This window comes from Proteus sp. NMG38-2 (assembly GCF_020640995.1).
GTDB lineage: Bacteria > Pseudomonadota > Gammaproteobacteria > Enterobacterales > Enterobacteriaceae > Proteus.
Genome location: NZ_CP085481.1, coordinates 3,340,742 through 3,802,114, shown reverse-complemented (window position 1 = coordinate 3,802,114; position 461,373 = coordinate 3,340,742). Strand labels below are relative to the sequence as shown.

Below are 461,373 nucleotides of genomic sequence, written 5' to 3'. Positions count from 1 at the left end.
ACCACGTGATTTAGTGATATTTGGTGAAGTCGGCCTTGCGGGAGAAATTCGACCTGTACCGAGTGGGCAAGAGCGTATTGCAGAAGCAGCAAAACATGGTTTTAAACGAGCCATTGTACCGAGTGCAAATATGCCAAAGAAAAATCCACCGGATATGAAAGTGTATGGTGTGAAAAAACTGTCAGATGCATTATCTGTTCTTGATGATTTAGAAGACTTCTAAAGGAGCTAATTATGGGACCTTTTGATTATATCAAACAGGCTATCAGAAAAAATGGATACACCTTACAACACGTTGCTGATGAAAGTGATATGACAAAAGGCTATCTTAGCCAATTGATTAATAATAAAATCAAGAGCCCCAGTGCGCAAAAAATGTCGGCATTACACCAATTCTTGGGGTTAGAATATCCAGTCAAAAAGAAAACAATTGGTGTTATTTTTGGTAAATTTTATCCTCTTCACACAGGGCATATCTATTTAATTCAACGTGCTTGTAGCCAAGTTGATGAACTACATGTGATCCTCTGTCATGACGAACCTCGCGATAAGAACCTATTTATCAATAGTGCGATGTCACAGCAACCAACTGTCAGTGATAGATTACGCTGGTTATTGCAAACTTTTAAATATCAAAAAAATATTCGTATTCATGAATTTGATGAGCATGGTATTGAGCCACAACCTCATGGTTGGGAAATGTGGAGTGAAGGGATCAAAACCTTTTTGCGTGAAAAACAAATTTCACCTGATTTTATCTATACCAGTGAACGTGATGATGCGGATCAATATAATGCTTTCTTGGGTATTGAAACGATATTGATTGATCCAGAACGCTCATTTATGAATATCAGTGGTAGTCAAATTCGCCAAGCACCTTTTAAATATTGGGAATATATTCCAACAGAAGTTAAACCCTTCTTTGTGCGCACCGTGGCTATTTTAGGCGGTGAATCTAGCGGTAAATCAACATTGGTCAATAAGCTTGCCAATATCTTCAATACAACCAGTGCATGGGAGTATGGTCGCGATTATGTTTTCTCTCATTTAGGTGGAGACGAGATGGCATTACAATATTCGGACTACGATAAAATTGCATTGGGACATGCTCAATATATTGATTTTGCTGTTAAATATGCCAATAAAGTGGCTTTTATTGATACGGATTTTGTCACTACTCAGGCATTTTGTTTACGTTATGAAGGTAAAGAACACCCTTTCGTACAAGCACTTATTGATGAGTACCGTTTTGATTTAGTGATTGTTTTAGAAAATAACACGCCATGGGTAGCGGATGGTTTACGCAGTTTAGGCAGTGATAAAGATCGTCGACTCTTCCAAACTTTACTGATGGAAATGCTAGATAAAAACAATATTGAGTATATCAAAGTTAACTCACCTGATTATGATGAGCGCTTCTTAAGTTGCGTTGAATTAGTCAGAGAATTATTGATGATGCAATCAAAGCATATTGAGTAAATACATAAATATAATCACAGATCTCAAAACTCAACACTTTCCTCTCAGAGTAATTCCCTTTTATTTATTATTCTTTGCCACTGATGCACTACAGAACAAAATCACTTACCAAAAGATAAAAATATATAAAAAAATCTGTCAAATAAGCTATCTACGTAATAATGCTATTTTTTTCAATAAGGTGAAAAAGGTTACTGAAAATTAATGTAGGGATCTCTATTATAGATAACAGGTATAGATTTATCGGTGTGTATTTCTTTTGCCATTAGGTGTGAGGAGTCACACTCTCTATCTTCATTCGTTCAAGTGAAGAAGCAGACTATTTTTCGTAAAAGGACAAGATAATGGCGCAACCTTCCCGTGTTTCACTTCATATCAAGAAAACAGTCATTTCGTTAGCGATTGCCGCTTTAGGTTTTACCGTCTCATCAACTGCATTGGCTTATCAAAAAGTTCATCAACCAGATAATAGCTATCAGCAGTATGTCTCACAGCGCCAAACGGTTGATAGTTTGATCCAAGATGCGTTAGATGCCTTTAAATCTCCGGCACGAGTGTCAGATGCAGGATTTACGGGAAAATTGCCATCAAATATGGAAATAGTGGCACAAAAACTGCAACAAGCTTATAAATTAGAACCTTACCGTCTCGATTTATTATTTAGCACCGCGAGTGCTTATATCTATAACAATGATGTTCCTCGCGCGATTACTATTTATAAACAGATTTTAGAAGCAGCACCTGATGATATTGACGCGCTAATTTATGTCACTTCATGGACTCGTTTTGAAGGAAAAGATAAAGAGAGCGAAGCATATTTCAATAAATTGAAATCATTAAATCCAGCTAAAGCTGAAGAGATTAGTCGCTTTTTTGCAGAGATTGATCGCGTAAGTAAAATGCCTTTAAGTGATAAATTGACACCGGCAGATTTGGCAAAACTAAATAAAACCAAAGATAACAACGCGATTGTGACATTGGGTTATGCTTTAAATCCCGATGGCACAATGAATAAGATTTTAATTGAACGTTTAAATAAAACTTTAGAAGTGGCTAAACAATTACCTGAAGCTATGATTGTCGTTACGGGAGGCGTGCCAAAAGCACATCAAACGGAAGGTAAATTAATGGCGGATTGGTTGGTGAAAAACGGTATTGCACCAGAGCGTATTTTCCAAGAAAACTATGCCCGTACAACCGTCGAAAATGCATTATTTAGCCGTTATGCTTTAACCAAACATCGTATTAAAACAGCCGTTATTATTAGCTCTGGTAGTCATGTTCGTCGTGCCGATGCGATTTTCACGCTTGCAAGCTGGCAAAGTGGCCCAAGTGACATTACTTATTTAACCGTTGTTGCACCAGATAAGCCATTAGCTGAATTACAAAAGGCAAGTAAATCAGATATACAAGGCATTTATCGTGATGGCTTAAAAGCATTAGGGCTATGGAGTTTCCGTAGCTATCCACTAGAAGAGCGTTAATGGGAGCGTTTTAACGTTAATTAGTTTAGAAAGGAAATCTCCTCAATAACCAAAATGATTGGGGAGGTTTTTATTATTTTTTACTGAGGCACTAAATTTATTATAAATTTGTACACGCTTAATTTTTATTGAATTGATAACAATTATCATTACTATTGTTTCTCACAATAGTTAATAATGAGAAATAAAGTGAGAATTCCTCTGATGATATGCGCATTGATGGCCTCTTTTCCCAGCTTTGCAAGTTGCTTAGCAGTAACTGAAAATAAAGAAATGACAGGTCAGTTTGATAACAACAATACGTTGTGTTTTACCGCTCATTTAGAAAGCCAACGTTATGTTGAATTAAACGTAAAAGGGATACAAAACTTACGGTTAGAGACACAAAACGGCACTCATATTCGTAGTTTGTTAAAGGATATTCCCGCTGATGGACAACAGAAAGTACGCTTTCTATTACCTGAAACGGCAAATTATCAATTAGTTGCACAAGGTGAAGCTAAAAAGCAGTGGCAATTCATGCTAACAACACAACCTTATCAACCGTTAGATAAAAATGCCGATATTGCACCAACTAGCCCTCGTTTACAAACGCTCGCTAAACAACTTGATCAAAAAAATATTCAGGCATTTTGGCAACAAATACGTCGAGAAGGGGCTCCTCTGATTGAGCCTTATGATCATGATAAAAAGCGAGTCACCTTTCTATGGCAAGGTGCCAAAAAGAATGTTTATTTATTGGGATCACCTGATGGCAATCATGATCCATTAACGAATTTAGCGAATAGTGATATTTGGTATCGCAGTTATATCGTGCCTAACGACACATTAATGCAATATAAATTAGCGCCTGATGTACCTGTTATTGAAAATTCAGAGCCTTTTGAACAACGTCGCGCGATTTTAACCACGGCACAAGCCGATCCGTTTAATTCCCAAAATTCACCAAGTCAATCTGAGGATATCTATAATCACTTTTCTTTATTGTCGTTAGACAGTAAGCGTGAATGCCAATTGCCCGATATTCTTGATAGAACAATGAAAGGCAAGACGGAGATTGTTCGTTTTCACAGTGAGATCTTAAATAATGATCGTGAAATCGCACTTTATCAGCCAGCCCAAAAAATGGAAATACCGCGGATCCTCGTATTATTTGATGGTCAAACTTATCGTCGCCAATATGGTATTGATAAGTTTTTTGATAAACAGATCGAGGAAGGAAAATTGGCACCGATGATGATCCTATTTGTTGATAGTATTGATAGTGATCGCCGTAGTGTTGAATTACCACCAAATCCTGATTTTTATCGTTTCTTGGCTGATGAATTATTTGTTTGGCTAGAAAAAGAGAAAGGTATTCACATATCAGGAGAAGAAACGATTGTATCAGGCTCAAGTTATGGTGGATTAGCGTCTTCATGGGTCGCATTTAATCGCCCTGATCGCTTTGGTAAAGTGCTGAGTATGTCTGGCTCTTATTGGTGGGCGCCTGAAAATGAAGAGCCTGAATGGCTTATTCGACAATTTGAGCAAGCAGATAAAAAACCATTACAGTTTTTCTTAGAAGCAGGGCTATTTGAAAGTCGTGGTGATAAAGGAGGAATTTTAAATAATAATCGCCACTTGAAACAGGTTTTAGAACAAAAAGGCTATCCTGTTCAATCACTCGAAATGGCCAGTGGGCATGATTATATTTCTTGGTGTGAAACACTGTATTTGGGTGCAAAAGCATTAACACAAGAAAATTAATATTTTTAAATCCGATCTCAATACAAAAGAAGCTTATACATGAGAATACATTGTATAAGCTTCTTTTTTGTCACCAACTTGTCATAAAGCTGTCATCAAAATCGCTTTTACTCTTCATTTCTTTGTCATTTAACTGCCGTAAGCTTTTTCTGACTTAAAACATTAACCCTGTTTTTTTACTTTAGAGTGCAAGGAAAAAGCTATGTCTCATCGTTACCAACGTTCTATTTTATCCGTTATTGTAACAACGCTATTGGCTGGTGCGAGTTTCTCTTCTTTTGCAGCTCCCGTTGCTGCTGATGCAATTTTGGCTCAAGATCGCGCAGCAAAAGGTAATATCACGGAATTTGGTGGTGCTCGCCGTATGACTCAAGATCAAACTGAGGCATTAAAAGCAGCTTTAAATAATAACCAAGCGAAAAATGTGATCCTCTTTATTGGTGATGGCATGGGGGATTCTGAAATCACTGTTGCACGTAACTACGCTGAAGGTGCGGGCGGGTTTTTTAAAGGCATTGATGCGTTACCGATGACGGGTCAATACACACACTATTCATTAGATAGAAAAACACAAAAACCTAACTATGTAACAGATTCGGCAGCCTCAGCAACAGCATGGGCTTCTGGTGTGAAAACTTATAATGGTGCATTAGGGATTGATGTATTTGGTAAGGATCACCAAACCATTTTGGAATTAGCAAAAGCCAATGGAAAGGCAACAGGGAACGTGACTACATCTGAAATTCAAGATGCGACACCTGCCGCACTATTTTCTCATGTCACTGGACGTAAATGTTATGGTCCCGTTGAAACCTTAGAAAAATGCTCAACTAATGCATTAGAAAATGGCGGCAAAGGTTCTATCTCTGAGCAATTATTAGTGACTCGTGCAGACGTTACATTGGGGGGCGGTGCAAAAAGTTTCGCTCAAACCGCCGCTGTGGGGGAATACAAAGGTAAAACGTTAGAGCAACAAGCTATTGAGCGTGGTTATCAAATCGTCAAAGATGCAAAATCGTTAGACGCAATTACTTTGGCAAATCAGGATAAACCGGTATTAGGTTTATTCCATGAAGGTAATATGGCTGTTGCGTGGGAAGGTCCTAAAGCGGTTTATCATGGCAATATCAATAATCCACCATTAGAGTGCAAACCTAACTCTAAACTCGATCCTAATGCGCCAACATTGGCACAAATGACTAAAAAAGCGATCGATTTACTGAAAACTAATGAAAACGGTTTCTTCTTACAAGTTGAAAGTGCCTCTATTGATAAGCAAGATCATAATGCTAATCCTTGTGGACAAATAGGTGAAACTGTTGCGTTAGATGAAGCTGTACAGATCGGTTTAGATTTTGCTAAACAAAACGGTGATACGTTGATTATTGTCACCGCTGACCATGCGCATTCAAGCCAGATTATTGAAGCGGATGTGAAATCAAGTGGCTTAACACAAGCGCTTATCACTAAAGATGGCGCAGTTATGGTGGTGAATTACGGTAACTCGGAAGAAGAATCTCAAGAGCATACTGGTGCGCAATTGCGTGTGGCTGCTTATGGTCCGCATGCGGCTAATGTGGTTGGATTAACTGACCAAACAGACTTATTCTTCACAATGCGTGATGCAATGGGTCTGAAATAAATTTAAATTAATACTGTAGTCTGTATGAACTTGTAGTCGAATTGCCTTACTAAATTGTTGTATTTTTGCGCGACTCAGAGAGATACCCTCTAGTCGCGTTTTTTTATTAAAAATAAATATAAGAAAATAAAATGATAATAAATCAATAGGTTATTTATAGTCTGATTTTGAAAATTACACATTCTCTGTTATAATCAACAGAATTTACAAATAAATCTATGTAATATTCTCAACTTCTCCATTGATTATTGCACTTAAGTTGCAATATCTTTTTATCTAATAACACTCTACGTTATTTAGGTATTACCAATAAAAATCTTTTCTCAGATGTATTATCTGCTCATGGTCTTTCTCTTTTTATGAGATTGAAGGAGAACAGAGTCAAACAAACAACGATAAAAATAAGGTTATTATTTCTATGCTGACACTGCTTCATTTACTCTCATCAGTCGCGCTTCTTGTCTGGGGAACACATATTGTTCGTACAGGGATCATGCGTGTCTTTGGCTCTGATTTGCGCCGCATTTTAGGTAAAAGTATTAATAAAAAATCCAACGCTTTCCTTGCGGGGGTTGGGGTAACGGCATTAGTCCAGAGCAGTAATGCAACGGCACTTTTGGTTATCTCTTTTGTGACGCAAGGACTTATTTCGATTACACCTGCACTTGTTATTATGTTAGGTGCGGATGTAGGTACGGCACTTATGGCACGAGTGCTGACGTTTGATCTCTCTTGGTTATCTCCACTTCTTATTCTTATTGGGGTCATTACTTTTTTAAGTCGTAAAAAAGAGCGAGTTGGGCAACTTGGGCGTGTAGGGATTGGTCTTGGTTTAATTATTCTCGCTTTGCAACTTATCGTGACATCCGCAGAGCCAATTACTCATGCGAGTGCGGTACAAGCTATCTTTACATCATTAAGTGGGGACACTGTTTTAGCTCTCTTAGTGGGCGCTTTGTTTGCCATGGTGAGTTATTCAAGCCTTGCTGCAGTGTTATTAACTGCGACATTAAGTGCAACAGGGTTAATGCCTTTGTATATCAGCTTATGCATTGTGATTGGTTCTAATATTGGTAGTGGTTTACTGGCATTAATGAGTAGCCGAGGACAAAATGTTGTTTCTCGCCAAGTTGTATTAGGAAGTCTATTTTTTAAATTGATTGGTGCATTTCTGGTTTTACCTTGGATAACCTTAATTGCGAATAAAATTCAGCAATACGGTTTTTCTCCAGCAGAAGTCGTTATCTATTTTCATGTTATCTATAATCTTGCACGCTGTGTATTGATGATCCCTTTTGTCGGCATAATGGCAAAATTATGTCAGAGACTTATTCCGGAATTACCAGTCGCAGGATCTGAAGTTGCGCCTCGTTATTTGGATCAATCTGCTATTGATACACCATCTTTAGCTATCGCTAATGCGGTTAGAGAATCACTACGATTAGGTGATGTTGTAGAACAAATGTTGCAACGTTTTATTGCATTAATGGAAGGTGATCGTCAGCAGAAAAGGGAAATTAGTCAGTTAGAAGAAGAGGTTGAATTGCTTCATAGCAGTATTAAATTGTACATGGCGCAAATTCAACAGCATGATCTGGGCACTGAAGATTCTCGACGTTGGGCCGAAATTATTGATACAGCGATGAATTTACAACAATCATCCGCTATTATTGCGCGCATGTCAGTTGAAGTGGTGAGTAAAGGTTTAAATCATCACTTATTTTTATCGGAGGAAGGGCGTCGTGAATTACAGACACTCCTTGAGCGTCTGCAAAGTAATCTGAATCTGGCGATGTCGGTATTTGTTTCCGGCAACATGGAACATGCTCGTAAGTTACGTCGAGCAAAACATCGTTTCCGTTTACTCAACCAACGTTACTCGTTTGCACATGTAGAACGTCTTCATTTGCATAATATGCAAAGCATTGAAACTAGTTCTCTGCATACCAGTTTGCTTGGTGATATGAAACGGTTGAATTCCTTATTCTGTGCGGTGGCTTACCACGCACTAGAACGAAGTGAATCATCATCAGAACAGGTTAATCTTTAATAATGAAAAATGTTATTCGTCAATTAACACGAAATGAAATTCCACAAGTTTGGGAAATCGATAGAACTGAGCTTATTGAAAAACTATATGTATTAAAAGAAGGAAAGTTGCTTTTATCAGAGCAACGCTTTGATATGAAAGGTTGGCCAGAAGGTGAAACGGAACATTACACCCCTGTTTTACTTGAAAGCTTTGATCGAGGAGCGCCTTTTTGGGGCGTTTTTGAGCGTGATCGATTGGTCGCAGCGGCAAGTGTTGATCCGAAAAAGCGCGGTAAAAATGGTAGTCTACTTCAACTCTCTTTTTTACATGTTAGCCACCAGCAACGTGGGCAAGGTTTAGCACGAATACTCTTTGACTATTGTGTGAAATATGCGAAGGAAAACGGTGCGGATGGATTATATATCTCATCAACACCGTCTGAAAATAGTGTGAATTTTTATCAGCATCTTGGGTGCTGCTTAATTGATATTCCTGATCCTGAACTTTATGAAAGAGAGCCAGAAGATATTCATTTGGCCTTTTATTTTATAAAGTCAAATAACGCATAATTTCGTTTATTAATAACATGATAAAATCAAACGCCTTTTCGTGAGAATGAGAAGGCGTTTTTTATATTGTAGAAAACGATTTAACCCTTTAAAAATTAAGGATATAGAGAGTTTTTTTTCTTTATATAAGTTGATTTAGTACCGGTGTTATATATAATAATGAAAATCATTATCATTAATGGTGAGTTATTATGGCTAAATCAACACGTTTATCTCCAGTCACTTCTTGGACATCTCGTATCAGTTTATGGGAAATGTTAGCTGTTTCTTCTTTACTTACCGTCATTATGCACTCTATTGCTGGAACATCTGCATTTACGTTAGTTTTAGTTGTTTCAATGCTGCTATCAACATTGATGTTATTCCATAAGAAATTGCAGATGTGGGTGATGATCCCTGCTGGAGTTGTGTTGACTTATAGCTTAATGACACTGTTAGCCACATATTATGGATAATGAATAGAAAGCAATAAAGGATTATTAACTGGGGGTTAACAAAGGAAAAGAAAGGTTAATTGAGTGGTGCGAAGAGGGGGACTTGAACCCCCACGTCCGTAAGAACACTAACACCTGAAGCTAGCGCGTCTACCAATTCCGCCATCCTCGCAGTCTTACTCAATTATTTAGCTCTACAAAAAGTGTGTTTGGTGCGAAAAGGGGGACTTGAACCCCCACGTCCGTAAGGACACTAACACCTGAAGCTAGCGCGTCTACCAATTCCGCCACCCTCGCAATCTAAACATTATCTTTGTAGATAGGAGGCGAATTTTAGGCCTTTTATTTTTGGCGTCAATTATTTTTTATCATTAAATTATCTTAGTGATGAAAAATAAAACACCTTGAATTATCACTTAAAATCAGCCCAAAAATAAAGCCCTGTTTTAGATAACAGGGCCTGTGATTAATCTTTCTTGGTGGCTTGGTAAACTTTAAATTTACCTGTTGATGCAAGCACTTCATGAGAGCCAAATACATGATCCAGAATGTCTGGATAAGGGATAAATGAATTCGCTACAATGCGTAATTTCCCCCCTTTTTTTAGGTAATTAGGTGCAAGGCGAATAATATCTTCAGCAGCTGTATAGCTTGTACCTAAACCATCATGGAAAGGCGGATTTGAGATTATCCAATCATAAGTTTCCTCAACGGCAGAATAGACATTACTCGCAATCACTCGGCCTTCTAATTCATTCACATTTAATGTCGCAATACTGGAAGAAATTGCAGCTGCATTTACATCACACAAAGTGAGTTTCAGCATTGGGTTTTTCTTGCCTAATACTGTAGCAAGAACACCACAACCACATGCCATATCTAGTAAATCACCAACCATTGCATCATCAAAAGTTGAAAGTAATAAACGGCTACCTTCATCTAATGCATTTTGGCTAAAGACACCCGGTAATGCCATTACGGTTAAATCGTTATGGCGATAAGTTTGCCACCAGTTATTACGGTCAAACAGTGTTTGATATGTTTGTGTACCAAAAAATAAGCTACAACGGCGTGCTGAATCTATTTTTTTAAGTTTAGCGATACCGTTCATTAATTCGGTTGCACTTTTAACACCGCTACGGTTTTCACCGACGATAAAGATTTCAGTACCCACTTGTAAGTTAGAGCAAAGGCTACGCAGTTGGAAAGTGGCTTCGTTTTTATTTTTAGGCCAAAAATAGATCAAGGTATTGCAATATTTTACAAAGGATTGATCTGCAACTAAACCGAAGAGTGCATTATCACCCATTGATTTTAGTAATGGTAACCATTGGTGATATTGGTTTGTATATGCTCTGACACTTTTCGCCTGGATCTGTGCTGCAAAAGTATCTTGAAGATCACCTGCAATAAGTACATGCCTGTCTGCGAAATGATCTAGGTGACGAAGAATAACTTCGCTAGCAGGGGACAGTGAGGACATTATGATTATTACTCCTTAAAAAACATAAGACGCATGATATCAGATATAAAGAAACCGACGCTATTTATTGGCGTAGTTTATGCCCTCTGATACTATGTACCGTTGTTCTACACTTGATAGGTAAGCATAATGAGCCGTAAAGACAGAATGTTATCCCAACTAGGAATTCGTCAGTGGGTACTTCGTAAGCCCGCAGTGTTAAAAGGCGAGCATTCTGTTCAATTTCCGGATACAACACGTTTACTTATCATTACTGATGATACCGTTGATCTAAATAACGGGCTTTTCTCTGATATTTTTAGCGCCATGGGGATAGATAAAAACGAAATCTATTGTATTACAACAGACGATGTGAGCATGCTCACAGAATCATTTGATCTTCCCTGCTGGTTATTAGGCACTGATCTCATTCTTCCCTCTGAATATACTTCTTTGAGAAGCCCTTCATTGCATCAATTATATTTTGATGCCGATGCAAAACGCGATCTTTGGAAACAAATCTATCAATATGAAGACCATTTCACCCTTAAACCCTGCTGATTTACCTTTAGCATGGCAAATAGAAAAATTAAGTCATTCATTCCCTTGGAGTGAAGAAACATTTTATAGTAACCAAGGAAGTCATTATTTTAATCTGAAAATTTGCATTGATAATATTATTGTAGGTTTTGCAATTACGCAATTAATATTAGATGAGGCAACACTTTTTAATATTGCAATCCATCCTGATTATCAGGGGAAAGGTTACGGTAAGGCACTTTTATTGGAACTGATTGAAACACTTGAGAAAAAAAATATCACTACCTTGTGGTTAGAGGTACGAGAATCTAATGAAAAAGCGTTCAATCTCTATGAATCTATAGGATTTAATTTTGTTTCAAAACGCAAAAACTATTACCCAACAAAAACGGGAAATGAAGATGCGATTATCATGGCTTATCCTATTTCTTTCTAATTAAATCTTTATTTAAGTTAAATTTAAAGCGCCTTTTTTTGGGCGTTTTTTTATTTTATACGGAGTGATTGAATTTTATTTTTTATTGATTTCATTTAAAATTTATCTTTATTTTTACTTAATGGAAATTTATCAAGTTAATTTCACTTTTGTCATGCTTTCATTGTGAGGTTAATGTGATTATAACGGTGTTAAAATAGTGAACGATATATAAAATAAGTAAATCGAGTATTTGGTTTTGTTTTAAATAAAGTGATTAGTCTCTAAATATACAGAATTAAAATTAAAATAAATGTACATTTATTTTAAATATTATATTCAATCCCGCTTTTAACCTAAAATAAATAGGCTAATTCTTGGCTTTATTAGTAGCTCATAAAGCCAGTTTATAGAATTCTTAGTAAAATAGTTGTCTTGGGAGTATCAATGAAACAACGTTGCTCTATAAAGCAATAGATATGATTAATTTTTTCAAACACTAGGCATCACTCCCTCAAGCAGATAAAATAGTAACCATTGATTGTTTATACAGACAAGATAGGCGAAAATAAGCGCCAATTAAGATTAACTTGCGGGTTGAATGTCTTTATAGTCACTTTAATTATTAGTTATATAAATATATCAGTGCCTTACATTCACTCGCCTATCAACCAGAAGATCACCATTGATGTCTAATCCTATTTTTCAGCAAGAAGTTGCTCGTCGTAGAACTTTTGCCATTATTTCCCACCCCGATGCGGGTAAAACAACTATCACTGAAAAAGTGTTGTTATTCGGACAAGCGATTCAACGTGCAGGAACCGTAAAAGGACGTGGTTCAAATCAGCATGCAAAATCTGACTGGATGGAAATGGAAAAACAACGTGGTATTTCTATTACAACCTCAGTTATGCAATTCCCTTATGCTGATTGTCTAGTTAACTTACTCGATACCCCAGGGCATGAAGACTTCTCTGAAGATACCTATCGTACTTTAACGGCTGTTGACTGCTGTTTAATGGTGATTGACTCTTCTAAAGGGGTTGAAGATCGTACACGTAAGTTAATGGAAGTAACACGTTTACGTGACACTCCAATTCTGACTTTTATGAATAAACTCGACCGTGATATTCGTGACCCAATGGAAGTCATGGACGAAGTTGAAACTGAGCTAAAAATTGCTTGCAGTCCTGTTACTTGGCCTATCGGTTGTGGAAAACTTTTTAAAGGGGTTTATCACATTCTGAAAGATGAAACTTATCTTTATCAAACAGGCCAAGGCCACACTATCCAAGATTCTCGTGTCATCAAAGGATTAGATAACCCAGAGCTTGATGAAGCGATAGGTGATGATTTAGCAAGCCAATTACGTGACGAGTTAGAGCTAGTATTAGGCGCATCTCATGAATTTGATCATGAAGCCTTTTTAGCAGGTGAATTAACACCTGTGTTCTTTGGTACAGCATTAGGTAACTTTGGTGTTAACCACATGCTTGATGGCCTTGTAAAATGGGCGCCAGCACCAATGCCTCGCCAAACAGATATGCGCCAAGTTACAGCTAATGAAGAAACGTTCACTGGCTTTGTTTTTAAAATCCAAGCAAATATGGACCCTAAGCACCGCGACCGTGTCGCATTTTTACGTGTTGTATCCGGTATGTATGATAAAGGTATGAAATTACATCAAGTCCGAATCAAAAAAGATGTGGTGATTTCAGATGCATTAACCTTTATGGCAGGCGATCGTTCTCACGTTGAACATGCTTACCCTGGCGATATTATTGGTCTTCATAACCATGGTACCATTCAGATTGGTGATACTTTTACGCAAGGTGAAATTCTGAAATTCACGGGTATTCCTAACTTTGCGCCAGAGTTATTCCGCCGTATTCGTTTACGTGATCCGTTAAAACAGAAACAGTTACTTAAAGGATTGGTACAGTTATCAGAAGAAGGTGCGGTACAAGTCTTTAGACCATTGGCTAATAACGATTTAATCGTTGGTGCGGTCGGTGTACTTCAGTTTGATGTGGTTGTTGCAAGACTTAAGAGTGAATATAACGTTGAAGCGATTTATGAATCTGTTAACGTTTCAACGGCACGCTGGGTTGAGTGTGATAACGAGAAGAAACTCGAAGAATTTAAACGTAAAAATGAACAAAACTTGGCACTAGATGGTGGTGATAACTTAACGTATATCGCACCAACGATGGTGAACTTGAATTTAACGCGTGAACGTTATCCTGATGTTGAGTTTCATCAGACTCGTGAACACTAATACTCGTCTTACTCGTCATACTTCAAGGTGTAGCGTTGTTGACTACGTTCATTCGCATTAGTCACATACTTGTGTATGTTCCTAGCGACTCATTTACTCGTCATACTTCAAGCTGCAACGTTGTTGACTACGTTCATTCGCACTAGTCACATACTTGTGTATGTTCCTAGCGACTCATTTACTTGTCGCCTAGTTGCAACTTGAATTATTTAGAGTAATGGTATTGGCATACTTACAGTTGTAACTTGAATTATTTAGAGTAATGGTATTGGCATACTTACAGTTGTAACTTGAATTATTTAGAGTAATGGTATTGGCATACTTACAGTTGTAACTTGAATTATTTAGAGTAATGGTATTGGCATACTTACAGTTGTAACTCGAATTATTTAGAGTAATGGTATTGGCATACTTACAGTTGTAACTTGAATTATTTAGAGTAATGGTATTGTCATACTTACAGTTGCAACTCGAATTATTTAGAGTATGTAATCTAATGAAAAGGCTATATTTTTTAATATAGCCTTTTTTGTTTCTTCGTTTTTCTTTGTTAAATCTACTCTGCATATCCCTAATATCCTACCAAAAAGCCCTTCTATATTTGGAATTACTCTTTTTTATTTCTGTTAACATGATATCTGTTTTTACACTTATTTATAAATTTATGTAAAATTTTTTATAGTTTTATTGGTTATTATTAGAATAAAATTATTAGGATTAGTCTTTATTTGCTATTTTTTGCTTTATTTAATACTAATAGCTTATTAGTGTAATAACTTAATTTGTTAATTTTTTGTAGTACTTCATAAAAATAAAGATATTAAAACACACACATTTCCTAACTCAGTTATTGTGATTAAGGGGAGAGCAATGAAACAATATAAAACGTTTAAATTAGCATTATTTATGTCCATGGGGCTTGCTTTTGTCAGTATGGGAGCATCAGCTGAAACATCATGGTATAGCGAAATTAATAGTGGAACGAATAACACAGGTTACGCTATCAGCGATACCGCGATTTCTACAAAAATTAAAGACACATTATTGCCGATCGAAAGCATTGATAGTGAATCGCTTTCTATTCGTACAGAATTTGGTCATGTATTTGTGACAGGCTTTGTTAAGAATAAAGAGCAAGAAGCGCAAATTATGCAAATTATTGAAAAAGTAGAAGGTGTAAAAAGTGTTGATTCTTCAGTAAATATTCGATCTTAAATTAAGATACGTTGTTTTTTATTTGTATGAATACGTAAAAATAATGACGCCGAAAAAATGTGCGGGTATCCTTTGTTAAGTTGTATAAAGGAGACATTATGGGGAAGTATATACCTGTCACATTAAATAATATTACAGCACTCGAATTTCAATCATCTCTACCACAAGGTAAAGTCGCTTTAGTCTGTGAAGGTGGAGGTCAACGTGGGATCTTTACCGCCGGTGTTCTTGATGAATTTATGCGTTCACAATTTGATCCCTTCGATATTTTGCTTGGGGTGTCTGCGGGCGCACAAAATTTATCCGCTTTTGCCTGTGGTCAGCGTGGCTATGCGCGTAAAATTATTAATCGTTATACAACTAATAACCAATTTTTTAATCCTATCCGATTTGTCCGTGGCGGTAATTTATTAGATTTAGATTGGTATATAGAAACGACAGCAAAAGAAATGCCTCTTGATATGCCAACAGCATTACGGCGTTTTGATACTGGCCGTGAATTTTATATGGTAGCCAGTCGTTCTGATAATTTCCAAGCAAATTATTTTCAACCAGATGAGCCAACTTGGCTTGATATCATCAAAGCATCTAGTGCAATTCCTGCTTTTTATCGTAATGGTGTTTTATTCCATGATGTTGTCTATCATGATGGCGGAATAAGTGATGCTATTCCTGTCAGGGAAGCTTATCGGCGGGGTTGTCGTACTATTGTTGTTGTGCGTACGGTGCCTTCTGAATATCAATATACCACTGAGTGGGTCGATCGTATGGGTAAATGGTTCGAAAATAGCCGTTTACAACGTTTTATGGCGATGGCTCAAGTTCATATTGAAACCTATACCGAAACACTTAAATTTATTCAATCGCCTCCAGAAGATGTTGTGGTTATCGAAATCTATCCACCAACGACGTTACAATCAAGTGCATTAGGTAGTCGTTTAAATGCATTAAATCATGATTATCATGTAGGTAGGCGTTGTGGACGCTATTTTTTAGCGACAATAGGTCAGCATTTTTCTAAGAAAAAATTCAAACAGCATGATAAAAAAATCTTTAGCCTATTTGAGCAAGAAGCAAAGGCGGATAAAGCGGAGGATGCTTCTATTATTCAACAAGGAACAAGAAGCGTGCATCCTGATGTAAGGCAGGTTTAAGAATGAATAAATTTATTGATACTCACTGTCATTTTGATTTTCCTGTTTTTTATAATGATATTGAGAATAGCTTATCTTTAGCGCATCAAGCGCAAGTTAAAAAAATTATTATTCCTGCAGTTGCTCGTTGGAATTTTGATGTGGTGACTGAGTTATCAAATGAATATCCTCAATTATATAGCGCATTAGGATTACATCCTTTATATATTGAAGAGCATAAAGAGCAGCATCTCATTGAATTAGAACAGAAACTAAAAATAGATCCTCGTTGTGTTGCTATCGGAGAAATAGGGCTTGATGACTATATGGATAACCCGCAACCAGAAAAGCAGGAACGCTTTTTAATTGCACAACTTAAATTAGCAGCTAAGTTTGATTTACCCGTGATTTTACACTCACGTAAAACTCACGATAAGTTAAGTGCGCTGTTACGTCGTTATGATGTTCCGCGTAAAGGGGTTGTACACGGTTTTGCAGGAAGCCAGCAACAAGCTGAAAAATTTATTCAGCAAGGTTATTTTATTGGTGTTGGTGGTACGATTACTTATGAACGAGCACAAAAGACACGCCGAGCAATTGCTTCATTGCCACTCGAATCGCTATTACTAGAAACAGATGCTCCTGATATGCCAGTGAGTGGTTTCCAAGGTGAGCCTAATCGGCCTGAGCGTATTCAATATGTTTTTTCCCAACTCTGTGAGCTACGTCAAGAACCCTCTGAGGTAATTGCACAGCAACTCTATCTTAATAGCCTACAATTATTTCGGTTAACAGATAATGCCTAGTTGTTGAATTGATTCATTCTACGATTAAAAATTCATTTTAATTTAATCTTATTTATATGAATAAGGTGTTTATTTAACTTTATTGTCTAAGATTGAATACAAGGATTGTTAATCATATGATGTTTTCCCTTTATTCAACCTATTCAATAAATGCGTTTCCCTCTCTTTTTATGTGATCTGCTTCTCATTTGTGACCTTTTTGTTACTTTTTTCAGATTCTATTTGTGATGGATGTTGAGGGTTCTTTTCTTAGACTAGGTATAATTATCCGGCAAAAAGAGTCAATAAGCTCTGACTAGAGCGTTATTGATAATCCATTAAATTTTTATATGAACAGGGATCCTTCAATGCAACTCATTATGAGCTTGGTCGGAATGGCAACATTAATTTTGATAGCCATTCTGTTTTCCAGCAATCGACGTGCAATTAGACTACGTACAGTTGGTGGCGCATTCCTTATTCAGATTGGCTTAGGTGCATTTGTTCTTTATTCCGACGGTGGTCGCGAGGTACTTCTTGCGGTTTCTGATGGCGTCAAGAATGTAATTGATTACGGCAATAACGGGATGAGCTTCCTATTTGCAGGCCTAGTATCAGATAAAATGTTCGAGTTGTTTGGTGGTGGCGGTTTCGTATTCGCCCTACGCGTACTGCCTGTTATCGTGTTCTTCTCTTCACTCATTGCAGTGCTGTATTACCTTGGCATTATGCAAATTGTCATTAAAATTCTCGGTGGTGGCTTACAAAAAGTACTTGGCACATCACGAACAGAATCTATGTCTGCCACTGCAAATATTTTCGTTGGACAAACAGAAGCCCCACTTGTTGTTCGCCCTTATATTGCAAGAATGACAACCTCTGAACTCTTTGCTGTTATGTGTGGTGGTTTAGCTTCTGTTGCGGGTTCAGTGCTTGCTGGGTATGCCAGCATGGGTGTGCCATTAGAGTATTTGATCACCGCATCCTTTATGGCGGCGCCAGGTGGTTTACTCTTTGCTAAATTGTTGATCCCTGAAACAGAAACGCCAGACGATCAAAAAGACGCGCTTGATAAAATGGCAGATGACGAAAAACCAGCCAATATTATCGATGCCGCAGCTGCGGGCGCATCTTCTGGTCTACAGCTTGCCCTAAACGTAGGTGCCATGTTGCTTGCTTTCGTCGCCTTGATTGCATTAGTCAATGGTATTCTTGGTGGCATTGGTGGCTGGTTTGGCTATGAGAATTTCTCATTAGAACTGGTGCTAGGTTGGGTATTTGCACCAATTGCCTTCTTGATTGGTGTACCTTGGAGTGAGGCAACCATTGCCGGCTCATTTATTGGACAAAAAATTGTTATCAATGAGTTCTATGCTTACTCTGAATTTAGTAAATACCTAAAAGAGGATGCATTAGTTGCAGGTTCTGGATTAGTAGTATTATCTGCTCAAACGAAGGTTATTATCTCCTTTGCATTATGTGGTTTTGCTAACCTATCTTCTGTTGCTGTACTGCTAGGTGGTTTAGGTGGAATGGCGCCAAACCGTCGTAAAGATGTGGCTCGTTTAGGAATGAAAGCTGTGCTAGCTGGTACACTCTCTAACTTAATGAGTGCAACAATTGCAGGATTCTTCTTTGCATTAACGGCAATGGCAGTTGTTGCCGCTTAATTGATTTAATTGTAAAGAGCAGATGGGTATTTTACCTATCTGCTCTTTTATGTTTGTTTTCTGTTGTAATGTTAACTACTTTTATTGTGTGAGATATTTCGCAGATTGTATTGAATATGGTCACAAAGGTTGTCATTTAATGTGTATTACACTTTTCTTGCGTTATAAAGACGACTTAAAAACGGTATTCAAGTAACATTAAACCAGAAAATGACCTGATTGTGATATCAATCACATTTTTATGTCATTGCTTGCAAGTTACATTTGATTAGTGTGACGTAAAGCACATCTAATTGTTCCTTAGCGTGTTCAAATAAGATGTGCTGAAACTTCATGGAATGGCGAAGGCTCAATGACGGGTCGCCGAAGTGAGCATAGCGCGGTGAGAGGGAGCTCAGCTGTCGTTGTAGCACTAGTTACAACAACATCTTCAAGGAACCAAGTCCGCTCGCCAACAAATTTAATCGCTAACCTTAAGCGTATGCCCAAAAGGGCTTAAGAAACATCGTTGGAGAGTTTTATGACAGATTTAACCGCTGCAGCGCGCCTTGCGCTGTCTTTGATGGATTTAACTACATTAAATGATGATGACACTGATGCAAAAGTGACTGCGTTATGTCATCAGGCTAAAAGCCCAGAAGGCAATACAGCCGCTATTTGTATCTACCCACGCTTTATTCCGTTAGCACGTAAAGTGTTACGCGAACAGGGTACACCAGAAGTCCGTATCGCAACCGTAACTAACTTCCCTCATGGTAATGATGATTTAGATATCGCATTAGCTGAAACCAATGCGGCATTAGCTTATGGCGCAGATGAGGTTGACGTAGTTTTCCCTTACCGTGCATTAATGGCAGGTAACGAGCAAATCGGTTTTGATATCGTTAAAGCATGTAAAGAAGCTTGCGCAGAAGCAGGTTCTTTATTGAAAGTCATCATTGAAACGGGTGAGCTGAAAGATCCTGCTCTTATCCGTAAAGCCTCTGAAATTTCAATCAAAGCGGGTGCTGACTTTATTAAAACTTCCACAGGTAAAGTACCTGTAAATGCAACACTGGAAAGCGCTGAGTTAATGATCCAAGTGATCCACGATATGGGTGTTGGCAAAGAAGTTGGTTTTAAACCTGCAGGTGGTGTTCGTACCGCTGAAGAAGCTGCTCAATATCTAGCATTAGCTAACCGCATTATGGGTGACAACTGGGTTGATGCCCGTCACTTCCGTTTTGGCGCATCAAGCTTGTTAGGTAATTTACTAGCCACTTTAGGTCATGGCGAGCAAAAATCGTCTAGTGGTTACTAATCCATTCGTGTAATACGCCCACGTTTTATTGTGGGCGTTATCAATGCTATAAAGCCAGGAGGTTGCAGTGTTTCTTGCCCAAGAGATTATTCGTAAAAAACGTGATGGTCATCCTTTAACAGAGGAAGAAATTCGTTTTTTCATTAACGGTGTCAGAGATAATACTGTTTCTGAAGGTCAAATTGCTGCATTAGCAATGACTATTTATTTCCACGATATGACGATGCCTGAGCGTGTTGCTCTGACATTAGCTATGCGTGATTCCGGTACAGTACTGAACTGGAAAAGCCTAAATTTAAACGGTCCAATTGTTGATAAACACTCAACAGGTGGTGTGGGTGATGTCACTTCACTGATGTTAGGGCCAATGGTTGCCGCGTGTGGCGGTTATGTTCCTATGATTTCAGGTCGTGGATTAGGTCATACAGGTGGAACATTAGATAAACTCGAAGCTATTCCAGGTTTCGATATCTTCCCTGATGATGAGAAATTCCGCGATATTATTCGTAACGTGGGTGTTGCTATTATCGGACAGACTAATTCATTAGCACCTGCTGATAAACGCTTTTATGCTACCCGTGATATTACTGCTACAGTTGATTCAATCCCTCTTATCACAGCCTCTATTCTAGGTAAAAAATTAGCCGAAGGCTTAGATGCATTAGTGATGGACGTTAAAGTGGGATCGGGTGCCTTTATGCCGACTTATCAGAAATCTGAAGAGCTGGCTGAGTCTATTGTTCAAGTAGCAAATGGCGCAGGCTGTCAAACTACAGCACTGTTAACGGATATGAATGAAGTTCTAGCTTCTAGCGCAGGTAATGCTGTCGAAGTTCGTGAAGCCGTTCAATTCTTAACTGGTGAATACCGTAATCCACGTCTATTTGAAGTTACTATGGCGCTGTGTGTTGAAATGTTAGTATCAGGCCGTTTAGCGGATGATCGTCAACAGGCTCGTCAAAAACTGCAAGATGTGTTGGATAACGGTAAAGCGGCAGAAGTCTTTGGTCGTATGGTTGCAGCACAGAAAGGCCCATCTGATTTTGTTGAAAACTACAATAAATACCTGCCAACTGCGGTATTAAGTAAACCTGTATTTGCTGAGAAAGCTGGGTTTATCACAGAAATGGATACGCGTGCATTAGGTATGTCTGTTGTGACATTAGGTGGTGGTCGTCGTAAAGCCACTGATGCAATTGATTATAGTGTGGGATTAAGCGACATCGTAGCGCTTGGTGCTGAAATCAATACAGACACTCCGTTAGCGATGATCCATGCTAACAGTGAAAAATCATGGCAAGAAGCTGCGGCTGAAGTCCGTAAAGCGATGGTAATTGGTGATAGCAAACGTGAAGCCTCACCAATGGTGTACCGTCAAATCAGCGAATAAGAACTCAATTACGATTTATAAGTGACATATCCGTGGTCTACGGAGAATGACACAGGAGAGAGAATTATGAAACGTGTACATATCATGGTATTAGATTCCTTCGGTATCGGTGCTGCTGGTGATGCAGAGAAATTCGGTGACCAAGGTTCAGATACTTTAGGGCATATCGCACAAGCGTTTGCTGACGGTAAAGCAGATAAAGAAGGTCGTAAAGGCCCACTTCATTTGCCAAATCTTTGCCGTTTAGGTTTAGGTAAAGCCGCTGAAGAATCAACAGGTAAATTCCCTATTGGTTTAGATAAAAACGCAGATATCATCGGTGCTTATGGCTACGCGAGTGAAATCTCTTCTGGCAAAGATACTCCGTCAGGCCACTGGGAAATTGCAGGTGTTCCTGTTCTGTTTGATTGGGGATACTTTAAAGAGTTGAAAAACTCATTCCCACAAGAACTGCTAGAAAATATCGTTAAACGTGCAAAATTACCTGGGTACTTAGGCAACTGTCACGCATCTGGTACAGTTATTTTGGATGAGCTTGGCGAAGAACACATGAAAACCGGCAAACCGATTTTCTATACTTCTGCTGACTCTGTATTCCAAATTGCATGTCATGAAGAAACTTACGGTTTAGACGAATTATATGAGCTGTGTGAAATTGCTCGTGATGAACTAAACAAAGGTGATTACAACATTGGTCGTGTTATTGCGCGTCCATTTATTGGTGATAAACCAGGTAACTTCGCCCGTACAGGTAATCGTCATGATTTAGCCGTAGAGCCACCAGCACCAACTATGTTGAAAAAACTGGTTGATGAAAAACAAGGTCATGTTGTTTCTATCGGTAAAATTGCTGATATCTACGCAAACGTAGGTATCACTAAAAAAGTGAAAGCAACAGGTATTGATGCACTGTTTGATGCAACACTTGAAGAAATGAAACTCGCGGGCGATAACACAATCGTTTTCACCAACTTTGTTGACTTCGACTCCTCTTACGGCCACCGTCGTGATGTTGTCGGTTATGGTGAAGCACTGGAATTATTCGACCGTCGCTTACCAGAACTAATGGAACTGGTAAAAGAAGATGACATTCTTATCTTAACAGCAGACCACGGTTGTGACCCAACTTGGCCAGGTTCTGATCATACTCGTGAGCACATTCCTGTTCTTGTTTATGGTCCAAAAGTTAAACCAGGTTCATTAGGTCATCGTGAAACCTTCGCTGATATCGGCCAAACTGTTGTTAAATACTTCGGTGTGTCTCCAGTCGATTACGGTAAAGCAATGTTTTAATTTAACTTCGGTAGGTATAGCAATATGCCTACTGAATGATATTTGAATAGTAAAAAGATCAATTAAAAGGAAGAATTATGGCTACCCCTCATATTAACGCAGAAATGGGCGATTTTGCTGATGTCGTTTTAATGCCGGGCGACCCGCTTCGCGCTAAATACATCGCTGAAACTTTTTTACAAGATGTCCGTCAAGTAAACAATGTTCGTGGTATGTTAGGTTTTACAGGTACGTATAAAGGCCGTAAAGTTTCTGTAATGGGCCACGGTATGGGTATTCCTTCCTGCTCAATTTACGCAAAAGAATTAATTACTGATTTTGGCGTAAAAGTGATTATCCGTGTGGGTTCATGTGGTGCAGTATTACCAGATGTTGAATTACGTGATGTTGTTATCGGTATGGGTGCATGTACAGACTCTAAAGTTAACCGTCTGCGTTTCAAAGACCAAGATTTTGCAGCTATTGCAGATTACCAATTAGTTCAAAATGCTGTTGATGCAGCAAAAGCGAAAGACATTAAAGTTCGCGTAGGTAATATCTTCTCTGCTGATCTGTTCTATTCTCCAGATCCAGAAATGTTTGATGTGATGGAAAAATACGGCATCCTAGGTGTTGAAATGGAAGCTGCAGGTATCTACGGTGTTGCAGCGGAATACGGCGCAAAAGCACTGACTATCTGTACTGTATCTGACCACATCAAAAAAGGTACACAGACTACAGCAGAAGAGCGTCAAACTACCTTTAATGAAATGATTGAAATTGCATTAGAATCTGTTCTGTTACTAGAAGACTAATCAATACATTTCGTTGCTTAAAAATAATAAAAACCCAATTTTCGAATTGGGTTTTTTTATGTCTATTTACTCAAAAATATAAATAGAAGTTTTAAATAAAATACTTAATATCAATAGGTTAGTTGTTATTTTTTGGGCTTGCCACTATCTATTTTCTTGACTATCAATAGTGTATTTTGTAGCCTATATAACATAGGTAATGAGATTGAAGATCTCTATTCCTACATTTTTATAGCAAAGTAGGAGGGTAATATGAACTTTGATATGTGCATAGCCCAAAATTGTGCATCTTTTTTTAACCCGATAACAAAAGTATTTGTTGTGGTTGATTCATTTAATAATTATGAGTTTGATGTACGTACAGGAACTTTATCTCATACGGAATTTGTAGGTACGATTACCGCAACAAGTGATGAAGAATTGAATAAGAAACTCGCTGAGATCACGGCTGCCTATATATGATAACAGAGCAAGAAATAAATCAGTTAGTTGCAAATATTAATGAAATTCTTCAAGAAGATAGGGCTAAATTAAAAATATCATTCCATTTTGCAGTCGAACGACTTAATGATAATCGTAATAACCCACCAATTACTTTAAATGAACTTAGAACTATATTTATAAAATTTATTAAGCATCATTTACAGAAAATATTAGAAAAAGAAGAAGGTTTTTCTTTTACGATAAAATGTAAAAAATCAGGTATTGCAATACCTTGCGCTATTGAACATGAGTTTGATATTGGTTCAAAATGGGTAATACAGCAAGTCATTACTATTATGCGAAAATGGGATTTTAACGCTTATCACGGCGATGCCCTTTTTGAAATTTAGATAACTCAACGCCTTAAAATCATTATTTAATTTATTCTCTTTAATATAGCTATTAGTTATAGGGGAGCGCTTAATATATTAATTATTAGAGCGTCAATTTAAATAATAAAAACCCAATTTAAAAATTGGGTTTTTTTATGTCTAATTAATAAAGTTAAAAACTATGGAGCATAAATATACGTTTCTAAATAAGGATCCATTTTAATAGCGTAGTTTTTTAGATTATTCAGGCTAGGGGTTAACGGATCTTTGCACTCTTTTTTACTAATAATATTATTGTCTTTATAAACAATCACGCCGTTAAAGTTCCATCCTCTACCTTCACCGTCATAAACAACGTAGCTGTAATTTCCATTCTTAAATCGAATATAAGTCGATGCACCAGCAACAAACATCTGATGTCCATAAAAGACATTATTATTAGGTTGCTGAGGAACTGGTAGTGTGATCTCTGTTTTAGCAAGTGTGCCATAGCGATACACAGGGGGATTCCCATGTTCGGCAAATACACTGACATACTTACCATTTTCAAGTTGGCAGGTAAATTCTTCAGCATAGACACTTGCGGATAATAATACGAATACAGCAGCAACAGTGATATGTGCTTTCATATTGTCTTCTCCGTTAATTACCTACTTTATTACTTTAAGTATCGGCAAAAAAAGCAAAAGATGTAGAGTAAATATTCTGATTATTTAGCAGGGTGACTATCTTTTATTTTTAACCAATATTTTTGTTATTTGCAGGGTTATTATCTGTGATTATTTTCTTTTTTATATTTTCATTAGTGACTACCCTCTATTTTAACCTTAACCCATATTTTGTACCTAATAATAGTTAAAATTAGAATTAATTTGCTAATTGTTGAAAATATAGCAGTGTTTTAGTTTTATTTTATTGGTGGTAACTGAACTTAATGTAATTTTAGCTGTACTAATTGCGGAAATAACAGATTAATACAATTAATTAAATTGAGAGTCTAATGATATCATATGGTTAGCTAGTTATTATTGTATTTTGATTATATTTCAAATAGTTAATAGTATTGTTAGTGATTGTTTCTATTTATAGTCCTATTTTCATTGTGATCTCAGTCACATAAGTATATTAATGAAAAATTTGCGTCTGTAAATTTAACTTTCCGTATCAACTTAATTTGTTGATATTAATAATAAATATTATTAAACCTGTTATGTTCTATGAGATAGATGCTATCGCATAGAACACTAACTAATTTAATTAGAAAATGTATAGTATTGCTATGCAACTAAATTAAATTATTGTCGGTTTCTATTTGGAGAATATAGTGAAAAATCAAGATTTATTAGGTCTATCTTCTGCTAACATTCTAAACGTGGAATTTGAGAAGAAATACCACGACGTTATTGCTCACTTTTTCAGCCGAGATCCGAAGTATTGGCCGATATTTCAGGATAAAACAATCCAATCGATTACACAGTTTAGAAAAACCACAACTAATGATAATGACCAATTACAGCGTTATTCTAATGGGCCACAAATATTTGAACGTTTAATGGCGGATACGCAAATCCAGCAACATATTAATTACCCAGAAAACGATCCTAATGAGCTACTCATGTTAGTTTCAACTCTGTGTAAAAACTGGGAAAATCCATTAGCTGTTGAAAACGTGATTGCAATGCCAAGTGATCCGGGTGTTTATGGTTCAATCTTAGGGTTAATGGGCAACCCTAACATGGTGTATTGCGAATATTCTGGTGTTGCTGATGCATTAGAAAAAGTGACGATAAAAAAAGTCGCTAAATTGGTTGGTTACGATCCTGAAGTTGCCTCAGGTGTGTTCACTCAAGGCGGCACCATGTGTAACTTATATGGTTATCTCTTTGGATTACGCAAATCTATGCCTAATTCTAAACATTTAGGTATGGCAGCAGATCAAGATTATCGCATCATTAACTCCCAAGGTGGTCACTATTCAAACATGACTAACCTTGCACTGTTGGGGGTTGATGTTGATAACAAAACTATCCGTATTAAAGTATCTGAAGATAACACCATTAATTTAGAACACTTAGAGCGTGAGTTAAGAGCGTGCTTTACTGTTAAATGCAAAGTACCCACTATCATGTTAACCACAGGAACAACAGACACCTTTGGTGTGGATGATGTGAAAGGGGTTTGTGAGTTACGTGATCGCTTATGTGAAGAGTTCGAGATCCCTGTTAAGCCTCATGTTCACGTTGATGCCGCTGTGGGCTGGCCTATTATCTTCTTCTTAGAATATGATTTCAGCAGTAATCCACTGGCAATTAATGATGTTACCTTAGAAGGCTTACGTCAGAACGTTGAGAAATTTAAACATCTGAAATATGCCGACTCCATTACTATCGACTTCCATAAATGGGGCTATGTACCTTATACCTCAAGTTTAGTATTGGTGAAAAATGGCAATGACTTCGTGGCACTGGAAAACGATCCAGAAAACTTCACCTATTTTGAGCATGAATTAGAAGGGCAGACTCACTTACAATCTACTATTGAATGTACACGTAGTGGTGTGGGTATCTTTGGTGCTTATTCTGCAATGCACTATATGGGGATTGAAGGTTACCAAACCATTATTGCCCACTGTTTGCAAAACGCGAACTACATGCGCCATCAGTTGTTAGAGATGGGTAATGCGAAAGTGATTGTACCGCAAAACCAAGGCCCAAGTGTTGGTTTTAAACTGTATGATCCAAACCTAGTGAAAGATCCTAATGTTGCTTTTGATTTAGAGTTAACGTGCTCTACAGATAAAGAAGCATATGACTTTATGGTTCATAACACACAGTGGCATAGAAAACTTTTCTTACAACGTGGTAGAGACGGATTATTTACTAACTGGGTAGATTCTATTGCTTGCTCAAAATATGCGAAAAATAACCGTTACGTTTATCTTCCAGGTGAAAAAGCGGTATTTATGAATCCAAATACTGAACGTGCACATATTGACAATTTTATGAAGATTTTAACCGAAATGAGTCAAAATATGAGCTCAAAAAAGGCTGCGAAAATCTAATTAAATCATTGTTTGATTAAATAAAACAAACTGTACTTTAATCGAGAAAACTCGTATTAAGGTACAGTTTTTATTTTATATGATAACAATTGCAGATTATCTGAGTTGGCTATCTTTACTACCACGGCGATTATACCCACTAAAGGCATTATTCTTTTTATCAATAGCGTCTTGGCAGTTTAAACAATAACGTACACCAGGAACGGCTTTTTGCCGAGCTGGGGAGATTGGCTCGCCACATTCATCACAAAACTCTGCACTTTCACCATGTGCCATTTGGTTGCGAGCTCTTGCAATTGCATCATCAATGGTGGCATCTATTTGCTCTTGAACAGCACTATCATTAGCCCATCCACTTGCCATCATATTCTCCTATTTTAACAGTGAATATAAATACTATTATTAGGGCGATGGTGAAAAAATCAACAGAATAAAAGAGAATATAGATTGCGAAGATAGGGTGATAGAAATAAAAACCCCCTCATAGAGAGGGGGAAAATTTCAGAGGCATAATACGTCGTTGTTATTGTTTTTGTTCTCTAATAAACAGAGAAATGATAAAGAAGAGGGCGACGAATACGATAATGAGGTTAAAGCCAACAGAAACATTATAGCTTTCTGATACTTGGCCAATTAATGAACCTGCTAACGCACCACCCAATCCAGAAGCAACATAAATCAATCCCATCACTGAGCCACTTTTGCTGGTTAATTTTGTGGCAACAGCGGCGGCTGTTGGAAACAGCACTGATAATGCAAAACCAAATACCATAAACAGATAAACAATATCTTGCACAAAGATACGGCTAACAATAATGGCAATAAGCGAGAACAGTGAAAATAAAATCAATGTTTTGCGATCACCCAGTGCAAGGTTAATAAAGCCACCAATAAAGCGACCGATAGTAAATAAGAAAGCAAAACTAGAAATCACGTAAGCGGCGGTTTCTGCTTTTTGTGCGCTACTCATATTTCCAATATCCATAGAGGTATAGAAGATAGGGAAGAAGTTTAAGAAAGCGGCTTCAGCAGCAACATACAGCGTAATAAATAAGATAACTAATAATAGCGATTTTTGTGTCAGTAACTCTAAAAAGTCACTGAATTTCATATCAACTTGTGCGCTGTTTTCTATTTTTAATGTACTTAATACGAGAATAATGACCGCAACAATAACGGCAACACCTACATAAAAAGTACGCCATGAAATAGAGTGTGAAAATAGATATTGTAAAATTAGTGGAGTGACAATCATCCCTACGCCAAACATTGCATTGGAGACGTTAAACATCATGCCAGCTTTCTCTTTATAGAAAGTCGGAATAACGGTCACGATAGAGACAAGCATCGAGCCAATACCTAATCCAATAACCAGATAAAAGCCAAAAAATAGCATCACATTAAAAGCAAGGCTGGTTCCTGTTAAGCCAACAGCCATCATCAGTGAGCCAATAAACATCATGACTTTTAACCCTTTCTTATCGGTAAAATAGCCTGTTAATAAACTGGCAATTAAAAAACCGATTTGGAAAAAGGTAATTAATGAGCCAACTTGGCTCATATTTAATGAAATATCATGTTGAACTTGTTCGAGAATAAGCCCTTTTGTATTTTGAATGCCACCGAGTAAAAACATCGTGACAAACAGAAGGAAAAAGACTTTCCATTTTTGTTGTTTAGCCATAATTTTATCCTGATTTTCCGCGGTGTATTATTCTTTAATCGTGTTGTTATAGGCGTTATTGTTAGGTGTATTGTGTTCGCCAATGGCATCAAATAATTCTTGAGTTGCCCATCCATAGCAATAATAAAGTAAGTCATCACAAGCACTTTCTTCTGCTGCAATAACCGCTTCAATTAATTGAGAGGCAGGTAAATTCCACATTTGAATACCACTATAAATAAAGGTATTTGGCTGTGAAAGCTGGCGAACTTTATTATTTTGTTCTGCAACAAAGTGAATAGGAAAACCTTGCTGTTTAAAGGTTTCGTATGAAATATCATAAGGTAATTCAAATAAGCGTTTGAACGCAGTAAATGCACGCTCTTGGCTTTCGTTATCATGGGCAAAATGATTAATTAACCCTTGAACATCTGCACCTCCCCCTAATTTATGATAAGGGAAATGTTTGAGTGTTGAAGAATAACGGGTTAATTCATGATAATTTTGACCTAAGATCCAACTATAAGCTGGTGGCCATAAGTCAAGCCATAACGTAATACCACCCGCAGTTTGTTTGGCATCAGACAGTAATTTTTCAACTAATTGAGTCACACTTTGTTGGCGAAATACTTGCCACGCTTTTAACAAAGGTTCTTCTTTTAATGCACTAACAGGTGTTTCGAAATCCCCTTGTTTCAATGAATCAGCTAAAGCCGCCAGACGCTGTTTGATCTCATTAACAGGTAAACCTTGCTGTACCATTTTTTTTTCACAGTGAGGGCAAAAACAGGTAAATAATCCTGCTGGATTCACTTCTTTACCTGCCCAATCAGGGAAACGAATTCTGTCAATTAAAAAGGTGTCATAACCGTAGTTTTGTTTTAATGCTGTGAATGTCTTTTGCCACAATTGAGCGACATCAGGGGCGTTAGGACAGAGCCAATGTGCTTGCGGGCGACCTTTAAAATCCACAACCTGATTGTTTTCTACATCCCCGGTGAAATCGCCATTAAGAATATTAGCCCATGGAATGACTTTATATTTTCCGCCATCAGTAGCTTTTTTTATCGTCATTAGCGGATCGGCACCCGCTAAAATGGTTGGATCAACACGTTGGCTCAGACGAGGGAAATCAGTATGAGTGTTGATGTGTAGTGTACCTGTTCCCATAACCACATTATGAATAGGGTTATGAGGTAAATCACCAACAGGGTAAGGGTTACGTTCAAAAATGGTATTAATTTCGACAAATAAATGCTCGACATGCTTCATGCCATCAAGGCGTTGAAGTATAGCGGACATACCTTCGTCTAAAATATCATGTGGGTGAAGATGTATTCCTGCCATGAGTTGCTCCCATCTCGTTTAGGTGCTTTTTTATTAGGGTTATCTCAGTTGGATCTCGGGCATAAATTGAATTGATGGATAAACCGTAGCCAAGGCAAGAATGGCAATGCCATAAAGCGGGCCTTTTTCCCATAATTCAGACAGCTCGATATTCACTTTGGTGTTAGCAAATAAATGTCTATCTAGATTTGCCTGAACACGCGGTAAAAAGGTGTCAGCAGAGCGAGTGATCCCGCCTGTTAATACCACTTTTTCCAGATTTGCAATGGCAACTAAGTTCATAATGCCAATAGCAAGATAATCTGCCATTTCCTCAACTAAGGATTGAGCCAGAGGATCGCCTTGTTGTGAGGCTTGAATAATCTCAATTGCACTAAGATTTTCTCCTCGTAAGTTTGCCATGCGCTCACTTAAACCTGAGCCAGAGCAGAAACTTTCAAAGCATCCTTTGTTACGCCAATTGCGAAAGAGATGGTCACGCGCAAACATCATGTAGCCGATTTCACCAGCTGCATTGTTTGCACCGCGGATAACTTTTCCATCCATCAGCAAGGCGGAGCCTAATCCTGTGCCGATACCAATCAGCGCACAACTATGTGTATGACGACAACGGCCTTTCCACATTTCACCCACAAGTGCTGCACGAATATCATTTTCGAGTACAACGGGTACATTGAGTTTTTCTGTAAGCTGTTGTGCTAAAGGCAAATTATCCCATTGAGGTAAATTAGGAGAGCCCTCTAGTACAACACCATTTTTGATATCGATGATCCCTGGTGTGGCGACACCGATAACATTGATCTTTTGACGGTCTACGCCGCTTTTTTCGATCACATTTTCAATACTTTGTGCAAATTGCGTAATAAAGTGCTTACGATCGTCAGTATCAAAGGTAGGCTCTTGATATTCATACAACAATTCGGCATCTAAGTTAAAAACCGCATAGGCGATTTTGGTTCCGCCTAAATCAATGCTGACACCTAAACTGTGTTGAGGATCGAAGTTAACTAAAATACCTTTTCTGCCTTGTCCTGCTGGCGAACTGACACCACTTTCATAAACGATTTTTTCTTCAAGGAGATCGTTAATAATTTCAGACACCGTCGCTTTTGTAATCCCGCTAATTTTGGCTATCTGAGCCCGTGACAAAGGACCTTGATGACGAATGACATTTAATACAAGCGAGGCATTCATTTGCCGTAATGTATTGGGTACGTTCGGTGTCACGTTACTACTCCATTTGTTTAGAAACAAAACTAAAAGATGTTTTTTTTATATAAAATCGTCTGTGTTTGATAGTTATGCACCGTTTTATTTACTTTGTAAAGTATAAAACGACTAATTAGTTTAGAAACCATCCTAAATGAGTTTGCGATCACAAATTGATGAGTCTAATTTGTACAATGAGATCTTCTAAAAGATCTTCAATGTATATATTCGTTGCACATATTCTTAATGCAATAAACCGACTACAATGAAATAAATCTATATTGGCTAAAGAGAAAGTTAGCATGAAAAAAGGAATGTTATTAAAAGGGTTAATAGGAATGTTATTGCTATTCCCTCTGTATTCGCAGGCAGTAACATTAAGCGGTTATCTTGAGGTAAAACGATTATTAGCCTTAGATCATCCTTCTAATAAACAACTAGAATCGGTGACACAAGCGTACCTGAACGGTATTGCGAATGGATTTAATTTTTATGCAGTGTCAGTAAGATTGCATAATGAAGGTAATGATTTTAAGCCACTTTATTGTCCACCCAAAAAAGTCATACAAAATGGCGATTTTATGGTAAAGCATATTGATGCTTATCTTGATAAATATCCTATTGCTAAGCAAAAATATAAAGATACATCAATAGAGCTAGTTTATATTGCCGCATTACAAGATGCCTATCCTTGCGATGAATAAAAAAGAAAAATAGCCACAATCCTTGTGGCTAAAATGATTTTGGTGTGCTCTTTTTCTTGTTATTTACTTCAGGTTGCCTCTCTCATAAGCCCCTTGATGGAAGACACTCAAGCTGTTGCTGCTTCAACTTGTTTTACAGGAACAAGATGACAGCAATCGCTTTCACCGGTTTTTTCAAAGGTTGATAAACGGGTGATTAAGAGTGAATTCATGTCTGTTAATAATCCTTCTGCTTGCAGTTTTTGCATGATGCTTTCATCACAATCACTATTGTTATGACGTTGATAAGCAACTGGTGTTACACCGCGTAATACGGTGAGCTGACCCGCAAGTGCTGGATTATCTGTTAATGCATATACGTTGTTGTTTGGCATAAAGCGTGACAATAAGGTCACTGATTTGCCGTTTTCTGTTAATGCGGCAACGCTTAAATGTTTGTCATCATGGAAGGCGGTTGTCGCAGCAGCCAGAGCAATCCAACGACCAGTTTGTGAATAGTAAGACGGTGATTGCCATGGGTTTTCAGCATTAGCTGCAAAAGAGCGTTCGGCTCCTTCAGCAACACGCGCCATTGCACTAACCGCCTCGACTGGGTATTTTCCTGCCGCAGTTTCAGCGGAAAGCATTACAGCATCAGTGCCATCACCAACAGCATTCGCGATATCCATTACTTCGGCACGGGTTGGCATTGGGCTTTCAATCATCGATTCCATCATTTGAGTTGCAGTAATGACAGGGCAACCTAATGCGCGACAACGTGCAATTAGTTGTTTTTGTGCGCCTGGTAAGCTGGCATCACCGATTTCAACGGCGAGATCACCTCGTGCTACCATAATGACATCGGATGCTTTAATAATGTCATCCATATTTTCTTCACAAGAAACCACTTCTGCGCGCTCAACTTTAGCAACGATTTTGGCGTGACTTCCTGCTGCTATTACTAAATCACGGGCATATTCAATATCCGCACCATTACGAGGGAATGAAACGGCAATGTAATCTGCTTGAATAGCGGCTGCTGTGTGTATGTCTTGTTTGTCTTTCTCTGTTAATGCAGGTGCAGATAAACCACCACCGAGTAAGTTAATTCCTTTACGGTTAGATAATTTTCCACCAACAGTAACGACAGTCTCTATTTTATTATTATTTACGGCACTGACTTGTAATTGAATATTACCATCATCAAGTAACAGAATATTCCCTGGTGTGACTTCCTGAACAAGTTGTGGGTAATCCAATCCAACTTGTTGCTCGTCGCCTAATGTGCTGTCTAAATCAGCATTTAGAATAAAGCTATCACCTTGTTTTAATTGAACTGAATCATGTTTAAAATTGGCAATACGAATTTTTGGGCCTTGCAGGTCAGCTAAGATCCCGATGAATACACGATGTTTTTCTGCGACCTGACGGATAGTTGCGGCTGTTGTTTGATGCTGTTCGCTAGTGCCATGTGAAAAGTTTAAACGAAATACGTTAGCGCCTGCCAAAATCAGCTTTTCAATCATCTGTTCTGAGCAGCTAGCTGGGCCAAGAGTCGCAACAATTTTTGTCTTACGCATAATGACATTCTCTTTTTAAGGAGGGATGCTTTATGGCATCCCTCAGTGACAACTTAATTTATTAATTTAAATAGTAACTTTTTTCGCATTCCAGACTAGCGTTGCTAAAATCATGGAAACGATGGCAGAACCAATCCAGAAATACTGCACTGTGGTAAAGTCGTAGTGAGTGATATCGCCAACTTGAGTCACTTTAATCAGTGATGCTGAAATTAATTCTTGAGCGGATGCTGCAATATAAGCAAACAGTCCGATAAAGCCTTTTACTGCACCTACTGCGTTTTTCGGCATCAGGTCACAAGCGGTTAAACCTGCTAGGAACACAACCAGACCGCCCATTGCAAAACCAACCATACTTAGTGCAACAGCATCCATAACACGGCTTTGTGGACCCCAGAACATCAGCGCAAAACCTGCGATGTTGGCGATACCGTAAATTAGTGTTGGAATATGACGGTTAGCATTAAACAGTTTGTCAGAAGCCATACCCGCTAAGATTGCGCCGAAGAAACCCGCGATTGGGTAAGTAGACATGGCGAAACCTGCATCAATCAGTGAGTAACCTTTTGAACCTTGTAGGTAAAGGACTGCCCATGAACTGATTGCGTAGCGAGAGATATACATAGCCGCACAAGCCGCTGCGATGATCCACACTGTTGGTTGTTTTAATACGAATAACTGAGCGCGACGAGTTTCTTTAGGATCACTTGATTTAATCGCTTCTGATTCTTCGCCATACGCAGTTGCTGGATCAGGTAAGCCATAAGTACGAGGACGGTCTTTTAAAATCATCAGTAAGATGATACCCGCAGCAATACCTGCGATACCTGCACCGATAAAACCTGCACGCCAGCCGAAGAAGCTCACTATGGTTGCAGTCAAGATCCAGGTAATTGCTTCACCAATATTACGCGAGCCACCCCAGATGGAATAAACCGTACCGCGTTGCTTTGGTGAGAACCACTGGAAGATAGAGACACAAGAAGGCGCTGAACCAACAGATTGGAACCAACCGTTAATACCCCATAACAGGATAAAGAACAGGCTCGCGGTTGACATCCCCATAAAAATACAAATGAAGGATGAGGCAATTAACGAGATGGACATAAAGCGTCCAATATTGGCATAATCCGACAAGAAGCCGTTAGAGAACTTACCAAATGCGTAGGTAAAGAAGAACGCAGAACCCATTAAACCGAGTTCAGCGGTGGTTACGATACCTGCATCCAGCATAGGTTTTTTCACCACACTGAGTGCCATACGAACCACATAGAACATGGCATAACCAAGAACAAGACCAAAGAAGACCTGCCATTGGTGCTTTTTATATATTGCGCGGATCTTTTCACTTGACGCTTCTATTAGCGGCAGATCCTTTCTGGTTTTAAAGAAACTTAGCATAGAGATGACTCCGAATATTATTCATGTCTGAAGCTGATTTTGGTTTTCAGAGCTGATGCTATTCATTTAGGTCATCTTGGTGCAAAACACGGAATTTGAGTCATCGATGACACATTCGGCTGAATCGGTGAGTCAAATTTGTAACATCGCTATTAGGCGTTGGTTTAAAAATGAGTGAAGATATCGTCGTATCATTGTTGTAAATGGGTCATTAAGGACTCATTAGCCCAAAATAATAAATATTGCTAAATATCAGAAGTTTGAAGTTCGACACATTTTTATGTTTATTCAAAACAAAACCAGGGGTATGTCATGAGAATAAAAATAACACTAAGCCTCGTCTGTTTATTGTTTAGTTGGCTGTTTATCACACCAGTGCGTAGTGATGAGCAGCCACTTGTTATATTGACGACGCTTTCAGATACACCAATGCGACCACTCACAGAAGCTTTTAGTGCACGTTATCCTGATACCAAAGTGCAAGTGGTTTATCGTCGTGTCGCAATAGCAACACGTATGATGAAACAATATCCCACACAGCCTGTTGATATTGTGATGTCGTCCTCGGCTAACTTTTTTCATCATCTAGATAGAGAAGGGCTACTGGCGCGATTACCTGTTAAGTATGAAACGCCAAAATGGTTGATGCGTCACAGTGATATCTTAAACGATAAAATAACCACAGTTGGTTATTCCGGCATTGGTATTATGAGCAATACACAATACTTGCAAAAGTTGGGACTTCCTGCACCGAAAAGCTGGATTGATTTAAGTGATCCGATTTATCAAGGGCACTTAACCATGACCACACCAGCGAACTCTGGCACGATGCAATTGATGGTGGAAAATGTGCTACAAGAGTATGGCTGGGAGCGAGGATGGCAGATCTTACTAGAAACCAGTGGTAATCTTTCTTCCATTTCCGCACGTAGTTCACGTGTTAGTGATGCTATTGCCAGAGGTATTGTCGGTGCTGGGCCAATTATTGATAACTACGCTTTTAACCATCAAAAACGCTTTGATTTTGTTGAGTTTAGCTATTTTGATAAATCGATTATTTTGCCAGCTTATGTCGCCATTGTGGCGGAAAGCAGTAAAAGAGACACCGCGGCCAAATTTATTGCCTTTCTTTTATCGGATGAAGGACAAGAGATCATCTATAAGAGTGATATGGCAAAGATCCCATTAAGCAAAGAGATCTTAGGTAATAACGATGAACTTGCTAATAACACAGAATTTATTTTAAACAGTAATGAGGCTTATCGTCGTAGTGAAGTGGTGAATGCGTTATTTGATCAAATGATCACGCATAATTTTCCTTTAATGCGCCAAGTTTGGAATGATATCCATGAAGCAGAAAGACAGGAAAATAAAACCCCAGAACGCATTTCTGCGATCAGTAAAGCACGAAAAATAGCAAGTTCAGTGCTTATTAGTGAAAAAGAGGCTAATTCACCGACATTACAAGCGTTATTTATGAAGGAAGCCGATCAGCGTGAATACTCTGATCAAGCGTTAGCTGTGCTATATCAATGGCGTACATTAGAAGCTGAAAGGCTTGAACAAGCACTGGTTTTATTGAAAGAAACAAAATCACCCTAACCGCCTTGTGGTTCAGATATACAGCAGGAAGCGCTGTTTTTATGAAAGGTATTACGGATGAAATTATTAGTGCCTAAACAATTTGGCAAACTAGGTAGACGCCTGTATATGGCGTTTATCTTTAGTTCTTTACTCACCTTATTGATTGGTGTGGTTATCTTTTTTATGTGGGGAAAGCTGGCGACACAAATTAATGCGTCAGTGGGAGAGTCTCTACCGATGTTAACCACCAGCTATAATATGGAGCGTTATAGCACCAATTTACAAATGCTATTAAAAGAGCGAGAGCAGACACAGAGAAAATCAGTTTCAGAGCAACAACAGCAGGAAATTCATCAGTTATTAGATAATTTACGTGAATTCCCTATTGAACAAACACCGCAACGTGATTTTTATACTCAACTTGTCGATGAATTATCAGAGCTCATTTATCAACAAGATGTATTACTCGATAAACGACGTGAATTAGAGAATCGCCTTGCTCAATTATTGGGACAATTGGCTTGGATGCATGATGCTGTTGGTGAAGATATTAAACCGCTACTTAATGAAATTGAGTGGCATGTCAGCCAAATGCTCAATGAAAAAAATGTGCAGGAAAATAGCTTACAACTGTTATTAGAATCAACGTTATTACAAGAATTATTTACCACTGAGAATGAATTAATTGGTTTAGTTGAAGAAATTGCTCATCAACGTTATAGCCGTGATATTGATGTCGCTTTTCACTATATCAGTGTCAAAATTGATGAAATTATTTCGTTAAATCAGAAACTAAAAAGCTATCCGTCAACCATTGCTCACCGACAGGTATTACAAGAGATTATTTCTATCACTCGTTATGATGGTGATATTTATCAAACACTGATTGATGATGTAGAAAACGAAAAAAAGCTTAAAGCATTAACCCCTGAATTAAATGAAAAATTATCTCAGTTTGATAATGCCGTAAGTGGTAATGTGTTGGCGACCAGTGAAGTGTTAAATAAACTCAATGGCAATACCCGTAAACTGATGGCAACAGGGAAAATTGTTATTGTAGCGATCATTGTCGCTTCTTTATTACTCAGTATTATTGTGATGAAAATCTTAATTGATAGAAGACTTATCGCAAGATTGAATAAACTAAGTGATGACTTAGCGCATGTTGCCAAAGGTAATTTAACCGAGCCTGTATTGATTGAAGGACAAGACGAAATTGGTCTATTAAGTCGGCGACTTCGTAGATTTTGGCGTCAAATGAAAGAAGTTGAAGCTAGTAATGCGTTAAATCTTATTAATAACACTGATGCGAGTTTAATTACCTGTCACCACGATGGCAGGATGGAAACAGTTAATCCAAGTGCGGCAACGTTATTAGGAACAGGAAAAGAGCAAAGTAATAAGCCGCTTTGGTTACTATTTAGCGGTGAGGCGAGCACAATGCTTAAAGCGCAATTTAGCTCAACCAGTCAGCTTTACCGTTTAGGGCAGAGTGAATGTACTATTCGCATGGTAAAAGCAGGTGAGCCACATTTTTTACAATTTAATATTCGAGAGTATCCGCATAAAGATGAACATAAATATATTGTTACTATCACGGATATTACGCGCCAAGAGTTAAGTCGATTAGAGCTTCAAAGGCTGGTGGCATTAAAAACTCAAGATCTGCAGGATAAGAATCAGCAATTAAATGAAGAGATTGTGCGTCGTGAACAAGCACAAAAACACTTAATTCAAACGCAAGAAGAGTTGGTGCAAGCCGCTAAAATGGCGGTTGTAGGCCAAGCAATGACAAGTCTTGCGCATGAACTTAATCAGCCTCTTTCTGCAATTAATACCTATTTGTATAGCGCAAAACTGACCATGCAGATGGAAAAATACGATCAATTGCCTGATTCTATAGAGCGTATTGAAAAGCTTTGCGCGCGAATGAATCGAATCATTACAGCATTGCGTAATTTCTCTCGTAAATCATCATCTGAAATTAGTTTTGTATCAGCACCATTAAAAGAGCTGGTGGAAAGTGCGATGGTGCTGGTAGAGTCTCGTTCCAAGCGAGAGCAGTGCATCATTACGAATAATATTCCTGATGAATTAACCATTTGTGCTGACCCGACTCAAATCGAGCAAGTTTTGGTTAATCTATTTGTTAATGCGATGGACGCCATTGCGGGTATTGGTGAAAGTCAGATCACTATCGATCTCTTATCTGCTGATCCTAAAAGGAAATTAGTGGGGATCGCGGATAGTGGAAAAGGGTTCAATTCTGCTGTTTTACCAAAACTATTTACCCCGTTTACCACAACAAAAGATGTGGGGCTTGGGTTAGGGTTATCCATTTGCCGTTCTATTATGCAACGGTTTGGTTATGAAATTTATTTGGCCTCAGCGTTAAACGGTGGCGCTATGGTTGTTTTGGAGTTTACTGATGACACAATCACTCATGCCTGATATTGATGTTCTATTAATTGATGATGATGAAGATATTCTTGAATCTTATCGTCATTTACTTAACCTCGCGGGTATGGTTGCCAGAGTAACTGATTCGCCTGAAAAAGCACTTAGCCTTTTAACACCAGAGTGGCAGGGTGCTGTTGTGCTCGATATCTATATGCCAGCAATGAATGGTATGGAAGTGCTTGAACGTATTAAACACATTGATCCTCGTATCCCAGTTATTATGATCACTGGGCATGGCGATATACCGCTGGCTGTTGAGGCAGTAAAAAAAGGCGCTTATGACTTTATTGAAAAGCCAATTAATCCGCCATTATTCTTAGAGTTGGTGGCAAAAGCACATAAAGAACGACAGTCTATTCTTGCCCTTAGAAATGCGGTAATCAGCACAACTCAAGAGCGATTAGTGGGTGATAGCGCACAAATCACTGCGATTAGAGAGCAAGTACAACAAATTGCCGATATCGATAAAGACTTAATGATAGAAGGCGAGATGGGAACAGGGCGTCACCTTCTTGCTCAACTCTTACATGAGTTAAGCCCGCACAGCGATAAAGCGATCCAAACTGTGGATTGCCAGAATTTATCTGATATTAAACAGGTTATTGCTCAAATTGAAGCGGATGAAGTAGGAACGCTGATTTTGCGTTCTCCTTATGATTTATCCTCAGAAGCACAACGCTGGTTAAGTTCTTATTTGTTAGATATGGAACGCCAAGGAAAGCGCCATTTTAGAACGATTGCAATTTTAGAAAATAATACACAGCAATTGGTAACAGAAGGGCGGTTAATCCCTGAATTTTATTACTATTTTTCACAAATCACTTTTTCATTGCCTCCGCTAAGTGCGAGACGCCCTGATATTATTCCGCTATTTAGAGCGTTTTTGAGACAAAGTGCGCAGCGACTTGGTATTGCGGTACCGAAGATTGATCGTAATTATCTTGATATTTTAAAACGTTATGATTGGCCGGGTAATATTCGAGAGTTACGAAATGTGGCTGAATTGTATGCGGTAGGTATTGTGAAGATGGTGGATAGTGAACAACATAGAGCTATTATTCCACCAGAAGGCCCTTTGGACAACTTAGTTGATGAATATGAGCGCCGATTAATTGAGGATGCATTATATTTATTTGCAGGTCGTGTTAGTGATGTGGCGGATTATTTAGGTATTCCTCGTAAGAAGCTGTATTTACGGATGAAAAAGCACGATCTTGATAAAGATAGCTATAAACCGAAGGTTTGATTTAGATCCTATGGAATAACAAAGAAGCGCCATACCGGCGCTCTTTCGCATTTTTTCTTTTAAGATACATCGATTGAATTATCTTGCAGCGAGAGTTACAAAATCGCCTGACCACTTACTGGTAAATTCAATACGCAAAGCGCCTTCCCATAAACCTTCTGGTAATGATGCAACAGTTTGAGAACCATTGATAACATTAAATAAAAAAGCACTTTGAAGACTTTTTAACTCGCTTTTCTCTGATTCTTTATTCTCAGCCACCAGCCCATGATGAATACCTTTTTGATTATCGAGAATAACGGTTTCTTGATTATTTGATAATGTTTTACCGTTCCAGTCTGCTTTCACTGTTAATACAGAATTATCAGTCGCATTTTTAAGTTCATTACTAATAATTTTCGAAGTTAATTTAAAGTCTGTTGCCCCTTCGGCATCTTTAACAGTGATATCAAAAGTCCCATTTTGTGTATTAAAGCGGTTATTTTCTGTTACTTCAAAATGTAGGGCATTTAAAGGGGTAACACCTAATTCACTTTGTGGTTTTTTTACTGCTGTAGCATGCCAATTTGCAACAGTTTGTATAGAAGCACTGTTGTTTGCGTAAGTTGCAGTTGTGGTAAATGCTGTCAGTAATAGGCTTAGTAAGACGTGGTATTTTTTCATGGTTTATTCCTAAAAAATTATCGACGTTAATAGCAATATCGGCTAAAAAGTTTTTTTCATGAATTTATAAATAAAATTATGAGCATCCAAAAAAGATGAATCATTAGATAAATTATCGAATAAATTTGAAAAATAGTTTATTAAAAACGTCATAAAAAAATAGGAATAAAATGTAATAAAAATAACTTTATCGTTAATAATGTAAAATAATTAATTATCAATAACTTATATTGTTATTGTTATCTTTTTATGATTATTACTCAAAAGTTAAAAATGATAAATATGACAAAATATAAATTAATTTAATTAATTATGTATTTGCAAAAATTATATATTTAACAAAGTTACATTTTCTTTCAAATGAGAGGAAATAACAGGAAAGGTTATGAAATAGGTAGGATCACTTATTTTATAATAAAAAAGGTAGCTTATTAGGCTACCTTTATTTTTTTAATCAGCATTTATGTTAGTTTGTAGTGCAATTATTCTCTAATCCAATATAACGGTCAAAGGCAATAATAAACTGTTTATGCTCTTTCTTTAGCCAAGGATGTTGGTAACTTTCACCGGGTAACAGTTGTAATATTTTGGCATTTTCTTCGTCAGAATCGCATTTGTCATTTAACAGTAAACGGAAATAAGTATTGCCTGTGTTTCTGATGGTGCCAGCAACATTATTATGATCATAAGTGAATTTCATTTCACGAGGACGAATAACCATCACGGTGTTTAATCCAACAGTCGGAACGACTAAAGGCTGTTTACTGTTTTCTTGATAAGGTACTAAGTTAACAGGAGTTTCTTCAATAATAATTCGGTAATAACGCTCTTTATCGTCTTTGGCACCTTTATAAAATAATTTAAAAAACTCATGTTCATTAGGTAATAATACTTTTTGCAACGGTGTGTAAAGTATTTCACCATCATCGATAGGGAGTTGTTTTTCATCTTTTTCTTTGCCTCCCGGTTTTTCGATTTTATAGACATGAATTTTATAAAGATTCGTTCTGTCTGTATTATTAAGATAAGTGCGAGAGAAAAAGGTTTTATCAGATTCAAGAGTAAAAACTTCAGAACCTACATAAAGAGCATGGGTTGAAAATGTTAGTGCTGAGAGCACTAATATACTGATAAATTTTAATATTTTTTTCATTCTATCTCTTTAATTCGCTTTTTAATAATCAGTAATAAACCACACTATAATACTGTTAATCCAGATTACATTATGTAGGTTCAAAAGCAAAACGGGTATAAACACTAAATTTATACCCGTTGATTAGCCAACTTGACTGTTAGTAAATATCTGTGCCAGACCATTCAGCAAATACATTGACATAACCGCTGGCTTCTACCACGCCAATCCAGTCTTCCCCTTCCATTGAGAAAAGAGATGTTCCTTCATTCATCGGAAAGGTTAATTGCAAATCGGTACGATAGAAATAACCCTCTAATTGATAAGGATAAGGCCATGTGGTTTGTGTCCATAAGGCTTCTTTTATGGAGATAGGTACATTATCGCAAGCTGTGCGGGTTTTAACTTTTGAACCACTTTCATCGGTATAAGTCAGATAAGCTGAAAAGGGTACATTAATTTTTTTATCTTTAGAGCTAAATAAGCAGTAAGGCTGACCTTTTAATGTAATTTGAGGGCCTTCAACTGCGGCTGTAATTTTATTTGCTTGGCGAAATGCACTGGTGGTAACGATATAGTCAAAGGTTAGCGGTGGCTCTTTATCGCCCACTTTTCCTTCACGATAAGGATTATTTATCATCTCTTTAGAAACAATGCTAACACCATAATCACGAGGTTTTATAATTAAGGTATTGGAAGGCGTAAATTCATAATAGCCAGATTGAGATAATTTTGTATTATCAACGAAGAAAGTAAATAGCTCTTGGCTTTTTGCTAAATCAATTTTTTTTGTGATAACTTCTTTTAAGAAAGCTTGTCCCATAAAAAGGTAAATATCACCGTCACCATTATAAACAATTTTATCTATATCTATTATTGAAGTTCCACCTGAATTCCATACGTTCTTACCATCACCAATATAGAGTGAACTTTTTGATTTAAGCCCATCTATTAAAGGATTAAGTTTTAGAGCAATATCCATATTATTTCCTGTAAGACTACCTTCGAAATTGTAAGCGACAAGAGCGCACATTATACCTTGCTCTTTTTTAACAACGGCACTCTCACAAAGCTTAGAACCTAATCCTAATACCGCATTACCATTACTATCAACAAAAATCTCTTGTAAAGCATTGGTGGATTTTAAGGTTAAATGACCCGTTTTAGTTAAAGAGATCATGTCATTTTTTATATGATAATTCCCACCAACAGATTCACAACTCTGAGTATTAACGTCATAATCAATTTTAGTTGAACATGCGTTATAATTTAATGTTGTTGTATTTCCAACAGGAAGCTTTCTAAAAAATTGATATGCCGACATAGAAAGTACGCCACGTGCATAAAGTGCCTGTCCATCATTTGTATATAAATAAGATTTATAACTGCCATCACTTTTAATTCGTTCGGCATGAAGAGTAAAGTCATTAGGACAACCACTACTTTGCATACAGCGACTACCAATAAAAGGGGAGTCAATAGGGGAATCTTTTAGCCAAATATCCATATATTCCCCCTTTTTAGCAAATGAACTATCAGATTTTTCTGATGGTCCTAAATAACCTAAACTCTTTTGCCCAACAGGATATTTAGTTAATATATTAGCACCAGAAAAACGAGGCTTAGATCTTGTTGGTGGTGCTATAAAATATTCATTATCGATATTATTTTCGATAAAAATATAATCAGTTTCACCTGCATAACTTGGCATTGAAAATAAATTTATTGCGACTGTAGTTAAAAGGCCAAGTGTTAAAAAAGAAGGCTTTATCATCATTATTATTCCTTTTAATTTCGAATCGCCAATGTAGTCTGCGGATCACAAATCACATCACCTACCCATAACACACCACGTGCAGATGAAAGATCTAATTCAGCTTCACAAATTTGTTTATCATCTTGTTGTAATGAAATGACTGGGTAGCGTTTATCAACATCCATTGCAAATTGGCCTTGGTGGTCGGTTTGAGTGCGACCGATATGGTTACGAACTTGCGCACTGGCTAACAGTGTGCCATCAGGCGATTTCATTCGACCAAATACGGTAACCATTTGTTTTAATTCAGGTTGATGTACTGCAACGTTACCCGGATAAAGCACTACGTTTTTCACTCGACCTGAGGCGATATCAAAGCTATCTTCACTGTTTTTATCATTGAGTAATTCGACCTTATATTCCGCGTAAGGAGAAAGCGGAATAAAGTTATTGCTACCGGATAAAACAAAGCGTTGGCCATTGACGTTGGCGGCAATTTGCCCTTCACCATCAATGCCTGTTTTAACAATTACCCCTGATGTTTCTTGTTTACCACTGGCAGAGAAATTCATATCACTATATGCCAATGAACCTCTAGCGGTTAACGTAGTATTTAAACGATCATTATTAGGGCGACTCATGGTTAGCGTACCAGTACTGTATTTGGTATCAAAAGAGCCGTAACCACTGACAGAGAAATCACTGTCAGTACCGTCTTTATCGTGTAATAAGGTTGATACCGATAAACCTGCGTTACGAATAGCCGAATCTTCAAAGCTTTTCGATGCAGATAACTCGCCACGCACATTACCATTACTAGAAGAAACGCCGGCACTAAGCCATGTTGCGAGTGGTAGTGAGAAATCCAGTGTGATGTATTTTTCGTTAGTGCTACTTTGGTTATCGTAGTGATAACGTTGAACACCGGTACGCAAACTCATGCTACCGTAACGTCCGTTATAGAGTGTGGTGGAATATTCAAAGTTATTCGATTTGTTTTTATCGCGTAAATCTTTGGTATAGGAATAGGTAAATGATCCGGCATATTCCCAAAATTGAGTCAAATTGAGGGTAGTACCAAAAGAGTAATTATCAGAGTCATACATCGGGAAATCATCTTTGATATTCCCTTTCTCTTTATTTACCCAAAGTGAGCCAAAACCCTTGGGCAATGAATAAGATGCGGTAATTATATTGCGATCACTACCATCGTTAGCAAAAAGTGATTGCCAACTAGTTGATATATTTTCACTTAATTGTAAATTAGCATTGGTTTCAAGTACGGTTAAATCATCAAATGCATAGGTTGATGCTTGTAAATTTAACCCTGAAAAAACGCCTAAAGTAACAGTCCCTGCGCCCCCAACAAGCCATGTATTATCTGAGTTCGATGTTCTATATTCATTATCTCTATTTTTAATACGCTTTTTATAATCGACATAGCCTGAGAATATTTCCCAACGAAACTCATTTAATGTTGCGCCTCGCATATTGAAGGTTTTATTCACTGTTTGAGCTTGTTTGGAGTGAACCTTACCGTCAATAACGACTTCGACTTCGACTTGATAAATACCAAAAGGGAGTGGCGCGGTATCAACTTCAAAGCTTCCCATTGGGAAGTTTTGAATACTTAATAATTTACCATCACGATAAACACGCACTTCACCAGCACTGGGTAAAAAGACGGTGATAGGTGTTAAAGAGAGCTGTGAATGATTGACCTTGGATGAGGAATTGTTGCCGTAGGTAATACCGTAAACTTTACTGCTATTGAGCGCCGACATAGAGGCGATAGATTGTAAGTTCCAAGTATTTAATAGACCAAAAGCAAAACGGCGACCATTAAAATCACGCTCAAACATAGCACGATAAAAATCAAAAGATTGCTCTGCGGTGCCTAGGCCATAAGCCGTGGCACTAAGATTCAAATGGTTTTCAGCAAAACTCCAGATACTATCAATTGAAAAATAACTATTGGTGTTATCTTTTTGCTGTTTAATTTGATTGTTATAGACGCCTAAATCATAGGTAGTTACTGCTGATATATTTCTTACTGTTGATTCGCCAAGCATTTCAGTGCGTGCTTTGACTTGTGTTGCAAGACCCGCTTCGCTGACATCCAATGTCATAATGAATGAGTTTAAATCAAACACAAGAGTGGCATCAGGTGAGAGTGTTATTTTCCCTTGTTGTCCAATTTGTGCATCTTTCAGTGATACAAGTGAGCTAATAATTTTTTCATTAATAGAAGCAACTTGAGAATCGTCACTCTCATAAGTTGGTGTGATGGAACTTATGGTAAGCTGATTGTCTTTAAGTACCACAAGTGCATCTGCAATTTTATTACGACTTTGTTCGTTTAATACAGATTGATTAGAACGGTCATAACGTAAATAGACAGGGATCGTCATTCCTTCTTCTAATGCAGTGGCAAAGACGCTAGGAATAATATAATTACCAATCTTTAAACTGGTTGGTTGGCTATATGTATTCTCGGACAATAGGAACATAGCAATGCCTAGTGCCACTACAGATTTACGCACAAGGAGTCCTTATTAAATTAATTTATAATAATAAAATCGTCGTTATGCCAAATACCAACAGTTGATTTTTTACTTTGAACATCCACTTGCTTTAACTTGACACCAAGACCTGGCATGACGTAATAGCGTTCACCACAACGATTATTTTCGTTTTTTGTCACAGCATCTGGCATGCAATCACCTGTAGCGACGGTACGAAACGAGCTATTTCCTGTGTTGTAGACAATGCGAGCATTTTTATCGAAACGGTAATCGAATTTTTCTTGGCGAGGAGCAACCACTAAAATGGTGCTTATCATGGCAGACGTTGTTGCCGTTGCAGCTTTTGCACTTTGCGTTGATCCCGTTTCAGTCACCGGATCGTCACGCCACACTAAGCGATAGTAACGTTCTTGATTATCACTAGGGCCTTTATAGAAAATTTTAAAATTTTCTTTGGTTTTGCCGGGCAAAATTAAGTTTGCTGGTGAGATCAAAATCTCGTTATTGACTAAAGGGAGCACTTTTCCATCTTCTAAAGGTGATGAAATACGCTCAATAGATAATCCGACTAAACGTGCCTGATCGACATTATTTTCAATTTCTTTGGCAAGAATAGTTTGGTCAGATTGCATAGTTTCGGTAATGGCACCGACATGAATGGCTGCTGCAAATTGGCTATAAAAAACCAAAGGACTCAAACAGGCTAATATTATTTTTTTCATAGCGAATCCTTGAGGGAGAGCGAAAATTCGCTCACCCCTTAATTATTAAAAAACTAACTTTATGGCTTATGGAGTTGAAGTGAAGTCGCCTTCCCAAGTTGCAGTAAACTGAACTTTAACGTCACCATCCCAGTAACCATCAGCTAAATCAGAGAATTTAGCATCAGTACCAGCAATTTTTGCGGAAGCGATATTGAAGGTGAATTGGCTTTGGCCACTTACACGATCTTTACCGTTGTAAGCACCCTCTTGTGCTAAGAAATCAAGGCCAGCAGAAGTACCTGCTGCTACGTCAACCATTGTGGTTTCTGTAGAGTTAGTTAATTCAGTGCCATTCCATTTAACACCAACAGTTAATTCACTGTTATCAGATGCACGCGTTAATTTATCGGTGATGATTTTTGATGTCAGTTTGAAGTCAGTTGCTTTTTCTTGACCTTGGATTGTGATATCGAAAGCACCATCTTGAGAGTTAAACGCTTTAATACCTTCTGCATAATAGAAAGTTAAAGATTTTAATGGTGTAACCACTAACATACTTTTAGTATCTTTGTATGCTTTAGCATCCCATGAAGCAACAGCGCTTGCTTTACGAGTATCAGCTTGAGCAAGAGTAGTTGCACCCATAATAGCTACAGCAAGAACAGCCAATGTCAGCTTTTTCATAAAATATCCTTTGATGATTATCTATAATAGATTGCTTTTATCTTTCTATTAATGAAAGAAATTAAATACACTGATACATTCTTAAAATAAAAGAATTTCTCTTTAAATAATTTCAAGAAAATATTTAAAGAATAACTCTTTTATTGATTGGTTTGAGGTGGGTATTATTAATGTCTTTTATTAAGCCTCCATAAATAAAAAGCTTATTCTTTATATTTAAATAAAATCAATCTGATTGTTATTTAATGTGTTTGTTTTTTTAATTTAGATATAAATATAATTAAACATTATTTAATAGAATTAATTTAAACAATATAGGAAAATAAAGTGATAAGAATAATCCTATAAGTATTTTTTCTTAATTTTAATAAGTAATAAAATCTTATCAATTGTATCTATTTTTAACGAAATTTAGTTATTTATATGTTTATTTAATTAATTTATCTTATGCTTTATGGCTTTTTATAATATTTATTATTCAAAATTTTTAGTTTTTTTTGTATAAATACATTCGATAATAGACTATGCGTGTTATTTTATGCTGTTATGTTTTGTTTATTGGGTTATAGCTCTAATTATGACGATAAAATTACATGTTTACTCATTTTTTGAGTTACGTTGTTTTTTATCTATAAAGTTTTTATATTTCCTATAAATTAAAATTAATAAACTATCTAATTACGATTTGTATTTTTCATTCAGAGTGAAAAACAATTGCTTAATGTTTATTATACCGTCAAAAGAATATCATCATTAAAGGATAAGTTATCTTTTTTGGATGATATAAAAAAGATTTAAATTACAAGTTAATTATATATTGGTATTAAAGGAAAATTAGAAAATAGTAAATTTATTTTTATAGAATGGTTTGGATTTCTTATTTTAAAAAGGAAATAAGAAATGATCTTTATCAGGTTGCTAGTTAGTTTTTTACGTTGTATTAAAGGTAATCGTGTTATTTCGAGGGTTTACCCGCACATGATAGTGCGGGTTTTTTATGTAGTTAATTTAAAAAGAGGTTATGGTGCGATCGATTCAATAATCAGTTCACCTTTGTTTATATCTAGTTTTAGTTTCTGGGATTCAGTCACTTTTAATAGTGCAGGCCCTAAATTCACTAACATTGGTAAATGCATTTCAGTGGCTATAATGGCGCTGTGAGAACGACTATCACCTTTGGCTAAAGCAATACCAACTAATGGACTATCAGCTAATTGGATTAAGGTGGAAGGGAAAAGCTCGTTAGCTACCAAAATAGCCGGTTGTGATGGTGTAAATGCAGGGCGTGTTTTATCTTGCAATTGATAGAGGACTTGATTACGCAGATCACGGAGATCAAGTTCACGTGCCCGTAAATAAGGATCAGTAAGTGCACAATAAAGCTGTGTTCTCTCTTGCATTTCATCAGACCAGCTTTGTTGTGCGTTAATCTTTTCTTCTTTAATACGATCAACTACAGATGTGATTAATTCATCATCATCTAACATCATGATATGGCCATTAAAAATAGCCCCAATATGTTCACCTAAGGTTTGATTGGCTTTTTCTGCATACTGTTTTAGAACGTTTAATGTATTTTTGATAGCATGATTAAATTTGATGATTTGAGTGTCAACATCTATTGATTCAGACAAATTTTCTACGGGCGACAATTCAGTTTCGTGCCAAATAAAAGCTGGAGCTTTAATTTGGGCGACAGGGGTTAAAATGCCTTTTAAGGTTGTCGTGTCAGAGTCAGAAGGGAGCTCTTCGCCAAAGCCATTTTGAGCGAGCTCAAGAAAGGCTGCGATTGCTTCATCTTCTTGCTCACCAGAAGCAATTAGTGTTATTTCATCACCTTGGCGAATTTGTATTAATGAGAGTTGATTTAAACTCAGAGGATTAATTCGTCTATCACCTTTAACTAATTGATAATCAGAATGAAAGGTAGAAAGTACCTCTACTAAGGTGGCAGCAGGTCTTACATGTAAACCATGAGGATTACGCACGACCCAGCTTGCCTCTTTACCTTGGATTTTGACGGGAGCATTAATATCATTTTTAGGCTGGACGAAGTTTTCGCCAAGTTGAATTTTTTTGGGGTATAACGAGTTTGAAGCTTCTTCAATAACTTTTTCTAAAGAAGCGCCAGAAGAAGCGGCAACAACTGCTGCAAGTGTACCTTCAACTAATGGTGCAGAGCAGAGTGTCACTTTTTCAGCGAGTTCAGGATCAAGTAATTCAATCGCGGTTTCTGCACTTAATATTGCACTGCCTAAATCCATCATCACAACAATTGATTGTGCTTGAGAAAGCGATTCTATCGCCGTCATAATTTTAACGGCATCAGTACCAATTGCATGTTCTTCATCGTTGATACCTGCGGCAACTGCAAGTTGGCAATGAGCCGGATTAAGCATCTGACTGGCAAGCTCTGCCACACCATCAGCGAGATGTTTACTATGAGAAACAATAACAATATTTATCATGGTAGACCTTTATTGGTTGCTTGTATTGGTTTCTTGGTCAGTTATGCGTTAATGCTATTTGCAAGGGCTTGTATCATTAGCACAACAGATGCACTACCGGGATCTTTATGCCCAATACTGCGTTCACCTAAGTAGCTTGCTCGCCCTTTTCGAGCTTGCATTGGAATGGTATTTTCAGCGGCTTTTTCGGCCACAATGTGTGCTTGATCAAGGGCTTCTTTGATAGAAAGGTTTTGCTCATTAGATTGTTTTAATGACTCAACTACAGGCCACCAAACATCACACATGGTTTTGTCATTGGGCTGTGCTTTTCCTCGGCTCACAATACCTTCTACACCTTCAGTGACCATTTCAACAAGTTGATTGAGTTCTAAATTTTGTAATGAAGCTGTCGGTTTTGCGGCACGAATAAAGAAGGTACCAAAGAGAGGCCCACTTGCTCCGCCAATATTTGAGAGTAACGTCATGCCTGTGGTTTTAAGGATCGTACCAATATCTTGATTTTCAAATTCAGGCAGTTTTTCAAGCACCTTTCTAAAACCACGATTCATATTTAAGCCGTGGTCGGCATCACCTATTTCACGATCTAAGTCTGTCAGATAATCACTATTTTGTTCAAAAAGTGATGCACATTGTTCTAACCAAAGAATGATTTGAGTATGAGTTAAAGCCATTTCGTGTTCCTTTTTTTGTCATTAAAAACTTATTTCACCATCGCCGGTGTATTAACAGGTGCATCCCATAAGGTAAGTAATTCGTTATCCACTTTTAATAACGTAATGGAGATCCCTGACATATCGAGCGAAGTGCAATAAGAACCAATTAAAGAACGTTCGATGGTTAAGCCGAATTTTTCACAGCATTGGGTTAAACGGTTATAAACACCATAAAGTTCAGATTGTGGTGTGGCACCTAGGTTATTAACTAAAACAATGACACGATCGCCAGATTTTAAAGGCTGTTTTTCCTGATTTTCATCGATCCAAGTGCCGTTTTCACGATCCCAATTACGGATCACCCGTTGATAGTGGCCATTTTCAATTAAGGTATTAAACATGGCATCAACGGTATCATTCAGTGAAGTAAATTTACGGCGATCAATACCTGGCTCGCCATGGATCCCAACACCAAATTCCATTTCATTTTCAGGTAAAGTAAAAGAAGGTTTTCCTGCCGCAGGCACTGTACAGGCTTCCAAGGCAACACCGATAGAAAAACCATTGTTATTAATGTGATGGCCTAATTTAACCAGTTTATCAAGAGAGTCGCCTCTTTCAGCTGCCGCACCCAGTAGTTTTTCAATTAATACGGTATTGGCAACACCACGACGTCCTGCGGTATATAAGCTATCTTTTACTGCCACATCATCATCAACTAATATTGTGGCAATTTTTACACCATCGTCATGAAGCAGTTCTGTTGCCGTTTCAAAATTCAGCACGTCACCCGTGTAGTTTTTTACGATCATTAAAACACCTTCACCGCTATCAATCTCTTTGGCGCAGTCATACATTTTATCTGGTGTTGGTGATGTAAATATTTCACCTGGACATGCACCATCGAGCATACCTTTACCTACAAAGCCGGCATGCATGGGTTCATGCCCGCTTCCGCCACCGGATAGCAGCGCAACTTTACCTTTTATCGGAGCATCTTTTCGCGTGACATAAAAAGAAGAAGGATGAAGTTTGATTTCAGGATGGGCCTTTGCAAAGCCTTGTAGTTGTTCAGATAACACGTCATCAACTCGATTAATCAGCTTTTTCATCTTAAATGCTCCATTTGAAATTTGTGTTTAGTCTTTAAACCAGAAATCAATTTTCTGGTCTATGCGGCTGACAAATTATTAAGTAAAGGATAGGCAAACACGTGGTGTTTGTATTATTTAAAACATAAGAATTATTTTCATTTAGTATAAAAATAAATCTACATCATTTATCTTTCTATAAGAATAGGTTAGTCAAATAACCTGCCAGAATGGGAGCAAGATCATAAAAATAAATGAAAAAGAGAGTATCTGATCGTGATGGTTACATGCCTTGCAAAAGAGTGAGTGCTTTCTCTCGCTGCTCTGGAGAAAGGTTTTTAATAACATCTAATAACAATGTATCTTTGTTTTTTGCGCTTGGCATAAGAGTATGGCTAAACGTGAGATTTAACACAAAGGTATGTCCACATTCAGGATCACGACAAGCACAATAGAGATCGGATAACTCTTTGTGTTTACGATTACTTTTCTTTATAAGCGCTTTTTCACCGCATTCAGGACAAAAAATAGTTAACACACGCATCTCATTTTTCTCTTTGTTATGGGTATATTTAATACCTTCTATATTAGCTGAAATTTGTATTATAACCAGCCTATTTATTGTTTTTTTATATAAATACTTGTTTTTATGCCGTTTAAAGAGGCTTAAAACAAGTTTATTTGTTTTTGTTAAGGTGAATAATTCGGTTATTGTCGGTTAAGAGTTGATAGCCGAGGTTAACCGAACAAACTTACTAGCCTGAAATACAAACTTTGTAGATAATAGCTTCACGTTAAATCATACGGAGATGAGCAACATATTGAATTTATTATTTATTTATTTTGTTGGTTTTCAGTGTGAGTGAATAATTAGACAAGGATGTCTATCGTAAATTAACAAGGAAGTTAGCAGTAATATAACTGAATAGCTTGTTGTTTATCGCAAATGGATATTGCGCATAGTTGAAATAAAAGGAACTTATGTTACCTCAATCAGGATTTATTCAGTTACACAGGGTTGTGGTTGCTGCTAATTCTTTACAGATTATCTGATGAATGTTGGGAGGTGAGGGTTCTTTTTACAGTTAAATAAAAAGTGATCAGAGATGAGGTGTATTCATGGATGAATATGACAACACATTAATATCGTTGGTGATCGTAGGCGCATTTATTGCATTAGGGAAGATGCTCGTTGCGAATGAAACAATGACATTAAGATTGTTCATCGGCAAAATTATTTTAGGCTCTGCAGTTTCTGTTGTTGCTGGTGCGCTGCTTATTTTATGGCCTGGAATTAATTCTGTCGCAGTAATGGGAATAGGCTCTGCGCTCGGTATTGTGGGTTATCAATTAGTCGAAATCTGGTTACGTAAGCGAGGTAATCAATTTTTTTCAGGAAAAGAAAAAGATGATACCAAGTAAAAAGTGCAACACATTTTCATCATAATAAAAGTCGGTGAAGTCAATTTTGTCTCGAATGACTAAGGAGTTAGGTCATGTCCAACACACTAGCGGTATATGCATGGATTGCACTAATGGCGTTTAGTTTGGGTTGGATTGCTCAAGGATGGCATCGAGATAATATAACGTTAGAACAGCGGATGTTAATAACGGCAATCGAAGATCAAGCAAGCATGGATGCTTGCTTTGATCTTCAACTTTTTCCTTATGTATTAGAGGAAACTCATCCTTAATAGAAATAAAAAAACGCTTATTTCACTTAGTGAATGTCAGTCCCTGACCATTCTGCAAATACATTGACATAACCACGGGCTTCTACCACGCCAATCCAGTCTTCACCTTCCATTGAGAAAAGTGAGGCGCTTTCATTCATTGGAAAAGTCAGTTGCAAATCAGTACGATAAAAATACCCTTCTAATTGGTAAGGATAAGGCCATGTGGTTTGTGTCCATAGCGCATCTTTAATGGAGATAGGCACATTATCGCAAGCTGCTCGATTTTTGACTTTAGAGCCACTGGCATCGGTATAAGTCAGATAAGCAGAAAAGGGGACATTCATTTTTTTATCTTTGGAGCTAAATAAGCAATAAGATTGACCTCGGATTGTTGTTTTAGGTCCTTCAACCGCCGCAGTAATTTTATTTGCTTGGCGAAATGCACTGGTCGTGACGATATAGTCAAATGTTAATGGTGGTTCTTTATCACCCACTTTTCCTTCTCTATAAGGATTGTTGACTAATTCTTTAGAAACAATACTAATCCCATAATCACGAGGCTTGATAATTATCGTGTTCGAAGGAGTAAATTCATAAAATCCTGATTGAGGCACCGCAGTATTGGTAAAACTAAAGGTAAATAAATCTTGGCTCTTAGAGAGATCAACGTTGTTTTTAATTAATTTTTTGAAAAAGCTTTTTGTAAAATGGACATAAACACCTCCATCGCCAGGAGTGACTAAATAAGAGGCAATGGTTGGTGAAGAGTAATAAAAGGTTCTTGATGTAGGGGTTGCTGAAAGAAGAATATCACTTGCTGCTGGCGTAAATGATAATGTCGTTGTATCTACTTTCATCGCCAGTCTCATAACATTTAAGCTTTCACCGCTTAGCTCATAATCGACCATCTTACAGACAACATTATCGCCAACAATTTCACAAAATTTAGAGCCTAAACCTAATACGGCATTGCCTTCACTATCGACAAAAATCTCTTGTAACGCATTGGTTGATTTTAGTCTTATATGCCCTTTTTTGGTAATTGCAAAACTTTGTTCAGTCACTCTACCGTTTACAGAGCGACATGTTTGACCTAATGCAGGGTTGTAGTCATCCTTGGTATAGCAGAAAAAATAACTAAAGTTTTCTATACTACCAACGGGTAGAGTTTGCATATATTGATAAAATGAATCAGAGAATATCGCCCTAGGAATACCCGCTTCACCACCATGAGTATTCATATAAGCACGATACATTCCATTGCTTAAAACCTGTTCAGGTCTTTGTATACCATCAGAAGGACAATCTCTATATGTTCGCCAGCAGCGGTTGCCAATAAATGGCATTTTAATTGGAGAGTTTTCTAACCAAATATCAAAGTAATTATTGATAGGCACTACGCCCGTATATCCCATGTAACCTAAACTAAGCTGGTCACTACTATATTTGGTAAAAACGTTAGCACCACTAAAACGGGGGTCCGTTTTTTGCGGTGTAATAAAATATTCGTTATCAATATTGTTTTCAATAAAAACAATATCATTGGTGTAGGTTACTGCATTACATGTGAATGTAGTAAAAAGGGCAAGTATTAATAATAGGTAATGTTTGAACATTATATGCTTTCCTTTAATTCCTGTTTACCAACGTAGTTTGCGGATCACAAATTACATCACCCACCCACAGCACACCCCGAGCTGATGACAAATCTAATTCAGCCTCACAAATTTGTTTATCATCTTGTTGTAATGAAATCACTGGGTAGCGTTTATCAACATCCATCGCAAATTGACCTTGGTGGTCAGTTTGAGTGCGACCGATATGGTTACGTACCTGCGCACTGGCTAACAGTGTGCCATCAGGCGATTTCATTCGACCAAATACGGTAACCATTTGTTTTAGTTCAGGTTGATGTACTGCAACGTTACCCGGATAAAGCACTACGTTTTTCACTCGACCTGAGGCGATATCAAAGCTATCTTCACTGTTTTTGTCATTGAGTAATTCGACCTTATATTCTGCGTAAGGAGAAAGCGGAATAAAGTTATTGCTGCCGGATAAAACAAAACGTTGACCATTGACGTTGGCGGCAATTTGCCCTTCACCATCAATGCCTGTTTTCACGATCACCCCAGATGTTTCTTGTTTACCACTGGCAGAGAAGTTCATATCACTATATGCCAATGAACCTCTAGCGGTTAACGTAGTATTTAAACGGTCATTATTAGGGCGACTCATGGTTAACGTACCTGCGCTGTATTTGGTATCGAACGAGCCGTAACCGCTGACAGAGAAATCACTGTCAGTACCATCTTTATCATGTAATAAAGTTGATACTGATAAACCTGCGTTGCGAATAGCGGAATCTTCAAAGCTTTTCGATGCAGATAACTCGCCACGCACATTACCATTACTAGAAGAAACGCCGGCACTAAGCCATGTTGCGAGTGGTAATGAAAAATCCAGTGTGATGTATTTTTCGTTAGTGCTACTCTGGTTATCATAGTGATAACGTTGAACACCGGTACGCAAACTCATGCTGCCATAACGACCTGTATAAAGTGTAGTAGCATATTCAAAGTTGTTCGATTTGTTTTTATCGCGTAAATCTTTGGTATAGGAATAGGTAAATGATCCGGCATATTCCCAAAATTGAGTCAAATTGAGGGTGGTACCAAAAGAGTAATTATCAGAGTCATACATCGGGAAATTATCTTTGATATTCGCTTTTTCGCGATTAACCCATAAAGCACCAATTCCTTTAGGTAAGGAGTAGTTAGCCGTAAAAATATTACGGTTACTACCATCTTTAGCAATTAATGACTGCCAACTAGTTGAGAGTGTATCTGTTAATTGTAAATTACTATTGGTTTCTAATACGGCAGTATTATCAAATGCATATGCCGAACCTTGTAGATTTAGGCCAGAAAAAACGCCTAATGTAATGGCACCTGCGCCCCCAACTAAGACCGTATTATCGCCACTGGTTGTACGATATTCATTATTGTTATTTTTAATCCGTTTTTTGTAATCGACATAGCCTGAGAATATTTCCCAACGAAACTCATTTAATGTTGCGCCTCGCATATTGAAGGTTTTATTCACTGTTTGAGCTTGTTTGGAGTGAACCTTACCGTCAATAACGACTTCGACTTCGACTTGATAAATACCAAAAGGGAGTGGCGCGGTATCAACTTCAAAGCTTCCCATTGGGAAGTTTTGAATACTTAATAATTTACCATCACGATAAACACGCACTTCACCAGCACTGGGTAAAAAGACGGTGATAGGTGTTAAAGAGAGCTGTGAATGATTGACCTTGGATGAGGAATTGTTGCCGTAGGTAATACCGTAAACTTTACTGCTATTGAGCGCCGACATAGAGGCGATAGATTGTAAGTTCCAAGTATTTAATAGACCAAAAGCAAAACGGCGACCATTAAAATCACGCTCAAACATAGCACGATAAAAATCAAAAGATTGCTCTGCGGTGCCTAGGCCATAAGCCGTGGCACTAAGATTCAAATGGTTTTCAGCAAAACTCCAGATACTATCAAGTGAAAAATAATTATTGGTGTTATCTTTTTGCTGTTTCATTTGGTTGTTATAGACACCTAAATTATAGGTGGTGACAGAGGAAATATTATCAACCGTTGATTTTCCTAACATTTCCGAACGTGCTTTGACTTGCGTGGCAAGACCCGCCTCATTAACATCTAACGACATGATAAAGGTACTTAAATCAAAATTAAGTGTCGCATCAGGGGAAAGCGTTATCTTGTTATTTTGATCGAAGGGCTTATCTTTAAGCTCATTTAATGATTGAACAAGCTGTTCATTGATAGAAGCCGTTTGTGTTTCACCTTCATCAAGTGTGGGGGTCACAGAGTTAATGGTGATTTTATTATCTTTAAGCACTACCAACGCATCTGCAATTTTATTACGACTTTGTTCTTCTAAAACGGATTGTTCAGAAAGATCGTAACGCAAATAGACAGGGATCGTCATTCCTTCTTCTAATGCTGTGGCAAAGACACTAGGAATAATATAGTTACCTATCTTTAAATTGGTGGGTTGGCTATATGTATTCTCGGACAATAGGAACATAGCAATACCTAGTGCCACCACAGATTTGCGCACAATAGATCCTTATGAAATTAAAATTTAATTTACAATAATAAAATCGTCGTTATGCCAAATGCCGACAGTTGCTTTTTTACTTTGAACATCGACTTGTTTTAGCTTGACGCCAAGGCCAGGCATAACGTAGTAGCGTTCACTACAGCGGTTATTTTCGTTTTTTGTTACAGCATCTGGCATGCAGTCACCGGTGGCGACAGTGCGAAATGAACTATTCCCCGTGTTAAACACTACACGCGCTTCTTTATCAAATTGGTAATCGAATTTTTCTTGGCGAGGAGCAACCACTAAAATGGTGCTTATCATGGCAGACGTTGTTGCCGTTGCAGCTTTTGCACTTTGCGTTGATCCCGTTTCAGTCACTGGATCGTCACGCCACACTAAGCGATAGTAACGTTCTTGATTATCACTAGGGCCTTTATAGAAAATTTTAAAACTTTCTTTGGTTTTGCCGGGTAAAATTAAGTTTGCTGGTGAGATCAAAATCTCGTTATTGACTAAAGGGAGCACTTTTCCATCTTCTAAAGGTGATGAAATACGCTCAATAGATAATCCGACTAAACGTGCCTGATCGACATTATTTTCAATTTCTTTGGCAAGAATAGTTTGGTCAGATGGCATAGTTTCGGTAATAGCACCGACATGAATGGCTGCTGCAAATTGGCTATAAAAAATCAAAGGGCTTAAACAAGCTAATATTATTTTTTTCATCATGGATCCTAGAAGGAAGAGCGAAAATTCGCTCATCCTTTATTATTAAAAGATAATTTTGTGGATCATAGACTATGGTGTAGTAGTGAAGTCGCCTTCCCAAGTTGCAGTAAACTGAACTTTAACGTCACCATCCCAGTAACCATCAGCTAATTCAGAGAATTTAGCATCGGTACCAGCAATTTTTGCAGATGCGATATCGAAGGCGAATTGGCTTTGGCCACTTACACGATCTTTACCGTTGTAAGCACCCTCTTGTGCTAAGAAATCAAGACCTGCAGTTGTGCCTGCTTTAACATCAACCATTGTGGTTTCTGTTGTGTCATTTAACGCAGTGCCATTCCATTTAACACCAACAGTTAATTCGCTATTGTCAGATGCGCGGCTTAATTTGTCAGAGATGATTTTTGATGTCAGTTTAAAATCAGTTGCACCTTGTTGACCTTGGATAGTGATATCGAAAGCACCGTCTTGAGTATTAAACGCTTTAATACCTTCAGCGTAATTGAATGTTAATGATTTTAATGGTGTAACCACTAACATACTTTTAGTATCTTTGTATGCTTTAGCATCCCATGAAGCAACAGCGCTTGCTTTACGAGTATCAGCTTGAGCAAGAGTAGTTGCACCCATAATAGCAACTGCAAGAACTGCTAAGGTCAGTTTTTTCATATTGAAGTATCCTTTGTTGATTATTTTCACAGCATAGTGTTTTTAAATAACAGAGAGCTTTTCAACTATATTCAGTTATTTAGGTATTTAGTTATTTGATTGTTTATTAGTTAAATGCTTATTTAAAATAAAATTTAAATATACTCATTTTAAATAAAACATATTTATCTAATGGAACGTATTTTGAAGTTTGTGAATATCTATTTTCTTTATTTCTATTAATTAATATGCAAAAGAAGTAATGAATCAAAGCCAGAATATGCATTCTTTTCTTGATTGTTCGTTTATTTACAAACTTGATGTGAGGTCAATTTTACGAATAAAAACATTAATTAGGATAGGATTAATCTCATAGGGTTTTATGCTAAAAAAACAAATCATAAGCATTTTTTAACTAAAATTGCGTATTTTTACTCTAAGCGCGAGTTTTTTTTCGATAATCAAATAAAAAATTTTATATGTTAATAAGTAATTAACGTTATATAAAAAAACATTTTTTTACATTTGTACACTTTTTTACACCATTGAATTCATTTATTAAGAAATAATTAAATGAAACTCGTCTTTTTTGGACTTGTTTTGGTGGTTTGTACGAAAAATTACATAGCAGGAATAAAAAAATTAGAACTATTTTTAGTAATCATCTAAAAAAGACTAACCTATATTGATCTAAAACAATATATAATGGTCTTTGCAAGTAATTCTTATTTGAATAGAACTAAACTTAATAACAACATTATTTTGTTTTTATCAATTTAACGATTAAACAATGTAAATAAAAAGTAAAAAAATAATAAAATATTTGTTTTGTTACTTGAATAAATATAGTTAAAAAATTTATCATAAGATAACTATGTAATCAAAATGCGCTATATACAATCTTATATAAATTATAGTGTTTATAATGAAGATAGATTATTAACTAAAAATAGCATTTTTTAATAAAGCCAATAGCTGAATTGATGATGCTTTTCTTGTTATCGACTTTCTTTATTTTTTATTTAGCCGAAAATAAATAAAAAGGTCTAGTAATCGAATAATGTAGAAATAGCAAATACTGCTTTTGAATGTCAGTGTATTTATATCAATTTTATTTCGTCATTTAATCGTATTTAATAGAGATAAAATTGACCATTTAGGGGAAACTTTTTTCTTTTAATTAATAATAAATTTCATAATAATAAAAATTATTTTCTAATAAATTATTTTTATTGATAAGAATTGTTAATATTTAATTGTTCATTCTTTATTGATATCTTTTGGGATGACTATCATTTCTTTCATTTAAACAGATGTTAAAAATTAATAATGCTATTTTAAAATTACTTTATACTTATTTCATTCTATGATGTTTGTTGTAATTCATTGATTTAAAATGACATAAATAAAATCTAAATAAAGTGGTGTTATTTCTAAACTTCAAAATATAATTTTGATTATAATCACTTTTAAAATATAAATAATTATCTTTGAATGTTATGTAATATAAAAATTTTATTTTTTATTTTTATAAAGAAATTGAATAAATAACGTGTTATATCAATAGTTCGTCAAAGATTAATCACTATACTTTGGTTTTAAGTTATTAAACGCCAACTCTATCATTATAATAAATCATAAAATGAACTTTAAACGCTTTATTTTTAAACGACTTATCCAAGTTGTTCCTATGCTTATTATTGTCAGTATATTGGCATTTATACTAAGTCATATTTCAGCAGGTGATATCGCAGAAATTACCTTACGAAGCAAAGGGATCATTCCAACTCCTGATAGTATTGCAGCGGTGAGAACAGAGCTTGGATTAGATAGACCTTTGTATATTCAATATTTAAGTTGGTTAGCACATACCTTACAAGGTGATTTTGGTACCTCTATTCAATCAGGTTTGCCTGTTAGCCAAGAAATTATGGATAGGTTTCCTGCAACGTTAAAATTAGCATTGGTGTCTACACTCTTTGCTATCATTTTATGTGTTCCTATCGCATTAGTATCGGTCCGTTTTAAAGATACACCGATTGACCATGGTATTCGTTTTTTAACGACAATGGCTGCGACCTTACCTGATTTTTGTCTCGGATTATTATTGCTGTATATCTTTGCTATCCAGCTACATATTGCTCCTGTTATTGCTGGTGACAGTATGCAAAATATTCTCTTACCCGCTTTAACGCTCAGTGCTGGTTATGCTGCTATGTATACCCGTATTTTACGTAATAACTTAATTGAGGTGAGCTATACAGATTATATTCGAGCTGCAAGGGCGAGAGGGCTGGGTAAAACAGCAGCCCTTTTTCGTCATGGCTTAAAAAATGCCGTTTTACCTTGTATTACGTTAATTGGCGTGAACTTTGGTAAGTTGTTAGGTGGGCAATTTGCGTGTGAAACCATTTTTTCATGGAATGGTATTGGTAAATTTGCTGTAGACAGTATTCGCCTTAAAGATTTACCGGTTATTCAAGGTTATATTGTTGTTGTGGCGGTGACCTACATTGTTATTAACTTATTGATCGATGTGTTGTATGTGTTTATCGATCCAAAAATAATGATGGAGTGATCGCGATGCAACTGAATTTCCTACAGCGATTCTTACAACAACGTTTAGCTATGACAGGTGTTGTGATCATTCTATTTTTGGTTATTTTGGGGATCTTTGCGCCTTATTTAGCCCCTCATGATCCTTATCTGACTAATGTTAAATTGAAACTAATGAGTGCCAGTTTTGATTATCCCCTAGGAACCGATCAATTAGGGCGTTGTGTCTTTTCTCGCTTAATTTATGGTATTCGAACCAGCCTTTCTACAGCTGTATTAGCTACGGCATTGATGCTCAGTATTGGTATTCCGTTAGGAATTTTAGCGGGTTATGTGGGAGGTAAAACGGATAACTTGATCATGCGTCTTGTTGATATAGCCTCAACATTTCCATCAAGTTTGTTAGCATTGGCAGCCATTGGGATCACTGGCCCTAGTTTAATGACAATTTTATTGGTCTTTATTGCTCTGTGGTGGGCGCCTTTTGCCCGTATTATTCGAGGCTCTGTTATTGCTTTAAAAGAGAAAGATTTTATTCAAGCCGCCGTGTCTGTCGGTTCGCCTCATCGCCGTATTATCTTTCATCACATTATTCCTAATGCTATGTCATCCATTATTGTTCTTGCCACATTACGTATTGCGGCGGTTATTACCCACGTTGCGGCGTTTTCATTTATCGGTTTAGGCTCACAACCGCCCATTGCGGATTGGGGGGTGATGTTAAGTGATAGCCGACAATATATGACGCAATATCCCATGATGATTATCTATCCCGCACTCGCCATTATGTTGTCAGTTTGGGCATTGAATATGATTGGTGAAGGGTTAAATGATGTCTTACAAAACAATGCCAAAGCCTTAGATTTGAAAAAACAGGAGGAGATTTAATATGTGTATTAAACCTGTTTTATCCGTCAAAGGGCTAACAACTGTTTTTCAGCAACAAAAGAGTGAATTTGTGGCGGTGAACAATATTAATCTTGAGCTCTATGCTGGAAAAATAACAGCACTGATTGGTGGATCAGGAAGTGGGAAATCAGCCACTGCACTCTCTTTAATGAATTTAGTGGATAAACCTGGAAAAGTTGTCTCTGGTGAAATCACCTTATTAGGTGATGTTATTTCGAATAAAAGTGAAAGACAGTGGCGAAATATTCGTGGGCAGAAAATTGCCATGATTTTCCAAGAGCCAAGAAGTGCCTTAAATCCTACCATCAAAATAGAAAAACACTTTGCTGAATCACTATCTCCTTTATGGCGAAAAAAATCGAAAACAGAAAAGCGGCAACGATATAAAGATATTTTATCTCGGCTTGGATTAAGTCATGCAGATGAGTTGTTAAACAAGTATCCATTTGAGTTAAGTGGCGGTATGTGCCAGCGCATTATGGTGGGGATGGGGTTGTTATCGGAGGCGCAAGTGGTTATTGCGGATGAGCCAACGGCTTCTTTAGATCTCACCACGCAAGCCGCTATTTTATATGAAATTGATCGTTTGAAATCATTAGGGATCGCGATTTTGCTGATCACTCATGATCTGGGCATTGTGGCACAAATGGCTGATAACGTTTATGTGATGTATCAAGGTGATATTGTGAGTTCAGGCAGTGTGTCTCAACTTTTTGATGAGCCTCAACATGAATATACCCAGCGTTTATTTTCAACAATAAAGCAGGGGGAATAAGATGCCATTAATCGAAGTAAAAAATCTCGCTAAATATTATCAAAAAAAAGGGATCACGACCTGTGCCGTCGCTAATGCTTCATTTTGTATTTATCGGGGTGAAACGTTGGGTGTTGTGGGAGAGTCTGGATGTGGAAAAACAACGCTTGGTAAATTATTACTGAAATTAGAACAAAGTGATAAAGGGGTTATCACCTTTTCAAAGCAAGAGATCACGCATTTTAGTTTTAAACAAATGCGTCAAATTCGCCAAAATATGCAAATGATCTTTCAAGCCAGTGCAGATGCGTTTAATCCTTATTTTACCGTAGAACAAATTATTGCTGAGCCACTTATTAATTATAAAAATCTGACTCGCCAAGAGCGACAGCAACTTATCGGTAAAACATTAGAATTAGTTGGATTAGACGGCTCTTTTTTATCAAGACATTCTGATGCGCTTTCAGGTGGGCAAAAACAGCGTATTGGTATCGCAAGAGCATTAGTGCTGGAGCCAGAATTTGTGGTGTGTGATGAAATTGTCTCTAGTATTGATTTTGCGTTAAAACAGCAAATACTGACGTTAATTAATACACTTAAAAAGAAATTACAACTCACTTATCTGTTTATTTCTCATGATATTTCTGCAGTTAACTTTGTGAGTGATCGGATTATTGTGATGTATCTTGGTCATATTGTTGAAGTTATTCCTAAAATGGATAACTGTGTTCAACATCCTTATAGCCAGACTTTATTGTCTGCAGTATTGCCAACTCATCCTTCACAACGCACACCTTTTAAGCAACAGATCTACACCGATGCACCCAAAACACAGACAGGTTGCCCTTATTACCATCGTTGTTTAAATCGGCAAGATATCTGTAAGCAACAAAATCCTCCTTTGATAGAAATTGCATCTGACCACTGGGTTGCATGCCATAAAATAACGCATTAATAACAATAAGATGGAAAGAGAAAAGAATATGTTTAAACAATTAATACACCGAACTTTATTGGTTGGTTTTCTTTCAATAACAGCATTAACGGGCTGTAATGATGAAAAACCAACAGAAAACACCACTCAAGTTGAGCAGAAAAAAGAAGTCGTTGTTGCTATTTATCGTGATGGTGCGATGAATATGCTTGATGCTGCCAGTTATAACGGACCTCATTTTGTCTTTAAAATGATTTATGACGGTTTAACAGAAGATGGTGGTGAAGGTCAGATTATTCCAACATTAGCAACTAGTTGGGATATTTCAGAAGACGGCAAAACCTATACTTTTAAACTGCGTGAAAATGTGAAGTTTTCAGATGGTACCCCGTTTGATGCCGATGCAGTTATTTTTAATTTAAAGCGTTGGGTGAATAATCCTCGTTATAGCCAAATTACCGCCACATTAGTGGACTCAATGGAAGCCATTGATAAACATACGGTGCGTATTACTTACAAAAATCCTTCTTATCCTATTTTAATGGAAATGACCTATCCTCGACCTGTACGTTTTTTAAGCCCAGCTTCGTTAGGTGAGGATGGTAAAACCTTTACGAAACCAGTCGGAACAGGCCCTTGGATGCTAGAAAGCTATGAAAAAGATAAAAGCTTTACACTGGTACCAAATCCTTACTATTGGGGCGAAAAACCAACGTTAGATCGCATTATCTTTAAAGTTGTTCCTGACGGTCAGGCACGTGTTTTTGCCTTGCAAAGTGGTGAAGTCGATATTATTGGCGGTGATTTGATTGGAAAAATTCCAATGGGAAATATTCAGGAATTGGAACAAGACAAAAAGTTTGAGACATTTACTGCGGATACGCTAAGTTCTCACTTTATTGCCTTTAATCAACGGACTCCTGAGTTACAAGACAAGCGTATTCGCCAAGCAATTAACTACGCTATTGATAAAAAAAGTATTGCAGAAGATCTCTTTAACCATATTGGTAAAGAGGCGACTGGTATGTATCAATCAGGAGTACCTTATGCTAATGCAAAAAATAACTACACCTTAGCGGGGGATAAAGATAAAGCACAGGCATTATTAATTGAAGCAGGATATAGCAAAAATGCCCAAGGTATTTTTGAAAAAGAGGGTAAGCCTTTATCGTTTTCTTTCTTACTGACAACCGATGAATTCCCTGAATGGAAAACCCTTGCGGAATTTATTCAAGCGGAATTAGCGCAAACGGGTATTCAAGTTAATTTAAAAATACTCGACCGTAATGGTTATACCCAATCTACATTGGAATCGAAAGATTTTGATATGGCTTTAATGCGTACCGCTTCTGACTCATGGATGCCTCATAGCTCTATGCTTGAGATCTACGATATCCAAGCGAATAATCAGCAAGCTAAAGCATGGTATGACGAAAATCTCTCTGCCATGATTTATAAAACCTTAGCGACATTAAATGAAGAAGATCGCCAAAAAGGCTATGACGGCATTATGACTTTTATTAGTGAAGAGGCGATCACTGCACCGGTTTATCACCCCGTCACCAATTTTGCAATTAATCCTAAGAAAGTGGCTAATTTTGAAGTCGGCGTGAACAATTACGCACCTGTTGCGTGGGAAAAACTCACTGTACCTCACACATCTGAAAAATAGTCTCTACGGCGCTCTTAGCTATCTTTATAAGATCTTTGCAGCGCCATGATTTTGTTTATTCATTTTAGTTTACATACTGATAGGTTTGTTATGCAGGACTCAAAAGATAAATTATTAAAAAATTGGACAGAGGGTGCTGAAAATTACAGTAATTTGATCCAACTAGAATTAAACGGTTTTCAGCGAGAAGCGTGGCTGAATATTATTCATGAATATTGCGGTCAACAAGGCAAATTAAAGGTACTAGATGTAGGAACGGGCCCTGGTTTTTTCTCTATTATTATGGCGAAAGCAGGACACAAAGTGACGGCAATAGATTGCACAGATGCGATGGTTGATGCTGCGAAGAAAAACTTTGAAGCCTACCACATTGATGTTGAAGTGATGCAAGGGGATAGCCATTGCCTACCTTTCCCAGATGATCACTTTGATTTGGTGATTAGTCGTAATGTGGCATGGACGTTATTAGATGCAAAACAAGGTTATAAAGAGTGGTTACGTGTCTTAAAACCGGGAGCAAGAACACTGATTTTTGATGCTAACTGGAATCGCTATTTATTTGATGAAGCCTTAAATCAGAAAAACAGTGAAGATATTGAAGCCTATACCGCACTGTTTAATGAAAAGCCTGCAGGTTATAGCGATGCGATGCTCGATTACCGTAAAAGTATGCCAATGTGTCAAAAAATTAGGCCTCAATGGGATCTTGATACATTAGTTACCCTTGGTTATTCAGAACTGACTTGTTTAACCAATATTAATGAGCGAGTGTATGATGAAAAACGTAAAGTCCTTTATCGCTCAACACCGATGTTTATGATCGCAGCCAGTAAGCCTTGGGTGAAAGTGACTTATTAATTGCGATAAAAATAAAGTCCTATCAACGCGATTAATAGTGGATAGGACTTTTATGATTTTTATAATTTTTTAGTACTAAGAGGCTGAAATAACAGTTTTAGGTGTGACTTTTCTTTGGTGATAATAAGCAGTAATCAGCAACATGGCATAAAATATTGCTCCCATCAACCATAGCAAACCATCCCAATAAGCGATGCTATAACTATAAATAAAGGCAAATAAGAGTGGGCCAATAATCCCCGTGATATTGGTTAAACTGACGAGTGTGCCTTGCAGTTTCCCTTGAGCATTATCATCGACAGATTTTGATAAATAGCCTTGTAATGCCGGTTGTCCCATTCCTCCCGCGGCCAAGCAGATCAATGCGGGTAATATCACCCAAACTTGGCTTACCCACGCTAATAATAAACAGCCCATCATATCAATAGACATACTGATCATAATGGTGGTTTTTTCGCCCCATTTCTGCGCTAATTTTCCAGCAACAACGGCCTGAAAGAAAATATGTAAGACACCCAGAGCTGCCAAAGACATACCGACCGATGTCGTATTCCAATCAAAACGGTATTGTGTAAATAACACCCAAATTGTGGCAGGGATTTGACCGATAAGTTGGATGATAAAATAGGCTGCCAGCCAAAAATAAAGGCTTTTCTTAATAAATCCCGTGACTGAATTTGATGTGGTTTGGTTTTCTGGCGTGTTATTTGTAACAAGCGCTTCTCTTTTTTGTGTTTCACGGAAAAAGAGCAAAGAGAGTATTAATAATATTGAGTGTGAAATAGCCGCAAAGATAAATGGCGTATGAGCAGTTATTTCACCTAATAGCCCACCTAACATAGGGCCAATAATCAGGCCAACCCCAAAAGCACCGCCTAAAAAGCCAAAATAACGAGTTCGATTTTTAGCAGGAGTAACATCGCTCATCGCTGATGCACATACAGCACCTGTTGCACCGGTGATGCCCGCAATAATACGCCCAATATAGAGCATCCAAAGCGTCGTTGAGAATGCCATTAAGAGATAATCAAGTGCTGCACCTAAAAGGGAAAATAGCAAGATAGGTTTTCTACCGTATTTATCAGACAGCCGCCCTAAAATAGGTGCAAAAATAACCTGCATGGTAGCATAGAGCGCTAATAGCACACCGTAATGAGTTGCAAGTGAATTTTCACTGACAAATTCATTTAATAGCGTAGGGAGTACTGGCATGATAAGCCCAATACCAATGGCATCTAATACGGTTATCAGCAGTATAATAATAATTGATTTATTCATTGAGATCCTAAAAAATCTATCAGTGATAGAGTGAGTGTAAAATATCTCTATCAGTGATAGATTGTCAAGGCTATTTTATTTTGAGGTAGATATGGCAAAGCTAGATAAAGAACAAGTTATTGATAATGCGTTAATTTTGCTTAATGAGGTGGGGATAGAAGGCCTAACAACGCGCAAATTAGCGCAAAAAATAGGGGTAGAGCAACCTACATTGTATTGGCATGTGAAGAATAAACGTGCGTTGTTAGATGCATTAGCAGAAACTATTTTGCAAAAACATCATCATCATGTTTTGCCATTACCTAATGAAACATGGCAGGATTTTTTGCGAAATAACGCGAAAAGCTTTCGCCAAGCCTTATTAATGTATCGTGATGGTGGCAAAATTCATGCAGGAACTCGCCCATCTGAAAGCCAGTTTGAGACATCAGAACAACAATTACAGTTTTTATGTGATGCTGGATTTAGTTTATCTCAAGCCGTATATGCGTTGAGTTCTATTGCACATTTTACATTAGGTTCAGTTCTTGAAACGCAAGAGCACCAAGAAAGCCAAAAAGAGCGTGAAAAAACAGAGTGTAATACTGTTCACTATCCGCCATTATTAACTCAAGCTGTTGCCATTATGGATAGTGATAATGGTGATGCTGCGTTTTTATTTGTCCTTGATGTGATGATTTCAGGACTTGAAACGGTATTAAAGAGCGCTCATTAAAGTTAAATTCGTTGACGCCCTTTTTGGCTAATTAATTGCCCTTGTATATCTGCGATACCAATATGCGCTATGCAGCCTGCATTAAACTGTAAATAGTCATCTTCGATGCCATCAGAAAAAATAACCCCATTTTCTGGCATCAAAGACTCTAATTGTAGCGGTGAGTCAGGCTCAATAGTGCCAAAAGTCAGTGCAACACCAGTTGTTCTGCTAGGAAACGGCTCTCTGACGCTAAATTGTAGCTTTCGAACACCCCAATCAAAACCTTGTAACAGAGGATGCGAAGCTTCTCCTGTTATTGCCATTGCACCTGCAAGAATGGATTGAAACCACCCCGTTGATCCCAATCCCGTAGACACAATGATACCTGATGAGGATTGGGCTTCTTGAGCACCACTCCATTGTAAAATATACCGTGCGGAGGTGTGACTTTTAGGGCCAATAAATAAATCATTAACGGCTAATAGTGATTGACCATCATTGGTTGTCGCTTGCGCGAAAGTGACCGTTTTAAATGGCATTTTTTGATTAATAGTATTAATGACAGTCTCTTTTAATTGTCCTATTTCAAAGGGTAATAATTTACCATCCCATCTTGATGGATCAGGATTTATTGCAATGATAGGCTGCCCGTTGAGATATTTCAGTGTATTAGCCACAAGCCCGTCTTGACCAATCACCACCACAATATCGTGGGGTGAGAATTGATAGCTAGGTAATAAATTTCGTTCTAATAGCTGAAATCGTCCTAGTGACTTTAAAATCAACTCAGCTTCTGTTAATTGTTTTTGGTATAGATTGTGTTCGTTGAGGTAATCCTTTACCTCAACATTATTGTGTTCTAAATAAAATTTGGCTTGTGACCAAGTATTGAAGCGCTCGATCAATTCCTGTAAACGGCTTTTTCTCATCACTAACACGAAGTGAAAATCGTTGTTACGTTGCATTATTTACCGCCTTTTTTCATAAATTGGCTAAATAAATCAGGAGTAATATTCAATTCGCCGATTTTCCCTGAATTAAGCGCTAAAGTTTCAAATGCCATTGCCATTAACTGTTGTGAGTCCATTTTTGCTAGCGCCATGGCTTTTAAGTTTTCAACTGGCAATTCACGGTAAGCACGCATGGTGGCTTCAATGGCGTAGGCATCAGCTTCTGATTGTGTTCGCTGATTTTCAGCACTTAACGCGACCAGCTCTTTGCGTTTTGCTTCTGCATTAACTTTGGCTTCAAGGCGTTCTTTTTCAATCTCAGCTTGTTCGCGTAATAATGTACGTTCGTTTTCTAAACGTGCTTCTTCAATTTCTTGTCGTTTACGTTGAACCGATAAGTCAGTTTCTAATTCTGCTTCTTTAATGGTGCGCTCTTGTTCAACGGAGAATTTACGACGCGCATAAATTGCATCATCGGCTTCTTTCAGTAAGGATTCTCTCGCTTCAGCTTCTAGTGCTTTTAAGGTTTCTGGTGATGGTGTGATCGCCGCAATGGAGACATCCAAAATCGCAATACCTAATGCTTCTAATGATGGATGTTCAACTAATTGTTCCATCACCAAAGTGACTAATGATTGGCTGAGTAATAACGCTTCTCTAAGTGGGGTACTTTGGATCTTTGCTTGAATTAAGGTTTGTGCAATACGTACGACGCGATCACTGAGTTTGAGTGGATCTTCTGAGGCATAAGATTTGCCGTTTTTGCTCAAGTTAAAGTTGAGTACTTCTGCGGCTTTTTCTGGCGATTTAACCTGAAATGAGATTTGCCCTTGAATGCGTAAACCCTGAAAGTCTGCGGTTTGGAAGTTAAAAATAAATGGTGCTTCTTGTGCATTTAAAGGTAATGCCGCAATGGAGGTTGTAGCTGAATTATACCAAAAACTTAAGCCTTTACCTTGTTGGCGGATTTTGCCATTCACGGATTTAATGATGAATGTTGATGAGTCAGCTTTAAAATAATTTAAGTTAAACATAGTATTTCCTTGTTAAGTGTCTTTATGACAATAATTGCATTGTGTCTTATAGACACTATTGCTGTCAACTGATTTAGTGTCTTTATGACAAAATTTGATTTTTTGCTGTTTAACCTTAAAATAGCTTTATCGTTTTCTAATAAAGCTTTCGCCATGAATGAACAAGATTTTTTAGCCAGTTATAACCGCCGTGATTTCCTATCCCCACTTATCACCGTTGATGCCGTGCTGTTTACTTATCATGAAGAGCAGTTAAAAGTGTTGTTAGTGAAAAGAGGGGAGCATCCTGAAAAAGGAAAATGGGGTTTACCCGGTGGATTTGTCGATGAGGTGCAGGACAAATGTCTTGAAGATACAGTGCTAAGAAAATTAAAAGAGAAAACGGGCGTGATCCCCCCTTATATTGAGCAACTCTGTTCAGTGGGAAATAGCCAGCGTGATGCAAGAGGTTGGTCGGTGACGGTTTGTTATAGCGCGTTGATTGCACATCAAGCCTGTGAAGCGCATATCGATACAGTGGATTCAGTAATGTGGTTGCCGATTGATGAGGTTACACAACAAAGCTTAGCGTTTGATCATCAAGAGTTAATTACACAAGCGAGAGAGCGTTTAAAGCAAAAATCACTCTATTCAATTGTTCCCGGATTTGCATTACCCGAAGTGTTTACCTTGCCTGAGTTACAGCATGTTCATGAAATTCTGATTGGGAAAGAGATCCAGAAAAAATCCTTTAGACGACGCATTGAACAAGCAGATTTATTGATTGATACAGGAGAAAAACGGGCAGAAAGAGGACGCCCTGCAAGTCTGTATCGACTGAAAGAGGCGTCTGCGGATTATCGGTTTATTCGTAATCTTGAGTTTTAAAAAGCTGTTTGTTTATAAGACAACTGTTTTATAAAGCCAGCTGTTTTACAAAATAGTGAGCGCCATCTCGAATGGCGTCATCTGCCACTTTCATCATACGTGAGTAGTGTAAAAAGGCATGTAATGTGCCGGAATACATTTTATATTCACAAGGTAATTGATGCGCTTCCAGGGTTTTAAATAGCGTCAGACTATCATCAATAAGTGGGTCGTATTGTGCGCTGGCGATAAAGCAAGGTGGAATATCTTGCGTTAAATCGTTATTAAATAAGCAATAATAAGGTGCATCACGACTGCCAAGTGCGGTTAGATATGCATTATCATATTCTTCTAGATCTTGCTGGCGCAATCCATCCCATTCCCCCCCATAAAGTCGGCGGCTGGTGGAATCACGTAAGCCATATAATCCATACCAAAGTAAAGCTGCACTCACTTTGCCACAGTGAATGTGTTTGTCACGTAACCATAATACGGTGGCAAGTGATAACATGGCTCCCGCAGAATCACCAGCAAAACCAATATATTGCGTATTAATATCATAGTGTTTTGCATTTTGATGATAATACTGACAAACCTGTGCTGATTCATCAATGGCTTGAGGGTAGCACGCTTCTGGTGATAGTGAATAATCAATACCAATAACAGTACAACCAGTATAGCTGGCAAGCAGCCGCATAATGCGATCGTGAGTATCTAAATTCCCTAAAATAAAACCACCGCCATGCAGATAATAGAGTGTTGCGGATGTTTTTTCTTTGGGTTTATAAAGACGCGTTAATACATTTCCATAAGAAGTACTAACCGAAATATCTTGTATGTTAAACATCTCTGGTGCATCTGCATTCCAATAACGCCTATCTTGATTATAAGCAAGCCGCATCGATGGATAGCCATCATTTCCTGGTGCAGGTTGCGGATTATCTGCATAAAATTGCATAACTTGTTTCATCTCTGGCGAAATAAGCTCTAGCACATTGATTTTATTTTTAGTTTTCATTCATGCCTCCAATTATCACTGTAGGGTATTGTAAATAATGGGGCTTAATAAACTGAGATCTTGATATCCAATATTGAACGTTAGCGTTAAATGGAAAGGGTGAGAGGTAAATATGTGATCTGACTTAGATTTAAATAAAATGGCTAAAATAGGATTAATTGCACAGTTTTTCTTAACTAAATATAGATCTGAGAATAGAAATGATTATGAGATGTGTTATTGTGTTTTTATATTTAATCTTATTTTAGAAACGAAAAATGAAAATAAAATTAGCTATTTTAAGTTTACTTTGCAGCACTATTTTATTAAATGGATGTGCGACTCAACCAATGCAGTCAGATGAACAATCTCATTTGTTACTGAAACCAAAATTAGCTGATGAACCAGAGAAAATGACTCAAAGTGAAATAAAAGAGCCAAATCTTACGGTTAAAAATCACCCTAAGAATTTATCAAGTCCATTACCTAATTATCCTGTAAAAGCTTATTTTCAAGGTATTGAAGGTGAACTAAAGGCGAAATTTGATGTTGATGAAAATGGGCATGTACAAAATATTAGGATGTTAGATTCACCTTTAGTGGATGTTTTTGGTTTGTCACTTATTCACGCTATGGAACAATGGCGCTATGAAACAGGAAAACCAGCAAAAGATTTAAATTTGGTTATGAAATTTAAGCTTTGAGCTCAAGATTAAATTTAATACCATGAAAAAAGAGAATAATCCGCGATAAATTAAACAGATTATTCTCTTACTTTATTAATTTGATACTAATTGCACCACAACAAGTCGCCCGCCTTCTTCTGTCGATAACACAAATTGCAACCCATCTGTTAGTGCAATTTTATCGCCAATCGCTATCTGCTTTTTCTCTGGTAATACCATTAATCCATCAATACGCTCATTAACAAGCCACCATGTTGAGTTGTGATAAACAAAATAGCCTACGCGCTTTTTCTGTTCATCTGTGGTGCGTTCATTAGGCGCAATAAGGCGATTAACATGCCAAGGAAACAGTGATTGATTACTCCAAACCATTAAGCGGTGATCGTCAGGTCTGAAGCTACCCGCTTTACGTGAAGAATAAAGATTTAAAATCGGTAATTGCCCTTTATATGGCGTATGACAATAAGGACAAACGGGCTGTGTTTTTCCTGAAAAAACATACCATTGCTGTTCACAATTTTTATTCTGACAAGGCTGAACTAAATCTACCGTTTTGACTAAAGCGGTTTCCCATTCATCTGCAGTAGGCCGTTGTGAAGGATCGTGTAATCCTGTAATAAAGGCTCTTTCAAAAAGAGGTGTTAGGTAAGGCCCCATAATCGTGTATGGGATTTTTTTAGGATCAGCCCAAGGTAGAGATGACGGTTTTACCTGATTCAATTTTACCGCATTGCTATGATCTGTTGGGTGTTCAATAAACAGCGCTTTTTCACCCATAGAGAGTGTCTCATCTCGCATTTCATCGTCAAGATCGTGAATTTTACCGCCACGTAATGGATGACGATAAAACAGATACATATAGATTAATACTGCAAGTGCGTGCCTATCGGTCGTAATGCTTGGCAAGATACGGTTAGGATCTTCTTTCGGTAAATGGCTGGTTTTTACCACTTCAGGTGCAATAAAATCAGGTGTTCCAACAACATCAGGCGGGTATTTGCCGGGCACCACTAAACCGTCAATATCGATCACACAGGCATGACCTTGTTCAGGATCGATAAGGACGTTTTTATAGCTTAAATCACTATGGCATAAGCCTGCTGCATGCATTCGGCGAACGGCACGAGAGAGCAATAAGCAGACTTTCAGGTAATTTAATAAATTGCCTCTTTCACGAGGATCGAGAAATTTATTTTGGTTGTTGGCACTTGCAAACCATTTACCTTCTTTTTCGCGGCCTTTTATCGCTAGAAAGTCGTTGTTTTTAGAGCCATATTTAAAGAAAAAGTGGGATTGATACGTCGGCACCACAATACCGATTTTACCTTGATGTTCAACAACATCAGTTGGCCAGCAGAAAAGGTTTTTCCAGTATTCACCGCCACTTTGCTCAAAGATATTATGACGATAAGAGCCTGTTATCATATCGATTCTATCTTTGGCTTGTGCGTTTTGTTTTGTCTTATAAAAGGCAACAACATAGGTTCTGTCAGGGGAAAAATAGACATCTTTCATTGAGCCAGAGCCAATAATTTCATTGACGTACTGAACTGTTTTTCCACTTTGCGTTGTACAGGTAATGATATCTGCCATGAAACTCACCTATTTTCTCTTTGATGATCACCACGCCACAACCAGAGTGCGGTCATCGTGATTGCCTGCTGAAAAGAAATTTAGCCATTCGGCCAGTGTTTGATCAGCGGTTTCTGGTGAGGCTAAACAAGGCGATATTTCATCAATAAGCGCTGCCCATTTATTGGGATCTTGTAAGCCGTTATCTGTTTCAAACTTCGGATCAGACACACCATCTGTCATTAATATCAGGTGTGAAATTTCGCTCCATTTACCAATAATAATGCGTCGATTAAATTCGATATCATTAAGCGCATTATCATCAAGAAAACGGGTTTGTCCTGCATATTCACCACTATCAGGAATACCTAAAACGCGGACTTTTCCAGCGGGTCCATAAGCGGCAATTGCACCATCACCCATCCAAAAGGCTGCTGCAAATAGCTCATTATTGATGCGTAAAGTCACTGTTGCCAACAGTGTAGTTGAAAATGATTTTACGGGTTCATTAATGCGAATGGCTTCATTTTTTAGGTGATTAATCGCAAGCTGTGACGCATTGTGAAATAGCTTAGAAAAAAAGTTGCCTACCTGCCTTTTCTCATTCTCATCATCCCATTGGTGAATGGTGTTGAGATAAGGGGCTAATGCTGGATTTTTTTCAATGTTCAATTGTTCTTGAAGGTATTCACTGACCACTTTGGTGACAATGCGTGAACCTTCACGAGAGTAGCGAGCACTACCTGCACCGTCAGCGACAATTAAAATATTCCATTGGCTTTGGCTATCGTGATGAATATAAAAATCGTCATCACGAAATGTACCTGCATGTTCGTGAGAGCGACCACGACGACTTGCTCCTGCAATACGAATACCGTCTTTAAGAATAAGTTTGCTATCAATATGTGCTTTAGGATAAGGGCTATTTGCGGGAGGTTCGTTAATTTGCCATAAGCTACGAGGATCAGGATTAATGATTAATAAGACGTCATTGTGATAGCAAATGGCATTAACAGACCAATGGACAACCAATGTGAAATTGCCACTTTTTGTTGGTGTGCCGACTAAACAACAACTTTCGGTATCAAAGGTTATGCCGAGAGCTTCCGGAAAATTCACAGACTCAATTTGTGCAGTATCAAGCGTATCTAATTCAATATTAATAGAAGAATTAAATTCGCTACCGACTTTGGCATTAGAAAGGGTGATTTTGGCCGTAGGGCGGTGAATAGTCGGTTTCTCTATTGGCATTGGTGATGAGTGTGTAGGAATTTGCCCTGGTTTTAATGGGCTTTCTTTTGGTAATGATGTTTCGTCAGAGGCTAAATTGCGCGCTGGTGGCAATAACAGAAGAATAGGTTGTACGTTGTCTTGTGGTGTTATTTTTTCTGCTGTTTTTGCTTTAATTTTATCAATAATAAAATCAATATGTTGAGCGATTTCTGTATCTTCATATAACGCAATAATCAGCTCTTCATGTACCGCAATGCGTTGCGAAGTTAGCGTATCATCAATAATCAGTTTTGTGAGTAGGGCTTTTTTATCCATTAGCCTTTACCTCGAGTGACATCAAAGTCAGATTGATTGCTGTTATTTCCAAAGGTGATGCTGTTATCACACCATGGGCAAATAACGGTTTCAGGGCCATTTACACAGAGTAATTTACCACATTGGCAAACGGCAAAAGCAGTGGCATTACCACAATAAGGGCAACCAGGAGTGCCATGAAGCTCACTGGTATTTACTTGATATGCCGTAGCGCTGAGATCGCTCCATGCAAAGTAATCTTCATTTAAGGTGTAGCAGCCCGTTAAATTAAATCCATTGAGGTTTAGATTAAAATCAAGTCCAGAGGCTTTCATGGGTGGGCGTTCATATTTCATTAAATAAGGCGATCGAGTGTGGCTACAACGGCCGACAAATGTGACACAAGATTCATCATAGGTACGAGCTACATCATCTTTGGCAAGGCGAACAATTTGCTCGGTTTTGCTTAAAAGTGGAGGTGTTTCCTCGCCAACACTGCGACTATGAGAAACCACAGACATTGTTATCCATTTTATAAAACGGGTGAAATCGCCTTCTTGTGCTTCAGTAAATAACAGCACATTTTCAGTTAATTGTGATAGCGCGTGTAAGTCAGCACTTAAGCCTAATCCAATCGCAATTAAGTTAACTTTGTTGGCGTAGTGGGCTTTCCAGCGTTTTATCTCTTGTGCGTAATCATCAGTTGGTCTACCGTCAGTAAGAAGATAAACAACAGGTTTCCAATCACCTTTTTGCTCAATCGTGGTTTTTTTAACTTGAGTATCGATTTGGTGAGTGAGTTCTCGTAACGCACTGCCTAGTGATGTGCCACCACCAAGAGGAAGCTGAGGGGGATAAAAAGAGACAACTTCAGTGAGTGGAACAATGGTTTTCGCTACGCCAGCAAAGGCAATGACAGAAACCCAAGCAGTTTCAAGAGCGTGAGGATCTCGCCTGAGATCACTAATAATAGTCGTAAGACCGTCATTCATCTTTTTTAGGTTTTCACCTATCATCGATTCTGAGCAATCTAACACAAAGAAAATAGGTAGCCTTCTCATTGTTATACCTTATCACTTTATAGTGGCTGTTATATATTTGTGATGGATAAACCAAAGCCTAAATAAAATAAAAGCAAAGCCTGTTTTAGCGCTTTGCTTTTGTGGATCACAGTACTAACTGAATTTCAGGCGGCGGTGGTGGTAATGTGTCTTTATCGGTGTTAATGCCCGCACTGGAACTGCCAGATGCGACACTAGCAGAAACCCATTTGAAAAAGCCTGAGAAGGCGTTAGAGTCTAATGTTTCTAATGCCACCACTTGAGATGTAAGCTCTTTAAGGTGGTCATGTTTGGCTTTTGGACCAACTGCACAGGCGATGATCGAACCAAATGAGCGTTTTTTCACTTCTTTAATGGCTTCACCATAGGCGTAAGCATCAGAAGGGGTGCCATCTGTCATTAAGAAGACCAGTGGGCGCCAGTCACCTTTTTGATCACCATCAGAGCGTTTAATATCACGATCAACACACTTGATTAAACATTCAAGAGCTGCACCAGTAAATGTGCCACCAGAGCTAGGAACGGTGATATCAGTGAATTGGAAATCTTCTAATGCCGTTAAAGGAATAAATTCACGTGCTTCATTATCATAAGTGATAATTGAGATATGTACGCTTTCTAATGCGTAGGGATCTTGTCTCAATGCATTTAGCATTGTTTGTATTCCTACGTTAACGGCATGAATAGATTCACCTCTCATTGATCCTGATGTGTCAATAAGTAGGTAAACAGGAAGTCTTCTCATTAGGTAAAGTCCTTTAAGTAAGAAACAAAACTATCTGAACTTGAAGGTTCACCAATAGCGTTAAGTTTCCAGCCATTTTCTTCTCTGACTAATTCAGCAAATAACATTGAGCGTTGATTATTGAAGGCTTCGCCTCCTGATAAATCAAAACGAGCCATTTCTACATTTTTAGCATCAACGGCGCGGATAAAGGCATTTTGTACTTTACCAAAGTGTTGTTGTAGCTCACGCCCATTGTAAATCTGAACAATAAAGACGATTTTGGTAAATTTAGGATCTAGGGTATTTAATTTTGCAATGATCTGTTCATCATCCCCATCACCAGCACCTGTACGGTTATCACCTGTTAACCAGATTTGCCCAGATTTATGTTTAAGGCTATTAAAAAAAATAATATCGCCATTAACAAGAGAAGGTTGTCCACCTTCAATTTTACCCAGATCATTGACCTTGCCGTTTTCACTACATAAAAAGGCGATAACGTCTAAATCGTATTCTTCGCTTTTTTTGCCAAAAAGCCCACCAAGGAATCCGCGTTTTTCTTCGTTGATATCCCAACCTAAACCGATAGTGACAGAGGAAAGGTCATATTCATTTTTCTTTAAACTAATACCTTGTCCTTTTTTTAAACTCACTGACATATTCATTCCTTTTTTATTTAAAGTACAACGTTAACCTCAGGAGGAGGTGGTGGTAAGTCATCAAGATCACTAATATCTTTTTTGGTTAAATCGACTTTTTGGCTACCGACAGAAATACTGGCTGAAACCCACTTAAAGAATGATTTTATGGTGTTAGAATCCGCCGTATCTAGCCGTAATACAATCTCAGTAATATTTTTGAGCACATCCGTTTGTGCTGATTGTCCTGCTGCGCAAGCAATCACAACACCAGTACGGGCTGCTTTAAATTTCTCAACGCCTTTTTTCCAATCGTCAGTTGGTGCGCCATCAGTCATTACAAAAACAAGCGGACGCCAATCACCTTTAGTTTCAGCGGTTGTTTTTTGTACTTCGTTTTCAATACGATCAGAAACTAATGTGAGCGCCTCACCTAATGCCGTTGTTCCACTTGCAACTAAGTCAGGTACGTTAAAGTTAATTAAATCAGTGAGTGGAACAATTTGTTGTGCGGTTGAATTAAAGGTGATGATAGAAATATAGGCGGTTTCTAATGCGTAAGGATCTTGGCGTAATGTTGATAAGAGCATTTCAACGCCATTCTTTACTGCTTCAATAGGTTCGCCATACATAGAACCCGATGTATCAAGTAAAAGGTAAACTGGCAATCTTCTCATGCATTTATCCTGTTAGTGAGATAGGAATAAGCGGTTAATATACTAACCGACTGATGAACGTGTTGAATTGAGATTATGCTTAGTTTAATTAAATTAGGCAAAAAACGCAGTGATGATTGTCCGATATTATTAATCTGAAATAAGATCGCATAAAAAGTAAAATAAAAGAGAATTTAATCCACGCTCACTCTTATTTTGTGTAGTTAATGGGCATTTATTATTAAAGATATTTTTTATTGATTAGTCTTAATTGGAGTAATCTAAAAAGAATGGCTAATAAAGATTAGGTATAAATACTTTTCATTTATATAAAATCAAATAATTAAATAAAAAACAAGTGAATTCAATTGATTACGTTTATTTTAATTTTACATTAAAAATAAGTAAAAATAAAACAACAACTCATTAATTATATAAAAAATATTAATTTAATAAGTATTTTATTTAATTTATTATTGATTGTAAAAATAGCTTAATACTAATGTATCAAGCTATTTCTTAATATACATTATTGTTTTTTTAAACCTATTTTTTGTCTTTTTCTTTTTCAGCTAGTTCAGTAAGTGTTGATTGAATTAAATTTTCAATATAATGGTCGACCAATAATTCAACCGCTTCACTGCGTGTGGAATTATTTAAATAAGATAATCTGTCAATTTTGCGTAATGCTGACATTTTTAATGAAAGTGAAACCGATTTCTTCTTATCTTTATCAAGATAAACTCGGCTTGTCATTCCATTATGACGAAGATCTTCACTGGCTGATAATGCCTCACGCATACGACGTAAGGTTTTATTATCAAGTTGACCACGTTCAGTCATTTGATAAGCTCGAGACGCTTTACTGTACTTTATTTCAGCGTCATAAGAATCTCTTATCTCTTTTAAAACGCGAGTTAACGTTGGCTCTGAGCATTCAAGAGCAGAAATAATCTTAATGGTTGGAACCTTTTTTCCCGAGCTTAAAAGGGTTGCCAGTGTAAAGACTCTGACCTGACGAGTGCTTAATTGCATGCTTAGTTACCACTTATTCTGTCATTCGTGTGTTAAAATATTCGGCTGTAATTTTTATTATTCTTGTTCTTACACTTTATTTACAAGTATCAGAAACATTACAAGTATAAATAAAATAAGCGTCCTATTAAATGTAGTATAAAATAATAATTCAAATGAAAAAAATGACTTTTTAAATAAAAAAGTCGGTTTTGTTTTTATAAGTTCTAGTTAAAGATAACATGTTTTGACTAGAAACTTATAAATCAAAATCAAGATAAGATAATTATTTTATCTTATCGAGTTCATCACCTGCTATAGAGTGTTTTATGTTGCATTAAAACGTTGAGCATTATTTTGTTGGTTAGGAATAATGCCATAAATTTTAGCTCTGGTTAAAATACTCAATGCCCAACGACGATGTGTTGCAGGTTCACACATCGCACCTTGTGATTTAAAGACGGCTTGCGTTGAGTTTAAGATACGCAAAGCATCTGAGTGATCGGATTGAGATACCATGAGGGCTTGTTCAATCTTGTGAATTTGCTTTGGATGTATCGCCGTTTTACCAACAAGACCATTAGCAATATCAAGAGCAAGCTCTTTATCCATAATATGGTGATCATCAATATGCTCACAAACTGGCGCGGTGAGAGCAAACTGACGAGCACCAAATACAGCAACTAGCATTTTTATGACATAACCCATTGGGCCATCATAAAGTGTTAACTGGCGATTACGTCTTAGCGAAATCACATTCATTAAGTCATTTCCACCAATACGTAACGCGATAATTCTGTTATGACAAGGGTGAGTCAGTAGGTGGTTTGCAAGCTCTGTCATTTGAATAACATCAAACACCTCTTCGGTTTCAAGAGTTGGCATCATACATAAATGCGTGTTCTCAATGATATTCCACCAAACTGGTAAAGAGGCTTGAGTAAATTTAGGCAATACAAGACCATCAATAGCACTGACATCAAGGTTTTCAGTGATCCATTGGCCCATTTCCGTATGGCGAGGGCGAATAAATAGCAAAGGCCAATGGCTACAATCATGGTTCTTTTTATGCTCTGCCAACTTAGTTAATAACGTAGCCAAATTTTCTAATGCCACCGGAATATCAGCATCGCTAACCGCATCTTCTAAACAGATAATTAAAGAGCGTAACCCTTCAATTTTCTGATCGATAATCGTTGTCACAATATCTGTTCGAGTTGCTGGCATATAAAGCGTTGCCCCTAAATTCCACGGGGATAATCGTTCAATCATTATTTCACCTTTTTAATGATAGTCACTGCACGATATTGACCAAGCGCTTGCCCTGCTTCAATAACAGCAATATTTTTTTCTTGCGCAAGATAAACCAGTAATGCCACATCAGGATCAGTTATCTCTCTCACAAGAACATGGTCAGGTACACGGCGTAAAACAGCGCGTGTGGCTTCAGCAATACCGGGTTTTATACGATTGATATTTGAAATATCATATTTTTTTGCAAGTGAACTAACGACGTTTTCGCTTAGCTTTTTTAAGTCTGATTGTTGTTCTTTAAATGTGGCATGTGGAATATCGTTATCAATCAAGCGATCAACGACTTTTCCTACAATATCAACAAGGTATCGACTGCATTCATATTGTTTTAAATGTTGGCAATCGACAAAACCATGAAAACCTTTTTCTGTCCAAATTGAACGTGAAATTAATCCTGAAACGGGGGCGCCCATGATCCCAAAGGGGATAAGCCAATCTTCATCACTGGCACTTAGCCATGCGCAACCACAAGGATCTGCAAGGACGACAAGACGTGGTTGTGGGGGATAGCCTTCGCGTCCGGTTAATGAGCGAATTAACTCACCTGTAATAGCGCCTTTTCCCGTCCAACCATCAACAAAAACAATTCCTTCTGTACCGTGATGTTGTTCAATCCATGAAAGCGCTTCGCTATCAATGCCTCTATCTCGAATAATGCTTATTCCATAGTGATAAGAGGTTTTTCCCATTTTGCGCAATGTTTGTTGCAACATTACGCCTAAAGGAACACCTGCACGTACAAGGCTTGTTAGAATAATCGGGGTATCACCAAAGCGTTCAATAAGGGATTTTGCCAACATAATCACTTCAGTTGCTAAGCGCGTCGCACCGGTTTCTAGCGCTTTTTCAAAGAGATCAAGATGCCATGTTGTGGGTTCTGGCTCTTGGCTTAGCATGTCAGAATAGTGACGTTTACCCGATTGTATTAGCTCTTCCTTTAACTCAACCGGCGTCATTTCAATATTGACGGGTTGAAGTAGAAAATCGACATCACCTGATACATAAGATCCTGAAAACGGTTTATGATCCATCATGTTTATTCTCCAAAAATTTTTGTGTTGATCGCATCAGCAAATTGGCTTTGGCGAGGAAGCCCATACCAACTGCACAATTTCATAAAGCGATGATCACTCAGACTATCGCCTAAACCAATGACAGGAAAAACGCCACGTTCTGCCTTTAATTTATTAAGCAAATACGTGACGGCTTTACCTTTTTCAATAGGCTCAGGTAACCAAGCAATATTGTTACTGTTGCGATGAATATAAAAACCCTCTGTTGAGAATGTTTTTTCTATCTCATCACCTATGGCGTATAGCTCTTCTAGTCGGGTGCTATCGTTATGCTTCATCACTAAATAAATAGGCAAATCACCATATTCATAGTTAATTCGTGCCCAACCATCAATATGTCGTTCCACCATTAATTGCGTAATGGATTGTTGTAGTGCGAGCAAACGTTGTGTATAGGTCGCTAAGCTTTGAGTGATATGGTTTTGCCATTGCGCATCTGCTGTGCCTTCAGGGGTTAATACCACAGCACCATGTGTGGTAATTACCCATGAATGAAAAGGGATCGTGACTCGGCTTATTTCTTCTGTACCCCGCGCGGTAACAGGAATTAAGTCAGCATGTTCTAGCATCCAATCTACCAGCATGGCTTGTTCTTGCGTCATAAAGCTACGAGGCTCTAAGCTTCTGTCTAATGCCCCTGTTTTATAGGGTTCTAGCGCTAATTCATCTATCATTTTGCGACGTGTTTGAAATAAGGTGTCGTCGAGATCAGTTAAAATAACGGGCTTAGTCATAACTAATTACCTCAACAATTGGTGCAACTTTATTAAGGGCTTCCATCAGTTGGTTATCAATACTGTCAATCGGGGTTTCACAACAAAGTAAAATACGATCAAATTGTTGGTGTGCCACGTTATAGACAAAATTAGGAATGCCTAAACCATAATTATCAGTAAAAGTAATGGCTGACTGAATAGCAAAATTGGTTGAAATCGGTGAACGTGTTGTCGAGCTATATTTTACAATAGCACCTTGTTTTTCAAGACGTTCGGCCAATAAGAATGGTTCCCAGACAAATTCTCCCGACCCTAATACAAGAATTTTTTCATCAACTGATACTTTGATAGTTAAACCAAGATCATTTGCAGGCGTTGTCATCCCTAATCGACCCCAGCTTTGTTTGCCTGTAATCGCAACTTGACCTGATGCCGTAATATTGACATTAGGCATAACAGGTAGGGGAGCATTAGGATCAGCATCCCATTGCCATTCACCTTGAACTAAAGAGAGAGTCTTAATCGGTAATGGGGAACGCTCAGAGATAGAATCACCACTCCAATCAGTTAAGGTTACCGCAATAACCTGCTCAATATGGGTTAATCCACCTTCTTCACGCAGTGCTGAAAGCAGGTTAATAAAGGTATTGCCCGTAGTGGCTTCATCATCAATTAATACAACGGTTTTTGCTTGTTGTACCCACTGACGTTGCTCTGCTGTTTTTGGCAAATAGAGTAAGTGATCGGTCGCGTGGCTGTGATTTTCTTTAAATTCACACAGCAGTTCACCATTATCAACAGGGTGACGTGTTGAGGTTAAATAAATCGCTTGTTGATAGCGACTTCTTACCTCATCAAAAATACCAGCGCCTAAACCTACGGCGGTTTCCGCCATACCAATAAACAAAATAGGGCCTTCAAGTGAAGGAGGAAATTGTTTGGCAAGTCTTTGGTAGGTTTCACGCATTTTTTGGGGTGAAACAGGAATATGACGGCCTAATACCTTACTGACAAATAAAAATGCACGCTTAGGATTGCGTCTTTCTGCAATATCAAATAATTCATCAAGTAACTCAATAGGGCAATTTGGCGTCACGCTCAATGTGCCACAACTAAGCTGGCGACGATAAACTAAAGAGTCACTCATGCTATTTTTCATTATTAATTATTATCCGTACTTATTACGTTTGTTAACGTTGAATTGAAAACAATAGAATCGGTGATTGAGCGTATTTTTGTCGGTGTAAAATAGTTATTTTGAGCTTGAGCCTCTTCAATACTCATCAATCCCAATTGGCGTAAAGCAAAAATACCAGCAAGGTTAATGCCGCAGTGTTGGGTATAACCGATGCCACCGGAAGGGCGCATATTAATTTCAAGTAATAATGGATGGCCTTGATGATTATTTCGGGTTTGAACATTCACAAGACCATCTGCTTTCATCGCAGTGGCACACGCTTTGCCTAATTCATAGGCTTCACCTGAAATTTCTAAATGTTGTATTGCACCTTCTTTGCGTCGAGCAACAGCAGCAATAACATTGCCTTGCTCAACAACCATATCAACAGAGTATTCAGGGCCAGGTAAATAAGGCATGAGCACTAATGGCTCAAAGTGTTCAACCGCTTTTAATGCATCAACATATTGTTGTGGATTAACTTGGCGATTTTCTGGGTGGTTAAACAGCGCCATCGGCGAAACCTGATTATCAAAGCGCCAAAAGCCCATTCCATAAATGCCTTTTACTGGCTTAATGCATAAAGGGATCTCACCAAAAGGTAGATTTTTTATTTGTTTTTCTAATTCATCGATTGAGTCAATATAAATGGAAGGTACAACAGGAAGACCGCATTGTTCCATAGCTTGTGCAAAAGCGACTTTATTATCAGCTAATTGAAGCTGTCCGAGCTCAGTTGCACCTGTGGTTAATTTTACCCCTAATGACTCAATTTCTTTGCGGTGTAATTCAAACCATGCACCATTGCGCCCAGTATGAATGGCTCTCACTTGATGTTGTTTTACAACATCAGCGATAAATTTTAAGCGTAATGCCTCTTCAATAGGTTCATAAAAAGCCCCATCAGCAAGCGATAAAATCTCATTTCGTGTATGGCGATGAGATGCGAGCACAAAAATTTCTTGGTGCTGCTGTTTTGCAAAGTCTTTAACACTTTGAATAATATCGCGTTGTGATGATAAACCTTCCATAAACCAAATCGTATTGTTCATTACGCTGTATACCGTGAAATAAAAGTGTAGGGTTCAAGTCCTATAATCATGAAGTTTTCGAAGAACTGTGTCAATCATAATATGATTTATTTGATTTTAGTTTAAATTAGACTAACCAATAACGTTATTATTATAATTATTTTGTATTTTTATAATTTATTTTTACAAAAATATTAATTATATCAATGGGTTTACAAAACTTCATGTTCGGGTGGTAAAAATAGTCTTGCTCATGTACTTCATCATGATATGATGATTTTCATGATATGGATTTAATCACAAATGGCATTGTTGTTTCACTCTACCTCTGAAGGAATTTAATTATGGTTTCATTAAGCAAGAATCAAACAGTTTCTCTCAGTAAACAAGCACCTACACTGAGCCATTTAATGTTTGGTTTGGGCTGGGATCCGATTAAGAAAAAAGGATTATTAGGCGGTCTTTTTGGTGGTGGTGGTTCTATTGATTTAGATGCAAGTTGCGTTTTACTTGACGCAAATGGCAATCAAATCGATACCATTTGGTTTCGCAAATTAAAATCAAGTTGTCAGTCAGTGGTTCACTCTGGTGATAACTTAACTGGAGACGGTGACGGCGATGATGAAACTATTTTCGTTGATTTAGACCGTTTACCAACAAATGTTGAATACTTGGTCTTCACTGTAAATAGTTTCCGAGGACAAACATTTAATGAAGTTGAAAACGCATTCTGTCGAGTTGTTGATAAAACAACTAATAAAGAGTTAGTGCGTTATACCTTAACAGAGCAAGGCACTCATACTGGTATTGTGATTGCGTCGATGCAACGTAATCATGGTCAATGGGATTTCACCGCGTTTGGTGCACCTTGCAAAGGCCGCGTTATCAACGACATGATGCCTGATATTGTGGCGACGGTGGTGCGATAAATGAATATGACTCCCGGTGGGAATGTACCCGTTCCTAATCAAACATTAATCGTTCGTATTCAATCTGGCGCACCTGTTGATGTTTCCGCTTTTAGACTTTATGCCTCAGGTAAAGTGAATGGCGATGCCGATATGGTGTTTTATGGACAAACAGCGAGTGATGATCGCACTGTTATTTATGCAACAGCAGGAAATAGCACTTCTTTTACCGTAGATTTAACACGTTTACGTCCTGATGTTGAAAAAATTGCGTTTACAGCGACTTGTGAAGGTCAACAAACTATCGCAAATTTACAACGATTATCGATTCAAGTTGAGGCTAATAATGAGGTCGTTGCGAATGGCAATGTTGATATTAACGGTCGTCCTGAAGCAGCACTAATTTTAGGTGAATTGTATCGTCGTAATGGTAGTTGGAAGTTCCGTTTTATCGCTCAAGGATTTAACGGTGGCTTAAAACCATTAGCTGAACATTTTGGTGTTGATATTGCAGACTCTGAACCAGCACCAGCACCAGCACCAGCACCAGCACCGAAACCAGCTCCAGCGCCAAGTTCGGTGAACTTAAGTAAGGTTTCTCTAACCAAAGAGAAACCTGCAATCAGCCTAACGAAGAAAGATGATTTCGGAAAAATTCGTATTAATCTTGATTGGCATCGTGAAAGTAAAAGTGGTGGATCAGGGTTATTGGGTGGATTGTTTGGCGGAAATAAAGGTATCGACTTAGACATTGGTGCTTTTGTTGAACTTCAGCAAGGCCATAAATCGGTTATTCAAGCATTAGGAAACGGATTTGGTGATTTCAATCGTATTCCTTATGTTGAATTACAAGGTGATGATCGTACGGGAGATGTTGCTGGTGGTGAATGGATCTTTGTGAATGGGCGTGAATGGAAAAATATCAAGCAAGTGCTGATTTTCGCGTTTATTTATGAAGGTGTACCGAATTGGAGCAAAACAGATGGCGTGGTTACCATTCATGTACCTGATCAGCCACCTATCGAAACACGCTTAACTGATGGTAATAATGGTCGTGGCATGTGTGCTATAGCACGACTGGTTAATGAGAACGGCTCAATCAGAGTTGAACGTCTCAATGAGTTTTTTAAAGGCCACCGTGATATGGATAATGCCTACGGGTGGGGATTTCGCTGGACAGCGGGTTCTAAGTGATCAAGTTGATATAAGGAAAAGTAACATGAGTTTTTTTAACAAATTAAAAGAAGGTTTTAATACGGGACGTTCTGAGTTAGCAAAGCAAGTTGGCCGCTTTAAAAACAAAAAATTTATGCAAGGAACGGTAGCTGTCTGTGCGCGTATCGCTATCGCCAGCGACGGTGTGAGTTCTGAAGAAAAACAGAAGATGCTGGGTTTTTTAAAAGCATCGGATGAACTTAAAGTCTTTGATACCTCTGAGGTGATTGAATTCTTTAATAAGCTAATTACAAGTTTCGAGTTTGATACTGAAGTCGGTAAAGGCGAAACCATGAAGTATATTCTGGCAATGAAAGATCAGCCAGAAGCTGCGCAATTAGCTATTCGTGTTGGTATCGCTGTTGCGAAAAGTGATGGTGATTTTGACAATGATGAAAAAGAAGCGGTGCGAACTATTGCTGTTGCATTAGGCTTTCAACCCGCAGAATTTGATTTGTAATTAATTTATAGGGAACCGTTCAGGAATTATTATGGTATCCACACATATTGGTTTTCCGACAGAAACTGTCATTGTCTTTGTAGTACTTGCGGTTGGCGCTATTTTTATCGACTTATTCATGCATCGTGCTGATAAGCCGATAACGTTAAAGAATGCCATATTTTGGTCTATATTCTGGGTTGCTATTGCTATGGCATTCGCAGGATTCCTTTATATTCATCATGGTGCAGAAGTTGCGAGTTTATTCGTAACAGGTTATGCATTAGAGAAAGTGCTTTCCATTGATAACTTGTTTGTCATGATGGCGATTTTCTCGTGGTTTGCAGTGCCTGACCGCTTCCGTCACCGCGTTCTTTATTGGGGTATCATTGGTGCTATCGTTTTCCGTGGGATCTTTGTTGCCATCGGTACAGGACTGTTAAGTTTAGGACCATATGTTGAGATAGTATTTGCCTTAATCGTTGCTTGGACGGCAGTTATGATGCTGAAAAGTGGTGGTGATAGTGAAGAGATTGAAGACTATTCACAACATCTTGCTTATCGCTTAGTAAAACGATTTTTCCCTATATGGCCAAAAATTACTGGACACGCTTTTTTGTTAACACAAAAAGAAGTTGATGTTGAATTAGCGAAACCTGAAAACAAAGATGTCACTATCGGTCGTGGTACAAAAGCTGCTCTATATGCAACACCGCTTATGCTGTGTGTGGCAGTCGTTGAGCTTTCTGATGTGATGTTTGCTTTCGACTCGGTTCCCGCTATTATCGCAGTAAGCCGTGAACCCCTAATTGTTTATAGTGCAATGATGTTCGCAATCTTAGGCTTACGTACGCTTTACTTCGTGTTAGAAGCGTTAAAACAGTATCTCGTTTACCTCGAAAAAGCGGTTATTGTGCTGTTGTTCTTTATTGCTGCAAAATTAGGTTTAAATGCAACAGATCATATCTGGCAACATGGATACAGCATTTCCGCGACAACTAGCCTATTTGTAGTGCTTGGTGTTCTTGCTCTGGGGATTATTGCAAGTTTTGTATTCCCAGAAAAAAAAGATGATCAAGGTAAGACAAACTAATACATATTCTTGAAAAATCAGAATATTAAAAACAAAACTAAAGAGGTTGTAAAATGAGCGTTTCTCTTTCTAAAGGTGGTAATGTCTCTCTGAGCAAAGCAGCCCCAACGATGAAAAACGTCCTTGTCGGACTAGGTTGGGATGCCCGTTCTACAGATGGTCAAGATTTTGACTTAGATGCATCTGTATTTCTGTTAGCTGCAAATGGAAAAGTGCGTAGCGATGCCGATTTCATTTTTTATAACAATTTAAGATCTGCTGATGGCTCAGTTGTTCATACCGGCGATAACCGTACGGGTGAAGGCGATGGTGATGATGAAGCACTGAAAATTAAATTAGACATGATCCCGAATGATGTTGATAAGGTTATTTTCGTTGTCACTATCCATGATGCACAAGCACGCCGTCAAAGCTTTGGCCAAGTATCAGGTGCATTTATTCGTTTAGTTAATGATGACAACCAAATTGAAGTTGCTCGTTATGACTTAACTGAAGATGCATCAACTGAAACGGCAATGTTATTTGGCGAGTTATATCGTCATAACGCAGAGTGGAAATTCCGCGCTGTAGGTCAAGGTTATGCGGGGGGTTTAGGATCGGTTTGTGCTCAGTACGGCATTAATGCCTCTTGATAGTCGATTAGTAAGATACTAACCGCTGGCAGTCATAATATGTGATTGCCAGATTATTCAATAAAGTAGGAGCTTTGATATGGCAGTTTCCCTCGTTAAAGGTGGTAATGTTTCTCTGACTAAAGAAGCACCAACAATGTCGGTTGCTATGGTTGGTCTAGGATGGGATGCCCGCGTGACTGATGGCGCAGAGTTCGATTTAGATGCGTCAGTATTCATGGTAGGTGAAGATGGAAAAGTACTTTCAGACGCAAGTTTTATCTTCTTTAATAACAAAGTGAGTCAGTGCGGAAGCGTTGAACACCAAGGAGATAACCGTACTGGGGAAGGCGACGGTGATGATGAGCAAGTCAAAATCACTTTATCAAAAGTCCCTGCTGAAGTGAAAAAACTGGTATTTGCAGTCACTATTTATGATGCTGAAAATCGTAAACAAAACTTTGGTATGGTAAGTAACAGTTTTATGCGCGTTTATAACAACGACAATAATACTGAAATTGCACGTTTTGATCTTTCTGAAGATGCGTCTACAGAAACCGCAATGATCTTTGGTGAGTTATATCGCCATGGCGCAGAGTGGAAATTCAAAGCCGTTGGCCAAGGTTTTGCGGGTGGTTTAGGTGCGTTAGCATCACAACACGGCGTAAATATCTAAGACTTTATTTAGCCCTCGTATTAGCGGGGGCTATTTTTTCTGTGTTGATAGGAAAACAGTTAGCAACTAAGACTCTTTTTTTACGGTCACTTTAATGGGCGAGTTTTTAGCTTTACGGCGACCAGTATGAAAGTGACGCCAATGAGGTGTTTGAGAGGCTAGTAGCAATTCATGATCACCTCGAGAATCTCCCCATGCTTTCATATGATATTGCGTTAGATCTCCGTAGACATCTTCTAAACGTTTAATTTTCTCACCACAGCGACAGTTATTCCCAATAATTTTACCTGTCAATTTTCCATCAACTACTTCAAGTGTCGTGCCTATCAGTTTAATCCCCAACCTATCTGCAAAAGGCTGTAGAACCATTGCTGGTGACGCAGAACAAATAGTAACTTGGGCATTACTTTTCACTTCTTCTGCTACTGCTAATAAGCCAGTAGGGCGCATTAATTTAGCCCAATAAAGCTGACAAAATGCTTCTGCTTTTTCTTTTAACCATTGTTCGTCAATGTTTGTTAAAAAAGTTTTGATAAGCACTTCTTTTAATTCATCACGGGTTAGTTTGCGTCTAAAACAACGTAATGTTGGTAATACCATCTTAATTAAACGGCGTGAAAATTTACGTTTACCGAAAGCAAACTTTAAAAAAGGAATAAAACTATCGTGGTAAGTTAACGTGCCATCAAAATCAAACACTGATAACGTTTTTACGGTGTTTTTTGAGTTTTCAAACTGGGGTTGCATAAAAAAGTAAGCTCCGTAAATCATCAGAGTTTTAAAGTCATTGCACATATTATATCATTGTTCTCAGAATGAGATAGTGTGTCTGTTACTCATTGAAAATAAAGCGATTTTTATACTTTAAATGTAAATGAATAAAGATTATTTATGTGATGAATAAAAAATAATATTTATCATAAAATAGAAATACTTATTTTTTTGATAAAAAATAGATTTTTTATTATTAATAATATTAGTTGAATTATTTTATAAAATAAGAATAAATTGAAAATTATTTAAAATATAGATATTGTTTATTGATAGACTAATATTTTAGAAATAAAAATCATTAACTTATAAATACCTATTGTTTTTAAATAAAAGAACAACTATGTCGATAAGGAAATAAATCTTATCGATATATGTGTATAGGTATTTTTATTATGAGCATTAAACGATCTGCTAAGATAGGTTCGTCTGTATTATTATTGGTTTTTATTTTATCTTCGGCATTATCTTCATTTTTTATTTATAAAATGAAAAATAATTTCACCCAAGTGGAAACGTTGTTAACACGTTACACAGATGTATTAATGGCACGCTATGAATTAGCAACGATGCGTTCTAATGTGAATTTCTTAATGCAGGATACTGCATTAACAAACGCAAAAGATGCTGAGATTATTGAAAAAAACAAAAAATTGGCTGACAGCGCTAAACGTGCCATGGAAATGTGGACAAAAGAGAAAAAAGTAACTGTTGAAGCACAAAAAAGTGCCGATGCCATTGCAAAATTATTTTATAATTTAGTTGATAGATTAATTATCGCATCAAATACTTCAGGTTCAATAAATGTAAATGATGAAGAATTTGCTAATGATTTTGATAGATTAAATATTTTATTTGATAATTACATCACCATAAAAGCGAAGAATAGTGCTTCTCTTATAAATAACCAAGAAACCATGGTTAATTTTTCTATTTATTCAACCATTATTTCATTGTTAATTTTAGTGATTGTTTTATATTTTGTTATTCTTTGGGTAAATAAAACATTTATTTCTAATCTTCATACATTATCTGATATTTTAAATAAAGTTGGTCAAGGTGAGTTAGTTTTCACTTTACCTAAAATGAGAAAAGATGAATTTGGTGAACTATTCTCACATGTTGGCCATATGCAAAAAGCCTTAACTTCTACCATTCTTACTGTAAAGAGAGAGACTTTAGAGATAAAACGAGGTGCTTCTGAAATTGCATCGGGTAATCAGGAGCTTTCTTCTCGTACTGAAGAGCAAGCCAGCGCCTTGCAACAAACAGCGGCTAGCATGGAAGAGATTAAAACGGCTGTCGCCAATAACACCGAAAATACCCAAGAAGCCAATGTTATTATTAATCAATCCAATGATATCGTCATCGATGGCGCTAATGTGATGAAAGATGCGATGTTATCAATGAAGAAAATAGAACAAGGTGCATTAAAGGTTGGTGAAATTAATGAAGTTATTAATAGCCTTGCGAGCCAAACAAATATTTTAGCGTTAAATGCAGCAGTAGAGGCTGCAAGAGCAGGAGAACAAGGACGTGGTTTTACTGTTGTTGCTGCAGAGGTGCGAAATTTAGCCTCTAAAAGTGCAGATGCAGCCAAGGAAATAAGTCAGATATTAAAAGCATCTATAGAAGATGTGGCTGAAGGAACTGCTCTGGTTAATAAAACAGGGGAACATATGCAAGAAATTGTCACTTCAATTGCAAAAGTAAACAATATTATGCAAGGGATAAGTCTTGCTTCAGAAGAGCAACGTGTTGGTATTGAACAAATTGCGGTGGCAATTAATCAGATGGATACTGTTGTACAGCAAAATGCTTCTTTAGTGGATCAAGGCGCATCTTCAACGATGATGTTAGACGAAAAAGCGCAGATGTTGATGGATAATGTGGCCGTTTTTCAAATAGAAGAACAAGCATTATAACGATAAAAAACTCACTCTGAATTAACGTATCAGAGTGAGTTTTTATTTTATTCTGGTAAACAGAATAAGGGGTTAATGATATTCTATTGTAAAGATTGCGGCACCATTTGCTGTACCAGCAGATATTCTGTCATCAGTACGAATATATCGTGCACGTAATGGAATTGTAACATTCCCCGCTCTTTCAGAAGGCGGTTGTGAAAATGTTTTTAGCGTATTAAAGCTAACAAAATCCTCTCCTGTACTACCAAATGAAAGTTGTATTCCGACACCTGTTGCCGCGCCAGGGACATCATTTACTTTAAAAGTACCAGGATATGTGGAAATAGTTGGATTTGCAGGTTTTATTCTTACTTTTATCTCATTAGGGCTTCTATCAGGAAAAGTTTGGTTCTTTTCAGTTGAAAGAATATTCCCTCTATATCCAGAATAATAGCCTCTAAATGCAGGACAGTTGGTTAAGATGATATCTGAATTTATCCAATTCGTTGTACTGCCTTTAGCTGGTAATTCAGATAATTTATGTTTACCTAACTCAACTGTGTAATCACTTGTTTTGCAACTAGATGATGTTACATTGATAGATGCTGTAATATAAGTATCAAAGAACGTATAAGGAAATTGAGGCGCTTTTACGCGGTCAAGTCGTTCATTCGGAAAGCTAATAATTGTTTGGTTTCTCGCCGTAAAATTGACATTTCCTGGTGTTATTGGCCCAATTTTTATTAATGAAAAAGATAAGTAAGGTTTACCCCAGTATTGTACATCTAGGCCGCCATATACATCTTTAGCTAAGTGACGAACTACATCTCCAGATATATCGAGAGTTTGACCTGCAATTATAGGTCTGTTGAAATTTTGTGCGATAAAGAAACGAACACCAATGCCAGGTACATTTGTTTTATAGACAGCGTCAGGAATACCTGCCCCAGTGACAATAGAACCTGAAATAGAGATCATTTTTGATGCTTCTCTCATGACAAAATCATATTCATCGCCCCTAGAATAATCCGCATGACATTGATAGTTATAGTTATATGCTGATGCATCGACATAACTTTGGTATAGAACCTTTCCTATTGGCGCATCAGGTCCTAAAAAAACAGCCCCTCCAACATTAACATGTAGCTGTTTAGTTGGCGCAATTGTTTTACATTCTACATCTTTTTTTGCCATTACTTCAGCCACGGGTAAAAGTAGAAGCATTAAGGCTAATGAATTTTTAATAATCGGCTTCATACTTTATTCTCCACATACACTAGTAAGTTGAACAAAACTACTTTGGTTACTTTTATCTTGTGCTGGTGCACTATAGTTAATCGTACATTGCTGTATTTCACCGGGTCCCCACTTAATCGTTAAACGACCTGATGAATTTTTAACGCGGGCGTAGAGAAGTCCTCCCTGACCAATGCTACCCACTTCACTGTTCTGTTCATTGTAAGCGACACTACCAAATGGAATAGGTCCATTATTTCTTTGGATAGTAATCAACAATGGCATACCCTTATCAGTTTCAAAGACAACTTTGGTAATTGCACCTTCAAACGGAGCGACAAAGGCTTGAGTATTTTGTAATTCAACGCTAGTGGTCATATTTTTAGGGTTAATGGTGATATCGTTTAATTGATACGGAGTTAAGTAAGGCACTAAAGCATAACCAAAGCTGTTAACTTCGATGCCTGGATAGCCACTCACCGCGGCCCCTTCTGCGCCATCAGCATCAACAATAGTGAAGGTGTTACCTTGATAAGGCGATGTAGCTAAACCACCTGACCAACCGACTAACGAACCACTCGCGCCAACTGATGCATTTTGATAGTGCTCACCAATACCGTAGGTTGCACTTAAGCTGCTAAAGTTTGTTCTTGCATTACCACTCATCGTCATACTTGAGCCAACGCCGTGGTTTGTATTCATTGCGGTTACACCATAAGAGTAACGGTTATCCGCACCCGCAGAGCCAGAAATACCGAGTCTTTCACCCACATAACCTCGACCATCACGAGTCACAGCTGCGGTTAAGGTTGGCATATGGTCAATACTGAGATCATACAATGGTAAGGTAAAGTTCATCTCAAAGGTGGTTTCTTTTTTACCTTCGGCATTACGGACTTGGCCTACGTTAAGACCGTAAGACAATCTACGCCAGTTGTTGTTATAACCCAATTGGTACTGTAAGTCGGTGGTATCATTATTCCAGTAGTTTTGGGTATAACCGGTGACATAAAAGTTCCCCCATCCCTCAGCTAACCCCTGATCGATGGTAACGTTAAAACGACTCTTTGGACGCCAGATATTACTAATACTTCTGCCATGTTTTTCTTCATTTATTGCCTGTACTGCAGAGGTATAGTCGTAGAAGTTTTCGGAGTTAAATTTATATGCCGCAATAGTCAAGTTACTGTTGGTATCTTGAATATATTTACTGTAACTCACCTGATAACTCTGTCCGCTATTAACAGCAGAAGCGGTCGTATTTAAATGCACTCGGGCTTGTGTGACGTCGGCAGAAAAGGCACCTAAAGGTGTACTTAATGCCAAACCAACTTGAACAGCGTAGTAATCTGCACCTGTACCCTGAACACCTGCATAGCCTGTAATAATATTGGTTAAACCACGGCGGTAGGTGGCTTGATATAGAGTAGGATCATAATCTACAGATTTGGAATTTAAATGACCTGCTGCAACAGTGTAGTTATGTTGCCCAGGGCGTAATAATTGCACTAGTGAAGCATAATAAACTTTGAAGTTTTGTTGTGAACCATCGGCTTCTTGAATGGTGACATCCAAGTTACCACCATAACCAGAAGGATAGAGGTCATCAATTTCGAATGGGCCTGGTGAAACCACTGTTTCGTGAATAACACGTCCATCTTGGCGAATAATGACTCGCGCATTGGTTTTTGCAATACCACGGATGGTTGGTGCAAACCCACGTTGAGAATCCGGTAACATTTTCTCGTCACTAAAGAGTTGGATACCTCTTAGTGGCTGAGAGTCAAATAGCTGGCCTGTTGTTAGCACATCACCAATTTGTACTACGCCTCTGATTGTGGTGATAATACGCTCTAAATAGTTATAGGTTGATGTGTAATCATGGCCATTGTTTTCGTCCCATGAGTAGTTACCAGTATGATGAAAACTCCATGTGCCCAAATTCACATGGCTATCAATACCTGCAAACGCGGAATCATAATTTTTGCCGTTATTTCTAGATGTAAAATAGTTAGCATTATAATTCACTAATAGGGCATTGATCCCTCTATCCCATAGTGAAGGGCTTACATAACCTCTCGGTTTATAGCCAACAAGTGCTTGCGGCACTTCAACATTAAGGCGTTGTATTGAAGGATCATAGGTAACGGCTGTTGAAGGAACGAGATTGACTAATTCAATACATTCATGAAGCTCCATTGCACTTTTCAGCAATGGAGACTGTTTATCATTTTTGATATTGATAAGGCTCATCGTGTCTTTAGTGAGACAGGGTTCCACTTTTTGGTTAGCCATTTCTCTAAAAGTGATTTTTTGTTTAGCAATAAAATGATTATTAACGTAAACATCAACATCCCACGTACCAGGTAATATTGAGTTTTCCTTGTCAAAACGGCTGATATCAATATCACTTTGTGACGTATTCATAAAAATAGGGTTAAATGTGGTTGCGGTATTATTATTACCATTTGTGGTAGGCAAATTATTGCCATTAGCACTTGCTGGTAAACTTTGTGTCGCAACATGCGCGGGTAATGTATTTACACCCGATAATGCATGATTACCATTCGGCAGCCATTTATTCTTCTCTGTTACTGTTATATTTTCTGCATAGGTATAGGGTGCGATTAGAAAAAAAGTCGCACCAGCAGATATTATAATAGTTTTTAAAATATAACTGCTCATTTAAATATTCCCGTATATTTTATGAAATCACTGGAGAATTAAAGTTTTGATTCAACTATTTTCATTGCGCCCCAATCGTTTACATATCGATAAACGACTTTATTTCCTATATTTGTTGATATGCCATTGGGTATAGCAAAATCATGGCTACCTAATGGTGGAACTAATTCACCATCAATAGGTTGTTTATCATTTCCATTAAGAGAAATAGAAACTAAAGAAACATAATAGGGGGCATTATTGATGACTTTTAACGTGTTACCTGAAACTGAAAACTTTAAGCCTTCAGCTGCTTCAATGGCTCCCATTTTATCTTTTAGTGCTATTGGGCGATAAAATAGTTTTATTCTAGAGCGGTAAGCAATTTGTAATTTATTTTCTTCACCTGTTGCATTAGGTGGTATTTCTAATACGTTTAGCCAATAAATAGTTTCTTTATCTTTTGGTAAAGCAACGCCACCGGTATAACCAATTCTTAATGTCTGGGATTTAGTTGGTTCAATACGAAAAACGGGGGGCGTTAATACAAAAGGAACTTGAATAGTTTCTGGAGCTGCATCGACATCTCCGGTATCAAGCCAATTTTGAATTAATACAGGTACAGTTCCTTCATTAGAAACTTTAAGCGTTACTTCTTTTTCATTTTCATTATAAATAACACGAGTGCCACTAATAACAACGGCAGCATTCACCCATGTTGGAATAATAATTAATAAACTCAAAAAAAAGCTTTTAATTAATTTAGTGGTTTTCATATTTATCTTTATTCCATTAATAAAAAGCAAACAGGAAGGAGAAGCCTCCCCCCTGTTTATTTCGATTATTTATACTGCAGAGTATAAACAACGCTACTTGTTACTTTACCAGCCTCGGTTTTACCGATAGCGTAGTATTCAACAGCGTATGGTAGAGTGGCTTTTTCATCAGTAATTTGAACGTAAGCAGTTGCATTTACTTGAGAAGTATTACCAATTTTGATTGGTGCGAATGCATTGCTACCATCTAACAGTTGTAATTGAACCAGTTTTGCACCAGTTGCAGCGACATCCATATTGTTCAGACGACCAGCGGCTTGGTCAACAGTTGCACCAGTTTCAAAGAATGCAGATACTGTTTTATGGCCAGCGGTACCGACTTTACAATCAGACAGGTTCATATTGAAACCAGTACGACCAGTTACTTGGCCAGCAGCTGTTAAAGTTGCAGTACTGACTGTAGGCAGAGTAATAGTTGCATCTGGGCCTTGGCCTTCGATATCAACTTTACAAGTTGTATCCGTTAATTCACCATTAAAAGTAATCGTACCAGTATTATCAGCAGCAAAAGCATTACCAGCCATTAGACCAAATGCCATTGCTAAAGATGCACCAATGATAGATTTTTTCATTCTAAATTCCTTCGTTTTATATTAGATAACTACGTTTTAATAAATCGCTAAATATAAATGATATTTAGTAATTTATTATTTGACTCGCTATTAGTGTAAAAACAAATAAAAGCTATCCATGGCGAATAAAAACACTTAATAAGCGTTTTCTATTTTCCTAATAATTATCTATTAATACGAAATAATAGTTTCGTCGGTTGTTAACACCCCTAACTTCATAAAGCTAATAGCTCATGAAAATAAAACATAATTAAATATTTTATTTTCATGATTAATTGCTTATAGTGATGCTATAGTGATTTTTTTTAATACTTATTTTTAATTTAGTTGGCTCGCGGTTGTGCCACTAAATTCATAGTCTCTTTTTTTTGATTGTGTATTTGGCACCTTTTCGTTGTAGGTACTTATTACTTCACGATTTAAATCATCCCATGTTTTATCAAAAATAATGAGTAACTTATTTATTAAACTAAGTGACATGCTATTTTTGCCATTTTCATAACGAGATATTTGTTGTTGGCTAACAGAGATTATTTTTGCCAGTTCACGACCTGATAATTTCTTCTCTTTTCTCGCCTTTTTAAAAAAAAAGCCTACTTTAGTGTCTAGATCGTTCATAAATTAATTCCAATAACATGAGGTCTAATATTTAGAAGTTATCACATATTAAAATTAGCCATTTCGGTTTGAGTAACTATATTACACATAAATAAGTGCGTAAAAATGGTTTACCCTATGCGATATCATTATGTAATAGGTAATGCCTATCAAGGGAGTAATTATTGTAAGGTTATACTTAAGTTTTAGTAAGTGATAGGCATATCAATATGTTAAGAAATTTAATGCAAACGCAAACTAATTCTGATACTCGTTTTGTGAGTTTTTATTAGGTGAAAAATCTGGTTTGATAAGTTATATATTAATTTATGTTTCATTTTCAGTCTTTATAGGATGAATTGTATGAAAAGGTTAGGTAATGTAAGGAAGTATATTTTACGCGTAAAGTGAGTATTTGTGAGAAAAGTAGAATGTAAGAATTTTCTGAATAAAATCAAAAATTGGGGTATATGATGAAAATGGATTATGTGTATTTATAAATAATCCATGAAATCCTTCTTTTTGGTGAATAAGACAGAAAATTAAAATTGATCTAACTCAATAATTATTGAGAGGAATATTCATATAAAGAGGAGTTGATTGTTTGATGCTAAGAAAATAACTTTTTGAACGCATTAATTGCAATGATGTTTTAGGCACTTTCTCTAAGGTTCGATTTATTCTTCTATATGAAAGTTAAAATAGCTTGTAGGTTCTATTTCTCCTTTCTTTCTAAAAGAAGCGATAATTTTTCATTAATAATATCCTAAGTGTTTATACCTTATCTGTGATTTTTTTAGAAGCTATTTATCTCTAATTTATGGATTGAGTTGTAAAAATACTTAAGATGTTTTAATCGTTAAATGATATTTGTCATTTATTCGAGTGTGCAAAATGTTTGCTGTGTTTTATTTAAATGAAAAATGCGTTCAAAAAGCGACCAATTAATAACACTGAAATATTATTTCACAACGGTATATGATCAAGATTAACACTTGAATCTAAGAATAAAAAACTAATTGCCATCATTGATTGAGAACTGTATTAATCGTTTGTATCGATAATTCTGATTAATAAGTAAATAAAATCTATTTTGTGCCGATAAATGAATGCATTTGTATCATTTTATTATCGGGGAAGATTATTTCATGAGTATTGAAAGATCAGCAAAAGTAGGTTCCATCATACTGTTAACTATTTTCTTATTATCATCAGTATTGTCGTCATTTTTTATTTATCGCATGCAAGAAAACTTTGCATCATTAGATTCTTTGAATACAAGATTAAATAACGTTCAGGAAGCAAGGTACGAATTAGCCACTATTCGTTCTCATGTTAATTATCTGATGTTGTTAAAAACCATGACAGATGAAAACAAACAAGAAACGATTAAATCCATTGTTGCTGAAGCAAAAGAGTTAGCAACAAAATCAAAAGCGACTATTACACATTGGGTTGAAGTAAAGAAGATCAGTCCTGATGCACAACGCAATTCAGAGCAACTTTCTGTACTATTCTATTATCTTCTCGATGAACTTATTGCGCCTATAGATACACTAGATTATACAGAATCAAACCTTTCCAGTGATTTTAATCGCTTATCAGATCTCTTTGATGAATATCTCATAATAACTAAAGGTGTGAATGACGATATTAAATCGGAACAAGCTTGGATGGTGCAGTTATCAATTTACACAACCCTCATTGCTTTGGGGATCATTCTTGTTCTTCTTTATATTGTTATCCGTTGGGTAAATAAAACGTTTATCTTTAATTTGAATACTCTATCAGACATTTTGCAGAAAGTGGGAGAAGGGGATTTAAGTTTTACTTTACCTAAAAAACGAAATGATGAATTTGGAACTTTGTTTTCTAATGTTGGTGATATGCAAGTTGAGTTAACATCGACTATTCAACTTGTTAAAGAAGAAGCGTTAGAGATCAAAAAGGGCTCGGCAGAGATTGCTTCTGGTAATCAAGATCTTTCTTCTCGTACTGAGGAGCAAGCAAGCGCCCTACAACAAACAGCTGCGAGTATGGAAGAGATAAAAATTGCCGTTGTTAATAATACTGATAATGCGATTTTAGCAAACTCTATTACAGCAGAAACTCGTGATTTAGCAATTGATGGTTCTAATATCATGAATGATGCAATTAGTTCGATGAAAAAGATCGAAGTAGGCACATTAAAAGTTGCTGAAATCAATGATGTAGTTAATAACATTGCAAGCCAAACTAATATTCTAGCATTAAACGCAGCGGTTGAAGCAGCGCGTGCCGGTGAACAAGGCCGTGGATTTACTGTTGTTGCAACTGAAGTGAGAAATTTAGCCGCAAGAAGTGCGGATGCTGCGCGTGAAATTAACCAAATTATCAGAGAGTCCGTTGCCGATGTGGCTCATGGCCGTGAGTTAGTGAATAAAACGGGTGAGCATATGCAGGACATTGTTTCTTCTATTACTAAAGTCAGCGATATCATGCAAGGTATTAGTATCGCATCAGAAGAACAAAAAGTAGGTATTGAACAGATCGCAGTCGCCATTAACCAAATGGATTCTGTTGTTCAGCAAAATGCGGCTTTAGTTGAACAAGGTGCGACTTCTACGATGATTTTAGATGAGAAAGCACAAAATTTAACAGATAAAGTGTCAGTCTTTAAAATTAAAGAACAATATTAATCCGTTAAGTTAGTCAGTTAATATTGTATTTAAAACAAGCTCACTCTGAGAGTAAAATGAGAGTGAGCTTTTTTATTTAGTTAGGATTCCCCATTTTTATCTTCTATCTTTACTTATAGATAAAAAGCTGGAAGGTAAATAAAACTGCGCGTACTGTTTATCTTATAGTATAAGAACGGCTATTTTTTCTATTCACCTGCTTATCATGAGGTCATCGCATATCGACATAAAACAATTATTTTATTTAATCGCATTAGATAAAACTCAACATTTTGGCCAGGCTGCTGAAATGTGCCATGTCACACAACCTACTTTATCCATGCGATTACGTAATTTAGAAAAAGAGCTAGATGTTGTGCTTATTAAGCGGAGTTCTCGTTTTGAAGGATTTACAGAAGAAGGCGAGAAAATCCTAAAGTGGGCGAAAACAATGGAGTCTGCTTATAATGGATTACAGGCAGAAGCGGCTAATTTTCGACAACAGTTATTAGGACAATTGCGTATAGGCATTGTGCCATTAACTAATTTAAACCCAATGAAAATGTTGCAGAAAATCTCATCCGTTTTTCCTGAAATTCGCTTTCAGGTTATGTCGAGTGATAGTGAAAAGATAGTCGATTGTCTTAATAATAATAGCCTTGATATTGGTATTTGCTATTTAGAAAAAGCGAATACTCAGCAACATGAAATTTATGCTTTAAAGCAAACAGAATTGGGGCTTTTATTTCATCGTAATCATTTTATGCCTTCGGCAAAAACGATTTCATGGAATGAAGCAGTTAAATTGCCATTGGCACTGCTTAATAAAGAAAATCATTTTAGACAATCCGTTGATCTGGCATTTCAGCGCTATAATTTGCATCCGAAAGTATTAGTTGAAAGTAGTTCTACACTTCATCTTATGCAATCAGTCGATGCAGGATTTTGTGCCTCAATTGTTCCTCTTTCAAAAGGAATTGAAAAATTGAACCCAAATCTTGATGTTGTTCCTATTGCTGATGCCACAATAAATTCTCCTCTTGGTATTATTATTCGGCGCGAAGAGCCTCGTTCGATACTGATTGAGAAATGCTTTACTGAAATGTGTACATATTTAGTTGATATGAGTTTGTAGATAAAAAGAGAAGCTGAGACTAAATATAGACTCAGCTTTTTATTTTTTAGTTGGATGAAACCTTAGGCAACTTGTGCTTTTTGGGCGTGAATTCTAACAGGTGTCGCTTTATATGAAGGTGTTCCACTTTCTTTATCAACATAGTCCAGTGGAATAAGGACATTAGCTTCTGGGTAATAAGCAGCAACAGTACCCGGTGCAATACTAAATGAAACAACAGTAATATCATTAAGCTGTAGCTTTCTATTTTGACTTACTGTTTCAATAGTCACTTTGTCGCCTTGTTTTAAACCTCTTGCGATTAAATCAACCTCGCTCATAAAGAGCACATCACGCCTACCGAAAATACCACGATAGCGGTCGTCTAATGCATAAATGGTTGTATTGTATTGGTCATGACTACGTATTGTGACGAGACGTAAAATATCATCTCCAGCGACTGGTTCATTTTCGTTAACACCCTCAAAAACAGAAAACATCGCTTTACCCGTTGGTGTATCCCAAATTCTTTCAACCGCAGGCAGTGGCATACGAAATCCACCTGGTACACGAATACGTTGATTATAGTTTTCGAAACCCGGAATGGTTTTTTCAATCATGTCACGAATGAGATCATAACTTTCCGTAAATCTCATCCAAGGTGTTTTGCTTTCAGATAACGTTGTTGCCGCCATTTCGGCAACAATAGATGGCTCTGATTTTAATAATGGAGACGCTGGCGTTAATTTACCTGAAGAGGCATGTACCATCGACATAGAGTCTTCAACGGTGATTGATTGGCGGCCTAATGCTTGTATATCTGATTCAGTACGGCCTAAGCAAGGCAAAATAAACGTATTTTTAGCAGTTAATAAATGAGAGCGATTTAATTTAGTTCCAATATGAACACTGAGGTCCAGTTTTCGCATTGCTGAAAAAGACAGTTCGGGATCAGGCAATGCCACAGCAAAATTACCTCCTAAGCAAATTAATGCTTTTGCTTTACCTTCAACCATAGCTTGCATGGCATTAACAGCATCATGACCATGTTTATAAGGTGGTTTGAAACCGAAGATTTGTTCTATTTTTTGCAGAAATTCTGTAGAGGGTTTTTCAGTAATACCGACGGTTCGATTGCCTTGAACATTAGAATGCCCTCGTAATGGACATATTCCAGCCCCCAGTTTTCCAATATTACCTTTCATTAATAATAAATCGGCAATTAAGCGAACGTTAGCGGTTCCTTTATTATGCTGGGTAATACCCATACCATAAGTAATAATGGTGGCAGGGGAATTCGCGTAAAGTGATGCGATACTTTCAAGAGAATCTTGTGAAAGCCCACTTTCATTTTCAATATCTTGCCAAGTTGTTTGGTTTAAATCGTCAATAACGGCTTCAAATCCTTGAGTATGTTCTGCGATAAAATCATGATCAAGAATATCGCCACGCTCTAAATCCCAAGCTAATAGCGTTTTCATAATGCCTTTTAAAGCCGCAGCATCACCCCCCGCCTTAACCTGATAGTAAGATGATGCAATATTGGTTGAGCTATAAGTTGCCATCTCAATTATGCTTTGAGGATCGGTAAAGCGTTCTAATGCACGTTCTTTTAATGGGTTTAAGACGACAATGGGGACACCTCGACGAGCCACTTCATGTAATGTTCCCATCATTCTAGGGTGATTGGTTCCGGGATTATGACCGATAGCAATAATTAATTGTGTACTATCGAAATCATCTAAAGAAACAGTCCCTTTACCAATACCAATTGATTGTGGTAACCCTACGCTAGTAGGTTCATGGCACATATTTGAACAATCTGGAAAATTATTTGTGCCATATTCTCTAGCAAAAAGCTGGAATAAATAAGCGGCTTCATTTGAAGCTCTTCCCGAAGTGTAAAATTCCACACTATCTGGTGAAGGAATATCTCTTAATAATTGACCTATACGATCAAAAGCCTGTTCCCATGATACAGGAACTAGAGTGTCAGTTATTGGATCATAAGAAAGAGGGTGAGTTAAACGGCCATAACCTTCAAGTTCAAAATCTGATTTTTTTAGTAATTCAGTCACTGTGTTTTGTGCTAAAAATTCTGGTGTGACTCTTTTTTTCGTCGCTTCCCAAGTCACGGCTTTGGCACCATTCTCACAAAATTGAAAAGTAGAGTGATGCTCTTTATCTGGCCATGCACAACCTGGGCAATCAAATCCATCAGGTTGATTGGTATTAAGTAGTGTTTTAGGTGCAATTAAAGCATCCATTTGAGTACGTACTGCAATAGCTGTTGCTTTTAATGCTCCCCATCCTCCGGCTGGGCCGTTATAGGGTTTTACTCCAGGAATAAGCGATTTATTTTTACTCATATAGATATTCCTAAAAAACAAATAATAATATTTATTTATGAAAATAAATGGGCAGGTGAATATAAAAACAATATGCTTATATAATTAAATATATAATGCTATTTGAACGCAATAATATATTTATACTTGTTAAAATTAAAATCTAGTAAATGGAGAATAATAAGATAATATAAACATACAAATTTTTTGTTATTTAAAAAGTTAAAACAATGTGACTTGGTTGTCAACGCCCTAAATACTCTCTATAGCCCTTTATACGGATATATCGAGTGGCGATAGAGCATATCTATCACTCAATAAAATCAATTTATTTGACTAGCTGTTACGTGATGGTTAACAATATTAACACGATAAAGAATGAAAATATTTTACTTCATTTACTTTTATTACTAGTTAAAAAATCAACCTAATAGGTATTTTTATCGATATATATAAAGCTATGTATCGATTTGTCTGTGTTGTTTTTTTATTCACTTACAATAGGGGGAGATAATCTTAATAATAAATTTAAATATGAATTAAATACTTTGTTGTTAATATTAAAGCAATAAAAGTAATGAGATTAATAATAAGAAGATAATAGTGGTTTATTTGAGAAAAACATAAATAGGAAAATAGAAATGAATAAATTTATGATAAATAGATTTATACGAAGAGGGGCATTATGTTTGGGTTAGACGCTTTTCATTTAGCAAGAATACAATTTGCTTTCACGGTCTCTTTTCATATTATTTTTCCTGCTATTACGATAGGACTTGCGAGTTTTTTAGCGCTATTAGAAGGCTTATGGTTAAAAACTAAGGAGCCAAGTTATTTTACGTTATACCAATTTTGGATAAAAATTTTCGCAGTGAATTTCGGAATGGGTGTAGTTTCTGGGTTAGTCATGGCATACCAATTTGGTACAAACTGGAGTGGTTTCTCGCAATTTGCAGGTAGTATTACAGGCCCAATGTTGACTTATGAAGTGCTCACTGCATTTTTTTTAGAAGCTGGGTTTCTTGGTATTATGCTATTCGGATGGAATAAAGTTGGGCGGAAGCTTCATTTTTTTGCTACTTGTATGGTGGCATTAGGAACTCTTATTTCAACGTTTTGGATCTTATCTTCAAACAGCTGGATGCAAACACCACAAGGTTATGAAATAGAAAATGGTATTGTTGTGCCTGTTGATTGGTTACAAATCATTTTTAATCCCTCATTTCCTTATCGCCTATTACATATGTCAATCGGGGCATTTTTAGCCAGTGCTTTATTTATTGCTGCATGTGCGTCATGGCTTTTATTAAAAGGGAAAGATACAGCTGCAGTACGCAAAATGTTATCTATGGCATTATGGTTAGTGTTGATTATTGCACCAATACAGGCTTTTGTAGGTGATGCACATGGTTTAAATACACTAGAACACCAACCCGCAAAAATAGCGGCTATTGAAGGGCATTGGGATAATTCATCACAAGAAGCGACACCACTTATTTTATTTGGTCTTCCAGATATGGATGAAGAAAAAACAAAGTATGCAATAGAGATCCCGTATTTAGGTAGCCTTATTCTTACTCATAGTCTTGAGAAACAAATTCCTGCACTTAATACATTTGCACCAGAAGATAGACCTAATTCCACCATTATATTTTGGTCATTTAGAATAATGGCAGGCCTTGGTATGTTGATGATTTTCCTTGGCCTATTAAGTGTCATTTTACGCAAGCAAAAAAAACTCTATAACTCTCCATTTTTTTTACGATTTACATTATTAATGGGGCCTACGGGATTGATTGCTATCCTTGCCGGTTGGTTTACGACAGAAATTGGTCGCCAGCCTTGGGTGGTTTACGGCGTGCAACGGACTAAAGATGCCGTTTCAGCGCATGGGGATTTGCAAATGAGTTTGAGCTTATTAGCTTTTATTTTGGTTTATTGTTCAGTATTTGGTATCGGTTATTTTTATATGATGCATTTAATGAAAAAGGGCCCTGTTGAATTGCATTCAGTACCATTAATCGAAGGTGAAAAATAATGAATGTTGATTTTTCGATTATTTGGTTCGCCATCATCATATTTTCTACGCTGATGTATATTATCGCGGATGGATTTGATCTGGGTATTGGTATTATTTTGCCGTTTACGAAAGATAAAATACAAAGAGACACGATGATAAATAGTGTGGCACCAGTATGGGATGGCAATGAAACATGGCTTGTTTTAGGTGGTGCTGCGTTATATGGCGCATTTCCTTTGGCTTATGCTGTGATTATTGAGGCACTGACTATTCCATTAACATTAATGTTAATCGGTCTTATATTTCGTGGTGTGGCTTTTGAGTTTCGTGTTAATGCGTTACCTAAACATCGTCTGTTTTGGGATTCAGCTTTTATTGGTGGCTCCTTTTTAGCAACTTTCTGCCAAGGTATTACGGTTGGTGCAGTAATTAACGGTTTTGAAGTAATTGGGCGTAGCTTTAGTGGCTCTGCACTAGATTGGTTAGCGCCATTTCCTCTCTTTTGTGGTTTTGCCTTGCTAATTACTTATGCACTTTTAGGAAGTTCATGGCTAATAATGAAAACAGAGCATCAACTGCATCGTAAAATGTGTTCTATTACTGTTTATTTAGCGATTACATTATTGGTTGCGATTGCAATAGTCAGTCTATGGACACCTCTAGTACATGAAGATATTGCACAGCGCTGGTTTAGCTTACCTAATTTATTCTTTTTATTACCAGCACCTTTATTCGTATTAGCGTGTACATGGGGCATAGTGCGTAGTGCTTATAACTATGGGCATTATTTGCCATTTTTATTATCACTTTTATTGGTCTTTATCGGTTTTGCTGGATTGGGTGTGAGTATTTTCCCTTATATTATTCCACCAACAATTTCTATTTGGGATGCGGCATCACCCGTTTTAAGTCAGAAATTTATGTTGGTTGGTGCTGTGATTATTATTCCTGTTATTCTTATGTATACCAGTTGGAGCTATTATGTTTTTCGTGGAAAGGTAAACCCAAATGAAAGCTATCATTAGTCATTTTTTAACGATAAAACCCGTTCAAAAAAAAACATATTGGTACCAACAAATAGGATGGATGATAATTATTTGGAGTTTAAGTGTATTAAGCTTAGCTATTATCGCTTCTTTATTTAAATTATTAATGTACAGTGCCGGAATGAGAACACATTAGCTTTTAGATGGTCATTAACAATAAAAAACAGTGTAATTTTTTGCACTGTTTTTTATATTTTTATTATTTTCAATTACAATAAATTATAATTTTTATCTGGTCTTACAGTTATCGGTAATGGGCTAATATCTTGCATTTCTAATAAGTTTCTTTCAATCGTATTACAAATAGCATTTAGGGGTAAGTCATTTGCAGATATACCAAAAGGATCTTCTAATTCCTCAGCTAGTGAATCCCAAGACAAAAAGGTATAAGAGATAAACACGGATACAAATGGTGTCATGTAGTGGAGATCGGCTACTAAAGCAAAAGGCAATAATGCACAGAATAGATAAACAGTACGCTGTAATATCAAGGTATAAGCAAAGGGAACCGGGGTATTTGAGATACGCTCACAACCGCCTAAAACGTCAGATAAATTATTAATATCTTTATTAATTGATTGAAAGATAACATCACTTATCATTTTATTATCTCTCAATTCGCCTATTTTTAAACCAATATGTAATAAGATACGATTGGTAGGATAAGGACTATTCATTATTTCATCAAATAAAGGCCGAGGTAATAAACGGTAGAGATCAACTATTGGATTAGTTTTTCTTAACTCGTGTTTTAAACTCCAACTAAAAGCAATTAATAGATTAGAAAAGTCTCGGTTGAATTGTTTATCTTCAGGTAATAAAGCCTTTATGTTTCTTAATATATTACGATGGGTAATTAACATATTACCCCATAAGGTTCTTGCTTCAACCAACCGGCTATAGCTTGCATTGTTTCTGAAACCAAGAAATATCGCAATGGCGATACCCAACAAACTAAAAGGCGCAACAGTTAAGTGTATACCTAATTGTTCATACCATTGATAAATTAAAATAGCGATAATTGACATAATAATATTAAGGCATAAGCGAAGTATTATTTTTGCAAGCACTGAACCATGCCAATCAAATAACCGAAAAAACCAGTGTTGATTAGGACGTATAACCATAATAGTAATAATATAAAACGAGGTTTGAATTTGTTGGAATATTATCTCAATAAAAGAAGTAATAAGCTAATTAATTCTCTTGAAAATAAAGTGGGTAAAAATCTAGTTCATATCTGCATGTATGAACCAGAAAGATAAGTTTATATATATTAAATGCAACTATTGTTAGTATAATAATAGTTGCATAATTGATCTAATATATGCACCAAAGTAATGGAAGCGATTTAAATATACATGGGTAAGTTATTTTTAAAAATTTTTATCATATTGTAATGGTAAGATAATATTTACAATGTGAATGTATTTTTGAAAACTTTATCTGGTGAAAATAAATAGAAATATAATATGTTGTTTTTTCTGAGGAGCAACGAGTTATTAATATTCTATTAATGAAAATGTAAAACTTGAGGTGTAGAAAAAGAGAGCCGATAAAAAATGAACCTAGTTAAAGATATCTGATGGGGAAAAAATAGGGCAACGATTTGTAAAAACAAAAAAGCCACTTGCTAAGAAGTGGCTTAATGCGCTGATTTAACAGCTAAAATTTGGTGGCCCCTACTGGACTTGAACCAGTGACCAAGCGATTATGAGTCGCCTGCTCTAACCAACTGAGCTAAGGGGCCTAATGGAGTGAGATTATACGTGCCATTTGGCACTAGGTCTAGCCTTTGAATGACTGTATGCGCAATTTATGCTCAATATAAACAATAAAAAGATAAAATAGAGAATAACTGTGATATCAATAACCTAGTGTAAGAATTGAGAGATAAGCATAGGCAGATGCGTAATATTATAAATAAAGAGGCTATTTTTTATAAATGTACATTGTAGAGAATGGTTGTTGAGAGGCTCTGAACAATAACCATTAAACGAGAGATAGGATCGTGATTAACCGATAAAAAAACGCCTGTGAATATCACAGGCGTTTGTTATAGCATAAATGAGTGTAAGCTAATTACTCGTCAAGGAAGCTACGTAATACTTCAGAACGGCTTGGGTGGCGTAATTTACGCAGTGCCTTCGCTTCAATCTGACGAATACGTTCACGGGTAACATCAAACTGTTTACCCACTTCTTCTAAGGTATGGTCTGTATTCATATCAATACCAAAACGCATACGCAGGACTTTAGCTTCACGTAATGTTAAACCAGCTAACACTTCGTGAGTTGCTGAACGTAAGCTTTCTGATGTTGCAGAATCCAGTGGTAATTCGAGAGTAGTATCCTCGATAAAATCACCTAAATGTGAATCTTCATCGTCACCGATTGGGGTTTCCATGGAGATTGGTTCTTTAGCGATTTTCAGTACCTTACGGATTTTATCTTCAGGCATCAGCATGCGTTCTGCAAGCTCTTCTGGTGAAGGCTCACGTCCCATCTCTTGCAACATTTGGCGAGAGATACGGTTTAGCTTATTAATCGTTTCAATCATGTGAACAGGGATACGAATTGTACGTGCCTGATCAGCGATTGAACGAGTAATTGCTTGGCGGATCCACCATGTTGCGTAAGTTGAGAATTTATAACCACGACGGTATTCAAATTTATCAACCGCTTTCATCAGACCGATATTCCCTTCTTGGATCAAGTCAAGGAACTGTAAGCCACGGTTGGTATATTTTTTTGCGATAGAGATAACTAAACGTAAGTTCGCTTCAACCATCTCTTTTTTCGCACGACGAGCTTTTGCTTCACCGATAGACATACGACGGTTAATATCTTTAACCTGTTCGATTGTCAGACCAGTTTCAACTTCAATTTGCTGCAGTTTTTGTAAGCTGCGTTGTACTTCTTCTTCAATACCTGCCAGTTTTTCAGACCAAGGTTTATTCATTGCACGAGCAGCAGTGAACCATGTGTCATTGGTTTCGTTACCTGTAAACAGCGTAATGAAGTTTTTCTTAGGCATTTTAACTTGATCAACACAAAGACGCATGATGTGACGTTCTTGAGTACGAACTCTGTCCATCATCTCACGCATGTTGTTAACCAGATAATCAAACTGTTTCGGTACTAAACGGAACTGTTTGAAAATTTCAGATAACAATAAGATCTCAAGTTCTGTATCTTTGTGATTACGACCTTTGGCCTTGATAGTCTGGCGAGTTTTCTCGTATTGTTCACGAAGCTCAGTAAATTTTTGGCGAGCTAATTCAGGATCGATGCTGTTATCATCATCGCTATCGCTGTCATTATCGCCATCTTCATCTTCGTCTTCATCTTCGTCTTCAGCATCGTCAACTTCATCATCACTTTTGCCTAAATTGACCACTTCACTCTCTGCCACTTCTTCGGCATTTGGGTCAATAAACGCAGTAATTAAGTCAGAAAGACGTGCTTCACCAGCTTCAACACGATCGTATTGTTCAAGAAGATAAGTAATTGCTTCTGGATATTCAGCAACAGAGCATTGAACTTGGTTAATACCATCTTCAATACGTTTTGCGATATCAATTTCACCTTCCCGGGTAAGCAATTCAACCGTACCCATTTCGCGCATATACATACGCACAGGATCGGTTGTACGGCCAATCTCAGATTCTACACTAGAAAGTACCTGAGCCGCGGCTTCTGCCGCATCATCATCAGTGTCATTTGAATTTTCTGCCAGCATCAGATCATCGGCGTCAGGTGCTTCTTCCATAACCTGAATGCCCATGTCGTTAATCATCTGGATGATGTCTTCGATTTGATCTGAATCGACGATATCTTCCGGCAGATGGTCATTGACCTCAGCATAGGTCAGGTAGCCTTGCTCCTTACCTTTAGTAACAAGTAGCTTCAGCTGTGACTGCGGGTTTTGCTCCATAAGACGGTATCCACACTTCAAAGTAATTTGGGTTGGTGTCGGTCGGCGATAACTGTTCAGCCAACAATAACTACGGAGGGGCATTTTCATTGTCGATTGCTACGGTCCCCTCAGCGTAGCAAATGTAGGTTTTTAGTACCTACCGATAGCGGCAATTAAGCCGTGTTTTTAATCTTAATTCTGTATTTACTTTTTAACGCGTGCCTGTATTATCAATTGGACTTCTTCGCGTTCATCTTGCGTTAGGCCTTCTGTTCTCTCTTTTGCAATAAGGGCGTTTAAACGTTCGTCCATTGCGGTTAGAAAAAGATGATCTAACGTGTCGGTAAAGGTTTTTTCTGCAATCTCATCTATATCTATATCGTTCCACATTGCCAATTTTTCAAGCTGTTTACCGAATTTATTCTCTCTGTAGAGTTCGATAATCTGTCCTGTATTAAGGCCTGGTTGTGCTTGGCAAACGGAAACAAGTTCACTAAAGAGTGACAAACCTGCAATTTTTTCTGTATTTAACCCCTCAAGAGGGGGTACTAATTTAGAGAATTCTGGGTTTTGTATCAATAAGGCAATTAATATACGCATTGGCGTTGGACGTAATATCGTTGGTTGATACGATAATTCGTGGCTCGCCGCTGTTCTACCAAATAAACGATCCATTTGCTCAATATCGGGATTTCCCGTTAAGCTTCCAAGCTCTCTTAATAAATATAGACGTAAAGTTTCACTTGGGATCTTATCTATTAATGGTCGAGCTAAACTGTATAACTTACCATTGCCTTCTTGAGTACTCAGATCCACCTGAGGAACGAGCGAATCAAATAGAAATTCTGATAATGAATGTGATTGTTCCATACGTTTTTCAAAGGCTTCTTTACCTTCACGACGTACCAATGAATCAGGGTCATCGCCTTCAGGTAAAAACATAAAACGTAAAGAACGGCCATCATTTAAAAAAGGAAGTGCAGTTTCTAGTGCTCGCCAAGCGGCATCTCGTCCTGCTCTATCTCCATCATAGCAGCAAATAATGTTATCCGTTGTTCTAAAGAGCAACTGAATATGTTCTGCTGTCGTGGAGGTTCCTAATGAGGCAACGGCATAATCAATACCAAACTGCGCTAATGCCACAACATCCATATAACCTTCAACAACTAATAGCTTTGTAACGTTATTATTAGATTGTTGTGCTTCATAAAGACCGTAAAGTTGACGTCCTTTATGGAATATCTCTGTTTCTGGTGAGTTCAAATATTTAGGTAAATCATCACCTAAAACACGTCCACCAAAGGCAATAACACGGCCACGTCTATCTCGGATAGGAAACATGACGCGTTGACGAAAACGATCATAAGTACGGCCATTATCGTTTGTTATTACCATGCCTGCTTCAAGAAGTAGGGCTTTATTATCGGCATTTTGACCAAACCGCTTTAGGATATTATCCCAACCAGTAGGAACAAACCCAATAGAAAAACGACTAATAATATCTTCACTAAGACCACGATGCGCAAGGTAATTTCTGGCTTCCTGAGCATCTGACTTATTGAGAGCACTACTATAATATTGGTTCAACTTCTCCATCACTTGATAGAGATTTTGTCTTATATGTCGTTCAATTGGGCTACTGCCAGTTCCTGATTCATAAGGAACTTCTAACCCATGCATTGCTGCTAACTCTTCAATGGTTTCGACAAAATCGAGTCTGTCGTAGTTCATTAAAAAATCAATAGCATTGCCATGCGCGCCGCAACCAAAACAGTGATAAAACTGTTTGTCGCTATTTACTGTGAATGAGGGCGTTTTTTCGTTATGAAACGGACAACACGCTGAATGATTTTTGCCTTGTTTTTTTAACGGCACACGAGCGTCGATAAGATCGATGATATCGGTTCGAGCTAGTAAATCATTAATAAATGAACGTGGAATTCGTCCAGCCATAAGCCCTTTTACGCCTGTTGTTGAACGAGAATAAGCCGCGCTCTCATAAGAAAGCACGGCCTTTAACTGCGACTACAGTGTCTGCATATGTTGCGGTATAAGCCGCAAAATATTAGTACAGACGAGTACGACGTGCGTTTTCGCGAGCTAATTTTTTAGCGTGACGTTTTACTGCTGATGCTTTAGCGCGTTTACGTTCAGTCGTTGGTTTTTCATAAAACTCACGACGACGAACTTCTGCTAATACGCCTGCTTTTTCACAAGAGCGTTTGAAACGACGAAGAGCAACGTCAAATGGCTCGTTTTCACGTACTTTGATTACCGGCATGTGCCTCTCACCTCAATAGAAATCGGTTTGCGCTGGCATTATTTAAGCCAGCCGACATTTAAAATGGTGCGGAATTTTACTTCAAAGCAGGGCACTTTGTAAAGAGATGCACAAAATTGAAACGCAAACTCCCACTTTTGTGTCTTTTTAGTGAGTACACAAAAAGCGAAAGTTGCTAACCACACATTTAAATCACTTAAAATAGGTGAATAATTATAGACCAGAAAAAGGAATTTGTCACATGCTGGTATGTAAAAGATGTTGCGAAGGCGTATAAAATCACCGAAATAATGGTACAATTGATTTATTACGCGAGTCTGCGAAGAAGAATTTGGAAGCGTTATGCGAGTTTTAGGTATTGAAACATCTTGTGATGAAACCGGTATTGCAATTTATGATGATAAAGCCGGTTTATTAGCGAATCAACTTTATAGTCAAATTAAACTGCACGCTGATTATGGTGGTGTGGTGCCTGAGCTTGCTTCACGGGATCATATCCGTAAAACAGTGCCTCTTATCCAAGCCGCACTAAAAGAAGCAAATTTAACGGCAAAAGATATTGATGCTGTTGCTTACACTGCAGGCCCAGGCCTTGTTGGTGCATTATTGGTGGGAGCGACTATCGGACGCTCACTCGCTTTTGCGTGGGATGTTCCTGCTATTCCAGTTCATCATATGGAAGGCCATTTATTAGCACCAATGCTTGAAGAAAAAACGCCTGAATTTCCTTTTGTTGCCCTACTGGTTTCAGGTGGTCATACACAATTAATTAGTGTGACAGGAATTGGTGAATACTCCTTATTAGGTGAATCTATTGATGATGCTGCGGGTGAAGCCTTTGATAAAACGGCTAAGTTACTGGGATTAGATTACCCGGGGGGACCTGTATTATCAAAAATGGCGCAACAAGGTACAGAAGGGCGATTTGTTTTCCCTCGCCCAATGACAGACCGGCCAGGGCTTGATTTTAGTTTTTCAGGCTTGAAAACCTTTGCAGCTAATACTATTCGTCAAAATGATGATTCAGACCAAACTCGCGCAGATATCGCTCGTGCTTTTGAGGATGCTGTTGTTGATACTTTGGCGATAAAATGTCGTAGAGCTTTAGAACAGACGGGCTTTAAACGTTTAGTGATGGCCGGTGGCGTGAGTGCAAATCGTACATTACGGGCCAAAATGGAAGCGGTTATGAAACAATTAGGTGGTGAGGTTTTCTATGCTCGCCCCGAATTATGTACCGATAATGGCGCGATGATCGCATTAGCAGGTATGATCCGTTTTAAAGGTGGTACAGACGGCCCATTAAGTGTAACGGTGAGACCTCGCTGGCCATTGGCAGAATTGCCTGCACTGGAAAATAAATAACGTATCAGTAAAAGAAAAGCCACTGTTGAAGTGGCTTTTTTGTGTCATTATCTTTAAAACTGAGTGAAATTAGTCTTCTTTTTCTTGCTCTTTCGCTTCTTGAATAATTTCTTTTTCTGTTTTTTCAGTTTTCTTCTTTAACTTATGCCAAATCCGACTCTCTTGACCTCGCCATAAACGTTGAATATTGTCGTGATGACGGTAAAGTACCAGACATGATAGTAAAGCAACGGGATAAGTGAATTCTGGCTTAAACCACCATACATAAAAAGGGGCGAGCAATGCGCTGATGATGGCGCCAAGCGATGAATAGCCACTGAGTAATACGGTGAGTAACCAAGTTCCAGCAATAAGACCACTTAAATCCCAACCAATAGCGGCGATAGCACCAAAGGCTGTTGCAACCCCTTTTCCGCCCTTAAAGTGGAAGAAAACCGGGTAGATATGCCCAAGGCAAGCCGCAATGGCAACAATGCCAAGGTAAAAAGGAGGCACATTTAAGTAATAGGCGAGCCAAACAGGGATCATCCCTTTTAGGACGTCACAGATAAGAACTGCCGCAGCGGCCGCTTTTCCACCAATACGTAGGACGTTGGTCGCTCCGGGATTGCCAGAGCCGGATTTTCTTGGATCAGGTAATCTTGCCAATCGGCAAATCAATATCGCGCTGGAGATTGAGCCGCACAAGTAGGCGAAGATGATCATTCCAAGTGCGTTAGCACTCATTTGTATTCTCCAATGTTTATGTAAGTTCGTTAGGCATGTATGGATAATACGCATATTTCATCGGAAGTGGTATCCGATGAGCAGAAAAAATAAGAGATGACGTGATGGATATCGTATTTATTGAGCAATTATCAGTAATAACCACAATCGGTGTTTATGATTGGGAAAAAAACATAAAACAAAAATTAGTGTTCGATATCGAAATGGAATGGGATAACAAACGCGCGTCCCAAACTGATGATGTTGCTGATTGTTTAGACTATGCAAGTGTAAGTAGTGCAATTATTGATTATGTTGAGACGCGACGTTTTGAGCTGGTTGAACGTGTCGCAGAAGAAGTGGCACAGCTTTTGATAACGCAATTTGCTGTACCTAGAGTAAAAATAAAATTAGCTAAACCAGGCGCGGTAGCACAAGCGACGAGTGTGGGTGTGATTATTGAGCGTAAAGCTTAATTATTCGTTATCCTGATTAAGTCGCGATTTCCATTTTATAATCGCGACTTCTCGTTGTTTTGTTAATGCTTCTCGTATTGCGCTGCCCTTTAATCCGCTTTCAATGATTGGCTTTATATCCACATTATTTGCTATAGCAAAAGCTTGGCAAAGAAAAGAACGTTGTGGATAAGCTAGGTTTTCTAACCCTAGACGTCCTCTAGCATCCGCTTCACTGACCATCGCTAATTGTTCAACACGTTCAGGTTTTCGCCATGCATCAATGGCATCAAATAAGCGGATAATTTTAGAAGGGCGCATTCTATCAATACGATGGATATGATCGTGAAATCTTGCCGTTAAGCGAGCTAAATCACGAATGTGATTTGGAATACGATATCGTTGACACAATGCTTCAACTAAAGGTACGCCAGCAGGACCATGCCCATGATGATGAGGCCATTTTTCAGGTGGGGTTGTTCCTTTTCCTAGATCATGACATAAGGCACTAAAACGCACAGCAATATCATCTGTTAATTGACTGGCGATACTAAGCACCATCATGGTGTGAACGCCTGTATCAATTTCAGGATGCCATTTTTCAGGGGCCGGTACGCCAAATAAGGCATCAATTTCGGGAAAAAGAACCTTTAAAGCACCGCACTGGCGTAAAACTTCAAAGTAAACCTGAGGAGCATGGCTCTCAAGGGCTTTTTCAGTCTCTTTCCAAACACGTTCTGCCGTTAGTGCGTTTAGTTCGCCACTTTGCGCCATTACTTTCATTAACTGTAGTGTTTCTGGTGCTACGCTAAAACCTAAAGGCGCAAATCGAGCCGCAAATCGTGCAACACGTAAAACTCTTAAGGGATCTTCTGAAAATGCGTCAGAGACATGGCGAAGTAATCTTGCATTGATGTCATCTATGCCGTGGTAAGGATCGATATATTCGCTATTAGCAGAATAAGCAATAGCGTTTATGGTGAGATCTCGACGGGCTAAATCATCTTCTAAGGTAACATCCGGTGCGGCGTAGCAGGTAAATCCCGTGTAGCCAGAACCCGATTTTCTTTCCGTACGCGCAAGGGCATATTCTTCATGTGTATCAGGATGAAGAAAAACGGGAAAATCTTTGCCAACTTGTTGATAGCCTTGTTGTAACAGTTCATCGGGTGTTGCGCCAACAACAACCCAATCTCTGTCTTTTACAGGTATCTGTAATAATTGGTCACGCACAGCGCCACCAACAAGGTATATTTTCACGGGATCATGATTCCTTTTGGCTGAATATTAGTTCATCCAACGATCGTTGCGTTTACGACGACGAGGAATGATATGCGGAAGGATCAGACCAAAAATAAGACCCGCACCAGCAACACCACCACCATACATAAACCACTGTAAGATGATGTCACGTTGTCGATCATCTAACTGTTGATTAGCAAAATCGAGTTTTTTCTCAGCAACCGCAAGTTTTGTTCTCATCTGCTCATTTTCTTTTTTCAAACCGTTGATTATGTCATCGCTGTTTGAGACTTTATTTTGCATATCTATAGTACGTTGATTCCAGCTTTGGTCGATATTCGCTAGTTTATCGCGTAGTGTTTGGATCTCTTTTTCCATAGCAGGAATACGAGTACGCATACTTGGTTGGGCGCTTAGTTGGTTTTCTGGCAACCAGACAGTACGATCTTTATCATCTTTAATTTGTACATAACCTGTTGCCGCATTGCGAGAAAGTACGGTCACTGTTGAACCTGAATTTAAAGAGCCAACAATTCGGTACTGATTTCCTGGTCCACTATGCACATAAGTGGATAATTCATCGGAAACATAGCGAGTTTCTGCGTGTGAGCTCAGAGAAACACCTAAGCTAAGTAAGGAAATAAAAAGTAAGGGTAATTTTCGCATTATGTTTTCAACTTTTTTATCTATACAAGAGAATATTTTTACTGATACTAAAGAGTAAAGTTTGCGTAAGCAAATAGTAAACCAGAATGAGAACAGTCTTAACTGGTAGAATATAGGGGTAATCTGCCTTTTATTCATTATTGTTATTAGGCTATCACTTGCTAAATGAAAATGCGTCAAATATTTTACTAATCAATTGATTTACTTAAGGGAAATAGAATGAGCCAATTAGAAACCGAACTCAAAATGAGTGCCATACCTGCAGCTATTCCTCATATTATTCAGCGCATTCTGACTCTACCACATCAGCACTCTGCACCCAAAAAGCTGACTAATCTTTACTTTGAGACGACAGATAATCAAATTCGTCGTTGGGATATGGGGCTGCGTATTCGTGGTGTTGATGACAGTTATGAAATGACAATTAAAACAGCCGGCAAAGTTGTTGCAGGTTTGCATCAACGTCCAGAATATAATGTTGAGTTAACACAACCTAAATTAGATTTAGCTCGCTTTCCCGCAGAAATCTGGCCAGAAAAAACGGATCTAGCTTTATTAGAATCCCAGCTTAATGTGTTATTTCATACGGATTTTTATCGTGAAATCTGGCTTGTTGAGTATCAAGATAGTCAAATAGAAGTGGTTTTAGATCAAGGCGCTATTCGTACTGAGCAATATGAATTACCGATTGAAGAGTTTGAGCTAGAACTTAAAAAAGGTAAGGTGTCAGACGTTATTGCATTAGCGACGTATTTAGGTGAAAAAGGTGGATTACGTCTTGCCTCTCGCAGTAAAGCAGCTCGAGGTTATTATCTGGCAAAAGATAAACCTGCGTTATCGTTGAGTGTCGTGAATCTGTCTCCTAGTGATACAACGGCACAACAACTTACAAAATGGTTAAGTGCAATACAGGCATTAGAAGAAGCTATTTTTGCTAATCCAACACCTCCGACAATTACTATGCCAGCAATGTTGGCGTTATTTTCAGATTGGTGCAAAAAACAATCTGATCTGCCTGAATTTATGCAACAGTCACTCAATGCAATTTCACCGTTAACATTTACAACCGCAACCGACTATTATCACGTTTTATGGCTGAACTTTAAGTTATCTTCTACGTCGTGGTTACTGTCTATTGCTTAATTTTCTGACAACGTGAGAGTCTATTTATGTCTGTTATCAGTGTACTTCAATCATTGTGGGATAAAGCACAGTGTGGTTTTTCTTCTCAACTTAATGCGCTGGCACCTTTTAGTGAACAAGAACAACAATTTCTTGCATTTAGTCCCTTTGCCACCGAGCATTTTCGAGTTAATCCTCAATGGTTGACTGATATCAGGCAGAATCCACCCACAGGTATCGAATGGCAGAGTTATGAAACTCAACTAACAGCAATGTTAGCCAATGTTAATAATGAAGATGATGTTATGCGGATCTTACGTCAATTTCGCCATCAACAATTAGTGCGCATTGCATGGTTACAATTTTTCCAATTAGGCGATATCCCTTGTGCGCTAAAACATTTAAGTGTACTGGCTGAAACCCTAATTTGTGTCGCAAGAGACACGCTTTATCAGCAATGTTGCCAACAATGGGGAACACCTTGTGATAGTGAAGGTAAACCTCAACCATTTCTGATCTTAGGTATGGGGAAATTAGGTGGATTTGAACTTAATTTTTCTTCTGATATCGACTTAATTTTTGCTTATCCTGAAAATGGATTTACCCAAGGTGGACGTCGAGAGCTTGATAATGCTCAGTTTTTTACACGATTAGGCCAAAAGCTGATTAAAGTACTGGATCAACACACTATTGATGGCTTCGTCTATCGTGTTGATATGCGATTGCGTCCATTTGGCGAAAGTGGGCCTTTGGTAATGAGTTTTGCAGCGCTTGAAGATTATTACCAAGAGCAAGGGCGAGACTGGGAGCGCTATGCAATGATCAAAGCGCGCGTATTAGGGGCAGAAAAGAAAGCGTATTGCCAAGTTTTACGTCAAATGCTACGTCCTTTTGTTTATCGCCGCTATATTGATTTCAGTGTTATTCAATCGCTACGAAATATGAAATCCATGATAAGTCGTGAAGTACGTCGCCGTGGCATGATTGATAACATAAAACTCGGTGCAGGTGGCATTCGTGAAATTGAATTTATTACACAAGTTTTTCAGTTAATTCGCGGTGGCAGAGAGCCTGATCTACAGAGTAACTCACTATTAACAGTATTAAAGGCGATCACAACGCTTGAATTATTAACAGAAAAAGAAACAGCACAATTAGCTGAAAGCTATCTCTTTCTTCGTCGATTAGAAAACTTATTACAATCCATTGGTGATCAGCAGACGCAAACCTTACCAGATAATGAAGAGGATAAAGCGCGGCTCACTTTTGCAATGGGATATGATAATTGGGAAACGCTTTATCAAGAAATTAGCCACAAAATGCAGGCTGTTTCTGTTATTTTCACGCAATTGATTGGTGAAGAAGATGAAAATGATGAAGAAGAGGATATCTCTGAGTTTAAACGTCTCTGGTTACTTGGGCGTTTGCCTGAAACGTCGTCATTACTTCATCAATCACTTACGGTTGAGTCACTGAATGCGATTAATCAGACGTTACAGATATTTCGCCAAGATATTGGTAAGCGAACGATAGGGCCGAGAGGGCGAGATGTTCTTGATACATTAATGCCAAAATTACTGGCTAAGATTTGCCAACAACCTCAAACGTTAGTTACGTTACAACGAGTTACCCCGTTACTATTAAGTATTGTGAGTCGTACAACCTATTTAGAGTTGATGCAAGAGTCTGATGAAGTTCTCACTCATGTTATACGATTATGTGCAGCATCTCCGATGATAGCAGAACAGTTGGCACTTCATCCTTTACTGTTAGATGAATTACTTGATCCTAATTCACTCTATCAGCCACTACCTTTAGATGCGTATCGTGATGAATTACGTCAATATTTATTACGTGTACCAGAAGAAGATGAAGAACAACGACTAGAAGCACTGCGCCAATTTAAACAAGCTCAACTGTTGCGCATTGCTGCGGAAGACATCACGGGTGTATTACCCGTGATGAAAGTTAGCGATCACTTAACATATCTAGCGGAAGCCATCATTCATGCTGTTGTTCATCAAGCTTGGTCATATATGGTGAAGCGTTATGGTGAGCCTGAACATTTAGCCAATCGTGATGGGCTAGGTTTTTCGGTGATTGGGTACGGCAAATTAGGGGGATGGGAATTAGGCTATAGCTCAGATTTAGACTTGGTATTTTTATTAGACTGTCCAATGAATATCGTGACAACTGGAGCAAAACAGATTGATGCTCGTCAGTTTTATTTGCGCCTAGCTCAACGCATTATCCATTTATTTAGTACACGAACCTCCTCTGGCGTCTTGTATGAAGTTGATGCGCGTTTACGCCCTTCCGGTGAATCAGGAATGTTAGTAAGTACGATCCAAGCTTTCGATGAATATCAGAAAAATGAAGCATGGACATGGGAGCATCAAGCCTTAATTAGAGCCAGAATGATTTATGGTGATGAGCAACTACAACAGATGTTTTCTCGTATTCGCCACGAAACATTATGCCTTTCTCGTGATGCTAATGTATTACAACATGAAGTGCGCGAAATGCGCCAAAAAATGGTGCAACATCTTGCACCAACACAAGCAGACAAGTTTGATTTAAAAACCTCATCAGGCGGTATTACCGATATTGAATTTATCGCTCAATATTTGGTATTGCGTTTTTCTCATCAATATCCTGCATTAACACGTTGGTCTGATAATGTGCGTATTTTTGAGTTAATGGCAAAATATCAAGTGATGGATGAAGAAGAAGCTCAGGCTTTGACACATGCTTATGTCACATTACGTAATGAATTACACCATCTTGCGCTACAAGCGTTACCTGCGATTGTCGATAACAATTGTTTTATTGTAGAGCGAGAACACGTATTAAAAAGCAAGCAAAAGTGGCTTGGTGAGCAAGAATAAGGGTTTGTTAGCGGGAACGCTTATGAGTGTCTCTTTTTGCTTAACAAGTTATGGTATTATTTCGGCTTATTTTGAAAATAAATGTGGAGTATGGGATGAAAGTAACGCTGCCGGATTTTAATAAGGCCAATGTACTGGTTGTCGGTGACGTCATGTTAGACCGCTATTGGTATGGCCCCACAAGCCGTATTTCACCAGAAGCCCCAGTGCCAGTGGTCAAAGTAGATACCACAGAAGAGCGTCCCGGTGGTGCGGCAAACGTGGCAATGAATATTGCTTCACTTGGTGCTAATTCACGTTTAGTGGGTTTAACGGGTATTGATGAAGCCGCCAAAGCATTGAGTAATACATTAAATCAGGTCAATGTACGCTGTGATTTTGTCTCTGTTGCGACACATCCAACCATTACAAAATTACGAGTGCTTTCACGTAATCAACAATTAATCCGTCTTGATTTTGAAGAAGGGTTTAGCAATGTTGACCCTCAACCTATCTATGAACGAATTCAACAAGCCTTGCCTTCTATTGGCGCACTGATTTTATCAGATTACGCGAAAGGCGCACTTTCTCATGTTCAAGAAATGATCCAACTTGCAAAGAAAGCGGGTGTTCCAGTATTAATCGATCCTAAAGGGTGTGATTTTGAGCGTTATCGTGGCGCAACGTTATTAACGCCAAATATGTCAGAATTTGAACAAGTTGTCGGCGTTTGTAAAAACGATGATGAGCTAGTGGAAAAAGGTACTCAATTAGTTCGAGATTTAGAGCTTGATGCTTTACTGATCACACGTTCTGAACGTGGAATGAGCCTTATTCGAGCGAATGAAGCGCCATTACACTTACCAACACAAGCCCAAGAAGTTTATGATGTTACTGGTGCGGGCGACACTGTAATAGGTGTATTAGCAACCTCTTTAGCTGCAGGTAAACCTTTAAGTGAAGCCTGTTTCCTTGCAAATGCTGCTGCGGGTGTTGTGGTGGGTAAATTAGGGACATCGACAGTATCACCTATTGAACTGGAAAATGCCATTCGTGGTCGTGCCGACAACGGTTTTGGTATAATGGAAGAAGAACAATTAAAACAGGCAGTTGAATTAGCACGTCAGCGCGGTGAGCGCATTGTGATGACTAATGGATGTTTTGATATTCTTCACGCAGGCCATGTCAGTTATTTAGCAAATGCACGTAAATTAGGTGACCGCCTTATTGTTGCTGTAAATAGTGATGCATCGACTAAGCGATTAAAAGGTGAAACACGTCCTGTTAACCCATTAGAGCAGCGTATGACAGTGCTTGGAGCCTTAGGTGCAGTAGACTGGGTTGTTGCGTTTGAGGAAGATACACCACAGCGCTTAATTGCCTCTGTCTTACCAGATATTTTAGTCAAAGGTGGGGATTATAAACCTGAAGATATCGCGGGTAGTAAAGAAGTTTGGGCTGCAGGCGGTGAAGTAAAAGTGCTGAATTTTGAAGATGGCATTTCTACAACGAATATTATTAATGCGATTAAAAAGAAATAATGGCATAAATTAACGACGAAAAGCACTCTTTGGAGTGCTTTTTTTATAATAAAGGATCCAACTATTATAAATTTTTAATGATACTTTTATTAATGGTTATTGTTCTCTTTTTAAATGATACTCAACAATATAATCTTGAGTGTTTCTATACATAATTGAATAGTTAATATAATCGCCCTGAGTGCTATATGATAATGTGCTGAGTCTTAATATTGGAATGTTAGTTTCTATTTTTAATAATTGACAAATATTGCTATCAGGCATAATAGGGTGAAAAGTTTCATAACTTCCTGATATTTTTATTTGGCAAATATTTTCAATAAAATCAAATTTAGAACCTTCTAAATGGGTTAAGGTTAAATTATGAAAATATTTAACAGGCATGTAACTGTCTTCAATAATAAGCGGTTTATTATCGACGTAACGTATTCGCCTTGAATAAAAAATACGTTCATTTGAGTTGATACGTAATTTACTGGCGATAGATAAAGGGCAGGGAATAACACAAAACTCTATGACTTCACTTTTTACATTGTGACCAGTATTTGCCATTAGTTCGACAAAACCTTTTAGGCTAGCATTTTCATGATGAACATCTTTTTCTTTAATATAAGTACCAGAACCATGTTTTCGTTCTAATAATCCTGCGTTCACTAATAAATCCACTGCTTTACGTATTGTCATTCTTGATACGTTGTATTGTTGTGCTAATGATTTTTCTGCTGGTAAAGGGTCACCAATTTGGTATCCAGCCGAATTTATTTGAATTCTTAGGCTTTTTGCAATGTCTTTGTAGATCACTTTTATACCTCTTTTTATTCTTAAAATCGGCTCTCTTTATTTAATCTATCTGAATATAATTTTTTGATATATAAGATAATCATTTATACCTCTGAAATGTGAACGTTATCAAAAAATAAAAAGTGATCTGCTTTTTGACTAAAAGTGAGATCACTTTGCCTGAAAGATTAGTATGAATCAGATCACGAATAACTCATTTCAGATGAGAGAATAAAGAGAAAAGAATCTAATCTGAATTTACAGAAAAAGAATGAATTAAATAGCATATCGTTTCAGTAGCAGTAAATAAGAGGATATTTTTATGCTCAGTCAAATACAACGATTTGGTGGAGCCATGTTTACTCCTGTCCTACTATTTCCATTTGCAGGTATTGTTGTAGGCATTGCCATTTTATTACAGAATCCATTATTTATTAGTGAAGATTTATTAAGACCCGATAGTTTATTTGCCCAAATTGTTCATATTATTGAAGAGGGGGGATGGACTGTTTTTCGTAATATGCCTCTTATTTTTGCAATTGGCTTACCAATCGGTTTAGCTAAAACTGCACAAGCAAGAGCTTGCCTTGCTGTAATGGTGAGTTTTCTCACTTGGAATTATTTTATTAATGCAATGGGAATAGTTTGGGGAAGTTATTTCGGCGTAGATTTTACAAATGAAATTGGCGGGAATAGTGGCTTAACAATGATAGCTGGAATTAAAACATTAGATACCAGTATTATTGGGGCGATTATTATTGCGGGTATAGTTACAGGTATTCATAATCGTTATTTTGATAAACAGCTCCCTGTCTTTTTAGGTATATTTCAAGGAACTTCGTATGTTGTATTAATTAGTTTCTTTGTTATGTTACCGTTAGCGTGGATAACATTATTTTTCTGGCCAAAAGTGCAAATTGGTATTCAATCTTTGCAAGTATTTATGGTTGAATCTGGCTCTTTAGGTGTTTGGATATATACCTTTCTTGAACGTATTTTAATTCCTACTGGCTTACATCACTTTATTTATGGCCCATTTATTTTTGGCCCAGCAGTCACTGAACATGGAATTCAAGTTGATTGGGCCCAAAATATGCAATATTTCAGTCAAAGCACTGAATCTTTAAAAACGTTATTTCCAGAAGGTGGCTTTGCACTACATGGTAATAGCAAAGTCTTTGGTTCTATTGGTATAGCACTTGCTCTCTATTTTACTGCTGCACCTAAAAATAGAGCCAAAATTGCAGGTTTACTTATACCCTCTGCATTGACCGCTGTATTTGTGGGAATAACAGAACCTTTAGAGTTCACATTCTTATTTATCTCTCCGCTATTGTTTGCCATTCATGCCGTGTTAGCCGCCACATTAGCGACAACGCTTTATCACTTTGGAGTTGTCGGAAATATGGGCGGAGGGATCATCGATAATTTCCTACCTATGAATTGGATCCCAATGTTTCATAACCATTACGGGATGATTATTACGCAAATAGTTATAGGTCTGATTTTTACAATGATTTGGTTTGTGGTGTTTAGAACATTAATTATCAAACTTAATTTAAAAACACCAGGCCGTGAAGAAGATGATGAAGAGATCAAGCTCTATAGCAAACAAGATTATAAAAATAAAAAATCACAGGTTTCGGATAGTTCAAAAATAGCAAAAGAAGATCGCAAACTCGCACTTCCTAAAGGCATTCTTGAAGGCTTAGGAGGAGGGGCAAATATCAAATCTTTAAATAACTGCGCAACACGTTTACGTATTGAAGTGATTGATAACGAAGTAGTTGAAACAGATGCCTATTTTAAAGAGCTCGGTGTACATGGTGTAGTGCGTAAAGGCCATGCATTGCAAATCATTATCGGGCTACACGTTTCTCAAGTGAGAGACAAAATTGAACAACTTATGAAAGAAGATCCACAAAAAATCACCTTGTCGGAGGCTATATAATGAAGAAGTTCTCAGTCGTAATTGCAGGTGGCGGTAGTACATTTACACCCGGTATTATTTTGATGCTACTGGAAAATTTAAAACGTTTTCCATTAAGAGCCATCAAATTTTATGACAATGATGCCGAGAGGCAAGAAACCATTGCTAAAGCTTGTGAAATAATTCTTACTGAAAAAGCACCTGAAATTGAATTTTGCTATACCACAGATCCTAAAACGGCCTTCACGGATGTTGATTTTGTTATGGCTCATATTCGTGTTGGTAAATATCCAATGCGTGAAAAAGATGAAAAAATTCCTTTACGCCACGGCGTATTAGGGCAAGAAACCTGTGGGCCTGGTGGTATTGCTTATGGTATGCGTTCTATTGGGGGCGTATTAGAATTGGTTGAATATATGGAAAAATATTCACCTAATGCATGGATGTTAAATTATTCTAACCCAGCAGCCATTGTCGCCGAAGCTACTCGCCGCTTAAAGCCGAATGCAAAAATCTTAAATATTTGTGATATGCCAATTGGTATTGAGTCACGTATGGCGCAAATTGCAGGATTAAAATCACGTAAGGAGATGCGTGTCCGCTATTACGGCTTAAATCACTTTGGCTGGTGGACGCAAGTTGAAGATTTACAAGGTAATGATTTACTGCCTATTATTCGTAAACATGTTGCTGAGCATGGGTATATTCCTAAAGTAGCAGGAGAGCCAGTTGAAGCAAGTTGGAACGATACCTTTGGTAAGGCAAAAGATGTTTGGGCGTTAGATCCAGCAACTATGCCAAATACTTATTTGAAGTATTATTTGTTCCCTGATTATGTTGTTGCACATTCTGATCCTCATCATACGCGTGCTAATGAAGTGATGGAGCACAGAGAAAAGAACGTTTTCAGCGCTTGTCGAGCCATTACAGCCGCGGGTAAATCATCAGCAGGTCATCTTGAAATAGATGAACATGCTTCTTACATTGTCGATCTTGCAACGGCTATCGCGTTTAATACCCAAGAAAGAATGTTGCTGATCGTTCCTAACAACGGATCAATTATTAATTTTGATCCTGAAGCAATGGTGGAGATCCCCTGTATTGTCGGAAGTCATGGACCAGAGCCTTTAGTCATGGGCAAAATTCCATTATTTCAAAAAGGGATGATGAGTCAGCAGGTTGCCGTTGAAAAATTAGTGGTAGAAGCCTGGATTGAAAAATCCTATTTGAAACTGTGGCAAGCCATAACGATGTCTAAAACTGTGCCAAGTGCGACCGTCGCAAAAGCAATTTTAGATGATTTAATTGAAGCGAATAAAGACTATTGGCCAGAGCTAAAATAGTGAGTAATTGATTTATAGAGCACATAAAAAATAACCCTGTGTCTGGGTAAGATACAGGGTTTTTGCTTTATTAATAAAGAGAATAACTAATAAAGTAAATAGATTAAGCTTTATTTTCTGCTTGAGTTTCTACTGTAATTTCAACGTCTTCAGCTTGGATAACTTCAGCTTGAGGTTTTGCAATTAGACCAGCTTCTAGCTCATTTAAACGGTGTTCTAAGCGTGTTAGTTTTTCACGAGTGCGTAATAAGACTTGAGTCTGTACATCAAACTCTTCGCGATTAACTAAATCCAACTTGTTTAATTGAGATTGCAGAACAGTGCGGATTTTTTTATCAATATCATCACCAAAATCTTTGATGCCTTGTGGCAGAACGTTTTGGATTTGGCGCGCGACTTGTTCAAGTTTTTTCGGGTCCAACATGGGAAGTCCTCACAAATAAAATAGAAAGCTGAGGCTAAGTGTAATATGAGGGCTGAGGGAATAAAACTAGATATCAGGATTATTGTTACTTTTTTATTATAAATCGTTAAATAACCGTATGTCATAAAGTGATTATGTGATTAAACAAGTATTGTCACGGATTGATGATTGCCTCTTATAATTTTAAAGCGTATAGTTTCTTCGTTAATCTCAGGGCGGGGTGAAAGTCCCCACCGGCGGTAGATACTTGAAGATCCAAGTAAAGCCCGCGAGCGCTTTGTGTTGCCATTGTAATGCAAAGGTCAGCAGATCCAGTGTGATTCTGGAGCCGACAGTTAAAGTCTGGATGGGAGAGAATAAAATAGCATCAGTAGGATCATTGTATCCATTCCTGTTGTTTCTGCTTATGTTTTTTATTAAGCAGAGATCCACTCCTAAGACTGCCCTGGTTCTGGTAACTTTCATTAATTATTGAGGTTTTTTTACCATGAATCAGACGCTACTTTCCGAATTCGGTAATCCATTTGAGCGTGTTGAACTTGCTCTTGAAGCCCTTCGTGCTGGTAAAGGCGTGATGGTGCTCGACGACGAGAACCGCGAAAATGAAGGCGATATGATTTTCGCAGCAGAAACGATGACCACAGAACAAATGGCGATGTCTATTCGTCATGGTAGTGGCATTGTGTGTTTATGCATTACAGAAGAACGCCGCCAGCAACTTGATTTGCCTATGATGGTGGAAAATAACACTAGTCATTTCCATACAGCATTTACAGTAACGATTGAAGCGGCACAAGGTGTAACAACAGGTGTTTCAGCATCTGATCGTTTAACCACAGTACGTGCAGCTGCTGCTGACAATGCAAAACCAAGTGATTTAAATCGTCCAGGCCATGTATTCCCATTACGAGGCCAACCTGGTGGTGTATTGACTCGTGGAGGACACACAGAAGCGTCAATTGATTTAGCAACATTAGCTGGTTTTAAACCAGTTGCAGTGTTATGCGAATTAACCAATGACGATGGCACAATGGCAAGAGCACCTGAAGTGATTACTTTTGCTAAAAAGCATAATATGCCTGTGTTAACTATTGAAGATTTAGTGGCTTATCGTCTTCGTGAGGAGAAAAAAGCTGGCTGAAATTAACATGTTATAACCGACACTGAAAACACACACACTTATTCAAGCCACTTAAGGAAACTTAGGTGGCTTTTTTCATATTTTTTGAATAACTATTTCATACTTCTTTGACTATATTTCAAGTAAGAAGGCGCTATGCTAACGCCATAAGATCACAAGCCATAAGAGGTGATTATGGACACAAAAATGATGCCAGCGCTGTTTATTGGGCATGGTAGCCCAATGAATGTATTAGAAGACAATACATATACTCGCCTCTGGTCAAAATTAGGGGAAACACTTCCTCAACCTAAAGCGATTTTAGTGATTTCTGCCCATTGGTATACCGATGGAACTTATGTAACGGCAATGTCGCAGCCAAAGACAATTCATGATTTTTATGGATTTCCTGCAGAATTATATGCAATAGAATATCCAGCACGAGGTTCGATAGGTTTAGCTGCGCTGATTGAAGATCTTATTGATCCGATTAAATTAAAACTCGATATGGATCAATGGGGATTAGATCATGGAAGTTGGGGGATACTCGAAAAAATGTATCCCAACGCGAATATTCCTGTTGTTCAATTAAGTATTGATGCACACCAATCAGCGCAATGGCATTATGGATTGGGGCAAAAGCTGGTTGAATTACGTAAAGAAGGCGTCTTAATTATTGGTAGCGGTAATATCGTTCATAATTTAAGAATGATGGACTGGCAAAATAGCGATGCGACACCTTATCCTTGGGCATTGGCTTTTAATGAGACAGTCGAAAATAGTTTACAAAGCGATAAGGTACCAGAAGCGTTATTTACGATTTTATCAACAGAAGAAGGGAGATTGTCACATCCCACTCCCGATCATTTTTTGCCTGTTTTGTATCTATTAGGTTTAAAACAAGCGGGTGAAAAGGCAACAGTGCTGAATAATGATATTGTGAATAAATCACTAAGTATGATGACGTTTCAAATTGGATAAAACCATCCAATAAAACCTATTGATATAAATAAAAGGCCAAATTCATTTTATGGAATTTGGCTTTTTTTATATTAAATATAATGTATCGACTCATTATATTTCCCTCGTTATTGACCTTTCTAATTTTCTATATAGATATAATTAATATACTTAACATTTTGTTTATATTGTGTGTGTTAGGCCTGAGATCCATACAGCAATAGTGTCTGCTATGGATATGATCATTTCTGGAATATAGTCTTATATTGAAATCATCAAAATAGAAAGCTATTTTGAATAAAAAAACACCTTACCGCTAACAAGCAATAAGGTGCTCAATATAATTTTAAGATTTCTATCAATCTAAAATAATATGCGGATAGAAGCGTGAGAGATCTTGTGTGATAAGCTCTCTATCTTCTCTGATGCATATACCCGCAGATTGATCATTAACCAGCCAGCTGCCAATTAAGGTATAGCTATCACCAAACTTCGGCAACGGATGAAAATCTTGGACAATAAAACCTTCTTCACCGTAAGGGCCATCTGCGACAGCAATATCCTTGCCGTTTTCAACAATACGAATATTTGCACCTTCGCGTGAAAACAGTGGCTTGATAACATAACGTGATAATGAATCAGGCGCTTTACCATCATAAAAATAAGCTGGTAGCAGATTTGGGTGATTAGGGAACATCTCCCAAAGCATTGGTAATAATGCTTTATTTGAGATAATGCTCTTCCAAGAAGGTTCTAACCAACGAATACCAGCATCAGCCAGTTTAGTTGAGAAGTCTTCACGGAACATAAATTCCCAAGGGTAAAGCTTAAACATATTGCTGATTATCTGATCTTGCAGATCAGTTAACTCACCACGTTCGCCTAGACCCAGATCTTCAATAAAGACAAAATCAGTTGTTACTTGGGCTTCTTCGGCACAATCTTGTAAATATTGAACTGTACCGCGATCTTCTTCAGTGTCTTGGCAGCAAGACATATGCAGATAACGCATTCCGTATTGATCACGAAGCTCAGCAAAGCGATCAATTAACTTTTCTTGAATACTGTTAAATTGATCTGCATTTTGCGGTAAACGGCCAGCCTTAACTTGATCTTCAAGCCAGATCCATTGAAAAAAAGCAGATTCATACAGTGAGGTTGGAGTATCTGCATTATTTTCTAACAGTTTTGCTGGGCTTTTACCGTCATAGGCTAAATCAAGACGTGAATAGAGTGAAGGTTGCGATGATTTCCAAGAGTCACGCACAAAATCCCAGCAGTGACGCGGGATTTGAAAACGAGTTAGCAACTCTTCACTGTTCGCCACTTTATCCGCGACTTGTAAGCACATCTGATGAAGCTCTTCCGTGGTTTCTTCTAGAGTTTCAACTTCATCCATTGAGAATTGATAATAAGCATCTTCAGACCAATAAGGCTCGCCATACATGGTATGAAAGTTAAAGCCAAATTCCGTTGCTTTTTCTCGCCAATCCGGGCGTTCAATAATATTTTCGCGTTTCATGGTGTTAATTAGCCACCTGAACGGTAAGAAGATGAACCGGTTGAGCTACGGTTATTATTCGTTGCACTGGTACGCTGAGCCGCAGCTTGTCTTGATACTGTATTACCGAAGCCACCTCGAGTTACCGTTGAGGTTGTTGATGGTTTTGGCGTCATTGCTGTTTTTGGTACGTTCATTTGACGACCACCAACCGCAGGACCATAGTTACGGCCTGTTGCATCCACAAATTTACCGTTTGCAGGGCTTGTTGGATTACGCGAGCTAAACAGTGGTTGTGCTGGTGCGCCACCACCCATAAGACGACCCATCATATAGCCCGCCATTAATGGCATAAAGAAGCTACCACCTGAGTTAGCTTGTGCCATTTGTGAGCTGTCTGGGTTTAAATTATTGGCATTTTCAGTACTAACAGGCTGTCCATCAATAGACGCAGTTTGAGTACATTGAGCATCACCGAATTCAGCTACGCAGTCTTCTAATGTGGCGTATTTAGGTGCTGTACGCTGCGCTTCTTGCAATGCAGTGCGATAAGAGTCTTCACACTGTGCCGCTTGTGACGGATTCGCTTGAGCACATTCTTGTGCGTTCATATACAGTGAAACTGTCTCGTCGCTCTCTTCACATCCTGAAAGCGCGAATACAGCAGTGATGGCGATTGCAACAGGCGCCAGACGATAAGGACGAAATGCTTTACGGAAAGCATCACGATTAATCGATTTGGTACGTTTCATTGGCATATTGATAAGATCCATAAAAGGTAAAACGTTCAAAATAAAAGCTAGGATAGGTTAAATAGTCTAGAAAATAAATAAGAAACGCCTAATCATCAGGGATAACCAGAAATTTGTGATCTTTATAAGGTTAAGGGTAATGAAATTAGGTAAATCCTCTCTTTTTAACCTAATTGTAATTAAGGTATTTGTTAATACAAGAATATAGATATTGTTGAGATCTTAATTTAATTCATAACACAATATCTTATGTGAAGAGAAAGCATAAAAAAAACCGCTTATCAGTTTATCGCTGAAAGCGGCTTTTTATAAGTGACTAAATTCTTAATTTACGATCAAGGCGCAACGTTAAGAGCAGGGCTTGTTAACGGGCGAATAATGTTATCTGGTGAAGTTGAAACTTCTTCTCCTAGTGCATTATTAAGCTGAATTAAGTCATTCTCGTTTAATGTGCCACGCGCGTATTCAATATTTAATTGGTTAATTAAATAGTCATAACGTGCGTTAGATAATTTCTGTTTTGCATCATAAAGCGTTGTTGTGGCATTCAACACATCAACAATAGTACGAGTACCCACTTGATAACCCGCTTCAGTTGCATCTAATGAACTTTGTGCAGAAACAACAACTTGTTGATACGCTTTGATGCTACTGATTGATGCAGAAATATTGTTATAAGAAGAGCGCGCGATTTGGACAATAGAGCGATAAACCGACTCTAATTGTTCGCTTGCACTTGTAAAGCCATATTGTGCTTGTTCAACTTGTGAGCTTGTTCTGCCACCAGTATACAGAGGGATGCTAACAGACAAACCAATGCTATTTTGACCACTGTAACTATTACGGCTACTAACATCTGCTGGTGGTAATGCACTACCATGATTATGGCTATTTGATACGCCAGTTGATGCATTTAAGTCTACAGTTGGTAAGTGACCTGATTGCGCTAAACGAATATTTTCGCGAGCTAAATCTTGACCTAAACGTGCGCTCAATAAACTTAAGTTACGTTCTTCGGCATCTTTTAACAGTTTCTCAATAGAATCTGGTGAAGTTGTTGAAAAACGGCTGATGTTCAGTGATGCTAGATTAATATAATAGATACCACTAACTTGGCGCAGTTTCTCTAATGCGTTATCTAATTGATTTCGACCCGCCACTTCTTGTGCCAGTACGCTATCATAATTAGCACGCGCATTTTGTACGTCAGTAATTGCGACTAAACCTACGTTAAAACGTTGAGTTGTTTGATCTAACTGGCGGTAAACTTGTTCTTTTTGCGCTTCAATAAATGATAATGAATCAATAGCACGTAAAACATCAAAGTAAGCGGTAGCAGTGTCTAAAATCAGCTTTTGCTGACTTGTTTGGTAAGTGACATCACTCATGCCCGCTGTTTTTTCTTGAATGTTTAATTGGCGCCATAACGCCATGTTAAACACACTTTGAGTTAGCGTTAAACTTGCACCAATAGAATTGGATTCGGTATCTCTTGCGTCACGGTAGCCGCTTTTATAATCTGCGGATGCGCCTAATCCTAATTGTGGTAATAATGATCCACGAGCTTCATTAATTTTTTCAAAAGCTTGATTTCTTTCAGCTAATGACTTGCGTAACTCAGGGTTACTGTCCTTTGCTTTTTGATAAACTTGAAGCAGATCCTCAGCCTGGCTTGCAGTGCTGAATCCTGCCAAACTCATCGTGACCAAAAGAGAGAGCAGTTTTTTCATTTTAATTCCTTGTTGCAACAGTTTCGCTGAGTTGCCTCTGTTAATCTTGATTGGGGATAATTCTAGCAGATTGTTTCCCTAAGTAGGGGTGGCCATTTGTGCCATATCCTTTTATTTTAGATTAACTTTACATGAATTGTTGGCAAATTTCTTTAAATCTGTATTAAACGTAAGCAATAAAAAGACTCTTAAATGTAACTTAAGGAACATTGTATGAAGAAAAGGGAAAATATACCATTTTTATACGGTCGTGAAGACGTGAAATTGCTCTCTCAAAGAGATTTATATAAAGGCTTTTTCCGTATGACTGAGTACCGCTTTAAACATCGCCTTTTTGAAGGTGGATGGAGTGAAGAAGTTAAACGTGAAGTCTTTGAGCGAGGCAATGCGGGGGTTTTGTTAGCTTATGATCCTAAACGTGATGAAGTCGTATTAATTGAGCAAATTCGTATTCCTGCGTATGAAACCAGTGAGACACCTTGGTTGCTAGAAGTGATTGCCGGTATGGTTGAACAAGGGGAAAGCCCAGAAGACGTTGTTAGGCGCGAAGCCCAAGAAGAAGCGGGCGTTATTGTTGGGCGATGTGAGCCAATTATTAGTTATCTTTCTAGTCCTGGTGGCACCAGTGAAAGAATGCATGTCTATGTTGGCGAAGTTGATGCAACAACGGCAAAAGGTATTCATGGGTTAGCGTGTGAGAACGAAGATATTCGTGTTCATGTAGTGAGCCGAGAACAAGCCTATCGTTGGGTTGAAGAAGGCGTTATTGATAATGCAGCATCTGTTATTGCTCTGCAATGGTTACAACTTCATCATATTGCACTAAGAGAGCGTTGGTCAGTAATTTAATGCATTAATAAACGGTTAAAGGGTGTTTTTAACGATATTATCAAGTAGAGTAACTATCTCTAAGTATACGATATCAAATGAATTAAATTGTAAAATGAAGTGAAAAAAACGTGACTGAAAGCGAGAATATTTCTCACTAATCTTTTGAAATGTGTATTGGTTGGCAGATCTTTACTACGAAAATACGTTAACATAACGGCTAATGAGAGTGAAACAAGGAAACCTTTTGGAAAGCCAGCTTGAATTATCGGTGAAACACAAAAACACCGTAAGAATATTACAGATCACAGACACCCACCTCTTCGCTAATGTGGAGGATACTCTACTGGGCATTAATACCTATCGTAGCTACCATGCGGTATTAAATGCAATTAGAGAGCAGGGGCTTGAGGTGGACTTGATTGTTGCGACAGGTGATTTAGTTCAAGATCAAACCTTTGAAGCTTATCAGCATTTCGCTGATGGTATTGCAACACTAACACCACCTTGTGTTTGGTTGCCAGGTAATCATGACTATCAACCTGCCATGATTGATGCTTTAAATCAGGCAGGTATTTTGTCGGCAAAACAAGTGTTGATTGGTGATAGTTGGCAAATGCTGTTATTAGATAGCCAAATTCAAGGCGTTCCTCATGGTGAGTTATCAGATTGTCAGCTAGATTGGCTAACACGTTGCCTTGAAAGCCAAAAACACAGGGATACGATCATTTTGTTACATCATCATCCTATGCCTTCTGGATGTACATGGTTAGATCAACATAGTTTAAGAAACTCTCAAGAATTATCTGAGCGCTTAAAAGGCCATACTCAGGTGAAAATGATGCTTTGTGGTCATATTCATCAAGAAATGGATGAAATGTGGAATGGTATTCGTATGTTGGCAACGCCTTCGACTTGTATTCAATTTCGCCCTCATTGCACAAATTTTACCTTGGATACGGTTTCTCCAGGTTGGCGCTATTTAGAAATGTCTCTTTCATCGGATGAAAAAGGTAAAGTTGAAACACAGGTATATCGTTTATCAGGCACTGAATTCTGTCCTGATCTTGATGCGGATGGCTATTAAGTCATGTCTCGTATTCTTTACTTACATGGCTTTAATAGCTCACCAAAATCCGCTAAAGCCCAAGCTTTTCGGCAATGGTTAGAAGCAACGCATCCTGAAATTGAATTAATAGTGCCTCAATTGCCACCTTATCCTAAAGAAGCGGCTCAATTAATTGAAACAATAGTCAAAGAAAGTGCAAATGATAAGCTTGGATTAATTGGCTCATCATTAGGGGGCTATTTATCGATCTGGTTATCTCAGCGTTTTAATTTACCTGCTGTTGTTGTTAATCCCGCTATTCGTCCTTTTGATCTCTTACAAAATTTCTTGGGTGAAAACGAAAATCCCTATACACATCAAAAGTATAAATTAGAACCTCATCATATGGATGAGTTACTTGCCTTACGTATTCCCGTAATTACATCACCCGAACTTATTTGGTTGCTTCAACAAACCGGAGATGAAATACTTGATTATCGTCAAGCTGTCTCATATCTTGGCGCGTGTAGGCAAACCGTAGAATCGGATGGAAATCACGCATTTGTGGGTTTTGAACGTTTTTTTCCGAAAATTATTCAATTTTTAAAGATAATTTAGCCTTTCGGTTAATTAACCTGTAAAACGTAGGTTGATGTATCTACCCGAAAATTAATATCATATTGCCGCAAACACCTGTTATTATAAACAGTATTTTCTAACAGCGAACCGCAGATTAAAACAATGACTCAATCAAGTTATAACGCAAAGGATATTGAGGTTCTTAATGGTCTAGAACCAGTACGTCGCCGTCCTGGCATGTACACTGATACGACTAGACCGAACCATTTGGCACAGGAAGTGATAGATAATAGCGTGGACGAGGCGCTTGCGGGACACGCATCGAAGGTCGATGTCATTTTATATGAAGACCAATCTATCGAAGTTATCGACAATGGGCGAGGAATGCCTGTCGATATTCATCCTGAACTTAAGGTCTCTGCTATCGAGTTAATTCTTGCTCACCTCCACGCCGGAGGAAAATTCTCTAATAAAAACTATCAATTTTCCGGTGGGCTACATGGTGTAGGGATCTCGGTTGTTAACGCACTTTCTAAGCGTATTGAAGTGACCGTTCGTCGTGATGGTAAGATTTATCAAATTGCTTTTGAAAATGGCGACAAAGTCGAAGAGTTACACGAAATTGGAACTTGTGCAAAGCGAGATACTGGAACAAGTGTGCATTTTTGGCCTGATGGCTCTTATTTTGATGTTCCTCGCTTTTCCGCCAAAAGCTTATCTCACGTATTAAAAGCCAAAGCCGTATTGTGTCCCGGTGTTAATGTCTCTTTTGTTGATAAAGTGAATAACACACAAGAAAACTGGTGCTACGCTGACGGCTTAACCGATTATTTAAGTGAAGCTGTCGCTGAATTTATTCGCCTTCCTGAAGAGCCTTTTACTGGAAAATTTGAAGGGGATAACGAAGCGGTTGAATGGTCTATGTTATGGCTGCCTGAAGGTGGCGATCTACTCACTGAAAGCTATGTTAACTTAATTCCGACAGTTCAAGGTGGTACACACGTAAATGGTTTACGCCAAGGTGTGTTAGATGCAATGCGTGAATTTTGTGAATTCCGTAATTTACTACCAAGAGGTCTTAAACTAACTGCCGATGATACATGGGAGCGTTGTGCTTATGTATTATCAGTGAAAATGCAAGATCCTCAATTTGCAGGGCAAACTAAAGAGCGACTCTCCTCAAGACAAACCAGTGCATTTGTTGCAAATGCTGTAAAAAATGCTTTTAGCTTATGGCTAAATCAGAATGTTCAAGTCGGTGAATTACTTGCTGAAATGGCAATTAGTAGCGCTCAACGTCGTATGCGTGCTGCCAAAAAAGTGGTGAGAAAGAAACTCACTTCAGGGCCAGCATTGCCGGGTAAATTGGCTGATTGTACTTCTCAAGATTTACGGTATACCGAACTGTTTTTAGTTGAAGGAGACTCTGCAGGAGGCTCAGCGAAACAAGCGCGTGATCGTGAGTATCAAGCGATTATGCCACTACGTGGTAAAATTCTAAATACATGGGAAGTCTCTTCAGATGAAGTGTTAGCGTCACAAGAAGTCCATGATATTTCGGTAGCGATTGGTATGGATCCTGATAATGATGATTTAAGCCAATTACGTTACGGTAAAGTTTGTATCCTTGCGGATGCGGACTCAGATGGTTTACATATCGCAACCTTACTGTGTGCTTTATTTGTGCGCCATTTCCCTGCGCTTGTTAAGCAAGGGCACGTTTATATGGCGATGCCACCGCTTTACCGTATCGATTTAGGTAAAGAAGTTCATTATGCCCTTGATGAATCAGAAAAAAATGCCATTTTACAACGTTTAAGCCGTAAAAAAGGAAAGCCCAACGTACAGCGCTTTAAAGGTTTGGGTGAGATGAACCCAATTCAATTACGTGAAACAACGCTTGATCCTAATACGCGCCGTTTAGTGCAATTGGTAATTGATGATGAAAATTATCAAGAAACCCTAGGCATGATGGATATGTTGTTAGCGAAGAAACGCTCTGAAGATCGCCGAAATTGGTTACAAGAGAAAGGCGATGAAGTTGACATCGAAGTGTAATGGATACCACAAGAGTCTGAGGAAAAAATTGAATGAGTGAATTGACTCATGATGGTGTAGAGCGCCAAGCGCTCCACTTATTTACAGAAAATGCCTATCTCAACTACTCCATGTACGTCATTATGGATCGTGCATTGCCTTTTATTGGAGATGGGCTAAAACCTGTGCAACGTCGCATCGTTTATGCGATGTCAGAGCTTGGTTTAAGTAATAACGCTAAATTTAAAAAGTCAGCCCGTACTGTTGGTGACGTGCTAGGTAAATATCATCCACATGGTGATGGTGCATGTTATGAAGCCATGGTACTTATGGCTCAGCCTTTCTCTTATCGTTATCCGTTAATTGACGGACAGGGTAACTGGGGGGCGCCGGATGATCCGAAATCTTTCGCTGCAATGCGTTATACCGAATCCCGCCTTTCAAAATATTCACAAACTCTATTAAGTGAATTAGGACATGGTACGGTAGATTGGATCCCTAACTTTGACGGCACAATGCAAGAGCCGAAAATGTTGCCTGCCCGCTTACCTAATATCGTGCTTAATGGCACAACAGGTATTGCGGTTGGGATGGCAACGGATATTCCACCGCATAATGCACGTGAAATTGGACAAGCCTTAGTGATGCTTTTAGATAATCCTGATGCGGGATTATCTGAGGTGATGCAATATGTTCAAGGCCCTGATTATCCAACTGAAGCTGAAATTATTACGGCTCAAGACGATATTAAAAAAATCTATAAAACGGGTCGCGGTTCGGTCAGAATGCGAGCTGTTTGGCAAAAAGAAGAGGGATGCGCCGTTATCACAGCGTTACCTCATCAAGTTTCTGGCGCCAAGGTACTTGAGCAAATTGCAGCCTTGATGCGAGCAAAAAAACTGCCTTTAGTTGAAGATTTGCGTGATGAATCCGATCACGAGAATCCAACCAGACTTGTGATTGTTCCTCGTAGTAATCGTGTTGATTTAGAGCAAGTGATGTACTACTTGTTCGTAAATACCGATTTAGAGAAAAGTTATCGCGTTAACCTGAATATGATTGGGTTAGATAACCGTCCAGCAGTAAAAGGATTACTGACGATTTTAAATGAATGGCTGGTGTATCGTCGCCAAACAGTCACAAATCGTCTAAATCATCGCTTAGAAAAAGTGTTGCGTCGCTTAGAAATTCTCAAAGGTTTATTAATTGCTTATCTTAATATTGATGAAGTGATTGAGATCATTCGTCATGAAGATGAGCCAAAAGCAGAATTAATGCGCCGCTTTGAGTTATCTGATATTCAAGCTGAAGCTATTTTAGAGTTACGTTTACGTCATTTAGCCAAACTTGAAGAGATGAAACTAAAAGGTGAAAGTGATGAGCTTGAAAAAGAACGTGACAGTATTGAAAAATTATTAAGTTCACCACGCCGTTTAAATACGCTACTGAAAAAAGAGATTGAAGCAGACGCGAAAGAATTTGGTGATGACAGACGTTCCCCTATTCGCCCTCAGGAAGAGGCGAAAGTGGTTAATGAACAAGATATGTTGCCATCAGAGCCTGTGACCATTGTGCTGTCTGAAATGGGTTGGGTACGTAATGCAAAAGGACATGATATTGATCCTAGTGGTATGAGTTACCGTGCCGGGGATAGTTATCACAGTGCAGTCCGAGGCATGAGTAATCAACCTGTTCTGTTCCTTGATTCTACTGGTCGAAGCTATACGTTAAGCCCGAATGATATGCCTTCAGGGAGAAGTCAGGGGGAACCACTAACAGGAAAATTAACTTTCCCACCTGAAGCCAGCGTGAAATACATGTTAGCAGGCAGTGCTGGGCAAGAATATTTACTGGCAACAAAAGAAGGTTATGGTTCTGTTCTCTCTTATGATGAGATGGAAACAAAAAATAAAACGGGTAAAGGGTTACTGACAGTTTCAGAAGAAACAGAGTTACTAGAGCCTTTCTTAGTTGATCCACAGAAAAAGAATGATCAGTATTGGTTTATTATCATCACGGATAAAACACGCATTTTAGCTATTTCAGCAGAACAACTGAATGAAATGAACAAAAAAGGACGTGGAACTCGCTTAGTTGCGTTAGGTAAAGAGCAAGGTGATGTCATTGAACAAATGCTGTTTGCCCCTAAAAATGAGGCATTAATCTTTACTGTAGATGGTCAGCACGAAGTGCTTAAAGCCGAAGAGATTAGCTATTTTAGTGGTAATGCAGGTGATGAACCTATTCCATTAAAACATCTACATCCTGAAGCTGTTACGGTCATTATGTCGGAAAAAGGACTCATTCGTTGCCAGAAAGGCCATAATATTGATGCTCAATCTGTTGGTTTTAAAGCAGGTGATGATTATTTCGCTGCTATTGAAGGAATGAGCAATCAGCCTGTACACTTAATAGATACCACAGGTCAAAGCTATACCGTTGATGTTGATGCCTTGCCTTCTGGTCGTAGCAAAGGCGATGCGCTGACTGAACGATTAAAAATTCAGAAAGGTGCCCAGTTACGCCATGTTGTTATGGGCGAAAGCACCGATAAGATCTTAATGGCATCTGATGCTGGTTATGGTTTCATCTGCGAAGTTGATGATTTAACTTCTAAAAATAAAGCAGGAAAATCATTACTAACATTACCTGAAAATGCATTACCTTTACCGCCACAACGTTTGAATAATGAGTTAACTGATCTCATCATGATCATTACTAAAGGCGGTAGAATGCTGATTTTTGAAGCGGCAGAATTGCCAACGATGGTAAAAGGAAAAGGAAACCAGATGGTTTCTATTCCAGCTTCACAAGCTGCAAGTGGTGAGGATAATGTCGCTTGGTTACGTGTATTACCAGAAAATGCTTCAGTAACACTGCATTTTGGCAAGCGTAAACTGACAATGTCGATGAATGAGCTAGTTAGCTTTAAAGCGAAACGTGGACGCCGAGGAACTTCATTACCTCGTGGTGCTCAAGTTATCGATCATATTGATATTGAAACAAATTAAACTTAATACTTAATTGATATTTAGTGGGTCTATTGACCCACTTCTATTTAGGACGCTAAAACTTATGTTAGCCATTATTCGAGGCATTATTGTCATTCTTTACACCATTATTGTGGTGACGTTTGGAATAATTTATTGCATGTTTTCACCAAGAAATCCAAAACATGTAATGACTTATGGACGAGCATTTGGCAAGTTATCTCGTATTTTTGGGATTAAACTTGTTGAACGTTTTCCAAAAGATGCAAAAAGCTATGGCCCAAGTATTTATATTGGAAACCATCAAAATAATTTTGATATGGTAACAATGTCGAATGCAGTACAACCTAATACAGTGACTGTGGGCAAAAAAAGCTTAATCTTTATTCCTTTTTTTGGTCAATTATATTGGATCACGGGTAATATTTTGATTGATAGAGCAAACCGCTCTAAAGCACATGGCACAATTTCACAAGTTGCCGATCAAATTAAATCGAAGAAAATTTCAGTATGGATGTTCCCTGAAGGAACGCGTAGTCGTGGTCGTGGACTCTTACCGTTTAAGACAGGAGCGTTTCATGCTGCAATTCAAGCTGGTGTACCTATTATTCCGGTTTGCGTGTCGACAACACAAGGTAAAATTAAAATCAATCGCTGGAATAATGGCTACGTGATTGTTGAAATGTTGCCTCCGATTGATGTTTCAAAATACACCAAAGATCAAGTTCGGGAATTAGCCGAAGATTGCCGCCAAATTATGAAAGAGAAAATTGAAGAGCTAGATAAAGAAGTTGAAGAGATGAATAAGCGTGATTTTCCTGGCAAATTAAATTAACGTCTACACATTATCTATATGAGACATAAGCCTGATTTTCAGGCTTATACTCGTCATACTTCAAGTTGTAGCGTTGTCGTCTAGCTGCATCTTGAATAATTTAAAGTATATGTTTGTATGTATCTTACTTATCCCCTAACTACATCTCGAATTATTTAAAGTATAGTTATCAACTATTTTTAGGATTTATGTCACATCCGCGCTATTATGCTCCCGTAATTTCATTTAAGTCCTTTTGTCTTTAAATCACAGCAGCTTTTTTTCCTGTCCAATGTTTTTGATTATGCGGTAGGAATATTTGTATTTTGTTGCGGAGAAAGTATGTCATTTAGTCGTCGCCAGTTTATTCAGGCTTCAGGCTTAGCGGTATGTCTGGGCTCAATATCTTCTTCTGTTCGTGCTGGATCAGTCAATGATAAACAATTACCTATACCGCCATTGTTGGAATCTCGTCGTGGCCAGCCTCTGTTTTTGACTTTGCAAAATGTGCATTGGGCATTTAATGGTACGCAAAAAGTGGAAGTTTGGGGGATCAATGGCTCAACACCGGGACCGACAATCAAAGTTAGAAGTGGCGATGATATAAAACTTATTTATAGTAACCGTCTTAGTGAAGCTGTATCTATGACCGTAAGTGGTTTATTAGTTCCTGGTACACAAGTCGGGGGGGCTGCTAGATTAATGTCACCAGGCGCGTATTGGTCGCCGGTATTACCCATTCGCCAAAAAGCAGCAACGTGTTGGTATCACGCCAATACTCCCTTTAAAATGGCGCCTCATGTTTATAACGGGCTGGTGGGAATGTGGATTGTGGAAGATGAAGAGAGTCGATCCCTACCTTTACCCAAAGAGTATGGTGTAAATGATTTTCCGCTGATAATCCAAGATAAACGAATTGATAATTTTGGCACACCGCAATACGACAAAGAAGCTGCAAGTGACGGTTTTTATGGTGATACGTTGCTCGTGAATGGGCGTGAAGATCCTTATATCGAAGTTTCTAGAGGATGGATCCGCTTACGTTTGGTCAATGCGTCTAATGCTCGTCGTTATGAATTAACCGCAAATGATGGTCGATCGCTTTATCTTATCGCTTCTGATCAAGGTTTATTAACATCCCCCGTAGAGTTGAAATCAATTCCAATGGCTCCGGGTGAACGACGTGAAATACTTGTTGATATGTCTGAAGGTGGTGAAGTCATCATTACAGCAGGGCAAAGTGCCGGATTTATGGACAGACTTCGTGGTATCTTTGAGCCTTCCGACTTATTACGCAATGCCAATATATTGACGATTAGACCGACAGGATTAATGTCATTAGTTACTGATAAAGCACCACAGCAATTAGCGCTGGATGACACTCAAATTACCACCTCGATTCAACCTAGAACCATTCAACTTCATAACAGTCCTCCAGGTATCAATAATGCTCGTTGGGAGCTTTCAAGAATTGATTTGGTGGGTAAACAAAATGGCTGGGAACGTTGGCTTGTCACTGTACCAACGCCTCAATCATTCCATATTGAAGGCGCTCGTTTTAAAGTCATTAATCATAATGGGCAAAAACCTTCACCTGCGGATTTTGGTTGGAAAGATACGGTTTGGATAGAAAGTCAGAGTGAGTTATTAGTGGAGCTAAAACAACCTTCTTATTCCCACTTTCCTTTCTTGTATTACAGCCAGTTACTAGAAAATGCAGATAAAGGAATGGTAGGACAAATGGAAATCACGCCTGTAGAATAATAGCTTAGTCATAGTGCTAAATTAAAATAAAAACAGTATTTTTAAAATAAAAATACTGTTTTTTTTTATATCTAAATAATGCAGATTATATTTTTTCGACTAAAGTTAAATAGAGAATAATATTCTCATTTTTAATTTGTTAATTAATTTAGAGTAATTGTTTTTTTATCTACACTCTCTTTATTAAATTGATTTAAATATTGATATTAATAGAAACAATGTTGATTAAAGTTGGTTTTAACTTTTTGTAATATAATGTATTGCGATCTAAATCTGTTTAATCTATCTGTTAATTTGTGATTACATAGTCAATCTATCTATTTTTCTGGCATGAAATCATATTTTTGAGATGCCCTTCAAGTAATTATTTCTCTAGAAACAAGAGAATCTTTGCGTCTTTTATTTTTGATCCTTAATAAATGTTATTAATTTAAATATAACTGAAGGTACAGAATGAACAAAGAAATAGCTTTAAGTCACCATCACAAAATGAATAAAAATAATAGAATAAATAAAAATATATTCCAACTATCCCTTGTTGCATCCGCGTTATTTTTTTCTGGATATTCCGTTGCATATTCAGAAGCTGGACAATTAGGTGATACAAAAAGTTGGGAAAGCCAAGAATATCAAAAAGACTGGGGCTTGGCGGCTATGAATGCCTCTAGTGCTTATGCACTTGGTTTCCATGGGCAAGGTGCCAAAATCGGTGTAATGGACTCTGGTGCATTATTATCACATCCAGAATTGAATGATGCTCGGTTTCATGCTGTGAAAGCCAAAGGCCAATATGGTTCAACGGGTATGCGTTACCCTCAGGAAATGGGGGGACATTATGAAAAAGGTCAGGCCTTTGATGTTGATGGAGGTTGGATCAAAGGAGTGAATGATACACACGGAACACATGTTACAGGCACCGTAGGCGCAAGCCGTGATGGCAATGGTATGCATGGGGTAGCGTGGAGAGCTGATGTTTATTTAGGAAATACAGGCGCAACAGATAGCAATAACTACGGGCCATATCAAGATTACACCTATTTCTACACTGGCTGGAAAGCCATGGTCGATGCAGGGGCTCAGGTAATTAATAATAGCTGGGGTACAAACCCTCGTATTATTAACGCAGATAAAACGGTAGGCCCTGATGGCGGTAATACAACAGTGCATATGCCAGTAGATACCACTGCACAAACTGAATATGAATATTTCTACTTTAAAAAAGTCTATGGCGATAAACCTTCCTTTGTTGATGCGGCTTATGATGCAGTAAAAGGCACTAACGTTGTACAAGTATTTACAACCGGTAACCGTGACTTTGCTCAGCCTTATTATCGTCCTCTTTATCCTTACTTTAATCCTGAAGCAGAAAAACATTGGATTGCGGTTGCGGGGCTGAAACAGAATGCGGACAAATCAGGTTATGAATTAGAAAAAATCTTTAATGAAGCGGGCAATGCGAAATGGTGGACGGTTGTTGCACCAGGTCGCAACATTTATTCGTCAGTTGTTGATGAAGAGGGAAATGCAGGTTGGAATACCTTTAGTGGTACATCAATGGCTGCTCCTCATGTTACAGGTGCCATGGGCGTATTGATGTCACGCTATCAATCAATGAATGCGATGCAAATACGTGATGTGATGTTTACAACAGCCAATCACCGTAATCCAGATGGCTCTTTATATGATAGCTGGACTGCGGCTGAAGGAACGCCTGATGTGCGTTATGGTTGGGGTACGCCGGATTTAGATAAAGGGATGTATGGTCCGGGTCAGTTCTTAGGTAAATTTGAATATAACTTAAGCATGACTCCACTTGATGTTTGGACAAATGATATTTCACAAACTGCGTTAGATCTACGTGAACAAGAAGATCTCGCATGGTTGAAGGAATATACAGATAAAGGCATTGCAGCTGGTGGTGATTACAATCTAGGTACTGATTTTGTTATCAACGATGGTAACCCTGATCCAACTTCCCATATTGTTAGCAAAGAAGATGCTGAAAAATGGCGTAAAGAGTATTACCAAAAACGAGCTGATGCTATTCAAGCTAAAATTAACGCTGGTTTGTATGATGGGGCTTTAGTTAAGAAAGGCGAAGGTACATTGGTTATGACTGGCGATAATACTTATCGTGGCGGTACAACAGTCGAACAAGGTACTTTATATGGCTTTACCGAATCGTTTGGCACTGAAGCTGTTAACGTTAATGGTGGTAAATTAAGTGTTATTGATCGCTATAACGATACCTTTACACAACAAGGCCAACTAGCATCAAACGAAAGCCACAAAGCTAATATTAATATCAACGATAAAGGCACGTACTTAGTTACCGTTGGGCATGATGTTAATGTCGGAGATATGGCCTTAAATAAAGGGGCAAGTTTAGATATTGGTGCTGATAGTGAAGGTCAATTAAAAGATATTTACCTTAATAATACCGTCACAATAGGTACCGTTAATGCAGACAATTTAGTTGATAATCGTACTAAAACTAAAATGTTAGCGAATAACAATCCAGACAGTGATTATGCATTATTTGATAAAAATGTTTCTGTAAAAGACAACACAATTACAGGTACATTAAGTAAGAAAGAAAATACCTCTTTAGCCACATTTGCGAATAATGAAAATGGCCGTTCTATTGCTAATACTTTAGATAGCACAGGTCGTGGCGATTTATTCAATGCTGTATTACCAATGAATGAAAGAGATCTGAATAAGACTTATGGATCATTGGGCAGTGATATGTACCTTAATGCTAACAGTGCAAGTGTAGTGAATGTGTTAGGTTTAACACGCACAGTGAAAGATCAAGCAATGGGTATTGGACAAGGCCGTTATGCTAAATTGGATAATAGTAATGCACGTATTTGGATGACGGGTATTGGACAATGGGGCAACATCGATTATGGTCATAGTAATATGGATGTTGATTTTTATGTCGGTTTATTAGGCGCAGAAATAGATGTGACCGAAAATACCAAAGCAGGCCTCTTCTTCGGTGCGGGTTCAACCAAATATAAAGGGAATGAACACGGCAAAATAGATAGCAACGATATCCATATTGGTGCTTATGGTGTGTCTAATTTATTTGATGTGGCTTCGTTAAACTATGGTTTTACACATACTAACCAAGATAGAGATGCTAAAAGAACACTCTGGGTAGGACAAAATGCAGGTTATAACTCTACAAGTTATGATGCAAAAATTACTCAAATTTTCTTAGAAGGTGCTTATACTCAATTTAATACGAATCAGTACTCTATTGAGCCATATGCAGGATTCAGTTGGTTACGTGTATCAACTGATGATATCAATGAAAATGTCGGTAATATGAAATTTATCACTAAGACTGATTCACAAGATATTCAAGTAGGTACTATCGGTTTACGTGGTGGATATCCATTTATGGCTGGTAGCGTTAATATGGCATTAAAAGGCGATATTTCTGCAAGTCATTTATTTGGTGATAACCGCCCTGAATCACGTCTTTTCTTATCTAATTCCGGTGATGTAACTTTATGTGGTGGCAAACTGGATAATCTGTTTGGTGTTGGTCTAGGTGTTGATGCACAATTAAGCAAATCAACAACTTTCGGGCTTTCTTACCAAGGTCAATATAATAGTGATGTAAGCTCAAGTGGTATTAATGCAACACTGAAAATTAATTTCTAAAATTTATTTGTTTTTTTATATTTAAAGCCCTTAGTAATAAGGGCTTTTTTTTGTATTAAAATATAGATAAATAAGGGATTGTTTTATTATGAGATAAGGAGTCATCATGAAAGTAAACAACACTCGTTTTCAAACTAATTTAATAAAAGATATCGATATAAATAAAAAAGAAAATCATAAAATAAAAAATGAAATTAATAGTATTTTAAATAACTTCAATAATTTTTATGTGGGAGAGAAGAGTAAAACTTTTTTATCTAAGTTGTCTTTTTTTATAAAGAAAATATTTAATTTAAAGACTGATTTGACTTTTTTGTTAGATAAAGGACAACATGCTAAGATAAATAATTTATCCACTCTTTTTGACAGAGATGGGCAAATAAAAACTAATAAATGTAGACTAATAAAATCTGACTTTGTTAGTTTTAAGAAAGAGACATTAGAATCATTCTTTTTAAGTTTAAATATAGCAGTGAAAAATGATTCTTATGATATAGCTAAAAAAATAATACAAAAATATCTTTATGAAAAATCCAAAACAAAAGAAGACTTCATTACTATAATGAGTATCTCTTTAGATGTGATTAATAATTACGAAAAAGAACAATTTGAACAATTGAATATACATAATCCAGAATGCTCTAGTATGTTAAATTATATTAACTTTAATTATAGACAATGTATTGACACTGCAATAGATTATGTTTGTAAAGAGCTTGATGGAAAAATATCCCATAAAATGAGTAATTCAATAATGTATTTAGTTAATACAATACATGATATTTACTCGATGGAAATGGAGAAAAATCTAATTATAAATATAACTAAAATTTTTATTGATAAAGCAAAAAAGTATAATGTTGGAAATTATAATAATGATGGTTTTATAAAATCAATATTAAATCTCTTGGAAAATAAATTGAAAAATAGTGAGAGCGTAAAAGAATTTGTGGATAGTATGCTTGAGTCAGGATTATTAGAGTCCAATGATATTATTAAATCGGAAGAAAAAACAGCAGGGGATGAATATTTTATATCTGACTTTAATCGAAAAATGAAAAGTTTTTTTAGTAAGAATAACTATGATGATGAAATAAAAAATAATATTGCCAATGTTATTAGAGATAATTATGAAACAATTTTAGATAAAATGAGAAATAAATCTAATCGTCTTGAGAATGAAATGGTTTTGCTGGATATTATTGATTATTTAAAGAGTGATAATGATTTAAGTTTAAATTTACTATAAATAAGTTATTCCTCTTTAATAAATTTTATTAAAGAGGTTTTTTATTTAACTCAATGCGACTTTAATGCCTAAACCAATCAGTACTACACCTAACACTTTATCAATTCCTTTTTGGATTTTATTAAGCACTCTTCTGACAGGTGCGCTTTGGATTAATAAAACCAATAAAGGCCAGTAAACTATGGCTAAGCCCCAAATAATAAAGGCATACCACAGCTTTTCTCCAATGCTTGAATCAACACTTAATACCTGAGTGAAAACGGCAAGAAAAAACAAAGTAGCTTTAGGATTGAGTAAATTACAGAGAAAGCCTTGCATAAAGGCTTTTTTAAAGCTGATCTGCGAATGCTTATCTGAGTTTTCATCAATCGAATGATTAGATTTTGACAGCAAACTCTGAAAACCAATCCATAGCAAATAAGCAGCACCAGCATATTTCAAAATGGAAAAGAGCCAAGGTGTTGTTGTGATAAGAACGGCAATACCTGCAACACAATATGACATATGCACAAGTAATGCTGCCACAATTCCCATTGCAGTCATCATTGCAGCAGATCGTTGATAACGCGCCGCATTTTTTACAACGAGAAAAAAGTCTGGGCCCGGTGAGATCATACCAAGTAAAGCAATTGTAAAAACGACTAAAGAAGTTTCAAGCATAATAGCGCCTTGTATATAACAATATTATAATGATTGAATCTTATATGATTAAGTTAACACTTCGAGTATAAAGCAATTATTTATTATCTAGGAAGCATAATTTGTATCGACTCAGGTTTTAGCTTTACGTATAGTGTGAGCAGTTTTTTTCCCATCTTTACCCGTAGGTGTGTAAATGAATATTAGTTTAATCGCAGCATTAGCGATGGATCGCATTATTGGTATGGAAAAGGCAATGCCTTGGACATTACCAGGTGACCTCGCATGGTTTAAAAAGAATACGCTAAATAAACCCGTTATTATGGGCCGGGTGACTTATGAATCTATTGGGCGTCCTTTACCGAATCGTCTCAATATTGTGTTAAGTAGCCAACCAGGAACAGATAGTGAAGTTGTTTGGGTGAAGTCTGTAGAAGAAGCTTTGCAAGCTGCTGAAAATCATGATGAAATTATGGTTATCGGTGGTGGTAAAGTGTATGAGCAGTTTTTACCTATGGCTAATACACTCTATCTAACACACATCGATGCTGAAGTAATTGGTGATACAACATTCCCTGATTATGAGCCTGATGAATGGAATTCTACCTTTATGGAATATCATGAAGCTGATGAAAACAACTCTCATAACTACTGCTTTGAAATATTAAAAAGAAGAAAATAACAAGAATTAAATAAAAAGGGAGATTAAATATCTCCCTTTTTATTATTCCTATTTTATTAATATAAGAATAATAAAAAATAAGAGTTATTATACTAACTAAGAATTTTATTTATAAAAGTTTATTATTTAAAAGTAATCATTATTTATATTTTAATAAACTCACTTTATAAGAATAATATATGAGACATTAATCAATATATAGATTTTTTATTCTCAATATTGTGGTTTCCCCTGCTTATTTCGCATCGAAAAAAAATAACATATTGATTAATAACGATTAGTTTTTATTATTTTTTATGGTGTTCGTTTTTATACAAGAAATGTTCTTTTTAGTATCAAAAAATAAATTAGGTAAAAATAAGTAGGGTGGAATGAGTAAAGCGCAAAAATTGAGTTTTTACTTTTTGCGCTTGAAATGAAGATAATGAAAAGGGTTACTTAGGTGCAGATAGACTAGCTTGAGTGAAATATTGTTTATCTTCCCAGCGCAAGCAAGTGAGGTTTCCTCCCCAGCAACACCCAGTATCGAGAGCATAAACATTATTAGGGGTGCCTTTTCCTTCAAGAGAGGCCCAATGGCCAAAAATAATGCTATAACCTTCCGGAAGTTGACTCGGTAAATCAAACCAAGGTTTTAATGGTGCAGGGGCTTCTAATGGCTTGTCTTTACAAATCATATCTAATTGACCATTAGGGAAGCAGTAGCGCATTCGAGTAAATGCATTGGTACTAAAGCGTAATCGTGCTAAGCCAGTAAGTTCTGGTGACCAATTATTGGGTAGATCGCCATACATTGAATTAATAAATAAAGGATAGCTATCACTACTTAAAATGGCTTCGACTTCACGAGCACACATTTTTGCAGTTTCTAAATCCCACTGTGGTGTGATCCCTGCATGTGCCATAATAATTTTCTTTTCTTCATCAACTTGAAGCACAGGTTGGCGTCTTAACCAATTAATTAACTCATCGACATCTGGGGCATTGAGTAATTCATTAAGTTTATCTCTTGGTTTATTCCGGCTAATTTTTGCAAATACACCTAAAAGATGAAGGTCATGATTACCCAAAACAAGTTTTAGAGAAGAGCCTAAGCTTTTTACAAAACGTAGCACTTCAAGTGAGTCTGGTCCTCGAGCAACAAGATCACCGGTTAACCATAATGTGTCCTGTGTAGGATCAAAATTCACTTTATCAAGAAGGTGGCGCAGTTCATGGTAACAGCCATGAATATCACCAATTAAATAAGTTGCCATAATTAATTTATCAATGTTGGAAGTGCAAGGCGGAAAACAGGGATCTCTATTTGAAATAATCGACCGTCAGTATCAATCATTTCATAATGGCCTTCCATTGTTCCCATCGGTGTTTCAAGAACGGCACCACTGGTATAGCTGTAATGCGTACCAGGTTCAATCAGTGGTTGCTCACCGACAACACCTTCACCCCGAACTTCTGTCGTATTACCTTGTGCATTGGTAATTAACCAGTAACGGCGCAGGAGGCGAATTGCACATTTATTCAAATTATGAATTGATACCGTATAAGCGAACACATAGCGTTCATCTTCAGGAGATGATTGGCTTTCAATGTAAACACTTTGTACTTGTATCGCCACTTTTGATGAGGTGAACATAATGCCTCCTGTCTCTGGCTTTATCTTATGCCTGTGTATCTTGCTTTTGCGATAACCAGTTTGCCACTTTACAGTATTGCTCAACAGAAATATTTTCTGCGCGAGCAGTCGGATCGATCCCCAGAGCAACCATATCTTCTGCTGTTAGCAATCCACCTAGACTGTTACGCAACGTTTTGCGTCGCTGGTTGAATGCTTGTGAAGTAATACGGCTTAGCATTGCAATATCCGTAACTGGATATGGCTTTTCTTTGTAAGGGATCAAGCGAACAACGGCTGAATCAACTTTGGGTGCGGGTTTAAATGAAGTTGGTGGAACTTCAAGTACAGGAATGATTTGGCAATAATATTGTGCCATCACACTCAAGCGACCGTAAGTTTTGCTGCCATGACCTGCAACAAGGCGGTTAACCACTTCTTTTTGTAACATAAAAGTCATATCAGAAATGGCATCAGCAAAACTGAAAAGATGGAACATAAGTGGTGTGGAAATATTATAAGGCAAGTTACCAAAGACACGCAGAGGCTGCTGACGTTCTTTTGCTAATTGTGCAAAATCAATCGTCATTGCATCTTGCTGAATAATGGTCAGCTTGTCTTTTAATGTAGGATGAACTTCTAAACGAGCAGCTAAATCACGGTCGATTTCAACTACTGTCATTTTATCCATTCTCGCGCCAACTGGTTCTGTGATAGCACCTAAACCGGGGCCAATTTCAACAATGGCTTCACCGGGTTGTGGATAAATAGATTCAACAATACTTTCAATAATATAGCTGTCTGTTAAAAAGTTCTGCCCGAAGCGTTTGCGGGCAAAGTGCCCCTGATGGACTCTATTATTCATTACAATTTTGTATCATATTAATGGCTAAATTTAATGCGGTGCAAAAACTGCCAGCATCTGCGCTTTTTGTACCTGCAAGCTCAAGGGCTGTGCCATGATCAACAGAGGTACGAATAAAGGGAAGACCGAGTGTTATATTCACTGCACGACCGAAACCTTCATATTTTAGCACAGGTAATCCCTGATCGTGATACATCGCAAGTACAGCATCAGCATGTGTTAAATATTTAGGCTGAAAAAGGGTATCAGCAGGATAAGGTCCATGGAGACAAATACCTTGCTGACGTAATTGTGTTAATGCAGGCTCAATAATATCAATTTCTTCACGCCCCATATGACCACTTTCCCCTGCATGAGGATTAAGGCCACAAACGTAAATTTGAGGTTCTGCTATGCCAAATTTAGTTTTTAAATCATGATTTAAAATGGTGATAATTTCATGCAGTAGTTCACCTGTAATTGCATCAGCGACATCTCGTAGAGGCAAATGTGTGGTTGCCAATGCGACTCTTAATGTGTCTGTTGCTAACATCATGACCACTCGTTCACAGTGACTACGATCGGCAAAGAACTCGGTGTGTCCTGTGAAATGCACACCCGCATCATTAATAATTCCTTTATGAACGGGGCCGGTTACTAATGCAGAGAATTCGCCATTAAGACAGCCATCACAAGCATGAGCTAATGTTTCTACAACGTATAATCCATTGCGCGCATCTAATGTACTTGGAATAACATTGGTATGAAGGGCAATAGGGAGTACACAAATTTGGCTTGGTGTGTGTGCTTGAGGAGGTGTTGCCGGATCGTATTCAACTAATGAAAGAGGCAGGTTTAATAATTCTGCTCTTGTTTTAAGTAACTGAGGATCAGCACAAACAACCCAAGGTAAATCCCAACTCATTTGTGCTAATGAGATAATCAGGTCAGGACCAACCCCGGCTGGTTCGCCGGGGGTGATAACAAGTGGTTTTATTTGCTTAGTTTGCATTATTCTCGTTCATTATTTTCACATAAGCCCCTACTCGTAGCTCTTGCATCCAGTTTTGTACTTCTTCATTAAACTTACGATTAAAGAGTAAACGGTATGCTTGTTCTTTATTAGCGGCATCTGTTTTATCAACACTACGTGTGTCTTCTAATTCAATTAAATGCCAGCCAAAATTTGAACGAACAGGTTGGCTTAATTCGTTTTTATTTAAGCGCATTAACGCATCGCGGAATGCTGGATCGTAAACGTCAGGCATTGACCATCCTAACTCACCACCACGTAATGCTGAACCAGGATCTTCAGAGTACTCTTTTGCTGCATCAGCAAAGCTCATTTTGCCACTACGAATATCGGCAGAAATTTGCTGTAATTTGGCATAGGCTTGCTCATCATTCATGATTGGAGAGCTTTTCAGCAGAATATGACGACTTTTAACTTCAGTAACAGAAAGGGTATTAGTTCCACCACGAATATCGTTTATTTTGATAATGTGTAAGCCAACACCTGAGTGAAGAGGCCCTACAATTTGCCCTTTCTGTGCATTAGCTAACTCTTTCGCAAACAGTGTTGGTAATTCATCAATAGATGCCCAACCCATATTACCGCCATTTAAAGCTTGTGGATCAGCCGAATAAGTTGCTGCTAACTTACCAAAATCAGCACCATTTTTAAGTTGATTCATTATGCGAGTAATGACTTGCTTTGCTTTTTCCATTTCTGCTGGAGCTGGGTTTTCTGATAATGGAATTAGGATATGGCTCAGATTAAGATCAATACTTTGACTTGCTTGGCTTTCAATTTGCTTAGCAAGAGAATCAACTTCTTGAGGCAAAATAGTAATACGGCGGCGAACTTCATTGTTACGTACTTCTGCCAGCATCATTTCTTTACGAATATCTTGGCGATATTCGTTGTAAGAAATGCCATCAGCTAAGAGGCGTTTTTTCATTTGATCAAGTGAAATTTTATTTTCAGCAGCAATACCTTGAATGGTAGATTCTACCGCAGCATCAGGAATATCAATTTGCATTTGCTGTGCCATTTGCAAAATGATGTTATCCATCACCAAACGCTCTAGAATTTGTTGGCGAAGAACTTGCTCATCAGGCATTTCCTGGCCCGCACTTTTTGCGTTCATTTTGACAGTCTGTAGCATTCTATTGACGTCACTTTCTAGAACGACACCGTTATTGACGATAGCCGATACACGGTTTAATTCTTGTGCAGCAAATGTTGTTGAGCTGGTAGCTGCACCGACCGTGATCATTAAGCCGATAAACAGCGTTTTCCAATTTTTCATAAGTTTCCCATTATGTGTTTTCCGCATCTTGTTGCGGGATGACATATTTATTCAGCCAATTCCGTAGTCTGATTAAATCAGAATGCTCTTTGATAAGGTAAGATACCGCGTTCAAGCATTTTCTGGCTACCCAAACTATGATTGTTACTTAGGCCTCTGAGTTCCACGTTGATTGACCATTTATTGTCAATATCACTGTGGTCAACTTTCCAGCCAACAATTTTTCGTTCATAACCGACGTTCACAGCCCAGCAACAGGTATTATATTGCACACCAACCATCTGGCTAACAGGTTCGGATTCTTTAGTATCAAAGTAATAAGCACCCACAAGACCCCAGCGTTCTGCTAATGGCCAACTGCCTACAACACCAACTTGCGAAATACCTTTTTGGTATTCAGGAAGTTTATTAATACCACCATCGTAAGGACGAACACGTGTTGCTTGGATATAATCACGATCAACATAACGATAACTCAACTGTAGAAGATGATCGCTATCGGCGCGATATTCCATAATCGCATCACCCATTGATACGCTACCTAAACGACGGTCATATTGTAAACCACCACGCATACCTACGGTATCAGTGATCCGCCAGTAGGCATCACCCGCCCAGACCATTGAACCTGTCTCATCTTTACTATTAATGATTTCATTACCAGTAGAAGAAGGACCTGTTCTCGGGCGCTCAAAGAAGTAGATTTGACCTACAGAAATGTTAAAACGTTCAACCAATTCGCTATCATAAAAACGAGAAGTTACACCGGTTGTTAATTGGTTTGCAGATGCAATGCGGTCTAAACCACCATACATTCTATCGCGGAAAAGTCCGCCATAGTTTGACTGTAATAACGCAGAGTCAAAGTTATTGATATTGGATTGATCTTTATAAGGAACATAAAGGTACTGAACCCGAGGTTCAAGGGTCTGTGTAATATCATTGGTTTGATATTGACGCTCAAAAACCACTTTCATATCAGATTTAAACTGTGGTAATACACGATTAACACTGTCATCTAATTGGTTAGGGTATCTTTTCTTATAAGCATCAGGAATGTCCTGATCGTAATGGGTTGCCATCACTTTCAGTTCATTATTAAAGCTAGCCCAACCTGTAGATGCAGGGAGTGAAATCGTTGGTTCGATATGGAAACGATTTGCTTCAGGTGTATTTTCACCCACGCTGGTAAAACGCACAAACTGAGCATAAGTTCGGAAATCAAATGGCCCGATATCATTCTTATAATAATTCAGATCAAGCTGTGGTTCGGCACGATAAGCTCTTGCATCTTTATTATCAGAGAAAATTTGGAACTGTTTAGTGGTTAATGTGGCATTCCAGTTCTGTTGTGCATAACCCGTACTAAATTTCTGAGTTGCATAACCATCAGTGGTATTACCGTATTGAGAGGTAAAATCAGTGAAGTATTTGTTGTCACTTACTTTCGTGTAATCGATATTAAATCGCCATACATTGTTCATGACACCACTGTGGCCCCAGTAGAATAACCAACGTGTGGCGGTATCACGAGGAAGATAGCCTGCTTTATTTTCTTCTTTGTCTTTATTGTATTGGCTATCGTGATTAATCCAATCTACAGCAATCGTACCGCGTCCTGGTGTTGTTAAATAACGGAATTCGTTATCTAATTTTAAACCACGGCGGCTGATATAGTTAGTTGTAATAGTGGCATCATAATTAGGGGCGATATTCCAATAGTAAGGGAGTTGGAAATCAAATCCTGAACTACGAGAATAGCTTCCGTTTGGAATTAAGAAACCAGAGCGACGTTTATCACCGATAGGTAATTGAAGGTAAGGGCTGTAGAAAATAGGAACATTAGCAACGCGAAAGCGTGCATTCCAAATTTCAGCAACTTGTTCTTCGCGATCTAAAATGACTTCAGAGCCGACAACGCTCCAGCTATCATCGCCAGGTAAACAAGAGGTGAACATCCCTTTATCCATAATGGTATAGCGGTTTTCGCCACGCATTTGCATCTTATCGGCATAACCACGGCCTTGGCGGCCAACCATCTGGTAATCACCTTGTTCAATATCCGTATCTTTATTATTAAGATTAGACCAAGCACGAGGGCCTTTTAAGATGATTTGAGGATCATCATAAGAGACATTTCCTGTCGCGGTCACCATTCTTAATGGCGTTTCTCCCTCAGTTTGTGTCAGTTCAACACTGTCTGCACTTAAGGTTTGGTTTCCCTGTTTAATATCAACATCACCTTTATATTTGATCATGCGAGGATATTCACCTTGCATATCATTTGCAGTGATAGTGACAGGCAAGTCATTAGGATCGCCTTGTACTAATGGTTTGTTATAAACGGGAACTCCCAGTAAACATTGGGAGGCAAGATCAGCATAAGCAGGCTGACCGTATATTGTGGCCCAAACTAAGGTGGCCAGCAGTGTGGGATAACTTTTTTTCATAAGTATTTATGTGCTTCCGTCATCAGTGGCTTCATGCTGATAAACAGCCAGAAACTAACGCAGGGAGTTATGCGACACCAGCCCAACGTTCTGAACATTGTTCTAACGGTAACCGAAAAGTAGGCGTAAACCTCATTTTTTCGATGTTTCTGTGTTGAAATAGGGTTATAGCCTTATTAGAAACAAAAAAACACCGCGCTGATGCGGTATTTCGTGCGGTCTAATAACGCTAAAGTTATTCGTTTGGTCACTCATTTTACTTTAACACAATTTAAACGAAAACAGCATTACCTCTGTCCAAAGAGAAACAGTAAATATCTTCATTTTAAGAAAAAGTCTATTTAGACGTCGCTTGGTGTTAGGTGTGCAAGCAAATGAATAGTATGATAATGCAAAATTGCAGGCAGAGCATTGAAGATTTGAGGAGTCTATGCGCTATTGGGGAAAATTATTAGGCCTTATCATCGGTAGTTTTGCGGGGGTAGGCTTCTGGGGCATTGTTATTGGTGTTTTTCTTGGACACCTCTATGACATGCAACGAGGTAAATTAGGAAGTGGTGGTCGCTATACTCGTGATAGACAAGCTTTTTTCTTTGCTGCAACTTTTCAAGTTTTAGGACACCTAACAAAATCAAAAGGGCGAGTCACTCAAACGGATATCTCACTTGCAAGTGAATTGATGGATAGGATGAATTTGCATGGAGTGGGGCGTCAAGCAGCTCAGCAAGCATTTAGAGAAGGTAAATCACCCGATTTTCCCTTAAGAGCTACCTTGCAACGTGTTCGACAAATTTGTGCTGGTCGTCGTGACTTACTTCAGATGTTTCTGGAAATTCAGTTACAAGCGGCTTTTGCCGATGGCCAATTGCACCCGAATGAAAGAAAAATGTTGTTTATCATTATTGATGAGCTGGGTTTTTCGCGTGCGCATTTTGAACATATATTAGCAATGATGCAGGCTGGTCAAAATTTCCACTATCAAAATAGGCAAGGATATCAGCCTCAACCTCAAGGCCCAACACTCGCTGATGCGTGTAAGGTACTTGGTGTTAATGAGACCGATGATGTTAAAACCATAAAAAGGGCTTATAGAAAATTAATGGGAGAACATCATCCAGATAAACTTGTAGCGAAAGGTTTGCCACCAGAAATGATGGAAATTGCAAAACAAAAAGCACAGTCTATACAAGTTGCTTACGATTTGATTAAAAAAGAAAAAGGATTTCGTTAACATCTTGTAAAAGAAGATGAGAAAAGAGAGAATTATTTCGTGATAGAGATAACTTAGGTTGAGTTGAGTTTATTATTTATCACGGTAAAATATAAGTGAAATTTAATTATTTCATTCTCTCTTCTCTTAAAAAAGGAACTATATCCATGTCAAACGTCCGTGTTCTTGTTGGGGTTATGGGATTAGCGCTTTGCCTGCTCCTTGCTTCATTGAGTTCAGTGACTGTTTTAGTGTCATAAGACATTAAAAATCGGCAAGGCATTCAAAATGTATCGGGGATCGAAAAGCAGGATGCGTAATAAATAATTCCTGAGCATGTAACTGCAGGCGAGGTGCCATCGCTCTTGCCTGCGGATGTGCATAAAAGCGATCCCCTAAAATAGGATGCCCCAACGCTAACATATGTACCCGCAATTGATGTGAACGCCCCGTAATTGGCGAGAGTTTGACTCTTGTCGCATTCTCTTCATACTCCAGCACCTCATAAAAAGTTTGCGCGGCTTTCCCTGTTTCATGACAGACTTTTTGTTTTGGTCGATTTGGCCAATCACAAATTAATGGTAAATCAACCAATCCTTCTTCTTTTTCGACATGGCCCCATACACGAGCAATATAGGTTTTCTTCGGCTCACGCTCACGAAATTGACGTTTTAGCTCACGTTCAGCTTCTTTATTTAGTGCAACAACAATGACGCCACTGGTTGCCATATCTAAACGATGTACACATTCGGCATTAGGAAAATCAGCTTTAATGCGCGACATAATACTGTCGTTATGCTCTGGCGCTTTGCCCGGCACAGACAGTAATCCACTGGGTTTATTGACGGCAATAATATGCTCATCTTGATATAAAATATGTAACCAAGGATCAGTCGGCGGGTTATAAACTTCCATCATGGTGGGTATCTCATCAAAACAACGGGGAGTAAAAGACTCCCCGCTTTAATGGTAATTATTGGTGGGTAACAACAATTAAACGTATTGAATCTAAACGCCAATTTGCTTCATCTAAATGATTAAGAATATGGGTGCGCTCATTTTCAATCGCTTCAACTTCATCATCACGAATATTTGGATTTACAGCGCGTAAAGCCTCTAGGCGTGATAATTCATGTGTTAATACGCGATCAGCTTCTTCTTTTGCTTTTTGAATAAGTCCTTTCGCTTCGACTTCCATTAACGGTTCAGAAGCTTTGAGTACATGGTGTACTTCGCTTTGTACCGCATTGACCAGTTTGCTAGAAGTATGGCGGTTAACCGCATTTAATTGGCGATTAAAACTTTCAAACTCAACTTGAGAGGCTAGGTTATTACCTTTTAGATCAAGTAATAAGCGAACGGGTGTTGCTGGTAAAAAACGACTTAAGTGAAGATGTTTAGGCGCTTGCGCTTCTACGACATAAATTAGTTCAACTAACAATGTTCCCACTGGTAATGCTTTATTTTTTAATAAAGAAACGGCACAACTTCCTGTATCGCCAGACAAAATTAAATCTAAGCCATTACGGATAATGGGGTGTTCCCAACTGATAAATTGGGTATCTTCACGAGATAGTGCTTGCTCTCTATCAAATGTGATAGTGCAACCATCTTGTGGTAAGCCAGGGAAATCAGGCACTAACATATGATCGGATGGCGTTAAAATAATTAAGCTATCACTGCGATCTTCTTGATTAATACCGACGATATCAAACAGGTTCAACGCAAAGTTAACTAATTCAGGATCATTATCTTGAGCTGCAATTTCACCCGCCAATTCAACGCCCACTTCACCACCATTAGAGTGTATTTCTAATAGACGGTCACGGCCTTGCTCAAGTTTAAGTTTCATTTCATCATGCTGTTTACGACAAGCCGCAATAAACTCGTCAAAGTCAGCTAATTCATTGGGTTGAGCAAGATAATTAACTAACGCATCATATTTACTGTCGTAAATAGTACGGCCAGTTGGGCAAGTATGTTCAAATGCATCTAATCCCTCATGGTACCAACGTAACAATACAGATTGTGCTGTACCTTCCAGATAAGGAATGCTGATATCAATGTCACGATTTTGACCAATACGATCAAGACGACCAATACGTTGTTCTAATAAATCAGGGTTAAACGGCAGATCAAACATAACCAGTTGGTTTGCAAACTGGAAGTTACGTCCTTCTGAGCCGATTTCAGAACACAATAAAACTTGCGCGCCTTCTTCTTCGGACGCGAAATAAGCTGCAGCGCGATCGCGTTCAAGTAAAGACATTCCTTCATGGAAGACAGCCGCACGAATAGCTTCACGCTCGCGTAAAACTTGCTCTAATTGCAATGCAGTTGCCGCTTGCGCACAAATAACCAGAACTTTTTCATTGCGATTTGCAATTAAGAAACCGAGCAACCATTCAACACGAGGATCAAAGTTCCACCATGTTGCGTTTTCACCTTCGAATTCTTGGTAAATGCGTTCAGGGTAGAGCATCTCTTTCGCACGAACTTCGAGACTCTTTTTCGCTGCCATAATTTCAGCAACTTTAATCGCTGTTTGATATTGTGTTGGCAGTGGCATTTTAATCGCATGAAGTAAGCGATTAGGGAAACCTTTCACACCAGAGCGTGTATTACGGAATAACAGACGACCCGTTCCGTGTCTGTCCATTAACATATGGATAAGCTCTTGGCGAGATTTAGTGCGTTCTTCGCCTTGGGTATTTGCTGCTTTCAGTAATGGCTCAACATCTTGCTCACTAATCATTTCACTGATGATATTTTGTTGTTCGGTATTTAAATCATCTTCTGATAGCAAAATAGTGACAGCATCGGCAACAGGGCGGTATTTTTGTTGCTCATTGATAAATTCGTTGTAGTCATGGAAACGACTCGGATCAAGCAGACGTAAACGAGCAAAGTGGCTTTCTTGGCCTAACTGCTCAGGCGTTGCGGTTAATAGCAACACTGAAGGAATAGATTCAGCTAATTCTTCAATTACTTGATATTCACGACTTGGTGCGTCTTCACTCCACACAAGGTGATGGGCTTCATCGACAACTAGCATATCCCATGTTGCTTCAACGAGATGTTCAAAACGTTGCTTATTTTTACGCACAAAATCTAAAGAGCAGATGATCATCTGTTCTGTTTCAAATGGGTTATCGCTATCTAACAAGGATTCGCTATAACGGCTATCATCAAACAGTGAAAAACGCAGATTGAAACGACGTAACATTTCAACTAACCACTGATGTTGTAAGCTTTCAGGCACGATAATTAACACACGCTCAGCACGGCCATCCATTAACTGTTGATGGATAATCATACCGGCTTCAATGGTTTTACCCAGACCCACTTCATCAGCTAATAAAACGCGAGGGTTATGACGTTTACCCACTTCATTGGCAATGTAAAGCTGATGAGGAATAAGGCTTGCACGAATACCACGTAAACCGCTTTGTGCTTGTTTAAATTGTTCGCTTAAGAATTTACGTGCACGATAGCGTAAGGCAAAGCGATCCATACGATCAATTTGGCCTGCGAAAAGGCGATCTTGTGGTTTATTAAAAGTGAGTTTGTTATCTAAGAACACTTCACGTAATTGTGCGGGCTCTTCGGTGTCTAAACGTGCACCTTGATAGATAAGAAGGCCATTATCTTCTACAACGTTATCGATGGCGAGTTTCCAGCCTTCGTGACTGGTGACGGTATCCCCCGCATTGAACATCACCCGCGTTATTGGGGCATCATGACGGGAGTAAAGGCGGTTTTCGCCACAGGCAGGGAAAAGTAAGGTCACCATGCGGGCATCAACTGCCACAACAGTACCCAGTCCAAGCTCGCTTTCAGTATCGCTAATCCAACGTTGACCAAGAGTAAAAGGCATATATATAAACTCAGCTCTCAAATATATAATTTAGGAATTATTAATGAATGCAGTATTGCGGTGTTGTCATTAAAATTTGTGGGATAAAAATGCCTATTCTTGAAACAAGAAAAGTTAATTATCACCAAAGGGGCGTTATGTTAATAGATGCAAAGCAAACCGTCACCTGCAAAATGACACATCTTAAAATGTGAGCGTCATTTGTCCATTTAACAAGGTTGAAAAATCATCTTGTATAAAAGGCAGGATAGCATCTGCAATCGGCATTAACTGCTTATTGATATAGTGTTCGTAATCAGGTGCAGCGGTAATGTGCTCTAATGGTTCAGGTCCCAAGAGGGTAATTATATAACTAATCCAACCGCCTTGCTGATATTGTTGAGGTCTATTTTGGGATAAATTATATTCGTCAGCTTTACGTGCAGCTTTAACATGAGGGGGAACGTGGTGCTGATATTCTGATAATTTTCGACGTAACCGTTTACGATACACTAATCTATCATCATGTTTTCCCGCAAGCGTATCCGCGACATAATCACGAATAAACTGCTGGTAAGGTTGTTGATGAAAAATACGAGTATAAAGCTCTTGTTGAAATTTCTGAGCAAGGGGAGTCCAGTCTGTTCTGACGGTTTCTAATCCTTTAAACACCATCTTATCATTGCTTAATCCTGCATAACGCTTTTTACTGCCTGTTTCCATCCCTCGAACCGTTGGCATTAAAAAACGACGATAGTGTGTTTCATACTCCAGCTCTAATTTGCAATCAAGTTGATAGGTTTCAAAAAGGTGTGTTTTCCACCATTGGTTAACCTCTTGTACTAACTGATGCCCAATTTGTTGGGCTTGTTGTTCAGTATGTGGCGATTTAAGCCAAACAAAAGTAGAGTCTGTATCACCATAAATAACTTGATAACCTTTAGCTTCAATTAATGCCCGAGTTCTTTTCATAATCTCATGACCACGTAAGGTAATTGAAGACGCTAGACGAGGATCAAAAAAACGACATCCCACGGAGCCTAAAACACCATAAAAAGCATTCATAATAATTTTGAGTGCTTGAGAAAGTGGGGCATTTTTATGTAATTTTGCGTTATCTCTTTCGTGCCAAATTTGCGACACAATAGTGGGTAAACAGTGCTTCTCTCGCGAAAACCACGCTTGGCGAAAACCTGGAATAGCCAGTTTTTCATCGGGTTGATGTGTTCCTTCAATCATTCCAACAGGATCAATTAAAAAAGTACGAATAATTGAGGGGTAAAGGCTTTTGTAATCAAGCACAATAACCGAATCATATAAGCCGGGAGCTGAATCCATAACAAAACCACCGGGGCTATGTTCTTCGGGTTTTTCTCCTTGGTTAGGCGCAACATATCCAATGCGGTGCATTGAAGGGAGATAAAGGTGTGTAAATGCAGCTACAGAGCCTCCACTTCTATCAACAGAAAGTCCTGTAACACAAGCTCTTTCTAATAAAAACGCCATAAGAGATGTGGCATCAAAAATGCGGTTTACTAAAACACAATCTTGCCAGTTATAGTAGGCTAACGCAGGTTTATCTTCTTTAAAACGTCGATTAATTTCATCCATTCTGGCATAAGGTGTATCAATGGCTTTACCTTCCCCTAACAGGCTTTGCGCGACTGATTCTAGGCTAAATGAGGGAAAATTCCATGTCGCCATTTTCAGTGCTTCAATACCATCAATAATTAAACGGCCTTGTGCAGAGGCAAAAAAATGTCCTTTTTTAAATCCATGCTCGCGCCACTCCAATGGATTGTTTTGTCGGCCTAGTAGCAAATTGACGCCATAACGTTGCGCATGGGTATGTAAAATACGTAAATCGAATTGAATTAAATTCCAGCCAATAATGGCGTCGGGATCGTAATGTTGTATCCACTCATTAAGTTTTTCAATTAAACGCAATCGGCTACTGACATAACATAATCGATAACCTTTGGATTGCTGACTCTCATTCTCTGTAGATAAATTATCTGTCAGCATAAACACAACATTATCGCCACAACCCGCAAGTCCAATAGAGTAAAGTTCACCGAATTCGCTGGTTTCAATATCTAAAGACACTGTTCGCAGTGTAGGGCGATAATCAGGTGCGGGTTTTAGTGTCACGGTATTGTTTTGTTGATAACGAAACCAAATTGGTGCGGTGATAAAACGTTCCATCATATAACGTTCATGAGGACGTATATCGGCTTCATAAAGACGTATGTGATGCTCTTTGAGTTGCTGTTCTAGTTGAGTGAGTTGTCGGTATTGTTTGCAATAGACGCCAAAAACAGGCTGCCTCTCAAAATCTTTTAAATCGAGAGGGCGAATTTCTATATCAGGATTTTTATTCACAAGTGAACGTAAAACGGTTTCATGTTGACGAGCAACAAAGCCAATCGCTTGTTGCAAAGGAACTGTGACTTTACGAGGGCCATTTTCTGTCGCTAACCAATAGGAGACGACGATACCTTTTGGGGTGTCGCTCCAGTGGCGAGTGAGAATAAAGCCTTGTTCAGTATGGTCAACCATGGGCACCTAATACACACAAAAATTCGCTAAAGATGTGTTTATTATAGCCAAAATAGTGGTTATTTATACAGTTAATTTAGGGCATATTTAATTAGAGGGAATACCTAAAATAAGTGATTGATCCACTTCACCATTTATCAACGATTGTGTATTACCATCATACACAATTGTTCCGTTATCAATCACAATTGCTCTTGAGGCAATCTTGATAGCATCTTCTAAGCTATGTGAAACCATCAATAAGGTCAGTTTTTTTTCTTCACAAAGTTGTTCTAGTAAAGCCAACATTTCAATACGCAAAGCGGGATCGAGTGCAGAAAAAGGCTCATCGAGCAATAAGATAGGTTGTTCACGTACGAGGCAACGAGCAATGGCAACACGTTGGCGCTGACCACCTGATAATTGTGAAGGTAAACGGTCAAGATGTTCATTTAAAGAAACTTGTTTGGCTCGGTTTTCTAACAGTATTTTTTGTGTATCTGTGAGTTTTAACCCCGGATCTAATCCCAAGCCAATGTTTTGTCTAACTGTTAAATGAGGAAATAAATTATTATCTTGAAATAACATAGAGATAGGGCGTTTTGCGGGCGCAGTTTTAGTGTGATCACAACCATTAAGAAAAAGGGTTCCTTTTTCAGAAGGTAAAAATCCAGCAATTAAGCTGAGTAAGGTACTTTTCCCCGCGCCACTTGGGCCTAATACGGCGATACGTTCACCGGTGTTTACAGCTAAGTCAAACATAAGGTGTTGGTGTTCATAGGTATAAGCAAGGTGCTCTAATTTAATCATGAGATTTTCCTGCCAATCGTTCTATTAGGCTAAAAAGAGAGAAGCAAAGTAGTAATAAGATCATGGCTGTGACAGCACCATCTTGCGTGTGATAAGCCCCAATTTGCTGATAAAGATAGAAAGGAAGTGTTCTAAATGTTTCATTACCAAATAGAGCAACAATACCAAAGTCACCAATAGAAATAACACAAGCAAAAGCAAGTGCTTGTGAAATCGGTTTTCTTAATGCTCGTAACTCGATCCAACGAAGTCGATTGATACCCTGAATATTAAGCGATTGACATAAAAGTCCATAACGTGAAGCAATATCATTCATTGGATTTTCGAGCACTTTTAAAGCATAAGGAATGGCAATTAATGCGTTGGTTAAAATCACTAATGTATATGGTGATTCAGGGAGTCCGATTGTATTGTTTAATAACAAGAAAAAACCTGTTGCCAATACAATGCCCGGCATTGCCAGAATAATCAACCCACTCATTTCCATAGCTTGCCCCGCTTTTTTAAAGTGACGTAGGCGAAGTTCTCGGCTACTCCATAGCAACATCATTGTTAATACAACACAAACAATACCTGCGCCAATCGCAATAATGAGAGACGTTGTAAAAGCCTGCCAAAGTATGGGTTGTTGTATCACTCGTATTAATTCGCTGTTAAGACCATCTGTTATCACCGCTAAAATAGGGGGGACTAAAAAAAGGATCGCGAGCATAATAATCAGAGTATCGGTTATTTTGCTAAAGAGAGGATCATTGGGATCACGCCAATGCTGTTTTTGGCTATCTCCGACAAAGAGTGTACCTTTGAGTTTTTGGCTGATAAGCACTAAGCCTAAACAGCAAAAGAGCTGGATCAGTGCTAAAAGTGCAGCACGATGTAAATCGTAGTCATAACTTAATGCTTGATAAATTGCTAGCTCAACGGTTGTTGCCGCAGGGCCTCCACCTAACGCCAGTACAGTAGCAAAGCTTGCAAAACAGAGCATAAAAATCAGTGACGCAGTGGGAAGTATTTGTCGCCATAAATAGGGAAATTCCAGAAAGCGAAAACGCTGCCAACCATTCATGCCTAATTGTGAGGCTAACTGGCGTTGTTCTGGCGAGATACTTTCGAGAGCTTGTAACAGCATTCGGGTTGCTAATGGCATATTGAAGAAGACGTGTGCCAATAAAATGCCTTGTAAGCCATAAGGGGTAAATTGGTAATTAATCCCCAGCCATTCACAAATTTGAGCAATCCAACCGACTCTTCCATAAACCGTTAAAATACCAAAAAGTGCCACTAAAACGGGTAGAACAAGGCTCATGGCACATAAACGTAAGAAAAGTGTTCTGCCTTTAAATTGGCGTCGATAAAGTGCTTTAGCGAGCCAAATGGCAGGTAATATTGAAAATAAGGCAGATAAAAAGGCTTGCCAGAAAGTAAAGCGCACGACATGCCATAAATAGTCATCAGCAAAAATAGAGGATAATTCGCCACTTGGCGCATTAAACCATAATGCACCAAATGACAATAAAGCCACAATAAGCAGTAAACCCGAGGCACATAGCCCCGGGATAAGCCATCTTCTCATTAGCGACTAACCGCAGATTGCCAATTACGCGTCCATGTTTGGCGCTCTTTAGCGACAACATCTGCATCAAATTGCAATGATTTTTCTGGTTTAGGCATCACCGAATAGACATCTGGTAATGGCATATCTATTACGGGATACATCCAATTGGTGGTAGGAATTGTTTCTTGGAAAGCCGGAGTGAGCATAAATTGCATAAATTGCTGAGCTAATTCAGGTTGTTTACTCGATTTGAGTTTAGCTGCAACCTCGACTTGTAAATAGTGTCCGTCAGAGAAAATAGCCGCTGCATAGTTATCTTTTTTATCCGCTAAAATATGATAACCCGGAGATGAAGTATAACTTAGCACAAAATCACCTTCACCTTTTAAGAATAAGCCATAAGACTCACTCCAACCTTTTGTAACGGTAAGGGTTTTCTCAGATAATTTCTTCCATTGAGAGGCGGTGTTTTCAGGATAAAGTGATTGCATCCATAGCATTAAGCCTAAGCCTGGTGTACTGGTACGAGGATCTTGATACAGTATTTTCCACTTTTCTTGGCTATTTAGTAACTCATCCATGCTTTTGGGTGGGTTAGCAATACGGTTTTTATCATAAATAAACGCAAAGTAACCGTAGTCATAAGGTACAAAGGTGTCGTCAGTCCATTTTTCAGGTAAGGCGAGTTTTGATGTATCGATATTACTTGGTGCAAAAAGCCCAGTTTCTTTGGCCGCATGTATCAGATTGTTATCCAAACCTAAAATAATGTCAGCTTTACTCTTGCCACCTTCCATACGTAAGCGATTTAGCAAAGAAACACCATCAGAAAGGGCAACAAGCTTTAATTCACAATCACACTGTTGTTCAAATGCTTTTTTAATGGCAGGTCCTGGGCCCCAATCTGCGGTAAAAGAATCATAAGTATATACAGTGAGTGTCGGTTTTTGAGTATTAGCTTGCGCTGAGAACGTGCTTATTACACTCAGTGCACCCAGTAGGAAAGTAAAGCGAAGCGATTTAGTTAACACATTTAGTTCCTCAGTAAAAAGTCAGGAAGGATCTGAGGAGTGAGGACTGCAAATTATAAAATATTGCATCATCCTGACTCAAATCCCTACGCCAGTATTAGCTGGATCAGGTTCCACGGGTTTTTCTCAGCCTAAAAAGGCACCCCGTTGAGACTTTCCCATTGTAGATAAATCCACGCGTTGTGCAAAGTCTGTTGATAGAGGTTTACCGTCTGTGAGTAGTATGAAACAATGAGTTATCTTTCAAATTTGGTTATTGAGGTAGTCTAGTGATCGATGATGATGGCTACCGCCCGAATGTAGGGATTGTAATTTGTAATCGGCAAGGGCAAGTGCTTTGGGCTCGTCGCTATGGGCAACATTCATGGCAGTTTCCTCAAGGAGGAATTAACCCTGGAGAATCGCCAGAGCAGGCAATGTACCGAGAGTTGTTCGAAGAAGTTGGGTTAAGTCGCAAGGATGTTAAAATTCTTGCCTCCACACGTAACTGGTTACGTTACAAGTTGCCTAAGCGTTTGGTGCGTTGGGACACAAAACCTGTTTGTATTGGACAAAAACAGCGTTGGTTCCTTTTGCAGTTAACAAGTAATGATAAGGACATTAACGTTCAACAAAGCAAAACGCCAGAATTTGATGGCTGGCGTTGGGTGAGTTATTGGTATCCCGTTCGACAAGTCGTCTCTTTTAAACGCGATGTTTATCGTCGTGTAATGAAAGAGTTCGCACCAGTAGTCATGCCATTGCAAGAACAAATGTCTTTACCTCGTCCATCGTATGGATATCGGCGTAAAAGGTATTAGATAACACTATGCTGACACGTTTGCGAGAAATTGTAGAAAAAGTGGCTATGGCAGCAGGGCTTCCAGAAGCACTTGAACTCTTAGTCAAGGAAACGTGCCAGGCAATGCACACGGATGTGTGTTCTATTTATCTTGCCGATAAGCAACGTAGTTGTTTTTATCTAATGGCCACAAAAGGGCTTAAAAAACCCAGAGGACGTGCTGTTAGCCTCTCGTTTGATGAAGGCGTTGTTGGTGAAGTTGGACGCCTTTCTGAGCTTATCAATCTCGCGGATATTCGTGAGCATCCTAGTTTTAAATACCTTCCTCAAGTAAAAGAAGACGATCTGCGTGCTTTCCTTGGTGTACCTATTGTTTATCGTCGTCAACTCCTTGGTGTTTTAGTTGTTCAACAAAAAGAGCGTCGCTTATTTAACGAGAGCGAAGAGTCTTTTATGGTGACATTAGCAACACAATTAGGCGCAACATTATCGCAAGTACAAACTAAAGGGCTATTTGGGCAATACCGTCAAAGTCGCATTAAAGCGTTATCGGTTTCGACCGGAGTGGTAATGGCTTATGGTTGGCAAGAAATTTCCCAGCCAGTTCTTGAAAATGTATTTAAAGCTAGCGCGCTTGATATTAAGGCGGAATTAAATCGACTCACTGTGGCTTTAGAAGATGCTACGGCAGAATGTCGCCGTTTTAGTAAACGTTTTATGGCGAATGCACAAAAAGAGAGTGCCGCCATTTTTGATCTCTACTCGCATCTACTTAATGATCCCCAACTTAAACACAAAATGACAGCGATTATTACTCAGGGATATGTCGCAGAATGGGCTGTAAAAGTGGTTGTTGAGAAAGTTTCGTCACAATTTTCTAGCCTGAAAGATGGCTACATGAGAGAAAGAGCCTCTGATCTAAAAGCATTAGGACGGCGTTTATTATTTCATTTAGATGATGAAGTCAGTTCAACCAATATTTGGCCTGAGCGCTTTATTTTGGTGGCAGATGAATTAAGCGCAAGTTTATTGGCAGAATTACCTGAACAACAACTTGCGGGTGTGATTGTGCGAGATGGTGCAACACACTCTCATTCAGCGATCCTTGTTAGAGCAATGGGAATTCCCGCGATTATGGGCGCGGATATTCAACCTGAGCTTTTACATAATCGTATGCTTATTCTTGATGGTTATCGTGGTGAGATTTTTATTGAACCAGAGCCTTTTATTACTCAAGAATATAAACAGATTATTGATGAAGAAAGTGTATTAAGCCAGATTGCAGAAGATCAATTAGAACAGCAAGCTGTTCTCAAAAATGGTGAATCGGTTAGTGTTCAATTGAATGCGGGATTAAATATTAAATACGAGCAACGTATTAGCGTGGGAATAGACGGTGTTGGTTTATATCGGACAGAAATTCCTTTTATGCTACAAAGCGGTTTTCCATCAGAAGATGAACAAAAAAATCGCTATCGTGAAATACTCTCTTTTTTCCCTGATAAACCCGTTGTGTTACGTGCATTAGATGTGGGTGCAGATAAACAACTTCCTTATATGCCCATTAATGAGGAAAATCCTTGCTTGGGTTGGCGAGGAATAAGAATATTACTCGATCAACCTGAAATTTTCCTTATTCAGCTTCGTGCTATGCTAAAAGCAAACCTCGAATTTAAAAATTTGAAAATATTGTTGCCGATGGTGACAAGTATTGATGAAATTGACGAAGCGAGAACATTGCTATTACGTGCATGTGATGAAGTGAGTCGAGAGTTAAAATGTGAATGTGCTCTACCACCGTTAGGTATTATGCTTGAAGTTCCCTCGTTGGTATTTATGTTGTCACAATTAGCTAATCGGGTTGATTTTATCTCTATTGGAACAAACGATTTAACTCAATACTTGCTTGCAGTCGACCGTAATAATACCCATGTTGCATCACTCTATGATAATTTGCATCCTGCATTATTGCGTTCATTGAGTTTGATTGCGACACAATGCCAATATTACCAGTTACCAATCAGTGTTTGTGGCGAAATGGCAGGAACACCTATCGGGGCATTGCTGTTAATAGGGCTTGGTTTTAGGCAGTTAAGCATGAGTGGACGTAGTTTACCTAGGGTAAAATACTTATTACGCCATCTTGATCCTGTGGTGTTACAGCCTTTTATGCAACAAGTGTTGCAAGCTGAAACAGCAACAGAAATCAAAAAATTGTCTTCTGAATTTATGGAAAGGCAGGGATTAGGTGGATTAATTCGCGGAGGTATCTGACATGCCTTTGTATAAGCCTTTTCTGTGTTGGTGATAAAGAGCAAACACAGAAATTATTAATTAAGTGAAGTAGGGAATAATGAGTATAAGCTACCTTAAATTTCCAGAGATTGATCCCGTTATGTTTTCTATCGGGCCTGTGTCATTACACTGGTACGGTATGATGTATTTAGTTGGATTTGTCTTTGCCTTATGGCTTGCAAATCGACGAGCCGCAAAACCGAATAGTGGTTGGAATAAAAATGAAGTTGAAACATTACTTTATGTCGGTTTTGTTGGTGTGTTTATCGGTGGTCGCTTAGGTTATGTTTTATTCTATAATCTGCCAGTATTTTTAAATGATCCTCTTTACCTCTTTAAAGTTTGGGATGGCGGTATGTCGTTCCATGGTGGTTTAATTGGGGTAATTTGTGCCATGATTTGGTTCGCAAAACGTACTAAACGTGGATTTTTTCAAGTGGCTGATTTTGTCGCGCCTTTAATCCCATTTGGTTTAGGATTAGGTCGTATTGGTAACTTTATTAATGGTGAGTTATGGGGTCGCGTCACATTAGATACACCTTGGGCCTTCTTATTTCCAAACTCTCGTTCTGAAGATCTTCAGCTTGTTGCTCAAGATCCATCAACGCTGCTACCTATTATTCAAGAATATGGGGTTTTACCTCGACACCCTTCACAACTTTATGAAATGTTGTTAGAAGGGGTAGTGTTATTTATTATTCTTAATATTTTTGTGCGTAAAAATCGTCCCGTAGGCAGTGTATCAGGTCTATTCCTGATAGGTTATGGTGCATTCCGTATTATTGTTGAATTCTTCCGTCAACCTGATGCGCAATTAGGACTATTTAGTGGTGTGAGTATGGGACAATTACTCTCAATTCCAATGATTTTGTTGGGCATTATTTTTATGGTATGGGCTTATCGCCAAGATAAAAAAACACCAAAAAACCCAACACCAACTCACAAATAGTGTGAGATAAATTTTTATTATTAGCTAATTAACAAGAGAGACAACATGAAGCAGTATCTGGCATTGTGTCAACGCATTATCGATGAAGGACAATGGATTGATAATAAACGGACAGGAACCCGTTGTTTAACGGTGATTAATGCCGATCTGGAATATGATGTTGCGAATAACCAATTTCCGTTAATAACGACACGAAAAAGTTTTTATAAAGCCGCAATAGCAGAACTGTTAGGGTATCTGCGAGGCTATGATAATGCAGCACAATTTCGTGAAATTGGTTGTAATACATGGAATGCCAATGCGAATGAAAATAGTGCATGGTTGAATAACCCTCATCGAAAAGGTGAAGACGATATGGGGCGTGTTTATGGCGTTCAAGGACGCCAATGGCAACGCCCTGATGGTTCTCATTTTGATCAACTGCGTAAAGTAGTAGATAACCTGACTAAAGGTATAGATGATCGTGGTGAAATCATTACATTTTACAATCCAGGTGAAACGGAACTAGGTTGCTTACGCCCTTGTATGCATACGCATACCTTTTCACTTGTTGGTGATACCCTTTATTTAACCTCTTATCAGCGTAGTTGTGATGTGCCATTAGGTTTGAATTTCAACCAAATTCAGTGCTTTGTCTTATTAGCGCTGGTGGCTCAAATTACAGGACATAAACCGGGTAAAGCATTTCATAAGATAATCAATGCACATATCTATGAAAATCAATTACCTCTAATGCGTGATGTGCAGTTAAAAAGAGAGCCTTTACCGTTACCAACGTTGCATATCAACCCAAAAATAAAAACATTGGAAGATATCGAAACATGGGTAACAACGGATGATTTTACTGTTGAAGGCTATCAATGTCATGAAGCAATAAAATATCCATTTACGGTGTAATTTCTCCTTTGCTTTTAAAGCCCCTGTTTAGTGATAAACAGGGGCTTTTTTATTGGTTTTTTATTTAAAATTTAAAGCATTGTCAGTATTTATTAATCATAAATACGTTTTATTTGTATTTGCTCTGAAAGTATTGTTATTGCGTACCTATTCGAGAAAAACGCTTATCTTTGTTTACCTTTAAGGCTGTGGTCTGCATGCTCATTACCGACTAAAAAGGAGAAACAAATGAACAATAATAGGGAATTAAGCCTAAATAAGGAGTTTCAGAAAAAAAGTGAGCAAGGTATCAGTTTACTCGAAATACTTATCGTGATGCTGATAGTCTCTATTTTAAGTTATCTATCAATTTCTTCTTATCAACATTTTATTAAGCAACGCCATTTAATACAGAGTGTGCGAGAAACCATAGTTTTTCTTTCTTACCAGCAACAGCAAGCGTTGCTGTTTAATGTCAAAATTAAAATATCACTTCATTTATCGCCCAGTAACAAAATAGTCGCTATTCCTTTTTCTCTACGATACTTACCTGAAAAACAAACGATTTATCAATTAGCCCTAGGTATTCAACTTAAGCAATCAACAGTCTCAAATTTTACGTTTGGTGGAATTCGCCAAACGTTAAAACCTATGAGTTTTGTGCTTAAAAATGAAGAGGATGAAGTGAAAATTATTATTTCATCTTTAGGCAGAATAAGAGCGTGTAGCCAGAATATAAAGGTGTTTTCATCATGTTAAAACGATCTGTATTTTCTTTTTCATCAGGAATGATATTGATGGAATGTCTCTTTGCTATTGCGATAAGTGGGATTTTATTTCTCTGCATCAGCAGAGCTTACCCCTAGATAATAAATATGCTATTCCATTCTTATCAGCAATATCAATTAGATATTTTTTTAAGAGAACGATTATTGGTACTAGAAACGCAATTAAGGCGTACAGGGTATTGTTATGGTGATTGTGTTAATACGTTGAAGGCAGATGGCCTGCAAATATCGCCTTTAAAAATAGGGCAGTATCCTAATCAAGAAAAAAATTCCTGCGTTATTTTTGCTTACGACATAAATAGCAATGGTCGATGGGAGTCACCTTTGTCAAAAGAGAGTGATTATTTTGGATACCGTCTTAAAAAGGGGCAATTAGAGCAATTAAGAGGAGTAAAAGATTGTGCTTCTTCAGGGTGGCAACAATTTTTCGAAAATAACGAGATTGAGGTAACTGAGTTTATTTTACAGCCTTATGCTAAAACGTATTCTGTGAAAGAAAATCTGTATTTTTATCTTTCTATTTCTTTAAAATTTCATTTAAAACAAAAGCCTGAAATAAAATCACATTATCAAAATATCATCCGTTTAAGGAATGTGACTGCACTATGAATATTTATTTCACTCTCAGGAGCAATGAACAAGGCTTAGCGGGTATATTTGTCGTGATAGGTTTTATTGGCATGAGCTTATCTATGCTTGGAAATTTTTCTTACCATTACAGGCAATCTGAACAAATAGTGATGCAAGAGTTACAAGCAAGACAGGCCTTTTTATTTGCTGAATCTGCACTGCAATGGGGGATAACACAGGATTGGGACCTTTCATCAATACAATTAAACAAATGGCAATGCCGTCCTTTTTATGCTGATCCCAAAATAAAGAGCTGCTTATTTTTAATCTCTGCAGATAAGGCCTTACTTCAAGGTCAAGCAGAAAGCTTACTAGGTTATAAAATATATCATTATCAATGGATTGGTTTTAAAAAAGGAAAAGAGAAAGCTATTGTGTCTGATCCAAATGGATGGCTAGATTATTGCCCATTCGTGCATAAGGAGTGTGTATCATAAAAAAAGGTCAAAATAGATCAGAAAATGGTTCTATCTTACTTAATACAATGTTTGTATTACTATTTTTTAATATTAGTTTTGTCGCTATTATAGGGTATAGTCAATCATTAAAAGCTGATTTTCAGCGGTTAATTCAATTACAGCAAACAGGGCAAGGGATTTTTGTTTTATTTGAAAAATTGCCTGATAAATCACCTTACTATTTTGCTGATAGCCAGAAAATAATGATGCATTCTCTTTCATATTCTGAAGGCTGTCAGCAAATGGAAGGTTATGCTGCTAATAATATTTTACCCACGATAAATTTATACTATTGGTCATGCAATCCATAAGATGAGGATCTGATGTTTCATATATATCACTCAAATCAGTTGTCATTATTAAAGTCACTTATGGTGCACTTTATGCAGACCAGACCACTGTCTTCTCCCTTTGAACAAGAAGTGATCTTAGTACAAAGCCCTGGCATGTCTCAGTGGTTGCAAATTCAGCTTGCTGAAAGTTTAGGAATTGCAGCAAATATTCGCTATCCATTACCTGCAACATTTATTTGGGAAATGTTTACGCGGGTGCTATCAGGTATACCTAAAGAAAGTGCTTTTTCTAAAGATGCCATGACATGGAAATTAATGGGATTATTGCCTGAATATTTATCCCATGAAGAATTTAAACCGCTACTTCATTATCTTGATGATGATGAAGATAAACGTAAATTACACCAATTAGCAGGGCGTGTTGCCGACTTATTTGACCAATATTTGGTATATCGTTCAGATTGGTTAGCCTCGTGGGAAAAAGATGAATTGATAGAAGGGCTGAGTGAAAATCAGCGTTGGCAGAAAATATTGTGGGTAGCATTACAGCAATACACGAAAGATCTCAATCAGCCTCAATGGCATCGTTCTAATCTTTATCAGCAATTTATTTCGACATTAAATGGTGCAAAAGAAGGAGAACTTCAGCACTGTTTTCCGCCCCGTATCTTTATTTGTGGTATTTCGGCATTACCGCAAGTTTATTTGCAGGCTCTGCAAGCTATCGGGCGTCATACAGAGATCTATTTACTCTTTACCAATCCTTGCCGTTACTATTGGGGTGATATTCAAGATCCTAAATTTCTTGCTCGTCTTAATAGTAGAAAACCTCGCCATTATCAGCAATTACATGAATCACCTTGGTTTAAAGATGAAAAAAACGCTTCTTCGTTATTTAATGAAGAGGGAGAGCAAAATATCGGTAATCCTCTATTAGCCTCATGGGGAAAATTGGGTAAAGATAACCTCTATTTTCTTTCTGAACTTGAGTATACCGATGTATTGGATGCTTTTGTTGATATTCCAAGAGATAATTTACTTCATCAATTGCAAGCAGACATTCTTGATTTAGAAGATTTTTCACAACTAGGTACAACACTTAAAACCTATGAATGTAGTGAAAAAAAACGTATTATTTCACTAGATGATCACTCGTTGACCTTTCATGCAAGCCATAGCCCACAACGCGAAGTGGAAGTATTACAAGATCAATTACTGCATTTGCTTGAGCAAGATCCCGAATTACTACCAAGGGATATAATTGTGATGGTTGCGGATATTGATAATTATACGCCCTATATTCAGGCCGTTTTTGGTAATGCACCAGCTGAACGCTATCTCCCTTTTGCTATTTCTGATAGAAAAGCACGTCAAGCACACCCAGTATTACAAGCCTTTATTACGTTATTAGAACTTCCTCAAAGTCGTTTTACAGCAGAACAAGTATTAGCTTTACTTGAAGTGCCTGCGTTAGCTGGGCATTTTTCTATTTTTGAAAGTGAATTAAAACTGCTACGCCGATGGGTGGATGAATCAGGCATACGTTGGGGATTGGATGATGAAAATGTAGCTTCATTTTTACTTCCTATCACTGGTAAAAATACCTGGGAGTTTGGTTTACTGCGTATGCTGCTTGGTTATGCGATGGAAAGCGACAATGGTCCTTGGAAAGGAGTGCTTCCTTATGATGAATCTAGTGGGTTAGTCGCAGAACTTGCAGGGCATCTTGCTGATTTTCTTTACACATTAAGTGAATGGCGTACACGTTTAAGTGAAACTCGTTCCTTAGAAGCATGGTTAGAGATTGGACAGCAATTAGTTGATGCCTTTTTTGAAGCTGATGAAGAGACTGAGTTAGTTTTAGCGTTGATCACACAACAGTGGCAAAAAGTGATTGAAAATGGATTGAAAGCGCAATATCAAAATGAAATTCCATTAGTGCTTATTCGAGATGAATTAACGGTACGATTTGATGATGAAAAAATCAGTCAGCGCTTTTTGGCGGGAAGCCTAAACTTTTGTACGCTAATGCCTATGCGCTCAATTCCTTTTAAAGCAGTGTGTTTGTTGGGAATGAATGATGGCATTTATCCTCGTAATATTCAGCCATTAGGCTTTGATTTAATGGCAGAAAAACGACGTCGTGGTGACAGGAAACGTCGAGATGATGACCGTTATTTATTCCTTGAGGCACTTAGTTCGGCCGAAAAATATCTTTATATCAGTTATATCGGCAAATCGATACGTGATGATAGAGAATGTAATCCATCAGTCTTAATTAAAGAGTTACAAGACTATATCGGTCAAAATTTCCGTTTACCTGATGATGGAAAACTTAATGTTGATGATAGTGCAACTCGCATTAATCAGCATTTATTAACACAGCATAGTCGTGTTCCTTTTGCTCAAGAAAACTTCCACATTGAGGCTTCCTCTCGTTCTTATGCCTCAGAATGGTTACCAGCTGCCAGTGGGCAAGGGGAGGCTCATCAAGGTTTTACTGAGTCATTAGATGATGATATATCAATAGATAAAGTCTCCGTTGATGCACTTTCTCGTTTTTATCGTCATCCGATCCGTGCATTCTTCCAACAAAGATTAAAAACAAACTTTGTTATCGAAGAGACAGAATTACCCGAAGAAGAGCCTTTTGTGATAAACGCACTTCAACGCTATCTATTAAATCAATGGCTATTGAAAGCATTGATTGATGAAACGTCAACAGGAGCACTCTTTGAACGTATTAAAGCAGCAGGGCAACTTCCAGCAAGTGCATTTGGTCAAATTTATTGGGAACAACAAATAGAAGAGCTACTCCCTTTAGCTGAAAAAGTGAGAAGTGAACGATTAGCGTCGTATTCTGTCACATTAGAGCAAAGTTTTAGTGCGATGCCATTGATTGGACGTTTAAATGAAGTGCAAGCAGATGGCTTATTACGTTGGCGACCTGCGAGTTTAACGGCTAATGATTTATTGCAACTATGGATTGAACATCTGGTTTATTGTTTAAAAGAGGGAACTGGCGAAAGCCGGTTTTATGGCAGAAAAGAGACGCAATGGTGTTTATTGCCAGTTGATCCTGAATTTGCTTATTCGACTTTAGATAATTTAATTCACGATTATAAACAAGGGCTAAATAGCCCATTAGCGTTATTTGCGAAGAGTGGCTGGGCTTGGTTACAAGCTTGCTATGATAAAAAAACACAAGAATTTTTACTTGATGATGAAGAGACACTCGCAAAAGCGGAGTTAGTGCTGCTACAACATTTAACGGATAGCTATAATCGAGATGGCGAAATGAGTGATATGTATGTTCAGCGTGCATTCTCTCAATTAGACGAGCATTTTTTACAAACAGTAAAACAGACGACATTAACGATATTTAAACCAATAATTCCATTTTTAAAAAAATAAGGGAGCTCATATCAGATGAGAAAATACTTATCGCAACTATGGATCATGTTGCTATTGATGCTAGTGAGTATCAACAGTTTTGCTGCTGATCCACTTTGGCAAGTATTGCCAGATAGCATTGAAAAAAGTGAAAGCGATCCTCGACAATATCAAGCGATTAAATTGCCTAATGATATGACTGTATTACTGGTTTCTGACGAAAAAGCCGTTAAATCATTAACGGCAGTTGCGTTACCTGTTGGCGCATTAGAAGATCCAGATAGTCAGCAAGGACTTGCGCACTATTTAGAACATATGGTGTTAATGGGATCGGCTAAATATCCTCAATCTGGCAGTATGTCAGAGTTCTTACAAAAGAACGGGGGATCTCATAATGCGAGTACCACTACATATCGTACAGCTTTCTACTTAGAAGTAGAAAATAGCGCCATTAATGAAGCGGTCGATCGTCTTGCAGATGCTTTAGCTGAACCTTTACTTGATCCTAAAAATGCCGATCGTGAACGTAATGCAGTTAATGCCGAGTTAACCATGGCGCGTGCGCGTGACGGTATGCGTTTTTGGCAAGTTAGAGCAGAAACCTTAAACCCAGCACATCCAAGTTCTCGCTTTATGGGCGGAAATTTAGAAACGCTGAGTGACAAGCCAAACAGCAAACTTCAAGATGAACTCATCAAGTTCTATCAAACACACTATTCTGGCAACTTAATGAATGGAGTGATTTATAGTAATAAATCACTTGATGAATTATCTAAATTAGCCGCAGAAACCTTTGCTCGTATTCCAAATAAAAAAGCAGATATCCCTGTAACCACAGTGCCTGCGATGACGGATAAAGAAAAAGGGTTAATGATCCATCTAGTACCTGCTTTACCGCAAAAAACCTTACAAATTGAATTCGGTATTGATAATAACGTTGCCGATTTTCGTAGTAAATCTGATGCATATATCGGTTATTTAATCGGTAATCGTAGTTCTGGAACACTTGCAACATGGTTACAAGATCAAGGTTTAGCTGAAAGTATTAGCGCATTTTCAGAGCCGTATATCGATCGTAACCAAGGCTCCTTTACGATTTATGTTGCACTAACAGATAAAGGTTTAGCGCAAAAAGATAAAGTTATCTCAGCCATCTTTTCATATCTTCGTTTAATTGAGTCACAAGGCATTAGTCAGCGCTATTTTGATGAAATTGCGAATGTTTTAGATCTCTCATTTCGTTATGGTTCTATTGTAAGAGATATGAATTACATAGAAGGCATTTCAGATATGATGTTGCGTTATCCAATCAAAAATATCCTGAATGCTGATTATATTGCCGATAATTATGAACCTTCAGCAATTCTTTCTCGCCTAGGATCACTGACGCCAGAAAAAGCACGTATTTGGGTGATAAGTCCTAATGAACCGTCTAATAAACAAGCTTATTTTGTTAATGCACCTTATCAAGTTGATAAAATTACAGCTAAACAATTAGAAACATGGCAGAAGTTGTCGGATGATATTTCATTATCCTTACCGACACTTAACCCATATATTCCTAATAATCTGTCGTTGATTGACGCTGATAGTAAAATCACTAAACCACAATTATTGTGGCAAGATAAAAGTGCTCGCTTGTTCTATATGCCATCACACTATTTTTCTGATGAGCCAAAAGCCAGCGTGACATTAAGTTTAGTAAATAAGAAATCAGACATTACGGTTAAACAGCAAGTTACACAAACCTTAACTGATTATCTTGCTGGTTTAGCACTCAGTGAATTATCTTACCAAGCTTCTGTTGCAGGTATGAATATCTCATCCTCATCAGGACAAGGTATTGATTTTTCAATGAATGGTTATACACAACATTTACCAGAATTAGTTAATGCAACATTAAAAAGCTATATGAGCTTTGAATCAACGCAAGAAGAGCTTGAACAGGCTAAATCTTGGTATCGTGAACAACTTGAAGTAACTCATAACCTAAAAGCGTTTGAAGCAGCTATGCTGCCAGCTCGCCGATTAAATACTATTCCGTATTATGAAGAAGCTGACAAACTCAAAGCATTAGAGTCAATTACACTGCAAGATATTATTGATAACCGCCGTGAAGTGATTAAAAACGCAGCACTTCAAGCACTGATTGTTGGTAATTTAACGCCAGAGCAAAGCCGTGATATAGCGAAATCTGCACATGAGTTATTAGGTAATCAAGGAACAGAATACTGGATTGGTGAAACACTAGTATTCAATAAATTAGATGCCGTTGAATTTCAAAATAAATCAAACAGTACAGATAATGCTTTAGGCGAACTTTATATCCCTACTGGGTATAGCCGCCTTGAAGGTCAGGCTATTTCTTCTGTGTTAGCTTCAGTTATTAAACCTTGGTTTTATGATCAATTAAGAACAGAAGAGCAACTTGGTTATGCTGTATTTGCTTATCAAGGCACTATGGGTGAACAGTCTGGCCTAGGTTTCTTATTACAAAGTAATGCTAAACCTCCGGTTTACTTAAATGAACGTTATAATGCATTTTATCAGCAAGCCTACGAACGTTTGAAAAAAATGAGTGAGGCTGATTTTAATCAGTATAAGCAAGCAATTATTACTGAAGTTAAACAACCACCTCAAACTTTCTATGAAGAAGTCTCTCTTTATCGAAATGATTTCCATCGTAATAATTTAAAATATGATGGACGAGAGAAATTCTTAGCTGAGCTTAATAAAGTGACGTTAAAACAAGCTATTGAGTTTTATGAAAAAGCAGTAATAAAACCAAATGGTTTTGTGTTTGTTTCTCAAATAATTGGCAAAGATGGTAAAGATGCTGATTACGCGCAAAATAAAAAATGGAAACGTTATACGACAGTCAGTGAATTACAAAAAACGTTACCAGTTGAGGAAATTAAAGAGTGAGTGAAGCGATACAGGCACAGCCATTAAATCCTTATACACTTCCTTTGTACCAAAGACGCCTTATTGAGGCGTCTGCGGGTACAGGTAAAACCTATACCATTGGATTACTGTATTTGCGATTACTTCTTGGTTTAGGGGGAGATTCTGCGTTTTATCGACCTCTAAGCGTTGAAGAGATCTTGGTTGTGACATTTACAGATGCGGCAACCGATGAATTACGTGCACGTATTCGTAAAAATATCCATGAGCTAAGGCTTGCCTGTATCCGTCATGATGTTGATAGTGGTGACAAAACATACCAAGAATTACTCAAACAAATTCCTAATAAAGAGTTAGCCGCGCAGTGGTTATTAGAAGCTGAGCGTCAAATGGATGAAGCTGCTATTTACACTATTCATGGATTTTGCCAGCGTATGCTGGCAAACAATGCATTTGAGTCAGGTGTATTGTTTGAACAAGTCTTGATCCAAGATGAATATGAGCTGAAAAAACGTGTTTGTGCTGATTTTTGGCGTCGCCACTGTTATCCCCTTTCTTATGATGTTGCTAATGCGGTTAGCCAGATTTGGTCTGGTCCAGAGCAGCTACTTTATGAAATACAGCCTTATTTACAAGGTGAAATGCCAGAAATAGAAGGTGTGGCATTAGACAGCGAAAATGAGTCGGTAAAAGAGCGACATCAAGCTGTTATTGAAGCCATTAATAAGGTGAAAGCGCGTTGGAATGAACATCATCATGAAGTTGAAGCGTGGATAACGGCCTCAGGAGTGGATAAACGAAGTTATAGTAGCCGTTTTTTACCTAAATGGATTGAAGAAATCACGTTATGGGCCGCAACGCTTGAAACAAAAAGCTATCAGTTACCTGATTGCTTGGTTCGTTTTTCTCAAGAAATTTTAAATGAAAAAGCGACCAAAGGCCCTGCTCCTGAGCATATTCTTTTTGTTGAAATTGAGAGTCTAACAAAACAAAGCTTAACACTGCGTGATGTTATTTTAGTGAATGCTATTCCCGAAATACGCCAAGGTATTGAAAATGAAAAAATGCGTCGGGGTGAAATGGGATTTGATGATCTCTTAACACGCTTAGATAGAGCATTAAAACGTGAAGGGGGAGAAGCATTAGCACAGGCTATTCGTGAGCGTTATCCCGTTGCAATGATTGATGAATTTCAAGATACCGATCCTCAACAATACCGTATTTTTGATGCTATTTATGGTGAGCATCAAAACAGTGGGTTACTTTTTATCGGTGATCCTAAACAGGCAATTTATGCTTTCCGTGGTGCTGATATTTTTACTTATATTCAAGCGCGAAAACAAACAACACACCATTACACTTTAAATACTAACTGGCGTTCTGCTCCGGGAATGGTGAATGCGGTTAATAAACTTTTTATGCGTTCTAGTGCTCCGTTTTTATTTGAGCATATCCCTTTTATTGAGGTGAGTTCTGCTGAAAAAAACCAAGATATGGCTTTTATTTACCATGGTAAATCGATCTCACCTTTTAACTTTTGGCTTGCTGAAGGTGAAAGCCTATCAACGGGAAATTATGAGCAAATTATGGCAACGCAATGTGCAGCTCAAATTCGTGATTGGTTATCAGCAGGCGATCAACAGCAAGCATGGCTCTTAGAGCAAGGTGAAAAAAAATCACTGACATCGGCTGATATTATGGTGCTGGTTCGTAGTCGTAGAGAAGCATTACTTATTCGTGATGCACTAAACTTACTCTCTATACAATCTGTATTCTTATCAAACCGTGAAAGTGTATTTGAAACGAATGAAGCTAAAGATTTGCTTTGGTTACTGCAAGCAGTTGTAACGCCAGAGAAAGAGCGTGTTTTAAGAGCCTCTTTAGCTAGTCGGTTATTTGGTTTTAGTGCAAGAGAAATTGATAGCCTAAATCGTGATGAACAACGCTGGAATAGTTATGTAGAGAAATTTGCTGACTACTATGTATTATGGCAAAAACGTGGCGTTTTACCGATGTTGCGTAAGATTATGATGGATAATCAGATTGCCGAGGATCTACTTGCCAGTATTGATGGTGAAAGGAGACTCACTGATATCATGCATATTGGCGAATTATTGCAGGAAACCTCGTTACAGCTTGATAGTGAACATGCGCTTATTCGTTGGTTAGCACAACAAATTTCTCATCCTGATGCGCAATCAGAAAGCCAACAAATGCGTTTGGAAAGTGACCGAAATCTTGTGCGAATTTGTACTATTCATAAATCCAAAGGCCTTGAATATCCTATTGTCTGCTTACCTTTTGCTTGTAACTATCAAGAGCAAAAAGGGGCGCTTTATCATGACAGAGAAAAATTTTACGCTAAGTTAGATATTTTTAGCAGGCCTGAAAGCTTGCGTTTAGCGGATGAAGAACGTTTAGCAGAAGATTTACGCCTACTTTATGTAGCATTAACTCGTTCTAAATTTTGTTGTTATGTGGGCGCTGCGCCATTGGTGAAAGGGAATAAACGTAAATCGGGACTGACTGATCTTCATAAAAATGCTTTAGGGTATTTATTACAGCAAGGTGAAGAAGGGAATAGCGAATTATTACATCAATCAATCCATGCATTACTCGATGAAAATATTAGTGTGATCACGCTCGATGAAGTTTCAGCACAACGTTACCAACCTCAGTTAGTCAATGAGGCAAAATTAGAGGCTGCAGTATTTAAACGTAAAATCCATGATAATTGGCGTATAACCAGTTATTCAGGACTAACTTATCAACATTCAAATCGCGGATACCATTTCGATTTGGGCGATATTGAGGCTTTAGTGCAATCTATTGCTCCTGGATTGGATACTGATGCCAAAGGTGAGAAACAACGAGAAGAAACCGATGAAAATTCGATTCATCATTTTCCTCGTGGTGCGGTTGCGGGAACATTCTTACATGGCTTGCTTGAAGTCTTAGATTTTTCTCAACCCATTGATGAACAATGGATGCAAGAGCAATTAACGGCTCAAGGATTTGATGAAAAGTGGGCGCCATTATTAGTAACATGGATGGAAACACTGTTTTATACCCCTCTTAATGATGATGGATTATGCCTTGCTGATATCCCTAAAACACAACAACTTGATGAGTTACAATTTTATTTGCCAATTGAACAAGAAATAACATCATCTCAGTTGACTCAATTAATAAGTCAGTTTGATCCCTTATCAAAACGTTGTGCTGCTTTACAATTCCAGCAAGTAGAAGGCATGTTAAAAGGTTTTATTGACTTAGTGTTTTGCTGGGAAGGGAAATACTATGTGGTGGATTACAAATCAAATTGGTTAGGTGAATCGAGTGAAGATTACACTCAAGAAGCGATGGTCAATGCAATGATAGATCACCGTTACGATTTGCAGTACCAACTCTATACATTAGCATTACATCGTTTTTTACAGCAACGCATTCCAGATTATGATTACAAAAGCCATTTTGGGGGAATTTATTATCTTTTCTTACGTGGTATAGATAAAGCACACCCTGGAAATGGAGTTTATGCTTATTTACCTGATGAGGCGTTTGTTTTGGCGCTAGATGCGTTATTTACAGGCAAAAGTATGAAAAGTAGCACTCCTGATGTAGTCGATGAGAAATAAAAATGATCAAACTATTAGAACAAGCGATTACACAAAATGTATTACGACCGTTAGATCTTCGATTTGCACAAATGCTGGTGGAAGATGAAAATCCGATTTTACTGTTTATCTTTGCTTATTTAAGCACTCAAACAGGAGCTGGACATGTTTGTTTGCCATTAAATATTATCAAAGAAAATCAATTGTTTGATGGTAGGCAAGACGAACTTGCTCGCGCTATTTGGCAAAGAATGGGAGAGCCTTCTACTGATCAAATAATTGAAGCGTTAATACATAGTCATTGTGTTAATCAAGGTGGTGATAATTCTCCATCACCTATCATTTTAGATAATGGACTTCTTTATCTGCAAAGAATGTGGAGCTATGAAGAAAAAGTGGCTCAATTTTTTAGGCAAGAACATCCGGTGGTTGATATTGATGAAAATGCATTAATTAAAGCACTCAATCAGCTTTTTCCAACAGCAAAAGAAAATAAAGAAACTAATTGGCAGAAAGTAGCTGCCAGTGTTGCTATCACTAGCCCTATCTCTATTATCTCTGGCGGCCCAGGAACAGGAAAAACCACAACGGTGGCAAAAATCTTGGCTGCTTTTGTGATGCTTACTTCGAATGAGAAACCCATTATTCAATTAGCAGCACCAACTGGAAAAGCTGCTGCCCGATTAACAGAATCCCTAGGTAAAGCACTTGCTCAACTTGCTTTAAGTGAAGAAGAAAATAAGTGGATGCCAAAGCAAGCACAAACTATTCATCGTTTGTTAGGGGCTCAGCCGGAAAGCCAGCAAGTGCGTTACCATAAAGATAATCCATTACAACTTGATATTTTAGTGGTTGATGAAGCGTCAATGGTTGATTTACCTATGATGGCTCGCTTAATTGATGCACTCCCACAGCAATGCCACGTTATTTTCTTGGGAGATAAAGACCAACTCGCTTCTGTTGAGGCTGGAGCTGTATTAGGGGATATTTGCCGTTTTGCGGATGATGGTTTGAGCCAAAAGCGATTTGATAAAATTGATTATTTAACACAAGGTGAGTTATCAAAATCTGCAGATATTATCTCTGTTTCTAACACACCCGTTTCAGTTGTTAGTGATTCACTTTGCCTATTACGAAAAAGCTATCGATTTGGCTCGAATTCAGGAATTGGTCAACTTGCTTTTGCTGTAAACCAAGGACAGACCAAAACAGCACTGACATTGCTGAAGAAGGCAGTAATTACGCCTCAACAAATTGAAATGGCACTAGATACTCAAGATGTGAATTTTATCCCATTAGAGAGTGATGAAAACTACTTACTGATGATACAAGATGCAGCACAAGCCTATCGCCAGTATCTCTCATTGATAGCAGAAAAAGCCACTCCTGATGCGATCCTTAACGCATTTAACCAGTATCGTTTATTGTGTGCATTAAGAGAAGGGCCATTTGGTGTAAGTGGGTTAAATGATCGAATTGAAATGCTATTGCACCGTCAACGATTAATTCGTCGCCCTACAAATAGCTATCAGAGTGACTACATTGGACGTCCGATTATGATCCAGAGAAATGATAGTACACTTGGGCTGTTTAATGGTGATATTGGTATTATGCTCAATAATGATGAAGGCGAAATGAAAGCCTTTTTCCAATTGCCAGATGGTACCTTAAAAGCCATTCAACCTAGCCGGTTACCTCAACACGAAACGGCGTATGTTATGACAGTGCATAAATCACAGGGATCTGAATTTACACATACAGCATTAGTATTACCTGAAAAATTTTCGCCAGTGGTCAGCCGTGAATTACTGTACACCGCCTTAACTCGCGCTAAACAAAAACTTTCTCTTTATGCCTGCGAATATATGGTGAAAATGGCTATTCAAACACGTATTCAGCGTCGAAGTGGTTTAGTCGATAAGTTACGTTACTAATCTCTATCAGATAAGACAAAAACAATAAAAGACAGATATTGAGAGGGATACCTGTCTTTTTGTTTATATTTGATAGTTACTCTTTATGTAAATCTAAAATCAAAATTTTGGAGCGACGCTGATAATTGTAGAGCGCCTGCTTTTCAATGGGTAATTTATCAATTTCAGCAGGTTCAAATCCTTTTTCTTGAAACCAGTGAATACTGCGCGTTGTTAAAACAAATAGTTTTTCTAATCCTAATTGCTTAGCATGGGCAGAAATTCGTTGTAGTAATACCTCACCACGACAAGAGCTACGATAATCAGGATGAACAGCAACACAAGCCATTTCACCAATTTTTTCTGATTGATAAGGGTAAAGAGCAGCACAGGCTATAGTCATATTATCGCGTTCAATAATGGTGAATTGATCTATCTCCATTTCTAATTGTTCTCTTGAACGTCTGACTAAAATACCTTGCTGCTCTAATGGGCGAATAAGTTCGAGTATGCCACCAATATCATTGATATTGGCTCTACGAACTTTTTCTGCACTTTCCATCACGATTTGAGTTCCTATACCATCGCGAGAGAATAGCTCTTGAATAAGCGCACCATCAGATTGATAACTTAATAGGTGACTGCGCTCTACGCCTCGGCGACAGGCTTTAACGGCACCTCGCAAAAATCTGACTGTACCTGAGTGGTAATCGCCTTCGGTTTGTAGCTCTTGGATTTTATCTTCGGCTTGATTAGGTAGTAATTCAGAGACAATGTGTCCATCTTCATCGACAACACCCTGGAAAGAGCAAAAACCAATAATTTTTTGCGCTTTAAGTTTTATAGCAAGTTGTGTCGCTACTTCTTCAGATGTGAGATTAAAGCTTTCACCAGTAACAGACACTGCAACAGGGCCAATTAATACGATGGCGTTACTGTCTAATTGACGGTGAATAGCTTCTTCATCAATACGACGAATTTTTCCGCTATGACAATAATCCACGCCATCATCAACTCCCAAGGGTTGTGCAATGACAAAGTTGCCACTAACGACATTAATATGCGCACCTTGTAATGGTGTATTACTTAAACTCATTGATAAACGTGCAGTGATGTCGAGCTGTAATGTACCCGCTGCTTGTTTAACAATTTCTAAGGTTTTACTATCAGTAATACGAGTATATTTATGATAAATTGGTGAAACTTTTTGTACTTCAAGTGCCATATCAATTTGTGGTCTTGCGCCATAAACAACCACTAAACGGATACCTAAACTGTGTAGTAATCCAATATCGTTAATGATAGATGGAAAATTTTCATGTGCGATAGCTTCGCCACCCAACATAATGACAAATGTTTTGCCTCTATGTGCATTAATATACGGAACCGAGTGGCGGAATCCATCGACCAATTCGGTGCTACGCTCTTTCATAAAACCCTCTCAAGTGAATTTTTATTCGCATTTAATGTATTTTTATTCTTTTTGATGAGGAATGGCAAGTAAAATCCTATCTTATTGTTTTGCATGAGGGCAGAATATTCGTGTAAATGTGAGTAATTGTGCTGTTTTTAAGTGACAGTAGAGTGTGGATTGGGTAAAGTTTTTCGTTCTTAACTTTTTTTATCTCTTTTTAGAGTTTATTGACGTTAATCGTTTTTTTGGAATATTTTCATGAGTCATTCTGAGCACAATCAAACTCGTCGTCGTCTTATTAAAGGAATTGGCGCGTTATTATTGTTAAGTGTTAGTCCTGTTGGCTTTGCTGCGACAGCATCTATTGTTGCTGTCAGGGTTTGGCCAGCCTCGACTTATACTCGCGTGACTATAGAATCAAAAACACCACTGAAATATCGTCAGTTTGCATTATCAAACCCAGAACGTATTGTGGTGGATTTAGAAGGTATTCAGCTTAATAGCGTATTAAAGGGTATGGCTAATCAAGTTCAGACTAGCGATCCTTATTTAAAGTTGATCCGTGTTGGTCAAAATACGCCTAAAACAGTGCGATTAGTTTTTGAAGTAAAAACACCAGTACAACCACAAATGTTTACTCTAAAACCTGTTGCAGAATTTAAAAACCGTTTGGTGTTAGATTTCTACCCAAGCCATGGTGCAAATGCTGAAGATGATCCACTCTTAGCACTGTTACGTGAATATAATGATGGTGATTTACAACAAGCGGTACCAGCCCAAACAGACACCCGAAAACCGGGTAGGGCAGGGAGAGACAGACCTATCATTATCATGATCGATCCTGGGCATGGTGGGGAGGATCCTGGTGCCATTGGAAAATACAAAACACGTGAAAAAGATGTGGTATTACAAATTGCACGTCGCTTAAGAACATTAATTGATAAAGACGCCAAAATGAAGGCGTATATGACACGTAATGAAGATGTGTTTATTCCATTAACGGTGCGTGTTGCTAAAGCACGAAAAATGCAAGCTGACTTGTTTGTCTCTATTCATGCTGATGCATTTACGAATCGTTCTGCCAGAGGTTCATCTGTTTTTGCGTTATCAAAAACAGGGGCGACCAGTAATACTGCACGCTATCTTGCACAAACACAAAATGAGTCTGATTTAATCGGTGGTGTGAGCAAAAGTGGTGACCGTTATGTTGATCATGCGATGCTTGATCTTGTACAAACGGCAACTATCAATGACAGTTTAAAATTTGGTAGTGAAGTGCTTAAGTTGTTGGGAGGGATTAATAAACTACATAAGAATAAAGTTGATCAGGCAGGGTTTGCGGTATTAAAAGCCCCTGAGATCCCCTCTATTTTAGTAGAGACTGCCTTTATCAGTAATATCGAAGAAGAGAAGAAACTGAAAACGGCTAAATTCCAGCAACAAATTGCAGAATCTATTTTTAAAGGGATCAAAGCTTATTTCGCTAATGGCGGTGAATTAACCTTAGCTGACCGTAGCTAATCTCTTCCTATACCCTTTTTTATATTCCAGTAGAAAGCTAAGATCATGTGTTTTCTATTGGAATTTCTATTGTATTTTCAGCACAATAAATTTATCCAATACGTTATTGAAATAAAAGAAAATTGATGTAGTAAATCTATGATTGATAAGATCAGCTTTTTGAATTAAAAGAGAAAGTAAAAATGAGAGGAAATCTTGAAGAAAAATTGGTTGCGGGAGCTGGATTTGAACCAACGACCTTCGGGTTATGAGCCCGACGAGCTACCATGCTGCTCCATCCCGCGACTGAATTGTTATTTATAGAATTGGTTGCGGGAGCTGGATTTGAACCAACGACCTTCGGGTTATGAGCCCGACGAGCTACCATGCTGCTCCATCCCGCGACTGATACTATAAACTTACTGCTTTGTGAATTGGTTGCGGGGGCCAGATTTGAACTGACGACCTTCGGGTTATGAGCCCGACGAGCTACCAAGCTGCTCCACCCCGCGTCTCCACAGAGGGGCACTATACTCAGGATCTGCTGAGTTGCAAGTTTTTTATGAAATTTTTATCGTTTTCTTTTAAAAACGGTCAGAAATAATACATGAGGATGCAATTTTAGGCAGTTATACTCGTGGTGCTTAAAGTTGTAGGAGCTGACTATACTCATTGGAGTCACATCGTTTATCTATGTTTCTCTCTCTATTTCCACTTGTTGTGACTTAATGTTTAAAAGTCATATTGATTAGGGGATAATAGAAAACCTTAACTATCAGTATATCCATATTCATATCTTTATTGATTTGGCTTTGGTATCTTTTTAATTCAAAATCAACACTCAAATTTAGTCATTAAGCGGGCAAAAAATGATTACTTGGCGAAAATCGTTAATTTTAGGTATGTTAGCGCTTGCCTTGACAGGATGTCATCGTCCTACAGAGCAAGGTCAGCAATATAAAGATGGGAAACTTAAACAAGACTTGATCGAAGTCAGCTCGCCAAATACACAAGGTACACCGATTAATGGCCCAGATTATCTGCAACAAGTTAATCAGATAAATCAAACATCATCTCGTTTGTATAATAGTAACAAAGAGACTTATCAAGCAGTTGAAAACTGGCTACGTTCAGGGGCTGATACTCGCCAATTACGTCAATTTAATCTTTCCGCCTTTCAAATGGAAGGTGTTGATAACTATGGTAATGTTCAGTTTACAGGTTATTATACGCCAGTCCTTGAAGCTCGTTTAACACGACAAGGTGAATTCCAATATCCTCTTTATAAAATGCCCGCCAATAGTCGCTCGAAACTTCCTTCACGTGCAGCTATCTATAATGGTGCATTAAGCCAATCTTTAATTGCGGCTTACAGTAATTCCATTATGGATAATTTTATGATGGAAGTTCAGGGAAGTGGTTACGTTGATTTTGGTGATGGAAAACCACTTACCTTTTTCGGTTATGCAGGGAAAAATGGGCATGCTTATCGAAGCATAGGTAAAGTGCTAATCGACAATGGTGAAGTAGAAAGAAAAGATATGTCGATGCTTGCTATCAGAGAATGGGCTGATAAACATAGCGACACTGAAGTGAGAAAATTATTAGAAGAAAATCCTTCATTTGTTTTTTTTAAACCTGAGCCTTTTACACCAGTAAGAGGAGCAAGTGCTATTCCATTAATTGCACTTGCATCAGTGGCTTCTGATAGAAGTATTATTCCTGCGGGAACTGTATTACTGGCTGAAATTCCTGTGCTTGATAATTCAGGTAAGTTTACAGGCGAATATCAAATGCGTTTGATGGTGGCATTAGATGTAGGTGGCGCAATTAAAGGGCATCATTTCGATATTTATCATGGGATTGGTAAAGATGCAGGTCATATGGCAGGTTTTTATAATCATTATGGACGTGTTTGGGTATTAAAAAAATCACAACTTAACTTGCTAAATCCTTCGTCATAAAACGATTTACTATTTATCAGGTTATTATTAACGATAAAATCAGGCAAACGACATGGCTATTGATATTAATAGCCATGATTATTTCTGTTATTTAGGTTGTTATCGCATTATGCAAAATTCATTATCAGATTCATATTTACAACGCTTTTCTGGAATAGGACGACTTTATGGGCAAAAAGCGTTGTCTTATTTTGCTCAGGCTCATATTTGTGTCGTGGGTATAGGTGGAGTAGGTAGTTGGGCTGCGGAAGCGCTGGCACGCAGTGGTATTGGTTCTATCACCTTAATTGATATGGATGATGTTTGTGTAACTAATACAAATAGGCAAATACATGCATTAAAAGAAAATGTGGGTCAGCCTAAATGTGACGTTATGAAACAGCGTATTTTAGAAATCAACCCAGAATGTAATGTCACTAGTATTGATGATTTTGTCACGGTTGATAATGTCGCTGAGATGATGAATAACGATTTTGATTATGTGATTGATGCGATTGATAGTGTTAGACCAAAAGCTGCGTTATTAGCCTATTGTCGCCGTTATAAAATTCCTGTGATCACAACGGGAGGGGCTGGTGGGCAAATTGATCCAACCCAAATCCAAGTGGTCGATTTAGCAAAAACAATTCAAGATCCTTTAGCTGCTAAATTAAGAGAACGTTTAAAATCTGATTTTAATGTTGTAAAAAATAGCAAAGGTAAGTTAGGTATAGACTGTGTTTTTTCTACTGAACAACTGGTTTATCCACAAGGTGATGGTACAGTTTGCGCAGCGAAAAGTACTGCTGACGGTGTAAAGCGAATGGATTGTTCTGCAGGATTTGGCGCAGTAACGATGGTAACCGCTTCTTTTGGTTTTATTGCGGTGTCTCATGCGTTGAAGAAGATGTTAGCGAAGGCTCAACGTACTTGTCATATTTCAAGTTGAAGCGTTGTTGACGGCGTTCATTCGCACTAGTCACATACTTATGTATGTGACTAGCGACTCATTCCTTTGTCGCCTAGCTGTGACTTGAATTATTTAAAGTATCAAACTTAATACTGGGATGTGAGTGATTTTAGCCGTGCGATAATCGCATTAACTCCGTCTGTACGAGATTGGCTAATCTGATTAGCCAATCCTAATTGATCGAAAATCGCTAATATATCGATATCAGCTATTTCTTGTGCCGTTTTATTTTCAACTATCGTTAAGATAATCGTCAGTAAGCCTTTTACAATACGACCATCACTATCGCCATAAACATGGTATTTGCCGTTATTATTTAACTCGACACCAAGCCACACTCTATTTTCACAACCCTTGATCTCTTTTTCTGTAGTTTTTAATGCATCAGGTAATGTGGGCAATTTTCGTGAGAGCTGAATTAATTGACGATATTTATCTTCCCATGCTTTTGATTTTTGAAAATCATTAAGCAATACCTCTAAGGTAATTTCATGACCAAAAGGGTGTTGCGTGGTGAGATGATGTGTGTTGTTCATTATGATTATTCGTCTTTTAAGAGTGTTAAAGCAAAATTAATGGCATTAATAAAAGCATCAATATCAGCACGTTGATTATAAGGCATAAAAGAAATACGTAAACAGCCTGAAATATTTAATGAATCAATAAGAGGCTGTGCACAATGTTGTCCTGTACGTAATGCTATGCCTTTCTCTGTGATTAATGTTGCTAAATCACTATGGTGGATACCTGCAAAATTAAAAGAGATGACGGATGAGTTTGGTGCGCGATAGCTGATAAATCCATCTAACTCACGTAGGCGCCTTTCAGCTTCATCAGCAAGCTCCAATGTATATTGGTTAGCCTGATACATATCTTGTGTTTCTAGCCATGCTAATGTTGCTGAGAAAGCGATAACACCCGCAACATTAGGTGTTCCGGCTTCAAAACAATGAGGAATAGCGGCAGGTGTAAAACTATTAAAGGTTGCATTTGTTAGCATTTTCCCCCCACCATGCCAAGGTGCCATCTGGTATAAAAGCTCACGTTTACCATAACAAATACCTAATCCATTAGGGCCATAAAGCTTGTGTGCGGAGAAAACATAAAAATCAATATCAAGTGCGATCACATCCGTTGAGTGGTGTGCGATACCTTGTGCGCCATCAACAACCAATAAGCAATTATGATATTGGTGAACACATTGAGACACTTTATCTAATGCGATTTGAGCACCTGTTACATTCGACATTTGGCTAATTGCCACAATACGAGTTCGCTCACTGATCAAGCGATTTAGATCCTCAATTGAAGGCAAAAAATCATCTTCAATAGCCCAAGGGATCACCTGTGCACCTGTTTGTTCTGCTAGGATCAACCAAGGTATAAGGTTGGCATGATGTTCTTGCTCACTCACTATTATTTCATCACCTGCCTGTAACCGTGGACGAAAATAGCCTTGAGCAATCAAGTTGAGTGATTCTGTGGTGCCTTTTGTCCAAATAATAGTATCACTATCAGCACTATTAATTAATTTGGCAACTTGTTGACGAGTCGCTTCAAACTGTTGTGTAGTTTCTTTAGCGTGTTGATATTGGCTACGATGAACCGTCGCAAAATTGTGGCGATAAAAATTATCTGAGGCTTCTATCATTGCAAGAGGCTTTAATGCCGTAGCTGCGCTATCAAGATAAACTGTGTTTGCTTCAAGAGCAGGAAATTGTTGTCGAAATAATTCAGGGGAAAATACGTTCATAATTATGCTGTGTTAGTAGATGAATAATGTTTCGTAATTTGTAGTAAAAATAGGGCGTATAGATTATACGGTTAATTATATTTATTTATAATAAAAAACTAAGAACATCCGTTTATAGCATGATAGTGCGCCCATAATAACACGACAAAGATGGCGAAAGTTCACTCAATAAAAAATCACAGATAGCAGATTTATCATGTATTTTTTCTTTAATTTAATCATTTTAAAGAGAATATGATGCATTTTTCAGAACATTGACAATAAATTTATTGTAAAGAAAAGATGAAAACATCAAAAGTGAGTGTATAGAAGATGAAAAGTTAGATAAAAATAGGGAATAAAAAAAGCACCGCCTTGGCGGTGCACTATAAAATCACTATGGACAGACAGGGTAAATGTACAGGAAGTGAAAAAAAACAGTAGCATCAGCTACTAAGTCTGGAATTTCCAGACAACTTGCAAACACAACATCACAACCACAAAGCCAAAAGTTTTGCAGTATTACTACTACACAACTTTTCGTTCCGGCTTAGGAAGTGCGCTTACTATAGGTATTTACTGGCTAATCATCAAGGGACAAATTATAATGCTTCGCATAAAAAAAACTAATGATGAGAGTTAGGGTCTACTAATAGCCAAAATAGGGGTTTAAGAGCCGAATATGTCTAAACGTTTACCACCATTAAATGCGCTTAGGGTTTTTGATTCAGCTGCACGTCATTTAAGTTTTACTAAAGCTGCTGAAGAATTATTTGTGACACAAGCAGCAGTGAGCCATCAAATTAAAACACTAGAAGAATTCCTTGGGCTAAAATTATTTAGAAGACGTAATCGCTCGCTTTTATTGACTGAAGAAGGGCAAAGTTATTATCTCGATATCAAGGAAATTTTTTCATCAATTAACGAGGCAACTCGCAAATTATTAGCGAGAAGCGCGAAAGGTGCACTGACTGTTAGCCTGTCTCCAAGTTTTGCGATTCAATGGCTAGTACCTAGGTTATCTGGATTTAATCAAGCTTATCCGGGGATTGATGTACGAATTCAGGCTGTTGATAGAGAAGAGGATAAGCTTGCTGATGACGTTGATGTGGCAATTTTTTATGGTCGAGGAAACTGGACAGGGCTACGAACAGACCGTCTTTATGCTGAATATTTAATTCCTGTTTGTGCGCCATCTTTACTTACAGGTGAAAAACCACTAAAAACCCCATCAGATCTGATTTATCATACGCTACTACATGATACATCTCGTCGAGACTGGCAAGCTTATGTTCGCCAATTAGAGATACAAAATCAGATCAATGTGCAGCAAGGCCCCATTTTTAGTCATAGTTCAATGGTGATCCAGGCCGCTGTACATGGGCAAGGTGTTGCATTAGTTAATAATGTCATGGCACGTAGTGAAATAGAATCAGGTCGGCTAGTTAGACCTTTTCCAGATGTCCTTGTCAGTAAAAATGCATTTTATTTAGTTTGCCAAGATAGTCAGGCTGAATTGGGTAAAATTGCGGCTTTTCGCCAATGGATTTTATCACAAGCAGCGAATGAACAAGAAAAGCTGGGTTTACTGACATCATCTTAATATTATGATTGGCAAAATATCTTCTAAATTAGGAAGGAATAAACAGTGAATAGTCGTACATTGCTTATGTTTTCCGCGATTAGTGGCTTTTTTTATGTCGCTTTTGGTGCATTTGCAACACATAAGCTAGCACCTCATTTATCGCCACAACATTGGGAATACATCCAGTTAGCGATGCGTTACCAGATTGTACATACCTTGATACTTGTCGGGATCGCAGCAATATTAATGCGAAAAACCATCTTATGGTTTTATTGGGCAGGTATTTTCTTTAGTGTTGGTATTCTACTTTTCAGTGGTAGCCTTTATTGTATGGCGCTAACACAAGTTAGATTGTTATCTTATTTTACGCCAATTGGTGGGTTTAGTTTTCTTATTGGTTGGACTTTAATTTTTATTGGCGCTTTGCGTCTAAGGGCACCGGCGTCTCGCCATGAATAAAGTTGCATTATATTGTCGCCAAGGTTTTGAAAAAGAGTGCGCGGCTGAGATTACGGATAAAGCAGGTCAAATCGGCGTTTATGGCTTTCCTCGTGTTAAAGAGGGAAGTGGCTATGTGATTTTTGAATGCTACCAAGAAGGTGAAGCAGACAAAATTGCACGTGAAGTAAATTTCCGTGAATTAATTTTTGCTCGTCAGATGTTTGTGACAGGTGAATTACTTAAAGATTTACCGCCAGAAGATAGAATTACACCAATTGTTGGAATGCTAAAAGGTGCTGTTGAAAAAGCGGGTGAACTTCGAGTTGAAGTTGCTGATACTAACGAAAGTAAAGAGCTATTAAAATTTTGCCGTAAATTTACGGTGCCATTACGTAATCATTTACGTAATGAAAAAATTTTGCTGAAAGTAGAGAATTTTAGCCGTCCTATTATCCATGTGTTTTTCATTGCACCGGGATGTTGTTATGTTGGTTATTCTTATAGCTTTAATAATTCCGCATTCTATATGGGTATTCCTCGATTAAAATTCCCATCAGATGCACCAAGTCGTTCGACACTGAAACTTGAAGAAGCATTTCATATCTTCATTCCTTATGACGAGTGGGAAGAGCGCTTAGCTAGTGGAATGAAAGCGGTAGATTTAGGAGCATGCCCCGGTGGTTGGACATATCAATTAGTGAAACGCAGTATGATGGTACATGCTGTTGATAATGGTCCAATGGCACAATCTTTGATGGATACAGGGCAAGTTCGTCATCACCAAGTTGATGGTTTTAAATTTGAACCTACATCTAAAAATATCACATGGCTTGTCTGTGATATGGTTGAAAAGCCAGCTAAAGTTGCTGCGTTAATGACAACTTGGGTTGCCAATGAATGGTGTCGTGAAGCTATCTTTAACCTAAAATTGCCAATGAAAAAGCGTTATGAGGAAGTCTCTCATATCCTTGAAAAAATAAAGTCAGAGTTAGCTGAAAAAGGGGTTAACGTTAAGATCCAAGCTAAGCAACTTTATCATGATAGAGAAGAAATAACTGTTCATATTCAAAATATTTGGGCTGCTTATCGACCCGATCGTGAATTCTAAAAACGTTCAAAGCACATCGATTTATTGATGACAATAAAAAGCTAAGCTTATAAATTGAAGCTTAGCTTTTTTAATGGGATCTCGTTATTTAAGGATATCTGCTCGTTGAATTTTAATAATAGAGAGCTTAGCTATTTTAAACGTAACTGTTGTAGATTACCGTTTAATTGAATATCAGTGCGTAATGTTGTGATTTTCCGACTGATAAATGCAGACTCTTTATGGGTAATAAGTTTGTTTTGCCATTTAGTAGGAACATCATCAATATGCTGATAGAGCGATTCTAGATCTGGGTGAATTTGTAAAAGCTCGGTGGCACTTTTAGGTCCAATACCAGGAACGCCTGCAACCTTACTGCTGCTTACGCCTGTTAATCCCCAATAATCAGTAAGCTGAGATGGCTCGACACCAAATTCTGCTCTGATAAATTCTAAATCTAACCAACGTCGTTGAAAATAATCGCGTATACGAATAGAGGGTGAAAGTAATTGGCAATAACCTTTATCCGTTGAAATAATCGTGACTCGAAAACCCGCACTCGCCACTTTTGTTGCCAATGTTGCAGCAACATCATCCGCTTCATCACCGCCAGAGTGCCAGCTTTGTATTCCTAAATTGAGTAACATTGCTTTAATTTCTGGCAATTGTTGACGCAGGTCATCAGGCATTGGTGTGCGACCTGCTTTATAATCAGGTAAGAGTTGATGTCGCCAACTACCGTCTCTGTCATCTTCATCAAAGACCGCTACGGCATGAGTAGGTTGGGTGTGACCAAGCAGTTGGTTGACGCTCTGTTCACACACAGTCTGGCAGGAAGAACCTGATGCCGCATGAATGCGGCGGATCAGGTTTAAAGCATCAATAATCAGCAAATGTATCATAATAAATTAGCTGATAATCTCATAACATGGTTGGTAAGCTGTACCGCCTGGAAGTTTCATACGATGTTGCTCAACAAAGCCCGCTAATAAAATATCCATGCGCCGCATAATTTCACGGTCACCATGAATTTTATAAGGGCCGTAAGCTTCAATCGCCTTCATACCTACTTCTTTTACGTTACCTGCAACAATACCAGAGAATGCACGACGTAAGTCAGCGGCTAATTTTTCAGGTGATTGATCGGTGCTTAAGTTAAGTGATGCCATATTTTCATGTGTTGGTTCAAAAGGATGCTGTAAGTCAGCATTGATTTTCATTGACCAGTTAAAGCTATAAGCATCACCAGTACTACGACGATTATCTTTTACCAATGGCATATATTTTTTCATAATGCGAGCCACTTCAGGCGCATCATCAATAATAATTTGGTAATGGCGTCGAGCCTCATCACCTAATGTATTTGCGATAAAATCGTCGAGTACATTAAAGTAATCAGCACTCTCTTTCGGGCCAGTTAAAATCAGTGGTAATACTTGATCTTGGTTTTCTGGAGACATAAGAATACCAAGTAGATACAGTAATTCTTCGGCAGTTCCCACACCACCAGGAAAAATAATAATACCATGTCCAATACGAACAAAGGATTCCAGACGTTTTTCAATATCTGGCATGATAATCAGTTCGTTAACCAATGGATTTGGTGGCTCAGCCGCAATGATTGAAGGCTCTGTCATACCAATAAAACGGCTATTTTTATATCGTTGTTGAGCATGGCCGACCGCAGCACCTTTCATTGGTGCTTCCATCGCTCCTGGACCACAACCTGTACAAATATTAAGTTCTCGTAGCCCTAATTCGTTACCCACTTTTCGGCCATAAAGATACTCAGTTTCATTGATAGAGTGGCCACCCCAGCACACAATCATATTAGGATCTTCATCGATATGAAGGGCCCTAGCATTACGCAAAATAGAGAAAATAGTGTTAGTGATATGAGTGCTATTTTCTAAATTAAGGTGCAGGTCACGTTTGGCTGTTGTGATTTGTCCATGAACAAACAAAATGTCACGAAGTACAGCAAATAAGTTAGCTTGCAGTGAACGAATAATTTTTCCATCAACAAAGGCGTCTTCAGGAGGATTGACTAACTCTAATTTAACGCCACGTTCACGGCGCAGTACGTTAATATCAAAATCTTGGTATTTAGATAACAGTTCTTTACTACTATCAGTAAGGCTACCAGAGTTGAGGACAGCAAGAGAACAATTACGAAACAGTTGGTAAAGATCACTGCTTGCGGTTCTCTTTAGCATATCAACTTCTAGCTGTGAAAGCAGATCCATGGAACCTAATGGGCTGACATGAGTTATCACGTAGGACTCCTTTTTCTCCTGAAATAACAAACTGAAGTGCAACTGATCTTGGTATAACACAGATCATATTAACATACAGGCATTATTCCTATTATTGTCTGGCTAATCGACTGACTTTTGGAACAAACTCACAATTACTACGCCAAGGATTGATATCTAATCCACCACGTCGCGTATATCTTGCATAAACAGTTAATGTTTCTGGCGCACAAAATTGCATGATGTCGTGAAAAATTCGCTCAACACATTGTTCATGAAATTCATTATGTTGCCTAAATGAGACTAAATAACGTAGCAATTTTTCACGATCAATTTTTTTGCCTTTATATTGGATAGCGACAGATCCCCAATCTGGTTGATTGGTAATAAGGCAGTTTGATTTTAACAGATGACTGACTAGAGTTTCTTCAACCAGTGTATCGGTTGTCGATCCGTTTAACCATTGTGCATCAAACTGATAATTATCGATTTCAATGTCTTGTTCATCAATACACTCTCCAGCAAAATCAACAATAGATTGTGATGTAAAATGTGAAAGTGGGTAAATAGTCAGATTCACTTTACCTTTAGCACAAGAGGTTAAATCTTTAAGTAAGGTTTTTTCAACGATATCCCAGCTTTCAAAGCGAGTTTGGTTAAAACTGTTGAGATATAGTTTAAAGCTTTTAGATTCAATGAGGTTTTCCGTCTTTGCATCTAATTCAACATGACCAATTGCAACTTGTGGTAACCCTTTGCTATTAAGCCAAGAGAGTTCATACATAGTCCAAATATCACCACCATGAAATGGCAAATTTTCAGCAGTTAAAGAAAGTGAGTCTCGGTTTAGGCTACGAGGAACGCCTTGTAATAATTCGGCATCATAGTGATCATGATATTGAGTCTTTTTGCCTAAAGATAATGTTTCAAGAGATTTATCACCTTGATATAAAGACATAATTTACATCCTAACTTTAACTGAAAATAAAAGAAGGTTAATTATACTATTGAAACATCAATAGTATACGAATGCTTTATTTTTGATGCTCTGAATTAATAACATAATCAGGTAACATAAAGGCTAATTTTTATTTAATAGATAAAGCTGATAACCGTGATTGAAAATATTTCCTCTGAATTAAAAGCCTTCACCCAAAAATATGTTGAGTTATGGCAAGAAAAATCAGGTTTACCTCCTGCGAGTGAAGATCTCTATGGTGTTCCTTCCGTTTGTATTTCAAGAACAGGTGATGAAGTCGTTTATTGGCTACCTCAACCTTTTGTGGGAACGGATAAACTAGAAAAAGTTGAAAAAGCGATGGGGATTATTATTCGCCCTGAATTACATAATTACTTTACCACTCAGTATGCGGGAGATATGCAAGTTCGCTTTAGAGATACACACTTGAGCTTAATCCAAGTTTGGAGCGAAGAAGATTTTATCCGCCTACAAGAAAATATTATTGGGCATTTGGTGACACAAAAGCGGCTGAAATTAACGCCAACTTTATTTATTGGCACAACAGATTCAGAAAACGACATAATTTCTGTATGTAATGTTTCTGGCGAAGTTATTCTTGAAACTTTTGGTCAAAAGAAAAGAAAAGTTTTAGCGGAAAATTTATTTGTTTTTCTATCAGAATTAGTCGTGGTGTATAGTGAATGATGTAGTCTTAAAACTATTCTTTGTGTGAGACATATCTTACAAAAAAGAGTCTGTTTTTTTAGATAATGGGTCCTTGTATAAGAGTAAATTTGATTTATTTAAGTAGAGCAATAACTTAATAACCTATTGTTTTTATTTATGGTTATTTCTATTTGATTGCTTTTATTTTGTGGGTTGTTTAACTAATCAATTATTGGCATTCTACGTTCACCAACTAAAGGACTGCTTGGTGGCCGATATAATGTAAAGTAATCAAGGGCACAGGAAATAGGATATTTCCATTAATGTGGATACAGACTTAATCACAGGGATAGATAAAACGGTCTTGCTTGGATGCATGTGTTGTACAGACAGCTATTTTTCTTGTCTAAAAGGAGTTTCGGCTCCTTTTATTTTTTTATTTGTTTTCTGCTATTCCATCCCAATGTTATCCTTATTCGTAAGTTTTATATAAGGAACACATGATGACAGCAGAACAACGTATTTTAGCGAAATTGCTCTTAATCGAAAAAGAGATGAAGAACATTGAGCTATGGCAATTAGGATCACCGACTGAGCAAGCATTTGAAAGTATTGAACCTTTTTGTATTGATACAATGAGTGCTCATGAATGGTTACAGTGGGTATTGATTCCACGATTGTCATCAATGATTGAAAATGAGATGCCATTACCTAATTCATTTGCAATCGCGCCTTATTACGAAGAAGCATTCAAAGATGATGAAAGTCGCGACTTTACTGATTTACTTAATCATCTGCGTGAACTTGACGCAATGTTTAAATCATAAGGCTGACAATGCTAGATATTATTTATCAAGATGAATATCTTGTTGCGGTGAATAAACCTGCGGGCTGGCTTGTTCACCGTAGTTGGCTCGATAGACATGAAACGGTGTTTGTGATGCAAACACTGAGAGATCAAATAGGGCAACATGTTTTTCCTGTACACCGTTTAGATAGACCTACGTCTGGTGTTCTATTAATGGCACTCTCTTCAGATGTTGCTAGGGCTCTTTCTCAATCTTTTGAACAACATAAGACAGAAAAAATTTACCATGCCGTTGTCAGAGGGTATGTTGAAGAAGCGTTAGTGATTGATAGTCCTTTAGTGGAAGAGTTAGATAAAATTGCAGACAAATTTGCAACTCAACCACCACAAATTCAAGAATGTGTAACACATTGCCAGCCATTAGCAACCGTTGAAAAAGAGGTTGCGATTGGGCGCTATCCTACATCTCGATTTAGTTTATTAGAATTGCGTCCTGAAACAGGTCGTAAGCATCAATTACGTCGCCATATGTCTCACATTCGCCACCCAATTATCGGCGATACTGCTCATGGTGATCTACGTCAAAACCGTGGTGTTGTAAATCATTTTCAATCTCATCGCTTGATGTTACATGCAAGCCATCTAAACTTAATTCATCCAATCACATTGCAACCGCTTAATTTAACGGCGAAATGGGATCTCCCTTGGCAACACCTTATTAATCAATTTGGTTGGCGTGGATTAAGATCTGAATTAGAGCAGTATGGCGAAGATTTATCTCATCACTTTTAATTCCTTTCTTATTCAAAATATTGATTTCTATATGTGACTATCAAGGCTTTTTTACTTAAGTCTTGATGGTTTGCGCAAATTTATAATCTCTATTAACTATTTGTAAAATATATAATTCTATAAATTGATCTGATCACATGCATTGAAACGTGACAGCTATCATGTATTCATTAAGCGATTTATTTTATGATGTGAAATAAATAAGGCTTATCATTAGATAAGTTTATGAAATAAAACCCACACTACTTTAAACAAATAAAAAACTTACAACATATAAAACCCACACTCCGGGAGTCTGCTTGATGTTTAAAAACCTATTTGTTGTTTTACAAAAAATCGGAAAGTCCTTGATGTTACCGGTATCTGTATTGCCTATTGCCGGTATTTTATTAGGGGTTGGTTCCGCAGATCTATCATGGATCCCCTCTTCTGTTTCTCAAGTTATGGCAGAAGCTGGTGGTTCAGTTTTCTCTAATATGCCACTTATTTTTGCCATTGGTGTTGCATTAGGCTTTACCAATAATGACGGGGTATCAGCGCTAGCTTCCGTAGTGGCTTACGGCATTATGTCTAAAACCATGATAGTGGTTGCTCCTTGGGTTTTAGGGCTTTCACCAGCTGAAATTGAGGCTCAACATCTTACTGATACTGGTGTGTTAGGGGGGATTATTGCAGGTATTATTGCGGCCTCCATGTTTAACCGCTTTTATCGCATCAAATTACCTGAGTATTTAGGATTCTTTGCTGGTAAGCGTTTTGTTCCTATTATTTCGGGATTAATTGCTATTTTTGTTGGGATTATCTTAGCTTTTATTTGGCCTCCTATCGGTACCGCTATCCAACGTTTCTCTGAATGGGCAGCCTATCAAAACCCAGCTGTTGCTTTTGGTATTTACGGTGTTGTAGAGCGTGGATTAGTACCATTTGGTTTGCACCACATCTGGAATGTACCGTTCCAAATGCAAGTGGGTGAATATGTAAATAGTGCAGGACAAGTATTCCACGGTGATATTCCTCGTTATATGGCAGGTGACCCAACCGCTGGTATGTTGTCTGGTGGCTTCTTATTTAAGATGTTTGGTTTACCTGCTGCCGCTATTGCGATTTGGCATTCAGCACGCCCTGAGAATCGTGTAAAAGTGGGAGGGATCATGATTTCTGCGGCATTAACTGCCTTCTTAACAGGGATCACTGAGCCTATTGAGTTCTCATTTATGTTCGTCGCTCCAATCCTTTATGTTATTCATGTTATTTTGGCTGGTTTAGCGTTTGTTATTTGTATCTTGTTAGGTATGCGTGATGGTACAAGTTTCTCTCATGGCTTGATCGACTTTATCGTATTAAGTGGTAATAGCAGTAAGCTGTATTTATTCCCAATTATTGGCATACTTTATGCCATAACTTATTACTCAATTTTCCGTTTTTTAATCGTGAAACTAAACCTGAAAACACCAGGTCGAGAAGTTGAAGATAAAAACGCCAAACAAGCGGATAAAAGCGCGATGGGGCAATCTTTAGTTGCTGCTTTTGGTGGTAAAGACAATATCAGTAGTTTAGATGCATGTATCACACGCTTACGCATTGGTGTAAAAGAGATCGATAAGGTTGATCGTGATGAATTGAAAAGATTGGGCGCTGCTGGTGTAGTTGTAGTCGGCTCTGGTATTCAAGCAATTTTTGGTCCTAAGTCAGATAATCTAAAAACTGAAATGGATGAATATATCCGGTCTTTGGACACGACTGAACAAGAATAAATTATTTTTGATTGAATTATAAAAACACTCTTATGTGTAAACAAAGAGTGTTTTTTTATTGAAATAATATAGATGATAATTATGTAATTCTCTTAGGTATTAATCTGAATCTAGGAGGAAGTATGAATTCAACATTATCAATAGCAAATAATAAAAATTTTGTACTCTTACTAGAAGATAGTAAAGGGGCCTATTTTGAAGAAAAAGATTTATTTTCTTTTATAAAATATAGAGATGAAGAACTAAAGATCTTCAATAAAGATAAGAGGTTTATATTTTCAAAATTTAGTTGTGAATTAAAAAGTACATTTGAAAAGTATATTTTAAATAATAAAAATAGATTGGAAAAATTAAATAAAATTATTATTAAAGAGGGGTTGGTTGATAAAATAAAGATCTTTGATGGAAAAGTAGATGTGTTAAACTTAAATAGTGGTGATGATCTTAATCGTTTATTTTCCTCATTGTTGAGGAATAAAAGTAAACATAGTACACTCTTTAAAATGTTATTTAGTGATAATAATATATTAATTAATAACTTCATCTCCAAAGATAAAAAAGAAATTTTTCATAATATTGAAAAAATTGCAAATAATATAAATAGCAATGGGATTTTATCATTATTTAAAAGTAGAAAAAAAACAGAAATATATGATAAAAAGATGTCAGTAATGTTGGAGGTTCAATCAATAAAGCCTGAAATTATGCGAACCGAAAATGATTACACTAGTAAACCAATAGATACTGGGGGTTGTAACAAAATAAGGCATAATAAAAAAGAAGAATGTAGTGATGACTTAAGGGAGATAAGAAAAGTAGATAATGAAAAATCAAAGATAATAAAAGAAGTTAATGAAGGAAAAGAAAGGTTAAATAAATTTTTAGACATCTTAAATGAAGGGGCACTTAATGTTATTAGATCTATAATTCATATATCTCATTTTATTAATTGTAATGATAAAAATATTGACGAGAAATTTATTAATGAACTTGATATTGATGTCGATAAATTAAGAGATAGAAGTGATAATGTTAATTTAAATGGTGATTTCTTTAAATTAAGCATTGAAGATTTGAAAGTGAAATTAAATGAATTAAATTTAATTGTTAGTGAGCTTGATAAAAATAAAAAAAGAATAGCTATGTTTAAAGAACATAAATTAAACATTATTTATGAAGGGATTAGTTCATATAAACTCTTTACAATTAATCAGAATGACGTTGATTTTAAAAAATATTTTTTTGATAAAATAAGAGACGTTTCTTCTCAATTGTACCTTTATCATGGTTCATTAGAAAACCCTAAGGGACTCTTCTTTAGAATATATAAATATTTTTTTCCTAATAAGTATCTAGAAAAACAAAAGAAAAGTCATAATGCTTTTAATAAATTAAATATGTTATATAAAAATTTGTTCTGTTTGCTGCAATCTAAAGATTTTAAAAATAATTCAGTACCTAAATGGGCATGTAAATTAGTGGCTAAAACAATAAATGAATCTATACCTATGAATGATATTTTTTGGCAATTATCTAAAGAGCGAACAGAATGGAATAAAATTTATAAAGAATTTATTCTTGAGAAAGAAGGTGCATAATTTGTATATTGATAACGGTAGTATGTGACTTTCTATGTTTGTTGATAGATGGAATAGAGGATATTATGGCTAAAATCGGTATTTTTGTAGGTACAGTTTACGGAAATGCATTAGCGGTTGCTGAAGAGGCTCAACGTATTTTACTTGAGCATAAACACCAAGCTAATGTTTATGAAGAAGGAACTCTTGCGGATTGGAAAAAATATTCGACCGTATTAGTAATAACGTCGAGTACAGGGCAAGGGGATTTACCTGATACTATCGCACCTTTATTTCATGAACTGCGTGATAATTTGGGGTATCAGCCACACTTAAGTTACGGCTTAATTGCTTTAGGTGACAGTAGTTATGACCATTTTTGTGGTGCAGGTATGCAATTTGAAGCGCTATTACAAGAACATCAAGCCAAGCGTATTGGAGAAATATTAAAAATAGACGGTATGGATGTCGCAGAGCCAGAAGTATTTGCAATAGATTGGATAGAGAATTGGGTTAGTCAATTAGGTTAATTGAGAAAACAATTTAGTAAATCTAATTGGTCAATATGAAAATGAGTAAAGTGTCATATTTTAAATACCGCTTATTTCTATTTTATCAGAAAATAAGCGGTATTTTATGTAAAACTAACGTCTTAAATCGACTAAAATTAATTAGCCTTTGTGTCATATTATCAACGACGGGTTAGTTTTTCTAAATCAGCTTCAATTTCAGCAATCTTATTTGCAACAACATGTTCAAGATGGCGTAAATCGTCCAGAATTTTATGTTTTAAATCGACTTCTACTTGGTCTTGTTGGCAAATTTGATCTAATTCTTCAATAACATAACGTAAGTTAGTATTGATTTCATTTACTTCTTTAAAACCTTGCCCTGATTGACCATCAGAAATCGTTTTACGTTGACGCGGATATTTAAATTTTACGCTTTTTGCAAAAAATTCACCTTTATCTTTGCGAAAATAGATTTTTAAAATATCGTTGTTAGCTTCTTGGCGTAGGGTATAGCGGTCAATATCTTCAGGATGCGGGATCCCTAAATTTTTTAAATTATCGTACATATATTGGCACCTGATAGAAAAATGGGTGAAAGAATAGCGAACAGAATTAATTCTATCCGCTGTTCTTATATTAGTCGATAGTTCTTAACAATTCATTAATACCAACTTTTCCGCGTGTTTTAGCATCCACTTTTTTTACGATCACTGCACAGTACAGACTATAACTCCCATCTTTAGACGGTAAATTACCTGACACAACGACAGAGCCGGCGGGTACTCGGCCATAATGTACTTCGCCCGTTTCTCTGTCATAAATTTTGGTACTTTGGCCAATATAAACGCCCATTGAAATAACTGCACCTTCTTCGACAATTACGCCTTCAACAATTTCAGAGCGTGCGCCAATAAAACAATTATCTTCAATAATGGTTGGGTTTGCTTGTAGTGGTTCTAAAACACCGCCAATTCCTACACCGCCAGAGAGGTGAACATTTTTACCGATTTGAGCACATGAACCTACTGTTGCCCATGTATCGACCATGCTACCTTCATCGACGTAAGCACCAATGTTGACATAAGATGGCATTAAAACAGTGTTGCGGGCGATATAAGCACCTTGTCTAACGGCTGCTGGAGGGACAACACGAAAACCTTCTTTTTCAAAACGATCTTGGTCATAGTCAGCGAATTTCATAGGTACTTTGTCAAAATAGCGACTTTCACTGCCATCTATCACTTGATTGTGATTAATACGAAAAGAGAGTAGAACCGCTTTTTTCAACCATTGATGAGTCACCCACTGACCGTCAATTTTTTCCGCCACTCGCAGTTTCCCGCTGTCTAACTGTGCAATAACGTTATTAATTGCGTCACGAATATGAGGCTCAACGTTGTTTGGAGTGATATCGGCACGTTGTTCAAAGGCGTTATCAATAATAGATTGTAATGCTTGCATCAATAGTATTTCCTATATGTATTGTCGTGGGTTCCTATATTTTATCCTTTGAAACTAGGGCTTTTGTCAACCTTTCTACGACTTCATCCTTCATTTTTTGGTTTAATGCCTTATTTTCGCTATCGGTTAATACGAAGAAATCCTCAACACGTTCACCTATTGTGGTGATCCTTGCGCCATGTAGTGACAATGAAAGATCAGCAAAAACTTTACCAATAATTGCTAATAATCCTGGGCGATCTCGTGCAAATAATTCCATATAAGTGCGTTTATTATGATTAGACGCAACAAAGTTAATTTTTGTTGGAACATCAAAGTGGCGTAATTTTGCAGGCAGAGAACGTGTTTTCGCGTTGTTGTTATAAGGAGCTGATACAACTTGGATCAAAGCGTTGCGGATAGCATTATATCTATCAGTAGCTAGAGGCTTACCATTAGGCTCTAACACAATAAAGGTATCCATAGCCATATTATCGCGGTTAGTAAATATTTGTGCGTTATGGATGCTTAAATTACGTCTATCAAGTTCACCTGCAACGGAGGCAAAAAGAGAGGGTCTATCTGCGCACCAAATAAATATTTCTGTGCCACCATGTTCTGTTTGTTGGCTGATTAATACCATGGGATCAGCACTATTATGTTTAATTAAAGCAAGGGCATGCCATGCAATCTGTTCTGGTGTGTGCCGCAAAAAGTAATCGGCGTGACAACGCCCCCAAATTGCTTGCAATTTTTCTTCATCAACATGCTCTGTACGTAAAATAGTTAGTGCTTGCAAACGATGATGACGGATGCGTTCACGTAAATCAGGAATAGAATGCATACCTTGGCGTAATTGGGCTTCTGTAGATAGAAAAAGCTCACGTAATAAGCTCTGTTTCCAACTATTCCATAGACTACTGTTGGTTGCGCAGATATCAGCAACAGTCAAACATAAAAGGTAACGTAATCGACTTTCATTTTTTACTTCTGATGCAAATTGAAAAATGATGTCGGGATCTTGAATATCACGTCTTTGTGCTGTGACAGACATAAGTAAGTGATGACTAACTAACCATTCAACTAATGCTGATTCCCTTTGATTTAAACCATGTTGTTGGGCAAAGTGGGCAACATCTTGAGCACCTAGCACAGAGTGATCACCATGCTGACCTTTAGCTATATCATGAAAGAGTGCAGCTAAACGGAGCAATTCAAGCTGTGGCAGTTGTGGGTAAATATCAACACAGAGTGGGTGTTTTTCATGATTTTCTGGGGAACCAAAGCTTTCGAGCTTTTGTAAAACACGGATAGTGTGTTCATCAACAGTATAGGCATGGAATAAATCAAACTGCATTTGCCCTACAATGTTATTCCATTGTGGAAAATAAGCTGCGAGTACACTGTGTTTGTGCATAGGAATAAATGCACCAGAAACAGCATGAGGATGACGCAAAATCTGCATAAAAACTTGGCGTGCTAGTGGGTACTCACACAAAGGCTGAACTAAATGACGGCGCGCATAACGTAAATGGCGTAATGTTGTAGAATAAATTCCAGTGATCTCTTTATGCTCTGCCATACGCAAAAATAGGCGCATAATGGCGATAGGATCATCAAGAAAACAGCTATCATCGATAACATCAATCAAAGAGCCTCTTAGCTGGAATTCATTATCTAATGGTCGAGGTTTTACATTGGGTTGTAAAGCAAGGATGGCTTCATCAAATAACTGAAGCAGCATATCGTTTAACTCACTAACACGGCGAGTAACGCGATAATAATCCTTCATCATTTTTTCAACCGGCTGATTGCCTTCTCCTTGATAATTTAAGCATTGAGCAACGTTAAGTTGTCTATCAAATAGTAGGCGATTATCGTAGCGAGAAAGCACTAGGTGTAATGCAAAACGAATTTTCCACAGAGTGTATTGGCACTCTAGTAATTCTTGTCCTTCTGCGGGAGTTAAAAAGCCAAAGTTCACCATTTCTGAGATGGAGGTTGCACCAAAATGTCGATGAGCGACCCAAATTAAAGTATGAATATCGCGAAGACCGCCAGGGCTACTTTTAATATCTGGTTCTAGGTTATAGCTGGTACTATGAAATCGTTGATGTCTTTGTTTTTGTTCTTCTATTTTGGCTGCGAAAAAATCAGGTGATGGCCAAAATCCTTGGCTGAAAATATGATTAATTAACTGTTGATAAAGTGATTGATTACCACAAACCAAGCGAGCTTCTAGCAAATTTGTCGCTACCGTTAAGTCAGAGAGACCTTCTAAAAGACACTCTTCCATTGTTCTAACACTGACACCGATCTCAAGACGTACATCCCAAAGTAAGGTAATTAATTTACTGATTTTTTCGGCTATTTCTGGTGATAAAGCTGAATCACTTAAAAATAGAAGGTCAATATCAGAAAGGGGGTGTAGCTCTTCTCTACCATAACCACCAACAGCAATAATACTAAGGTCAGGATAATCAGATAATTGAGTATAACGCCATAATTGAGTTAAGAGTTGGTCAATGAAATGGCTACGGGCTTGAAGCAATAAAGTTACATCGACATTGTGGTGAAAAGCATCAGCTAACCAAGACTGAAATTGTTCTATAGATTGTTTTAGTTCAGTGTGATTTTGTGTGTTTTTCGTCAGCAAAAAAGGGGAAGGGGGCTGTGTTTGAAATACGTTATTAGTGGTCATCATTCGTCTTCTTACTCAATGTTTGCTTATAGCATTAAGACTAATGTTAAAACGATAACCTGACTAGCAATTCTGTTATTCCATTATAAATAAAATAAAAAAAGCGACACATCTCGAAAGAATATGTCGCCTTTACACTGTAAACTGAAGAGTATTATTCGTTAATTAAAACCGCAGAAATAAATGGTTCTTCTTCTTTGCGTAATGTCATGATTTCACAGCCGTTATCAGTAACGACTAAGGTGTGTTCATACTGTGCAGACCAGCCTCTGTCTTTGGTTTTAACAGTCCAGCCATCTTTCATTGTACGAATACGGTAATCACCAGTATTAACCATAGGTTCAATGGTGAATGCCATCCCTTTTTGTAACACCACACCACTATCATCTGCATCATAGTGGAGGACTTGTGGTTCCTCATGGAATCCTTCGCCAATACCATGGCCGCAGTATTCACGAACAACAGAAAAATCATGCCCTTCAACAAATTTTTGAATAGCTTTACCCAGTTCACGTAAGCGAATACCTGGTTTTACCATTTTAATTGCTAAATATAGGCTTTCTTGGGTGATGCGACATAAACGCTCACCTTGAATGGTCGGTTTTCCTACGATAAACATTTTTGAGGTATCGCCATGAAAACCGTCTTTAATAACAGTGACATCAATATTAACAATATCACCATCTTTAAGGATTTTTTCTTCGCTAGGAATTCCGTGGCAAATAACATCGTTAACAGAAATACAAACTGATTTAGGGAAACCATGGTAGTTCAGACAAGCAGGGATTGCTTGTTGTACATTAACAATATGTTCATGACAAATACGGTCTAATTCAGCGGTATTTACGCCAGGTTTTACGAAAGGTGCGATAATTTCAAGAACTTCTGCCGCAAGACGACCTGCGACGCGCATTTTTTGAATATCTTCTTCTGTCTTGATTACAATAGCCATTTGAGTTCTTCGTCTAGATTAAGGCCACAATACGCATGACATAACACAAGTTGGTTGTTTCATATTTTGTATTGCAGGTTAAATGAATGATGATGAGAAATAATTCTGATTACCATTTATGATATCAGCAGAAAGTAGGCATGCCAATAAAGAGGATGTGTGTAATCTGTCTAATATCGAGAATAATTACGAACATTACGCCTTCTGAATCTGATTGTCTTTACATATTGCGCTTTTCTCTTTGGCATTTTTTATAGAGATTTGATATTAGAGCAATATTCATAGTAATCACTTTAATAATCTCTTTTTTTCTCTATTTAATATCGCCAGTTTTATGTCAAATTCGCCATTATCAAACACAAGTAATAGTGGTTTCTTAAGGTTATTTATGGTATAAAGCGCGCCGGAGTTCTGTTATTGCATCACATCTAGAGCAGTAACAGTAAATCTGAACATTCAATTGTGTTAATTACACACACAAATCGGCACATAACGCCGGGGTGCTCTTATGTAAAGGTTAAACCTTTACAGCTGATGAGTCGGTCGTATGGGATTTGTGGACGAAATAACCCCAAATTTAAATTTATAGAGGTCTAAAATGGCAACTGTTTCAATGCGCGATATGCTGCAAGCCGGTGTTCACTTCGGTCACCAAACTCGTTACTGGAATCCAAAAATGAAACCATTCATCTTTGGTGCGCGTAACAAAGTTCATATCATTAACTTGGAAAAAACTGTTCCAATGTTCAATGAAGCTCTGGTTGAACTGAACAAAATTGCTTCTCGTAAAGGCAAAATCCTGTTTGTTGGTACTAAGCGCTCTGCCGTTGAAGCTGTTAAAGAAGCAGCAGAAAGCTGTGACCAGTTTTTTGTAAACCACCGCTGGTTAGGCGGTATGCTGACTAACTGGAAAACTGTTCGTCAGTCAATCAAACGCCTGAAAGATTTAGAATCTCAGTCTCAGGACGGTACTTTTGACAAACTGACCAAGAAAGAAGCGTTAATGCGTTCTCGTGAACTTGGTAAGTTAGAAAACAGCCTGGGTGGTATCAAAGACATGGGCGGTTTACCTGACGCTCTGTTTGTTATCGATGCTGAACACGAACACATTGCTATCAAAGAAGCAAACAACCTGGGTATCCCAGTATTTGCTATCGTTGATACTAACTCTGATCCAGATGGTATCGACTTCATTATCCCTGGTAATGACGATGCAATCCGTGCGGTTAAATTATATCTGACCGCTGCAGCTACAGCTGTTCGTGAAGGTCGTTCTCAAGATCTGGCTGTTCAGGCTGAAGAAGGCTTAGTCGAAGCTGAATAATAAGGCATGCTCGTAAGAGCCCTTATTTAACCAGGTATTGCTATATATTGGTTAGGGGGCCTCAATAGGCCCCCTTTACACATCTGCTATGAGAACATCTATGGCTAGTCCATAGAAAAGTCGAGGAAGAAACAAATGTCTGGAATTACCGCTGCATTGGTAAAAGAACTGCGTGAACGTACTGGCGCAGGCATGATGGAATGTAAAAAAGCGCTGGTTGAAGCTAATGGTGATATCGAATTAGCAATCGACAATATGCGTAAATCAGGTCAAGCAAAAGCGGCTAAAAAAGCAGGCCGTGTTGCTGCTGAAGGTATCATCCTTGCAGAAGTTGCTGCTGATGGTAAATTCGGTGCGCTGGTTGAACTGAACTGTGAAACAGACTTCGTTGCTAAAGATGCTGGTTTCATCGCTTTCGGTAAAGAAGTTATGGCTACTGTATTAGCAGACAAAACTGATGATATCGAAGCTCTGAAAGCTAAATTTGAAGAAGCTCGTACTGCATTAGTTGCTAAAATCGGTGAAAACATCAACATTCGTCGCGTTGCTGTATTAGAAGCTGAAGAATTAGGTACTTACCTGCACGGTGCTCGTATCGGTGTTTTAGTTTCAGCTAAAGGCGCTAACGAAGAACTGATCAAACACATTGCTATGCACGTTGCTGCAAGCAAACCAGAATATGTTCGTCCTGAAGATGTTCCTGCTGACGTTGTTGAGCATGAGCACCAAATTCAGATGGATATCGCAATGCAATCAGGTAAACCACGCGAAATCGCAGAAAAAATGGTTATCGGTCGCATGAACAAATTCACCGGTGAGATTTCTCTGACTGGTCAGCACTTCGTAATGGAACCAAGCAAAACTGTTGGTGAACTGCTGAAAGAAAACAATGCTGATGTTATCAACTTCGTTCGTTTCGAAGTAGGTGAAGGTATTGAGAAAGTTGAAGCTGATTTCGCAGCAGAAGTTGCTGCAATGAGCAAATAATAACGCTTAGCGTTAATAGAGCCGCCTAATGGCGGTTCTGTTTTGTTTTAATCTCCACTGACCGTTTGCTTTTTTTTGTTAAAAAGAGAAGCTATCTAAAACCTCCAATTAACTAATCTGCTTAGGACAGAACACCATGGCAACCAATGCAAAACCCGTATATCAGCGAATTTTACTAAAGCTGAGTGGCGAAGCTCTACAAGGCGCAGAAGGTTTCGGTATCGATGCGAGCGTACTTGATCGCATGGCTCAAGAAATCAAAGAACTCGTTGAATTGGGTATACAAGTCGGTGTCGTAATTGGCGGTGGTAACTTGTTCCGTGGCGCAGGTCTTGCGGCGGCAGGTATGAACCGTGTTGTGGGCGACCACATGGGAATGCTCGCGACAGTAATGAATGGCTTAGCAATGCGTGATGCATTGCATCGTGCTTATGTTAACGCACGGCTTATGTCAGCATTTCCACTAAATGGTGTCTGTGATAACTACAGTTGGGCGGAAGCAATTAGCTTATTACGCCATGGTCGAGTCGTTATTTTCTCGGCTGGTACAGGCAATCCATTCTTTACTACCGATTCAGCTGCGTGTTTACGCGGTATTGAAATTGAAGCTGACGTTGTATTAAAAGCAACGAAAGTGGACGGCGTTTATTCAGCCGATCCAACCAAAGATCCTGATGCAGTACTTTATGAACAACTAACTTATCAGGATGTATTAGAACGTGAATTGAAAGTCATGGATCTTGCTGCATTCACATTAGCCCGAGATCATAATTTACCTATCCGCGTATTCAATATGAATAAACCGGGTGCATTACGTCGGGTTGTAATGGGTGAAAGTGAAGGAACTTTGATTTCTCACGCTTAATACACAGAGACAACGGTATAATTTGGCGTTAACATCAAGAGTACGCCAATTCATTTATGTCGATATAGTTTGATATCGACTGGAAGATAACCAGTTCCCAAGGGTTTATAACGTGATTAATGAAATCAAAAAAGATGCTCAAGAACGCATGGATAAAAGCGTTGAAGCACTAAAAAGCCAGATTAATAAAGTTCGTACTGGTCGTGCGTCTCCAAGCCTTTTAGACGGTATTGTAGTGGAATACTACGGAGCGCCAACCCCATTAAACCAAGTTGCTAACGTTGTTGCAGAAGATGGCCGTACACTGGCAATTACGGTTTTCGACCGTACTTTAGCTCCAGCTGTCGAAAAAGCGATTATGGCATCAGATTTAGGTTTAAACCCTTCATCTGCTGGTACGATTATTCGCGTTCCACTGCCACCATTAACAGAAGAACGTCGTAAAGACCTAATCAAAGTTGTTCGTGGTGATGCAGAACAAGGCCGTGTTTCTGTTCGTAATATCCGTCGTGATGCTAACGATAAAATAAAAGCATTACTGAAAGATAAAGAAATCAGCGAAGATGATGAACGCCGTTCTCAAGATGACATTCAGAAATTAACTGACATGTTCATTAAAAAAATTGATGAAGCATTAGCACTGAAAGAAACAGAGTTAATGGAATTCTAATTTTATATCTTTTTTTGATAATGCCGCTTTTAGCGGCATTATTTTTGGTTATTTATTTGAAATTTCGTGCTTAATATCTTCTTTTTGTCACATTATTTATTAAAGTTTTCATCTTTCTCCCTCATTTACCTTGTCATACTGATATAATTCTCTTTAATTAAAACGTTGTAGACATACTGATTGATTAATAAATGAAACAAATAACTATATTAGGCTCAACAGGGTCTATCGGAACGAGCACACTTTCCGTTATTGAAAATAATCCTGGTGAATATCAGGTTCTTGCCCTAGCAGCAGGAAAAAATGCAAATAAAATGGCGCAACAATGTGTCACTTTTCAACCTAAATATGCTGTGATGTCTGATGAACAAAGCGCAAATCAGCTTAGACAGTTACTCGCCAATACATCCTGTAAAACAGAAATCTTATCCGGCTCCCATGCAATTAATGAGATAGCAGCACTCGATGAAGCTGATCAAGTCATGTCTGCGATAACCGGTGTTGCTGGACTAAAACCAACACTTGCAGCTATAGAGAAAGGTAAAAGAATTTTATTAGCCAATAAAGAATCACTGATAACCAGTGGGCGTCTTTTTTTTGATGCGGTGGCTAAATATGGTGCAACTGTATTGCCGATTGATAGTGAACATAACGCGATTTATCAAAGTTTACCTAAAGCTATCCAAGAAAATTTAGGCCATGCATCTTTAGCTGATGAAGGCGTGACCAGTATATTACTAACGGGTTCAGGTGGGCCTTTTCGTTATACCCCGTTAGAAGAACTAGAGGCAATGACGCCAGACCAAGCTTGTGCACATCCAAATTGGTCGATGGGGCGAAAAATCTCAGTTGATTCAGCAACAATGATGAATAAAGGGTTGGAATATATTGAAGCTCGCTATTTTTTTAATGCTTCAGAAGAAGAAATGGAAGTAATTATTCACCCTCAATCCGTTATTCATTCAATGGTTCGCTACCGTGATGGCAGTATTATTGCTCAAATTGGTGAACCTGATATGAGAACTCCGATTGCGTACTCAATGGCTTATCCTCATCGTACTCAATCAGGTGCAAAAGCATTAGATTTTTTTGAGATTCAATCGCTAGAGTTTATTCGTCCAGATTATCAACGTTACCCTTGTTTAGCACTTGCCATTGAAGCATCTAAGCGTGGGCAAGCGGCAACAACAGTGTTAAATGCGGCTAATGAAGTCGTTGTTGATGCTTTTTTACACGAAAAAGTGAAGTTTACTGATATTGCTAAAATTAATCGCAAAGTTGTTGAACATTTTGACCTATCAGAGCCTCAAAGTATTAATGATGTTCTAGAAATTGATAAATTAGCCAGATTAGAAACTCATCAGATAATCACTCAATTTGTATAATGGTGATTATATTTAATATAGGGTGTTTGTTCGTCTTTCTGGCTAATGGTATAGTTGCCGAATCACTAAAGACAATAATGAAAATTAACAGTTCATTACTAAAGCTACTGCTTTAGCAACTTTGAGGCTTTGCCAAAGGCCGTGGGTGACACGGTTTTTTTTTGTGCATGGGTTATCCGAAGAGGACTGTCTGTATCAGTATCAGATTAGCAAAGGGTTAAATTGAGTGAACTTATCCAGTGACGATTCATCCGCATCAAAACCAAAGCATGTTGCTATCATTATGGATGGCAATGGACGCTGGGCTAAAAAGCAAGGGAAACTCCGAGTAACGGGGCATCGCGCGGGAATTAAAGCAGTTCGGGATGCGGTTAGCTTTTCCGTAAAACACAAAATTGAATCACTGACGTTATACGCATTTAGTAGCGAAAACTGGAATAGGCCTGAGCAAGAAGTCAGTTCTCTCATGGAATTATTTGTCTTCGCCTTAGACAACGAAGTGAAAAGCCTACATAAACACAATGTTAAACTTACGGTTATCGGCGATATCAGTCGTTTTAGCCGTCGTCTACAAGACAGAATTAAAAATTCTGTTGCACTAACTGCGAATAATACAGGACTTAATTTAAATATTGCCGCTAATTACGGTGGACGATGGGATATTACTCAAAGCGTAAAACAATTAGCGACCTCTCTCTCAAAAGGAGAAATTAATCTCGAAGATATTAATGAAAATGCCATATCTTCACATCTTTGCTTGCATAATCAACCTTGTGTCGATCTTGTGATCCGTACAGGTGGTGAGCATCGCATAAGTAATTTTCTTATTTGGCAGATAGCTTATGCTGAGCTTTATTTTACACAGGTTTTATGGCCTGATTTTGATGAACAAGTTTTTCAGAATGCACTAGATGCTTTTGCTAAACGGGAAAGACGTTTCGGTGGTACTACATCAGAAACAGATACTATAAATCTGGGAGGATAACTTGCTTAAGTATCGTGTCATCACCGCATTAATTTTAATCCCTATTGTTATTGCAGCACTATTTCTACTGCCTCCGGCAGGTTTTGGGTTAGTGATTATTGCAATATCAGGCTTAGCAGGTTGGGAGTGGGCGCAATTTATTGGCTGGCATTCTCAAGGTAAACGTATTGCAACAGGGATGGGTTTTGCTGCATTGTTGTTAATTATGCAGTTATCTTTACCCAATTATGACCACCTACTCGACACTCCAATGATAAAAAATGGTTTGTGGGCTGGTTTAATTTGGTGGGTAGCCGCAATTTTATTAGTTGTAAGTTATCCTAATTCAGCCAATATGTGGAAAAATTCAGTTTTTATTAAGCTATTGTTCGGTATATTGACGATTGTTCCTTTTTATTGTGGCATGATGGCATTACGCATGTTGGGGTATAGCACTGATACTTACACAGGCGCATGGTGGTTATTGTATGTCATGATATTAGTTTGGGCTGCTGACTCTGGTGCTTATGCATTTGGACGCTTAATGGGGAAACATAAAATGGCCCCTAAAGTGTCGCCAGGTAAAACCCTTGAAGGGTTGGTTGGTGGATTGATTACTGCTGGTGTGGCTTCGTGGTTATTTACCCATTTTGCACCCGTAATTGAAGTTCCCAATAATTTATTATTAATATCAGGTGTTGTTGTCATTGTATCGGTATTTGGTGATCTGGCTGAAAGCATGTTTAAACGTGTTTCAGGCATAAAAGATAGTAGCCAATTAATACCTGGGCATGGTGGTGTGCTTGATAGAATTGATAGTTTGACTGCAGCTATCCCAGTTTTTGCAGGATTGGTCTTCCTGATTTCTTCTGGCTTTAAACTATAAAGGTAAGTAATGGGTATCCTGTGGAATCTTGCCGCATTTATTATCGTTTTAGGTATTTTGATTACGGTACATGAGTTTGGGCATTTTTGGGTAGCTAGGCGTTGTGGGATCTATGTTGAGCGTTTTTCTATAGGTTTCGGAAAAGCTATTTGGCGAAAGGTAGATAAACACGGCACTGAATTTGTTATCGCATGGATACCTTTGGGTGGCTATGTAAAAATGTTAGATGAACGTGTTGGTGAGGTTCCTCCTGAGCGACGTCATCTAGCTTTTAATAATAAAACGGTAGGGCAGCGAGCTGCCGTTGTTGCTGCAGGACCTATTGCTAACTTTTTGTTAGCAATCGTCGCCTATTGGATTGTTTTTATGATAGGTGTTCCTGCATTAAAACCTGTAATTGCAGACATTCGTCCGAATTCTATCGCAGAACAAGCAAAATTAACGCCTGGAATGGAACTAAAATCCGTTGCAGGTATCGAAACGCCTGATCAGAACTCAGTTCGTTTAGCATTAGTCAGTAAAATTGGTGCCAAAGAGGTTTCATTCGTTGTATCAGATCCAAATTCTCTCTCAGAGAGTGAGAATATACTGAATTTACAGCAATGGAATTTTGATCCTGAGAAACAAGATCCCATCTTATCTTTAGGGATTATGCCTGTTGGCGCGAGATTGGACTCGAAAATTGTTGAAGTAACGGTGGGTTCTGCTGCTGAAAAAGCAGGTTTACAGGCAGGGGATCGTATCGTTACAGTTGATGGTCAGCCAATTGATACATGGCATCCATTTACTTATTTTGTTCGACAAAGCCCAAATAAAACATTGGCGCTTCTTGTTGAACGCAATGGCTCGTCATTGGAATTAATGATTACACCGACAGCTATTGCACTGAAAGACGGCACTGAAGTAGGGCAAGTTGGTGCGCAATTACAAGTATTACCTCCTGATGAGCAATACTTGATAATGCAACAATACAACCCATTTTCAGCACTGTATGAAGCTTCTGATAAAACATGGCAGTTGATGGGTTTAACTGTCAAAATGATTGGCAAGTTAGTGGTTGGTGACGTCAAACTAACTAACCTTAGTGGACCTGTTTCTATCGCGAAAGGCGCAGGAATGTCTGCTGATTCTGGGTTTGTTTATTATTTGATGTTTATGGCGCTTATTAGTGTCAATTTGGGGATCATTAACTTGTTTCCCCTGCCTGTCTTAGATGGCGGGCACCTGCTTTTCCTGGTTATCGAAAAGATAAAGGGAGGGCCGGTATCTGAGCGTGTACAAGATTTCTGTTATCGTATTGGTATTATGGCACTGATGCTTTTAATGGGACTTGCACTTTTCAATGATTTCTCTCGCTTATAATTGGTAAGCAGGGACCGGTTAGGAAAACACAAAACAACGATGGCGATGAAAAAGTTGCTTATAGCGTCGCTGCTGCTGGGCAGCGCCACTGCATACGGTTCAGACGGATTCGTAGTTCAGGACATTCAATTTGAAGGTCTTCAACGCGTCGCCGTTGGTGCAGCATTACTGAACATGCCTGTCCGGGTTGGAGACTCGGTTAGCAATGATGATATCAGTCGAACAATCCGTTCGTTATTTGCGACAGGAAACTTTGATGATGTCCGTGTTCTACGTGACGGAAGTACATTAATTGTTCAAGTAAAAGAGCGTCCAACAATTGCCAGCATTACTTTCTCTGGTAACAAAGCAATCAAAGAAGATATGCTAAAACAGAATCTTGAGGCTTCTAATATTCGTATCGGCGAAACGCTCGACCGTACAATGTTAGCGAACATCGAAAAAGGGCTTGAAGATTTCTATTATAGTGTTGGTAAATATAATGCAACTGTAAAAGTGGTTGTTACACCTCTTCCTCGTAACCGTGTTGATTTAAAACTCGTGTTTGCAGAAGGTGTATCAGCAACAATTCAGCAAATCAACATTGTTGGTAATAAAGCGTTTTCTACCGCTGAGCTCGTTAACCGCTTCCAATTACGTGACGATGTGCCTTGGTGGAACTTAGCTGCGGATGAAAAATATCAGAAACAAAAACTAGCTGGTGACTTAGAAACATTAAGAAGTTTCTATCTCGATCGTGGTTACGCTCGTTTTGATATTGAATCAACTAATGTCAGCTTAACGCCAGACAAAAAAGGAATTTACATTACCATTAACCTGAAAGAAGGTGATAAATACACGGTAGAAAATACCGAAATCAATGGTAATACGGCAGGCTATACCAAAGATATTGAAGAGCTTATCCAAATTGCTCCAGGCTCTCTTTATAATGGCGCACAAGTGACTAAAACAGAAAATGATATTAAAAATCTGTTAGGTCGTTATGGATATGCCTATCCTCGTGTTATGACTAACCCTGAAATTAATGATGAAAATAAAACGGTTAAACTGCATGTAAACGTAGATGCAGGAAACCGTTTCTATGTTCGCCAAGTACGTTTCGCAGGTAATGACATCACGAAAGACTCTGTTTTACGCCGTGAAATGCGTCAAATGGAAGGTGCATGGTTAGGTAGCGATTTAGTTGAACAAGGTAAAGAGCGTTTAAATCGTTTGGGGTATTTCGAAACGGTTGAAACAGAAACGCAACGTATTCCGGGTTCACCTGATCAGGTTGATATTGTTTATCGTGTAAAAGAGCGTAACACAGGTTCTCTTAACTTTGGTGTCGGTTTCGGTACTGAAAGTGGTGTGAGCTTCCAAGTGGGGGTTACTCAAGATAACTGGTTAGGTACAGGTAACGCAGTCGCGATTAATGCGAGTAAAAATGATTACTCAACTTACGCAGAATTGTCTGTTACTGACCCATACTTTACCGTTAATGGTGTGAGTTTAGGTGGTCGAGTTTTCTATAATGACTTCCGTGCAAATGATGCTGATTTATCAGGTTATACCAATAAATCTTATGGTGTAGATGGTACGTTAGGCTTCCCAATTAATGAATATAACTCAGCCCGTCTTGGCTTAGGCTATACTCATAATGGTCTGTCACGTATGGAACCTCAGGTTGCTATGTGGCGTTATCTTGAAAGTATGGGTGAAAACCCAGGCTTTGATAAGCGTGAATCCTTTAATGCTGACGACTATACTGTCAGCCTGGGTTGGACCTTTAATAACTTAAACCGTGGTTTCTTCCCAACTTCGGGTGTGAGAAGTAACTTAAGTGGGCGTGTGACTGTACCTGGCTCTGACAACAAGTACTATAAAGTGACTTGGGACGGTATGGCGTATTATCCAATTGATGAAAAAGAATCTTGGGTAACGCTATTTAAAGGTCGTTTAGGCTACGGTGATGGTTTAGGTGGTAAAGAATTACCATTCTATGAAAACTTCTATGCGGGTGGTTCTGGTACAGTTCGTGGTTTCCGTTCAAATAATATCGGTCCTAAAGCGATTTATTTGAAAAAAGTTACAGACTCAAAAGGAAATACGACAATTGATCCTTCTTTATCTAGCGATGCAATCGGTGGTAATGCTATGGCCGTGGCAAGCTTTGAGCTGATCACACCAACGCCATTCGTAGATGATAAATATTCATCTTCAGTTAGAACGTCGGTGTTTGTTGATGCGGGTACAGTGTGGGATACCAATTGGAGTAGTACAAACTCTGCTTGGACTGCAGGTATGCCTGATTATAGCCGTGCAAGTGATATACGTGTTTCAACGGGTGTTGCGTTACAATGGTTATCACCGTTAGGTCCGTTAGTATTCTCTTATGCTAAACCAATAAAAGATTACGAAGGCGATAAATCAGAGCAATTCCAGTTTAATATTGGTAGAACGTGGTAGCGATGTAAGTAAGGTTGATGCCTGATTCACTTTGTTGAAAAAGGCATCCGATTTCTGACAAAAAATTATTTTTGGTTTTAAGGAGTTTAATCGTGAAAAAATTGTTATGTGCCGCTGCCCTAGGAATGGCATTGACCATGTCAGCAGGTGTTCAAGCCGCAGATAAAGTAGGTGTTGTGAACATCGGTCAAGTTCTCCAACAAATTCCTAACCGTGATGCGGTAGAGAAACAATTGGAAAATGAATTCAAATCACGTGATACTGAATTGCAAAACTTAGGTAAAGCATTACAGACTGCTGTTGAAAAATATCAAAAAGATGCACCAACCATGAATGCAACACAACGTGCAAATACAGAGAAAGATCTGGTTGCTAAACGTGAAGCATATGCACAAAAAGCACAAGCTTTTGAGCAAGACTTTAGCCGTCGTCAAGCTGAAGAACGTAATAAAATCATGAAACGTGTATTAGATGCAGTTGACGCAGTAGCGAAGAAAGAAGGTTATGATGTGATTTTAGATGCTAACACTGTACCTTATTTCGCAGACGGTAAAGATATTACTGCTCAGGTTCAAAAACAGGTTAAATAATAGATGTTTTCAATTCGATTAGCTGATCTTGCTCAGCAATTGAATGCACAGTTACACGGCGATGGTGATATCACTATCGCCGGTCTTGCTTCAATGAGCCTAGCAAATAGCGAACAAATTACATTTCTTTCTGATAGTCGTTATCGTGAGAAATTGACTGAATGCAAAGCAGCTGCCGTTGTATTAACAGAAGCTGATCTTCCATTCTGCCCAGTTGCCGCACTTGTGGTAAAAAATCCGTATCTTGCCTATGCTCAAATGGCGCAGATTATGGATACAACCCCACAACCAGCACAAAATATTCACCCAAGCGCTGTGATTTCTCCTGATGCTAAATTAGGAAAGAATGTGTCAGTGGGTGCAAATGCCGTTATCGAGTCAGACGTTATCCTTGGTGATAATGTTGTGATCGGTGCAGGTTGTTTTGTTGGTAAAAAAGCGCATATCGGCGATAATAGCCGTTTATGGGCAAATGTATCTATTTATCATGAAGTTATTATTGGTAAAGATTGCTTAGTTCAATCAGGAACAGTTATTGGCTCTGATGGTTTTGGTTATGCCAATGAACGTGGTAATTGGATCAAAATTCCACAATTAGGTTCTGTTGTTATTGGCGATCGTGTAGAAATCGGTGCATGTACAACAATTGACCGAGGCGCATTAGATAACACAGTTATCGGTAATGGTGTTATCATTGATAACCAGTGCCAAATCGCACATAACGTCATTATTGGTGACAACACCGCTGTTGCGGGAGGCGTCATCATGGCGGGCAGCCTAAAAATAGGCCGTTACTGTATGATTGGTGGAGCAAGTGTTATCAATGGTCACATGGAAATCTGTGATAAAGTAACGGTAACAGGAATGGGTATGGTAATGCGTCCTATCACTGAACCGGGAGTTTATTCTTCAGGTATCCCGCTACAACCGAACAAAGCATGGCGTAAAACCGCAGCACTTGTGTTGCGAATTGACGAAATGCAAAAAAGACTTAAGTCGCTTGAACGTCAAGTAGAAAGTAGCGACAAGTAACAAAGTACGTCATCGACGGTTGTTACCTATTTTGCGACCTGCGGGTTAACTCACTTTTTTGAGTCACAGCAGGTCGTGTTATTATTAATTAGACGCAGTTTTATTAGACAGGAAGAGTATTGCAATGAGTGAGAATCATACTCTGCAAATCGAAGAAATTTTAGATTTACTTCCACACCGTTACCCATTCTTATTGGTTGATCGTGTCCTTGATTTTGAAGAAAAGAAATTTCTAAGAGCAGTAAAAAATGTATCTTTTAATGAGCCTTTCTTTCAAGGTCACTTCCCAGGAAAACCTATTTTCCCAGGTGTATTGATCCTAGAAGCCATGGCACAAGCAACGGGTATTTTAGCATTCAAAAGTGTAGGAAAGCTGGAACCTGGTGAGCTCTACTATTTTGCTGCTATTGATGGTGCTCGCTTTAAACGTCCTGTCTTACCAGGGGATCAAATGATCCTAGAGGTAGAATTCATTAAAGAACGCCGTGGTGTTGCTCGCTTTAAAGGCGTCGCTAAAGTTGATGGGGAAATTGCCTGCGAAGCTGAAATGATGTGTGCTCGCCGCCGTGAGGTCTAGCCTATGATAGATAAATCCGCAGTCATTCACCCTTCCTCAATTATTGAAGAGGGTGCGGTAATTGGTGCTAATGTTCGCATTGGCCCTTTTTGCGTTATTGGTGCAAACGTTGAAATTGGTGAAGGTACTGATATCAAATCTCACGTTGTTATCAATGGGCATACGCGTATTGGTCGAGAAAATCAGATTTATCAATTTGCTTCTATTGGTGAAGCTAATCAGGATCTGAAATATCGTGGTGAACCAACACAAGTTATTATTGGTGATCGTAACCTTATTCGTGAAAGTGTGACTATTCATCGTGGAACAACCCAAGGTGGCAATATCACAAAAATTGGCAATGACAACTTACTGATGATTAATACGCATGTTGCACATGATTGTATTATTGGTGACCGCTGTATTATTGCTAATAACGGAACACTTGGTGGTCACGTCACTTTAGGTGATTTTGTGATTATCGGTGGTATGAGTGCGGTTCATCAGTTTTGTCAAATTGGCTCTCACGTTATGGTGGGCGGATGTTCAGGTGTGGCACAAGATGTTCCTCCTTTTGTTATTGCACAAGGAAACCACGCAACCCCTTATGGGCTGAATATTGAAGGATTAAAACGCCGAGGTTTTGCTAAAGAAGATCTTCATGCAATTCGCAATGCTTATAAGGTTCTTTACCGTAATGGTAAAACTCTGGAAGAAGCACGTGAAGAGATTGGGCAACTGGTTACTGATAATAATAATCCGTATGTTAAGTTGTTCAGTGATTTTCTGGAAAACTCAGCAAAATCTAACCGTGGCATCATTCGCTAATTAGGATATGACCTTGTCAGGCCAATTATCTACTGTTCAGCGTCCGTTAGTTATCGGCTTAGTCGCTGGTGAAACGTCCGGTGATATCTTGGGCGCGGGATTAATCCGCGCTCTAAAACAAATGCATCCCAATGTCCGTTTTGTCGGTGTTGCAGGGCCTCTTATGCAAGCTGAAGGCTGTGAAGCTTGGTATGAGATGGAAGAGCTTGCCGTCATGGGGATCGTTGAAGTTCTTGAACGCTTGCCTAGATTATTAAAGATCAGAAAAGATCTCACTCAACGATTTTCAGCATTAAAGCCGGATGTCTTTGTGGGAATTGACGCGCCTGATTTTAATATCACACTTGAAGGTCGTTTAAAGCAAAAAGGGATCAAAACTATTCACTATGTCAGTCCATCTGTGTGGGCTTGGCGTCAAAAACGTGTTTTCAAAATTGGTAAAGCGACAGATCTCGTCTTAGCTTTTCTGCCTTTTGAAAAAGCGTTTTATGATAAATATCAGGTTCCTTGCCGTTTTATTGGCCATACAATGGCGGATGCAATCGCTTTAAATCCAGATAAAAAAGCAGCTCGTAAACATCTTGGTATACCTGAAAATGTCTCTTGTTTAGCTCTCCTTCCTGGTAGTCGTCATGCAGAAGTTGAGATGTTGAGCGCTGATTTTATAAAAACAGCACAGTTACTAAAACAACAAATACCAACACTTCATATTGTTGTGCCTCTGGTGAATACTAAACGACGTATTCAATTTGAGCAGATCCACCAAGATATCGCTCCTGAACTCGACATTCAGTTACTTGATGGGCAAGCAAGAGAAGCAATGACAGCCAGTGATGCGACGTTGTTAGCGTCAGGTACAGCAGCATTAGAATGTATGCTGACAAAATGCCCGATGGTTGTTGGCTATCGCATGAAACCATTTACTTTTTGGTTAGCAAAAAAGTTAGTGAAAACACCTTATGTTTCATTACCCAATTTATTAGCTGGTCGAGAAATAATTAAAGAGTTATTACAAGAAGAGTGTGAGCCAAGAGCGTTGGCAGAACAACTTTTACCTCTTTTAACGGATGAAGAAAAAGTACATCAATTAAAAGAAGTATTTTCACAACTTCATAGTGCTATTCGTTGTAATGCGGATGAGCAAGCAGCAAATGCAGTATTAGAATTGGCAGAGAAATAATGGAATTTGTATATCCAAAAGCAAATCTTATTGCTGGAGTTGATGAAGTCGGCCGGGGACCTCTGGTTGGTGCTGTAGTGACGGCCGCTGTTATTCTTGATCCGGCAAACCCGATTGAAGGATTAACAGACTCTAAAAAACTAACAGAAAAAAAACGTAATGCCTTGTATGACGAAATAAAAGAAAAAGCATTATGTTGGGCAATTGGTCGTGCAGAGCCTGAGGAAATAGATGAGTTAAATATTCTTTGGGCAACGATGAAAGCAATGGAACGTGCGGTTGCAGGATTATCTATTACACCTGATATGGTTTTGATTGACGGTAATCGCTGCCCTAAATTACCTATGGCTTCTCAAGCTGTTATAAAAGGTGATAGCTTAGTTCAAGAAATTAGCGCAGCGTCTATTCTTGCTAAAGTCACTCGTGATAGAGAAATGGAAGAGTTAGATAAGCTTTACCCTGATTATGGTTTTGCTAAACATAAAGGGTATCCAACAGTTTTCCATATGGAAAAACTGGCCTTATTAGGGGCAACCCCTTATCATCGAAAAAGTTTTGCGCCTGTAAAACGAGCATTAAATTTAAAGTAATCCACAGAGTAATTAAATATTATGGCAGATCCTCGTTTTATCCATCTTAGGGTACACAGCGATTATTCAATGATCGATGGATTGGCAAAAACAGGGCCTCTTGTGAAGAAAGTGGCTTCGCTGGGAATGCCTGCTTTTGCGATTACTGATTTCACTAACTTATGTGGGTTAGTGAAGTTTTATGGTGCCGCACATAGTGCAGGCATTAAACCTATCATTGGTGCCGATGTTTACCTCGAAACAGAATTATTAGGTGATGAATATGCACACCTCACTATTCTTGCCCGTAATAATGTAGGTTATCAAAATCTTACCTTACTGATTTCAGAAGCTTACAAACATGGGTATGGTGCTGCTGGGCCGATTATTAAACAAGAGTGGCTAACAACCTATAAAGAAGGGCTCTTGTTGCTTTCGGGTGGAAGAATGGGCGATGTAGGCAAGTTCTTGCTTCGTGGAAATCGTGCCTTAGTTGATCAATGTCTTGAGTATTATCAAACTCACTTTCCTGATAGTTATTATTTAGAACTTATCCGAACTGGTCGCCCTGACGAAGAAAGCTATTTGCATGAAGCTGTAGCTCTCGCTTCTGAAAAAGGTTTACCCGTTATTGCAACGAATGACGTCTGTTTTCTTGATAGTGATGATTTTGACGCACATGAAATTCGCGTTGCAATCCATGATGGGTTTACACTCTCAGATCCCAAGCGTCCAAAAAATTATAGCCCTCAGCAATATATGCGCACAGAAGAAGAGATGTGTGAATTATTTGCTGATATACCTGAAGCATTAGAAAACAGCGTTGAAATCGCCAAACGTTGTAATGTTACCATTCGTTTAGGGGAATACTTTCTTCCTCAATTCCCAACAGGGGATATGAGTACTGAAGATTTTCTCGTTAAAAAATCTCAAGAAGGTTTGGAAGAGCGTTTGGCTTTTCTGTTTCCAGATCCCGAAGAACGAAAAAAAAGACGTCCTGAATACGATGAACGTCTTGATATAGAGCTAAAAGTAATCAACCAGATGGGATTCCCTGGTTACTTCCTTATCGTGATGGAGTTCATTCAGTGGTCTAAAGATAACGGTGTTCCTGTAGGGCCGGGACGAGGTTCGGGGGCTGGATCATTAGTTGCTTACTCACTCAAAATTACTGACCTTGATCCTCTGGAATTTGATTTACTTTTCGAACGTTTTCTTAACCCTGAACGTGTTTCAATGCCTGACTTTGACGTCGATTTCTGTATGGAAAAACGCGATAGGGTAATTGATCACGTTGCAGATATGTATGGTCGTGATGCGGTATCTCAGATCATTACATTTGGTACGATGGCGGCAAAAGCGGTTATCCGAGATGTTGGACGTGTTTTAGGACATCCTTACGGTTTTGTCGATAGAATTTCGAAGCTTGTACCGCCTGATCCTGGAATGACGCTAGAAAAAGCATTTGCAGCAGAACCTCAGTTACCTGAAATTTATGAAGCTGATGAAGAGGTTAAATCTCTTATTGATATGGCTCGTAAATTAGAAGGGGTGACACGTAATGCCGGAAAACATGCGGGTGGTGTAGTTATATCACCAACAAAAATTACCGATTTTGCGCCGCTTTATTGTGACGCAGAAGGAAATAACCCAGTTACACAATTTGATAAGAATGACGTTGAATATGCAGGTCTTGTCAAATTCGACTTCTTGGGATTAAGAACACTCACTATCATTAACTGGGCATTAGAAATGATTAATGCCCGCCGTGAAAAAAAATCACTGGAACCTATTGATATCTCTGCGATCCCATTAACAGATCAGCGTAGTTTCGATATGCTGCAACGTTCTGAAACGACCGCGGTATTCCAGTTAGAATCACGTGGTATGAAAGATCTTATCAAGCGTCTACGTCCTGACTGCTTTGAGGATATGATTGCGTTAGTGGCCTTATTTCGCCCAGGTCCATTGCAATCAGGTATGGTGGATAACTTTATTGACCGTAAACACGGCGTTGAAGAGATCTCTTATCCAGATGTTAAATGGCAACACGAGAGCTTGCAGCCTGTTTTAGAACCTACCTATGGCGTTATCTTATATCAAGAACAGGTTATGCAAATTGCGCAGGTTCTTGCTGGATATACGCTGGGTGGCGCGGATATGTTACGACGCGCAATGGGTAAGAAAAAACCTGAAGAGATGGCAAAGCAGCGCTCTGTATTTGAAGAAGGGGCTATCAAAAACGGTGTAGATGGCGAACTTGCCATGCGGATCTTTGACTTGGTGGAGAAATTTGCCGGTTATGGATTTAATAAATCGCACTCAGCTGCTTATGCTTTAGTTTCTTATCAAACGTTATGGCTAAAAGCCCACTATCCTGCTGAATTTATGGCTGCTGTAATGACGGCTGATATGGATAACACAGAAAAAGTGGTGGGATTAGTTGATGAATGTTGGAGAATGGGATTAAAAGTTCTTCCTCCTGATATTAATAGTGGTTTATATCATTTTCACGTAAATGATGAAGGTGAAATCGTTTACGGTATTGGTGCGATTAAAGGAGTGGGTGAAGGTCCAATTGAGGCAATCGTAGAAGCGCGTCAGCAAGGCGGCCACTTTAAAGATATTTTTGATCTCTGTGCTAGAACAGAAACGAAAAAATTGAATCGCCGAGTGATGGAAAAACTGATAATGTCAGGCGCATTCGATAAGCTAGGGCCTCATCGTGCCGCATTGATGTCTTCATTAGAAGATGCATTAAAAGCTGCTGATCAACATGCCAAAGCTGAAGCAATAGGGCAATCAGATATGTTTGGCGTGTTAGCAGAAGCTCCTGAACAAGTTGAGCGTTCTTATGCCAATATACCTAAATGGCCAGAACAAGTTGTTTTAGAAGGTGAGCGAGAGACATTAGGTTTATATTTAACAGGTCATCCGATCACACGTTATTTAAAAGAAATTGAACGATATGCAGCAGGAACGCGTCTAAAAGATTTAGTACCAACGCCACGCGGTCAAATGGTGAAAGTCGCGGGCTTAGTGCTCGCTTCTAAAGTATTTACGACAAAACGAGGAAATCGAATTGGCATATGTACCTTAGATGATCGTTCAGGTCGCTTAGAAATTATGTTATTTTCTGATGCATTGGACAAATACCAACATTTATTAGAACAAGACAAGATTTTAATTGCTACTGGGCAGGTCAGCTTTGATGATTTCAATGGTGGGCTTAAAATGACAGTCCGCGAACTTATGGATATCAACGAAGCCCGTGAAAAATATGCACGAGGACTTGCTATCTCATTATCAGACAGGCAAATTAATGAGCAATTATTAAATCGTCTTCGCGGCGTTTTAGAACCTCATCGTTCAGGCACGATACCGGTTCATCTTTATTTTGAAAAGCATGATGCCTGCGCACGTTTACGATTTGGTGCGTCTTGGCGTGTAACGCCAACTGATATGCTTTTAACAGATCTGCGAACTCTGCTGGGTAATGAGCAGGTAGAATTAGAATTTGACTAAAATAGGAATGTTATGAGTCTTAATTTTCTGGATTTTGAACAGCCAATTGCCGAGTTAGAAGCGAAAATTGATTCGCTAACCGCAGTTAGCCAACATGATGAAAAAATTGATATTAATATCGATGAAGAAGTTTCACGCTTAAGAGAAAAAAGCCTAGAGCTAACGCGTAAGATTTTTTCTGATCTTGGTGCATGGCAAGTTGCACAACTTGCACGTCATCCATTAAGACCCTACACACTGGATTATATTCATCGTATCTTTACTGATTTCCAAGAATTAGCAGGCGATCGTGCTTATGCTGATGATAAAGCGATTGTGGGTGGTATTGCACGTTTAGATGGCCGTCCTGTTATGGTTATTGGTCATCAAAAAGGGCGTGAAACAAAAGAGAAAATCCGCCGTAACTTCGGTATGCCAGCACCGGAAGGTTATCGCAAAGCGCTTCGTTTAATGGAAATGGCACAACGTTTTAATCTTCCTATTATCACCTTTATCGATACTCCAGGTGCTTATCCAGGCGTTGGTGCAGAAGAACGTGGTCAATCAGAAGCGATCGCACGTAACCTACGTGAAATGTCACGTTTTAGCGTGCCAATCATCAGCACTGTCATTGGTGAAGGTGGTTCTGGTGGTGCATTAGCTATTGGTGTGGGTGACAAAGTGAATATGTTGCAATACAGCACCTATTCTGTTATTTCACCAGAAGGTTGTGCTTCTATCCTTTGGAAAAGTGCAGACAAAGCACCATTAGCGGCAGAGGCAATGGGAATTACTGCAAACCGCTTAAAAGAGCTTAAGCTGATCGATAACGTTATTTCTGAGCCTTTAGGTGGCGCTCATCGTCACTATGACGAAATTGCAGCTTCATTAAAAGCACAAATCCAATCTGATTTAAAAGAATTAGATGCATTTGATTCAGAAGAGCTGACTAATCGCCGTTACCAACGTTTAATGGAATACGGTTATTGCTGATCTCGTGATATTTGAATATGACTAGTCCTGATATAGGTTGACAACTTTTCAGGCATAAGACGCTCGATGTACTTCATCGGGCGTTTTATAGTTTAACGATAAGTGTGGCCGTTTTTCATTATAGAGTTGAATTGATTCTTCTACTAATTTTCTTGCTTGTTCTAGATTACTCGGTTTTATCAGTAGATACTCCATTTTTAATATTCCATTAATTCGTTCTGCTAAGGCATTTTGATAACAATCATACCCATCAGTCATAGAACATTGAATATTATGCTCTTTATGTATCTCCTGATATTCCGAAGAACAATACTGTATCCCTCGATCTGAATGATGGATTAACGAAGTTGTCGAAGTCCGTTTTTTTAACGCCTGAACCAACGATTTCTTCACTGAACTTGTTTTCATATTGTTATCTAAATGATATCCCACGATTTTTCGTGAATACGCATCCGTAATTAAACTTAAATAAGTATCACCTTCATGCGTCGATAAATAGGTAATATCTGCCACCCAAAGCTGTTCTGGTTGTGTGGGGATAAACCCTGACTTAATTAAATTAGGATGCCGATGAAAACGATGATGGCTTAAGGTTGTTCGATGATAAGCCCGTTTATTAGGCACCAGTAACTGATGTTCTTTCAATAAAGAAAATAGCCGATCACGACCAATAACCATCTGTTTTTGCTTTAAAATAAAATGTAATTTACGCCCACCCAGTCGAGGTTGTAAGACTCGTTCAGATTTAACAACATCAATAATGGCCGAATCTGCTTTCTTTCGTTCCTCAGTTCTATCCAGCCTCTTGTAATAAGCCTGTCGGCTGATCTGCATAAAACGGCAAGCAATTGTTACGGTGAGGTTTTTAACCGTTTTTTCTTTAATAACTCGGCTTTGCGCTTTTTTGACAAACGAACTCCAAAGTCTCTATCCATGACTTTAACCACAGCTTCGAAAAAATCGGATTTAAGCCGAGCTTCTTCAAGTTCCTTTTCAAGGATCTTAATGCGTTGTTCCGGCGTTTGTTGTTCAGAAGATTGGGTCATAGCTGAACCTCTATAAAAAGTATCAGGGGTACCGTTTGACCAATCTAACCTACCATGCTTACGAAGCCAAACTAAAACAGTAGAGCATCCTTGTATACCATAGTGATCTTGGGCTTGTTTATAGGTTATTTCGCCTTTTTCAACTTGGTCAACAAGCTGTAATTTAAAAGCGAGAGAATAATCGCGTTGAGTTCGTTTAGTGATTGGTTTCATTACATTCTCCAATTTCAGATTGGAAAAGTGTCAACCTTATTTAGGACGGGTCAATAAATTCTAATAAGCCTCATGTTGATTACATGGGGCTTTTTTATTGGTCCATTTTAAACTATCTCTATCGAAACAATTAGAATTTGTGATATTAACTATAATATATTATATATCAATGTGTTAACTCGATCTCAAAACTAATATTAATTCACTTTTTTACTAAAAGAATAATAAGTCATATCTATCATTTTATAGGGCATTAAATCTTTAATGAGGATAAAGTGATGATATCGTTTAGTGGCAAAGTGGGAATTATTACAGGTGGTAATAGCGGTATTGGTTTAGCCTCTGCGGAAAAATTTTTATCCTTGGGTGCATCTGTGGTTATTACAGGTAGTAATTTAGCACGAGGACAAAAAGCAGAAAAATATCTAAAAGAGAAAGGATTTGTCGGTGAATTCGTGCAAATGGATGTGACGAGCGAGAAAGAAAATGAACAACTTGTTGATTATGTTGTAAATAAGTATGGGCGAATAGATTTTGTGTTTGCTAATGCGGGGGTTTTAACAGATAACATTGCTGATAAATTAGAGTATGAAAAGTGGAAGGGTGTTTTAGATGTTAATCTAAATGGACTCTTTTTGATTAATCGAGCAGCAATTCAATATTGGTTAAAAAACAAAATATCAGGTGCAATTGTTAATTGTAGTTCAATTTGTTCTTTTGTTGGGCAACATGAATTTCCTGCCTATTGTGCATCAAAAGGTGGGGTTAAATTACTGACACAAACACTTGCTATTGATTACGCAAACAAAGGTATTCGTATTAATGCGGTTTGCCCAGGTTATATTGATACACCTTTGCTGGATGGTCGCGAATTAGATAAACAAAAGTTAGCGGCATTACATCCTATTGGACGTCTCGGTACACCAGAGGAAGTGGCTAATGTTGTCGCATTTTTGGCCAGCGATGCGGCTTCATTTGTGACTGGGGCTTCTTATTTGGTTGATGGCGGTTTTACTGCTTAATGGTGTTTTTAATAAAAAGCAGAATAACGATTATTCTGCTTTTTACTTCTTTAATTTCTTTATAACCTCGTATTTATCTTATTTCTAATTTTTCTTGTTGTTTGTGTAATAGAGCTACACCTTGTTTTATTTATAGGATTACTTTGTATTCGTGCAAAACCAGCGAGAAAAGCTTAACATAATCACCTGAATTCACTGATAAATGATAAAGCGATGAAACAGGAATATGACTCACTTCTTAAAGAAATCAAACTGCGCATTGATCCTCACATTAAAATTTTGGTGGGCTTTAGTGGCGGAGTAGATTCCACCGTTTTATTGCAAGGGCTTGTACGTTTACGTGATGAATTCCAATTACCTTTAGAATTAACCGCTATCTATATTCATCATGGATTAAACATCAAAGCAGATGACTGGCTTGCTCATTGTGAACAATGTTGTCAGCAATGGAGTGTCGATTTTATCAGTGAAAAAGTAAATGTAGATCCTAAAGAAGGCGGTCTTGAAAATGGTGCAAGAGAGGCGCGTTACCAAGCCTTTCGTCGATATTTACAGCCACAACAAGTGTTAGTGACTGCTCAACATCAAGATGATCAAGCCGAAACTTTTTTACTGGCTTTAAAGCGAGGTAGTGGCCCATCAGGGCTTTCTTCAATGCCAGCAAAAATGGTATTTGAAAATAGCTATTTACTTCGACCATTACTCAATATTACGCGTGAGCAAATCGAATCTTATGCTACTGAACAAGGACTAGATTGGATAGAAGACGATAGTAATCAAGATGACCGTTATGATCGTAATTTTTTACGTTTACGAGTTATGCCATTATTAACGCAGCGATGGCCCCATTTTTCGCAATCGGTGACTCGCAGTGCGGCACTGTGTGGTGAGCAAGAAGCCCTATTGGATGAGCTTTTGGAGCCAGAACTTAATGCTTTAATGGATAGCGAGTACAGTTTAGACATCAAGCAACTTGCTCTTTGTAGTGTGATAAAGCGTAATGCGTTATTAAGACGTTGGTTTGCTCAACATAATAAAACTATGCCTTCTAGACAACAAATTTTACGATTATGGCAGGAAGTTGCTTTAGCCAAAGCCGATGCAGAGCCTAAGTTACAATTTTATCAAGATGAAGTGAGACGTTATAAACAACGCCTTTATCTTGTACCAATAATTGATGATCCTGTTAATAAAATTATTGAATGGTCACTTACTCAATCACTGTCTTTACCTAGTGGATTAGGGGTTTTATCACTAACAACTGCAACAGGCAAAAATACTGTTAGAGCGCCTTCAAAGGATGAAAAAGTTACCGTTCGTTTTGGTTTGACACAAACATCTTTGCGTATTGTTGGACGAGAACATGCTCGGCATAGTAAAAAGATTTGGCAAGAGCTTGACGTTGCACCTTGGCGTAGGACACGAATTCCTTTGATTTATTATAATGACACGTTAATTGCTGCTCTTAATACATTTGTGACTTTTGAGGGAAAAGCAACATCAGAATATGCGATTACTATTGAGTGGCGAGAGGCTCATTAACGAACAACCGCCGGTTGGCGGCTGTTCCTTATTCGGTTATTCCGATTTTATAACAATAGTCCCAAGTTCGGGATTAGAAAAACTGGCAATGATATCCAGTCGTAAATCTTTAGAGCCTTCAGACGTCTTAATTTTTAGGTATTCAACCTTTTTGCTTAAGAAAAGATCATCAGCAATGCCTTCAATAAGCTTACCATCATGTAATTCAATATGGAGTGCTAAACCACGTTGGCATGCTAACTCCAGATACTCGTAATCATCACAGTTAATTGGTTGATATTCTGTATTTGTTGACATATTCCCTCACCACTCTTTCGTGGCGGTGTAGCCGCCAGTGAATAATTCAGAATAAAATCATTATGCTGTTATTCGATGTGAGCACAATAGTTATTATAATAATTTTCTGAAATAGTTCTTTATTCGAAGTGATTTGAGAAATAACTGACAATTATAGGTGCATTTATCTTAAAGCGTATTTTATTACCCCCTTTTATTTTAAAAAATGTTAGAATCATATTGAGAATGATTTATTAAAAAGTACCCAGAATGTAGGGAGTCGATGATGGGGAAAAAATTTTTATTTGCAGCCGTTGCTGCTGGGTTATTTGTACTATCAGGTTGCCAAAATAATATTGGCTTATCACTTGATGGAAAAATTGTAGACCAAACTTACAACAGTATTCTGCCGTGTGCCGATTGTTCTGGTATCGACACCACAATTCTTGTTAATCAAGATGGCTCTTATGTCATGGAGCAAAGCTACCAAGGTTCACCTGATGATAAACGTAGTTTCTTTGAATCAGGAACATGGGTATTAGGTAAAGATAAGCTGACGTTGACTAATAGTTACGGTGAAAAGAGCTATTATTTACCTCGTGAAGATAAATTAGTCATGCTTGATATTGATGGCAACGTCATTAATTCAGAACTAAATTATACTTTAGCTAAGGTTCAGCCTAAACAGCTTGCTGGCGAGTTTACCTATTTTGCTGATGCTGGAACATTTAAAGATTGCCAATCAGGACGTGTTTACGCAGCAAATGGTATTGAATTAGAAAAAGGCTATTTCTCAACCGGTGTTGATGGTGGAACACCTGTTTACCTCGAAGTTAATGGTTATTACAGCATTCGTCCTTCAATGGAAGATGGTAAATATGATCGAGCTTTAGTGGTTACTGATGAAAAACCTCGTTTTAATCGCCATGGCTCTTGCGGAAACCATCGTGGTGGCAGAAGTTAAGTTTTAGCGGTTTTGTTTTAATAAAAAAATCGCTTATTGAATAGCCTTGCGTTTATTAGACAGTTAAAATGAGTTGAGTAAAGACAGAGTTCGGTATTGAGCTGAACTCAGTCTTTTCATTTTAAGTTTATCTGTACAGTATTATTGTGCTTGATATATTCATAAAGTATTTTTCTAACTCATCTATCTCTTTAAATTACTTTGTATAAAAAATTTTATTTTTAATATATCAAAGAAATTTCCTATTACTGCATTATCTAAATAATTTCCTTTTCGTAATGTATTTTAAATAACCTATTATTTTTAAAGATATTACAATAATAACTTATTTTGTATTGTTCTCTAGCCAGCGCTCATGAGTAGGAGAAACTGGAGAGGGGGGAGTGGAAGGCGTTAACGTTAAATGTTGCTGATCATCTGAGATACTTTCAGTTTCTTGTTTATGTCTATTGCGCTCTTCGGTGTGTGCCTTTTCTTTCTGGGTTTTTATCACATGATCAACGGGAAGAAGGGCGGTATCAAGGACAACATCAATAGGTAAACTGATAATTGAGAATATAGGGTACATTCCCAGAGTAACTAACCAAATATAAGGTTCATTAATAACTTCGACATCAGTATTAGTACCTCGGTAATAATCATTACTACTCCTTGCTCTATTTATTGTTCCACATCCAGATAATATAAAAATAATACCAACTATTGCTCCAAGTCTTTTCATAATATTTCCTATGTAAATTTAAAATAATAGAAAAATAGTGAGTTAAAATCGCCATTTATATAACGAAATAATAAATAACATACTCGTTTTAATTTCTATTTATTACTAGATCATTCTGATAAAAACAGCTAACTACGCTATTATAATGATTTGGGTCAAAGAACCTCAATATGTTGAAATGAGTGATTATCAGCGGTATATGACTTTGTTCGGGAAGTTAGGGCTGGAAGGAAACGTATAAAAAAGATGTAATCGGCGATTGATATATTATTCTGATTATAGTTACAAGCGTGTCTGAGAGGACACGCTTGTTATTTATCAATCAAGCCCCTTAAAGATAAGGAGCCTAATAATTAAGCGAGTTGCTCTTTAATAAAGGCAACAACATCGTCAACATTGACTAGTGATTTATCATCACTACGACGCGCTTTATATTCGATTTGATTGTTGTCTAGATTACGATCACCAATCACGATAGTGTGTGGAATACCAATAAGTTCCATATCAGCAAACATCACACCCGGACGCTCTTTACGGTCATCAAACAGAACATCAACACCTTGAGCACGTAATTCGTCATAAAGTCTGTCAGCAACTTCTTTAACGCGATAAGAACGATGCATATTCATTGGTAAAATAGCGACTTGGAATGGTGCAATCGCATCAGGCCAAATAATACCGCGAGCATCATGGTTTTGTTCAATAGCGGCAGCAACAATACGAGTTACACCGATACCATAACAACCCATAGTCACGATTTGGTTATGACCTTCTTCGTTTTGTACCGTTGCTTTTAATGCTTCTGAGTATTTTGTGCCAAGTTGGAAAATATGACCAACTTCAATACCACGTTTGATCAGTAATGTTCCTTTACCGTCTGGGCTTGGATCACCTTCAACAACATTACGGATATCAGCAATTTCAGCAACAGGCAGGTCACGCTCCCAGTTGATACCAAAATAGTGTTTACCATCAACGTTTGCACCAGCACCAAAATCACTCATTACAGAGACAGAACGATCCATAATAACTGGTAGTGGCAGATTAACTGGGCCTAATGAACCTGGACCTGCATTTACAGCTTGGCGAATTTCAGCTTCAGTCGCGAAAGTTAAAGGTGCCGCAACGATAGCGCATTTTTCTGCTTTAACTTCATTAAGCTCGTGGTCGCCACGAACTAATAATGCAACTAATGGGTGACCACTTTCTTTCGTACCATGAACAATCAGTGTTTTAACTGTTTTTTCAATTGGTAAATTGAATTGTTCAACTAATTCAGCAATTGTTTTAGCGTTTGGTGTATCTACTAAACGTAATTCTTCAGTCGCGGTAGCTCTTGGAGTTGCAGGCATTACTGCTTCTGCTAATTCGATATTAGCTGCATAGTCAGAGCCAGTAGAGAAGACGATATCATCTTCACCGCTGTCCGCTAAAACTTGGAACTCATGAGAGGCATTACCACCAATAGAGCCTGTATCTGCAAGCACTGGACGAAAATCTAAACCAATACGAGAGAAAATTTTGCTGTAAGCTTCGTACATTCTGTCGTAAGTCTCTTGTAAAGACTCTTGAGAGATATGGAAAGAGTAAGCATCTTTCATGATAAATTCACGAGAGCGCATAACACCAAAACGAGGGCGTACTTCGTCGCGGAATTTAGTTTGAATTTGATATAAGTTCAGTGGAAGTTGTTTATAAGAGGTAATTTCATTACGAACAATATCAGTAACAACTTCTTCGTGGGTTGGGCCTAAAACAAATGGGCGCTCGCCTCTGTCTGCAAAACGCAGTAATTCAGGGCCATATTGCTCCCAGCGACCACTTTCTAACCATAAATCAGCGGGTTGAACAACGGGCATTGAAATTTCAAGTGATCCTGCATTGTCCATCTCTTCACGAACAATTTTTTCAATTTTTCTCAGAACACGAACCCCTGTCGGCATCCAATCATAAAGACCAGAAGCGAGTTTACGGATCATGCCTGCGCGAAGCATAAGTTGATGGCTGACAATTTCTGCATCAGCAGGTGTCTCTTTTAAAGTAGAGAGCAAATAGTGGCTAGTACGCATTATTAGGTTCCATTAGAACAAAAATACTTAGGCTGACTGTCACGCCAGTCTACATCAATATAATTAGAGAAAGACTTTAGTCTACCAGTGACTTAGGTCTGCCAAAAGGGGCAAAGCATTTTTTTCAATCTGATTTGTTTAAAGACAACGAGAATGACGTTCAGATTGGATAATTCATGATAGCAATATCAATGAAGATAGTAGCAAGTTACCGCGGTTCAATATCAAGAACAAGTGTCTGTTGCCCATTCACTTGCCAGCGAACATTAAATTCAAGCAAATGCACCGCATAGATCCTATCACTTTGCTCATTTTTTTTATAAGCAGGGCGAGGATCTTGTTGTAATACTTGAGTAATAAAACGCGAAAGATGAGGATATTCGTTCGCATAATGTTGCAGTTGTTCTAAAGCGAGTTGTGAAAAGAAGACCGGCATTTCATTAGCTGGTGCTTCTTGTGCAAAACCAGCAATCGCATTTGGTCGAGACTCTGCAAAGGGTAAATAAGGCTTAATATCAAGAACAGGAGTTCCATCAACTAAATCAAGGCTGCCTAAGTCTAAAATAACAGACTGGTTCTGTGTGTTTACTTTTTTTAATTCGACTAAAGACATGCCGATGGGATTGGGACGAAAAGTTGAGCGGGTTGCAAAAATACCCATTTTGGCATTCCCACCAAGCCTTGGGGGGCGAACTAAAGGGTGCCAACCCTGTTGTGCTGTTTGATGAAAAACAAAAATCAGCCAAAGATGACTAAATTGTTCTAAGCCTCGAACTGCATCTGGGTGATTATAAGGTGCATGTAGAATAAGTTGGCCGCCGCCATCCTGGATTAACCCAGGTTGGCGTGGAACGGCAAATTTTTCTTTATAAGGACTTGATATATGCCCTATAGGATTCATTTGGTAGGTATTCATTTTGTAATGAGTAATGCGGTGCCTTCACAAATGGCAGATTGGTAGCAACCTAAACCAGTGACAATTTGGCATTCATGCAATAAAACAGCATTGGCATTTTTGTAAGCTGCTTTGGTCGCCATTCTTTTTTTAGCAATAGGTAAACTTGCTGGTGGATCTTGTAATGTTTGACGGCAAGATTCACCGGCAACAATACCGAGATCTTTAAACGGAGCACCTAAAAGGTCTTCTGTTTTTTCAACAATACGCACTGAAGGTAATGTTTGTGATCTTGGTTTTTGGGGTTGTCCTGGTTTATTTAAACGCATATCCGTAAATTTAGACTGATCAACATCAGATGAATTCTGCATTGAACAACCTGTCATAAACAGCGCCATGATGCCAATAAGTAGCAAGCGCATGTGCATGGGTTATATCCTCTTTATTATTGTCTATACAAAAATTAAACGGCTATAATTTAATGCAAATTAGCCAAGTAAAAAAGAGAAAGGCGAACAAATGTCCGCCTTTTTTATAATTAAGTTAAATATTGACGTATTACCAGCCTTTTACTGCACCACCGTTAAAAATTTTATTGGCAGCACTATCCACTTCATCAGTTTGATAGGCTTGAATAAATTTCTTCACATTCTCGCTGTCTTTATTGTCTTCACGAGCAACAATGATATTTACGTATGGTGAGTCTTTATCTTCAACAAAAATACCGTCTTTTGCTGGTGTTAAATTGACTTGGCTTGCATAAGTAGTGTTAATTACCGCTAAGTAGATTTTTTGATCATCTAATGAGCGAGGTAATTGTGGTGCTTCTAATTCAACTAATTGTAATTTTTTAGGGTTTTCAATAATATCAAGCTTGGTAGGTAACAGACCTACACCATCTTTTAATTTAATTAACCCAACTTTTTCTAATAACAGCAGTGAGCGACCTAAGTTTGTTGGATCATTAGGAATAGCCACTTGTGCTTCATCAGGTAAATCGGCTAAATCAGTGATCTTTTTAGAATAACCCGCGATAGGGTAAATAAATGTATTTCCTACAGCTGTTATTTTGTAATTACGATCTTTAATTTGTTGGTCTAAATAAGGTTTATGTTGGAATGCATTAATGTCGATATCACCGCGACTTAATGATTCATTAGGCATGACGAAGTCATTGAAAGTAACGAGTTCTACATCAAGACCATATTTATCTTTAGCAACTTGTTTCGCTACTTCAGCGACTTGTTGTTCTGAGCCTGAAATAACGCCGACACGAATATGGTTTGGATCTTTTTCTTTTTCACCACAACCAGCTAATGCCAATGCACCAACTAAAGCACTTACAACTGCGAGCGATTTAAATTTCAATGACATACATTTACCCTTATTGATCTGTTAATTAAAAGGTTTCGTTATTAATAATAGAAACCTTCAATCTATTTATTTATGTGTTGTCAGCTTCACTAAGCGATCGCCGAAAAACTGAATGATAAAAACAAGAATAACGAGTAGAACAATGACTGTATTCATTACTGTAGCGTTATAGCCAACGTAACCATATTGGTAGCCAATTTGACCTAAACCACCGGCACCAACAGCACCTCCCATTGCGGAGTAACCCACTAATGTAATTAAAGTAATGGTTGCTGCATTAATCAAGCCAGGTAAAGATTCGGGTAATAAAATCTTCTTAATAATTTGCATTGGCGTTGCACCCATAGATCGGGATGCTTCAATTAATCCTTGAGGGATTTCTAATAGTGTATTTTCTACCATACGTGCAATAAATGGTGCTGCGCCAACAGTTAATGGCACTATGGCTGCTTGCAAGCCAATTGACGTCCCCACGACCATACGTGTAAAAGGGATCATCCATACTAATAAGATAATAAAAGGGATTGCCCTAAAAATATTGACGAGTGCTGAAATAATCCGGTAGGCAGGTGGGTTTGCCATGATTTGTTCAGGACGCGTAACATAGAGTAAAACCCCCAAAGGTAATCCGATAACAAAACCAAAGAAGCCTGAAACAAAGGTCATGACTAAGGTTTCCCAGATCCCACTAATTAATAAATAAATCATTCCTTCAGACATAACCGAGAACCTCTACTTTCACATGATGCTCTTCTAAAAACGCAATCGACTTTTCCGTGTTACCATTCTTACCGTGTAGTTCTGCTAACATCACACCAAATTTCACACCACCGGCATAGTCCATTTGAGAACTTAAAATATTAATATCAGCGTCAAAACGACGTGCAACGATAGACATCAATGGTGCATCTACAGATTGACCGTTAAATTCAAGTTTCAATAATGGGAATAAACCTTCCTCCCACTCTGGCTTCAAGCGTTCTTTATAGTCTTCAGGAATATCTAATTGTAGTGTTGATTGAATAAAAGCTTGTGAAACAGGCGTTTTAGGGTGTGAGAAAACCTCACTGACGGCATCACTTTCAACTAATTCGCCACCACTAATAACCGCAACTTGGTCACAAATACGTTTTACAACGTCCATTTCATGAGTAATTAATAAAATAGTGAGGCCTAAGCGACGATTAATATCTTTCAATAATTCTAAAATAGAACGTGTTGTTGCCGGATCTAGTGCGCTAGTGGCTTCATCACACAATAAAACATTAGGTGAGTTTGCCAATGCGCGTGCTATTGCAACACGTTGTTTTTGTCCACCAGATAAGTTAGCTGGGTAATACTCTTTCTTATCAGATAAACCAACTAATTCTAGTAATTCATTAACACGCTTATTGATTTCAGCTCGTGGCGTATTATCAAGTTCTAATGGCAATGCGACATTATCAAATACGGTACGAGAGGACAGTAAGTTGAAATGCTGGAAAATCATGCCAATACCGCGGCGTGCTTTTGTTAATTCTTTATTTGATAATTTTGTGAGATCTCGTCCATCAACCAATACTTCACCTGAAGTTGGTTTCTCTAACATATTTACGCAACGTATAAGTGTACTTTTACCCGCTCCTGACGATCCGATAACACCAAAAATCTGCCCTTGTGGCACATGCAGGTTTATATTTGATAGCGCCTGTATAGAACGCTCTCCCTGCTTAAATACTTTGTTTATATTCGTCAGTTTAATCATGTTTTTCTTTATATAAGTAGATATGGGACATAAAGACTATTCTGCCCGAGTTAAAATAGATGTTAAGGCGTCTAGACGGCCAAGTCAATAAAAAAGAGTAGAAGACTAATAAAGAAAGAAAGCCATGGATATCATTCTCTATATAAGAAAAAACATGCGATACTAATAAAAATATCTAAATGGAGTAATGTGCTGTGAGTAAGGGGATTTCAGCGATTTTCTTAGATCGCGATGGAACTATTAATATAGACCATGGTTATGTATCTGAAATTGATAACTTTGAATTTATCGATGGTGTTATTGAGGCAATGGCTGAATTAAAAGCTATGGGTTATGCCTTAGTATTAGTCACCAATCAATCAGGTATTGGTCGAGGCTATTATAGTGAAGATCAATTTTTACACTTAACAGAGTGGATGGATTGGTCTTTAGCGGATAGAGGCGTTGATTTAGACGGTATCTATTATTGCCCTCATCATCCTGATGCAAGTGTAGAAGAATATAAGAAAGCATGTGATTGCCGTAAACCTGCATCTGGTATGTTTATGGATGCTAAAGCGCAATTAAATATCGATATGGCTTCTTCTTATATGGTCGGTGATAAAAAAGAAGATATGTTGGCAGCAAAAAATGCAGGTGTTGGTCATAAAATTCTAGTTCGTACAGGAAAAGAGATAACAGAAGAAGCACAAGAGTGTGCAGATTTTGTTCTTGATAGCCTTGCAGACTTGCCAAAATGGCTAAAAAGCCACAAAAAATAAGCACTTCGTTTAATTTACCAACAAACGATCATTTTTTTAAAAAAAACTATTGCCAGCCTCAGAAAACTCCCTATAATGCGTCCTCGTTGTCACGGAACAGGGCGCTAAGCGAACTGACTGAGAGAACAAAGAAAAAAAGTGAAAAGCCTTGAAAATAAACGCTTGACACTGAATGAGGAAGATGTAGAATGCACCTCCTCGCAACAACGCAGAAGACCGGAAACGGCAGCGAATGTTGCACTGCTCTTTAACAAATTATCAGACAATCTGTGTGGGCACTCGCAGAGACGATATCTTCTAAAATATTAGATGTATCAAGTCTTGAAGAGTGAACAACAAAAGTAAATTCATTTATGAATAGCTAAGTTTTCGATTTCTTTGAGCATCAAACGCTTTTAATTGAAGAGTTTGATCATGGCTCAGATTGAACGCTGGCGGCAGGCCTAACACATGCAAGTCGAGCGGTAACAGGAGAAAGCTTGCTTTCTTGCTGACGAGCGGCGGACGGGTGAGTAATGTATGGGGATCTGCCCGATAGAGGGGGATAACTACTGGAAACGGTGGCTAATACCGCATGACGTCTACGGACCAAAGCAGGGGCTCTTCGGACCTTGCGCTATCGGATGAACCCATATGGGATTAGCTAGTAGGTGAGGTAATGGCTCACCTAGGCGACGATCTCTAGCTGGTCTGAGAGGATGATCAGCCACACTGGGACTGAGACACGGCCCAGACTCCTACGGGAGGCAGCAGTGGGGAATATTGCACAATGGGCGCAAGCCTGATGCAGCCATGCCGCGTGTATGAAGAAGGCCTTAGGGTTGTAAAGTACTTTCAGCGGGGAGGAAGGTGATAAAGTTAATACCTTTGTCAATTGACGTTACCCGCAGAAGAAGCACCGGCTAACTCCGTGCCAGCAGCCGCGGTAATACGGAGGGTGCAAGCGTTAATCGGAATTACTGGGCGTAAAGCGCACGCAGGCGGTCAATTAAGTCAGATGTGAAAGCCCCGAGCTTAACTTGGGAATTGCATCTGAAACTGGTTGGCTAGAGTCTTGTAGAGGGGGGTAGAATTCCATGTGTAGCGGTGAAATGCGTAGAGATGTGGAGGAATACCGGTGGCGAAGGCGGCCCCCTGGACAAAGACTGACGCTCAGGTGCGAAAGCGTGGGGAGCAAACAGGATTAGATACCCTGGTAGTCCACGCTGTAAACGATGTCGATTTAGAGGTTGTGGTCTTGAACCGTGGCTTCTGGAGCTAACGCGTTAAATCGACCGCCTGGGGAGTACGGCCGCAAGGTTAAAACTCAAATGAATTGACGGGGGCCCGCACAAGCGGTGGAGCATGTGGTTTAATTCGATGCAACGCGAAGAACCTTACCTACTCTTGACATCCAGAGAATCCTTTAGAGATAGAGGAGTGCCTTCGGGAACTCTGAGACAGGTGCTGCATGGCTGTCGTCAGCTCGTGTTGTGAAATGTTGGGTTAAGTCCCGCAACGAGCGCAACCCTTATCCTTTGTTGCCAGCGCGTGATGGCGGGAACTCAAAGGAGACTGCCGGTGATAAACCGGAGGAAGGTGGGGATGACGTCAAGTCATCATGGCCCTTACGAGTAGGGCTACACACGTGCTACAATGGCAGATACAAAGAGAAGCGACCTCGCGAGAGCAAGCGGAACTCATAAAGTCTGTCGTAGTCCGGATTGGAGTCTGCAACTCGACTCCATGAAGTCGGAATCGCTAGTAATCGTAGATCAGAATGCTACGGTGAATACGTTCCCGGGCCTTGTACACACCGCCCGTCACACCATGGGAGTGGGTTGCAAAAGAAGTAGGTAGCTTAACCTTCGGGAGGGCGCTTACCACTTTGTGATTCATGACTGGGGTGAAGTCGTAACAAGGTAACCGTAGGGGAACCTGCGGTTGGATCACCTCCTTACCTAAGAGATACGTGTTATGTGTAGTGCTCACACAGATTGTCTGATGAAGAACGAGCAAAAGCGCGTCTGCGAAGCTGACTGAAGTCCCCTTCGTCTAGAGGCCTAGGACACCGCCCTTTCACGGCGGTAACAGGGGTTCGAATCCCCTAGGGGACGCCAATTGCGCGGTATGAGTGAAAGGCGTACCACACTATGTCTGATGAAAGTCAGAGAATAGTTAAGATAATTTTAGTAAGTTATTTTAACTATTATGCTCTTTAACAATCTGGAACAAGCTGAAAAATTGAAAACAAATCAATATATCACCGAGGTATATTGATGAGTCTCTCAAAATCTCAAACTTTGAATGTGTTTTTCGACATCGAAGTGGGATGAGCGAGCAATTTACAGTTCGAGGCGGCCAGCGCACAGCCAGCGCAACATACATGAGTATGTGAGCATGGCGAGCACTGCCCAACGACGAAATGTAATCTGCATAGCCATCACCACCCAGACGTCTTCAAGAAGAGACACCTTCGGGTTGTGAGGTTAAGCGAATAAGCGTACACGGTGGATGCCTAGGCAATCAGAGGCGATGAAGGACGTGCTAATCTGCGATAAGCGTCGGTAAGGTGATATGAACCGTTATAACCGACGATTTCCGAATGGGGAAACCCAATATCCAATGGATATTATCATGACGTGAATACATAGCGTCATGAAGCGAACCGGGAGAACTGAAACATCTCAGTACCCCGAGGAAAAGAAATCAACCGAGATTCCCCTAGTAGCGGCGAGCGAACGGGGAACAGCCCAGAGTCTTAATCAATAGCAGCATCAGGAGAACGGTCTGGAAAGTCCGGCAGTAAAGGGTGATAGCCCCGTATCTGAAGATGCTGTTATTGTGAACTCGACGAGTAGGGCGGGACACGTGTTATCCTGTCTGAATATGGGGGGACCATCCTCCAAGGCTAAATACTCCTGATTGACCGATAGTGAACCAGTACCGTGAGGGAAAGGCGAAAAGAACCCCGGCGAGGGGAGTGAAAAAGAACCTGAAACCGTGTACGTACAAGCAGTAGGAGCCCCATCACTCAAGTGCCTTGCACTGAGTGATTGGACAAACCACTCGAAAACAGCGAAGCGTTTACCTACAAAATGGATTGATTATTTCAAGCCGTCGCGCAGTGTACATAGAAGTACACGAGCAACGGAAGTTAAAAAATCGAGCCAGTTTGACAGTAAAAGCAAGCGGGACATTTGAGGATGGGGTGACTGCGTACCTTTTGTATAATGGGTCAGCGACTTATATTCTGTAGCAAGGTTAACCGTATAGGGGAGCCGTAGGGAAACCGAGTCTTAACTGGGCGAATGAGTTGCAGGGTATAGACCCGAAACCCGGTGATCTATCCATGGGCAGGTTGAAGGTTGGGTAACACTAACTGGAGGACCGAACCGACTAATGTTGAAAAATTAGCGGATGACTTGTGGATGGGGGTGAAAGGCCAATCAAACCGGGAGATAGCTGGTTCTCCCCGAAAGCTATTTAGGTAGCGCCTCGTGAACTCATCTTCGGGGGTAGAGCACTGTTTCGACTAGGGGGTCATCCCGACTTACCAACTCGATGCAAACTGCGAATACCGAAGAATGTTATCACGGGAGACACACGGCGGGTGCTAACGTCCGTCGTGAAGAGGGAAACAACCCAGACCGCCAGCTAAGGTCCCAAAGTCATGGTTAAGTGGGAAACGAAGTGGGAAGGCTCAGACAGCCAGGATGTTGGCTTAGAAGCAGCCATCATTTAAAGAAAGCGTAATAGCTCACTGGTCGAGTCGGCCCGCGCGGAAGATGTAACGGGGCTAAACCATGCACCGAAGCTGCGGCAGCAATACTATGTATTGTTGGGTAGGGGAGCGTTCTGTAAGCCTGCGAAGGTGTACTGTGAGGTATGCTGGAGGTATCAGAAGTGCGAATGCTGACATAAGTAACGATAATGCGGGTGAAAAACCCGCACGCCGGAAGACCAAGGGTTCCTGTCCAACGTTAATCGGGGCAGGGTGAGTCGACCCCTAAGGCGAGGCTGAAAAGCGTAGTCGATGGGAAACGGGTTAATATTCCCGTACTGGTGGTAACTGCGATGGGGGAACGGAGAAGGCTAGGTTGTCCGGGCGACGGTCGTCCCGGTTCAAGCATGTAGGCAGAGTGATTAGGCAAATCCGGTCACTTAATGCTGAGGTGTGATGACGAGCCACTAAGGTGGTGAAGCAATTGATGCCCTGCTTCCAGGAAAAGCCTCTAAGCTTCAGGTTACCAACAATCGTACCCCAAACCGACACAGGTGGTCAGGTAGAGAATACTCAGGCGCTTGAGAGAACTCGGGTGAAGGAACTAGGCAAAATGGTGCCGTAACTTCGGGAGAAGGCACGCTGGCGGTAAGTGAAGTCCCTTGCGGACGGAGCCGAAGCCAGTCGAAGATACCAGCTGGCTGCAACTGTTTATTAAAAACACAGCACTGTGCAAACACGAAAGTGGACGTATACGGTGTGACGCCTGCCCGGTGCTGGAAGGTTAATTGATGGGGTTATCCTTAGGGAGAAGCTCTTGATCGAAGCCCCAGTAAACGGCGGCCGTAACTATAACGGTCCTAAGGTAGCGAAATTCCTTGTCGGGTAAGTTCCGACCTGCACGAATGGCGTAATGATGGCCAGGCTGTCTCCACCCGAGACTCAGTGAAATTGAACTCGCTGTGAAGATGCAGTGTACCCGCGGCAAGACGGAAAGACCCCGTGAACCTTTACTATAGCTTGACACTGAACATTGAGCCTTGATGTGTAGGATAGGTGGGAGACTATGAAATGTGGACGCCAGTCTGCATGGAGTCAACCTTGAAATACCACCCTTTAACGTTTGATGTTCTAACCTAGGTCCATAATCTGGATCGGGGACCGTGTCTGGTGGGTAGTTTGACTGGGGCGGTCTCCTCCTAAAGAGTAACGGAGGAGCACGAAGGTTGGCTAAGCATGGTCGGACATCATGCGGTTAGTGCAAAGGCATAAGCCAGCTTGACTGTGAGAGTGACGGCTCGAGCAGGTACGAAAGTAGGTCTTAGTGATCCGGTGGTTCTGAATGGAAGGGCCATCGCTCAACGGATAAAAGGTACTCCGGGGATAACAGGCTGATACCGCCCAAGAGTTCATATCGACGGCGGTGTTTGGCACCTCGATGTCGGCTCATCACATCCTGGGGCTGAAGTAGGTCCCAAGGGTATGGCTGTTCGCCATTTAAAGTGGTACGCGAGCTGGGTTTAGAACGTCGTGAGACAGTTCGGTCCCTATCTGCCGTGGGCGTTGGAAGATTGAGAGGGGTTGCTCCTAGTACGAGAGGACCGGAGTGAACGCACCACTGGTGTTCGGGTTGTCATGCCAATGGCATTGCCCGGTAGCTAAGTGCGGAAGAGATAACCGCTGAAAGCATCTAAGCGGGAAACTTGCCTCGAGATGAGTCTTCCCTGTCACCTTGAGTGACCTAAAGGAACGTTTAAGACTAAGACGTTGATAGGCTGGGTGTGTAAGCGTAGCGATACGTTGAGCTAACCAGTACTAATGAACCGTGAGGCTTAACCTGACAACACCGAAGGTGTTTTGTCTGAGAGACGAAAAGTAGATGAAGTAAGCTTGTTTAAGATTGAATATTGCTGGTTATTGCGTAGAGATACAAAATAACGGGTGATTAAACAGAATTTGCTTGGCGGCCATAGCGCAGCGGTCCCACCTGATCCCATGCCGAACTCAGAAGTGAAACGTTGTAGCGCCGATGGTAGTGTGGGGTCTCCCCATGTGAGAGTAGGGAACTGCCAGGCATTAAATTAAAGCATTAGTGTTGGAAAACATTAATCGCGAAAAGAATACGCGGAGCGGTAGTTCAGTTGGTTAGAATACCTGCCTGTCACGCAGGGGGTCGCGGGTTCGAGTCCCGTCCGTTCCGCCAACATTAAGAAACCTAAGTCTAATGACTTAGGTTTTTTTTTGCTTAAAATTTAAGAATAAACAGACATTAAATCTCTAAAATTAAGTAAAAATAACTAATTTATATAAAAATAATTACTTTTGTTGATTATGGTGTCCTTTTAAAAGATGAGGGTAGCGCTAGGCTTTGGTATACTTAAGTTATAGCAAGAAATCTTGCTGCTTATCTGAGGTTGTTAATGGCGAAGAAACCGACTTATTCAGTACGTTTTGTGGCAGGTCAACCTGTAGAAAGGATTGAACCAAGCCCGCCTTTAAGTGAAAGAAAGGATACGTTACCTATTGGAATGCCTCTTTATACAGAAGGCACGCTAAAAATTGCAGTTTGGAATATCTATAAACAGCAACGACCCAATTGGCGCAATATGTTAGAGATCTTATCAACCGATACGCATTTACTTTTATTGCAAGAGGCTCAAACTACGCCTGAACTTGTTCGTTTTGCAGGAACCCATCATTTAATCGCAGATCAAGTACCTGCCTTAGCTTTTCAGCAACATCCAGCGGGGGTAATGACTTTATCAAGTTCTCATCCTATCTATTGTTGTCCTTTAAGAGAAAAAGAACCTTTTCTACGTTTATCAAAATCAGCATTAATTACGGTATATCCGCTGATCACGGGTGATCATCTAATGGTGATTAATGTGCATGCGATTAATTTTAGTTTTGGTGTTGATGTGTATCAGCGTCAATTAAGTAATTTATCTGTTCATATCATGCATCATAAAGGCCCTATTATTCTTGCAGGTGATTTTAATGCATGGAGTCGTCCTAGAGTGAATGTATTAAAGCGTTTTGCGAGAAGGTTAAGACTTAAAGAGGTTATTTTTGATAATGATTGGCGTACTAAAGCATTTGGTAAACCGTTAGATTATATTTTCTATCGCGGATTATCGCTAAATAATGCAGAAGTGCTGATCACTGATGCTTCAGATCATCATCCTTTAATTGCAACATTTTATTAGTGAGTGATGATAACGATAGTTAATATTAAATTTAAATATTTAAATTCGATATGATTATAACGATTATCAATTAGAATAATTATTTTAAAGATAGTTTATTTATCTATTTAATCTATTTGTTATATTAATGCCTTTTACTATACTTTTTTTGTCTATCTAATATCACTAGATATAGGAAATAAAATGCCAACAAAAAATATAGTTATTATTGGCGGTGGTACCGGCGGAACTATTCTTGCTAATATCCTGGCTAAAAAATTAAATGAAGAAATATTTTCAAATAAAATTAAAATAACACTTATTTCAGATAACCCTCATCATTATTACAAGCCTGCATTTATGTATATTGCATTTAATCTCTTTTTAAAAGAAGAGTTAATGCGATCAGAAAGAAGTTTATTAAGACCTGAAATTGAATTTGTTATAGATAAAGCTGAGCGTTTTGACTTTAACAATAAAGTTATCTATTGCGAGTCCAAGAAAAAATATAATTATGATTTCTTAGTTTTTGCAACTGGCTGTGTTCCTAGCCCTCATAGAATTGAAGGTTTAAAAGAAGCAGGTAGTCATTTTTATCAATATGAAGCAGCAAGAGCGCTCGCTGATAAACTTGCGACAATTGAAAAAGGGCGTGTATTTATTACAGTGAGTTTTCCTGAAACGCCGAATGTGCCCCATCAATGTGGTATTGCTCCAATGGAAACAACCTTGATGCTTGATGAACTATTACGTCAACGTCGAGTAAGAAGCAATATTGAAATTGTTTATACCTATCCTACAGTTGCTCAACTTTTAAGAAACTGTTTGTTTATGCAACAAGAGGTTTGCGAAGTCCTTCCTGCGGTATTTTCAGAGCGCGATATTAAAGCTAAACGTGGATTTACATTAAGCCATGTTGATCCAGATAAAAAGATAGCTTACTCAAAAGAGGGTGAAGCAGAGCCGTTTGATATTCTGATGAGTACTCCGCCAATTACTGCGGTTGAAGCTATTCGTAACACGGGTTTAAGTGAACATAATAACGGTGAGGGGTGGTTACCTACAGATCCTGAAACATTACAAGTTTATGGATTAAACCAAGTTTATGTTATTGGTGATACCGTTGATTTACCGATCAGTAAAGCCGGTGGTAGCTGTCATAACCAAGCCGGTGTAATTGCTAATAATATCTGTGGTGAACTGCGCTATGGTTATCCTGCCACTATTTATGATGGTCGAGTACAAGCCGTTGCACAAATGGGGCTATCAGCAGGAATGCCATTACAATATGATTATAAGCACGACGTAATACCTACACCGCCAACAAAGTTAGGGGGATTATTACGTAATAGTTATAACAGAGGTTTATATTGGGCAACAGTTAGAGGATTATTATAGGGGATACAATAATGAGTGAAAATAATTTAAGCCCAGCAGATATTCAACTGTTAACGGATGAAGATAAATTACATCTTCAACATTTATTAGAAAAAGCAAGACCATTATTAGCATTAAAGCGGTTTGATAATATTGTCGATTTATTATCTTTAATATCAGATTCAATAGATATTATGGATAACGCAACGGTTGAAAAACTGTCGGTCGCATTTGAAGAAACATTAATTCCAGTATGGGAATTAAGTGCCGCTTATAATATGGCAAAGAAAGAATCTATTTATCAAGATAAAAAATATACTTTAGGATCAACTTTTGCGTTATTAAGAAATCCTGATACGCTTAAAGGAATTTCTATTATTCTAAGAACAGTTCAAATTATCGGGGAAAATAACCAACGAATAGAAAACTAATTAATAATTAGGAGATGTAATGACGCAAGGTAATAAACATTTTAATACTCAAGCAATACATTATGGTTATTCTCCGTTAGACTCTCAGGGGGCGTTAGTGCCTCCTGTTTTTCAAACGTCTACTTTTGTTTTTCCGACGGCTCAATATGGAGCTGATTGTTTTGCAGGGCGGCAAAAAGGACATTTTTATTCACGGATTTCTAATCCTACATTAGATTTATTAGAAAAACGTTTAGCACAATTAGAAGATGGTGAAGGTGCAGTTGTTTTTTCTTCAGGAATGGGCGCGATTACATCAACCTGTTGGTCGTTACTTCAGCCTGGTGATGAATTGATTGCAGATATGACACTTTATGGATGTACTTTTACTTTTTTTAATCATGGGCTTGCCAAGTTTGGCATTAAAATAAAACACGTTGATTTAACTAATCTAAAAAAACTGAAAGAAGCGATTACTGAGAAAACAAAAATAATTTTTTTTGAAACTCCTGCTAATCCTAATATGCGTGTCAGTGATATAGCAAACATATCAGAAATAGCTCATCAGCATAATATTTTAGTGATAGTGGATAGCACTTACTGTTCACCTTATTTACAACAACCCTTAAAACTTGGTGCAGATATTGTTGTGCATTCTATGACCAAATACTTATCAGGCCATGGCGATGTGACTGCGGGTGCAATTATTACTACACATGAATTAACCAATAAAATACGTGTTGAGGGTTTAAAGGATATGACAGGGGCTTGTTTGTCTCCTCACGATGCCTCGTTAATATTACGAGGTATAAAAACGTTAGGCATAAGAATGGAGCAGATCTGCGAAAATGCACAACGTATAGCACAATACCTTGAAGATAATCCTAAAGTCGAAACTATTTATTATCCTGGGCTGACTTCTTTTCCTCAATATGAACTAGCCAAACGTCAAATGCGGTTAGCTGGAGGTATGATAGCTATTGAGTTAAAAGGAGGCATTAAAGCAGGTAGAGAGTTTCTCAATCGCTTAAATCTTTTTAGTCGAGCTGTGAGCTTAGGAGACTGCGAATCTTTAGCTCAACATCCAGCGACAATGACTCATGCTACTTATAGTGTAGAAGAACGGCAAAGACATGGCATTAGTGACGGTTTGGTTCGTTTATCAATTGGCCTAGAAGATGTGGATGATTTAATTGCAGATCTAGAACAAGCACTGGCTTAGTAACAATCGCTATTATCTAATAAAGAAAAAGGCTGTGAAATTATCCACAGCCTTTATTGCCCAACTTAAATATTGGTTAACTCAGAAATATGATTTATTTCTGGTTCATTCTTGGTTTGATACCCACATAGTAGCCGATAGTTAAAATCGCTACCCATACCATACCCACAATCAATGCCATTCTAGTTGATTCAAAATACCCTAAGATTGCGATAACAAACGCCATAAAGACGATAGTTAGTGCTGGTGCAACAGGCCATAGTGGTACTGGGAATTTAAGTGTTTTTACTTCTTCATCGCTCATCTTACGACGCATAGCGACTTGTGAAAGTAAAATCATTAACCAAACCCAAACTGTTGCAAATGTCGCAATAGAGGCAATTAAAACAAAGATTTGCTCTGGAATAAGATAATTAAGCACTACGCCAAGTAACAGTACCACTGACATTACTAGTACTGTCATCCAAGGCACGCCATTACGGGTAAGCTTCATAAAGGATTTAGGTGCTTGCCCTTCTTGAGCCATACCGTACATCATACGACCTGCCCCAAAGATATCACTATTAATTGCAGAAATTGCGGCTGTAATAACCACAAGGTTTAAGATATTTGCAGCTGAATTGATCCCTAGATTTGAGAAAATCTGTACAAATGGACTACCGTTATGGCCGATTTGTTGCCAAGGGAAAATACACATTAGAATAAATATTGTTAGAACATAGAATAATAAGATACGAAACGGTACAGCATTGATAGCTTTAGGAATGGTTTTCTCAGGATCTTTAGCTTCACTGGCAGTAATACCAATGACTTCAATCCCACCAAATGCAAACATCACAATGGCAAGCGAGGCGATAACCCCTTCAATACCATTTGGCATAAAACCACCAAACTCCCATAAGTTAGAGATACCAATAGGATGCTCAGTTTGTTGGCCAAAGCCATACATCATAATAACAACACCACCAATGATCATTGCGATAATAGCGGTGACTTTAATAATAGAAAGCCAAAACTCCATTTCCCCAAATATCTTCACATGGCAAAGGTTTAAGGCACCAATAAAGCAAACTATGCCTAATACCCATATCCATTGATCGACATCAGGGAACCAAAGTTTCATATAAAAACCAAATGCTGTGACGTCAGCTAGACAAACAATCAGCATTTCAAAAACGTAGTTCCAACCGGTTAAGAAGCCTGCTAAAGGTCCCATATAATGGCTAGCATATTGTGAGAAAGAGCCCGCAACAGGATGATGAACGGCCATTTCCCCTAATGCACGCATAACCATAAATACCGCAGCACCACCGATAAGGTAAGCCAATAATACTGCGGGACCTGCTTTTTCAATGGCTGCAGCTGAGCCATAAAATAGACCTGTCCCGATCGCAGAGCCTAGCGCCATGAAACGAATGTGCCGCCCTGATAATCCTCGTGAAAGTTGATTCTCTTTTTGCATCTAAAGTATTCCCATCTCTGTCCAACGGAGGAACTCTATCCTCTTTTTCAGTGTCTTCTCGCACGTTAGCTATTCAAAACAAACCATGTACCTTATCATAAAGCCTCTTACGGTGAGATAGTTATCTGTAATAATCATCAGCATTCATTGGATATCAGAGTTTCTTATGCAATACCCCATTAATGAAGTGTTTCAAACCTTACAGGGTGAAGGTGTTTTTACTGGCGTTCCTGCGCTTTTCGTTCGATTACAAGGTTGCCCAGTCGGCTGTAGTTGGTGTGATACAAAGCATACTTGGGAAAAAGAGGGCGAAAAAAAAGTTCCTCTTGGTGATATCCCGATTAAAACGCAAGAAAGCGATACTTGGGGCGAAGCCAGTGTTGCTGAAATTTTATCACTTTTTCAGCAACAAGGTTATAGTGCAAAACACGTTGTTATCACGGGAGGGGAACCTTGTTTATATGATTTGCGTCCTTTAACGCAAGGATTAGAGCAAGCGGGTTTTGCCTGCCAGATAGAAACCAGCGGTACTCATGACATTCTATGTAGTGAAAAAACATGGGTCACACTCTCACCTAAAGTGGGAATGCGAGGCGGTTTTAGTGTTTTATCAAACGCTATCAATCGTGCTAATGAAATAAAACACCCTGTTGGACGTGAAAAAGATATTGAAGCGTTGGATACATTATTGGCATTACGCACAGAACAACCTGCACCTGTTGTTGCTTTACAGCCCATTAGTTGTAAAGAGAGTGCAACGGCATTGTGTATTAAAACTTGTATTGAACGTAATTGGCGTTTCTCAATGCAAACGCATAAGTATTTAAATATTGCGTGATCAGATTTTTAATATGAAAAAAATCAGCCAATAAAAGGCTGATTTTCTTTTAGGTGATAACGGTTTAATCTTAATACAGAGCTATTCACCGCGATAAATACATCCTGCTGTACACGTCTCTTTCACCATTACCGCAGATAATAATGGTAATACCGGTTTTACTTGCTGCCAAATCCATTTTGCGAGCACTTCGCTGGTCGGATTTTCAAGGCCTTCAATTTCGTTAAGATAGTAGTGATCAAGACGCTCAAGAGTGGGTTTAAATGCGGCTTTAACATCAGCAAAATCAATAAGCCAACCTGACTGTGTATCAACTTCACCTGTTAGCTCTAATCGAACCAAAAAGGAGTGTCCGTGCAGGCGTCCGCATTTGTGGCCTTCAGGAACATGCGGTAAATGGTGGGCGGCTTCAAACTGAAAATCTTTAAAGATGGTGGTTGTCATCAAAACTCTCTTGACTTAATTAGTAAAAAAAAGACACAAATAGAACGAAGTCTACCAGTGTAGCCGATTTAGCGTATCACGCCTAATCTCCCTTAATCTTAATGACTTGTTATGTTCCTTTTTGCTTATTAATTTTATTGGTAAAGGAAACCGATAAATAAATTTAGCATTTAAGGTTATTAGATAGAGCCAACAGGTCTTTAATTCACCTTCTAGTCGTGAGATACCCTCTCAATATTAGAAATATTATCAAAGAACAATAAAGCACAGATAAGTGCATCGCTTTTTTAAGGCAGGATAAATGAGCAATCAACCCCCATTATTATCAATGCTTCCATTAACACCAGAGCAATTGAATAAATTACAAGATGCAACAAAAGATCTCTCAACAGCGCAAATTGCGTGGTTATCTGGGTATTTATGGGGGCAGTTGGATCATGCTGCTGTACCCGTGTCAACAGCGGTTGTTTCACCACAAGTTCCTGAACAAGAGACTATTACATTAATCTCTGCTTCTCAGACTGGTAATGCCCGCCATCTGACAGAACAATTACGAGATAATCTAGTTGCTCATAAATTGAATGTTGAGTTGTACTCTGCTAGTGAATATAAATTTAAGCAGATCCATAAAGCGACAACTTTAATTATTATTGCATCTACACAAGGAGAGGGTGAGCCTCCAGAAGAAGCGATTGCTTTCTATAAATATCTGCACTCTAAAAAAGCAGCTGAAATGAAGGAAACGTCTTATGCGGTATTCAGTTTAGGCGATACTTCTTACGAACATTTCTGCAAGGCAGGCAAAGACTTTGATGAAAGAATTGCCCAACTTGGTGCAATGCGCTTATTACCTAGAGTTGATGCTGATGTTGAATATCAGGCCATTGCGGATGAATGGATAAAACAGCTTACAGAAATCTTAAAAGTAAAAGTACCTGCACAGAGTACGCAAGTATTACAGCAAACGCAGTCAGGTACGACAGATACGATAGAAACTTCTATTTATCATCGTGATGCGCCTTTTACTGCCACATTACTGACTAATCAAAAAATCACAGGTCGAAATTCAGATAGAGATATTCGCCATATTGAAATCAGTCTTGAAGGTTCTGATTTGCAATATCAACCCGGTGATGCACTGGGTGTTTGGTTTAATAACTCGCCTGAAAAAGTCGATGAACTTATCACGTTATTGTGGCTAAAAGGTGATGAACCTGTCACGTTAAAATCTCAAACATTCACCTTAAAAGAAGCCTTATTACATCATTGTGAATTGACTCAAAATAGCGCGCCTATCGTCAAGGCCTATGCGCAACTTACACGCCATGAAGATTTATTGTCACTTATTGCTGATAAAACAAAGCTTCAGCAATATGCACAAAAACACCCTATTAATGAGATGGTGCGCCAATATTGTGCTCAGCCAACGGCACAAGATTTTGTGGATATTTTACGTCCTCTTACTCCTCGCCTTTACTCTATTGCATCATCACAACAAGAAGTGGAAGACGAAGTACACCTTACATTAGGCGTTGTGCGTTATGACGTAAACTCGCGTGCGTATACTGGTGGAGCTTCTGGCTTTTTAGCGGATAACTTGAAAGAAGGCGATACCGTCAATGTTTTTATTGAAAAGAATGAACATTTTCGCTTACCAAACAATAACGATGCACCCGTGATTATGATTGGGCCAGGTACAGGTATTGCACCTTTTAGAGCCTTTATGCAACAGCGTGAAAATGACGGTGCAACAGGTAAAAACTGGTTATTTTTCGGTAACCCTCATTTTGTTGAAGATTTTCTCTATCAAGTGGAATGGCAACGTTATGTCAAAAGCGGCCTGTTAACCCATATTGATTTAGCATGGTCACGAGATCAAGCACATAAAATTTATGTACAAGATAAATTACGTGAATGTGGTAGTGATATTTGGCAATGGTTACAACAAGGCGCTTATCTTTATGTCTGTGGTGATGCATCACATATGGCAAAAGATGTTGAACAAGCGTTGTTAGATATTGTGATGGAGTATGGCAATAAAAATAGTGAAGCAGCAGATGAATATTTAAGTGAGCTACGTCTAGAACGGCGTTATCAGAGGGATGTCTATTAAATGAAATCACATACTCAAGCGCCCTTAGTGGTTGAAGGGAAACTGGCTGATAGTGAACGCATGAAAAAAGAGAGTCATTTTTTACGCGGTACTATTACAGAAGACTTACAAAATGGTTTAACGGGTGGGTTTGAAGGCGATAACTTTCTATTGATCCGCTTTCATGGCATGTATCAACAAGATGACAGAGATATTCGTGCAGAACGTGCGGAGCAAATGTTAGAGCCTCGCCATGCGATGATGTTACGTTGTCGTTTACCTGGTGGTATTATCTCACCTAAACAGTGGCTTAGCATTGATCAGTTTGCGACAGAAAATACACTTTACGGCAGTATTCGAATTACTAACCGCCAAACTTTTCAATTTCATGGCATTTTAAAGGGTAATGTAAAACCTGCCCATCAAATGTTAGCCGCCACAGGACTTGATTCTCTAGCAACAGCGAATGATGTTAACCGTAATGTCTTATGTACTTCAAATCCAGTGCAATCTTCATTACATCAAGAAGCGTATGAGTGGGCAAAAAAAATATCAGAGCATTTATTACCACGCACTCATGCATATGCTGAAATTTGGTTAGACAAAGAAAAAGTTGCAACAACAGATGAAGAGCCTATTTTAGGAGAAACCTATTTACCGCGGAAATTTAAAACCTCGGTGGTGATCCCGCCTCATAATGATGTCGATCTTCATGCTAATGATATGAATTTTATTGCAATTGCTGAAAATGGGCGTCTTGTCGGGTTTAATGTACTGGTGGGGGGCGGTCTTGCGATGACTCATGGTGATAAGAATACCTTTCCTCGCTTAGCCAGTGAATTTGGCTATATCCCTATTGAAAAAACCTTAGCAATTGCTGAGGCGATTGTGACGACCCAGCGTGATTGGGGAAATCGTACTGAACGTAAAAATGCAAAAACAAAATACACATTAGAACGTGTTGGAATAGAAACATTTAAGCAGGAAGTTGAACGTCGCTCAGGTGTTATTTTTGATGCTATTCGACCTTATGAATTTACACATAGAGGCGATCAAATTGGTTGGTTAAAAGGTGTTGATGATAAATGGCATCTTACTTTATTTATTGAAAGTGGTCGATTGATTGATAAGCCTGATGCTCCATTGAAAACGGGTGTGGCTGAAATTGCTAAAATTCATCAAGGTGATTTTCGTCTTACTGCCAATCAAAATTTGATTGTGGCGGGTGTACCTGAAAATGAAAAAGCAAATGTTGAAGCTATTGCTCGTCGATATGGATTAATTGATGACAAGGTGACCCCACTGCGTGAACATGCAATGGCCTGTGTCTCTTTTCCAACTTGCCCATTGGCAATGGCTGAAGCAGAGCGTTTTTTACCCTCATTCACCGACACACTTGATAGCTTAATGACAAAACATGGCGTCAGTGATGAGCACATTGTTGTGCGCGTAACTGGATGCCCGAACGGTTGTGGTCGCGCTATGTTGGCAGAAGTGGGACTGGTGGGGAAAGCCCCCGATCGTTATAACCTACATTTAGGCGGTAATCGTATTGGTACACGCATACCTAGAATGTATCGTGAAAATATTACCTCGCAAGAAATTATAGCAATACTTGATTCATTGATTGGTGATTGGGCCATTTCTCGCCATAACAATGAAGGGTTTGGTGATTTCCTTATTCGTACCGATGTTGTTAAACCTGTACTCAATTCTGCCGTGGATTTTTATGAAGTGCAGGAGGCGGTATGAATATATTTCAGCTTGAACAACTAAGGTTATTATCGATAGAAGAACAACAAAAAACGTTAGCTGAAATTAATCAAAAACTTGAGCAACTTACCGCTATTGAACGTATTACTTGGGCTTTAACACATTTGCCTAAAGCTTATGTATTAAGCTCTAGTTTTGGTATTCAGTCTGCAGTCTGTTTGCATTTAATTACAAGGCAATATCCTGATATTCCTGTGATTTTGACAGATACGGGTTATTTGTTTCCTGAGACTTATCAGTTTATTGATACATTGACTCAACAGTTACAACTTAATTTAAAGGTGTATCGAGCTGAAATATCTTCATCTTGGCAAGAAGCCCGTTACGGCAAACTTTGGTTAGAAGGCATTGAGGGGATTGAACGTTATAACCAAATAAACAAAGTTGAGCCGATGGAGAGAGCATTAAAAACGTTACAGGCTCAAACATGGTTTGCAGGTCTTCGCCGACAACAATCTAAAAGCCGTGAGCATTTACCAGTGCTTTCAATCTCAAAAGGGATCTTTAAGTTTTTACCGATAGTAGATTGGGATAATAAGCAAATTCATCAGTATCTTAAAGAAAATGATTTACCTTATCACCCCTTATGGGAGCAAGGTTATCTCTCTGTGGGTGATACTCATACAACCCGAAAATGGGAAGAAGGTATGAGTGAAGAAGAAACTCGTTTTTTTGGCTTAAAACGTGAGTGTGGGTTACACGAATAACGCCATTATTTATCAATAAAATAATTAGGGTAATAGTTCAATCTATTGCCCTATTTGTCGTTTTGAAAAAAAATAACTCATTGAAATTATTTTATTTTTCCTTATTCCTTTCTGTTCCATCACATAGCTTTTTGTCATTTCATAAGCCCTAAAGCACCTTTTATAGTCGTTACTCATAAAGTGAACAATGAAGGTGAGATACGCGTATGGATTACCTACCCTTATTTGTGGAATTAAAAGAACGCCCGGTGTTATTGGTGGGTGGTGGTCATGTTGCCGCGCGTAAAGCTTTGCTGTTATTAAGAGCAGGTGCTCAATTAAAAGTGATAGCTCCTCAATTATGTGACGAATTACATCTTGCTTATCAGCAAGATAAAATTGAATGGGTGTCAGCAAAATATCAACCTGAACATCTATTAGGAATGATGCTGGTTATTGTAGCTACAGATGACAGTGTACTTAATCAACAAGTTTATCTTGATGCACAAGCACGACATATTTTTGTCAATGTTGTGGATTCACAGCCTCAATGCTCATTTATCTTTCCTGCCATTATTGACAGAAACCCTATTTTGATTGCGATTTCCTCGGCGGGAAAAGCGCCTGTTTTAGTTCGTATGATACGTGAGAAGTTAGAAGCTTTATTGCCAAGTTCATTAGGCACAATGGCGACAATTGCAGGAAAATGGCGCCATAAAGTGAAACAACACTTAAATACTTTTCAAGCGCGTTGTCGTTTTTGGGAGCAAGCCTTCGGTGGTAAATTTGCCACTCTAGTGGCGAGTGATCAATTGGTTCAAGCCGAGGCCCAACTTGAACAACAGCTAAAACAAAAAGAGAGCCAACAAGGTGAACTCGCATTAGTTGGGGCAGGCCCTGGTGATGCAGGTTTATTAACATTGCGTGGTTTACAGGTTATTCAACAAGCTGAAGTCGTCCTTTATGACAGTTTAGTAAGCCCAGAAGTTTTAGAACTGGTACGACGCGATGCTGACACTATTTGTGTGGGCAAAAGAGCTGGACATCACAGTGTTTCTCAAGAGGAAACAAATGCACTGATTGTGAAATATGCGCAATTAGGTAAACGAGTTGTTCGGTTAAAAGGGGGAGATCCCTTTATTTTTGGACGTGGTGGCGAAGAAATCGAAATTGCTATCGCGCATGGTATTGCGTTTCAGGTTGTACCAGGAGTCACCGCTGCCAGCGGAGCAAGTGCTTATGCTGGGATACCGTTAACTCACCGACAATATGCTCAAAGTGTCACTTTTATGACAGGACATTGTAAAGCTGATGGAATAGAACCAGATTGGGCATCGTTAGCGCAAGCTAATCACACACTCGCTATTTATATGGGAACGACAAAAGCAGAACTGATTAGTCAGCGTTTAATCAAACTCGGACGTTCTCCATTAACACCTATCGCTGTTATTAGTTGTGGCACACGCCGTGATCAGCAAGTTTTCACGGGTGATTTAACGCAATTAGCGCAATTGGCAGAAAAAGCGCCCACTCCGGCTCTATTAATTGTAGGAGAGGTGGCTGCATTGCACCATCAACTTGCGTGGTTTGGCGATAGACACGCTTATCCGTCTTTACCTTCGCACCATTCATCTTTGGTTCATTTTGCCTAAACGAGGTTGTTATGAATGAAACACAGTTAACGCATCTCCAGCAATTAGAAGCAGAAAGTATTTATATTCTGCGTGAAGTTGTCGCTGAATTTGCAAATCCCGTCATGCTTTATTCAATAGGCAAAGATTCCTCGGTGATGTTGCATTTAGCACGCAAGGCATTTTATCCCGCTAAATTACCTTTTCCTTTGCTACATGTTGATACTGGCTGGAAATTTCGAGAAATGTATGATTTTCGAGATAAAACAGCTAAAGAGTATGGTTTTGATCTTAAGGTTTATCGCAATCCACAAGGTGAAGAGCTTGGAATTAATCCGTTTATTCATGGTAGTGCAAAACATACGGATATCATGAAAACAGAAGGGTTAAAACAAGCTTTAGACAAATATGGTTTTGATGCGGCATTTGGTGGCGCTCGTCGTGATGAAGAAAAATCACGAGCCAAAGAACGTATTTATTCATTTAGAGATAGATCTCATCGTTGGGATCCAAAAAATCAACGACCTGAATTATGGAAAAACTATAACGGCCAAATTAATAAAGGTGAAAGTATTCGAGTATTTCCATTATCTAACTGGACTGAACTCGATATTTGGCAATATATCTATTTAGAAAATATCGATATTGTTCCTCTTTATTTTGCAAAAAATAGACCTGTTATTGAGCGTGATGGCACATTAATTATGGTTGATGACGACAGAATTGATCTTAAGCCGGGTGAAGTTATCACTCAGCAACAAGTGAGATTTAGAACTTTAGGATGCTGGCCATTAACAGGAGCCATTCCTTCACAAGCCGAAACGCTACCTGCCATTATTGAGGAAATGCTGATTTCCACCAGCAGTGAACGACAAGGGCGTTTAATTGATAGTGATCAGTCCGCTTCAATGGAGCTGAAAAAACGTCAAGGTTACTTTTAATTGGAGGATATATGGGACTTGCAGTCGTGAAAACAAATCAACTTATTGCTGGTGAGATTGCACATTTTGGTGGCGTGGAAAGCTATCTTAAAATGCAACAAAACAAAGGATTATTACGATTTTTAACCTGTGGTGATGTTGATGATGGCAAAAGCACATTAATAGGGCGTTTGCTTCATGATACAAGGCAGATCTACGAAGATCAGCTTTCTACATTACAAACGGAAAGTAAAAAAATAGGTACTCAAGGTGAAAAGCTCGATCTGGCTTTGCTGGTGGATGGATTAGCAGCGGAAAGGGAGCAAGGGATCACGATTGATGTTGCTTATCGTTATTTTTCAACGGCAAAACGCAAATTTATTATTGCTGATACACCTGGACATGCGCAATATACCCGTAATATGGCGACAGGTGCATCAACCAGTACACTTTCTATTCTGCTGATCGACTCTCGTAAAGGCGTACAAGAGCAAACGCGACGTCACAGTTTTATCAGCACACTTTTGGGGATACGCCATCTGATTGTGGCGATTAACAAAATGGATCTAGTGGATCACCAACAAGCTATTTTTGACTCGATCAAACAAGATTATCTTAAATTTGCCGATCAACTTCCTACAGATCTAACCATTGAATTTGTACCTATCTCTGCGCTTGATGGTGATAATGTCGTTTTACCTTCCTTGAATATGCCTTGGTATCAAGGGAAAACTTTGATTTCACTATTAGAAGACGCACCAGTTAAATTGGGATCATCTACACAATCGCTACGTTTCCCAGTGCAATATGTAAATCGCCCTGATCTAGATTTTAGAGGATACAGTGGCACGATTTCTTCTGGTGTTATTTACCAAGGACAACAAATCAAAGTATTACCTTCGGGGCAACGTTCTACTATCAAACGTATTGTTACTTTTGATGGTGATTTAACCCAAGCGAGTGCGGGACAAGCTATTACACTTGTTTTAACTGATGAAATTGATATTAGTCGTGGAGATATTATTGTTGATAGTAGTGATACAACTGCCAATATTAGCACTCATGCATTGATAGATGTGGTATGGATGTCAGAGCAACCCTTAGTTCAAGGGCATATACTTGATATCAAGATTGCAGGCAAAAAGAGTCGAGCAAATATAGAGAATATTCATTATCAAGTAGATGTGAATAAGCTTACTCAACAAGTTACAGATAATTTAAGTTTAAATGCAATAGGTAGTGTTGAAGTCTCATTCGAAGAGCCTTTGGTGCTTGATAACTATCAAGCCAATGCCGATATGGGAGGGCTTATTTTTATTGATAGGTTAAGCAATGTCACGGTAGGAGCGGGGCTTATTCGAGAAACTCGCAATACGCTTATACAAGCTACGACACAATACGATGCTTTTGAGGTTGAGCTTAATCAGCTTATCCGTCGTCATTTTCCTCATTGGGGAGCAAGAGATCTTCTTGGAGGAAAATAAAGATGATAAGTGAAGATATTGTCTGGCATTCGCATAAAATTGGATTAAACGATCGTGAATCACAGCAAGCACACAAAGGATGTGTGCTTTGGTTTACTGGATTATCAGGATCGGGTAAATCCACGCTTGCTGATGCATTAGAGCAAGCACTTTATCAACACTCCGATTCGCCAATTCACACCTATTTATTAGATGGCGATAATTTACGTCATGGATTATGCCGTGATCTTGGGTTTAGCGAAGAAGATCGACATGAAAACATCCGCCGTGTGGGTGAAGTCGCTAAATTGATGGTAGATGCGGGGCTTATTGTCTTAACTGCTTTTATTTCACCTTATCGAGAAGATAGGCAACAAGTTAGACGTCATTTTGAGCAAGGTCGATTTATTGAGATCTTTGTCGATACTCCCCTTCATATTTGTGAGGATCGTGATCCGAAAGGGCTTTATCAAAAGGCAAGACGCGGTGAAATAAAACAATTTTCAGGTATTGATTCACCTTATGAACGCCCTGTTGATCCTGAATTACATTTAGATGGTACACTCTCTATTAATAAACTTACTCAGCAAATTCTCACTTACCTACAGCAACATCAAATCTACCGTGAGTTTTGAAGTAAAATTCAATTATCTCTACACAAATACCCTATGAAAGTAGGGATGTGTAGAGTTATCAATGTGTTATATGTATAAAACACATTTATCATCTCATCTGCTTAAATATCATTAAGTCTTTTCATCTGAAATGGATTTATTTATCAATTAAGCCCTAATCTGAATATTATAAAAGTGCCCCACGTTTATAGTGAGCTGAATACAAATAATAATGTAATATATTCCAGCGCTTTTGTGGCGTCTGTGGTTGAGTTGTGGGATGATTAGCCCATTAATCTTGGGGGTGGTAATGGGGAAATTAACAGTCTTACTTCTGATTTTACTTGGTTGGCTACAATATTCATTGTGGTTAGGTAAAAATGGTATCCATGATTACAACAAAGTAAGTCAAGAAGTTGAATCTGCATTGGCGCAAAATACGCAGTTAAAAGAGCGTAATGATCGTCTATTTGCAGAGATTGATGACCTCAATGGCGGGCAAGAAGCGTTAGAAGAGCGCGCTCGTAGTGAATTAGGGATGATTAAGCCTAATGAGACCTTCTTCCGTATTGTGAATGATAAGTCTCAACCACGTCGTTAATTTATTGAATTAATAGTGTGTCCTGATACAAATACCATAATGAATATAACAAACTCTACTCTTCCTATTGTTGCCGTTATTCCGGCTGCTGGTATCGGAAGTCGAATGCAATCAATCTGCCCAAAACAATATTTGAAGATTGGTGGATTGACTATTCTTGAATATACCATTAATGCTTTATTAAAACACCCACGCATAATGAAAATTATTGTGGCAATTAGCCCGGATGATCATTATTTTCAAGCTTTGCCTTTAGCTCAAGATGAAAGGATCATTACAGTTAATGGCGGAGGGGAGCGTGCGGACTCCGTATTATCGGGTTTAGAGTACGTCACTCAGCATTTTTCTGATAAGACTTGGGCTCTTGTCCACGATGCAGCTAGGCCTTGCTTGCATTTTGGCGACCTTGATCATCTTATTAAATTAATTGATGAAAACTTTTCAGATCCACAGTTTTGCGGTGGTATTCTTGCAACTCCTGTACGTGATACGATGAAACGTAGCCATCAACAAGATAATCATATTGAACAAACAGTAGAGAGAACAACACTATGGCATGCTTTAACGCCACAGTTCTTTCCAGCCTTGTTATTAAAACAAAATATAGAAAATGCACTCTCAGAAAAAGCAACTATTACTGATGAAGCATCAGCAATGGAATATGCTGGATATGAACCTCTATTAGTGAAAGGGCGTGCAGACAATATCAAAGTAACTCAGCCAGAAGATTTGGCGCTTGCAGAGTTTTTTCTTTCACGCCAAATCACCAATATAAGGAACACACAATAAAATGAGAATTGGACACGGTTACGACGTACATAAATTTGGTGGTGAAGGTCCTATTATTATTGGCGGAGTCAGAGTTCCTTATGAACAAGGCTTATTAGCTCACTCTGATGGTGATGTTGTATTACATGCGGTAACTGACGCTATTTTAGGCGCAGTGGCAATGGGTGATATTGGTACATTGTTCCCTGATACTGATCCGGCATATAAAGGTGCTGATAGTCGAGTATTACTTCGTGAAGCATTTTCACGCGTAAGAGCCAAAGGTTACCGAATTGGTAACTTGGATGTCACTATTATTGCTCAAGCTCCTAAAATGTTACCTCATACACCACAAATGCGTGTCAATATTGCAGAAGATCTTCATTGTCATATTGATGATATTAATGTGAAAGCAACAACAACTGAAAAACTTGGATTTGTGGGTAGAAAAGAAGGTATTGCCTGTGAAGCGGTTGTTTTATTAATAAAAGAGTTATTACCTGAATGAGTGAATTACCAGAACTCCATTGGTTACATGGAAAACCACAAGCAACAGGTTTATTGAAGTCAATTCCTGAAGATTTTATTGTCTGTGAAGATCTTGGTTTCACCCTTGATGGTGAAGGTGAGCATGTCATGGTGAAAGTCAGGAAAACAGGATGTAACACCGCTTTTGTTGCTGAAAAACTGGCAAAATTTGTGGGGATTCACCCTAAAGATGCAAGCTATGCTGGACTAAAAGACAGAAATGCGGTCACTGAACAATGGTTTTGCCTGCGTATGCCGGGTAAAGAGATGCCCGACTTCAGCCAGTTTATTTTAGAAGGTTGTGAAATTTTAGAAACAACTCGCCAACAACGTAAATTACGTATAGGAACACTAAAAGGTAATCACTTTACATTGGTGTTGAGAGAAATTTCAGACCGTACCTTTGTTGATGCACGATTAGCTCAAATTAAAGCTAAAGGTATTCCCAACTATTTTGGTATTCAACGATTTGGGCGTAATGGTGAAAACTTACGTCAAGCAATGCGTTGGGCAACCGATGAAATTCGTGTTAAAGAGCGTGGTAAACGCAGTTTTTATCTTTCAGCAGCACGCAGTGCCATGTTCAATCATCTTGTCAGTAAAAGATTAGAGTGTGATTTATATTCAAAAGTAATACTCGGTGATGCAATGCAACTTCATGGACGAGGCAGTTGGTTTGTTGTCGATGAAGCTGAACTCACTTCAACACAAACTCGCTATGAAGAACATGATGTTCATATTACCGCACCTTTACCGGGCAAGGGTGACTTAGGTACACAAGCACAAGCATTGGATTTTGAAACTGAAAATCTGGCAGAATATGAAACATTATGGTCATTGGCCCGACAAGAGCGTGTTGATAATACAAGGCGTGCTATCAATGTGTTACCAGAAAATATGTCATGGAATTGGGTAGACGACACCACTGTTTCTCTGTCATTCTTTTTACCCGCAGGAAGCTTTGCAACTAGCGTTGTACGCGAATTAATTTTATTAGGGAATGATGATGCTGAAAATATTGGTGAGTAATGACGATGGTGTGATGGCGAAAGGGATACAGACCCTCGCTAAAGCATTACGCCAGCGCTATGATGTACAAATTGTTGCACCTGATCGTAATCGTAGTGCTGCCTCTAACTCTTTAACTATTGATCGGCCATTACGCAAGCAAGAGCTGGAAAATGGCGATATCGCTATTGTTGAAGGAACACCAACAGATTGTGTTTATCTTGGTGTAAATCTGCGTCCTCGTCCTGATATTGTGGTTTCTGGTATTAATCATGGCCCTAATTTAGGTGATGATGTTATTTATTCAGGTACTGTGGCTGCAGCAACGGAAGGGCGTTTTTTAGGTTTACCTGCGATTGCTGTCTCATTAGACGGTGAAACGCACTTTGAGACAGCGGCTCAAGTAACTTGTGACGTGCTGGCAATGTTACAACAAGTACCTTTAAGAGCCGGGAATATTCTCAATATTAATGTGCCAGATATTCCACTAAATGAAGTAAAAGGGTTTCGTATCACACGTTGTGGGAGTCGTCATGCTTCACAGCACGTTTATACTCACACTGATCCTAGAGGGAATAGCCTTTATTGGATTGGGCCTCCAGGCGAAAAAAACGATGTAGGCCCTGATACAGATTTTGCTGCTGTTGACGAAGGTTATGTGTCGATTACACCTTTACATGTCGATTTAACAGCATACAAGGCACTAGATTTACTACAAAATTGGTTAAATAAAGCAGAGGTCAAAAAAACATGTTAAGTCGGTCAATGAAAGACTTACTGACAATGTTAAAGCAGCATGGTATCAAGGATGAAAGCCTGCTGGAAGCAATGAGTAAAGTACCCAGAGAGCTCTTTATTGACGAAGCGCTCTCTCATAAGGCTTATGAAAATACGGCTTTACCTATTGGTAATGGCCAAACTATTTCACAACCTTATATTGTTGCTAAAATGACAACGCTACTAGAATTACAAAGTACAGATTCTGTTTTAGAAATTGGAACAGGATCAGGGTATCAAACGGCCGTTTTAGCAAATTTAGTCCATCATGTCAGCTCTGTTGAGCGTATAAAGATATTGCAATGGCAAGCTAAACGACGTTTTAAGCATCTTGATTTACATAATATTTCTACACGTCATGGTGATGGATGGGAAGGGTGGTCATCAAAAGCGCCTTTTAATGCCATAATAGTGACAGCATGTGCAACAGAAGTACCACAACAGTTATTGATGCAATTAGCTGATGGTGGCAGGATGATAATACCTGTAGGCGAACAGCAACAAATACTGAAGTTTATCCGACGTTTAGGTAATGATTTTCACTATCAATCTATAGAAGCAGTTAGGTTTGTTCCTTTAATTTCAGGTGAGTTAGCATAACTTCCAGATAAATCTGACCGCTTTTTATTACTGCTTTTTAATAGCTTGTCGTAATCTGCACTAATAAATGAAACATTTTCAAAAAATTGCAGTCTTTTTGTTTAACTCGACAAATTGCTAGACGCTAATGCCTTTTTAAAGGGAGAAGGAAGTATGAATTCAGAAAGCCCAATTAAGCATGTCCGCTGGGCAATCATGTGTTCGGTAATTGGATTTGCATTAACAGGCTGTGCAGACACACCTTATCGTCCTGCACCCATTACCTCTGTAAATGATAGCTCTTCAAATAACACGGTTTCAACTGCGCCTGTGATGACTAACAGTAATGCGACACCGGTTGAAAGAACGACCCCTTTACAATCGTCACCTCCTCCTTCAATTAAGGTGAATAGTGCTTCATCTAATGGAGGCACACATCAGCCCCAAAATCAGCCTCGTCCACAAACATCAGTAGCGACTCAAAATGTGAGTACAGATGGTACTGGTCGCATTGTGTATAACCGTAATTATGACAGTATTCCTAAAGGGAATTACAGCGGTAATACCTATACAGTAAAACGTGGAGATACCATGTTCTATATCGCGTGGATAACAGATAGCGATGTAAAAGAGCTGGCATCAATGAATAATATTCCAGAGCCTTACAGTTTAAATGTGGGGCAGGTGCTGAATATTGGTAACCGTCAAGTCAATACGGGAACCAATACAAATGTGAACACATCCGTTATCAATCAACCAAGTAGTGCTGGTGTTCAAACAGCTCAAACGAAACCGACAAATAACACATCAATGGGGCCATTGATCACTAAACCGGCAACAACACCACCGAAAACAACAACTCCGCCACCGAAAACAACAACTCCGCCACCAACAACCAACACGAATACCACAACGGCAGCAACACCGGCACCAACAACGGTTTCTGGTAAATGGATTTGGCCAGCACAAGGTAAGATAATCGAAAGTTATTCAAGTGCACCAGGAGGCAATAAAGGTATCGATATTGGTGGTACTAAAGGCTCTCCAATAGTTGCAACGGCGGCTGGTAAAGTAGTTTATGCCGGTAGCGCATTACGTGGTTATGGTAACCTTGTTATCATTAAGCATAATGATGAATATCTCAGTGCATATGCGCATAACGATACCATTTTGGTGCGTGAGCAACAAAATGTAAATGCAGGTCAGCAAATTGCGACGATGGGTAGCTCAGGAACAAGCTCTGTCCGACTTCACTTTGAGATCCGTTATAAAGAAAAATCACTTAACCCAATGAGCTATTTACCTAAAAAATAAATAAGTGATTTTTAACTCGTATTGTGAATAATCCTAAAGTTAAGCCCTCTCTTTTATAACAAAGAGAGGGCTTTTTGTTATCTGTAATTAATTAAAATATTGAAAAAAAATACATTTTAACTAAGTAAAACTGCTTAATTAAAGATAAGTAAAAATGAGAGGTCGATATAAAATTATAGATAACGTTAAATTAGACGGTTGATTCTCAACCAATGAATGCGTATGCTAAAAAATGTTATATAAAAAATGAATAAAGATTCGTCATTGCTAAAGGATGAACTATAAAATAACCCCTTGTTTGAAAGGGTGTTTTCTTTATTAGATTATCTTTTTAATAATAGTAAATAATAAAAATTATTTGGTATTACTTTATTATTCTGGATTTTTATTTATTTTTTTAGATACAAATAGTTACAGCTAGCGCATTAAATGAAGTAATTTTACGTATAGATAAATATACGTAAATATAATAAAAAAACTGTTAATAACCTGCACTCAATAGCTAAGTTATATATTGAATAAAGAAAGATAAAATTAACAGTAAAATAGATTATGTTATCTTTTATTTTGTAATTCGTTACAAGGGAAAATCAGTAAACCCGTTGTGTCGTGACACAGCGATAAACTGGTAAATAGACTTTAATATCAAACGTCGTTTACCTAAATTATCAAGGGTAGGAGCAGCTGATGAGCCAAAGTACGCTAAGAGTAGACGAGTTATATACAGATGAAATTGAAGAGAACATGGAAGAGTTCGATGAAGTTGCTGCAAAAGAAGCAGAAAATGAGTCTGATGCTCAAGACGAAATTGAACTTATTGAAGGAGTCAATCAGCGTGCGCTCGATGCAACTCAGCTTTATTTAGGAGAAATTGGTTATTCTCCGTTGCTGACCGCTGAGGAAGAAGTTTTTTTTGCCCGTAGAGCGTTACGTGGCGACATTCCTTCAAGACAACGAATGATAGAAAGTAATCTTCGTTTAGTTGTTAAGATATCTCGTCGTTATACAAACAGAGGTCTTGCCCTGCTTGATTTGATTGAAGAAGGGAATTTGGGACTGATCCGTGCAGTTGAAAAATTCGATCCTGAAAAAGGTTTTCGTTTTTCAACTTATGCGACATGGTGGATACGTCAAACCATAGAACGTGCCATTATGAATCAAACTCGTACCATTCGTCTGCCTATTCATATCGTTAAAGAGCTGAATGTTTATTTAAGAACTGCGAGAGAACTAGCACACAAGCTTGATCATGAGCCTAGTGTTGAAGAAATTGCGCAAACACTTGATAAACCAGTTGAAGATGTGAGTAAGATGTTGCGTTTAAATGAACGTATTACTTCTGTTGATACCCCAATTGGGGGCGATTCAGATAAAGCCTTACTCGATATTATCTCTGACGAAAATGAAGAAGGGCCTGAGGCGACAATTCAAAATAATAACCTCAAGGAAAATATCATAAAGTGGTTATTTGAATTAAATCCTAAGCAACGTGAAGTACTAGCACGCCGTTTTGGATTATTAGGCTACGAGGCTGAAACTTTAGAAGATGTTGGTAGAGAAATTGGTCTGACAAGAGAAAGAGTTCGTCAAATCCAAGTTGAAGGATTACGCCGACTAAAAGACATTCTGCAAAGTCAGGGGTTATGTATTGAAGCTCTTTTCAAAGCATAACTAGCCTTTATTTCTGTCTACCGCGTTATTACCAAAGCCGATTAGTGAGTTGCTAGTCGGCTTTTCTTTATCTTGTATTATGTGATTTAACAAGATAAAACAAGCGTGTGATGTTGCATCTCGTAAATCGGGTAAAAGAGATAAAGGAAGATATGAAAGATTATTTTTTAAACGTCAAATTAGAGAGTTGCCATTTTGACCAAAATAAAACCTCACCGAAAGGAATGGTGAGATTAATAGCATCAGGCAAAGTATTTTATCTCAATGAAGATGATTTCACTCACTCTCAAGATTTTCTGAAACGTTTAAAACAAGGTGATGAACTTAAAATTTGTGCCGAATTGCTTAATGACGGCAGTTTATGGGTACAATGGATTTATCATGATTGCAAAGGAAGGCTTGAGCCAGAAAGAACCTTTACACTTACCACTAAACAGAAAAAATGGTTATTGCTTGCTTTTGTTCTTACTGTAATTGGGAGTGGGTGGAACTATTATTCTCTGCTTTATCTAGAGGCTAATTTCTTTATCATCATTTCCATGGTTATTTCATTTGGTGCTGTAATGGCTGGAGTGAGTTATCTAGGAGAAAAAGCCTATCGTTTTTTTCAGCGTATTAGACCTAAGCATAAAAAAAGAATCAAAGCGCTGGATAAAGTAATGGCTAAACAAGATATTATTGCTCCAGATGGTGAACAACTGATTATTCCCGAAATAAAAACAATACCACTGTTAAAGCATATAACACGTAAAAACCCAACCTTTCATATCAAACAAAGTAAAGTGCAACGAGTACGAGGGAAAATAAAACTCCATCATGTTGATAAAATTAAAATACACTCCCGCAATGCAGAGAATGTGGTGATGCAAATATCTTGTCAGATTGATAAACATCCTTTTATATTTAGTTATAAAGAACGTTTATTTTATTCTGATCATAATTTATTTTTGACTGATGGTGATGATGTTGAATTGTTCTTTTGGCAAGCAGAAGATAACAACTCTGGGCCTGTTGTCTTAGGTGTTTATAATCATACTGATAATGGTGCTTATTCAATTTCAGGACAGCTGTACCTTGGACACCAGCGAACTAAACGATTATCGTTGTTAATTACAGGACTAATCAGCACCTTTATTTTCTCGTTGTTCGCCATTTTTTCTATTTCAGATGTTTACGATAATGGCAATTATTGGGATAAATGGGACTGGTTTTTTGTTGGTGATACTTTTTTAGGTCTGGGGATCATCTACGGTTCAATAATGACAGGATTTGCTTTTTTAATTGCCTTATTTTCGAATCTTTATATTTTACTATCACAAAAGGGAAATTGTAGCTTTCAAACCTATTTTTTGCTTCAACAGCAATGTGTTGAAAATAAAAAGCCGCTTTATGTTACGGAGTTAAGCCAATGAATCCTTTTTTCCGTAAACCCTTCATTATCATCACTGGTTTATTTATTTTAAGCCTATTCCTTTTTTATGGCGTACTTTTTCACGGTTTTGCTTCTAAGTGGCAATGGAAAAATGAAAAAGACGCGGATTTATCTTCCTATCCTTATTCTCGTTATGATTGGCGTAATACGTTTAATGCGCCAAGTGGTATCTTAATTAAAACAGAATCGGATCAAGGGTGATATGATGTTGATCTTTATGGCCGACTCTATAGGCAAGATAACCAGAGAAAATATACACTCTATTTTTCTGACAAAGAAGGCACTCGTTTTATGTCTCAGGGGCAAGGGAGTTTTTATAACGCCTATTGTATTTCTGAAAAGTGTGTTTTATTTACAGAGCAAGGACGGCAAGTGGTGAACTTAGCTAAGTTTATGCTTGATGATTTAATTCCTTGGCAAGAGAGTAATAATGGCTATTACCGTTTTCCTTTAGCACTTATTGGAGGCAAATTATTATATTCAGAGGCGACATCGCAATTAGTATTAGTTGACAATAAAACGATAATGACAAGTTTAGATGAGGGAGAGAGTTGGGAATATTCCATTAATACAGAAGAATTCGTTAAGCAGTATTATGCAGAGGATTTTGGTGAGTTTACACAATTCCATTATGCTTTATCGGGTGATTCTCTCGTTATTTTTTATAATCATCATTACACAACAAATACATTAGAAATTACATTAAATTTAGTTAATAAAGAAGTGACAAAAACACGTTGGCTTCCTGTGCGCGTAAAAGAAGTTGCTCAAAATGACAAAGGTGATATCTATTTTATTGCTCAACATGCTTCTCGTGATCTCTATTCTGTTGTTCAGCGCCAAGTTGATGGAAATATAGAAACTTTCTATGAAAGTGGTTATAAATATCTAAATGATTTGATGATAAGTAATAATGACTTGATTTTAACTAAAGGTCGTAATGATGATAGAGTTACATTGGTTTTTTCATTAAAAACAAAAAATTATACTTCTTATGATAAAATTACTGACGATATGATGTTTAATCCTGCGTTATCTTCATTTATTCGTTTATTTGACAACTATAGTGATGATGACACTTTATTGTTATTGGGTGAGCGACTGAAATATAGTCATGCTTCAATCAATTGAAGTGGTCTTTATCTCTGATTATTCTAGCTTAAAAATGCAGTCTCAAAAGACAATGACACAAATAAAAAACGATATAACAGCGAATCACATAAGTGAAATAGTGTAATTAACTGTGATAGAAATAGAAAAACTGTTATAAAAATGGCGCAGTGAAGATAAACACCACGCCATTTTTGATCATTCATTTGATTTTTATGTCCTATTTGGACATCTCTTTTAATCGATAAAGTTGTTCTAAAGCTTGTCGTGGCGTTAGAGCATCCGGATCGATTTTATCTAAAGCTAATTCAATCGCAGAAGGTTCAGCCTCTGTTAATAACATCAATTGTGACGTTTCAACATGACCAGAGCCAGAGTGACCAGATAACATTTCGAGCTCTTTTAACTTCTGTTTGGCTCGACGAATAACCTCTTTAGGAACACCCGCTAGTGCGGCTACAGCCAAACCATAACTTTTACTTGCAGCACCTTCTTGAACGCTATGCATAAAGGCAATGGTGTCACCATGTTCGACAGCATCTAAGTGAATGTTTGCAGTACCCTCAAGTTTTTCAGGTAATGTGGTTAATTCAAAATAGTGGGTCGCAAAGAGTGTCATTGCTTTAATGCGATTAGCTAAGTTTTCAGCACAAGCCCAAGCTAAAGATAACCCGTCATAAGTTGATGTACCTCGACCAATTTCATCCATTAGAACCAAGCTGTTTTCAGTCGCATTGTGCAAAATATTGGCTGTTTCGGTCATTTCCACCATAAAGGTAGAGCGACCAGAAGCAAGATCATCAGAAGCCCCCACGCGGGTAAAGATACGGTCAACAGGGCCAATTAATGCCTTTTCTGCGGGAACAAAGCTACCTATATAGGCAAGTAAAGTAATTAATGCAGCTTGTCGCATGTAAGTGCTTTTACCACCCATATTCGGGCCAGTAATAATTAATAAGCGACGTTGAGGTGCCAATTGTAATGGGTTAGAAATAAAAGGTTCACTAAGAACTTGTTCAACAACAGGGTGACGTCCCCCTGAGATTTGAATACCTGTTTTCTCACTTAATTCTGGGCGAGTATAATTTAATGATTCAGCGCGCTCTGCAAGGTTAGAGAGAACGTCTGTTTCAGCTAAAGCTTCTGCACTGATTTGTAATGCAGTAAGGTGTGGCAATAATTTTTCAAAAATTTCTTCATAGAGCATTTTTTCAATTGCCAGCGCCTTACCTTTCGAAGTCAGGACTTTATCTTCATACTCTTTTAGCTCAGGAATGATATAACGTTCTGCATTTTTCAATGTTTGACGGCGAACATAATGCATAGGCACTAAATTGCTTTGTCCGCGACTGACTTGAATGTAATAACCATGTACACCATTAAAGCCAACTTTAAGTGTATCAATACCCCATTTTTCACGTTCACGAATTTCAAGTTTATCAAGGTAATCACTTGCGCCATCGGCTAATGCTCGCCATTCATCTAATTCAGTATTATAACCAGAGGCAATAACACCACCGTCACGTACTAATACTGGCGGTGTTTCAACAATGGCTTGTTCAAGTAGTTCACATAATTCATCGAACTGGCTAATACGCTTTTGTAATTCTTTAATGTAAGGCATATCAGCTTGTTCAAGCACTTGATGAATATCATGATATTGCTGAAAAGCATGACGCATACGAGATAGATCACGAGGGCGTGCTGAACGTAGCGCTAAACGTGCTAATACACGTTCTAAATCGCCGATTTGACGTAAAAAAGGTTGTAACTCAAAATAGAGAGGCTGCAATGCGCTAATTGCGTCTTGACGTTTAATAAGTTGTTCACGTTGGCGTAATGGTGTGTGTATCCAACGTTTTAGCATACGGCTTCCCATAGGGGTAACACAAAGGTCAAGTACAGATGCCAGTGTGTTATCAGTACCACCTGCAAGATTTTGTGTTAATTCAAGATTGCGACGAGTTGCCGCATCTAAAATAATCGAATCTTGAGGACGTTCCATGGTAATGCTACGGATATGAGGTAGAGAGGTACGTTGTGTATCTTTCACATATTGCAATAAACACCCAGCAGCGCAGAGCGCGAGATGTGCATTCTCAACACCAAAACCTGTTAAATCGCGAGTACCAAATTGTAGATTGAGCTGTTGTTTTGCTGTTTCAGGTTCAAATTCCCAAATTGGGCGACGACGCAAGCCTTGCTGGCGCTCAATCAATGCCATTGATTCAAAGGTTTCTGGATAAAGTAATTCAGCTGGATGGGTACGTTGTAATTCAGCTATCATGCTTTCACTATCAGGCATTTCAGTAACTCGAAAACGTCCTGATGTGATATCTAATGTAGCATAACCAAATGCGCCATTTTTATCTTGCCAAATAGCGGCTAAAAGGTTGTCTTGGCGTTCTTCAAGTAAGGCTTCATCAGTGACAGTACCTGGTGTCACAATACGAATAACTTTGCGTTCAACGGGACCTTTGCTTGTTGCAGGATCACCAATTTGCTCACAAATAGCGACAGACTCACCTAATTGCACTAATTTAGCGAGATAATTTTCAACGGCATGATGGGGAACTCCTGCCATAGGAATAGGTTGTCCCGCAGACTGACCTCGTTTTGTTAATGAAATATCTAATAAGCGAGAGGCTTTTTTAGCATCGTCAAAAAACAGTTCATAAAAGTCACCCATACGATAGAACAGTAAGATTTCAGGATGCTCTGATTTAATTTTCAGATACTGCTGCATCATCGGTGTGTGGGAGTCTAAATGTTGAATGTCAGTCATGTTGTTGTCTGTCTTAACGTATTGAAATTTGGTTTATTTGTGAAAATCAATTGTTACACTGAATGTCGTTTTATTTCACAAGCATTGTGTGATCATATCACAAGGTTTCAGTCTGTTGTTTTAATTATCTTATAGTCAGCACTAAACAAGGTAGCACTTATGAGCCAAAAGTAGCCAGCAAAATGAGGCCATGAAACCGAATAGTAAAGTTAGGGCTGATACGAGTGAGAATACAGGTTACGTGTATTTTATGGTGCAACAGGCATTAAAACTATAGTAGCCCAGTTACGCCCAATTTGGCTGATGCCCTGTCACTGAGATAAAAGAAGAAAAGCAATATAAAAAACAGGAACAATGATCTGCTTTAATCAAACAGGACAATTTAATAATGGAATATAATCCAATTATGTGCAGATATTATTAGTTGGACGATTTACATTTTGTGTTAGTTGTTCCATGTTTGGCGTTAATGTATTCAATTTGGTCAAATCAGCTTATTAAATCTTACATTTAGGTAGTTTATTGCTTAAAACGGATGGTATATATCCTTATTCATTCAAACTGCAGGTTCGTTGGCCGTACCTAATCAGCTGGGTCACATACTGATGTATGTTCCCTGTCTATCTTCCCTTGCCGCCTTCCTGCATCTTGAATGACGTTGGGTATAAAGAGCAGGGCATTCCGGCATAAACTCTGAATGCAGGCTTAATACGGTTTCATCCTGAGCTGTTAGCTGCAATTTGAAAGCTATAGGGTATATGGTATCGTACGCGTCAGAAATACCTTTAAGAGAGCCCTTCACGGTGGAAAAAAAGAAAACCTTCCTACAGCAGAAAAGCGGCTTGCACCCGCGTAACCGTCATCGCTCACGCTATGATTTTCCGGCGCTGATCGCCAGTTGCCCTGCACTGGAGCCGTTCGTCAAGCCGAATGCCTGGGGCGATATCTCGGTAGATTTTGCCGATCCTGCGGCGGTTAAAATGCTCAACCGTGCGTTGCTGCAACATTTTTATGGCATCGAACACTGGGACATTCCCGCCGATTATCTGTGCCCGCCGATCCCTGGGCGTGCCGACTATTTACACCATCTGGCCGACCTGCTGGCGACCAGCAACGGCGGTGAGTTCCCTCGCGGTAAAGGCGTGGCGATCCTTGATGTGGGTGTTGGTGCCAACTGTATTTATCCGATTATTGGCCTGTGTGAATACGGCTGGCGTTTTACCGGTTCGGAGATTGATCCGGTATCGCTCAATACGGCCAAAATGATCGTGGAGATGAATCCGACACTGAGAAACGGCGTGCGCCTACGTTTACAAAAACAACCCGAATTTATTTTGAACGGCATCATCGGCGTGGCGGAGAAATTTGATGCTACACTGTGTAATCCACCGTTTCACAGCTCAGAACAGGAAGCGCAAGCCAGCACCCGCCGCAAACTGCACAAGCTGGGTAAAGGCGAGGTAGCCGACAAGCCGGTACAGAACTTTGGCGGTAAAAATAAAGAGCTATGGTGTGAAGGCGGTGAAGAAGCCTTTGTGCGTAAAATGGTAGAGGAGAGCGTTAGCTTGGCGCAAAACTGCCTGTGGTTCACCTCGTTGATTTCTAAAAACACTACCTTGCCTTCGATTTATCACGCGTTGAAGCTGGTGGGTGCGGCCGAAGTCCGTACCATTGAAATGGCGCAGGGGCAAAAAATCAGTCGCTTCGTGGCCTGGACTTTCCACGACGCACAACAGCAGGTCGCTTGGGCGACAGAACGCTGGCGTTAATTTCCCTGGTGCCGGTTATTTAACCGGCACCGATAAACCTTCGCATTTCCCTTTAAATTTCTGCATGTTGCGTTATTCTCAATATGTCTTCCAATACTAAAAATCTTAAAAAGTTATTTATTCAAAATACAATACTTACCTTACTTAATTGATATTTTAATCCGGTATATATACCCAATGTAATTCAAGCTGCAGGCTGAGCGCAGCCAACGAACCTGCGGTTTGAATGAATAAGGGTATATGATCACATCATAAACACATTAAGGAAGATGCATTGTTCGGAGGAAATCATTCAGGCTTGAAATGACGCAAGGAGCAGCTTGTTTGAGTATACATCCCATGAGTCTCCTTTCCTCCCTCCTGTTTTAAATGACTGGCAGAACTAGCAGCCTCATAATGTCGCAGTACTCACAGCAGCATTATTCATCGAATCCGTTTCTGCTAATAAAATCTATTGTACTTGAAGAGGATCGGAAGTAATTCACGGTCAAGCAGCTTAGCCAGCCCCCATTTATTGGTGCTTAGAATTGTTCGTAATCCTTTATCAGCAGCGTGAACATCAGGTGGGGGCTGGGCAATACAAGCGGTAGCGACAGTGTATTGATAACTTATTTTTTGGTCAACTTCATCATTTATGCTTATGTTGGGTTAATCAGATTAACCTTCCCGATAAACAAGGTCTTCATTCACCGACCGAACTCACACCTAGCGACTCATTTACTAGTCGCCTAGCTACACTTTGAATTGGCCGAATGGGACGATTATGGCAATCTGTTATTTTAAGTAAATCGCGTACAGGGTTAGTTTGGTTGCCAGTTGAAACACTTATCCAGCAACATCAAGATGATTATTATCGAGTATTAGGTGAGGTTGATAAACAGAGTGATAGTACCTGCTTTATGGATTTTATATTAAAGCTTATTGCTCAGGCGTTAAAAGAAGGAATTGAAAATAGTTAATATAGATATCTATAAAATCTTTAAAAAATACTTATAAATATATAATATTATGTTTAAGTAAATGTACGTCGTTAATCAAATGTTAATACTCTTATTAAGAGTGTTATTATGTTTCTTAAAATTAATTTAATAAATAATAGTCATTAATTATTAAACTCATTATAGTCTATAGCGAGTTAATTACTTAATAATATAATGAGGGATTATGAGAAAGAGCATATTAGCATCGATAATAAGTCTTTTATTAATATCAGTAGTAGGTTGTGATAATTCAAATGAAAATTCGAATACAGGAACACCCTCGCAAGATAAAAATAAAACAGAGCAAACAACACAATCTCAACCTGATTCAAAAAATATCCAATCAGATGAAGTTCAGTTTAGTCAAAAAATTGAAAAAGGTAATTTGTGGTTAGCAACGTTTAACGAAGATTTTGGCACCATTATACAGAAAAAAACGGGCAGAATTTCAGGCACAATTAACGTTAATCTTTTAGATAATACGAAAACAGTTTTAACAAGTTTAAGTTCTGATAATGGTGAAAGCATTGATTTAACACCTTTCAAAATATTCGAAACTGAAACAGACCAAATAAAAAAAATGAAAGCGAGTAGTGCGATAATGCCTGTTAGAAGCGCTTTCTCTATGCATTTGAGTGCTTCAGGAGCAGAGCGTGCTAAAGAATCTTTTGAATTTATGAAAACTCTTCCTCCCACACTTCCAGAATTAGATGCTGTAGGTAATGCTTATGGTGAAAGTTATGTTGATTTATATGAAAAACTGCTAAAGCTGGGTGATTATCTGGTTGTAAAAGAGACTTATCGTTTAGATGATTTTGCTCAAGCCAGTAATTTGTATGAAGAAGTGAAAAATGCTTATGCCAAACTAATCGATGAGAAAGAAAAAGCTGCTGATGCATATGAAAACTATTATCAAGCAATGCATATTGAAGAGCTTGAATTAGTGAAAAAAGAAGGTCTGGTTGTTCGCTATCAAATTATGCAATCACTGGATACAGTAACCAACACACTTGATTCAATGAACCCAGATAAAATAGATGTGGCTATACTCTCTGCTGCAATTACCAAAATTGAAGCTCAATCAATTGAATTAGAAAAAATATTTGGTGACGAAACATTGCTGAATAAAGAAAATATGAAAGGCTCTGATTATTCAGTTAAAAAATATTTAGAATTATACCAACAACTTGTTATTGAGTTAAAAGTGTTAGAGAAAAAACTCAATGAGAATAAAGATATATCGAGTAGCATAAATACGATTTCAAATGAATATAAATATTTGATAGAGAATTATAACTCTTTAATAGCGAAGTAATATTTGCGCCGAGAAAATGTAAATCGCACTTTAATAGTGCGATTCTTCTCGCAAAAATTGCCTTTTATTCTGTATTTTATTAAACATAAAATGATTATTAGAAAAAGATGACTCAAACTAAAGTTCAGAAGAGTCTTGAAATAGAGTTGAATGCTAGGAAAAAAATATTAAGAATGTAATCTGTCTTTATATACTTATTTATTAATAAGTACTAATGCTTATTTACTTACAGAAACCCTAATTATTTCAATTTTTGACTTAATTTTACTGATAAAAAAATGTATTTTTATCAGAGCAATCTAGGACTATCTATATGGATGTATTGCGCTTTTTACTTAGCCTTCCGTTTAAACTGATCCGTTTATTGGGTTGGGCTATTGTTTTTTGTATTCGTCTTCTTGAAAAAATACTTAGCCCGTTTATAGGACAAATACAATGGAGTACACCTATATGGATTAGTTTTGTTGCTCGGCATTTGAGAAATATTGAAAAGGGTATAGTGGACCACCCGAAAACGGTATTAGGTTCTATTATTTTTCTTCTAGTCGCATCATTCGGTAGTTACTACGGTTATCACAGTTATCTTAATCGCCCTGTTCCTATTGATGTTGCTCCCATTGTTGTGCAAAAAGTTGATATAAAACTGACTGCCCCTACGCCAATCAATTATGCCAGTGACAATCCTCAGTCACAGAAAATAACGTTATCTTTTTCACGTTCTGCCGCACCGATTACACTTATTGATAAAGAAGTCACTGAAGGTGTGACATTAACACCTGCGATTGAGGGTAATTGGCATTGGCAAAATGGTTCAACCCTTGTTTTTACAGCGAAAAAACCATTTGCAATGGGAAGCGAATATCAAATAGAACTCGATGAATCTCTGTTGTTAGCACCTCAGTTTTCACTTAAATTAAAAAAATATGAATTTAAAACGTCCATTTTTGATTATCGCTTAGGGAGTGGTGAGTTTTATCAAGATCCTCAGAATCCTGCTCAAAAGCACGCCATTATTAAAATTGCATTTAATGCCCCTGTCGATATTCAGAGCTTTGAAAAACGGCTTTCAATGAAATATGGCGATAATGAGAAACTAAAATATGTTATTAATTATGATAATAAGAAATTAACGGCATGGGTTCATTCTGAACAGTTAGCACTAAAAGATATTAGTAGCAAAGTGTTCCTTAAAATTGCACCTGGTGTTGTGAGTGCAGTGACAGCAAATTCAACATCAAAAGAAAAAACCTATAACGTGGATGTTCCAAGCTTATATAGCCTTAGTGTTTCCAATATAGAAAGTGAGCTTGTTGAGTCTGAAAATGGTAAAGATGCGCGTGTGCTTATTGTTTCTTTAAATGATGCGTTGAATGAGAAAGAGATAAAAAATGAAGTTAGTGCATGGCTACTACCTCAACATAATTTAGAAATACAAAATGCTGACCTTAACCAAGGTGAAGATGATTATTACGATTGGAATTTGAATGATGTTAGTAACACTATTCTTGAACAGTCAGAAAAATTAACACTTGAGATAAGTGATAATGAGCAAGAAAATCAGGCTACCTTTGCTTTTAAATATAATGCACCTGCTTATCGCTCCTTATTGGTTAAAATTTCAAGTGGAATAACATCTGTTGGAGGATACCAATTAAAAGAAGATCGTTATCAAATCGTCCGTGTCCCTGATTACCCACAAATGCTGAGTTTTGTATCTGAAGGCGCTTTACTTTCTATGACAGGAGATAAACGGATCACCGTTTCTGCTCGTAATCTTCCGGGGTTACAATTAGATATTAAGCGAGTTATTCCAAATCAGTTACAACATATCGTTTCTTTTAAAGATAAATATTTTACTTCAACAAATTTTAACCGTCTGAATGATGAATATTTTACAGAGCATTTTACTTATCAAACAGCGCTTAACAATGAAAATAAAGGTGAAACCCAATATAAGGGTATCGATTTAAGTCGCTATTTATCTGCTGATCCTAATGCTAAACGTGGCATATTTTTATTAAAACTGACTTCTTGGGATCCGAACAAAGCATCAAGAACAGATGATGAAGACGAAGAATATTATGAAGATGATGATGACGATGATGAAGAGGTTTCTGATGCTCGCTTTGTTGTTGTCACTGATTTAGGCATTATCGCGAAATCCTCGATTAATGGTTCAAGAGATGTTTTTGTACAATCTATTTATAGTGGTGAACCGGTTAGTAACGCGAAAGTCTCTGTCATTGCTAAAAATGGAACAACGTTACTTAGCAAAATAACTAATGCTGATGGGCATGTTGCTTTTCCAACGCTTAAAGACTTTAGAAATGAACAAACTGCGGTTCTTTTTTTAGTGGAAAAAGAAGGGGATATTTCATTTTTACCGACAAATGCTTATTACGATAGACAACTAAATCTTTCTCGCTTTGATGTTTATGGTGATGAAACGCCCAATGATCCTCGGACTCTTGATAGTTTTCTCTTTTCTGATAGAGGTGTTTATAGACCTGGTGAAACTTTCAATATTGGGCTAATTACACGGACATTTGACTGGAAAACGGCTATTGAAGGTGTACCTCTACGTGTTGAAATTCGTGATCCTCGTAATACATTAATGTTAAATAATTCCATGACATTAAACGAGTTTGGTTTTAATGAATTGAATTATACTACTTCAGAAAATTCGCCTACTGGAGATTGGAATATTTATCTTTACTTGGTGGGTAAGAATAATGAAGATGCCAGTTTATTAGGCAGTACGAGCATTGTCGTTAAAGAATTTGAACCTGATTTACTTAAAGTTGCACTTAATCTGAAACCTAATAGGCAACAAGGGTGGGTTAAACCTTCTGAATTAAAAGCATCAATTGACGTACAAAATTTATTTGGTACACCAGCACAAGATAGACGTGTTGTATCTAAATTAACGTTACGACCAATTTATCCTAATTTCTCACGTTATTCTGATTATCGTTTTTATGAAAACCGCCGTAATCATGATAGCTTTGAAACAGAGTTAGAAGAGACGACAACAAATGATGAAGGGATAGCTGATATTGATTTAGGGCTAGAGTCCTATGATGATGCAACTTATCAATTACAACTTATCTCTGAGGCTTTTGATGCAGGAAGTGGTCGCTCAGTCACTGCAGCGGCCCGTGTAATGGTATCTCCTCACGATTATCTCGTTGGTGTAAAAGCAGACGGAACACTTGACTATATCAATCAAAATGCACAACGTAATCTCAATTTCATCGCCATTGATCCAACATTAAAACAAGTCACCCAAGAGGCGCTCACACTAGAACGTTATGAGCAAAAATACCTTTCTGTTTTAACTCGCCAAAATTCGGGTGTTTATAAATATCAATCTAAATTAAAAGAAGTTTTTATTAATGAAGTACCATTTTCTATTGATGAAAATGGTAGCCACTTTTTATTAGAGACGCAAACACCGGGTAATTTTGTATTATTAGTCAAAAATAAAGCAGGTAATGTGCTCAACCGTATCAATTATACGGTCGCAGGAAACGCGAATGTTACGCGATCTCTTGATCGGGAAGCAGAGCTACAACTCACTTTAAACAAAGACACATACAAAGCTGGTGAAGAGATAGAAATTGCCATTAATGCGCCTTATATCGGCAGTGGCATTATCACTATAGAAAAAGATAAGGTTTATCATTGGCAGTGGTTTACATCATCAACAACAAGTTCAGTACAAAAGATCCGTGTTCCTGATGAGTTACAAGGTAATGGTTATATCAATGTCCAATTTGTTCGAGATATTAACTCTGATGAAATATTTATGAGTCCACTTAGCTATGGTGTTATACCGTTTAAAGTGAGTCGTGAAAATTTCCAAGCTAATATTGAATTGCAATCACCAGAGGTTATTAAGCCAGGCGAGACTTTGCCGATCACCGTAAAAACAGAAACTCCACAACAAGTTGTTGTATTTGCTGTTGATGAAGGCATTTTACAAGTTGCACGATATAAATTAAAAGATCCGTTGGATTACTTCTTCCGTAAACGATCATTAGAAGTTGAAAGTACACAAATACTCGATCTTATCTTGCCTGAGTTTAGCAAAATGATGTCACTGACATCGGCACCGGGTGGAGATGCGGGAGAAGGAGTTGATCTCTATTTAAACCCATTCAAACGTAAAAAAGAAGAACCGGTGGCCTATTGGTCTGGTATTACGGAAGTAGAGGGTGGATCTGTCTTTAATTATAAAGTGCCTGAATATTTTAATGGCAAGATCCGCATAATGGCGATATCTGTTACTCAAAATCGTATAGGGAATGCACAACGTTATACTACAGTGCGTGATGATTTTGTATTAAGCCCACATATACCGACGACTGTCGCACCAAATGATGAATTTGATGTGACTTTAGGTATTGCAAATAATCTCACTGATCTTAATGGTGTTAAAACAAAACTGGATGTCACGATAACACCAGAAGCTCAATTAGAGGTAATAGGACAAAAGAGTTATCAACTAGAATTAGGTGAGAAAAAAGAAACGGTAGTTTCCTTTAGAGTAAAAGCGAAATCGCAATTGGGTAATGGCGCTATCACGTTCTCAGTGAATAATGAAGGCAAAGTGACTCAAAGAACGATGAATCTTTCTATTCGCCCTGCTTCAGCTTATCGAACTCAATCAAGCTTAGGTCGTATGGATGGAAAAGAGCAGAGTGTCACGTATATTCGTCAAATGTATGATGAGTATGCGCAAAGAGATGCGCGTGTATCTTACTCTCCTTTGGTGCTCAGTAGTGCATTAGCTCAATATCTAGCTAATTATCCTTATAATTGTTCAGAGCAAATAACCAGTCAGGCAATACCGTTGTTATTCCATCAACGTAACCCTGAAATGAAGGCGATCTATTCACAAGATAAAATTCGTTCTCAGCTTGAACAAACAATGGCGACATTACTCACTCGTCAAAATGGGCAAGGGGCGATAGGAACATGGCGCTCTACACCATCGACAGACCCTTTTGTCACCTTATATGTGGTTCAATTTTTACTAGAGGCACAAGAAGCAAATTACCCTGTATCTGATACATTATTACGATCATCTAATGAATATTTAACTAAGCTTGCCGTCAATGTAGGGTTAAATAATCAAGATGAACTTAGAATGCGTGCTTTTGCAGTCTATTTGCTAACGCGTCAAGGCAAAGTTACTACCAGTGAAATAGCTGCTATTCAAACGCGTATGCAAAAGAACTATCCAAAAACATGGCAGAGTGATTTAGGTGCTTTATATTTAGCTGCTTCTTACAAAATGCTGAAAATGGATAAGCAAGCTGACGAGTTGTTAAAGCCCACATGGCAAGAGCTAAGCAAGGCTTATAGTAAAGCATGGTGGTCGCAAAACTATTTAGATCCGCTGGTTCTAGACAGTACAAGATTGTATTTGATTGTGAAACATTTTCCTGAAAAAGCGGCTGATATTCCACCGCAGCTCTTAGAGAATATGGTATTGCGCTTTAAAGAGGAGCGCTATACCACACAATCATCAGCGATGAGTATTTTGGCATTAGAGCATTACACTAAACAGATCCAAAGCACCACAGCGTCAGCACAACCATTAACAGTGAGCGTTAAAAAAGGTGAAAATCCGCCAATAGTGATCTCATCAATGACAAATGCAACTGCGATTGGCCAGTTTGGTGCAGGTATTAACGAAGTTTTATTTAATAACTCAACAAATAATCCTGCTTGGTATGTTGTTACACAGTCTGGTTTTGATAGTGAGCAACCTAAAGAAGCGCTTTCACGAGGATTAGAAATTTCTCGTGATTACGTGAATGAAAAAGGTGAGTCTGTAAATAGTGCAACGTTAGGTGAAAAGCTTTATGTACATATAAAAGTCAGAGCCAATGCAAAGCAGGGTGTTGATAATGTTGTGCTGGTGGACTTACTTCCGGGAGGATTTGAGGTTGTACAGCAATCAATGGATGATGTTGATAACCCTGAAGTGGAATGGTTGTCACCAACGGGATCAAAAGGAACACGCTGGTCACCAGAATACAGTGATATTCGAGAAGACAGAGTCATTATTTATGGTAGGGCTAACCAACAGGTACAAGAATTTGTTTATCAAATTAAAGCGACTAATTCTGGGGTATTTACAATACCGCCAGCATTTGCAGAAGCGATGTATGATAGAGAAATACAAGCATTAGCTGTTGGTAAAGGAGTTATGACTGTTAATAAACCGACGTTAAATAATGGCAGTGTAAAATGAAATTAAGTTGGGTTTCTAACGCTGATTTGTGGTTATTCTAAGATGGTCAGAAGTCAGCGTGTTTTACAAAATATTTTGATGGGTGGCTTTTTAGTTGCCCTTTTTTGTGTAGGATTTCGATTATTTCCTCATCCAGCACTTTCAGAGGGTTTCTTATCTTCAACAGCTTATTATGATAGCAATGGCAACCTACTTCGCTTAACACTTGCTAATGATGAGCGTTATCGATTATGGACAGATTTAGACGACATTTCGCCTTTAATGGTTGAGAGCGCCATGCGATATGAAGATCGCTGGTTTTATTATCATATAGGTTTTAACCCTTACAGTTTAATTCGTGGTTTTTTCGTCAGTTATATTTATGGTGAACGATTACAAGGTGGCTCTACAATTACAATGCAATTAGCGCGTATGCATTGGCAATTAAATACGCGAAATGTAGGGGGAAAACTTGTTCAAGTATTACGCGCTATTCAATTAGAACTTAGTTATTCAAAACATGATATTTTAGAAGCGTATTTTAACTATGCACCTTATGGGCGAAATATAGAGAGTGTTGGGGCAGCAAGCCTGATTTACTTTAATAAAAATCCTAAAGAATTAACGTTACCTGAGGCGTTAACACTTGCCGTATTACCTCAATCACCGAGTTACCGAATCGAGCCAAATAGTGATGGCATTAGCCTTTCTTTAATGAAAACGCGAAACCAGCTTTATGATTATTGGTTAAAAGAGCATCCTAAAGATGCCAATTTATCAGCACTCTTTCAATTACCGCTTCGGCTACGCCAGCCTGAGAAGATGCCTTATATAGCGCCTCATTTAGTTGAACAAATTGAAAAGCAGGAAAGGTTTAATCCAAGAAAGCCTACAACCATAGTGACAACAATTGATCTCCCATTACAAAAATTAGTTGAGAAACAAGTTGATGCATTTATTGAACGAAATAAACACCTTGGTGTTAAAAATGCCTCAGTGATCCTTGTTGATACACGAGATATGGGCGTTAAAGCGCTAGTTGGTTCGGCTGATTATTATAATGTTGATATTCATGGGCAAGTTAATGGCACCAATGCAAAGCGTTCACCGGGTTCAACATTAAAGCCTTTTATCTATGCATTAGGATTAGAGCAAGGCATTTTACATCCTCGAACAATTTTAAAAGATGTGCCTTCAACCTTTGGCAGTTATGCGCCAGAGAACTTTGACTTACGCTTTTTAGGGCCTATTTCTGCTACTCAAGCTCTCAATTACAGCCGAAATATCCCAGCAGTAGCCATAGCTTCGCAATTGAAACAGCCTACGCTCTATCAGTTTTTACAAATGTCAGGTGTTAGTAATATGGCCAGTGAAAAACATTATGGTTTATCGCTGGTGCTTGGAGGCGGTGAAATTACGGTACAAGAGTTAGCAAAGCTTTATGGAATATTAGCTAATCAAGGAGAGCTTAAACCATTAAGAATGCAAAGTACGGATACTATTGCCAAACCTATTCGATTGCTAAGTGAAGAAGCAAGTTTTATCACGCTAGATATGTTAGGGCAACATCGAAGACCTGATGATACTTTGGCGCAAAAATCTATGGCTTTACCCATTTATTGGAAAACAGGCACCTCTTGGGGATTTCGTGATGCATGGAGTAGTGGGATCTTTGGCCCCTATGTTTTAGTGGTTTGGATAGGTAACTTTGATGGTAAAGGAAACAGCGCATTAATTGGTGCCGAAGCTGCTGCACCTCTATTTTTTAATATTATAGATAATATAGTTGCAGACTATCCGAAGTTAAAAGAGCCTCGATTTAAACTGCCTGAAAATATTAAACAAGTCGATATTTGTCTGGCGAGTGGTAATTTACCTACACCATGGTGTCAACGTAAGGGTAAAACATGGTTTATTCCAGGAAAATCACCGATTAAAGTGGATGCTATTTATCGGCCTCTAGCAATTGATAAAACGACGGGAGAGGTTGTCTGTCCCCCGTATAATGAAGATCAGGTAAATATCGAAATTTTTGAATATTGGCCTTCTGATTTAGCTAAAGTATTTGCTCAAGCAGGGCTACCGAAGCGAACCCCTCCTTCTACTGCTCATTGTAAAAATGGGGATATGGCAGTGACAGGAACACCTCCTCGTATATTATCGCCATTACGAAATACAACTTACACCTTTAGACGAACATCAACGCCGAATACATCCATTGTATTTAATGCAACAGCAGATAATGACAGTAATATAATTTACTGGTTTGTTGACGATGCTTATTTGGGTAACAGTACCAATCAGCGTTCAATAGAGTGGCAGCCAAAAGAAAGTGGCCGTTACCGCATTCGTGCGGTGGATGATAAAGGACGGGCAGACACTCGTAATATTCGAGTTGATATTATTGGTGTAATGAAAACACAAGTGGCAGAAGTAGATTAATATTAGTGTTAAAAACCACTGGTTTTACTTAATGATTGTCTTAAAATTTTAATATTAATTTCTATCGTGATCTTATTCTAACTATTATAACTCGATATTGTTGCAAGATAATTATTAGGTAAAATATTGAAAAATATTTTATCTTGTCAGCAAGGAAGAAATAATCAGCATGAAAACTCGAATTCTAAAATTAGCATTATTAGGCGCATTAACATTACCTTTGGTTGGGTGTGGTGATGGAACACCTAATTGTGATAGTACTGAAGCAAAGAACTTAGTGGTCGATATTACAAAAGACGAATTACGTGACCAAAAAATGGCAGCAGTGATCGATCAAATTAAGATCAAAGTGGAAAGTGTGCGTACACGTGAACATGACGAAAAAAGAGATACTTATTCGTGTGCTGCTGAACTTTCTTTTGAAGGTAAAGGCGGTAAGAACTCTATTCCAATTACTTATACCATCGAAAGCACGGATGATGGCAAAGAATTTTATGTCAATGTATTTGGTTTATAATTGATTCAGATAAAAAACCATCGTTATGATGGTTTTTTTCTTAAGAGGGTATATGACTGTTTTTGATAAACAGGGAGATTTTTGTGATGGATCAGTAAAAAACAAATACTTAGCCATCATAAATTTAGCAAGAAATATGGTTTTAAAATATGATGAATTAGAAGATAATCTTTTATGCTCTACTAATTTAGTCGATGTTCTTAATATTAATGAAAATAAGCATAGTATTATTTTAAAGAAAATATTAAATAATAAAAAAGGTAATGAGTATAAATTTATCCCTTCTTTTTTAAAACGGGTTTTAAAGAAAGAAATTATCTTTAATTATAAAGAACTAAAAATCAAAACAGAAAAGAATCGAGTTGATATTAGTATTGAAGATGGATTTTATGCAATCATAATAGAAAGTAAAGTTTGTAATGCGCCAGATCAAGAACGACAATTAGAAAGATATATTGAAAAATTTATCTCTGATGGGTATCAAGAAGAGAATATTTTTGTTTTGTATTTAACGGGATATAAGAAAGAAGATTACCTGCCTGAGAGTCTTGGTAAGTATAAAGAGAGTAATAAGGTTTATTTTAAACTTTCTTCATTTGAATGTGAAATATTAATGTGGTTAGAAAAAGATGTTTACCCTCAGATAAATAAAACTGATAAAAATAATAAAGTTTTTGATTCTTTTGTGTATCAATATAAAGATAGCTTAGAAATTAAATTTCTAAATAAATATGAAAAAGAAAAAAACAAAATGAATGATGAAATAAATGACTATATTCTTAATGCAATAAATGTATCTGATAATTACATTGATGACGGAATTGATGAAATAAAAAAGATCATTAATGATACAGAATCATTAAGAAAAAACTTAAATACTCTCTTAATTAGAGAAATAGAAAGAGTTTTTACTTTATGGGGAAATAAAATAAAAAATGATTATCCTCAGTTAGAATTTTCAGATGACAACTGTGAGATAAATGAAAAGTATGTTGGTGTTTTAATCGATTATAATAAAAATAAATTTTCTGTTGCTATCGAAAAAGATAGTTCGAATATTTATATTGGTGTGAAAGTTCATTCTTATAAAGAACCAGGACTTAATGAAGAAATTGCTAAACTATTAAATAACGTATTTGATACCTCTTATAAAATAGGAGTAAATTATTGGTATGGATGGAAATATATCGATGATTATGGGCAGGTTTACTCTAATTTTGAATTGTTATTGAACAAGATAAACCAAGAAATAGAACTGCTATCTGAGAATAAAAAGTAGATATATAAATACCGCCCTATATATCTACTTGCAATGAAAATTACGCTAGATCATCCATAAACTCGGGTGATGGAACAAAGAATAATGTGCCTGTTACAGGGGTACTGAATTTAAGTAATTTATCAGTATGACCTTCAGGTGTGCCTGCAAACATATTTTCTAACATACGATGGGTTGTTGAAAAATAACGTGCATAACCAATAAAATAAGTACCATATTCATTCTTTGATGGATTGGAAAAAGGCATATTGGCTCTGACAATTTTCAAATCATCACCGTTTTCATCTTGAATATTAGTGACAACATTATGAGAACCGGGCTCTTTCTCTTCATCGGTTAATTCAACATCGTTGAACTTATGTCTACCAATGACTTTTTCTTGTTCGATAAGAGGCTGTTTTTCCCATGCTTCCATATCATGAATATATTTTTGTACAAAGGCGTAACTACCTCCTGTAAATTCAGGATCTTCATCACCAATAACGGCATAAGAAGCACGCTCATCTTCATATTCAGGATTTTCAGTTCCATCGACAAAACCAATAATAGAACGCCCATCAAAATATCTAAATCCATGTACTTCATCGACAGGTGTAACAATATTCTTTAGCTTTTGGCTGATGATAGAGGCTAATTCGTAACAAGCAGAAACTTTGAGAGCACGAATATGGAAAAAGAGATCGCCAGAAGTAGAAACCGCAGTATAAGTATCACCTTTGATTTCTTTAAAGGTATTTAGTTCTTTGGGTTTTGCTTGATTGGGGAATAATGTTGTCCATGCATTTGCACCGAATCCCATTACACAGCTTGTTTCCAATTCAGGAAAACGTGTCCTCATACTACGTATTAGGCCAGAAAAATTATTACAAAAATCGATCAGAATTTCGCGATTTTCAGGTGAGTGGGTGAGGTTAAAAACTAAAAAATAAGCATTCTCACAGGGTGATTTCGTAACATCTTGGTATTTCATGGTGATCCCTAAATGACGAATAATAGATAAATAATAATTAAGTCATATTTACAAAATATTGTTTTTTAGTTTTACACCAAAACTCTCCCTATTACAAAGAAAGGGAGAGTTTTTTGTCCTGATTTTTATAAAAAAAGAATGGAAGGCTATGTTATTCTTTTTATTTCGTAGCATATTAATGTGATGTGTTAATTAATACTTTCATGGCTACGATAAATTAAAGATAAATGAGGATGTTGCCATAAACTCGCTGGAGTGACGGTCGTTCTTTCCCAAGGAATTTGCCCAATAAACCATAATTTCCAGAATTGTAATTTAGCATTGGGATTTTTACTTAATAACTCTTGGAAGGTTTCGATTTCACCTACACGAATAGAAAGTGCTGATTTATAAATATCGAAAACAAATTTAGAGCAAAATTGCCGGGAAGAATCGTATTTAAATCCTGTGTGGTAAAGCTTATTTAATCTTTCAGGGACTTGTGCGATAAGTGCGTTTTTTTGTTCATCTGATAATTGTGTTGATAAACGGCGTATTGCATAGCGTTTACCTGATGAACGATTAATAAAGCGAGTTAATGTCGTTGTTGTTGATAGTGGAACACGGCTTTCTGCCACTAAATAATCTTCACCATTATGGCCAACAATAATGCCAACATGATTACTCCAGCATAAAGAAGCGGAGGAAATTTGACGAAATAAAGAGGTACCAATACATGTAAATACAATATCACCAACTTCTAATTCTTGTGGATAATCAAGTTTTATCATCATTATATTACCTATTAAATAGAAGCATAATTACCATTCTTTGACTCTAATAAATAGATATAGTTTCTATTTGATAATTCAATGACTTCCAAATAAAAAGTAGGCTATATTTTAATAAAGTCTTAATTTTAAGAATAATGTAATCTTTTATTGATAATAGGAAGTTTAATTTAGAATATTAAAAATAATTACTGTGATTAATCCAATTGTTCATCTGAAATATCATATTTTACGACAACACTATTTTTATAAAGTAATTCAGATTTCAGTAATTTAGGGAAAGCACCTACATTATTTTTAGTATAAATATCTCGCCAAATTTCATTGCAGCGATACACATGCTCTCCTTTTTTGATAAACGCAGAGGATTTTTCGTAGATATGATAGCGATACTCCCTCGCTTCGCTACAGAGCAATTCTCCTTCTAATTGATGCTCTGCTACATGTAATTTAATTTGATAATCATAAGGTGTTGGATTATATAAAACTAAATCCACATAATTATAGAAAATAGCAGCGCCAGATCCAAAAGGAAGAACTCTTCCCTCATCAGGAAAAGGATCAAAACTATGATTAGCTTTTTCAATCACCTTTAATTCAGAATGTAGTGCTAGCCAATGAATTAAATTACTTGCCTGACAAATTCCGCCGCCGACACCTTTTCTAGCTTCACCGTAAGAAAGTTGCATGCCGTCAATAAAACCTCGTTTATAACTAGGTTTTCCAACTAGATAGCAAAAAGAGAAATACTCACCAGGATGGATAATGACGCCATCAAGTGCTGTTTCAACTAATTTAAGATTTGTTATTTTATTGTATTGTAATTGAATATCACTTTCGCCACGGCGACTAATTAATTTAGATGTATGTTTCAGATAACGGTATAAAAGTCGTTGTTTTGGTTGAATGTCTCTACTGTATTTCCGGCCTGAAAATCGCCAGCTTAGCGAACGAAATAAACGACGTTGTGCCACTCTCAAAGTATAAAGAATAGGGTGATAGGATGAGAGTGTTTTACGCATAAAATCCTTTTAAACGGTATTAGAGAAAAGGTAGAAAATTGAGGATGTATCATAACGATTTAACAGAGATATTGATACGCGAATATCCCTAAAACAAGGTAAATAAGAGATTGGATAATCAATTTACTTATTGATATCTTTAGTTAAAATCTGAGCTTGAGATTGTAAAACGGATAAAAAATTCTTAGTAGCAGGAGAGATATACTTTTCTTTATGATGAAAGTAACGAATGCCTCGGCTAAATTGAATATCATCAAAAGAAATCTCACATAAAAGGCCTGATTTTAATTCTTGTAAAATAGATAAGCGAGATAAAACAGAAATTCCTAATCCATGAATAACACCTTGCTTGATCCCCTCTAAGCTATTTATTTCCATTATATTTTTGATCTCTGTATTATTTTCTTTGATCCTGTCTAATAAAAAATCACGAGTGGCAGAGTGCTCTGGCTTGATCAGAAAAACTTCAGATTCAATATCAGAAAATCTGCAACGTTTCTTTTTGGCTAACCAATGTGTTGGAGAACAGATAAGCACGAGGGGATCGATAAGGAAAGTATCAAGATGATATTCAGTCGGATCTAAATAGATATGATCTGACATGATTAAAAACTCTAATTCTTGGGTATCAAGCTTATGGATAAGTTGTGTCGAACTGGAAATATCCATGCTGAGTTTTACGTCAGGATACTGTTCTCTAAATTGCGCCATAATTTGTGGTAATAGGTAAACACCAACAAAATGGCTAGCGCCAAACTTAATTTCACCTTTAGAGGGATCATCAAATTGTCGCATATGCTCAGAAGAGGATTTTACTAAATTAATAATCTGGGTTGCGTATTGTTGATATACCTTACCTTGAGGCGTTAAATAAAGCCGATTGTTGATCCTTTCGAACAATGTTGTTTGTAACTCCTCTTCCAATTTTCGAATTTTTATACTGACACTAGGCTGAGTGCAAAATAGGCGCTCTGCGGTTTCTGTCACATTAAAACCGTTAGCAAGTAATAGAAAGGCATCTAATTGGCTTAAATTCATATCAAAACCATAAATTATTTTTATATTAATAATATATTAATACAATTATCTTTATACCTCAATATTTCTATACTGAATTTTCCTACCCTACATATTAAGAGGAATCGGTTATGGAAAAGACTGCGAAGCGAGATGATATCGCTAAACCAGCGCCATCATCACCAAAACAAAACGGTAATAAAATAACGTTAAAAACAATAGGAATACCTTTAGCTCTATTAGTATTGCTAGTTCTATTTTTTATGCCAACGCCAGATGGATTAAGTATTGAAGGGCAAAAAGCGATTGCTATTTTTTGCGCAGCGTTAATTTTATGGGTTTGTGGTTCTTTGCCTATTTATTTAACCTCGATGCTAGTCATTGTGTTATTACCAATAACAGGCACTGTAGCAAAAGAGAAAGTTGTTTTTGGGACGTTAGGTTATGACGTTATATGGTTGATGGTTTCAGCTTTTGTTTTAACTTCAGCGATGATCAAATCGAATATCGCCAGACGCTTTGCTTTATGGATGATCACAAACTTTGGTCAGACACCCAAAAAAGCATTATTTGTCCTGATATTAATTAACTTCTGTTTAGTTTTCTTTGTACCTTCAACAACAGCACGTGCGACATTAATGGTGCCGATTTGTATGATCTTATTAGAGATACATAAGGCGATCCCTGGAAAAAGCAATTACGGGAAATTAATGATGTTGCAAGGGGTACAGGCTGACGCTTTAGCAACATCCGGTGTTATGACAGGAACTGCTGCCAATATTATTGCGGTTGGATTTATTAATTCACAAGCAGGTGGTTCTATTGGTTATATGGATTGGCTAATTGCCTCTTTCCCATTGGCAATTGTTGGTATGACTATCTCCTTTTTTATTGGATTAAAATTATTTTCCTTCAAAGGAGAGGTGGATTTCGAAGGTTCACTGGGAAAATTAAAACAAGAACGCTCTCAGCTTGGTGCGCTTACTAAGAATGAGAAAAAAGCCATGTATATCTTTTTAATGGCAGTGTTCTTATGGGCAACCGAAAGCTATCACCAAGATATGTTTGGCTTCAAGATTAGCGTTTATATGACCGCTGTTATTGCTGCCATTCTTTGCCTGATGCCTCGTATTGGCTTATTAACGTGGAATGAAGCCAATATCAAATGGGATCTAATGATATTTGCAGCAGGTGCTTATGCGGCTGGTAACACCTTAGAATCTACAGAAGGCGCACAATGGCTAATTGGTAAAATGGTTTATGGGCTTGGGCTAGAAAATATGAGCACTACAATGGTTTATATTGTGGTTGTCTTTATCTGCATGTATAGCCATTTAATTTTTACCAGTAAAACAGTAAAAACAACCATCTTAATTCCAGCCATTATTGCACTTGCTAAAACATTGGGCATGGATCCGGTTACATTGGCATTAGCTGCGTCATTTACACTGACTTATACCATTACCTTACCACCACATTCGAAAGTAAATACTATCTATTTCTCAAGCGGCTACTTTAGTGTGTTAGAGCAAATGAAATATGGATTAATTACTTGTTTTGTTGGGGCATCGGTAATTTCTATTGCGATATTTACTTGGTTCCAAATTCTTGGATATGGTCTTTAAACCATTAAATTAAGGAATAATAATGAGACTAATTTTATTAAGACACGGTGAAACCTTATGGAATATGGAATCGCGCTTACAAGGACATGCTAATTCATGTTTATCACCAAAAGGTATTAATCAAGCAATGGCGATAAAAGAGAGCATTAAATTGTTATCGCCAACTCGGATTATTACGTCAGATTTAGGCAGAACAGTACAAACCGCAGAGATTGTCGGTCATCCAGAAGCAGTTAAAGAACCGTTATTGCGTGAGCTAAATATGGGGGAATGGACAGGACAAAGAAAACCAGAACTTATAAGACACCATGCAGACAAATATAAAAATTGGCGAGCAGGTACATATACGCCACCTAAAGGCGAAAATTGGTTTGATTTTTGCGATCGTATTGGTGCGGCATTACAAGGATGGGTACGTAAAGAAGATAGTGATTTATTAGCTGTTGTGCATAGTGGTGTGATCCGCGCAGCTTGCAAAGTCTTTTTAAATCTATCTCCAGAGTTTTTATTACCTGCAACACCAGGAACAATAACAATATTAAATTTTGACTTAAATTCTGATAAAGCACCAAAATTAGAAGCTTATAATATTGGTTCCTATATGCCAGATAAGAATGTCGCTGATTAAGATTAATAAGAAGTGGTTTTCAAATTAATCGTTGTAATTGAGATTATGTAACTATCTAAAAAGCACTCCGATATTAAATCAGAGCAAGGGAAACCTTGCTCTTTTTTTGTCTATGACAATAAAGCCATACATTTTATAAATAATATTTTTTATTCTTTTTTCATTCAATTTGTAACTGATAGGTTAAGTCGGAATTTGTTCAAAAATAACACATTAAAGAGTTATTTTAATCAAATAGAATAAAAAGTAGCTTTTATTATTAAGAGGAAATAATACTTTTTTTTATTCACACCATATGCGTTATAAAATGAAATAAAAGATGTGTTTATTAATAAAAAATAGTATTTAACTTTTATTTTGATTTAACAATGTTGTATCAATATATGAAAATTTAAAATAATCAAAAATAAACTTCATTGATTAACTAATAAAGGGTTTGCTTGGTTTTAAATCCTGATTTAAATCAAAAAAATGAATATTATACCGCTATAACCAAAACTTGTTTATTATAAAAAACAATTAGATAATACTCACATACTGAGTTAATTAAGTGTTTTTTAATTAATTTGGTTTTATTAATAAAAATTAATCGGAGAAAAAAATGAGAAAAAGCTTACTTGCAACATTAATTGCTGCAGCGACTATCTTTGTCACTAATAATGCATTAGCAGCGGATGGTACTATTGATTTTACAGGGGAAATTATAGATAACGCATGTGAATTAGCTGCGGGTTCTGATGCTTTAAAAGTTAATTTAGGTACCGTCTCTAAAAAAGCATTACCAAGTACCGGAAGTACTGCCGCAGCGACAAAATTCACAATTAAATTAATTAATTGCCCTAAAACCGTGACCACTGCATCTGTTAAATTTGACGCAGATTCATATGTAGGTGATGACAGTGTTATTGCCCTGAAAAAAGAGTCGGGTGTAGCAACTGGAGTGGGTATTCAAATTACGGATGATGCGAATGTTGTAGTACCTTTATTTACAGCATCTAAAGCCTATCCATTAAAAGAAAATATTGAAAATAATTTAGATTTTAGAGCTCGTTATATTGCTAAAACAGATTCTGTTACTGCGGGTTTAGCAAATGGTAATGCAACATTTACTATTAACTATAACTAAATAAGATTAAATATAAATTAAGGTTTAAAAGGACTTGAACCTTATTATAAAAATACAGTGGTGATAATATGAAGTCTATTATTGTCTTTTTAATTTCTATTCTTTTTTTTATTAATCAATCTTCTGCTGGCGTTATTATTGGTGGAACTAGAGTTATTTATACAGAAGGGAATAAAAACGTTAGTATTAATGTTGAAAATCCAGATAAAATTCCCTATTTAATCCAGTCTTGGATAGATGATGTTAATGAAAATAAACAGTCAAAATTTACCATTACTCCACCTTTATTTAGATTAAATCCAGATAAGGCGAATACGCTGAGGATTTTTTTAACTGAAGGAAATTTGCCTAGTGATAAAGAGTCTCTATTTTGGCTAAATATAAAAACAATACCTGCTACAGAAAAAACAGAAAATTCATTGCAGATTGCTTTTAAGACTCAAATGAAATTAATTTACCGACCTGAAAATTTAAAAAAGGTGAATTTTGAGGAAGAGCAGAAAAAATTAATATGGTCAAAAGTTGGAAATAAAATCAGTGTGAATAATCCAACACCTTATTATTTTAATTTTCAGATAATTAATTTTAATGGGAAATCAGTAAATGATGTCTCTTATGTTGAACCTTTTTCAACAAAATCATTTGATATAAATGATGGTAATGAACATGGCACGATAAACTGGGAAGTTATTAATGATTATGGTGCTAGCGTTAACTTATCAGAAGTTAAAATATAATAAATTATAAATTTAGGTTTTAATATGAAAATTAGCAAAATATGTATTAGCCTAATTTTATATTTGGGCTATACGGCTTTATCATATGCGGAAAACGACAAGTCAGATAATATTTATTTTGATCCTGATTTCCTTGAATCGTCGGATAAAGAAAGTATCGATTTATCTCCTTTCGAAAATAACCAACAATTAGCGGGGAATTATTACGTTGATATTTATGTAAATACTAACTTGATTTTAACTAAAAATATTAGATTTGAAAAAAATAAAAACAACCAACTTATTCCCTGTTTATCAATGCAAGATCTTAATGATTTTGGTGTTAAAACAACGGATTATCCAAAACTGTATACAATGACTGATAGCTGTGTGAATTTATCTGCGATACCTGATGCTAAAAGTGAATTAGAATTTGATTCTCAAAGATTATATTTGAGTATTCCTCAAATTGCTTTATCTAAGGATCCTCGAGGGTATATAGATTTAAATAAGATAGATAATGGTATCACTGCACTTTTGCTTAATTATAGCTACAGTGGGTCGAGAAATTACGATCGCAAAGATAATAATTCAAGTGAAACGTCTCATTATATAAATTTAAGACCTGGATTGAACTTTGGACCGTGGCGATTGCGCAATTATACCACATGGTCAAATTCAGATAATCAATCAGGAAAGTGGAATACTGTTTACACTTATTTATCGCGTAATATAAATAAGATAAAAAGCCAATTAATGTTAGGTGATGGTGTTTCTCCATCTGCTATTTTTGATAGTGTGCCATTTAGAGGTGTTCAATTATCAACAGATGATGATATGTATCCTGAAAGTTTAAGAGGTTATGCTCCCGTTATTAGAGGTATTGCGCGCAGTAATGCCCAAATTACTATTAAGCAAAATGGATATATTATTTATCAGACAGAAGTCGCCGCAGGGCCTTTTGAGATTAATGATTTATATCCCACAGGGAGTAGTGGGGATTTATACGTCACGATAAAAGAATCTAATGGGAGTGAACAGCATCAAATCGTGCCATTTGCTTCTTTACCTGTTTTACAACGTGAAGGCTATTTATCTTATAGTGTGACGGGAGGTGAATATCGCTCTTATGATAAGAATGTGGATAAAACTAAGTTTGGGCAATTTACATTAATTTATGGCCTACCTTATGGAGTGACAACTTATGGTGGTAGTCAATTAAGCCAAGACTATCAATCTTATTCTTTGGGTGCAGGAAAAAACTTAGGTGTTTTTGGTGCAATATCTGTCGATATTACACATGCAAGTTCAGCTTTTGATAATGGTATTAAGCAGCAAGGGCAATCTTACCGTTTTAGATACAATAAAAATCTGAACGATGTGGGCACAAATATAGCGTTAGCGGGTTATCGTTATTCTACAAACGGTTTTTATAGCTTATCTGAAGTATTCGATAGTTTTCGACGTACAAATTATAGTCCAGAAGTTGAACGTCGCCGTAATCGTGCTGAAATTACGATTAATCAAAATTTAGGTGAAGGAAATGGTTCTTTAGCCATAGGCTATATAAAAGAAGATTACTGGAATAGTGATAAAAAAACGCAATCAGCAACGTTAGGCTATAACAATAGCTGGCAAGGTATCAGTTATGGGATGAACTATACCTATAATAAAAATACTAATCGTTACTCTTATGTGACGGGAGACAAAACACAAAGTGATGATGAACATCAATTCGCCTTTTCAGTAAGTGTACCTTTTAGTGTATTTGACGATACTTTCTATTATAACTTTAATACAAATAGTAGTAGTAACAATGCAAGTACAGGAAGTGTCGGAATTTCTGCGTCTCAGCTCAATAATCAATTAAATTGGAGCGCACAGCAAGGATTTACCAACCAAGATCAAGGATCTTCTGGAAATATCAATGCATCCTATAAAGGTCAACTAGGTGATATTACGGGGGGGTATAGTTATAGCAAAGATAACCATAATCTTTATTATGGGGTCAATGGTAGCGTAGTTGCTCACTCTGGAGGAATAGTCCTTGGACAACAACTGGGTGAAACGTCTGCAATTGTTGATATTCCCAATGCAGGTGATGTTGCGATACTAAACCAAGCGGGTGTCAAAACTAATAGCATGGGTTATGCATTAGTGCCTTATGTTACACCATATCGCAAGAATACCTTAGAAATTGATACATTAATGCTGCCTGAAAATACAGAAATGGAATTGACTAGCCAAACGATTTCACCTAGTCGAGGTGCTTTAGTCAAAGCTGATTTTTCTGCTAACGTGGGTTATCGCGTATTGATGACGGTTAATCTTGCAAATAAAAAACCAGTTCCATTTGGTGCTCAAGTTATTTTTAAAGATAACAGCCAATTGAATAGTATTGTTGGTAATGATGGAGAGGTTTATTTATCTGGGTTAGAACAACGCGGAAACTTAACTATTAAATACAACAATGAAACATGTCATGTAAATTATGATTTATCAAGTGTTCTTGATTATTTAGGACTCTATAAAATCACTGTGACTTGTCAGTAGTAAATTTAAATAGCATTAAAGTTAATATATTAAACCCAGTTATTTCTTTTATAGCTGTCGATATTTGCTACGCGTAGGAAAGTGAAATGACTATATTAATAAGATTTTTTGTTTTAATAACCAGTGTAATAATAAGTTTTCCTTTACTCGCTGGGAATACGGTTACGGTTAATTTTTCTGGAAATATTAAAGCAGCAACTTGTAATATTTCTGGAGGAAGTAATATTAATATTGATTTAAAAGAGATGCCTGCAAATTTATTTAAGACAACAAATTCGAGTTCGGTGTGGAATAATTTCACGATTAAATTAATTGATTGTTCACCCACAATAAATCAAGTAAAGCTAACATTTACCGGTACACCAGATCATGCTGATGTCGATAATTTATATAAAAATGAAGGAACTGCAAAGAATATTGCTGTGCAATTGCAGAATGAAAATAGTAATGGATTAATACCATTAGGCAATCAAAAATCACTGTATATCGCGGTTAATGGTCAGTCATCAGTGAATATTCCTTTAAGAACACGGGCATTTAGTAAGCTTGGAAATGCCACACCAGGTACGGTATCTGCAAAGATCACAGCAACCATAGTCTATAGGTAGAGGCAGAATATTATGTATAAAATCATACTCTTATCCTTATTTTTTTATTTTCTCCTTTTGCAGTAGGAAGTGTTGTTAATATTAATGTTTATGGATCTGTGATTGCATCACCTTGTGAATTAGAAACAAAAAATTATTTGATTGATCTTAACAAAATAAATATTAGAAATATTAAAAACAATCAAAAATCAGATTGGGTTAATTTCTCTATAAAGTTTAAAAATTGCCCAATAACAACGAATAAAATCACAATGACCTTAAAAGGGATTGTTGATCCTAATTATCCAGAATATTTTATTAATAGTGGCACAGCAAAAAGTACGGCATTAAATATCGCGACACAATTAAATAAAAGTATTATAAAAAATAATGAAAAATTAATAGTGAACGTTAATCAGCAGACACACAATGCTGAATTTCCTTTATCGGCAAGAATTATAGGTTATGGAAGTAATATCACTGTGGGTTCATTTAAAAGTCATCTTGAATTTACGCTTCTTTATAATTAACGAATAATGAAGGAAATAAAAATGAGTCATATTTATCCTGCCTCAAAAATGATTGGAAAAAAAATAGCTTATTATAGAGTTATGAATGGGTACACTTTAAGTGAGCTGGCAGAAATAATTGGTATCAGTCAACAACAGCAATCAAGATATGAACGAGGTATTAATAGAGTTAGTTTGGATAGACTTTATCAATATGCTCGTGCTTTTGATATTTGTTTAAGTCAATTTTTTATTTTAGATGAAGAAGAACAAAAAGAGATGAAAACTAAAATAATAGATAAGTTAGGAGATAAAAATGCGCCATGTAAACACTAAAACTATTCTTTTATTAAGTGGAGTCTTATTTTATTCAACATACACTTTTTCCGCTTGTATTCAAAATCCAAATCTAAGAAATATTAGAGTGGATATACCGAATAAAGTTTATTCAATTCAATATGATGATATGGGGACACGTGTATTAGAAGAAATAAAGATCAATTATAAAAATGGACCCATAAATACATATTCTGGTAACGATGGACAATGTGGTAATGCATCAATTTTTGCAAGCTATACCAATGGATGGGTACCTAATGTAAATAAAATTGTACAGACAAATATTCCTGGAATTGGAATGAAAGTTTATTTTAATAATATAGGTGCTATTAATTTTAACTGGGTTAGTAATTCTAATGAAGTTGGTAAAACATTTCATATGCCCAATCCTTATTGGAGAGTGCAAATAATAAAAACAGGCCAAGTAACACAGTCAGGAAGCTTAAAATTAGGAGAGGTTGCTAAAGCTGTGCAGAATAATACTGCACCTCGAAATACTACTTGGAATTTAACATCGTTATTTCTACCGTTAAATTCAATAAGAATAAACTCTTTAAAATGTACAACTAAATCATCGAGTTATAATGTTAATATGGGCACTTGGTATGATACGCAATTTAAAAATATTGGTGATGTAAGTAAAGACATAAGTATTCCTATTACGTTAAGTTGTGCTGCCGGAACCAATATTAAAGCTACTGTAACGAGTAGTGCTGGATATATTGATGTAAATACAGGTAAATTAAAATTATCGGGTACAAATCCAGCAACAGGAATTGGAATTCAGTTATTAGATAAAAATAATAATCCTATTAAATTAAATACTAAAAATAGTTTACAAAATCAGGTTGCATCTGGCGATTATATTTTTGGTTGGAAAGCGCGCTATATAAAAACAGGAAGCACTATAACACCAGGAAGTGCAAACTCAATTGCTACAGTAAATATTTTGTATGAATAATTAATGAGTGTATTTTTGATATTATCAATTTTATTTTTGGAGATGTTATGAATAAAGAAATATCAAGATTAGTTGGCGCTAAAATTAGAGAGTTAAGAATAACACACAGTATGAGTGGCAGTGAGTTTGGTGCTTTATTGGGAATAAGCCAGCAACATCAATCTCGTTTTGAAAATGGTGAGTCAAACATCCATGCAGAAAGTATTTATATTTTATCCTATCTTTTTGATGTTGATTTAAATTATTTTTTTGATGGCGTTCAACATACCGTTGAGAAAGATAAAATAGAGAATAAAAAAAGTCATTATCAATCAGAGTCAATTATCGCAAGTAACGATATCTGGCGTTAACTTTATAAGATGCCTAACAATAAACTAGGCATCTTATATTTGTTTTATTTAAGGCTATTTTTTTTAAATCTTACCAATATCCTAATACTTTCCACCATACACTACCCAACGTTATCCAAACAATAAGGTTAACTACACTCATCACAAAGCCAGCTTTCCACCATTCGCCCAATGTGGCGTAACCTGAACCAAAAATAATTGGCGCAGTACCAGTGCCGTAATGTGTTAATGACATCATTAATGAAGATGAGAACGCCAAAATAAGCCCTAATAACATTGGTGGTGCGCCAAGGGCTAAGCCTGCGGCATAGAAAGCGGCAAACATTGCGGTAATATGCGCGGTGGTACTGGCAAAAAAGTAGTGAGAATAAACATAAATTAGTACCAGTAATATCATGCCACTGACCCAACTTATTCCCATACTATCAATACTTGCCCCTACGCTGAGTGACAACCATTTAATCAATCCTAATTTTCCTAAGAAGGATGCCATCATTACTAAGGCAGAGAACCAAACAACGGTATCCCATGCACCTTTGTTTTTTAAAATATCATCCCAATTTAAAACACCTGTACATAATAAAATCGATAAGCCAATAAATGCGGCTGTTGTGGCATTAACACTAAATCCATCACCAAATAACAATGCAGGTACACCCGCCCACATAATTAATAATAAGGCGAAGACTGCAAGGGTTATTTTTTCAGGTAACGAAATAGGGCCTAATTGTGCTAAACGCTCTTTAGCAAAATGTGGAGCATTCGGGGTGCTGGTTATTTCAGGTTTATAAAGAAGGTAGATAACAATTGGCATTAATATTAATGAAACGATAGCGGGCACAAACGCAGCAATTGCCCACATAGACCAACTAAGTTCATGTGTAGGGTCAGTTTCACTGATAATTAAACTCACAATAAGTGGGTTAGGAGCTGTTGCCGTAATAAACATGGCAGAAGTAATTGGATTTATATTGTAGTTCACTAAAGAGAGGTAACGACCTATTTTTCCACTTGTGCCATCTTCTGCTTTAGAGTTAAAACTGTCTGAAATTGAACGCATAATTGGGTGAATAATACCGCCACCCCGTGCGGTATTACTGGGCGTTACTGGCGCTAATATTGTTTCGGCAATGGCTAATGAATAGGCTATTCCAATCGTTTTTTTACCAAATAACGAAATAAAATAATAACCAATTCTGGCACCAAGCCCAGTTTTATTTAGGCTCATAGAGACCATAATGGAAATACCAATTAACCAGATAAGATCATTGGAAAAACCACTTAATGCATCACCGATAGCAGCTTTAGTTGAATTAGGGTTAGTGACACCTGTAACAGCCACTAATGCGATAGCAATAATAGAAACAGCACCGATAGGAAGTGCTTTACCAATAATAGCAGCGATAGTACCAACAAAAAGGGCTAATAAATGCCAAGCATTGGGATCAACGCCTTCTGGAACGGGAATAAAAAACCAGATAATAAGGGTAATAGAAATAGCGATTAAGGTAGGTATGGGTCGTAATGGAGTTAATTTGTTCATCAGGTTATTCCATTAGGTTGCAGGTTAAATAAATAATCGGAAGTAAAATAAAGCTAATAAGTATTTTTATTAAGGATGATCTTATTAACATATTATTAAATATTCATTGATTAATGTCATAAAAATAAAATTATTTATTAACTTGTTTTTAAAATAAGTTTTTTTATGTAACTTGATGTTATTAATATGCAAAGTAATTATCTATCTTTATGTTTTATAATAAATTTTACTAAATCAATCAAAATTTAATAATAAAAACAAATTTCAGTGATAGGTGGTAATAAAATTCAATTATGGTAAGTGAATTAATTCAATGTCACATTTGTAATATTAATTTAATTGGTTTTTTTTGAATTATGATATTATTTTAGGTCGTCTTTATTTTATTACCCCATGTGATTATAATGTTATTAACAAAAGTTGAATAATGGAAAATAGTAATTACAATTATTTTCTCCATAACATCAATAACTGAAACAATTCAGCTTAATATGTTAAATAACCTAATGGGTGATACACAATGAAGTATGATTTAAATGACCTCTACTATTTTGTGAAAGTCGTTGAGTTTGGTGGTTTCTCTCAAGCGGCTGAAACATTAGGAATACCTAAATCTAAGCTGAGTCGCCGTATTGCTGATTTAGAACAAAAGCTCAATGTTTCTTTAATTTATCGTTCTACGCGACAATTTCATGTCACCAAAATTGGGCAAACTTTTTATCAACAATGTAAAAATGTGGTTGCTGAAGCTGAGATTGCGGAAGAGGTTATTTGTTCAGCACAAGGGCATCCTCATGGCACAATTAAACTCTCTTGTCCTGTCGCATTATTACAAATATATATTCAAGATATTTTGGTCGATTTTATGGAAAAATATCCGGATATTAATATTCAGATATTAGCCATTAATCGCCCAGTTGATGTGATTAGTGAAGGCCTTGATCTTGCATTACGAGTCAGAGCATTGCCACTAGATGATTCAGGTTTAACAATGAAAATTCTAGGTTATTCTCGGCGAGTGTTAGTTGCTAGCCCATTGTTATTTCAAGGGAGAGAGATCCCCAATTCCCCCGAACAACTTACAGATTATCCCATTTTGGCAAATAGCGAACATTCCCAGCATTATACACTCACACTCACTCATGAAGATGGTGCGGTTTCTACACAACATGTTATGCCTAAATTAGCCACAACCGATGTTTTGACTCTTTATAAAGCAACATTAAAGGGATTGGGAATAACAAGATTACCCTTAAGTGTGGTTGAAAAAGAGTTACAGGATGGCAAGTTAATTGAGGTATTGCCATCTTGGCGTTTTCCTAAAGATGTGGTTCATGCTGTTTATCCATCAAGAAAAGGGCTATTACCTGCAATCCAAGTCTTGTTGGAATACCTTGCTGATAATATGTCACCAATGAAAGAGTAAGATTGATATAAAAACGGCTCCGAATAGAATAGGGAGCCGTTTGATTTCATTGTTTTTGTATAAAATAAAAACGTTATTCGTTAGATATACGACCAAATTTACCTTGGTTAAAATCATCAATGGCTTGTCTGATTTGAGCTTCGCTATTCATTACAAAAGGGCCATAACCTACAATAGGTTCATTAATAGGCTCACCACTGAGATATAAGATAACGGCATCTTCAATGGCTTCAAGATTAACAGAGCCTCCTTCATTATCTAAAATAACCAAATCTCCAGTTTGTAATTGGGTTTGATTATCAAGATAAACACTGCCATGTAAAACCACTAAACCAACATAACGATCTTTTTTCGTTAGTAATGTGGTCGATTTTGCACTCTTTAATTGAATATCCCATACATCAACAGGCGAAAAGGTTTTTGCTGCGCCTTTCGTATCGTGATAATCCCCTGCAATAACGCGAAGCAGCCCTGCATTATCAGATAAAGGCAATACAGGGATCGCACTTTCTTTCAGTAATTGATAAGCAGCAGGTGCTGATTTGGCATCTGATGGGAGATTAACCCATAATTGCACCATATCTAATACACCACCTTCTTTGGTAAAAGCATCAGAATGGTATTCTTGATGCAAAATACCCGATGCCGCAGTCATCCATTGGACATCTCCGGGACCAATAACACCGCCTTCACCCGTTGAATCATGATGTGCAACCTCACCTTTGTAAACGATGGTCACTGTTTCAAATCCACGGTGAGGATGTTCACCTACCCCTCGGTTATGGCCTTGAGATGCAGGAAAATCAGTAGGCCCAGCTCGGTCTAATAGTAAAAATGGATTTAAATATTTACCATGGTTGCTATAACTAAAGAGTGAACGAACATGAAAGCCATCACCAACCCAATGTTGACGAGGTGCTTTATAAATACCAATAATCTTTTTCATCATAATGTTCCTATAAAATTTCTATAGGTGTATTTTAAAGTGATTAATATATTTAAGTAGTATTAAAAATAGATTTCATTATTCTGAATATAGAACAATAATAATATGTTTCAGTGTTCTATTTTTGGAATAGTGTTTATCATAATTGACTCTACCGATATTTTAATTAATTGACTATTGTTTATTACAACGAGGGGAAACGATATAAAGATATCATTTTTTAATATTTCTCCTTAACTTAGTTAATAATCAATATTTATTAATTAAAAGGAATAAATAAATGAGCACTCCCGCAAATTTTAATGGTCAGCGCCCTGTAATTAATCCAGAAGATGCTGTTATGTTATTAATTGATCACCAAAGTGGTTTATTCCAAACTGTTGGTGATATGCCAATGACTGAATTACGAGCGCGTGCTTCAGTATTAGCAAAAATAGCAACATTAGCTAACATACCTGTTATTACAACAGCTTCTGTACCACAAGGCCCTAATGGCCCATTAATTCCTGAAATTCACCAAAATGCACCGCATGCAAAATATATTGCACGTAAAGGTGAAATTAATGCTTGGGATAATCCAGAGTTTGTTGAAGCCGTTAAAGCAACAGGCAAAAAGCAATTAATTATTGCTGGTACTATTACGAGTGTTTGTATGGCATTCTCTGCAATTAGTGCCGTTGCTGAAGGTTATCAAGTCTTTGCAGTGATTGATGCATCAGGTACTTACAGTAAAATGGCTGAAGAAATTACCTTAGCTCGTATCGTTCAAGCAGGGGTTGTACCAATGGATACCGCGGCAGTTGCTTCTGAAATTCAGAAGACATGGAATCGTGATGATGCAGCACAATGGGCGCAAGCATACACCCAAATTTTCCCAGCTTATCAATTATTAATTGAAAGCTATAGCAAAGCTCAAGATGTATTAAAAAATAACGAGATATTAGATTCTCAGCGTTAATTAATTCTCAACTCTCTTTGTACTTTATATTATCTGTGTTTAAAAATGCCTATAAAGTATTTTCTTTATGGGCATTATTTTATAAAAAATAGATTAGGAAATTATAATGAAATTTATTTTATCTACCGTATTATCTTCATTATTACTTGTGCCAGCAGTACAAGCTAATGAATATAAGCTTGAACCAACGCATACTAAGGCAATGTTTTATATTGATCATTTTGGGACTTCAACTAACAGTGGTGGTTTCTATGAAATTGAAGGTGATTTAACATACTCACCAGAAAAGAATATAGGAAAAATAAACGTTTCTATTCCAGTTAAAACACTAAATACGGGATTAACGGCATTTGATAATCATGTGAAAAGTGCAGATATCTTAGATGCAGATAAATACCCAACAATTCAGTTTTCTTCAACAAAATGGTATTTCTCTGATAATAAACCCACATCCATTGAAGGGCTATTAACGATGAAAGGAAAAACATTGCCAGTTAAATTAACAACAACCAAGTTTAATTGTTATGAAAGCCCTGTGTTTAATGCGCCAGTCTGTGGTGGTGATTTTAAAACAACCATTAAACGTTCAGATTGGGGGGTGGATTTTTTGGTCAAAGAAGGGATGGCGGATAATATGACATTAAAAATTCAAGTTGAAGCTATTAAGCAATAAATTAAGTCATATTTTATTTTTATTTTATAGAAAAGGCCTTATTAAATATGAGGCCTTTCCTGTTTTTATATAATAATAAATATAATTTAAGTTAGGCGTTAAATTCTAAAAATAGAGTTAAAAGAGAGTTTATTTTTAATCGTTGATAATAATGATTTAATGTTGTATGTTATCGAAATGTTGCTTTACTTTTATTTCCTATTGTTTTATATGATTTTTATCACTATTGTTTTGTTTATTATCCGTTAAATTTTACCTTTCTATTTTTGGTTTTATCTCTGAATTAATAAACTTTCCTCATCATAATTTATTTAATAAATATCATCCGATTAAATAAAAATTTTTTACAATAAATAAGTGTGACTTCAATCACTCTACATTTCGATATTTCTTCAGTATGTTTATACGCAGAGATTCAAAATTAATAAATCAGACATTTATTTATATTGCTTAACAGTTTAAGCAAATAGGCTTCTTATTATCAAAAAAACGAAATGCAAATAGATATGTGCTGTTACATATATTAAATGCGTTAAGGATATCATAATGATCCATGCTTTTATTAAAAAAGGGAGCTTTCAGGATTCAGTTAGCCTGATGATTATTTCCCGAAAATTAAGTGAAGCCCCAGAGGTGGAAGAAATTTCCGTCATGATGGGAACACCAGCGAATAAATCTCTTCTTGATGTCACCGGCTTTTGGCATGACATGTTTAACGAAGCAACGCCGAATGACATTTGTGTTTCGATTAAAGCAGAATCAGACGATCCTGCCATTATCGATATGATTTCTACTGCTTTAGAAGAAGCATTAGCTGAAATTGCAAGTGGCCAGAAAGGCGGTAACAAATTAACGACAGTACGTAGCTGGCGTACCGCTAAACAAAAAAGCACTAATGCCAATATGTTACTTATCTCTATTGCTGGTGAATATGCCGCGGAATTGGCTGACACGGGCTTAGAAGATGGTTGTAACGTCATGCTGTTCTCTGACAACGTCTCTATTGCAGATGAAAAAGCACTAAAAGAAAAAGCAGCAGCAAAAGGTCTGATTGTGATGGGGCCTGACTGTGGTACTGCAAATATTGCAGGTGCACCTCTTGCTTTCGCTAACATTGCACCTAAAGGCTCTATTGGTATTGTTGGCGCATCAGGTACGGGTATTCAAGAAATTACCTCTCAAATCGTTTTACAACGCCAAGGTATTTCTCATTCAATTGGCCTAGGTGGTCGTGATTTAACAGAGCAAATTGGTGGTATCAGTGCAATCACTGCTATCAATATGCTAGCGGCAGATCCTAATACGCGTGTTATTGCTTTTGTTTCTAAGCCACCAGCGCCAGCGGTTCGCCAAAAAATTATTGCCGAAATGAAACGCCATAATAAACCGATTGTGGCGCAATTCTTAGGAACAACACCTGAGAAATTCCAAGACGACAATATCTATTTTACTCGCACGTTAGATGAAACGGCGCGCATTGCGGCTGAACTAGCGCGTGTTGAAGATATCGCAGCGGAATTACCAAAAGTTACAGGTAAGAAAATCATTGGTCTTTATGCCGGTGGTACGCTAGCGGCTGAATGCGCCATGTTGTTATCTGAAAAACTTAATGTTGAAGTCGATAACGAGCATAAACAAGGCACAATGCTAGATGCTGATGGTCACAAAATCATCGATATGGGTGATGATTTTTATACACAGGGTAAACCACACCCAATGATTGACCCATCTACACGTAACAAATTTATCAGTGAGCTAAGCAATAAAACAGAAGCTGGCGTGTTACTGGTTGATTTTGTTATTGGTTATGGTGCAACTCAAGATCCTGCCGGTGCGTTAATTCAAGAAATCAAAAAACTGAATGAAAAACGTGGCGAAGCCAATCCATTAATTACCATCGCAACCATTACTGGTACTGAAGACGATCCGCAAAACCGTAGCGAACAGCAAAAACAGCTAAAAGAAGCGGGCATTATTGTCATGGATACGTTGCCAGAAGCGGTTTTATTAGCAAAAGAATTAATCCAGCCACATCCAGCAGAAGCACATGCTGAAGTGTCACCACTGCTTAACGGGATCTCCGTGATCAACGCTGGTCTACGTAGTTTTGCAGATGATCTGCAATCAAGTGGGACTCCTGTTGTGCATTATCAGTGGGCACCTGTCGCAGGTGGTAATAAAAAACTGGCTGAAATATTAAAGAAATTGAAATAAGGAATTGCAGATATGTATTCAACTATCGAACAAGCGAATGAAGCAGTTATCGAACGTATCCGTGAAGCCCGTCCTCACTGGTGTGATGTTAACTTAGCAAAAGAAGTTGTACCGGCTTTAGAAACAGGCAAAAAATTACTTCATGCAGGCCCTCCTGTAACTTGGGGTGAAATGAGTGGTCCTGTTCGCGGTGCATGTATCGGTGCTTCTTTATTTGAAGGCTGGGCAGAAACTGAAGAACAAGCATTAGCGATGTTAGAAGCGGGTGAAATTGAGTTTATTCCTTGCCACAACGTAAATGCAGTAGGCCCAATGGGCGGTATTACTTCTGCTCATATGCCAATGCTAGTTATCAAAAACCACATTCATGGTAACTACGCTTACTGCAACATGAACGAAGGCATCGGCAAAGTGATGCGTTTTGGTGCTTACGGCCCAGATGTGCAAGAGCGTCTACATTGGATGCAAAATAGCTTAGCGCCAGTATTAAAAGCCGCAATAGCAACGTTTGAAGATGGTATCGATCTGACTGCAATTATGGGGCAGGCAATTACTATGGGTGATGAATTCCACCAACGTAATATCGCAGCTTCAGCCCTGTTACTGCGTCAATTAGCTCCAGTATTAAGTACATTAGATTTTGAAGATGCTGAAATCACAAAAGTGACTAAATTCCTGAGCATTACAGATCAGTTCTTCCTGAACTTAGCAATGGCTTACTGTAAAGCTGCGATGGATGCAGGTGCTCAAATCAAACAAGGCACTATCGTTACCGTTATGACCCGTAATGGTAGCAATTTTGGTATCAAAATCAGTGGAATGGGCGACCAATGGTTTACTGCCCCAGTAAATACACCACAAGGTCTGTTCTTCTCTGGTTTTAGTCAAGCAGATGCAAATCCAGATATCGGTGACAGTGCGATTACTGAAACTTTCGGTATTGGTGGCGCAGCAATGGTTGCAGCTCCGGGTGTAACACGCTTTGTTGGTGCATCAGGTGGTATGGATGCAGCACGTGAAGTGACTGAAGAAATGGCTGAGATCTACCTTGCTCGTAACATGATGTTGCAAATTCCAACTTGGGATTTCCAAGGTGCATGTTTAGGATTAGATGCTCGTCGCGTTGTTGAAACGGGCATTACCCCGCTGATTAACACGGGTATTGCACATAAAGAGCCGGGTGTTGGCCAGATTGGTGCAGGTACTGTACGCGCACCTTTAGGTTGCTTTGAAAAAGCGATTGTTGCATTGGCAGAAGAATTAGGCATCGACGCTTAATCGTGCTTTGTAACGATTAATCACAGCAATAAAGGGGGCATTATGCAAATTCAAGCACTTCAAACCAGCCAGCATATCACTGATTTTGAAGGTGAGATTAAATGTGTGGGCATTTATGACCATGCTTTGAATTTCATTTGCCCTCAACAACGCTTAATCACTTTTCATCGCGAAGGGAGAGGATTAAGCCCGATGGGATGGTTATTGAAACAAGATGATTTCGATTATTTTGCTAAACAGTGCCATCCCTCGGTCATGATGAGTCTAAAAGATCATCAAGCAATACTTGCAAATAAACTCACTCTACTCGCAGGTCAGAGTGAAAATTTACGTTTACAAGATAAAGCGGAATTAGATTTGCGTTGGTTAGAAAGTTTTTTTTCTCTACTCTCACCCTCAATTGCAACAGGGTTATATGGACCATTAAAAAATTATCGCCAAATCGCGCAACTCAGTGAAATTAAGTTATTAATTAAGCTATTTCATAATCAGTTAGTGGGCAATGCTGTTAACTGGGCCATTTTTACAGGGAAAGGCCCAGGATTAACGCCAAGTTCAGATGATATGCTAGTGGGAATGTTATTTGCACATTATTTAGCAGAGCCAGAAAAAAAACTTAATTATTTTTTTAATAACACACCTCCTTTATCTGAATTGACCACCGTCGTCAGTAAGCATTATTTGGAATATGCCACCCAGGGAATATTTTCTACCTATCTCATTCAACTAGGTAAAAAAATAAAGAATAAAGAGATTATTTTTAAGGATATGTTGGAAATACTCTCTATTGGTCATCATTCCGGTGCAGATACATTACTGGGATTATGGATTGGTTACCAAACTAAAAAACAACAACAGCATATTGATTAAATTTCTTTAATAAAAGAATTTATATAAACATTCGGATACGGATAATTATGAAAACAATTGTTATTGCTTTAGGCGGAAATGCATTATTGCAACGCGGAGAAGTTTTGTCTGCTGAGAATCAATATAAAAATATTGAATTAATGTCAGAGACAATTAATAAGTTAGCAAAAGAGTACCGTGTTGTATTAGTACACGGCAATGGGCCTCAAGTTGGATTGCTTGCACTACAAAACCTGGCATATCAAGATGTTCCTGCATATCCGTTGGATATTCTAGTGGCTGAAAGCCAAGGTATGATTGGTTATATGATGATGCAAAAAATTAATCAAAATAACCCAGATCAAGCTATTACAACGGTAATGACGCGAGTTTCTGTTGATATTAATGATGAAGCATTTAACGATCCAAGTAAATTTATTGGCCCTATTTATGATGAAGCTGATAAAGAAGAATTAATTGCGAAGTATCAATGGACATTTAAGCAAGATGGTAAACATTACCGCCGTGTTGTGCCATCACCAACACCGAAAAAGATTATTGATATCGAAGCGGTAAGACTTTTATTAGATAAAGGCCATGTTGTTATTTGTGGTGGCGGTGGCGGTATTCCAGTTAACAACACAAATAATGAATTTATTGGTAGTGAAGCGGTTATTGATAAAGATTTAACAGCGGCTTTAATTTCTCGTGAATTAAATGCAGAACACTTTGTTATTTTAACAGAGGCTGATGCTATTTATAAAAATTGGGGTACACCAGAACAAGCCGCAATTCGTGAAGCAACACCAGAAGAACTTGCACCAATGGCTGTCGCTGATGGCGCAATGGGACCAAAAATTATGGCGGTGAGTGATTTTGTTAATGCAACTGGGCAACAAGCACATATTGGTGCATTACAAAATATTCAACAAGTTATTGAAGGTCAGTCTGGCACTTTAATTTATAAGTCTTAATAAAAATTCTTTCAGGAGCGTCATTATGAACGATGCACAAGTGAATGAGAAAGGCAAAGTCCCTTATTGGGTCAAACTGACCATTATCTTCTTCTTTGGTTGGATTGCACTTTATGGTAGCCGCGCCATTGTCGGCCCATTAATGGTAAATATTGGTGCTGAGTTTGATCTTACTAAAGCTCAACTTGGTTCTATCATGAGTATTTTCTTTATCGGATATACTGCACTCAATATTCCATCAGGCATGATTGGTGACTATTTAGGTAAGAAAAAAGTATTAGTAACTGGGGTTGTGCTCTTTGGTGGATTCACCATTATTGCGGGGATGATGCCAACTTACGTGACCTTTATGTTTGCATGGGTCATGGTGGGGATCTTCCAAGGCTTCTATTATGGCCCTCAGTATGGCTTATCTTCAGAAGCGATACCGAAACATCGTATTACGCTAGGTAGTGCGATTATCAATAGTGGTATGGCATTTGGTCTGTCTATTGGTTATTACATCTCAAGTATTTCTGTTGGTGAGATGGGAATGAGCTGGCGTGCGCCGTTCTATATTATTGGTGTCCCTATTATCATCATTGGTTTGGTGATGTTATGGATCATTAAAGATAAACCAAAAGCACAACCTGCGACAGAAGCTGGAGCACCAAAACAGAAAGTTAAACTGACATTTAAAGATTTATTTGGTAATCGCAATATCAACCTTGCGTATGTCACTATCTTCTGTTCAATCTATGGCTTCTTTGTACTAGTTACTTGGTTACCGTACTATTTAGAAACTGAACGTGGAATTACAGGGACACAAATTTCAACTATTGCATCATTAATGCCATGGTTTGCTATTCCTGGTTCACTTATTTTTAGCTGGGTTTCAGATAAAATTGGTCGTCGTAAACCTGTATTACTGATCATGTTACCGTTGTCATTAGTCGCTATTTTGGCTGTACCAATGTCAGAATCAATGCCTGTGTTAATTGGTGCACTGATCCTTTACGGTATTGTAGGTAAAATCAGTACAAACCCAGTATTAGTTGCTGTAGTTGCTGATAACTCACCGCGTCATGCGTTAGGTACATCGTTTGGTGTTTATAACTGTATTGGTATGTTAGGTTCTGTTTTTGCGCCAACACTAACGGGTTTCTTATCAGATAAAACAGGAAGTATGGACTCAGGTTTCTACTTTGCCGCTATTCTGATTTGTATTGGTATTGTGGCAAGCCTCTTTATTAAAGAAAGCAACAATAATAATGAAGAAGCAAAAGCATAATTATTTATTCAGATAGTTACTGAATTAGCAGCAAAAGGGCAAACTTCGGTTTGCCCTTTTAATTTAAAGGATCATAAAACGATTGCACGCTGGGATGATTTTGCTTAAATAATTCCACTAAATAACTGACTACCGCACCTTTTTTATCTTCACACCACGCTAAAGAAAGTGGTGAATTATGACGACGATTCCTTACTTCCTTGGCAATTAGTTGCCCACTATCAATAAGAGGTTTGCATAAACTTAATGGTAAAAATCCGATACCGACGCCTTTTAAATGACAGGCTAATTTGGTGTGTAAATCAGGTACGCGAATTTCGTGCTGACCCGATAAGCGCCATGCAGTGCGTTTAGAAAGATGGCGAGACGTATCTTCGACGTTAACCGCAGAATACATGCGCATTTGGTCATCACTTAATACCCCACTGATATTGGCTAAAGGATGATTAGGTGCGACAACAAATTGCCATTGAATTTCACCCATCGCACAAATGTTAATATTATTCTTAAGGGATTCATTCCCCGTAACGCCAATAGCAAAATGATAATCTTCGTTAATAAGTGCATCCCAAACACCCATATAAACTTGGCGAGTAATATGAAATTGTGTTGAAGGAAAACGTTGATGAAGGCAAGCCAGCATACTGGCAACCGCAGTGCGATCATAAAGAAGATTATTTATGACAATATTCACTTGATGTTCGACACCTGCATTCATTTGCTGAAGTTCCACCGGCATTGATTCTAACCATACAATCCATTGACGGCATTTTTCTAATAAATATTCACCAGCAGGGGTTAACGTTACGGTTCTGGTTGTACGATTAAAAAGTTGAGTGCCGATATTTTCTTCTAATGTTTTAATTCGATAACTAATGGCTGCGGATGTTTTATGAAGCATATCAGCTGCTTTGGTAAAACTTTGGCAATCGGCGACCTGTATAAAAGTACGGATCATTTCTTGGTCTAACATATCTTTTGTCCTGGTAATAAGAGAGGCAAAATTTCAGCAGATAATGCTGAACTAAAAAAAGCAAACAAAGCAAAGCTTACCTATTTTTTCTAAGGTCTATACTGCAAAGTAAGACAACTTCTTATCGTGTTAATGGATGTTATTATTATTGGCTTGATACTGTGTACCGTATGAAGTTTTGATTATTTATAGATAAGCGATAAAGCATACTAACAAAAATTTCATCGGATGATGGGCGCAAATAAGAATATCTATATTCCATTTGTGTGATTGCTTTCACGTTTCACTCATCCTTTTACCGATGAAGTTAAGATATCAGTAAAAGGTGGTGAAAGTCAGGATAAAAAATCTTCAATAAGATGTAAAAAAGAGATCAGGCTATTTTAAATGGGTAAGTAAAAAAGAGTAGATGAGTTAAATTAAGTGCAAAATGAAACGCGGTTGAAACCCAAAGCCGACCACTCCACATCCAAGCCAAACCATAAATAATCCCTGCCAACGAAGCGAAAACAACTAACAATATTCCTCCTGCAATATGCGCAAGGCCAAAAATTATGGCCGCAATTAATAGTGCAACATAAGGAGGAAGATAACGTGATAAGGTTTGTTGAATAACACCTCTAAATAAAACTTCTTCAGCAAGAGAGACAAAAAAGATATTTGCCAAAATAAATGCAGGTAACCAGTGTGGTAAATGAAGCTCAATGGCTAATCCCCCTAATTTTACGGCAATAAGTAACAATGCAGGAATAGCGATAATCAACATTATCCATTGTAATTTATTCGCTTTTTTTAATGGAGGACAGACAAAAAGGGTGGGAATGAAAATGAGAAAAATAAAGGGTATCAATGCTTTATCCGCATTGAAATAAAACGTAAAAGGGACGCTTTTTACTCCTATAGAGGTGTGTGAAAGGTAACGTAAATTGTTAAAGCCAGGAATAAGATGAAAGGCTAAGCCACTAGCAATGATAATAAGAGCAAGAATGATAATTGCCCGGAGCAGTGGTTGTGTTTTATAACGGGAATAAGCAAACGTTAATAACAGAATACTAAAGATAATCGGCAAAGCTTGCCATGTAATAATGCCTGTTATAAATGCGCTAAGTGCGGTGACTGCAAGTGTAATAAGTGCAAGTATGCGATTAAAACCTAAAAATAATAAAGAAGCAGCGAGAAGTAGCCAAGTGATCATAATTATAGATATTCAGAATGAAAAGGGGCGTTAGGGTAAAAGATAGCTACCATTTAGGCTATCATAATGAATAAAAAATACAGAAATCAGACCTCTTGATTAAGAATGTTATTAATTAATAATTTGATTTTATTATAAAAATAATGAAATTTACTTTTAGTCTAAAATCAAAACAATTGTTTAATTATTATGTTGATAATCAATATCTGATATTAAATTAGTATGAGTAATCGGATAAAAGTGAATATATAAAAATGCCGATAATGTGGATATCGGCATGTTTGTTTGTCTTGAATTCGCTTATTTTTGACTAAATAGTGTAAAAATTAAACGTAAAAATAGCGAATAACATGAAAGAAAATAGGGGCCGCAAAACAGAGTGAATCCATTCTATCCATCATGCCACCATGGCCTTCTATCATTGTGCCAAAGTCTTTTACACCACTGTCTCTTTTTATCGCTGACATACATAGACCACCGGCAAACCCCGCCAATGTAATGACTAAAGAGAGTAAAAAGGCTGCCCACCATGAGAAGGGCGTTGCCCACCACAACATCATACCAATCAGGCTGGCAGAAATAATGCCACCAAAAAATCCTTCGACTGTTTTATTTGGGCTTAATTTAGGCACGATAGGATGTTTGCCAAATAATTTACCAAAGACATATTGGAGTACGTCAGAAACTTGTACCACAATCATTAAAAAGAGCAGTAAGTTGATATTACGGCCTTCAAAACCTTCAATAGGTAACATTAATAGTGCAGGCGCATAACTTAGACAATAAATGGCTATCATCACACTCCATTGCACTTTTGCCATACGCTCTAAGAAATGACGGGTATCACCTGAAAGTGCCATGCGTGTTGGGATTAATAAAAAGGCGTAAACAGGAATGAATACTGCCATTAAATTATACCACTGCACACCAACGAGAATGTATTGGATAGGCAAGATCACGAAGAAACACCAAAACAAGGCTTCATGATCGCCTCGATGTGTTGGGGTTAATGTAATGAGTTCACGAAGAGCAAGCCATGAAATAATAGTAAACAGTACCACTGAGCCAATTGCACCAATACCGATTGCAACACCCGCAATAATGCACATTACCCACCAAGCATTGATCCTTGAGTTAAGGTTAGTAATTGTTGATGTAGGGCCTTTAATTGCTGCAAGAATAGCGCCAATAATGCTGGCAACAATTAAGAAAGAGAAGAGTCCGATAAATATCCAGAGGACTTCATTATTAATACGTTCCATTGTGTAACTCCTCTAACGCGCTTTTGGCTCTTATCAGAAACTCTTGTTTACTTTCATTTTCGTGAGTAGGCACTATGGGAGCGCCAAAAATTGCACTACAAATAACGGGAACAACTAAGCGAGAGCCTTTAGGGAGTACTCGATTTAAGTTTTCAAGATAAATAGGGACTAATTGAACATTCGGATTTTTACGAGAAAGGTGCCAAAGCCCCGCTTTAAAATCTTGAATAGATTCGCCATTGCCTCTAGTGCCCTCTGGGAAAATAATTAGAGATTCACCTTGGTCTAAAATATCTTGCATGATAGCTAGTGCATTTACTTTATTCGATGTTGATGATGCAGTTTCGTCCGTTGATTGTTCAAGTATTTTTTCGCATAGGTGACTTTCTTCAGCAATATTCATTTTAGCAGCATGGCGAGGGATAAGGATTGCCCTAAAAATACGGCGAGATAAATAACGACGTAGGCGATTTTTATTCCAGTAATCCTCAGCGGCAACGGGATGTACATAAGGACGAATATCAGGCGCAAGGCAAGACCAAATTACCAAACCATCTAAATGACTAGAGTGGTTAGCGTAATAAATACAAGGTGTATCTTTCGCTATCGGAGACGTTTGTTTGGCCCGAATTCCCGTTAGAAAACGACAGATAGAGACTAATACGGATGACACCACTTTTGCGTCTAAAGCAAGTTTTCCATTTTTCATTAATCAGACACCTTGTGCTAAATCCCGTAAAATTCGACGGGTTCTGAAAATTGTGGTTAGCGTTGAACCTAAAATAATAATCCATAATGCGATAAAAAAGAGCCACACTCCCCAAAGGTTAGGAATAAAAGCAGCAATTACAGCAATTGAAGTGAGTAAAGCCATTCGATGTTGTTTAGCCATAGGGCCTGTAAAGTGTTGTTCTAATCCACAACTCCCACCTAACACACGAACATAAGCAGTCATTACTGCAAAAAAAGCACCTACCCAACCTAAAGTAATAGCCATTGAAAAGTCGTTGGATAAACCATAACCGATACCTAAAATGATCAGTGTATCTGCAATTCTGTCTGGTAATTCATTATAAACCGCTCCAACAGGGCTTTTCATTCCGCCTTCAACCGCAACCATGCCATCTAATAAGTTACAAATAAGGCGACCTTGGATCATTAAAGCACCAAGGATCAATAAGAACGAGCGTAATAAGCCATGAGAATAAGAAAGGGCAAAAAAGAGTGATAGGGCAGCAAGCAATGCAAATACAATGCTAAACACCGAAATACCGTTGGGCGTAGCCCCTTTTTGCTGTAAATAGCGACTTGACTTTGTTGCCCAGTTTGTTTGTCTTGCTTTTATAGGACGGCGATTTTTATCTTGATTATTCATTTTTCTTTGTAAAAAAGCGAGTTAGGAGGGGATAGCATAAGGCTATTTGGTCAAGGTGAGAATAAGAATAAACGTATAAGTTTATCTTATATTTCAAAAGTGAATATTTATCCCATCTTATGATGCTCAAATCAAGACTATAAATAAGTATCAATAAATATTTACTTTTCTAGGGGTTAATACTTATTTGATGGTAGTACATTATACTTACTTGCTATATTCATTTAATGATTATCTTTATTGGAGTGTTATTGAGTAGAAATGATAAATAATGTATTACATTAATTAAACTATAAAAAGAATAAATTTCTTAAGTAAAAGGGAGTATAAAGGATAATACTTATTATTCTTTCTTATTTTACGACTAAATTTACGACAATTTAAATACGTTAATTAGAATATTCTTATTAATAAAATTTCGTTTAAATCGAAAGTTAAATCGCAAAAACAATCTCTAAATGAACATAAGAAAAAGAGACCAGGATCCATTTTGTATTATTTTTTAATCATTAATAATTTCTATCGTAAAATAAGAATAAAAGAAAATGGAAATTTAAAATGAGAATGTTCATATTTATAAAAAGTAAAAAATGATTTATATCAAATGAAATGCTTCATGTATTCTTATATTGCATGGTTAATAAAAAATAGTCATTATAGTGATTAATAATAGCGATTATGAAAATAAAATATACGAATGTTTTAAATCGAAATTAAACGAACCATAATGAAAGGGTGGCATCAAAATAAGTTGCCGCCCCTTCTATCGTAGAATGGAGTCTAACGTATTAATTATTCCCATATTAGGTGCAAATCATCCCAAATAGAATATTTTAGAAGTATAGGTTTCTCTCATTAATAAAAGATAATGAAAATTAAACAGGTCATATCGTTATATCTTTAGATAATACAACCTATTGATAAATAAAAATCACTTGAGGAAATTAGTTTATTCTTAAGTCATATTTCTTAAAGAAATCATACTCTTGTACTAATTGTGGTAGTGATCTTATTTTCAATTTTGTATACATATTTGAGCGATGTACTTCAACTGTACGAGGTGATAGCGAAAGTTTTTCTGCCGCTTCTTTGCTCGTATTTCCCTCAAGGATCATTTCCATAACTTCTTTTTCTCTATTTGATAACTTACCAAACTTATCTTTTAAAGATATATATGTTCGGAATTGCTCAACTTCACTTTCATAATGAAGGAATGATTCTGAGACAATATTAAGAAGTTCATTTACATTTAAAGGGCGAGTTAAATATTCAAAAGCACCTGATTTAAATGCACTACGACAACTCTCAATAGAACTATCCCCAGAAATAATAATAACCGGGATGATGTTTTTCAATTTGTTGAGTTCTTTAATCAGTGCAATTGATGGTGCTGCACTGCTTTTTGTATTAATGATGATGCACTCTTTATGTGCTCCTTTTGTTGAAGAAAAATAGTATTTCAAGAAAGCCTGTTCATTTGAATAGGTTTTCACATTAGCAGCTAAAGAAGAAAGAACAGCTTTAAGTTGAACTTTTGTACTGTCATCTTCAAATGTGATTAAGTGGATTATTGATTCCATATGTTGCTCCTGGTTTTACTCAGCTCGTTCACTAAAAGTGAATGAGTAACGAAATTTGACTAATTTATAAGTTTTTTATGTAGGGTAACATTCACGTAACGGAGCCATATTCAGAATATATCAAATTAAAAATGATTAATACTTCTGTATTATATTATAGATAAAATATCAGAACTTTGTTTTGTTTCAATATTTGTATTTTAAAGATAAGAATAATTTATTTCTATAATGGATGTTCGAATAACTATTATTAATTGTAACTAAGTTTTTTACCGTAAGTGATTTTAACTATATTAAACACACTCAATAAGTAAAAAAAATAATATATCTAGGTGTCTATTAGCGAGGAAATTAATAGTTATATTTAGTTACAATAAAATTCCCTTTGTGGCTTTTTGACTTTACTTCTTGTAAAATAGCACTTTATTTATACCTATTCCTTTTAATAAACCAATCGAGCCAATACTATGGCGTCACTGAAAGATGTAGCTCGACTTGCATCCGTTTCTTTGATGACAGTCTCAAGAGCGATTAATAACCCTGAGTTATTAAAACCAGAAACACTGAAACAAGTCCAAAGTGCTATTGATCAACTTAACTATGTTCCAGATTATTCTGCACGAAAAATCCGTGGACAAGGAACAAAAGTTTCCTCAATTGGCGTTTTAGCAATTGATACCGCAACGACACCATTTTCTGTTGAAATGATTTTATCTATTGAACAAACAGCAAGAGAATTTGGATGGAGTTCATTTGTGGTCAATTTGACTGCACAAGATTGTTATGAAAATGCTATTTGGCAGCTTTTAGCCCAGCGCCCAGATGGGATCATCTACACGACAATGGGATTACGTGAAATTTCTGTGCATGAAAAATTGCATGATAAGAATCTAGTGTTAGCGAACTGTTTGGATAAGGCACGCTCTTTTCCAACTTATATTCCAGATGATTATCATGGGCAATATTATGCAATGAAAAAAGTCATTGAAAAGGGATATCGTCATCCTTTGTGCTTCTATATACCTGAAGAATCGGTTGCGGGGCCTATTCGCCGTAAAGCGGTTGAAGATGCTTGGCAAGAAGCTGGACTACCATTAGCGCATTTACGCCAATATACGATGATGTTTGGTGATGAGCATTATCGTGATGTGATTGAAATATTGAAAAAGCATTGCACTCATCAAAAAGCAGATTTTGATATTCTGATTTGTGGTAATGACCGTATTGCTTTTTTGGCTTATCAAGTCTTGTTGTCTATGGGATTGCGTATTCCAGATCAGGTTGCTGTTTTAGGATATGACAATATGATTGGTACAGGAGATCTGTTTTATCCTCCATTAACAACGGTTCAACTACCTCATTATGAATTAGGTAAAGAAGCAACATTACATATTATTCAAGAACGAAATCATCAAAATACAGTACACGTACCTTGCCAATTAGTTGAACGTGAGTCGTTATAAGGACTCACGTTTTATCATCATTCAAATAGAATGAATGTTTTTAAAATTAGCCGATATGATTTAATCGCCAATATTCACCTGATAACAATATTGCTTCACCACTCATTGCAAAAAGGCGTAAAGAGCGTGCGTCTTGTGGCGCATAATATCGACTACTTAATGTATATTCACCTTGATTAACAAAGACTTCTATTGATGAACGATCAATGAATATGCGCAAGTTTAATTGACAGCCTTCAGGTAATGGAATACTGCGAGCACCACTGATCTTGTATTGAGGGTAATGACGATTAAGCACTAAACGATTTGATTGATTATCTACAAAAAGCTCAAGCCCTTCGCCTAGCCATAAGCCAAATTTTTCGGCTTGGCTGTCTAAAGACCATGTTAAATCGAGTTCGATAGCTGATGTGTTATCAATTAACTCTATAGATTGATGGCTTAATGTAAGAGGTTTAATGGTGTTTTTTTCTTGGCGTAATGATTCAACTTCTTTGGCTGGCACCATACGTAAACGATTTTTGCTCTTATCAAAGGTAATTTCGCGAGGTAATGTGAAGCAACCAGACCAAAACTCCGCTTTTGATGGCATGGGTGAATTCCACATATCCATCCAGCCCATAGAAACACGACGACCATCAGGAGTCATAAATGATTGGGGGGCATAATAATCATGGCCATTATCTAACTCAACAAAGTGACCTTGTGGTTTAAAAGGTTGGCTTGGTGACCATTGACCGATTAATGCGCCAGCTTGAAAGAGGTTCCGGTATTGATAACCTTCTGCGCGTTTTCCTTGGGGCGAAAAGACAATCGCGAATTGATTGTCTTGGCTGATCGGGAAGAAGTCAGGGCACTCCCACATATAGACGTTTTTATCGTCAGTTTTTCCCAAAATAGTGTAATCGTTGCTCCACTTTTTTCCTTCTTCAAATAAGGTTTCACTAGAAAAAAGTAAAACTTGCCCTTGATCTTTTTCATCTCTGGCACCGACAACCATCCACCATTTCCCGTCTTGATACCACACTTTAGGATCACGAAAATGCATATAACCTTTAGGGGGTTCTAAAACGATCCCTTTTTTCTCAAAATGAATACCGTCTTCACTGATAGCCACACATTGTGCTTCATAAATTTGGCTATCATCACCTTCTTCGCCTAACCAATTATGACCAGTATAAAAAAGGTAGAGTTTACCGTCATGACTAATAGCTGAACCTGAAAAACAACCACTTTTATCGTAATCATCACCAGGAGCTAACGCAATCGGCTGATGTTGCCAGTGGATCATATCGGTGCTTGTGGCATGTCCCCAATGCATTGGACCCCAATCTTGAGAATAAGGATGGTGCTGATAAAAAGCATGATATAAACCATCATGATAAATAAGACCATTAGGATCATTTAACCACCCCGCAGGTGCAGCTAAATGAAATTGGGGATAAAAAGTATTACCTCGCTTTTCAATCAAGGTATTTAAGGCATTTGTTGATTGTTCTAAACGGTGTTTCATATCATTATCCTTATTATATTTTCAGTGTCGTTAGCCCACGTTTTTAGGTTATAAAAGAATAAAAAAACAGATTAAACTATACGTTTCCCTTCTTTGTTAACGATAACATTAGAGGGCAAAAAAACACTTTTCATAAGATTGACTTTATCATAATATCTCATTATGTTAACGTTATCAGAGTGGATTTACGAGCAATATCTTCCTTTAATCGTTATGAATAGTTATAAAAACAGAATATAGTGAAGAAAAATAATTGCTTATCTTCAGGAGAGATTATGAAAGTCTGGTCTTTAGGTGATGCTGTTGTTGACCTGATCCCATTGCAAAATATGCAATATGAAGCATGTGCTGGTGGCGCGCCTGTCAATGTTGCTGCGGGTGTGGCTAAGCTTGGTCAACAAAGTGGTTTTATTGGGCGTGTAGGTGAAGATGCGTTCGGCCATTTTATGCAAAAAACATTGTTTGATCTGGGGGTTGATACTCGAGCAATGGAATTTGATGAGTTTCACCGTACCAGTACAGTTCTTGTCTCTTTACAAGAAAATGGTGAACGTGATTTTACTTTCTTAGTCGCTGAATCTGCAGATCAATTTTTAACAGAAAAATCTTTACCAGCGTTCGAAAAAGATATTTTGCATTTTTGCTCTTTAGCATTAGTGAATCCCATTTGTCGCTCAACTTTGGATACAGCGATTAAGAGTATTAAAGAGACGGATTCATTGCTGAGTTTTGATATTAACTTACGCCCTCAAATGTGGCGTGATCACGAAGAAATGCGCGAAGTTATCGATAATTATGCGCATAAGGCCGACATATTAAAATTATCAGAAGATGAACTTACGTGGATGACACAAGAAGTGACATTGAATAATGCCCTTAAAAAATTAGAAGGTTATCCCGCGCGTTTAAAAGTGATCACTCAAGGCTCTAAAGGATGTTTAGTGTTAACACCAAATACTCAAGTTGCATTTAGTGCTTTTACCGTTGAGTGTATTGATACTACGGGAGCAGGGGATGCCTTTATGTCTGGTTTGTTGGCGGCACTTGCAGAATATGGTTTTGCTGAAGATGAACAATACTTATCAAGAATAGTGACGCAAGCGGCTGCTTGTGGTGCTTTGGCCACAACTCAAAAAGGGGCGATAGCAGCGGCACCAAGTCGTAAAAAATTACATGATTTTGTTCAACAACAACCTCCTTTGCATGTTCGGGAGATTTTCTGATAGCTCACTGATTTTTTCTGGTTGTGGTTTTTACCACGCTTTTCTCTTAATGGTATTTCCTTACCCTCCATTAATACTGGTTTTTCTCGAAGCCATTATTAGTGGAGATTTTTTTATCTTTTTGATTAGACGCTTCTATTTTTTATCAATCAATCAGCGATGTTGATCATATTGTTCTGTCTGTTTTAAGCGTATGATATTAAAACATATCAACTTTTATTGATGGAACATTAAATGTGGGCTCAATCGGGCGCAGTATTAGCCATTTTTTCTTATATTCTTTGGGGGATCACTCCTCTGTTTTATCGGCTTTTACCGGGTGCCCAACCATTAGAAATGTTAGCCCAGCGTCTAATTTGGTCTATTCCTTTATTATTGCTAGTGCGGCTTTTTATCAAGAATAGAACTCAATGGTGTGCGGTTTTCCAAGATAAACGTTCTGTTTTTATGTGTTTATTTAGCTCAATGGCAATGGCGGTTTCTTGGTGTACCTTTACCTATGCATTAACGCATCAACAAGTATTAGAAGCGAGCTTAGGGTATTTTATTAATCCACTTTTCTCGATTTTATTAGGTGTCATTTTTCTGAAAGAAAAGCTTAATCCTGCAGAAAAGTGGGCGGTTACTTTAATTTGTGCGGGGGTGGGATACCAGCTGTGGATGTACGGGGAATTACCAGTGCTGGCTATTATGATGGGAGGCGCATTTGCTGTATATGGATTAATTCGTAAATTTATTCGTTTTGATGTCATAACCTCTTTATTTATGGAAACTCTTTGGCTAATGCCATTAGCAATAGGCGCGACCATTTGGTTGTTTATGACAGATAAAAGCGCGTTACCTTCTGCAGATAATCTGACTCGTTTTTATTATGTTTTAACTGCACCTGTTACCATCTTGCCATTATTGTTTTTTACGGCAGCCGTGAAACGAACTACGCTAACAGTTATTGGGCTAGCGCAATATATAGAACCTACTATTCAATTTTTACTGGCTGTTTTCTTATTCCATGAAGCTTTTGATGAAGTTAAAGGTGTCAGTTTTTCTCTAATTTGGCTGGGGCTTTTATGCTGTATCTTGGCACTTATTCGAAAACGTCTTAATTATCTAAAAATCCAAAAAGGAAAACGCAGCCAAATTTTGTAATGGTTTTCTTTCTTTGAGTGATTATTTTTGCCTGCCTATTTTTCTATCAAGTAAAATCCGTTATGCTACTCAAAAGCAATCGTTTGCGTCATTGTGTTTTTTATAAATAGTGAGGATGAAGAATGACTGTGTTGGGTACGGCTCTTACAGCTAATGCAACAAAGGTAATGCTATTAGGTGCAGGTGAACTGGGTAAAGAAGTGGCTATTGAATGCCAGCGCCTAGGTATTGAAGTGATTGCAGTTGATCGCTATCCCAATGCACCCGCGATGCATATTGCACATCGCCATCATGTGGTGAATATGCTTGATAGCAATGCATTAAAGCTCATTATTGAACAAGAGCGACCTGATTTTATCGTTCCTGAAATTGAGGCGATAGCAACCTCGTTATTGGTTGAATTAGAACAAAAAGGGCAAAAAGTTGTTCCATGTGCCCGTGCTGTAAAGCTCACAATGGATAGAGAGGGGATCCGTCGTTTAGCTTCAGAGACATTACTTTTACCAACATCAAATTATCAATTTGTTGATGATGAAGTGAATTTTAAAAAAGCCGCTTTAGATATCGGTTTCCCTTGTATTGTAAAACCTGTCATGAGTTCATCGGGGAAAGGGCAAAGTGTTATTCGTAATGAAAACGATTTAGCTCAAGCTTGGATTTACTCACAAGAGGGCGGGAGAGCAGGAAAAGGACGCGTTATCGTTGAAAAAATGATCCCGTTTGATTTTGAAATTACTTTACTGACTATTCACGCTGTTGATGGTATCCATTTTTGTGCTCCCATTGGTCATCGGCAAGAAAAAGGGGATTATCGTGAATCATGGCAACCTCAAAAGATGAGTGACATCGCACTTGCTAAAGCACACCATATTGCGAGTAAAGTGGTTGAGAACTTAGGGGGTTATGGTTTATTTGGTGTTGAGTTGTTTGTTCAAGGTGATGAGGTATTCTTTAATGAAGTCTCACCTCGCCCTCATGATACGGGATTGGTGACACTAATTTCTCAAGACTTATCAGAGTTTGCGCTTCATGTTCGTGCTTTTTTAGGCTATCCCATTGGTGGAATTCGCCAATTAGGCCCTTGTGCATCAGCGGTTATTTTACCAGAGCTTTATAGTACGAATATTGTGTATTCTGGTATTGAAAAAGCGTTGAAGGCGAACCGTCAAATTCGCCTTTTCGCCAAGCCTGAAATCGCAGGCTCTCGCCGTTTAGGTGTTGTACTTGCCCATGCTGATACAATAAAACACGCGCTTGATGAAGCCAAAGAAGGCGCTCAAGCCATTGTTGTGGGTGATGCTAAATAATTTTATATCATTAGTTATCCATTTTACTGCTAAGTGAACACTATCAGCTTAGCGGTAAAAATCCGGCTTTAATAAAATAGTCTTTTGCATAAGGGGATAAAATTTCCTGATATAAACTATAAGCTTGTGAATGGATGAGTGTTGCACAATAGTGTGCTGTGACATTAAAAGGTTTTGGAATAGTGAATGTTTTTAGTTCAGGAAATTCACTTAATTGTGTTTGATAGTGCTGGTAACCAATAAAGGCATCGGCTTGATGAGTTGTAATTAAGTAATGGGCTGCCATTCTACCTTTAGGAATAGTAAGTGAATGTTCACCGCCAACTAAAGAGAGCGCTCTTATTTTTAATGTCTGGCTTAAATCAGGATCAATTTGTGCAATATTATCAAAAAGCTGCCAACTATAATCACCTGATGGATCAGATTTTGGTGTGGATATCGCTAATTTTAATGCGGTATTTGATAATACAGTAAGCCAAGTATCCAGCTCATTAATATCATTACGACGAGTTGTAATGCAAAGTTGATTTGCAATAAAAGGGGCATATTGTAGTGCTAAACCTTTATCGATTAATTGCTGTGGATTATTTTTATCAGCAGAAAGAAATAAATGACAAACTTCTCCTTGTTCAATACGTTGGCGTAATAATCCTGCAGGCCCAAATGTAAGTGCCCACTTTTCACCAGTTTTTTGCTGATAATGCTCAATAAAAGCAGGTAGCGTTGCTTTTAAGCTACCTGCTGCAAAAAGGGAAAATGTCATTGTGTTATATCCTACTCTTTCCCTTGATATTGAGTACGATAGAATTTTTGATACCAATCATTAGCCGCTTTTTGCATATCAATATCGCTAAATTTTTCAGGATATAGTTTTTTTGCCATCCACAACTCACCAATTGCCATGGCTTCTGGCATTGGGTATCCCCATGCTTTTGCATATTCAGGCATTAAATAAATGCGATTATTTTTAACAGCATTAATGACTTGCCAACGTGTATCTTGTTTTATTTCATCCACAACTTGTGGGTATCTGTCTTGAACAAAGATAACTTCAGGATCCCATGCAATAACTTGTTCAAGAGAAACTTGTTTATATCCTTTGACGGTTGATGCCGCAACATTGAATGCGCCAGCGTGCTCCATCATCAAGCCTGTATACTTACCTGAACCATAAGTAGTTAAGTCTGGGTTTGCCATGTAAGCCCGCACTCGTTGCTCTTTAGGAATATCTTGTAAGCGCTGACTTACTTGCTCACGTTGTTTAAAAGTATCATTTACTAAGGTTTTTGCATTTTCTGATTTATTGACGATATCCCCAATCAACAAAATGCCTTCTTTTAGCCCTTCGTTATAGGCTTGTTCTTCGTTTTGTAATGTTGGATTGAGTGTTGATTTATCTTCATTAGCTTCTTTGCGTAATGAAATCGCCACAACAGGAATACCAAGAGCAGAGATCTTATCGATCATCTCTTTTGGGGCGTAATTGGTTACAAAAACAACTTGAGGTTGTAGCTTTACTAAGCTTTCAGCATCAAAACTGGTGAGATCGCCCACTTTTGGGGTATTTTCCAGTGAGGGCGCTAATTGTGCATAGCCATCACCTAATTGTTGTTTCCAGTTAGACATTACACCAACAACTTTATCTGTAGCATCAAGTTGAACTAGTAAATTCAGTGTTTGATGTTGTAAAACCACCGTTCTTTCTATTTTATCTGGAATGGTCACGGTGCGACCAATTTGGTCTACGATTTGTCTGTCTGCGTAAGAGAAGGAAGAAAGGGAGAGTATGCCAATACCTAATAAACAGTGCTGTAATAAAGCTTTCATAGTCATAAACCTAAGTTAATATCGCTATATAATAAAATATACAGCTAAAAATATACAGCAAGTATTATTTTTGCTCAAACTTTAATCATATAAGGTAGTTAATTAATTTTATAAGCTTAATTTTTTACTCAACCCTTGAAACTTGCTTATCTATCCCCACTTTTTACTCATATTGATTTTTTTCGCCAAATTAGGATTAATTGAGGTAAAAATGAGTATGAAAGGTCAGGAAACAAGAGGATTTCAGTCAGAAGTTAAACAACTTCTTCAATTAATGATCCATTCTCTTTACTCCAATAAAGAAATTTTCCTTCGCGAATTGATTTCGAACGCATCAGATGCGGCTGATAAATTGCGTTTCCGTGCATTATCAGATGCAGCACTTTATGAAAATAACGGTGAATTGCATGTGCGCATTTCCACTGATAAAGAGAACCGAACTCTGACTATCAGTGATAATGGTATTGGTATGACTCGTGATGAAGTCATTGATAATCTAGGTACTATTGCAAAATCAGGTACCAAATCATTCTTAGAATCTATCGGACAAGATCAAGCTAAAGATAGCCAGTTAATTGGTCAGTTTGGTGTGGGATTCTATTCAGCTTTTATCGTTGCAGATAAAGTGACTGTGCGCACTCGTGCTGCGGGTGAAACAGCCGATAAAGGCGTTTTCTGGGAGTCTGAAGGTGAAGGTGATTACACCGTTGCTGATATTGAAAAAGCGGATCGCGGTACTGAAATAACGCTTCATTTGCGTGAAGGCGAAGATGAGTATTTAGATGATTGGCGTCTACGTAGCATTATTAGTAAATATTCTGACCATATTTCTTTGCCTGTTGAAATTGAAACGAAAAATGAAGAAGACGGCACAGTAACGTGGGAAAAAATTAATAAGGCGCAAGCGCTGTGGACTCGTAATAAAGCTGAAGTAAGTGATGATGAGTATAAAGAGTTTTATAAGCATATCTCTCATGACTTTGCTGATCCATTAAGCTGGGTACACAACCGCGTTGAAGGTAAACAAGAATACACAAGTTTATTATATGTGCCTTCAAAAGCGCCTTGGGATTTATGGAATCGTGAACAGCGCCATGGTTTAAAACTGTATGTACAGCGTGTTTTTATTATGGATGAAGCTGAGCAGTTTATGCCTAATTACCTACGTTTTATTCGTGGGTTAGTTGATTCTAATGATTTACCACTAAACGTTTCGCGTGAAATTCTACAAGACAGCTCTGTTACACGTAACTTACGTAGTGCATTAACTAAACGTGCATTACAAATGTTACAAAAACTGGCTGAGAATAAGCCTGAAGAGTATCAAGCATTCTGGAAAGAGTTTGGTTTAGTCTTAAAAGAAGGTCCAGCAGAAGACTCATCTAACATTGAAACTATTGCTAAGTTACTGCGTTTTGCATCAACACATAACGACAGTGATGCTCAAACGGTTTCATTGGAAGATTATGTTAGCCGCATGGTGGAAGGTCAGGAAAAAATCTATTACATCACCGCTGATAGCTACGCTGCTGCGAAAAATAGCCCTCATTTAGAGCTGTTCCGCAAAAAAGGTATCGAAGTATTACTGTTATCAGATCGTATTGATGAATGGATGATGAATTATCTGACAGAGTTTGATGGCAAGTCATTCCAATCTGTCAGTAAAGCAGATGAATCTCTTGATAAACTGGCTGATGAAGAAAAACAAGCTGAACAAGAAGAAACAGATAAACAATTAGCACCTTTCGTTGAGCGCATTAAAACTTTGTTGGGCGACAGAGTTAAAGAGGTGAAATTAACACATCGCTTGGCAGATACCCCTGCGATTGTGACAACCAGTGCGGATGAAATGACCACACAAATGGCGAAATTGTTTGCAGCAGCAGGACAAGAAGTGCCAGAAGTAAAATATAACTTTGAGCTAAATCCAAATCATCCATTAGTGAAACAAACAGCCGAGTTAACGGATGACGCTTTATTTGCTGATTGGGTTAATTTATTACTCGATCAGGCATTATTTGCTGAAAGAGGCTCTTTGGAAGATCCAAACCAGTTTATTCGCTTAGTGAATCAACTTTTAGTTCAAAAAGCGTAACTGTTTTCGTTTTCAAACATTTAAACCACGTTTCTCTGAAAAGAGAGCGTGGTTTTTTCTTTTTCGACAAAAATAAAATGCAATCGCTACCGTGATTTCTTGAGCGATGACCTCACAAAATGGTATGGTAATGCGTTTTCGAGTTTAAATATAAAAAATTAAATGCAAGGGGATTTACGCGATGCGTATCATTCTGCTAGGCGCTCCAGGCGCTGGTAAAGGCACTCAGGCTCAATTCATTAAAGAAAACTATGGTATCCCACAGATTTCAACTGGTGATATGTTACGTGCGGCAGTAAGTGCAGGTACAGAACTAGGACTGAAAGCAAAAGCACTGATGGACAATGGTCAGTTAGTTACTGATGAATTAGTTATTGCGTTAGTTAAAGAGCGCATCAAACAAGACGATTGCCGTAATGGTTTCTTGTTGGATGGGTTCCCAAGAACAATTCCGCAAGCTGATGCAATGAAAGAAGCAGGGATCAATGTGGATTTCGTACTGGAATTCGCAGTACCAGATGACATCATTGTAGAACGTATTATTGGCCGTCGTGTTCACGCACCATCAGGTCGTGTTTATCATGTGAAATTTAATCCACCTAAAGTGGAAAATCGTGATGACGTGACAGGTGAAGAGTTAACAACACGTAAAGATGACCAAGAAGAAACCGTTCGTAAACGTTTAGTTGAGTATCATACTCAAACGGCACCGTTAGTTTCTTATTATCAGAATGAAGCTAAAGCAAGCAATGCAAAATACTTCAAAGTTGATGGTACACAAAAAGTTAGCGAAATTAATGCTGAACTGAAAAGTATCCTTGGCTAATTTGTCATCGCTATGATTAATCCCGGTTGAGCCGGGATTTTTTTTACCTTATTTAACCGGTATAAAATAAGTTAAAAAATTCGATCCAATAAATTGACAAGCACAATTCATTATTTTCCTTTATTCTTCTACCCTTTGGTTATCCTAATAAAAATAACTCTAAGGAGTCATGGTATGAATCATGCTAAGTATGGCGTTCTTCTCGTTAATCTTGGTACACCTGATGCGCCGACAACGGGTGCTGTCCGACGTTATTTAGCACAATTTCTTAGCGATCCTCGTGTTGTTGATGTTTCTCCTTTAATTTGGAAACCAATATTACAGGGCGCGATATTGCCGTTTCGTTCTCCTAAAGTAGCAAAACTTTATCAACAAATATGGATGAAAGAAGGTTCCCCTCTGTTAGTTTATAGTCGCGCCCAACAACGCGCGCTTGCTCAGCGATTACCTAATATACCTGTGGAATTAGGGATGTGTTATGGCAATCCATCGCTAAATGAAGGGATTGAAAAACTGTTACAACAAGGTGTTGAGAACCTTATTTTGTTACCACTTTATCCTCAATACTCTTGTTCTACCTCTGCCGCGGTATTTGATGGTGTAAGCAAAATATTGAAAGGGATGCGCACTATTCCATCCTTAAATTTTATTCGTAGCTACCCTGAACATCCGCTTTATATCAAAGCACTTGTTACCTCTATTGAGAAGAGCTTTCAGCAATATGGAAAACCTGATCGTTTAATTCTCTCTTTCCATGGTATTCCAGAGCGATTTATTAAAACAGGGGATATTTATTATGATGAATGTTGCCTTACAACTGAAAAGCTTAAAGAACAATTAGAAATACAATTAGGCTACCCTAAAGAGCAGGTCATGTTGACATTCCAATCACGTTTCGGACGTGAGCCTTGGTTATCACCTTATACTGATAAAACAATGGAAAAGTTGGGAAGTGAAGGTGTTAAACACGTTCAAGTTGTATGCCCAGGCTTTTCATCTGATTGTTTGGAAACATTAGAAGAAATTAACGAACAGAACCGTGAATTCTTTATTCATGGAGGGGGAAAACAGTATGAATATATCCCTGCATTAAATGATGAACCTGGGCATATTGACTTGCTAGAGGTGATGATCCGTGAGATATGCAAAAAATAATTACTGAATTCTATAAATAAAATTATCGGATTTGATGATATATTAATTTGATCATATTTCAGTTATATATAAACTTATCTTTTCTCATTTTTTAAGTGTTTTAGTGTTAATCACTAAAATGCTGATAAACGGACACTGCATTACATAAATTTAGGCAGGAAAATGAATAGTAAGCTTTCAAAACCACAATCTTCAGAAATTGATAAAGGGAATTTTGATGACTTTTATCTAAAACAGAACGATGAAATCGATCTTTTTGAATTATTTTCTGTTATTTATAAATCAAAATTTGTCATTATTGGTATCACGTTATTATTTGCTATCGTTGGCTTTACTGTTGCAAGTTTTTTACCCCAAAAATGGACAAGCCAAGCTGCAATTACCAAGCCAATGCTCGATGAAATGAAGCAATTAAGAGCGACATTGACTGAACTAAGCCTAGTGGATGTTGATACGGGTGTTAATGGTTCTTCTGTTTATCAAAAATTTATCAATAACTATAACTCTCGTGTTTTGCGTGAAGAGTATTTGATAAGCACAGATTATTACAAAAGCTTGTTGGCTAAAATGGAAGAGCCAACGCCACTCGATAAACGTCGACTAATTGAATCTATTGTAACGAAAGATATTAATTTAAAAGCTTCAGATGATAAAAAAAGTGAAGAAGAGTTTAGTGGCGAAATTAATCTAAGCTTTACGGCACCAACCTCAGAAGAGGCTTACGATTTACTTTCAGGCTATATTCGTTTTATTTCCACCAAAGTACGTATGGAAGTGAAAGACGAGATTGATGATCAAATTGAACGTAAATTAAGCTTTGCTCAAAAAGCGTATGAAATGGATTTAGAACGTATTGCTAATGCACGTAATGTAAATGTTCAACGCTTAAAATATGCGTTAGAGATTGCTAATGCGGCAGGAGTAAAAAAACCAATTTCAAGTGAAGGCGCACAAATTAAAGATGACCCTGATTACTCTATTGCCATGGGTTCTGATGCGTTAAGTAGTAAATTGGCTATCACAGAAGCTATCACTGATCCAACAACAGTGAGTGCTGATCTGAAAAACCGTTTATATAACATGAAGCAGTTAGAAAAAGTGAAATTAGATGAGCTTCAATTTGTACCATTCAAATATATGTTGAAGCCTTATGAACCCACTAAAAAAGATGCGCCTAAACGTGCTCTGATTTTAGTCGGTGCTGCTTTTGTTGGTTTTATCCTTTCTGTAATGGGTGTTTTACTGAGCTATATGGCAAGAAGCCGTCGTAAAGCCGCATAAAAATATCGCCAAATAAGTAGGTGTACAGACGTACACCTACTGTCTCTCCCATAATATTGTGTTAACATTGCGCATCTTTTTTAGCTGTGTAGCATCGTTCACAATGAAATTCCCTGGCAAACGAAAATCCAAACACTATTTTCCCGTTAGTTTACGAGATCCTTTACTACAACCCATCATCAATATGACGGAGAGCGAATCTTCGCGCGCCTATATTGTCGGCATTGACCAAACATTGGTGGATATCGAAGCGAAAGTTGATGAGGCATTTATTACCCGTTATAACTTGAGTCAGGGACACTCTCTAGTTATTGAAGATGATGTCGCAGAAGCGCTTTATCGTGAATTAACAGATAATAACTTAATCACTCACGAATTTGCGGGTGGCACTATTGGTAATACACTGCATAATTACTCTGTATTGGCTGATGACCGTTCTGTGTTATTAGGTACTATGTGTAATAACATTCAGATTGGTAGCTATGCTTATCGCTATTTATGTAACACGTCTAGCCGCACTGATTTGAATTATCTTCAAGGTGTTGATGGTGCTATTGGGCGCTGTTTTACGCTGATCACAGAAAATGGTGAACGTACTTTTGCAATTAGCCCAGGCCAAATGAACCAACTTCAGCCTGAGAGTATTCCAGAAGAGGTGATTGCAGAAGCTTCTGCATTGGTTTTAACCGCTTATTTAGTGCGTTGTAAACCTGGTGAGCCAATGCCTTTGGCTACCATGAAAGCGATTGAATATGCGAAAAAGTATGACGTACCCGTAGTGCTTACATTAGGTACTAAATATGTTATTGCAGATGATCCACAATGGTGGCGTGATTTCCTAAAAGAGCATGTATCTGTTGTGGCAATGAATGAAGATGAAGCATTTGAGTTAACAGGGCATTCTGATCCTCTCCTTGCCTCTGATGTCGCATTAGAATGGGTTGACTTAGTTCTTTGTACCGCAGGCCCCGCAGGGCTTTATATGGGGGGGTATACGGAACAAAGCTTTAAACGTCAAACAACGCATCCTTTATTACCTGGTGCAATTGCTGAATTTAACCGTTATGAATTTAGCCGTGCAATGCGCTACAAAGATTGTGAAGAGCCAGAAAAAGTTTATTCCCATATTGAGCCTTATATGGGTGGCCCTGAGAAAATCATGAATACAAATGGTGCGGGTGATGCAGCATTATCGGCATTACTGCATGATATTACAGCAAATAGTTATCATCGAATTAATGTGCCGAATTCGAGTAAGCATCCTCGAACTTATTTAACCTACTCATCATTAGCACAAGTGTGTAAATATGCTAATCGAGTGAGTTATCAAGTGTTAAGTCAGCATTCACCTCGTTTAACGCGTGGTTTACCTGAAAAAGAAGACAGCTTAGAAGAAGCCTATTGGGAACGTTAAGTTTATATTGTTTCTCAGTTTTGTTTTATCAGAGTGAAATAAAAAACCTATCAATTTTGATAGGTTTTTTATTGACTTAAATTTGTAGCGTTAACAGGTTATCTATATTTGGTTATTGTGCTGCACTTGGAGCAATAATTTGCTGACCATTTTCAGGAGTATCATCAATAGCACAACCAAACTCTACTTCCTTCACTAACATATCAGCCATTGCAGATGCAGTTTGATCTTCATCGATAATGACGTGATTTGCACCTTTTTCAAGGATAAAAGATGCTTCTTCATCGTAGTTAGCCCGAACAATAATATCGTCGAAATGAGCACGAACAATGATATTTAAATCAGGGTTCATACTTCTTGCTGTTTCGGCAATATCAGCGGCTTCATAACCATTAGGGATAGTCAGTAGTAAAGATTTAGCACAATCAATACGGGCTAAAGCAAGTGATTCTTTTGTTGAAGCATTACCCAGTACCGTATTTAAGCTTTTCTCTTTTAATTCCGTGAATTTATTACGGCTATTTTCGATAATAACCAATGGAATAGATTTAGCTAATAATTTTTCAGAAAGCATACTTCCCGCGCGTCCATAGCCAACGATAATAGCGTGGCCACAGATATCAACAGGAACTGGCATCTCTTCTTCCAGCTCTTCTTGTTGTAGTTGTTCCACTTCTTCTTTTGTCTCTGTTTTTGCCAGATAACGGTCTAATAAAGAGAACAATACTGGGTTTAGCATAATAGAAACTAAAGCGCCGGCTAAAACAAGATTACGTGCATCTGGCTCTAAAACGTTTAGAGCAACACCAAGACCAGCAAGAATAAAGGCAAATTCACCAATTTGAGCAAGACTAGCAGAAATAGTTAGGGCTGTTCGTCTAGAATGCCCAAACATTCGTACAAGTACCAGCGCTGCTGCTGATTTACCAATAATAATGATAGCCAACGTTGCTAAGATGCCGAGTGGGTGTTCAATTAAGACCATAGGATCAAACAGCATACCTACAGACACAAAGAACAGTACAGCAAAGGCATCACGCAGTGGCAAAGTATCTTGAGCAGCTCTGTGGCTTAAATCAGACTCATTGAGTACCATACCGGCAAAGAATGCGCCTAATGCGAAAGAAGCATCAAATAAGGTTACAGCGGCATAAGCGATACCTAAGGCTAGAGCTAACACACATAACGTAAAGAGTTCACGAGAGCCCGTTGCTGCGGTTTTGGCTAAAATCCAAGGAATAAGCTTACGGCCGACAACCATCATGATTAAGATAAAGGCAACGACTTTACCGATAGTGATCCCTAAATTAATCATCAGTTGAGAAACACTGGTTTGGTCGCTACTTTCCAGCATATTGGCGGCAGCGGGTAGTAGCACAAGGGCTAATACCATTGCTAGGTCTTCAACTATCAGCCAACCAATAGCAATTTGGCCTCGTTGGCTATCAATCAGGCCTCTTTCTTCAAGTGCTCGTAAAAGAACAACGGTACTTGCTGTTGATAGACATAAACCGAATACAATGCCACTAAATAAACCCCAGCCAAAAAATGCCGATAATCCCAATCCTAATAGTGTTGCGACTGCAATTTGCGCAATAGCACCCGGAATAGCGATAGCTTTTACAGCCATAAGATCTTTTAAAGAAAAATGTAAACCCACGCCAAACATTAGCAGAATGACGCCGATTTCAGCGAGTTCAGGGGCGAGAGAGGTATCAGCGACAAAGCCTGGGGTAAATGGGCCAGCGAGTACACCCGCAGCAAGATATCCTACTAAAGGTGAGATTTTTAGCCGTTGAGCGATCATGCCTAAAATGTAAGCAAGTGCTAACCCACCAACAATGGTGGTAATGAGGGGTGTTGAATGCGGCATCAATTCTCCTTCTTTTTATAAAACTACATGTATCGGGGGGCGAGTATATAGCAGGCGGATAGTTTAACGTATTTATGCAATAAATTCGCTAAAAATTATCGATTATTTATAAAAATAGCAAGTTGATTGAGTTTTATGACGCAAATGCGTTTTTTTATGTTATTTTAATAAGTCTTGTCTTTTAAGGTAAGAGTTACCCTGTTATTGGTTCATTTAAATAACAGGGTTAATTACAGCTTATTCAGTTTTATCTACCCCAATATTAGGAAGAAAAATGGTGAAAATACCTAACAGTGGGAGATAAGCACAAATATGATAGACATATTCAATACTCTTCTGATCTGCAATATACCCTAAGACTGCAGCACCAATCCCTCCCATTCCAAAAGCAAGTCCAAAGAAAAGCCCTGAAACCATACCTGTTTTACCCGGAATTAACTCTTGAGCATAAACCAAGATAGCAGAAAATGCTGAAGCTAAAATTACACCAATGAATACAGTAAGTACGCCAGTCCAGTACAAGCTGGCATAAGGGAGTATCAGTGTAAAAGGTGCAACACCTAGAATAGATCCCCAAATAACGTATTTTCTACCAATTTTATCGCCTACAGGGCCACCAATCATGGTGCCAGCAGCAACAGCAAAGAGAAAAACAAATAGGTGAATTTGTGCATTTTGTACTGAAACGCCAAATTTATGTATTAAATAGAAAGTATAGTAGCTACTGATGCTTGCAAGATAAAAATACTTAGAAAAAATCAGAATAAGTAAAATGGCTAAAGATCCCAAAAGGGCTTTGCGTGGCAATATTACTTTATTGCTGAGTCTTTTAGGTTGTTTTTTCTGAGCTTCTTGTTGAATTTTATACCAACGGCTAACTTGTAATAACACGACAATAGCCAGCAATGCAGCAAGGGAGAACCAACCGACATTTCCTTTGCCATAAGGTGCTATCAGTAATGCAGCCAAAAGAGGGCCTAATGAGCTACCGAGATTCCCGCCTACTTGGAAGAGCGATTGTGCAAGTCCGTGCCTTCCACCTGATGCCATTCTAGCAACACGGGATGATTCAGGATGGAAAACAGACGAGCCAGTACCCACTAACCCAGCAGCAAATAATAACATTGGGAATGTATCAGCAAAGGCAAGGAGAATAAGCCCTGTTAGAGTAAAACCCATACCAATAGGTAATGAGTAAGGCTTAGGATATTTATCAGTATAGAGGCCAATAAATGGCTGTAATAAGGATGCTGTAATTTGATAAGTCAACGTTATCATCCCTATTTGCACAAAACTGAGAGAAAATTCAGATTGCAACATAGGGTAAATAGCTAATATCAATGATTGGATCATATCATTGAGAAGATGTGAAAAACTGATGGCAGTTAAAATACTAAAAACCGTATTACGCTTGTTGGCTTTTCGTTGTAAAACATCAGTTTCTTCTATGGGAAGCGTTGGGTCAGCATTACTCATTTTAATTCCCTGTCATATTATTTTGTTAATGAATTGTTTCTATTTTTATTAGTCTAGTTTACATCTATTTGGAGTTGAGTGCTTTTGTGAGAAATAGAGTTTGATTCATGTCTCAAAAAAACTATTGGATCAATGAAATAATTAAAAAATTATATAACCTACGTCATAAAATACAGCAAAAGTATTTAACTTCTGTCTTTTTTTTCTACAGTAGATGCATGGCAGAACCTTCTCAATAAATAATATACATGGGGATATACCATGAGCTTATCTTTTAAATTATCGGCATGCGCTTTGACCGTTTCTTTAGCTATGGCGCCGGCGTTGTCTCAGGCATGGGAAAAGGATAAAACGTACGAAATTACTATTTTGCACACCAATGATCATCATGGCCATTTCTGGCATAACGATCGTGGTGAGTACGGCTTAGCAGCTCAAAAAACCGTTGTTGATAATATCCGTGATGAAGTGGCTAAAAAAGGTGGTAGCGTACTGCTGTTATCAGGTGGCGATATCAATACAGGTGTTCCAGAATCTGACTTACAAGATGCAGAGCCTGATTTTAAAGGTATGAATCTTGTGGGTTACGATGCAATGGCACTGGGTAACCATGAATTCGACAATCCGTTAGATGTTTTACGTCAACAAGAGAAATGGGCAACATTCCCGTTCTTGTCTGCAAATATTTATCAGAAAAGTACAGGTGAGCGTTTATTTAAGCCTTACACCATTTTTGATAAGCAAGGCGTGAAAATTGCAGTGTTGGGCTTAACGACTGATGATACTGTGCGTATCGGTAACCCAGCAAACTTCCCTGATACTGAATTCCGTAAGCCTTCTGATGAGGCTAAAAAAGTTGTAGAAGAACTGCGTACAACAGAAAAGCCAGACATTATTATCGCTGCAACCCATATGGGTCACTATGATGATGGTAATCACGGTTCTAACGCACCAGGTGATGTGGAAATGGCGCGTGCCTTACCAAAAGGCTACCTTGATATGATTGTGGGTGGTCACTCACAAGATCCTGTTTGTATGTCTCAAGAGAACAAAAACTACAAACAAGCTGATTATGTACCAGGAACGCCTTGTGCGCCTGATAATCAAAATGGTACATGGATTGTTCAGGCTCATGAATGGGGCAAATATGTTGGTCGTGCAGATTTCGAATTCCGTAATGGTGAATTCACGTTAAAGCATTATCAACTCATCCCAATCAACTTAAATCAAAAAGTGAAGAAAGACGACGGTACTACTGAACTTGTCTACTACACAGAAGAAATTCCTCATAACCCAGATATGATGAAATTGCTAACCCCTTACCAAGAAAAAGGTGGCGAGCAACTGAATGTTAAAGTTGGTGAGGTTGTTGGTAAATTAGAAGGTGATCGTAGTAAAGTTCGCTTTGTTCAAACCAATATGGCGCGTTTATTACTATCAGCTCAAGCTGAACGTGCTAATGCAGACTTTGCCATTATGAGTGGTGGTGGTGTGCGTGATTCAATTGAATCTGGTGATATCACTTACAAAGATGTATTGAAAGTTCAACCATTTGCAAATGAACTGGTTTATGTTGATTTTAAAGGTGAAGAGGTAGAGCCTTATTTGTCAGCCGTTGCTTGCATGAAAGTAGACTCCGGTGCTTACGCACAATTCTACAATGTTAGCTTAACAGTTGATGCCGATTGTAAAGTCAGCGATGTTAAAATTGCAGGTAAACCATTAGATAAAACCAAATCTTATCGTATGGCGACATTAAACTTTAACGGTATTGGTGGTGATGGATATCCTAAGATTGATTCACACCCTGGTTATGTGAATACCGGTTTTGTTGATGCTGAAGTATTAAAAGGCTATATCGAATCACACTCTCCATTGAAAGCTGCTGATTTCGAACCTAAAGGCGAAATTGTTTACAAAAAATAAGTCTTATCAATAACGCTTATATAGACAAAAGGCGACATTAATGTCGCCTTTTATTTTTGATTTAAGTCACGTTAATTTTTTATTTTGAGGATGTGCCTTAAAATAAAAAATCATTAATGATTATGATTCTTTACGGATTAGTGCAAACTGAGCACCTAATACAGAACCTAAATCTTTTGCTGATAATTCAATATCTAAGCCGCGTTTACCGCCAGAAACAAAAATGGTGTTAAATTCAAGGGCTTGTTCATCAATTACAGTGGGTAACCGTTTTTTCTGACCTAATGGACTTATTCCACCCACTAAATAACCAGTCACTTTTTGTGCAATTTGTGGATCTGCCATATCTGCTTTTTTCGCTTTAAAGCACTTAGCGACAAGTTTTAAATCTAACTGACCAGAAACAGGAGTGACTGCAACAGCAAGATTTTTAGCATCACCATTTAAAGAAACTAACAATGTTTTAAAGACTTGACGATTATTCAAACCCAGTTTTTCAACGGCTTCATCACCAAAATTATGAACATTAGCATCATGCTCATAAGGATGGAGGATAAATTTAATTTTCTGTTTTTCTAATAAGTTTACAGCGGGAGTCATAGTTATTCCTACTTACAAGGTTAGAACAATATGTTTATGCTTGGTGCGTTAATAAATCGATCAAATTCTCTTCACCAAATAAATGAAGGGCACCTACAGTCACTACGTAGCGGCCTGCCGGTAATTTAGATAATATACCTACCCATTTTTGGTTACGGCTTTGCATTAAAATATCAAATACAGCTTTACTAAAAGTATTTGGTAACGGTGGCTGCTTCTCTCTACTATTATAATTTAACCACCAATTGATCATGATTTGCAATGTACGTGCGTTCTCGTGCCAATTTTTTAGTGTATCTTCGAGTAATTGCTGGCCATCTTCAGGGAAATCTAATAACAATGCGACCTGACTCTCAATACCTTCGAGTTCAATAATACTTCTTTCATATTCATTAGCATGTTGGATAACTTGATAATCAATACCATATTGAGGTTGTAATCCAAGTTGCATCGCTTGTGTAGATTGTAAAATTAAGGCGATTTGCCAAAGTGGCTTATTGTCGAGCTGATAAAGAGAAAGGGAAAGATCTTCACAATGCTGTGTTATTTGAGAAAAAAGAGAGCTATTTAAGCGCGTCTCTAATGAGCCTCTAAAAAGAGACGATTGATCAAAAGGTTGTACATCAGTTGAAATGTCGGCTTCAACAATAACAGCATCTGCTTTTTTTATTTCGCTTGTAAGTACATTAGATAGCGGTGTCATTGTTGGAACACCCATATGGATACTACCCACAAGGTGCAAAGAGACATTATTAGGTAGCATAATATCGACAGCGGGATAAGGGTAATGGGTAGTATTTTTTATCCCAACCCAGTGTTTGATTTTCTGAAAAATACCCGTCATTGATATGCTCCTTTGAATATAAAATCACAAGGTTTTAGCATAACGGATTTGTAATGGAATGAAACAACGAAAGCCAAGCTTTACTTAGCTTTCGTTGTTTTTATGTTATTTTACCAGCTTACCCCAACACCGCCAGCAGAGACCCAGCTTGATTCATTCCATGCAGTAGAGGCTCTTATTTTAATATTTTCATTAATACGATATTGCATACCCCAAGCAAGAGCAGTGGCATTACGATAATTACCTATGCCGATAGCGGTACTAAATGTAGCAGAATCGGTAAAAGGTAAATTACTCATTGCTGCCACAGAAGCAATACCTTGGTTGGCGCGTTTTTCAACTTTATAAAAGCGATTTTGAGTATCAGATTTAAAATGTTCAAAATCATTTTTTAATGTTTTAACTTCGCTTCTTGAGATTGATTGTTCCATATAAAGAGTAGCAAAATGGTTTTTTAATGAAATATTGTTTCCATTAATATTTAGATTATCGATATAGTTATCTTTAATATTATCTATGTCTTCTTTATTTATATCAATATCTTTTCTATTGGTATCAATGCCTATTCTATTGGTATCAATATCTTTTTTATTGGCATCAATGCCTTTTTTATTGTTATCAATATCTTTTTTATTGGCATCAATGCCTTTTTTATTGGTATCAATGTCTTTTTTATTGGCAGCAATACTTTCTTTATTGTTATCAATATCTTTTTTATTGGCATCAATGCCTTTTTTATTGGTATCAATGTCTTTTTTATTGGTATCAATGTCTTTTTTATTAGCACCAAAATTGTCTTCATTTGCTAATATTCTTTCTAAATTCATTGCGTGACCAGATTGATTAACTTTGCTCATCATTTTATTAAGCTTAATTTGATTATCAAACTTACTCAGTTCAATATTGTTCTTTTTGATTAACGTAATGATCTTTTTATTGAATTCATTTTCAATTGAAAATAAATCTCCTTGGTTTATTTCATTGTTATTTTCTCCATGAACAATATCATCATATTGTTTAATGGTGAGGTTAGGTAATGTCGTTTGTGCAATCTGTATATCATCATTTGTATGTTCGGCTAGAAAGTGAAGAACGGCTTTTTTATTAAATGAAATATGTGGGGCATCGTTTGATTCTAGTAGATTATCTTTTATTTTATTATAAAAAAAAGAAGCAATTTTTGATCTTATCTCTATATCTTTCGGTGAAATAATTAAACTATTTTTTATTTTAATATTTTCCTTTGTAATACTTTCTCCGAATGTTGTTTTTATATTCCCAATGTGTTTGTTGAGCTTTTCTATTATCTCATCAGTTAATGATATTTTATTTTTTTCTAACTTAACATAATGGTTACTTATTTTTTGATCAAAAGATGAGGGGGATGTGATTATCGTATCTGGCTCAATAGCGATAAATGGAGTTTTATCTGGTGTTATATAATATGTTTCATCTGAAAATACATGAGATGAATAAATTAAAGGTAAGATTATAATAATAGTCTTATTTAAATTCATTTTTAAATCCTTTTAAAAACATCATTTTTGTGTGAGATTCTTTATTTTATTTAAATAATGGTTTTCTACAATAATAAATAGAAATTAAATGAAAATTTGTTCTTTTTTTAAAACTATAATTTAAGTTTATTGTGCCACTAAATTTTAATGAAAAACTTATAATATATTGCTATCCTAGCGTTAAGAGGGCGGAGTAATGACTCTCTTGTATAATGAGAAATTCCTCTTTGACTGGCCGATAGAAATATCGGCTTTTTTTTAACCTTTTGAAAATGCTAATAATGATTAATAGAAAACAAAAAATAAGATAATAAAAAACCCCTTTTACAGATAAGTAAAAGAGGTTTTAGGAAAATACTTTATTAAGTATTATTGTTTGGGTTTAAAACGCAATAGACGGTTTGCGTTACTTACTACAGTGATTGAAGACAATGCCATTGCTGCACCAGCAACAACAGGGTTTAATAACGTGCCTGTAAATGGGTATAAAATACCGGCTGCGATAGGAATACCTAAGCTGTTATAGATAAAGGCACCGAATAAATTCTGCTTCATATTACGTAGCGTACCCTTTGAGATCTCAACGGCATCAGCAACACCATGCAAACTATGACGCATTAACGTGATAGCGGCTGTTTCAATAGCGATATCACTACCACCCCCCATTGCAATACCGACATCAGCTTTGGCTAATGCAGGGGCATCGTTAATACCATCTCCGATCATTGCAACACGACGTCCTTCAGCTTGAAGCTCAGTAATAGCTTGTGCTTTACCTTCTGGCATCACACCCGCAATAACCTGATCAATGCCTGCTTCTTTTGCAATTGCATTCGCTGTAATTGGGTTATCTCCCGTTAACATCACGAGTCGATAACCTTGATTATGTAAACGTTGTAACGCACTTACAGTATCTTCTCTAAGAGGATCGCGAATAGAAAGTAGTGCCGCAATTTTGCCGTCTTGTGCTAATAAAACCGGAGTAACCCCTTTGGCTGCCTGAGAGTCAATTAGCGAATTAACTTCACTAATATCAACACCAGAGTCAACCATCAATTTGGGGTTACCTAAAAGCACTATTTTACCCTTAATTTCACCACTTAATCCCATACCTGCTAATGTACGAAACTTATTTACTTCGGGTAAATCAATGCCTTCAGCGCGTGTTAAAATTGCCTTAGCCAATGGATGATTAGAGCCATTTTCCAGTGATGCTGCCAATGCAAGTGCTTGAATTTCATCTACTTGATTGAAAGTATGAATTTCAGTGACTTGAGGCATACCTTCTGTCAATGTTCCTGTTTTATCAAAGACTAAAGTATCTAGCTTACTGGCTTGTTGTAGCGCATCCGCATCACGGACTAACACACCATATTCAGCCGCACGGCCTACACCTGAAATAATGGACATTGGTGTCGCTAAGCCTAAGGCACAAGGGCAAGCGATGATAAGAACCGTTGTGATAATTACGAGTGCATAGGTAATTTGTGGCGAAGGGCCAAAGAAATACCAAATAGCACCTGCAATTAAGGCAATAATGACAACAATAGGCACAAAAACACTTGAAATTTTATCCGCTAGCTGACCAATTTCAGGTTTACTACTTTGTGCTTGGCGAACTAATTTAATGATACGTGCCAGTGTTGTTTTGCTTCCCACAGCCGCCGCTTTAAATAAAACTGAACCATCTTGAACTGTGGTTCCGGCATGAATAGTATCGCCCACTGTTTTTTGCTGTGGGATGGGCTCACCAGTCAACATGGCTTCATCCATCCACACTTCACCTTGGATAATTTCACCATCAACCGGTACTTTATCACCTGTTGCTAAACGTAATGTCATTCCTTGTTTAACATCAGCTAATGGCATTTCAACTTCACCGTTTTCAGTGATGACCCTTGCTGTAGGTGGCGTTAAATCTAATAGGCGCTCTAGTGCTTTAGATGAACGCTGACGCGCTCTTTGCTCAAGCATATGACCTAGATTGATTAAACCAATAATCATCGCACTGGCTTCATAATAGAGATGTCGAGCTTGAGCAGGGAACACTTCTGGCCATAAATTCACGGTAATGGAATAGAGCCATGCTGTTCCTGTTCCTAACGCAACGAGGGTATCCATTGTCGCACTGCGGTTTTTTAAACTTTGCCATGCACTACGATAGAAATGACCACCAGCAATAACCATAACAAACAATGTTGCAATACCAATACCTAACCAAATACTGTGGTTAGCTTCGGTTAACATCATATTGTCGCCAATCATTCCCCAAATCATGACAGGGATACCAACAACTAAGGCCAATGCAGCTTGCCAGCGAAAACGCTTCATATTAGCAACAGCGACTTCTTGCTGGCGCTCTCTACGTTTTACATCATCTTGAATAATTTCAGCGCCATAACCTGCTTTTTCAATGGCAGTCACTAGTGCATCATGATCAATTTCACCTGTCACTAATGCGCTACGTTCAGCAAGGTTTACACGTACATTCTCAACGCCATCAACGGATTGTAATGCTTTGTGAACCTTGTTTACGCAACTTGCACAGGTCATGCCATCAATTAAAAGCTGAACACTGCTGTCATCATCAATGTCTATTTCTGAGCTATTTTCAATGTCTGCATTTTCAACTGGAATGTCACAAACAGCCGCTGACGATGCTTCCAGTTGTTCATGCATTTGCGTCAGCGGCTCAGTTTTTGGGAAATCAGTACCTGCTAGTTGTGCTTCAAAACCAGCATCTTTAATAGCTGTTATTAATGTCTCTGTGGTAGCAGATCCGATTACTTTTGCATGAGTTAATTCAACTTCAGCACTATCAACGCCTGTTGTCGCTTCAAGTGCTTTTTTGACTGAGCCGACACAATGGCCACAATTTAAGCCTGAAAGGGTTAAATAAATTGTGTTATCTGTGGGGGCTAAACTGGCTTGAAAACCTTCAGCCGTAATTGCTGCAATTAAGGTATCTGCAGTAGCATCGCCAAAAACTTCAGCAGACTCCTTTGTCACATTAACCGCAGCCACACCTTCAACGGCTAATAATGCTTTTTCGGTTTTACCTACACACTTCATGCAGTTAAGGCCACTTAGGCTTAATTTTACATCAGGCTGAGTTGCAATTTTAGCTTCATAACCCGCGTCTTCAATCGTTTTGATTAAACTTTCAGCAGTTGCATCACTGTCAATTTTAGCGTATTGAATAGTCACATTTGACTGTTCTATATCATTGCGAGCATCAAGTGCTTTTTTTACACTGTTAACACAGTGGGAGCATGAAAGTCCTTGTAATGCGAGTAGCGTAGTTTTTGCCATGTTAGTTTATCTCCGAAATAAAAAGCGTTACCTCTATTATTGCGCAATATCCGGTAACTTGCTTTCTTTAAAGGTTTTTTCTTATCAGAGATAAAGGCTAAACCTTTCCGCAAGGGGAAGGTCAAGGGGGAATTTTGAATATTAGTGAAATCGCAAACAAAACAGGATTAACAGCTAAAGCCATTCGGTTTTATGAAGAAAAAGACTTGATCACACCCCCAGGAAGAGGTGAAAACGGCTATCGCTATTATCAGGCACAACATATTGAAGAGTTAACATTATTGCGACAAGCTAGAGAGGTTGGTTTTAACCTAGAAGAGTGTCGTGCATTGTTAATGCTATTAAGAAATCCATCACGACATAGCGCTGATGTGAAAGAAGCGACGTTAAAAAAGGTGGCTGAAATTGAGAAGACTATTAACGAACTTAATGCAATTCGTCAACGTCTTCTCTTGTTAGCCAGTGAATGTCCTGGCGATGATGGTGCTGATTGCCCCATTATCAATCATTTGTCAGGGTGTTGCCACCATCAGAAGCAGTCGGTTTAAGTGGAATAACGTGTAAAGTAATGCCATCAATAGCAATGACTTCGACTTTATCACCCGCTTGTAATGGCGTGTCTGAGTAAACACGCCAACTACCATCGGCTAGTTTTATGCGGCTAAACCCATTTTCTGTATCTGATGACAGAACAGCGTGAACACCAATCAGTTGATGACTTTTCTGATTTAAGTTCTCAGCTTCTTTTGATTGTTTTCTGCGTTTAAGCCAAAGGTGCCAAAGAACAGCACTAATAACCGTTAATATCGCAAATAACACACCTTGAATAGGCCAGTTAATAGGCAGTATCCATGTGATCAACGATACACACAGCGCCGCCATTCCTGACCATAAAAGATATCCTGCTGTTCCTAACATTTCTGTAATTAACAGCAAGCCACCAAGACAAAGCCAGAAAAGTGCGGGGTGAGCACTAATCCATTCAATCATCATTAATTACTCTTGTTACCAGAGTCATTTTTTTTGGTATTAAGGAGCTCTGAAATACCACCGATTGCGCCCATTAAATTACTGGCTTCTAGTGGCATCATGACAACTTTACTGTTGTTGGCTGAGCCAATTTGTGCGAGTGCATCAGTATATTTTTGAGCAATAAAGTAATTAACAGCCTGCATATCCCCTTTAGCAATAGCTTCAGAGACCATTTGTGTTGCTTTAGCTTCAGCTTCTGCGGCACGTTCACGGGCTTCTGCTTGTAAGAATGCTGATTGACGCTCACCTTCAGCCTTCAGAATTTGTCCTTGTTTCTCACCTTCGGCTTTTAAGATAGCGGCTTGACGAATACCTTCAGCTTCAAGGATATCTGCACGTTTAGTACGTTCAGCTTTCATCTGAGCGTTCATTGCAGAAATCAATTCTTTTGGTGGGCGAACATCACGAATTTCAATACGGGTAATTTTGATACCCCAAGGGTTTGTTGCATCATCTACAATCAGTAAAAGACGACTATTGATTTGGTCACGTTGAGAAAGAATTTCATCAAGTTCCATTGAGCCTAATACTGTACGGATATTCGTTAGTGTTAAGTTGATAATCGCAAGTTCAAGATTATTAACTTCATACGCAGCTTTTACTGGGTCAATTACTTGAATAAAGCAGACTGCATCGATGCTGACGTTGGCGTTATCACGAGAAATGACTTCCTGAGAAGGAATATCAAGTACTTGTTCCATCATATTAATACGGCGACCAACACGATCGATGAAAGGAATAAGAATTTGAAGTCCTGGAGTGAGTGTTCGTGTGTAACGACCAAAACGTTCGACAGTCCACTGATAACCCTGTGGAACGGTTTTAACACCGCTTAAAACTAAAATAATAGCGAATAAGATGATAATACCAATGACTATTTCCATATATCTGTCCTAAGTCTGCTTTTATAAGAAAATAAAACTAATAAAGTAAAGAATACACCATACGGCGATATTTAGACGCTAAATTATCATTAGTGCCTAAGGCAGATAAAATATCCATCAGTGTTTTCTTAACTTGGCCATCACCTGCATTTAAGTCTTTTTTGATAAAGCTAAATAGCAATTCTAATGCTTCTTCATTACGGGCGACTTCATGTAATTTTAGTGCAAGTTGAATGGCAATATCAGTATTTGCAGGTTGTTGACTAAAATCATTTTGTAATTGCTGAATTTCTGGGGTATCAGCCGCTTGTTTTTGTAATTCAATTTGTGACAGTAAGCTATGATAATAACTATCTTGATCTTGTAATGGGATAGTGATTAACAGTGTTTGTGCTTCTTCATTTTTATTTAAAGAAACAAGAGCACCAGCTAAAGCTAGTGTAATTTCACTATTTTTAGGCGCGAGTTGATGTGCTTCTTTTAATAGAGGTAAAGCTTCATCCGCTTTTCCTTCTGAAAGAAGTTGCGCTGCTTGTGCTGCTTTTAGCTCTTCAGGTTTTGGCAATACATTGGCTAAAACTTGGCGGACTGCTTCTTCAGGTTGAGGACCTTGGAAACCATCGACAGGGCGACCTTCTTGTAAAATATAAACAGTTGGGATCGCACGTAGACCAAATTGTGAGGCGATCATTTGTTCTGCATCGCAATCCAATTTTGCCAAAATAAATTGATCGGCAAATTCGGCTGCCAGTTTATTCAATGTTGCACCAAGCTCTGCACAATGAGGGCTATGTTCTGAATAGAAATACATCATGACGGGTTTGGTCATGGATTGTTCTATAACTTGTTGAATATTTGATTCATTTACATCAACAATATGTGCAGTTGCTAACATTAACTTGTCCCTTTTTGAGAGTTTTAAATATAGATGCGATTTATAACGCTATTTCATTAATAAGTAAGGGTGAAACCAAAAAAATCAAGCCTTGCCACTTTGGCGACTTAAAATTGCATCCATCAAGGTATCAGGTAGAAAACGCTTTAATATTCTGACAGCATAAGTTAATAGCGTTACGGGATAACGTATCTTAGGTTTTGGACTTTCTAAAGCGTGTACAAGCTTTTTCACGACATCTTCAGGTGTTAATGTGAAACGACTCGCAATCCCCGGATTTTTTACGGGTTTATCTTTCTCAGCTTGAGCAACATTTTCAGTGAAACAAGTTCGTATTGGACCTGGCTCTATTAAACTCACTTTAACACCGGTATGTATTAATTCCATTCTTAAGGCATCAGACCATGCTTCTACGGCATATTTACTAGCTGCGTAAGCGCCTCTGCCAGGTGTTGAGATAACGCCCATCACTGAACTGGTTTGAATAATTCGTCCTTCACCATGGGGCAACATAGCTGGTAATAGTAAGGTAGTTAATTGATGCAAACCAAAAAAATTTGTGGAAAATTGCTTTTCCATTTGTTGGCGACTAATCGCATCTAGTGGGCCGTATACACCAAACCCACCATTATTAAATAATCCATATAAACGACCATTTGTTAGATGAATAACCTCTAATGCCGCTTTTTCAACACTTTGCGCATCATCGAGATCAAGATAAATAGGCTCTAATCCTAGTGTTTCCATGCGTTTAAGATCTTCATCTTTACGGCAAGCGGCAAGGACTCGATAACCTCTTTTCTTAAGCGCTTTAGCTGCACAAAGCCCTATTCCACTAGAACTTCCTGTAATCAATACCGTTTTTTGCATAATTTTACAATTAATCTCGTTTAATCTACGTTAACTACTGTCAGAATAGTCTAACGTGTTAAGTAAGGGGATAATGTTTTATCCATCCATTGCGCAATAAAAGGCTGAGCATCTTCATTGGGATGTATACTGTCGTTTTGCATCCACTCAGGCTTATCTGCGATTTGCTCCATATAAAAAGGAAGCAGAGGGATCGCATTATCTTCTGCAAGTTTAGGATAAATCGCTGAAAATGATTGTGTATAGCGTTTCCCGTAATTAGGTGAAATCATAATTTGCATAAAAAGTGGAGTTGCGCCCGACGCTTTAACTTGTGCAATGATGTTTTGTAGCGCGTCTTTTGTTTGTGCAACAGGGTATCCCTGTAAGCCATCATTTGCACCTAATTCAATTAAAACCCAGCGTGGTTGATGCTGTTTTAATAAATCAGGAAGTCGATTTTGCCCCTGAAATGCAGTTTCACCACTAATACTTGCATTAACCACGTTAATTTCAGGGTGGGTCGTTTTCCAATTATCGGCAAGGCGCTGTGGCCATGCACTCTCAAGAGGAAGACGATAGCCTGCACTCAAGCTGTCACCAAAGATTAAAAAGGTATCAGCAGCAATCGCCTTAAAGCTAAACATCATCATAACGATAAGGAAAAATGTATGTCGACGGAAAAGGTTCTTGAAGTTCATCAGTTAACCAAACAAGTAGGACAAGGTGATAGTCAGATCTCTATATTGCAGGGTGTTGAGTTAGTTGTCGAGCCTGCACAAACAATTGCGTTAATTGGTGAATCAGGATCGGGTAAATCGACGTTGTTAGGAATTATTGCCGGACTTGATGATGGAAGCGCTGGCAGTGTGAAATTAATGGGACAAGATCTCACAAAAATGAATGAAGAAGAGCGTGCTAAATTACGTGCTCAACATGTTGGCTTTGTTTTTCAATCATTTATGTTAATTCCGACATTGAATGCACTCGAAAATGTGCAGTTGCCCGCATTATTAAAAGGTGAGTCCGAAAAACACAGTTATGCTCGTGCGGTAGATTTACTTAAGCTGTTAGGATTAGGGGAACGCTTGCACCATATGCCAGCACAGCTTTCGGGTGGTGAACAACAACGTGTGGCATTGGCTAGAGCGTTTTGTACTCAGCCTGCTATTCTTTTTGCTGATGAACCAACAGGAAATTTGGATCGTAAAACTGGAGATAAAATTGCTGATTTGCTGTTTTCTCTCAATCGAGATTATGCAACAACATTGATTTTAGTTACTCATGACAATGAGCTTGCTGCTCGTTGTCAGCGGCGTTTACGATTAGTTGATGGACAACTTAAGGAGGAGTCATGATTTGGCGTTGGTTCTGGCGTGAATGGCGCTCTCCTGCATTATTAATTGTTTGGCTTTCTTTAGCACTTGCGGTCGCCTGTGTGCTTGCTTTAGGGCGTATAGGTGATCGTATTGATAAAAGTATTTATGCCCAAAGTCGAGATTTAATTGCGGGCGATTTAGTGCTACGAGCATCTTATCCCGTTGATGAAAACTGGCTTACTGAGGCGAAAAAAATGGGGTTAACCCTCAGTCGCCAAATGCAATTTACTACAATGTCTTATGCGCCAGAAGGAGATACACCACAGCTTGCATTAGTTAAAGCAGCTGATAATTTGTATCCACTTTATGGTGAATTAGAAACAGAGCCAGCGGGTTTGAAACCAGAAAAAGGAACTGCGCTTGTTGACGCCAGATTACTGGAACTATTGGATATAAAAGCCGGTGATAAAATTGATGTCGGTGACGCTACATTTACAATCAGTGGCGTATTAATTCAAGAGCCTGATAGCGGATTCAACCCTTTCCAAATAGCGCCACGTATTTTAATTAATCTTGATGATGTCGAATCAACAGGTGCAGTACAACCCGGTAGTCGCCTAACTTATCGCTATATGTTAGCGGGTAATGAGTCCGTAATTGATAGTTATCAACAACGCTTTGATCCTTTATTAAAGCCCGATCAACGTTGGAATAGTTTAAAACAAGACAGTGGTGCGCTTTCACAATCTATGGAAAGAGCAAAAAACTTTCTTTTACTCTCAGCTCTATTAACGTTACTACTCGCAATATCGGCAGTAGCGGTTTCAATGGCACACTATTGCCGCAGTCGTCATACCTTAATTGCGGTACTAAAAACTTTAGGTGCAGATAAACGCGCATTGCGAAAATGGATAGTAGGGCAATGGGGCGTTATTCTTATCGGAGCCGTCATTGTTGGCTCATTGACGGGGCTTCTCTTTGAAAGCATTCTGTTACAAATTTTAGCCCCTGTTTTACCTAAAAGTTTGCCTGAAGCGAGTTTTTTACCGTGGTTTTGGTCAGTAGGCTCTTTATTGTTAATCGCCTTATTAACAGGGTTAAGGCCTTACTATCAGTTAATGGCAACCCAACCTTCTCGTGTATTAAGAAGTGATACCACAGCACCTATCTGGCCTCTGCGTTACTATTTACCACTCGTAGCGTTAATTGTCATTGGTGCTTTAACGCTTTTTGCTGGAACAGGGGTTTTATTGTGGTCAATTCTATTTGGTATCGTTGTTATCGCCTTTTTACTGGGGATTATTGGTTGGCTTGGGTTGTGGGTATTAAAGCAGTTTAAATTTCGCCAACTCAGTGCTCGGTTGGCAGTAACTCGCTTGTTGCGACAGCCTTTTCAGACCATGACTCAACTGGCTGCTTTTGCACTTTCATTTATGCTGTTAACGCTATTGGTGCTGATCCAAGGTGATTTATTAGATAAATGGCAAAAACAGTTGCCAGAAGATAGCCCTAATTATTTTCTGATTAATATGTCCGCACCTCAAGTTCAAGAAATTAACACCTTATTGGCACAATATAACGTCGAACCTACAGACGCCTATCCTGTAGTATTAGCGCGCTTAACGCAGATTAATGAGAATAATGCCAAAGAGTGGGCTGATAAACATGATGCGGGTAATAACACCGTTCGCCGAGAACTTAATCTAACGTGGCATAGCGAATTGCCAAAAGATAACGTGATTGTAGAAGGAACATGGCCACCAGTGGGTAATGGTGTTTCTCTTGATCAAGGTGTTGCCAAACAACTTGAGATTAAACTGGGCGATGAATTAACTTTTGTGGGAGATACTCGAGAGTTTAAGTCAGTTGTGACGAGTATTCGCCATGTCGATTGGGAAAATATGCGCCCTAACTTCTTCTTTATTTTTTCTGAAGAAGGATTAAATAATCAACCAGAAAAATGGATGAGTAGTTTTTATTATAATGGAGATGGTGCGTTAATTACGGCGCTTAATCGGCAATTCCCAACCGTAAGCGTGTTAGATACAGGCGCATTAATTCAGCAAGTGCAACAAATCTTACAGCAAGTCAGTCGCGCATTAGAGATTATGGTTGGGTTGGTGATGATTTGTGGTGCATTATTATTAATTGCTCAAATTCAGGTAGGAATGACACAACGACGCATTGAGCTGGTGGTTTATCGCACACTGGGTGCGGGTAAATTATTATTACGACGCACTCTTTGGGCGGAGTTTGCTTTATTAGGCTTAATGGCTGGTTTAGCCGCAGCCATTGGCGCTGAGATGGCATTAGGTCTATTGCAGAAATTTGTATTTAATTTTTCTTGGCAGCCTCAATGGGGAATGTGGCTTACTGTACCTATTATCGCGGCACTTCTATTGTCGCTGTGCGGTAGTATTTTAGGTGTAAGGCTGTTGCAAGATAAAGGGCAATACCGCCGGATCCAAGGTGAGTAGTGAAAAGAAACAAGAGCTATAAATAAAGTTAAATAAAAATGCTGATGCCATCAAACATCAGCATTTTTTTATGGGGAAAATAAAGCATTATTCTTTTATAACATAAGCATAAATACGCTTACTACCATCATCTTCATTATAAATATAAACACCCTGAAGTTCCGTTGAAAAACCCGGAAGCTGGTTAATGGTTACTTCAAGGGCTTGGAAATAACGCAACACAGCACCTCCCCAAACTTCACCAGGAACTGTACATAAAACACCCGGTGGATAAGGTAAAGCACCTTCTGCAGCAATTCTGCCGTCTAATTGACTTAAAGGTAAAAACTCTACATTGCCACGTACAAATTCAATATTAGCTTGTTGAGGGGTTAGCGCTCGCTTAGGAAAATGATTTTTTCTAAACATCTGTTTTTGCAGTAATTTGATATTGTATTTGATACAAATATCATGCATTTCCTGACAGAGTTGACGCAAGGTATAACCTTGATAACGAGATTGATAACGACGACAAACAGAAGGTAATACCTGTTCTAATGGGGAGTCATCAATTAGCCGTTTTTCAAATCCCATAATTAATGAAATTAAGCGCTCAAATTTATCATTATGCTCTGCGGGGGTGAGTAAAAATAAAATAGAATTTAAATCACTTTTTTCAGGAATAACGCCATGTTCCCGCAAATAGTTTGCCAAAATAGATGCTGGCACACCAAAGGATTCATATTCTCCAGTATGAGGATCGATCCCCGGCGTTGTAAGCATTAATTTGCAAGGATCAACAAAGTATTGATTGGTGGCATAACCTTCAAATGAGTGCCAATTATCATTAGGAACAAAGTTGAAAAAGCGTTGATCGTGAGCGATTTCATCTGTGTCGTGATCTTGCCAAGCAATACCATCAATAACTTCAGGAATAAATGGCTTAATAAACTGGCACTGTCTAAGTAAGGATTTACGGGCCTCAACGCCTTGCTTAACACAATTCATCCACATAGCTTCACCGCTTTTGCCCGAATGCATCTTTGCATTGACATCTAGAGCTGCAAAAAGAGGGTAAAAAGGGCTGGTGGATGCATGCATCATAAAGGCATTATTCATACGCTTATGATTAACATATCGAGATTGTCCTTTGATATGCGCATCTTTTTTATGGATCTGCGAGGTTTGTGAGAAGCCAGCTAGTTGCTTATGGACAGATTGAGTGACGAGAATACCAGGATCGTTTTCATTGAGCGTCAGTAACAAAGGCGAACACTGTTTCATCATTGGGATAAATTGTTCATAACCGACCCAAGCAGAATCAAATAAAATGTAATCACAAAGATGACCAATTTTATCAACAACTTGTCTGGCATTGTAAATAGTACCGTCATAAGTGCCTAGTTGAATAACGGCCAAACGAAAAGGACGCTTATCGAATTGGCGTTCAGGCGTAATCTCTGCAATTTGTTGGCGTAAATAGCTTTCTTCAAAGCAATGTGCATCAATACCACCGATAAAACCAAAAGGATTGCGAGCTGTTTCTAAATAAATAGGGGTTGCACCCGCTTGAATAAGTGCGCCATGGTGATTAGATTTATGATTATTTCTATCAAATAACACTAAATCATTTGGTGCCAATAATGCATTTAAGGCAACTTTATTGGAAGAGGAAGTTCCATTTAAGACAAAATAGGTTTTATCTGCATTAAATACTTGTGCTGCATAGGCTTGTGCATCGTAAGGTGCACCTTCATGAATAAGTAAATCTCCCATTTCCACATCAGCATTACAAAGATCAGAGCGAAATAGATTTTCACCAAAATATTGATAAAATTGCTCACCGGCAGGATGGCGTCGGAAAAACTCACCACCTTGATGCCCAGGGCAATCAAAAGCAACATTTTTTTCAGCAACATAATTAACTAAGCGTGAGAAAAACGGTGTAGTTAGATTTTCTTCATATTGATGAGCTGCTTTATTGATCAAAATACTATTCTTTTGATGTGCGCTTTCATCTGTAATGACAACACCCGAAACTTGATTAAGTAAGTCAGCACCAATGCTATCGTTAAGATCAACAGCAATAAAGATAGGTAATTCAAAGCCTGTTTGTTGAATACGTGCTAATTCACCTAACTCAATATCTGGCAATGACAATATCACCGCTGATACTTGCGTTAAATTTGCATCAACAATATCAATAATAGGGCGTTCACACGAAAAATAGTGTGAAAGCGAGGGGCGACACGCCAACTTCATTTTTTTCATTACACTCGTGTTTAATCAATCGGAGAATTGGCGAACAATATACTTGGTTGTGAATATGATTGAAATAAATTAAAGCAATAAGATTGATAATTTTATGCATAATAAATGCATAACTTACCGTTATTGGTGATTGGCAAATGGATAAGTTTATAAGAGGCTAAACTTATCCATTTCTATTATTGTGGGATAGAAGACGATTTTTCGATATAAATTGTTTGAGATGGAAATGCAAAATCAGCGCCATGTTTATGCACAATCTCAATCATCTTCAAATAAACTTCCTGCTGAGCTTCAAGCCACTGCGCCCAGACAGTTGTTTTGGTAAAACAATACACCATGATATTGAGTGAAGAGTCTGCAAATTGATTAAAATAGACTAACAAGGTTTGTTGCGTATCAATTTTGTCATTTTGCATTAGCATGGTGCGGATATCTTCAACAATCACACCAATTTTATCTGAATCTTCGTAACGTAAACCGAGTTCAGTTTCAATACGTCGATTAGTCATTCGGCCCGGATTTTCTACACTAATAGAGGAAAAAATTGAGTTAGGGATATAAAGTGGTCGATGATCGAAAGTAATAATTTTAGTAATACGCCAACCAATTTCTACTACCGTACCTTCAATATTACGATCAGGTGAGCGCACCCAGTCACCAATATTAAAAGGGCGATCGAAATAGAGCATAACACCAGAAAAAAGGTTACTGAGTACATCTTTACTTGCCATACCAATGGCAATACCACCTAATCCGCCAAAAGTCATTAAGCCAGATAAGCTCATACCAAAATGCTCACCAAACAATAAGATGATGATGACAAAAAGGGTAATTTTAAATATCCGAGAAATAATACGGGCAGAAGTGGGATCACTACCTTTTCTAATCTGTGATTGCTCTAATCTATTAATAAGTAAGAAAAACTTACGCATTAAAACTAAGGCTATGCCAACGTAAGTAAAGAAATTAATCATCCTAAAAGAGATAAAATGGAGATTAAAATCAACAACAGCCATTTCACAGTATTGGCTTAAGATAATTACTAAACTACAAAGGAAGATGGCTTGGCTAATATGAATAATAATATTTCTACGACGTTTTTTCTTTTTGTCATGAAAAAGAGAGACGGCGACAAAACCAATAAAACAGGCTAAAGCAATGCCTACACCTATTGAGTATTTTATTATTAATGCATCATTCATCAGCTTAACATCTCCTTAGAAAATGCGTTTGTATAATACGTGATCTATTACCATGTTTATTTAATCGTTATTTTTTCTGTTCACTAGCATGCTGAAATTTAGGGTAAGCCGGTGGTTTCATAAAGAGTGTTACCGCAAGGATCAATAGCACAGGTATAGTTAAAATTAAGAATGCAGGCGTGAAACTCCCTGAGATGTCTTTTATTGCACCCGCAAAGAACGGCGCTAAACAAGCAAGCGTCGAAATTAAATTCATGACTGAAAAGAGTTCGAGATAAGGAGAGCGACCAAAGTAGTTAGCCAGTAATATACTTGATGCTAAAAAGGTCATTCCATAACCGATACCGACACAAACTGTAAACAGGATCAGATAAACCCAAGAGTTTGCCATGCTGAGTGCTAACAGCCCAATAATGATAATACTTAAACTAGCAATAAGTAATTTTTTAGGCTCTAGCCATTCACCAATCGCGCCACCGGCTAAGCGTGAGAAAGCGTTGATAAATGCCATGCTACTTAATAAGGTCGCGGCAATGGTTTCGCCAAAGCCATTTTCAATAATATGAGCAACTGCAAAGCTATTAACGGTAATACCGCACCATAAAAAAGCAGTATAAGTGGCAGCGATTACATAAAATTGCCATGTTCTCAAAGCATGGCGTGCCGTCCAAATTTCTTTAGTTTGATAGATACGTTTTGTGCTTTGGAGTTGGCTAATTCTTTTGGCATGCTCTTGCTCTTTACTTCCTTCACGTAAAAAGAGAATAGTGAAAAGAGTAACAACGGTAAGAGTGATCGCTGAAATAAGCCAATGCATACGCCATGTATGCCATAAATGCGTGGCTAAAAAGTAGATCCAAGGCCCCGCCACACCACCTAATCCGCCAATAGTGAAATAAACACCGAAGGCAAAAGATTGTTTTTCAAATAAACGAGAAATTACGTAAGTTCCGGGTACTGTTGCAAGTAAGGTAAAACCAATACCTAATAGTGCAGTACCAAGGAAATATCGAGCAATGGTGTAGGTTTCATAAAGAAAATAAAAACCGCTGACGAAAATCATCAGTCCAATAAGAAGGGTAAAGCGAACACTTAATTTACGAATAAGTAAGGTGGGTAAAAAGCTAGCAAGACCACAGGTTAATCCTAATAACGTAAAACCAAGGCCCGCTTGAGTCCAATTCCACTCTAGCTCATTTATCATGCTAGGAAGAACAACACCCAAAGATGTAAATGTGGTAGCGGTAGCTAAAAAATAGACCAAACCCAGTAATATCAGCATACTCCACTGATAAATGGGCCCAAAACTCTGTTGTGTGGCTTGCATCCTGACTCCATTAAACGGGTGCAGTAACCTGAATAATCAGGAGAAAATAGCGAATAACAGACCTCTTTAATCAAGGTCTGTTCGTTTAAAGGCTATTATTCTCTAACTTTATGAGTCGGACTGCTAGCTTAATTTTTCTAAAGCCCATTGGATGGGTTTTTGATAGTCATCATCAAGCATAAGACTCAATGATTTAAGTGTCTCTTTCAGCGGTTGGTTATCACGATGAACAAGATTGAGATGACCCACTTTACGCACGGGGCGAACTTCTTTTTCATACCAATGTAAATGCACTAAAGGTAATGAAAGCCATTGAGGATTTATATCAGTACCAATCAAATTAACCATCACCGCAGGTTGGCAAACTTCAGGTTTTGGCATTGGTAAATCTAAGATTGCACGTAAATGTAACTCAAATTGGCTAATTGAGGCACCATTTTGTGTCCAGTGCCCACTGTTATGAACTCGGGGTGCTAATTCGTTGATAAGTAATTTATCACCGACAATAAAACACTCCATCGCCATTACACCGATATAATTGAGTTTATCAAGGATAGATGTCAGCATTTTTTCTGCTGATTGTTGTAATTCTGGGGTTGGTGTTGGTAATGCAACACTCATACGCAAAATGCCATCTTGATGAAGGTTATGTGTTAAAGGATAAAATACACAATGACCGTTTTTATCTCTGGCTCCAACTAAGGACACTTCACCAGAAAACGGAATACCTTGCTCTACAATGCATTCACCATAAATTTCAGTGGGTAATTGCTGCTCTTCACCAGGGTGAATTCGCCATTGTCCGCGACCGTCATAACCACCAACACGACGTTTCACGATAATAAAATTACCTAACTGAGCAAAAATATCAGGCCATTGTGCTGGAGATGTTAAGGCTTGCCAAGGTGCGGTTGCTAGGCTTAGTTCATCAAGAAGTTGTTTTTGAGGCAATCTATCTGCAAGTAAAGGGAAAATATCACGGTTAACAAAGTTAGTATGACGTTCTAACTCTTTTGTTAAAGCTGTTTCTGGCCAACGTTCAATTTCTGCAGTAATAATGCTCTTTTGATAGGGAACTGCTTCAGGTTCTGCATCTAATCCTACAGGGTAAACAGCAATGCCTAAAGGTTCACCCGCTTGTCTTAGCATTCTACCTAATTGGCCATTTCCAAGGACACAAACCGGTTTCATAGTGCCTCTCTTGGATCTGGGTTATTTAATACATCGTCGGTTTGTGCTGTGCGCCATGTAGTCAGTGCATCTAAAATAGCAGGAGAATGTAACGCCAAAACTTGAGCTGCTAATAAAGCCGCATTGGCAGCACCTGCTTTACCAATTGCTAAGGTTCCTACTGGAATACCTTTTGGCATTTGTACGATTGAATAGAGGCTATCAACACCGCTTAATGCTGCACTTTGAACAGGAACACCGAATACAGGTACTAATGTTTTAGCTGCAAGCATTCCTGGTAAATGAGCTGCTCCTCCAGCACCAGCAATAATGACATCAAAGCCATTACTTTTTGCTTTTTCAGCAAAACTAAATAACTTATCAGGGGTACGGTGCGCAGAGACAATCTCAACATGGTAAGGAATGTGTAGTGTATCTAATACATCAGCGGCATGAGACATGGTTGCCCAGTCACTTTTAGATCCCATTACAATGGCGATACGAGGAATAGCGGTATTTAGACCAACGTGAGAAGACATTACTTAACTGCTCCTGTAAGTATAAACGGATATAGCCTAATAAATTGAGAATGATAGTATCACGCTAACACGCCAAGGAAAACGTTTGCGTAAAGAAAAAAAAGGCTTTTTATAGAGAAAATAAGTGAAGCAACTTAAAAGGGAAAATGGATCAGTTCTATTTTTTCAGCGGTGACTTTAAACATAGAACCTTCGGTATGCCAAGCGCCTAATACACCACGGTAATGTGTTTTATCATCAATGTTGACGGTATGAATTGCCGGACGATGCGTATGGCCGTGGATCATCCATTCTGTATTGAAGTGTTTAAAAGTATCAATCACAGCCTGAGGGTTAACATCCATAATGGCATCTGATTTGTACTGATTTTCGTGCTGGCTACGTGATCGCATTTTGTCAGCGATACGCAGTCTAATAAATAGAGGCAGTAATAAGAATAGGCGCTGGATAAATTTATTATGCACTTTTTTACGGTAACGTTGATACGATTCATCATCCGTACAAAGTGTATCACCATGCAAAACTAGGATGCGATGTTTCTCTATTTCGAGCACTTTTTCTTGAGGAAGTAGAGTGATACCACTCTCTTTTGCAAAACGAGAGCCAATTAAAAAATCACGATTTCCATGAATAAAATAACAGGGAATACCCGCATTTTTTAGTGTCATTAGTGCTTGAGCAATTTGTTGATGTAATGGATTAGGATCATCGTCACCTATCCAAAAATCAAAAAAATCGCCTAAGATATAGAGCGCTTTAGCATGAATGGCTTGCTCTTTTAGAAAGCGAAGAAAACCGGCAGTGATTGCCGGTTCATGTTCACTTAAATGCAGGTCTGCAATAAAAAGCGTACACATAAAGAGTAATGCTTATTCGCTAACCGTTACACTTTTAATGATGATATCTTCACGAGGAACATCTTGGTGGAAACCGCTACGACCTGTGGAAACAGCTTTAATTTTATCAACAACATCCATGCCTTCAACAACTTCAGCGAAGACACAATATCCCCAACCATTTGCGTTTTCAGCACGGAAGTTTAAGAAATCGTTATCTGCAACGTTGATAAAAAATTGTGCAGTCGCGGAATGTGGATCGTTAGTACGAGCCATTGCTAATGTACCACGATTATTTGCAAGTCCATTGTTTGCTTCGTTTCTAACAGGTGCTTTGGTTGCTTTTTGGTTCATACCAGGTTCAAAACCACCACCTTGGATCATAAAGCCATTGATGACACGGTGGAAGATAGTGTTATCGTAGAATCCTTCTTTACAGTAGTCTAAAAAATTTTCTACGGTTGCAGGCGCTTTGTCTGCAAATGTATTAATCACGATATCGCCGTAATTGGTATGAAAAGTAACCATATTCAGATCCTAATATAATTTTAGCTTTACCCAGATTTGGGCATAAACAATAGTCCCGTTTTTTATATCACAGTTGCCTTATTTAGTCAGTATTCATCTTTTTTTTGCACGGTTTTTCTAATTAAACGGGCATATAAAATAGGGAAAAAACACTTTTCGCCAAAATTTAGCTTAATAACATAAGTTTGATTGTTCACTATCAACGATTGAACAGTGAAAATAAGGGCTAAGCAGAGTAATATAATAGCGTAGATCTTGAGTTTGCTTTGTTTCCAAGATCCAATATCCTAATTAATATCGTGCTATAGTAGTCGTTATTTTCTTTTATATAAAAACGTAATAAACACGTACAGTTGAAAACGGGAACGTCCACCGATGCTAAAGATTTTTAATACTCTCACTCGCCAAAAAGAAGAATTTAAACCTATCCATGCAGGGAAAATAGGTATGTACGTGTGTGGCATCACTATTTATGACCTGTGCCATATTGGTCATGGACGTACATTTGTGGCTTTTGATGCCATAACCCGTTATCTGCGTTATTTAGGCTATGACGTTAATTATGTGCGTAACGTAACGGATGTGGATGATAAAATCATCAAACGTGCGATCGAGAACAATGAAACGTGTGAGCAATTAACAACTCGCATGTTAGCTGAAATGCATAAAGATTTTGATGCATTAAATATTGCTCGCCCTGATTCAGAGCCTCGTGCGACACATCATATTGCTGAAATCATTGAATTAACGGAAGCGTTAATCAAACGTGACCATGCTTATGTTGCTGAAAACGGTGACGTTATGTTTGCGATTGATACCGATCCTGATTATGGGTTGCTTTCTCGTCAAGATTTAGAACAACTGCAAGCAGGTGCTCGTGTTGAAGTGGCTAATGTGAAACGTAATCCTATGGACTTCGTTTTATGGAAAATGTCTAAGCCGGGTGAGCCAAGCTGGGAGTCTCCATGGGGAGCCGGTCGTCCTGGTTGGCATATTGAATGTTCTGCAATGAACGGTAAAGAGTTAGGACACCATTTTGATATTCATGGTGGTGGTTCAGATTTAATGTTCCCACACCATGAAAATGAAATTGCTCAATCAACCTGTGCTCATGATGGCCCGTATGTAAATTACTGGATGCATTCAGGTATGGTGATGGTAGACAAAGAAAAAATGTCTAAGTCACTTAATAACTTTTTCACCATTCGTGATGTATTAGCTTATTACGATGCTGAAACGGTACGTTATTTCTTATTATCCGGTCATTATCGTAGCCAGCTTAACTACACAGAAGAAAATCTAAAACAAGCACGTACCGCTTTAGAGCGTCTCTATACGTCATTACGTGGTACTGATGCTAATGCACAACCTATTGGCGGCGAAGCGTTTGAAGCACTGTTTATAGAAGCAATGAATGATGACTTCAATACACCAGAAGCGTATTCAGTATTATTTGATTTAGCGCGGGAAGTAAATCGCTTAAAAAGCGTGGATATGAATAAAGCTAATGGTTTAGCTGCGGTGTTACGCAAATTAGCTAAAGTATTAGGTCTGTTAGAGCAAGATCCGGAAGCCTTTTTACAAAGTAGTGCTAAAGCAGACGATGCTGGTGAAGTTGAAAAAATTGAAACTTTAATTCAACAACGTAACGATGCACGTAAAAATAAAGATTGGGCTGCAGCCGATGTCGCGCGTGATGCATTAACTGCGATGGGAATTGTGTTAGAAGATGGCCCTCAAGGTACAACTTGGCGCCGTAATAATTAATATAATTAACGTACCATTACACTTAATACGTGTTTCTAAAAAATATCGGATATTTATTATCCGATATTTTTTTTGCTATTTATTATTTAGTATTTTATTTATTGACTAATAATACTGGTTTCTCTTTCATTATCTTTTTGTTTGTCTTTAAAATAATTTATGACATTCTCAGAAAAAAAGAGTCTATGAGTTAAGATAACTATAATAGAAAAAGCAACAAAACCAAATTCAGACATATTGGTTAATGACATCGAAACACTTAGTATAAAAAATAGCGAAATAGATAAGCATACCCATGATATTTTTAGAAAAGAGTAAGCATTTTTACTGTTTCTTGCGAGTTTTATCCATGCAATAACTTGTATTATCATTGTAATAATCAGGCACAGCATAATAAATAGGCCTAGAAGCATCGTTTGACCACCGCCCATCGCCATTGCTAATAAATAAATCGGTGCTCCAGCAACCAATATAAACAAACTTATACCTAAAAATAGTACTGAAATAACTTGGATCCATAAAAGTACTATGGGCCTTTCCATAATTTCTCCTAAAAACAAAATAAGTTTTTATTAGCTTTAGAATATCTTTATTAACTTTTATTAAAGTGAAGTTTATCGAATAAATAGAAAAAATAAAGTTTGATTTAATAATAAATAAATATTAATCAATTTAAGAGATTCTATTTTAGAGTTTCTATAAATATGATATTAATATATTTAATTGGAACAGTGGTAACTCTATTTAATATCATTCGATATACCACTGGTATTATTACTTATAATTTTAGAGGAGTTAATTCTACTTCTGCCATCATTTTTGCCAATTGTTCACGGTCACGAATACCAACATTGGTCTGACTTACTGCAAGAGCAGAAACGGCAGTTGCAAGACGTAATGTATGCTCACTAGTTTGTCTCATCATCAGTCCATAAATTAGGCCGCCAACCATAGAATCACCGGCACCTACAGTGCTGACAACATTACATTTAGGAGGCGTTGCCATCCATGCGCCAGATGCATTTACCCACATTGCACCTTGTTCACCTAATGAAATAACAACGTGAGCAATACCTTGTTGGCGTAATGCTTGGGCTGCTTGTACAACATCAGAAAGTTCAGGTAAAGGCCGGCCAGCCCAAATTTCTAATTCATGATGATTAGGTTTAACAAGCCAAGGAGAGGCTTTTAATCCTGCGACAAAAGCATCTCGACTACTGTCAAAGATCAAACACATGCATTCACTGCGTAAACGAGTCATCCATGCAGTGAAATCATTAAGATCAACACTTGAAGGTACACTACCACTGACACAGATCATATCAAACTGACCAGCCCAGCTTAGTGTGTCATTCACGAAACGAGTCCAATCTTGTTTTGTAATTTCAAAACCAGAAAAATTAAAATCAGTGACTTTGCCATTAGGCTCAGTAAGTTTCACATTTATGCGAGTACGGCCTTCAACCATTTGAAAACGGTTTGCAATACCCGAATCACTAAACTCTTTTTGAAACCCATCTTGATTTTCTTTACCTAAAAATCCACCAACAGTGACATCAACGCCGAGACTTTTTAAGACTTTAGCAACGTTAATACCTTTACCAGCAGCATGAAAGCCTGCTGTTTTAACACGATTAACTTCACCAAGTTCAATAGGATTACTTAAACCAACAAGATCATAAGCAGGGTTAAGTGTGATGGTCGCAACTCTGCGTTTCATGCTAGTTCCTTACCTTAAATAAAAGAATAGGCATCATTTTTTGCTGTTGTTTAGCAATGATAGAGATACCTTGAGTGGGTAGGCCGAGCATAAAATCTCCTGTTAGATGAAGGGCAAAAAAGATCTAAATATCACAAAATAACAACTAAGATTGTATCATTGGGCTGAATCGTTTCAAGTTATAGCGTGTAATTTAGTACAAACAATGTTCTTTTGCCTAATAAAAGTAGAAATAAATTAGATCTAAATCACATTTTAGTGCATTTAAACATGAACAAATGAGTAAAAAGTGTCAGCAAAAAGGTTTGTTGCTGAAGTTTTACAGTAATGGTTAAAAAGTGTTATTTATATATAAAATAATAACTTACATAGTTTTTTTTATCTATTTCTTGATGAAATGTATAATGTGCTGAACATCTAGGAGAGATTATACCAAGAGATATACCTAAAAATAATGATTTGAATTTAATTAAATTAAACTAAATTTGTTATTTTGATTTTAATTCAATTAGTTATGATTATCTCTTTTTTTTAAAGATGATTAAATAAGGAAAAACAGAGGAAAAAAGAAGAAAAGTGTTCAAAAGAAAAAAAGTGCCACTTAGGGTAGCAGCACTTTTTAATTTTAACTGACTTGCTGATTATTTGCTGACACTGACCGAGAACTCACCAAAGGTGACAATTTTTCCATCAACGATTTTACAACGCTTACGGGTTTCAACTATGCCATCAACGCTAACTAAGCCTTCAGCAATGACACTTTTAGCAGCAGCACCGCTTTCTGTCCAACCTTGAAGTTTTAATAAATCACAAAGCTCGACATAGTCGTGCCCATCTAATTGAAATGTTTCCATTGATTAATTATTTCCTGTTTCAGGGTCGTGATACTCTTCACATGCTTGTAAAGTGTTTTGAATAAGTGTGGCAACAGTCATTGGACCGACACCACCAGGGACTGGCGAAATCCAACCTGCGCGTTGTGAAGCGACTTCAAATTCAACATCGCCCACCACTTTACCACTTTCAAGGCGGTTAATACCGACATCAATGACAATAGCACCAGGTTTAATCCATTCACCGGGGATAAAGTTAGGTTTACCTACCGCGACAACCACAAGATCAGCGTGTTCAACATGAAAACGTAAATCTTTAGTGAAACGATGAGTAACCGTTGTTGTACAGCCTGCAAGTAAGAGCTCTAGGCTCATTGGACGACCCACAATATTTGACGCACCAATAATAACCGCGTTTAAACCATTCATAGGGATATCACAACGTTCTAGCAGTGTGACAATACCGCGAGGCGTACAAGGGCGTAATTTTGGTGCACGTTGACATAGGCGACCAACATTGTAAGGATGAAAACCATCCACGTCTTTATCTGGGCGAATACGTTCTAGTACTTTAACGTTATCAATTCCGGCAGGTAAGGGGAGTTGAACGAGAATACCATCAATCGTGTTATCTTCATTAAGCTGGTCGATCAGGTTTAATAAATCAGCTTCACTGGTAGTATCAGGTAAGTCATAAGAGCGAGAAATAAAACCAACTTCATCACAAGCACGGCGTTTACTTCCGACATAAATCTGTGATGCTGGGTTATCACCCACTAAAATAACAGCTAAACCAGGCGCTCGTTTTCCTGTATTAATACGTTGTTTTACTTTTTCGGCAACTTCGCTTCTGATGGTCTGCGCAATCGATTTCCCATCTATAATTCTTGCTGACATCTATACATCCAAATTATTCAATTACGGTATTGCTCTATTTTGTCAGATCAAGAGCAATCTGTCAGTCGAATACTTGCCATATTTTGACCATATAGTTTGATATCGTTGAAAAATCGTTGACTCTCAGAATGTTGAACGTATAATTCACACCCGTTATCAGCAGTGATTGCTGACGTCTAATTTCTTCTAGGCGCCCTTAGCTCAGTTGGATAGAGCAACGGCCTTCTAAGCCGTAGGTCACAGGTTCGAATCCTGTAGGGCGTACCATTTAAAATCAATGAGTTACAAGATTTTAAAAAGAAACCCGCAAGAGATGCGGGTCAAGTAACGGGTCAAGTTAGCATTACAGTTTTTCACTTCTAACCCACTCTTCATAGACATGTTCTGGCCAGCCTAAAAACGTACCACCTTTTGTTCTTTCTGGTCTGGGAAACTCATTTCGTTTTGCGTACATTCTCCAAATTGTAGGTTTGCTTTTGCCAGTTAACTGGATCATTTCCTTCCACTTAATGTATCGAGTCACAGTTGTCATTTTTTATTTCCTTCCCTATACCCGTTCTCCATAATGCACTGTGCGATAGTCGCTGGTGGGTTATCCCAATGGGCATCAAAAATGATATCGTTTAAATGATATTTACTGATGTCATCTAAAGTCTTAGGTAAGGTGTCATGGGGTAATTTTAAACAAATAGAATCACCCGTCATGCTTACTGCAATATCAATGATCTGCTCAGTGGTAAAATCTGTTTTACGATAACCGGCTTTCCAGACTGCATCAGTTATATCACCGGGATCACTACCTGCATTTTTGATGACACTAACGAGATTGAAATCTAAAGTTGTCATTAATCATCATCCTTAATTAAGCTGTAAACTTTATCAGCAATATCAAAAGCATTATCAGCCACTGCTAATACAAGTAATTTAGGATCACCAAATGATTTTTTTGTCAGAAGTGAAAAATCGAAAAGCACACTTTTGCTATCTTTTGTTTTCAGCATTCCCGTAATAACACGGCCAAATAGTAGATAAGGCAAGGCTAAATACATGGACTGCAATAAAGGTGCTTCACCTTTAATAAATTCCTGCTCAAAAAGACGATTAAATGACGGGTACTTATCTTTGATTAAAGTGAGTTTTGTTTTATAGTAGGGATAGAAATTTTCATCCTTCTCTTGCTTATAATGAATAGCGACATAAGAACCATCGTCATATGATTTAATATGTGTATATTCAGCATCGCTAGGAATTGCTTCATCAAATTGAATAACAATATCATCACTGAATTCAGAGTTGTGTTTCATGCGTAATACTACATGCCCATTAGACACTTCGATATGTTCAGCGTTGATATGTACACAGTTAGTAACAAGACGAACATCATCACTCATTTTTAATAATGTAAGTGCAGCTCTTAATTGGCTTGTCTCGATGTAAGGTAATTTAGTTGTCATTTTTTACCGTCCTTAGTGCATAGTTGGCATAGCTAGAAATCCGTTATTAGCTTCTAACTCGCGAATATAATCATCATGAAGAATACAGAGCCCTTCACGTCCTTTTTCTGATAGGCGAGGACCATGTTCAAGGGAGATGTCCAGAAAGCCGATATAGGCTTTTATGATGAAGTCAGGACAATAATCTTTATAGATACCCCCTAACTCTTCGATAAGAATGCTTTCAAAATGGCTTGCAAGACAAAGGCGCAAAGAAGTTGGGTAAATGGTTAAAGCGTTTTCTCCGTTACTGTAAATAGTGGCAAGATCAACACCGCCTTCTTCATTACGAATTTCAGTGGTGCCATTCTTTTCTTGTAGTTCACGAATAAAGCAAGTTGCTACCACCCAGCGCCAGACAGAAATTCTCTGTTCAGGTGTTAATGTTTCAGGTTCATCAGCTAACTTACCCATGACTGCAGCGGCTAAATATAAACCTTTCAATAACTCTTTATCGTATTGACCTGATTCAAGGGCTGTTACAGCTTCAGAGTAAGATATTAAAGCACCATCATCAGAAATAACGCCATTACTAGTATCAGTAAAATAAGCCATTATTTACCCTCCCAGCCAATTGCCTGAAACAATCCCATTTTAGGATGATGCCAGCGAGTGCCACGTTTTTCGGCTTCACTCATCATTGCCTTGAATGCAGATATAAAATCAGCTTCATGAATAATGGCCATAGGCCTAGGCATACCTTCGGGCGTAAGAATAGTTATTTTATTTTTGCGAACATTGAACTGTTTGGTGAGTGTTTTGCATTTATCCACCGTCATACCTGATTTAGTTCTCGCCAGAGAGTACCCAATCCAACCTACAGGGATCGTTCCTTGTTTTATTTGCTCAACGACTTCATTCACTTGTTCAACTTTTTGCTCTACATGAGATATACGGCGTTCGCTTTCTAAGTTAGCCAGCGCCATAGCAGCAATAATTTCTGCTTGTGATTTTGGTTTGACTCGTTCATCTTCAAGTTCTTTCCAGCGATCAACTAACCGAGCTGTAAACTCTGGGGACAGTTGCGCAACGACAATGATACTGTCTCGTTTACCTTTTTCACCTGTGAAAACATAATGTAGTGGAGTGGTTCCGTTTGCTGCTTTAATCCCATCCACCGTTGGTGGTTCGGATATAACATTTTTCTCTGCCAACCGTTCGATAGTTCTTTTAACACTATCTTCACGGCTACCAACTAATTCGGCGATCTCTTTAGAGGTCATTGACGCATTGGTGCTAATTAAATTATTCATATTGACTATCCTTAGTGTATTAATTGACTTTTACCTTGTGAGATAAGCAAAGTGGCGCTATTGATGAGTAGTTGATCAAGCATGTCTTGCATCCATTTATCACCTTCTTCGCCTTTTGCTTTGTTACCTTCGTAAAAACGGAACAGGGCGAATACGCCATCGCCTGACTGATCGAGAATGACTGACTCAACTTTTACAATGAGTAGCTTCTCGATAATTTTTAAATCCAAATCGACAACAATATTTTTGTGTCTAAATGAAAACTGCTCATTAAGACCAGGACCGAATCGCGTTACACAGGAGATTAAATATTTATTTGCTACAATCGTTCTTAAATTATCAACAATGTGCTTAACAAATATCTCTTGTTCTTCTGGTGTTAATTTACGATTTGACTTAATAGCTTCTTTATCTAATAAGGAAGCAGGGAAACCTTTTTCTTTTAAATATTCGATGATTTCATTTGTTGTCATTTTTTTACTATTCATAACATGCCACCCGGTATTTTAATTTTGGCTTTATCTAAACAACGCTTAGATGATTGATTACTTATTTTTTGTTGATAACTCATTGCGCCTTTAGCTGGTGGATCTGCGATAATAAAAGCTTGGTTATATTGCTCTAGTGCGCGTCTATAAAATCCTTTCCCCTCTAATTGCTTACCTTTTTTCATGAATTCAGAATACGTCATGATATTTATATTCCTCTCCATTTAAGTAAGGAGGTAAATACTCAACAATATAATCAATCATGAATTTACCCATATCAGAAATCGAGCCATTTAAGTTATATAACCATTCATAAGTATTGTAGATATCTTTATCACTCCACTTACAACGTTGACGGCAATCTTTTTCTTCATAGACATCACGGAAGAAATTATTTAAATTTTCAAAGCTAATTTCTGTAATAACAGTTTTATTATTTAACTTTGATTTAAACTCAGCTTTCTTTCCATTTTGTTTAATATAAATAAGCACTGAGTTGATAAAACGCTTTCTTCTTACTTCAAGTAAATTAACTTTATCCATGTTGCTTACTCCTGATTTAGAGCGCAGCAATCCCTAGCATGAACGCTATAATTAATTTTTATTTAGTGGATAATTTATTTATTGGTTAAAGCATTATTTAATTCGTAATATAGTCTATCAGCTTCTTTTTCTGCATCATCATATTTAGCGACAGCTTTAGCATATTCTTTTTGTAATCGTTCAATATTACGCTCTTGCTTTAATCGCTCTTGGAGTTCGGTTAGTTTAGCTTCCTTGCGATCCATAAAGTGTTCGGTAGGTTCGCCACGCTTAAAAGCGATTGTGCCATTTTCAAGTTCGCATTGTTCACCTTCATAGTTAGTCTCAATGCCTGCCTTATGAAGTTCACGCTCGGTGAGGATATTTGCTAGCTTATTTAATGCTGAACGCTCACTTAAGTAAGCACGATTAGCACCTGAAATAATATAAACAGGGCGCATAGCAATAGTAATTTGATTGTCAGTTGCTTTCTCAATAGCTTCGTGTTGTCTGCTCATTTTCTTGTTCCTTTTATTTTTCGATTTGATATTTCGTATTCAATTCCACCAAGTCTGTCATTTAATATTGATATAAATGACGATAGCTGACTTACAAATAATCCCACATCCCCAAGATGATCTTTACCATCGGGATAATTTTCATTAGCATCAGCCCAAAACATAAACTCACCGAATATATTCATTCCTGTAACAAGTGAATCGATAGCTAAATCTAAATTACCTCTTAAGTTACCCAGTTCACCTTCTGTTAATTTACTTAAATCAGGAAGAGTAACTAAGTCATCAATATTCATTAAGCCTCCGTGAAACTTACTTTTTCATAAATGGTTTCTAAATTTAATTTGGCTGACTGGATTAAATTTGTAATTTGAATATCGTAATTTTTAATGTGACCGCTTTCTTCAGAGACTTTTAAATTAATTGCAGTTTCTAATGTATTTAAAATGCACCCGACAGCCGTTTCAATTGTATCGTTATCACTGATTTTAATTTCACCGATAGGCTTTGGTGATTTATCAGTATTAATATTCGATACACTTTCTTTAGCTCTTTCTATATTGGCTACTGCTGATTCAATCGCATTAAACATATTATCGCTAGGTGTTACGTTATCATTGATAATGAGATTTAAAATAGAAGTTGCATAAAGTAATTCATCACAAGCGGATTGCTTTAGTTCAGTGTTATTCATAACCTAGGGCCTCTCTAATTTCATCTTCTGCTTGAGATAATAAGCTAAGTTGAATTGCTCGTTCTTCCTCATTACGAGAGAGAAATTGCGCCGTTTCTAGAAATGATTTGACTCTGTATAATGTATCTTCGTACTTACCTAAATCAGACTTAATTTCTTTTGCCATGATTGCTATCTCTCTGTGCATTTTCTTCAAGAATCCAGTTAACAACATCACCAGATAATTCATGCGCTAGTTCTATTAAAGTTTCAACATCAGGGCTTTCAGGAATTCGAAGATTATTTAGTTGAAATAACAGTGCATTTAATTGAGAGCTTTTTTTTGCAACAGATTCTAAGTTGAGTTCGTGAGCCATAATTAAGCCTCGCAAGGAAATTGTGCAGAGAAAACAACGTTACCACCGAGTAATTCTTTAGCTTGTTCTGCGCTGGTGGCCATAACTTCCTTTTTCTCTGGATGCTCTGTTTTAGTCCAAAAACGAAACAAGAACATAGGTAACATTACGCCTGTATGCATGTCAGGTTTCGGTAAATTAGGGATTGCAGTAGAATGTAAAATGGACATATTTAAATCCTTTAATCACGTTTTGTGTTTTTATTAACACATATTTGTGTTTTTATTGCAATCACATTTTGTGTTTTTATTGCGGTTTTTAATTTAATTTATTGTATTTTCAGATAATTTATTTTCAAATAAATCTCAGATTGGAATGCAGATCACTTCTTTGGAGGGGAGAGTACAAAAAAGCCCCGTTAGGGGCTATAGGGTATTACTTATGATCTCTTCGATACAAAGTCCACTCTTCAATTCTTTCACCAGAAGGTAATGTACAGTATCCTACTTGACCTTTATCTGTGTTAACTATTTCCAGCTTTCCGCTTATTTCACCGCAGTACACAGAGGCAGGGTTTGCCATTCCTACCTGTTTATTTCCCGTAGTAGAGCACCCAGCGAGTATAATGGTAGCTGCCAAAACTGTTAATTTTTTCATTATTCTGTCCTTACAGATGCGAATGGCTATTGTGAATAATATATTTTTAGCATAAAAAAGCCCTCGCGAGGAGGGCTGGGAGGTTAGTGTTTGTTTGGCAGCTCTGGTTTTTTTACTTGCGTCAGTAAATTTCCTGCATTCACCTTCGGTATTGCTCCATCTTTTATTTTGCTTTCTATGTATGCAGGGAATTTTTGTGGTAAATATATTTTCTGTAACCAGCGCCTAAACTCACCTAATGCGTCATCTGGATATATCCACGCTTCTATAGCTCCTGCTTTGTGTTGAGGGAACCAATCAGGATAATGGTGCGGGTGCTTTGTCCTTTCTCCGTATTTACTGCATAAGTCATTTTTTACCCAGTGTTTTCCCCAGGTTATTCCAATGCTTATATCAGGTATTGAGGCTGGCCCAAGGTTGAACCCTGTATTGATCATCCGCAGTGTTAGATCTGCCATTTCGCTAAAAATAGAAAAATACCCGAATGGTATATTTGCATTTAGCTGCAATCTCTCTTGAAAGCACTTCCATGCACTACGTAATGGGTTTTCTGGGTCAATACCAAGATTGAGGAAAATAAAGCGTCTTAAGCTATATTCGGCTAAGTCTCTATATCTTTTCTTAGCTACAGAATTATCAAATGCAGATGAATCTGCATCAAGGGCGTAATACTCCAATATGGCCATGCATACGCGATCGGAGTATGCATATACTTCACCGGTATTATTATTAAGAACAGTATATAGGCTGGAGAGCGTTAACCCTTTTCCTCTAAGGATTGAGTCAATTTTCTTTCCTCTCGGTTTCGTTCTTTCTTCAAGCCAGTTGGTTGTTAACCTACCAAGAGCTCTATGATCTACTCCACATAATCTAGAAAGCCCTCTCAATGTTAAATACGGAGTGCCATCATTCATTATTCCCATCTGGATACCATCGAACTCAACTTCTTTCACTGGAAATAATTCTAATTCCCCTTGGGGATTGATTACTGCTAGTTTATTGTTATCCAATTGATATCCTTATTTATTTTAATGGGGCTCACCCTAAAACGTGTCGTCACCCAAAGAAGCAGCCTTGTACATCATCTTCGACGAGCTTAATAGCGTCAGAGAAACTACCTAACATTTTTTCATCGCAGTTGTGCCAGTTACTATTTTTATCCATCCAAAGCAGAGACCATGAATTCGAATATTTATTATGTGTGATTTTTGCTATAGGTTCTTCTACTTTGCCATCACTCCATATTAGTTGCCTAATTTCAAAGATAATTACTGAGTCGTCCTCGATACGATACTGTAAATCTAATTCATCCCTTAGGTGCTCTGCTGGGCGGCGTTTTTCCATGAAAAATTCCATACACCGTCTAATATTTGCTATCTCAATATTGTTAAACGCCATATTTCCTCCTAAAACGTGTCGTCAGGCCATTGTGACTTGATTACCTTACCTATGATTGTGCAGTTCCCGTTAATAGGGATCAGGTCAAAACGAGGGTTTAATGGCTCTAGGTACTCAACTCCACCATCTCTAATCAGTCGTTTGAATGTGAACTCATCATTTAGTAAACGAGCAACGCAGAAGTCACCGAACTCTACTTCTTCCTCAGGATCAACCAGAATTAGCATTCCTTCAGGAAAACTTGGCTTACCTCCTGGTGGTGCTGTCATTGATTGACCTTCAACTTCTAACCAGAAAGAACGCTCACTGGCCTTCTTAGCTGTCGGTATCCACGACACAGCATCTTTCTGAGTGTATGAGTTAAATTCTGTTGAGAAAGCTCCAGCCTGTACCTTAGTGAAGAGAGGGTATTGATAATTACTTATAACTTGTTCGCTTTGTGAGCCAAACATCAACTCTGCAGGGGATACTTCTAGGATCTCACTAATTCTTAATGCATCGTCAGCACTAATTTTTCTCTCACCAAGCTCATAATTTCCTATTCGTGACGCAGACGAATATCCACACAGTTTTGCCAACTGAGCCTGACTAAAACCTTTAGATTCGCGGATAGATTTCAATCTCTCCCCGATAATTTCATTAATCTTTTTCATAGCCATTATTTAACACAAAACGTGAATAAAGTAATCAAACAAAATGTGATTGCATAATAAACACATTTTGTGTTTAATGTATATAAAAATAATGGATGGAAAATATGAATAAAATTTCAACGCAACGTAAAAAGCTTGGAATATCACAAGCAAAACTTGCCTCACATTTAGGCTGGGGACAGTCAAGAATATCCAATTATGAACTAGGTATCAGGACTCCAAGCCTTTGTGACTGTCGTTCAATCGTAGCTGCTTTTAATGAGTTAGGTAGTAATTGCTCCCTGGATGATTTGTTCCCCTCTAAATATGGTTATGAGTCTAATGCCATGAAGAATCAAGGAAACTCTCATGCACCAAATCAACATGCCGATGCCTGATCACTACTTCCCTGATGATGCCAAATGGATTCAGGAACAACTGATGAAGTTAAAAGCAACTAATCGGCAGAAGGCATTAATTAAATATTCGGAAGTATATCAAGCGGAATGGGAACGTGAACAAGTTCCCTACCGTAAGGCTAACAAAGCTCGTCATGAAGCCAATGTGAGACTGAGAAAGTTTGTCGAGCATTATCAGAGACCAATGCAAGGGTATACAGCAAAGCCGTTATCGATTTAGTAAGCAATGCCAAGGGAGAGGCTTAAATTTAACCAATGTTTTTATGGCTCTGTCCATTGGCTGTGGAAAAATCTCAATGTTTGCAATGAGTTAAACAACAAAAACAAAGGTCAAGGTCAACACAAGATCGAGTCTACGAGTACATAGACATATAGATAATAAAAGGGAGACTTTAAAAAATGAATAAAATCAATAACTTAAGTACCCCAAAAATCCCACCACACGGGACGTTTAGTGTCATAGCTGGGAATGTTATTAAAAACAAGAAGTTACAAGGAGTTTTAAGAATGGGTAAATCTGAGGTTGGTAAACGTATTGAATCATTAAAGCTTCCTAAAGGCAAGGGATTGAGCTTCATTCAGGCATACGATTCAGGCTTAGATTTAATCTCAAAACTTGCTGAAGAAGGAAATGTTAGCGCGATACGACTCTATATCCATTTAATCAAAATTATGGATCGCAGTTCAGGCGCAGCAATGACAGATATTAAATCAATCATTGCTGATACAGGGCTTTCTCGTAGTGCTGTGTATCGTTCAATCACTGCGCTAAAAGAGGCGGGGCATTTGCGTTGCCGAGTTAAGCAAGTTTATGAAATTAATCCAGAAGGCTTTTGGGGTGGTTATGCTGATGGGAAAAAGAATGCCTTGTTTATGGCTGAGAATAGCACTGTAACTAAAGGTGTTCGCTTTAGATTGAATGCAGGGGCTTCACACAAGAAAGGATCTTTTACCTTACCCGCAACATTTGAGCCAGTTGGGGACAGCAAAAAGCCGAGTAGCACAACTTTCGACGGGAATGCAGACTCGGCTTCTTTGGAGGGAAATGATGAATAATCAAATCACCGGAAAGCATTATGACATGAATTTATCATTGGAGAAATGGTTACCTGTCGCTATTCCTGATTTTAGTCAGAGTTATGAAGTAAGTAATTTCGGGCGGGTTCGTAGTGTAGATCGCTGTACATCAGGCGTTATTAAGGTAAGAAAAATAAAAGGTAAGCTGTTAAAAACTAGAATGCGAAAGGATGGGTATTTAACTGTAAATTTCCATTTTAAAGGGATTGCAAAGCAATTTGCTGTACATCGTCTAATAGCGCTTACATTCATTAAAAATCCAAATGAAGCACCTTATGTGAATCATAAAAATGGAGTGAAAACAGATAACAACGCTAATAATTTAGAGTGGGTTACTCCCTTAGAAAATATTCAACACGCGATAAAAACTGGTCTGATGAAGGTAGTTAGAGGTGCTGATAATGAGCAATTCAAAGGCACCATAATCGCTACAAATAAAAAAACACTTAAAACATTAAGCTTTAAAGGCAAAAAATCACTGATTGAATTTGGTTTTGATCATTCGGCAGTTTACGGATGTGTAACTGGACGAATGAAAAGTCATCGAGGTTATACCTTTCGCAGAGTAAAAAGCAAAGCAGAGGTGATGCCATGTTAACAATCACACCAAATTTTGCACAGGAACGCGGATTGACGATGTTACGTCAGGCATGGAAGCAAAATAGAACATTCATGATTTATAGCCCAACAGGAAGCGGAAAAACGGCATTAGCTGCGTTTATTACTGATGGACATATTCAGCGTGGAATGAGAGTGATGTTTCTTGTTCCTTACACAATTTTGATTGATCAAACAGCCAGTCGTTTTATTGAGTATGGCTTGCCAGCCGAAGAGATTAGCTATGTATGGCGCGATCATCCTAATTACGATCCGACCCGTTTAATTCAGATAGCGTCAGCAGATACTATTATTCGTAGAGATTTTCCAGACAACATTGATTTACTCATAATCGATGAGGCGCATTTGCGTCGTAAGAAAATATTAGAAGTGATCAGTGAAAGTGAATTCAAGGTAATTGGTTTGTCCGGTACGCCTTTTGCGCCATTTCTTGGTCATTACTACGAAACACTAATCAAACCCACCACCATGAAAGAGTTAATCAAACGTGGTGATTTAAGCTCATACGAGTTCTATGCACCAACTAAACCCGATTTATCAAAAGTGAAATCGTCCAGCAACGCAGAGTTTGGTAGTGATTACAAAGAAGCTGAGATTGCTGAAATTATGAGTGGTGCTGATTTGGTGGGGGATATTGTTGATAACTGGTTGGTGAATGGTCGAAACCTACCTACGATTTGCTTTTGCGTCACAGTCAGTCATGCCAATTTTGCCACCGTCGAATTTAATCGTGCAGGTGTGAATGCTGAGGTGATCACTGCAGATACGCCACATGATGAGCGTCAGATCATTATTCATCGGTTTGAGCAAGGCGCGACCAAGGTGCTTGTGAGCGTGGGAACATTGATTGCCGGCTTTGATAGTGATGTCCGTTGCATTATTTACGCCCGTCCAACTAAATCAGAGATTCGTTGGTGTCAGGCTATTGGAAGGGGATTACGTACCGCACCAGGAAAAGAGACTTGCCTTATTTTTGATCACTCCGGCTCAGTTCACCGCTTAGGTTATCCCGATGATATTGAATATGACGAACTGCCTACCAAAAACGACGGTATGAGTGAATCTTCGTCTAGCAGAGAGCAAGAAAAACGAGAGAAGAAACCGAAAGAATGTTCCTCTTGCCATTACATGAAACCTGCAGGTGTTTATGTTTGCCCTAAATGTGGGTTTAAACCTTTAGTGGGTGAAGATATCGATGTTGATACTAGCCGAAACATTAAAAAACTGAATAAAAAAGAGCGCACTTACACTCGAGAAGATAAGCAAAGCTGGTGGTCTCAATTGAAATACTACCAGAATCAGCGTGCGACACAGGGCAAGCCCATCAGTGATGGCTGGGTTGCTAATACCTTCAAGGATAAATTTGGTGTATGGCCACAAGGTTTTCACAATACGCCACAAGAAATCACACCTGAAGTGAGTAATTTCATTAAATACAAACAAATCGCCTTTGCTAAGTCTCGCAAGAAGGCGCAAGTCAATATTCAAAATTTACGCACTCAAATTAGCCACCAGCCACAGCAAGGAGGTTTACTGTGAATACAATTGATGCCGTAAAAGGGCAATGGGCAAAAATATTTGCACATTATGGGTTACCTCCTATAACAGGGCGTAAGCACTTTAAAGGGAAATGCCCTATCTGCGGACAAAAAGGAAAGTTTCGTATTGATGATAAAGACGGGCGAGGAACCTACATCTGTACGTGTGGTTCGGGTAACGGTTTTCAATTGTTAGAAAGAACACAAGGCAAAGACTTTAAAACATTAGCAGATGAAATTGATGTGTTGATTGGTAATCAGCGAGAAAAAGAAGCTATTTTGCCAACTAAAATAAATAAGAATAATTTATTCCAACGTATTACGGGCTGTTATTCCAAACTACCCATACTTAAAAATACACCAGCCATGCAGTATTTGCAGAATCGAGGTGTTTTTGAGTTACCACTTGATAACGTCCGTTATTGTGATCATCAACCTGTTCGTAATAGTTCTGACAAATTTCAAGCTATCTGGTCACTAGCTACTGATGCTAAAGGGCAACTCTGTTATTTACATAGAACGTATTTACAAGGGGATAAAAAAGCACCTCTTGATATTGTGAAGAAAATGACTGCTGTGCAGGATGACAATTATTTAGAGTATGCAGAATCTGTCGCGATAAGAATGTTTCCTGTCGATACTACACTTGGCATTGCTGAAGGTATAGAGACCGCACTTTCTTGTAAGCAACTCTATGGTGTAAATACTTGGTCGGTCATCAATACTAACTTCATGAAAAAGTTCAAAGCACCAAAAGGTGTTATCCACCTTGTTATCTTTACAGATATGGATTGGAATGCGGCAGGTCATGCAGCTGCTATGGAGTGCGCACATAAAAACCTACTTTCTAATAATGATGTAGAAACGGTCAGTGTGAGATGGCCTGATAATGGTGATTTTAATGACATGCTAACAGAAGCTTGTGAGGTAAGAGAGTTAGTATTTTCAAGACAACATAAGGAAGTGGCGTAATGCGTGATATACAACAGGTATTAGAAAGATGGGGTGCATGGTCGGCAGATAATACAGAGTCGGTTCAATGGTATTCGATTGCTGCGGGATTTAGTGGATTAATACCAAGCAAGGTTAAAGCTCGTCCTCAATGCTGTGAAGACGATGCAATAATTATTTCTAGTTGTATGGCGCAATTGAATAAAAAGAATAGTGATATGCATGATCTATTGCTTGATTATTACTTATTCGGAATGACATTTATGCAACTTGCTAACAAGCACAATTGTTCTGATGGGCATATAGGTAAAAAATTACAAAAGGCAGAAGGAATAATAGAAGGTATGTTAATGATGCTAGATGTTTCCTTAGAAATGGATCGATATGTAGAAAAAATCATATAAAAACTTTACGTACGTAAAAATGATGATATTGTGATAAGACTGACGTCAAGGTCAACTAGCTTATGAACCTCATTTAAAGTGAGGTTTTGTGTTTTTATTGGTTATTCTCTTTGTCTGCGCTTTTAATTTTTAAAATGAAATAGCTTCATATTAAATATGAAATAGTTTCAATATCCATTTTTTTTATTAATGCTATGTTTGGTAGCAAAATTCTTAATAAGAAAATATAGGATATATTGAATGAGCACTAACATCCCTCCATTTAAAGCTGATGTCGTTGGTAGTTACCTTCGACCTGAATATCTACATAAAGCGCGTAGCGATTATGCTAATGGCACTATTTCTAGCCATGAATTAAAAAAAATAGAAGATAAAGCGATCATTGAGTTAGTAGAAAAGCAGAAAAAAGCCGGATTACATGTTATTACCGATGGTGAGTTTCGTCGTAGCTGGTGGCATTTAGACTTTATGTGGGGATTAAACGGCGTTGAAAAAGCCTTTTTATCTAAAGGATATTCATTCGATGGTATTGAAACTCGTCCAGAGACGGCTCGATTAACAGGAAAAATATCTGGAAATAACCACCCTTTTATTGAACATTTTTCATTTTTGTTGAAATTTGCTGAGGATAATATTGTTCCTCGTTTAACGATCCCTGCACCAGCTCAATTTTTCAAAGAGCTTTATCGACCAGAGAATTTAGATAGCACTAATGCAATTTATCCTTCAAAAGATGAGTTAATTAACGATATTATTGGTGCTTATCAAGAATTCATAAAAGAGTTATATCTTGTAGGGTGTCGCAATTTGCAATTAGATGATTGTACTTGGGGTATGATGGTTGATTCTCGATATCACAACTCAGGTATTGCTGAGAGCGAAAGTGTAAATAGTTGCTCATGCCATTCAGATCATACTGTAATAAGCAATGATATAAACTCATTAGCGGAAACGCTTGTTTATTTGAATAATGAAGCGATTAAAAACGCACCATCAGATTTAGTGTTAACAACACATGTTTGCCGAGGTAATTATCGTTCTACATGGGCCGCTAGTGGTGGCTATGGACCGATTGCTGAGATCCTTTTTGGAAGAGAAAATGTATCAGCATATTATTTAGAGTTTGATACAGATAGAGCTGGTGATTTCTCCCCGTTATCTTATGTTTCAGGCAATAAAAAAGTTGTTCTGGGATTAATTTCTTCAAAAACTGGAGAGTTAGAGAGTAAACAAAAAGTAATAGAGCGAATCTATGAAGCTAGTAAGTTCGTACCATTAGATCGACTATGTTTAAGTACTCAATGTGGATTTGCATCAACTGAAGAAGGGAATGCATTAACTGAAGAGCAACAATGGGATAAAATTGCATTAGTAAAAGAGATTGCTCAAGAAGTCTGGAAATATTAATCCCACAGACTGAAAACGTTATTACTCATAAAACTCCATATATCGTGAGATTATTGATAGTTTTTTTTAAAACCTCGCTTCGGCGGGGTTTTTTGTTATCTGCAATGGTAAGGTGTCTTTTGGTGAGTAAAATCACCCTTGCACTGCATGGAGAAGGCGCCTTAACCATTGTGGAGAACGCCGAGACTGATCGGCAGTGTATGGACTGTCGGATGTACCGCACACCATCCAGAGGCGGCCTTTGCGGATTAGGCTAAGCCCCTGAGAGTATCTGGAAACCGACGAAGGATTAAATAGCCTTCCTCCACAATCTCATAATAGTGCCCTCATAGTCACTACGCAGAACGGAGAAATCTGGCTTGCGATACACTTGGGGCTTTCTATTTTAATTCCCCCGAATTCGAGGGTGTTACCTTCATTGATGAGGGTAACATAGTTTAAGTTATTGATATTGTTCCGATGTCGGAATTCCGATAACGCTATTTCACATGTTCGGTTATTCCGAGCAACTCATTTTGAAGATCGCTTAGGCGGTCTTTTTTCGTATATGCCGACCACAGAACAATTACCCTCGTTATCACATTCACACAAGAGCTGTGAGTCGGCGTTCTATTAACTAATTCCTCCAAATAGGGGGTGAGTATGAATCATATGAAAGAAACCCCTGAGTTTTGGGATCAAGTATTCCAAGTTATCGCCGCTCATAAGGAGCAAGGAATTAGCGCGTCACTAGCAACTGGCATGGCAATTCTGCGTGGTAAGTACAACGGCGGTGGCTGGAAGAAAACGTTATTTGATGGTGCTATGTGTGCGTTGTTTGCATGGTTTGTAAAAGACCTCTTGACGCTACTTGGCCTTAATCATGAATTGGCATATCTGGCTAGTGTATTCATTGGGTATGTCGGTGTGGATGGATTAAGTAAACTCATTAAGGGTAAGGCAGGACTGAAAAATGACTAAACCAGCACGCGGTGAACGCAATAACAACCCAGGCAACATTGACTATAACCCACGTAATAAATGGAAAGGTTTAGTCGGAATTGAAACGGGAGTTCCTAACCCTCGATTCTGTGTCTTTGAGTCGCCTGAGTATGGCATCAGAGCAATTTATAAACTAACTCAAACATATCAACGTAAATATGGTTTGAACTCAGTATCAGCAATTATTAATAAGTATGCACCGCCAGTTGAGAACAACACGAATGGTTATGTTAGCCGTGCATCAAAAGAGATTGGTGTTGGTATTAATGACAAGATAGATACTCAATCAAAGTCAGTTGCTATCTCTTTAGCAAAAGCAATCGTGGGCGTTGAGTTGGGCTATCAACCTTACACAGATAAAGTCTTTGAAGATGCTTGGTTGTTACTTTAACTCAATAATTAATCCTATCTCCTAGCCTCGCATTTGCGGGGCTTTTTTGTATTTACGTTTACGTTCTGTGCATAGCACGCACATTTAAATAACCAAGAGCCTACAGAAAGTGAGCCTGAGAACTGCCGTTATAGCTGGCAAGCTCTCTTGGGGCGGCTTTTCTGTGCTAACAGGCTCCCTTTCTATAGGAAATATGCAATGAAACACCCAAAAGTCATAATTAATGGTGTGTCAGTACGAGTTGATAACGTAGGTCGATATAACCTAAATGATCTGCATGCAGCTGCTGTGCTAAAAGGAGAGGCAGATGAATCTCAACGACCGAATAAATTTGTTAGAAGTGCATCAGTTAAGCGCTTTATTTTGGCTCTTGATGCCAGACGACAAAAAAGTCGTCTGAAAGAAAATCAGTCACTTAAGGTTGTTAATGGTGGTAATGAACAAGGTGTCTGGGCTGTTGAACTTCTTGCCATCCGTTATGCCGCATGGATTAAGCCCGAATTTGAAATCAGTGTGTATGAAACATTCCGTGAGGCAACGCTTAATGGAATTTCAAATATGACTAAGCTAAATCGTCTTGATTTACAAATTAGTAATGAAAAGGGGGAGCTTAGTTACTGCGGTAAACGAATGAATAATTGGGGGGTCGGTGGACGCAAGAAAATGCTTGAAACGGCAAGGCTGAATATTATTGCTCAAATGGATCCTGATTTGGTGTCATTAATGGAAAGGGAAGAGTAATGAGCGATATGTGGGGAAATGATCTAGATAAGAAAATTAAAACGGTTTCTTACATCGTCTGTGAATTGTTCTTAATCAGGCAGGTAGCTATGCACTGCCGCCCTATTTTTAGAACCTCATTAGGAGACATTAGGTTTGGCGTAGAATCATTACAGAGCTTCCTTCTTTCTTACTATAGCGCAGGAATGTTATCTGATTTTGATATCGCAATGCATTTCATATCCATGTTGAAAAATAACACAGAGGCAGAACCTAGTGTCATTATTTCTCTATTCCCTAACCATAACTTAACGGATGAAGCTGTAGAAGAAATATCAGGACTCCTAGAAGATTTAGCTCAAATGGAAACAGATACAAAAAAGGGAAGATTAAAAGCATTCAGCCTGCAAGGTTGCATGCACTGATATGAGGAGCCTCCGGTTTTAGAGTCTCCTTTTTCTTTTTTTTGAAAAGAGGTGTCCTTGATTTCAAGGAGATGAAATAACCATGAATATGTTAACTAAACTTTTAGCTGGTGGCTTTCTCATTCTTATATTCTGGCTTTGGTGGGTAATGGATGACTACGACAAATTAAGTAAAGATTACAGCACAGCAACCAATCAGTTATCTCAACAAGTCGAAATCAACAAAGACTATCAGGCACGTATCACCCGATTAAATCAACTCGATATTCGTCACTCACAGGAGTTAGCCAGTGCAAAGAATGAAATTGATAGTCTGCGTGATGCTGTTCGCTCTGGTTCTAAGCGGGTGTATGTCAAAGCCGAGTGTCCAGCAGTCACCAAGAATTCCACCGAAAGCGGAAGCGATGAAGCCACCGCACGACTTAGCAAAGCAGTTGAACAAGATTATCTACGTCTCAGAGAAATGATAGTCGAGAACGAGCAGCAAACTTTGTATTTACAGGATTACATTAAAACGGAGTGTTTACGATGAGCGAGCAAGCATCAAAGGTGCTGATTGATTTACTGGAAAAGGCATCTAGTGGTATCGATTCTGCGGTGGCATTTAGTCAGGCGCAAATTCCTGAAGTTATTAGTCAGTTATTAGCATGGAAGATGGCGATGGGTATCATTTGGTTTGCTTTTGGCTTGGCGACTATTGCATTCGCTATATTTATTCCCGTATGGGCTGGTCGCCAGCGTCGAAAAGGTGCTTTATGGACTTATTATGATGGAGATGCTCGATTTAATCTGAGTTCAATTTCGTATGATTTCATTAGAACACCATTTCCACTTGGCTTGCTTTTTATTGGTGTGCTCATTTCAGTTGTGAGCTTAAATTTTTGGCTGAAAATACTAATAGCTCCGAAGTTATATCTAATCGAATACGCAGCTTCACTAATTAAGTGACAAACAATAAGGCAGAACAAAACAAACCTCGCAATAGCGGGGCTTTTTAATGGAGAAATATCATGGCAGTAGAAGGTTCAGATAATCCAGTTAAATTCCGTGAAGAACTGGATAAAAGCATTCCAAAAGAATAAAAAAGCCCAGCACGGGAGGCTGGGCAATACTAACAAGATATCAATTAAAGTGTAGCGATAGCTACTTAGTATAGCTTAGGTAAATATATATACCAGATTGATTATTCTTATCTATCTCCTACCTAAATAAACAGCGCAATATAAAAATAACCCTGTGAGTTTGGGCGCCCACAGGGCTTTCACTAGTATGTGAGAAAACAATAGATTACCAATATTTAGTAAGCCAATCTGTTAATAATCAACGTAAGTTTTTAAAAAACAATCTTTCTTTGCCTGTTTGTCGTAGAGCAAGTTACATGGCGGTAGATCATTATCGTCGAAGTTCTCAAGCAAGTAGAAAAGGGCGAATGTTTGACGACTGCTTACATATTGCCAAAGTATGGGCGAATAAATTTGCTAAGGATATGATAAAAATATTTATATCTAGCGCGTTGTTATTTAGACATATTCTGTAAAAATAATAAGTTAACACAGGTTATTCAGCTATATTGGGTATGATTATTTTTTTAATTAATTATTTTAATGGATTTTATTTTCGTTTGTTCTTTGAGTCAGATTTTGTAGTGGCGAGGGAAATCAAGAATACAATAGCGATAATTGTGTATAAAAAATACATAATACCTCCTCGTTTGAATGTGTGTCAGAGAGGCTTTATTATTGATGTAAGGTCATTCGGGAAATAAACATCTATAACAAAAAACTAGCATTCTCACATAAGAATATAAGCCTATATATTAACATTAAAAGTAATTATCGAGAGTGATGTGAGTCTAATTTATATCATGAGTGTAAATTATTTATTTATTAATCATTTGGTTACAATGAAATAACATGCTGTAATTATCCATTACAAAGAATTGATTTTTTATTAAATTAATAGATGTAATTATAGTAATTAAATTCAATAAATATCATGTATTGAGAGGCGTTGATAGAGTTTATAGAGATAGCCATCAGTTAATAGCTGGTGGCTTTTTTATTGGAGAAGATTATGTCAGATAAAAAAGAGATAGATGAGCTGATTTACAAAGTCTCAGTAGATACAACTGAGTTAGATAAGTTAGAAGAACAACTCACTCGCATTAAACAACTGATGCAAGATGTAGGTATGAAACCTAAATCAATTCCACCTTTCTTCATTCAATCCTCAGGTGAGTTTTTTATTAAAGATGCCCTTATTAATTCGGCTGTGTTCAATGGTGTGCTTGTCAGTAATAAGCTAGAGCAGGACGCTAAGGCTGAGTTGGCAGATTTACGCATGCGAGCCAATAGTCAAGATATTGCTATCACTGAGTTAAAAAGAGTAATGGAAACTCAGCATCAAGCGTGGGCACAAGCTGTGAGTGAGTTAAATAACAAAACGTGGTGCAGTCAGAAGTAAAGGTGAGAAATCCCACCTTTAAAATCAAAGAGGAGAATAATCCTCTTTAGGTTATAGGAGATCATATGCCACCCCGCATACCTCGCGCATGTCGTAAACAGGGATGCGCCAAAACAACAACAGAACGTAACGGTTACTGTGAAGACCATCAGAACTTAGGATGGGAAACCCACCAGCGTGGTAAGTCTCGTCATCAACGTGGTTATGGTACCCAATGGGATAAGTTACGAGCACGCATACTCAAACGTGATAAGTATCTGTGTCAAGAATGCTTAAGGTCAGGACGAGCCACCGAAGCGAAAACAGTTGACCACATCATTGCTAAAGCACATGGGGGTACCGATGCGGAAGATAACCTACAAAGCCTGTGCTGGCCCTGTCATAGAACTAAGACCGCAAAGGAAGGGAAATAATTCCGTAGCTTAAAGCAACCCTATTATTCATAGGGGAGGGGCGGGTAAAATCCCTACCACTCTCGCCACCTAGGACCGCCCCCTTACCTCTTTTCACATCACCGCAGGTTAGAAAACTTTTTTTGGGGAACCCCAAGCGATTATTGATAGGAGATTTCTATTATGGCTGGACCGCCTAAAACCCCGTCACATCTGCAATTGGTGAGGGGGAACCCATCAAAACGACCGATTAATAAAAAAGAGCCAAAACCGCCAAAAGGGGTACCCCCAACTCCGAAGCATTTCACTAAGCAAGGTAAGTATTGGTTTAAGCGTATTGCTGAAGAACTTGATGCAATGGGTGTCATGAGTCAGATGGATGCCAAGGCATTGGAGTTACTCGTCGAAGCTTACACTGAATATCGACATCATTGTGATGTTCTCGATGAAGAAGGCTATACCTACAAAAACAATACAGAAAGTGGATTGATGATAAAGGCGCATCCATCTGCTGCAATGAAGGCAGACGCATGGAAACGTATTCGTGCCATGTTAAGTGAATTTGGTATGACTCCCGCCTCTCGAGCAAAAGTCACTATGAACACTCCTGCCGAAGAAGATCCTTTTGAGGCATTTTTGAAAAAGCGCAAATGATGAATGGCAATCGTAGCAGATGGAATTCAGTACGCCGAACAGGTGGTTGCTGGAGAAATTGTTGCGTGCGAACTGGTACGTTTAGCGTGCCAACGGTTTTTGAATGATTTAGAGCATGGGCCTGAACGTGGCATCTATTTCATTGAAGGTCGCGCACAGCACATACTTGATTTTTATAGTTTTATTCCTCATGTCAAAGGAGCATTAGCTGGTAAACCCATTGATTTAATGCCTTGGCATGTATTTATCTTAATTAATATTTTTGGTTTTGTTATTCCGTTAATTGATGAACAAACGGGTAAAGAAGTTGTAGATGAAGACGGTGATGTTGTCTTTGTCCGTCGTTTTCGCACAGCTTACAACGAAGTTGCACGTAAAAACGCAAAATCCACATTGTCATCAGGGATTGGGCTTTATATGACTGGTGCTGATGGTGAGGGCGGTGCCGAAGTTTACTCAGCAGCTACGACGCGTGATCAGGCTCGTATCGTATTTGAAGATGCGAAGAACATGTTGAAGAAGTCCAAAGCGACATTGGGTCGTTTATTTGAGTTTAATAAACTCGCTATCTATCAAGAAAGAACCGCCTCTAAGTTTGAACCGCTTTCCAGTGATGCCAACAACCTTGATGGTTTAAATATTCATTGTGGCATTGTTGATGAATTACATGCACACAAAACTCGTGATGTGTGGGACGTATTAGAAACCGCCACTGGTGCGCGTCTGCAGTCTCTTCTTTTTGGGATCACCACTGCGGGTTTTAATAAGGAGGGGATTTGTTACGAACTACGGGATTACGGTATTAAAGTGCTTCGTGGCCAAGTGGATGATGACTCGTTTTTCGCGATTATTTACACCTTAGATAAAGACGATGATCCCTTTAATGAAACCGTATGGCAGAAAGCGAATCCGGGTCTCGGTGTTTGTAAGCGCTGGGATGATTTACGCCGTCTAGCCAAGAAAGCCAAAGAGCAGGTTTCTGCACGGATTAACTTCTTCACTAAACACATGAATATTTGGGTCACGGCTGAATCTTCATGGATGGATATGATGAAGTGGGATAGTGCGCCTGAACTCGCATCACAACAGGAATTACAAACTTATCCGTTATGGGTCGGTGTTGACCTTGCTAATAAAATTGATATTTGTGCGGCAGCTAAAGTATGGAAACAGCCCGATAACGGTCATGTTCATGCTGATTTTAAGTTTTGGTTACCCGAAGACCGGCTTGAGCGTTGTTCTAAACAAATGGCAGAACTCTATCGCAAATGGGCTGATATGGGGCATCTCACATTAACCGATGGTGAAGTTGTCGATCATGCTCAAATTAAAGAAGAAATTATTGAATGGGTGACTGGCGAGAACTTAAACGAACTGGGTTTTGACCCGTGGAGTGCGACACAATTTAGTTTATCACTGGCTGAAGAAGGGCTTCCACTTGTAGAAGTCGCACAAACGGTGCGTAACTTTTCTGAATCCATGAAAGAGATTGAAGCACTGGTTTATGCGGGTAAGTTTCATCATGGTCAACACCCGGTTATGAACTGGATGATGTCGAACGTCACGGTTAAACCAGATAAAAACGACAATATTTTCCCTAATAAATCAACCCCTGAAGCCAAAATAGACGGTCCTGTTGCACTATTTACAGGCATGAGTCGATTATTGGTGAATGGTGGAGATCAGGAACAAAACCTCTCTGATGTCCTCGCTTCTCGAGGCTTACGCTCTCTCTAAGGAAATTTAATGAAATTTTTAACAATAACAGCCTTATTGGTTGGGATTGCGGGTGCCTTTTTGTTGTCATGGGGCGCTTGGTTAATCTACCCACCGATGGGCTATATTTGCGCGGGTTTATTGTGCCTTTTATGGTCATACCTTGTTTCAAGAGCGCTTGGACAACCTAGAAATAACAAGGAGGAATAATGTTTTTTCCTGGGTTATTTCAGAAATCTCAGAAAGAGATGACCTCATCAGAACTGAGTGAGTTAATTGGATTGTCTTATGACACTTATTCTGGTCGAAGAGTGAGTACACAACTCGCTATGCAACTGACTTCTGTATTTAGTTGTATTCGTGTTCTTGCAGAATCGGTAGGGATGTTGCCATGCTCTTTATATGAACAATTAGAAAGAGGAAATAAACGCGCCACCAAAGAACGGTTACACAAATTACTGGCGGTTAAGCCCAATAATTACATGACACCTCAAGAGCTTTGGGAGCTATTAATTGCCTGTTTGTGTTTAAGGGGGAATTTTTATGCTTATAAGGTGTACGCCCTAGGCGAAGTGGTTGAATTACTACCTCTCGATCCTAGTTGTGTCACGCCAAAATTAAATAGCCAATGGGAGCCTGAGTATCAGGTGACATTTCCAAATGGTAAAAGTGAAACACTGACACAGCAAGAAATCTGGCATGTGCGGATTTTTACTCTTGATGGTTTAGTGGGATTAAGTCCGATCGCCTATGCACGTCAGGCTATTGGTTTGGGATTAGCCACCGAAGAGCATGGTTCGCGTTTATTTGGAAACGGTGCGGTGACAAGTGGTGTATTGCAAACGGATCAATATCTAAAAGATGATGCTTATGAAAGACTAAAATCTGACTTCGGTGAACGGCACCAAGGGTTAGCCAATGCACACAAGCCTATGATTTTAGAAATGGGGTTGAAGTGGCAACAAATTAGTTTATCGGCTGAAGATGCGCAATTTCTTGAAACACGAAAGTTTCAGTTAGAGGAAATTTGCCGTATTTTTCGCGTTCCTCTTCATATGGTGCAAAACACCGATCGCGCCACATTCAATAACATTGAAAACTTGGGTATTGGTTTTATTAACTACTCACTTGTTCCCTACCTTATTCGTATAGAGCAACGTATTAATGCAGGGCTAGTAAAAGCCAGTAAGCAAGGGACTTTTTATGCCAAATTTAATACTGGCGCTTTATTACGTGGTGATATGAAATCGCGATTTGAAGCCTACTCAACAGGCATTAACTGGGGGATTTATTCGCCTAATGAATGTCGTGAACTCGAAGAGTTAAATCCTCGTGAGGGTGGTGATATTTATCTCACACCGATGAACATGACCACTAAACCAGAAACCCAAAAACAAGAGGAGAAAGCGCATGCCGATGACGACCAAACAACGGCTTGATGTGCCATTGAAAATTAAGTCTGTTAGTGACTCTGGCGAGTTTGAAGGCTACGGCTCCGTTTTCGGGGTAAAAGACAGTTATGCCGATATTGTGATGCCGGGGGCTTTTCTTAATTCCCTGAGTCAGTGGAAAGAAAAAGGTTCATTACCCGCCTTACTTTGGCAACACCAAATGGCTGAGCCTATTGGTATTTATACCGAGATGCGAGAAGACAGCACCGGACTCTATGTAAAAGGTCGTCTGTTAATTGATGACGACCCGTTATCTAAACGTGCACATGCTCATATGAAGGCCGGATCACTCTCCGGCCTTTCTATTGGTTACATTCTTAAAGATTATGAATATGACCGCAGTAAAGATGCCTTTCTACTGAAAGAAATCGACCTATGGGAAGTCAGCTTAGTGACATTTCCTTCCAATGATGAAGCGCGAGTCAGTGATGTGAAGTCAGCATTTGCTCGTGGTGAATTACCCACACAAAAAAGTATTGAGCGAGTCCTGCGCGATGTTGGGCTTTCGCGAACACAAGCCAAGGCTTTTATGGCCAAAGGCTACGATGCACTTTCTCTGCGTGATGTTGAGCAAGAAGCATTAGAAACATTGAAATCTATTTTTAAATAATAAAGGAAAAATTATGGCTATTGATCATAAAGACGTCAGTGAAGTTGCGCAGGAATTAAAAGGTCAGTTTGACGAATTTAAAAAGTCGAATGATAAACGCATCAATGCGATTGAAGCTGAAAAAAGTAAGTTATCAGAAACGGTTGATACCTTAAATAGCAAATTATCAGAGCTGGATGAATTAAAAAGCAATTTAGAAGCGGAACTTGCTTCGGTAAAACGTCCAGATGGCAACGTGACGAATAAAGATGTCTCTGAGCATAAAACTGCGTTTGAATTATTTGTGCGTAAAGGTACCGATGATGGGCTTGCGGAATTAGAACGTAAAGCAATGCAGGTCGGTTCAGATCCTGACGGCGGTTATGCTGTACCCGAAGAATTGGATCGTAATATCATTACGGCATTGCGTGATGAAGTGGTTATGCGCCAAGAGTGTAATGTGATTACGGTTGGCACAGAAAAGTTTAAACGCCTTATTAATCAAGGTGGCACAAATAGTGGTTGGGTTGGGGAAGTGGACAAACGCCCTGAAACCAACACATCAAAACTCGCCTCTATTGAGCCTGTATGGGGAGAAATTTACGGCAACCCTGCTGCTACTCAAACTATGCTTGATGATGCCTTTTTTAATGTTGAGCAATTCATCACCAGTGAGTTAGCCACAGAATTTGCGGAGCAGGAAGAAGCGGTATTTACCCACGGTGACGGTATTAAAAAGCCTAAAGGTCTGTTGGCATACGGCAGTGACGATAAAGGCGATAAAGAGCGTGAGTGGGGTAAGTTACAGCATTTGTTATTGAAAAAACCGACAGAAATCACTGCGGATGAAGTCATGAAATTGATTTACACCATGCGAAAGGTTTATCGTACAGGTGCTAAATTTATGATGAATAACAATACATTATTTCAAGTTCGCACACTGAAAGATGCTCAAGGTAATTATTTGTGGCAACCCGGTCTGCAATTAGGGCAACCTTCTGCATTATTAGGGTATGGCATTGCAGAAAATGAGCAATTTGCTGATGTCTCTGCTGACGCTGTGCCGATTGCTTTTGGTAATTTTAACCGCTGTTACATGATTCTTGATCGTATTGGTGTTCGTATGTTACGTGACCCATACACCAACAAACCGTTTGTCCATTTCTATACGACGAAACGTGTTGGCTCTATGTTGGTTGACAGTAATGCTGTGAAGTTACTGAAAGCTGGAGCCACTAAATAATCTGAGTTTATGTATCTCAGTTTCATAGATACCGCTTAATTGCGGTTTTTTTGTGCCTGCGATCGGGATAGGTCGCAGGATTTATTGGAGGTTTCATGGCATTTCCAACAATCGATGAATTGAAACGCCAATGTTATATCGATGGTGATCAGGATGATGATTTACTTCAACAAAATCTATCATCAGCGATAGCCGAAGTGGAAAGATTAACAAACCGAAAATTGTATGATGATGAAATACCTGAAAATGATCATTATGGCTTACTTCTTTCCGAAGATATAAAAATAAGGCTCATGCAAATGGTTGGTTTTTGGTATGAGAATCGTGAAGGTCAATCACTCCCCGAGTCACTATGTAATGCATTGCGTGAATATCGTATTAGACCTATGCGAGGGCAATCATGAAAGCAGGAAGATTGCGCCAAACTGTCATATTTCAACAGAACGTACCCATTAAATTACCTTCAGGGCAATTTAAAAAAGAGTGGATTGATATCGCTTCAGTGCGATGCGAAGTAAAACATCTTTCTGGTCGTGAACTGATATCCGCTAATGCTGAAATGTCAGAGGTTACTGTTAGAGTGTGGATGCGTTATCGACCCGACATTAACAGTACCTGTAGAATGGTTTGGCGTGAGCAAATTTATGATATTCAGTCAGTCATCCCTGATGAGAAATTGACTCGATTAGAATTGCTATGCAAACAAGGAGTTAAACAATCATGAATTTGGATTTCTCCGAGCTACTCGACTTATCAAGAGAGTTAGATGTTTTAAGCCGAGCTGAAAGTCATCAAGCGATGCGAAAAGCAACCAATGCGGCCGCAACGTTATTACGTGATGAAATCAGAACGTCCGCACCACGAAAGACGGGAAAATTAGCACGAAATATAGTGACCCGTAATCACAGAATGCGCAATAAAGGTGAGGTTTCTTCTGGCGTTTATATTCGAGGAAGTAACGCATCAGGCACAAACAGTGATACCTCTATGAAAAGTGATCATCCTAATAATGCCTTTTATTGGCGCTTTCTTGAAGAGGGTACTTCTAAAATGGCACCAAGACCTTTTATACGTACCACTTTTGATCGTGAATCGGATAAGGCAGCCAATTTAGCCATTAGCGAATTAAATAGAGCGATTGATGAGGCGCTAGGAAAATGACAGAGGCGGATATCTACGCAATTTTATCACCCGTATTACCTGATAAAGTTTTTCCGTATGTTGCTCCACAATCAAGCCCTGCAATAACAGCGCCTTGGTGTGTATTCTCTTTGTACGATGTCAAAGGCGATGTACTGAAGGGGCAAGCCGAAACGATGACAAATATTCAGGTTGATGTTTATGCCGATACGATTGATGAGGCGAGAACGCTTCGCTTGTTATTTGCTAATGCATTAACAAAATTAAGCCCTGTTGAAATTTCAGAGAAACAAGGCTACGAGCCTGATACAGGATTGTTTAGAGCAACATTTGAGTGCCAAGTTTGGCAATAGCATCGCCTTATTATTCACACTAAAGCCACCTTCGGGTGGTTTTTTTATGCCAATAGGAAATGATCATGTCTAGTAAATATGAAAAAACACAAGGCACTAAAATCAGTGTCTCGAAATTACCCGCAACAGAAGTTAACCCAGCTGATGCGGTATTTTTAGGGATTTCTTGTTCAACAAAAGAGATCAGTTATACCGGTGGGCAGAAATCAGATATTGATGTCACCACGCTCTGTTCTGAGGAGCAAGAAGTTACCAATGGATTATCCGCACCTGCAGAGCTCACTATTAATGGCAATTTCACTGATGATGAAGGCCAAGAAACATTACGTACCGCGTATGAAAATGATGAAGTTCATGCCTTTAAAGTGGAGTTCCCTTCGGGTATTGGCTATGCCTTTTTAGCCGAAGTGCGTCAAAACAGTTGGAGTGTTTCTACTTCGGGTGTGGTTTCTGCTTCATTTACCCTACGTTTAAAAGGTAAATCTAAGCCGATTAAAAACGGGACTGTTAAGTTAAATAAAGGTAGCGAATAACCATGAAAAAACCGTCATTAAAATCACTGGCTTTAAGTGAAAAGAATGCCTTTCGCACAAAGAAAGTGAATGTTGCTGAATGGGAAAATGCGGTCGTCATGCTTCGTGAGCCGTCATCACCTGCATGGATGAAATGGCGTGAAATTATTCATCATGATAATGCTGAAGATGAACATTCGTTATCTGACATTGAAATTGCACAACGTAATTTACGTGCCGATGTTGTGATGTTTATTGATGTGTTGCGTGATGAAAACGGGGATGTCGTTTTTGATGAATCAGACATCAACGATGTAATGGCCATTTATGGTCCAGTGCATTCTCGTTTATTAAAACAAGCGCTCGATTTAACTATTTCGGTTGATGATGCAGAAAAAAAGTAGCCCAGCCTGATACTTTCTTTTTAATGACATTGGCGCTCCGCATGGGGCGCACTCTTGATGAACTCACTCGCCAAATGAGTTTGAGTGAGCTTCGGATGTGGATGGCTTTTGATCGCATTAATCCCATTGGTGATATTCGTAGTGATATTCAAACAGCGCATATCGTTTCTTCTATTTATCACTCTCAAGGCGGTAAATGCACGCTTTCTGATGTGCTTTTACGGTGGGATCCCAAAGCAACCCAAGAAAGTGATGATAGTTCTAATGGGTTAGAGAATTTCTTTCAGTCTATTTCAGAAAATTAATTATTTTTGCGAGGATAAAATGGCAAAACTGCGTGAACTGATTATTAAAATTTCTGCTAATTCTTCCTCGTTTCAATCTGAAATAGCGCGGGCTTCGCGTATGGGAGAAAACTATTATCGGATCATTGAGCAAGGCGGGCGACGCGCCAGTGGTGCGTCTCGTGAAATGCAACGCGCTATCCATGATCTAAATGGTGAGTTATCCTCCATTAAAAATACCGTATCAGGCGTTGCGGGTGCATTTGCAGGGGCTTTTGCAACACAGCAACTTATCAATTATGCAGACATATGGAGTCAACTCAGCGGTCGATTAAAATTAGCGTCTACGTCGATGGAAGATTTTAAGCAAGCACAGCAAGAGTTAATGACGCTGAGCCAAAGAACGGGCACATCGATTGCAGCGAATACGAATCTATACAGCCGTGTTGCACAATCCATGCGTGATGCGGGTTATGCTTCAAGCGATGTTGCGAAAGTCACCGAAACCATTGCAACTTCATTAAAGCTCTCTGGCGCCAGTGCTGAAGAAACCAGCTCTGTTATTACACAGCTAAGCCAAGCATTAGGTTCGGGTGTTCTTCGTGGTGAAGAGTTTAATGCTGTCATGGAGAATGGTGGTCGATTAGCAAAAATGCTGGCTGATGGTATGGGAACGACGATTGGTGGTCTGCGTGAAATGTCGCAAAGCGGACTACTCACGATGGATAAAATTGTTCCTATCCTGACAAATACGCAACAGTTACGAGCCGAATTTGAGCAATTACCAGCTACGGTAAGTGGGTCTGCGCAGAAGATTGAAAATGCGTTCATGGCATGGATCGGCAATGTTAATGAAACATCAGGTGCTACTCGCACACTATCAACCGCAATGGAGGGGATCGCTAACAATATTGATGGTATAGCCTATGTTTCTGGTGTGTTAATTGGTTTGGGGTTGGCGCGTTATTTTGGTGGGTTAACAACAAGTGTGGCGAATGCAACCATTGGGGTTGCGCGTGCAACAAAAAGTGAAATAGCACATGCTCAAGCTCAATTGCAAGGTATCAAAATATCAACGGCTAGAGCAAGGGCGGCAGTCTATCGTGCTCAACAGGCAAGGTTAGCGGCACAAAGTGCCGAGCAACAAGCATTAGCTGAACGTCGATTAGCTTCCGCGCAGGCAACATTAAATCGAAATATATCAGCAAGGCGCACTGCTCAAGAGAATCTTAATCGAATCACATCGACAGGATCTCGATTAATGAGTGGTGCCATGGGGCTAATAGGTGGGATACCCGGACTCGTTATGGCAGGTGCTTCTGCTTGGTACATTATGTATCAGAATCAAGAGGAAGCGAGGCGTTCTGCTCGTGAATATGCCGAAACTATTAATCAGGTACAAGAGAATTTAAGAAAGATGTCTCTTCCTGATGTATCTGACAATTACGATAAAACGAACGATTCACTCACTGAACAAAATAGGCTGGTTACAGAGCAAAAAGGTAAAGTTGATGATCTAGAGAAACAAATTAGAGGTTACCAGCAGATGCTTGCATCACCTGGGCCTAAGATGGGTGATTTCATGATAAATCATCTAACTAGTGAAGCTGATGTTGTTAATCAATTAGCTGAAGCTGAAAAAGATCTTGCAGCAGAAAAAGAACGCCTCATTCAAATGCAAGAGAAATCGACGGGAATTCAGTCTGCATTAAAAAACATTGAAGAACAACGAGTATTCTTAATTCGACAACAGGCTTCAGAGCAAAACAAAGCTCATCAAGCCTTGTTGTTTATGAATGCTGAGCAAACGAAGTTCAATCAGATCATGAATATTGGTAACAACATGCTCGCTACTCGGCAGGCATTAGTCAATATTCCTATGCGTATTCCTAATGCACCACTAGATGATAAACAGCAGACGCTAATAAATAACTCTGAGCGAGATAAAATTCTCTCTTCATTAACGGGTGAAGCTAGAGTTATTAAACAGGCCGAATTTTCTGCCGATGATGTGGGGTTAACCAACACGCCAGAGCATGCCGAAAATCGCCAGAAATATATTAATAACCTAGTGACAGCTTTTCAAAATAGAGAAAAGCTAAATGAATCTCTTAAAACAGGAAAGGCAACACAAAGCGCCTATGAAAAAGCGCAAAAAGAAGCTGAAAGAACCGCAGAACAATATGAGCGGAAGATAGCTGATTTAAGTGTGGCAACAGAGGTTCAGAAGGTTAGGGCTTCACAAGGCGAAAAAGCCGCCTCTCTTTATGCGGCATCACATGAAAATGGGGCTAAATGGACTGATAAGCAAAGAGAAGCGATTGAACGCTCATCTGTCGCTCTCGCAGAATGGACACAAAAAGCAGATGATGCCGTGAAAAAGCATCGTGATATGGAAGATGCTCGCAAAAAACTGCAAGAAGCCACAGTCAAATTTAACGATGAAGCTACGTTAGCGGCTCAAACCAATAACATGAGTTCGCGAGAAAAAAGCTACTTTGAAGAAAGCCAGCAAATAGACCGTATCTACAATGAATCTGCAAAGAAAACAGAAGATATTGAAGCCAGATCTAAAGCATTAGATGCATTAGATCTTAAGTATCGAAATATAGCGCTCGCTGAATCTGACTGGACTGCAGGTATAACACGTGGAATGAAAGATTGGGTTCAAGAAAGCGGTAACTACGCTACTCAAACAGCTTCTGTTGTTCAAAATGCAATGGGAGGAATGGTTGATACTATTAGCGATAAATTAAATGGTAATAAAGCCAGCTGGAAAGATTGGTCTGTTAGCGTGTTGAAATCTATTCAGAATGTACTCATTAATGCGGCAATAGTGAATAGCCTGAATACAATGGCAGGTGCTGGTGGTTGGATGGGCGCTGTTGGTGGATTTTTAGGTGGTGTTGCCCACGCTAAAGGTGGGGTACATAGTTCAGAAAGCCTTGGTTCTTATAGTAATCAAATCGTTAGCTCACCTACTTATTTTGCCTTCGCTAAGGGGGGCGCGCCTAATCTCGGACTCATGGGCGAAGCAGGGAGTGAGGCTATAATGCCATTAACTCGAACTGCAGATGGCAACTTAGGGGTTAGAGTTGTTGGTGGTAATAATCAGGGCACTACTTCAGCACCACAGGTTTACATTACCATTGACGGTAATGGTAATTCAGAAACTCAATCGACGAATGGGTTCGAGCAGTTTGGTGCGGAGATTGGCCGATTTGTTGATAGCCGTTACCGAGAGTTAATGTCCAAAGATATTAGGCCGGGTGGTTTAATTTGGAATGCAACTCGAGGAGGCCGTTAAAAATGGAAACATTCACTTGGTGTCCGCGTGTAAATCCGACTGAAGATGTCTCTTACAACATAAGGAAAGTCAAGTTTGGGGATGGTTATGAACAAGTTTCTGGTAATGGTTTAAATTCACGCAGTCAGAAATGGTCAATGGAGTTTGTGGGTGATGAAGATTACATTTCAGCTATTCGTCACTTTATTGATAAACACGCAGGAATAAAGTCATTTTTCTGGAAACCGCCTCTTGAGCCACTTGGATTGTATCGTTGTGATGAACACAAACTCATTCCGAACGGTGCAGGAAATTACACCCTTTCTTTGGTTTTTATTCAGGCATTTAAATCATGATCACAGCCGATTATCAAAAATTAGAGCCGGGCAATACTGTCCGGCTTTTTGAAGTTGATGGTACAGAATTTGGTGTTCCTAATATTCTGAGATTCCATGCATACAATATTCCCATCACGGAAGAGGAGATGCAAAAGGCTAAAGGAGAAATAGAGGCTAAGTCCATTTGGTGGCAAGGGAATGAATATGGGGCATGGCCAGTTCAAATAGAAGGGTTAGAGTCCTCTACAACGGGATCTAGTGCTAATCCTAAATTATCAGTGGCTAATTTAGATAGCTCAATAACCGCATTATGTCTGCATTATGATGATATGTTGAAAGCGAAAGTGATTATTCACGATACACTTTCTCATTATCTCGATGCGGAAAATTTTAGTGATGGGAATGCTTCTGCAGATCCCACCCAAGAGCGAGTATCTGTCTTTTATATTGATAGTAAAAGCGCAGAAACAAATGAATTTGTTGAATTTACACTGGCAAGCCCAATGGATTTACAAGGTGTGATGATACCCACTCGGCAACTACATTCAATGTGTACGTGGTGTTTACGAGGGCAATATAAATCGGGAGATGGGTGTGATTATGCAGGGCAAAATGGTTATTTTGATAAACAAGGTAATCCTGTTGATGATCCATCACTAGATAAGTGCAGTGGTTTATTGAAAACGGGGTGTGTACCACGATTTGGTAAAAATAATCCTCTTCCTTTTGGTGGTTTTGTCGGAACTTCATTGTTACGGAAATAATAATGATGCAAAAGAAAATACGAGAGGCGATATTTTCTCATGCAAAAAAGGAATATCCCAAAGAAGCATGTGGCGTTATCGTACAAAAATCCAGAGTAAAGACGTATTTACCTTGCGTAAATGTAGCTAAAACACCTCAAGAGCACTTCGTTATTTCTCCTCAAGAATATGCATTATGTGAAGACCAAGGTGTCGTTATTGGTATTGTTCATAGTCATCCAGATGCCACGACTCAACCTTCTGAGTTAGATCAGGCTCAATGTGATGCACTGGGTATCCCTTGGTATATTGTCAGTTACCCCGAGGGGGATTTTCGTGAAATACTTCCTCGAAGCGAACTTCCTCTTATTGGTCGCCCATTTGTACTTGGTTTTACGGATTGCTGGGGCCTAATCATGAGTTATTTTAAGCAGACACATAATATTGCATTACCTGATTATCGTGTTGATTATCCGTGGTGGGAGCAAGGTGAGGATCTCTATATGGATAATTGGCAAGAAGCGGGCTTTGTAAAAGTAGAAGGTGAACCACAAACAGGTGATATGGTAGTTATGCAGGTTCAATCCAATGTTGCAAATCATGCCGGTATTATTCTGGATGATGGTATGTTATTGCATCACCTTTATGGGAGACTAAGCCAACGAGTTCCTTATGGTGGTTATTGGCGAGATAGAACAATTATTATATTGCGTCATTTATCATTAATTAAATAAAAAGTATTTATTTCTATATTTGCCTTTCATTCTTATTATCAAATTATTAACATGATCACGTTTAATTATAAAAACTGATATGGAGTGATAATGAAAAAATTTGGTTTTTTTACATTTGCTATTGGTGTTATCAGTATAATTATCGGATTGATAATATTAATGAATATTAAAACGGAATATGATTCTGTTAGATTATTTCCTAATGCAGTAGTTTCTATGTCAATCGGTTGTTTTTTAACTTTAATAGGCTCTATTTTTGCAGGCTGTGGCGCTATTGTTGAAGAAATTAGAGGAGGTAAATCATCTCTTACTAATAATCAACAAATAAATAATCAATCAATTGAAAGTGAATTTTTTGATATAGGTAAATGGTCTGCTTCTAATTTTGTCATTAGAGGAAGTGATGGACTGAAATTTGATGAAGAAGCAGTAACTAAGTTTGTCGAAGAAATGAAAAAATCAAAACCTACATATAACGGAGCACAGTTAATAGCATTTTATAAGATGGATATAAACGCTATAACAAACGGTTTTCCAGAATCATTAAGATCAAAATTTACTGAAGATTTTGAAAATAAAGTAAATCATTAATCATTCAAACATCTTAAATATAACCCGCCAAGTGCGGGTTTTTTTATGGAGTTTTTATGCAAGAAGAAAAGATGGTAACAATAGAGTTAAGCGGAATATTAGGAAAAACATTTGGTAAAACTCATCAGCGCATAATTACGACAACATCAGAAGCAATCAGAGCACTTTGTTGTACCTTAAATGGATTTGAACAGTATTTAAATACCAGTAAATCACGAGGATTAACATACGCCGTATTTAAAGGGAAAAAGAATATTGGTGTTGATGATCTTAATTTCCCAATATCAGAAGAAATTATTCGTATCGTTCCCATTGTGATGGGGAGCAAAAAAGGTGGTGTTTTTCAGACTATTTTTGGTGCCGTCCTTGTTGCTGCCGCTATATGGCTACCTTGGGGTTCCGCATTATGGGCCAGTAACCTTTTATTTGCTGTTGGCGCATCAGTAGCTATCGGCGGTGTTATCCAAATGCTTTCACCTCAACCGAAAGGTCTTGCAATGCAAGATCAGGGTGAAAACAAACCTTCGTATGCGTTTGGCTCTCCTACTAATACTGTTTCTCAAGGTTACCCTGTGCCAGTGCTTTATGGCGAAAGAACTATTGGTGGTGCCATCATTTCTGCCGGTATTTATGTAGAAGATCAGCAATAAATCTATTTGGAATAATCTAATGAGAAAAACAATTCACGGCCAAAAAGGGGGCGGTGGTAATCCTCGTGTGCCTGTTGAGCAACCCGATGATTTACAATCTATTGCTAAAGCAAAGTTACTCATTGCCTTGGGTGAGGGAGAATTTGCTGGAGAGTTAACAGCGCAAAATATCTTTCTTGATGGTACGCCGTTAGAAGACACTGAAGGAAATGCAAATTTTAGTGGTGTAACGTGGGATTTTAGATCAGGCACACAAGCACAGACTTACATTCAAGGATTGCCTAGCGCTGAAAATGAAATCAATGTTGGCTCAACGATTTCGAGTAAAACACCGTGGGTTCATACATTTACTAATTCACAATTATCGGCTATTCGGATTCGTCTAAAGTGGCCCTCATTATTCAAGCAAGAAGATAATGGGGATCTGGTGGGTAATGAGGTTAAATACGCCATTGATTTACAAACCGACGGTGGTAGCTGGAAAACTATTATTGACAGTGCCGTGAAAGGAAAAACGACTTCGGGTTATGAGCGCGCGCATCGAATTGATTTACCTGAGTCGAAAACATCATGGTCACTACGTGTTAGAAAGGTATCTAATGATGCTAATAGCAGTAAAATCGGTGATACGGTTGTTTTGCAAAGTTACACTGAAGTCATTGATGCTAAATTCACCTATCCTCATACAGCGTTACTTTATATTGAATTCGACTCTAAACAATTCAACGGTTCTATTCCGCAAATAACGTGCAAACCGAAAGGGCGCATAATCAGAATACCCTCAAATTACAATCCTATTGATCGTACCTATACGGGCGTGTGGGATGGTTCCTTTAAATGGGCATGGACCAATAATCCTGCATGGGTTTTTTACGACATTGTTATCTCCGATAGATTTGGTCTTGGACAACGAATAAATCAACAACAGATTGATAAATGGGAGTTATACCGTATAGCGCAGTATTGCGATCAATTGGTACCCGATGGAAAAGGTGGTGACGGCACAGAACCTCGTTATGTCTGTGATGTTTATGTGCAAGATAGAAATGAAGCGTATAACGTGCTACGTGACTTTGCAGCCATCTTTCGAGGAATGACCTATTGGGGTGGCGGTCAGATTGTGATATTAGCGGATATGCCTCGTGATATTGATTATAGCTATACCCGAGCTAATGTGATTGATGGCAAATTTATTTATTCAAGCAGTAGCAGTAAAGAAAAGTATTCCACGGCATTGGTTTCGTATTCAGATCCGCAAAATGGATATGCTGATGCAATGGAGCCGGTGTTTGAACCTGATTTAGTTTCTCGGTTTGGGTTTAATCAATTGGAAGTTACTGCGATTGGCTGTACTCGACAAAGTGAAGCCAACAGAAAGGGGCGCTGGGGAATACTGACAAACAATAAAGATAGAATGGTGACATTTTCTGTCGGGTTAGATGGGAACATTCCGCAACCTGGTTACATTATCGCTGTTGCTGATGAACTGTTGTCAGGTAAAGTCACTGGCGGTCGAGTAAGTGCCATCGATGGCAGAAATATCACGTTAGATCGTGTTGCAAGCGCTGTAAGTGGTGATCGCTTAATTCTCAATCTTCCTTCAGGGCAATCGCAAGCAAGAACGATACAAACAGTATCAGGGAAAGTGATCACGGTTACAACGGAATACAGTGAGACACCAGAGACAGAATGTGTTTGGGTTGTCGAATCAGAAGAGCTGTATGCGCAACAATATCGCGTTGTCAGTGTTACAGAAAATGAGTCTAATCAATTTACTATTACCGCCATTCAGCATGATCCCAGTAAATATGAACACGTTGATTCTGGTGCATTGATTGATGAAAGGCCCATTAGTGTTATTCCTCCTAATAACCAGCAAGCCCCGAAAAATATTGTCATCGACTCTTACTCAATTGTAAGCCAAGGCGTTAGCATTGAAACGATGCGAGCACAGTGGCCACAAGTTGAAAATGCAATCTCTTATGAAGCGCAATGGCGTAGAAACGAAGGTAACTGGGTCAATATGCCTCGTAGCTCCATTAATTCTATTGAGGTTCCTAATGTTTATTCTGGTCGATATTTAGTCCGTGTCCGAGCCATTAATGCTTCTGAGATCTCAAGCGGTTGGGGGTATTCTGACGAAAAAACGTTAACAGGCAAAATGGGTAATCCACCTAAACCAGTTAACTTTAGAGCGTCACCATTAGTCTTTGGCATTAAGTTAGACTGGGGATTTGGTGAAAACACCAGTGATACGTTAAAAACTGAAATCCAGTACAGCAAAACGAATGACGGTGAAGGACTGATGCTGTTATCTGATGTTCCTTATCCATCTAAAACGTATGAAATGGCGGGTTTATCAGCTGGTGTAGCGTTTTATTTTAGAGCAAGGCTGGTGGATAAAACTGGCAATCAATCTGAGTGGACTGAGTTTATACGAGGGGAATCGGAGTTTGATGTAGGTACAATATTGCCAGAGCTTGATGGACACTTCATGTCATCAGAAGCTGGCCAGCAACTTAGTGAACGCTTGGATTGGAATGCTGAGACAGCAATTATTCTTAGTAATGCTGACTCTCAACTATCACGCAGTTTGTTAGTGAAACACGGTCAATCACAAGCGGGTATTCGCGAGCTATGGCAAGTCCGCGCCACGGATAACGAAGCATGGGCACAGGAAGTTAAAGAAATTTACTCCGCTGTTGGTGACAACAAATCTGCAATTAAAGAGACTCAAACTTCAATTACCAAACTAGATGAGGCTTTTGGTCAGCGATTTACTGAAATTCGCACGGAAATGGATAAAGCTCAGGCCGATATCATCTCAAACTCAACGGCTATCTCTAACACAGATAAGGCTTTTGCTGAAAACAAAACGCAAGTTCAAGCTAAGTTTGATGAGCAGGAGGGAATGATACAGGAGAAAATGCAGGCTACGTTTGAGCAGACTGGTGATGGTGTTGTCACGCATTCAATTAATATCACGATTGTTCATGACAAAGTTAAATATAACGCAGCAGGGCAAGTGATTAGTGCTCAAGTTAAGAATGGCAAGCTTGAATCATTCTTTGGTTATAACGCGAATAATTTCGCTTGGTATAATCCTGCAAATGGCAAGATGGAATTATTCATGTATGCCAAGAACGGGCAGTTCTTTGTTCGAGATTTATTTATCGAAGATGGCTCTATTACAAATGCAAAAATAGGGAATATTATTCAATCAAATAATTATGTGGCTGGAAAATCAGGCTGGATAATTAATAAAAACGGATACGCTGAATTTGATGATGCAAAATTTAGAGGAGAAATTAAAGCTACTCACGGCACAATGAATAATGTGACCATTGAAAAGGATTGTGAAATTAAGGGCACTTTAAAAGTAGAGAATATCGAAGGTGACATAGTTAAGTTTTATTCTCTTGGTAATGGAGAAACAATTACAATACCAGCACAATCCTTTGACCGTGTTATTCAAGTAGTCACCATAGCGACGACTCATAATAGTAAGTGGTGCCGATTGTGGTTAAACGATAATAAGTTCTTTGAAATTAAAAATGGTGGGAACTATGAAGAATTTACTTATTGGAATTCTCCATCAACAACGTTAAAAGCGAATACGCCGGGCGTATTTAGGTATGACAGCGAAGATAGATATTTCAAAATAACACTATTAGCCTGCAAGCAATAAGGAAATAAATCATGATATACACAACAGGCACTGTTAACACAGTGTCAGGGTCTGCTATTGTCCGCGGAACTGGCACTAAATTTAAAAATAATAATCCAGCCATTAATATCGGAATGACTATTTTAATTAAATCGGGAACAACAAATATTCCGTATATGATTAAATCCGTTAATTCCGACACTGAATTGGTATTAGCACAACCGGCATTAGCCACAGCAACTAACACCACATTCTCAATTCATGTTACTGAGCCAGATAATAATAGTGATGCAGCAAGAACAATGGTCGCTATTAATAGTTATGTTGAGTATTTCCTCAATGCAATGAATACATGGATGACTCAAACGGGCCAGACAAAAATTGAGATGCCAAACGGCGAGGTTGTCACGCTTGATAGCATTAAAAAGATGCAGGGGGATATTAGTAATAAAGCTGATTTATCTAGCGCTAACTCTCAACGATTTAATGGGCAGATAATTTCTTATAAAGGAATTTATGTTTCTAATTATAATAATGTTAAAACCTATTTTGGCATGCTGAGCCCAACAGATGTAGATCCATTTAGTTTTTATTGTAGCTACAATGATATCGGATATGTCATTCAATTACCAAAAAAACGAAATGGCACAATAATGTTAACGGGTGATCATGGCGTTGGTAGTTACGTTTCATTTACTGAATCAACTGCAAACAATACAGATTGGCCGTTCAATGAGGTGGGTGGATTTAAACTCAATAGCCCAGCGACTAGTAATGTGTACCAGGGGGTTTTGTGTTGGTCAAGAGGTGGTCGATTCAGATTAGCGGGAAGAACATCGGACTCAAGCGGAACCCCGTCAGGATTCAGTGAATTTTATTCTAACTCTAATACAATAACAGACCCCCAAGGCTTCATCAAAAAAGCCTCTCCAATTATCGACATCAATCCCGATGGCACATTCACAACTAACGACGAATCCGAAGGCGCTACGGTTACTCGAGTAGCTCAGGGTGAATATCTCATTGAAGGCGTTTTAGGCTTTAACTCAGATGCGGGTTGGGGCGGTGTCGATGGTGGTATTGAAATTCCACTCGATGTTAATAAACAGCCTCTTGTTTGGGTTAATTCTAAAGTTAACAAGGATGGTTCTATTCTCGTTAAAACGTATCACCGCACTCACCCTAATGCACCTAAATTTGCACGTAATGATATTGACGGCTTCAATGACGGTGATCCGATAGATATCCCTGATGGTCGTTTTATTTCCGTTCGTGTACAGATGCCAGAGCAATCAATCTATAACGTGAGAATGCGTGAGATGGAAGAAGCTCAGAAAGCGGAAGAGGAACGCAGACAAAAAGAAGAGGAAGAAAATCAGGACACCAATAGCGCACCAGAAATAGTGTTTTCCAAAAGTTTATAGTTGTATTTTGTATGTAGAGCAACGAATTCCTTTTTATGTACTCAATTGCTCACATTGTTTTTAATCAAAATAAAAAAACAATATTTTCCTGTAATTATGGGATTCATATTTTATTTTTCCTTATTGGCAGAATGGTTTCTGCTGATAAGGCTTGTTGGCTTTGTTATTGTTTGTTCATCGGAAATATAATAATCAGGTAGTAAGTTTTGAGGTTTAACCCCTAAAACAAACGCGATAGAGAATAAATGTTCAACGGTAATTTTCACGCCTCCATTTTCTACCCGAGAGTAATGTTGTTGGCTTATTCCGAGCTTGTTGCTCATTTGTTTACCTGTTAATTTTAGCTCCATCCTTTTTTGTTTTATTTTATGCCCGATGATGAAATCTAGCGTATCCATGATTTTTTATTTCCGTTATAGATAATTTGTAATTAGCTTTTATAAAGCAAAGAGTTACAAGGCTATTCTATTATAGATAAAAATATTTTTTTATCTATTAAAATAAAACTTTTTATATGGTAGGCATACAGTACATCTGTATGTGCTAGAAGAATATAAAGAGGAACGAAGGTTAGAGGAAAATGACATGGTATTGTATTTTAAAATTCAAATAGCTACTAGTTAATATTAGTATTGATTTGACATCTTCCCCGCTCTGAAGGATGGGTTTTTACGGCGCACCTGATAAGATTTTTTATTATTACAAACTTATCATTTGAGAAAAGAGCTTTGTATATAGTGGCCGTAATATTATAAGTTCTTTGTGTTTTTTGTAATGGGCTGTTTGGATTAATCAATTCTGATGTACTTACCTTCAATAAAGTCCTCTCCGTCATTTTCGCATTTCACAAGACGACACTTTCCACATAAGCCATACCGACTAACGACACAGCGAACACCAGGAGAACTGCTTGAGCCTTGGTGTTTATTTTGCCGTCTCTCATAACTGAATACCTTTTCTAACAAGCCATCTTTAACCATACTATCTAATGTTCTGTGAGTAGATTCGAGAATACTTTTCTTATCAAAAGAATCCATTCCTTTAAGCATATAAGCTACACCTGAAACGTCGAAAGGTGGTGCGCCAATTTCACCCGTTACCCATTCAAGATTGTCAGGTTTAAATAATTCCATTATCTCTTTTTTGCGTGAGGTCATTCTCATTTTTAATATTCCTTATTGTGGGTTACATCTATCCTACAATAAGGAATTTAAATGATATATAAATACTATGCTTCTTTTAGAGACGATAGTTTTTCACACCATGTATCAAGCGTTTCTCGTTTTTCTCTTAAATAATCATATCTATCATAATGCTTTTGAGAAACTCCTGGTCTTTTGTGGTTTTGTACCATATCCCTTAACTCAGAACTTATTCCCATTTCTCCAGCCAATGTTTTGAATGTTCTTCTCACATCTCTAGGTGTAAATTTCTCAAACTCATTTTTCTTACAAAATTTATTTAATTGTTTAGCGTATTCAGACGTTAGCAAGTGTCCTTCTTTAGTATCAGCAGGGAAAAGATAATTTGATGTTGGATACAATAGTTCTTGGATATTAAGAATATCAATAGCAGGCTGTACCAGTGGAATGACATGATAATCGCCTGTTTTTGAAATATGAGGTGGAACCGTTAATGTATTGTTCTTTTTATCCCAATTGTCGCGAGTATTGGCCAGAATTTCCCATGGCCTTTGTCCTGCGGAATAAACGCAAAATAGAAATAGACGCGCATAATCTGAGTTAATAGGGCATTCGATGGTGGGCTTATTGAATAGCTCTAATAATAGCTTCAACTCATCCCATGATAAAAATCTATCTAACGCTTTATCTGCACCTTTTTGTCTAGGAACCACAGTGACAGGATTTCGTTCCAATCCATAAATAACGCGCTCGTTTATTTTTGCTGGATCATTATCGGCAAACAAACCGAAGTTGAATACCGCATGTAGATTTGCTCTTACTTTGTTTGAACCTGCCAAAGCACCTCGGGAGATAAACTCAGAAAGTATTCTTTTTATATGATCTGGAGTCACATCTTTTGCAGGCATAGAGGCATCAATATGCTTACTATCTAGAACCTGATTTAGTCTGTTTTGAGTTTTATCATATGAACGCTTGCCTTGTCGTTTTTGATCTTCAATGTAATCATCAAAAAGCTGTTTTACTGTGGCGTGTTCATATTTTATTCTCTCTGGGGATGATGATTCGGTAGCAGCTGCTACGGATTTTACTGCAGCATCAGCTAGTGATAAATTAGGGTAATCACCAAGCGATATAAATTTCTCTTTTCCATCTTTGAAGTAGCGGTAGACGAAAACTTTTCTTCCAGATGGATATGTTTTTACACCAAGGCGTCCGGTTCCTCTAGTCGCTGATGCTTGCCAAGTATAATACGCAGATTTCTTTGGTTTCAGTCCTCGTATTTTACTATCAGTCAGTAATACGCTAGCCATAACTAATTTCCATTTACGGGTTGTTTGCGGGTCAAGTAACGGGTCAAGTAACGAAGAAATGATATGAAACTAGCTGAAATCATGCAAGATATATAAATCCTTATAAATCAAAAAGATGAAATCTCATGAAATTATATAAAACTCAATGAAATCAGTATGTAACGCCCTTCTAAGCCGTAGGTCACAGGTTCGAATCCTGTAGGGCGTACCATTTCGAAGTCAATGGACATCAACCGATGTCTTTTTTTATGCCTAAAATTCAGTGGATTAGCTGATTTTAACCTTTCTTCGTTCAACTGACGTCTACCTATATCAACCTACATCAAGTAATATTTGTTGGTATATGCGTTGGTACATACAGGTTCAATGAATTTTTATACCAACACAAACTCATGGGAGTTCCTATATGGCACTAACAGATGTGAAGGTAAGAACGGCAAAGCCTGCCGATAAAGGATACAAACTCACTGACGGTGAAGGAATGCACCTTTACGTGCATGCTAATGGCTCTAAATACTGGCGGCTACAATATCGATTCGACGGAAAACAAAAAACATTAGCGCTTGGTGTTTACCCTGAAATTTCTTTAGCTGATGCAAGGCAGCGTAGAGATGAAGCAAAACGTCAAATAGCTAACAACATTGATCCTTCAGAACAGAAAAAGCTTGAAAAGATAGAACGCAAATCGGCGGTTAATAATACATTTCAAGCAGTAACCCTTGAGTGGCACGAATATAAAAAGCCAAACTGGTCTAAAGGTTATGCAGAAGATCTGATGGAGTCATTTGAAAATGACATTTTTCCTGATCTAGGTAAAAGGCCAATTGCTGAAATTAAGCCACTAGAAGTACTCAGTACGTTGCGTAAACTAGAAAAAAGGGGAGTGCTAGACAAGTTACGTAAGATCCGTCAAGCATGCAACCAAGTCTTCAGATATGCGATTGTAACGGGCAAAGCGGAATACAACCCTGCCTCTGAACTTGCTAGCGCATTAACACCTCCTAAAGCACAACACTATCCACATTTGCTTGCTAACGAATTACCTGAATTTCTTAATGCATTAAATCATTATTCAGGTAGCCCAATTACTCGGCTAGCAACTAAAATCCTGATGTTAACAGGTGTGAGAACTATTGAGCTACGTTTAGCAGAATGGGGTGAGTTTGATTTCGAACGCTGTATTTGGGAGATCCCCAAAGAAAGAATGAAAATGCGCCGCCCACATCTAGTTCCATTATCGACTCAAGTCATCACGGCATTACGTGAAGTTCAAGCTATTACAGGACGCTATAAGTTGGTATTCCCCGGTAGAAATGACATTACCAAGCCAATGAGCGAAGCGAGTGTTAATCAGGTCCTTAAACGTATTGGTTATCATGGAAAAGCGACTGGACATGGTTTTAGGCACACAATGAGTACTATCTTGCATGAGAAGGGATTCAATACTGCATGGATTGAGCTTCAACTCGCTCATGTTGATAAGAATACCATCCGTGGTACGTATAACCATGCTCAGTACCTTGAAAACAGAAGAGAGATGATCCAGTGGTATGCGGACTATATTGATGAGTTGGAGTGTGGGGTAGGGAATGTGGTGAGTGTGAATTTTAAGTGATAAATAGCCATCTTTATGTTTAGATGTAAAGATGTCTATTAATGTGTTAAATTTAAATGACTGTTCTTTTCCATATATTACCATATCCGGGAGAGTCAGATATTGGAGGGTAGATCGGTTTTCCTATTTGAATAGTCATCGGAATAGGGAAATCAACACCAACTAATGCGATCTCACCTTGTTTTAGACTTGGTAAGAATGAAGCAGCTGATTTATCAATTTCTCCACATGCCCGTTCAACAACTTCACGGTCTCTATCATTTGTGAGTCTATGTACTAACAGTGTACCAATTTGACTAAGAACTCCTTCTGTAATATCTCTCGGGCGTTGGGTTGTTAAACAAATATTTAACCCATATTTACGTCCTTCTTTAGCGATCATTTCAAAAGCATCAAGTTTTATAGAATGATCCTCTGAGCCAACTCTTTTTCCTAGAAAATTATGAGCTTCGTCAACTATTACTAATAATGGTTGTGTTCTAAATGTTTCACATCTTGCTAAAGTTAATAACTTTCTTCCAATAACGTTGGCTAAAATTTCTCTAGCAAAAAATTCATAGCTGATATCACTTAGACATAAGCGCAGAACACGTTTATTGGAAATTAGGAAATCATTTAATATATCACCAAGTTTTAATACTTTTTCATCTCCATGAAATACTGATTTTAGAGAACTTGAATATGTTACTGCTTGAATTCTTGTTAATAATGAGGAACAGTAACTAAGATCTTGGGTTGCAGCATTACCCCACGAGTCATCTCCATTATCATAATTACACTCCTGTACTATTTGCTGTATGAGTTTTGTTACATCAAATGGTTGGCTTGGGTCATCAACAAGTTTAGAGTTATCTCCGGTATTCATAGCTCTCCGATAATCAGCCTTCGGTTGTTTTATTTTGCGTAAAATACCATTGGTTGCAATTGTAGGGTCTATAGATACTAACCTAAGACTTTTAATTGCTTCTTTTAGTTTTGGACCTTGGACTTTTCCTGATGGGTCAAACATAGCAATAAAATCTGATTCAATGAAATCAGTTGGGGGTATGCGAAACTCAAGAGATGATTCATATTTATTAATAGGATCACCTAAGTGAAAGTGTGAGCAATATTCAGAAGCGAATGATCTATATTCGCTAGTTGCATCGATAATTATTGTTTTTGAATTCTCATAATTAGAGCATTCTTCTATTAATTTTGCAGTGGTCCAACTTTTGCCTCCGCCAGTCGCACCTAAAATAGCACAGTGCCTACCAAATAATTTATCTGGTTCAACTGTAACAATGCTTGATTCTCCACCAGCAATATGACCTAGAACGATTCCAATTTTTTCATCATTATTATCCTTAATACCTTTATTAATGAGTTCTGGTATTAAAGATATAAATTCTAATGGAGCAGAATAGATGATGTCACCTAATCTAGGGTATGCTTTAATTCCTGAATCAATACGTAAGTTAGATGGATCAATAGTACCAAGAAGCTGTATAATACCAATAGCATCAATTTTTTTATTATGTATTGATTCATTAGATATATCCCCACGCTCATATTCGGGTACTTTAACTTCAATTAATCGTCCCAAAACAATTGATTGTTGTCCTTCAATTAATAGAATTTCACCAACTTCTCCTATACCGTATCGATCTCCATTCATGTACGTACCACTAATTTCTCCTACATAAATTAAATTGGCTCTAACGGCTTGTGAATAAATGGAGGAGACGACTCCAACTTTTAAATAACTATTTAATATTCCACCTTTGAGAGCTTGGTTAATCATATTCAATCATTTACTCCAATTTTTTTTATTACATTGGCTAATTGTTCCGCTGGGGTTAATGCTTTAAGGTTAGGCACTAAATTAACGAAATCTTTAAAAGATGCATTTAAAAAATGAATGTCATGACCAGATAAAGATAGTTCTTTAAATAGCGTCCAGTATTTACTAGAACCATTTTTGCCATTATTCAAAATATGTGATGTGCATTTGAAATCTACTATAATTAATCTCATGCTAGGATTTGATTTTATTGCAGAATAAATAGGTTCTGAAATATGGTCATCATTAAAACCAAAGCCAGAAATAACTAGACAGCTATTTTTTTTACGTAAAAAATCTAGAAATCGAGAGAGCAATTCTAGATGCGGCTGGATGAATGCTTGTTGGTATTTACCTTTAGCAGGGTAAATAAGGCATGCATTTGTTGCTATTGGATTTTGGTCTTCATATATTTGTCCATTTTTTCTTAGCCAACTAACTGAACCATGAAGTTTAAATAATTGGAATACACCTTCAACAAAGTCATGATCATTTTCATCTCTTTTTATCACATCATAATTAAAATATTTACCATCAAACCGTCTAATGCCTGTGTATGAAAATCCATCTACAACCATCATTCCTAATTCAGAAGCCGCGGTTTCAAATGTGAGATCGTAATTTGTGGTAAATATTTTAAGCCTTGGGTCTCTAACTCTTCTCCTCCCCATTTTTTGTAATAAATTAATATATGAGGAAAGGTCACTACTATCCTTCTCTAAAAAAGAACGACACTTATCTAAAATAATCGTTTTAACGTTATTTAGAAACTGTAATACTTCTTCATCATCTTGGAATGCTAATAAAGCTTCACAGTTTGAAAGAAAATGTTCAATATTAGGGTAGTTTCGTTCAGAATATTTAACTTTTTGACATACTGAAAGCGCCTCAGGTTTTAGCTCACCATTACTAGTTGCTGTTGGGTCACTCCACATAGCATTTTTCCATAATTCCCACATGCTTGGTCCACCAACATCACCAAGTGAAGTACCACTGCCAGCAAAAAAAGAAAGGTTGGGAAATTGCAGCGATTTTAATAATAGATCGTTAATGTAATGTTGGTTATCTTGCAATTCTTTTTTTTGAGCTTCATTAAGAGGCTGTGGTGTCAATGGAGGGGAACCTGCATTTTTTAATGCTTCATTTTCAATAAAGTCGCGATTCCAAATATAAGATTGAAAATCTAATGCTTTCCATTCATTACTGCCGGGGGGTAAAAACGATATATGACCTTCAGGGATATTGACCATTTCCTATCCTTAACATTGTGCACATGAGGTACATTTTTCTCACTATCATAGCTTATGTCGTTTCATTAGGCACTAATGCCATTTAACTTATGAATTGCAATATAATTTTCATTTCAAAGCTACGGCTGATAAGACGTTAAGTAGGTTAAAATAGTATAATGAAGCGTAAAACTTGTTTTTCCCACAGTTTATAAGTGATTATTGAATAGTTTTATAGAACAATACATATATGCTTTGACGTATGTAGTTTTTGGGGGTAATTTGAGGTCATAGATAGCTAAAGAGGTACACATGGAACCATTACAACTGTTTAAAATTTTAGGTGATCAAACAAGGCTCGATATCGTGTTGCTTTTGAAAGCATCTGGTGAGCTATGTGTCTGTGATATCTATACGGCCTTGAATTTATCGCAACCAAAGACTTCTCGACACCTAGCAATGCTAAGAGAATCAGGTCTTTTGCTCGATTCAAAACATGGTAAATGGGTTCATTATCGTTTATCTCCGGCATTACTAGCTTGGGTGAAAAGTATCATTGATGTCACCTATGCCACAGAGAAAAATAGAGTTGCAGGTTTGCTTAAGAGTCTAGAGACAAAAGAGTCTGCGAGTAGCTGTTCTATATAAAAATAAAAATTTTTAAGTTAACATATTCGAAAAATCATATATAAGGTTAAGGTATGAAAAAACTAGAAGTATTTGATCCCGCATTATGTTGTAGCACTGGTGTTTGCGGAACCGAAGTCGATCAAGCATTGGTAGACTTCGCAACAGATGTGGATTGGTTAAAAAAACAAGGGGCAAGTATAAGGCGTTTTAATTTAGCGCAAGAGCCTATGGAGTTCGTTAACAACACAAAAGCAAAAATATTTTTGGAAACCGCAGGTGCCGAGTCACTTCCACTATTGATTCTGGATGGTGAGATTGTGTTGACTGGTCGATACCCAAAACGACATGAGCTAGCCAGATGGTTTGGTATTCGCCTGAATATTGAAAAAGCCGAAATTGTTAAATCGTGTTGTGGTAATGGTAAAACGTGTTGTTAACAGGAGCAATAAAATGAAATTTTTAGATAACACACCTAATTATTTATTTTTTACTGGAAAAGGTGGTGTGGGTAAAACCTCAATTTCCTGTGCGACAGCAATCAAGCTGGCAGAGGATGGAAAAAAAGTCCTGCTAGTGAGTACAGATCCTGCATCTAACGTCGGACAGGTATTTTCTCAATCAATAGGAAATCAGATTAAGCCAATAACATTGGTTCCAAATCTATTTGCTATTGAAATAGACCCTCAAGCCGCAGCCGAAGAATATCGAAACAAAATTATTAATCCAATCAAAGAAAGTTTACCTGAAGCGGTAATTCAAAGTATTACGGAACAACTATCAGGTGCCTGTACAACAGAGATTGCAGCTTTCGATGAATTTACTGGATTGTTAACTAATACCGAAATTACAGAGCAATTTGACCATATCATTTTTGATACCGCACCAACGGGGCATACCATCCGTTTATTACAACTCCCGAGTGCGTGGAGTGATTTTATTAGTGACAATCCTGATGGTGCGTCATGTCTAGGGCCAATGTCTGGCCTTGATAAACAACGTGAGCAGTACAGCATGGCGGTGAAAGCGTTGAGTGATAAATCACTAACAAGGCTAGTCTTGGTTGCACGACCTCAGTTTGCCGCATTGAGGGAAGTCGCAAGAACCTATAGCGAGTTGTCATCTCTGGGTATCAAAAATCAGCAATTGATTGTCAATGGTGTTTTCCCTGAAACTGCGGTGACTGAAAATGATAAGTTATCCCATGCGCTCTACTCTCGTGAACAAGCGGCATTAGAGTCTATGCCTGAAGCACTACGCTCGTTACCTGTCGATATTCTTTATTTACAAAAGATCAATATGGTGGGTGTCGATGCACTGAAGCAGTTGTTATCTAATGACATGCCACAAATTCCAACTATTACCCCGACAAAACAACCTATTTCTTTACCTACCTTGTCAGAACTGGTTGGCGAAATATCTCAGCAACAGCATGGGCTGATTATGTTAATGGGCAAAGGTGGTGTAGGGAAAACAACGATTGCGGCATCAATCGCAGTTAAATTGGCAGAAAAAGGGCTTGATGTACATCTGACCACATCTGATCCAGCCGCGCATATTGAATCAACCCTCGATGGTGTTTTACCCAACCTTCAAGTTAGCCGAATTGACCCTATCGCTGAAACTGAGCGTTATCGTAATTATGTCTTAGAAACAAAAGGGAAAGGTTTAGATGAAGAGGGGCGTGCATTACTTGAGGAAGATTTACGCTCTCCATGCACAGAAGAAATTGCGGTATTTCAGGCTTTTTCTCGCATCATTAGAGATGCGGGTAAACGTTTTGTCGTCATGGATACTGCGCCGACTGGGCATACATTATTACTTCTGGATGCAACAGGGGCATACCATAAAGAAATTGCTAAAAAAATGGGCGAGAAAGGTCATTATTTAACGCCGATGATGCAATTACAAGATCCTGAACGCACCAAAGTTATTATTACGACACTCGCTGAAACTACGCCTGTGCTTGAGGCGGAGAACTTACAAAATGATTTAATACGGGCAGATATACATCCGTGGGCGTGGGTAATCAATAACAGTCTATCTATCACAGAAACAACATCACCATTGTTACTTTCAAGAGCTGAACAGGAAGTCGCTCAGATTAAAAAAGTGACATCAACATTGGCAAAACGTGTTGCTATTGTTCCTTTGCTTGAAACAGAGCCTGTGGGGATATCTGCATTAAGTCAGCTTGCAGAGTAAGTTTTATTTTCTAAAAATAAAAGGTGCGGAAAAGCACTTTTTAAATGAGGTTGTTATGTTTATTGCCGCTTTAATTTTTATTTTAACGATCACCTTTGTTATTTGGCAGCCTAAAGGACTGGGTATTGGCTGGAGTGCAACGGCAGGGGCAGTTTTAGCACTTATTTTTGGTGTCATTAGCTTTCAAGATATTCCGATAGTTTGGAATATTGTGTGGAATGCCACGGCGACATTTGTTGCTGTCATTATCATTAGCCTACTTTTAGATGAAAGTGGTTTCTTTGAATGGGCTGCATTACATGTTGCCAAGTGGGGCGGGGGTAAAGGAAAACTGTTATTCAGTTATATCGTGTTACTTGGCGCAACGGTTGCGGCCTTATTTGCCAATGATGGCGCAGCATTGATCTTAACGCCCATTGTGATTGCGATGTTATTGGCACTTGGTTTCAACAAAGGCACGACATTAGCATTTGTCATGGCTGCTGGGTTCATTGCAGATACGGCAAGTTTGCCGCTGATCGTTTCGAACCTCGTGAATATCGTTTCTGCGGACTTCTTTAATATTGGATTTACTGAATATGCCTCGATTATGGTGCCTGTGGATATTGCAGCAATTGTTGCAACGCTCGTGATGTTGCATTGGTTTTTCCGTAAAGATATTCCTAAGCAGTATGATATCACTAAATTGAGTGAGCCCGCCTTAGCCATTAAGGACATGACAACCTTTAAAGCCGGTTGGCTTGTATTAGTATTGTTGCTCATCGGATTCTTTGTCTTAGAACCATTAGGTATTCCAGTGAGTGCAATTGCGGCTATTGGCGCCTTAATTCTTTGGGTGATTGCAGCCAGAGGCCATACGATTAATACCAAAAAAGTGTTACGTGGTGCACCGTGGCAAATCGTCATTTTTTCTTTAGGTATGTACTTGGTTGTTTATGGTTTAAGAAATGCTGGGCTGACTGACTATTTGTCTGAAACGCTCAATTACCTTGCGGATAAAGGGTTATGGGTTGCAACAATTGGTACGGGATTTATAACTGCATTTTTATCCTCAATAATGAATAACATGCCAACGGTATTGATTGGTGCCCTGTCCATTGAAGGAAGTGAAGCATCAGGGTTAATTCAGCAAGCAATGGTTTATGCGAATGTGATTGGCGCCGATTTAGGTCCAAAAATCACACCAATAGGTAGCTTGGCGACATTGTTGTGGCTGCATGTTTTATCGCAAAAAAACATGACCATTACATGGGGATATTATTTCAAAACCGGGATTATCATGACTATCCCAGTGCTCATTGTCACACTCGTTGCTTTAGTACTTCGACTTTCACTGTTAAATTAAAGGTAACCCCATGAATGAGATCACTATCTACCATAACCCCAATTGTGGCACTTCGCGTAATACCCTTGCCATGATCCGCAATAGTGGTGTTGAGCCAACGATTATTTATTACCTAGAAACACCTCCGACTAAGGATGTGCTAGTGCAACTTATCGCCGATATGAAAATCACAGTCAGCGAATTACTCCGCAAAAATGTTGAGCCCTATGAGCAATTAAATTTAGAAAATAACCTTTATTCCGATGAGCAATTGATCGATTTTATGTTGCAGTACCCAATACTGATCAATAGGCCGATTGTTGTCACGCCGCTAGGCGTAAAGTTGTGTCGGCCATCAGAGGTCGTATTAGATATATTGCCTAATCAGCAACAAAGTGAATTTATCAAGGAAGATGGTCAAATAGTGATTGGTAGTACACGATGTAAAAATGCAAATGAAGAGGCCAGTTAAGTACAAACCCTAAGAAAGTGAATGGGATTGAGTGTTGCTGGCAACTTCAACACTCTGTATGTGTTTATGCTGTTAACTAAATAAAATATGTTGTTGTGAATAATACATAATCATTCATTATTATCTCCAGCCCCTGGTTCTCCATCTGCTTGCCAATGATCCTCTCCACCAGCTGGTAACTATTCTTGATATAGGGATGAAGCATTCCGTGAGCGACAGTAAGTTTGGTAAGTCCCTTCAGTCAGAGTTGGTAAAGGCGTAGCAATGTCTCATAAAGAGCATGATACTTTCTCATTGTTGAGTTTTCAGTGTGACTTAAATGTTGGTGTTACTAACGCAGAATAGGGGAGTGATGTGATGGTTAGACTCTGGATTCGGCAATACGTGCTTGTAACCAATTTTCAACTTCGCTCTTTAACCAACGAGAACTACGCCCCAGTTTTATCGGCTTTGGAAACTCCCCATCTTGGATCAATTTATAAAACCATTTATCTGTTAGTCCGGTTAAGCGGGTTATAAATTTCATATCAACGAATTGGTCATCTAGTAAGGGAATCGCTTGAGTGCTCATTATTGAACTCCTGTCTTTAAAGTTAAAAGGCAGAAGGGATATCGATGAATATTTAGGGATATCTCTCTTCCAAAAGATATCCCCCTCATGTTTTTTATTGGTAGATTAACGGCTGCACCCAAAAGAACGCTCGCCATCACCATAATATTTTGTATGCTCTTTGGCTAAGTAACGACAACGCTGGTTTAATTTGAATATCGCACTTTCATTGTGGGTTTCATTATTATCTAGCCAAGTAACGGCGTTGTCCGGGATATGAACTAAATAACGCTCATCAGGATGGTTTACACCAATAGCACTACACCATGCTTGTTGTACTAATGCATAGAGCGTCCCTTTGGTTTTAATAAAATCACCTAGGTTCCAATAAGCATCTTTATTTAATAGCAAAAGTACATGGTAGTGTTTTTTGTTTTTTATCTCACCAAACTCTCTGACCCATACATAAAACAAAGGGCATGAATGGTTGCGCTTCCATATTTTATTTTTACGTTTTAGGTCAGCATTTATTTTTGCTTTTAACGATTCAAAAAATCGGGTGATGGCATTGGAGTCACTTAAGTGAATTATATCCGATGAAGGAAATCGCAAGTCCACTCGAATAGCAGTAACTCGATTATAGGTTAAGAGTGATTTACGGATGGTGTGGTTTATCTTTTGAATGTAATGCTCGTTGTAGGTGTTTCTAGACATGATTGATACCTTTGGTTGGTTTTATTTTCATATCTAGAATGGATGTTGTTAAAAATAAGAATTCATCACTTTAGAAAAATGATGAGCATATGAATTAGTGAGTCAGTGACAGGGTAATGATTAATGTTCTAGGTGTAGTTATGGGATAGGTTTTCTTTATTAAGATAATACTATACCAACACGGCAAGGCTCTTCTCTATCTCATCACCGATGACCGTGACAGAGCGCTTTTGAACAAAGGTGAACTGATACTTTTTCAAGTAGTTCAACTCTGATATTAGCTTATCTAAAGATTAGTCTTCATTCTAATAATAATTTGTGTGGTTATAGTGATTTTCAACACATAAATACTGATTGTTATGTAGCATAATAACATCTTAAATACTACGTAAAATACAGCGTAAAGGTCTGCAAAAAATACTAGGTGGAGAGAGTGTATGATAAGTGTAGATGTAAATGATAATTATTTGGAGTGTAGACAATATTATGCTGTCCTATTCTGTATGCTTTCAGAAAAAACACTATTACCTGAAGATTTTTATAAAATGATTATCGAGGCAAGAGGTAAGAATGTTAATACGTTAATTCGTGAGTTGAATCAGCATGTCGGGAATGTCTTAAATAATGTTGATCATTATTTAAGAAAGGTGGAGAGAAAAACTATTCCAATAGAACAACTATCTTTTTTAAGGGATGAAAGAATATCATTTGTTATCTTAAACTTTCTCATGAAGTCGTATAATAAATACCTTATAGAAATGGGTCATAAATCAATTATGGCTGGAGTGTATAATTATTCACCTTTAAATTTGATGCCAATGATGGGTAAAAATATACCTTTTCATTATATTGTTTGTTTTTTGGATTTTGTAGTTTTATTTATGACCCCTAAAGATTTTAATGCGATAGTTTTTCAAATGAGAGATAAAGCTTCATCTATTACCAAAGAATATCCAGATCCTTTTTCATTTTTGTCAAAAAAAACTGAAGCGTTAAAATGGATAGGAGAGAGGATGATGCGCGAAAATATTGCTGCTGATGATGATGTTAATGTTCTTATTAAAAATCAGAAATGGAAAATAATTGTTTCCTGTTTTGATTATTGGGCTGTTATTTCAACCGTAGAACGTGTAAAGCTTTTTTTATTTCAAACAAGGAAGGCATGGAGCCAAAAAAAGTATCGTGATGGAGTTAAAGATAAGGCTGTACTCAATACGTATATTTCAAAACCATCTATGTTGAAATTAAAAGAAATAGCTAAAAATCATAATAAAAATATTAACGAAATTATCGAGGCGATGATTGAAGAAATTGTTTTGCCACGAGATCCACTTAAAGAACTCATATCGTTAGTTGAAAAGAAAAATTAAAACAATTTCAAATATATATTATTACCTTGAATGATGATGAATTTATTTTCAAGGAAGCAATATGAACGAATATCCTGAATTAGGAAGGGTTATTTCTGCCTTTCCTGCTTCATTTAAAAATCTGTTTTTCAACCAACTCAACTACCTAATCAACTACTCCCCCACCATTGGTCTAATGGGCAAGACGGGAGCTGGAAAATCTAGCCTTATCAACGCACTATTCCAATCAACCCTGTCGCCTGTGAATGATGTTTCAGGCTGCACACGGCAAGCCCAACGATTCAGTATGACGATGAACAACCACACTCTCACCTTTATTGATTTACCCGGCGTAGGGGAAAGCATCGAACGAGATAAAGAGTACCACCAGCTATATCGTAACTTACTGCCGGAACTGGATTTAATCATTTGGGTACTCAAGGCAGATGATCGTGCATGGTCTTCTGATGAACAGTGTTATCGCTTTCTTACTGAGCAATGTGGCTACCAATCTGAACGATTTCTGTTTGTATTGAATCAGGCCGACAAAATAGAGCCCTGTCGCCAGTGGGATGAACACAACCACCAGCCATCCCTTGAACAGGTGGCTAACTTAGAATTGAAGCAACAAGCCGTGATAACCGCATTTAAGCCGCATCATCCGGTGATGACGGTTTCTGTTGTCGAAAATTATCAACTCACTGAATTAGCAGAGCAATTAATACAGGCGTTACCGGCGCAAGCCAGTAGCGGTGTCGCTAGACAACTGAACAACACTTACCGGACTCAATCTGTGGAAAATTCAGCACGTAACGATTTTGGGCAATGTGTCAGTGATATTGTTGATACTTTAATCGACATCATTCCGTTGCCACCACTGATAAAAAGTACGATTTGTACGGTCAAAAATAGCATCGTCTCCGTCGCTAAATCCCTGTGGAGTTTTTTCTTTTAACTTCTTAAATTAACACAACATTGATGACATCAAGCGCCACTCCTTAACGGGGTTGGCGCTTTTTTATTTCTTTTTATTGGAGTATCAACTTATGAGTAACACAACTGAATCTGCTATCACAATGACACTCGTTCCCGATGAACAACGCCTTGATTTTTGGTTCAACCATTTTGGTGCAGAGAAAGGCTGGGCTACCTTTGAAGTGGTGATCTTCACCACGATGGGCCAATTCTGCGATGAGTATCATGGCGGTTACTGGGAGTACGGCTCGCTCAATAATGGCGGTGCCTTTATCTATCCCGATATCAACGCAGACACCTTAACCTTATTCAACATGCACAACGGCAATGAAGCCACCGTGAGCCAAGAGGCGGCAGGCATTGCCGTATGTCTTATCCTATACAGCATCTGGTCATTCCAAACGGAAAGCGAAGTGATGTGCGACCGCTTTTATCAGCTGCGTGACTACGCTTCACAACATCCCGAATCCTCTGCCATTTTCCACTTAATTGATTAATCCGGAGTTTTATCATGAGTTTATTAGCTTCGCGTTTTGGCTCTGCCAACAGTATTCGCCGTGAGCGTCCACTCACTATCGAAGAGTTATTCCGTACTGTACCGAGTGTGTTTTCTGAAGAAAAACACGATTCTCGCAGTGAGCGTTATACCTACATTCCCACCATTACCTTGTTAGACAGTCTACAAAAAGAAGGCTTTTATCCGTTCTTTGCCTGCCAAACTCGGGTACGCGATGTTAGCCGTCGAGAGCACACAAAACATATGTTACGCCTGCGTCGTCATGACCAAATCACGGGCGTACAAGTCCCTGAAATTATTTTGTTGAATAGCCATGATGGCTCAAGCAGCTATCAGATGTTGCCGGGGCTCTTTAGAGCCGTGTGCTCTAACGGTTTGGTGTGTGGTGATGTATTGGGTGAAGTGCGTGTACCCCATAAAGGGGATGTGGTGGGTAAAGTGATTGAAGGGGCGTATGAGGTACTCGATACGTTTGAGCAAGTGGCTGAAAAACGCGAAAGTATGCAGTCGTTATTGTTACCTCCACCCGCCCAGCAAGCCTTTGCTGAAGCGGCTTTGACCTACCGCTTTGGTGAAGAGTTCCAGCCCGTCACGCGAGAGCAAATTCTACAGCCTCGACGCGTTGAAGATAAAAAAGAAGACCTTTGGACGGTGTACCAACGTTTACAAGAAAACCTGATTAAAGGGGGATTATCAGGCAGAACCGCAAAAGGCAAACGCGCTCGTACTCGTTCGGTGAATGGGATTGATGGCGATATCAAACTTAATAAAGCTCTGTGGGTGATGGCGGATACCTTATTTAACCAACTTGCTCCTCGCCAGCCCAACTAATTTTCCCGCCCTGACAGGTTATGTCTTTACGCCTTGCTTTCGTATTGTTTAAATAAACCGCATGACGTTATTTATCAATAAATTACTTATAGTGATTTTTCACTAAAAAGCCTAATGAGAATTTTTCCCAACAGACATAACCTGTCAATCCCCTAAGTTAAACTCCCTTATCCCTATCATTTCTAACTGTCTGTTATTGAGAGCAATACGTTATGTTTCAGACCAACCGAAAATATGACCGCATGGCTGTGCGACTCTCTGCACTGATTGCCCGCTTAATGGCAGGGGAAAGCCTTGTGCTCTCATGTTTAGCCCAAGAGTTCAATGTTTCTGAACGCACGTTACAACGGGATTTACGTGAACGCTTGGCTTATCTGGGTGTAGAAGGTCGGCAAGGTTGTTATCGCTTGCCCATCAATACGCTAAAAGCTTATCGAGACAAAGATGTTCTTACCTTTGTGAAACAGATTGGAATGACTCGGTTGTTTCCGGGGCTAGACAGTCGCTTACTCGGATTACTGTTAACCCAACAACCCCATGCACCTTGTTTGATTTGGCATCACGCCCATAAGATTTCGGCTTTGCATGCCGACCATTTCTATCAATTGGTGTATGCCATTACCAGTAAGCAATCTATTAGCCTACTTACGCCTGAACGTCGTTTTAATCCGCTACAACCCTATCAACTGATTTACCGTGAAGGCCAGTGGTATTTATTGGCGGAATACCACCAGCAAGTACATGTCCTGTTGTTAGATGATATCCAGCAAGTTCAACCACTCAATACCCTCTTCACACCGAAACACGCAGTGATGCAACTGTCACAACAAAACAGTTTTATCGCGGCCTTACCGCATTTTAGATTGATATCACAATTACTTACCTCTCTTCCATCACACAAAGAAAGGAGCCGACCATGACGTTATTAACCCCACCAGCATCGCATCCCACACATTGCCCGCACTGTTCTTCTGAGCAAGACATCATTGCATGGGGTACGGGCTGGATGTGCCGCGATTGCGGTCACGAATGGATCATGCCTATTCAAAATTCCCCTTACACCGTGAATTCATTATCACATAAGGAAGCTTAAAAATATGAACACTGTTTCACACTTACAACTGGGTTTAGAACGCATCGCTATCGTTATCAGTATTTTGTTATGCCTTTGGATCACTGGCGTATTGTTAACACATTTCCAGCTTATCGCTCTCATCATGAACCCGTATGGGATCACATTGATGTACTTCGTTTTATATCTCTCGGCTTTGCTTATCCCACAACTCTTGGCGCAATTAGGCTTGTGGGTTTTGAGTGCTTTTAAGGGGGTTGATTATAAAATTCATTTCAACCCCAAATTAATTGCCATTATATCTACCATCATTATCGGATTAGCCCTCTCTAGCCTACTGATTATCATGTCATCCGGTTGGCTATACGGTTTTACTGAAGGTATCGCCACCACGATATTGCTGGTTGATTTGCTTATCGCCACTGGTATTGCCTTTTATCTTTATCGTCGAATTCATCACTGGGTTTCAGTGCAACTAAACCGTCAGTCATCACATTAACCATGATCAGCAATTTTTGTTGTGAATGCCTTATTCACCATTCACCCGATAACCATCGAATACGCCATATCAGGGAAAACCAAGCACCCATTAGACGGTGTTCATCAAGCGTCAATCTGACGTTTCTATTTATGTTGATAGGAATTTATAATGAAAAAATATGTATTTGTGGCTGCATTAGCCTCACTGTGGTTGATGACATCACCAGCCTCTGCCACCAGCCAGCCCCCTAAAAATACCATTTGGGAATATAAAGGCGATGGCGGTAAAACCTTATGGCAAGTGTGTGGAAGCCAGAATAGTACTTGTAGGATTGTGGGCTCAACCAAGCATTATGTTGCAGTACTGAATCATAAATCTGCGTCAGGTTGCGCATTTGGTGATTTTTATATCGTGGCAAGAACTGATGGAAACTGGCAACAACGCGATACAGGCACTTGTAGCCCTAATGCCTACGTTCAAAAAGGGACGATTAATAATGGTCAGTACTCTTCGGTCGATATTGGTGTTGGCGGGACGATTGTAGCTCGTTACCCCATTGGGTATTGGAGTATGCAAAAAGAGTTCTCAGGCAAGAATCGACCACGCTGGAAAGAAAAAGACCGTACTAAAGGTGGATTGCAAACCAACCAATAATAAATAACATTCTCGCTACCGTTACTTGCGGTAGCGAGGACGATACAAGATAACTAAAGGTAACGTAATGAATAAGATAAAGAGCATTTTTGCGATGAGTTTATTGGCAGTCAGTACATTTAGCTTGGCTGAAGAACAACAGCGTTATGCGAGCATCACACATACCAGCTCAAATTTTATTAACCAAGGTTACTGTGGTTATTCATTTACCCTCGATAATGGCGGTAACCATATGGTTCTAGACCATGCGGAGTTTGGTGCGCTTGAACTCACGCTGCGAATGAAAGATGGGCAAGGAAAAGTATTAGGGGATACGATACTGGAAGTGGAACCTTTTGGCGATTCTAGCGCAACGCGTGCCACGTTTGCAGGATTGGAAATTCCGTGTGAAGATGTTGCTGAGTTTGAAGTGGTTAAAGCGGTGGAAGATCAAAATGGTCGTAAGGTTGAATTACCGCTATCGATCTTTGAGGCGAATAATCCTGAGTTGGCGAAGATGTCGATTTCAGGGAAGTAGAAAAGCTTAGGCATTATGATAGAAAAATAATTGTTGGTATATTTGTTGGTATAAAATTTATCGAACACGATATTTTCATTATAAAACAATGTTAATTGACTCGTGTTCGAATCCTGTAGGGCGCTAATTTTAATCCAACTTGTTTTTTGTTTTGTGTCGTATTTATGTCGTTCTCATTAAAAACGTCATCAATTTGTCGTGCATGTTCTGTCAAATGGTGGTGCTAAGTGAGCATACCTTCTAACCATTTCGATACTTTCCCAGTCTCTGATCTCTTGTAATACGGTTAATGAAATACTAGAGTAGATTAACATCTATTTAAGCAGTAAATATAACCATTCACTAAAAGTGTGGTGTCAACGGGATCGCCCAGAAAACACACACTTTCCTCTTATTAATACAATAAAATCAATAAAATAGATTGTAATAATTAAATTAGCGCTATAATGAGAAAAAATTTAAATCCTGAAGATGATGCTAAGTTACAAAAAAATACGAGCTAAAATTTAAATGCCAGTGACTTTTGTTGTAGATAATAATAAGGATAAGTTGAAAAAACTACTTATAGAAAAATAAATGGTAAAACAGCTCAAGAAATAATTGAGGTGGGTGAGAAGAAATAACAAATCTCGCGAAAGGGAGCTTTACTCTAATATCAAGTCATCCGATTTATGGTGGCAAGATAAAATTAAAAATTTTTCCTTCAGAGCTTATTTATTGGCTAGGTGAGTATTTTAATATTGAGAAGTCGATGAGTTATCATCAGAAGAAATAGTAGCTTATTTGATAGAAGGCTCTAATAGAAAATTATCTCATGTGCTAGAAATTCCATTAAAACATTCAATTTCTAAAAATATTAACAATTGATTCTTTGTTTTAACAAAAAAATCAATCGATTGATTGTGTAAGTGGATAATATTTTATCTAATTGAAAGAAAGCAAAAAGTCGCGACGTTTTTTTTCGTTAAAATAGCTTAGATGTTAAATCAGCTAACGCTAGAAAATTTTCTTTATTTTTTATTTAAGACTGCGACGTTTTCTATTTCTTGAGACAACAATATCACTTGATGATAAGGCTGTTTTAGCCCATGTATTTATCATGGGGGACATTACTTCAGAATGGATCAATAAACTTTGTGGAGAAACTCCTAATATTAGGGCTATGGTAATTAATTGATCTACCGTTATTTTTATATGGCCATTTTCTAAACGTGAATAGTGTTGCTGGCTTATTCCGAGCTTCCGTCCCATTTCAACACCGCTTATTTTTAATTGTTTTCTTTTCTGCTTAATTCGTTGACCTACCACAATACTAATTGCGTTCATATTTACTTCTCCTTTTTAAAAGATAGTAGCGTAAAAACACTTAAAGATCGATATTAGCGATCAAAAATCAATTATTGATAGCTGTTGTCTATTGATATTTGCTTATTAAAAGATTTAAACCGTTTTACCTAAAACAACTATTTAGATAAATTATGTCAGCATTTAATGGTTTTTTCGTTTGTTAATGACGAAATAAGAGTATTAAATAAGAATAATATTATTTAAGTGGATTTGATATGAGAAGTGAAACTACTCTTTTATAGAGTTGTGGTGATGAGATGGAGAAAAAAATACACTTATTTTGTGTTTATGCCTAATAAGCTAGATTTCAATGATTCAGGTTTTTTATTATCAATTTATATTTTTGATATCTTATATTTCTATCCAGTAATTAATTATGTCAATTATTTTTTAAAATCATCTTTATATTCATGTTAACGCAATAAAGTTGTTGTAATATCTTAATTGAAATAAATGAACATATTTAAATAAAAAAGATAATATAACTCATTATATTGCTTTGATTGATTTAAAAAATAAAATCAAAAAGAGCCCTATTAAAGGCTCCTTATGATCACAATAATGATTTGTAACCATTTAATGGGGATGGTGATAAAAACCATTTTAAATTATCATCAGTATTAAATTTAATTTTCATTTCCAATAACATATTCTCTGACAAACAAAATGGGAAAAAATGATAAAGATGTGAAACGAAAACAAATGCATCTCCTTCATTGTCAAAATAGTTAATATCAATGGTTAAGGTTAAAGATAAGCAACGGTGTGGCTTGCCTTTTAAAATATAATCATAAGTATAACTATTTAAATCAATACATCCGTCTAATGAACTTTTTATTTTTCTTGTGATCTGTTTATCTAGTTCCGTATAAATTAAATAATCACTCAGCATATTTTTTATTGTTGAGATAGACATTAGCATAAAGGCATTAGCACTATAATGTGATAATAAATGCCAATAACATTTATCATCAACAATAGGAGGGAAACATTCTGATAATGGTGTGATATTTGTGAGTAATAAATTATCAGGCATATTTTCACTATGTGCATTTAATACACCAATACTGTTATCTTTATATTTTTCAAAGCCAATATAGGTACAAGAAAAATGTAAACTAGGTGGCGAGATAAGTGCTTCACCTTTGTTATCATAAAAATGAATAATGTAAAATGTGCGTCCAGTAATATCTTTATCTATAGTTAATGAATAAAAAAGAGAATTTTGATATTGAGGTAGTAGACGAGATGCTGAAGTTAACTCTGTTATTGAATAAAAATGACAATAAAGACCTCGTTCTTTTTCATGAGGTTCAAGTGATAGCATGATTTCAGATAAACTTGAAAGATAGTGGTTATCAGGGATCGGTAATAAATAAGACGACTTATTCTCTTGAAAATCAATAATAACAGTATGTTCTTTCTCTTTATCAACGGAAGGAACACAATTAAGTAAGAAGCAGTTTTTACACTGCTCTTCTGTTAGTGAAATTTGCTTATTTAAATAGATATTAATCGTAAATTTAGTGCTTTTTTGCCAATCTAAGTTCTTTATAATAGTTGGAATATCTAAACTAATAAAGTGATGAACATGAGGAAGATACAATCCTTCAAGTAATTGTTGTGGTGCTTTTGGGGTTTTTTCTGATTGTGAAAAAATAGGATATTTTTCACCTATTTGAGTATTAAAACAAAATATTGCGTTATCACCATGATAATTTTGACCTGCGTGTTTTAATTCAATATAGTCAAAATATTGAGTTAATCCAAGCAACAAAGTGTCTGCAATATTTTTTATTGGACTGAGAAATAAATTAAGAGAACAAGATTGTGTATGTTCGATATTACCAAGATATTTAAAGGTTAAAGAGATACAGCTTTTATTGGGTTGATGTGTCACTTTTTTCTCCGTAAGAGAATAAGGCTCAATATATAAATCACGACAACTTGAAAAGCATGTATTATTATCACCTAATGCACTGCTATTTTTAGGAATAAAATAACTGTAATTAATTTCTTTTTCACAGCTAATTTGAATAATTGATGTTGATGGCACACCTTTAATTGCCTGAGAGCCTAATCGTTGTAATAAAGGAAGTGTAATTTCAGGGAATGCATCATCAATTTTTTCTTGCAAATGAGCAGAAAGAAAAGCAAATCCTTCCATTAAATAACCTGTTTGTGGATCGTCTGGTTCTAAGACTTCTGCTAAGTATGGTTTTTTTTGTGCGTAGGCTTTTGCCAGTTTTTGTAGGTATTGTCTTTCTTTTAAGTATTTAATTTCACTCATGTTAATCTAATATCTACCTTATTAATAATAAATAATATCTGCCATGATTTTTTGTTGTTTTTAATAAGAGTAAGGCTTTAATCCTAATTCTTCTGCTTCTTTTTGAAGAAAATAATATCGTGCTAATAATCCATTAACGTCTGCATCAAGGTTATTAATTAATGCGGGTGAAATACTCTGCTCTTTATTTATTGTCTGTGAAAATTCATACAGTTTGTTTTCAATTGGAATAGCTTTATTATGACTTTTTTGTATTTCGTAAACAGCAGTTTTTAAATAAGAAAGAGTGAAACTGCCTCGATTACGCTCTTGTTGAACAATTCTGTCAGAAAGTTGTTGAATTAATTTATTGGTATCAGACCAACTGCTGTCAATAGGCGCATTTTCTAATCGTGTAGTGAGGATATTTTGCCATTGTCGTGTTGCGTAAGATTGATCAGCATTATTAGGCCAAAGCTTTTTAGCTACCTCCAGCATATGATCTGATTTTCTTAAAGCAAATAGAGGAGACTGTTTTTCCATTAAAATAAGGTTATTTGCGTATGAACTAATATTCGGTTGATATAACCACTGTGTAATGGCACCTTCAGGTTGAGATGTAATGGCAGATAACTCTTTTTGCATCGGCAAATACAGCGATACACCAATAACAAAAAAAATAGCGCTACTAGTGAATAATCCAATAAAAAAACCTTTTTTTGCACTCATTGATTTTTTCTCAATAGGAGGATCGTCATATAAAACGACTTCGGTGATGGGATTAGGTTTAGACGTATTATTTTCTTTTATCTCATCAGATGGACTGATATAGACAATAGGGGGGATCTTAACCGTAGCATTATTACTTTTTTGTGTTGTATTTTTTGTTGTTTGCTCTAAGGTTTTTGCTGCATTTTGGAAAAACCAGAGTAAATTTTCTAGCTTTGGTAATTTCGGCCAATCTGTATGAGCAATTTGATCAATAATTAATTGTAGAGCTCTTTCTGAACGATAAATTAAACGTAAATCAGAAGGAGAAAAGGTTAATTGACGTAATAAAGCCCCTGCTTTGGTATTAAACCAATTCAATACATCACATCGATGGTTTGATTGGAAAGGCCAAAGGTTATCCCATTGACTCACCACAATATTGGCAAGTAATTCACATCCTTCAGTAAAACCATTTAGCCCATTAAGATGAAGGCGAGCAAGCGTGTAATAAACGCCACTTTGCAAGTCGATACCGTGAGTTTTAAATAACGTTAATGAAAGAGACTCAATAAGTGTCCAACTGATCTCAGGCTGAGAAGGATGATTGAGTTTATTAAATTCCGCTTTTAATGCAATAAATTCAGGGATATCTAAAGGAGAGCCTGCAATTTTTATCACAAATTTTTCTTTTGGCGTATTCATGAAAGATCCTATCCCCTCATAAATATGAGGGGAAATCAGTTAATAAAGAGTTTCTGGTAATTTGAAACGCGTAAATAATCCACCAAAGAAAGGATTATTAGATTCATCGATTGTGATCCGATATGTCATATCACCACCATCAAGAGTGAATTTCACATCGAAAGAATGCGGTTTTATGTTGGTAAGTCTGCCGCCATTAATCAGTCGCATTTGTGCCCAAGGACCACTAAATAAAATAGCTCGCGGTGATTTATCGCCAGAAATGGGTACTAAGGTGAGTTTGCTTTCAACATTTGAACGCATTGAGTTGGGCCAAACCATATGCACGGTATGACTTCTGCCGTGTGAATAATCAAGCAATTGACCATCAAGATTTAAAACACTACGACGCTTATTACCTGTTAGTGATAGCGCTTCAATAGCAAATTGCGCTTCTAAATTGCCTTGTGCATTAAAGAATGTATTTCTAATTCGATTTGCTATTTCAAGTTGTTCTAATACATCTGGACGAATAAGTGATTGACCATCGCTGTTTTCAATTAAGTTATTTTCAACAAAAAGGCGTAGATTTTGCTGGTAGAAGCTATCTAATGTACCGTTAGGCTTAAAAAAACGTTCAAACTCACTTAAAGGTACATCTTGTGTAGTCGCTGCGTTAAACGGATAACGACCTATAATGTAGGTATGATATTGCTTAACAACGGTTTCATTCCACTCAACTTCCATATAGCGAATTGCTTCTTTTTTTACAACATTCCAAGCTTGATCTGCTAATTGACCTACCCAACGATTCATTGGTTCAGGTAATGTTTTAGCTGATTGAGATAATTCAAAGATAATGTCACGATTATTATCGTCAAGACGGGATGTCACCGCTTTTAATGCGGCTTTACCTGGGACGGGTGAATTATAAATGCCTAATAAATAACGATGTAATTCATTTAATTTTTGATTAAGATTTTGCAGGTTTTCACCATTATTACTGACTAAAATTTCAGTTTGAGGAGCAAATTCTTTATCTAGCCGTATGAGTAATTTATATTTTAATTCATCCATTAATGCTTTTTGGTCAGCAACAGGTAGTGAACTATCTATTTTTGGTAATGTTGTATTATCTCTTAATACTTGTAATGCTCGTCGTATTGGTTGTTCACCACTAATAATTTGTTCTAATGCATTAATTTCATCTTGTAGTGATTCAAACTCCCTTATTTCAAGGTTACTGATGGCAGCACGCCATTGAGCTGTATAATCATTAAGATATTGTTCAGTGATTTGGCGTTGGATCTCTTTTCGATCATTTTCACTATATTGAGTGTTTGTACTTAAATTTAAGACCCATGCATCTAAAAAGGTCAGATCCACCAATTCATCATTATGTTGAGTAAAGTAGTTTGTTAACCCATACAGTGTAAGAAGCTGAGGCATTTGAAGTTTATCTTCATTTATAGCAGCAAAAATACTGTCAAAACTAGGGCCAACTTGATGACGTATATTTAATGGTGATGAAAGCACTTGGTTTGCTTTAAGGCGTAATGTTTGGTAAACACGTTGATAAAGAGGTAAACGGCTCAACTCTTTTTGTGCTGTATTAATGGGTTGAGTAAAAGGCGCAAAAGCATTAATTGCCGTTGTTTCTCCAGCTTTACGTTGAGCTTGCCAATCGGTATGTTTTAATGCGTATTGTAAATGTGACATTAATTGAGATTGGATATCACGCTGGCCTGTAAATAAGTGACTCCAATAATTAGCCATAAAGTTTTCAACAATCTCATTATTGCGTCCACTTTTGTCTTCAAGCATGCGCATAATGCGTAATATCTCTAATTTTTCCTCACTCCCTGCTTTGGCTTTATTTAACTCAACAAGTAAAGAATTCATTATTGAAGGCAAATAATGTTCTGTTATTAATTGAAGGTAAACATTTTCGACATAAGGGCCGACATTCTTTCCTTGATATAACCCAAGATCAGAAAATAGGTCACTTTTCTCACGATAATTACCGTAAGCTAATGTGGCATCTAATAACGGATTTAATACAGCAAGTTGCTCTTTTCCCGCCGTATTTGTCGTTATTGTGGTATCAGAAGCGCGAAAGGCTTTTACTTCATTAAGTACATTTTCACCAGACTGATAGTTCTTGCTGTAATAGTGGCTCCAGCCATTCCACAAAGCGATAATACCAACAAAACTGATAACAGAAGCTAATAGGACTCTTCTACGATGCTTTTTAAGCCAGAATTGACTTTCAGCAGCCAAGTTGGGCTCTGATAGTAAAACATCTTGAAAAAGCGATTGTGTAAAATAGCTGTGAGTTTCAGCAATTGGCCAAGTGGCTAAAGGTGCTGTTGGTAAATGATATTGCACAGATGCTGTTTGGCTAAAGATATTATCAACTTGCCCGACTTGTGTTGCTGATGTGAGATATACACCACGTAATTGAATATCTTGTTGTTTATCACTAGATGTTAAAGCATCAATTAGATTGATTACATTGATTTTCAACCCTTGAATTTGTCTGATAAAGCTAAATAACTTAGTGCGCTGGCTTTCATCTACACGATTAATCATCATCTCAGGAAGGGCGCTATTCATTTGGCTTACCCATTGTTCCCAAAATGTGTTCAGCTCTTTTTCCCAGCTATTTTTGTTATTTAATTGAAATGTCACACCCAAAATTTCATCACGTTGTTTCGTTTCTAATGATTGAAACATCGCATCAAATCCCTGTAATAAATCGAGTTTTGTAAATACGATATAAATAGGTAATTGACTATTAAATGCGATGCGAATTTCTTGTAACCGCATATGTAATGAGGCAATAAATTGGCTATTTTTTTCTTTGTTGTTTGTCAGTAGTTGTAATATATCGATAGTAAGAATAATGCCATTCATTGGTTGGCGAGCACGATGTTCATTCAACCAACCTAGTAATTCATTCCATAGTCGGTGATAAAGTTTTGGTTTTTCTAAAATGAGGTTAGGCTGTGTAATTAGCTTCCCTTCAGGTATTAATAATATCGCTTGATCGGCGAGTCGCATTTTTATATGTAAAGGCAGTTTTTGTTCGCTAACAATATTTTCAATAGGCGCAATATCTAAGGTATTTAAGCTATTTTTTAATAAGGTATTTTTGCCACTTTCATCAGTACCTAAAACAAAATACCAAGGTTTTTGATAAAGCGCATTGGTGTGTCCATTTTGATGTTTAATAAACTGCGATTTCCAGTAATTTAAATAACGAGTTTGGTGTTCAATATCATTACGGACAGGGTCAACAATGGCTAATTCTACCTCTAATTTCAGCCCTTCAAGTTTTTTAACTCGAAGCCATGTTGCAATTCCAACCCAACTGACAACCACTAAAATAGTGATAACAGTAGCTAACCAACGTGCGCTAAGTGAGCGTAATGGATAATCACCTTTAAATTCATAGTTTGCTCCCCACCACCAGATCCAAATAACAAACAATGCAGGAATTAAAGCAACTAAAAGTAAAAATAGGGATTTAATTTTTGATTTATCAGAAAAGAAAATTTTTTTTATAAAATCTGCTATTTTTTTTCCAGAAAGAAAAGACCAATTCATTATTATTATTCCCTATGAGAAAACGAGTTCTGTTGATGTTCCATTTTTGATGCTAATTGATTTAATAAATTGGGTTCCCACTCTGATAATGAATATCGAAGTGCATCTTGATAAAGCTGATCAAAATAAACATTTGCGATGGAACTCATTTTTGACGCTTCAAAAAGTTGTGCAGAAAGTAATTGTAGATAAAACCGTTGACGGGGTTCAGTCGCTACTGAAATAGCGTTATCAATCATTAATAATGCGGCATTAAGTCCTTCTTGTTCAAAGCAATCCATAATTTCTTGTTGCTCATTGTGTAGTGATAACGAAGGGCTTACTTTATTATTAGCTTGGTTTTTTAAACTCCCCAGCCATAGATGAGTTTCTTCTGAAATAAAGGGAGTCATATCAGAGAAATAGAGATGATTAAGCTGAGGTAATCTTATTAAAAATAGTGAAAGCTCTTGAGCAATGGCTGATGAAACATCAATTAGCCCTAATAGTTGTGCGGTTTGAGCTGCCATAAAATGCCCATCTAACCAATAAGGTGCTAGCGTTAAGCTTTGCTCAATATCATTGAGTAATGAGATAGACGGCTGTGAGAGTTGTGCTTTGTAATCAGTTACTCTATCAATCGCCACGGCAGCTAAAGGGGTTTTACCTTGTTTATCGCTTATGGGAAGTGTTTGAATATTGTGCCAAATAGCATATCGGCGTAGGCGATAACCGACCGCATCATTAGGCGTTTGTTCACAAAGAATGCCAGCGACTTTTAATAGTGTCTGCTTCCATTGGCGGTCATCACTTTGATTAATTTCAACATAAGGTTGCTCTGCCTGTGAAGTCACGCTTACTGAGGTTTGAGGCGATATTTTTACTTCATTAATGGGTTCTGCTTTTATACTTTTTTCAACTGTAATGGCCGATTTTTGTGTGTTTTCTATATGTTGATACGCTTGGCTTAATTCATCCATTTGCGTGGATAAATTAGGCTGATTGGTGTGCCAAAATTGAGCTAAATAGGCAAATTCACCCAAAATATCATCACGTTGTTCAGATGAGGCTTGCTGGCAAAAACTGTTTTTGACTGACTCAAAACGTTTAATAATTTGCTGTGCTAAGCGTAGTTTTAAACGTGGATTACTGGGAGAACTTGTATCCCAATAATGTTGCATATAGGCGCTGGCAACCGTGGCAGCAATGACTAGCCCTTCAGGAACCGCAGCATGTTGTAGCGTTCTTAGAAAATGTACCAATAGGCGAAAGTCTTTAGTTTGTGTAGCAAAGAGTTGTAATGCTCGACGCTGAATATCATCAATATCTAAAGTGCTGTGGCTTAGTGAACCAAATTTTATCATTTCACTTTCGATATATTCCCAATCGGCGTTATTTTCATCAAGCTGGCTACTTATTTTAGCCTCATCCAAAGGTGCTAAAAGTTGTTCTCGCCATGTACAAAGCGTTTTTGTTGTCATTTTTATCACCAATGACAGGCGGAACGCAGAGGTTTTATCTCTTCGTTAATGCCTGAAATATTAAAGGTTAATTGCTCATCATTCGCTAATTTGATGGTTAGTTTTGTGCTGGAAAGTAGTTGTTTGATTTCATCAATGCCGAGTATGCCGCGACTTGCTTCAAGCAAATAACCGTCTTCTCGTAGAAACCATTCGCTACTTAGTTGTGTTTTGTCCGTGATGAGTTGGATACTTCCTGCGATTTGTTTTTTGGGTAACGCAATTTGCATACGAGTAATGTTGTCGATACAACTGAGCATTAAAATAGGGCGAGGTGGCTGATATCCCATTGCTGGGATGGTCATAATAACGGGATAAGTACCTTTATTATGAGCTGTGACCATAAACCCAGCGGTGTGATTTTCACGTTTCATTTCATGCTCTAGCGCTAAACGCCAAATATCGCCCATCGCACTTACATCAACAGTAGAAATGGGTTTATTTCCAACGTTAATTTGGTCATAGCAAGATAAACGCATAAGTTGAGATGTCTCTTCACGACACTCAAAGAGAGCGTGTTCAGTAAGGTTGGTTTTATTTTCTTGCTCTTGTGCAAAAACGTGACTTATTGAGAAGAGAGCGAGAAAAATGAAATAAACTGGTTGTGAATAAATCATTTAAGACACCCATATTTTTTTAATTTATATAAAAGCGAACGCTTTGAAATATTTAAATTTTCAGCGATTAAATTGAGATCATCATTATTGTTTTCTTGTTGGTAACGCAGAATTGACGCCTCATAACGTTCAGTAGCTAAAGTAAGATCGTTTACCTCAGCAAAAGAATGAATTGGAATCTGTGTTGGAGTTAAATTCGATACAGATAATGAACGTAACGTCTGGTTAATTTTCTCTTCTTTTTCTTGTTGTAATTTCAATAGATATTGCAGATCAGCAATTTTCTGTTGTGATTGAGAAAATGCCAAAATGCTTTTTAATTGATGATGAAATACATTGCAGTAAATAGAAAAAATACCTTGCTCATAAACCATTTCATCGAGATCTTCCCCTAACATAATAATTAGCCCGTAAGGTTTATTATTAAGATCAACAAAGGGAATACTAAATAGCCCACAATGCACGGGTTGTTTGGCGATAAATTGCTGTAAAGCATGATCGCTAATATAACTGCCTTGTTTTAGATCATTCCAGAGAATAGGTTGTGGTTGTGATAGAAGCTGGATCAACGGGTGATCCGCTTCTGTAATATCGACATCCAAATGTTTTTTCTCTACTTTTTCACTAAGATCAATACTCCAGCTCTCTAAGCGATTCTCTGATTTATTAATCATTGAAACAATGAGTGCGCTGAATGGACTACGAGGCATACTCAGCTCAAGAAATTGGCTGGTCAGTGAGTCCACATCTAAACAAGTTAAGAGAGAGAGCGCATTTTTCAGTCTGTGCTTCATAGTTCTACATTTACCTCTGCAATGAATTGGTTATCTTGTGTTGATAACCGTATCGTCCTGATATCTTCATTCTTTGCACTGTGTTGCAACAGAAGAAGTGAAAGAGGGGGTAATAACGCACCATCAATAATGGATTCTAAAATTCTTGCACCGTTTTCTGCTCGTGAAGCGCGTTGTAATATTTCATCGGAAACGGTCTCTTCCAGCTTGATCTCTGCATGAAAACGTTGCGTAAGTAATTGAGTTAAACGTGTTAGTTTGTGATCAATAATTTCTTTGAGAATAATCTGCGTTAGCGGTAAGAATGGGATCACTTCCATACGCGCTAAAAGGGCGGGTTTAAAGAAGGTGGTTAATTCGGGATAGAGCGCATCATGCAATTCATCCGGTTTGTCGGCATTAGCCATAATGACGTGATCACCTAAATTAGACGTTAGGAAAAATGCAACGTTTTTACAGTCAATAACACGACCTTCACCGTCGGCTAATTCTCCTTTATCAAAGGCTTGATAAAACAGATTTAAAACATCGGGGTGTGCTTTTTCTACTTCGTCCAGTAGTACAACGGAATAAGGCTTTTTGCGAATAGCTTCGGTTAATACTCCGCCTTCACCATAACCTACATAACCTGGTGGTGAACCAATTAAGCGAGAAACAGTATGTTTTTCTTGAAACTCTGACATGTTGATCGTGGTGAGATATTGTGTTCCGCCAAACATCAACTGAGCAATTTGAATTACTGTTTCTGTTTTACCAACACCACTTGGCCCGGCTAATAAGAATGCCCCCAATGGACGGCCTGAACGGCGTAAATCGGCACGCGCTGTTAATAAATGCTTATGAAGATGTTTGATTGCAAGTGATTGGCCTTTAATACTTTGTTCAAGGTAGGTTGGTAGCTCTGTCACTACTTGTAATGCATCTTGTGATAAGCGATTAAGAGGTACTCCTGTCCATTCCGCAATCACGGCAGCAATTTGTTTTTTATCGACATGAGGAGAGACCAATAGAGAGTGTTGATGTAATTCATTTAGCTCTTCATTTAGTGCATTTAATCGAGATTTCAGCTCATCATTGTTATTTTCAATACTTTCATTGTTTGTTTCTTCTTCAAGTGATTTAGTTAATATTGATAATAAAGTTGACCGTAATTTGATAATTTCACGAACAATATTTTTCTGTTTTCCCCACGCTTGTTGAAGCATTTCAATTTGTGTTTCAATCTCAATAGACTGATTTTCTAATATCGCCAAACGCTCTGAATGATCTTTTAAACCTACTTGCTGTTCACGGGTTAATACATCACGCTCTATCTTGATCTGATGGCGTTGCGTTTTTAATGCTGATAGCTGTTTAGGCGGAGTTGAAAGGTTGATAGCAGCACGAGCACAAGCGGTATCAAGTACATCAATGGCTTTATCTGGAAGTTGGCGTCCTGAAAGATAGCGTTCACTTAATTGTGCTGATGCACAAAGTGCTTCATCATCAATAAAGACGTGATGTGCTTTTTCATAAATAGAGCGCAATCCACGCATAATAATAATGGCTTCGTCTGCGGTGGGCTCTTTGACTTGAACGAGTTGGAAACGGCGCGCTAACGCTGCATCTTTTTCAAAGTATTTTTTATATTCACTCCATGTGGTTGCGGCAATGGTACTTAATTCACCACGGGCTAATGCAGGTTTTAGCAAATTGGAAATATCTAAGCCACCTTGCTGATTTCCAGCTCCAATCAAAGTATGGGCTTCATCAATAAATAAGATAATAGGAGTCGGTGATTGTGCCACTTCTTGCATAATGCCTTTAAAGCGTTTTTCAAATTCCCCTTTAACAGCCGCGCCTGCTTGTAATGCACCTAAATCTAGTGTTAACAACTCACATTCTTTGAGTTTTTCGGGAATATCACCCGCAACAATACGCAAAGCTAACCCTTCAATTAAGGCACTTTTACCCACACCTGCTTCACCAACTACTACGGGGTTGTTTTTCCGACGACGACAGAGAATATCAATCATTAAATCAATTTCATGGTCGCGACATAAAACAGGATCTAGCTGGTTATCTCTTGCTTGTTGCGTCATGTTTTGTGTAAAACGCGCAAGCATAGAGTCCGATTGAACATGACGATTGGATGATTTATTAGCTTCTGTTATTGGTGCTTCTACTGATGTCAGAGTCCACTCATCAAAGTTGAGCTTGAGTTGCTCTCTATTGATTTGAGAGAGTAATTCAACTGCTGCTTTTGAGAGATAACGATGGGGCATTTGCAATAAAGTGAGTAACAAAGCGCCTGAGCGTAATTCATTATGGCTAAGTTCTGCTGAAGCCAATAGCCAGCTATCTTTTAGCCATTCGACTAATAGAGGTGAAAAATTAGGATAACTTTGTGTCACGCTCTGTTGTTGTACTGTGTGGAGATTTAAAAGCTCAGTTAATTCGGTGGGATTGATATCAACTTTATTAAAGATAGTACGGATATCCGTTAGTGGTGTTTCCAGCAGTTGTTGTAATAATTGGTCTACTGTAATTTCGAGTTGCTGGTGGCTTACACAAAACGTAGCCGCATTTTCTAAAGCATGTTTAGCAATAGGGTGAAGTCTATTAACTAATGTTGAGAGATCAATCTGGATCATAATGGCGTCCTAGCTAAGAAGTGTATTAAGCTGTTCCAAAATATTGAGAGTTTGATGTCTCAATCTAGAAGCATAAATAGTGTAAATAATGGTGGCGAAGATCAGTGAGCCAATGGCGATATAACGAACACCAAAGCGTTGTCCTAAACGATATTGATGTGATTTATTGCCATTTTCTTTATATAAAATAACAGACTGAGGATCGCCTTTAAGTTGTTGGATTTGTTTTTGAAGTTGGCGAAGTAATTTATTAAAGTCATCCCCATAGCCATTGCTGACTTTATAGCGACCGCGATAGCCAAGGCATAAGCAGAGATAAATAAACTCTAATAAATCGAGGTAGCGTTTAGGCTCACCTAATAAGCGTTCTATTAATACGAAAACCTTTTCACCACCCCATGATTCATTATGAAAATGAACTAACAGGGATTGTTTTACCCAATCGTTATCTTGATCCCAGCCTAACTCTAATGCTGCTTCATCAATAAATGTGCATAACACATAGCGGAATGAAACAATGGCGCCAGGCTCATAACCGTGAGTTTGAAGTTGTTGTTCAATGGCTTGAATGTCAGTCACAACTTGCTGAAAAAGTTTGTCTGATAATGGTGTTGCTGACATTGATTTCATTCTGATCACCATACCCAGCAACGGTGTCGCGACATCAATCATTGGATTGATGTTGTTACCGCGTAATGGCAATTGATATGATTTATGGCTCACTTTTTTTTCAGCGATCTCTTGGATTAATGATTGATCACTCATGTTGGGTTCCACTTCTTATTGCCCAAAGTTGAATATCAAGTTCAGGGAATTGTCCTGATACGTGAAATGCAATATTTCCGTGTTTTTGTATATCAGCCCAAGACTCACCTTGTGGATCTAAGCGGAAATAGGTATAGCCTGAATGATAAGGCAACTGGCGAGGTGCTGTTGATAGAGCAATAAAACCAACTCCCGGCATCTGAACACTGACTAAATCACGGATTTGATTCACTGAAGTCACTTTAGCCTGTTGTGCGAATTGTCGGCGCAGTTGCTCTTGAGGTAACTGAGCGCGCACTGCAATAATAAATTCAGCACTTTGCAGAAGTTGTCTATCATGAATTGTCGCAACTCGAATCCCATGTTCTTGTTTTTGTAATGGGATCGGCACGGCTCTTGGTGTTAAAACAACACTTAATGCTTGTCGAATAGATTTAATCAGAGGCAAAAAGCCTGATGCTAAATCATAGTGACGATAAATCGGTAATTTATCAGGCAAACGGGAGCCATTAGTAAATGTTTGAATTTCGCCACTAAATTGCAATAGTTCCCTGAAAAGCTGTTCTGGATGAACCACTGTCTGTTTAGATAAATGTGAAAATTGAGGATAAGCGCGATTAAGTAGCTGTAGCATCATAAATTCAGCCACATCGGCAATTCCTTGCTGACCTGGAGAGCCAATTCTTTCGGCTATTTGGCGACCTCGTTCAAATAATGCGCCTTCAACTTCAGCTAGCAATTCCGATAAAATAGGGCAAATTCTTGAGTTTAAGCAGGTAGGAATAAAGTTTTTATCTAGAACTAAACTCCCATCAGCACTGATTTCTCTTATTTTGCAAATTGGAAGCATTACATAAGCGTCTAACTCTGTTTTCCCTAATTTTAAAATAGGATTGAGCTTCGCAATATTAAGCTGGCTAATATCCCCATTCTCAGTATGCAAATCACGTACTTGTGTTAACACCTCGCTATAACGGGCTAACAAATGATTGCCATTATGGGAATGAGAGATTTCACTGACTGTACTGTTTTGTAATGGCAATGCTAAATAAACAACATTGTCACTGCCTTCATGAATTTGTGAAATATCAATAGGTGAAGGAAGGTTATCTTGTTGTGGAATAGAAAATAGCGTGCCATCAGGCATAATGCCGGCGGCTTCTTTCAGTCCAATACGACCAAGATTTAATAATTCAGTATTTAGCGTTAGTTGGCTCAGGCCATAGTAATGAGCGTGATAGGTTTTTATCAGCGTTTCAATAATATAATCTTGATAACGTTGCTGTTGCTGAAAATGTTGAGGTTTAATAAACAACCCTTCATGCCATATCACTTTATTTTTTGTTGACACTGTTATTGTTCCTCTTCTTTTCTAAATTCAATTTCATTTTCTTTGATATGGACTAGTAGATTGTAATGACGACCAATTCCATTGATTTTCAATACTTTTTTCCATTGAGTAATATTGACATCAGAGTAATAAGCAATGATCCCGATATACTTATTCTTTTTATCCAATTCAATGAGATCGAGAGGCTTATATTGATCAGGCAAAAGAGTGTAATCTTGGTGATCGATATAATTTCTTTTTAATAGCTTTTTCAGATCGCAATTTTCTTCAATAATTTGGTCTTGATCTAAAGAGGCAAAGATCGAATCTTCATTCATATAAACAATTTGTAATTGAACAGGGGTTGCCTCTCCTTGATCGTTAGGATTGATTTCAGGCTCCGCTAATAATGTGAATGCAACGACTGAAGGTTGTTCTTTTTCTGCTCCTACGGGCGTTGAAGGATCCCACATGACTTTGCCTATTTTTGATATTGCTTCAATAGGGCCACTACACCCACTAAGTTGAGTGCTTGCAAAAATAAGAAAGAGATAAGTCGTGAGTGTTTTTATCGACATATCACACCTCATCAAGCCCTTTTCTTAAGGCTCGGTCATAAGCGTGGGTATAAACCTCGTAAAATAGCTTCTCAAAACCTTTTTGGCGAGATGATGCTAACTCATTGTAATAATTGGTATACATATCCCAAGCCCAAGCACTGTCATTCGGATTGTTATCGTAACTACGGCGATAATGAGAAAAGCGTTTTAATAAATGCTCTGGCGAAAATGCATCTAGTAAGGTAGCTAATGCAGCTGAAATAGCCTCTTGATTGGCATGATAATGTAGTTGCACATTATGTAGGCTTTCCGCCACTGCTGAAGGTGCAGATAAATGCACTGGACTACGTTCGTCCGTAAACATTAAGCGCATTACACTGTCATATTGGTTATTTAAACGAAGAGGATTATCTTCGATTGGTCGCAATTGTTTATCTTGTAAATTTTCTTGCTGTTGTAATGCCAATAAACCTTTAATTACTGATTGCGTTGTTTTTCCTAACTCAATGAGAAAATCATTCGCTTGCTGAGAGTTTTGCAAGTTAAGGTGTACACCTAACCCTTTCATTAATGGATTAATTGCAACATAGTCAATATCTGTATTTATCTCATTATCCTGGGATGTCATTTCGGGTAAATCCATAAATTCTTGAACCATAAAAGCTCCCTGATTATCTGAATGAGGCGAAGAAAGCGAGTGGTGGTGTGAGTTAGAAGATGATGACTGAATAAGCTCTAGGCTTTCGCTTTCAAGGGCTTTTAATGGATCATGCGTCATAGCACCTGAAACCGTTGGGGCTAAAGGCATATAATTTTCTGTTTTATAAGCAGGGGGCGTGTTCTTTTGTAGTAAGGGATCTAGCGGATTATCATCAGTCACAATCAAAGATTGTGGTGTCATTGCCATAAGATCCTGTTTGTCGTTTTGCGTTAAATTAATATTAACGGACAAGACTAATTGACCGATCCTGATTTGATCGCTTTGAGATAAACAAACAGCGCCAATATCTATGGGGATCAGGGCATTATTAATATAAATAGGCTCTGAAAGCGTTTTTAAACAAAACTGCTTATCTTGCCAAACAATAGCGCATTGTGTGGCAGCAATAGAAGATTGAGTATCTTGTATTACCCAGTGAGATTGTTTACTACTACCAATTGTGCCACCAAGCTGGGTAAATTGACTATTTGGCACATAGCCACTTTCAAGCAACTCACTATTGATTAAGCGAAAAGAGATTGTGGGTAAATAATTATCCATAAATATTATTCCAAAATAGTCATTGTCACACTGGGATTGGCTTCAGGTTTTCCTAGAAAGCTTTGCCAACCTAATTGATTGTGTTGCGCTCTACCTAGGCAAATACCATTCGTTTGTTTGTCCGCAATACGTAGGCGTAAATCCCACGCAAGTTGCTCGTGCATGATGTAAGAAACAAAAGTAATGAGTGACAAAAAATCTTTGCCATTGGGAAGAAATGACATATAGCGTTCAATAGATAATTCACTGATTTCAATGGTGCATTTTCCATTACAATCATAGATGTGAGAGCCAATATTAAAATTTTCACCTAAAACCATTTTGGGGCGTGATTTCTGCCCTGAATGACGAGCAATAATCCCTAAACGGTTTTGTTGATCTTCTGGGATAGGCACTTTGCGTATTTCCCATCCGATCAATTCAACTTTTTCTAAATCAAAACAGTGAGAAATTAAGCTACAAATAACATCAGGAGAACGACTTGGACTCGCAAGTAATCCGGCATAAGCAAGCATTTTGCTGTGGTTGATATTCATCATGCCACGATTGGTTTCACTTCCTAATCCCACAAGTGAAAACATATAACGAGAAAATGCATCATGGCCACCATCTTCGAAACAGATGTAATAGCGATATTTACGCCATATACGATGAAGTAATGTGACTAAGCGATGATTAAATAAATTAAGATAATCCGTTAATTGATTTGCTTGTTGAGCCTCTTCCCACGCGAAATGATCAAGGTAATAACCGGGTAATGGTGATTGACTACCATGTAATCCTAAAAAAGAGACTTCTAAATCAAACTTACCTTGTTCATCTTGGCGCAAGGAAACAACATCTCGAGTTGGAAATGCCGTATTAGCACTTGATCTAAACTGAATAAAATTTTCATTATTGAATGCTGTTTTTTGAGAATGCAATTTATTAAGCAACTCAACTAATTGATAGAAACTATATTCAGTAACAGATTTGCCCGCTTTTTTATTTAGCCAGCTTTGTATTTTATCAATATCTATTATTTGAGTATTTGCTGGTTTATTTTCGCTGGCCAAAGATAAATTTCCTTATTATCTAAATTAATAACTTCCAATTCGTGAAACATATTAACGCTGGTATAAAGGGTGAAAAATTGTGCTAATACAGAACAAAATAGATACATGGCGCCTTCTGAAATAAAGGCATTTTGATGTATCGATAATGTTGTTTTCACACCTCTTACAGGCAAACTTTTATATAAGTATTCGATAGACTCTGTTTTTAAATCAGTGATTGCATCAAGACACTTTTGAGACTGACGTGCAGATTGTTGAAAAAAACTCGCTTTAAAATCATACAATTGTAAAATTTGTTTAAGTGCCGTCAAACTTAATAAAGATTGATAATTAATGGATAAATTAGTCAACTCAGACCAATACAGCGTATTTCCTAATAAAGGATAAAGCGCTTTTGTTGGCTTAATAATATTACTGGTAGATGAAATGCCAGCAATAGCAGTATATTCATCAAATTTTATTGAATGAGACGACAATGAAGAGGCTAAAGTACGATTAGTACAGTTCATTGAGACTGAAATACTCTCTTCACAGTTGAGTAAATTTTCTTCATTATTTCGTACAAAAGACAAGGTATGTTGATAACCATAATTAGATTTATGGTGTGCGATTTTTAAGCGATAATAGCCTGTTCTTTCTGGGTTTTCGTGATTATTTTGATGATGAAAACTTTCAAAAGCAGTGTAACGAGTAATATAGGACTTCTGATTAGGAATATAACGCCAACCTTGAATGGTATTTATTGAAAAAATATCATAGCAATCTTGTTTTTTATGGCTTTTATTCAGAACATATTCCGTTTCTTTTCCCGTTAAATTAATTGCCTCACTCTCAGATTTAAATAAATTAACTGCAGGTACGCAATTAATCTTGATACTCTCTTCAGTGATAAGCATTGCTTCTGGAATATCACATTCAAATTGAATTGATAATGTAAAAGCATCCGACCTTAAGGCAGGAGGGAGATTGTCTAATCCCTTTATGGCAAGAGACAAAAATGCTTCAGGAAAACAAAAATACTCCTGTAATAAGCGATATCCTTCATAGCTATTTTTAGGATAAGGTAAAAGGGAGTCTTCAGCATGAAAGCCAATAGGCTCAACAGAAAAATGTTCTAATGTAATTTGATGTTTAACTGTAGTTATTTTTGCTTTCTTGATTTTGCTATTTAATAAATAAAATAATTGGGTCGTTGTATAAGAGAGCCCATTAAGGTAAATACACAGTTTCTCTAAGCCAACTGCTACTAGCGACTGTAATTGGTTTAGAGAAAAATGAATATCCAATGTATCTTTATTTTGAGTAATACGTGTTATTTGCATGGGGAGAACCCACAAATCGCGACATTGTGTAAATTGGCATTGATGCCAATTATCATCATCATTTTGAGCCAAGTCATTTTGAACATATAATGGGCGACTAATAAACGCTTGCTCTTTGGCTATTTTAATAGCGTGTTCTTGAGATGGCTCTGTTCGATATTCCATAACTGTCATACTAGGAAATGGACGTGCGTAAGCAGGCCATAGCATATTCACTAAACTGTTTGTTAGTTCAGGAAATTGTCTATCTATCTGTTCTCGTAAATTACCTGATAAATAAGCAATACCATCTAAAAGGCGTGCGGCATCAGGATCACGCACTTTTTCAGATATTTGATTAATAAGTTGCGGTTTTTCAGTTGCAACATACTGCTCAAGCTTATCGAGATAGCTTAATTCATTATCAAAATAGTGATTTGAAGACATATTAAAATTGCGTCAATTGGTATCTACGGTTGCTGTCTAATTGCACGTTAAATTCAATAAATTGCTTTTGATTTTCTAATAAGATAAAAGCAGTAATACTAAATTGCAGTGACAATGGTTCTGCTTCATTTTCTATAAAATGAACTGTGACATTAGTTATTCTTGGTTCATAAGTAGTAATGCAATCCGCAATAATATTGGATAAATGAACCTTGAAATCGACTCCTGTTAATGTCGCATCATTTAAATCAGGAACGCCTAAAGCGGGAGTACTTTGACAACCTAAAGGTCTACTATTTAAAACCTGATTTAAATTTTGCTTAATTGACATGAGCAACGCTTGGATTTTGGCGCGTTGGGAAGAGCCTACGCTCTTCCCTTGTATGCGCTCAAATAAACTGGAAGCGGGGTTATCTTCCAAATTATATAGAGCTGTCATTGCACTTATTCCTTATCTAAGCGACCAACAAGTGATAATTCAAAGTTTGCACCCATATATTTAAAATGAGGGCGAACTTGAATAGCCACTTGATACCAACCTGGATCACCATCAACATCAAGAACTTGGATTTGAGCTGAGCGAAGAGGGCGTCTACTACGAACGTCTGCTGGTGGATTTTCCTGATCTGCAATATATTGTTTTAGCCAGATATTAAGCTCTCGCTCAAGATCTTGACGCTCTTTCCATGAGCCAATTTGTTCACGCTGTAGTACTTTAATATAGTGAGCTAATCGATTGATAATAAACATGTAAGGAAGCTGAGTTCCTAACTTATAGTTAGTTTCTGCTAATTTTCCTTCACGCGTATTAGGGTAGTTTTTCGGTTTTTGTACTGAGTTTGCAGAGAAGAATGCGGCATTATCACTACCTTTACGCATGGTTAAAGTGATAAAACCTTCTTCTGCTAATTCAAATTCGCGTCTATCAGTAATTAAAACTTCTGTTGGAATTTTAGTTTGTAATTCACCCATCGCTTCAAAGTTATGAACAGGTAAATCACCTACGGTTCCGCCACTTTGAGGACCAATAATATTTGGACACCAGCGATATTTTGCAAAGCTATCATTAATACAACTTGCTAATAAGAAAGCAGTATTACCCCATAAGTAATGCTCATGATCTTGCTTCACATCTTCAGAGTAATTAAATAACTTAATTGGATTCTCAGTAGGTGAATAAGGTAAGCGCACTAAGAAACGAGGTGCTGTTAAACCTAAATAACGTGCATCTTCAGATTCGCGCAATGAACGCCATTTTGTGTGAGCAGGACCTTCAAATACTGATTTCAAATCTTTAATAGCTGGTAATTCAGCATAGCTATTAATGCCTAAGAAATTAGGTGAAACAGATGAAATAAATGGCGCATGAGCCATTGCGCCCACAGCACTGACGTACTGCATTAATTTCAGATCAGGCGTGGTGTTATTAAAGGCATAGTTACCAATCACAGTCGCGACAGGTTCACCACCGAATTGACCATAGCCTGAAGAGTAAACGTGCTGATAAAAGCCTGATTGTACAATCTCAGGTGAAAATTCAAAATCTTCTAATAATTCTTCTTTTGTCGCATGTAAGATATTGATTTTAATGTTTTCACGAAAGTCAGTACGATCAACAAGTAATTTTAATGAACGCCATGAAGACTCAATTTCTTGAAATTTTGGCGCATGTAAAATTTGATCGACTTGAGCACTTAGTTGAGTGTCTAGCTCAACAAGCATTTTATCAATTAGCAGTTTATTGATCGGCTCTTCTTCTGATGGGTTAGCAAAAATATTACTAATAAAGGCTGCAACACCTTGTTTGGCAATATCATAAGCTTCGGTTTCTGGCGACATTCTAGATTGCGCCATAATTTCATCAAGTAAAGAGCCACCAGATGTTATTACCTGCTCTTGTTGGGCTTCATTAACTAAAGACATAGAATAATCCTCTGTAAATATTATTTTTGGCTAGCAATATCGAGCTCTTTGAGTAACTGTTCGCGTGTGGCTTCATTTTCCAGAAGCTCTTGCAGACGTTTTCTAAAAGCAGGAATATTGCCAAGAGGACCTTTTAGCGCAACGAGCGCTTCTCTTAGTTCTAATAGTTTTTTTAGCTCAGGAACTTGGCGTGCGATATTATCAGGAGAAAAATCTTGTAGTGATTTAATCTCTAAATTGACGTTAAGATCAGATTCACTTTTTTCATCTAATGCATTTGGAACCGCAATATTTAGATTAATACCGGCGCTTTCCATAACAGAATTAAAGTTGTTCTGGTTAATCGAAATGGTTTTACGATCTTCAATGGGGGTTTCTTCCGTCTTTCCTTTCATATCGCCCACAATAAGCATATTTAAAGGCAATTCGACTTCAGATTGAACACCACCATCATTAGGAATGTATTTAATATTAATACGTTCTTTGGGCGCAACACTACCAAGAGTATTTTTACTCATTTAAACTAAGCTCCTTATTTAGCTTAAGTTCTTAATTAAATACTCAGCGTATTGATGAATAATTTAAATTAAGAAATACCTATCCTAGGCAATAATGTAATTACCTTATATGAGTTTAATTTTCCTGGTAGAAATAAAATAATAACTAAAAATAAAATAATAAGTAATTTTTTCTAATATATGCATTTAGTTTTATATAAAACCGTCCTTGAGTCAATAAGAAATATTTAATGTTTTTTACTTTTCATTACATTTAATTAGTATCGTATTTAATTTAAATATAATGATTTAACTTTATAAGTAAGTTTTTTCATCTATTTTACTCATATTATGCAACTCGATAGGGATAAATTAATTTATATTTAATTTAAATTGCAAATATGGAAAATATAAATTTCACTATGAATTATTTATTCCGAATCTCTATAACCATAAGAAATTTAACGTTAATTTTACTTTAATTTCTGGTTGGTTATTTATTTTATTTTTTTATATTTAATGTTTGTTTTGATGAAAAATAGAACTGTGATATAAGTAAAAATAATGTAACCTAGCGTTATTGTTATGGTTGAAAGTTAAATTTAATATAAGGAAATAATATTAAGTGAAATTGTTTGATAAAAACAAGAAAGAATTCTTAAGTCATTTTGAATATAATTGGTAAGATTTTAAATGATATATTACTTATCTCTGATTTATTGAAAATATGATATTTAACTTAAATAAAGGTAATTTACCCGTTACCATTATCTTTTATTTTGTTTATGGAATGTTTTCCATTCGATATCACTATTGAAGTCTGAACGATAGTGGCAGACGATAGAGCCTGAACAATTCCACGGATCGTAAGATACGCCGATATGCATTTTTTGACTTGCAATCGGGAGCTTCATTCTGGTTTCTTGATGAAACCATTGTTTTAGATTGTGGGTTATTTTTCCTTTAGGGCTATTTTGTATTCCATCCATTAATTTTTCGGGTGCCAAGTACCATGAACTTAGCAAGGCGTTTTCATTTGCGGGTGATGTAAAATGAGTGACTAAAAATAACCGACCATATCGGTTTTTCGCTTTACCTAAAACTAGCCGATAAGCAACAGTTTCGCCTTGGGAGTTGGTTATCCATTTTTCCCAAGAATAAAGGGAAGTGATGATATCTTTCAGGGTACAGATAGGAGTTAAGTAGATATCGTTATTTATGATAATTGTATTATTTTTTTCGTATTTAATCATAGGGATAATAAGGTATTTATTGCTAATAGTCTTAGTATAATTTAATCAACTGAGAATAAAGTTGCTATGAGGATGAGTCTTAAAGAGTAATAATTGTTGAGCCTTTTGTTATTTACTAGTACTAATAATTTGATCAATAGAATAAAAAGTATAGTAATAGCTTTGATTATAATGTTCTACATGATCTGCTAATGTGCGTAGTTGCTTGTTTTGTATTCTTTTTCTAACTAAGCATGAATAATTAGCTAATTCCATTCTCAATCGACTTAATGTATATATTTTGCATGATTTATCATAGATAAGTTCTTTAGTACTCTTTAATAAACAAAGAATATTCAATACTTCTGTATGAGTTAAATATCCTTTTTTAACTGTTTTTATATATAAATAAGAGAAGGTATTATTATGTTTTTTCTTTTCAATTTCTTCTAATTGAAGTATTAATTTATCCGTCAATGATTTTTCTTGTAGAAATATTGTTGCGTTTTCCCATTTATCACATAATCCCCTAGCAATAGATAAATCTGTTTGCCGAAGATAAGCATAGAGTATAATTAATAAATCATCATCATAGCAATATAAAGTATCCAAGTGTTTTATATCCTAAACTATAAAGTTATTTATAACTTATTCATAAATAATAGAAGTATATTCTGGTGCTTCTTTAGATATATTTCGATATGAATTTTTTTCATCATCTTTCCACCAATCAACTTGAAATTTATCCAGAGATTTAAATTCATAAATTGCAACAACTCCCAATAATCCACAAGGAGTATTACTAATAAAATCCCATCCCTCTTTTTCATCATACTAAGCGCGATATCATTTTTTATCTAAAATATTTAAAGCAGTATTATAAACATTAGTATATTCAGACAGTGCTGGCACTTTAAGTTCCACTGGTTTAGTATTTAGTTAATTTTAATTATATTACAATTATTTTTTAGTAAAATCTCTATAAAGACATCATAATAATTATAACTACAAGGGCTTATTCTCTCTAAAAATAATTTTAATTTTTTCTCATCTTTGATATAAATATTCGTCTTAGCATGTAACTCACTTAGTTGATCATCAAATCCGTGAAAATCTCTACCAATATAGCCTTTTCTTCCCCAGAATTCTTCTCCTAGCATACAGAAAAAATCAAGATAATTATTAACGTTATCTAAATTTAAGTTAACATCAATAGATGTTTGCTTGTTCTTAGGAAAAAGCTGTTGCCAATATAGACATGAGGTTAACCATAAGCTTTTAGCCTCTTTACATCTATTATCTTTCCAGTAAAAAATTTCATTTCCATCTGCCCACTCTTTCAAAATGGTAGAAACAGTTAATGGTGGAAAATCTGTTGTTTTCATTAATAATAAAAAAGGATTTTCTTTCTTTAAATTTACTTCATTTTCTAATATATAACCGCTTAACTCATAAATACAGATGTTATTTATATAAAAAGAGATATCAATGATATCTTCTTCTCTTATTATTATATCCCTATTTACTTTTAGGTTTGGTTGTTTAATTAATAAAGTTTGAAATGTTTGGTTATTTTCTTCACTTAAGTTATAAAAATAGAGGTTATCACTAGAGGTTATTCTTATATTATTGATATGTATATAATAGATGCTATTAATTTCTTTCATTGTTTTTTAATTAAAATCCAACTCTAAAGTAATACAAGGTATCATGTAATGAAAACTTTATAAAAGATTATTTTTTAAACAGAGTACACTATCCACTTCTTTTAATTCACTAGTACCCAATTTCATAAATAAAACTTCTAATGATTCCCAAGGATATGGATGCTCATAAATGATAATCTCTATTTCCAAGTTTTCAATATCAATTTCATTTATTCTCCATAAAAACCAAAATCTATTTTCAGGCTCTAACCAATATAACCAATCATCTAGGCTCCAATCATCGGGGGTAGTAGAATTTAAAAAAGAATTAATAAATTCTTTAGGTAGAATAGAATACCATTCATCAATTGTTGGCCATTTTGAAAAACTATATTTTTGTATTAATAATAATATATTTTTTGCTATGTTAGCTATTTGGCTGCTATTTTTTTCATTACAATAAGTTGTGTATCTCATAATGAAGTTATTATTGTCTTTCTCAAAACAGGGAGATAGTATTCTTTTTCTTTCTTCAATTAGGTCTTTTTTTATACTTTCTGATAGCATCATAATGGTACCTTTGATAAATAATTTATATTACTATTAAAACAAAATATTTTATTTTAATTCTCTATAAAAACATTGCTATTAATTAAATTAAATTTAACAAAAAAATTAGAAGTTGATTGAAAATAAACTATATTTTCTTTTCGTTCTATACTTATAAATGGGTTTGAAGTTGTTGAATATAAAAACCATAATATATTATTATTTATATCTGTTTTTACAATAAAACCATCACTACCCATTTCACCTTCACCACATAATAGAATGTATTTATTATCAATCAATATTTTATTATTTATCTGAATTTCAGACCAAAGATCATCATCACTTTGAAGCAAGTTATCGACAGTTGTTTCACCTTTATATGAAAGGAAATATTCCTTTTGATAGGAATGTATTAATTGAGGATTATCAATAAAATCAATGTCGATAAATCTTATCAATCCAGAAGGCTCATAAACAAGATCCAGCCCGATTAGCTGATTATTTATCCATTTTTTTTGGATGGGGTTAGTTGGATTTTTCATAATTTATAGCATATTAAAAATAACCATTTGGAAAAATTTCTGATAAACTTTTTTTATAAAATTCTATTTTTTTAGAATGACTGATGATCCCACATGCTCTATTAAAATATTGGCTTAACCAGTAAGCATGAATGTAATTAAAATACTCATGTGGATTATTTTCTGAAAAATTTATGATAGATTCTAATGTTTCTATAATCTGTTTTTCACTAAAAACCTCATTATAAGATTGTACAATGATA

General features: G+C 37.8%; 405 protein-coding genes, 9 tRNA genes, 3 rRNA genes, 2 pseudogenes and 2 riboswitches (2 of these 421 only partly in view). Of the genes and pseudogenes, 235 read left to right on the top strand and 184 right to left on the bottom strand.

The window, feature by feature from the left end; genetic code table 11:
* From radA to LG402_RS17905, 8 genes are all read left to right on the top strand, one after another.
* Positions 1-223: the 3' portion of a DNA repair protein RadA gene (radA, locus tag LG402_RS17940; protein WP_166540084.1), read on the top strand. It extends 1,169 nt beyond the left edge of the window; 223 of the gene's 1,392 nt are visible here — the last part of the coding sequence; the start codon falls outside the window, past its left edge; it ends in the stop codon at positions 221-223.
* 11 nt (positions 224-234) lie between these two features.
* Positions 235-1,479 (top strand): multifunctional transcriptional regulator/nicotinamide-nucleotide adenylyltransferase/ribosylnicotinamide kinase NadR, encoded by a 1,245-nt coding sequence (gene nadR / locus LG402_RS17935; RefSeq protein WP_227336072.1) that lies wholly within the window; start codon positions 235-237, stop codon positions 1,477-1,479.
* A 344-nt stretch (positions 1,480-1,823) separates the two neighbouring features.
* Positions 1,824-2,963, top strand: coding sequence for an ElyC/SanA/YdcF family protein (locus LG402_RS17930; RefSeq protein ID WP_227336071.1), 1,140 nt, complete (start codon positions 1,824-1,826; stop codon positions 2,961-2,963).
* Between the two features lie 219 nt (positions 2,964-3,182).
* Positions 3,183-4,712, top strand: coding sequence for an alpha/beta hydrolase-fold protein (locus tag LG402_RS17925; protein ID WP_227336070.1), 1,530 nt, complete (start codon positions 3,183-3,185; stop codon positions 4,710-4,712).
* 202 nt (positions 4,713-4,914) lie between these two features.
* Positions 4,915-6,354, top strand: a complete 1,440-nt coding sequence (gene phoA, locus LG402_RS17920) for an alkaline phosphatase (protein ID WP_210813481.1) — start codon at positions 4,915-4,917, stop codon at positions 6,352-6,354.
* A 418-nt stretch (positions 6,355-6,772) separates the two neighbouring features.
* Positions 6,773-8,404, top strand: a complete 1,632-nt coding sequence (locus LG402_RS17915) for a Na/Pi cotransporter family protein (protein WP_166540082.1) — start codon at positions 6,773-6,775, stop codon at positions 8,402-8,404.
* A gap of 2 nt (positions 8,405-8,406) precedes the next feature.
* A complete protein-coding gene (locus tag LG402_RS17910) occupies positions 8,407-8,955 on the top strand; it encodes a GNAT family N-acetyltransferase (protein ID WP_227336069.1) in 549 nt (182 codons plus the stop codon).
* A 191-nt stretch (positions 8,956-9,146) separates the two neighbouring features.
* A complete protein-coding gene (locus LG402_RS17905) occupies positions 9,147-9,410 on the top strand; it encodes a DUF1435 family protein (protein ID WP_109410052.1) in 264 nt (87 codons plus the stop codon).
* 64 nt (positions 9,411-9,474) lie between these two features.
* On the opposite strand, the gene LG402_RS17900 is transcribed toward LG402_RS17905, so the two are convergent.
* The 3 genes from LG402_RS17900 to rsmC all read right to left on the bottom strand — a co-directional run bounded on the left by LG402_RS17900 (position 9,475) and on the right by rsmC (position 10,872).
* Positions 9,475-9,561: transfer RNA gene (locus LG402_RS17900), tRNA-Leu, on the bottom strand.
* Positions 9,562-9,599: 38 nt separating this feature from the next.
* Positions 9,600-9,686: transfer RNA gene (locus LG402_RS17895), tRNA-Leu, on the bottom strand.
* A gap of 169 nt (positions 9,687-9,855) precedes the next feature.
* Positions 9,856-10,872, bottom strand: a complete 1,017-nt coding sequence (rsmC, locus tag LG402_RS17890) for a 16S rRNA (guanine(1207)-N(2))-methyltransferase RsmC (protein WP_072069010.1) — start codon at positions 10,870-10,872, stop codon at positions 9,856-9,858.
* 129 nt (positions 10,873-11,001) lie between these two features.
* Here rsmC and LG402_RS17885 point away from each other — a divergent pair, with 129 nt between their 5' ends.
* The 13 genes from LG402_RS17885 to LG402_RS17825 all read left to right on the top strand — a co-directional run bounded on the left by LG402_RS17885 (position 11,002) and on the right by LG402_RS17825 (position 24,497).
* Entirely contained in the window at positions 11,002-11,412 is a 411-nt protein-coding gene (locus LG402_RS17885; RefSeq protein ID WP_072069009.1) for a DNA polymerase III subunit psi, read from the top strand.
* Positions 11,381-11,827, top strand: a complete 447-nt coding sequence (gene rimI, locus LG402_RS17880; RefSeq protein ID WP_151436106.1) for a ribosomal protein S18-alanine N-acetyltransferase — start codon at positions 11,381-11,383, stop codon at positions 11,825-11,827. Before LG402_RS17885 ends, rimI begins: the two co-directional genes overlap by 32 nt.
* 667 nt (positions 11,828-12,494) lie before the next feature.
* The gene (prfC, locus tag LG402_RS17875) at positions 12,495-14,084 is read left to right on the top strand and encodes a peptide chain release factor 3 (protein ID WP_072069007.1); all 1,590 of its coding nucleotides are present in this window, start codon (positions 12,495-12,497) and stop codon (positions 14,082-14,084) included.
* 870 nt (positions 14,085-14,954) lie between these two features.
* Positions 14,955-15,299 (top strand): BON domain-containing protein, encoded by a 345-nt coding sequence (locus tag LG402_RS17870; RefSeq protein WP_227336068.1) that lies wholly within the window; start codon positions 14,955-14,957, stop codon positions 15,297-15,299.
* A gap of 98 nt (positions 15,300-15,397) precedes the next feature.
* Entirely contained in the window at positions 15,398-16,453 is a 1,056-nt protein-coding gene (locus LG402_RS17865) for a patatin family protein (protein WP_109410048.1), read from the top strand.
* Positions 16,454-16,455: 2 nt separating this feature from the next.
* Positions 16,456-17,238: a TatD family hydrolase gene (locus LG402_RS17860; protein WP_227336067.1), complete on the top strand. Its 783-nt coding sequence runs from the start codon at positions 16,456-16,458 to the stop codon at positions 17,236-17,238.
* A 347-nt stretch (positions 17,239-17,585) separates the two neighbouring features.
* Entirely contained in the window at positions 17,586-18,887 is a 1,302-nt protein-coding gene (locus LG402_RS17855) for a NupC/NupG family nucleoside CNT transporter (RefSeq protein ID WP_109410046.1), read from the top strand.
* A gap of 520 nt (positions 18,888-19,407) precedes the next feature.
* Positions 19,408-20,187: a deoxyribose-phosphate aldolase gene (deoC, locus tag LG402_RS17850; RefSeq protein ID WP_072069002.1), complete on the top strand. Its 780-nt coding sequence runs from the start codon at positions 19,408-19,410 to the stop codon at positions 20,185-20,187.
* A 67-nt stretch (positions 20,188-20,254) separates the two neighbouring features.
* Positions 20,255-21,577 carry a thymidine phosphorylase gene (gene deoA / locus LG402_RS17845; RefSeq protein ID WP_006536108.1) on the top strand — a complete coding sequence of 441 codons (1,323 nt, stop codon included), beginning with the start codon at positions 20,255-20,257 and terminating at the stop codon, positions 21,575-21,577.
* A 66-nt stretch (positions 21,578-21,643) separates the two neighbouring features.
* The gene (gene deoB / locus LG402_RS17840; RefSeq protein WP_166540078.1) at positions 21,644-22,870 is read left to right on the top strand and encodes a phosphopentomutase; all 1,227 of its coding nucleotides are present in this window, start codon (positions 21,644-21,646) and stop codon (positions 22,868-22,870) included.
* Between the two features lie 77 nt (positions 22,871-22,947).
* On the top strand, positions 22,948-23,664 hold the full coding sequence (deoD, locus tag LG402_RS17835; RefSeq protein ID WP_036934279.1) for a purine-nucleoside phosphorylase: 717 nt from the start codon (positions 22,948-22,950) through the stop codon (positions 23,662-23,664).
* Between the two features lie 252 nt (positions 23,665-23,916).
* Positions 23,917-24,126, top strand: coding sequence for a hypothetical protein (locus tag LG402_RS17830; protein ID WP_109410045.1), 210 nt, complete (start codon positions 23,917-23,919; stop codon positions 24,124-24,126).
* Complete coding sequence (locus LG402_RS17825) at positions 24,123-24,497, top strand: hypothetical protein (protein ID WP_166540077.1); 375 nt, start codon at positions 24,123-24,125, stop codon at positions 24,495-24,497. Before LG402_RS17830 ends, LG402_RS17825 begins: the two co-directional genes overlap by 4 nt.
* Before the next feature lie 161 nt (positions 24,498-24,658).
* On the opposite strand, the gene LG402_RS17820 is transcribed toward LG402_RS17825, so the two are convergent.
* Positions 24,659-25,108 (bottom strand): hypothetical protein, encoded by a 450-nt coding sequence (locus LG402_RS17820; protein WP_109410044.1) that lies wholly within the window; start codon positions 25,106-25,108, stop codon positions 24,659-24,661.
* Between the two features lie 695 nt (positions 25,109-25,803).
* Between LG402_RS17820 and LG402_RS17815 the strand changes: the two genes are divergently transcribed.
* Positions 25,804-27,540 (top strand): pyridoxal phosphate-dependent decarboxylase family protein, encoded by a 1,737-nt coding sequence (locus tag LG402_RS17815; RefSeq protein ID WP_227336066.1) that lies wholly within the window; start codon positions 25,804-25,806, stop codon positions 27,538-27,540.
* Between the two features lie 96 nt (positions 27,541-27,636).
* Here the strand turns inward: LG402_RS17815 and LG402_RS17810 are convergent, their stop codons facing one another.
* The 4 genes from LG402_RS17810 to LG402_RS17795 form a co-directional block, all read right to left on the bottom strand.
* Positions 27,637-27,903: a DksA/TraR family C4-type zinc finger protein gene (locus LG402_RS17810; RefSeq protein ID WP_166540075.1), complete on the bottom strand. Its 267-nt coding sequence runs from the start codon at positions 27,901-27,903 to the stop codon at positions 27,637-27,639.
* Positions 27,904-28,063: 160 nt separating this feature from the next.
* Entirely contained in the window at positions 28,064-29,224 is a 1,161-nt protein-coding gene (locus tag LG402_RS17805) for an MFS transporter (RefSeq protein ID WP_072068996.1), read from the bottom strand.
* A 27-nt stretch (positions 29,225-29,251) separates the two neighbouring features.
* A complete protein-coding gene (locus tag LG402_RS17800; RefSeq protein ID WP_166540074.1) occupies positions 29,252-30,550 on the bottom strand; it encodes a hypothetical protein in 1,299 nt (432 codons plus the stop codon).
* A gap of 39 nt (positions 30,551-30,589) precedes the next feature.
* Positions 30,590-31,777, bottom strand: coding sequence for an ROK family transcriptional regulator (locus LG402_RS17795; protein ID WP_227336065.1), 1,188 nt, complete (start codon positions 31,775-31,777; stop codon positions 30,590-30,592).
* A 284-nt stretch (positions 31,778-32,061) separates the two neighbouring features.
* On the opposite strand from LG402_RS17795, the gene LG402_RS17790 reads away from it, so the two are divergent.
* Positions 32,062-32,463 carry a hypothetical protein gene (locus LG402_RS17790; protein ID WP_166540073.1) on the top strand — a complete coding sequence of 134 codons (402 nt, stop codon included), beginning with the start codon at positions 32,062-32,064 and terminating at the stop codon, positions 32,461-32,463.
* 107 nt (positions 32,464-32,570) lie between these two features.
* Here LG402_RS17790 and pyk read toward each other — a convergent pair whose 3' ends face one another.
* A complete protein-coding gene (gene pyk, locus LG402_RS17785; RefSeq protein WP_166540072.1) occupies positions 32,571-34,022 on the bottom strand; it encodes a pyruvate kinase in 1,452 nt (483 codons plus the stop codon).
* 66 nt (positions 34,023-34,088) lie between these two features.
* A complete protein-coding gene (locus LG402_RS17780; protein ID WP_227336064.1) occupies positions 34,089-35,423 on the bottom strand; it encodes an MFS transporter in 1,335 nt (444 codons plus the stop codon).
* Positions 35,424-35,735: 312 nt separating this feature from the next.
* Between LG402_RS17780 and LG402_RS17775 the strand changes: the two genes are divergently transcribed.
* From LG402_RS17775 to LG402_RS17765, 3 genes are read left to right on the top strand one after another with little or no spacing between them, the layout of a single operon-like run.
* The gene (locus LG402_RS17775; protein ID WP_166540070.1) at positions 35,736-37,025 is read left to right on the top strand and encodes an ABC transporter substrate-binding protein; all 1,290 of its coding nucleotides are present in this window, start codon (positions 35,736-35,738) and stop codon (positions 37,023-37,025) included.
* 57 nt (positions 37,026-37,082) lie between these two features.
* Complete coding sequence (locus LG402_RS17770) at positions 37,083-39,458, top strand: ATP-binding protein (RefSeq protein WP_166540069.1); 2,376 nt, start codon at positions 37,083-37,085, stop codon at positions 39,456-39,458.
* Positions 39,436-40,713: a sigma-54-dependent transcriptional regulator gene (locus LG402_RS17765; RefSeq protein WP_109410035.1), complete on the top strand. Its 1,278-nt coding sequence runs from the start codon at positions 39,436-39,438 to the stop codon at positions 40,711-40,713. Before LG402_RS17770 ends, LG402_RS17765 begins: the two co-directional genes overlap by 23 nt.
* 78 nt (positions 40,714-40,791) lie before the next feature.
* On the opposite strand, the gene LG402_RS17760 is transcribed toward LG402_RS17765, so the two are convergent.
* The 10 genes from LG402_RS17760 to LG402_RS17715 form a co-directional block, all read right to left on the bottom strand.
* The gene (locus LG402_RS17760) at positions 40,792-41,376 is read right to left on the bottom strand and encodes a common pilus major fimbrillin subunit EcpA (protein ID WP_109410034.1); all 585 of its coding nucleotides are present in this window, start codon (positions 41,374-41,376) and stop codon (positions 40,792-40,794) included.
* 466 nt (positions 41,377-41,842) lie between these two features.
* Positions 41,843-42,529: a fimbrial protein gene (locus tag LG402_RS17755; RefSeq protein ID WP_208105149.1), complete on the bottom strand. Its 687-nt coding sequence runs from the start codon at positions 42,527-42,529 to the stop codon at positions 41,843-41,845.
* 139 nt (positions 42,530-42,668) lie between these two features.
* Positions 42,669-44,285, bottom strand: coding sequence for a fimbrial protein (locus LG402_RS17750; protein ID WP_227336063.1), 1,617 nt, complete (start codon positions 44,283-44,285; stop codon positions 42,669-42,671).
* Between the two features lie 11 nt (positions 44,286-44,296).
* Positions 44,297-46,807 carry a CS1-pili formation C-terminal domain-containing protein gene (locus tag LG402_RS17745; RefSeq protein ID WP_227336062.1) on the bottom strand — a complete coding sequence of 837 codons (2,511 nt, stop codon included), beginning with the start codon at positions 46,805-46,807 and terminating at the stop codon, positions 44,297-44,299.
* Between the two features lie 17 nt (positions 46,808-46,824).
* Complete coding sequence (locus LG402_RS17740; protein ID WP_227336061.1) at positions 46,825-47,511, bottom strand: hypothetical protein; 687 nt, start codon at positions 47,509-47,511, stop codon at positions 46,825-46,827.
* Between the two features lie 66 nt (positions 47,512-47,577).
* Positions 47,578-48,177: a common pilus major fimbrillin subunit EcpA gene (gene ecpA / locus LG402_RS17735; RefSeq protein ID WP_227336060.1), complete on the bottom strand. Its 600-nt coding sequence runs from the start codon at positions 48,175-48,177 to the stop codon at positions 47,578-47,580.
* 1,019 nt (positions 48,178-49,196) lie between these two features.
* Positions 49,197-50,645, bottom strand: coding sequence for a dihydroxyacetone kinase phosphoryl donor subunit DhaM (dhaM, locus tag LG402_RS17730; RefSeq protein ID WP_166540066.1), 1,449 nt, complete (start codon positions 50,643-50,645; stop codon positions 49,197-49,199).
* 41 nt (positions 50,646-50,686) lie between these two features.
* Positions 50,687-51,319 carry a dihydroxyacetone kinase subunit DhaL gene (gene dhaL, locus LG402_RS17725; protein ID WP_109410221.1) on the bottom strand — a complete coding sequence of 211 codons (633 nt, stop codon included), beginning with the start codon at positions 51,317-51,319 and terminating at the stop codon, positions 50,687-50,689.
* A 29-nt stretch (positions 51,320-51,348) separates the two neighbouring features.
* Positions 51,349-52,413: a dihydroxyacetone kinase subunit DhaK gene (dhaK, locus tag LG402_RS17720; RefSeq protein WP_227336059.1), complete on the bottom strand. Its 1,065-nt coding sequence runs from the start codon at positions 52,411-52,413 to the stop codon at positions 51,349-51,351.
* Between the two features lie 262 nt (positions 52,414-52,675).
* Entirely contained in the window at positions 52,676-52,936 is a 261-nt protein-coding gene (locus LG402_RS17715; RefSeq protein WP_023582814.1) for an ogr/Delta-like zinc finger family protein, read from the bottom strand.
* A 575-nt stretch (positions 52,937-53,511) separates the two neighbouring features.
* On the opposite strand from LG402_RS17715, the gene LG402_RS17710 reads away from it, so the two are divergent.
* Together LG402_RS17710 and LG402_RS17705 are read left to right on the top strand one after the other, a co-directional pair.
* Positions 53,512-53,814, top strand: coding sequence for a phage holin family protein (locus LG402_RS17710; RefSeq protein WP_109410219.1), 303 nt, complete (start codon positions 53,512-53,514; stop codon positions 53,812-53,814).
* 74 nt (positions 53,815-53,888) lie between these two features.
* Positions 53,889-54,086 carry a hypothetical protein gene (locus LG402_RS17705; RefSeq protein WP_166540064.1) on the top strand — a complete coding sequence of 66 codons (198 nt, stop codon included), beginning with the start codon at positions 53,889-53,891 and terminating at the stop codon, positions 54,084-54,086.
* Positions 54,087-54,112: 26 nt separating this feature from the next.
* Here the strand turns inward: LG402_RS17705 and LG402_RS17700 are convergent, their stop codons facing one another.
* The 4 genes from LG402_RS17700 to ecpA (LG402_RS17685) form a co-directional block, all read right to left on the bottom strand.
* On the bottom strand, positions 54,113-55,684 hold the full coding sequence (locus LG402_RS17700) for a fimbrial protein (RefSeq protein WP_227336058.1): 1,572 nt from the start codon (positions 55,682-55,684) through the stop codon (positions 54,113-54,115).
* Between the two features lie 13 nt (positions 55,685-55,697).
* Positions 55,698-58,208 carry a CS1-pili formation C-terminal domain-containing protein gene (locus LG402_RS17695; protein ID WP_227336057.1) on the bottom strand — a complete coding sequence of 837 codons (2,511 nt, stop codon included), beginning with the start codon at positions 58,206-58,208 and terminating at the stop codon, positions 55,698-55,700.
* A gap of 24 nt (positions 58,209-58,232) precedes the next feature.
* A complete protein-coding gene (locus LG402_RS17690; RefSeq protein WP_109409172.1) occupies positions 58,233-58,919 on the bottom strand; it encodes a hypothetical protein in 687 nt (228 codons plus the stop codon).
* 72 nt (positions 58,920-58,991) lie between these two features.
* The gene (gene ecpA / locus LG402_RS17685; protein WP_227336056.1) at positions 58,992-59,591 is read right to left on the bottom strand and encodes a common pilus major fimbrillin subunit EcpA; all 600 of its coding nucleotides are present in this window, start codon (positions 59,589-59,591) and stop codon (positions 58,992-58,994) included.
* A gap of 1,621 nt (positions 59,592-61,212) precedes the next feature.
* Here ecpA (LG402_RS17685) and LG402_RS17680 point away from each other — a divergent pair.
* From LG402_RS17680 to LG402_RS17655, 6 genes are all read left to right on the top strand, one after another.
* Complete coding sequence (locus LG402_RS17680) at positions 61,213-62,148, top strand: ABC transporter permease (protein ID WP_166539622.1); 936 nt, start codon at positions 61,213-61,215, stop codon at positions 62,146-62,148.
* A 5-nt stretch (positions 62,149-62,153) separates the two neighbouring features.
* A complete protein-coding gene (locus LG402_RS17675) occupies positions 62,154-63,014 on the top strand; it encodes an ABC transporter permease (protein ID WP_109409169.1) in 861 nt (286 codons plus the stop codon).
* 1 nt (position 63,015) lies between these two features.
* Positions 63,016-63,810, top strand: a complete 795-nt coding sequence (locus LG402_RS17670) for an ABC transporter ATP-binding protein (protein WP_166539621.1) — start codon at positions 63,016-63,018, stop codon at positions 63,808-63,810.
* A 1-nt stretch (position 63,811) separates the two neighbouring features.
* Entirely contained in the window at positions 63,812-64,744 is a 933-nt protein-coding gene (locus LG402_RS17665; RefSeq protein ID WP_166539620.1) for an ABC transporter ATP-binding protein, read from the top strand.
* Positions 64,745-64,772: 28 nt separating this feature from the next.
* On the top strand, positions 64,773-66,395 hold the full coding sequence (locus tag LG402_RS17660; protein WP_227336055.1) for an ABC transporter substrate-binding protein: 1,623 nt from the start codon (positions 64,773-64,775) through the stop codon (positions 66,393-66,395).
* Positions 66,396-66,485: 90 nt separating this feature from the next.
* Entirely contained in the window at positions 66,486-67,253 is a 768-nt protein-coding gene (locus LG402_RS17655; protein ID WP_227336054.1) for a class I SAM-dependent methyltransferase, read from the top strand.
* 75 nt (positions 67,254-67,328) lie between these two features.
* Here LG402_RS17655 and tet(H) read toward each other — a convergent pair whose 3' ends face one another.
* A complete protein-coding gene (gene tet(H), locus LG402_RS17650) occupies positions 67,329-68,531 on the bottom strand; it encodes a tetracycline efflux MFS transporter Tet(H) (RefSeq protein WP_264484594.1) in 1,203 nt (400 codons plus the stop codon).
* Between the two features lie 91 nt (positions 68,532-68,622).
* On the opposite strand from tet(H), the gene tetR(H) reads away from it, so the two are divergent.
* Positions 68,623-69,246: a tetracycline resistance transcriptional repressor TetR(H) gene (tetR(H), locus tag LG402_RS17645; protein WP_166539616.1), complete on the top strand. Its 624-nt coding sequence runs from the start codon at positions 68,623-68,625 to the stop codon at positions 69,244-69,246.
* A gap of 2 nt (positions 69,247-69,248) precedes the next feature.
* On the opposite strand, the gene LG402_RS17640 is transcribed toward tetR(H), so the two are convergent.
* Together LG402_RS17640 and LG402_RS17635 are read right to left on the bottom strand one after the other, a co-directional pair.
* A complete protein-coding gene (locus LG402_RS17640) occupies positions 69,249-70,193 on the bottom strand; it encodes a sugar kinase (protein ID WP_227336053.1) in 945 nt (314 codons plus the stop codon).
* Positions 70,193-71,212 carry an SPFH domain-containing protein gene (locus LG402_RS17635; RefSeq protein WP_166539615.1) on the bottom strand — a complete coding sequence of 340 codons (1,020 nt, stop codon included), beginning with the start codon at positions 71,210-71,212 and terminating at the stop codon, positions 70,193-70,195. The genes LG402_RS17640 and LG402_RS17635 overlap by 1 nt, the downstream gene beginning before the upstream one ends.
* Positions 71,213-71,365: 153 nt before the next feature.
* Here LG402_RS17635 and LG402_RS17630 point away from each other — a divergent pair, with 153 nt between their 5' ends.
* Positions 71,366-72,079 carry an NUDIX hydrolase gene (locus tag LG402_RS17630; protein WP_227336052.1) on the top strand — a complete coding sequence of 238 codons (714 nt, stop codon included), beginning with the start codon at positions 71,366-71,368 and terminating at the stop codon, positions 72,077-72,079.
* Between the two features lie 28 nt (positions 72,080-72,107).
* Here LG402_RS17630 and aes read toward each other — a convergent pair whose 3' ends face one another.
* The gene (gene aes, locus LG402_RS17625; protein ID WP_227336051.1) at positions 72,108-73,076 is read right to left on the bottom strand and encodes an acetyl esterase; all 969 of its coding nucleotides are present in this window, start codon (positions 73,074-73,076) and stop codon (positions 72,108-72,110) included.
* 257 nt (positions 73,077-73,333) lie between these two features.
* Between aes and LG402_RS17620 the strand changes: the two genes are divergently transcribed.
* Positions 73,334-73,759, top strand: a complete 426-nt coding sequence (locus LG402_RS17620) for a TonB family protein (RefSeq protein WP_227336050.1) — start codon at positions 73,334-73,336, stop codon at positions 73,757-73,759.
* A 75-nt stretch (positions 73,760-73,834) separates the two neighbouring features.
* Here the strand turns inward: LG402_RS17620 and LG402_RS17615 are convergent, their stop codons facing one another.
* From LG402_RS17615 to LG402_RS17560, 12 genes are all read right to left on the bottom strand, one after another.
* Positions 73,835-75,334 carry a helix-hairpin-helix domain-containing protein gene (locus LG402_RS17615; protein ID WP_109409158.1) on the bottom strand — a complete coding sequence of 500 codons (1,500 nt, stop codon included), beginning with the start codon at positions 75,332-75,334 and terminating at the stop codon, positions 73,835-73,837.
* 27 nt (positions 75,335-75,361) lie between these two features.
* Entirely contained in the window at positions 75,362-76,861 is a 1,500-nt protein-coding gene (locus LG402_RS17610) for a PP2C family serine/threonine-protein phosphatase (protein WP_227336049.1), read from the bottom strand.
* Entirely contained in the window at positions 76,861-77,901 is a 1,041-nt protein-coding gene (locus LG402_RS17605) for a TerY-C metal binding domain-containing protein (protein WP_166539611.1), read from the bottom strand. The genes LG402_RS17610 and LG402_RS17605 overlap by 1 nt, the downstream gene beginning before the upstream one ends.
* Positions 77,902-78,007: 106 nt before the next feature.
* Positions 78,008-78,646: a vWA domain-containing protein gene (locus LG402_RS17600; protein ID WP_072068977.1), complete on the bottom strand. Its 639-nt coding sequence runs from the start codon at positions 78,644-78,646 to the stop codon at positions 78,008-78,010.
* Positions 78,646-79,287: a TerD family protein gene (locus tag LG402_RS17595; RefSeq protein WP_227336048.1), complete on the bottom strand. Its 642-nt coding sequence runs from the start codon at positions 79,285-79,287 to the stop codon at positions 78,646-78,648. The genes LG402_RS17600 and LG402_RS17595 overlap by 1 nt, the downstream gene beginning before the upstream one ends.
* A gap of 17 nt (positions 79,288-79,304) precedes the next feature.
* On the bottom strand, positions 79,305-79,943 hold the full coding sequence (locus tag LG402_RS17590; RefSeq protein ID WP_166539610.1) for a vWA domain-containing protein: 639 nt from the start codon (positions 79,941-79,943) through the stop codon (positions 79,305-79,307).
* Positions 79,944-80,468: 525 nt separating this feature from the next.
* A complete protein-coding gene (locus tag LG402_RS17585; RefSeq protein ID WP_166539609.1) occupies positions 80,469-80,957 on the bottom strand; it encodes a tellurium resistance protein TerW in 489 nt (162 codons plus the stop codon).
* Between the two features lie 306 nt (positions 80,958-81,263).
* Positions 81,264-82,208, bottom strand: coding sequence for an HpcH/HpaI aldolase/citrate lyase family protein (locus LG402_RS17580; RefSeq protein ID WP_227336047.1), 945 nt, complete (start codon positions 82,206-82,208; stop codon positions 81,264-81,266).
* The gene (locus LG402_RS17575; RefSeq protein WP_166539607.1) at positions 82,208-83,284 is read right to left on the bottom strand and encodes a cysteine protease StiP family protein; all 1,077 of its coding nucleotides are present in this window, start codon (positions 83,282-83,284) and stop codon (positions 82,208-82,210) included. The genes LG402_RS17580 and LG402_RS17575 overlap by 1 nt, the downstream gene beginning before the upstream one ends.
* Positions 83,285-83,286: 2 nt before the next feature.
* Positions 83,287-84,057: a hypothetical protein gene (locus LG402_RS17570; RefSeq protein ID WP_227336046.1), complete on the bottom strand. Its 771-nt coding sequence runs from the start codon at positions 84,055-84,057 to the stop codon at positions 83,287-83,289.
* Complete coding sequence (locus LG402_RS17565; protein WP_227336045.1) at positions 84,050-85,186, bottom strand: phosphoribosyltransferase domain-containing protein; 1,137 nt, start codon at positions 85,184-85,186, stop codon at positions 84,050-84,052. Before LG402_RS17565 ends, LG402_RS17570 begins: the two co-directional genes overlap by 8 nt.
* A 14-nt stretch (positions 85,187-85,200) precedes the next feature.
* Complete coding sequence (locus LG402_RS17560; RefSeq protein ID WP_210813761.1) at positions 85,201-86,268, bottom strand: ATP-grasp domain-containing protein; 1,068 nt, start codon at positions 86,266-86,268, stop codon at positions 85,201-85,203.
* A gap of 323 nt (positions 86,269-86,591) precedes the next feature.
* Between LG402_RS17560 and LG402_RS17555 the strand changes: the two genes are divergently transcribed.
* The 6 genes from LG402_RS17555 (at position 86,592) to LG402_RS17530 (ending at position 91,189) form a co-directional block, all read left to right on the top strand.
* Positions 86,592-87,176: a TerD family protein gene (locus LG402_RS17555; protein ID WP_166539603.1), complete on the top strand. Its 585-nt coding sequence runs from the start codon at positions 86,592-86,594 to the stop codon at positions 87,174-87,176.
* Positions 87,177-88,349: a TerD family protein gene (locus LG402_RS17550; RefSeq protein WP_227336044.1), complete on the top strand. Its 1,173-nt coding sequence runs from the start codon at positions 87,177-87,179 to the stop codon at positions 88,347-88,349.
* Positions 88,350-88,374: 25 nt separating this feature from the next.
* A complete protein-coding gene (locus LG402_RS17545) occupies positions 88,375-88,830 on the top strand; it encodes a tellurite resistance TerB family protein (protein WP_109409145.1) in 456 nt (151 codons plus the stop codon).
* A 31-nt stretch (positions 88,831-88,861) separates the two neighbouring features.
* Entirely contained in the window at positions 88,862-89,902 is a 1,041-nt protein-coding gene (locus LG402_RS17540; protein ID WP_166539601.1) for a TerC/Alx family metal homeostasis membrane protein, read from the top strand.
* Between the two features lie 53 nt (positions 89,903-89,955).
* On the top strand, positions 89,956-90,534 hold the full coding sequence (locus LG402_RS17535; RefSeq protein WP_072070083.1) for a TerD family protein: 579 nt from the start codon (positions 89,956-89,958) through the stop codon (positions 90,532-90,534).
* A 79-nt stretch (positions 90,535-90,613) separates the two neighbouring features.
* Positions 90,614-91,189: a TerD family protein gene (locus LG402_RS17530; RefSeq protein WP_109409143.1), complete on the top strand. Its 576-nt coding sequence runs from the start codon at positions 90,614-90,616 to the stop codon at positions 91,187-91,189.
* Between the two features lie 66 nt (positions 91,190-91,255).
* Here LG402_RS17530 and LG402_RS17525 read toward each other — a convergent pair whose 3' ends face one another.
* Positions 91,256-91,936 carry an HAD family hydrolase gene (locus LG402_RS17525; protein ID WP_109409142.1) on the bottom strand — a complete coding sequence of 227 codons (681 nt, stop codon included), beginning with the start codon at positions 91,934-91,936 and terminating at the stop codon, positions 91,256-91,258.
* A gap of 419 nt (positions 91,937-92,355) precedes the next feature.
* On the opposite strand from LG402_RS17525, the gene LG402_RS17520 reads away from it, so the two are divergent.
* A complete protein-coding gene (locus tag LG402_RS17520) occupies positions 92,356-93,885 on the top strand; it encodes a methyl-accepting chemotaxis protein (RefSeq protein WP_109409141.1) in 1,530 nt (509 codons plus the stop codon).
* A gap of 72 nt (positions 93,886-93,957) precedes the next feature.
* Here the strand turns inward: LG402_RS17520 and LG402_RS17515 are convergent, their stop codons facing one another.
* The 5 genes from LG402_RS17515 to LG402_RS17495 form a co-directional block, all read right to left on the bottom strand.
* Positions 93,958-95,124 carry a fimbrial protein gene (locus LG402_RS17515; RefSeq protein ID WP_227336043.1) on the bottom strand — a complete coding sequence of 389 codons (1,167 nt, stop codon included), beginning with the start codon at positions 95,122-95,124 and terminating at the stop codon, positions 93,958-93,960.
* Positions 95,125-95,127: 3 nt separating this feature from the next.
* Positions 95,128-97,788 (bottom strand): fimbria/pilus outer membrane usher protein, encoded by a 2,661-nt coding sequence (locus tag LG402_RS17510; protein ID WP_227336042.1) that lies wholly within the window; start codon positions 97,786-97,788, stop codon positions 95,128-95,130.
* Between the two features lie 38 nt (positions 97,789-97,826).
* Positions 97,827-98,543, bottom strand: a complete 717-nt coding sequence (locus tag LG402_RS17505) for a molecular chaperone (protein WP_109409138.1) — start codon at positions 98,541-98,543, stop codon at positions 97,827-97,829.
* 65 nt (positions 98,544-98,608) lie between these two features.
* Positions 98,609-99,175, bottom strand: a complete 567-nt coding sequence (locus tag LG402_RS17500) for a fimbrial protein (RefSeq protein ID WP_109409137.1) — start codon at positions 99,173-99,175, stop codon at positions 98,609-98,611.
* A 318-nt stretch (positions 99,176-99,493) separates the two neighbouring features.
* Positions 99,494-99,793 carry a helix-turn-helix domain-containing protein gene (locus LG402_RS17495; protein WP_109409136.1) on the bottom strand — a complete coding sequence of 100 codons (300 nt, stop codon included), beginning with the start codon at positions 99,791-99,793 and terminating at the stop codon, positions 99,494-99,496.
* Between the two features lie 1,127 nt (positions 99,794-100,920).
* On the opposite strand from LG402_RS17495, the gene LG402_RS17490 reads away from it, so the two are divergent.
* Together LG402_RS17490 and LG402_RS17485 are read left to right on the top strand one after the other, a co-directional pair.
* Complete coding sequence (locus tag LG402_RS17490; protein ID WP_227336041.1) at positions 100,921-102,450, top strand: methyl-accepting chemotaxis protein; 1,530 nt, start codon at positions 100,921-100,923, stop codon at positions 102,448-102,450.
* Positions 102,451-102,670: 220 nt separating this feature from the next.
* Complete coding sequence (locus LG402_RS17485) at positions 102,671-103,564, top strand: LysR family transcriptional regulator (protein WP_319800760.1); 894 nt, start codon at positions 102,671-102,673, stop codon at positions 103,562-103,564.
* A 62-nt stretch (positions 103,565-103,626) separates the two neighbouring features.
* Here LG402_RS17485 and LG402_RS17480 read toward each other — a convergent pair whose 3' ends face one another.
* Positions 103,627-105,912, bottom strand: a complete 2,286-nt coding sequence (locus tag LG402_RS17480; RefSeq protein ID WP_227336040.1) for an FdhF/YdeP family oxidoreductase — start codon at positions 105,910-105,912, stop codon at positions 103,627-103,629.
* Between the two features lie 664 nt (positions 105,913-106,576).
* Between LG402_RS17480 and LG402_RS17475 the strand changes: the two genes are divergently transcribed.
* From LG402_RS17475 to LG402_RS17465, 3 genes are read left to right on the top strand one after another with little or no spacing between them, the layout of a single operon-like run.
* Positions 106,577-107,929 carry a cytochrome ubiquinol oxidase subunit I gene (locus tag LG402_RS17475; protein ID WP_227336039.1) on the top strand — a complete coding sequence of 451 codons (1,353 nt, stop codon included), beginning with the start codon at positions 106,577-106,579 and terminating at the stop codon, positions 107,927-107,929.
* Positions 107,929-108,936, top strand: a complete 1,008-nt coding sequence (gene cydB, locus LG402_RS17470; RefSeq protein ID WP_227336038.1) for a cytochrome d ubiquinol oxidase subunit II — start codon at positions 107,929-107,931, stop codon at positions 108,934-108,936. The genes LG402_RS17475 and cydB overlap by 1 nt, the downstream gene beginning before the upstream one ends.
* Positions 108,920-109,093 carry a DUF2474 domain-containing protein gene (locus LG402_RS17465; RefSeq protein WP_109409130.1) on the top strand — a complete coding sequence of 58 codons (174 nt, stop codon included), beginning with the start codon at positions 108,920-108,922 and terminating at the stop codon, positions 109,091-109,093. Before cydB ends, LG402_RS17465 begins: the two co-directional genes overlap by 17 nt.
* 73 nt (positions 109,094-109,166) lie before the next feature.
* On the opposite strand, the gene LG402_RS17460 is transcribed toward LG402_RS17465, so the two are convergent.
* The 5 genes from LG402_RS17460 to rpsU all read right to left on the bottom strand — a co-directional run bounded on the left by LG402_RS17460 (position 109,167) and on the right by rpsU (position 115,156).
* Positions 109,167-110,084, bottom strand: coding sequence for a bestrophin family protein (locus LG402_RS17460; RefSeq protein ID WP_227336037.1), 918 nt, complete (start codon positions 110,082-110,084; stop codon positions 109,167-109,169).
* 546 nt (positions 110,085-110,630) lie between these two features.
* Positions 110,631-110,707 (bottom strand) — tRNA-Ile (locus LG402_RS17455).
* A gap of 332 nt (positions 110,708-111,039) precedes the next feature.
* Positions 111,040-112,893, bottom strand: coding sequence for an RNA polymerase sigma factor RpoD (rpoD, locus tag LG402_RS17450; protein WP_166539625.1), 1,854 nt, complete (start codon positions 112,891-112,893; stop codon positions 111,040-111,042).
* Positions 112,894-113,079: 186 nt separating this feature from the next.
* On the bottom strand, positions 113,080-114,828 hold the full coding sequence (dnaG, locus tag LG402_RS17445; protein WP_166539624.1) for a DNA primase: 1,749 nt from the start codon (positions 114,826-114,828) through the stop codon (positions 113,080-113,082).
* Between the two features lie 112 nt (positions 114,829-114,940).
* Entirely contained in the window at positions 114,941-115,156 is a 216-nt protein-coding gene (rpsU, locus tag LG402_RS17440; protein ID WP_001144069.1) for a 30S ribosomal protein S21, read from the bottom strand.
* Positions 115,157-115,498: 342 nt separating this feature from the next.
* Here rpsU and tsaD point away from each other — a divergent pair, with 342 nt between their 5' ends.
* Positions 115,499-116,521, top strand: a complete 1,023-nt coding sequence (tsaD, locus tag LG402_RS17435; RefSeq protein ID WP_227336036.1) for a tRNA (adenosine(37)-N6)-threonylcarbamoyltransferase complex transferase subunit TsaD — start codon at positions 115,499-115,501, stop codon at positions 116,519-116,521.
* Positions 116,522-116,590: 69 nt separating this feature from the next.
* On the opposite strand, the gene plsY is transcribed toward tsaD, so the two are convergent.
* The gene (gene plsY / locus LG402_RS17430; protein WP_072070074.1) at positions 116,591-117,247 is read right to left on the bottom strand and encodes a glycerol-3-phosphate 1-O-acyltransferase PlsY; all 657 of its coding nucleotides are present in this window, start codon (positions 117,245-117,247) and stop codon (positions 116,591-116,593) included.
* Positions 117,248-117,351: 104 nt separating this feature from the next.
* Between plsY and folB the strand changes: the two genes are divergently transcribed.
* A complete protein-coding gene (gene folB / locus LG402_RS17425; protein ID WP_109409125.1) occupies positions 117,352-117,702 on the top strand; it encodes a bifunctional dihydroneopterin aldolase/7,8-dihydroneopterin epimerase in 351 nt (116 codons plus the stop codon).
* On the opposite strand, the gene LG402_RS17420 is transcribed toward folB, so the two are convergent.
* Together LG402_RS17420 and LG402_RS17415 are read right to left on the bottom strand one after the other, a co-directional pair.
* Positions 117,703-118,941, bottom strand: coding sequence for a multifunctional CCA addition/repair protein (locus tag LG402_RS17420; RefSeq protein ID WP_109409124.1), 1,239 nt, complete (start codon positions 118,939-118,941; stop codon positions 117,703-117,705).
* A gap of 27 nt (positions 118,942-118,968) precedes the next feature.
* Positions 118,969-119,589 (bottom strand): TIGR04211 family SH3 domain-containing protein, encoded by a 621-nt coding sequence (locus tag LG402_RS17415; RefSeq protein WP_166539589.1) that lies wholly within the window; start codon positions 119,587-119,589, stop codon positions 118,969-118,971.
* A 219-nt stretch (positions 119,590-119,808) separates the two neighbouring features.
* Here LG402_RS17415 and LG402_RS17410 point away from each other — a divergent pair, with 219 nt between their 5' ends.
* From LG402_RS17410 to hldE, 3 genes are all read left to right on the top strand, one after another.
* Complete coding sequence (locus tag LG402_RS17410) at positions 119,809-120,732, top strand: inorganic triphosphatase (protein WP_227336035.1); 924 nt, start codon at positions 119,809-119,811, stop codon at positions 120,730-120,732.
* A 26-nt stretch (positions 120,733-120,758) separates the two neighbouring features.
* Positions 120,759-123,599 (top strand): bifunctional [glutamate--ammonia ligase]-adenylyl-L-tyrosine phosphorylase/[glutamate--ammonia-ligase] adenylyltransferase, encoded by a 2,841-nt coding sequence (gene glnE, locus LG402_RS17405; RefSeq protein ID WP_227336034.1) that lies wholly within the window; start codon positions 120,759-120,761, stop codon positions 123,597-123,599.
* Positions 123,600-123,694: 95 nt separating this feature from the next.
* Positions 123,695-125,119, top strand: a complete 1,425-nt coding sequence (hldE, locus tag LG402_RS17400) for a bifunctional D-glycero-beta-D-manno-heptose-7-phosphate kinase/D-glycero-beta-D-manno-heptose 1-phosphate adenylyltransferase HldE (protein WP_166539586.1) — start codon at positions 123,695-123,697, stop codon at positions 125,117-125,119.
* A 96-nt stretch (positions 125,120-125,215) separates the two neighbouring features.
* Here hldE and LG402_RS17395 read toward each other — a convergent pair whose 3' ends face one another.
* A complete protein-coding gene (locus LG402_RS17395) occupies positions 125,216-125,920 on the bottom strand; it encodes a GntR family transcriptional regulator (protein ID WP_227336033.1) in 705 nt (234 codons plus the stop codon).
* A gap of 301 nt (positions 125,921-126,221) precedes the next feature.
* Here LG402_RS17395 and LG402_RS17390 point away from each other — a divergent pair, with 301 nt between their 5' ends.
* Together LG402_RS17390 and LG402_RS17385 are read left to right on the top strand one after the other, a co-directional pair.
* The gene (locus LG402_RS17390) at positions 126,222-127,850 is read left to right on the top strand and encodes an alpha-glucoside-specific PTS transporter subunit IIBC (RefSeq protein WP_227336032.1); all 1,629 of its coding nucleotides are present in this window, start codon (positions 126,222-126,224) and stop codon (positions 127,848-127,850) included.
* On the top strand, positions 127,850-129,172 hold the full coding sequence (locus LG402_RS17385; protein WP_109409118.1) for a 6-phospho-alpha-glucosidase: 1,323 nt from the start codon (positions 127,850-127,852) through the stop codon (positions 129,170-129,172). The genes LG402_RS17390 and LG402_RS17385 overlap by 1 nt, the downstream gene beginning before the upstream one ends.
* Positions 129,173-129,275: 103 nt before the next feature.
* Here the strand turns inward: LG402_RS17385 and ubiK are convergent, their stop codons facing one another.
* Complete coding sequence (gene ubiK / locus LG402_RS17380; RefSeq protein WP_227336031.1) at positions 129,276-129,596, bottom strand: ubiquinone biosynthesis accessory factor UbiK; 321 nt, start codon at positions 129,594-129,596, stop codon at positions 129,276-129,278.
* Positions 129,597-129,798: 202 nt separating this feature from the next.
* Positions 129,799-129,958: riboswitch (FMN riboswitch) on the top strand.
* Between the two features lie 125 nt (positions 129,959-130,083).
* Between ubiK and ribB the strand changes: the two genes are divergently transcribed.
* Entirely contained in the window at positions 130,084-130,737 is a 654-nt protein-coding gene (gene ribB, locus LG402_RS17375; protein ID WP_166539582.1) for a 3,4-dihydroxy-2-butanone-4-phosphate synthase, read from the top strand.
* 174 nt (positions 130,738-130,911) lie between these two features.
* Positions 130,912-131,697 carry a 4,5-DOPA dioxygenase extradiol gene (gene ygiD, locus LG402_RS17370; protein ID WP_227336030.1) on the top strand — a complete coding sequence of 262 codons (786 nt, stop codon included), beginning with the start codon at positions 130,912-130,914 and terminating at the stop codon, positions 131,695-131,697.
* A 337-nt stretch (positions 131,698-132,034) separates the two neighbouring features.
* Here the strand turns inward: ygiD and LG402_RS17365 are convergent, their stop codons facing one another.
* From LG402_RS17365 to tolC, 3 genes are all read right to left on the bottom strand, one after another.
* A complete protein-coding gene (locus tag LG402_RS17365; protein WP_227336029.1) occupies positions 132,035-133,198 on the bottom strand; it encodes a glutathionylspermidine synthase family protein in 1,164 nt (387 codons plus the stop codon).
* An 8-nt stretch (positions 133,199-133,206) separates the two neighbouring features.
* On the bottom strand, positions 133,207-133,935 hold the full coding sequence (locus LG402_RS17360) for a DUF1190 family protein (protein ID WP_109409115.1): 729 nt from the start codon (positions 133,933-133,935) through the stop codon (positions 133,207-133,209).
* 329 nt (positions 133,936-134,264) lie between these two features.
* Complete coding sequence (gene tolC, locus LG402_RS17355) at positions 134,265-135,659, bottom strand: outer membrane channel protein TolC (RefSeq protein WP_166539579.1); 1,395 nt, start codon at positions 135,657-135,659, stop codon at positions 134,265-134,267.
* 213 nt (positions 135,660-135,872) lie between these two features.
* Between tolC and nudF the strand changes: the two genes are divergently transcribed.
* The 10 genes and pseudogenes from nudF (at position 135,873) to LG402_RS17305 (ending at position 150,646) form a co-directional block, all read left to right on the top strand.
* A complete protein-coding gene (gene nudF, locus LG402_RS17350) occupies positions 135,873-136,508 on the top strand; it encodes an ADP-ribose diphosphatase (protein WP_166539578.1) in 636 nt (211 codons plus the stop codon).
* Positions 136,509-136,734: 226 nt separating this feature from the next.
* A complete protein-coding gene (gene cpdA, locus LG402_RS17345) occupies positions 136,735-137,574 on the top strand; it encodes a 3',5'-cyclic-AMP phosphodiesterase (RefSeq protein ID WP_166539577.1) in 840 nt (279 codons plus the stop codon).
* A 3-nt stretch (positions 137,575-137,577) separates the two neighbouring features.
* Positions 137,578-138,153: an esterase YqiA gene (gene yqiA / locus LG402_RS17340; RefSeq protein WP_109409112.1), complete on the top strand. Its 576-nt coding sequence runs from the start codon at positions 137,578-137,580 to the stop codon at positions 138,151-138,153.
* 123 nt (positions 138,154-138,276) lie between these two features.
* Positions 138,277-140,172 (top strand): DNA topoisomerase IV subunit B, encoded by a 1,896-nt coding sequence (gene parE, locus LG402_RS17335; RefSeq protein WP_166539576.1) that lies wholly within the window; start codon positions 138,277-138,279, stop codon positions 140,170-140,172.
* 32 nt (positions 140,173-140,204) lie between these two features.
* Positions 140,205-142,385, top strand: a pseudogene (gene parC / locus LG402_RS17330) (DNA topoisomerase IV subunit A); the annotation flags it as partial.
* A 51-nt stretch (positions 142,386-142,436) separates the two neighbouring features.
* Positions 142,437-143,162 carry a DNA gyrase C-terminal beta-propeller domain-containing protein gene (locus tag LG402_RS22410; protein ID WP_413685693.1) on the top strand — a complete coding sequence of 242 codons (726 nt, stop codon included), beginning with the start codon at positions 142,437-142,439 and terminating at the stop codon, positions 143,160-143,162.
* Between the two features lie 64 nt (positions 143,163-143,226).
* Positions 143,227-143,976 (top strand): 1-acylglycerol-3-phosphate O-acyltransferase, encoded by a 750-nt coding sequence (locus LG402_RS17320; protein ID WP_166539574.1) that lies wholly within the window; start codon positions 143,227-143,229, stop codon positions 143,974-143,976.
* Between the two features lie 321 nt (positions 143,977-144,297).
* On the top strand, positions 144,298-145,719 hold the full coding sequence (gene ftsP / locus LG402_RS17315) for a cell division protein FtsP (RefSeq protein WP_227336028.1): 1,422 nt from the start codon (positions 144,298-144,300) through the stop codon (positions 145,717-145,719).
* 453 nt (positions 145,720-146,172) lie between these two features.
* Positions 146,173-149,397, top strand: a complete 3,225-nt coding sequence (pta, locus tag LG402_RS17310; protein ID WP_227336027.1) for an autotransporter Pta — start codon at positions 146,173-146,175, stop codon at positions 149,395-149,397.
* Between the two features lie 106 nt (positions 149,398-149,503).
* Positions 149,504-150,646: a hypothetical protein gene (locus LG402_RS17305; protein WP_227336026.1), complete on the top strand. Its 1,143-nt coding sequence runs from the start codon at positions 149,504-149,506 to the stop codon at positions 150,644-150,646.
* A gap of 45 nt (positions 150,647-150,691) precedes the next feature.
* On the opposite strand, the gene LG402_RS17300 is transcribed toward LG402_RS17305, so the two are convergent.
* Positions 150,692-151,306, bottom strand: coding sequence for a LysE family translocator (locus LG402_RS17300; RefSeq protein WP_227336025.1), 615 nt, complete (start codon positions 151,304-151,306; stop codon positions 150,692-150,694).
* A 175-nt stretch (positions 151,307-151,481) separates the two neighbouring features.
* Between LG402_RS17300 and folA the strand changes: the two genes are divergently transcribed.
* Entirely contained in the window at positions 151,482-151,967 is a 486-nt protein-coding gene (gene folA / locus LG402_RS17295) for a type 3 dihydrofolate reductase (RefSeq protein WP_166539398.1), read from the top strand.
* Between the two features lie 434 nt (positions 151,968-152,401).
* Here folA and apaH read toward each other — a convergent pair whose 3' ends face one another.
* The 6 genes from apaH to lptD form a co-directional block, all read right to left on the bottom strand.
* Positions 152,402-153,223 (bottom strand): bis(5'-nucleosyl)-tetraphosphatase (symmetrical) ApaH, encoded by an 822-nt coding sequence (apaH, locus tag LG402_RS17290; RefSeq protein ID WP_166539397.1) that lies wholly within the window; start codon positions 153,221-153,223, stop codon positions 152,402-152,404.
* 2 nt (positions 153,224-153,225) lie between these two features.
* Positions 153,226-153,603 carry a Co2+/Mg2+ efflux protein ApaG gene (gene apaG / locus LG402_RS17285; RefSeq protein WP_109409103.1) on the bottom strand — a complete coding sequence of 126 codons (378 nt, stop codon included), beginning with the start codon at positions 153,601-153,603 and terminating at the stop codon, positions 153,226-153,228.
* A 25-nt stretch (positions 153,604-153,628) separates the two neighbouring features.
* The gene (rsmA, locus tag LG402_RS17280) at positions 153,629-154,447 is read right to left on the bottom strand and encodes a 16S rRNA (adenine(1518)-N(6)/adenine(1519)-N(6))-dimethyltransferase RsmA (protein ID WP_210813080.1); all 819 of its coding nucleotides are present in this window, start codon (positions 154,445-154,447) and stop codon (positions 153,629-153,631) included.
* The gene (pdxA, locus tag LG402_RS17275; protein ID WP_227336024.1) at positions 154,440-155,438 is read right to left on the bottom strand and encodes a 4-hydroxythreonine-4-phosphate dehydrogenase PdxA; all 999 of its coding nucleotides are present in this window, start codon (positions 155,436-155,438) and stop codon (positions 154,440-154,442) included. The genes rsmA and pdxA overlap by 8 nt, the downstream gene beginning before the upstream one ends.
* Positions 155,428-156,738, bottom strand: a complete 1,311-nt coding sequence (gene surA, locus LG402_RS17270) for a peptidylprolyl isomerase SurA (RefSeq protein WP_243733288.1) — start codon at positions 156,736-156,738, stop codon at positions 155,428-155,430. The genes pdxA and surA overlap by 11 nt, the downstream gene beginning before the upstream one ends.
* A 77-nt stretch (positions 156,739-156,815) precedes the next feature.
* A complete protein-coding gene (gene lptD, locus LG402_RS17265) occupies positions 156,816-159,188 on the bottom strand; it encodes an LPS assembly protein LptD (protein ID WP_109409099.1) in 2,373 nt (790 codons plus the stop codon).
* Positions 159,189-159,618: 430 nt separating this feature from the next.
* On the opposite strand from lptD, the gene djlA reads away from it, so the two are divergent.
* A complete protein-coding gene (gene djlA, locus LG402_RS17260) occupies positions 159,619-160,419 on the top strand; it encodes a co-chaperone DjlA (protein WP_166539393.1) in 801 nt (266 codons plus the stop codon).
* Between the two features lie 243 nt (positions 160,420-160,662).
* Here the strand turns inward: djlA and rluA are convergent, their stop codons facing one another.
* From rluA to thiB, 6 genes are all read right to left on the bottom strand, one after another.
* Positions 160,663-161,316, bottom strand: a complete 654-nt coding sequence (rluA, locus tag LG402_RS17255; RefSeq protein ID WP_109409097.1) for a bifunctional tRNA pseudouridine(32) synthase/23S rRNA pseudouridine(746) synthase RluA — start codon at positions 161,314-161,316, stop codon at positions 160,663-160,665.
* 55 nt (positions 161,317-161,371) lie between these two features.
* Positions 161,372-164,275 (bottom strand): RNA polymerase-associated protein RapA, encoded by a 2,904-nt coding sequence (rapA, locus tag LG402_RS17250; protein ID WP_227336023.1) that lies wholly within the window; start codon positions 164,273-164,275, stop codon positions 161,372-161,374.
* Positions 164,276-164,458: 183 nt separating this feature from the next.
* Positions 164,459-166,813, bottom strand: coding sequence for a DNA polymerase II (locus tag LG402_RS17245; RefSeq protein WP_227336022.1), 2,355 nt, complete (start codon positions 166,811-166,813; stop codon positions 164,459-164,461).
* A gap of 87 nt (positions 166,814-166,900) precedes the next feature.
* Positions 166,901-167,602: a thiamine ABC transporter ATP-binding protein ThiQ gene (thiQ, locus tag LG402_RS17240; RefSeq protein ID WP_210813075.1), complete on the bottom strand. Its 702-nt coding sequence runs from the start codon at positions 167,600-167,602 to the stop codon at positions 166,901-166,903.
* Entirely contained in the window at positions 167,595-169,175 is a 1,581-nt protein-coding gene (gene thiP, locus LG402_RS17235; RefSeq protein ID WP_166539389.1) for a thiamine/thiamine pyrophosphate ABC transporter permease ThiP, read from the bottom strand. Before thiP ends, thiQ begins: the two co-directional genes overlap by 8 nt.
* On the bottom strand, positions 169,175-170,188 hold the full coding sequence (thiB, locus tag LG402_RS17230; RefSeq protein ID WP_166539388.1) for a thiamine ABC transporter substrate binding subunit: 1,014 nt from the start codon (positions 170,186-170,188) through the stop codon (positions 169,175-169,177). Before thiB ends, thiP begins: the two co-directional genes overlap by 1 nt.
* Before the next feature lie 65 nt (positions 170,189-170,253).
* Positions 170,254-170,345, bottom strand: a riboswitch (TPP riboswitch).
* A 112-nt stretch (positions 170,346-170,457) separates the two neighbouring features.
* Here thiB and rppH point away from each other — a divergent pair.
* The 12 genes from rppH to recD all read left to right on the top strand — a co-directional run bounded on the left by rppH (position 170,458) and on the right by recD (position 189,106).
* Positions 170,458-170,988: an RNA pyrophosphohydrolase gene (gene rppH, locus LG402_RS17225; protein WP_109409091.1), complete on the top strand. Its 531-nt coding sequence runs from the start codon at positions 170,458-170,460 to the stop codon at positions 170,986-170,988.
* Between the two features lie 8 nt (positions 170,989-170,996).
* On the top strand, positions 170,997-173,243 hold the full coding sequence (gene ptsP, locus LG402_RS17220) for a phosphoenolpyruvate--protein phosphotransferase (protein ID WP_109409090.1): 2,247 nt from the start codon (positions 170,997-170,999) through the stop codon (positions 173,241-173,243).
* A 79-nt stretch (positions 173,244-173,322) separates the two neighbouring features.
* The gene (gene lgt / locus LG402_RS17215) at positions 173,323-174,213 is read left to right on the top strand and encodes a prolipoprotein diacylglyceryl transferase (RefSeq protein WP_227336021.1); all 891 of its coding nucleotides are present in this window, start codon (positions 173,323-173,325) and stop codon (positions 174,211-174,213) included.
* Between the two features lie 45 nt (positions 174,214-174,258).
* On the top strand, positions 174,259-175,110 hold the full coding sequence (locus LG402_RS17210; RefSeq protein ID WP_109409088.1) for a thymidylate synthase: 852 nt from the start codon (positions 174,259-174,261) through the stop codon (positions 175,108-175,110).
* 228 nt (positions 175,111-175,338) lie between these two features.
* On the top strand, positions 175,339-175,848 hold the full coding sequence (locus tag LG402_RS17205; RefSeq protein ID WP_166539385.1) for a prepilin-type N-terminal cleavage/methylation domain-containing protein: 510 nt from the start codon (positions 175,339-175,341) through the stop codon (positions 175,846-175,848).
* A gap of 116 nt (positions 175,849-175,964) precedes the next feature.
* Positions 175,965-176,486 carry a potassium:proton antiporter gene (locus LG402_RS17200; protein WP_227336020.1) on the top strand — a complete coding sequence of 174 codons (522 nt, stop codon included), beginning with the start codon at positions 175,965-175,967 and terminating at the stop codon, positions 176,484-176,486.
* Positions 176,483-176,944, top strand: a complete 462-nt coding sequence (locus LG402_RS17195; protein WP_166539383.1) for a DUF2509 family protein — start codon at positions 176,483-176,485, stop codon at positions 176,942-176,944. The genes LG402_RS17200 and LG402_RS17195 overlap by 4 nt, the downstream gene beginning before the upstream one ends.
* Complete coding sequence (locus LG402_RS17190) at positions 176,932-177,276, top strand: hypothetical protein (RefSeq protein WP_227336019.1); 345 nt, start codon at positions 176,932-176,934, stop codon at positions 177,274-177,276. The genes LG402_RS17195 and LG402_RS17190 overlap by 13 nt, the downstream gene beginning before the upstream one ends.
* A 12-nt stretch (positions 177,277-177,288) precedes the next feature.
* On the top strand, positions 177,289-180,672 hold the full coding sequence (gene recC / locus LG402_RS17185; protein WP_227336018.1) for an exodeoxyribonuclease V subunit gamma: 3,384 nt from the start codon (positions 177,289-177,291) through the stop codon (positions 180,670-180,672).
* Positions 180,673-180,687: 15 nt separating this feature from the next.
* Entirely contained in the window at positions 180,688-183,576 is a 2,889-nt protein-coding gene (gene ptrA, locus LG402_RS17180; protein WP_109409084.1) for a pitrilysin, read from the top strand.
* Complete coding sequence (gene recB, locus LG402_RS17175) at positions 183,573-187,193, top strand: exodeoxyribonuclease V subunit beta (RefSeq protein WP_227336017.1); 3,621 nt, start codon at positions 183,573-183,575, stop codon at positions 187,191-187,193. Before ptrA ends, recB begins: the two co-directional genes overlap by 4 nt.
* A 2-nt stretch (positions 187,194-187,195) precedes the next feature.
* Entirely contained in the window at positions 187,196-189,106 is a 1,911-nt protein-coding gene (gene recD / locus LG402_RS17170) for an exodeoxyribonuclease V subunit alpha (protein WP_227336016.1), read from the top strand.
* 76 nt (positions 189,107-189,182) lie between these two features.
* Here recD and argA read toward each other — a convergent pair whose 3' ends face one another.
* Positions 189,183-190,517, bottom strand: coding sequence for an amino-acid N-acetyltransferase (argA, locus tag LG402_RS17165; protein ID WP_109409081.1), 1,335 nt, complete (start codon positions 190,515-190,517; stop codon positions 189,183-189,185).
* Between the two features lie 240 nt (positions 190,518-190,757).
* Between argA and amiC the strand changes: the two genes are divergently transcribed.
* Complete coding sequence (amiC, locus tag LG402_RS17160; RefSeq protein WP_166539378.1) at positions 190,758-192,020, top strand: N-acetylmuramoyl-L-alanine amidase AmiC; 1,263 nt, start codon at positions 190,758-190,760, stop codon at positions 192,018-192,020.
* Positions 192,021-192,227: 207 nt separating this feature from the next.
* Here amiC and LG402_RS17155 read toward each other — a convergent pair.
* The 3 genes from LG402_RS17155 to LG402_RS17145 form a co-directional block, all read right to left on the bottom strand.
* A tRNA-Met gene (locus LG402_RS17155) sits at positions 192,228-192,304 on the bottom strand.
* Positions 192,305-192,326: 22 nt separating this feature from the next.
* Positions 192,327-192,403: transfer RNA gene (locus LG402_RS17150), tRNA-Met, on the bottom strand.
* Positions 192,404-192,434: 31 nt separating this feature from the next.
* Positions 192,435-192,511 (bottom strand) — tRNA-Met (locus LG402_RS17145).
* 357 nt (positions 192,512-192,868) lie between these two features.
* Here LG402_RS17145 and mltA point away from each other — a divergent pair.
* Together mltA and tcdA are read left to right on the top strand one after the other, a co-directional pair.
* Positions 192,869-193,963: a murein transglycosylase A gene (gene mltA / locus LG402_RS17140; protein ID WP_109409079.1), complete on the top strand. Its 1,095-nt coding sequence runs from the start codon at positions 192,869-192,871 to the stop codon at positions 193,961-193,963.
* 109 nt (positions 193,964-194,072) lie between these two features.
* Entirely contained in the window at positions 194,073-194,891 is an 819-nt protein-coding gene (gene tcdA, locus LG402_RS17135; RefSeq protein ID WP_109409175.1) for a tRNA cyclic N6-threonylcarbamoyladenosine(37) synthase TcdA, read from the top strand.
* Positions 194,892-194,998: 107 nt separating this feature from the next.
* On the opposite strand, the gene csdE is transcribed toward tcdA, so the two are convergent.
* Together csdE and csdA are read right to left on the bottom strand one after the other, a co-directional pair.
* Entirely contained in the window at positions 194,999-195,448 is a 450-nt protein-coding gene (gene csdE, locus LG402_RS17130; RefSeq protein WP_166539376.1) for a cysteine desulfurase sulfur acceptor subunit CsdE, read from the bottom strand.
* Between the two features lie 5 nt (positions 195,449-195,453).
* On the bottom strand, positions 195,454-196,665 hold the full coding sequence (gene csdA, locus LG402_RS17125; protein ID WP_227336015.1) for a cysteine desulfurase CsdA: 1,212 nt from the start codon (positions 196,663-196,665) through the stop codon (positions 195,454-195,456).
* A 661-nt stretch (positions 196,666-197,326) separates the two neighbouring features.
* Here csdA and LG402_RS17120 point away from each other — a divergent pair.
* Genes LG402_RS17120 through rlmM form a run of 3 tightly spaced genes read left to right on the top strand, consistent with a single transcriptional unit; the run spans position 197,327 to position 199,778 of the window.
* A complete protein-coding gene (locus LG402_RS17120) occupies positions 197,327-198,247 on the top strand; it encodes a transcriptional regulator GcvA (protein WP_023582728.1) in 921 nt (306 codons plus the stop codon).
* 45 nt (positions 198,248-198,292) lie between these two features.
* Positions 198,293-198,688, top strand: a complete 396-nt coding sequence (locus LG402_RS17115) for a DUF423 domain-containing protein (protein ID WP_109409076.1) — start codon at positions 198,293-198,295, stop codon at positions 198,686-198,688.
* The gene (rlmM, locus tag LG402_RS17110) at positions 198,681-199,778 is read left to right on the top strand and encodes a 23S rRNA (cytidine(2498)-2'-O)-methyltransferase RlmM (RefSeq protein WP_166539374.1); all 1,098 of its coding nucleotides are present in this window, start codon (positions 198,681-198,683) and stop codon (positions 199,776-199,778) included. The genes LG402_RS17115 and rlmM overlap by 8 nt, the downstream gene beginning before the upstream one ends.
* A gap of 131 nt (positions 199,779-199,909) precedes the next feature.
* Here rlmM and xni read toward each other — a convergent pair whose 3' ends face one another.
* The 3 genes from xni to queF all read right to left on the bottom strand — a co-directional run bounded on the left by xni (position 199,910) and on the right by queF (position 202,970).
* Positions 199,910-200,659 (bottom strand): flap endonuclease Xni, encoded by a 750-nt coding sequence (xni, locus tag LG402_RS17105; protein WP_098941999.1) that lies wholly within the window; start codon positions 200,657-200,659, stop codon positions 199,910-199,912.
* Positions 200,660-200,665: 6 nt separating this feature from the next.
* Positions 200,666-202,033, bottom strand: coding sequence for a nucleotide 5'-monophosphate nucleosidase PpnN (ppnN, locus tag LG402_RS17100; RefSeq protein WP_088494686.1), 1,368 nt, complete (start codon positions 202,031-202,033; stop codon positions 200,666-200,668).
* 91 nt (positions 202,034-202,124) lie between these two features.
* Positions 202,125-202,970 (bottom strand): NADPH-dependent 7-cyano-7-deazaguanine reductase QueF, encoded by an 846-nt coding sequence (gene queF, locus LG402_RS17095; protein WP_227336014.1) that lies wholly within the window; start codon positions 202,968-202,970, stop codon positions 202,125-202,127.
* 156 nt (positions 202,971-203,126) lie between these two features.
* Here queF and syd point away from each other — a divergent pair, with 156 nt between their 5' ends.
* The 6 genes from syd (at position 203,127) to LG402_RS17065 (ending at position 209,100) form a co-directional block, all read left to right on the top strand.
* Positions 203,127-203,678: a SecY-interacting protein gene (gene syd, locus LG402_RS17090; protein WP_166539372.1), complete on the top strand. Its 552-nt coding sequence runs from the start codon at positions 203,127-203,129 to the stop codon at positions 203,676-203,678.
* Positions 203,679-204,142: 464 nt separating this feature from the next.
* The gene (locus LG402_RS17085) at positions 204,143-204,466 is read left to right on the top strand and encodes a YqcC family protein (protein ID WP_227336013.1); all 324 of its coding nucleotides are present in this window, start codon (positions 204,143-204,145) and stop codon (positions 204,464-204,466) included.
* Positions 204,467-204,474: 8 nt separating this feature from the next.
* Entirely contained in the window at positions 204,475-205,239 is a 765-nt protein-coding gene (gene truC, locus LG402_RS17080; RefSeq protein ID WP_109409072.1) for a tRNA pseudouridine(65) synthase TruC, read from the top strand.
* Positions 205,240-205,541: 302 nt separating this feature from the next.
* Positions 205,542-206,993 (top strand): PTS glucose transporter subunit IIBC, encoded by a 1,452-nt coding sequence (ptsG, locus tag LG402_RS17075; protein WP_227336012.1) that lies wholly within the window; start codon positions 205,542-205,544, stop codon positions 206,991-206,993.
* 122 nt (positions 206,994-207,115) lie between these two features.
* Positions 207,116-208,591 (top strand): hypothetical protein, encoded by a 1,476-nt coding sequence (locus LG402_RS17070; protein WP_227336011.1) that lies wholly within the window; start codon positions 207,116-207,118, stop codon positions 208,589-208,591.
* A 65-nt stretch (positions 208,592-208,656) separates the two neighbouring features.
* Positions 208,657-209,100, top strand: coding sequence for a flavodoxin (locus LG402_RS17065; RefSeq protein WP_109409069.1), 444 nt, complete (start codon positions 208,657-208,659; stop codon positions 209,098-209,100).
* Between the two features lie 161 nt (positions 209,101-209,261).
* On the opposite strand, the gene LG402_RS17060 is transcribed toward LG402_RS17065, so the two are convergent.
* From LG402_RS17060 to map, 4 genes are all read right to left on the bottom strand, one after another.
* Entirely contained in the window at positions 209,262-209,648 is a 387-nt protein-coding gene (locus LG402_RS17060; protein ID WP_006535910.1) for a DUF3461 family protein, read from the bottom strand.
* A gap of 70 nt (positions 209,649-209,718) precedes the next feature.
* On the bottom strand, positions 209,719-210,543 hold the full coding sequence (dapD, locus tag LG402_RS17055; RefSeq protein WP_109409068.1) for a 2,3,4,5-tetrahydropyridine-2,6-dicarboxylate N-succinyltransferase: 825 nt from the start codon (positions 210,541-210,543) through the stop codon (positions 209,719-209,721).
* 34 nt (positions 210,544-210,577) lie between these two features.
* Positions 210,578-213,223 (bottom strand): bifunctional uridylyltransferase/uridylyl-removing protein GlnD, encoded by a 2,646-nt coding sequence (gene glnD, locus LG402_RS17050; RefSeq protein ID WP_227336981.1) that lies wholly within the window; start codon positions 213,221-213,223, stop codon positions 210,578-210,580.
* Between the two features lie 154 nt (positions 213,224-213,377).
* Positions 213,378-214,175: a type I methionyl aminopeptidase gene (gene map, locus LG402_RS17045; protein ID WP_072070011.1), complete on the bottom strand. Its 798-nt coding sequence runs from the start codon at positions 214,173-214,175 to the stop codon at positions 213,378-213,380.
* A 598-nt stretch (positions 214,176-214,773) separates the two neighbouring features.
* On the opposite strand from map, the gene rpsB reads away from it, so the two are divergent.
* The 17 genes from rpsB (at position 214,774) to accA (ending at position 234,318) form a co-directional block, all read left to right on the top strand.
* Positions 214,774-215,499, top strand: a complete 726-nt coding sequence (gene rpsB, locus LG402_RS17040) for a 30S ribosomal protein S2 (protein WP_036934040.1) — start codon at positions 214,774-214,776, stop codon at positions 215,497-215,499.
* A 135-nt stretch (positions 215,500-215,634) separates the two neighbouring features.
* Positions 215,635-216,486 (top strand): translation elongation factor Ts, encoded by an 852-nt coding sequence (gene tsf / locus LG402_RS17035; protein ID WP_109409066.1) that lies wholly within the window; start codon positions 215,635-215,637, stop codon positions 216,484-216,486.
* A gap of 136 nt (positions 216,487-216,622) precedes the next feature.
* Positions 216,623-217,351, top strand: a complete 729-nt coding sequence (gene pyrH, locus LG402_RS17030) for a UMP kinase (protein ID WP_198623361.1) — start codon at positions 216,623-216,625, stop codon at positions 217,349-217,351.
* 112 nt (positions 217,352-217,463) lie between these two features.
* Entirely contained in the window at positions 217,464-218,021 is a 558-nt protein-coding gene (frr, locus tag LG402_RS17025; protein WP_166539365.1) for a ribosome recycling factor, read from the top strand.
* A 191-nt stretch (positions 218,022-218,212) separates the two neighbouring features.
* Positions 218,213-219,406, top strand: a complete 1,194-nt coding sequence (ispC, locus tag LG402_RS17020) for a 1-deoxy-D-xylulose-5-phosphate reductoisomerase (RefSeq protein WP_166539364.1) — start codon at positions 218,213-218,215, stop codon at positions 219,404-219,406.
* Positions 219,407-219,689: 283 nt separating this feature from the next.
* Positions 219,690-220,391 (top strand): polyprenyl diphosphate synthase, encoded by a 702-nt coding sequence (uppS, locus tag LG402_RS17015; protein WP_208105101.1) that lies wholly within the window; start codon positions 219,690-219,692, stop codon positions 220,389-220,391.
* A 1-nt stretch (position 220,392) separates the two neighbouring features.
* A complete protein-coding gene (gene cdsA / locus LG402_RS17010) occupies positions 220,393-221,256 on the top strand; it encodes a phosphatidate cytidylyltransferase (protein ID WP_166539363.1) in 864 nt (287 codons plus the stop codon).
* 9 nt (positions 221,257-221,265) lie between these two features.
* Positions 221,266-222,618, top strand: a complete 1,353-nt coding sequence (rseP, locus tag LG402_RS17005; RefSeq protein WP_109409061.1) for a sigma E protease regulator RseP — start codon at positions 221,266-221,268, stop codon at positions 222,616-222,618.
* Positions 222,619-222,657: 39 nt separating this feature from the next.
* A complete protein-coding gene (bamA, locus tag LG402_RS17000) occupies positions 222,658-225,066 on the top strand; it encodes an outer membrane protein assembly factor BamA (protein ID WP_227336010.1) in 2,409 nt (802 codons plus the stop codon).
* A 92-nt stretch (positions 225,067-225,158) separates the two neighbouring features.
* Positions 225,159-225,656, top strand: coding sequence for an OmpH family outer membrane protein (locus LG402_RS16995; protein ID WP_036934019.1), 498 nt, complete (start codon positions 225,159-225,161; stop codon positions 225,654-225,656).
* Positions 225,657-225,659: 3 nt separating this feature from the next.
* On the top strand, positions 225,660-226,688 hold the full coding sequence (gene lpxD / locus LG402_RS16990) for a UDP-3-O-(3-hydroxymyristoyl)glucosamine N-acyltransferase (RefSeq protein WP_227336009.1): 1,029 nt from the start codon (positions 225,660-225,662) through the stop codon (positions 226,686-226,688).
* Positions 226,689-226,812: 124 nt separating this feature from the next.
* On the top strand, positions 226,813-227,265 hold the full coding sequence (fabZ, locus tag LG402_RS16985) for a 3-hydroxyacyl-ACP dehydratase FabZ (RefSeq protein WP_006535887.1): 453 nt from the start codon (positions 226,813-226,815) through the stop codon (positions 227,263-227,265).
* A 3-nt stretch (positions 227,266-227,268) separates the two neighbouring features.
* Positions 227,269-228,072, top strand: a complete 804-nt coding sequence (gene lpxA / locus LG402_RS16980; RefSeq protein WP_109409058.1) for an acyl-ACP--UDP-N-acetylglucosamine O-acyltransferase — start codon at positions 227,269-227,271, stop codon at positions 228,070-228,072.
* A 7-nt stretch (positions 228,073-228,079) separates the two neighbouring features.
* Positions 228,080-229,252, top strand: a complete 1,173-nt coding sequence (gene lpxB, locus LG402_RS16975) for a lipid-A-disaccharide synthase (protein ID WP_166539360.1) — start codon at positions 228,080-228,082, stop codon at positions 229,250-229,252.
* Positions 229,252-229,842, top strand: coding sequence for a ribonuclease HII (rnhB, locus tag LG402_RS16970; RefSeq protein WP_006535883.1), 591 nt, complete (start codon positions 229,252-229,254; stop codon positions 229,840-229,842). The genes lpxB and rnhB overlap by 1 nt, the downstream gene beginning before the upstream one ends.
* 21 nt (positions 229,843-229,863) lie before the next feature.
* On the top strand, positions 229,864-233,346 hold the full coding sequence (gene dnaE / locus LG402_RS16965; RefSeq protein ID WP_227336008.1) for a DNA polymerase III subunit alpha: 3,483 nt from the start codon (positions 229,864-229,866) through the stop codon (positions 233,344-233,346).
* 12 nt (positions 233,347-233,358) lie between these two features.
* Positions 233,359-234,318: an acetyl-CoA carboxylase carboxyl transferase subunit alpha gene (gene accA, locus LG402_RS16960; protein ID WP_109409055.1), complete on the top strand. Its 960-nt coding sequence runs from the start codon at positions 233,359-233,361 to the stop codon at positions 234,316-234,318.
* A gap of 48 nt (positions 234,319-234,366) precedes the next feature.
* On the opposite strand, the gene LG402_RS16955 is transcribed toward accA, so the two are convergent.
* A protein-coding gene (locus LG402_RS16955) for an IS3 family transposase (protein ID WP_227336007.1) occupies positions 234,367-235,577 on the bottom strand; the annotation gives its coding sequence in 2 pieces (ribosomal slippage) (positions 234,367-235,235 and positions 235,235-235,577; 1,212 coding nt in all).
* A gap of 278 nt (positions 235,578-235,855) precedes the next feature.
* Between LG402_RS16955 and LG402_RS16950 the strand changes: the two genes are divergently transcribed.
* Positions 235,856-236,599 (top strand): SDR family NAD(P)-dependent oxidoreductase, encoded by a 744-nt coding sequence (locus LG402_RS16950; RefSeq protein WP_210813413.1) that lies wholly within the window; start codon positions 235,856-235,858, stop codon positions 236,597-236,599.
* 213 nt (positions 236,600-236,812) lie between these two features.
* Positions 236,813-238,141 (top strand): tRNA lysidine(34) synthetase TilS, encoded by a 1,329-nt coding sequence (tilS, locus tag LG402_RS16945; RefSeq protein WP_166539357.1) that lies wholly within the window; start codon positions 236,813-236,815, stop codon positions 238,139-238,141.
* A gap of 36 nt (positions 238,142-238,177) precedes the next feature.
* On the opposite strand, the gene LG402_RS16940 is transcribed toward tilS, so the two are convergent.
* The gene (locus tag LG402_RS16940) at positions 238,178-238,438 is read right to left on the bottom strand and encodes a Rho-binding antiterminator (RefSeq protein ID WP_109409052.1); all 261 of its coding nucleotides are present in this window, start codon (positions 238,436-238,438) and stop codon (positions 238,178-238,180) included.
* 262 nt (positions 238,439-238,700) lie between these two features.
* Between LG402_RS16940 and nlpE the strand changes: the two genes are divergently transcribed.
* Positions 238,701-239,381, top strand: a complete 681-nt coding sequence (nlpE, locus tag LG402_RS16935) for an envelope stress response activation lipoprotein NlpE (RefSeq protein WP_109409051.1) — start codon at positions 238,701-238,703, stop codon at positions 239,379-239,381.
* Positions 239,382-239,706: 325 nt separating this feature from the next.
* Here the strand turns inward: nlpE and LG402_RS16930 are convergent, their stop codons facing one another.
* From LG402_RS16930 to metN, 7 genes are all read right to left on the bottom strand, one after another.
* A complete protein-coding gene (locus LG402_RS16930; RefSeq protein WP_109409050.1) occupies positions 239,707-240,102 on the bottom strand; it encodes a YceK/YidQ family lipoprotein in 396 nt (131 codons plus the stop codon).
* Positions 240,103-240,455: 353 nt separating this feature from the next.
* A complete protein-coding gene (gene proS, locus LG402_RS16925; protein ID WP_166539355.1) occupies positions 240,456-242,171 on the bottom strand; it encodes a proline--tRNA ligase in 1,716 nt (571 codons plus the stop codon).
* A gap of 208 nt (positions 242,172-242,379) precedes the next feature.
* The gene (tsaA, locus tag LG402_RS16920) at positions 242,380-243,087 is read right to left on the bottom strand and encodes a tRNA (N6-threonylcarbamoyladenosine(37)-N6)-methyltransferase TrmO (protein WP_227336006.1); all 708 of its coding nucleotides are present in this window, start codon (positions 243,085-243,087) and stop codon (positions 242,380-242,382) included.
* On the bottom strand, positions 243,084-243,494 hold the full coding sequence (rcsF, locus tag LG402_RS16915; RefSeq protein ID WP_166539353.1) for an Rcs stress response system protein RcsF: 411 nt from the start codon (positions 243,492-243,494) through the stop codon (positions 243,084-243,086). The genes tsaA and rcsF overlap by 4 nt, the downstream gene beginning before the upstream one ends.
* A gap of 130 nt (positions 243,495-243,624) precedes the next feature.
* Positions 243,625-244,440 (bottom strand): MetQ/NlpA family lipoprotein, encoded by an 816-nt coding sequence (locus tag LG402_RS16910; protein ID WP_036933990.1) that lies wholly within the window; start codon positions 244,438-244,440, stop codon positions 243,625-243,627.
* Between the two features lie 66 nt (positions 244,441-244,506).
* Entirely contained in the window at positions 244,507-245,160 is a 654-nt protein-coding gene (locus tag LG402_RS16905) for a methionine ABC transporter permease MetI (protein ID WP_036933988.1), read from the bottom strand.
* Positions 245,153-246,184: a methionine ABC transporter ATP-binding protein MetN gene (gene metN, locus LG402_RS16900; protein WP_227336005.1), complete on the bottom strand. Its 1,032-nt coding sequence runs from the start codon at positions 246,182-246,184 to the stop codon at positions 245,153-245,155. Before metN ends, LG402_RS16905 begins: the two co-directional genes overlap by 8 nt.
* Positions 246,185-246,378: 194 nt before the next feature.
* Between metN and gmhB the strand changes: the two genes are divergently transcribed.
* From gmhB to LG402_RS16850, 10 genes are all read left to right on the top strand, one after another.
* Positions 246,379-246,945, top strand: coding sequence for a D-glycero-beta-D-manno-heptose 1,7-bisphosphate 7-phosphatase (gmhB, locus tag LG402_RS16895; RefSeq protein WP_166539351.1), 567 nt, complete (start codon positions 246,379-246,381; stop codon positions 246,943-246,945).
* 396 nt (positions 246,946-247,341) lie between these two features.
* Positions 247,342-248,884: ribosomal RNA gene (locus tag LG402_RS16890) — 16S ribosomal RNA — on the top strand.
* A gap of 84 nt (positions 248,885-248,968) precedes the next feature.
* Positions 248,969-249,044, top strand: a tRNA-Glu gene (locus tag LG402_RS16885).
* 367 nt (positions 249,045-249,411) lie between these two features.
* Positions 249,412-252,488: ribosomal RNA gene (locus tag LG402_RS16880) — 23S ribosomal RNA — on the top strand.
* Between the two features lie 119 nt (positions 252,489-252,607).
* Positions 252,608-252,723, top strand: a 5S ribosomal RNA gene (gene rrf, locus LG402_RS16875).
* The 16S, 23S and 5S rRNA genes sit together here with 2 tRNA genes alongside, the layout of an rRNA operon.
* Positions 252,724-252,774: 51 nt before the next feature.
* Positions 252,775-252,851 (top strand) — tRNA-Asp (locus LG402_RS16870).
* Between the two features lie 217 nt (positions 252,852-253,068).
* Positions 253,069-253,854: an endonuclease/exonuclease/phosphatase family protein gene (locus LG402_RS16865; protein ID WP_072070197.1), complete on the top strand. Its 786-nt coding sequence runs from the start codon at positions 253,069-253,071 to the stop codon at positions 253,852-253,854.
* Between the two features lie 183 nt (positions 253,855-254,037).
* Positions 254,038-255,231, top strand: a complete 1,194-nt coding sequence (locus LG402_RS16860) for an NAD(P)/FAD-dependent oxidoreductase (RefSeq protein WP_227336004.1) — start codon at positions 254,038-254,040, stop codon at positions 255,229-255,231.
* A gap of 11 nt (positions 255,232-255,242) precedes the next feature.
* The gene (locus LG402_RS16855; RefSeq protein WP_109409738.1) at positions 255,243-255,641 is read left to right on the top strand and encodes a hypothetical protein; all 399 of its coding nucleotides are present in this window, start codon (positions 255,243-255,245) and stop codon (positions 255,639-255,641) included.
* 19 nt (positions 255,642-255,660) lie between these two features.
* On the top strand, positions 255,661-256,842 hold the full coding sequence (locus tag LG402_RS16850; RefSeq protein WP_166539742.1) for a methionine gamma-lyase: 1,182 nt from the start codon (positions 255,661-255,663) through the stop codon (positions 256,840-256,842).
* 94 nt (positions 256,843-256,936) lie between these two features.
* Here LG402_RS16850 and LG402_RS16845 read toward each other — a convergent pair whose 3' ends face one another.
* Entirely contained in the window at positions 256,937-258,304 is a 1,368-nt protein-coding gene (locus LG402_RS16845; protein WP_227336003.1) for an amino acid permease, read from the bottom strand.
* Positions 258,305-258,470: 166 nt separating this feature from the next.
* Between LG402_RS16845 and queE the strand changes: the two genes are divergently transcribed.
* A complete protein-coding gene (gene queE, locus LG402_RS16840; RefSeq protein WP_166539743.1) occupies positions 258,471-259,142 on the top strand; it encodes a 7-carboxy-7-deazaguanine synthase QueE in 672 nt (223 codons plus the stop codon).
* Between the two features lie 81 nt (positions 259,143-259,223).
* Here the strand turns inward: queE and queD are convergent, their stop codons facing one another.
* Positions 259,224-259,586 (bottom strand): 6-carboxytetrahydropterin synthase QueD, encoded by a 363-nt coding sequence (queD, locus tag LG402_RS16835; RefSeq protein ID WP_198622798.1) that lies wholly within the window; start codon positions 259,584-259,586, stop codon positions 259,224-259,226.
* A gap of 301 nt (positions 259,587-259,887) precedes the next feature.
* Between queD and cysJ the strand changes: the two genes are divergently transcribed.
* From cysJ to LG402_RS16745, 18 genes are all read left to right on the top strand, one after another.
* Positions 259,888-261,699, top strand: coding sequence for an NADPH-dependent assimilatory sulfite reductase flavoprotein subunit (gene cysJ, locus LG402_RS16830; protein ID WP_227336002.1), 1,812 nt, complete (start codon positions 259,888-259,890; stop codon positions 261,697-261,699).
* Positions 261,700-263,430: an assimilatory sulfite reductase (NADPH) hemoprotein subunit gene (gene cysI / locus LG402_RS16825; RefSeq protein WP_166539746.1), complete on the top strand. Its 1,731-nt coding sequence runs from the start codon at positions 261,700-261,702 to the stop codon at positions 263,428-263,430.
* A complete protein-coding gene (locus LG402_RS16820; RefSeq protein ID WP_227336001.1) occupies positions 263,427-264,158 on the top strand; it encodes a phosphoadenylyl-sulfate reductase in 732 nt (243 codons plus the stop codon). Before cysI ends, LG402_RS16820 begins: the two co-directional genes overlap by 4 nt.
* Positions 264,159-264,364: 206 nt before the next feature.
* A complete protein-coding gene (gene cysG, locus LG402_RS16815) occupies positions 264,365-265,789 on the top strand; it encodes a siroheme synthase CysG (RefSeq protein ID WP_227336000.1) in 1,425 nt (474 codons plus the stop codon).
* Between the two features lie 11 nt (positions 265,790-265,800).
* The gene (gene cysD, locus LG402_RS16810; protein WP_109409747.1) at positions 265,801-266,709 is read left to right on the top strand and encodes a sulfate adenylyltransferase subunit CysD; all 909 of its coding nucleotides are present in this window, start codon (positions 265,801-265,803) and stop codon (positions 266,707-266,709) included.
* An 11-nt stretch (positions 266,710-266,720) separates the two neighbouring features.
* Positions 266,721-268,172, top strand: a complete 1,452-nt coding sequence (gene cysN / locus LG402_RS16805) for a sulfate adenylyltransferase subunit CysN (RefSeq protein WP_227335999.1) — start codon at positions 266,721-266,723, stop codon at positions 268,170-268,172.
* 2 nt (positions 268,173-268,174) lie between these two features.
* Positions 268,175-268,786 (top strand): adenylyl-sulfate kinase, encoded by a 612-nt coding sequence (gene cysC, locus LG402_RS16800; RefSeq protein WP_166539749.1) that lies wholly within the window; start codon positions 268,175-268,177, stop codon positions 268,784-268,786.
* A gap of 289 nt (positions 268,787-269,075) precedes the next feature.
* Complete coding sequence (ftsB, locus tag LG402_RS16795; protein ID WP_072070183.1) at positions 269,076-269,366, top strand: cell division protein FtsB; 291 nt, start codon at positions 269,076-269,078, stop codon at positions 269,364-269,366.
* A gap of 39 nt (positions 269,367-269,405) precedes the next feature.
* A complete protein-coding gene (gene ispD / locus LG402_RS16790; RefSeq protein WP_227335998.1) occupies positions 269,406-270,155 on the top strand; it encodes a 2-C-methyl-D-erythritol 4-phosphate cytidylyltransferase in 750 nt (249 codons plus the stop codon).
* A gap of 1 nt (position 270,156) precedes the next feature.
* On the top strand, positions 270,157-270,642 hold the full coding sequence (gene ispF, locus LG402_RS16785) for a 2-C-methyl-D-erythritol 2,4-cyclodiphosphate synthase (protein ID WP_227335997.1): 486 nt from the start codon (positions 270,157-270,159) through the stop codon (positions 270,640-270,642).
* Entirely contained in the window at positions 270,639-271,691 is a 1,053-nt protein-coding gene (gene truD / locus LG402_RS16780; protein ID WP_109409752.1) for a tRNA pseudouridine(13) synthase TruD, read from the top strand. Before ispF ends, truD begins: the two co-directional genes overlap by 4 nt.
* A complete protein-coding gene (surE, locus tag LG402_RS16775) occupies positions 271,669-272,427 on the top strand; it encodes a 5'/3'-nucleotidase SurE (protein ID WP_227335996.1) in 759 nt (252 codons plus the stop codon). The genes truD and surE overlap by 23 nt, the downstream gene beginning before the upstream one ends.
* Complete coding sequence (locus LG402_RS16770) at positions 272,421-273,047, top strand: protein-L-isoaspartate(D-aspartate) O-methyltransferase (RefSeq protein ID WP_072070178.1); 627 nt, start codon at positions 272,421-272,423, stop codon at positions 273,045-273,047. The genes surE and LG402_RS16770 overlap by 7 nt, the downstream gene beginning before the upstream one ends.
* A 153-nt stretch (positions 273,048-273,200) precedes the next feature.
* Positions 273,201-274,340, top strand: a complete 1,140-nt coding sequence (gene nlpD / locus LG402_RS16765; protein WP_227335995.1) for a murein hydrolase activator NlpD — start codon at positions 273,201-273,203, stop codon at positions 274,338-274,340.
* A 687-nt stretch (positions 274,341-275,027) separates the two neighbouring features.
* On the top strand, positions 275,028-276,011 hold the full coding sequence (gene rpoS, locus LG402_RS16760; protein ID WP_023582671.1) for an RNA polymerase sigma factor RpoS: 984 nt from the start codon (positions 275,028-275,030) through the stop codon (positions 276,009-276,011).
* A gap of 152 nt (positions 276,012-276,163) precedes the next feature.
* A complete protein-coding gene (locus LG402_RS16755; RefSeq protein WP_227335994.1) occupies positions 276,164-277,423 on the top strand; it encodes a hypothetical protein in 1,260 nt (419 codons plus the stop codon).
* Positions 277,420-277,644, top strand: coding sequence for a hypothetical protein (locus tag LG402_RS16750; protein ID WP_227335993.1), 225 nt, complete (start codon positions 277,420-277,422; stop codon positions 277,642-277,644). Before LG402_RS16755 ends, LG402_RS16750 begins: the two co-directional genes overlap by 4 nt.
* 90 nt (positions 277,645-277,734) lie before the next feature.
* The gene (locus tag LG402_RS16745; protein ID WP_227335992.1) at positions 277,735-278,574 is read left to right on the top strand and encodes a hypothetical protein; all 840 of its coding nucleotides are present in this window, start codon (positions 277,735-277,737) and stop codon (positions 278,572-278,574) included.
* Positions 278,575-278,773: 199 nt separating this feature from the next.
* Here LG402_RS16745 and mutS read toward each other — a convergent pair whose 3' ends face one another.
* Positions 278,774-281,338 (bottom strand): DNA mismatch repair protein MutS, encoded by a 2,565-nt coding sequence (gene mutS / locus LG402_RS16740; RefSeq protein ID WP_227335991.1) that lies wholly within the window; start codon positions 281,336-281,338, stop codon positions 278,774-278,776.
* Between the two features lie 803 nt (positions 281,339-282,141).
* On the opposite strand from mutS, the gene rlmF reads away from it, so the two are divergent.
* The 7 genes from rlmF (at position 282,142) to LG402_RS16705 (ending at position 295,884) form a co-directional block, all read left to right on the top strand.
* Positions 282,142-283,107 (top strand): 23S rRNA (adenine(1618)-N(6))-methyltransferase RlmF, encoded by a 966-nt coding sequence (rlmF, locus tag LG402_RS16735; protein ID WP_227335990.1) that lies wholly within the window; start codon positions 282,142-282,144, stop codon positions 283,105-283,107.
* Positions 283,108-283,859: 752 nt separating this feature from the next.
* Positions 283,860-284,066, top strand: a complete 207-nt coding sequence (locus LG402_RS16730; RefSeq protein WP_227335989.1) for a hypothetical protein — start codon at positions 283,860-283,862, stop codon at positions 284,064-284,066.
* A 205-nt stretch (positions 284,067-284,271) separates the two neighbouring features.
* Positions 284,272-285,402: a DUF3829 domain-containing protein gene (locus LG402_RS16725; protein ID WP_227335988.1), complete on the top strand. Its 1,131-nt coding sequence runs from the start codon at positions 284,272-284,274 to the stop codon at positions 285,400-285,402.
* Between the two features lie 313 nt (positions 285,403-285,715).
* Entirely contained in the window at positions 285,716-291,667 is a 5,952-nt protein-coding gene (locus tag LG402_RS16720) for an alpha-2-macroglobulin family protein (RefSeq protein ID WP_227335987.1), read from the top strand.
* Between the two features lie 42 nt (positions 291,668-291,709).
* Entirely contained in the window at positions 291,710-294,088 is a 2,379-nt protein-coding gene (gene pbpC, locus LG402_RS16715) for a penicillin-binding protein 1C (RefSeq protein ID WP_227335986.1), read from the top strand.
* Positions 294,089-294,257: 169 nt separating this feature from the next.
* Positions 294,258-294,605: a hypothetical protein gene (locus tag LG402_RS16710; protein ID WP_072070169.1), complete on the top strand. Its 348-nt coding sequence runs from the start codon at positions 294,258-294,260 to the stop codon at positions 294,603-294,605.
* Between the two features lie 52 nt (positions 294,606-294,657).
* Entirely contained in the window at positions 294,658-295,884 is a 1,227-nt protein-coding gene (locus tag LG402_RS16705) for a PD-(D/E)XK nuclease family protein (protein WP_227335985.1), read from the top strand.
* A 40-nt stretch (positions 295,885-295,924) separates the two neighbouring features.
* On the opposite strand, the gene LG402_RS16700 is transcribed toward LG402_RS16705, so the two are convergent.
* The 4 genes from LG402_RS16700 to LG402_RS16685 all read right to left on the bottom strand — a co-directional run bounded on the left by LG402_RS16700 (position 295,925) and on the right by LG402_RS16685 (position 299,684).
* Positions 295,925-296,854, bottom strand: a complete 930-nt coding sequence (locus LG402_RS16700; RefSeq protein WP_227335984.1) for a Dyp-type peroxidase — start codon at positions 296,852-296,854, stop codon at positions 295,925-295,927.
* 188 nt (positions 296,855-297,042) lie between these two features.
* Complete coding sequence (locus LG402_RS16695) at positions 297,043-297,624, bottom strand: YebB family permuted papain-like enzyme (protein ID WP_109409803.1); 582 nt, start codon at positions 297,622-297,624, stop codon at positions 297,043-297,045.
* A 197-nt stretch (positions 297,625-297,821) separates the two neighbouring features.
* A complete protein-coding gene (locus LG402_RS16690; RefSeq protein ID WP_166539761.1) occupies positions 297,822-298,646 on the bottom strand; it encodes a VanW family protein in 825 nt (274 codons plus the stop codon).
* A 123-nt stretch (positions 298,647-298,769) separates the two neighbouring features.
* Positions 298,770-299,684, bottom strand: coding sequence for a LysR family transcriptional regulator (locus LG402_RS16685; protein ID WP_227335983.1), 915 nt, complete (start codon positions 299,682-299,684; stop codon positions 298,770-298,772).
* A 110-nt stretch (positions 299,685-299,794) separates the two neighbouring features.
* On the opposite strand from LG402_RS16685, the gene LG402_RS16680 reads away from it, so the two are divergent.
* The 10 genes from LG402_RS16680 to LG402_RS16635 all read left to right on the top strand — a co-directional run bounded on the left by LG402_RS16680 (position 299,795) and on the right by LG402_RS16635 (position 309,057).
* Entirely contained in the window at positions 299,795-301,288 is a 1,494-nt protein-coding gene (locus LG402_RS16680; protein ID WP_166539763.1) for an SLC13 family permease, read from the top strand.
* Positions 301,289-301,310: 22 nt separating this feature from the next.
* A complete protein-coding gene (locus LG402_RS16675; RefSeq protein WP_109409767.1) occupies positions 301,311-301,916 on the top strand; it encodes a histidine phosphatase family protein in 606 nt (201 codons plus the stop codon).
* 601 nt (positions 301,917-302,517) lie between these two features.
* A complete protein-coding gene (locus LG402_RS16670) occupies positions 302,518-303,042 on the top strand; it encodes a fimbrial protein (protein ID WP_166539764.1) in 525 nt (174 codons plus the stop codon).
* Positions 303,043-303,110: 68 nt separating this feature from the next.
* On the top strand, positions 303,111-303,779 hold the full coding sequence (locus tag LG402_RS16665) for a molecular chaperone (RefSeq protein WP_227335982.1): 669 nt from the start codon (positions 303,111-303,113) through the stop codon (positions 303,777-303,779).
* A gap of 24 nt (positions 303,780-303,803) precedes the next feature.
* On the top strand, positions 303,804-306,311 hold the full coding sequence (locus LG402_RS16660; protein WP_227335981.1) for a fimbria/pilus outer membrane usher protein: 2,508 nt from the start codon (positions 303,804-303,806) through the stop codon (positions 306,309-306,311).
* A gap of 86 nt (positions 306,312-306,397) precedes the next feature.
* The gene (locus LG402_RS16655; RefSeq protein WP_227335980.1) at positions 306,398-306,919 is read left to right on the top strand and encodes a fimbrial protein; all 522 of its coding nucleotides are present in this window, start codon (positions 306,398-306,400) and stop codon (positions 306,917-306,919) included.
* Positions 306,920-306,951: 32 nt separating this feature from the next.
* Complete coding sequence (locus LG402_RS16650) at positions 306,952-307,428, top strand: fimbrial protein (RefSeq protein WP_413685692.1); 477 nt, start codon at positions 306,952-306,954, stop codon at positions 307,426-307,428.
* Positions 307,429-307,449: 21 nt separating this feature from the next.
* Positions 307,450-307,743 carry a helix-turn-helix domain-containing protein gene (locus tag LG402_RS16645; protein WP_109395422.1) on the top strand — a complete coding sequence of 98 codons (294 nt, stop codon included), beginning with the start codon at positions 307,450-307,452 and terminating at the stop codon, positions 307,741-307,743.
* On the top strand, positions 307,724-308,707 hold the full coding sequence (locus LG402_RS16640) for a fimbrial protein (protein ID WP_227335978.1): 984 nt from the start codon (positions 307,724-307,726) through the stop codon (positions 308,705-308,707). The genes LG402_RS16645 and LG402_RS16640 overlap by 20 nt, the downstream gene beginning before the upstream one ends.
* A 47-nt stretch (positions 308,708-308,754) precedes the next feature.
* A complete protein-coding gene (locus LG402_RS16635; RefSeq protein ID WP_109409774.1) occupies positions 308,755-309,057 on the top strand; it encodes a helix-turn-helix domain-containing protein in 303 nt (100 codons plus the stop codon).
* Between the two features lie 70 nt (positions 309,058-309,127).
* Here the strand turns inward: LG402_RS16635 and LG402_RS16630 are convergent, their stop codons facing one another.
* Positions 309,128-310,600: an anion permease gene (locus LG402_RS16630; protein WP_166539770.1), complete on the bottom strand. Its 1,473-nt coding sequence runs from the start codon at positions 310,598-310,600 to the stop codon at positions 309,128-309,130.
* 520 nt (positions 310,601-311,120) lie between these two features.
* Here LG402_RS16630 and LG402_RS16625 point away from each other — a divergent pair.
* The gene (locus tag LG402_RS16625) at positions 311,121-312,026 is read left to right on the top strand and encodes a LysR substrate-binding domain-containing protein (RefSeq protein WP_166539771.1); all 906 of its coding nucleotides are present in this window, start codon (positions 311,121-311,123) and stop codon (positions 312,024-312,026) included.
* 73 nt (positions 312,027-312,099) lie between these two features.
* Here the strand turns inward: LG402_RS16625 and LG402_RS16620 are convergent, their stop codons facing one another.
* Positions 312,100-312,972 carry a pirin family protein gene (locus LG402_RS16620; protein ID WP_227335977.1) on the bottom strand — a complete coding sequence of 291 codons (873 nt, stop codon included), beginning with the start codon at positions 312,970-312,972 and terminating at the stop codon, positions 312,100-312,102.
* Between the two features lie 280 nt (positions 312,973-313,252).
* On the opposite strand from LG402_RS16620, the gene LG402_RS16615 reads away from it, so the two are divergent.
* The 7 genes from LG402_RS16615 to LG402_RS16585 all read left to right on the top strand — a co-directional run bounded on the left by LG402_RS16615 (position 313,253) and on the right by LG402_RS16585 (position 321,188).
* Positions 313,253-313,930 (top strand): hydrolase, encoded by a 678-nt coding sequence (locus LG402_RS16615; RefSeq protein ID WP_166539773.1) that lies wholly within the window; start codon positions 313,253-313,255, stop codon positions 313,928-313,930.
* A 106-nt stretch (positions 313,931-314,036) separates the two neighbouring features.
* Positions 314,037-314,603, top strand: coding sequence for a YceI family protein (locus tag LG402_RS16610; RefSeq protein WP_166539774.1), 567 nt, complete (start codon positions 314,037-314,039; stop codon positions 314,601-314,603).
* Between the two features lie 546 nt (positions 314,604-315,149).
* Complete coding sequence (locus LG402_RS16605) at positions 315,150-316,817, top strand: acyl-CoA synthetase FdrA (RefSeq protein WP_072070148.1); 1,668 nt, start codon at positions 315,150-315,152, stop codon at positions 316,815-316,817.
* Positions 316,818-316,829: 12 nt separating this feature from the next.
* Positions 316,830-318,095 carry a DUF1116 domain-containing protein gene (locus tag LG402_RS16600; protein WP_166539775.1) on the top strand — a complete coding sequence of 422 codons (1,266 nt, stop codon included), beginning with the start codon at positions 316,830-316,832 and terminating at the stop codon, positions 318,093-318,095.
* Between the two features lie 42 nt (positions 318,096-318,137).
* Complete coding sequence (locus LG402_RS16595) at positions 318,138-318,965, top strand: DUF2877 domain-containing protein (protein ID WP_109409779.1); 828 nt, start codon at positions 318,138-318,140, stop codon at positions 318,963-318,965.
* 47 nt (positions 318,966-319,012) lie between these two features.
* Positions 319,013-319,918, top strand: a complete 906-nt coding sequence (locus LG402_RS16590; protein ID WP_109409780.1) for a carbamate kinase — start codon at positions 319,013-319,015, stop codon at positions 319,916-319,918.
* 25 nt (positions 319,919-319,943) lie between these two features.
* Positions 319,944-321,188: an MFS transporter gene (locus tag LG402_RS16585; RefSeq protein WP_109409781.1), complete on the top strand. Its 1,245-nt coding sequence runs from the start codon at positions 319,944-319,946 to the stop codon at positions 321,186-321,188.
* Positions 321,189-321,246: 58 nt separating this feature from the next.
* On the opposite strand, the gene allS is transcribed toward LG402_RS16585, so the two are convergent.
* The 6 genes from allS to LG402_RS16555 form a co-directional block, all read right to left on the bottom strand.
* Positions 321,247-322,161, bottom strand: a complete 915-nt coding sequence (gene allS / locus LG402_RS16580) for an HTH-type transcriptional activator AllS (protein WP_109409782.1) — start codon at positions 322,159-322,161, stop codon at positions 321,247-321,249.
* Between the two features lie 373 nt (positions 322,162-322,534).
* Positions 322,535-323,356, bottom strand: a complete 822-nt coding sequence (locus LG402_RS16575; protein ID WP_227335976.1) for a CPBP family intramembrane glutamic endopeptidase — start codon at positions 323,354-323,356, stop codon at positions 322,535-322,537.
* A gap of 326 nt (positions 323,357-323,682) precedes the next feature.
* Positions 323,683-324,618 carry a phosphatidate cytidylyltransferase gene (locus tag LG402_RS16570; RefSeq protein ID WP_166539777.1) on the bottom strand — a complete coding sequence of 312 codons (936 nt, stop codon included), beginning with the start codon at positions 324,616-324,618 and terminating at the stop codon, positions 323,683-323,685.
* Positions 324,605-325,327 (bottom strand): lysophospholipid acyltransferase family protein, encoded by a 723-nt coding sequence (locus tag LG402_RS16565; RefSeq protein WP_227335975.1) that lies wholly within the window; start codon positions 325,325-325,327, stop codon positions 324,605-324,607. The genes LG402_RS16570 and LG402_RS16565 overlap by 14 nt, the downstream gene beginning before the upstream one ends.
* Positions 325,328-325,330: 3 nt before the next feature.
* Complete coding sequence (locus LG402_RS16560; RefSeq protein WP_227335974.1) at positions 325,331-325,993, bottom strand: CDP-alcohol phosphatidyltransferase family protein; 663 nt, start codon at positions 325,991-325,993, stop codon at positions 325,331-325,333.
* A gap of 944 nt (positions 325,994-326,937) precedes the next feature.
* Positions 326,938-327,573, bottom strand: coding sequence for a response regulator transcription factor (locus LG402_RS16555; RefSeq protein ID WP_109409787.1), 636 nt, complete (start codon positions 327,571-327,573; stop codon positions 326,938-326,940).
* Positions 327,574-328,040: 467 nt separating this feature from the next.
* Between LG402_RS16555 and LG402_RS16550 the strand changes: the two genes are divergently transcribed.
* On the top strand, positions 328,041-329,036 hold the full coding sequence (locus LG402_RS16550) for a LacI family DNA-binding transcriptional regulator (RefSeq protein ID WP_227335973.1): 996 nt from the start codon (positions 328,041-328,043) through the stop codon (positions 329,034-329,036).
* Between the two features lie 46 nt (positions 329,037-329,082).
* Here the strand turns inward: LG402_RS16550 and LG402_RS16545 are convergent, their stop codons facing one another.
* Entirely contained in the window at positions 329,083-330,549 is a 1,467-nt protein-coding gene (locus tag LG402_RS16545) for a glycoside hydrolase family 32 protein (protein WP_227335972.1), read from the bottom strand.
* A 275-nt stretch (positions 330,550-330,824) separates the two neighbouring features.
* Here LG402_RS16545 and LG402_RS16540 point away from each other — a divergent pair, with 275 nt between their 5' ends.
* The 3 genes from LG402_RS16540 (at position 330,825) to purT (ending at position 334,225) form a co-directional block, all read left to right on the top strand.
* Positions 330,825-331,772: an aminoimidazole riboside kinase gene (locus tag LG402_RS16540; protein ID WP_109409790.1), complete on the top strand. Its 948-nt coding sequence runs from the start codon at positions 330,825-330,827 to the stop codon at positions 331,770-331,772.
* 234 nt (positions 331,773-332,006) lie between these two features.
* Positions 332,007-332,918 (top strand): EamA family transporter RarD, encoded by a 912-nt coding sequence (gene rarD / locus LG402_RS16535; RefSeq protein WP_109409791.1) that lies wholly within the window; start codon positions 332,007-332,009, stop codon positions 332,916-332,918.
* 122 nt (positions 332,919-333,040) lie between these two features.
* Positions 333,041-334,225 (top strand): formate-dependent phosphoribosylglycinamide formyltransferase, encoded by a 1,185-nt coding sequence (gene purT, locus LG402_RS16530; RefSeq protein WP_227335971.1) that lies wholly within the window; start codon positions 333,041-333,043, stop codon positions 334,223-334,225.
* A 43-nt stretch (positions 334,226-334,268) separates the two neighbouring features.
* Here the strand turns inward: purT and modA are convergent, their stop codons facing one another.
* Both modA and LG402_RS16520 read right to left on the bottom strand, forming a co-directional pair.
* On the bottom strand, positions 334,269-334,988 hold the full coding sequence (gene modA / locus LG402_RS16525) for a molybdate ABC transporter substrate-binding protein (protein WP_166539783.1): 720 nt from the start codon (positions 334,986-334,988) through the stop codon (positions 334,269-334,271).
* Positions 334,989-334,999: 11 nt separating this feature from the next.
* Entirely contained in the window at positions 335,000-336,052 is a 1,053-nt protein-coding gene (locus LG402_RS16520; protein ID WP_166539784.1) for an ABC transporter substrate-binding protein, read from the bottom strand.
* A 217-nt stretch (positions 336,053-336,269) separates the two neighbouring features.
* Here LG402_RS16520 and htpG point away from each other — a divergent pair, with 217 nt between their 5' ends.
* The 5 genes from htpG (at position 336,270) to LG402_RS16495 (ending at position 342,823) form a co-directional block, all read left to right on the top strand.
* Positions 336,270-338,147 (top strand): molecular chaperone HtpG, encoded by a 1,878-nt coding sequence (gene htpG / locus LG402_RS16515; RefSeq protein WP_227336980.1) that lies wholly within the window; start codon positions 336,270-336,272, stop codon positions 338,145-338,147.
* A 181-nt stretch (positions 338,148-338,328) separates the two neighbouring features.
* On the top strand, positions 338,329-338,973 hold the full coding sequence (gene adk / locus LG402_RS16510) for an adenylate kinase (protein WP_023582632.1): 645 nt from the start codon (positions 338,329-338,331) through the stop codon (positions 338,971-338,973).
* A 174-nt stretch (positions 338,974-339,147) separates the two neighbouring features.
* Positions 339,148-340,128 (top strand): ferrochelatase, encoded by a 981-nt coding sequence (hemH, locus tag LG402_RS16505; protein WP_227335970.1) that lies wholly within the window; start codon positions 339,148-339,150, stop codon positions 340,126-340,128.
* A 162-nt stretch (positions 340,129-340,290) separates the two neighbouring features.
* Complete coding sequence (wzz(fepE), locus tag LG402_RS16500) at positions 340,291-341,409, top strand: LPS O-antigen length regulator Wzz(fepE) (RefSeq protein ID WP_227335969.1); 1,119 nt, start codon at positions 340,291-340,293, stop codon at positions 341,407-341,409.
* 103 nt (positions 341,410-341,512) lie between these two features.
* A complete protein-coding gene (locus LG402_RS16495) occupies positions 341,513-342,823 on the top strand; it encodes an inosine/guanosine kinase (protein ID WP_072070131.1) in 1,311 nt (436 codons plus the stop codon).
* Between the two features lie 112 nt (positions 342,824-342,935).
* Here the strand turns inward: LG402_RS16495 and ybaL are convergent, their stop codons facing one another.
* Positions 342,936-344,696 carry a YbaL family putative K(+) efflux transporter gene (ybaL, locus tag LG402_RS16490; RefSeq protein ID WP_166539787.1) on the bottom strand — a complete coding sequence of 587 codons (1,761 nt, stop codon included), beginning with the start codon at positions 344,694-344,696 and terminating at the stop codon, positions 342,936-342,938.
* Positions 344,697-344,933: 237 nt separating this feature from the next.
* On the bottom strand, positions 344,934-346,172 hold the full coding sequence (locus LG402_RS16485) for an MFS transporter (protein ID WP_227335968.1): 1,239 nt from the start codon (positions 346,170-346,172) through the stop codon (positions 344,934-344,936).
* A gap of 261 nt (positions 346,173-346,433) precedes the next feature.
* Between LG402_RS16485 and ushA the strand changes: the two genes are divergently transcribed.
* Positions 346,434-348,098, top strand: coding sequence for a bifunctional UDP-sugar hydrolase/5'-nucleotidase UshA (gene ushA / locus LG402_RS16480; protein WP_166539789.1), 1,665 nt, complete (start codon positions 346,434-346,436; stop codon positions 348,096-348,098).
* A 120-nt stretch (positions 348,099-348,218) separates the two neighbouring features.
* On the opposite strand, the gene ybaK is transcribed toward ushA, so the two are convergent.
* The 4 genes from ybaK to copA form a co-directional block, all read right to left on the bottom strand.
* Entirely contained in the window at positions 348,219-348,698 is a 480-nt protein-coding gene (gene ybaK, locus LG402_RS16475; protein WP_109409801.1) for a Cys-tRNA(Pro)/Cys-tRNA(Cys) deacylase YbaK, read from the bottom strand.
* A 34-nt stretch (positions 348,699-348,732) separates the two neighbouring features.
* Entirely contained in the window at positions 348,733-349,542 is an 810-nt protein-coding gene (locus LG402_RS16470) for a TraB/GumN family protein (protein WP_227335967.1), read from the bottom strand.
* A 110-nt stretch (positions 349,543-349,652) separates the two neighbouring features.
* Positions 349,653-351,059, bottom strand: coding sequence for a YadA C-terminal domain-containing protein (locus LG402_RS16465; protein ID WP_227335966.1), 1,407 nt, complete (start codon positions 351,057-351,059; stop codon positions 349,653-349,655).
* Positions 351,060-351,428: 369 nt separating this feature from the next.
* Positions 351,429-354,371, bottom strand: coding sequence for a copper-exporting P-type ATPase CopA (gene copA / locus LG402_RS16460; RefSeq protein ID WP_227335965.1), 2,943 nt, complete (start codon positions 354,369-354,371; stop codon positions 351,429-351,431).
* Positions 354,372-354,505: 134 nt separating this feature from the next.
* Between copA and cueR the strand changes: the two genes are divergently transcribed.
* Positions 354,506-354,919, top strand: coding sequence for a Cu(I)-responsive transcriptional regulator (gene cueR, locus LG402_RS16455; protein WP_109409590.1), 414 nt, complete (start codon positions 354,506-354,508; stop codon positions 354,917-354,919).
* Here cueR and LG402_RS16450 read toward each other — a convergent pair.
* From LG402_RS16450 to tesA, 5 genes are all read right to left on the bottom strand, one after another.
* Complete coding sequence (locus LG402_RS16450) at positions 354,873-355,361, bottom strand: NfeD family protein (protein WP_166539870.1); 489 nt, start codon at positions 355,359-355,361, stop codon at positions 354,873-354,875. The genes cueR and LG402_RS16450 overlap by 47 nt on opposite strands.
* Before the next feature lie 2 nt (positions 355,362-355,363).
* Positions 355,364-356,287 (bottom strand): SPFH domain-containing protein, encoded by a 924-nt coding sequence (locus LG402_RS16445; protein WP_227335964.1) that lies wholly within the window; start codon positions 356,285-356,287, stop codon positions 355,364-355,366.
* A gap of 37 nt (positions 356,288-356,324) precedes the next feature.
* Positions 356,325-357,182, bottom strand: a complete 858-nt coding sequence (locus LG402_RS16440; RefSeq protein ID WP_166539794.1) for a co-chaperone YbbN — start codon at positions 357,180-357,182, stop codon at positions 356,325-356,327.
* Positions 357,183-357,266: 84 nt separating this feature from the next.
* A complete protein-coding gene (locus tag LG402_RS16435) occupies positions 357,267-358,052 on the bottom strand; it encodes an SDR family oxidoreductase (protein ID WP_166539795.1) in 786 nt (261 codons plus the stop codon).
* A 50-nt stretch (positions 358,053-358,102) separates the two neighbouring features.
* Positions 358,103-358,732 (bottom strand): multifunctional acyl-CoA thioesterase I/protease I/lysophospholipase L1, encoded by a 630-nt coding sequence (tesA, locus tag LG402_RS16430; protein ID WP_227335963.1) that lies wholly within the window; start codon positions 358,730-358,732, stop codon positions 358,103-358,105.
* On the opposite strand from tesA, the gene ybbA reads away from it, so the two are divergent.
* Both ybbA and ybbP read left to right on the top strand, forming a co-directional pair.
* Positions 358,703-359,389 carry a putative ABC transporter ATP-binding protein YbbA gene (ybbA, locus tag LG402_RS16425; protein ID WP_109409595.1) on the top strand — a complete coding sequence of 229 codons (687 nt, stop codon included), beginning with the start codon at positions 358,703-358,705 and terminating at the stop codon, positions 359,387-359,389. The two genes, tesA and ybbA, sit on opposite strands and share 30 nt — an antisense overlap.
* Entirely contained in the window at positions 359,386-361,827 is a 2,442-nt protein-coding gene (ybbP, locus tag LG402_RS16420; RefSeq protein WP_227335962.1) for a putative ABC transporter permease subunit YbbP, read from the top strand. The genes ybbA and ybbP overlap by 4 nt, the downstream gene beginning before the upstream one ends.
* 87 nt (positions 361,828-361,914) lie before the next feature.
* On the opposite strand, the gene LG402_RS16415 is transcribed toward ybbP, so the two are convergent.
* The 7 genes from LG402_RS16415 to ppiB all read right to left on the bottom strand — a co-directional run bounded on the left by LG402_RS16415 (position 361,915) and on the right by ppiB (position 369,679).
* Positions 361,915-364,077 carry an ornithine decarboxylase gene (locus tag LG402_RS16415; protein WP_227335961.1) on the bottom strand — a complete coding sequence of 721 codons (2,163 nt, stop codon included), beginning with the start codon at positions 364,075-364,077 and terminating at the stop codon, positions 361,915-361,917.
* A gap of 176 nt (positions 364,078-364,253) precedes the next feature.
* On the bottom strand, positions 364,254-365,279 hold the full coding sequence (locus LG402_RS16410; RefSeq protein WP_109409598.1) for a mechanosensitive ion channel family protein: 1,026 nt from the start codon (positions 365,277-365,279) through the stop codon (positions 364,254-364,256).
* Between the two features lie 67 nt (positions 365,280-365,346).
* Positions 365,347-366,606 carry a CynX/NimT family MFS transporter gene (locus tag LG402_RS16405; RefSeq protein ID WP_227335960.1) on the bottom strand — a complete coding sequence of 420 codons (1,260 nt, stop codon included), beginning with the start codon at positions 366,604-366,606 and terminating at the stop codon, positions 365,347-365,349.
* A gap of 123 nt (positions 366,607-366,729) precedes the next feature.
* Positions 366,730-367,797: a 5-(carboxyamino)imidazole ribonucleotide synthase gene (purK, locus tag LG402_RS16400; RefSeq protein WP_227335959.1), complete on the bottom strand. Its 1,068-nt coding sequence runs from the start codon at positions 367,795-367,797 to the stop codon at positions 366,730-366,732.
* Positions 367,794-368,315 (bottom strand): 5-(carboxyamino)imidazole ribonucleotide mutase, encoded by a 522-nt coding sequence (purE, locus tag LG402_RS16395; RefSeq protein ID WP_227335958.1) that lies wholly within the window; start codon positions 368,313-368,315, stop codon positions 367,794-367,796. The genes purK and purE overlap by 4 nt, the downstream gene beginning before the upstream one ends.
* Before the next feature lie 134 nt (positions 368,316-368,449).
* Entirely contained in the window at positions 368,450-369,172 is a 723-nt protein-coding gene (locus LG402_RS16390; RefSeq protein WP_227335957.1) for a UDP-2,3-diacylglucosamine diphosphatase, read from the bottom strand.
* Positions 369,173-369,184: 12 nt separating this feature from the next.
* Positions 369,185-369,679 carry a peptidylprolyl isomerase B gene (gene ppiB, locus LG402_RS16385; protein WP_036934689.1) on the bottom strand — a complete coding sequence of 165 codons (495 nt, stop codon included), beginning with the start codon at positions 369,677-369,679 and terminating at the stop codon, positions 369,185-369,187.
* Between the two features lie 375 nt (positions 369,680-370,054).
* Here ppiB and cysS point away from each other — a divergent pair, with 375 nt between their 5' ends.
* A complete protein-coding gene (gene cysS / locus LG402_RS16380; protein WP_109409603.1) occupies positions 370,055-371,446 on the top strand; it encodes a cysteine--tRNA ligase in 1,392 nt (463 codons plus the stop codon).
* A 98-nt stretch (positions 371,447-371,544) separates the two neighbouring features.
* On the opposite strand, the gene LG402_RS16375 is transcribed toward cysS, so the two are convergent.
* From LG402_RS16375 to folD, 4 genes are all read right to left on the bottom strand, one after another.
* Positions 371,545-371,988 carry a hypothetical protein gene (locus LG402_RS16375; RefSeq protein ID WP_109409604.1) on the bottom strand — a complete coding sequence of 148 codons (444 nt, stop codon included), beginning with the start codon at positions 371,986-371,988 and terminating at the stop codon, positions 371,545-371,547.
* 236 nt (positions 371,989-372,224) lie between these two features.
* Entirely contained in the window at positions 372,225-373,166 is a 942-nt protein-coding gene (gene fruK, locus LG402_RS16370; RefSeq protein WP_109409605.1) for a 1-phosphofructokinase, read from the bottom strand.
* 641 nt (positions 373,167-373,807) lie between these two features.
* Positions 373,808-374,020: a ribosome-associated protein YbcJ gene (gene ybcJ, locus LG402_RS16365; RefSeq protein ID WP_109409606.1), complete on the bottom strand. Its 213-nt coding sequence runs from the start codon at positions 374,018-374,020 to the stop codon at positions 373,808-373,810.
* A gap of 3 nt (positions 374,021-374,023) precedes the next feature.
* A complete protein-coding gene (folD, locus tag LG402_RS16360) occupies positions 374,024-374,896 on the bottom strand; it encodes a bifunctional methylenetetrahydrofolate dehydrogenase/methenyltetrahydrofolate cyclohydrolase FolD (RefSeq protein ID WP_109409607.1) in 873 nt (290 codons plus the stop codon).
* Between the two features lie 190 nt (positions 374,897-375,086).
* On the opposite strand from folD, the gene LG402_RS16355 reads away from it, so the two are divergent.
* Positions 375,087-375,163 (top strand) — tRNA-Arg (locus LG402_RS16355).
* Positions 375,164-375,239: 76 nt separating this feature from the next.
* Here the strand turns inward: LG402_RS16355 and LG402_RS16350 are convergent.
* From LG402_RS16350 to LG402_RS16265, 18 genes are all read right to left on the bottom strand, one after another.
* Positions 375,240-375,428: a helix-turn-helix transcriptional regulator gene (locus tag LG402_RS16350; RefSeq protein WP_072070108.1), complete on the bottom strand. Its 189-nt coding sequence runs from the start codon at positions 375,426-375,428 to the stop codon at positions 375,240-375,242.
* Positions 375,425-375,742, bottom strand: a complete 318-nt coding sequence (locus LG402_RS16345; RefSeq protein WP_036934679.1) for a hypothetical protein — start codon at positions 375,740-375,742, stop codon at positions 375,425-375,427. Before LG402_RS16345 ends, LG402_RS16350 begins: the two co-directional genes overlap by 4 nt.
* A complete protein-coding gene (locus LG402_RS16340; RefSeq protein WP_036934676.1) occupies positions 375,742-376,350 on the bottom strand; it encodes a hypothetical protein in 609 nt (202 codons plus the stop codon). Before LG402_RS16340 ends, LG402_RS16345 begins: the two co-directional genes overlap by 1 nt.
* 12 nt (positions 376,351-376,362) lie before the next feature.
* Positions 376,363-376,944, bottom strand: coding sequence for a hypothetical protein (locus LG402_RS16335; RefSeq protein WP_036934674.1), 582 nt, complete (start codon positions 376,942-376,944; stop codon positions 376,363-376,365).
* Positions 376,944-377,642 carry a Rha family transcriptional regulator gene (locus tag LG402_RS16330; RefSeq protein ID WP_036934672.1) on the bottom strand — a complete coding sequence of 233 codons (699 nt, stop codon included), beginning with the start codon at positions 377,640-377,642 and terminating at the stop codon, positions 376,944-376,946. Before LG402_RS16330 ends, LG402_RS16335 begins: the two co-directional genes overlap by 1 nt.
* Before the next feature lie 11 nt (positions 377,643-377,653).
* A complete protein-coding gene (locus tag LG402_RS16325) occupies positions 377,654-378,130 on the bottom strand; it encodes a hypothetical protein (protein WP_036934671.1) in 477 nt (158 codons plus the stop codon).
* On the bottom strand, positions 378,127-378,333 hold the full coding sequence (locus tag LG402_RS16320; protein ID WP_052038446.1) for a hypothetical protein: 207 nt from the start codon (positions 378,331-378,333) through the stop codon (positions 378,127-378,129). The genes LG402_RS16325 and LG402_RS16320 overlap by 4 nt, the downstream gene beginning before the upstream one ends.
* Positions 378,320-378,673 carry a hypothetical protein gene (locus LG402_RS16315; protein ID WP_072070107.1) on the bottom strand — a complete coding sequence of 118 codons (354 nt, stop codon included), beginning with the start codon at positions 378,671-378,673 and terminating at the stop codon, positions 378,320-378,322. The genes LG402_RS16320 and LG402_RS16315 overlap by 14 nt, the downstream gene beginning before the upstream one ends.
* Positions 378,674-378,747: 74 nt before the next feature.
* The gene (locus tag LG402_RS16310) at positions 378,748-379,170 is read right to left on the bottom strand and encodes a hypothetical protein (RefSeq protein WP_227335956.1); all 423 of its coding nucleotides are present in this window, start codon (positions 379,168-379,170) and stop codon (positions 378,748-378,750) included.
* On the bottom strand, positions 379,167-379,466 hold the full coding sequence (locus LG402_RS16305) for a hypothetical protein (RefSeq protein WP_036934667.1): 300 nt from the start codon (positions 379,464-379,466) through the stop codon (positions 379,167-379,169). The genes LG402_RS16310 and LG402_RS16305 overlap by 4 nt, the downstream gene beginning before the upstream one ends.
* The gene (locus LG402_RS16300; protein ID WP_115350911.1) at positions 379,466-379,864 is read right to left on the bottom strand and encodes a hypothetical protein; all 399 of its coding nucleotides are present in this window, start codon (positions 379,862-379,864) and stop codon (positions 379,466-379,468) included. Before LG402_RS16300 ends, LG402_RS16305 begins: the two co-directional genes overlap by 1 nt.
* Positions 379,857-380,030: a hypothetical protein gene (locus LG402_RS16295; protein ID WP_181879867.1), complete on the bottom strand. Its 174-nt coding sequence runs from the start codon at positions 380,028-380,030 to the stop codon at positions 379,857-379,859. Before LG402_RS16295 ends, LG402_RS16300 begins: the two co-directional genes overlap by 8 nt.
* The gene (locus LG402_RS16290; protein WP_115350912.1) at positions 380,014-380,220 is read right to left on the bottom strand and encodes a hypothetical protein; all 207 of its coding nucleotides are present in this window, start codon (positions 380,218-380,220) and stop codon (positions 380,014-380,016) included. Before LG402_RS16290 ends, LG402_RS16295 begins: the two co-directional genes overlap by 17 nt.
* A 2-nt stretch (positions 380,221-380,222) precedes the next feature.
* Complete coding sequence (locus LG402_RS16285; RefSeq protein WP_115350913.1) at positions 380,223-380,429, bottom strand: hypothetical protein; 207 nt, start codon at positions 380,427-380,429, stop codon at positions 380,223-380,225.
* Positions 380,430-380,634: 205 nt separating this feature from the next.
* Positions 380,635-380,856 (bottom strand): DUF333 domain-containing protein, encoded by a 222-nt coding sequence (locus LG402_RS16280; protein ID WP_036934656.1) that lies wholly within the window; start codon positions 380,854-380,856, stop codon positions 380,635-380,637.
* 83 nt (positions 380,857-380,939) lie between these two features.
* Positions 380,940-381,866 carry a hypothetical protein gene (locus LG402_RS16275; protein WP_052038444.1) on the bottom strand — a complete coding sequence of 309 codons (927 nt, stop codon included), beginning with the start codon at positions 381,864-381,866 and terminating at the stop codon, positions 380,940-380,942.
* Between the two features lie 46 nt (positions 381,867-381,912).
* Positions 381,913-382,200, bottom strand: coding sequence for a DUF3024 domain-containing protein (locus tag LG402_RS16270; protein WP_227335955.1), 288 nt, complete (start codon positions 382,198-382,200; stop codon positions 381,913-381,915).
* A gap of 62 nt (positions 382,201-382,262) precedes the next feature.
* Entirely contained in the window at positions 382,263-382,907 is a 645-nt protein-coding gene (locus tag LG402_RS16265) for a LexA family protein (protein ID WP_227336979.1), read from the bottom strand.
* Between the two features lie 104 nt (positions 382,908-383,011).
* Here LG402_RS16265 and LG402_RS16260 point away from each other — a divergent pair, with 104 nt between their 5' ends.
* The 37 genes from LG402_RS16260 (at position 383,012) to LG402_RS16080 (ending at position 414,451) form a co-directional block, all read left to right on the top strand.
* On the top strand, positions 383,012-383,284 hold the full coding sequence (locus LG402_RS16260; RefSeq protein WP_115350914.1) for a helix-turn-helix transcriptional regulator: 273 nt from the start codon (positions 383,012-383,014) through the stop codon (positions 383,282-383,284).
* Positions 383,256-383,525: a hypothetical protein gene (locus LG402_RS16255; RefSeq protein ID WP_227335954.1), complete on the top strand. Its 270-nt coding sequence runs from the start codon at positions 383,256-383,258 to the stop codon at positions 383,523-383,525. Before LG402_RS16260 ends, LG402_RS16255 begins: the two co-directional genes overlap by 29 nt.
* A gap of 287 nt (positions 383,526-383,812) precedes the next feature.
* Positions 383,813-384,361, top strand: a complete 549-nt coding sequence (locus LG402_RS16250) for a replication/maintenance protein RepL (RefSeq protein WP_036934649.1) — start codon at positions 383,813-383,815, stop codon at positions 384,359-384,361.
* Complete coding sequence (locus LG402_RS16245; protein ID WP_052038442.1) at positions 384,354-384,980, top strand: NUMOD4 domain-containing protein; 627 nt, start codon at positions 384,354-384,356, stop codon at positions 384,978-384,980. The genes LG402_RS16250 and LG402_RS16245 overlap by 8 nt, the downstream gene beginning before the upstream one ends.
* Positions 384,974-386,539 carry a DEAD/DEAH box helicase family protein gene (locus LG402_RS16240; RefSeq protein ID WP_036934646.1) on the top strand — a complete coding sequence of 522 codons (1,566 nt, stop codon included), beginning with the start codon at positions 384,974-384,976 and terminating at the stop codon, positions 386,537-386,539. The genes LG402_RS16245 and LG402_RS16240 overlap by 7 nt, the downstream gene beginning before the upstream one ends.
* Complete coding sequence (locus LG402_RS16235; protein ID WP_088207091.1) at positions 386,536-387,510, top strand: toprim domain-containing protein; 975 nt, start codon at positions 386,536-386,538, stop codon at positions 387,508-387,510. The genes LG402_RS16240 and LG402_RS16235 overlap by 4 nt, the downstream gene beginning before the upstream one ends.
* On the top strand, positions 387,510-387,893 hold the full coding sequence (locus LG402_RS16230) for an antiterminator Q family protein (RefSeq protein ID WP_075673909.1): 384 nt from the start codon (positions 387,510-387,512) through the stop codon (positions 387,891-387,893). The genes LG402_RS16235 and LG402_RS16230 overlap by 1 nt, the downstream gene beginning before the upstream one ends.
* A gap of 240 nt (positions 387,894-388,133) precedes the next feature.
* Positions 388,134-389,300, top strand: a complete 1,167-nt coding sequence (locus LG402_RS16225; RefSeq protein WP_036934641.1) for a 5-methyltetrahydropteroyltriglutamate--homocysteine S-methyltransferase — start codon at positions 388,134-388,136, stop codon at positions 389,298-389,300.
* 642 nt (positions 389,301-389,942) lie between these two features.
* Positions 389,943-390,260, top strand: a complete 318-nt coding sequence (locus tag LG402_RS16220) for a phage holin, lambda family (RefSeq protein WP_036934638.1) — start codon at positions 389,943-389,945, stop codon at positions 390,258-390,260.
* A complete protein-coding gene (locus LG402_RS16215) occupies positions 390,253-390,672 on the top strand; it encodes a structural protein (protein WP_159363449.1) in 420 nt (139 codons plus the stop codon). Before LG402_RS16220 ends, LG402_RS16215 begins: the two co-directional genes overlap by 8 nt.
* Before the next feature lie 198 nt (positions 390,673-390,870).
* Positions 390,871-391,413, top strand: coding sequence for a KilA-N domain-containing protein (locus tag LG402_RS16210; RefSeq protein ID WP_198630278.1), 543 nt, complete (start codon positions 390,871-390,873; stop codon positions 391,411-391,413).
* On the top strand, positions 391,413-391,817 hold the full coding sequence (locus tag LG402_RS16205; protein WP_227335953.1) for a hypothetical protein: 405 nt from the start codon (positions 391,413-391,415) through the stop codon (positions 391,815-391,817). Before LG402_RS16210 ends, LG402_RS16205 begins: the two co-directional genes overlap by 1 nt.
* 82 nt (positions 391,818-391,899) lie before the next feature.
* Positions 391,900-392,349 carry a lysis protein gene (locus LG402_RS16200; RefSeq protein ID WP_227335952.1) on the top strand — a complete coding sequence of 150 codons (450 nt, stop codon included), beginning with the start codon at positions 391,900-391,902 and terminating at the stop codon, positions 392,347-392,349.
* Positions 392,346-392,765 (top strand): hypothetical protein, encoded by a 420-nt coding sequence (locus tag LG402_RS16195; RefSeq protein WP_161681352.1) that lies wholly within the window; start codon positions 392,346-392,348, stop codon positions 392,763-392,765. Before LG402_RS16200 ends, LG402_RS16195 begins: the two co-directional genes overlap by 4 nt.
* A gap of 1,125 nt (positions 392,766-393,890) precedes the next feature.
* Entirely contained in the window at positions 393,891-394,280 is a 390-nt protein-coding gene (locus LG402_RS16190) for a hypothetical protein (RefSeq protein ID WP_227335951.1), read from the top strand.
* A gap of 65 nt (positions 394,281-394,345) precedes the next feature.
* A complete protein-coding gene (locus LG402_RS16185; protein ID WP_115349553.1) occupies positions 394,346-394,693 on the top strand; it encodes an HNH endonuclease in 348 nt (115 codons plus the stop codon).
* Positions 394,694-394,855: 162 nt separating this feature from the next.
* On the top strand, positions 394,856-395,326 hold the full coding sequence (locus LG402_RS16180; protein ID WP_099660116.1) for a phage terminase small subunit P27 family: 471 nt from the start codon (positions 394,856-394,858) through the stop codon (positions 395,324-395,326).
* A gap of 3 nt (positions 395,327-395,329) precedes the next feature.
* Complete coding sequence (locus LG402_RS16175) at positions 395,330-397,063, top strand: terminase large subunit (RefSeq protein ID WP_227335950.1); 1,734 nt, start codon at positions 395,330-395,332, stop codon at positions 397,061-397,063.
* 9 nt (positions 397,064-397,072) lie between these two features.
* The gene (locus LG402_RS16170) at positions 397,073-397,252 is read left to right on the top strand and encodes a hypothetical protein (RefSeq protein WP_036901038.1); all 180 of its coding nucleotides are present in this window, start codon (positions 397,073-397,075) and stop codon (positions 397,250-397,252) included.
* The gene (locus LG402_RS16165; RefSeq protein ID WP_023582514.1) at positions 397,252-398,481 is read left to right on the top strand and encodes a phage portal protein; all 1,230 of its coding nucleotides are present in this window, start codon (positions 397,252-397,254) and stop codon (positions 398,479-398,481) included. The genes LG402_RS16170 and LG402_RS16165 overlap by 1 nt, the downstream gene beginning before the upstream one ends.
* Entirely contained in the window at positions 398,459-399,103 is a 645-nt protein-coding gene (locus LG402_RS16160) for an HK97 family phage prohead protease (RefSeq protein ID WP_180273015.1), read from the top strand. The genes LG402_RS16165 and LG402_RS16160 overlap by 23 nt, the downstream gene beginning before the upstream one ends.
* Positions 399,104-399,116: 13 nt before the next feature.
* A complete protein-coding gene (locus tag LG402_RS16155; RefSeq protein WP_227335949.1) occupies positions 399,117-400,325 on the top strand; it encodes a phage major capsid protein in 1,209 nt (402 codons plus the stop codon).
* Positions 400,326-400,420: 95 nt separating this feature from the next.
* Complete coding sequence (locus LG402_RS16150; RefSeq protein WP_088495899.1) at positions 400,421-400,729, top strand: head-tail connector protein; 309 nt, start codon at positions 400,421-400,423, stop codon at positions 400,727-400,729.
* Positions 400,726-401,049, top strand: coding sequence for a phage head closure protein (locus LG402_RS16145; RefSeq protein ID WP_223672500.1), 324 nt, complete (start codon positions 400,726-400,728; stop codon positions 401,047-401,049). Before LG402_RS16150 ends, LG402_RS16145 begins: the two co-directional genes overlap by 4 nt.
* The gene (locus LG402_RS16140; protein ID WP_227335948.1) at positions 401,046-401,486 is read left to right on the top strand and encodes an HK97-gp10 family putative phage morphogenesis protein; all 441 of its coding nucleotides are present in this window, start codon (positions 401,046-401,048) and stop codon (positions 401,484-401,486) included. Before LG402_RS16145 ends, LG402_RS16140 begins: the two co-directional genes overlap by 4 nt.
* Complete coding sequence (locus LG402_RS16135; protein ID WP_223672498.1) at positions 401,483-401,818, top strand: hypothetical protein; 336 nt, start codon at positions 401,483-401,485, stop codon at positions 401,816-401,818. The genes LG402_RS16140 and LG402_RS16135 overlap by 4 nt, the downstream gene beginning before the upstream one ends.
* A 65-nt stretch (positions 401,819-401,883) precedes the next feature.
* On the top strand, positions 401,884-402,351 hold the full coding sequence (locus LG402_RS16130) for a phage tail tube protein (RefSeq protein ID WP_227335947.1): 468 nt from the start codon (positions 401,884-401,886) through the stop codon (positions 402,349-402,351).
* A gap of 2 nt (positions 402,352-402,353) precedes the next feature.
* Positions 402,354-402,734, top strand: a complete 381-nt coding sequence (locus LG402_RS16125; protein ID WP_088495895.1) for a phage tail assembly chaperone — start codon at positions 402,354-402,356, stop codon at positions 402,732-402,734.
* A gap of 41 nt (positions 402,735-402,775) precedes the next feature.
* On the top strand, positions 402,776-403,039 hold the full coding sequence (locus LG402_RS16120; RefSeq protein WP_227335946.1) for a DUF4035 domain-containing protein: 264 nt from the start codon (positions 402,776-402,778) through the stop codon (positions 403,037-403,039).
* A 19-nt stretch (positions 403,040-403,058) separates the two neighbouring features.
* Positions 403,059-406,325, top strand: a complete 3,267-nt coding sequence (locus LG402_RS16115; protein ID WP_227335945.1) for a phage tail tape measure protein — start codon at positions 403,059-403,061, stop codon at positions 406,323-406,325.
* A 2-nt stretch (positions 406,326-406,327) separates the two neighbouring features.
* Positions 406,328-406,660: a phage tail protein gene (locus LG402_RS16110; RefSeq protein WP_109402835.1), complete on the top strand. Its 333-nt coding sequence runs from the start codon at positions 406,328-406,330 to the stop codon at positions 406,658-406,660.
* Positions 406,657-407,406, top strand: a complete 750-nt coding sequence (locus tag LG402_RS16105; protein WP_069366998.1) for a phage minor tail protein L — start codon at positions 406,657-406,659, stop codon at positions 407,404-407,406. Before LG402_RS16110 ends, LG402_RS16105 begins: the two co-directional genes overlap by 4 nt.
* Positions 407,407-407,411: 5 nt before the next feature.
* Complete coding sequence (locus LG402_RS16100; protein ID WP_115351039.1) at positions 407,412-408,119, top strand: C40 family peptidase; 708 nt, start codon at positions 407,412-407,414, stop codon at positions 408,117-408,119.
* A 90-nt stretch (positions 408,120-408,209) separates the two neighbouring features.
* On the top strand, positions 408,210-408,710 hold the full coding sequence (locus LG402_RS16095) for a hypothetical protein (protein WP_023582500.1): 501 nt from the start codon (positions 408,210-408,212) through the stop codon (positions 408,708-408,710).
* Between the two features lie 56 nt (positions 408,711-408,766).
* A complete protein-coding gene (locus LG402_RS16090) occupies positions 408,767-409,360 on the top strand; it encodes a tail assembly protein (RefSeq protein WP_227335944.1) in 594 nt (197 codons plus the stop codon).
* Positions 409,361-409,379: 19 nt separating this feature from the next.
* Positions 409,380-413,048, top strand: coding sequence for a phage tail tip protein (locus tag LG402_RS16085; RefSeq protein ID WP_227335943.1), 3,669 nt, complete (start codon positions 409,380-409,382; stop codon positions 413,046-413,048).
* 11 nt (positions 413,049-413,059) lie between these two features.
* On the top strand, positions 413,060-414,451 hold the full coding sequence (locus LG402_RS16080) for a hypothetical protein (RefSeq protein WP_227335942.1): 1,392 nt from the start codon (positions 413,060-413,062) through the stop codon (positions 414,449-414,451).
* Positions 414,452-414,561: 110 nt separating this feature from the next.
* Here the strand turns inward: LG402_RS16080 and LG402_RS16075 are convergent, their stop codons facing one another.
* From LG402_RS16075 to LG402_RS16065, 3 genes are all read right to left on the bottom strand, one after another.
* Positions 414,562-414,849, bottom strand: coding sequence for a helix-turn-helix domain-containing protein (locus tag LG402_RS16075; protein ID WP_227335941.1), 288 nt, complete (start codon positions 414,847-414,849; stop codon positions 414,562-414,564).
* Between the two features lie 390 nt (positions 414,850-415,239).
* Positions 415,240-415,614, bottom strand: coding sequence for a hypothetical protein (locus LG402_RS16070; RefSeq protein ID WP_227335940.1), 375 nt, complete (start codon positions 415,612-415,614; stop codon positions 415,240-415,242).
* 65 nt (positions 415,615-415,679) lie between these two features.
* Positions 415,680-416,906, bottom strand: coding sequence for a tyrosine-type recombinase/integrase (locus LG402_RS16065; RefSeq protein WP_227335939.1), 1,227 nt, complete (start codon positions 416,904-416,906; stop codon positions 415,680-415,682).
* Positions 416,907-417,312: 406 nt separating this feature from the next.
* Here LG402_RS16065 and LG402_RS16060 point away from each other — a divergent pair, with 406 nt between their 5' ends.
* A complete protein-coding gene (locus LG402_RS16060) occupies positions 417,313-418,521 on the top strand; it encodes a tyrosine-type recombinase/integrase (RefSeq protein WP_112837258.1) in 1,209 nt (402 codons plus the stop codon).
* A gap of 52 nt (positions 418,522-418,573) precedes the next feature.
* Here LG402_RS16060 and LG402_RS16055 read toward each other — a convergent pair whose 3' ends face one another.
* On the bottom strand, positions 418,574-420,304 hold the full coding sequence (locus LG402_RS16055; protein ID WP_112860379.1) for an ATP-binding protein: 1,731 nt from the start codon (positions 420,302-420,304) through the stop codon (positions 418,574-418,576).
* Between the two features lie 2 nt (positions 420,305-420,306).
* Positions 420,307-421,593, bottom strand: a complete 1,287-nt coding sequence (locus LG402_RS16050; RefSeq protein ID WP_112837256.1) for an SIR2 family protein — start codon at positions 421,591-421,593, stop codon at positions 420,307-420,309.
* Between the two features lie 291 nt (positions 421,594-421,884).
* Here LG402_RS16050 and LG402_RS16045 point away from each other — a divergent pair, with 291 nt between their 5' ends.
* From LG402_RS16045 to arsC, 5 genes are read left to right on the top strand one after another with little or no spacing between them, the layout of a single operon-like run.
* The gene (locus LG402_RS16045; protein ID WP_112837255.1) at positions 421,885-422,220 is read left to right on the top strand and encodes a metalloregulator ArsR/SmtB family transcription factor; all 336 of its coding nucleotides are present in this window, start codon (positions 421,885-421,887) and stop codon (positions 422,218-422,220) included.
* Positions 422,221-422,273: 53 nt separating this feature from the next.
* Complete coding sequence (gene arsD / locus LG402_RS16040) at positions 422,274-422,639, top strand: arsenite efflux transporter metallochaperone ArsD (RefSeq protein ID WP_112837254.1); 366 nt, start codon at positions 422,274-422,276, stop codon at positions 422,637-422,639.
* A gap of 13 nt (positions 422,640-422,652) precedes the next feature.
* Complete coding sequence (arsA, locus tag LG402_RS16035) at positions 422,653-424,404, top strand: arsenical pump-driving ATPase (protein ID WP_036968131.1); 1,752 nt, start codon at positions 422,653-422,655, stop codon at positions 424,402-424,404.
* A 55-nt stretch (positions 424,405-424,459) separates the two neighbouring features.
* Complete coding sequence (locus LG402_RS16030) at positions 424,460-425,749, top strand: arsenic transporter (protein ID WP_115164613.1); 1,290 nt, start codon at positions 424,460-424,462, stop codon at positions 425,747-425,749.
* Positions 425,750-425,759: 10 nt separating this feature from the next.
* Entirely contained in the window at positions 425,760-426,200 is a 441-nt protein-coding gene (gene arsC / locus LG402_RS16025; protein ID WP_036968137.1) for a glutaredoxin-dependent arsenate reductase, read from the top strand.
* Positions 426,201-426,561: 361 nt separating this feature from the next.
* Here arsC and LG402_RS16020 read toward each other — a convergent pair whose 3' ends face one another.
* Together LG402_RS16020 and LG402_RS16015 are read right to left on the bottom strand one after the other, a co-directional pair.
* Positions 426,562-426,771 (bottom strand): helix-turn-helix transcriptional regulator, encoded by a 210-nt coding sequence (locus tag LG402_RS16020; protein ID WP_036968140.1) that lies wholly within the window; start codon positions 426,769-426,771, stop codon positions 426,562-426,564.
* A 105-nt stretch (positions 426,772-426,876) separates the two neighbouring features.
* Entirely contained in the window at positions 426,877-427,464 is a 588-nt protein-coding gene (locus LG402_RS16015) for an inovirus Gp2 family protein (protein ID WP_115164612.1), read from the bottom strand.
* Between the two features lie 437 nt (positions 427,465-427,901).
* On the opposite strand from LG402_RS16015, the gene LG402_RS16010 reads away from it, so the two are divergent.
* From LG402_RS16010 to LG402_RS15970, 9 genes are all read left to right on the top strand, one after another.
* Entirely contained in the window at positions 427,902-428,834 is a 933-nt protein-coding gene (locus tag LG402_RS16010) for a hypothetical protein (protein ID WP_227335938.1), read from the top strand.
* A gap of 61 nt (positions 428,835-428,895) precedes the next feature.
* Complete coding sequence (locus LG402_RS16005; protein WP_115164610.1) at positions 428,896-429,768, top strand: GTPase family protein; 873 nt, start codon at positions 428,896-428,898, stop codon at positions 429,766-429,768.
* A 91-nt stretch (positions 429,769-429,859) separates the two neighbouring features.
* A complete protein-coding gene (locus LG402_RS16000) occupies positions 429,860-430,285 on the top strand; it encodes an antirestriction protein (protein WP_115164609.1) in 426 nt (141 codons plus the stop codon).
* Between the two features lie 14 nt (positions 430,286-430,299).
* Positions 430,300-431,136 carry a DUF932 domain-containing protein gene (locus tag LG402_RS15995; protein ID WP_115164608.1) on the top strand — a complete coding sequence of 279 codons (837 nt, stop codon included), beginning with the start codon at positions 430,300-430,302 and terminating at the stop codon, positions 431,134-431,136.
* A gap of 212 nt (positions 431,137-431,348) precedes the next feature.
* Complete coding sequence (locus LG402_RS15990; RefSeq protein ID WP_115164607.1) at positions 431,349-432,056, top strand: helix-turn-helix transcriptional regulator; 708 nt, start codon at positions 431,349-431,351, stop codon at positions 432,054-432,056.
* Positions 432,053-432,229 (top strand): hypothetical protein, encoded by a 177-nt coding sequence (locus LG402_RS15985; RefSeq protein WP_181875025.1) that lies wholly within the window; start codon positions 432,053-432,055, stop codon positions 432,227-432,229. The genes LG402_RS15990 and LG402_RS15985 overlap by 4 nt, the downstream gene beginning before the upstream one ends.
* A 4-nt stretch (positions 432,230-432,233) precedes the next feature.
* Positions 432,234-432,707 (top strand): hypothetical protein, encoded by a 474-nt coding sequence (locus LG402_RS15980; RefSeq protein WP_042844896.1) that lies wholly within the window; start codon positions 432,234-432,236, stop codon positions 432,705-432,707.
* A gap of 150 nt (positions 432,708-432,857) precedes the next feature.
* Entirely contained in the window at positions 432,858-433,343 is a 486-nt protein-coding gene (locus LG402_RS15975; RefSeq protein WP_115164606.1) for a hypothetical protein, read from the top strand.
* A 67-nt stretch (positions 433,344-433,410) separates the two neighbouring features.
* Positions 433,411-433,860 carry an IrmA family protein gene (locus tag LG402_RS15970; protein WP_067401686.1) on the top strand — a complete coding sequence of 150 codons (450 nt, stop codon included), beginning with the start codon at positions 433,411-433,413 and terminating at the stop codon, positions 433,858-433,860.
* A gap of 91 nt (positions 433,861-433,951) precedes the next feature.
* Here the strand turns inward: LG402_RS15970 and LG402_RS15965 are convergent.
* The 24 genes and pseudogenes from LG402_RS15965 to LG402_RS15850 all read right to left on the bottom strand — a co-directional run.
* A pseudogene (locus LG402_RS15965) lies at positions 433,952-434,171 on the bottom strand (hypothetical protein); the annotation flags it as partial.
* Positions 434,172-434,877: 706 nt separating this feature from the next.
* The gene (locus tag LG402_RS15960; protein ID WP_166539844.1) at positions 434,878-435,186 is read right to left on the bottom strand and encodes a helix-turn-helix domain-containing protein; all 309 of its coding nucleotides are present in this window, start codon (positions 435,184-435,186) and stop codon (positions 434,878-434,880) included.
* Between the two features lie 574 nt (positions 435,187-435,760).
* A complete protein-coding gene (locus LG402_RS15955; protein WP_227335937.1) occupies positions 435,761-437,497 on the bottom strand; it encodes a type VI secretion system baseplate subunit TssF in 1,737 nt (578 codons plus the stop codon).
* 60 nt (positions 437,498-437,557) lie between these two features.
* Entirely contained in the window at positions 437,558-438,889 is a 1,332-nt protein-coding gene (locus LG402_RS15950) for a VasL domain-containing protein (protein WP_227335936.1), read from the bottom strand.
* 39 nt (positions 438,890-438,928) lie between these two features.
* Positions 438,929-442,477, bottom strand: a complete 3,549-nt coding sequence (gene tssM, locus LG402_RS15945) for a type VI secretion system membrane subunit TssM (protein WP_227335935.1) — start codon at positions 442,475-442,477, stop codon at positions 438,929-438,931.
* 5 nt (positions 442,478-442,482) lie between these two features.
* Complete coding sequence (tssA, locus tag LG402_RS15940) at positions 442,483-443,937, bottom strand: type VI secretion system protein TssA (protein WP_227335934.1); 1,455 nt, start codon at positions 443,935-443,937, stop codon at positions 442,483-442,485.
* Between the two features lie 5 nt (positions 443,938-443,942).
* Positions 443,943-444,593 carry a type VI secretion system-associated protein VasI gene (vasI, locus tag LG402_RS15935; protein ID WP_166539849.1) on the bottom strand — a complete coding sequence of 217 codons (651 nt, stop codon included), beginning with the start codon at positions 444,591-444,593 and terminating at the stop codon, positions 443,943-443,945.
* Positions 444,590-445,387, bottom strand: coding sequence for a Fis family transcriptional regulator (locus LG402_RS15930; RefSeq protein WP_227335933.1), 798 nt, complete (start codon positions 445,385-445,387; stop codon positions 444,590-444,592). The genes vasI and LG402_RS15930 overlap by 4 nt, the downstream gene beginning before the upstream one ends.
* Positions 445,384-448,020, bottom strand: a complete 2,637-nt coding sequence (gene tssH, locus LG402_RS15925) for a type VI secretion system ATPase TssH (protein ID WP_227335932.1) — start codon at positions 448,018-448,020, stop codon at positions 445,384-445,386. The genes LG402_RS15930 and tssH overlap by 4 nt, the downstream gene beginning before the upstream one ends.
* A 9-nt stretch (positions 448,021-448,029) precedes the next feature.
* Complete coding sequence (gene icmH / locus LG402_RS15920; RefSeq protein WP_166539852.1) at positions 448,030-448,785, bottom strand: type IVB secretion system protein IcmH/DotU; 756 nt, start codon at positions 448,783-448,785, stop codon at positions 448,030-448,032.
* Entirely contained in the window at positions 448,778-450,136 is a 1,359-nt protein-coding gene (tssK, locus tag LG402_RS15915) for a type VI secretion system baseplate subunit TssK (protein ID WP_166539853.1), read from the bottom strand. Before tssK ends, icmH begins: the two co-directional genes overlap by 8 nt.
* Before the next feature lie 2 nt (positions 450,137-450,138).
* Positions 450,139-450,693 (bottom strand): type VI secretion system lipoprotein TssJ, encoded by a 555-nt coding sequence (gene tssJ, locus LG402_RS15910; protein ID WP_166539854.1) that lies wholly within the window; start codon positions 450,691-450,693, stop codon positions 450,139-450,141.
* A gap of 1 nt (position 450,694) precedes the next feature.
* Positions 450,695-451,936, bottom strand: coding sequence for a type VI secretion system-associated FHA domain protein TagH (tagH, locus tag LG402_RS15905; protein WP_227335931.1), 1,242 nt, complete (start codon positions 451,934-451,936; stop codon positions 450,695-450,697).
* Positions 451,937-451,941: 5 nt separating this feature from the next.
* The gene (gene tssG, locus LG402_RS15900; RefSeq protein ID WP_166539856.1) at positions 451,942-452,991 is read right to left on the bottom strand and encodes a type VI secretion system baseplate subunit TssG; all 1,050 of its coding nucleotides are present in this window, start codon (positions 452,989-452,991) and stop codon (positions 451,942-451,944) included.
* Positions 452,955-454,739: a type VI secretion system baseplate subunit TssF gene (tssF, locus tag LG402_RS15895; RefSeq protein WP_227335930.1), complete on the bottom strand. Its 1,785-nt coding sequence runs from the start codon at positions 454,737-454,739 to the stop codon at positions 452,955-452,957. Before tssF ends, tssG begins: the two co-directional genes overlap by 37 nt.
* Before the next feature lies 1 nt (position 454,740).
* A complete protein-coding gene (gene tssE, locus LG402_RS15890; protein WP_166539858.1) occupies positions 454,741-455,178 on the bottom strand; it encodes a type VI secretion system baseplate subunit TssE in 438 nt (145 codons plus the stop codon).
* 5 nt (positions 455,179-455,183) lie between these two features.
* Positions 455,184-456,662 (bottom strand): type VI secretion system contractile sheath large subunit, encoded by a 1,479-nt coding sequence (tssC, locus tag LG402_RS15885; protein ID WP_227335929.1) that lies wholly within the window; start codon positions 456,660-456,662, stop codon positions 455,184-455,186.
* 20 nt (positions 456,663-456,682) lie between these two features.
* On the bottom strand, positions 456,683-457,180 hold the full coding sequence (gene tssB / locus LG402_RS15880; protein WP_088494827.1) for a type VI secretion system contractile sheath small subunit: 498 nt from the start codon (positions 457,178-457,180) through the stop codon (positions 456,683-456,685).
* 746 nt (positions 457,181-457,926) lie between these two features.
* Positions 457,927-458,412 (bottom strand): hypothetical protein, encoded by a 486-nt coding sequence (locus LG402_RS15875; protein WP_166539860.1) that lies wholly within the window; start codon positions 458,410-458,412, stop codon positions 457,927-457,929.
* Positions 458,413-458,520: 108 nt separating this feature from the next.
* A complete protein-coding gene (locus tag LG402_RS15870) occupies positions 458,521-459,003 on the bottom strand; it encodes a hypothetical protein (RefSeq protein ID WP_227335928.1) in 483 nt (160 codons plus the stop codon).
* A gap of 323 nt (positions 459,004-459,326) precedes the next feature.
* Positions 459,327-460,058 carry a hypothetical protein gene (locus LG402_RS15865; protein WP_227335927.1) on the bottom strand — a complete coding sequence of 244 codons (732 nt, stop codon included), beginning with the start codon at positions 460,056-460,058 and terminating at the stop codon, positions 459,327-459,329.
* Between the two features lie 57 nt (positions 460,059-460,115).
* Positions 460,116-460,607, bottom strand: coding sequence for a hypothetical protein (locus LG402_RS15860; RefSeq protein WP_227335926.1), 492 nt, complete (start codon positions 460,605-460,607; stop codon positions 460,116-460,118).
* 53 nt (positions 460,608-460,660) lie between these two features.
* On the bottom strand, positions 460,661-461,131 hold the full coding sequence (locus tag LG402_RS15855) for a hypothetical protein (protein ID WP_227335925.1): 471 nt from the start codon (positions 461,129-461,131) through the stop codon (positions 460,661-460,663).
* 13 nt (positions 461,132-461,144) lie between these two features.
* Positions 461,145-461,373, bottom strand: the end of a protein-coding gene (locus LG402_RS15850) for an aminopeptidase (RefSeq protein ID WP_166539865.1). It continues 380 nt past the right edge of the window; 229 of the gene's 609 nt are visible here — the last part of the coding sequence; the start codon falls outside the window, past its right edge — the gene reads right to left on this strand; it ends in the stop codon at positions 461,145-461,147.

What these genes read in the sequence shown, in the direction of transcription:
- LG402_RS17475 (WP_227336039.1), top strand. Translation starts at nt 106,577, where the DNA reads ATGTTTGGGTTAGACGCTTTTCATTTAGCAAGAATACAATTTGCTTTC.
- tolC (WP_166539579.1), bottom strand. Translation starts at nt 135,659, where the DNA reads ATGAAAAAACTGCTCTCTCTTTTGGTCACGATGAGTTTGGCAGGATTC.
- truC (WP_109409072.1), top strand. Translation starts at nt 204,475, where the DNA reads ATGCTAGATATTATTTATCAAGATGAATATCTTGTTGCGGTGAATAAA.
- LG402_RS17925 (WP_227336070.1), top strand. Translation starts at nt 3,183, where the DNA reads ATGGCCTCTTTTCCCAGCTTTGCAAGTTGCTTAGCAGTAACTGAAAAT.
- LG402_RS16130 (WP_227335947.1), top strand. Translation starts at nt 401,884, where the DNA reads ATGTCTAGTAAATATGAAAAAACACAAGGCACTAAAATCAGTGTCTCG.
- LG402_RS16850 (WP_166539742.1), top strand. Translation starts at nt 255,661, where the DNA reads ATGACGCAAGGTAATAAACATTTTAATACTCAAGCAATACATTATGGT.
- LG402_RS16220 (WP_036934638.1), top strand. Translation starts at nt 389,943, where the DNA reads ATGAATCATATGAAAGAAACCCCTGAGTTTTGGGATCAAGTATTCCAA.
- rluA (WP_109409097.1), bottom strand. Translation starts at nt 161,316, where the DNA reads ATGATGGAAGTTTATAACCCGCCGACTGATCCTTGGTTACATATTTTA.
- LG402_RS17780 (WP_227336064.1), bottom strand. Translation starts at nt 35,423, where the DNA reads ATGCTAAGTTTCTTTAAAACCAGAAAGGATCTGCCGCTAATAGAAGCG.
- ybcJ (WP_109409606.1), bottom strand. Translation starts at nt 374,020, where the DNA reads ATGGAAACATTTCAATTAGATGGGCACGACTATGTCGAGCTTTGTGAT.
- LG402_RS16155 (WP_227335949.1), top strand. Translation starts at nt 399,117, where the DNA reads ATGGCTATTGATCATAAAGACGTCAGTGAAGTTGCGCAGGAATTAAAA.
- LG402_RS17510 (WP_227336042.1), bottom strand. Translation starts at nt 97,788, where the DNA reads ATGAGCAGTTATATTTTAAAAACTATTATAATATCTGCTGGTGCGACT.
- LG402_RS17515 (WP_227336043.1), bottom strand. Translation starts at nt 95,124, where the DNA reads ATGAAGCCGATTATTAAAAATTCATTAGCCTTAATGCTTCTACTTTTA.
- LG402_RS16260 (WP_115350914.1), top strand. Translation starts at nt 383,012, where the DNA reads ATGAATAAAATTTCAACGCAACGTAAAAAGCTTGGAATATCACAAGCA.
- LG402_RS17505 (WP_109409138.1), bottom strand. Translation starts at nt 98,543, where the DNA reads ATGAAAACCACTAAATTAATTAAAAGCTTTTTTTTGAGTTTATTAATT.
- LG402_RS16655 (WP_227335980.1), top strand. Translation starts at nt 306,398, where the DNA reads ATGACTATATTAATAAGATTTTTTGTTTTAATAACCAGTGTAATAATA.
- LG402_RS16690 (WP_166539761.1), bottom strand. Translation starts at nt 298,646, where the DNA reads ATGCGTAAAACACTCTCATCCTATCACCCTATTCTTTATACTTTGAGA.
- LG402_RS16140 (WP_227335948.1), top strand. Translation starts at nt 401,046, where the DNA reads ATGAATTTGGATTTCTCCGAGCTACTCGACTTATCAAGAGAGTTAGAT.
- purE (WP_227335958.1), bottom strand. Translation starts at nt 368,315, where the DNA reads ATGTCTTCTCACGTTGGTCTAAATACCGCTATTCCTCGTATCGCCATT.
- LG402_RS16710 (WP_072070169.1), top strand. Translation starts at nt 294,258, where the DNA reads ATGAAAACTCGAATTCTAAAATTAGCATTATTAGGCGCATTAACATTA.
- tesA (WP_227335963.1), bottom strand. Translation starts at nt 358,732, where the DNA reads ATGAACTTCAAGAACCTTTTCCGTCGACATACATTTTTCCTTATCGTT.
- LG402_RS16565 (WP_227335975.1), bottom strand. Translation starts at nt 325,327, where the DNA reads ATGAAAAATGGAAAACTTGCTTTAGACGCAAAAGTGGTGTCATCCGTA.
- nadR (WP_227336072.1), top strand. Translation starts at nt 235, where the DNA reads ATGGGACCTTTTGATTATATCAAACAGGCTATCAGAAAAAATGGATAC.
- uppS (WP_208105101.1), top strand. Translation starts at nt 219,690, where the DNA reads ATGGATGGCAATGGACGCTGGGCTAAAAAGCAAGGGAAACTCCGAGTA.
- folA (WP_166539398.1), top strand. Translation starts at nt 151,482, where the DNA reads ATGAATATTAGTTTAATCGCAGCATTAGCGATGGATCGCATTATTGGT.
- LG402_RS16695 (WP_109409803.1), bottom strand. Translation starts at nt 297,624, where the DNA reads ATGATAAAACTTGATTATCCACAAGAATTAGAAGTTGGTGATATTGTA.
- LG402_RS16340 (WP_036934676.1), bottom strand. Translation starts at nt 376,350, where the DNA reads ATGACAACTAAATTACCTTACATCGAGACAAGCCAATTAAGAGCTGCA.
- LG402_RS16265 (WP_227336979.1), bottom strand. Translation starts at nt 382,907, where the DNA reads ATGAAAAAGATTAATGAAATTATCGGGGAGAGATTGAAATCTATCCGC.
- LG402_RS16615 (WP_166539773.1), top strand. Translation starts at nt 313,253, where the DNA reads ATGAGCACTCCCGCAAATTTTAATGGTCAGCGCCCTGTAATTAATCCA.
- cysS (WP_109409603.1), top strand. Translation starts at nt 370,055, where the DNA reads ATGCTAAAGATTTTTAATACTCTCACTCGCCAAAAAGAAGAATTTAAA.
- LG402_RS17205 (WP_166539385.1), top strand. Translation starts at nt 175,339, where the DNA reads ATGAACAATAATAGGGAATTAAGCCTAAATAAGGAGTTTCAGAAAAAA.
- apaG (WP_109409103.1), bottom strand. Translation starts at nt 153,603, where the DNA reads ATGTTCACCTCATCAAAAGTGGCGATACAAGTACAAAGTGTTTACATT.
- LG402_RS17365 (WP_227336029.1), bottom strand. Translation starts at nt 133,198, where the DNA reads ATGAAACGCGAAAATATTATTGAACGCCCGGATTGGCGAGAAAAAGCA.
- ispF (WP_227335997.1), top strand. Translation starts at nt 270,157, where the DNA reads ATGAGAATTGGACACGGTTACGACGTACATAAATTTGGTGGTGAAGGT.
- LG402_RS16685 (WP_227335983.1), bottom strand. Translation starts at nt 299,684, where the DNA reads ATGAATTTAAGCCAATTAGATGCCTTTCTATTACTTGCTAACGGTTTT.
- recC (WP_227336018.1), top strand. Translation starts at nt 177,289, where the DNA reads ATGTTTCATATATATCACTCAAATCAGTTGTCATTATTAAAGTCACTT.
- LG402_RS16855 (WP_109409738.1), top strand. Translation starts at nt 255,243, where the DNA reads ATGAGTGAAAATAATTTAAGCCCAGCAGATATTCAACTGTTAACGGAT.
- LG402_RS16095 (WP_023582500.1), top strand. Translation starts at nt 408,210, where the DNA reads ATGAAAAAATTTGGTTTTTTTACATTTGCTATTGGTGTTATCAGTATA.
- LG402_RS16540 (WP_109409790.1), top strand. Translation starts at nt 330,825, where the DNA reads ATGAAAGTCTGGTCTTTAGGTGATGCTGTTGTTGACCTGATCCCATTG.
- LG402_RS17885 (WP_072069009.1), top strand. Translation starts at nt 11,002, where the DNA reads ATGAGCCGTAAAGACAGAATGTTATCCCAACTAGGAATTCGTCAGTGG.
- LG402_RS17305 (WP_227336026.1), top strand. Translation starts at nt 149,504, where the DNA reads ATGAAAGTAAACAACACTCGTTTTCAAACTAATTTAATAAAAGATATC.
- cysJ (WP_227336002.1), top strand. Translation starts at nt 259,888, where the DNA reads ATGAGCAATCAACCCCCATTATTATCAATGCTTCCATTAACACCAGAG.
- rpsU (WP_001144069.1), bottom strand. Translation starts at nt 115,156, where the DNA reads ATGCCGGTAATCAAAGTACGTGAAAACGAGCCATTTGACGTTGCTCTT.
- LG402_RS17550 (WP_227336044.1), top strand. Translation starts at nt 87,177, where the DNA reads ATGAATATGACTCCCGGTGGGAATGTACCCGTTCCTAATCAAACATTA.
- LG402_RS17200 (WP_227336020.1), top strand. Translation starts at nt 175,965, where the DNA reads ATGCTATTCCATTCTTATCAGCAATATCAATTAGATATTTTTTTAAGA.
- tagH (WP_227335931.1), bottom strand. Translation starts at nt 451,936, where the DNA reads ATGGATAATTATTTACCCACAATCTCTTTTCGCTTAATCAATAGTGAG.
- LG402_RS16940 (WP_109409052.1), bottom strand. Translation starts at nt 238,438, where the DNA reads ATGTCAACAAATACAGAATATCAACCAATTAACTGTGATGATTACGAG.
- tssE (WP_166539858.1), bottom strand. Translation starts at nt 455,178, where the DNA reads ATGACAGCTCTATATAATTTGGAAGATAACCCCGCTTCCAGTTTATTT.
- LG402_RS17070 (WP_227336011.1), top strand. Translation starts at nt 207,116, where the DNA reads ATGAATTCAACATTATCAATAGCAAATAATAAAAATTTTGTACTCTTA.
- LG402_RS16605 (WP_072070148.1), top strand. Translation starts at nt 315,150, where the DNA reads ATGATCCATGCTTTTATTAAAAAAGGGAGCTTTCAGGATTCAGTTAGC.
- rimI (WP_151436106.1), top strand. Translation starts at nt 11,381, where the DNA reads ATGAAGACCATTTCACCCTTAAACCCTGCTGATTTACCTTTAGCATGG.
- folB (WP_109409125.1), top strand. Translation starts at nt 117,352, where the DNA reads ATGGATATCGTATTTATTGAGCAATTATCAGTAATAACCACAATCGGT.
- LG402_RS16730 (WP_227335989.1), top strand. Translation starts at nt 283,860, where the DNA reads ATGGGACGATTATGGCAATCTGTTATTTTAAGTAAATCGCGTACAGGG.
- copA (WP_227335965.1), bottom strand. Translation starts at nt 354,371, where the DNA reads ATGGCAAAAACTACGCTACTCGCATTACAAGGACTTTCATGCTCCCAC.
- recD (WP_227336016.1), top strand. Translation starts at nt 187,196, where the DNA reads ATGATCAAACTATTAGAACAAGCGATTACACAAAATGTATTACGACCG.
- LG402_RS17660 (WP_227336055.1), top strand. Translation starts at nt 64,773, where the DNA reads ATGTTTAAACAATTAATACACCGAACTTTATTGGTTGGTTTTCTTTCA.
- LG402_RS16315 (WP_072070107.1), bottom strand. Translation starts at nt 378,673, where the DNA reads ATGGATAAAGTTAATTTACTTGAAGTAAGAAGAAAGCGTTTTATCAAC.
- LG402_RS17545 (WP_109409145.1), top strand. Translation starts at nt 88,375, where the DNA reads ATGAGTTTTTTTAACAAATTAAAAGAAGGTTTTAATACGGGACGTTCT.
- LG402_RS16055 (WP_112860379.1), bottom strand. Translation starts at nt 420,304, where the DNA reads ATGATTAACCAAGCTCTCAAAGGTGGAATATTAAATAGTTATTTAAAA.
- LG402_RS16160 (WP_180273015.1), top strand. Translation starts at nt 398,459, where the DNA reads ATGACGACCAAACAACGGCTTGATGTGCCATTGAAAATTAAGTCTGTT.
- modA (WP_166539783.1), bottom strand. Translation starts at nt 334,988, where the DNA reads ATGACATTTTCCCTTTTTGCAGCAGGTAGCTTAAAAGCAACGCTACCT.
- LG402_RS16560 (WP_227335974.1), bottom strand. Translation starts at nt 325,993, where the DNA reads ATGAATAATCAAGATAAAAATCGCCGTCCTATAAAAGCAAGACAAACA.
- csdE (WP_166539376.1), bottom strand. Translation starts at nt 195,448, where the DNA reads ATGAACAACACACATCATCTCACCACGCAACACCCTTTTGGTCATGAA.
- LG402_RS16485 (WP_227335968.1), bottom strand. Translation starts at nt 346,172, where the DNA reads ATGAGTAATGCTGACCCAACGCTTCCCATAGAAGAAACTGATGTTTTA.
- arsD (WP_112837254.1), top strand. Translation starts at nt 422,274, where the DNA reads ATGAAAAAACTAGAAGTATTTGATCCCGCATTATGTTGTAGCACTGGT.
- rpoD (WP_166539625.1), bottom strand. Translation starts at nt 112,893, where the DNA reads ATGGAGCAAAACCCGCAGTCACAGCTGAAGCTACTTGTTACTAAAGGT.
- LG402_RS16665 (WP_227335982.1), top strand. Translation starts at nt 303,111, where the DNA reads ATGAAGTCTATTATTGTCTTTTTAATTTCTATTCTTTTTTTTATTAAT.
- LG402_RS16010 (WP_227335938.1), top strand. Translation starts at nt 427,902, where the DNA reads ATGATAAGTGTAGATGTAAATGATAATTATTTGGAGTGTAGACAATAT.
- LG402_RS17210 (WP_109409088.1), top strand. Translation starts at nt 174,259, where the DNA reads ATGAAGCAGTATCTGGCATTGTGTCAACGCATTATCGATGAAGGACAA.
- LG402_RS16450 (WP_166539870.1), bottom strand. Translation starts at nt 355,361, where the DNA reads ATGATTGAATGGATTAGTGCTCACCCCGCACTTTTCTGGCTTTGTCTT.
- LG402_RS16330 (WP_036934672.1), bottom strand. Translation starts at nt 377,642, where the DNA reads ATGAATAATTTAATTAGCACCAATGCGTCAATGACCTCTAAAGAGATC.
- LG402_RS17300 (WP_227336025.1), bottom strand. Translation starts at nt 151,306, where the DNA reads ATGCTTGAAACTTCTTTAGTCGTTTTTACAATTGCTTTACTTGGTATG.
- cysI (WP_166539746.1), top strand. Translation starts at nt 261,700, where the DNA reads ATGAAATCACATACTCAAGCGCCCTTAGTGGTTGAAGGGAAACTGGCT.
- LG402_RS16410 (WP_109409598.1), bottom strand. Translation starts at nt 365,279, where the DNA reads ATGAATGATGCATTAATAATAAAATACTCAATAGGTGTAGGCATTGCT.
- LG402_RS17700 (WP_227336058.1), bottom strand. Translation starts at nt 55,684, where the DNA reads ATGTTCAAACATTACCTATTATTAATACTTGCCCTTTTTACTACATTC.
- LG402_RS17930 (WP_227336071.1), top strand. Translation starts at nt 1,824, where the DNA reads ATGGCGCAACCTTCCCGTGTTTCACTTCATATCAAGAAAACAGTCATT.
- LG402_RS17770 (WP_166540069.1), top strand. Translation starts at nt 37,083, where the DNA reads ATGAAATTATTAGTGCCTAAACAATTTGGCAAACTAGGTAGACGCCTG.
- fruK (WP_109409605.1), bottom strand. Translation starts at nt 373,166, where the DNA reads ATGAAACGCAGAGTTGCGACCATCACACTTAACCCTGCTTATGATCTT.
- ybaL (WP_166539787.1), bottom strand. Translation starts at nt 344,696, where the DNA reads ATGCCGCATTCAACACCCCTCATTACCACCATTGTTGGTGGGTTAGCA.
- LG402_RS22410 (WP_413685693.1), top strand. Translation starts at nt 142,437, where the DNA reads ATGTCGGAAAAAGGACTCATTCGTTGCCAGAAAGGCCATAATATTGAT.
- LG402_RS16280 (WP_036934656.1), bottom strand. Translation starts at nt 380,856, where the DNA reads ATGAAAAAATTAACAGTTTTGGCAGCTACCATTATACTCGCTGGGTGC.
- LG402_RS16000 (WP_115164609.1), top strand. Translation starts at nt 429,860, where the DNA reads ATGAGTAACACAACTGAATCTGCTATCACAATGACACTCGTTCCCGAT.
- LG402_RS17750 (WP_227336063.1), bottom strand. Translation starts at nt 44,285, where the DNA reads ATGATGATAAAGCCTTCTTTTTTAACACTTGGCCTTTTAACTACAGTC.
- LG402_RS17490 (WP_227336041.1), top strand. Translation starts at nt 100,921, where the DNA reads ATGAGTATTGAAAGATCAGCAAAAGTAGGTTCCATCATACTGTTAACT.
- lgt (WP_227336021.1), top strand. Translation starts at nt 173,323, where the DNA reads ATGAGTATAAGCTACCTTAAATTTCCAGAGATTGATCCCGTTATGTTT.
- LG402_RS17060 (WP_006535910.1), bottom strand. Translation starts at nt 209,648, where the DNA reads ATGTACGATAATTTAAAAAATTTAGGGATCCCGCATCCTGAAGATATT.
- LG402_RS17085 (WP_227336013.1), top strand. Translation starts at nt 204,143, where the DNA reads ATGACAGCAGAACAACGTATTTTAGCGAAATTGCTCTTAATCGAAAAA.
- tssM (WP_227335935.1), bottom strand. Translation starts at nt 442,477, where the DNA reads ATGAATTGGTCTTTTCTTTCTGGAAAAAAAATAGCAGATTTTATAAAA.
- LG402_RS16270 (WP_227335955.1), bottom strand. Translation starts at nt 382,200, where the DNA reads ATGGAAAAACGCCGCCCAGCAGAGCACCTAAGGGATGAATTAGATTTA.
- LG402_RS17665 (WP_166539620.1), top strand. Translation starts at nt 63,812, where the DNA reads ATGCCATTAATCGAAGTAAAAAATCTCGCTAAATATTATCAAAAAAAA.
- LG402_RS16545 (WP_227335972.1), bottom strand. Translation starts at nt 330,549, where the DNA reads ATGAAACACCGTTTAGAACAATCAACAAATGCCTTAAATACCTTGATT.
- rapA (WP_227336023.1), bottom strand. Translation starts at nt 164,275, where the DNA reads ATGCCTTTTACTCTTGGTCAACGTTGGATTAGCGATACTGAAAGCGAG.
- nlpD (WP_227335995.1), top strand. Translation starts at nt 273,201, where the DNA reads ATGAATTCAGAAAGCCCAATTAAGCATGTCCGCTGGGCAATCATGTGT.
- LG402_RS17865 (WP_109410048.1), top strand. Translation starts at nt 15,398, where the DNA reads ATGGGGAAGTATATACCTGTCACATTAAATAATATTACAGCACTCGAA.
- surA (WP_243733288.1), bottom strand. Translation starts at nt 156,738, where the DNA reads ATGAAAAATTGGAAAACGCTGTTTATCGGCTTAATGATCACGGTCGGT.
- LG402_RS16230 (WP_075673909.1), top strand. Translation starts at nt 387,510, where the DNA reads ATGCGTGATATACAACAGGTATTAGAAAGATGGGGTGCATGGTCGGCA.
- LG402_RS16195 (WP_161681352.1), top strand. Translation starts at nt 392,346, where the DNA reads ATGAGCGAGCAAGCATCAAAGGTGCTGATTGATTTACTGGAAAAGGCA.
- ubiK (WP_227336031.1), bottom strand. Translation starts at nt 129,596, where the DNA reads ATGTTGGACCCGAAAAAACTTGAACAAGTCGCGCGCCAAATCCAAAAC.
- LG402_RS16610 (WP_166539774.1), top strand. Translation starts at nt 314,037, where the DNA reads ATGAAATTTATTTTATCTACCGTATTATCTTCATTATTACTTGTGCCA.
- LG402_RS17610 (WP_227336049.1), bottom strand. Translation starts at nt 76,861, where the DNA reads ATGGATAAAAAAGCCCTACTCACAAAACTGATTATTGATGATACGCTA.
- LG402_RS16180 (WP_099660116.1), top strand. Translation starts at nt 394,856, where the DNA reads ATGGCTGGACCGCCTAAAACCCCGTCACATCTGCAATTGGTGAGGGGG.
- dhaM (WP_166540066.1), bottom strand. Translation starts at nt 50,645, where the DNA reads ATGATAAATATTGTTATTGTTTCTCATAGTAAACATCTCGCTGATGGT.
- prfC (WP_072069007.1), top strand. Translation starts at nt 12,495, where the DNA reads ATGTCTAATCCTATTTTTCAGCAAGAAGTTGCTCGTCGTAGAACTTTT.
- LG402_RS17565 (WP_227336045.1), bottom strand. Translation starts at nt 85,186, where the DNA reads ATGAGTGACTCTTTAGTTTATCGTCGCCAGCTTAGTTGTGGCACATTG.
- tssC (WP_227335929.1), bottom strand. Translation starts at nt 456,662, where the DNA reads ATGTCTTTAGTTAATGAAGCCCAACAAGAGCAGGTAATAACATCTGGT.
- tssF (WP_227335930.1), bottom strand. Translation starts at nt 454,739, where the DNA reads ATGTCTTCAAATCACTATTTTGATAATGAATTAAGCTATCTCGATAAG.
- ygiD (WP_227336030.1), top strand. Translation starts at nt 130,912, where the DNA reads ATGGACACAAAAATGATGCCAGCGCTGTTTATTGGGCATGGTAGCCCA.
- LG402_RS17760 (WP_109410034.1), bottom strand. Translation starts at nt 41,376, where the DNA reads ATGAAAAAATACCACGTCTTACTAAGCCTATTACTGACAGCATTTACC.
- LG402_RS17775 (WP_166540070.1), top strand. Translation starts at nt 35,736, where the DNA reads ATGAGAATAAAAATAACACTAAGCCTCGTCTGTTTATTGTTTAGTTGG.
- LG402_RS16700 (WP_227335984.1), bottom strand. Translation starts at nt 296,854, where the DNA reads ATGAAATACCAAGATGTTACGAAATCACCCTGTGAGAATGCTTATTTT.
- cysC (WP_166539749.1), top strand. Translation starts at nt 268,175, where the DNA reads ATGATAAGTGAAGATATTGTCTGGCATTCGCATAAAATTGGATTAAAC.
- icmH (WP_166539852.1), bottom strand. Translation starts at nt 448,785, where the DNA reads ATGAGTGATCAATCATTAATCCAAGAGATCGCTGAAAAAAAAGTGAGC.
- LG402_RS16125 (WP_088495895.1), top strand. Translation starts at nt 402,354, where the DNA reads ATGAAAAAACCGTCATTAAAATCACTGGCTTTAAGTGAAAAGAATGCC.
- LG402_RS17790 (WP_166540073.1), top strand. Translation starts at nt 32,062, where the DNA reads ATGAAAAAAGGAATGTTATTAAAAGGGTTAATAGGAATGTTATTGCTA.
- LG402_RS16445 (WP_227335964.1), bottom strand. Translation starts at nt 356,287, where the DNA reads ATGGAAATAGTCATTGGTATTATCATCTTATTCGCTATTATTTTAGTT.
- ispC (WP_166539364.1), top strand. Translation starts at nt 218,213, where the DNA reads ATGAAACAAATAACTATATTAGGCTCAACAGGGTCTATCGGAACGAGC.
- LG402_RS16860 (WP_227336004.1), top strand. Translation starts at nt 254,038, where the DNA reads ATGCCAACAAAAAATATAGTTATTATTGGCGGTGGTACCGGCGGAACT.
- dhaL (WP_109410221.1), bottom strand. Translation starts at nt 51,319, where the DNA reads ATGGCTTTAACTCATACTCAAATCATTCTTTGGTTAGAACAATGTGCA.
- LG402_RS16100 (WP_115351039.1), top strand. Translation starts at nt 407,412, where the DNA reads ATGCAAAAGAAAATACGAGAGGCGATATTTTCTCATGCAAAAAAGGAA.
- LG402_RS16905 (WP_036933988.1), bottom strand. Translation starts at nt 245,160, where the DNA reads ATGTCTGAAGGAATGATTTATTTATTAATTAGTGGGATCTGGGAAACC.
- LG402_RS16295 (WP_181879867.1), bottom strand. Translation starts at nt 380,030, where the DNA reads ATGGCAAAAGAAATTAAGTCTGATTTAGGTAAGTACGAAGATACATTA.
- ribB (WP_166539582.1), top strand. Translation starts at nt 130,084, where the DNA reads ATGAATCAGACGCTACTTTCCGAATTCGGTAATCCATTTGAGCGTGTT.
- LG402_RS17800 (WP_166540074.1), bottom strand. Translation starts at nt 30,550, where the DNA reads ATGGCAGGAATACATCTTCACCCACATGATATTTTAGACGAAGGTATG.
- LG402_RS17830 (WP_109410045.1), top strand. Translation starts at nt 23,917, where the DNA reads ATGAACTTTGATATGTGCATAGCCCAAAATTGTGCATCTTTTTTTAAC.
- rarD (WP_109409791.1), top strand. Translation starts at nt 332,007, where the DNA reads ATGTGGGCTCAATCGGGCGCAGTATTAGCCATTTTTTCTTATATTCTT.
- LG402_RS16050 (WP_112837256.1), bottom strand. Translation starts at nt 421,593, where the DNA reads ATGGTCAATATCCCTGAAGGTCATATATCGTTTTTACCCCCCGGCAGT.
- plsY (WP_072070074.1), bottom strand. Translation starts at nt 117,247, where the DNA reads ATGAGTGCTAACGCACTTGGAATGATCATCTTCGCCTACTTGTGCGGC.
- LG402_RS16085 (WP_227335943.1), top strand. Translation starts at nt 409,380, where the DNA reads ATGAGAAAAACAATTCACGGCCAAAAAGGGGGCGGTGGTAATCCTCGT.
- LG402_RS16150 (WP_088495899.1), top strand. Translation starts at nt 400,421, where the DNA reads ATGGCATTTCCAACAATCGATGAATTGAAACGCCAATGTTATATCGAT.
- LG402_RS17710 (WP_109410219.1), top strand. Translation starts at nt 53,512, where the DNA reads ATGGATGAATATGACAACACATTAATATCGTTGGTGATCGTAGGCGCA.
- surE (WP_227335996.1), top strand. Translation starts at nt 271,669, where the DNA reads ATGCTGAAAATATTGGTGAGTAATGACGATGGTGTGATGGCGAAAGGG.
- LG402_RS16575 (WP_227335976.1), bottom strand. Translation starts at nt 323,356, where the DNA reads ATGATCACTTGGCTACTTCTCGCTGCTTCTTTATTATTTTTAGGTTTT.
- LG402_RS17245 (WP_227336022.1), bottom strand. Translation starts at nt 166,813, where the DNA reads ATGGTTGACCATACTGAACAAGGCTTTATTCTCACTCGCCACTGGAGC.
- LG402_RS16005 (WP_115164610.1), top strand. Translation starts at nt 428,896, where the DNA reads ATGAACGAATATCCTGAATTAGGAAGGGTTATTTCTGCCTTTCCTGCT.
- bamA (WP_227336010.1), top strand. Translation starts at nt 222,658, where the DNA reads ATGGCGATGAAAAAGTTGCTTATAGCGTCGCTGCTGCTGGGCAGCGCC.
- LG402_RS17635 (WP_166539615.1), bottom strand. Translation starts at nt 71,212, where the DNA reads ATGTTTAACTTAAATTATTTTAAAGCTGACTCATCAACATTCATCATT.
- LG402_RS16770 (WP_072070178.1), top strand. Translation starts at nt 272,421, where the DNA reads ATGTTAAGTCGGTCAATGAAAGACTTACTGACAATGTTAAAGCAGCAT.
- LG402_RS16020 (WP_036968140.1), bottom strand. Translation starts at nt 426,771, where the DNA reads ATGAGCACTCAAGCGATTCCCTTACTAGATGACCAATTCGTTGATATG.
- tsaA (WP_227336006.1), bottom strand. Translation starts at nt 243,087, where the DNA reads ATGAATACCTACCAAATGAATCCTATAGGGCATATATCAAGTCCTTAT.
- allS (WP_109409782.1), bottom strand. Translation starts at nt 322,161, where the DNA reads ATGTTAGACCAAGAAATGATCCGTACTTTTATACAGGTCGCCGATTGC.
- argA (WP_109409081.1), bottom strand. Translation starts at nt 190,517, where the DNA reads ATGAAAGAGCGTAGCACCGAATTGGTCGATGGATTCCGCCACTCGGTT.
- LG402_RS16105 (WP_069366998.1), top strand. Translation starts at nt 406,657, where the DNA reads ATGATCACAGCCGATTATCAAAAATTAGAGCCGGGCAATACTGTCCGG.
- LG402_RS16865 (WP_072070197.1), top strand. Translation starts at nt 253,069, where the DNA reads ATGGCGAAGAAACCGACTTATTCAGTACGTTTTGTGGCAGGTCAACCT.
- LG402_RS17765 (WP_109410035.1), top strand. Translation starts at nt 39,436, where the DNA reads ATGACACAATCACTCATGCCTGATATTGATGTTCTATTAATTGATGAT.
- LG402_RS17600 (WP_072068977.1), bottom strand. Translation starts at nt 78,646, where the DNA reads ATGAGAAGACTTCCTGTTTACCTACTTATTGACACATCAGGATCAATG.
- xni (WP_098941999.1), bottom strand. Translation starts at nt 200,659, where the DNA reads ATGATACATTTGCTGATTATTGATGCTTTAAACCTGATCCGCCGCATT.
- LG402_RS16910 (WP_036933990.1), bottom strand. Translation starts at nt 244,440, where the DNA reads ATGTCATTGAAATTTAAATCGCTCGCAGTTGTAAGTGCTTTAGTTGGT.
- LG402_RS17530 (WP_109409143.1), top strand. Translation starts at nt 90,614, where the DNA reads ATGGCAGTTTCCCTCGTTAAAGGTGGTAATGTTTCTCTGACTAAAGAA.
- LG402_RS17810 (WP_166540075.1), bottom strand. Translation starts at nt 27,903, where the DNA reads ATGGCAAGTGGATGGGCTAATGATAGTGCTGTTCAAGAGCAAATAGAT.
- thiQ (WP_210813075.1), bottom strand. Translation starts at nt 167,602, where the DNA reads ATGATTAAATTAGAGCACCTTGCTTATACCTATGAACACCAACACCTT.
- amiC (WP_166539378.1), top strand. Translation starts at nt 190,758, where the DNA reads ATGAGTCATTCTGAGCACAATCAAACTCGTCGTCGTCTTATTAAAGGA.
- LG402_RS16215 (WP_159363449.1), top strand. Translation starts at nt 390,253, where the DNA reads ATGACTAAACCAGCACGCGGTGAACGCAATAACAACCCAGGCAACATT.
- LG402_RS16030 (WP_115164613.1), top strand. Translation starts at nt 424,460, where the DNA reads ATGTTTATTGCCGCTTTAATTTTTATTTTAACGATCACCTTTGTTATT.
- nlpE (WP_109409051.1), top strand. Translation starts at nt 238,701, where the DNA reads ATGATGGGGAAAAAATTTTTATTTGCAGCCGTTGCTGCTGGGTTATTT.
- ybaK (WP_109409801.1), bottom strand. Translation starts at nt 348,698, where the DNA reads ATGACTCCCGCTGTAAACTTATTAGAAAAACAGAAAATTAAATTTATC.
- hemH (WP_227335970.1), top strand. Translation starts at nt 339,148, where the DNA reads ATGAATCATGCTAAGTATGGCGTTCTTCTCGTTAATCTTGGTACACCT.
- LG402_RS16285 (WP_115350913.1), bottom strand. Translation starts at nt 380,429, where the DNA reads ATGTCCATTTTACATTCTACTGCAATCCCTAATTTACCGAAACCTGAC.
- rpsB (WP_036934040.1), top strand. Translation starts at nt 214,774, where the DNA reads ATGGCAACTGTTTCAATGCGCGATATGCTGCAAGCCGGTGTTCACTTC.
- ushA (WP_166539789.1), top strand. Translation starts at nt 346,434, where the DNA reads ATGAGCTTATCTTTTAAATTATCGGCATGCGCTTTGACCGTTTCTTTA.
- LG402_RS16465 (WP_227335966.1), bottom strand. Translation starts at nt 351,059, where the DNA reads ATGAATTTAAATAAGACTATTATTATAATCTTACCTTTAATTTATTCA.
- apaH (WP_166539397.1), bottom strand. Translation starts at nt 153,223, where the DNA reads ATGGCAACTTATTTAATTGGTGATATTCATGGCTGTTACCATGAACTG.
- pyrH (WP_198623361.1), top strand. Translation starts at nt 216,623, where the DNA reads ATGGCAACCAATGCAAAACCCGTATATCAGCGAATTTTACTAAAGCTG.
- tssB (WP_088494827.1), bottom strand. Translation starts at nt 457,180, where the DNA reads ATGAGTAAAAATACTCTTGGTAGTGTTGCGCCCAAAGAACGTATTAAT.
- LG402_RS16600 (WP_166539775.1), top strand. Translation starts at nt 316,830, where the DNA reads ATGTATTCAACTATCGAACAAGCGAATGAAGCAGTTATCGAACGTATC.
- LG402_RS16640 (WP_227335978.1), top strand. Translation starts at nt 307,724, where the DNA reads ATGCGCCATGTAAACACTAAAACTATTCTTTTATTAAGTGGAGTCTTA.
- LG402_RS16255 (WP_227335954.1), top strand. Translation starts at nt 383,256, where the DNA reads ATGCACCAAATCAACATGCCGATGCCTGATCACTACTTCCCTGATGAT.
- LG402_RS16405 (WP_227335960.1), bottom strand. Translation starts at nt 366,606, where the DNA reads ATGCAAGCCACACAACAGAGTTTTGGGCCCATTTATCAGTGGAGTATG.
- tsf (WP_109409066.1), top strand. Translation starts at nt 215,635, where the DNA reads ATGTCTGGAATTACCGCTGCATTGGTAAAAGAACTGCGTGAACGTACT.
- LG402_RS16435 (WP_166539795.1), bottom strand. Translation starts at nt 358,052, where the DNA reads ATGCAAAAAACGGTATTGATTACAGGAAGTTCTAGTGGAATAGGGCTT.
- queE (WP_166539743.1), top strand. Translation starts at nt 258,471, where the DNA reads ATGCAATACCCCATTAATGAAGTGTTTCAAACCTTACAGGGTGAAGGT.
- parE (WP_166539576.1), top strand. Translation starts at nt 138,277, where the DNA reads ATGACTCAATCAAGTTATAACGCAAAGGATATTGAGGTTCTTAATGGT.
- LG402_RS16075 (WP_227335941.1), bottom strand. Translation starts at nt 414,849, where the DNA reads ATGGATACGCTAGATTTCATCATCGGGCATAAAATAAAACAAAAAAGG.
- LG402_RS16190 (WP_227335951.1), top strand. Translation starts at nt 393,891, where the DNA reads ATGTCAGATAAAAAAGAGATAGATGAGCTGATTTACAAAGTCTCAGTA.
- LG402_RS17360 (WP_109409115.1), bottom strand. Translation starts at nt 133,935, where the DNA reads ATGCCAATGAAACGTACCAAATCGATTAATCGTGATGCTTTCCGTAAA.
- LG402_RS16065 (WP_227335939.1), bottom strand. Translation starts at nt 416,906, where the DNA reads ATGGCTAGCGTATTACTGACTGATAGTAAAATACGAGGACTGAAACCA.
- queD (WP_198622798.1), bottom strand. Translation starts at nt 259,586, where the DNA reads ATGACAACCACCATCTTTAAAGATTTTCAGTTTGAAGCCGCCCACCAT.
- LG402_RS17675 (WP_109409169.1), top strand. Translation starts at nt 62,154, where the DNA reads ATGCAACTGAATTTCCTACAGCGATTCTTACAACAACGTTTAGCTATG.
- LG402_RS16495 (WP_072070131.1), top strand. Translation starts at nt 341,513, where the DNA reads ATGAAATTCCCTGGCAAACGAAAATCCAAACACTATTTTCCCGTTAGT.
- LG402_RS15860 (WP_227335926.1), bottom strand. Translation starts at nt 460,607, where the DNA reads ATGATGCTATCAGAAAGTATAAAAAAAGACCTAATTGAAGAAAGAAAA.
- pdxA (WP_227336024.1), bottom strand. Translation starts at nt 155,438, where the DNA reads ATGCAAACTAAGCAAATAAAACCACTTGTTATCACCCCCGGCGAACCA.
- pyk (WP_166540072.1), bottom strand. Translation starts at nt 34,022, where the DNA reads ATGCGTAAGACAAAAATTGTTGCGACTCTTGGCCCAGCTAGCTGCTCA.
- LG402_RS17860 (WP_227336067.1), top strand. Translation starts at nt 16,456, where the DNA reads ATGAATAAATTTATTGATACTCACTGTCATTTTGATTTTCCTGTTTTT.
- pbpC (WP_227335986.1), top strand. Translation starts at nt 291,710, where the DNA reads ATGGTCAGAAGTCAGCGTGTTTTACAAAATATTTTGATGGGTGGCTTT.
- LG402_RS17640 (WP_227336053.1), bottom strand. Translation starts at nt 70,193, where the DNA reads ATGCAACGTAACAACGATTTTCACTTCGTGTTAGTGATGAGAAAAAGC.
- LG402_RS17195 (WP_166539383.1), top strand. Translation starts at nt 176,483, where the DNA reads ATGAATATTTATTTCACTCTCAGGAGCAATGAACAAGGCTTAGCGGGT.
- LG402_RS17460 (WP_227336037.1), bottom strand. Translation starts at nt 110,084, where the DNA reads ATGGTTATACGTCCTAATCAACACTGGTTTTTTCGGTTATTTGATTGG.
- LG402_RS17670 (WP_166539621.1), top strand. Translation starts at nt 63,016, where the DNA reads ATGTGTATTAAACCTGTTTTATCCGTCAAAGGGCTAACAACTGTTTTT.
- LG402_RS16585 (WP_109409781.1), top strand. Translation starts at nt 319,944, where the DNA reads ATGAACGATGCACAAGTGAATGAGAAAGGCAAAGTCCCTTATTGGGTC.
- LG402_RS15985 (WP_181875025.1), top strand. Translation starts at nt 432,053, where the DNA reads ATGACGTTATTAACCCCACCAGCATCGCATCCCACACATTGCCCGCAC.
- LG402_RS16250 (WP_036934649.1), top strand. Translation starts at nt 383,813, where the DNA reads ATGGGTAAATCTGAGGTTGGTAAACGTATTGAATCATTAAAGCTTCCT.
- LG402_RS15875 (WP_166539860.1), bottom strand. Translation starts at nt 458,412, where the DNA reads ATGATTAAATACGAAAAAAATAATACAATTATCATAAATAACGATATC.
- arsA (WP_036968131.1), top strand. Translation starts at nt 422,653, where the DNA reads ATGAAATTTTTAGATAACACACCTAATTATTTATTTTTTACTGGAAAA.
- arsC (WP_036968137.1), top strand. Translation starts at nt 425,760, where the DNA reads ATGAATGAGATCACTATCTACCATAACCCCAATTGTGGCACTTCGCGT.
- adk (WP_023582632.1), top strand. Translation starts at nt 338,329, where the DNA reads ATGCGTATCATTCTGCTAGGCGCTCCAGGCGCTGGTAAAGGCACTCAG.
- mltA (WP_109409079.1), top strand. Translation starts at nt 192,869, where the DNA reads ATGATTACTTGGCGAAAATCGTTAATTTTAGGTATGTTAGCGCTTGCC.
- LG402_RS17820 (WP_109410044.1), bottom strand. Translation starts at nt 25,108, where the DNA reads ATGAAAGCACATATCACTGTTGCTGCTGTATTCGTATTATTATCCGCA.
- yqiA (WP_109409112.1), top strand. Translation starts at nt 137,578, where the DNA reads ATGTCTCGTATTCTTTACTTACATGGCTTTAATAGCTCACCAAAATCC.
- LG402_RS16320 (WP_052038446.1), bottom strand. Translation starts at nt 378,333, where the DNA reads ATGACGTATTCTGAATTCATGAAAAAAGGTAAGCAATTAGAGGGGAAA.
- LG402_RS16725 (WP_227335988.1), top strand. Translation starts at nt 284,272, where the DNA reads ATGAGAAAGAGCATATTAGCATCGATAATAAGTCTTTTATTAATATCA.
- rpoS (WP_023582671.1), top strand. Translation starts at nt 275,028, where the DNA reads ATGAGCCAAAGTACGCTAAGAGTAGACGAGTTATATACAGATGAAATT.
- LG402_RS16520 (WP_166539784.1), bottom strand. Translation starts at nt 336,052, where the DNA reads ATGAAAGCTTTATTACAGCACTGTTTATTAGGTATTGGCATACTCTCC.
- ppiB (WP_036934689.1), bottom strand. Translation starts at nt 369,679, where the DNA reads ATGGTTACTTTTCATACCAATTACGGCGATATCGTGATTAATACATTT.
- dhaK (WP_227336059.1), bottom strand. Translation starts at nt 52,413, where the DNA reads ATGAAAAAGCTGATTAATCGAGTTGATGACGTGTTATCTGAACAACTA.
- LG402_RS16625 (WP_166539771.1), top strand. Translation starts at nt 311,121, where the DNA reads ATGAAGTATGATTTAAATGACCTCTACTATTTTGTGAAAGTCGTTGAG.
- rnhB (WP_006535883.1), top strand. Translation starts at nt 229,252, where the DNA reads ATGGAATTTGTATATCCAAAAGCAAATCTTATTGCTGGAGTTGATGAA.
- LG402_RS16680 (WP_166539763.1), top strand. Translation starts at nt 299,795, where the DNA reads ATGGAAAAGACTGCGAAGCGAGATGATATCGCTAAACCAGCGCCATCA.
- LG402_RS16470 (WP_227335967.1), bottom strand. Translation starts at nt 349,542, where the DNA reads ATGACGGGTATTTTTCAGAAAATCAAACACTGGGTTGGGATAAAAAAT.
- LG402_RS16300 (WP_115350911.1), bottom strand. Translation starts at nt 379,864, where the DNA reads ATGAATAACACTGAACTAAAGCAATCCGCTTGTGATGAATTACTTTAT.
- LG402_RS16595 (WP_109409779.1), top strand. Translation starts at nt 318,138, where the DNA reads ATGCAAATTCAAGCACTTCAAACCAGCCAGCATATCACTGATTTTGAA.
- ptsP (WP_109409090.1), top strand. Translation starts at nt 170,997, where the DNA reads ATGCTGACACGTTTGCGAGAAATTGTAGAAAAAGTGGCTATGGCAGCA.
- LG402_RS16245 (WP_052038442.1), top strand. Translation starts at nt 384,354, where the DNA reads ATGAATAATCAAATCACCGGAAAGCATTATGACATGAATTTATCATTG.
- LG402_RS17465 (WP_109409130.1), top strand. Translation starts at nt 108,920, where the DNA reads ATGAAAGCTATCATTAGTCATTTTTTAACGATAAAACCCGTTCAAAAA.
- queF (WP_227336014.1), bottom strand. Translation starts at nt 202,970, where the DNA reads ATGTCTTTATATCAAGGTGATAAATCTCTTGAAACATTATCTTTAGGC.
- LG402_RS17690 (WP_109409172.1), bottom strand. Translation starts at nt 58,919, where the DNA reads ATGAAAAAAATAATATTAGCTTGTTTAAGCCCTTTGATTTTTTATAGC.
- LG402_RS17805 (WP_072068996.1), bottom strand. Translation starts at nt 29,224, where the DNA reads ATGGCTAAACAACAAAAATGGAAAGTCTTTTTCCTTCTGTTTGTCACG.
- LG402_RS16745 (WP_227335992.1), top strand. Translation starts at nt 277,735, where the DNA reads ATGTCTCAGGGGCAAGGGAGTTTTTATAACGCCTATTGTATTTCTGAA.
- ecpA (WP_227336060.1), bottom strand. Translation starts at nt 48,177, where the DNA reads ATGAAAAAGCTGACATTGGCTGTTCTTGCTGTAGCTATTATGGGTGCA.
- LG402_RS17495 (WP_109409136.1), bottom strand. Translation starts at nt 99,793, where the DNA reads ATGAACGATCTAGACACTAAAGTAGGCTTTTTTTTTAAAAAGGCGAGA.
- metN (WP_227336005.1), bottom strand. Translation starts at nt 246,184, where the DNA reads ATGATTAAACTGACGAATATAAACAAAGTATTTAAGCAGGGAGAGCGT.
- truD (WP_109409752.1), top strand. Translation starts at nt 270,639, where the DNA reads ATGAGTGAATTACCAGAACTCCATTGGTTACATGGAAAACCACAAGCA.
- LG402_RS15980 (WP_042844896.1), top strand. Translation starts at nt 432,234, where the DNA reads ATGAACACTGTTTCACACTTACAACTGGGTTTAGAACGCATCGCTATC.
- ftsB (WP_072070183.1), top strand. Translation starts at nt 269,076, where the DNA reads ATGGGGAAATTAACAGTCTTACTTCTGATTTTACTTGGTTGGCTACAA.
- glnD (WP_227336981.1), bottom strand. Translation starts at nt 213,223, where the DNA reads ATGACCACTAATAACGTATTTCAAACACAGCCCCCTTCCCCTTTTTTG.
- LG402_RS16145 (WP_223672500.1), top strand. Translation starts at nt 400,726, where the DNA reads ATGAAAGCAGGAAGATTGCGCCAAACTGTCATATTTCAACAGAACGTA.
- tssJ (WP_166539854.1), bottom strand. Translation starts at nt 450,693, where the DNA reads ATGTCGATAAAAACACTCACGACTTATCTCTTTCTTATTTTTGCAAGC.
- LG402_RS17415 (WP_166539589.1), bottom strand. Translation starts at nt 119,589, where the DNA reads ATGCGAAAATTACCCTTACTTTTTATTTCCTTACTTAGCTTAGGTGTT.
- glnE (WP_227336034.1), top strand. Translation starts at nt 120,759, where the DNA reads ATGTCTGTTATCAGTGTACTTCAATCATTGTGGGATAAAGCACAGTGT.
- tilS (WP_166539357.1), top strand. Translation starts at nt 236,813, where the DNA reads ATGAAACAGGAATATGACTCACTTCTTAAAGAAATCAAACTGCGCATT.
- LG402_RS16390 (WP_227335957.1), bottom strand. Translation starts at nt 369,172, where the DNA reads ATGTGTACGCTTTTTATTGCAGACCTGCATTTAAGTGAACATGAACCG.
- LG402_RS16015 (WP_115164612.1), bottom strand. Translation starts at nt 427,464, where the DNA reads ATGTCTAGAAACACCTACAACGAGCATTACATTCAAAAGATAAACCAC.
- rcsF (WP_166539353.1), bottom strand. Translation starts at nt 243,494, where the DNA reads ATGCACATGCGCTTGCTACTTATTGGCATCATGGCGCTGTTTATGACA.
- LG402_RS15950 (WP_227335936.1), bottom strand. Translation starts at nt 438,889, where the DNA reads ATGAATACGCCAAAAGAAAAATTTGTGATAAAAATTGCAGGCTCTCCT.
- LG402_RS16175 (WP_227335950.1), top strand. Translation starts at nt 395,330, where the DNA reads ATGGCAATCGTAGCAGATGGAATTCAGTACGCCGAACAGGTGGTTGCT.
- LG402_RS17825 (WP_166540077.1), top strand. Translation starts at nt 24,123, where the DNA reads ATGATAACAGAGCAAGAAATAAATCAGTTAGTTGCAAATATTAATGAA.
- LG402_RS16415 (WP_227335961.1), bottom strand. Translation starts at nt 364,077, where the DNA reads ATGAAAAAAATGAAGTTGGCGTGTCGCCCCTCGCTTTCACACTATTTT.
- LG402_RS16240 (WP_036934646.1), top strand. Translation starts at nt 384,974, where the DNA reads ATGTTAACAATCACACCAAATTTTGCACAGGAACGCGGATTGACGATG.
- tssH (WP_227335932.1), bottom strand. Translation starts at nt 448,020, where the DNA reads ATGATCCAGATTGATCTCTCAACATTAGTTAATAGACTTCACCCTATT.
- LG402_RS16135 (WP_223672498.1), top strand. Translation starts at nt 401,483, where the DNA reads ATGACAGAGGCGGATATCTACGCAATTTTATCACCCGTATTACCTGAT.
- djlA (WP_166539393.1), top strand. Translation starts at nt 159,619, where the DNA reads ATGCGCTATTGGGGAAAATTATTAGGCCTTATCATCGGTAGTTTTGCG.
- purT (WP_227335971.1), top strand. Translation starts at nt 333,041, where the DNA reads ATGACTGTGTTGGGTACGGCTCTTACAGCTAATGCAACAAAGGTAATG.
- LG402_RS17120 (WP_023582728.1), top strand. Translation starts at nt 197,327, where the DNA reads ATGTCTAAACGTTTACCACCATTAAATGCGCTTAGGGTTTTTGATTCA.
- LG402_RS17915 (WP_166540082.1), top strand. Translation starts at nt 6,773, where the DNA reads ATGCTGACACTGCTTCATTTACTCTCATCAGTCGCGCTTCTTGTCTGG.
- LG402_RS15990 (WP_115164607.1), top strand. Translation starts at nt 431,349, where the DNA reads ATGTTTCAGACCAACCGAAAATATGACCGCATGGCTGTGCGACTCTCT.
- LG402_RS16555 (WP_109409787.1), bottom strand. Translation starts at nt 327,573, where the DNA reads ATGGAATCAATAATCCACTTAATCACATTTGAAGATGACAGTACAAAA.
- LG402_RS16630 (WP_166539770.1), bottom strand. Translation starts at nt 310,600, where the DNA reads ATGAACAAATTAACTCCATTACGACCCATACCTACCTTAATCGCTATT.
- LG402_RS16225 (WP_036934641.1), top strand. Translation starts at nt 388,134, where the DNA reads ATGAGCACTAACATCCCTCCATTTAAAGCTGATGTCGTTGGTAGTTAC.
- LG402_RS16115 (WP_227335945.1), top strand. Translation starts at nt 403,059, where the DNA reads ATGGCAAAACTGCGTGAACTGATTATTAAAATTTCTGCTAATTCTTCC.
- LG402_RS16310 (WP_227335956.1), bottom strand. Translation starts at nt 379,170, where the DNA reads ATGAGCAGACAACACGAAGCTATTGAGAAAGCAACTGACAATCAAATT.
- LG402_RS17525 (WP_109409142.1), bottom strand. Translation starts at nt 91,936, where the DNA reads ATGCAACCCCAGTTTGAAAACTCAAAAAACACCGTAAAAACGTTATCA.
- LG402_RS16590 (WP_109409780.1), top strand. Translation starts at nt 319,013, where the DNA reads ATGAAAACAATTGTTATTGCTTTAGGCGGAAATGCATTATTGCAACGC.
- deoC (WP_072069002.1), top strand. Translation starts at nt 19,408, where the DNA reads ATGACAGATTTAACCGCTGCAGCGCGCCTTGCGCTGTCTTTGATGGAT.
- LG402_RS17585 (WP_166539609.1), bottom strand. Translation starts at nt 80,957, where the DNA reads ATGCAATTAAGCACTCGTCAGGTCAGAGTCTTTACACTGGCAACCCTT.
- tssA (WP_227335934.1), bottom strand. Translation starts at nt 443,937, where the DNA reads ATGACAACAAAAACGCTTTGTACATGGCGAGAACAACTTTTAGCACCT.
- ybbA (WP_109409595.1), top strand. Translation starts at nt 358,703, where the DNA reads ATGTCGACGGAAAAGGTTCTTGAAGTTCATCAGTTAACCAAACAAGTA.
- lpxD (WP_227336009.1), top strand. Translation starts at nt 225,660, where the DNA reads ATGTTTTCAATTCGATTAGCTGATCTTGCTCAGCAATTGAATGCACAG.
- hldE (WP_166539586.1), top strand. Translation starts at nt 123,695, where the DNA reads ATGAAAGTAACGCTGCCGGATTTTAATAAGGCCAATGTACTGGTTGTC.
- LG402_RS16205 (WP_227335953.1), top strand. Translation starts at nt 391,413, where the DNA reads ATGAGCGATATGTGGGGAAATGATCTAGATAAGAAAATTAAAACGGTT.
- LG402_RS17480 (WP_227336040.1), bottom strand. Translation starts at nt 105,912, where the DNA reads ATGAGTAAAAATAAATCGCTTATTCCTGGAGTAAAACCCTATAACGGC.
- LG402_RS16045 (WP_112837255.1), top strand. Translation starts at nt 421,885, where the DNA reads ATGGAACCATTACAACTGTTTAAAATTTTAGGTGATCAAACAAGGCTC.
- LG402_RS16820 (WP_227336001.1), top strand. Translation starts at nt 263,427, where the DNA reads ATGAATATATTTCAGCTTGAACAACTAAGGTTATTATCGATAGAAGAA.
- cysG (WP_227336000.1), top strand. Translation starts at nt 264,365, where the DNA reads ATGGATTACCTACCCTTATTTGTGGAATTAAAAGAACGCCCGGTGTTA.
- LG402_RS16305 (WP_036934667.1), bottom strand. Translation starts at nt 379,466, where the DNA reads ATGAATATTGATGACTTAGTTACTCTTCCTGATTTAAGTAAATTAACA.
- dnaG (WP_166539624.1), bottom strand. Translation starts at nt 114,828, where the DNA reads ATGGCTGGACGAATTCCACGTTCATTTATTAATGATTTACTAGCTCGA.
- LG402_RS17535 (WP_072070083.1), top strand. Translation starts at nt 89,956, where the DNA reads ATGAGCGTTTCTCTTTCTAAAGGTGGTAATGTCTCTCTGAGCAAAGCA.
- tsaD (WP_227336036.1), top strand. Translation starts at nt 115,499, where the DNA reads ATGCGAGTTTTAGGTATTGAAACATCTTGTGATGAAACCGGTATTGCA.
- LG402_RS17575 (WP_166539607.1), bottom strand. Translation starts at nt 83,284, where the DNA reads ATGATGGATCATAAACCGTTTTCAGGATCTTATGTATCAGGTGATGTC.
- lptD (WP_109409099.1), bottom strand. Translation starts at nt 159,188, where the DNA reads ATGAAAAAAAGTTATCCCACACTGCTGGCCACCTTAGTTTGGGCCACA.
- LG402_RS17620 (WP_227336050.1), top strand. Translation starts at nt 73,334, where the DNA reads ATGAAAATAAAATTAGCTATTTTAAGTTTACTTTGCAGCACTATTTTA.
- LG402_RS17555 (WP_166539603.1), top strand. Translation starts at nt 86,592, where the DNA reads ATGGTTTCATTAAGCAAGAATCAAACAGTTTCTCTCAGTAAACAAGCA.
- LG402_RS16165 (WP_023582514.1), top strand. Translation starts at nt 397,252, where the DNA reads ATGTTTTTTCCTGGGTTATTTCAGAAATCTCAGAAAGAGATGACCTCA.
- LG402_RS17870 (WP_227336068.1), top strand. Translation starts at nt 14,955, where the DNA reads ATGAAACAATATAAAACGTTTAAATTAGCATTATTTATGTCCATGGGG.
- aes (WP_227336051.1), bottom strand. Translation starts at nt 73,076, where the DNA reads ATGAAAACTAAAAATAAAATCAATGTGCTAGAGCTTATTTCGCCAGAG.
- thiP (WP_166539389.1), bottom strand. Translation starts at nt 169,175, where the DNA reads ATGAGAAGATGGCTTATCCCGGGGCTATGTGCCTCGGGTTTACTGCTT.
- LG402_RS17580 (WP_227336047.1), bottom strand. Translation starts at nt 82,208, where the DNA reads ATGATTGAACGATTATCCCCGTGGAATTTAGGGGCAACGCTTTATATG.
- LG402_RS16090 (WP_227335944.1), top strand. Translation starts at nt 408,767, where the DNA reads ATGCAAGAAGAAAAGATGGTAACAATAGAGTTAAGCGGAATATTAGGA.
- LG402_RS16705 (WP_227335985.1), top strand. Translation starts at nt 294,658, where the DNA reads ATGACTGTTTTTGATAAACAGGGAGATTTTTGTGATGGATCAGTAAAA.
- ispD (WP_227335998.1), top strand. Translation starts at nt 269,406, where the DNA reads ATGAATATAACAAACTCTACTCTTCCTATTGTTGCCGTTATTCCGGCT.
- ecpA (WP_227336056.1), bottom strand. Translation starts at nt 59,591, where the DNA reads ATGAAAAAACTGACCTTAGCAGTTCTTGCAGTTGCTATTATGGGTGCA.
- LG402_RS16440 (WP_166539794.1), bottom strand. Translation starts at nt 357,182, where the DNA reads ATGTTAGCAACTGCACATATTGTTGATGTAAATGAATCAAATATTCAA.
- rlmM (WP_166539374.1), top strand. Translation starts at nt 198,681, where the DNA reads ATGAATAAAGTTGCATTATATTGTCGCCAAGGTTTTGAAAAAGAGTGC.
- LG402_RS17615 (WP_109409158.1), bottom strand. Translation starts at nt 75,334, where the DNA reads ATGGCAGATATCATTACCTGTACAACGCAAAGTGGAAAAACAGTTCAG.
- fabZ (WP_006535887.1), top strand. Translation starts at nt 226,813, where the DNA reads ATGAGTGAGAATCATACTCTGCAAATCGAAGAAATTTTAGATTTACTT.
- LG402_RS16950 (WP_210813413.1), top strand. Translation starts at nt 235,856, where the DNA reads ATGATATCGTTTAGTGGCAAAGTGGGAATTATTACAGGTGGTAATAGC.
- cysN (WP_227335999.1), top strand. Translation starts at nt 266,721, where the DNA reads ATGGGACTTGCAGTCGTGAAAACAAATCAACTTATTGCTGGTGAGATT.
- LG402_RS15970 (WP_067401686.1), top strand. Translation starts at nt 433,411, where the DNA reads ATGAATAAGATAAAGAGCATTTTTGCGATGAGTTTATTGGCAGTCAGT.
- LG402_RS16755 (WP_227335994.1), top strand. Translation starts at nt 276,164, where the DNA reads ATGAAAGATTATTTTTTAAACGTCAAATTAGAGAGTTGCCATTTTGAC.
- pta (WP_227336027.1), top strand. Translation starts at nt 146,173, where the DNA reads ATGAACAAAGAAATAGCTTTAAGTCACCATCACAAAATGAATAAAAAT.
- LG402_RS17705 (WP_166540064.1), top strand. Translation starts at nt 53,889, where the DNA reads ATGTCCAACACACTAGCGGTATATGCATGGATTGCACTAATGGCGTTT.
- htpG (WP_227336980.1), top strand. Translation starts at nt 336,270, where the DNA reads ATGAAAGGTCAGGAAACAAGAGGATTTCAGTCAGAAGTTAAACAACTT.
- folD (WP_109409607.1), bottom strand. Translation starts at nt 374,896, where the DNA reads ATGTCAGCAAGAATTATAGATGGGAAATCGATTGCGCAGACCATCAGA.
- LG402_RS16060 (WP_112837258.1), top strand. Translation starts at nt 417,313, where the DNA reads ATGGCACTAACAGATGTGAAGGTAAGAACGGCAAAGCCTGCCGATAAA.
- map (WP_072070011.1), bottom strand. Translation starts at nt 214,175, where the DNA reads ATGGCTATTGTAATCAAGACAGAAGAAGATATTCAAAAAATGCGCGTC.
- purK (WP_227335959.1), bottom strand. Translation starts at nt 367,797, where the DNA reads ATGAAACCGGTTTGTGTCCTTGGAAATGGCCAATTAGGTAGAATGCTA.
- LG402_RS15995 (WP_115164608.1), top strand. Translation starts at nt 430,300, where the DNA reads ATGAGTTTATTAGCTTCGCGTTTTGGCTCTGCCAACAGTATTCGCCGT.
- LG402_RS17410 (WP_227336035.1), top strand. Translation starts at nt 119,809, where the DNA reads ATGAGCCAATTAGAAACCGAACTCAAAATGAGTGCCATACCTGCAGCT.
- LG402_RS17655 (WP_227336054.1), top strand. Translation starts at nt 66,486, where the DNA reads ATGCAGGACTCAAAAGATAAATTATTAAAAAATTGGACAGAGGGTGCT.
- ptrA (WP_109409084.1), top strand. Translation starts at nt 180,688, where the DNA reads ATGAGAAAATACTTATCGCAACTATGGATCATGTTGCTATTGATGCTA.
- LG402_RS15930 (WP_227335933.1), bottom strand. Translation starts at nt 445,387, where the DNA reads ATGAAGCACAGACTGAAAAATGCGCTCTCTCTCTTAACTTGTTTAGAT.
- LG402_RS17715 (WP_023582814.1), bottom strand. Translation starts at nt 52,936, where the DNA reads ATGCGTGTGTTAACTATTTTTTGTCCTGAATGCGGTGAAAAAGCGCTT.
- LG402_RS17570 (WP_227336046.1), bottom strand. Translation starts at nt 84,057, where the DNA reads ATGACTAAGCCCGTTATTTTAACTGATCTCGACGACACCTTATTTCAA.
- LG402_RS16635 (WP_109409774.1), top strand. Translation starts at nt 308,755, where the DNA reads ATGAATAAAGAAATATCAAGATTAGTTGGCGCTAAAATTAGAGAGTTA.
- LG402_RS15855 (WP_227335925.1), bottom strand. Translation starts at nt 461,131, where the DNA reads ATGAAAAATCCAACTAACCCCATCCAAAAAAAATGGATAAATAATCAG.
- LG402_RS16170 (WP_036901038.1), top strand. Translation starts at nt 397,073, where the DNA reads ATGAAATTTTTAACAATAACAGCCTTATTGGTTGGGATTGCGGGTGCC.
- LG402_RS16660 (WP_227335981.1), top strand. Translation starts at nt 303,804, where the DNA reads ATGAAAATTAGCAAAATATGTATTAGCCTAATTTTATATTTGGGCTAT.
- rsmA (WP_210813080.1), bottom strand. Translation starts at nt 154,447, where the DNA reads ATGAATAATAGAGTCCATCAGGGGCACTTTGCCCGCAAACGCTTCGGG.
- LG402_RS17910 (WP_227336069.1), top strand. Translation starts at nt 8,407, where the DNA reads ATGAAAAATGTTATTCGTCAATTAACACGAAATGAAATTCCACAAGTT.
- deoD (WP_036934279.1), top strand. Translation starts at nt 22,948, where the DNA reads ATGGCTACCCCTCATATTAACGCAGAAATGGGCGATTTTGCTGATGTC.
- LG402_RS17855 (WP_109410046.1), top strand. Translation starts at nt 17,586, where the DNA reads ATGCAACTCATTATGAGCTTGGTCGGAATGGCAACATTAATTTTGATA.
- LG402_RS16375 (WP_109409604.1), bottom strand. Translation starts at nt 371,988, where the DNA reads ATGGAAAGGCCCATAGTACTTTTATGGATCCAAGTTATTTCAGTACTA.
- rseP (WP_109409061.1), top strand. Translation starts at nt 221,266, where the DNA reads ATGGGTATCCTGTGGAATCTTGCCGCATTTATTATCGTTTTAGGTATT.
- LG402_RS17520 (WP_109409141.1), top strand. Translation starts at nt 92,356, where the DNA reads ATGAGCATTAAACGATCTGCTAAGATAGGTTCGTCTGTATTATTATTG.
- LG402_RS17605 (WP_166539611.1), bottom strand. Translation starts at nt 77,901, where the DNA reads ATGAGAAGGCTACCTATTTTCTTTGTGTTAGATTGCTCAGAATCGATG.
- LG402_RS16325 (WP_036934671.1), bottom strand. Translation starts at nt 378,130, where the DNA reads ATGAATAGTAAAAAAATGACAACAAATGAAATCATCGAATATTTAAAA.
- cysD (WP_109409747.1), top strand. Translation starts at nt 265,801, where the DNA reads ATGAATGAAACACAGTTAACGCATCTCCAGCAATTAGAAGCAGAAAGT.
- LG402_RS15865 (WP_227335927.1), bottom strand. Translation starts at nt 460,058, where the DNA reads ATGAAAGAAATTAATAGCATCTATTATATACATATCAATAATATAAGA.
- LG402_RS16645 (WP_109395422.1), top strand. Translation starts at nt 307,450, where the DNA reads ATGAGTCATATTTATCCTGCCTCAAAAATGATTGGAAAAAAAATAGCT.
- LG402_RS16290 (WP_115350912.1), bottom strand. Translation starts at nt 380,220, where the DNA reads ATGGCTCACGAACTCAACTTAGAATCTGTTGCAAAAAAAAGCTCTCAA.
- LG402_RS16930 (WP_109409050.1), bottom strand. Translation starts at nt 240,102, where the DNA reads ATGAAAAGACTTGGAGCAATAGTTGGTATTATTTTTATATTATCTGGA.
- LG402_RS15955 (WP_227335937.1), bottom strand. Translation starts at nt 437,497, where the DNA reads ATGAGTGAAATTAAATACTTAAAAGAAAGACAATACCTACAAAAACTG.
- accA (WP_109409055.1), top strand. Translation starts at nt 233,359, where the DNA reads ATGAGTCTTAATTTTCTGGATTTTGAACAGCCAATTGCCGAGTTAGAA.
- LG402_RS16185 (WP_115349553.1), top strand. Translation starts at nt 394,346, where the DNA reads ATGCCACCCCGCATACCTCGCGCATGTCGTAAACAGGGATGCGCCAAA.
- LG402_RS16570 (WP_166539777.1), bottom strand. Translation starts at nt 324,618, where the DNA reads ATGGAACGTATTAATAATGAAGTCCTCTGGATATTTATCGGACTCTTC.
- LG402_RS16720 (WP_227335987.1), top strand. Translation starts at nt 285,716, where the DNA reads ATGGATGTATTGCGCTTTTTACTTAGCCTTCCGTTTAAACTGATCCGT.
- LG402_RS17905 (WP_109410052.1), top strand. Translation starts at nt 9,147, where the DNA reads ATGGCTAAATCAACACGTTTATCTCCAGTCACTTCTTGGACATCTCGT.
- nudF (WP_166539578.1), top strand. Translation starts at nt 135,873, where the DNA reads ATGAAGAAAAGGGAAAATATACCATTTTTATACGGTCGTGAAGACGTG.
- LG402_RS17680 (WP_166539622.1), top strand. Translation starts at nt 61,213, where the DNA reads ATGAACTTTAAACGCTTTATTTTTAAACGACTTATCCAAGTTGTTCCT.
- LG402_RS16675 (WP_109409767.1), top strand. Translation starts at nt 301,311, where the DNA reads ATGAGACTAATTTTATTAAGACACGGTGAAACCTTATGGAATATGGAA.
- LG402_RS17560 (WP_210813761.1), bottom strand. Translation starts at nt 86,268, where the DNA reads ATGAACAATACGATTTGGTTTATGGAAGGTTTATCATCACAACGCGAT.
- LG402_RS16335 (WP_036934674.1), bottom strand. Translation starts at nt 376,944, where the DNA reads ATGGCTTATTTTACTGATACTAGTAATGGCGTTATTTCTGATGATGGT.
- LG402_RS16345 (WP_036934679.1), bottom strand. Translation starts at nt 375,742, where the DNA reads ATGACAACTTTAGATTTCAATCTCGTTAGTGTCATCAAAAATGCAGGT.
- mutS (WP_227335991.1), bottom strand. Translation starts at nt 281,338, where the DNA reads ATGACTGACATTCAACATTTAGACTCCCACACACCGATGATGCAGCAG.
- ptsG (WP_227336012.1), top strand. Translation starts at nt 205,542, where the DNA reads ATGTTTAAAAACCTATTTGTTGTTTTACAAAAAATCGGAAAGTCCTTG.
- cydB (WP_227336038.1), top strand. Translation starts at nt 107,929, where the DNA reads ATGAATGTTGATTTTTCGATTATTTGGTTCGCCATCATCATATTTTCT.
- phoA (WP_210813481.1), top strand. Translation starts at nt 4,915, where the DNA reads ATGTCTCATCGTTACCAACGTTCTATTTTATCCGTTATTGTAACAACG.
- LG402_RS17740 (WP_227336061.1), bottom strand. Translation starts at nt 47,511, where the DNA reads ATGAAAAAAATAATATTAGCCTGTTTGAGTCCTTTGGTTTTTTATAGC.
- deoB (WP_166540078.1), top strand. Translation starts at nt 21,644, where the DNA reads ATGAAACGTGTACATATCATGGTATTAGATTCCTTCGGTATCGGTGCT.
- dapD (WP_109409068.1), bottom strand. Translation starts at nt 210,543, where the DNA reads ATGCAAGCATTACAATCTATTATTGATAACGCCTTTGAACAACGTGCC.
- LG402_RS16200 (WP_227335952.1), top strand. Translation starts at nt 391,900, where the DNA reads ATGAATATGTTAACTAAACTTTTAGCTGGTGGCTTTCTCATTCTTATA.
- LG402_RS16080 (WP_227335942.1), top strand. Translation starts at nt 413,060, where the DNA reads ATGATATACACAACAGGCACTGTTAACACAGTGTCAGGGTCTGCTATT.
- LG402_RS17065 (WP_109409069.1), top strand. Translation starts at nt 208,657, where the DNA reads ATGGCTAAAATCGGTATTTTTGTAGGTACAGTTTACGGAAATGCATTA.
- LG402_RS16550 (WP_227335973.1), top strand. Translation starts at nt 328,041, where the DNA reads ATGGCGTCACTGAAAGATGTAGCTCGACTTGCATCCGTTTCTTTGATG.
- LG402_RS16845 (WP_227336003.1), bottom strand. Translation starts at nt 258,304, where the DNA reads ATGCAAAAAGAGAATCAACTTTCACGAGGATTATCAGGGCGGCACATT.
- LG402_RS16670 (WP_166539764.1), top strand. Translation starts at nt 302,518, where the DNA reads ATGAGAAAAAGCTTACTTGCAACATTAATTGCTGCAGCGACTATCTTT.
- LG402_RS16750 (WP_227335993.1), top strand. Translation starts at nt 277,420, where the DNA reads ATGAATCCTTTTTTCCGTAAACCCTTCATTATCATCACTGGTTTATTT.
- LG402_RS16210 (WP_198630278.1), top strand. Translation starts at nt 390,871, where the DNA reads ATGAAACACCCAAAAGTCATAATTAATGGTGTGTCAGTACGAGTTGAT.
- LG402_RS16120 (WP_227335946.1), top strand. Translation starts at nt 402,776, where the DNA reads ATGGGGCGCACTCTTGATGAACTCACTCGCCAAATGAGTTTGAGTGAG.
- csdA (WP_227336015.1), bottom strand. Translation starts at nt 196,665, where the DNA reads ATGAACGTATTTTCCCCTGAATTATTTCGACAACAATTTCCTGCTCTT.
- LG402_RS17320 (WP_166539574.1), top strand. Translation starts at nt 143,227, where the DNA reads ATGTTAGCCATTATTCGAGGCATTATTGTCATTCTTTACACCATTATT.
- ybbP (WP_227335962.1), top strand. Translation starts at nt 359,386, where the DNA reads ATGATTTGGCGTTGGTTCTGGCGTGAATGGCGCTCTCCTGCATTATTA.
- LG402_RS16350 (WP_072070108.1), bottom strand. Translation starts at nt 375,428, where the DNA reads ATGACAACTGTGACTCGATACATTAAGTGGAAGGAAATGATCCAGTTA.
- LG402_RS15960 (WP_166539844.1), bottom strand. Translation starts at nt 435,186, where the DNA reads ATGAACGCAATTAGTATTGTGGTAGGTCAACGAATTAAGCAGAAAAGA.
- rsmC (WP_072069010.1), bottom strand. Translation starts at nt 10,872, where the DNA reads ATGTCCTCACTGTCCCCTGCTAGCGAAGTTATTCTTCGTCACCTAGAT.
- dnaE (WP_227336008.1), top strand. Translation starts at nt 229,864, where the DNA reads ATGGCAGATCCTCGTTTTATCCATCTTAGGGTACACAGCGATTATTCA.
- LG402_RS16620 (WP_227335977.1), bottom strand. Translation starts at nt 312,972, where the DNA reads ATGAAAAAGATTATTGGTATTTATAAAGCACCTCGTCAACATTGGGTT.
- LG402_RS17755 (WP_208105149.1), bottom strand. Translation starts at nt 42,529, where the DNA reads ATGAAAAAAATATTAAAATTTATCAGTATATTAGTGCTCTCAGCACTA.
- ftsP (WP_227336028.1), top strand. Translation starts at nt 144,298, where the DNA reads ATGTCATTTAGTCGTCGCCAGTTTATTCAGGCTTCAGGCTTAGCGGTA.
- LG402_RS17385 (WP_109409118.1), top strand. Translation starts at nt 127,850, where the DNA reads ATGAAGAAGTTCTCAGTCGTAATTGCAGGTGGCGGTAGTACATTTACA.
- LG402_RS16110 (WP_109402835.1), top strand. Translation starts at nt 406,328, where the DNA reads ATGGAAACATTCACTTGGTGTCCGCGTGTAAATCCGACTGAAGATGTC.
- LG402_RS17630 (WP_227336052.1), top strand. Translation starts at nt 71,366, where the DNA reads ATGAATGAACAAGATTTTTTAGCCAGTTATAACCGCCGTGATTTCCTA.
- LG402_RS17590 (WP_166539610.1), bottom strand. Translation starts at nt 79,943, where the DNA reads ATGAGAAGATTGCCAGTTTACCTTTTACTTGATACATCGGGTTCTATG.
- proS (WP_166539355.1), bottom strand. Translation starts at nt 242,171, where the DNA reads ATGCGTACTAGCCACTATTTGCTCTCTACTTTAAAAGAGACACCTGCT.
- LG402_RS17540 (WP_166539601.1), top strand. Translation starts at nt 88,862, where the DNA reads ATGGTATCCACACATATTGGTTTTCCGACAGAAACTGTCATTGTCTTT.
- LG402_RS16070 (WP_227335940.1), bottom strand. Translation starts at nt 415,614, where the DNA reads ATGAGAATGACCTCACGCAAAAAAGAGATAATGGAATTATTTAAACCT.
- LG402_RS17390 (WP_227336032.1), top strand. Translation starts at nt 126,222, where the DNA reads ATGCTCAGTCAAATACAACGATTTGGTGGAGCCATGTTTACTCCTGTC.
- LG402_RS15975 (WP_115164606.1), top strand. Translation starts at nt 432,858, where the DNA reads ATGAAAAAATATGTATTTGTGGCTGCATTAGCCTCACTGTGGTTGATG.
- LG402_RS17595 (WP_227336048.1), bottom strand. Translation starts at nt 79,287, where the DNA reads ATGTCAGTGAGTTTAAAAAAAGGACAAGGTATTAGTTTAAAGAAAAAT.
- LG402_RS17500 (WP_109409137.1), bottom strand. Translation starts at nt 99,175, where the DNA reads ATGAAAAAATCTATCATTGGTGCATCTTTAGCAATGGCATTTGGTCTA.
- lpxB (WP_166539360.1), top strand. Translation starts at nt 228,080, where the DNA reads ATGACCTTGTCAGGCCAATTATCTACTGTTCAGCGTCCGTTAGTTATC.
- vasI (WP_166539849.1), bottom strand. Translation starts at nt 444,593, where the DNA reads ATGATTTATTCACAACCAGTTTATTTCATTTTTCTCGCTCTCTTCTCA.
- lpxA (WP_109409058.1), top strand. Translation starts at nt 227,269, where the DNA reads ATGATAGATAAATCCGCAGTCATTCACCCTTCCTCAATTATTGAAGAG.
- tcdA (WP_109409175.1), top strand. Translation starts at nt 194,073, where the DNA reads ATGCAAAATTCATTATCAGATTCATATTTACAACGCTTTTCTGGAATA.